326 protein-coding genes, 1 tRNA gene, 2 pseudogenes and 1 riboswitch (1 of these 330 cut by a window edge) are annotated in these 363,365 nt (G+C 61.7%); of the genes and pseudogenes, 154 read left to right on the top strand and 175 right to left on the bottom strand.

The window, feature by feature from the left end; genetic code table 11:
- Positions 1 to 2,105 (bottom strand): choice-of-anchor G family protein (locus tag ACIOTN_RS09260; RefSeq protein ID WP_402735202.1); only part of this gene is annotated, 2,105 nt, incomplete at its 3' end.
- Positions 2,106 to 2,525: 420 nt separating this feature from the next.
- Here ACIOTN_RS09260 and ACIOTN_RS09255 point away from each other — a divergent pair.
- On the top strand, positions 2,526 to 3,191 hold the full coding sequence (locus ACIOTN_RS09255) for a response regulator transcription factor (RefSeq protein ID WP_181148945.1): 666 nt from the start codon (positions 2,526 to 2,528) through the stop codon (positions 3,189 to 3,191).
- Positions 3,192 to 3,208: 17 nt separating this feature from the next.
- On the opposite strand, the gene ACIOTN_RS09250 is transcribed toward ACIOTN_RS09255, so the two are convergent.
- The 3 genes from ACIOTN_RS09250 to ACIOTN_RS09240 all read right to left on the bottom strand — a co-directional run bounded on the left by ACIOTN_RS09250 (position 3,209) and on the right by ACIOTN_RS09240 (position 7,098).
- A complete protein-coding gene (locus tag ACIOTN_RS09250; RefSeq protein WP_146112337.1) occupies positions 3,209 to 3,922 on the bottom strand; it encodes an SH3 domain-containing protein in 714 nt (237 codons plus the stop codon).
- A 100-nt stretch (positions 3,923 to 4,022) separates the two neighbouring features.
- Entirely contained in the window at positions 4,023 to 4,523 is a 501-nt protein-coding gene (locus ACIOTN_RS09245; RefSeq protein WP_105658849.1) for a ferritin, read from the bottom strand.
- Between the two features lie 145 nt (positions 4,524 to 4,668).
- Positions 4,669 to 7,098, bottom strand: a complete 2,430-nt coding sequence (locus tag ACIOTN_RS09240) for a Tex family protein (RefSeq protein WP_402735208.1) — start codon at positions 7,096 to 7,098, stop codon at positions 4,669 to 4,671.
- 129 nt (positions 7,099 to 7,227) lie between these two features.
- On the opposite strand from ACIOTN_RS09240, the gene ACIOTN_RS09235 reads away from it, so the two are divergent.
- The gene (locus ACIOTN_RS09235) at positions 7,228 to 7,524 is read left to right on the top strand and encodes a hypothetical protein (protein WP_286134381.1); all 297 of its coding nucleotides are present in this window, start codon (positions 7,228 to 7,230) and stop codon (positions 7,522 to 7,524) included.
- 43 nt (positions 7,525 to 7,567) lie between these two features.
- The gene (locus ACIOTN_RS09230) at positions 7,568 to 7,978 is read left to right on the top strand and encodes an RNA-binding S4 domain-containing protein (RefSeq protein WP_105658852.1); all 411 of its coding nucleotides are present in this window, start codon (positions 7,568 to 7,570) and stop codon (positions 7,976 to 7,978) included.
- Here ACIOTN_RS09230 and ACIOTN_RS09225 read toward each other — a convergent pair.
- A complete protein-coding gene (locus tag ACIOTN_RS09225; protein WP_105658853.1) occupies positions 7,975 to 9,924 on the bottom strand; it encodes a prolyl oligopeptidase family serine peptidase in 1,950 nt (649 codons plus the stop codon). The two genes, ACIOTN_RS09230 and ACIOTN_RS09225, sit on opposite strands and share 4 nt — an antisense overlap.
- A 75-nt stretch (positions 9,925 to 9,999) precedes the next feature.
- Between ACIOTN_RS09225 and ACIOTN_RS09220 the strand changes: the two genes are divergently transcribed.
- Positions 10,000 to 10,539: a DUF1697 domain-containing protein gene (locus ACIOTN_RS09220; protein WP_105658854.1), complete on the top strand. Its 540-nt coding sequence runs from the start codon at positions 10,000 to 10,002 to the stop codon at positions 10,537 to 10,539.
- Between the two features lie 59 nt (positions 10,540 to 10,598).
- Positions 10,599 to 11,255, top strand: coding sequence for a trimeric intracellular cation channel family protein (locus ACIOTN_RS09215; protein ID WP_105658855.1), 657 nt, complete (start codon positions 10,599 to 10,601; stop codon positions 11,253 to 11,255).
- Here ACIOTN_RS09215 and ACIOTN_RS09210 read toward each other — a convergent pair.
- Positions 11,252 to 12,508, bottom strand: a complete 1,257-nt coding sequence (locus tag ACIOTN_RS09210; RefSeq protein WP_105658856.1) for a CynX/NimT family MFS transporter — start codon at positions 12,506 to 12,508, stop codon at positions 11,252 to 11,254. The genes ACIOTN_RS09215 and ACIOTN_RS09210 overlap by 4 nt on opposite strands.
- A gap of 17 nt (positions 12,509 to 12,525) precedes the next feature.
- Complete coding sequence (locus ACIOTN_RS09205; RefSeq protein WP_105658857.1) at positions 12,526 to 13,080, bottom strand: TetR/AcrR family transcriptional regulator; 555 nt, start codon at positions 13,078 to 13,080, stop codon at positions 12,526 to 12,528.
- A 134-nt stretch (positions 13,081 to 13,214) separates the two neighbouring features.
- On the opposite strand from ACIOTN_RS09205, the gene ACIOTN_RS09200 reads away from it, so the two are divergent.
- From ACIOTN_RS09200 to ACIOTN_RS09190, 3 genes are all read left to right on the top strand, one after another.
- Positions 13,215 to 14,732 (top strand): MFS transporter, encoded by a 1,518-nt coding sequence (locus ACIOTN_RS09200; protein ID WP_105658858.1) that lies wholly within the window; start codon positions 13,215 to 13,217, stop codon positions 14,730 to 14,732.
- A 294-nt stretch (positions 14,733 to 15,026) separates the two neighbouring features.
- Complete coding sequence (locus tag ACIOTN_RS09195) at positions 15,027 to 15,230, top strand: cold-shock protein (RefSeq protein ID WP_013349999.1); 204 nt, start codon at positions 15,027 to 15,029, stop codon at positions 15,228 to 15,230.
- A gap of 126 nt (positions 15,231 to 15,356) precedes the next feature.
- Entirely contained in the window at positions 15,357 to 16,349 is a 993-nt protein-coding gene (locus ACIOTN_RS09190) for an LLM class flavin-dependent oxidoreductase (RefSeq protein WP_402735201.1), read from the top strand.
- Here ACIOTN_RS09190 and ACIOTN_RS09185 read toward each other — a convergent pair.
- Entirely contained in the window at positions 16,336 to 16,818 is a 483-nt protein-coding gene (locus tag ACIOTN_RS09185; RefSeq protein WP_105658860.1) for a hypothetical protein, read from the bottom strand. The genes ACIOTN_RS09190 and ACIOTN_RS09185 overlap by 14 nt on opposite strands.
- A gap of 21 nt (positions 16,819 to 16,839) precedes the next feature.
- Positions 16,840 to 18,084, bottom strand: coding sequence for an MFS transporter (locus tag ACIOTN_RS09180; protein ID WP_286134382.1), 1,245 nt, complete (start codon positions 18,082 to 18,084; stop codon positions 16,840 to 16,842).
- 240 nt (positions 18,085 to 18,324) lie between these two features.
- On the opposite strand from ACIOTN_RS09180, the gene ACIOTN_RS09175 reads away from it, so the two are divergent.
- The 4 genes from ACIOTN_RS09175 to ACIOTN_RS09160 all read left to right on the top strand — a co-directional run bounded on the left by ACIOTN_RS09175 (position 18,325) and on the right by ACIOTN_RS09160 (position 21,273).
- Positions 18,325 to 18,798, top strand: coding sequence for an Lrp/AsnC family transcriptional regulator (locus ACIOTN_RS09175; RefSeq protein WP_181148946.1), 474 nt, complete (start codon positions 18,325 to 18,327; stop codon positions 18,796 to 18,798).
- Between the two features lie 135 nt (positions 18,799 to 18,933).
- Complete coding sequence (locus ACIOTN_RS09170) at positions 18,934 to 19,197, top strand: hypothetical protein (protein WP_105658861.1); 264 nt, start codon at positions 18,934 to 18,936, stop codon at positions 19,195 to 19,197.
- A gap of 46 nt (positions 19,198 to 19,243) precedes the next feature.
- Positions 19,244 to 20,149, top strand: coding sequence for a LysR family transcriptional regulator (locus ACIOTN_RS09165; RefSeq protein WP_105658862.1), 906 nt, complete (start codon positions 19,244 to 19,246; stop codon positions 20,147 to 20,149).
- Between the two features lie 59 nt (positions 20,150 to 20,208).
- On the top strand, positions 20,209 to 21,273 hold the full coding sequence (locus tag ACIOTN_RS09160; protein ID WP_105658863.1) for an enoyl-CoA hydratase/isomerase family protein: 1,065 nt from the start codon (positions 20,209 to 20,211) through the stop codon (positions 21,271 to 21,273).
- On the opposite strand, the gene ACIOTN_RS09155 is transcribed toward ACIOTN_RS09160, so the two are convergent.
- From ACIOTN_RS09155 to ACIOTN_RS09145, 3 genes are read right to left on the bottom strand one after another with little or no spacing between them, the layout of a single operon-like run.
- The gene (locus tag ACIOTN_RS09155; RefSeq protein ID WP_332594918.1) at positions 21,270 to 23,036 is read right to left on the bottom strand and encodes an FMN-binding glutamate synthase family protein; all 1,767 of its coding nucleotides are present in this window, start codon (positions 23,034 to 23,036) and stop codon (positions 21,270 to 21,272) included. The genes ACIOTN_RS09160 and ACIOTN_RS09155 overlap by 4 nt on opposite strands.
- Before the next feature lie 60 nt (positions 23,037 to 23,096).
- Complete coding sequence (locus ACIOTN_RS09150; protein ID WP_402735200.1) at positions 23,097 to 24,857, bottom strand: amino acid ABC transporter ATP-binding/permease protein; 1,761 nt, start codon at positions 24,855 to 24,857, stop codon at positions 23,097 to 23,099.
- A complete protein-coding gene (locus ACIOTN_RS09145) occupies positions 24,857 to 26,596 on the bottom strand; it encodes an ABC transporter ATP-binding protein/permease (protein ID WP_402735199.1) in 1,740 nt (579 codons plus the stop codon). Before ACIOTN_RS09145 ends, ACIOTN_RS09150 begins: the two co-directional genes overlap by 1 nt.
- Before the next feature lie 118 nt (positions 26,597 to 26,714).
- On the opposite strand from ACIOTN_RS09145, the gene ACIOTN_RS09140 reads away from it, so the two are divergent.
- Both ACIOTN_RS09140 and ACIOTN_RS09135 read left to right on the top strand, forming a co-directional pair.
- Complete coding sequence (locus tag ACIOTN_RS09140; RefSeq protein ID WP_400343805.1) at positions 26,715 to 27,701, top strand: acyl-CoA thioesterase; 987 nt, start codon at positions 26,715 to 26,717, stop codon at positions 27,699 to 27,701.
- A complete protein-coding gene (locus ACIOTN_RS09135) occupies positions 27,698 to 28,324 on the top strand; it encodes a phosphoribosylanthranilate isomerase (RefSeq protein ID WP_402735198.1) in 627 nt (208 codons plus the stop codon). Before ACIOTN_RS09140 ends, ACIOTN_RS09135 begins: the two co-directional genes overlap by 4 nt.
- A 44-nt stretch (positions 28,325 to 28,368) precedes the next feature.
- Here ACIOTN_RS09135 and ACIOTN_RS09130 read toward each other — a convergent pair whose 3' ends face one another.
- Positions 28,369 to 28,920: a thioesterase family protein gene (locus tag ACIOTN_RS09130; protein ID WP_105658869.1), complete on the bottom strand. Its 552-nt coding sequence runs from the start codon at positions 28,918 to 28,920 to the stop codon at positions 28,369 to 28,371.
- A gap of 149 nt (positions 28,921 to 29,069) precedes the next feature.
- On the opposite strand from ACIOTN_RS09130, the gene ACIOTN_RS09125 reads away from it, so the two are divergent.
- The 5 genes from ACIOTN_RS09125 (at position 29,070) to ACIOTN_RS09105 (ending at position 33,891) form a co-directional block, all read left to right on the top strand.
- Positions 29,070 to 30,440, top strand: a complete 1,371-nt coding sequence (locus ACIOTN_RS09125) for a sensor histidine kinase (RefSeq protein WP_402735197.1) — start codon at positions 29,070 to 29,072, stop codon at positions 30,438 to 30,440.
- Positions 30,437 to 31,102, top strand: a complete 666-nt coding sequence (locus ACIOTN_RS09120) for a response regulator transcription factor (RefSeq protein WP_105658871.1) — start codon at positions 30,437 to 30,439, stop codon at positions 31,100 to 31,102. Before ACIOTN_RS09125 ends, ACIOTN_RS09120 begins: the two co-directional genes overlap by 4 nt.
- Positions 31,103 to 31,181: 79 nt before the next feature.
- A complete protein-coding gene (locus tag ACIOTN_RS09115; protein ID WP_402735196.1) occupies positions 31,182 to 32,063 on the top strand; it encodes an ABC transporter ATP-binding protein in 882 nt (293 codons plus the stop codon).
- The gene (locus ACIOTN_RS09110; RefSeq protein WP_332488005.1) at positions 32,060 to 33,232 is read left to right on the top strand and encodes an ABC transporter permease; all 1,173 of its coding nucleotides are present in this window, start codon (positions 32,060 to 32,062) and stop codon (positions 33,230 to 33,232) included. Before ACIOTN_RS09115 ends, ACIOTN_RS09110 begins: the two co-directional genes overlap by 4 nt.
- Before the next feature lie 59 nt (positions 33,233 to 33,291).
- On the top strand, positions 33,292 to 33,891 hold the full coding sequence (locus ACIOTN_RS09105) for a hypothetical protein (RefSeq protein WP_402735195.1): 600 nt from the start codon (positions 33,292 to 33,294) through the stop codon (positions 33,889 to 33,891).
- A gap of 73 nt (positions 33,892 to 33,964) precedes the next feature.
- Here the strand turns inward: ACIOTN_RS09105 and ACIOTN_RS09100 are convergent, their stop codons facing one another.
- Positions 33,965 to 37,483 carry a proline dehydrogenase family protein gene (locus ACIOTN_RS09100; protein WP_402735194.1) on the bottom strand — a complete coding sequence of 1,173 codons (3,519 nt, stop codon included), beginning with the start codon at positions 37,481 to 37,483 and terminating at the stop codon, positions 33,965 to 33,967.
- 233 nt (positions 37,484 to 37,716) lie between these two features.
- Here ACIOTN_RS09100 and ACIOTN_RS09095 point away from each other — a divergent pair, with 233 nt between their 5' ends.
- From ACIOTN_RS09095 to ACIOTN_RS09075, 5 genes are all read left to right on the top strand, one after another.
- Positions 37,717 to 38,679 (top strand): LysR family transcriptional regulator, encoded by a 963-nt coding sequence (locus ACIOTN_RS09095; protein ID WP_105658876.1) that lies wholly within the window; start codon positions 37,717 to 37,719, stop codon positions 38,677 to 38,679.
- Between the two features lie 136 nt (positions 38,680 to 38,815).
- Positions 38,816 to 40,321 carry a sodium/proline symporter PutP gene (gene putP, locus ACIOTN_RS09090; protein WP_402735193.1) on the top strand — a complete coding sequence of 502 codons (1,506 nt, stop codon included), beginning with the start codon at positions 38,816 to 38,818 and terminating at the stop codon, positions 40,319 to 40,321.
- A 174-nt stretch (positions 40,322 to 40,495) separates the two neighbouring features.
- Positions 40,496 to 41,899 carry an NAD-dependent epimerase/dehydratase family protein gene (locus ACIOTN_RS09085; protein ID WP_402735192.1) on the top strand — a complete coding sequence of 468 codons (1,404 nt, stop codon included), beginning with the start codon at positions 40,496 to 40,498 and terminating at the stop codon, positions 41,897 to 41,899.
- A 226-nt stretch (positions 41,900 to 42,125) separates the two neighbouring features.
- Complete coding sequence (locus ACIOTN_RS09080; protein ID WP_105658878.1) at positions 42,126 to 43,751, top strand: biotin carboxylase; 1,626 nt, start codon at positions 42,126 to 42,128, stop codon at positions 43,749 to 43,751.
- Positions 43,741 to 44,982, top strand: coding sequence for a serine hydrolase domain-containing protein (locus ACIOTN_RS09075; RefSeq protein ID WP_402735191.1), 1,242 nt, complete (start codon positions 43,741 to 43,743; stop codon positions 44,980 to 44,982). The genes ACIOTN_RS09080 and ACIOTN_RS09075 overlap by 11 nt, the downstream gene beginning before the upstream one ends.
- A gap of 172 nt (positions 44,983 to 45,154) precedes the next feature.
- Here the strand turns inward: ACIOTN_RS09075 and ACIOTN_RS09070 are convergent, their stop codons facing one another.
- Together ACIOTN_RS09070 and ACIOTN_RS09065 are read right to left on the bottom strand one after the other, a co-directional pair.
- On the bottom strand, positions 45,155 to 47,890 hold the full coding sequence (locus tag ACIOTN_RS09070; protein ID WP_402735190.1) for an aminotransferase class I/II-fold pyridoxal phosphate-dependent enzyme: 2,736 nt from the start codon (positions 47,888 to 47,890) through the stop codon (positions 45,155 to 45,157).
- A 245-nt stretch (positions 47,891 to 48,135) separates the two neighbouring features.
- Positions 48,136 to 49,089 (bottom strand): Lrp/AsnC family transcriptional regulator, encoded by a 954-nt coding sequence (locus tag ACIOTN_RS09065; protein ID WP_402735189.1) that lies wholly within the window; start codon positions 49,087 to 49,089, stop codon positions 48,136 to 48,138.
- Positions 49,090 to 49,331: 242 nt separating this feature from the next.
- Between ACIOTN_RS09065 and ACIOTN_RS09060 the strand changes: the two genes are divergently transcribed.
- From ACIOTN_RS09060 to ACIOTN_RS09050, 3 genes are read left to right on the top strand one after another with little or no spacing between them, the layout of a single operon-like run.
- Entirely contained in the window at positions 49,332 to 50,078 is a 747-nt protein-coding gene (locus ACIOTN_RS09060) for a DUF5058 family protein (RefSeq protein WP_402735188.1), read from the top strand.
- A 9-nt stretch (positions 50,079 to 50,087) separates the two neighbouring features.
- Positions 50,088 to 50,807 (top strand): hypothetical protein, encoded by a 720-nt coding sequence (locus ACIOTN_RS09055; protein ID WP_402735187.1) that lies wholly within the window; start codon positions 50,088 to 50,090, stop codon positions 50,805 to 50,807.
- Between the two features lie 11 nt (positions 50,808 to 50,818).
- Positions 50,819 to 52,027 carry an amidohydrolase gene (locus ACIOTN_RS09050; protein ID WP_402735186.1) on the top strand — a complete coding sequence of 403 codons (1,209 nt, stop codon included), beginning with the start codon at positions 50,819 to 50,821 and terminating at the stop codon, positions 52,025 to 52,027.
- 277 nt (positions 52,028 to 52,304) lie between these two features.
- Here the strand turns inward: ACIOTN_RS09050 and ACIOTN_RS09045 are convergent, their stop codons facing one another.
- The 5 genes from ACIOTN_RS09045 to mmsB all read right to left on the bottom strand — a co-directional run bounded on the left by ACIOTN_RS09045 (position 52,305) and on the right by mmsB (position 57,147).
- Positions 52,305 to 53,120 (bottom strand): Cof-type HAD-IIB family hydrolase, encoded by an 816-nt coding sequence (locus ACIOTN_RS09045; RefSeq protein ID WP_402735185.1) that lies wholly within the window; start codon positions 53,118 to 53,120, stop codon positions 52,305 to 52,307.
- 6 nt (positions 53,121 to 53,126) lie between these two features.
- Positions 53,127 to 53,936 (bottom strand): polyphosphate--glucose phosphotransferase, encoded by an 810-nt coding sequence (gene ppgK, locus ACIOTN_RS09040; protein ID WP_402735184.1) that lies wholly within the window; start codon positions 53,934 to 53,936, stop codon positions 53,127 to 53,129.
- A 70-nt stretch (positions 53,937 to 54,006) separates the two neighbouring features.
- On the bottom strand, positions 54,007 to 55,071 hold the full coding sequence (locus ACIOTN_RS09035) for an ROK family transcriptional regulator (protein ID WP_105658888.1): 1,065 nt from the start codon (positions 55,069 to 55,071) through the stop codon (positions 54,007 to 54,009).
- A gap of 31 nt (positions 55,072 to 55,102) precedes the next feature.
- Positions 55,103 to 56,200: an alcohol dehydrogenase catalytic domain-containing protein gene (locus tag ACIOTN_RS09030; protein ID WP_105662685.1), complete on the bottom strand. Its 1,098-nt coding sequence runs from the start codon at positions 56,198 to 56,200 to the stop codon at positions 55,103 to 55,105.
- A 2-nt stretch (positions 56,201 to 56,202) separates the two neighbouring features.
- A complete protein-coding gene (gene mmsB, locus ACIOTN_RS09025) occupies positions 56,203 to 57,147 on the bottom strand; it encodes a 3-hydroxyisobutyrate dehydrogenase (protein WP_332488034.1) in 945 nt (314 codons plus the stop codon).
- Positions 57,148 to 57,288: 141 nt separating this feature from the next.
- Here mmsB and ACIOTN_RS09020 point away from each other — a divergent pair, with 141 nt between their 5' ends.
- Complete coding sequence (locus ACIOTN_RS09020) at positions 57,289 to 58,218, top strand: LysR family transcriptional regulator (protein ID WP_105662687.1); 930 nt, start codon at positions 57,289 to 57,291, stop codon at positions 58,216 to 58,218.
- A gap of 7 nt (positions 58,219 to 58,225) precedes the next feature.
- Here the strand turns inward: ACIOTN_RS09020 and ACIOTN_RS09015 are convergent, their stop codons facing one another.
- Together ACIOTN_RS09015 and ACIOTN_RS09010 are read right to left on the bottom strand one after the other, a co-directional pair.
- Entirely contained in the window at positions 58,226 to 58,768 is a 543-nt protein-coding gene (locus tag ACIOTN_RS09015; RefSeq protein ID WP_402735183.1) for a hypothetical protein, read from the bottom strand.
- A 321-nt stretch (positions 58,769 to 59,089) separates the two neighbouring features.
- Entirely contained in the window at positions 59,090 to 60,469 is a 1,380-nt protein-coding gene (locus ACIOTN_RS09010) for an MFS transporter (protein ID WP_105662689.1), read from the bottom strand.
- A 171-nt stretch (positions 60,470 to 60,640) separates the two neighbouring features.
- Here ACIOTN_RS09010 and ACIOTN_RS09005 point away from each other — a divergent pair, with 171 nt between their 5' ends.
- Positions 60,641 to 60,994, top strand: coding sequence for a CHY zinc finger protein (locus tag ACIOTN_RS09005; RefSeq protein WP_402735182.1), 354 nt, complete (start codon positions 60,641 to 60,643; stop codon positions 60,992 to 60,994).
- On the opposite strand, the gene ACIOTN_RS09000 is transcribed toward ACIOTN_RS09005, so the two are convergent.
- Entirely contained in the window at positions 60,991 to 61,440 is a 450-nt protein-coding gene (locus tag ACIOTN_RS09000; RefSeq protein WP_402735181.1) for a universal stress protein, read from the bottom strand. The two genes, ACIOTN_RS09005 and ACIOTN_RS09000, sit on opposite strands and share 4 nt — an antisense overlap.
- A gap of 50 nt (positions 61,441 to 61,490) precedes the next feature.
- Positions 61,491 to 62,696, bottom strand: coding sequence for an NAD(P)/FAD-dependent oxidoreductase (locus ACIOTN_RS08995; protein WP_402735180.1), 1,206 nt, complete (start codon positions 62,694 to 62,696; stop codon positions 61,491 to 61,493).
- 186 nt (positions 62,697 to 62,882) lie between these two features.
- Between ACIOTN_RS08995 and ACIOTN_RS08990 the strand changes: the two genes are divergently transcribed.
- Together ACIOTN_RS08990 and ACIOTN_RS08985 are read left to right on the top strand one after the other, a co-directional pair.
- Complete coding sequence (locus tag ACIOTN_RS08990; RefSeq protein ID WP_402735179.1) at positions 62,883 to 64,073, top strand: S8 family serine peptidase; 1,191 nt, start codon at positions 62,883 to 62,885, stop codon at positions 64,071 to 64,073.
- Position 64,074: 1 nt separating this feature from the next.
- Positions 64,075 to 64,308 (top strand): hypothetical protein, encoded by a 234-nt coding sequence (locus ACIOTN_RS08985; protein WP_332488047.1) that lies wholly within the window; start codon positions 64,075 to 64,077, stop codon positions 64,306 to 64,308.
- Between the two features lie 16 nt (positions 64,309 to 64,324).
- On the opposite strand, the gene purU is transcribed toward ACIOTN_RS08985, so the two are convergent.
- From purU to glyA, 6 genes are all read right to left on the bottom strand, one after another.
- Positions 64,325 to 65,185 carry a formyltetrahydrofolate deformylase gene (purU, locus tag ACIOTN_RS08980; RefSeq protein ID WP_402735178.1) on the bottom strand — a complete coding sequence of 287 codons (861 nt, stop codon included), beginning with the start codon at positions 65,183 to 65,185 and terminating at the stop codon, positions 64,325 to 64,327.
- A 174-nt stretch (positions 65,186 to 65,359) separates the two neighbouring features.
- Positions 65,360 to 65,968 carry a sarcosine oxidase subunit gamma gene (locus tag ACIOTN_RS08975; protein ID WP_402735177.1) on the bottom strand — a complete coding sequence of 203 codons (609 nt, stop codon included), beginning with the start codon at positions 65,966 to 65,968 and terminating at the stop codon, positions 65,360 to 65,362.
- Positions 65,961 to 68,858 carry a sarcosine oxidase subunit alpha family protein gene (locus ACIOTN_RS08970; RefSeq protein WP_402735176.1) on the bottom strand — a complete coding sequence of 966 codons (2,898 nt, stop codon included), beginning with the start codon at positions 68,856 to 68,858 and terminating at the stop codon, positions 65,961 to 65,963. The genes ACIOTN_RS08975 and ACIOTN_RS08970 overlap by 8 nt, the downstream gene beginning before the upstream one ends.
- Complete coding sequence (locus ACIOTN_RS08965; RefSeq protein ID WP_105658900.1) at positions 68,855 to 69,154, bottom strand: sarcosine oxidase subunit delta; 300 nt, start codon at positions 69,152 to 69,154, stop codon at positions 68,855 to 68,857. The genes ACIOTN_RS08970 and ACIOTN_RS08965 overlap by 4 nt, the downstream gene beginning before the upstream one ends.
- An 11-nt stretch (positions 69,155 to 69,165) precedes the next feature.
- Positions 69,166 to 70,383: a sarcosine oxidase subunit beta family protein gene (locus tag ACIOTN_RS08960; RefSeq protein ID WP_402735175.1), complete on the bottom strand. Its 1,218-nt coding sequence runs from the start codon at positions 70,381 to 70,383 to the stop codon at positions 69,166 to 69,168.
- 2 nt (positions 70,384 to 70,385) lie between these two features.
- Positions 70,386 to 71,702 (bottom strand): serine hydroxymethyltransferase, encoded by a 1,317-nt coding sequence (gene glyA / locus ACIOTN_RS08955; RefSeq protein ID WP_402735174.1) that lies wholly within the window; start codon positions 71,700 to 71,702, stop codon positions 70,386 to 70,388.
- 150 nt (positions 71,703 to 71,852) lie between these two features.
- On the opposite strand from glyA, the gene ACIOTN_RS08950 reads away from it, so the two are divergent.
- The gene (locus ACIOTN_RS08950; protein WP_402735173.1) at positions 71,853 to 72,512 is read left to right on the top strand and encodes a GntR family transcriptional regulator; all 660 of its coding nucleotides are present in this window, start codon (positions 71,853 to 71,855) and stop codon (positions 72,510 to 72,512) included.
- A 119-nt stretch (positions 72,513 to 72,631) separates the two neighbouring features.
- Positions 72,632 to 72,820 (top strand): annotated as a pseudogene (locus ACIOTN_RS08945) (IS1380 family transposase); the annotation flags it as partial.
- Positions 72,821 to 73,036: 216 nt separating this feature from the next.
- On the opposite strand, the gene ACIOTN_RS08940 reads toward ACIOTN_RS08945, so the two are convergent.
- The gene (locus ACIOTN_RS08940; RefSeq protein WP_402735172.1) at positions 73,037 to 74,545 is read right to left on the bottom strand and encodes a PucR family transcriptional regulator; all 1,509 of its coding nucleotides are present in this window, start codon (positions 74,543 to 74,545) and stop codon (positions 73,037 to 73,039) included.
- Positions 74,546 to 74,759: 214 nt separating this feature from the next.
- Between ACIOTN_RS08940 and ACIOTN_RS08935 the strand changes: the two genes are divergently transcribed.
- From ACIOTN_RS08935 to ACIOTN_RS08895, 9 genes are all read left to right on the top strand, one after another.
- Positions 74,760 to 76,370, top strand: a complete 1,611-nt coding sequence (locus ACIOTN_RS08935) for a purine-cytosine permease family protein (RefSeq protein WP_402735171.1) — start codon at positions 74,760 to 74,762, stop codon at positions 76,368 to 76,370.
- 83 nt (positions 76,371 to 76,453) lie between these two features.
- Positions 76,454 to 76,918, top strand: coding sequence for a nucleoside deaminase (locus ACIOTN_RS08930; RefSeq protein ID WP_402735170.1), 465 nt, complete (start codon positions 76,454 to 76,456; stop codon positions 76,916 to 76,918).
- 182 nt (positions 76,919 to 77,100) lie between these two features.
- Entirely contained in the window at positions 77,101 to 77,895 is a 795-nt protein-coding gene (locus ACIOTN_RS08925) for a creatininase (protein ID WP_402735169.1), read from the top strand.
- A 1-nt stretch (position 77,896) separates the two neighbouring features.
- Positions 77,897 to 79,624, top strand: a complete 1,728-nt coding sequence (locus ACIOTN_RS08920) for a BCCT family transporter (protein ID WP_402735168.1) — start codon at positions 77,897 to 77,899, stop codon at positions 79,622 to 79,624.
- A gap of 293 nt (positions 79,625 to 79,917) precedes the next feature.
- Entirely contained in the window at positions 79,918 to 81,171 is a 1,254-nt protein-coding gene (locus ACIOTN_RS08915) for an aminopeptidase P family protein (RefSeq protein WP_402735167.1), read from the top strand.
- Between the two features lie 193 nt (positions 81,172 to 81,364).
- Positions 81,365 to 82,717: an MFS transporter gene (locus tag ACIOTN_RS08910; protein WP_402735166.1), complete on the top strand. Its 1,353-nt coding sequence runs from the start codon at positions 81,365 to 81,367 to the stop codon at positions 82,715 to 82,717.
- Between the two features lie 31 nt (positions 82,718 to 82,748).
- Positions 82,749 to 83,522 (top strand): IclR family transcriptional regulator, encoded by a 774-nt coding sequence (locus ACIOTN_RS08905; RefSeq protein WP_402735165.1) that lies wholly within the window; start codon positions 82,749 to 82,751, stop codon positions 83,520 to 83,522.
- Between the two features lie 2 nt (positions 83,523 to 83,524).
- On the top strand, positions 83,525 to 83,941 hold the full coding sequence (locus ACIOTN_RS08900; protein WP_402735164.1) for a cupin domain-containing protein: 417 nt from the start codon (positions 83,525 to 83,527) through the stop codon (positions 83,939 to 83,941).
- 57 nt (positions 83,942 to 83,998) lie between these two features.
- On the top strand, positions 83,999 to 84,586 hold the full coding sequence (locus ACIOTN_RS08895; protein ID WP_402735163.1) for an NADPH-dependent FMN reductase: 588 nt from the start codon (positions 83,999 to 84,001) through the stop codon (positions 84,584 to 84,586).
- A gap of 14 nt (positions 84,587 to 84,600) precedes the next feature.
- Here ACIOTN_RS08895 and ACIOTN_RS08890 read toward each other — a convergent pair whose 3' ends face one another.
- Positions 84,601 to 85,173 (bottom strand): dihydrofolate reductase family protein, encoded by a 573-nt coding sequence (locus ACIOTN_RS08890; RefSeq protein WP_402735162.1) that lies wholly within the window; start codon positions 85,171 to 85,173, stop codon positions 84,601 to 84,603.
- A 39-nt stretch (positions 85,174 to 85,212) separates the two neighbouring features.
- Here ACIOTN_RS08890 and ACIOTN_RS08885 point away from each other — a divergent pair, with 39 nt between their 5' ends.
- Complete coding sequence (locus ACIOTN_RS08885) at positions 85,213 to 85,755, top strand: helix-turn-helix domain-containing protein (protein WP_402735161.1); 543 nt, start codon at positions 85,213 to 85,215, stop codon at positions 85,753 to 85,755.
- A gap of 227 nt (positions 85,756 to 85,982) precedes the next feature.
- On the opposite strand, the gene ACIOTN_RS08880 is transcribed toward ACIOTN_RS08885, so the two are convergent.
- The 7 genes from ACIOTN_RS08880 to ACIOTN_RS08850 form a co-directional block, all read right to left on the bottom strand.
- Entirely contained in the window at positions 85,983 to 87,902 is a 1,920-nt protein-coding gene (locus tag ACIOTN_RS08880) for a UvrD-helicase domain-containing protein (protein WP_402735160.1), read from the bottom strand.
- Positions 87,899 to 90,004 carry an ATP-dependent nuclease gene (locus ACIOTN_RS08875; RefSeq protein ID WP_402735159.1) on the bottom strand — a complete coding sequence of 702 codons (2,106 nt, stop codon included), beginning with the start codon at positions 90,002 to 90,004 and terminating at the stop codon, positions 87,899 to 87,901. The genes ACIOTN_RS08880 and ACIOTN_RS08875 overlap by 4 nt, the downstream gene beginning before the upstream one ends.
- A gap of 96 nt (positions 90,005 to 90,100) precedes the next feature.
- The gene (locus ACIOTN_RS08870) at positions 90,101 to 93,145 is read right to left on the bottom strand and encodes a type I restriction endonuclease subunit R (RefSeq protein WP_402735158.1); all 3,045 of its coding nucleotides are present in this window, start codon (positions 93,143 to 93,145) and stop codon (positions 90,101 to 90,103) included.
- On the bottom strand, positions 93,142 to 94,218 hold the full coding sequence (locus ACIOTN_RS08865; RefSeq protein WP_402735157.1) for a hypothetical protein: 1,077 nt from the start codon (positions 94,216 to 94,218) through the stop codon (positions 93,142 to 93,144). The genes ACIOTN_RS08870 and ACIOTN_RS08865 overlap by 4 nt, the downstream gene beginning before the upstream one ends.
- A complete protein-coding gene (locus ACIOTN_RS08860) occupies positions 94,219 to 95,394 on the bottom strand; it encodes a restriction endonuclease subunit S (protein ID WP_402735156.1) in 1,176 nt (391 codons plus the stop codon).
- A complete protein-coding gene (locus ACIOTN_RS08855) occupies positions 95,391 to 96,959 on the bottom strand; it encodes a type I restriction-modification system subunit M (RefSeq protein ID WP_402735155.1) in 1,569 nt (522 codons plus the stop codon). Before ACIOTN_RS08855 ends, ACIOTN_RS08860 begins: the two co-directional genes overlap by 4 nt.
- A gap of 466 nt (positions 96,960 to 97,425) precedes the next feature.
- Positions 97,426 to 97,731 carry a site-specific integrase gene (locus ACIOTN_RS08850; RefSeq protein ID WP_402735154.1) on the bottom strand — a complete coding sequence of 102 codons (306 nt, stop codon included), beginning with the start codon at positions 97,729 to 97,731 and terminating at the stop codon, positions 97,426 to 97,428.
- A gap of 137 nt (positions 97,732 to 97,868) precedes the next feature.
- On the opposite strand from ACIOTN_RS08850, the gene ACIOTN_RS08845 reads away from it, so the two are divergent.
- The 11 genes and pseudogenes from ACIOTN_RS08845 to ACIOTN_RS08795 all read left to right on the top strand — a co-directional run.
- Positions 97,869 to 98,447 carry a hypothetical protein gene (locus ACIOTN_RS08845; RefSeq protein WP_402735153.1) on the top strand — a complete coding sequence of 193 codons (579 nt, stop codon included), beginning with the start codon at positions 97,869 to 97,871 and terminating at the stop codon, positions 98,445 to 98,447.
- A gap of 124 nt (positions 98,448 to 98,571) precedes the next feature.
- Entirely contained in the window at positions 98,572 to 99,159 is a 588-nt protein-coding gene (locus tag ACIOTN_RS08840) for a hypothetical protein (protein ID WP_402735152.1), read from the top strand.
- Positions 99,152 to 99,358 carry a hypothetical protein gene (locus tag ACIOTN_RS08835; RefSeq protein ID WP_105568979.1) on the top strand — a complete coding sequence of 69 codons (207 nt, stop codon included), beginning with the start codon at positions 99,152 to 99,154 and terminating at the stop codon, positions 99,356 to 99,358. Before ACIOTN_RS08840 ends, ACIOTN_RS08835 begins: the two co-directional genes overlap by 8 nt.
- Before the next feature lie 594 nt (positions 99,359 to 99,952).
- Positions 99,953 to 101,995, top strand: a complete 2,043-nt coding sequence (locus tag ACIOTN_RS08830) for a type IV secretory system conjugative DNA transfer family protein (protein ID WP_402735151.1) — start codon at positions 99,953 to 99,955, stop codon at positions 101,993 to 101,995.
- A gap of 233 nt (positions 101,996 to 102,228) precedes the next feature.
- Entirely contained in the window at positions 102,229 to 103,026 is a 798-nt protein-coding gene (locus ACIOTN_RS08825) for a replication-relaxation family protein (RefSeq protein ID WP_402735150.1), read from the top strand.
- A complete protein-coding gene (locus ACIOTN_RS08820) occupies positions 103,023 to 104,090 on the top strand; it encodes a DNA-methyltransferase (protein ID WP_402735149.1) in 1,068 nt (355 codons plus the stop codon). Before ACIOTN_RS08825 ends, ACIOTN_RS08820 begins: the two co-directional genes overlap by 4 nt.
- A 113-nt stretch (positions 104,091 to 104,203) precedes the next feature.
- Entirely contained in the window at positions 104,204 to 104,491 is a 288-nt protein-coding gene (locus ACIOTN_RS08815; RefSeq protein ID WP_402735148.1) for a hypothetical protein, read from the top strand.
- Between the two features lie 100 nt (positions 104,492 to 104,591).
- Positions 104,592 to 105,188, top strand: a complete 597-nt coding sequence (locus ACIOTN_RS08810) for an antirestriction protein ArdA (protein WP_402735147.1) — start codon at positions 104,592 to 104,594, stop codon at positions 105,186 to 105,188.
- A 171-nt stretch (positions 105,189 to 105,359) separates the two neighbouring features.
- A complete protein-coding gene (locus ACIOTN_RS08805; protein ID WP_402735146.1) occupies positions 105,360 to 105,743 on the top strand; it encodes a helix-turn-helix domain-containing protein in 384 nt (127 codons plus the stop codon).
- A gap of 49 nt (positions 105,744 to 105,792) precedes the next feature.
- Positions 105,793 to 106,440: an ImmA/IrrE family metallo-endopeptidase gene (locus ACIOTN_RS08800; protein ID WP_402735145.1), complete on the top strand. Its 648-nt coding sequence runs from the start codon at positions 105,793 to 105,795 to the stop codon at positions 106,438 to 106,440.
- 13 nt (positions 106,441 to 106,453) lie between these two features.
- Positions 106,454 to 107,269 (top strand): annotated as a pseudogene (locus ACIOTN_RS08795) (recombinase family protein); the annotation flags it as partial.
- An 883-nt stretch (positions 107,270 to 108,152) separates the two neighbouring features.
- Here the strand turns inward: ACIOTN_RS08795 and ACIOTN_RS08790 are convergent.
- Positions 108,153 to 108,228: transfer RNA gene (locus ACIOTN_RS08790), tRNA-Ala, on the bottom strand.
- A gap of 190 nt (positions 108,229 to 108,418) precedes the next feature.
- Here ACIOTN_RS08790 and ACIOTN_RS08785 point away from each other — a divergent pair.
- Positions 108,419 to 108,844, top strand: a complete 426-nt coding sequence (locus ACIOTN_RS08785) for a VOC family protein (protein WP_105656359.1) — start codon at positions 108,419 to 108,421, stop codon at positions 108,842 to 108,844.
- A gap of 8 nt (positions 108,845 to 108,852) precedes the next feature.
- On the opposite strand, the gene ACIOTN_RS08780 is transcribed toward ACIOTN_RS08785, so the two are convergent.
- Positions 108,853 to 110,079 (bottom strand): MFS transporter, encoded by a 1,227-nt coding sequence (locus ACIOTN_RS08780; RefSeq protein WP_105656358.1) that lies wholly within the window; start codon positions 110,077 to 110,079, stop codon positions 108,853 to 108,855.
- Positions 110,080 to 110,287: 208 nt separating this feature from the next.
- Between ACIOTN_RS08780 and ACIOTN_RS08775 the strand changes: the two genes are divergently transcribed.
- The gene (locus tag ACIOTN_RS08775; protein ID WP_402735144.1) at positions 110,288 to 111,166 is read left to right on the top strand and encodes an endonuclease/exonuclease/phosphatase family protein; all 879 of its coding nucleotides are present in this window, start codon (positions 110,288 to 110,290) and stop codon (positions 111,164 to 111,166) included.
- On the opposite strand, the gene ACIOTN_RS08770 is transcribed toward ACIOTN_RS08775, so the two are convergent.
- Positions 111,163 to 111,837 (bottom strand): alpha-ketoglutarate-dependent dioxygenase AlkB, encoded by a 675-nt coding sequence (locus ACIOTN_RS08770; RefSeq protein WP_365943713.1) that lies wholly within the window; start codon positions 111,835 to 111,837, stop codon positions 111,163 to 111,165. The two genes, ACIOTN_RS08775 and ACIOTN_RS08770, sit on opposite strands and share 4 nt — an antisense overlap.
- A gap of 290 nt (positions 111,838 to 112,127) precedes the next feature.
- Here ACIOTN_RS08770 and cobA point away from each other — a divergent pair, with 290 nt between their 5' ends.
- The 4 genes from cobA to ACIOTN_RS08750 all read left to right on the top strand — a co-directional run bounded on the left by cobA (position 112,128) and on the right by ACIOTN_RS08750 (position 116,177).
- Entirely contained in the window at positions 112,128 to 113,147 is a 1,020-nt protein-coding gene (gene cobA, locus ACIOTN_RS08765; protein WP_402735143.1) for a uroporphyrinogen-III C-methyltransferase, read from the top strand.
- On the top strand, positions 113,147 to 114,247 hold the full coding sequence (locus ACIOTN_RS08760; RefSeq protein WP_402735142.1) for a uroporphyrinogen-III synthase: 1,101 nt from the start codon (positions 113,147 to 113,149) through the stop codon (positions 114,245 to 114,247). Before cobA ends, ACIOTN_RS08760 begins: the two co-directional genes overlap by 1 nt.
- A 46-nt stretch (positions 114,248 to 114,293) precedes the next feature.
- The gene (locus tag ACIOTN_RS08755) at positions 114,294 to 115,202 is read left to right on the top strand and encodes a carbohydrate kinase (RefSeq protein WP_105656354.1); all 909 of its coding nucleotides are present in this window, start codon (positions 114,294 to 114,296) and stop codon (positions 115,200 to 115,202) included.
- A 201-nt stretch (positions 115,203 to 115,403) separates the two neighbouring features.
- A complete protein-coding gene (locus ACIOTN_RS08750; protein WP_402735141.1) occupies positions 115,404 to 116,177 on the top strand; it encodes an IclR family transcriptional regulator in 774 nt (257 codons plus the stop codon).
- 7 nt (positions 116,178 to 116,184) lie between these two features.
- On the opposite strand, the gene ACIOTN_RS08745 is transcribed toward ACIOTN_RS08750, so the two are convergent.
- The 7 genes from ACIOTN_RS08745 to ACIOTN_RS08715 all read right to left on the bottom strand — a co-directional run bounded on the left by ACIOTN_RS08745 (position 116,185) and on the right by ACIOTN_RS08715 (position 123,511).
- Positions 116,185 to 117,216, bottom strand: coding sequence for a sugar phosphate isomerase/epimerase family protein (locus tag ACIOTN_RS08745; protein WP_402735140.1), 1,032 nt, complete (start codon positions 117,214 to 117,216; stop codon positions 116,185 to 116,187).
- A complete protein-coding gene (locus ACIOTN_RS08740; RefSeq protein ID WP_402735139.1) occupies positions 117,209 to 118,315 on the bottom strand; it encodes a Gfo/Idh/MocA family protein in 1,107 nt (368 codons plus the stop codon). Before ACIOTN_RS08740 ends, ACIOTN_RS08745 begins: the two co-directional genes overlap by 8 nt.
- Positions 118,316 to 118,333: 18 nt before the next feature.
- On the bottom strand, positions 118,334 to 119,173 hold the full coding sequence (locus tag ACIOTN_RS08735; RefSeq protein WP_105656351.1) for a carbohydrate ABC transporter permease: 840 nt from the start codon (positions 119,171 to 119,173) through the stop codon (positions 118,334 to 118,336).
- Positions 119,166 to 120,158, bottom strand: coding sequence for a carbohydrate ABC transporter permease (locus tag ACIOTN_RS08730; RefSeq protein WP_402735138.1), 993 nt, complete (start codon positions 120,156 to 120,158; stop codon positions 119,166 to 119,168). Before ACIOTN_RS08730 ends, ACIOTN_RS08735 begins: the two co-directional genes overlap by 8 nt.
- A 95-nt stretch (positions 120,159 to 120,253) precedes the next feature.
- Positions 120,254 to 121,606 (bottom strand): ABC transporter substrate-binding protein, encoded by a 1,353-nt coding sequence (locus ACIOTN_RS08725; RefSeq protein WP_133833997.1) that lies wholly within the window; start codon positions 121,604 to 121,606, stop codon positions 120,254 to 120,256.
- A gap of 46 nt (positions 121,607 to 121,652) precedes the next feature.
- Entirely contained in the window at positions 121,653 to 122,765 is a 1,113-nt protein-coding gene (locus ACIOTN_RS08720; RefSeq protein ID WP_402735137.1) for a Gfo/Idh/MocA family protein, read from the bottom strand.
- 5 nt (positions 122,766 to 122,770) lie between these two features.
- Positions 122,771 to 123,511, bottom strand: a complete 741-nt coding sequence (locus tag ACIOTN_RS08715) for a sugar phosphate isomerase/epimerase (RefSeq protein WP_133833999.1) — start codon at positions 123,509 to 123,511, stop codon at positions 122,771 to 122,773.
- A 185-nt stretch (positions 123,512 to 123,696) separates the two neighbouring features.
- Between ACIOTN_RS08715 and ACIOTN_RS08710 the strand changes: the two genes are divergently transcribed.
- Positions 123,697 to 124,884, top strand: coding sequence for an ROK family protein (locus ACIOTN_RS08710; protein WP_388023041.1), 1,188 nt, complete (start codon positions 123,697 to 123,699; stop codon positions 124,882 to 124,884).
- A 130-nt stretch (positions 124,885 to 125,014) separates the two neighbouring features.
- Positions 125,015 to 126,691 carry a urocanate hydratase gene (gene hutU, locus ACIOTN_RS08705; protein ID WP_105661944.1) on the top strand — a complete coding sequence of 559 codons (1,677 nt, stop codon included), beginning with the start codon at positions 125,015 to 125,017 and terminating at the stop codon, positions 126,689 to 126,691.
- A 78-nt stretch (positions 126,692 to 126,769) separates the two neighbouring features.
- On the opposite strand, the gene ACIOTN_RS08700 is transcribed toward hutU, so the two are convergent.
- Positions 126,770 to 127,279 (bottom strand): Dps family protein, encoded by a 510-nt coding sequence (locus ACIOTN_RS08700; RefSeq protein ID WP_133834001.1) that lies wholly within the window; start codon positions 127,277 to 127,279, stop codon positions 126,770 to 126,772.
- 379 nt (positions 127,280 to 127,658) lie between these two features.
- Here ACIOTN_RS08700 and ACIOTN_RS08695 point away from each other — a divergent pair, with 379 nt between their 5' ends.
- The 4 genes from ACIOTN_RS08695 (at position 127,659) to panD (ending at position 131,167) form a co-directional block, all read left to right on the top strand.
- Complete coding sequence (locus ACIOTN_RS08695; RefSeq protein ID WP_133834002.1) at positions 127,659 to 128,072, top strand: hypothetical protein; 414 nt, start codon at positions 127,659 to 127,661, stop codon at positions 128,070 to 128,072.
- 203 nt (positions 128,073 to 128,275) lie between these two features.
- Positions 128,276 to 128,923: a hypothetical protein gene (locus ACIOTN_RS08690; RefSeq protein ID WP_402735136.1), complete on the top strand. Its 648-nt coding sequence runs from the start codon at positions 128,276 to 128,278 to the stop codon at positions 128,921 to 128,923.
- A gap of 169 nt (positions 128,924 to 129,092) precedes the next feature.
- Entirely contained in the window at positions 129,093 to 130,634 is a 1,542-nt protein-coding gene (gene hutH, locus ACIOTN_RS08685) for a histidine ammonia-lyase (protein ID WP_133834003.1), read from the top strand.
- Between the two features lie 110 nt (positions 130,635 to 130,744).
- Positions 130,745 to 131,167, top strand: a complete 423-nt coding sequence (panD, locus tag ACIOTN_RS08680) for an aspartate 1-decarboxylase (RefSeq protein WP_332487588.1) — start codon at positions 130,745 to 130,747, stop codon at positions 131,165 to 131,167.
- Between the two features lie 7 nt (positions 131,168 to 131,174).
- On the opposite strand, the gene ACIOTN_RS08675 is transcribed toward panD, so the two are convergent.
- Complete coding sequence (locus ACIOTN_RS08675; protein WP_402735135.1) at positions 131,175 to 133,631, bottom strand: ABC transporter; 2,457 nt, start codon at positions 133,629 to 133,631, stop codon at positions 131,175 to 131,177.
- A 53-nt stretch (positions 133,632 to 133,684) separates the two neighbouring features.
- Complete coding sequence (locus ACIOTN_RS08670) at positions 133,685 to 134,065, bottom strand: hypothetical protein (protein ID WP_402735134.1); 381 nt, start codon at positions 134,063 to 134,065, stop codon at positions 133,685 to 133,687.
- A gap of 152 nt (positions 134,066 to 134,217) precedes the next feature.
- On the opposite strand from ACIOTN_RS08670, the gene ACIOTN_RS08665 reads away from it, so the two are divergent.
- Positions 134,218 to 134,703, top strand: coding sequence for a DUF6328 family protein (locus ACIOTN_RS08665; RefSeq protein WP_105656337.1), 486 nt, complete (start codon positions 134,218 to 134,220; stop codon positions 134,701 to 134,703).
- A gap of 12 nt (positions 134,704 to 134,715) precedes the next feature.
- On the opposite strand, the gene ACIOTN_RS08660 is transcribed toward ACIOTN_RS08665, so the two are convergent.
- From ACIOTN_RS08660 to ACIOTN_RS08625, 8 genes are all read right to left on the bottom strand, one after another.
- Complete coding sequence (locus ACIOTN_RS08660; RefSeq protein ID WP_105661952.1) at positions 134,716 to 135,516, bottom strand: oxygenase MpaB family protein; 801 nt, start codon at positions 135,514 to 135,516, stop codon at positions 134,716 to 134,718.
- Positions 135,517 to 135,579: 63 nt separating this feature from the next.
- Positions 135,580 to 135,771, bottom strand: coding sequence for a hypothetical protein (locus ACIOTN_RS08655; RefSeq protein ID WP_105661953.1), 192 nt, complete (start codon positions 135,769 to 135,771; stop codon positions 135,580 to 135,582).
- Between the two features lie 53 nt (positions 135,772 to 135,824).
- The gene (rbsD, locus tag ACIOTN_RS08650) at positions 135,825 to 136,208 is read right to left on the bottom strand and encodes a D-ribose pyranase (protein ID WP_402735133.1); all 384 of its coding nucleotides are present in this window, start codon (positions 136,206 to 136,208) and stop codon (positions 135,825 to 135,827) included.
- 34 nt (positions 136,209 to 136,242) lie between these two features.
- Positions 136,243 to 137,166 (bottom strand): ribokinase, encoded by a 924-nt coding sequence (locus tag ACIOTN_RS08645; protein WP_402735132.1) that lies wholly within the window; start codon positions 137,164 to 137,166, stop codon positions 136,243 to 136,245.
- Positions 137,167 to 137,240: 74 nt separating this feature from the next.
- Positions 137,241 to 138,176 (bottom strand): substrate-binding domain-containing protein, encoded by a 936-nt coding sequence (locus ACIOTN_RS08640; RefSeq protein WP_105656332.1) that lies wholly within the window; start codon positions 138,174 to 138,176, stop codon positions 137,241 to 137,243.
- A gap of 49 nt (positions 138,177 to 138,225) precedes the next feature.
- Complete coding sequence (locus tag ACIOTN_RS08635; protein WP_105661957.1) at positions 138,226 to 139,194, bottom strand: ABC transporter permease; 969 nt, start codon at positions 139,192 to 139,194, stop codon at positions 138,226 to 138,228.
- A complete protein-coding gene (locus tag ACIOTN_RS08630) occupies positions 139,194 to 140,708 on the bottom strand; it encodes a sugar ABC transporter ATP-binding protein (protein ID WP_105661958.1) in 1,515 nt (504 codons plus the stop codon). Before ACIOTN_RS08630 ends, ACIOTN_RS08635 begins: the two co-directional genes overlap by 1 nt.
- Positions 140,709 to 140,729: 21 nt before the next feature.
- Positions 140,730 to 141,764 carry a LacI family DNA-binding transcriptional regulator gene (locus ACIOTN_RS08625; RefSeq protein ID WP_105656329.1) on the bottom strand — a complete coding sequence of 345 codons (1,035 nt, stop codon included), beginning with the start codon at positions 141,762 to 141,764 and terminating at the stop codon, positions 140,730 to 140,732.
- Positions 141,765 to 142,003: 239 nt separating this feature from the next.
- Here ACIOTN_RS08625 and ACIOTN_RS08620 point away from each other — a divergent pair, with 239 nt between their 5' ends.
- Positions 142,004 to 142,681 carry a metal-dependent transcriptional regulator gene (locus ACIOTN_RS08620; RefSeq protein ID WP_105662148.1) on the top strand — a complete coding sequence of 226 codons (678 nt, stop codon included), beginning with the start codon at positions 142,004 to 142,006 and terminating at the stop codon, positions 142,679 to 142,681.
- Positions 142,682 to 142,882: 201 nt separating this feature from the next.
- Positions 142,883 to 143,845, top strand: coding sequence for an HNH endonuclease family protein (locus tag ACIOTN_RS08615; RefSeq protein WP_402735131.1), 963 nt, complete (start codon positions 142,883 to 142,885; stop codon positions 143,843 to 143,845).
- 289 nt (positions 143,846 to 144,134) lie between these two features.
- Here the strand turns inward: ACIOTN_RS08615 and ACIOTN_RS08610 are convergent, their stop codons facing one another.
- The 6 genes from ACIOTN_RS08610 to ACIOTN_RS08585 form a co-directional block, all read right to left on the bottom strand.
- Positions 144,135 to 145,010, bottom strand: coding sequence for a metal ABC transporter permease (locus ACIOTN_RS08610; protein WP_105661959.1), 876 nt, complete (start codon positions 145,008 to 145,010; stop codon positions 144,135 to 144,137).
- Positions 145,007 to 145,762, bottom strand: coding sequence for a metal ABC transporter ATP-binding protein (locus ACIOTN_RS08605; RefSeq protein ID WP_105656326.1), 756 nt, complete (start codon positions 145,760 to 145,762; stop codon positions 145,007 to 145,009). Before ACIOTN_RS08605 ends, ACIOTN_RS08610 begins: the two co-directional genes overlap by 4 nt.
- Positions 145,759 to 146,715: a metal ABC transporter substrate-binding protein gene (locus ACIOTN_RS08600; RefSeq protein WP_105656325.1), complete on the bottom strand. Its 957-nt coding sequence runs from the start codon at positions 146,713 to 146,715 to the stop codon at positions 145,759 to 145,761. Before ACIOTN_RS08600 ends, ACIOTN_RS08605 begins: the two co-directional genes overlap by 4 nt.
- A gap of 113 nt (positions 146,716 to 146,828) precedes the next feature.
- A complete protein-coding gene (gene hutG / locus ACIOTN_RS08595; RefSeq protein WP_105661961.1) occupies positions 146,829 to 147,794 on the bottom strand; it encodes a formimidoylglutamase in 966 nt (321 codons plus the stop codon).
- Between the two features lie 78 nt (positions 147,795 to 147,872).
- Positions 147,873 to 149,834, bottom strand: coding sequence for an SH3 domain-containing protein (locus tag ACIOTN_RS08590; RefSeq protein WP_402735130.1), 1,962 nt, complete (start codon positions 149,832 to 149,834; stop codon positions 147,873 to 147,875).
- 145 nt (positions 149,835 to 149,979) lie between these two features.
- Positions 149,980 to 150,633: a peptidyl-tRNA hydrolase gene (locus tag ACIOTN_RS08585; RefSeq protein ID WP_105656322.1), complete on the bottom strand. Its 654-nt coding sequence runs from the start codon at positions 150,631 to 150,633 to the stop codon at positions 149,980 to 149,982.
- Between the two features lie 166 nt (positions 150,634 to 150,799).
- On the opposite strand from ACIOTN_RS08585, the gene ACIOTN_RS08580 reads away from it, so the two are divergent.
- On the top strand, positions 150,800 to 151,135 hold the full coding sequence (locus ACIOTN_RS08580) for a hypothetical protein (protein ID WP_133834016.1): 336 nt from the start codon (positions 150,800 to 150,802) through the stop codon (positions 151,133 to 151,135).
- A 72-nt stretch (positions 151,136 to 151,207) separates the two neighbouring features.
- Here ACIOTN_RS08580 and ACIOTN_RS08575 read toward each other — a convergent pair whose 3' ends face one another.
- A complete protein-coding gene (locus ACIOTN_RS08575) occupies positions 151,208 to 152,026 on the bottom strand; it encodes a hypothetical protein (RefSeq protein WP_402735129.1) in 819 nt (272 codons plus the stop codon).
- A gap of 495 nt (positions 152,027 to 152,521) precedes the next feature.
- Here ACIOTN_RS08575 and ACIOTN_RS08570 point away from each other — a divergent pair, with 495 nt between their 5' ends.
- Complete coding sequence (locus tag ACIOTN_RS08570; protein ID WP_332487558.1) at positions 152,522 to 153,313, top strand: MerR family transcriptional regulator; 792 nt, start codon at positions 152,522 to 152,524, stop codon at positions 153,311 to 153,313.
- Positions 153,314 to 153,360: 47 nt separating this feature from the next.
- Here ACIOTN_RS08570 and ACIOTN_RS08565 read toward each other — a convergent pair whose 3' ends face one another.
- Positions 153,361 to 153,567 (bottom strand): helix-turn-helix domain-containing protein, encoded by a 207-nt coding sequence (locus ACIOTN_RS08565; protein WP_105656318.1) that lies wholly within the window; start codon positions 153,565 to 153,567, stop codon positions 153,361 to 153,363.
- 227 nt (positions 153,568 to 153,794) lie between these two features.
- Between ACIOTN_RS08565 and ACIOTN_RS08560 the strand changes: the two genes are divergently transcribed.
- Positions 153,795 to 154,277 carry an Lrp/AsnC family transcriptional regulator gene (locus tag ACIOTN_RS08560; protein ID WP_105656317.1) on the top strand — a complete coding sequence of 161 codons (483 nt, stop codon included), beginning with the start codon at positions 153,795 to 153,797 and terminating at the stop codon, positions 154,275 to 154,277.
- Positions 154,278 to 154,351: 74 nt separating this feature from the next.
- Here ACIOTN_RS08560 and ACIOTN_RS08555 read toward each other — a convergent pair whose 3' ends face one another.
- Both ACIOTN_RS08555 and ACIOTN_RS08550 read right to left on the bottom strand, forming a co-directional pair.
- Positions 154,352 to 155,545 (bottom strand): MFS transporter, encoded by a 1,194-nt coding sequence (locus ACIOTN_RS08555; protein ID WP_105656316.1) that lies wholly within the window; start codon positions 155,543 to 155,545, stop codon positions 154,352 to 154,354.
- A gap of 14 nt (positions 155,546 to 155,559) precedes the next feature.
- Positions 155,560 to 155,964, bottom strand: coding sequence for a low molecular weight phosphatase family protein (locus tag ACIOTN_RS08550; protein ID WP_105656315.1), 405 nt, complete (start codon positions 155,962 to 155,964; stop codon positions 155,560 to 155,562).
- Positions 155,965 to 156,131: 167 nt separating this feature from the next.
- Between ACIOTN_RS08550 and ACIOTN_RS08545 the strand changes: the two genes are divergently transcribed.
- Positions 156,132 to 156,380 carry a hypothetical protein gene (locus ACIOTN_RS08545; RefSeq protein WP_133834019.1) on the top strand — a complete coding sequence of 83 codons (249 nt, stop codon included), beginning with the start codon at positions 156,132 to 156,134 and terminating at the stop codon, positions 156,378 to 156,380.
- Positions 156,381 to 156,470: 90 nt separating this feature from the next.
- Here the strand turns inward: ACIOTN_RS08545 and ACIOTN_RS08540 are convergent, their stop codons facing one another.
- The 3 genes from ACIOTN_RS08540 to ACIOTN_RS08530 form a co-directional block, all read right to left on the bottom strand.
- Positions 156,471 to 157,994 carry an APC family permease gene (locus tag ACIOTN_RS08540; protein ID WP_105656313.1) on the bottom strand — a complete coding sequence of 508 codons (1,524 nt, stop codon included), beginning with the start codon at positions 157,992 to 157,994 and terminating at the stop codon, positions 156,471 to 156,473.
- A 151-nt stretch (positions 157,995 to 158,145) separates the two neighbouring features.
- Complete coding sequence (locus ACIOTN_RS08535; RefSeq protein WP_105661970.1) at positions 158,146 to 159,018, bottom strand: universal stress protein; 873 nt, start codon at positions 159,016 to 159,018, stop codon at positions 158,146 to 158,148.
- Positions 159,019 to 159,021: 3 nt separating this feature from the next.
- Positions 159,022 to 160,449, bottom strand: a complete 1,428-nt coding sequence (locus ACIOTN_RS08530; protein WP_402735128.1) for a flavin monoamine oxidase family protein — start codon at positions 160,447 to 160,449, stop codon at positions 159,022 to 159,024.
- Between the two features lie 106 nt (positions 160,450 to 160,555).
- On the opposite strand from ACIOTN_RS08530, the gene ACIOTN_RS08525 reads away from it, so the two are divergent.
- Together ACIOTN_RS08525 and ACIOTN_RS08520 are read left to right on the top strand one after the other, a co-directional pair.
- On the top strand, positions 160,556 to 161,203 hold the full coding sequence (locus tag ACIOTN_RS08525; protein WP_105656310.1) for a TetR/AcrR family transcriptional regulator: 648 nt from the start codon (positions 160,556 to 160,558) through the stop codon (positions 161,201 to 161,203).
- Positions 161,204 to 161,205: 2 nt separating this feature from the next.
- Positions 161,206 to 161,427: a LapA family protein gene (locus ACIOTN_RS08520; protein WP_105656309.1), complete on the top strand. Its 222-nt coding sequence runs from the start codon at positions 161,206 to 161,208 to the stop codon at positions 161,425 to 161,427.
- Here the strand turns inward: ACIOTN_RS08520 and ACIOTN_RS08515 are convergent.
- The 10 genes from ACIOTN_RS08515 to ACIOTN_RS08470 all read right to left on the bottom strand — a co-directional run bounded on the left by ACIOTN_RS08515 (position 161,424) and on the right by ACIOTN_RS08470 (position 170,412).
- Positions 161,424 to 161,612 (bottom strand): hypothetical protein, encoded by a 189-nt coding sequence (locus tag ACIOTN_RS08515; protein ID WP_038993331.1) that lies wholly within the window; start codon positions 161,610 to 161,612, stop codon positions 161,424 to 161,426. The genes ACIOTN_RS08520 and ACIOTN_RS08515 overlap by 4 nt on opposite strands.
- A 163-nt stretch (positions 161,613 to 161,775) precedes the next feature.
- Positions 161,776 to 162,147, bottom strand: a complete 372-nt coding sequence (locus tag ACIOTN_RS08510) for a hypothetical protein (RefSeq protein WP_105656308.1) — start codon at positions 162,145 to 162,147, stop codon at positions 161,776 to 161,778.
- Between the two features lie 359 nt (positions 162,148 to 162,506).
- Positions 162,507 to 162,752 (bottom strand): hypothetical protein, encoded by a 246-nt coding sequence (locus ACIOTN_RS08505; RefSeq protein ID WP_105656307.1) that lies wholly within the window; start codon positions 162,750 to 162,752, stop codon positions 162,507 to 162,509.
- A 200-nt stretch (positions 162,753 to 162,952) separates the two neighbouring features.
- Positions 162,953 to 163,441 (bottom strand): Lrp/AsnC family transcriptional regulator, encoded by a 489-nt coding sequence (locus ACIOTN_RS08500; protein WP_105661972.1) that lies wholly within the window; start codon positions 163,439 to 163,441, stop codon positions 162,953 to 162,955.
- Between the two features lie 151 nt (positions 163,442 to 163,592).
- Positions 163,593 to 164,849, bottom strand: a complete 1,257-nt coding sequence (locus ACIOTN_RS08495) for an MFS transporter (RefSeq protein WP_105661973.1) — start codon at positions 164,847 to 164,849, stop codon at positions 163,593 to 163,595.
- A 7-nt stretch (positions 164,850 to 164,856) separates the two neighbouring features.
- Entirely contained in the window at positions 164,857 to 165,990 is a 1,134-nt protein-coding gene (locus ACIOTN_RS08490) for an NAD(P)/FAD-dependent oxidoreductase (protein ID WP_105661974.1), read from the bottom strand.
- Complete coding sequence (locus ACIOTN_RS08485) at positions 165,991 to 166,308, bottom strand: bifunctional 3-phenylpropionate/cinnamic acid dioxygenase ferredoxin subunit (protein ID WP_105656303.1); 318 nt, start codon at positions 166,306 to 166,308, stop codon at positions 165,991 to 165,993. It abuts the gene before it with no gap.
- Between the two features lie 96 nt (positions 166,309 to 166,404).
- Positions 166,405 to 167,334 (bottom strand): N-acetylglucosamine kinase, encoded by a 930-nt coding sequence (locus ACIOTN_RS08480; RefSeq protein ID WP_402735127.1) that lies wholly within the window; start codon positions 167,332 to 167,334, stop codon positions 166,405 to 166,407.
- 570 nt (positions 167,335 to 167,904) lie between these two features.
- Positions 167,905 to 169,221 (bottom strand): ABC transporter substrate-binding protein, encoded by a 1,317-nt coding sequence (locus tag ACIOTN_RS08475; RefSeq protein WP_402735126.1) that lies wholly within the window; start codon positions 169,219 to 169,221, stop codon positions 167,905 to 167,907.
- 171 nt (positions 169,222 to 169,392) lie between these two features.
- Positions 169,393 to 170,412 (bottom strand): LacI family DNA-binding transcriptional regulator, encoded by a 1,020-nt coding sequence (locus ACIOTN_RS08470; protein ID WP_105656299.1) that lies wholly within the window; start codon positions 170,410 to 170,412, stop codon positions 169,393 to 169,395.
- Positions 170,413 to 170,586: 174 nt separating this feature from the next.
- Here ACIOTN_RS08470 and ACIOTN_RS08465 point away from each other — a divergent pair, with 174 nt between their 5' ends.
- The 5 genes from ACIOTN_RS08465 to ACIOTN_RS08445 all read left to right on the top strand — a co-directional run bounded on the left by ACIOTN_RS08465 (position 170,587) and on the right by ACIOTN_RS08445 (position 177,135).
- On the top strand, positions 170,587 to 171,723 hold the full coding sequence (locus ACIOTN_RS08465) for a Gfo/Idh/MocA family protein (RefSeq protein WP_105656298.1): 1,137 nt from the start codon (positions 170,587 to 170,589) through the stop codon (positions 171,721 to 171,723).
- Positions 171,724 to 171,734: 11 nt separating this feature from the next.
- A complete protein-coding gene (locus ACIOTN_RS08460; protein ID WP_402696964.1) occupies positions 171,735 to 172,973 on the top strand; it encodes a dihydrodipicolinate synthase family protein in 1,239 nt (412 codons plus the stop codon).
- Positions 172,970 to 173,878, top strand: a complete 909-nt coding sequence (locus ACIOTN_RS08455) for a sugar phosphate isomerase/epimerase (protein ID WP_133834027.1) — start codon at positions 172,970 to 172,972, stop codon at positions 173,876 to 173,878. The genes ACIOTN_RS08460 and ACIOTN_RS08455 overlap by 4 nt, the downstream gene beginning before the upstream one ends.
- Positions 173,879 to 173,908: 30 nt before the next feature.
- A complete protein-coding gene (locus ACIOTN_RS08450) occupies positions 173,909 to 176,038 on the top strand; it encodes a DUF6807 family protein (RefSeq protein WP_402735125.1) in 2,130 nt (709 codons plus the stop codon).
- Positions 176,039 to 176,304: 266 nt separating this feature from the next.
- A complete protein-coding gene (locus ACIOTN_RS08445) occupies positions 176,305 to 177,135 on the top strand; it encodes a M24 family metallopeptidase (RefSeq protein ID WP_402696930.1) in 831 nt (276 codons plus the stop codon).
- Positions 177,136 to 177,211: 76 nt separating this feature from the next.
- Here the strand turns inward: ACIOTN_RS08445 and ACIOTN_RS08440 are convergent, their stop codons facing one another.
- The 4 genes from ACIOTN_RS08440 to ACIOTN_RS08425 form a co-directional block, all read right to left on the bottom strand.
- Entirely contained in the window at positions 177,212 to 178,120 is a 909-nt protein-coding gene (locus ACIOTN_RS08440) for an NAD(P)-dependent oxidoreductase (RefSeq protein WP_105656293.1), read from the bottom strand.
- 8 nt (positions 178,121 to 178,128) lie between these two features.
- Complete coding sequence (locus ACIOTN_RS08435; RefSeq protein ID WP_105656292.1) at positions 178,129 to 179,484, bottom strand: Gfo/Idh/MocA family protein; 1,356 nt, start codon at positions 179,482 to 179,484, stop codon at positions 178,129 to 178,131.
- 96 nt (positions 179,485 to 179,580) lie between these two features.
- Positions 179,581 to 180,561 carry a carbohydrate ABC transporter permease gene (locus ACIOTN_RS08430; protein WP_286134060.1) on the bottom strand — a complete coding sequence of 327 codons (981 nt, stop codon included), beginning with the start codon at positions 180,559 to 180,561 and terminating at the stop codon, positions 179,581 to 179,583.
- Positions 180,554 to 181,480 carry a carbohydrate ABC transporter permease gene (locus tag ACIOTN_RS08425; protein WP_105656291.1) on the bottom strand — a complete coding sequence of 309 codons (927 nt, stop codon included), beginning with the start codon at positions 181,478 to 181,480 and terminating at the stop codon, positions 180,554 to 180,556. The genes ACIOTN_RS08430 and ACIOTN_RS08425 overlap by 8 nt, the downstream gene beginning before the upstream one ends.
- Positions 181,481 to 181,760: 280 nt before the next feature.
- Here ACIOTN_RS08425 and ACIOTN_RS08420 point away from each other — a divergent pair, with 280 nt between their 5' ends.
- The 3 genes from ACIOTN_RS08420 to ACIOTN_RS08410 all read left to right on the top strand — a co-directional run bounded on the left by ACIOTN_RS08420 (position 181,761) and on the right by ACIOTN_RS08410 (position 185,158).
- Positions 181,761 to 182,984, top strand: coding sequence for a mandelate racemase/muconate lactonizing enzyme family protein (locus ACIOTN_RS08420; RefSeq protein ID WP_105656290.1), 1,224 nt, complete (start codon positions 181,761 to 181,763; stop codon positions 182,982 to 182,984).
- Between the two features lie 260 nt (positions 182,985 to 183,244).
- Entirely contained in the window at positions 183,245 to 184,378 is a 1,134-nt protein-coding gene (locus tag ACIOTN_RS08415; protein ID WP_105656289.1) for a mandelate racemase/muconate lactonizing enzyme family protein, read from the top strand.
- Positions 184,379 to 184,444: 66 nt separating this feature from the next.
- Entirely contained in the window at positions 184,445 to 185,158 is a 714-nt protein-coding gene (locus ACIOTN_RS08410) for a FadR/GntR family transcriptional regulator (protein ID WP_133834028.1), read from the top strand.
- A 94-nt stretch (positions 185,159 to 185,252) separates the two neighbouring features.
- Here the strand turns inward: ACIOTN_RS08410 and ACIOTN_RS08405 are convergent, their stop codons facing one another.
- The 5 genes from ACIOTN_RS08405 to ACIOTN_RS08385 form a co-directional block, all read right to left on the bottom strand.
- A complete protein-coding gene (locus tag ACIOTN_RS08405) occupies positions 185,253 to 186,611 on the bottom strand; it encodes a gluconate:H+ symporter (RefSeq protein WP_105661985.1) in 1,359 nt (452 codons plus the stop codon).
- A 419-nt stretch (positions 186,612 to 187,030) separates the two neighbouring features.
- On the bottom strand, positions 187,031 to 187,423 hold the full coding sequence (locus ACIOTN_RS08400) for a universal stress protein (RefSeq protein WP_105656286.1): 393 nt from the start codon (positions 187,421 to 187,423) through the stop codon (positions 187,031 to 187,033).
- Positions 187,420 to 188,949: a tripartite tricarboxylate transporter permease gene (locus tag ACIOTN_RS08395; RefSeq protein ID WP_105656285.1), complete on the bottom strand. Its 1,530-nt coding sequence runs from the start codon at positions 188,947 to 188,949 to the stop codon at positions 187,420 to 187,422. Before ACIOTN_RS08395 ends, ACIOTN_RS08400 begins: the two co-directional genes overlap by 4 nt.
- 23 nt (positions 188,950 to 188,972) lie before the next feature.
- Complete coding sequence (locus ACIOTN_RS08390) at positions 188,973 to 189,557, bottom strand: tripartite tricarboxylate transporter TctB family protein (RefSeq protein WP_105656284.1); 585 nt, start codon at positions 189,555 to 189,557, stop codon at positions 188,973 to 188,975.
- A 49-nt stretch (positions 189,558 to 189,606) separates the two neighbouring features.
- On the bottom strand, positions 189,607 to 190,656 hold the full coding sequence (locus tag ACIOTN_RS08385; protein WP_402735207.1) for a Bug family tripartite tricarboxylate transporter substrate binding protein: 1,050 nt from the start codon (positions 190,654 to 190,656) through the stop codon (positions 189,607 to 189,609).
- 93 nt (positions 190,657 to 190,749) lie between these two features.
- On the opposite strand from ACIOTN_RS08385, the gene ACIOTN_RS08380 reads away from it, so the two are divergent.
- From ACIOTN_RS08380 to ACIOTN_RS08355, 6 genes are all read left to right on the top strand, one after another.
- The gene (locus tag ACIOTN_RS08380) at positions 190,750 to 191,640 is read left to right on the top strand and encodes a LysR family transcriptional regulator (RefSeq protein WP_105656282.1); all 891 of its coding nucleotides are present in this window, start codon (positions 190,750 to 190,752) and stop codon (positions 191,638 to 191,640) included.
- A gap of 138 nt (positions 191,641 to 191,778) precedes the next feature.
- Entirely contained in the window at positions 191,779 to 192,717 is a 939-nt protein-coding gene (gene kdgD, locus ACIOTN_RS08375) for a 5-dehydro-4-deoxyglucarate dehydratase (protein ID WP_105656281.1), read from the top strand.
- A 50-nt stretch (positions 192,718 to 192,767) separates the two neighbouring features.
- Entirely contained in the window at positions 192,768 to 194,369 is a 1,602-nt protein-coding gene (locus tag ACIOTN_RS08370) for an aldehyde dehydrogenase (NADP(+)) (protein ID WP_402696927.1), read from the top strand.
- Between the two features lie 3 nt (positions 194,370 to 194,372).
- Entirely contained in the window at positions 194,373 to 195,701 is a 1,329-nt protein-coding gene (locus ACIOTN_RS08365; protein ID WP_359185440.1) for an enolase C-terminal domain-like protein, read from the top strand.
- Between the two features lie 122 nt (positions 195,702 to 195,823).
- The gene (locus tag ACIOTN_RS08360) at positions 195,824 to 196,765 is read left to right on the top strand and encodes an AEC family transporter (RefSeq protein WP_402735124.1); all 942 of its coding nucleotides are present in this window, start codon (positions 195,824 to 195,826) and stop codon (positions 196,763 to 196,765) included.
- A gap of 580 nt (positions 196,766 to 197,345) precedes the next feature.
- On the top strand, positions 197,346 to 199,307 hold the full coding sequence (locus ACIOTN_RS08355; protein ID WP_402735123.1) for a S8 family peptidase: 1,962 nt from the start codon (positions 197,346 to 197,348) through the stop codon (positions 199,305 to 199,307).
- A gap of 87 nt (positions 199,308 to 199,394) precedes the next feature.
- Here the strand turns inward: ACIOTN_RS08355 and ACIOTN_RS08350 are convergent, their stop codons facing one another.
- Complete coding sequence (locus ACIOTN_RS08350; protein WP_105656276.1) at positions 199,395 to 200,192, bottom strand: dioxygenase; 798 nt, start codon at positions 200,190 to 200,192, stop codon at positions 199,395 to 199,397.
- Between ACIOTN_RS08350 and ACIOTN_RS08345 the strand changes: the two genes are divergently transcribed.
- On the top strand, positions 200,191 to 201,048 hold the full coding sequence (locus ACIOTN_RS08345) for a MarR family winged helix-turn-helix transcriptional regulator (protein WP_388023207.1): 858 nt from the start codon (positions 200,191 to 200,193) through the stop codon (positions 201,046 to 201,048). The two genes, ACIOTN_RS08350 and ACIOTN_RS08345, sit on opposite strands and share 2 nt — an antisense overlap.
- Before the next feature lie 62 nt (positions 201,049 to 201,110).
- On the opposite strand, the gene ACIOTN_RS08340 is transcribed toward ACIOTN_RS08345, so the two are convergent.
- Entirely contained in the window at positions 201,111 to 204,326 is a 3,216-nt protein-coding gene (locus ACIOTN_RS08340) for a DEAD/DEAH box helicase (RefSeq protein WP_402735122.1), read from the bottom strand.
- A 140-nt stretch (positions 204,327 to 204,466) separates the two neighbouring features.
- Positions 204,467 to 204,588: riboswitch (SAM riboswitch) on the top strand.
- 31 nt (positions 204,589 to 204,619) lie between these two features.
- Here ACIOTN_RS08340 and ACIOTN_RS08335 point away from each other — a divergent pair.
- Complete coding sequence (locus ACIOTN_RS08335; RefSeq protein ID WP_133834033.1) at positions 204,620 to 205,171, top strand: OsmC family protein; 552 nt, start codon at positions 204,620 to 204,622, stop codon at positions 205,169 to 205,171.
- A 76-nt stretch (positions 205,172 to 205,247) separates the two neighbouring features.
- On the opposite strand, the gene ACIOTN_RS08330 is transcribed toward ACIOTN_RS08335, so the two are convergent.
- The 4 genes from ACIOTN_RS08330 to ACIOTN_RS08315 form a co-directional block, all read right to left on the bottom strand.
- Positions 205,248 to 206,303, bottom strand: a complete 1,056-nt coding sequence (locus tag ACIOTN_RS08330; protein WP_105656272.1) for an L-idonate 5-dehydrogenase — start codon at positions 206,301 to 206,303, stop codon at positions 205,248 to 205,250.
- The gene (locus tag ACIOTN_RS08325; RefSeq protein WP_105661993.1) at positions 206,293 to 207,063 is read right to left on the bottom strand and encodes an SDR family oxidoreductase; all 771 of its coding nucleotides are present in this window, start codon (positions 207,061 to 207,063) and stop codon (positions 206,293 to 206,295) included. Before ACIOTN_RS08325 ends, ACIOTN_RS08330 begins: the two co-directional genes overlap by 11 nt.
- 172 nt (positions 207,064 to 207,235) lie before the next feature.
- Entirely contained in the window at positions 207,236 to 207,943 is a 708-nt protein-coding gene (locus tag ACIOTN_RS08320; protein ID WP_332504203.1) for an FCD domain-containing protein, read from the bottom strand.
- A 24-nt stretch (positions 207,944 to 207,967) separates the two neighbouring features.
- Positions 207,968 to 209,644 carry an L-lactate permease gene (locus ACIOTN_RS08315; RefSeq protein ID WP_105656269.1) on the bottom strand — a complete coding sequence of 559 codons (1,677 nt, stop codon included), beginning with the start codon at positions 209,642 to 209,644 and terminating at the stop codon, positions 207,968 to 207,970.
- A 146-nt stretch (positions 209,645 to 209,790) separates the two neighbouring features.
- Between ACIOTN_RS08315 and ACIOTN_RS08310 the strand changes: the two genes are divergently transcribed.
- The 5 genes from ACIOTN_RS08310 (at position 209,791) to ACIOTN_RS08290 (ending at position 214,932) form a co-directional block, all read left to right on the top strand.
- Positions 209,791 to 210,555 (top strand): (Fe-S)-binding protein, encoded by a 765-nt coding sequence (locus ACIOTN_RS08310; protein ID WP_105656268.1) that lies wholly within the window; start codon positions 209,791 to 209,793, stop codon positions 210,553 to 210,555.
- 17 nt (positions 210,556 to 210,572) lie between these two features.
- Positions 210,573 to 212,024 carry a LutB/LldF family L-lactate oxidation iron-sulfur protein gene (locus ACIOTN_RS08305; protein WP_105656386.1) on the top strand — a complete coding sequence of 484 codons (1,452 nt, stop codon included), beginning with the start codon at positions 210,573 to 210,575 and terminating at the stop codon, positions 212,022 to 212,024.
- Positions 212,021 to 212,653, top strand: coding sequence for an LUD domain-containing protein (locus tag ACIOTN_RS08300; protein WP_332594596.1), 633 nt, complete (start codon positions 212,021 to 212,023; stop codon positions 212,651 to 212,653). Before ACIOTN_RS08305 ends, ACIOTN_RS08300 begins: the two co-directional genes overlap by 4 nt.
- Before the next feature lie 535 nt (positions 212,654 to 213,188).
- Entirely contained in the window at positions 213,189 to 214,361 is a 1,173-nt protein-coding gene (locus tag ACIOTN_RS08295; RefSeq protein WP_332728117.1) for an MFS transporter, read from the top strand.
- 127 nt (positions 214,362 to 214,488) lie between these two features.
- Positions 214,489 to 214,932 carry a DUF4190 domain-containing protein gene (locus tag ACIOTN_RS08290; protein ID WP_105656265.1) on the top strand — a complete coding sequence of 148 codons (444 nt, stop codon included), beginning with the start codon at positions 214,489 to 214,491 and terminating at the stop codon, positions 214,930 to 214,932.
- Between the two features lie 113 nt (positions 214,933 to 215,045).
- Here the strand turns inward: ACIOTN_RS08290 and ACIOTN_RS08285 are convergent, their stop codons facing one another.
- Positions 215,046 to 215,594: a YceI family protein gene (locus ACIOTN_RS08285; protein WP_105656264.1), complete on the bottom strand. Its 549-nt coding sequence runs from the start codon at positions 215,592 to 215,594 to the stop codon at positions 215,046 to 215,048.
- A 221-nt stretch (positions 215,595 to 215,815) separates the two neighbouring features.
- On the opposite strand from ACIOTN_RS08285, the gene ACIOTN_RS08280 reads away from it, so the two are divergent.
- The gene (locus ACIOTN_RS08280; protein ID WP_166650780.1) at positions 215,816 to 215,974 is read left to right on the top strand and encodes a hypothetical protein; all 159 of its coding nucleotides are present in this window, start codon (positions 215,816 to 215,818) and stop codon (positions 215,972 to 215,974) included.
- Between the two features lie 149 nt (positions 215,975 to 216,123).
- Here ACIOTN_RS08280 and ACIOTN_RS08275 read toward each other — a convergent pair whose 3' ends face one another.
- Genes ACIOTN_RS08275 through ACIOTN_RS08260 form a run of 4 tightly spaced genes read right to left on the bottom strand, consistent with a single transcriptional unit; the run spans position 216,124 to position 219,719 of the window.
- The gene (locus tag ACIOTN_RS08275) at positions 216,124 to 217,101 is read right to left on the bottom strand and encodes a glycine betaine ABC transporter substrate-binding protein (RefSeq protein WP_219844107.1); all 978 of its coding nucleotides are present in this window, start codon (positions 217,099 to 217,101) and stop codon (positions 216,124 to 216,126) included.
- Positions 217,098 to 217,826, bottom strand: coding sequence for an ABC transporter permease (locus tag ACIOTN_RS08270; protein ID WP_402735121.1), 729 nt, complete (start codon positions 217,824 to 217,826; stop codon positions 217,098 to 217,100). Before ACIOTN_RS08270 ends, ACIOTN_RS08275 begins: the two co-directional genes overlap by 4 nt.
- Positions 217,823 to 219,085, bottom strand: coding sequence for a betaine/proline/choline family ABC transporter ATP-binding protein (locus ACIOTN_RS08265; RefSeq protein WP_105656262.1), 1,263 nt, complete (start codon positions 219,083 to 219,085; stop codon positions 217,823 to 217,825). The genes ACIOTN_RS08270 and ACIOTN_RS08265 overlap by 4 nt, the downstream gene beginning before the upstream one ends.
- The gene (locus ACIOTN_RS08260; protein ID WP_105656261.1) at positions 219,078 to 219,719 is read right to left on the bottom strand and encodes an ABC transporter permease; all 642 of its coding nucleotides are present in this window, start codon (positions 219,717 to 219,719) and stop codon (positions 219,078 to 219,080) included. The genes ACIOTN_RS08265 and ACIOTN_RS08260 overlap by 8 nt, the downstream gene beginning before the upstream one ends.
- A 220-nt stretch (positions 219,720 to 219,939) precedes the next feature.
- On the opposite strand from ACIOTN_RS08260, the gene ACIOTN_RS08255 reads away from it, so the two are divergent.
- The 4 genes from ACIOTN_RS08255 (at position 219,940) to ACIOTN_RS08240 (ending at position 223,800) form a co-directional block, all read left to right on the top strand.
- Complete coding sequence (locus ACIOTN_RS08255; protein ID WP_332731296.1) at positions 219,940 to 220,797, top strand: fumarylacetoacetate hydrolase family protein; 858 nt, start codon at positions 219,940 to 219,942, stop codon at positions 220,795 to 220,797.
- Positions 220,798 to 220,908: 111 nt separating this feature from the next.
- Positions 220,909 to 221,970 carry a GTP-binding protein gene (locus ACIOTN_RS08250; RefSeq protein WP_402735120.1) on the top strand — a complete coding sequence of 354 codons (1,062 nt, stop codon included), beginning with the start codon at positions 220,909 to 220,911 and terminating at the stop codon, positions 221,968 to 221,970.
- Positions 221,960 to 222,082: a type B 50S ribosomal protein L36 gene (ykgO, locus tag ACIOTN_RS08245; RefSeq protein ID WP_081461171.1), complete on the top strand. Its 123-nt coding sequence runs from the start codon at positions 221,960 to 221,962 to the stop codon at positions 222,080 to 222,082. The genes ACIOTN_RS08250 and ykgO overlap by 11 nt, the downstream gene beginning before the upstream one ends.
- A 227-nt stretch (positions 222,083 to 222,309) precedes the next feature.
- Positions 222,310 to 223,800 carry a sodium:alanine symporter family protein gene (locus tag ACIOTN_RS08240; protein WP_105656258.1) on the top strand — a complete coding sequence of 497 codons (1,491 nt, stop codon included), beginning with the start codon at positions 222,310 to 222,312 and terminating at the stop codon, positions 223,798 to 223,800.
- Positions 223,801 to 223,886: 86 nt separating this feature from the next.
- On the opposite strand, the gene ACIOTN_RS08235 is transcribed toward ACIOTN_RS08240, so the two are convergent.
- Entirely contained in the window at positions 223,887 to 224,732 is an 846-nt protein-coding gene (locus ACIOTN_RS08235) for a CoA ester lyase (RefSeq protein WP_105656257.1), read from the bottom strand.
- Positions 224,733 to 225,339: 607 nt separating this feature from the next.
- Here ACIOTN_RS08235 and ACIOTN_RS08230 point away from each other — a divergent pair.
- A complete protein-coding gene (locus tag ACIOTN_RS08230; RefSeq protein WP_105662001.1) occupies positions 225,340 to 226,821 on the top strand; it encodes an amino acid permease in 1,482 nt (493 codons plus the stop codon).
- A gap of 24 nt (positions 226,822 to 226,845) precedes the next feature.
- On the opposite strand, the gene ACIOTN_RS08225 is transcribed toward ACIOTN_RS08230, so the two are convergent.
- The 3 genes from ACIOTN_RS08225 to ACIOTN_RS08215 all read right to left on the bottom strand — a co-directional run bounded on the left by ACIOTN_RS08225 (position 226,846) and on the right by ACIOTN_RS08215 (position 229,121).
- Entirely contained in the window at positions 226,846 to 227,253 is a 408-nt protein-coding gene (locus ACIOTN_RS08225; RefSeq protein ID WP_181148764.1) for a DUF4262 domain-containing protein, read from the bottom strand.
- Positions 227,254 to 227,326: 73 nt separating this feature from the next.
- Positions 227,327 to 227,770 carry a DUF4262 domain-containing protein gene (locus ACIOTN_RS08220; protein WP_332731302.1) on the bottom strand — a complete coding sequence of 148 codons (444 nt, stop codon included), beginning with the start codon at positions 227,768 to 227,770 and terminating at the stop codon, positions 227,327 to 227,329.
- Between the two features lie 175 nt (positions 227,771 to 227,945).
- A complete protein-coding gene (locus ACIOTN_RS08215) occupies positions 227,946 to 229,121 on the bottom strand; it encodes an NADP-dependent malic enzyme (protein ID WP_105662003.1) in 1,176 nt (391 codons plus the stop codon).
- A 380-nt stretch (positions 229,122 to 229,501) separates the two neighbouring features.
- Here ACIOTN_RS08215 and ACIOTN_RS08210 point away from each other — a divergent pair, with 380 nt between their 5' ends.
- Positions 229,502 to 229,891: a helix-turn-helix domain-containing protein gene (locus tag ACIOTN_RS08210; protein ID WP_105662004.1), complete on the top strand. Its 390-nt coding sequence runs from the start codon at positions 229,502 to 229,504 to the stop codon at positions 229,889 to 229,891.
- Positions 229,892 to 230,320: 429 nt separating this feature from the next.
- The gene (locus tag ACIOTN_RS08205) at positions 230,321 to 231,556 is read left to right on the top strand and encodes a PLP-dependent aminotransferase family protein (protein ID WP_105656250.1); all 1,236 of its coding nucleotides are present in this window, start codon (positions 230,321 to 230,323) and stop codon (positions 231,554 to 231,556) included.
- A gap of 127 nt (positions 231,557 to 231,683) precedes the next feature.
- Here ACIOTN_RS08205 and ACIOTN_RS08200 read toward each other — a convergent pair whose 3' ends face one another.
- On the bottom strand, positions 231,684 to 232,616 hold the full coding sequence (locus ACIOTN_RS08200) for a LysR family transcriptional regulator (RefSeq protein WP_105656249.1): 933 nt from the start codon (positions 232,614 to 232,616) through the stop codon (positions 231,684 to 231,686).
- Positions 232,617 to 232,688: 72 nt separating this feature from the next.
- On the opposite strand from ACIOTN_RS08200, the gene ACIOTN_RS08195 reads away from it, so the two are divergent.
- Entirely contained in the window at positions 232,689 to 233,747 is a 1,059-nt protein-coding gene (locus tag ACIOTN_RS08195) for a YeiH family protein (RefSeq protein ID WP_105656248.1), read from the top strand.
- Between the two features lie 28 nt (positions 233,748 to 233,775).
- Here the strand turns inward: ACIOTN_RS08195 and ACIOTN_RS08190 are convergent, their stop codons facing one another.
- Positions 233,776 to 234,546 carry a 3-hydroxybutyrate dehydrogenase gene (locus tag ACIOTN_RS08190; RefSeq protein ID WP_402735119.1) on the bottom strand — a complete coding sequence of 257 codons (771 nt, stop codon included), beginning with the start codon at positions 234,544 to 234,546 and terminating at the stop codon, positions 233,776 to 233,778.
- Between the two features lie 246 nt (positions 234,547 to 234,792).
- Between ACIOTN_RS08190 and ACIOTN_RS08185 the strand changes: the two genes are divergently transcribed.
- Positions 234,793 to 235,497 carry an NUDIX hydrolase gene (locus tag ACIOTN_RS08185; protein ID WP_402735118.1) on the top strand — a complete coding sequence of 235 codons (705 nt, stop codon included), beginning with the start codon at positions 234,793 to 234,795 and terminating at the stop codon, positions 235,495 to 235,497.
- A 10-nt stretch (positions 235,498 to 235,507) separates the two neighbouring features.
- Here ACIOTN_RS08185 and ACIOTN_RS08180 read toward each other — a convergent pair whose 3' ends face one another.
- Positions 235,508 to 236,644: an acyl-CoA dehydrogenase family protein gene (locus ACIOTN_RS08180; RefSeq protein WP_402735117.1), complete on the bottom strand. Its 1,137-nt coding sequence runs from the start codon at positions 236,642 to 236,644 to the stop codon at positions 235,508 to 235,510.
- 118 nt (positions 236,645 to 236,762) lie between these two features.
- On the opposite strand from ACIOTN_RS08180, the gene ACIOTN_RS08175 reads away from it, so the two are divergent.
- On the top strand, positions 236,763 to 237,272 hold the full coding sequence (locus ACIOTN_RS08175) for a GNAT family N-acetyltransferase (RefSeq protein ID WP_332504326.1): 510 nt from the start codon (positions 236,763 to 236,765) through the stop codon (positions 237,270 to 237,272).
- Here ACIOTN_RS08175 and ACIOTN_RS08170 read toward each other — a convergent pair.
- Entirely contained in the window at positions 237,269 to 237,637 is a 369-nt protein-coding gene (locus ACIOTN_RS08170) for a helix-turn-helix domain-containing protein (protein WP_105656244.1), read from the bottom strand. The two genes, ACIOTN_RS08175 and ACIOTN_RS08170, sit on opposite strands and share 4 nt — an antisense overlap.
- Before the next feature lie 83 nt (positions 237,638 to 237,720).
- Between ACIOTN_RS08170 and ACIOTN_RS08165 the strand changes: the two genes are divergently transcribed.
- The 5 genes from ACIOTN_RS08165 (at position 237,721) to ACIOTN_RS08145 (ending at position 243,450) form a co-directional block, all read left to right on the top strand.
- Positions 237,721 to 238,329, top strand: a complete 609-nt coding sequence (locus tag ACIOTN_RS08165; protein ID WP_133834063.1) for an NAD(P)-dependent oxidoreductase — start codon at positions 237,721 to 237,723, stop codon at positions 238,327 to 238,329.
- A 131-nt stretch (positions 238,330 to 238,460) separates the two neighbouring features.
- Positions 238,461 to 240,125: an ABC transporter substrate-binding protein gene (locus ACIOTN_RS08160; RefSeq protein ID WP_402735116.1), complete on the top strand. Its 1,665-nt coding sequence runs from the start codon at positions 238,461 to 238,463 to the stop codon at positions 240,123 to 240,125.
- A gap of 6 nt (positions 240,126 to 240,131) precedes the next feature.
- A complete protein-coding gene (locus ACIOTN_RS08155) occupies positions 240,132 to 241,064 on the top strand; it encodes an ABC transporter permease (protein WP_105656241.1) in 933 nt (310 codons plus the stop codon).
- Positions 241,061 to 241,858: an ABC transporter permease gene (locus ACIOTN_RS08150; RefSeq protein WP_332488873.1), complete on the top strand. Its 798-nt coding sequence runs from the start codon at positions 241,061 to 241,063 to the stop codon at positions 241,856 to 241,858. Before ACIOTN_RS08155 ends, ACIOTN_RS08150 begins: the two co-directional genes overlap by 4 nt.
- Entirely contained in the window at positions 241,855 to 243,450 is a 1,596-nt protein-coding gene (locus ACIOTN_RS08145) for an ABC transporter ATP-binding protein (protein ID WP_332498842.1), read from the top strand. The genes ACIOTN_RS08150 and ACIOTN_RS08145 overlap by 4 nt, the downstream gene beginning before the upstream one ends.
- On the opposite strand, the gene ACIOTN_RS08140 is transcribed toward ACIOTN_RS08145, so the two are convergent.
- A complete protein-coding gene (locus ACIOTN_RS08140) occupies positions 243,447 to 245,135 on the bottom strand; it encodes a long-chain-fatty-acid--CoA ligase (protein ID WP_402735115.1) in 1,689 nt (562 codons plus the stop codon). The genes ACIOTN_RS08145 and ACIOTN_RS08140 overlap by 4 nt on opposite strands.
- A gap of 27 nt (positions 245,136 to 245,162) precedes the next feature.
- Here ACIOTN_RS08140 and ACIOTN_RS08135 point away from each other — a divergent pair, with 27 nt between their 5' ends.
- Positions 245,163 to 246,341, top strand: a complete 1,179-nt coding sequence (locus ACIOTN_RS08135) for a DNA topoisomerase IB (protein ID WP_105656237.1) — start codon at positions 245,163 to 245,165, stop codon at positions 246,339 to 246,341.
- 9 nt (positions 246,342 to 246,350) lie between these two features.
- Here ACIOTN_RS08135 and ACIOTN_RS08130 read toward each other — a convergent pair whose 3' ends face one another.
- Together ACIOTN_RS08130 and ACIOTN_RS08125 are read right to left on the bottom strand one after the other, a co-directional pair.
- Positions 246,351 to 247,451, bottom strand: coding sequence for an alanine racemase (locus ACIOTN_RS08130; RefSeq protein ID WP_402473593.1), 1,101 nt, complete (start codon positions 247,449 to 247,451; stop codon positions 246,351 to 246,353).
- A gap of 107 nt (positions 247,452 to 247,558) precedes the next feature.
- Positions 247,559 to 248,347, bottom strand: coding sequence for an IclR family transcriptional regulator (locus tag ACIOTN_RS08125; protein WP_402735114.1), 789 nt, complete (start codon positions 248,345 to 248,347; stop codon positions 247,559 to 247,561).
- Between the two features lie 102 nt (positions 248,348 to 248,449).
- Between ACIOTN_RS08125 and ACIOTN_RS08120 the strand changes: the two genes are divergently transcribed.
- The 5 genes from ACIOTN_RS08120 (at position 248,450) to ACIOTN_RS08100 (ending at position 254,352) form a co-directional block, all read left to right on the top strand.
- The gene (locus ACIOTN_RS08120; RefSeq protein ID WP_402735113.1) at positions 248,450 to 248,905 is read left to right on the top strand and encodes a VOC family protein; all 456 of its coding nucleotides are present in this window, start codon (positions 248,450 to 248,452) and stop codon (positions 248,903 to 248,905) included.
- A gap of 162 nt (positions 248,906 to 249,067) precedes the next feature.
- A complete protein-coding gene (locus tag ACIOTN_RS08115; RefSeq protein ID WP_402735112.1) occupies positions 249,068 to 249,772 on the top strand; it encodes a CoA transferase subunit A in 705 nt (234 codons plus the stop codon).
- A gap of 2 nt (positions 249,773 to 249,774) precedes the next feature.
- Positions 249,775 to 250,425, top strand: a complete 651-nt coding sequence (locus ACIOTN_RS08110; protein WP_402735111.1) for a 3-oxoacid CoA-transferase subunit B — start codon at positions 249,775 to 249,777, stop codon at positions 250,423 to 250,425.
- Positions 250,422 to 251,591, top strand: coding sequence for an acetyl-CoA C-acyltransferase (locus ACIOTN_RS08105; protein WP_402735110.1), 1,170 nt, complete (start codon positions 250,422 to 250,424; stop codon positions 251,589 to 251,591). Before ACIOTN_RS08110 ends, ACIOTN_RS08105 begins: the two co-directional genes overlap by 4 nt.
- Positions 251,592 to 251,829: 238 nt before the next feature.
- Positions 251,830 to 254,352, top strand: a complete 2,523-nt coding sequence (locus tag ACIOTN_RS08100; RefSeq protein WP_402735109.1) for a hypothetical protein — start codon at positions 251,830 to 251,832, stop codon at positions 254,350 to 254,352.
- A 98-nt stretch (positions 254,353 to 254,450) separates the two neighbouring features.
- Here the strand turns inward: ACIOTN_RS08100 and ACIOTN_RS08095 are convergent, their stop codons facing one another.
- Both ACIOTN_RS08095 and ACIOTN_RS08090 read right to left on the bottom strand, forming a co-directional pair.
- Positions 254,451 to 255,011, bottom strand: a complete 561-nt coding sequence (locus tag ACIOTN_RS08095) for a histidine phosphatase family protein (protein ID WP_105662014.1) — start codon at positions 255,009 to 255,011, stop codon at positions 254,451 to 254,453.
- A gap of 64 nt (positions 255,012 to 255,075) precedes the next feature.
- Positions 255,076 to 255,906: a metallophosphoesterase family protein gene (locus ACIOTN_RS08090; protein ID WP_402735108.1), complete on the bottom strand. Its 831-nt coding sequence runs from the start codon at positions 255,904 to 255,906 to the stop codon at positions 255,076 to 255,078.
- 248 nt (positions 255,907 to 256,154) lie between these two features.
- On the opposite strand from ACIOTN_RS08090, the gene ACIOTN_RS08085 reads away from it, so the two are divergent.
- From ACIOTN_RS08085 to ACIOTN_RS08050, 8 genes are all read left to right on the top strand, one after another.
- The gene (locus tag ACIOTN_RS08085; protein WP_402735107.1) at positions 256,155 to 257,105 is read left to right on the top strand and encodes a beta-ketoacyl-ACP synthase III; all 951 of its coding nucleotides are present in this window, start codon (positions 256,155 to 256,157) and stop codon (positions 257,103 to 257,105) included.
- Positions 257,106 to 257,241: 136 nt separating this feature from the next.
- A complete protein-coding gene (locus ACIOTN_RS08080) occupies positions 257,242 to 257,580 on the top strand; it encodes a helix-turn-helix transcriptional regulator (RefSeq protein ID WP_105656228.1) in 339 nt (112 codons plus the stop codon).
- Entirely contained in the window at positions 257,577 to 258,557 is a 981-nt protein-coding gene (locus tag ACIOTN_RS08075; protein WP_402735106.1) for a TIGR03086 family metal-binding protein, read from the top strand. Before ACIOTN_RS08080 ends, ACIOTN_RS08075 begins: the two co-directional genes overlap by 4 nt.
- A 9-nt stretch (positions 258,558 to 258,566) precedes the next feature.
- Complete coding sequence (locus ACIOTN_RS08070; RefSeq protein WP_402696875.1) at positions 258,567 to 259,004, top strand: SRPBCC family protein; 438 nt, start codon at positions 258,567 to 258,569, stop codon at positions 259,002 to 259,004.
- 136 nt (positions 259,005 to 259,140) lie between these two features.
- Complete coding sequence (locus ACIOTN_RS08065; RefSeq protein ID WP_105656225.1) at positions 259,141 to 259,845, top strand: FadR/GntR family transcriptional regulator; 705 nt, start codon at positions 259,141 to 259,143, stop codon at positions 259,843 to 259,845.
- On the top strand, positions 259,842 to 260,837 hold the full coding sequence (locus ACIOTN_RS08060) for an asparaginase (RefSeq protein WP_286134627.1): 996 nt from the start codon (positions 259,842 to 259,844) through the stop codon (positions 260,835 to 260,837). Before ACIOTN_RS08065 ends, ACIOTN_RS08060 begins: the two co-directional genes overlap by 4 nt.
- Before the next feature lie 47 nt (positions 260,838 to 260,884).
- On the top strand, positions 260,885 to 262,300 hold the full coding sequence (locus ACIOTN_RS08055; RefSeq protein WP_402735105.1) for an aspartate ammonia-lyase: 1,416 nt from the start codon (positions 260,885 to 260,887) through the stop codon (positions 262,298 to 262,300).
- 14 nt (positions 262,301 to 262,314) lie between these two features.
- On the top strand, positions 262,315 to 263,793 hold the full coding sequence (locus tag ACIOTN_RS08050; RefSeq protein WP_105656223.1) for an amino acid permease: 1,479 nt from the start codon (positions 262,315 to 262,317) through the stop codon (positions 263,791 to 263,793).
- Positions 263,794 to 263,868: 75 nt separating this feature from the next.
- On the opposite strand, the gene ACIOTN_RS08045 is transcribed toward ACIOTN_RS08050, so the two are convergent.
- A complete protein-coding gene (locus ACIOTN_RS08045) occupies positions 263,869 to 264,645 on the bottom strand; it encodes a hypothetical protein (protein ID WP_402735104.1) in 777 nt (258 codons plus the stop codon).
- Between the two features lie 205 nt (positions 264,646 to 264,850).
- On the opposite strand from ACIOTN_RS08045, the gene ACIOTN_RS08040 reads away from it, so the two are divergent.
- Positions 264,851 to 266,908 carry a S9 family peptidase gene (locus ACIOTN_RS08040; RefSeq protein WP_402735103.1) on the top strand — a complete coding sequence of 686 codons (2,058 nt, stop codon included), beginning with the start codon at positions 264,851 to 264,853 and terminating at the stop codon, positions 266,906 to 266,908.
- A 31-nt stretch (positions 266,909 to 266,939) separates the two neighbouring features.
- On the opposite strand, the gene ACIOTN_RS08035 is transcribed toward ACIOTN_RS08040, so the two are convergent.
- From ACIOTN_RS08035 to ACIOTN_RS08000, 8 genes are all read right to left on the bottom strand, one after another.
- Positions 266,940 to 269,516 carry a hypothetical protein gene (locus ACIOTN_RS08035; RefSeq protein WP_402735102.1) on the bottom strand — a complete coding sequence of 859 codons (2,577 nt, stop codon included), beginning with the start codon at positions 269,514 to 269,516 and terminating at the stop codon, positions 266,940 to 266,942.
- On the bottom strand, positions 269,516 to 271,030 hold the full coding sequence (locus tag ACIOTN_RS08030) for a hypothetical protein (RefSeq protein ID WP_402735101.1): 1,515 nt from the start codon (positions 271,028 to 271,030) through the stop codon (positions 269,516 to 269,518). The genes ACIOTN_RS08035 and ACIOTN_RS08030 overlap by 1 nt, the downstream gene beginning before the upstream one ends.
- A 59-nt stretch (positions 271,031 to 271,089) precedes the next feature.
- Positions 271,090 to 271,986 carry a sigma-70 family RNA polymerase sigma factor gene (locus ACIOTN_RS08025; RefSeq protein ID WP_402735100.1) on the bottom strand — a complete coding sequence of 299 codons (897 nt, stop codon included), beginning with the start codon at positions 271,984 to 271,986 and terminating at the stop codon, positions 271,090 to 271,092.
- 32 nt (positions 271,987 to 272,018) lie between these two features.
- Positions 272,019 to 272,456, bottom strand: coding sequence for a carboxymuconolactone decarboxylase family protein (locus ACIOTN_RS08020; RefSeq protein WP_332489305.1), 438 nt, complete (start codon positions 272,454 to 272,456; stop codon positions 272,019 to 272,021).
- Positions 272,457 to 272,591: 135 nt separating this feature from the next.
- A complete protein-coding gene (locus ACIOTN_RS08015) occupies positions 272,592 to 274,007 on the bottom strand; it encodes a dihydrolipoamide acetyltransferase family protein (RefSeq protein WP_332731564.1) in 1,416 nt (471 codons plus the stop codon).
- Positions 274,008 to 274,027: 20 nt separating this feature from the next.
- Positions 274,028 to 275,005 carry an alpha-ketoacid dehydrogenase subunit beta gene (locus ACIOTN_RS08010; protein ID WP_133834092.1) on the bottom strand — a complete coding sequence of 326 codons (978 nt, stop codon included), beginning with the start codon at positions 275,003 to 275,005 and terminating at the stop codon, positions 274,028 to 274,030.
- Positions 275,006 to 276,148, bottom strand: coding sequence for a pyruvate dehydrogenase (acetyl-transferring) E1 component subunit alpha (gene pdhA / locus ACIOTN_RS08005; protein ID WP_105656216.1), 1,143 nt, complete (start codon positions 276,146 to 276,148; stop codon positions 275,006 to 275,008).
- Positions 276,149 to 276,275: 127 nt separating this feature from the next.
- Positions 276,276 to 277,385 carry a histidinol-phosphate transaminase gene (locus ACIOTN_RS08000; protein ID WP_332489307.1) on the bottom strand — a complete coding sequence of 370 codons (1,110 nt, stop codon included), beginning with the start codon at positions 277,383 to 277,385 and terminating at the stop codon, positions 276,276 to 276,278.
- Between the two features lie 82 nt (positions 277,386 to 277,467).
- Here ACIOTN_RS08000 and ACIOTN_RS07995 point away from each other — a divergent pair, with 82 nt between their 5' ends.
- Positions 277,468 to 277,854: a phage holin family protein gene (locus ACIOTN_RS07995; protein WP_105656214.1), complete on the top strand. Its 387-nt coding sequence runs from the start codon at positions 277,468 to 277,470 to the stop codon at positions 277,852 to 277,854.
- 182 nt (positions 277,855 to 278,036) lie between these two features.
- On the opposite strand, the gene ACIOTN_RS07990 is transcribed toward ACIOTN_RS07995, so the two are convergent.
- The gene (locus ACIOTN_RS07990; RefSeq protein WP_402735099.1) at positions 278,037 to 279,386 is read right to left on the bottom strand and encodes a hypothetical protein; all 1,350 of its coding nucleotides are present in this window, start codon (positions 279,384 to 279,386) and stop codon (positions 278,037 to 278,039) included.
- 2 nt (positions 279,387 to 279,388) lie between these two features.
- Positions 279,389 to 279,820, bottom strand: a complete 432-nt coding sequence (locus ACIOTN_RS07985) for a hypothetical protein (protein ID WP_133834095.1) — start codon at positions 279,818 to 279,820, stop codon at positions 279,389 to 279,391.
- Between ACIOTN_RS07985 and purB the strand changes: the two genes are divergently transcribed.
- Positions 279,801 to 281,210: an adenylosuccinate lyase gene (gene purB / locus ACIOTN_RS07980; protein WP_402735098.1), complete on the top strand. Its 1,410-nt coding sequence runs from the start codon at positions 279,801 to 279,803 to the stop codon at positions 281,208 to 281,210. The two genes, ACIOTN_RS07985 and purB, sit on opposite strands and share 20 nt — an antisense overlap.
- Before the next feature lie 204 nt (positions 281,211 to 281,414).
- Here the strand turns inward: purB and ACIOTN_RS07975 are convergent, their stop codons facing one another.
- Together ACIOTN_RS07975 and ACIOTN_RS07970 are read right to left on the bottom strand one after the other, a co-directional pair.
- Complete coding sequence (locus ACIOTN_RS07975; RefSeq protein ID WP_402735097.1) at positions 281,415 to 282,965, bottom strand: AbgT family transporter; 1,551 nt, start codon at positions 282,963 to 282,965, stop codon at positions 281,415 to 281,417.
- A 169-nt stretch (positions 282,966 to 283,134) separates the two neighbouring features.
- Complete coding sequence (locus ACIOTN_RS07970; RefSeq protein WP_402735096.1) at positions 283,135 to 284,223, bottom strand: DUF5937 family protein; 1,089 nt, start codon at positions 284,221 to 284,223, stop codon at positions 283,135 to 283,137.
- A 156-nt stretch (positions 284,224 to 284,379) separates the two neighbouring features.
- Between ACIOTN_RS07970 and ACIOTN_RS07965 the strand changes: the two genes are divergently transcribed.
- On the top strand, positions 284,380 to 286,239 hold the full coding sequence (locus tag ACIOTN_RS07965) for a CocE/NonD family hydrolase (RefSeq protein WP_402735095.1): 1,860 nt from the start codon (positions 284,380 to 284,382) through the stop codon (positions 286,237 to 286,239).
- Positions 286,240 to 287,046: 807 nt separating this feature from the next.
- Here ACIOTN_RS07965 and ACIOTN_RS07960 read toward each other — a convergent pair.
- The 6 genes from ACIOTN_RS07960 to ACIOTN_RS07935 form a co-directional block, all read right to left on the bottom strand.
- Complete coding sequence (locus ACIOTN_RS07960) at positions 287,047 to 287,667, bottom strand: hypothetical protein (RefSeq protein ID WP_402735094.1); 621 nt, start codon at positions 287,665 to 287,667, stop codon at positions 287,047 to 287,049.
- Positions 287,664 to 288,266 (bottom strand): hypothetical protein, encoded by a 603-nt coding sequence (locus ACIOTN_RS07955; RefSeq protein ID WP_402735093.1) that lies wholly within the window; start codon positions 288,264 to 288,266, stop codon positions 287,664 to 287,666. The genes ACIOTN_RS07960 and ACIOTN_RS07955 overlap by 4 nt, the downstream gene beginning before the upstream one ends.
- Positions 288,263 to 288,889, bottom strand: a complete 627-nt coding sequence (locus ACIOTN_RS07950; RefSeq protein WP_402735092.1) for a hypothetical protein — start codon at positions 288,887 to 288,889, stop codon at positions 288,263 to 288,265. Before ACIOTN_RS07950 ends, ACIOTN_RS07955 begins: the two co-directional genes overlap by 4 nt.
- A gap of 64 nt (positions 288,890 to 288,953) precedes the next feature.
- Positions 288,954 to 290,339, bottom strand: coding sequence for a hypothetical protein (locus ACIOTN_RS07945; protein ID WP_402735091.1), 1,386 nt, complete (start codon positions 290,337 to 290,339; stop codon positions 288,954 to 288,956).
- 18 nt (positions 290,340 to 290,357) lie between these two features.
- Positions 290,358 to 290,681: a hypothetical protein gene (locus ACIOTN_RS07940; protein WP_105656206.1), complete on the bottom strand. Its 324-nt coding sequence runs from the start codon at positions 290,679 to 290,681 to the stop codon at positions 290,358 to 290,360.
- A 133-nt stretch (positions 290,682 to 290,814) separates the two neighbouring features.
- Positions 290,815 to 291,102, bottom strand: a complete 288-nt coding sequence (locus ACIOTN_RS07935) for a WXG100 family type VII secretion target (RefSeq protein ID WP_066141890.1) — start codon at positions 291,100 to 291,102, stop codon at positions 290,815 to 290,817.
- 145 nt (positions 291,103 to 291,247) lie between these two features.
- On the opposite strand from ACIOTN_RS07935, the gene ACIOTN_RS07930 reads away from it, so the two are divergent.
- Both ACIOTN_RS07930 and ACIOTN_RS07925 read left to right on the top strand, forming a co-directional pair.
- Positions 291,248 to 292,294: an RDD family protein gene (locus ACIOTN_RS07930; RefSeq protein ID WP_402735090.1), complete on the top strand. Its 1,047-nt coding sequence runs from the start codon at positions 291,248 to 291,250 to the stop codon at positions 292,292 to 292,294.
- A complete protein-coding gene (locus ACIOTN_RS07925) occupies positions 292,291 to 296,745 on the top strand; it encodes an FtsK/SpoIIIE domain-containing protein (RefSeq protein WP_402735089.1) in 4,455 nt (1,484 codons plus the stop codon). The genes ACIOTN_RS07930 and ACIOTN_RS07925 overlap by 4 nt, the downstream gene beginning before the upstream one ends.
- Positions 296,746 to 296,767: 22 nt before the next feature.
- Here the strand turns inward: ACIOTN_RS07925 and ACIOTN_RS07920 are convergent, their stop codons facing one another.
- The gene (locus ACIOTN_RS07920) at positions 296,768 to 298,216 is read right to left on the bottom strand and encodes an amino acid permease (RefSeq protein ID WP_105656203.1); all 1,449 of its coding nucleotides are present in this window, start codon (positions 298,214 to 298,216) and stop codon (positions 296,768 to 296,770) included.
- Positions 298,217 to 298,346: 130 nt separating this feature from the next.
- On the opposite strand from ACIOTN_RS07920, the gene mmuM reads away from it, so the two are divergent.
- Positions 298,347 to 299,294, top strand: coding sequence for a homocysteine S-methyltransferase (gene mmuM / locus ACIOTN_RS07915; RefSeq protein ID WP_402735088.1), 948 nt, complete (start codon positions 298,347 to 298,349; stop codon positions 299,292 to 299,294).
- Positions 299,295 to 299,406: 112 nt separating this feature from the next.
- On the opposite strand, the gene ACIOTN_RS07910 is transcribed toward mmuM, so the two are convergent.
- The 6 genes from ACIOTN_RS07910 to ACIOTN_RS07885 all read right to left on the bottom strand — a co-directional run bounded on the left by ACIOTN_RS07910 (position 299,407) and on the right by ACIOTN_RS07885 (position 307,227).
- Complete coding sequence (locus ACIOTN_RS07910) at positions 299,407 to 300,171, bottom strand: hypothetical protein (protein ID WP_105656202.1); 765 nt, start codon at positions 300,169 to 300,171, stop codon at positions 299,407 to 299,409.
- A gap of 126 nt (positions 300,172 to 300,297) precedes the next feature.
- Positions 300,298 to 301,116, bottom strand: coding sequence for a xanthine dehydrogenase accessory protein XdhC (gene xdhC, locus ACIOTN_RS07905; RefSeq protein WP_105656201.1), 819 nt, complete (start codon positions 301,114 to 301,116; stop codon positions 300,298 to 300,300).
- 2 nt (positions 301,117 to 301,118) lie between these two features.
- Positions 301,119 to 303,452 carry a xanthine dehydrogenase molybdopterin binding subunit gene (xdhB, locus tag ACIOTN_RS07900; RefSeq protein ID WP_402735087.1) on the bottom strand — a complete coding sequence of 778 codons (2,334 nt, stop codon included), beginning with the start codon at positions 303,450 to 303,452 and terminating at the stop codon, positions 301,119 to 301,121.
- Positions 303,449 to 304,954 carry a xanthine dehydrogenase small subunit gene (locus ACIOTN_RS07895; protein WP_402735086.1) on the bottom strand — a complete coding sequence of 502 codons (1,506 nt, stop codon included), beginning with the start codon at positions 304,952 to 304,954 and terminating at the stop codon, positions 303,449 to 303,451. Before ACIOTN_RS07895 ends, xdhB begins: the two co-directional genes overlap by 4 nt.
- Before the next feature lie 272 nt (positions 304,955 to 305,226).
- A complete protein-coding gene (locus tag ACIOTN_RS07890) occupies positions 305,227 to 306,729 on the bottom strand; it encodes an NCS2 family permease (RefSeq protein WP_402735085.1) in 1,503 nt (500 codons plus the stop codon).
- Positions 306,730 to 306,741: 12 nt separating this feature from the next.
- Positions 306,742 to 307,227, bottom strand: a complete 486-nt coding sequence (locus tag ACIOTN_RS07885; protein ID WP_105656196.1) for a nucleoside deaminase — start codon at positions 307,225 to 307,227, stop codon at positions 306,742 to 306,744.
- A 436-nt stretch (positions 307,228 to 307,663) separates the two neighbouring features.
- Between ACIOTN_RS07885 and ACIOTN_RS07880 the strand changes: the two genes are divergently transcribed.
- Genes ACIOTN_RS07880 through ACIOTN_RS07870 form a run of 3 tightly spaced genes read left to right on the top strand, consistent with a single transcriptional unit; the run spans position 307,664 to position 312,700 of the window.
- The gene (locus ACIOTN_RS07880) at positions 307,664 to 309,073 is read left to right on the top strand and encodes an MFS transporter (protein WP_105656195.1); all 1,410 of its coding nucleotides are present in this window, start codon (positions 307,664 to 307,666) and stop codon (positions 309,071 to 309,073) included.
- Position 309,074: 1 nt separating this feature from the next.
- A complete protein-coding gene (locus ACIOTN_RS07875; RefSeq protein WP_402735084.1) occupies positions 309,075 to 311,210 on the top strand; it encodes a molybdopterin oxidoreductase family protein in 2,136 nt (711 codons plus the stop codon).
- Positions 311,207 to 312,700, top strand: coding sequence for an FAD-dependent oxidoreductase (locus ACIOTN_RS07870; protein ID WP_402735083.1), 1,494 nt, complete (start codon positions 311,207 to 311,209; stop codon positions 312,698 to 312,700). Before ACIOTN_RS07875 ends, ACIOTN_RS07870 begins: the two co-directional genes overlap by 4 nt.
- Before the next feature lie 260 nt (positions 312,701 to 312,960).
- Here ACIOTN_RS07870 and nirD read toward each other — a convergent pair whose 3' ends face one another.
- Positions 312,961 to 313,338 carry a nitrite reductase small subunit NirD gene (gene nirD, locus ACIOTN_RS07865; RefSeq protein ID WP_105662151.1) on the bottom strand — a complete coding sequence of 126 codons (378 nt, stop codon included), beginning with the start codon at positions 313,336 to 313,338 and terminating at the stop codon, positions 312,961 to 312,963.
- Between the two features lie 358 nt (positions 313,339 to 313,696).
- Here nirD and nirB point away from each other — a divergent pair, with 358 nt between their 5' ends.
- Positions 313,697 to 316,312 (top strand): nitrite reductase large subunit NirB, encoded by a 2,616-nt coding sequence (gene nirB, locus ACIOTN_RS07860; RefSeq protein ID WP_402735082.1) that lies wholly within the window; start codon positions 313,697 to 313,699, stop codon positions 316,310 to 316,312.
- Between the two features lie 22 nt (positions 316,313 to 316,334).
- Here nirB and ACIOTN_RS07855 read toward each other — a convergent pair whose 3' ends face one another.
- Positions 316,335 to 317,324: an aldo/keto reductase gene (locus tag ACIOTN_RS07855; RefSeq protein WP_402735081.1), complete on the bottom strand. Its 990-nt coding sequence runs from the start codon at positions 317,322 to 317,324 to the stop codon at positions 316,335 to 316,337.
- A gap of 133 nt (positions 317,325 to 317,457) precedes the next feature.
- Here ACIOTN_RS07855 and ACIOTN_RS07850 point away from each other — a divergent pair, with 133 nt between their 5' ends.
- Positions 317,458 to 318,339 (top strand): SPFH domain-containing protein, encoded by an 882-nt coding sequence (locus tag ACIOTN_RS07850; RefSeq protein WP_105662040.1) that lies wholly within the window; start codon positions 317,458 to 317,460, stop codon positions 318,337 to 318,339.
- A 726-nt stretch (positions 318,340 to 319,065) separates the two neighbouring features.
- On the opposite strand, the gene ACIOTN_RS07845 is transcribed toward ACIOTN_RS07850, so the two are convergent.
- The 6 genes from ACIOTN_RS07845 to ACIOTN_RS07820 all read right to left on the bottom strand — a co-directional run bounded on the left by ACIOTN_RS07845 (position 319,066) and on the right by ACIOTN_RS07820 (position 327,582).
- Positions 319,066 to 319,323 (bottom strand): hypothetical protein, encoded by a 258-nt coding sequence (locus tag ACIOTN_RS07845; RefSeq protein WP_402735080.1) that lies wholly within the window; start codon positions 319,321 to 319,323, stop codon positions 319,066 to 319,068.
- Positions 319,324 to 319,887: 564 nt separating this feature from the next.
- Positions 319,888 to 321,369, bottom strand: a complete 1,482-nt coding sequence (locus ACIOTN_RS07840) for a nucleobase:cation symporter-2 family protein (RefSeq protein ID WP_402735079.1) — start codon at positions 321,367 to 321,369, stop codon at positions 319,888 to 319,890.
- A gap of 158 nt (positions 321,370 to 321,527) precedes the next feature.
- Entirely contained in the window at positions 321,528 to 323,849 is a 2,322-nt protein-coding gene (locus tag ACIOTN_RS07835; RefSeq protein WP_402735078.1) for an FdhF/YdeP family oxidoreductase, read from the bottom strand.
- A 57-nt stretch (positions 323,850 to 323,906) separates the two neighbouring features.
- On the bottom strand, positions 323,907 to 324,734 hold the full coding sequence (gene fdhD, locus ACIOTN_RS07830) for a formate dehydrogenase accessory sulfurtransferase FdhD (protein WP_133834115.1): 828 nt from the start codon (positions 324,732 to 324,734) through the stop codon (positions 323,907 to 323,909).
- Positions 324,735 to 324,904: 170 nt separating this feature from the next.
- The gene (locus tag ACIOTN_RS07825; RefSeq protein WP_105656186.1) at positions 324,905 to 326,563 is read right to left on the bottom strand and encodes a BCCT family transporter; all 1,659 of its coding nucleotides are present in this window, start codon (positions 326,561 to 326,563) and stop codon (positions 324,905 to 324,907) included.
- Positions 326,564 to 326,607: 44 nt separating this feature from the next.
- Positions 326,608 to 327,582 carry a flavin reductase gene (locus tag ACIOTN_RS07820; protein WP_105656185.1) on the bottom strand — a complete coding sequence of 325 codons (975 nt, stop codon included), beginning with the start codon at positions 327,580 to 327,582 and terminating at the stop codon, positions 326,608 to 326,610.
- A 128-nt stretch (positions 327,583 to 327,710) separates the two neighbouring features.
- Here ACIOTN_RS07820 and ACIOTN_RS07815 point away from each other — a divergent pair, with 128 nt between their 5' ends.
- Genes ACIOTN_RS07815 through ACIOTN_RS07785 form a run of 7 tightly spaced genes read left to right on the top strand, consistent with a single transcriptional unit; the run spans position 327,711 to position 333,222 of the window.
- The gene (locus ACIOTN_RS07815; protein WP_105656184.1) at positions 327,711 to 328,409 is read left to right on the top strand and encodes a GntR family transcriptional regulator; all 699 of its coding nucleotides are present in this window, start codon (positions 327,711 to 327,713) and stop codon (positions 328,407 to 328,409) included.
- 30 nt (positions 328,410 to 328,439) lie between these two features.
- Positions 328,440 to 329,108, top strand: coding sequence for an amino acid synthesis family protein (locus ACIOTN_RS07810; protein WP_105656183.1), 669 nt, complete (start codon positions 328,440 to 328,442; stop codon positions 329,106 to 329,108).
- Positions 329,105 to 329,656: an amino acid synthesis family protein gene (locus ACIOTN_RS07805; protein ID WP_105656182.1), complete on the top strand. Its 552-nt coding sequence runs from the start codon at positions 329,105 to 329,107 to the stop codon at positions 329,654 to 329,656. Before ACIOTN_RS07810 ends, ACIOTN_RS07805 begins: the two co-directional genes overlap by 4 nt.
- Before the next feature lie 34 nt (positions 329,657 to 329,690).
- Positions 329,691 to 330,443: an alpha/beta fold hydrolase gene (locus ACIOTN_RS07800; RefSeq protein ID WP_402735077.1), complete on the top strand. Its 753-nt coding sequence runs from the start codon at positions 329,691 to 329,693 to the stop codon at positions 330,441 to 330,443.
- Positions 330,440 to 331,924: an aldehyde dehydrogenase gene (locus ACIOTN_RS07795; protein WP_402735076.1), complete on the top strand. Its 1,485-nt coding sequence runs from the start codon at positions 330,440 to 330,442 to the stop codon at positions 331,922 to 331,924. The genes ACIOTN_RS07800 and ACIOTN_RS07795 overlap by 4 nt, the downstream gene beginning before the upstream one ends.
- Before the next feature lie 14 nt (positions 331,925 to 331,938).
- The gene (locus tag ACIOTN_RS07790) at positions 331,939 to 332,145 is read left to right on the top strand and encodes a tautomerase family protein (RefSeq protein ID WP_286134045.1); all 207 of its coding nucleotides are present in this window, start codon (positions 331,939 to 331,941) and stop codon (positions 332,143 to 332,145) included.
- Between the two features lie 30 nt (positions 332,146 to 332,175).
- Positions 332,176 to 333,222: an LLM class flavin-dependent oxidoreductase gene (locus tag ACIOTN_RS07785; RefSeq protein WP_402735075.1), complete on the top strand. Its 1,047-nt coding sequence runs from the start codon at positions 332,176 to 332,178 to the stop codon at positions 333,220 to 333,222.
- Between the two features lie 68 nt (positions 333,223 to 333,290).
- Here the strand turns inward: ACIOTN_RS07785 and ACIOTN_RS07780 are convergent, their stop codons facing one another.
- On the bottom strand, positions 333,291 to 334,076 hold the full coding sequence (locus tag ACIOTN_RS07780; protein ID WP_402735074.1) for a VOC family protein: 786 nt from the start codon (positions 334,074 to 334,076) through the stop codon (positions 333,291 to 333,293).
- Positions 334,077 to 334,267: 191 nt separating this feature from the next.
- Here ACIOTN_RS07780 and ACIOTN_RS07775 point away from each other — a divergent pair, with 191 nt between their 5' ends.
- The gene (locus ACIOTN_RS07775) at positions 334,268 to 335,827 is read left to right on the top strand and encodes a long-chain fatty acid--CoA ligase (protein ID WP_105656176.1); all 1,560 of its coding nucleotides are present in this window, start codon (positions 334,268 to 334,270) and stop codon (positions 335,825 to 335,827) included.
- A gap of 6 nt (positions 335,828 to 335,833) precedes the next feature.
- Here the strand turns inward: ACIOTN_RS07775 and ACIOTN_RS07770 are convergent, their stop codons facing one another.
- From ACIOTN_RS07770 to ACIOTN_RS07750, 5 genes are all read right to left on the bottom strand, one after another.
- On the bottom strand, positions 335,834 to 336,628 hold the full coding sequence (locus ACIOTN_RS07770) for an enoyl-CoA hydratase/isomerase family protein (RefSeq protein WP_105656175.1): 795 nt from the start codon (positions 336,626 to 336,628) through the stop codon (positions 335,834 to 335,836).
- Between the two features lie 212 nt (positions 336,629 to 336,840).
- Positions 336,841 to 337,830: a galactofuranose ABC transporter, permease protein YjfF gene (gene yjfF, locus ACIOTN_RS07765; protein WP_105656174.1), complete on the bottom strand. Its 990-nt coding sequence runs from the start codon at positions 337,828 to 337,830 to the stop codon at positions 336,841 to 336,843.
- Positions 337,827 to 338,849, bottom strand: a complete 1,023-nt coding sequence (locus tag ACIOTN_RS07760) for an ABC transporter permease (protein ID WP_105656173.1) — start codon at positions 338,847 to 338,849, stop codon at positions 337,827 to 337,829. Before ACIOTN_RS07760 ends, yjfF begins: the two co-directional genes overlap by 4 nt.
- The gene (locus tag ACIOTN_RS07755; protein WP_105656172.1) at positions 338,846 to 340,408 is read right to left on the bottom strand and encodes a sugar ABC transporter ATP-binding protein; all 1,563 of its coding nucleotides are present in this window, start codon (positions 340,406 to 340,408) and stop codon (positions 338,846 to 338,848) included. The genes ACIOTN_RS07760 and ACIOTN_RS07755 overlap by 4 nt, the downstream gene beginning before the upstream one ends.
- A gap of 110 nt (positions 340,409 to 340,518) precedes the next feature.
- Complete coding sequence (locus ACIOTN_RS07750; RefSeq protein ID WP_105656171.1) at positions 340,519 to 341,508, bottom strand: ABC transporter substrate-binding protein; 990 nt, start codon at positions 341,506 to 341,508, stop codon at positions 340,519 to 340,521.
- Between the two features lie 317 nt (positions 341,509 to 341,825).
- Here ACIOTN_RS07750 and ACIOTN_RS07745 point away from each other — a divergent pair, with 317 nt between their 5' ends.
- Complete coding sequence (locus ACIOTN_RS07745; RefSeq protein ID WP_105656170.1) at positions 341,826 to 342,344, top strand: DUF456 domain-containing protein; 519 nt, start codon at positions 341,826 to 341,828, stop codon at positions 342,342 to 342,344.
- Here the strand turns inward: ACIOTN_RS07745 and ACIOTN_RS07740 are convergent.
- The 4 genes from ACIOTN_RS07740 to ACIOTN_RS07725 are packed head-to-tail and all read right to left on the bottom strand — an operon-like array spanning position 342,341 to position 345,763.
- Positions 342,341 to 342,946: a response regulator transcription factor gene (locus ACIOTN_RS07740; RefSeq protein ID WP_105656169.1), complete on the bottom strand. Its 606-nt coding sequence runs from the start codon at positions 342,944 to 342,946 to the stop codon at positions 342,341 to 342,343. The two genes, ACIOTN_RS07745 and ACIOTN_RS07740, sit on opposite strands and share 4 nt — an antisense overlap.
- Positions 342,943 to 344,097 carry a sensor histidine kinase gene (locus tag ACIOTN_RS07735; protein WP_181148762.1) on the bottom strand — a complete coding sequence of 385 codons (1,155 nt, stop codon included), beginning with the start codon at positions 344,095 to 344,097 and terminating at the stop codon, positions 342,943 to 342,945. The genes ACIOTN_RS07740 and ACIOTN_RS07735 overlap by 4 nt, the downstream gene beginning before the upstream one ends.
- Positions 344,094 to 344,849: an ABC transporter permease gene (locus tag ACIOTN_RS07730; protein WP_105656167.1), complete on the bottom strand. Its 756-nt coding sequence runs from the start codon at positions 344,847 to 344,849 to the stop codon at positions 344,094 to 344,096. The genes ACIOTN_RS07735 and ACIOTN_RS07730 overlap by 4 nt, the downstream gene beginning before the upstream one ends.
- Positions 344,846 to 345,763, bottom strand: a complete 918-nt coding sequence (locus tag ACIOTN_RS07725) for an ABC transporter ATP-binding protein (RefSeq protein WP_402735073.1) — start codon at positions 345,761 to 345,763, stop codon at positions 344,846 to 344,848. The genes ACIOTN_RS07730 and ACIOTN_RS07725 overlap by 4 nt, the downstream gene beginning before the upstream one ends.
- A 317-nt stretch (positions 345,764 to 346,080) precedes the next feature.
- On the opposite strand from ACIOTN_RS07725, the gene ACIOTN_RS07720 reads away from it, so the two are divergent.
- Positions 346,081 to 346,785 (top strand): DedA family protein, encoded by a 705-nt coding sequence (locus tag ACIOTN_RS07720; RefSeq protein ID WP_402735072.1) that lies wholly within the window; start codon positions 346,081 to 346,083, stop codon positions 346,783 to 346,785.
- A gap of 3 nt (positions 346,786 to 346,788) precedes the next feature.
- Here the strand turns inward: ACIOTN_RS07720 and ACIOTN_RS07715 are convergent, their stop codons facing one another.
- Together ACIOTN_RS07715 and ACIOTN_RS07710 are read right to left on the bottom strand one after the other, a co-directional pair.
- Positions 346,789 to 347,145 (bottom strand): DUF2695 domain-containing protein, encoded by a 357-nt coding sequence (locus ACIOTN_RS07715; protein ID WP_105656164.1) that lies wholly within the window; start codon positions 347,143 to 347,145, stop codon positions 346,789 to 346,791.
- Between the two features lie 104 nt (positions 347,146 to 347,249).
- On the bottom strand, positions 347,250 to 348,446 hold the full coding sequence (locus ACIOTN_RS07710) for a pyridoxal phosphate-dependent aminotransferase (protein WP_105656163.1): 1,197 nt from the start codon (positions 348,444 to 348,446) through the stop codon (positions 347,250 to 347,252).
- Positions 348,447 to 348,684: 238 nt separating this feature from the next.
- Between ACIOTN_RS07710 and ACIOTN_RS07705 the strand changes: the two genes are divergently transcribed.
- The 3 genes from ACIOTN_RS07705 (at position 348,685) to ACIOTN_RS07695 (ending at position 350,085) form a co-directional block, all read left to right on the top strand.
- Positions 348,685 to 348,813: a hypothetical protein gene (locus ACIOTN_RS07705; protein WP_286134044.1), complete on the top strand. Its 129-nt coding sequence runs from the start codon at positions 348,685 to 348,687 to the stop codon at positions 348,811 to 348,813.
- A gap of 24 nt (positions 348,814 to 348,837) precedes the next feature.
- Positions 348,838 to 349,686, top strand: coding sequence for a fibronectin type III domain-containing protein (locus tag ACIOTN_RS07700; protein ID WP_402735206.1), 849 nt, complete (start codon positions 348,838 to 348,840; stop codon positions 349,684 to 349,686).
- A gap of 153 nt (positions 349,687 to 349,839) precedes the next feature.
- A complete protein-coding gene (locus tag ACIOTN_RS07695; protein ID WP_105656161.1) occupies positions 349,840 to 350,085 on the top strand; it encodes a hypothetical protein in 246 nt (81 codons plus the stop codon).
- Between the two features lie 49 nt (positions 350,086 to 350,134).
- Here the strand turns inward: ACIOTN_RS07695 and ACIOTN_RS07690 are convergent, their stop codons facing one another.
- The 6 genes from ACIOTN_RS07690 to ACIOTN_RS07665 all read right to left on the bottom strand — a co-directional run bounded on the left by ACIOTN_RS07690 (position 350,135) and on the right by ACIOTN_RS07665 (position 355,438).
- Positions 350,135 to 350,620 (bottom strand): carboxymuconolactone decarboxylase family protein, encoded by a 486-nt coding sequence (locus ACIOTN_RS07690; RefSeq protein ID WP_402735071.1) that lies wholly within the window; start codon positions 350,618 to 350,620, stop codon positions 350,135 to 350,137.
- 94 nt (positions 350,621 to 350,714) lie between these two features.
- On the bottom strand, positions 350,715 to 351,926 hold the full coding sequence (gene rlmN, locus ACIOTN_RS07685) for a 23S rRNA (adenine(2503)-C(2))-methyltransferase RlmN (protein WP_402735205.1): 1,212 nt from the start codon (positions 351,924 to 351,926) through the stop codon (positions 350,715 to 350,717).
- Positions 351,927 to 352,124: 198 nt separating this feature from the next.
- Entirely contained in the window at positions 352,125 to 352,445 is a 321-nt protein-coding gene (locus ACIOTN_RS07680) for a hypothetical protein (protein WP_105662045.1), read from the bottom strand.
- A gap of 32 nt (positions 352,446 to 352,477) precedes the next feature.
- The gene (locus ACIOTN_RS07675) at positions 352,478 to 353,611 is read right to left on the bottom strand and encodes an FAD-dependent oxidoreductase (protein ID WP_402735070.1); all 1,134 of its coding nucleotides are present in this window, start codon (positions 353,609 to 353,611) and stop codon (positions 352,478 to 352,480) included.
- The gene (locus ACIOTN_RS07670) at positions 353,604 to 354,332 is read right to left on the bottom strand and encodes a methyltransferase domain-containing protein (protein ID WP_286134635.1); all 729 of its coding nucleotides are present in this window, start codon (positions 354,330 to 354,332) and stop codon (positions 353,604 to 353,606) included. Before ACIOTN_RS07670 ends, ACIOTN_RS07675 begins: the two co-directional genes overlap by 8 nt.
- On the bottom strand, positions 354,317 to 355,438 hold the full coding sequence (locus tag ACIOTN_RS07665) for a type III polyketide synthase (RefSeq protein ID WP_105662047.1): 1,122 nt from the start codon (positions 355,436 to 355,438) through the stop codon (positions 354,317 to 354,319). The genes ACIOTN_RS07670 and ACIOTN_RS07665 overlap by 16 nt, the downstream gene beginning before the upstream one ends.
- 167 nt (positions 355,439 to 355,605) lie before the next feature.
- Here ACIOTN_RS07665 and ACIOTN_RS07660 point away from each other — a divergent pair, with 167 nt between their 5' ends.
- Complete coding sequence (locus tag ACIOTN_RS07660; RefSeq protein ID WP_105656154.1) at positions 355,606 to 356,271, top strand: GntR family transcriptional regulator; 666 nt, start codon at positions 355,606 to 355,608, stop codon at positions 356,269 to 356,271.
- A 39-nt stretch (positions 356,272 to 356,310) separates the two neighbouring features.
- On the opposite strand, the gene ACIOTN_RS07655 is transcribed toward ACIOTN_RS07660, so the two are convergent.
- From ACIOTN_RS07655 to ACIOTN_RS07645, 3 genes are all read right to left on the bottom strand, one after another.
- A complete protein-coding gene (locus tag ACIOTN_RS07655; protein WP_105656153.1) occupies positions 356,311 to 356,973 on the bottom strand; it encodes a GPP34 family phosphoprotein in 663 nt (220 codons plus the stop codon).
- Between the two features lie 60 nt (positions 356,974 to 357,033).
- Complete coding sequence (locus tag ACIOTN_RS07650) at positions 357,034 to 358,206, bottom strand: hypothetical protein (RefSeq protein ID WP_146112210.1); 1,173 nt, start codon at positions 358,204 to 358,206, stop codon at positions 357,034 to 357,036.
- 78 nt (positions 358,207 to 358,284) lie between these two features.
- On the bottom strand, positions 358,285 to 359,022 hold the full coding sequence (locus ACIOTN_RS07645) for a sulfite exporter TauE/SafE family protein (RefSeq protein WP_146112945.1): 738 nt from the start codon (positions 359,020 to 359,022) through the stop codon (positions 358,285 to 358,287).
- A gap of 80 nt (positions 359,023 to 359,102) precedes the next feature.
- On the opposite strand from ACIOTN_RS07645, the gene ACIOTN_RS07640 reads away from it, so the two are divergent.
- Positions 359,103 to 360,299, top strand: a complete 1,197-nt coding sequence (locus ACIOTN_RS07640) for an FAD-dependent oxidoreductase (RefSeq protein ID WP_402735069.1) — start codon at positions 359,103 to 359,105, stop codon at positions 360,297 to 360,299.
- A 4-nt stretch (positions 360,300 to 360,303) separates the two neighbouring features.
- On the opposite strand, the gene ACIOTN_RS07635 is transcribed toward ACIOTN_RS07640, so the two are convergent.
- Both ACIOTN_RS07635 and ACIOTN_RS07630 read right to left on the bottom strand, forming a co-directional pair.
- Positions 360,304 to 361,335: an agmatine/peptidylarginine deiminase gene (locus ACIOTN_RS07635; protein WP_219844106.1), complete on the bottom strand. Its 1,032-nt coding sequence runs from the start codon at positions 361,333 to 361,335 to the stop codon at positions 360,304 to 360,306.
- Positions 361,328 to 362,305 carry a nitrilase-related carbon-nitrogen hydrolase gene (locus tag ACIOTN_RS07630; protein ID WP_105656149.1) on the bottom strand — a complete coding sequence of 326 codons (978 nt, stop codon included), beginning with the start codon at positions 362,303 to 362,305 and terminating at the stop codon, positions 361,328 to 361,330. Before ACIOTN_RS07630 ends, ACIOTN_RS07635 begins: the two co-directional genes overlap by 8 nt.
- A gap of 140 nt (positions 362,306 to 362,445) precedes the next feature.
- On the opposite strand from ACIOTN_RS07630, the gene ACIOTN_RS07625 reads away from it, so the two are divergent.
- Entirely contained in the window at positions 362,446 to 363,051 is a 606-nt protein-coding gene (locus ACIOTN_RS07625) for a TetR/AcrR family transcriptional regulator (RefSeq protein ID WP_105656148.1), read from the top strand.
- On the opposite strand, the gene ACIOTN_RS07620 is transcribed toward ACIOTN_RS07625, so the two are convergent.
- Positions 363,048 to 363,365, bottom strand: partial view of a signal peptidase I gene (locus ACIOTN_RS07620; protein ID WP_105656147.1) — the 3' portion only. It continues 813 nt past the right edge of the window; only the last 318 of its 1,131 coding nucleotides appear in the window; the start codon falls outside the window, past its right edge; it ends in the stop codon at positions 363,048 to 363,050. The two genes, ACIOTN_RS07625 and ACIOTN_RS07620, sit on opposite strands and share 4 nt — an antisense overlap.

The following is a 363,365-nucleotide window of genomic DNA, read 5'->3' as shown; positions in this document are numbered from 1 at the left end:
TCGGTGTTCGCATCGGTGTTCGCGTCAGTATTCGCATCCGTGTTGGCATCGGTGTTCGCATCAGCGTTATCCGCAGTGTTCACATCGGTGTTCGCATCGGTGTTCGCGTCAGTATTCGCATCCGTGTTGGCATCGGTGTTCGCATCAGCGTTATCCGCAGTGTTCACATCGGTGTTCGCGTCCGTGTTATCTGCAGTATTCTCATCACTGTTCTCAACTACCACGAAGCTCACGGAATCGGTTGATTCGTTCTCGTCCGTTGCAGTAGCTGTGTGGTCACCGGCTGGCACGTTAGGGAACGTGACAGACCAGTTTCCGTCTCCGTCAACAGTGGTCACCTGATCATCTTGGCCCGGAATCGAGACAGTTACCTCGGTGCCAGCCTCACCGGTACCCGTTACCTCAACGGGGCCAACAGGAAGTTCATCGCCGTCGGCAGGAGTCAGGATATCGACATCGGCTACTGCCGGCGCTTCAGCTGCTGCACGAACTGCTGAGGTGCCTAGGTCAACGCCAACAGCTGCTGTACCAAGGACCGGCAGAACATCGATTGCGAGAGCGGTTACGTAGTTCAGTTCACCGTCTACAGCTGGATCTACAACCTGCGCAGCAGCCGGAGCAGCAACGTTGGCAGTCGTAGCAGGAACAGTCACTTCAGTCGAAGCTACGGTGCCCTGTTCGTTGATGGTGATTTCCAGAACCTCTTCAAGAAGCGGCTCGACTGCACCATTGACTACTGGCGCGACAACTTCAGTGACAAGTGCTTGGATGCCTTCTGGGTAGCCATCAAGCAGTGCGTTTACTCCCTGGAAAGCTGGGCCGGTCACGCCAAGAACCAGTTCAAGAACGCTGTCGAGCAGCGATCCAAGGTTGATGCCACCGAGACCTGGCAGGAGGGTCAGGTCATTTGCAAGAGTGAAGGCATCAGTGTTGCCGTTGAGCAGGTCGCTCAACGAACCACCGATATCAACGCCACCTGTAACGAGATCAGCACCGAGCACCACAGCATTGACATCTGCGGTCAGGGTGAAGCTTGCTTCAGCAAGGATTTCGTTAACGGCATCAGTGAGGTTGGTGGTGACTTCGTTCAGCAATCCGGTCAGTTCAGCGGTAATGAGCGCTGCGGTTGCGTCGTCCAGCAGCGGCGTGTTTGCAGGCTGGTCGTTCAGGCCACCGGTAATGATCTTGGACAGATCAATGTTTACGGTACCTTCGCCCAAGTTCAGCGAAACCGCGCCGGTGTCAGAAACCAGCTCCTGAGCAAGTACGGTGCTAAGGGTGCCGGTTACGTCATCCAAGCCATTGACAACCAGGTTGGAGTTCGACAGGCCAATCTGTGCAAGGAGGAGATTTATATTGACAGCGTTCAGCGAGCTGCTGATCGTATCGGTCAAGCCGCCGTCTCCAACAACCCCATCCAGCGCAGTGCCGAGAGCGGTGGTAGTGGTGGTCAAGTCTGAACTCAGCTGGGAAATCAGCGGGCTACGCAGGTCTACAGTCGCGGAAGCGACCTTGTATTCGTGAGTAGGGTCAGCGCCGTCGGTGCGCTCGGTGGTGGAGCCAAGTGCGCCCAACTGGAGCTTAGCAACATCGAGGACTTCATTAGTCAAGCCGGCTACACCAACCTGGTTGAACAGCTTAGTCAGGTCGATCGAAGCTAGTTCTGCGGTATTGCCGTCAACCGCCAAGGCACCGTCGCCACCCAAGACGCCTGCAGAAGCCTTGGCGTGGGTAGCGGTGTCCGCGATTGCGTACGAGGACAACAGGCCAGCCTGTCCCAGCTGAATGAGGCCAGTTCCATCATCGCCGATGACCGGCAGGCTAAGGGAACCCAGGTCGATGCCTAGTGATTCGTTAAGCAATGCAAGGTTCAGCGGGTTCTCCTGAGCATCAGGCGAACTTGGGTTTGCCGAGTAGGAGTAACCAGCATCGGCCACGTCTAGGGTCAAGCCGTCGACGTTAATGACCTTGCCGAATGCTTCCGACAGATCGTCAGGAGCCGCAAAAGCGGCAGTTACCGTAGGAGCCACGAAAAGACTGGCAACGACTGCACCGGCAAGAACTCGGCGTGCGGCACGCGGTTTCTTGCCATTCTTAGGTGACAAATTATTTGCTTGCACCACTATCCTCCAAAAGATGGTTGTGATCAGGAAACTCGTAAAAGCCCACGTTTGACTCTACGGTTGATGAACCCTGACTCACAGGTTTCTTTCAGCCATTTCTTTGCATACTCAGGTCAAATTTCTTAGCCACGCGGCCAGAATCGATGGCCAGCAGGTAATACTGAGCGGTAATTTAACTTCTTACCATTAGAGAAAATAATGCACTTACAACAGTTGACCTGAAAATTTACCCAAACAGTGATGTAACAATATGACAACAACCTCGCAATGCTATCTGTCAAGCCAAGGGATTTGACTAGTTGGCCATAGACTGTGAATCACCTGCTAGCTTTCCCCACCGCAGAACGGGTTAGGAAGGATTGGCCAGGACAACACCAGTTCGTAGTGATGGAGGATTCTTGTATGTCGCACATCCGCATTCATCTGGCTGATAGTGACCATTTCTCACGGGCCGGGATTGCTGGAGTCTTAGCCGAGGCCAGCGACATGGTGATCGAGCATGTTTCGGATTGCATGTCCGAGGCCGTTCAAGCTGCAACCGAGTTGGAGCCGGACCTCGTCATCCTGGAATCGTCGCTGAATGGGACGGATCTGTATTGCTCGATTCGGGAAATCTCCGAGAGTGCACCGAATACCAAGATCGTGGTGTTGGCTGCCCGATACCAGCGGGACGATATCTCCAAGGCCTACGATGCTGGCAGCTCGGGACTGATCTCGAAAAGCTCCATCAGCTCGGAACTGCCCAGCGCATTGCGCATGCTCGCTGCAGGCTACCAACTTTTTGCCCAGCCGTCGGACGGCTGGGAATCGACCGCGAAAATCGTGCGCCGCTCAGGCCAGCAATCCGTCGTGCGCAAGCTCAGCGAACGCGATCGCAGTCTGGTGCGCCTCGTCGCGGCCGGGCTCACCAATTCCCAGATCGCCCGCATCGCGCACATCTCCGAGGGCTCGGTGAAGCTCCACTTGGCGCGCATCATGGAGGAACTGAGCGTCACCAATCGTGTGCAGCTGGCAGTAGTGGCGACAGAATCCGGATTGGTTTCGTCTGCGGATCTGCAGATCGCCTGAAACAGAATCGAATCTGGTCAGTACACCGTACGAAGCTGGCTGGCAGGGATCCACATTTCTTCGCCGTCACGGTCAATCTGCCGCCACGCGCCCTGGCGCGCGACGATGACCACGGCCGTGTCGGCCGGAAGAATCCGCACTAGCGAGTAATGGTCGCCAGGACCGCGTCTCGCGTTCAATCCGATGGTGGTCAGTGCCCGCTGGTTGGGGACGGCGATCAGCCCGCCCTTGGCTGGACGGGAGGGAATCTCCTGCAGGTACATGCTGGGAACCCAGCCCAGCAATTTGCCGCACTGTACCTGGGACCACAATCCCTGCTGGAGCATCGAGCGGACCTTGGACCCCTGGTCAATGACCTTGAGCACCGGATACCCAGTGCCGCTTCCCTTGCGCAGATTCAACGTTGCCGTCGTAGCATGGGTGGCTTCGATCAATGAATAGCGTGAAAGAACTGGCTCGGCCAGCTCGTCATCGTCTTCGGCGACTACCGGCTCGTCAAAGACCGCCGGGATCGCTTCAAGATAGATATTCGGCAGCCAACCGTAGATCTGGTGCACGAGAACATGCGCCCACGAGCCGTTGACCTCAATCAGGACCAGCTCTGTGCCTTGCTCCAAATGGCTCTGCACTACGTAGTGGCGGCCGGCGCCCTTGCGCAGCTTGAGCGAGGCAGTCGTCCGGTGGGTATTGGCAATGGACGACGTCCGAGCCGACTGATGTGGATAGCCCACCTGGTTCACAACCACCTCAAATGAAAAAACTTAGGGAAGCAACCACCGGTTGCTTCCCTAAGTTTATTCCATTTTTAGAAGATGCGTGCTTCGCCGCCTCTTAGGATGAGGAAGAACGCGAGCCGAGCTCTGCATCCAGTCGCAGCAGACCGCTTCCATCGTTGCCGATCATCCTGACTCGATCCAGGATTTCACCAACGGTGGCTTCCTCTTCAACCTGCTCATCGATGAACCAGTGCAGCAGCGGCAGGGAGTCGATGTCGCCCTCGGTCTGCGCCAAACGGTACAGCTCGCGAATCGCTCCGGAGACCTTCTGCTCGTGGGCCAAGGAAGCCGCGAAGGCATCTGCAACGCTGTTCACGTTCACAGTCGGGGCAGGCTGCTCGCCAATCTTCGGGTGGGCCGAGCGGTCGGTCATGTGGGTCATGAACTTTTCCGCGTGCACGATTTCCTCGCCGGCCTGGGCGCGGAACCAGCCAGCAATGCCGGGAAGGCTCAATACGTCCATTTCAACTGCCAGCTGACGGTAAACCGTTGCTGCGGTTAGTTCGAGAGTTACCTGGGTGCTGAAGGCTTCTGCCAGTTTTCCTGTAAGTTCCATGTCATCAGACTAAACCTGTTTTGCCACCTTGTCACCGAAGTTCGGACTCACTTAGTCAAACCTGAATTAGGGAATCATCCCAAGTTGGGATCGAGTTAATGTAGCCGATACTAACCTAACTTAGGCATGCCGATACGATGCTAACCTACTTGCCCAGTCCTGCTCTGCGCAGCGCCTCGGCCATCGCGGTGTTGCCCGGTGCAGCCGGTTTGCCCTGCGCGGGCTGGGCCTTGCGGTTCTGCCCAGTGCGGTTCTGGCCCGAGCGCGCCGAACGGCCAGCTCCCGGTCCCTTGCGTTCGCCTGGTCCGGAGTTCCTGGCCTCCGCGCCAGCAGCAGGCAGTTCGTCATCCAGTCGCAGAGTCAGCGAAATGCGCTTGCGCACGGTATCCACTTCCAGCACCTTGACCTTGACAATCTGGCCGGAACTGACCACTTCGCGAGGGTCCGAAATGAACTTGCTGCTCATGGCCGAGACGTGGATCAGGCCGTCCTGGTGGACGCCCAGGTCCACGAACGCACCGAAGGCGGCAACGTTGGAGACGGTGCCTTCCATGATCATCCCCGGCTTGACGTCCTTGATGGTCTCAACGCCTTCCTTGAGCGTGGCCGTCACGAATTCGCCACGGGGGTCGCGGGCAGGACGGCGCAACTCGGCAATCACGTCACGAATGGTTGGCTCGCCAAACTGGTCCGTGGCGAAGTCCTGCGGGTTCAGCTCTTCAAGCCGGCGGCCCTGCGCCTCCGCGCTGCTCTGCAGGGTCTTGGCCAGAACATAAGCTTCGGGGTGCACCGAGGAAGCATCGAGTTTCTCCTTGCCGCCGGTAATGCGCAAGAAGCCCGCGCACTGTTCAAAGGCCTTGGCTCCCAGACGCGGTACCTTCAGCAGATCCTTGCGGGTGGCGAAAGGGCCGTTGGCGTTACGGTGATCCACGATGTTGCGGCTCAACAGCGGTCCCACGCCGGCTACCCGGGCCAGCAAGGCAGGGGATGCGGTATTCACGTCGACGCCTACGGCATTCACGCAGTCCTCGACCACCGCATCCAGCGCGCGGTCCAGCTTCGAGGCAGTGACATCATGCTGGTATTGGCCCACGCCGATGGACTTCGGATCGATCTTCACCAGCTCGGCCAGCGGGTCCTGCAAGCGGCGGGCGATCGATACCGCGCCGCGCAGCGACACATCCATATCCGGCAGTTCCTGGCTGGCCAGTTCGGAGGCCGAGTAGACCGAAGCGCCGGCTTCCGAGACGATGACCTTGCTGACGCCCGCGCCGCCAAGCACCTTGATGACCTCGGCAGCCAGACGGTCTGTTTCGCGCCCCGCTGTGCCGTTGCCTACCGCAATCAGCGTGGTGCCGTGCTTCTGGGCTAGCTTGGCCAGTACCGCGATGGATTCATTCCATTTATTGGCTGGCGCATGGGGATAGATCGTTGCCGTTTCCACCGATTGGCCGGTCAGGTCCACCACTGCAACCTTCACACCGGTGCGCAGGCCCGGGTCCAAGCCCAGCACGGCCTTGTTGCCGGCCGGCGCCGCCAGCAGCACATCGCGCAAGTTCGCCGCGAAAATCTTCACCGATTCATCTTCAGCGGCTTCGAACAGGCGTGAGCGCAGGTCGGATTCAAAGCGGGTCAGCAGGCGGGCTTTCCACGCCAAACGCACGGTCTGCGCAATCCATTTGGCAGCAGGCGCACCGGTGGGAACGTTCAGCCCCAGGGAGGAGGCGATAGCGTTCTCGTAGGCACTGCGCGCTTCGTCCAAGGCCTGTTCGTCGCGTGGATCAGCTTCAGCGAGCTGCAGATTCAGCACGCCTTCGCGTTCACCGCGCAACAGTGCCAGGACCCGGTGCGATGGCAAGCGATCAAGTGGTGCCACATAGTCCAGATAATCGGAGTACTTTCCCTGGCCCTCTGCGGTGGCGCCCGAGGCGACGCTGGCACCGATCTTGCCGGTGTTCCACAGGCGTTCGCGCAGTTCACCGGCGAGAACGACATCCTGGGATACGCGCTCGGTCAGGATGGAACGCGCGCCGGAAAGCGCATCTGCGTCGGTGGCAAATCCTGCATCCGGGTTCAGGTAGTCGGCAGCCGCCTGCACCGGATCCGTCATTGGGTCCGCGAGCAGCAGATCGGCCAAGGCTTCCAGGCCAGCCTCGCGGGCAATCTGGGCCTTGGTGCGGCGCTTGGATTTGAATGGCAGGTACAGGTCTTCGAGTTCCGCCTTGGTGCTGGCGGCGCGAATCGCCTCGGCAAGCTGGTCGGTCAGCTTGCCGGCTTCGGCGATGGCTTCCAGTACAGCTGCGCGGCGGTCTTCCAATTCACGCAGGTAGCGCAACCGTTCTTCGAGCAGGCGCAGCTGGCTGTCGCTGAGCATGCCGGTAACCTCTTTGCGGTAACGGGCAATAAAGGGAACGGTGGATCCGGAGTCCAGGAGCTCGATCGCTGCCTTGACCTGCCAGGGGGCTACCGCGGATTCCTCGGAGAGTTCCCGGGCCAGTTGGGCAATGATTTGCTGCCCCGTTGCGCTGTCATTTGCGGTGTTCTTCTGCTCGCTAGTCACCGATCCATTGTGCATCATGCCATCCGATCTTCAGATGATCAACTCGGTTGGCATTCAGCAGAAACTCAATCTCCATGGCTATGATTTATTGTTATGGGGATTGAGAAAGTTCGAAAGGCAACAGCGCTCGTTGCGATTTCGTGTATGGCTCTATTGAGCTCCGGATGCGCATTTGTTGAAGACACCGCGGCCGACGCGGCTAACCAGCTGACCGATGCAGCGTCCAAGGAAATCGTGCGCCAGGCCTGCGCACCGGTACAGGACGGCACCATTGACGCTAGCGAACTTCGTGTCCTCTCGTCCATTGTGAAGTCGGTCCAGGGCGGTGGCCTGCCGCAAGACTTGGTCGATGTGCTCCAGGAGCTCGCCAATTCAGGAGACCAAGCACCCGAAGCGCTGCAGCAGCGCCTGATCGGGATTTGCGACGAGGCTACGGTTTAGCAGCTTCAGCGGCACTAGCCATCTGCTGATCTAGAATTTTCCCATGGTCGAAATTCCAAGAAGCGGCAAAGTACGTCTCGATGCGTGGCTGTGGTCAGTGCGCATCTACAAGACCCGTTCGTCCGCGACCACTGCCTGCCGTGCCGGACATGTTCGCTTGAACGGCGATCCGGTGAAGGCGTCGCAAACCGTTGTCTCCGGTGATCGCATCCGTGTGCGCAAAGACGGTTTCGACCGCGAGCTGGAAGTCAGCGGGCTGATTTCCAAGCGCGTCGGCGCGCCAGTTGCCGCAAAATGCTACATCGACCACACCCCGCCGCGCGAACGCCTGGTCATTCCCCAGGTGCCGATCCGCGAACGCGGCGCCGGCCGGCCCACCAAGAAGGACCGCCGCGAAATGGATCGCTTGCGGGATTCCTGGCAGCCCCCGGATCCAGGTCCTGATCTGTCCTAGGACAGCACGATCGCCGGAACGTCCGACTGGAATTCGAAGATCTGCGCGTAGAAGGCCAATGAGCTTTCCAACGCCTTGATGATGTTCTCCGACTTCCTGAACCCGTGCTGTTCTCCTTCGAAGAGAATGTAGGCATGGGCAATGCCGCGTTCGGCCAGCGCGTCCGCCACGATCTGGGACTGCGCCGGCGGCACCACCTTGTCTTCATCCCCCTGCAACAGCAATACGGGGCAGGAAATCTTCGCCACGTGATTGATTGGCGCGCGCTTCTCGTACAGATCGGCAGCTTCCGGGTACGGTCCGACCAACGTGAACATGTACTGCGATTCGAAGTCGTGGGTGTCCTGCACCAGGCCCACCAGATCCGAAACACCGTAGCGGCTGATGCCCGCGGTGAAGGCATTGGAGAAGGTCAGCGCGCACAGCACGGTCCACCCGCCGGCGCTGCCGCCTTCGATGCCGATGCGTGCGGGGTCGGCAATGCCCTGCGCTACCAGCGCGTTGACCACCGCGACGGTATCGGCAACATCGACTACGCCCCAGGAGCCGCGCAGGCGGTTGCGGTATTCGCGGCCATAGCCGGTGGAGCCGCCGTAGTTCACGTCGACTACCCCGATCCCGCGCGAGGTGTAATAGGCAACCGTGGCACTGAGCGTCGGGGAAGCCTGGCTGGTCGGGCCTCCGTGCACGAAGGTGACGAAGGGCGGCAGTTCGCCCTCCATCCCTGCGTAGCCTTCCTGGGAAGGCCGGTAGAGCAACGCGTGGACGGACTGGCCGGCGAGGTTCTTGCACTCGAACTCTTCAACCTCCGGAAGCACCGCTGGATCCGGCAACTGCGCAATCGCACGGGTCACCGGGTGGTGTTCCAAGGTCTCGAGGTTGATCAAGGTAATTTCTTCGCCCTGGGTCATCGAGGACGTGCCGGCGAGCAGCCACCCGTCACGCAGCGCGAACGGGCGGATGCCGGTGAATGGCAGCGCGAGGTCTTCCAATCCCCCGGTGTCCGCGTGCAAGCGTGCCAGCTTGGTGGTGCCGGTGCCGTAGGAGCACAGCAGGGTGCGGGCGCTTTCTGCCAGGTACCATCGCGTGCCCACCTGCCAGAGCGGGCCGGCGAATTCTGCGGCACGGTCAACCAGCCGGGTGGTGCGTGCCGAGCTGTCCTGGTAGAGGTAGGGGTTCCACCAGCCACTGGCATCGGAGATGAAAGCCAACTGGTCATCATCGAGCCATTCCGGCTGCATGACCGAGACTTCTGCTCCACCGGCAATGACGGTGTCCTCCAGTACGCCTTCTTCGGTGAAGTCAGCCAGGTGCAGCTCGGTGGAGTCCCACGGCATATTCGGATGTTCCCAGCTGATCCAGGACAGCCGGGTTCCCGCGGGGTTCAGCCGTGGCGCTGCAACGAATCTCGCCGGGGCGCTGAGGATGCGGATCTTGCCCGGGTCCTCGGCTGCGCTGCCGTCCAGGGGAATTTGCACGATGTGGCGTACCGGTTCTGCCCGCAGGTCTTCCATGATGGCCAGGATGCTGCCTTCTGGACCAGGGGTGAATTCGGCGAAGCGCAGCTGCGGGTCTGCGTCGACTCCGCTGGCGGGGGTCAGGGCCGCGGCATCGTGCTCCCCTACGGTTTGCCGGTAAACCCGCTGGTCAGCGAAGTCCGCAAAAACAATTGCCGAGGTGCCGCCCTCGATGAGCATCCAGCTGGAGCCACCGTATTCGTGGACCCGGGAGCGCACGTTGAATGGTGCCTGGATGAGCTCTGCACCGGCAGTGCCGTCGGTGCCGTACTCCATCAGCGTGATGCGCCCGCCTTCGGCAGGACGGCCTTCCTGGACAATGAGCTTGTCCGAGAAGAAGCAGGCTCCGCCCAGCGGCTTGGTTCCGGCAGCGACGTCATGCGCGGAAATCGATGATGGCCATGATCCAAAGGGTAAGTGCGTAGGCATATTCTTGATCCTAGCGATCTTTATGACTCATAACGACCCTCGACAAGCATCAATCCGATGCGCTTGGATTGATCCATGACTAGATACGCCGTATTCCTGCGCGGGGTGAATGTCGGTGGGGTCAAGGTCCTGATGAAGGACCTGGCCCAGCTGCTTCTCGCTGCTGGTTTCACCGACGTGAAAACCCTTTTGGCCAGCGGCAATGCGGTGCTCAGCGCATCCAGTTCTGATCCGTTGGAAGTCCAGGAGCACTGCAATGCGGTTCTGGCCGGGCACTACCAGCGGCCGATTCCCACGCTTGTCTGCACCGTCGCGGAAATCCAGCAGCTGTCCCAGCCCTTCCCGCTGCCCTTGCCTGATCCGGCCAGCGAACACCATGGCTACTTCACGCTCTGCGAATCGGCTGCGGATGCCCGAGCGGTGGGCGCCGCTATCCAGGGACTCGCTGAGCCAGGAGCCTACCTGGTCCAGGGCCGTGCCGTAGCGTGGATTGTCCGCAAGGGCGAAAGCACCGCGAATCCCATCGGGAAGCTCATGGCCGCACAGGCAAAGCAACGCATTGTGACGACCCGTAACCACAACACCCTGGTCAAGCTCGCCAAGATTCTTGGCTGAGATCGCCGGTGAGCAATAATTGAGCCTTGACCCACTGATTGACCTGCAAAAGGCCCGGAATGTACATCCTGATCGAGCTCATTGGCATTTTCTTCTTCGCCGTCGCGGGTTCATTGATGGCCGCGCGCCGTGGCTTCGATCTGCTCGGTTCGGCCTTCCTCGGCGGGGTCTGCGGTCTGGGCGGCGGAGTGGTGCGGGATTTGATTCTCAATCAGTCCCCGGCGACTTTCGCGCATCCGGTCTACTTTGTGCCTCCGGTGCTCGCGGCGCTGTGCGTCTACGCGTTTACCCCCGCGGTGCAGAAGCTGCACCGCCTGGTCCAGCTATTCGACGCGGCAGGCCTGGGCCTGTTCTGCGTCACCGGTACGCTCAAGGCCCTGGAACACGACTTCAATCCGGTCACCGCGGTCCTGCTTGGTGTCATCACCAGCGTGGGCGGCGGCTTGATGCGCGATGTCATTTCCAACGTCACCCCTGATTTGTTCAACCCGCGCGATATCTACGCGTTGGCCGCCATGGTGGGTGCCGCGCTCACCGCCGTGGCCTGGCATCTGGGGCTGATGAACGTTCCGGTGGGCGCCGGCATTGCCGCCTTGGCTTTTGCCATCCGCGTGGCTTCCATCCGCTTCGGCTGGTCGGTCCCGTTGGCCGCGGGCCATTGGCATCGCTCCCGCCCCACGCCACCGTCCAGCGAAGGTCCGCAGCGCCACTTCTAGTCGATGCGCTCGAGCTTGCCCAGGTCCTCGGTGCCTGGCGAATCATCTTCGATGGTGCGCGGCGGGTTGATGATGATCGCGCCGACCAGCATCACGATGACGCAGCCGCCGAGCATCGAGAAGGCCGCGCCCCATGAATCGGTGGCTTTCTGCACCACGCCGAAGAGCATGGGAACCACCGCGGCACCGGCATAGCCAAGGCCCTGGGCGAAGCCCGAAAGCACGCCTGAACCGTAGGTTGTGCGCGAGCGCAGGTTCATCATCAGCAGTGCAATGGCGAAGGTGCCCTGCCCGAGGCCGGCCAGGCAGATCCACAACGCAGTGTTCTGCGTTGGCGACAGGTAGATGCCAAGGTGCCCGGCAATCCAGCACGAGGTGAAGACCAGGACTGCAATGATCGGGTGCTTCAGCCGAGGCACCCAGAGCGGAACCAGCAGGCTGACCGGCAGGCCGAGGATCGCGAAGAGCGCCAGCATGTTGCCAGCTGCCATTTCGTCGAGGCCGCGGTTCTGCAGGTAGGGCGGAAGCCAGGTGAAGTAGACGTAGGTCTGCGCCGAGTTGCCGGCCAGGAAGATTGCCAGGCCCCAAGCCACTTTGGACTTCCAGGGGTTGATCTTAGCGATAGGTTGCGGATGCCCGCTGGCGTGGACGGGATTATCCGGGCGCTGTGTCCCGCGGTCGGCAAGCAGCTGCACCAGCCATGGCACCAGCACGATGCCCGACAGGGCGGCCCAGGAACCAATGGAGATCTTCCAGTCGCTGAGATTGGCCAGTGGAACAGAGAACTGAGGGGCCATCCAGGTGCCGATGGCCAGCATCGTGACATATCCGCTGGTGACCATGCCGATACGGTCAGGGAAGTACTTCTTGACCAACGGCGGCAGCACCACATTGCCCATGCCGTAGCCAGCCAAGGTGATGATGGACAGGGCGAGGAAGGAATAGACCTCGGGCATGAAGATCCGCGCTACCTGGCCGATGACAGCTAGGCCCAGCGAGATCATCAGGGTTTTTTCCAGGCCGAAAGCCTTGATCAGCCGCGGAGTGAGCAGTCCGAAGACTGCGAAAGCAATGGGCGCGAGCATTGCCAGCAGGCCGGTGGTGAACTCGGTGAACGCGATATCCGCTTCAATGCGGGAGAGCAATGGGGATACTGACACCACTGCGGCGCGCAGGGACAGTGCCAGCAGCAGGATGCCAAGCAGCGCTCCAACTCGTCCTCTGATTGGAGAAGCAACGCTCTTGTTCTTCATTGATTTCTACCTGCTCGCTATTCGTTGAGGTTTCCCAACTTTTTTATTCTCGAGACCAACTCTAGTAAGCGATTGAGCTCGCCATCAAAATTGCGCTCGTACCATGTCCCAGGCAGGGCCAGATTCGCGTAGAGCCCCTCGCCGGCGAGCATCACCAGATGCGCGATGTCCTTGCTGCCGACTTCATCCAGAATGCACCGGTACCAGCGCTCATTGGTGCTCTCGATTTTTTCCGTCGCGGCTTTGACCCCGGCCTGGGCCAGGCGTTGCAGGGCCACCAAGTGCCGATCCAATTCGGTATCGACTTCCGCGCTGGTGCGCACGTAATAAACGGACGCCCCTTCCGCTGAGGTGCGCATCCCCTCGACATCACGGGCAACATGTTCCTCCGCGGCCTCGATGACCGCGTCCGCCAGCGCATCCTTGGAGGCGAAGTGGTAGAGCAGCCCGCCCTTGGAGACCCCGGCGCGTGCGGCCGTGGCATCCAGCGTGGCTGCCCGCTCCCCCTCTTCGCACAAGAGCGCGATATAGGCGTCAAGCACTTTGCCGCGGGCAGCAGGTGGGCGAGCCATAGTTCTCCGTTCCAAGGTGTAGTTCGTGATCGATCTGACTTTACCAACAATTGTAACTATACCGTCTAGACGGTACAGTTAACAATTGCGGGCAAATCTCCGCGCATTCCACTACCTATCCAAGGGCGAACGTCATGACCTCGAATATCTCCGAACGCGTTACAGTGCTCAGCAAGCCGCGCCGTTGGGCGGCACTGGTGGTCCTGCTGTTCCCTGTCCTGCTCATTTCCGTCGACAACACCGTGCTCTCCTTCGCGGTCCCGGCAATCACCGGAGCCCTGTCTCCCTCGGGGAACCAGCTGCTGTGGATTATCGATATCTACCCGCTGATCCTGGCCGGGCTGCTGGTCCCCATGGGATCACTGGGCGACCGCGTCGGCCGGCGCAAGCTGCTGCTGATCGGCGCGACCGGCTTCGCACTGGTTTCCGCCCTCGCCGCCTTCGCCACGGATGCCACCCAGCTGGTGGCAGCCCGTGCCCTGCTTGGCGTCTTCGGCGCAATGCTCATGCCGGCCACGTTGTCCTTGATCCGCAACATCTTCCCGGATGATACCGAACGCCGAACCGCCATTGCGGTGTGGGCGGCGGCCTTCTCCGGCGGTGCTGTGCTTGGCCCCATTGTCGGCGGCGTGCTGCTCGAGCACTTCTGGTGGGGCTCGGTCTTCCTGATGGCCGTGCCAATGCTCCTGCCCCTGCTGATCGGCGGCATGATCCTTGTCCCCGAATCCAAGGACCCGAACCCGGGCCGCGTGGATCCGTTCTCGATCCTGCTGGTGGTCTTCACCCTCCTGCCTTTTGTCTACGCCATCAAGACTGCGGTAACTGCCCCGTGGTACTTCTCGGCCGCGGCCATCGTCCTGGCCATTGTCTGCGGTGCAGCTTTCGTACGCCGGCAGCTCAAGGCCGAACAGCCGATGCTCGATGTCCGCTTGTTCAGCAACGCACTGTTCTCTGGCGCGTTGATGGTCAACCTGATTGGCATCTTCTCGCTGGTGGGCTTCATCTACTTCGTCTCCCAGCATCTGCAGCTCATTGCAGGATTCTCCCCGCTGGTGGCGGGACTGTGGATGACCCCGGGCCTGGTGCTGACCATGGGCTTCGGATTGCTCTCGGTGGCGCTCTCGCGCCGTTTCGGCACGCCGAACATCATGGCCATCGGCCTGATCCTCTCCGCGGTCGCCTACCTGCTGGTGATCTTGGCCGGGGAGGGATCCAATTCCTTCCTGCTCATGACCGCGTTTGCTGTCTTGGGTACGGGAATCGGCATGACCGAGACCTTGTCCAATGACATGGTGCTCTCCGCAGTACCCGCTTCCAAGGCCGGCGCGGCATCGGCGATCTCGGAAACCGCCTACGAAGTGGGCTCGGTACTGGGCATTGCAGTGCTGGGTACCATCCTGAATACGGTCTACACCTCGCGGTTGCTCGCGCCCGGCTCGCTGACCGATGCCCAGCTGCAAACTGCCGGCGAGACTTTGGGCGGAGCGCACCAGGTCGCCGCCGATTTGAGCGCCGCCGATGCGCAAGCTCTGCTGGGCTCCGCAGCCATGGCCTTCGACCACGGAGTCCTGCTGACATCCGGCATCGCCGCGGCGTTGTCCCTGATCGCTGCCGTGGTCGTATTCCGCGTCATCAAACCGGCATTTCGGTGAACTCGGCTCACCGCTTAACCAAATTTCTGATTAATTGGTTCAAAGTTATTCATTTGTCGTCACCAAACACGTAGGCTAGGCAATGTAGTTCCAAAGTAATTCGCGAAGTACCCGTTAGAAGTTTGTGAATGTCGTACCACCTCGGTTGACGCGAGCCCCCTTCTAGACGTGAAGTGAATGACTTGGCTGCTTCGCATTATCCGTTCTCCATCCTGGAATTCGGAGGATGCGCAGATTACAACCAAGCTCGCCAACTAAACCGGCGAGAAACGTCTGAAAGGACCAAATAAGAAAATGGCAACCGGAATCGTCAAGTGGTTCAACGCTGAAAAGGGCTTCGGCTTCATCGCTCCAGACAGCGGCGATCCAGACGTCTTTGCACACTTCTCTGCAATCCAGACCCAGGGTTTCCGCACCCTGGACGAGGGCCAGAAGGTGGAGTTCGAAGTTGTTGAGGGTCCAAAGGGTCTGCAGGCTGCAGACATTCGCGCTCTCTAAAGAAGGTCTTTGGCGCTAACGCCAGACTTAGCCAAGGAACGGCTATCCGCACTGCGGATAGCCGTTCCTTGCGTTTGAGGCCGAAATTACTGGAATACTTCCCGTACGCCACCGGTTGTACCCAGTGTGAAGCTATCTATTCTGGATCTTGCTCCGGTTGAACCCGGAACAACTATTTCCGACTCTTTCAAGTCCTCCGTCCGCTTGGCGCAAACTGCAGAACGCCATGGGTATGAACGCGTCTGGTACGCGGAACACCACAATATGCCCACCATTGCTTCCAGCGCGACCTCGTTGCTGATCAGCCACATAGCCCACCACACCGAGAAGATTCGCCTCGGCTCGGGCGGCATCATGCTTCCGAACCACTCCCCTCTGGTGATCGCCGAGCAGTTCGGCACGTTGGCCGAAATCTACGGCGACCGCATCGATTTGGGCTTGGGCCGTGCACCGGGTACCGACATGACCACCCTGCGTGCCTTGCGCCGCGACCCGTCGGCCGCCGATTCCTTCCCGCACGATGTGCTGGAGCTGCAGGCCTATCTCGCCGGCGAATCCAGGGTTCATACCGTTCAGGCGACCCCGGGAGCAGGAACCAACGTTCCGCTGTACATCCTGGGCTCATCGCTCTTCGGTGCCAAGCTCGCCGCCCAGCTGGGACTGCCGTATTCCTTCGCCTCGCATTTCGCACCGGCTGCGCTGCATGAAGCGATCCGCATCTACCGCGAGGAGTTCACCCCCTCAGAGCAACTGGCTGAGCCGTATGTCATTGCCGGCGTAGGCGTGCTGGCTGCGGAAACGGCTGAACGAGCGCATGAACTGCTGGACGTTGCCAAGCGCCATCGCGTGGCAAGCTTCATCGGCCGTTCCGCGAAGAAGGAATTCACCGAAGCTGAGATCGATATGCTCATGGATACTCCGCAGGCGCAGCAGATTCTGGACATGATGCGCTACACCGCGGTGGGCACCGGAGAACAGGTTGCCGAATACCTGCGCCACTTCGCTTCGGCAGCGCAGGCAGATGAACTGATCACCATCCATTACCCCACCGAGGAGCACGCTCGACTCGAATCGGTGATGATTACCGCCGAGGCCTGCCAGCTGGCTAGCGCCCGGTAATTCTGATCCAGCGCTTGGCTGCCATCAGCAGCAGCGCAACCAGAGCGAGGGTCAAGCAGAATTCCACGCCAATATAGGCGTAATGCCATAGCGATCCGCCATCGGAGACTCCTGCAAGCACCGCATCGGTACGCGCAGAGAGGCCCGGGCGGATCGCTGCGGTTTTAATCAGCAGCAATAGGCCGACCAGCCCTACGCCCCAGCCCCAGGCCTTGCCGGCAGCGCGCTTGGCCGACCCGGCCACCAGGGCAATGAAGAAGATGATCTCGACCATGTTCATTGCGAAGAAGACGCGGCGTCCAATGCCCAGACCCAAGGGAATGGTGATTCCGGGTGCGGTGAATTTCAGTGGTGCCTCGATGAATGAAATGCCGATGATCAGGCCGAGCCACAGTGCAGGAATGTAGATGCGTGCAGCCACGGCCCACTGAGCGCCGCGGCTAGCAGGCGCTGGAAGGGGACTAGTCATGCCTCCACAGTTCGCCCGGTTCTAGCGTGCTTTGCGCAGTCCTGCCAGTGCCCAGACGGCTAGCACTGCCGCCACCACGGCGCAGCCGATGGAGAAGACCAGGATGCTCTGCTGCTGCCCGAAGACCCCGACGGCCCAGCCCAGCGCGATGACTGGAACAGCACTGCCCAGGTACGTCACCAGGTATATGGTGGACACGGTTTGGGCGTGCTGCTTGTCGTTGACCGCGTCCACCGCTTGAGCGAAGGCAGTGCGGAAGGCCATGCCCTGGCCCAGGCCCACGAATACCAATGCCGCGATGGCCCATGGCAGCTGGCGATGCTCGGCAGCTACGGCCAGCACTACGGTGGAGGCCGCCATCAATCCCAGACCGATAGGCAGCAAGGCCTTGCCGCCGCGCACGACCAGCTGCGACAGGGCGGATATGCCCAATGGCAGGCCGGCAATCAGGCCAATGACCAGCACCGAATCCAGGCCAAAGGCCTGGGCGAAGTAGCCAGGTGCCAAGGACAGCACGAAGCCGAAGATGGCGAAGCTCAAGAAGCCAACGAGGGCAGCGAGCCAGAACGGTGCCCGGGCCGAGCTGGGGACGCCCAAGCGGCGTGGGGCCAGGGCCTTGCTTCGCTGTCCGCGCTCAGCCAGCGCAATGGCCGGACGGGCCTGCAGGGTGCTCAATGGGACCAGGACCAGCAGCAGCAAGAACGCCTGCACCATGAACACGGTAGTGCGCCCGCCAGGCAGATGAGCCAGCAGCCCGCCCAAGACCGGTCCGAAGGCGACACCGCCCGATGAGGCCAAGAGGGTGAAGCGCGAAGCCCACTCAGGCCGCGCAGGAAGAAGTTCACGCAGGGCCGCGGCGCTAGCACCGGTAGCCAGCGCGACACCGGCGCCCTGCAAACCACGGCCAAGGCACAGTTCCAGAAGGTTGCCGGCCGATCCGAAGACCAGGGTTCCAGCGAAGGAAACAACGACCGCGATCACCAGCGCCGCACGGCGTCCGATATGATCCGACCAATGCCCCACGGTGGAAAGGAAGAGCATCAGCGAACAGACGTAGCTGGCAAAGGCCACGGTGGTTCCCATGGCGCCAAGGTGCAATTCGGATTGGAGTGCCGGATACAGCGGGGTGGCCAGGTTGGCTCCGACCAGCAGCAGGAAGCTGACGGACACGGTGATCACCAGTCGAGCGGTCAGCCCGGGGTTCCAGGAGAGTACGCGATGGTTCATTGGCTGCATGCGCAGCTCGCTGATAACCGACAAATTCACTCCCGGGATCAAAGTAGTCCAGACCAGCTGGGCACGAAGAATGCCCAGAAAGAGTTTTTACCGGTGGGGCCACTCGCTGCCCCACCGGTTAGTTGAGCGTTCTGCTTGCGTTTGTCTACTACAACAGAGCGTTCACTCACTAATATCCGCCTGCTGAAAGCAACGAGAGAGATTTCTTGCTAGCATTTGAGCAGATTGTTCAAAATTTTATCCCCGCAGATAACCCGGAGTGAGCATATAGTGCGATTAGACGATGTAGACCTGAAAGTGCTGCTCGCACTGATCAAGGATCCCCGCATCCAAATCTCTGAACTCGCAGATGAGGTCGGTGTTGCGCGCAACACAGCGCAGTCGCGATTGCGCCGTTTGCAGCGCGCCGAAATCCTCCGCGACGGCGGCCGCGACATCGATCTGAGCAAGCTCGGCTACGACGTCCTGGCCTTCGTGACGTTGGAAGTGAACCACCGCGATCTGGATACCGTGGTCACCGCGCTGCGCCAGATCCCCAGCGTGCTGGAAATCCACGAGACCTCCGGACGTGGAGATCTCTGGGTGCGGCTCATCGCCACCGACACCCACCAGCTGCAATCAGCACTGCGCCAGATCCTGCGCGTCAAGGGCGTCACCCGTTCGGAGACAACCTTCGCGCTCCATACGCACCTGGCCTACCGTGCCGCTCCCCTGCTGGAGCACTATGTCGAACATGACCACTGAGAAGTCATTCACTGTCAGCTGCAGAAAACAAGTCTTTCGTTTCCCGAAGCAGCGTCCTACTCTGGTGATACGAGAAGTCACGAGGTAAATCCCCGGCTTCCGGCGGATCCCTCGTATTCGACGAAGGAGTACGCAATGACGAAGGATTTCGACACCACAGAATTTGCGCCGGAGTTCGGCAACGACATCTACGAACCGGATGACGGACGCGATTCCCAGGCTTATGAGGGCTCAAGCGACATGCCGGAAACCATGCGCAACCTCGACCCGCTGGCACAGCGCAATTACCTCTACGACGATGACCTGGAAACCGAAGACCAGCTCGACAACGAATTCGCCGCAGACGATGACGACGACGAGGAAAGCACAGAGCTTGTTGACCTTGAGGACGAACTCTAGGCCGTGGGCTAAGCAAATCTTTGGCTAAAGGCCATAGACTTTAGAAGTGATTAATCCAGTTCATCTGCGCACATTGCTCGAAGTGGTGGCGCATCGTTCCTTTGCCACGGCCGCAACCCGCTTGGGCTACACGGCCAGCGCTGTCTCCCAGCAGATGACAGCGTTGGAGCGAAGCACCGGTACCACGCTGTTCCTGCGCGGCGCACGCTCCATCACCCCGACGCCAGGCGCCCTGCGCATGGTGCGCCATGCCAAACGGGTGCTCACCGACCTCGACGCCCTCATGGCAGACGTCGCCACCATCTCCACCGAAGCTACCGACCTTGAGGAAATCAAGCTTGGCATCTTCCCCTCGCTGGCGACCTACGCGCTGCCGCAAATCCTCAAGGCACCGGATTGGTCCTCCTTGGGCATCAACCTGCGCCTGTGGATCGGCGAACCCCAGCAAACTGTCGCAGGCCTTGGCACCGGCGGCGACCTCGACCTCGCACTGATCTTCCAGGTGGGACCCGGCGGACTGTCGTGGCCAGCGTCCCTGGAGCGCACCTGGTTGGGCGATGACCAGTTCCGGGTAGTGATCCCGGCGTCCTGGCCCATCGCTGAAGACGCCCAGCTGACCGTGGACCAGTTGGCCGAATGGCCATGGATCTTCCACCACCCGGGCACCTCGGATGCCACCTTGATTTCGCGCTTGTTCTCTTCCTACAACATCCACCCGCAGGTGGCTGCCTACTGCGACGACTTCAATGCGTCGCTGAGCCTGGTTTCCTCGGGACTGGGCGCCGCCCTGGTTCCCGATCTGGCCATGGCCAACGCTCCGGAAGGCATCCGCATAGTTGATGCCCCCGAGATTCGCCTGGCCCGCTCCATCTTCGCGTTGAAACCGGAGAATTCCAAGAAGCCGAAGGCCGCGCTGGTATTGGACCGGCTCGCCCAGGTGCTCTCCCGCTGATTCGTTGCGCCGCGGCGCCACTGGTGCCTGCATCCGTCCCAAGAAAGAGGAATGTCCCGGTGGAGAACCAGACCCCTGCATCTTCCAGCGATGGCGTAGTCATCTCGGCCGTGCATGGACCAATCGGCCACATCGAGCTGAACCGTGCCAGCAAGCTCAATGCGTTGACCCTGGAAATGCTCATTGAGCTGGGCCGGGTGCTGCGTGCGTGGGCCGTGGACCCGTCGATTTCGCTGGTGCTGCTCACCGGCCGCGGCGAACGCGCCTTCTGTGCCGGAGGAGATATCGCCGATTTCCACGCAGCAGTCACCACCGGACGCCATCAGGACTTCGTCGATCTGCTCGCGAGAGAATTCGAACTGGATTACCTGATCTCCACCTATCCCAAGCCCCTGATCAGCTTGGCCCATGGCATCACCATGGGTGGGGGCATCGGCCTGGCCTCGCACGCACCGGTGCGCCTGGTGACCGCGAACGCCACCATGGGAATGCCCGAAGCGAAGATCGGCTACACCCCGGATGTGGGAGGCAGCCACCTGCTGGCCAGCGCGCCGGGCCACTTCGGCGAGTTCTTTGCAATGAGTGCGCAGTCCTTCACCGGTGCCGATGCCGTACTTCTCGGTTTTGCCGATGCCGTTGTCACCGAGGACTTCGCCCAGAACATCCTCGATGAGCTCGATGAGTTCGCGGGGCTGAATGCCGGAGAGATCGCGGCTGCTATCGAGGTCATGCACGGTGCGCCCGAGTCCTTCGCCTTGGAACTGGACCGCGGCTGGATCGATCATGCTTTCAGTGCCGCCACCCCGCAGGAAGTCTTGGCACGCTTGGAGCAGATGGTCCATCCTTCGGCGCAGCGTGCCGCGCAGATGCTGGCAGCGAATTCCCCGACCAGCGTGGCCAGCGCGTTCTACAACGTGCGGGCTGCACGTGAGGAGGAGGACCTGCGTTCGGCCTTGGACCGCGAACTGCGCCTGGCTCGCTACCTGATGCACCGTGCCGATCTTGCCGAGGGCATCCGTGCCCAGGTCATCGACAAAGACCGCAACCCCACGTGGATTCCGGCTTCGCTGGAGGAAGTGGACCACGAGGCGTTGCGGTCTCTGGCTGCTGATTCGGAAGGCTAGCTGTCAGCTCCCGGCTTGCCTTCTGGCCGGGTGACATCTGCATGCACCGGGCGCACCTTGGCTGAATCCCTGGGCTCGATGCGCGGTGCGTTCACTGCATCGGCTGGTTCGCGAACCACCGATGGGGTGATATCCACGCTCTTGGGCGCGGTGTAGGCCAGCGGTGCATGCTCGCCGAAGTGGTCCGCGTCTGCTTCATCCCAGTCTTCCATCCAGGAACCTGGAATATCCTCGAGCAGTTCGCCGGGACGCAACCACTGGAACAGCGAAGCGTAGGAGCGAGTGGACTGCAGGTTCACCCGGCGGCGCAGCATCCGGGTGTTCAGCTGCTCCGGGCTGGTCAGTCCCATCGATGCCATGATCTGCGCGCATTCGGTGACGGTCAAGCGATGGTAGTTGTAGACGCGGTGGCCCTTGTCCTCCACATCCAGGGCACGCATCAGGCGCTTGTTCTGCGTGGCTACGCCTACGGGGCAGTGGTTGGTGTGGCACTGCTGGGCCTGGATGCAGCCGGTGGCCATCATCATGGAACGCGCCGAGAAGGTGAAATCCGCTCCCTGGATCAGCCGCTTGATGATGTCGGAGCCGTTGGCGACCTTGCCTGCCGCGGCGAGGCGGATTTCGTCGCGCAGTCCGGCACCCACCAAGGTGTTGTGCACCAGCATCAAGCCTTCGGTCAGCGGGGCGCCAACATGGTCCTCGTATTCCAGCGGCGCAGCTCCGGTGCCGCCTTCAGCGCCATCAATGGTGATGAAGTCCACCAGGATGCCGGTTTCCAGCATGCCCTTGCACAGGGCCATGACGTCGGTGCGGGAACCAACGCAGAACTTGATGCCCACTGGCTTGCCACCGGAGAGGTCGCGAAGCTTCGCTACGAAGTGCATCAATTCGCGCGGGGTGGAGAATTCTGCGTGACTGGCCGGTGAAATGCAGTCCACGCCCATCGGGACATCGCGGGCCTCGGAGATTTCCGCGGTGACCTTGGCAGCCGGCAGCACGCCGCCGAGCCCGGGCTTGGCGCCCTGGGAGAGCTTGATGGTGATGCCCTTGACTTTTTCATGGTTCGCCTTGGCAGCGAAGGTTTCGGGGTTGAAGCGGCCCTGCTCGGTACGGCAGCCGAAGTAGCCTGAACCGATTTCCCAGAACAAGTCGGCCCCGTATTCCAGGTGGTACTTGGTCAGCCCGCCCTCACCGGTTTCATGGACGAATTCTCCCATCGCGGCGCCCTTGTTCATCGCCAGCACGGCGTTGGCAGAAAGCGAGCCGAAGCTCATCGAGGAGATATTCATCAGCGAAATCTCATAGGGCTGCGAGCACTGGCTGGACCCCACCCGTACGCGGTGCTGCGATGCTACCGGGGCTACCGGAGCTGCCGAATGCAGCAGGTATTCGTGGCCGACTTCATTGACATTCAGCTCCGTGCCGAAAGCCTTATGGCTATCGGCGCCCTTGGCCCGCGCGTAGATCAGAGAGCGGGTGTCGCGGTTGAAAGGACGGCCATCGGTATTGCGCTCAATGAAATACTGCTGGATCTCGGGGCGGATGAATTCGAAGAGGTAGCGGGCGTGCCCGACAATCGGGAAATTGCGCAGGATCGCATGCTTCTTTTGCAGCAGGTCCCTGATGCCCAGAAGCACCAGCAAACCGGTGAGCACGACGAGGATCCACCACACCCATTCCCCGGAGGTGCCGGCAAGGATTGCGGTCACCACGAAGCCAGTGAATAGGACAGCCAGGAACAGGAGAACCACTATTCGCATCATGATGCGAGCCTAGTACCTCCCCGCTGCCTTGTCAGTTCCATCCATTGGGCGGGGCGTGGATCAGCTTGGCAAAATCCGGTCCGCTTCGCGCACGGCCATGCGGGAGAACAAGGATTGCCCATCGGCCAATAGCGCTGGCGCCGCACCGCGTTCCAGCACCACTCCTTCATGGAGCACCAGCACGTTCTGCGCCCGGGCAAGGATCGATAGCCGGTGGCTGATCATCAGCACCGCCATCCCTTCACCGCGGCGGCGTTCCACTGCTTCCAGGACCAGCTGTTCGCTGCGTGCATCCAGGGCGCTAGTGGATTCATCGAGGATCAATACCGCGGGGTTGCGCAGCAGCGCCCGGGCCAGGGCCACGCGTTGGCGCTGGCCACCGGAAAGCCGGGCAAAGCGATCCCCCAACCGGGTCTGCAATCCGGCCTTCTGCTGGCGCAGCCAGGGGCCCATGCCCAGCTCGTCGAGGACCTGCTCCATCTCGGCGTCGCTGATCCCTTCCGCACCCAGCAAGAGGTTCTCGCGCAGCGTTCCACGGATCATCACCGCCTCTTGTGAGACCAGGATGATCCGGGTGCGCAGCTGCGCCAAGCTGGCGGCCTCCAGCGGCACATCGCCGAAGCTGGCGGTGCCGGCAGCTTCCACCGAGCGCACCAGGGCTGCCGCGACCGACGATTTGCCGGAGCCGCTTTCGCCCACCAGTGCGAGCAGGGAGCCTGGTTCCAGCTCGAAATCCACGCCGCGAACTACCCGATGGCCCTCGAAGTCAACCGACAGATCCGCCACGCGCAAGGTGCCGGAAGCAGGAAGGGGAACCGGGTTGGCGGGTTCGGAAACCGGATGGCTGGTTATCGCGGTGGCGTACAGCCGGCGAGCGCTGGCCAGCGAATCCTGCAGGCCCAGGATGAACCCGTCTACCGCGCGCACCGCTTCATAGGAAGGGACCAGGGCACAGCACAGCACGATCAGCGTGCCGAACTGCCCGGCGGTTCCCAGCAGGACAAAGAGCGCGAGCAGGCTGCCCCAGACCACCAGCTGGGTCAGCGTGGCCCGTACCGCGCCCAGGGTTCCGGCCGATCGCGCCGCTTGCCGGCTTTCGTGCAGGCTTTCGCGCATCCGCGCCATGACGGGTTTGCCGGCATTGAATCCGTGAATCACGTCGATGCCGGCAAGCGTGTCGGCCAGCAGCTGGTTCTGGGTGCCGCGAGCACTGGCGGTGGCCCGCGCGGTACGGCGCAGGGCGCCGACCCCAATGGCCGGGATGGCCAGCCCGATCAGCACATAGCCGGCGAGCAGCACGAGGGCCGGTTGCATGCCGAATACCGCCCAGGTTCCCCAGGTTGCCAGGCCGCTGACTGCCACTGCCGCCACGGCCGGGGGCAGGGTGTGGGCGAAGAACACTTCGACCTTGTCGATGTCGCTGGTGGCCTTGGCGAGCATGCCGCCGGAATTCTTGCTGTCCGCGGCGAAGGGCGCTTGGCGTTCAAATGCCTGGTACATGCGGTTGCGCAGCCGCGCCAGGGACAGGAAGGCCACCCGGTGCCCTACATACTGCTCCAGGTAGCGCACCGCGCCCTTGACCAGCCCCAGCAGGATGACCACAGCGATCAGCGGTCCCCAGCCAAGGTCCATAGGCAGCTGCGCACCGCCCAGGTGCAGGGCCTTGGCCAGGCCGAACCCGGCCACGGCGTAGATCCCCAGCGAAGCCAGGCGAGTGGCGCAGGCCAGCACGCAGGCCAGCAGCAGCGGCGGGAGCAGGTCCTTGGTGCTGCCAATCAGCCAGGCGACGGTTTTGATAGTGGAGATTTTCTGCGTGCGCATTAGTTCCCCTCCCCCAGCTGGCTCCGGCCACTGGCATGCAGCGCATCAGCGCGTTGGCGGAATCCGTCCATGGCTTCCTTGAGATAGCCGTCGGCGGCCAGCAGCTCGTCACGGCGTCCGGCCTGGATGAGCTGTCCGTGGTCCATGACCAGAACATAGTCGTAGTCGGCCAGCAACCCCAGCCGGTGGGTGACGGTGATGACCGTGGTGCTGCGGTCCAAGGAGCGCAGGGTCCCCAGCACGTCCGCTTCGGTCTGGACGTCCAAGGCGCTGGTGGGCTCATCGAGCAGCAGCACGGGACGCTGTGCCAGCAGGGCGCGGGCCAGCGACAGGCGCTGGGCCTGGCCGCCAGAAAGCCGTGCCCCGCCCTCGCCCAGGCGTTGCGCCAATCCCCCGGGTTGCGCCTCGAACCACGCTCCCATGCCGACCTGGCGCAGCGCCAGGAGCAGTTCGCCGTCGGCAGCCCGGGGCGCACCGAGCAGGAGGTTTTCGCGCAGGCTCATGCCGAAGAGCGTGGCGTGCTGTTCCACTACGGCGGTATTGGCCTTCAAGGTTGCCGGGCCCATGGCTTGCCGGGCATCGCGGATGGTGCCGGAGGAAGCTTCGAGCTGGCCCTGGAGCACGCGCAGCAGCGTCGTCTTGCCGCTGCCCGAGGGGCCGATGATGGCAGTACGCGAACCGGCCGGGAAATGCCAGGAAATTTTGTCCAGCGCTTGGTGCCCACTATCGTAGCTGGCGCTGACTTCTTCCAGGATCAGATCGCGGTGGCGCAGGTCCACGTGTAGCGGATTGGCCATGGAACGGTGCATGGGGATGTCGGCGACTTCGGCCAGTTTCTTCTCGGCGGCCTTGCCGGTCATCCCGATGTAGAAGAAGCTGCCGACGTAGTTGACCGGGGCGAGCATCAGGAAGCTCAGGATCACCAGTGACAGGGCAGAACCCGGGGTGATGGCCCCGGAGCTGGCGCGCCACCAGGCCAGCAGGGCGGCACTGGCGAGCAGCAGCACGGCGAAGCTGGAATCGATGACCAGCAAGATCAATTGGTTGCGGGCCAGCAGTTTCATCACTTGCTGGCGTACGCGTTCGGTGGCCTGCTCGATGCGCGATCCCATCCACCGGCTGCCGCCGTTGAGCTTGAGCATGCCCAGCGAGCGCAGTGCGTCCAGGAAGGTCGCCGAGAGGATGCCCTGGGCTCGGCGGTACTCTCCGTTCGAGGAGCCGAAGCGCCGCTGGAAGCCCAGGACGATGACCGGGACCAGCGCGGTGGGAACCAGCAGTACCAGTGCGCTGAGCGGGTCGATGGCAAAGGCGATGAAGCACAGGATCAATACCGGGGTGGCTACCGCGGAGATTGCCGGCCCGATGAAGCTGGAACGGTATTTCACGGACCGCTCCACCGAGTCCATCGCCGCATGCAGCAGCTCCCCATCGCCGGAGGCGCGCACCGCCAGCGGGCCGATGGACAGATAGTGCTTGAGCAGCTTCATGCGGTGGTACTCGGTCAGGTCAAGGCTGTTGCGCGAGATCACGACCGGGATCAAGAAGGTGGCAACCGCCATGATCAGCAGTTCGCCGAAGGCGCTGGCATACCATTGGGTGCCCAGCGGGCGATGGGCCATGAGTTCATCCAGGCCTTGGCCCACGACGATCACCAAGCCGGCGGTTCCGGCCGCGGCACTGAGGCTCAGTGCCACCACGATGGCTGTTGCAGCCGAAAATATTCCAAAGACCCTACGCACCCTCCTATCCTAGGGCAGAGCACACCGGCAGTTCCGCGCCGTGGGGCTTGCCGGCCAGGCTGGGCCGTGAAGCGTCATACATTGCCCGTGATGCGCGTTGTGCGCGAAACTGGAGTGCATGAGCACCCCGGAGCTGAAACAACGTCCGCATTCTGTCACCTTGCGATTCCTCGCGGCACCAACCGACGTCGATGTCACCGGGATTGTTCCTGCGGGCACCGTTCTGGAGTGGGTCGACAAGGCCGCCTACGCCGCGGCGGTGGGATGGTCCTCCAGCTATTGCGTCACCGCCTATGTAGGAAATATCCACTTCGAAGACCCGATCCACTCCGGGGATCTGGTGGAAGTGACCGCTTCGGTGGTGTACACCGGAACCAGCTCCATGCACATCCATACCGAGGTGTCCTTCAGCGATCCGCGCGAGTTGCGGCCGGTGAAGTCCAGCAGCTGCCTGGTGATCTTCGTAGCCGTCGGCGAGAATGGGAAGCCAACCCCGGTTCCGGCGTTCACCCCGGGTACGGCCCGGGAAATCGCAATGCGCGAGAATGCGCTGGCGCGCATTGAGATCCGCGAGCAGATCGTCGCGTCCATGAACGATCAGGTATACACCGATGAGGGAACCGCCGAACGCGTGACGCTGCGCTTCCTGGCGGCGCCCACCGATGTGAACTGGGGCGGCAAGGTCCACGGCGGCATCGTGATGAAGTGGATTGACGATGCCGCTGAGCTGTGCGCGGCCCGCTACTGCCAGCAGGAAACCGTTGCGGTGTTCTCCGGCGGCGTGCGTTTCTACCGCCCGCTGCTGATCGGCCACCTGGTGGAGGTGGAGGCGCGCCTGGTCTACACCGGGAACAAGGGAATGCACGTTGCGGTGCATGTGCGCTCTGGCGATCCGAAGACCCGGGAAATGCAGCTGACGACCTACTGCCTGACCGTGATGGTGACCCGCGATGAAACCGGCACCGCTGTTCCGGTCAAGCCCTGGGTGCCCGTCACCGGGGAGGACAAGCGGCTGTGGAATCACGCCCGCGACTTGTTGGCCATCCGCGCCAACGCGCCTGGCGGTTACACCCCAATCCATATGGCCAAGGAGAACGCGAAGTGAGTGCAGCAAAGCCCTTCGTCAAAGTGTGCGGCTTGTCCACGGCCCAGGACGTGCAAACCGCTGCGGCCCATGGTGCTGATGCCATCGGGTTCGTGCTCACGCCCAGTGCCCGGGAAATTTCCGCGCAGCGCGCCGCCGCATTGGTGAAGGCGGTTCCCGCAGGCATTGCCACCGTGGCGGTATTCCGCGACGAAGAGATCCAGACGGTGCTTCAGCTTGCGGCGCAAGCCGGCGTGAGTTGGGTGCAGCTGCACGGGCAGCGCACGGCAAAGGATGTGAGCACCGCCCATGAGGCCGGGTTCAAGGTCATCCGCGCGGTGCGGCGCGATGACCCGGAGGAGCAGTTTGCCGATTGGGGCGAAGATCTGCTGCTCATTGACGCCTCGGTCCCCGGCAGCGGCGAAAGCTGGGATTATGCGGCAGTGAAGGATCTGGCCGCTGGTCGGCGCTGGCTGGTGGCCGGCGGACTGTCCCCGCAGAATGTCGCTGATGCCTTGGCTGCGTCCAGCGCTTTCGGCGCCGATGTCTCCTCCGGCGTCGAATCATCGCGCGGAGTCAAGGATCCCGAAATGATCGCCATGTTCATTGATGCGGCCAAGGCTTCGCCGAATCCCGCACATTGAGTCCCCCCGGCACGGTCCAGCAGGAATTGCGCGAGTGAATTGATTCAGCGGATCCAATTGTGCGGGGCCGGCTTGCGGGTGCTGGGCAGCGCTCCGTCCTGGCGCCACTGGTGCAGCCACTCGGGCAGCACCATGTCTGCTGGCAGTTCCAAGCCGACTGCTGCCAGGATTTCCTCGTTGGAAACCGCACCCTTTTTCGAGGTCATCCGGGTGGCGACATAGGCGCGAGCGTAGATTTCGCCCTTCACGACGATGCGCTGCTCGAAGAAGATGCACTTGTCGTCCATGCCGATCAGCCGGGTTTCCTGGGAGAACTTGGTTCCCAGGCGCACCGACTTGCGGAAGGTGATGGTCTCGGTCTGCACGACCGGAACCCATTTATTCCTGGACATGATGTCCCAGACACCGGAACGGAACATCAAGTCGAAGCGTCCGAGATCGAAGATCGAGAAGTACATGCCGTTGTTGATGTGGCCGGCAAAGTCGATATCGGTCAGCGTGGCACGCATGCCCACTGAGCTGGTGTCGAACATCGACAGCTTGGAAGCCTTCTTGCTGTTCAGGTAAACCATGAGGATTCGGAAAATCATGTGCATACCATCACATTACTGCCTAGTAACCTTTCTGCCTAGCACATTTCCTCCCGGGTCAACGCCAGGGGTAAGCCTCCAGGCTCATGCCCGGAAAACCGCAGACCGGTAAAGTCGTTTCCAATGCCTGGCCAACGAGATGATCAAGGAACACCATGTACCGACTCCCCGAGCTAGTACACCGGAGGCTCCCGACGCTGCCTCCGGTGGATTGGGAACGTCCGTCTCCGGATAAGAAGAGCTTGCGCCGCGACATTATCGTCGCTTCGGGCTTCCTCCTGCTGGCGCTGGCCATGCACGAACTGCTGCTCTCCCTGACCGAGCAAGAGAATGCGCCCGATCCTCTTCTCGCCTATCTCGTGCTTGTGTCCCTGATCGTGCCGCTGATGTTCCGCCGGCGCTGGCCCATCACCATGATGCTCATCGGTTCGGCTGCCTTCGTGGGCGCCGGAAGCGAAAATACCTACCAAGTCGGCATGGAGCTCTGCGCGCAGCTGGCCTATTTCATCGGCATCTACACCGCGGTCACGTGGTCGAAGAACCGCCGGGGACTGTGGATAGCGATGAGCGTGGTGCTGCTGTTCATGGCTACCTGGGTGATCGTCACCTTCTTCACCTCCGATTTGCTCACGGCCACCGGAACTTCCATGGTCGAGGATCCAGCAGGCGTGCTGCCGACGTCAACGGCCTTCATCTTCTACAACCTGCTGATGAACCTGCTGTACTTCGGCGGCGCGATCTTCCTGGGCATGGTCAGCTGGACCAATGCCTACGCCAGCCAAATAGTGGAAACCCAGGCCCAGCGCATTGCCGACCAGTCCCAGCAGCTGGCAGACCGTGCGGTCAACGAGGAACGGCTGCGCATCGCCCGCGAGCTGCACGATGTCATTGCCCACCACATTGCCTCGGTGGGAATCCAGGCTTCGGCCGCCCGCATGGTGCATGAGCGCGATCCCCAGCAGTCCATCGAACTGATGCGCGGCATCGAGTCCTCGGCACGCAGTGCAGTCAGCGAAACGCGGGCACTGCTGGGCGTATTGCGCGAACATCGCGGACCGGAGGATTCGCCGAACAGCGCTGAGGGGGCACGGAACCCCGAACCCTCCATGGCGCAGCTCGATGAGCTGATCGCAGCCAATGAACGCCAGGGACTGAGCATCCAGATCTCCCGCGATGAACACCAGCCCGGCTTCATTTCTGACCTGCCGGCAGGCCTGTCGCTCGCGCTCTACCGCATCAGCGGCGAAGCCTTGGCCAATGTCCGTGCGCATTCCACGGCCCGCACAGCTACCTTGTCGCTGCGTTCGGGAACCGATGCCGATGGCGCATGGATAGAAGTCGAGGTCACCGACAGCGGCCGTCCCCGGCCGGATTCCGCCGGTGGCGGCTACGGCCTGCGTGGCATTCGCGAACGCGCCAAGCTGCATCATGGGCTAGTGGAAATCGGCCCGCGCATTCCGCACGGCTGGCGTACCCGGGCCCGGTTGCGCGTGGTTTCCGACGCGGCAACTAGACTGGCAACATGAGCAAAATTACCGTGGTGATCTGCGATGACCAGTCGCTGATCCTCTCGTCGCTGAAACTGATCTTGCAAACCGATCCGCAGATCCAGGTCATCGGCACGGCAGGCAACGGCCAAGCGGGCCTGGAAATGGTTCGCGAGCTGAACCCCACGGTGGCGCTGATGGATATCCAAATGCCGCAGATGGACGGCATCGAAGCCACGAAGCTCATCGCCAGCACCACCCAGACCAAAGTCATTGTGCTGACCACCTTCAACCGCGACGACTACCTCTTCGAGGCCATGGATGCCGGGGCCAGCGGGTTCCTGCTGAAGAATGCAGAGCCTGAAATGCTGGTGGCCGCCGTGCACCAGGTGGCCGCCGGCCACGGGCTGCTCTCCCCCGAAGTCACGCTCAAGCTCATCCAGCGTGGCACCGGCGCGGTCCCTGCCGCGGATTCGGCAGCGGCAACTACCGAGGCCCAGCAGCTGGAAAAACTCACCGAACGCGAACGCCAGGTACTCTGCGAACTGGCCCAGGGCAAGAACAACCAGGAAATCGCCGCGGTACTCTCCCTGTCGGAAGCCACGGTGAAAACCCACCTGTCGAACCTGTTGGCGAAGCTGCACCTGCGCGACCGGGTGCAGGGCGTGCTATTCGCCCACCGCGCCGGACTCATCCAATAGTTTCATTCTCCAGACGGAGCGCAAATGCTGCTTAGTTTCCTAAGCTGATGAGTAGAAACAATACTTGGCAGAGGAAAACATGCTTGAGCTAAACCATGTGTCACGGTCATTTGCACAGAATTTGGTGCTCGATGACATCAGCTTCACCGTACCTGGCGGCGCGCTCACCGGATTCGTCGGTGCCAACGGTGCCGGCAAGACCACCACCATGCGCATCATCATGGGATTGCTCAGCGCCGATTCCGGTTCTGTTTCGCTCAACGGCCAACCGCTCAATGGAGCCACCCGCCCCAACTTCGGCTACATGCCCGAGGAACGCGGCCTGTATCCCAAGCAGCCGGTCATAGACCAGCTGGTCTACCTCGGACAGCTCCATGGCCTGTCCCGCTCCGGAGCACGCAAACGGGCTATGGAACTGCTGGCCCGTTTCGGATTGGCTGACCGCGCCAAGTCGAAACTCGAATCCCTGTCCCTGGGCAACCAGCAACGCGTTCAAGTCACCGCAGCACTGCTGCACGAACCCGACGTGCTCATCCTCGACGAACCTTTCAGCGGACTTGACCCGATCGCGGTGGACGCAATGAGCTCCATCCTGCGCGACTATGCAGCGCGTGGCGTACCGGTGCTCTTCTCTTCGCATCAGCTGGATCTGCTCGATGTGCTGGTGGACCACCTGGTGATCATCCAGGAAGGCAGGATCCTGGCCAATTCATCGGCAGCCGGGCTCCGTGCGACGCAGGCATCCCGGCACCGGTTGTCCCTGGGCTCCGACACGGGCTGGCTGCGCAATGAACCGGGGGTCACCGTTATCGATATTTCAGGCCATGACGCATTGGTGAATTTCGATTCCGAAGCCGATGCCCAACGCGTGCTCGCCACCGCCATGAGCCGCGGGCCCGTCGCAGAGTTCGCGGTCCATCGCCCTTCGCTGGCCGACATCTACCGGGAGATCATCAAGTGAACACCACCACGGCTCCATGGCTCATTGTCGCCTTGCGCGAAGTCGAAACCAAGCTGCGCGACAAAGCTTTCATCATCAGCACCATCGTGACCTTGCTGTTCATCATCGGATCGGTCGCCGTTACCGGATTCCTCGCCAATCGCACGTCGAATTTCGCCGTGGCTGCCACCGACGATGCCAGTTTCCGGGTGCTGGAGCAGGTGATCCAGGATCGCCCCGAAGACGTGGAATTGAGCATTTCCAGGCTCGCTCCTGAACAGGCGGAGCAACAGCTATCCGCTGAGCGGCTGAACGCGACCTTGTCCGGTTCGGCCGATGCGCAGGAATTCACGCTGACCGGTTTCAACGCGGTCGACCAAGAGCTCAGTTCTCTGGTCCGCGAAGCAATGAAAACCGTGAAGACCGATCAGCTGCTGGCCGAGGCCGGACTGGAATCAGCTAGCCTGCCCGATAACGAGGACCTCATTCTCGATCAGCTCCATGGCGATTCCGAACGGGCCGCGATGGCCAGTGCCATGGCGCTGGTCTTCTCATTCCTCTTCTACATGGCCGCATTCCTCTTCGGCATGCCCATCGCCAACTCGGTCATCGAGGAGAAGCAGAACCGCGTGGTCGAGATCCTGGCCAGCACCATCCGGCTGCGCCAGCTGCTGGCAGGAAAAATCATCGGGAATGTCGTTCTCGCAATGATCCAGCTCCTGGCCTTCCTCAGCATTGGCTTGCTGGCTGCCTACATTTCCCCGATCCAGATCCCGTTCCTCGGAGTTGTCACCCAGGTGGCCGGGTGGTTCGTGGTGTTCTTCTTCGGCGGTTTCCTGCTTCTGGCCGGGATCTGGGCAGCGTTGGGCTCCTTGGCTACCCGTACCGAGGATCTGCAGCAATCCAGCGGGCCCGTGGTGGGCCTCCTGATGGCGGTGCTGTTTATCGGGTTGTATGCCAAGGGCAGCTTCCTGGTGGTCGCTTCGTACATTCCTATCGTCTCCTCGGCGGCAATGCCTAGCCGCCTGCTCTCCGGCGAGGTAGCTTTCTGGGAGCCGATTCTTTCGCTGGCAATTCTCCTGGCTGCCTGCTGGCTCGTGCTGCTGTTTGCCGAGAAGATCTACGGCAGGGCAGTGATGCACACCGGTGGCGCGCTGACCTTGCGCAAGGCACTGAAACTCGAGGTCTGAGCCCGCCTGCCAAGAACAGGAAAAGGGATTGCACAGCCAGCTTCATTAGACTTGGCTAAGTGAGCGAAGAAAAACCACTGTTGCATCTGCCGGCCCGCCTGATCATTGTTTGGCTGGTGCTGATCGCCGGCATCACCGGATCCACGCTGCTGTCCACCGCCGACTATGTCACCGGCGGCAGCCTGCTCTCCCTGATCGCCTTGTGGGTGATCAGGCTCGTGGCCATCGGCAGCTTCTGGTTGCTCGAAGCGCGCAAGGACACCAAGGTCTTCGCGATGCTGCTGGTCCTGCTGTCGCTGGTCCTGGACATCTTGCTGAAGCTGCCGGTACTGGACACCGTGGAGTATGGCGATTGGTTCCTGGTCTCCGCGCTGGATCTGCAAGGAATGTACACCGGCTACTTCACCGTCTGGGGCCTGCTCCTGCCGGTGCTTTCGCTAGTTGGCTGGTTCGTCCTGCGTCCCCGCAAGCTCGCTGGCTGGATCGTCGGCCTGCTCTCGGCGGTGGGCCTGGGATTTGCGGCCCTGTCCGTGGCTGGTTCGGCCAGCGGATCCGTACTCGCCTTTACCCTGGTGACCTTGGCCCGCTACATTCTTCCGGCGCTCCTCTCCGCCACCGCGGATCTTCTGGTCGCCAAGTTCAAGGTACGCAAGAAGTAAAGAGCTTCCGGCATAAAGCAGTGGCCAGCATCCAAATAAATGGATGCTGGCCACTGCTTTAGGCGCTTGCCTGCTAGATCAGCGAATCACTGAGGTGATTCGGGGTGCCGAAGCGGTGAGCGGTGATGGATACCGCCTGCTCATGCAGGAACGGAAGCATCTCCACCCGTCCGGCAGCGGTCACCGGCGATGCGTAGATGGCCACATCCGGCTTGCCGTTGGCTGCCTCGGCGACAGCCTTCATCGAGCCGCCGATCAGGCGGATGCGGGCAGCGGACTCCGGACCGGTCTTCGCAGCCAGCTTCGCAGCACGGGCGGCGAATGCCGCAGCGTCTTCGCGCACCACGGTGACCGAGTTCTCGGCCAACAGGTTGCGCACGCCCAAGGGCAGCTGCACGTCAGCGGAGAAGATCACGCGGGAACCTGCGGTGACACCGGCGGCAATGACGCGCAGCGCCTCGGCCAGTCCGTGGCCGCTGGTGGCTTCTTCGAAGCGCACCGTCACGTCAACCGCGCGGTAGCGGAAGATGTTGCGCTCGGCGACCAGCCCTGAGCGGTCCTTGGCCTGGTTGAACTCGTTGTTCCACCACAGCTTGTCGCTGGCCAGTGCCGAGCCCAGCCACTGCGCCTGCTCCGAATCCAGTTCTGCGGTGTTCAGCAGGCGCTGGTCGAATGCCGAGAGCGCTGCGCCCTGCGTGGCGGGGGCGTCCACCCAGGAGCCCATGCCGACCAGGTAGTTCGGGCCGCCGGCCTTGGTGCCTGCGCCGATGGCCGACTTCTTCCAGCCGCCAAATGGCTGGCGCTGCACGATGGCACCGGTGATGCCGCGGTTGGCGTAGATGTTGCCCGCCTGGATGTTCTCCAGCCAGTAGCCCATCTCTGCCGAATCCAGCGAATGCAGGCCCGAGGTCAGGCCGTAGTCCACCTCGTTGACGATCTCCACCGCTTCTTCCAGGGTCTTGGCGGTCATCACGCCGAGAATCGGGCCGAAGTATTCGGTCTTGTGGTATTCGCTGCCGCGGGCCACATCGTAGCGCACGCCCGGCGAGTAGAGCTTGCCCGAGTCATCGAGCTGCTTCGGCTCAATGGCCCAACGCTCTCCGGCGCCCAGGGTGGTCAGGCCGCGCTTGAGCTTTTCGCCCGGCTCGCCGATCAATGGACCCATCTGGGATTCGGGGTTCCACGGGTAGCCGACCTTCAGCGACGTCACCGCATCGATCAGCTGGTTGTTGAAGCGGCGGGATTCAGCCACCGAGCCCACCAGCACCACCAGCGAGGCTGCCGAGCATTTCTGGCCGGCGTGGCCGAAGGCCGACTGCACGACGTCGCGCGCAGCCAGATCCAGGTCGGCGTTCGGGGTGACGATGATGGCATTCTTGCCGGAGGTCTCGGCCAGCAGCGGCAGGTCCTTGCGGAATGAGCGGAACAGTTCGGCGGTCTCGTAGCCGCCGGTGAGGATCAGGCGGTCCACGCGCTCATCGGAGACCAGCTGCTGGCCCAGGGAGCGATCGCCCACGAAGACCAGCTGCAGCACGTCCTTGGGCACGCCGGCATCCCACAGGCACTGCACCATGACAGCGCCCACGCGGGCGGCCTGGCTGGCAGGCTTGATGATCACCGAGGAACCGGCGGCCAGCGCCGAGAGGGTGGAACCGGCTGGGATCGCCATCGGGAAGTTCCATGGCGGGGTGACCACGGTCAGCTTCGACGGGACGAACTTCGCGCCATCCACGGCATCCAGTTCGCGGCCCAGTTCCGCGTAGTAGTGCGCGAAGTCGATGGCCTCGGAAATTTCCACATCGCCCTGGTCAATGGTCTTGCCGCATTCGGAGCCCAGGACTTCGAGCAAGGTGGCGCGGCGCTCCTCGAAGAGCAGGCCGGCACGGTGCAGGATCTGCGCGCGCTGGGCCGAGCCCAGCTGCTGCCAGCCGGCGGCGGCATCCACGCCCATGGCGATGGACTCGTCGAGTTCGCCGGCGCTGTTCAGGGTGTTGTTCTTGACCAGTTCCTTGCCCAGCGGCGATTCCTGCATCTTGGCCAGGATCTCGCGTCCCCAGGCACGGTTCTGGTTCAGGTCCGGGTCGGTATCCGGGGTGTTGAAGAACTCGGTGGAGCCGTCGGCGAAACCGGCCACGCGGGTGCTCAGCGACGGATCCTGGATCTGGCGGTTCTGCACGCGATGCGGGGCAGGGACCACGTTGGACATGGCTTCCAGGGATGCGAGGAAGCGGTTCTTCTCGCGTTCGAACAAGGCCTCGTTCTTGGCCAGCTCGAAGACTGCGGACATGAAGTTTTCCTGGCTGGCGCCCTCTTCGAGGCGGCGGATCAGGTAGGCGATGGCCACGTCGAATTCCTGCGGGTGCACCACCGGGGTGTAGAGCAGCAGCGAGCCGACGTCCTTGCGCACCGCTTCGGCCTGGCCGGTGGCCATGCCCAGCAGCATTTCGAATTCGATGCCGTCGGTGGCGTTGCGCGACTTGGCCAGCAGCCAAGCCAGCGCGACATCAAAGAGGTTATGCCCGGCGATGCCGATGCGGATGTTCTTCAAGTGTTCCGGACGCAGCGCGTACTCCAGCACGGACTTGTAGCTGGTGTCGGAGTCCTGCTTGGTGTGCCAGGTGGCCAGCGGCCAGCCGTGGATGTCGGCTTCCATGGTTTCCATTGGCAAGTTGGCGCCCTTGACCACGCGGACCTTGATCGGTGCGCCGCCTTCGGCCACGCGGGCCGCGGAGAATTCCTGGAGCTGGATCATCGCGCCCAGGGCATCTGGCAGGTAGGCCTGCAGCACGATGCCGGCGGGCAGGTCCTTGAATTCGGGCTTGGACAGGATCTTGGTGAAGACCGCGATGGTCAGCTCCAGGTCCTTGTACTCTTCCATGTCCAGGTTGATGAATTTCTTCTTCGGGCTGTTGGCAGCCAGCTTATACAGCGGCTGCAGCTTATCCACGATGTGCTCCACGGCTTCATCGAACGCCCAGTGGTTATGCGGGGCGACGGTGGAGGAGACCTTGATCGACACGTAGTCCACGTCATCGCGTTCCAGCAGCTTGGTGGTGCCGTCAAGACGGCGGGCCGCTTCGCCTTCGCCGAGGATGGCTTCGCCGAGCAGGTTGACGTTCAGATCCACACCCTCGCGCTTGATCTTGGAGATCGCGCCGCCCAGCTTGGCATCCGAGGCGTCAATGATCAGGTGGCCCACCATCTCGCGCAAGACCTTGCGGGCGATCGGAACTACTACCTGCGGCACGACTGGGGCCATGGCGCCGCCTACTGCGACGGCCTTGCGCATGTACCAGGGCAGGAAGCCTGGCACCATGGGAGCCAGCTGCTTGAGGTTGGCGGCTGCGACCTTCAGGTCTTCGGGGCGGATCACGCCATCGACGAAGCCTACGGTGAAGTCCAGGCCCTTGGGGTCCTTGAGCACACCGGCCAGGCGGGCAGCGGCAGCATCTACAGGGTATTCGGAAGCTTCGGTGAGCCAGCGGCGCACCAGCTTGATGACGTCGTCAGCGAGTTCGGCCGGCGAGGTGAGCGGGTTGCCGTCGGCATCTGGTGCGGCTGGCACTACGTGCTGGGTGGAGGTGAAAGACACTGGTGGTCCCTTCGATGCAATTCGTACTTGTGGTTCGGCACCGAACGCTGATGTCGTTATGGCTAATCCGGTGGTCTGCTGTTGCCAGAGAACCGCCAAGAAAAGCTGTGTGCAAGATCGAGTATGAACCTATATTGTCTTAAGCAAAAGTGAACAAAACCGAAGATGTTCGTTCGGTTTTGCCGAAGTGTCTAGACTCCGAGAGTCCCCACTAGCTGAATGGCCGGAAATCCATGCTTGAACTGAGAAGATTGCGCTTGCTTCGCGAATTGCATATCCGCGGAACCATTGCCGAGGTGGCCGATGCACTGAGCTACTCCCCCTCCTCCGTATCGCAGCAACTGAGCCAGCTGGAATCCGAAACCGGAGTGGAGCTGCTGCGGCGCACCGGGCGCACCCTCAAGCTCACCCCTCAGGCCCAGATCCTGGTGGCCCATACCGAAGAACTGCTCGATTCCATGGAACGCGCCGAAGCGGATTTGTCCGCGGCCATGTCCACGGTGTCCGGAACCGTCCGACTAGCGGTTTTCCAGACGGCCATGCTCCGCCTCATGCCACCGGTACTGCGCGAGCTGCGCACCAAGCACCCCAACCTGCGGGTGGAAATGAGCCAGCAGGAACCGGCGGACGCGTTGAATGAAACCAGCAGCCGAAGTTTCGATTTGGTGGTCGCGGAGCAGTACTCGGGGCATTCCGCGCCGCACTACGACAACCTCGATCGGCGTGTTCTGACTCACGATCCGATCCGCCTGGCCTTGCCGGCACGAGGTGCGGCCGGGAACGCCGAATTCGACCGGGTGCACACCCTGGAGCATGCCAACTCCCTGCCTTGGGTGGTGGAACCGGCGGGTGCCGCCAGCCGGCACTGGGCCTTGCAGGCTTGCCGGCTTGCGGGGTTCGAGCCGGACCTGCGCTACGAAACCGCTGACTTGCAGGCTCACGTGCAGCTAGTCGCCTCAGGCAACGCCGTGGCAATGCTCCCAGAGCTGGTCCTGCGCGACCAGCGCAGCAGCCTGCGCACGGTGGATCTTCCCGGCTCTCCGGAGCGCACCATCTTCACCGCCATGCGGCATTCTTCCACCCAGTCCCCGGCCATCCGCGCGGTGCGCAAATCGCTGCACGCGCAGCCCGGAATGAGTGATGCAAGCAACTCCGCGATTTTGGCTACCCCTGCAGACTTCGATACGGTCGACTAGATAACAGAATGATCACAGACCAGATGGCACCCGGCGACAAACCGGAGAATTAGTGCCATAGTGGTGACTCGCACCACAGAAATCCGCGCCTATGGCGGCTGAGAAAAGCCCCAGGCACAAACGGTAATGAGGAAAAATGTCCGACCAGACTTTCCAGATGATTGCGATCGCAATTTACATGGCCGCCATGCTTGGCATCGGCTATATTGCATATCGCCGCACCAACAACATTGACGACTACATGCTGGCCGACCGCGGCCTGAAGCCGTGGGTCGCAGCCCTTTCCGCAGGCGCATCCGACATGTCCGGCTGGCTGCTCATGGGCCTGCCCGGCGCCATCTACCTCGGCGGACTGCACGAAGCATGGATCGGCATCGGCCTGCTCATCGGCGCGTGGCTGAACTGGAAGTTCGTCGCCCCGCGGCTGCGTTCCTACACCGCGATCTCGCAGAACGCCATCACCATCCCGAGCTTCTTCGAAAAGCGCCTGAAGGACAACAGCCACCTGCTGCGCATCGGCGCATCGGTGATCATCCTGGTGTTCTTCACCTTCTACGTCTCCTCCGGAATGGTGGCTGCAGGCAAGTTCTTCGAGGCTTCCTTCGGCTGGCAGTACCTTGCGGGCATGTTCTTCGTGGCAGGAATCACCCTGCTCTACACCCTGTTCGGCGGCTTCCTCGGGGCGTCCCTGACCGACATGGTCCAGGGCTTGCTGATGTTCGCCGCGCTGATTGCCGTGCCGATTGTGGCAGTCATCAGCATGGGAAATATCGAGGCCCTGGGATCGCGCATCACCGCGGTGAACCCGGAAGCCTTCAACCTGTTCTCCTCCTTCAGCGACAACAGCGCGATCCTGGCCGCCGTGGCCATCTTCTCCACCGCCGCGTGGGGACTGGGCTACTTCGGCCAGCCGCACATCATCGTGCGCTTCATGGCGCTGCGCACCCCGGGCGAGGCGAAGACCGCACGCCGTATCGGCATCGGCTGGATGTTCCTGACCACCTTGGGCGCCGTCGCCACCGCTTTGATCGGCGTCGCGTACTTCGCCGATCAGCCACTGGACAAGTCCAGCAGCGAGACCGTCTTCCTGCTGCTGAGCCAGATCTTCTTCCATCCGCTGATTGCCGGCCTGGTGCTGGCCGCGGTGCTGGCGGCCATCATGTCCACCATGTCCTCGCAGCTGATTGTCTGCTCCTCCGCACTGGTGGAAGACCTGTACAACATCACCGGCCGCAAGGCTTCGCCCAAGGCCCTGGTCATGCTGGGCCGCTCGGGCGTGCTGCTGGTGGCCGTTGTCGCCGCCCTGCTGGCGCTGAACCCGAACTCCTCCATCCTTGAGCTGGTTTCCTTCGCGTGGGCGGGCTTCGGCGCCGCCTTCGGCCCGGTTGTCCTGCTGGCCCTGTACTGGCGCAAGCTGACCGCCGTGGGCGGTTTCGCCGGCATGGTCACCGGCGCCGTCGTGGTATTCATCTGGGGCAACGTCAAGCCGCTGTCCGCGGCCATGTACGAGATCGTCCCGGGCTTCATCGCCGCACTGGTTGTCGCATGGCTGGTTTCCCGGGCAACCTACCGCCCGAACCCGACCATCGATGCCGAGTTCACCGAAATGGAACAGGAAGTCGGTTCGAAGGTTACCGCCTAGCCAACGCCCCGATCCGAAGCTCCCTTGGTCCGCATGGACCAAGGGAGCTTTTCCCGTTCCAGGACCCTGGTGTAACAGTTCAGGCAGGCTTCGATGTCTATCCTGCCGAAGTGCACCGGGCACAGTAGCCTAGAGCTATGCCCGAGAAACCGAGCTGGAAGGAACTATTCCAAGATGAGCACCACGAGTAAATTCACGCACTGGCAGCGCACCGAGTCGCAGTTCCTGGCCGCTGACCCGCAGGCCGTCTATTCGATCGTGGGCAACCTGTCGCAGACCGGCCAGTGGATGAAGAGCTTCGACGGCTTCATCGTGCATGACGACCAGCGCGGCGTGGGCACCAAGGTGGATCTGTTGCCGCCGGGCAAGTTCTTCGGCCCGTTGCACCGCAGCACCGCGCCTTCGGGCTCCATCACCCGGCGCAACCAGGACACCCTCATGGTGGAGTTCACCCAGCCGCAGCCGGCCGGTGAAATGGTCTTGCGCTGGCAGGTAGAGCCCCATGAGCACGGATCCGTGCTGCACTTCACCGCTGAGCTCAACGGCCCGGGCACCACCGCTTTCAAATTCACCGTGGCCAACGCCCTGTGCAAGGACTTCGCCATCGCGGCGGCCCGCCTGTACCGGATCATCGCCCCGGGTGCGCACCGCAAGCGCGATGCCCATGTGGTGATCTCCGGCGGTCGCGGATTCCTTGGCCGCAACCTCGTCGCCGATCTGGTCTGCCGCGGCATTTCCGTATCGGTGCTGACCCGCAACCCGGAAAATGATTTCCCTGCCGAGCAGTACAGCTGGGATGGCATGCACCAGGGGCCCTGGGCCCGTGCGCTGTCCAGCAAGAACCCGGTGCACCTGGTCAATCTGGCCGGCGAGCGCGTCGATAAGCGCAACACCCCGGAGAACATCGCAGCGCTCACCGACTCGCGCGTGGCCTCCACCAAGACCCTGGCCGAAGCCGCAGCCTCGGCGCCCCAGCTGGCCACCTGGATCCAGGCCAGCACCACCGCCATCTTCGGTGACGCCGGCGAGGAAGAGCTGACCGAGTCCAGCCCCGTGCCCAGCGACCAGCGCGCCCTGCCGGAAATGACCGGGGTCGCTTCGGCATGGGAGCAGGCCTTCGCCGAGGCCGCGGTCAACGCCGAGCAGCGCTATCTCTTGCGCACCTCGCTGGTGATGCACCCCGACGCTCCCCTGCTTGGCCCGCTGAACCTGCTGGTGAATACCGGCATGGGCGGTCCGCTGGGGGACGGCAAGCAGTGGTTCAGCTGGATTGGGCTGGAAGACTGGCTGCGCTTGATCCGCTGCCTGCTCGGATTCGAAGAGCCTTCCATCCCTGCCGGCCTGGTGCATGCCGCCAGCCCGAAGCCGCTGCGCAATGCCGAGGTCATGGCCGCCTTGCGATCCATCGCGGGGTTGCCTGGCCTGCCCACCGGGTCGGTGCTGCCCAAGATCGGCGCCGCGGTCATGGGATCCAATGCCCGGGTCGCGTTGACCGGCCGCAAGGTCACCAGCGAAGTCCTGCAGCAGTCCGGATTCGAATTCCAGCAGCTGGATTTCGCTTCGACGGTCTCTGGCTAGCGGCGGCCAGTTGCCGCAATAAGGAGTAACCTTTACCTCGCTTTGAGCCCGAACCTGCCGTTGCATGCCACGTCGCAGGCCGCATCGGCGGGGGCGGGCTCAATGTTCACCACGCGTTAAGCAGAACGTGGGCCGGTGCTTACGATGAGCGCTGAGCATGAAACTGTCACGCATTGTGCCGTGCAACCGCCCTTCTTCGGACAGTTTCAAAGGACATCTCCACATCATGGCCAACATTCTTGAGGCCCACGCCCCGGCTTCTCGCCACCGCATGCCCAAACCCAGCGATCTGGACAAGCTGCGCCACAAGGCGCGCGTTGTTACCGATCAGCTCAGCGCCAACGTCGCCGTCGACGCGGCCTACAACGAGTCCGAACCCGCGAATCTCCCGGCCAAGGTCCTGCGCATGGACCGCAAGCTGAAGAACATGAGCGAAGTTCGCCATTTCTTCCGCACCAATACCACTCCGATCTTCTTCCTCGGCGCCACCCCGGTCAATCTGCTGGGCCTTGACCGATGGGTCCGCAAATTCAGCTACATCACCTACTACGACGGCTGGGACGGCCACCACCCGCGGGTCTTCACCCCCGCCGAGAAGCCCTATGTCGATTTCCAGAGCGCCGAAGAGATCAACAACTGGCTGCTGGAGAACTCCGAGGTCCGCGAATACATCGATTCCCAGTGCACCCCGGGCGGTCCCCGGCCGAAGATCGCGATGGTCTTCTTCGACGAGGAAACCGAATCAATCTGCGAGGAACTGGGCTACGACCTGATCCTGCCCTCGGCCGCCTTGCGCACCGAACTGGACTCGAAGATCGTTACCACCAAGCTGGGCAATGCCGCCGGCGCACCATCGGTGCCCAACGTGCTGGGCACCGCCGATAACTACGACGAGCTCATGGAACTGGCCGGGGAGGCCGGCTTGGGCAAGGACCTGGTGGTCCAGACCCCCTACGGGGATTCGGGCAAGACGACCTTCTTCATCGACTCGAAGGCGCAGTTCAAGGCGCATGCCAAGAACATCATCGGCGAACAGCTCAAGATCATGAAGCGCATCAACAACCAGCCGGTAGCCGTTGAGGCCGTGCTGACCGAATGCGGCACCGTGGTGGGGCCGATCCTGACCGAACTGGCTGGCTACAAGGAATTGACTCCGTACAAGGGCGGCTGGTGCGGCAATGAGATGCACCCTGATGTGGTCACCGACTCGCAGCGTTCGCGCGCCATCGATCTGGTCCGCAAGGTGGGCAACGGCCTGAAGGACACCGGCTACCGCGGCTTCTTCGAAGTGGACGTGCTGGTGGACACCGACACCGACGAGGTGTACCTGGGCGAACTGAATCCGCGCATCTCCGGGGCCAGCGCCATCACCAACGTCACCGCCGGAGCCTATGCCGACGTGCCGCTGTTCCTCTTCCACCTGCTTGAATTCCTTGATGTGGAATTCGAGCTGGACGTTGACGAGATCAATGCCCGCTGGGAAGAGATGAGCGGGGCTGATGTCTGGAGCCACATGATCATCAAGGAAACCGATGACATCCTGCAGTACATCACCCATGCCCCACGCACCGGAAACTATTACCTCGACTCGCGCGGCAAGCTGCAATTTTCCCGTTCCGCATTGGACTGGCACCAGCTGCAGACCCACAAGGAAGCATTCTTCCTGCGCATCTACGGCGTAGAGGATTACCGATGGAAGGGAGCCGATCTTGGGGTCCTGGTCACCAAGGCCAAGCTGCAGTACGAAGGCAAGAAGAAGACCAAGCTCAGCATCGATGCCAAGCACTTCATCTCCTGCATCCGATCCCAATACAAGGGAATTGACGTTCCGCCATCAGAGCATGGCAACTGAAGCGACTGATGCCGCCGGGCACATGGCGGCCAACTTGGCAGGTCCTCCCAGCAAGGCGCTGAACATCGCCACCTGGCAGTACCCGCAGAACATCAAGCGCTCATTCCAGAACATCGCCAGGATCCATCCCACCGTGAAGGTCTCGCGCGGCGATGGCCCGATCGTCAGGCTGCACCTGGCCGAGGAGAAGCTGGGCAAACTGGAAGTGGCCAAGGCGAGCATTACCGACCCGGCGCTGACCGTGCGCGGGGTAATGCACGCGACCAATACCGACGCCGTGCTGGTCATGCACAATGGACGGATCCTCTGGGAGAAGTACTACAACACCATGACGTCGCTGACCGATCATCTGCTGATGTCGGTCAGCAAGACCCTGGTGGGTTCCCTGGCCGGGGCGCTGGTGGACGCCGGAATGCTTGATGCCGAGCAGGCGGTAGCCACCTACGTGCCGGTGTTGGAACGCAGCGGCTATGCCGGCGCCCGGGTGCGCGACCTGCTGGATATGCGCTCCGGGATCAAATTCTCCGAAGAGTATCTGGATCCCAATGCCGAGGTGCGCCAGCTGGAGGAGGCCATCGGCTGGGCCCCGTCGCGTGGCGGCATCGGGCCTATCGGGATGTACGAGTTCTTGCTGACCCTGCAGGCCAAGGGACCGCACGGCGGGGTCTTCGAATACCGTTCCTGCGAGACCGACGCCCTGGGCTGGGTGCTGGAAGCCGCCGGCGGCGCCCCGCTGCAGGAACTGCTTTCGGATTATGTCTGGTCCAAGCTCGGTGCCCAGCAGGATCTGGTGATGGGCGTTGACCAATTCGGCACCGGAATGTTCGACGGCGGATTCAACGCCTGCCTGCGCGATTTGGCGCGTTTCGGCCATCTCTATGTCAATGGCGGGCGTGCGCTGACCGGCAAGCAGGTTCTCTCCGAGGCATGGATCGCCGACACCTTCGCCACCGATCCCGCACTGGTCCAGGCGTTCGCCCAGTCCCCGGGCGACAACATGATGCCCGGAGGGCACTACCGGAACCAGATCTGGTTCCCGAACCCTGCCACCGGGGCCGCGGTGGCCCTGGGCATCCATGGCCAGATGATCTACATGGATCCGGCGACCAAGCTGGTCGCGGTCAAGCTGTCCAGCTGGCCGCTGCCGCAGGATGCTTCCAAGCTGTTCCCGACCATTCGTGCGTTCGAGGCGATCTCGGCGCATCTGGCCGGACGGAAAATACAGCCTTAGGGCTGCTTACGATTCAGGCCCTGATTTGCGCATTCGGTGCGCGAATCAGGGCCTTTCGGGTCGTGACGGCAACTGTTCTTGCGTGCAGCGTTCTTCGCCGCGGAAGCCGGAACCCACCCGGGGATGCCGGGTGGGTCCGCAAGCTGCGTTCAAGGCAATCCGCTCAACCCGCTCAGGGCTGCTGCGCCGCGACCTGTTCCAGGGCTTCGCAGGTGAACACCTGGTAGCCCAGATCCTGGTGGTAGCCGTGGATCTCTCTGGTATCGAGCCGGTCCATGTAATCCAGAATGCACATGGTAATGACCTGGCCGGGGACCAGCACCGGGAATCCCGGCGGGTACGGGGTGACGAATACCGCCGACACCACGCGTTCTCCGTTCACCAGCTGGGTGCGGATCTGCGCGGAGGACAGGAAATGCGTCGCCGGGTCCTGGTAGGTCAGGTAGTAGGCCGAGCGCATGTCCCCGCTGCCGCCGCCTCCTGCGAATTCAGGAGCGAAGGCGCTGAAGTCCGGCAAGGGAATCTGTTCGGCCGCAGGCTTCTTGCCCAGTGCCAGCACTCTTCCATCCAGCCGGCGTTTGCGGTCCAGTTCCTCGGCGATCTTCACCAGCACCTCGATCAGGTGCGCCACGGCCGAACGGGTGGTGCCGATATTGGTCATCAGCAGCACCGAGGTGCGGCTGGTCTTGTTGACCTGGATCGAATGCCCATCCATCAGGTACTCGTGCTTGAACGTGTCCCCGTCCACGCCGGTGCGGCTGATGTCCAGGGTCAGGCGCGAGGGGTCGACCACGAACTCGTCTTCCGCCCAGGCTTCGTCCCAGGCTGCCAGCCCGTCGCGCACCGGGTTCTGCGTGGTGGACTGGCGGTACTTCTGCGGGATCAGGTCCGTCGAGTGCAGGATCTTGAAATACTTGCCCAGCAGCTCGTTGCGCGCCATGGCCCGCGAAATCGACTGCGCCAAATCGACCTGGCGCTGCACCAGCGCATAGCCTTCCAGCTCGGCCTGGCGCCGGCCGATATCCAGCGAGGCGAGGATCTGGTAATTCGGCGAGGTGGAGGTGTGGGTCATGTAGGCCTCGCGGAAGGCGTTGAGGTTGCGCACCGCGAAGTCCTGGTCGTAGATGTGGATCATCGAGCCCTGGCGCAACGAGGTCAGGGTCTTATGCGTGGACTGGGTGGAGTACACCCGCAAGCGGACCTGCTCCGGATCCGGAATCAACCGGGTCTCCAGCCAAGCCTGGTCATTCTCCGGGTGCTCCACGGTGCCCGGTGCTGGAAGGGCCGCACGCTGCGCGGCGTAGCGCTGGTGGTAATCCGCGGTTTCCAGCTGCTTTTCCAGCGCGGCCGCCACGGTCATGGCGGTGCGCTGGCGGTAGACCGGGTGGAATCCGGCGAAGGCGAACCAGGCCTCGTCCCAGAGGAACACCAAATCCGGCTTGATGGCCAGGCATTCTTCCATCACCCGGCGCGGGTCGTAGATGATCCCGTCGAAGGTGCAGTTGGTCAAGGTCAGCATCTTGACCTTGTGCAGCAGGCCCTCGCGGCGCAGCTGCAGCAGCCGTCCCTTGATCTCCTCCAGCGGCACCGCCCCGTACATCGAATGCTCGTTGAGCGGGTAGGCCTCCAGGTAGCTGACGTTCGCCCCGGCGAGCACCAGCGAGTAGTGGTGGGACTTGTGGCAGTTGCGGTCCACCAGCACGATGTCCCCCGGAGCGAGAATCGACTGGTGCACGATCTTGTTGGCGGTCGACGTGCCATTGGTGACGAAGTAGGTGCGGTGGCTGCCAAAAGCCCGGGCCGCCAGCTCGTGGGCCTTTTTGATGGAACTTTGCGGGTCCAGGAGGGAATCGAGCCCGCCGGAGGTGGCCGAGGTTTCGGCCAGCAGCAGGTTCTTGCCATAGAAGTCCACCAGGTCCCTGGCCCATGGGGAGTTCTGCACCGAACCTGCACGGGAAATCGGCATGGCGTGGAAAACCCCGCCAGGCCGCTTGGCGTACTTCTGCAGCGCGTTGAAGAACGGGGTCTGGTAGCGTTCGAGCACTTCCGAGACAATCGACAGGTGCAGGTCCATCCGGTCATTGCGCGAGAAGATGCGGCGGAAACGCCCGGTGATCTCGTGGGCAATCGATTCCAGGGCGACCCCGGCGATCAGGTACACCGGGACTTCGGGGCGCAGTTGATCGAGGATGTTTTCCAGGTCCAGCAGGCCCTGGATCTGCCTGGTGGATTGGAAGTAGCCTTCCATCCGCCGGGCAATGAAATTCTTGAGCGTCGAGGAAAGCCGGCGACGCGTGCGCGCATCAAAGCGGGCGGTGAGCACGACGGACTGGATGCCGGGATTGATCAGGATTGCGGCCAGGGCGTCTTCCACGCTGGGCACCACCACGAAGTTGTAGTGGAACGGATCGGTGCGCTGGCGCTGTTCGGCGATTTCTTCCTTGAAAAGCTCGATCTCCTCCGCCGGGCCATTATCCACCAGCAGGATTTCCACCATCGGGGCCTGCACCCTGGCGTTGCCAGGTGCACCGTTGCCCAGCTGCGATGGATCCTGTTCCGCCTCGTCATGGCCTTCAAGGTCGATGTACTGGGTCAGCGTCCTGAAGGTCTGGTTCGCTTGGTAGACCAGCTTCATCGCATCTTCGTACTGCCCGCCGGACATGAGCCGGGAAACCTCGTTGAAGTATTCGATGCCTGGATTCGCCCAGTACGGTTCTATGGCTGCCAGCAGCCCCAGCAACCGGCCGGCCTCCAGCTCATGCTCCGTGCGGCGGTCTTCCTCCTGGTATTCAGAAGAGATCTCGCTGAGCACATAGCCCAAGTGCTCCCACGCGTCCTTGCGTTTGCGCCACGCGCTTTCAGGCGTAGCCGTTCCCTGGTTCGTCCCGTAGGTCAACCTCTTGCTCACGGTTGCCGGTATTCCTTTCGCCCCTGCAGCGTTAACTGGTTGTTAACAGCGCGAGCGAAGCCATGCCGCCCGGTATCGTGAGACTATGCCACTTCCGAAGCGGTTCCGAACCGTTGAGACGATATTACGCATTATTATCGCCTTTCGGGGAAGTGTTCACCTTGCGTTTACCGCCGCTGGCCCCCTTCGGCTGCGGGAGCGAAAAACCGGTGAATTGTTGCTGAACACCTTATCCGCCGGCCTTTTCAGGCGCCGGCCAGCTGACCGCCGCGTTTGCGGGCACCGAGCACCATCGAGGTGCGCAGCTGGACCATTTCGCCCCATTTCGTCTTGGCAATAAATTCGTAGAGATCCCGCTGGGTTGGCACCGTGACGTCCACGAGCAATTGGGCATCGCCAGCCACCGCGGCAACATACCTCACCTGCGGCAGGCTGGTGAGCAGGGTCCCCAACGCATCCACATGAGCCGGGGAGACCTGGACCCAGAGCAGCGCTTCGACCTTGAATCCCATCAGCGCGGGATCAACCAGCGCACGAATGGAGATGTGCTCGCCGCGCAGCAGCCAATCCAGCCGGCGGGAGACCGAGGTTTCGCTCAGGCGCACTTGGCGCGAGATAGTTTCGATGCTTGCCCTGCCGTCCTTGCGCAGCACGTCGATGATGAGGTGATCGCTGTCCCCCAGCTCTCCGACGGGGTTCCACGTGGTCAGTTCCCCTCCGGCGCTGGGGGCCAAAGCCGTTTCCTGCGCATTGCTCAGTGCCCCGCCGCGCCATGCGCGAATGGTCTTGAAGTATTTCAGGATCGGGTAGATCTGGATATTGCTCAGGCCCGGGGTGGCCGGAAGCTGCAACGTCAGGATGTCCTGCAACCCGCCGTCGTAGTGCAGTTCGCTGACGACGTCGCTTTCACCGGTGACCATATAGGTGAAGCTGGTGTCGGTTCGCGCGGACAGCGCTTGGCTGGCTACCGGGATCGTTCCGGGCGCGCAGCTCACCGAGGCAATCACGGCGCCGGCGCGATGGGCAATAGCCGCGATCTTCACCTTCCCCTGCTCGAGCAGGGCTGAACCGTAGCGGGCAACGGTACGTTCCGGTTCGCCAATCACCCGGGCGATCTTGCGCCAAGTCGCGCGGCCGTCGACCTGCAAGGCGACGATGATTTGCCGTTCCAGGTCGCTGAGGATGCTTAAATCGGACATGATTCCTGCTTTCAGGCCACAACCGCCGCATGGCGCCGATACCACTGCAATTCATATGGAAAAAGTTCAGATTATTTCGTCTAAATTCCCAAGTTCCACTCTTGCAATTGGGGTGTTTTGGAGGATTTGGCCAGATTTATGGCTAATCAATTCATATCTTGCCAGAAACATTCTAATCCCGGATCGTTGGTACTCGATAGAGATCCAGCTCACATCCACTGTTTCCAACCCAAGGAGCACTCATGAATCCGCAACTCGTCATGGCAGCAGGTGATCCCGGATCAACCGACATCTGGGCTCTGGCCAACTCGCCGGTCCTCTGGTTTTGCGCGCTGGGTGTCTTCGCTGTCATCTTCGTGCAGTGCATCTTGTATTCGCGGGCGGCGAAGAAGGCAGCTCCGCATGTGGACATGCCGCTCAACGAAGTCAAGGAATCCTTCCGTGCCGGCATGGTCGCGTCCATCGGCCCGTCCCTGGCGGTGGTCCTGGTAGCTATCGCACTGCTGGCCCTGTTCGGCACACCCGCAGTCCTGGTACGCATCGGCCTGATCGGCTCCGCCGCGGCTGAAACCGGTTCTGCGAGTATCGCGGCCAGCACCATGGGTGCGTCCCTCGGTGGCGGCAGCTACACCCAGCAGGTCTTCGGAGTCGCCTTCATGGCCATGAGCCTGTCCGGCGCCATGTGGATGATCTGCACGCTGATCATGACCCCGCTGCTGAAAAAGGGCGGCGCGTCCATGTCCAAGCGCAACCCGGCAATGATGGCGCTGATCCCCACCGCGGCCCTGCTCGGCGCGTTCTCCGCACTGACCATTGCCGAACTGCCCAAATCCAGCATCCACGCAATTCTGGTGGGAATCTCCGCAGCCTGCATGGGTTTGTGCCTGTACCTGGCCAAGGTGCTGAACATCAAATGGCTCAAGGAATGGGCCTTGGGCATCTCCATCGTCGTTTCCATCGTCGCCGCCTACTTCCTGCACACCGCCTAAGGATCAATCATGACTACGACACCCCAATTGACCGGCGCCGACGCATCAATGGCGCGATTCGAGAAGCAGACCTCGCGCTACGGCTCGATCACCATGGTCATCGGACTGGTGCTCTCGCTGATCGGCCCGATCTACATCGCGTTCTTCAGCGGCCTGCAGATCACCCCGTCCATGATTTGGGTCGCTTTCCTCGCCGTGGGTGCAACCTTCGGCGTGCTGTGGATCGTCGAACCGCTGACCTACTTCCCCATCCTCGGTTCGGCAGCCATGTACCAGGCGTTCATGATCGGCAACATCTCCAATAAGCTGCTTCCGGCGGCGATCGTGGCCCAGTCCACCATTGGCGCCAAGCCCGGGTCCAAGCGCGGCGACCTGGCCGCGGTCATGGCCATCTGCGGTGCCGCCACCGTCCACCTGACCAGCTTGCTGCTGTTCGTCGGCCTGCTGGGCACCTGGCTGGTTTCCTTGATCCCCCTCGAAGTCATCGAGGTGGCCCGCCTGTACATCCTGCCTTCGCTGATGGGTGCCGTGCTGGTCCAGAGCATCGTGGCAATGAAGTCGCTGCGCCCCACCATCATCGCCCTGGCGTTGGCCCTGGCCATGAACTTCGTGGTCGTTCCGGCGGCGCCAGCGGTGGGCATGTTCGCCACCGCCATCGTGGTCATCAGCTCCATCGTCTTCTCCTGGGTCCTGCGCGACCGCAAGAAAATCTACACCGCAGAAAGCTAGAGGATCATTCCATGCTGAACACCTTCGGGCTCACCGAAACCGAAACCCAAACCCTGCACGAAGACTACCTGCACCTGCACCGCACCCCGGAGCTGTCCATGCAGGAGCACAACACCGCAGCGTTCATCGAGTCCAGGCTCGAAGACCTGGGCATCGGGCACTTCCGCTGCGGCGGCACCGGTGTGGTGGGCATCCTGCGCAACGGCGAGGGGCCAGTGGTGGCCTTCCGCGCCGACAGCGACGGATTGCCCATCGCCGAGGACACCAAGGTGGACTACGCCTCCACCGCCAGGGGCTTGCTGGCTGATGGCACCGAAGTGCCGGTGATGCACGGCTGCGGCCACGACACCCACGTGGCCAGCGCCCTGGGCGCGGCCCGCGTGCTGGCCCGCAGCACCGGCCAGTGGGCCGGCACCGTGGTGTTCATCTTCCAGCCCGGCGAGGAAACCAGCGCCGGAGCCGCCGCCATGCTCGCCGATGGCCTGTGGGAGCGGGCTCCGCGGCCATCAGCAGTCCTCGGCCAGCATGTCTTCCCCTTCCCCACCGGAATCATCCACATCACCCCGGAATCGGCGATGGCGATGGCCAACTCGCTGGAGGTTACCCTCTACGGCAAGCAGGCCCATGGTTCCCAGCCGCAGGATTCCATCGACCCGATTGTCCTGGGAGCCAATATCATCACCCGGCTGCAGACCATCACCTCGCGCGAAGTGCATCCCCTGGATTCCGCCGTGGTCACCTGCGGCTCGTTCCATGCAGGCCTGAAGGAAAACATCATCCCGGACACTGCGGTGCTCACGCTGAACATCCGCACGCTCACCGAACCGGTCCGCGAGAAGGTGCTGGATGCGGTCACCCGCATCATCAATGCCGAGGCGCAGGCCTCCGGTGCTCCGCAGCCAAAGATCGAGCAGCTCTACACCTTCCCGCGGCTGTACAACGACCCGGAGCAGACCGGCAACGTCGTGGGCGCACTGCGTGGGGAATTCGGGCAGGAGCAGGTCCGCCTGGTGCCGCCGCTCATGGGGTCCGAGGACTTCGGCGCCCTGGGCGATGCCATCGGCGTGCCGAACGTGTTCTGGATGTTCGGCGGTGCCGACCCGCAGGATCCAGCACCGGCTGGCAACCACTCCCCGTTCTTCCTGCCCGAATACCGTGGCGCATTGGATTCGGGGGTACGGGCCGCCCTGGCGGGAATCCGCCACTACCTGGGCAACTAGCCAACGCGAAAAGCCGGGGTCCAGGTGAAGGAAAAACCTCCACCCGGACCCCGGCCCGTGCAGTTCCGCCCGAACGCTAGACCTTGGGCTTGCGATCGAAAACTCCGCAACCGATCAACGCGATAAGCACCAGGACTGCGCCCATGATGGCTGTTGTCGATTCCATGGCTCATTCCCCTTTTGCCCAATAGCACCCAGCAGGTTCACTCGATGCCCCGAGCCTAGCGGGAATCGGCCGCCGCCGGCATCGGCCCCAAGAGGTATCTTGACCATGGCTTCAGAGCCGGGTACGCCCATCGAGGTAGGCGCCGAGCACCTGCAGCACACCGTGCTCGAGGTTGGAAGGCGCGGTGAAGTTCGCGGCTTCTGCCACCACCGGATGCGCATTGGCCATGGCGAAGGAGTAGGTGGCGGCCTTGATCATTTCCAGGTCATTGGGGTAGTCGCCGAAAACTGCCGTTTCATCCGCGCTGATTCCCAGCTTGTCCTGCAATGCTGCCAGCGCCAGTCCCTTGTGCACGCCGTGGTTCATGGCATCCACCCAGTGGCTGCCGGAGATCACCACCTGCAGCGGCACCTGCAGCGCTGCCGCCATTTCCTGCACGGCGCCGGTGCCGACGTTGACGGCCATCTTGATGATCTCGTCCTCGACCTGGGCCAGGTCTTCAACCACCTGCACGGCGCGGTAGTACGGGGCCACGGCGCTGGCGAACTGCTCATCGGCGCGCTCCACATAGGCGGTGCGGCGTCCGCACAGCACCAATCCGGCGTCCAGCGCGGCTTGCCCGCGCACAGCCTGGATCACGGCGGCTACCGATGGCGGATCGATGATGTTGGAGTAGATCTCATTCTCGCCGTGCATCACGACGGTCCCGTTCTCGGCAATGATCGCGATCTCCCCCAACGGGGCGAACTGCTCGCGCAGGGTCGCGAACTGGCGCCCGGAAGCTGGAACGAACTTGATGCCGCGGGCCTGGAGCTTGTCGATCACAGCCCACGATGCCTCGGGGATCTTGCCTTCGCCGTCCAGGAAAGTGCCGTCCATGTCAACGGCGACGAGCTTGATCTGGGCCTTCGGGTCAATCGTATGCATAGGTTCCTAGTTGCCGGGTTTCAGCGCGCGGTGCGCAGCGCCCAAGACCCCGGCGGCGTTGTTGAATTGGGCAGGCACGATCTTGGCTCGCAGTTCCAGCTGCGGCAGGAACTTTTCGTGGTCTTCGGAGATCGCTCCGCCGATGATGATCAAATCCGGGCTGCACAGGAATTCCACGTGGGACAGGTAGCGTTGCAGGCGGGCGATGTACTGCTCCCAGCTGAGGTTTTCCTCGTGCATGACTCGCGCGGCGGCCTTGCTCTCGGCATTGAATCCGTCGATTTCGAGGTGGCCGAATTCGACATTCGGGAAGAGCACGCCGTCGCGGAAGAAGGCCGAGCCGATGCCCGTGCCCAGGGTCAGCAGCAAGGTGCTGCCCTTGACCGGCTTGCCATGTTCGGCTCCGGCACCCGCGTAGACCTCGGCCACGCCGGCGGCATCCGCGTCGTTGAGCACAAAGACGTCGCGGCCCAGGATCGCGCTGAAGGTGGCGGTGACGTCCAAGCCGATCCAGGCCTTGTCGATATTGGCCGCCGAGTGCACGACGCCGTCGATGACGATGCCAGGCACGGTGACGCCAGCGGGGATTCCTGCCAGCTCGTCGCCGGTGAGCTCCTGCAGGTCGGCAACGATGCCCGCCATCACCTGGGCGACAGCATCCGGATGCGCGCCCTCAGGCGTAGCTGCCTTGCTGAAGGTGCTCTCAACAAGCTTGCCATCGGTTCCAGCCAATCCGTACTTGATCGACGAGCCGCCCAGATCAAGCCCGATGGCAGCGAACTGCGACGTGGATGCCGATGCGTCAGATGGTGCCATCAGTGGTCTCCCCGGTGAAGCAAATAAAATTTTAAGGACTCTTTACAATATATAGCTTGGATCACTTTGGTCAACGTACCCGGTAGTTTTCCCATAAGTTGGCCAAGGCCAGCTCCCGGGCGCCGGCCAAAGCGCCGCGTGCCGCGGCCTCGGTTCCCAAGGTGGAAAGCTGAACATGAACCGGTTTGGGCAGCAAGCTGTTCAGTTCGCTTTCCAGAGCCGCGCACAATTGAGGCGTGAGCCCCGGGCCGATGGCCACCACTCGCTGCGGATCGACGAAGCCGATCAGGTTGGCCAGGACACGGCCGAACGGGGACAGGAAGGCTGGCCAGTTCCGTTCATCGGCCAGTTTTTCCCAGAGCACGCGGGTCTGGAACATCCCGGCCTCGCCGAGCGCATCGCGCAGGTTCGCGGTGCCCACCAGCTGGGTCTCCAGCTCGCCGGCGGTGCCGTGCTTGCCGCGGTGCAGCGCACCGTCGATGACCAGGCCTGCACCCAGGCCGGAACCGATGTAGATCATCATCAACGAACCGGCCAGCTCCCCGGCTTCGGCCAGGGCCATCCAATTCACGTCGTTATCCAGCAGCACCGGAACCCCGCCGGCGAACTGGCCGGCAAGGTTGGCCCCGGAGGAAGGGAAAATCGGGGTGGCCAGGACTCGCAGCCCGCCATCGCGCTGCACCGGGGCTGACTGGCTCACGGCCCCGGCCAGCAATGGGGAGCCGAGCTCAGCGGCCACGCGGGAGATCTCGCGGGCTCCCATTTGCTCTACCTGCGCGGCGGTGGTTTGCGCCGTCAGCGGGTAGAAGCGGTCCACCAGCGTCTTTCCGGCCAGGTCGGTGGCGCGGACCTGCAGGAATTCTGCCTGCAGGCACAGTGCCAGCAGGTGGCCGAAGCCGCTGTCCAGCGCATAGTGCTCGGGAACGCGGCCGCGCTTGGGCTCGTTGTCCCGCTCGATGGCCGAGGCCAGGCCGTTCTCCTGCAGGCGCGAGATCGCCTGCGATGCGGTGGGCTTGGAGATCCCCAGATCCGCAGCGATCTGGGTACGGGTCGCCGGGGCTTGGCAAAGGTAATCGAATACCCGGATGTCAGTCAGCGTTGCCAGGGCACGGGGCCCCGCAGTGGAATCAGTCACCTACCAATCCTACTGGCCTTCTGCCCTGATTTCAGGGCAGAAGAACTTGGCGCACCGACCGTCCCTCGGCTAGTGCATCCAGGGCGTCGTTGACCTCGGCCAGCGGCCTGGTTTCCACGAGTTTCTCCACAGGGAGCTTGCCGGAGCGCCAGAGCTGCTCGTAGTAGGGAATATCCTTCTTCGGCAGGGCAGAACCCATGTAGCTGCCGATGATCGTGCGTGCTCCTGCGGTCAGGCCCAGGGGATCGATGCTGCTCATCGCGCCCGGAGCCGGAAGCCCCACGGTCACCAGGGTTCCGCCCACGCCGGTGGCCTGCAAGGCGGTTTCGAAGGCACGCGGATGCCCCGCGGCCTCGATCACGATTTCGGCGGTGCGCTGCCCCAGGGCCTGCGGCGTGCAGGCTTCATCGGCGCCCAATGCCAGCGCGGTGGCCAGCTTGTCCTCATTGGCGTCAACGGCCAGGATCCTGCCGGCGCTCCTTTGCCCCGCGGCCACCAGCAAGGCGGCCATGCCTACCCCGCCCAGGCCGACGATGGCAACATCCTGGGCGCCGGTTGCCCCGGCGGCGTTGCGCAGTGCACCGCCGCCGGTGAGCACCGCGCAGCCTAGCACCGCGGCCACTTCAGCAGGAACGTCCGCGCCCACCGGGATGAGGCTGCGCGCATCCATCACCGCATAGTCGGCAAAGGCCGAGACGCCGAGGTGGTGATGGACCGGCTGGTCATCGAGGGCCAACCGGCGAGCGCCGGTCAGCAGGGTCCCTGCTCCGTTGGACGCGGTGCCGGCGCTGCACGGCAGCTTGCCGCCCTTGGCGCACGCTTCGCATTGCTCGCAGCGGGGCAGGAAGACCGAGATCACCTGCTGGCCGATGTCCAGATCCACCCCATCACCCACCTGCTCGACGATGCCTGCTGACTCGTGGCCCAGCACCATCGGCAGCGGACGAGGCCGGTTCCCGTCGATCACCGACAAGTCCGAATGGCACAGTCCGGCCGCGGTGATGCGCACCAGCACTTCGCCGGGCCCGGGTTCTTCCAGTTGCAGCTGGCGCATCGCCAGCGGCCGGTGCTCGGCATAGGGCCGCTGGTTCTCCCGGCGCTCAAGTACCGCGGCATGGATCTGGCGCATGCTCAGCCCGCGGTTGGCTGGTTGGCTTCGGCCGACTCCGGGTTCCACCCGCGCACGCCACCTTCTGGCAGCAGGTTCTTCACGATCAGCGAGCAGTCCTTGTCACCCAGTCCCTGCTCGATCAGTTCGTCGAAGTGCTCGCGGGCCAAGCTGGCTGCCGGCAGCTGAACCCCGGTGCTTGCGCCCGCGTCCAGGGCCAACCCGATGTCCTTGCGGGCCAAGTCGGTGCGGAAGGTGGCCTCGAAGTTGTTGTTCGCCGCGGCGGTATCGATGATGCCCGGCACCGGGTACCAGGTCTGCTGCGCCCAGGAGCGTCCCGAGGAGACCGAGGCGATCTGCCAGAAGACTTCCGGGTCCAGGCCCAGGGCTTCGGCTAACTGGGAGCCTTCGGCGCTGGCCATCAGGTCGATGAACAGCATCATGTTGTTGCAGATCTTGGCGGCAATGCCCATGGAGGGGCCCCCGGCGACGATGGTCTTCCCGCTCATCGGGGCGATGAATCCGGTGGCCTGCTCCATCAGTTCTGGTGCCCCGCCGAGCATGAAGGCCAGGGTTCCGGCCGCGGCTCCGGAGATGCCGCCGGAGACTGGGGCATCGACGAAGTGCAGGCCGCGCTGCGCGGAGCCCGCGTGGATGTAGCGGGAAGTCTCGATGTCCACCGTGGAGGAATCCAGCAGCAGCATGTCCTTGCTGGCGTTGGCCCAAATGCCGGCGTCACCCTCATAGACCGCGCGCACGTGCGCTCCCTTGGGCAGCATGGTGAACACGGCGTCGGCCTGGTCCATGGCTTCGGCGATCGATCCGGCTATCTGGACTCCGCCGTCGGCCGCGGCGGCGCAGGCCTGCTCGTCCAGGTCGTAGCCGCGCACGGTGTGCCCTGCGGCCACCAGATTCGCGGTCATCGGTCCGCCCATGTTGCCCAGGCCAATCCATGCGTACGTGCTCATCTGCACACCCCTCGTCCTTGAGTATTGTCCTTGTCAGGCCAGCGTAGGGTGCGCGGCGTGCCAGACTCAATGCACTTGGGCACGCCAATTGCGCAGGCCTAGTGTGCGCTAGCGCACACGAGGCATGGCAGACTGTGGACCATGGACCGTCAGATCGATTACCGCCATCTCGAATCCCTCATTGCCCTGCTGACCGTTGCGCGCCTGGGCCGCTACACCGCCGCCGCGAATGTTCTCGGGGTGAACCACTCGACGATTTCCCGTCGCATCGACGCACTGCAAAAAGCCATGGGCGGCCACCTGCTCACGCGCTCTCCCAACGGCTGGGAACTGACGGACCTGGGGCGCCGGGCCATGTCCAGCGCGGAAGCCATCGAGCAGGCCGTGGAAGCCATCGGCTCCCAGAAGGAGACCGGTGCATTGGCCGGCCATGTGCGCGTCGCCGCTCCCGACGCCTTCAGCGCCCACCTGGCGGCTCCGGCCCTGGCAAAGCTCCAGCTAAAGCATCCGCAACTGGTCTTCGAGATCGTTTCGGAAACCACCCGTGCACGGCAGACGCGGACCGGCATGGATTTGGAGATTGTCATTGGCGAACCCAGCGTCCGCAAGGCGGCCTCCACGAAACTCCTGGATTACGAGCTGCGGCTCTACGCCACGGCCGAGTACCTGGAAGCCCACGGCACCCCGGCACAGGTTGCCGATCTGGCCGGGCATAGCCTGAACTACTACATCGACACCGCGCTGACGGTGGACAAGCTCGACGAGGCCACCGCCGCCTTGCCGCCGATGCACCGCGCGATTTCCTCCACCAGCATCGCGGTGCAATATGCGGCCACCATGAACCATGCAGGCATCGGCTTGCTCCCCACCTTCCTCTCGGAGCACTACCCGAATATGGTTCCCGTGCTCCATGACCAGTTCACCTACCAGTCCGAGTACTGGCTGGTGGGACGCGAAGAAGCCTTGCGCAGCCGCGCGGTCCAGGAGACGGTGCGCGCGCTCAACGATGCAACCACCGCCGGAGACTGGTTCATCCCGCCATTCCCGGCGTACAACTTGTCCTCCGGCTAGGCGCCCTTCACCGTGGCCCGTCCGGTTCCCAGTCCACGATGGCCTGCAGCAGCTGCGCCACTGATCGGGCGCTGTCCAGCCGGAGCACCGGACGGGCTTCGTCATCCAGCCAGGCCTCATGGCGGGCGCGGCTGCGTCCGCTGAAGTCCGGGTCATCGTAGCCAGCTGCCCACGCCATGAATTGTTCCAGGGCTCCGAGTTCCAGGGGTTGCCCGCTCAGGCGCTGCTTCTCGCGTTCTGCAAGACGGCGCAGGCGCACTTGGGGATCCAGCGCCAGGAAAACGAAGGCATCGCACTGCGACAGGACTTCTTCTCCCCATCCCTGCACTGATCCGGACAGTACCCAGGCTTTGCGCGGAACGAAGACCTGGTTCATGAGCATGGTTCGGGCAGCCGGCGCACGCTGCTCGCGGTATGGCGGATCGGTCGGAACCCAGAAGTAGTCGTCGCTATCGGCATGCGGCACGGACCAGGCATCGGCCACGGCGCGCGCGAGGGTCGTGGTGCCACTGCCGCTGGCACCGAAGATATGCAGCCTGCACCGCTTCATCCAGAGCCCCGGCGGCAACTGTGGCTACTTTTCATCATTCTTCCGGCTGCTCCGGCGCCGCCCGTATGAAGCGCAAGCGGCAATGAAGCCAACACCGAACAGGAACGCCAACAGGTACTCAATTCCCATCTGCCCGTGCACCTCGCAATCGCATCATGCTGGGGGCAGTGATGTCCACCGAAACCCCATCCTTCTTGGCTGCCAGACTCGCAGATCGGCAACGACGGCGCAAGCCGATGGCCCGCCCGCAGGTCGCTGAACACGCCCAAGACCAGCCCCTTCCGTGGAGCTGGTCTTCGGCGTCGTGCTGGATCTTGCGGCTTACTTCTGAATCTTCAGTTCGTCGCGGGCGGCCTTTTCGCCGTTCACTGCCAGCCGGTCCGCCTCGTCGATCTCACCGAGGTCCAGCCCCTTGGTTTCCTTCATGAAGAACACCGCCACCAGGGTGACCAGGGCGGCGAACACGATGTACCCGGCCACCGGAACCCAGGATCCGTAGACCTTGAGCAGGAAGGTGGCGATGATCGGGGCCATGGACCCGGCCACGATCGAGGTGACCTGGTAGCCCAGCGAGACGCCCGAGTAGCGCATGCGGGTCGGGAACATCTCGGCCATGATGGCCGGCTGCCCGGCGTACATCAGCGCGTGCACACCCAAGCCCAGCACGATGGTGGCCAGGATGACCGCATCGTTGGCGGTATTGAACAGCGGGAAGGCCGCCACGCCCCAGACGGCCATGAGCACCACGCCGGTGGCGTAGACCGGGCGGCGGCCGAGGGTGTCGGTGAAACGGCCGACGATCGGCACCAGGATCGCGTGGATCACGTGGGCAATGAGCATCAGGCCAAGGATCGTGGAGGTGTCCATGTCCAGCTGGGTGGCCATGTAGGTGATGGAGAAGGTCACCACCATGTAGTACATGATGTTCTCGCCGAAGCGCAGGCCCATGGCGGTGAACACCCCGCGCGGGTAGCGCTTGAAGACTTCGCCCACGCCGTAGCCGGCAGCCGCGTTCTGCTCCAGCTCAGCCTTGGCCTCCTTGAAGATCGGGGCATCGGAAACGCGGGTGCGGATGTAGTAGCCGACGACCACGATCACCACCGAGAGCCAGAAGCCGATGCGCCAGCCCCACGCCAGGAAGGCCGCTTCGCTCAGCGTTGCCGAGAGCACCAGCAGCACCACGGTGGCCAGCAGGTTGCCCACCGGCACTGCGGCCTGCGGCCAGGAGGACCAGAAGCCGCGTTCCTTGTTCGGCGCGTGCTCGGCCACCAGCAGCACCGCGCCTCCCCATTCCCCGCCCACGGCGAAGCCCTGGGCGAAGCGCAGCACGATCAGCAGGATCGGTGCGGCATAGCCGATGGAGTCGAAGGTGGGCAGGCAGCCCATCAGGAAGGTGGTTGCGCCGACCAGCACGATCGCCACCTGCAGCAGGTGCTTGCGTCCGTACTTGTCGCCGAAGTGGCCGAAGACGATGCCGCCGATGGGGCGGGCAATGAAACCGACCGCGTAGGTCAGGAAGGCCTTGATGATGTTATCCAGATCGTTGCCGGTATCCGGGAAGAAGATCTTGTTGAAGACCAGGGTTGCCGCGGTCGCGTAGAGGAAGAATTCATACCATTCGACGACGGTGCCAGCCATGGAGGCTGCTACGACCCGGCGCAATCCCTTGCGCTCGGCCTTCGATGACGTTTCGCTTGCCACTGTGCGTTCCTTCCGCCCACGCCAGTTCCCCCTTTGGGACCGGCCTCATCAGCGAGTATGGCCTAGATCACATCGCGAAAGATAGGCGAAACGAGGCATAGTGGGAGGCGGATTCTGCACATTCAGCGTGCATTTCTGCACACGCAGCGGCGGCTGCTTGAAAGGTCGAGGATGACGGCTTGGGAAAACCCCGCTCACCAGGTGGCGTTGCGAGGCGTGCGCATGGATGCGCAAACCCGTTGCGCCCACTACCACTCCTTGTTCGATGTGATCGCGCTGAAGCACGACTGCTGCGCCACCTTCTACCCCTGCCACCTCTGCCATGGCGAACTGGCCGATCACGAGGCAACGCCGTGGCCGGCGGACCGGTTCGATGAACCCGCCGTGCTTTGCGGGGTCTGCAGCACGCAGCTGAGCCCGGCGAAGTACCTCGATGCCAGTTCCTGCCCGAACTGCCAGGCCCTGTTCAATCCCGGCTGCAAAGTGCATCTGGACTTGTACTTCGAGATGAAGCCAGCCAGCTAGTCCCAGGGCAGTTCGTTCTCTTGTGCAGGCTGCTGCGGGATCACCAGCACCGGACGATGCTGCTTGTGGGCCAGCGCCACGGCGATCGACCCGTCCATCAGCTGGGCCATCTTGCTGCGGATCCCCGGACGGCGGGTGCCGACGACGATCATCTGCGCATCGAGCTGCTCGGCTACCGCGGCCAGCACCTTGGCAGGGTCGCCGGCCACGGTATAGCTCTCGAGCTCGACACCGGTAATTACCGAGGTGATTTCCCAGGCGAGTTCCTCGGAGACCGGGCTGGCCGAAGCCAGCAGGTCGCCCTCGGACAGCTTGTCGGTAATCAGGCGCCCGGAATCAACGTGGATGCACACCAATCGTGCATTCAGCCCGCGTGCCAGCGAACCGGCCGCTGCCAAGACCGCCGGGGACATGCCCGATTCCACGCCCATGACCATAGTGCTCATCAGCTCTACCCGCTTCCCTTATTGGCAGTTCCGGTCGAAGAAACTGCAGTTCACAAATCCTTGAGCTCCATGGCCTGGTCCGTCAGCCGATCAGCGGCAATTTCCCGACCAACCAGCCCGCGCAGGGTGTCATTGACATCCCAGATATTCACGTTGGCTGCCGCCGTGATCCTCTGGCCGTCCTGCCAGAACAGCAAGAACTCTCCACTCTCGATGCTTCCGCGGACCACCGAGGCGTCATCGGGAGAATTATGCCCGACGTATTCCATCCCCAGATCGAATTGGTCGGTGAAGAAATACGGGAGCCAGTCGTAGGATTCTTCCACGCCCATCAGCGTGGCCGCGGCGAGCTTGGCTTGGCGGATGGCATTGTCCCAGTGCTCAACGCGCAGCTGCCGCTGCAGCCTGGTATTGAAGGCCTGGGCGATATCCCCGACGGCCAGGATCTTGGAATTGCTGCTGCGCAGCGAAGCATCCACGACCACTCCCGAATCCACTTCCAGCCCGGCGGTCTGCGCCAGCTGCAAGTTGGGGCGGGCGCCAATGGCCAGCAGCACCACGTCGGCACGCGACGAGCCGGCGTCGGAGAGCACCTGCAGATGCCCGTCCACCTGCTCGATGCCCTGGGCTCGTGCGGTGCGCACATCCACGCCATGGCGTTGGTGCAGTTCCAGCAGGTAGTGCCCGAAGCGTTCGCCGAAAACCTTGGCCAACGGCATCTCGGACGGGGAATAGACGGTGACGCGCGCACCGCGTTGGCGGGCGGTGGCCGCCACTTCCATGCCAATCCAGCCCGAGCCGATGACCGCCACCTGCGCCCCCTCGGTCAGTTTTGCACGCAGCGACTTCGCATCGGCCACGGTGCGCAGCACGTGCACTCCGGGCAGGTCGTAGCCGGGCATCGGATTCTGCCCGCCCACGCTGGCCCGCGACCCGGTAGCCAGGACCAGCTGGTCGTAGTCCACCGCGCTGCCATCGGCCAGCAGCACCTGCTGGCTGGCAGTTTCGATGCTGATCGCTGCGACCCCCAGGCGCAGGGCGACATCGTGGCGTTCATACCAGGGGCCGTCGTGGACCGTGAAGGAGGCAGGATCGTCCTTGCCTTGCAAGAACCCCTTGGACAGCGGCGGACGCTCATAGGGAAGCTCGGCTTCCTCGCTGATCAGCGTCAGCGCTCCCGCATAGCCGCGCTCTCGCAATTCGCTGGCAACAGTAGCGGCGGCCAGGCCGCCACCGGCAATGACGATCGATTCCATGCTGTCTCCAACTCCTCGAGGGCGGTATACCTCGATCGTGGCACGCGAGCATCGCGCTGGCAAGAGCCGGCGGAAGAACCGGGCATTACTAGGGGGATCCTGATAATTCCGGGCCATTGGGGCGCAACTGCCGCTGGCTGCCGGTAAGGTGCCAAGTACCTCGGAAAACCAGCTTAGGAGCCAGCCATGCACACGTCCCGCCATCAAAGCACCGAAGCCGCTGAAGTCCCGGGCCGCTACGTGCTCGTCTTCGACCAGCCAGCTGCCGGCGCCCCTGGCCTGGCCCAAGTCCAACGCGACACCGAACTGCCCCAGCTGCTGGCCGAGCAGGGCTACTCCACCAGCGAATACTTCCCGATGCTGGGCATCGCGGTGGTCTCCAGCGGCACCGAGCAGCTGGAGGACTTCCGCCAGCGCTGCGCCGGGCATCGGCTGCCGGCCTCCGTGGTGCCGGAACTGGTTTACCGGATCCTGCCCGATGCCGCCAAGGTCCCGGGCCAGTCCCCGTTCGCGGACACCGTGGAATTCACCTGGGGCCTGCAGGCGGTGGGCGCATCGCTGTCCAGCTACACGGGCAAGGGAATCAACGTGGCTGTGCTGGATACCGGCTTCGACAGCGCGCACCCGGATTTCGCCGGCCGCACCGTGGATGCCAAGTCCTTTGTCGATGGCGAGGACGCCAGCGACGGCCATGGGCATGGCACCCACTGCATCGGCACGGCCTGCGGTCCGCGCGACCCGCAGCAGGGACCGGGCTACGGGGTCGCCTCCGAGGCCAATATCTTTGCCGGAAAGGTGCTGGGCAGCAACGGATCGGGTTCCGACTCCACGATCCTGGCCGGAATCAACTGGGCGCTGGAAAACAAGTGCGAGGTCATCTCGATGTCACTGGGCGCCGACGTGAAAACCGTGCACCCGCCCTATGTCACCGCGGGACGGCGCGCCCTGGAGCTGGGCTCGCTGATCGTGGCCGCCGCCGGCAACAACGCGCAGCGCTCCGCCGGGAATCCGGGATTCGTCGGCGCGCCAGCCAACAGCCCCTACATCATGGCGGTGGCTGCAGTGGATTCGGCCCTGGCCATTGCCGATTTCTCGGCGCAGGCGCTGGATGCCCAGGGCGGCGCAGTGGATATCGCCGGCCCCGGCGTGGACATCTATTCTGCCTGGCCGGGAGAAAAACGCTACAACACGATCAGCGGCACCTCCATGGCCACCCCGCATGTGGCTGGCGTGGCAGCGCTGCTGGCCGAATCCACCGGGCTGCGGGCCCAGGAGCTGTGGGACAAGCTGCTGTCCACCTCCCGCGATATCCCGTTGCCGGCCGAGGATGCCGGTGCCGGGCTGGCCCAAGCCCCCGCCAGCACGGAAGGCCAATAGGATGTGCGGCGACACAGTGCATATCTATGTGATCACCGTGGTGGCCACGGTGGCCCCCGAGTCCATCGTTGATGAGCTGCAAGCCCGCGGACTGCAGGTTAAGCAGGTGCTCGCTGCCCTGGGCCAGATTATTGGCGAGGGCAGCGAGCAGGTGGCCGCAGCGCTGCGGGAGCTCGACGCGGTCGAATCGGTGGATGCCGAGCAGCACTACCGGGCAATCGGCGAGGAGCGCTAGCTAGCTAGCTAGCTAGCTAGCGCAGGATCACCGTGCGGTTCCCGTAGAGGAAGACCCGGCCCTCGCAGTGCCAGCGCACCGCATTGGACAGCGCCTTGCACTCGGTGTCGCGGCCGGCGGCCACCAGGTCCTGCGGGCCAAAGGTATGATCCACCTCGACGACCTGCTGGGCGATGATCGGGCCCTCATCCAGCTCGGAGTTCACGTAGTGGGCGGTGGCGCCCACGGTCTTCACGCCGCGCTCCCAGGCCTGGTGGTATGGCTTGGCGCCCTTGAAAGAGGGCAGGAACGAGTGGTGGATGTTGATCGTCTTGCCGGTCAGCTCGCGCGAGAGCTCGTCGGAGAGCACCTGCATGTAGCGGGCCAGGACCACCAGCTCCGCTTCGTGCTTGGCGATCAGCGAGAGCAGCTCCGCCTCGGCCTGCGGCTTGGTCTCCTTGGAGATCGGCACATGGTAGTACGGGATGCCGTGCCACTCGACCAGCGACCGGCTGTCCGGGTGGTTGGAGACCACCGCGACGATCTCGATCGGCAATTCGCCGGTGCGGGCACGGAAGAGCAGGTCGTTGAGGCAGTGGTCGAACTTCGAGACCATGATCAGCACCTTGGTCTTCTGGCCGCGTTCGCGCAGCTGCCAGTCCATTTCGAACTGCTGGGCGACCTCGGCGAATTCTGCACGCATCTGCTCCAGCAGGTCGGCCTGCCCCTCGCCGGCGAAGTCCACGCGCAGGTAGAGCCGGCCGGCGGCCATGTCGTCGAATTGCTTGAGCTCGACGATGGTGCGTTCGTGCTTCAGCAGGAATCCGGTGACCGCGTTGACGATCCCCATTCCCTCGGGGCATTGCAGGGTCAGCACGTGGCGGATTTGCTCGCTCATGATTGCTTCAGGTCCTTTCGGCTAGCGGGTTAAACAGCACTGTGCCAGAGCCGGTGTCCGAACGCCACGAACTGGCCGGATTGTTGCTGTGCATGCTTGTGCTTGCGTGTTTGCTGATACAGGCCAGTCCGGCCCCGCCCCGGCGTCGGGACGGGGCCGGATCAGCCGGTGCGGCTAGGCCACCGGTGGTACGGCGAACTCCGCCATGGCGTCGATCAGCCAGTGCACGGTGTGCTCGGTGAAGGAGGCGCGCGGCATGATCCGCCAGCTGGTTTCGCCGGTGCGCCACAGCAGGACCGGGATGTTCGCCAGCGAGGTGGTGATCGCCTGGTTCACGCCGAAAGCGCGCGGGTGCAGGTCCGTCGGGCAGCTCTTGCGCAGCACCAGCGGCGCATCCGGGCCTTCCAGTTCCAGCACCGAGCGGTTGGCCGAGAGGTCCACCACCTGCCCGGGCTCATCGCCCAGGGCCGCGGCGAGCGCACCTGCCAGCTCGGTGTTCTCCGGGCTGGTGGCCAGGAACTCGTCCGGGCCCAGCCAGAGCACCGCGACGCCCGGTGCCTCGCCGGCCACCTCGCCCACCGCGGCGGGCAGGCCCACGCCGGTGGCCGCAGACAGCGCCGTGTGGGCTGCCCCGCCCGGTGCGCTGCGCAGCGAGATCTGGGTGGTGAAGGCGATTTCGCGCAGGGACACGCGGCCGGCGACGCTGGCCGCCTGCATCTGGGCTGCCAGGTGCTGCGCCGGCGAGCGGCGCACGTCGGTGTCAATCAGGGTGTCGTTAGCCATCACGGCGGCTTCCTTCCGGGTCGAAGAGAACGAGTTCGGAGACCTGGACGTCGACCAGCTGGCCGCCGACCGGGGTCTTGAGCACTTCGCCGATGCGGTTGCGCCCATTCTTGATCAGCGCCAGGCCGAAGGTGCGCCCCAGGGCCGGCGAGTTGTACGAGCTGGTGACCCAGCCTTCCATCGGGGTGATGCCATCGGTGGCCAGCGCGTCGGCGGCAACCAGCGCGGCGCCTTCGGGCAGGCGCAGCGAGCTGTCCACCGGCAGCACCGAAACCAGGTGCTTGCGGTCCTCGCGCACGTTGTCGGCGCGGCTGTAGGAGCGCTTGCCGACGAAGTCCTTGAGCTTGGAGACCACCCATTCCATGCCGGCATCCTGCGGGGTCACCGTGCCGTCGGTGTCCTGCCCGACGATGATGAAGCCCTTCTCGGCGCGCAGCACGTGCATGGTTTCGGTGCCGTACGGGGTGATATTGAATTCCTCGCCGGCGGCGTACACGTCTTTCCAGACGCGCAGCCCGTGCCAAGCAGGGATGGCGATCTCGAAGGCCAGTTCGCCGGAGAAGGAGATGCGGCTGATCCGCGCCTCGATCCCGGAGTCCAGCACCACGTCCTTGAAGGCCATGAACTTGAAGCCCTCGTTGGACACGTCCACCGAGCTGGCCAGCTTCGCGATGACCTCGCGGGACTTCGGCCCGACCACCGCGACGGTGGCCAGCTGCTCGGTCACCGAGGTGCAGGTGACGTCCAGTTCAGGCCATTCGGTCTGCAGCCACTCCTCCAGCCAGTCCAGCACGTCGGCGGCGCCGCCGGTGGTGGTGTGCATCAGGAAGCGGTCCTCGGCCAGGCGCAGGGTCACGCCGTCGTCGAAGACCATGCCGTCGGCCTTGCACATCACGCCGTAGCGTCCCATGCCGACCTTCAGCTTGGTGTAGCCGTTGGTGTACATGCGGTTGAGGAACTCGGCCGCGTCCTTGCCGCGGATCTCGATCTTGCCCAGCGTGGTGGCATCGAGCATGCCCACCGAAGCGCGGACCGCGGCGGATTCGCGGTAGACGGCCTCGTCCATGGTTTCGCCCGGCTGCGGGTAGTACCAGGCGCGCTTCCACTGGCCGACGTCCTCGAATTCGGCACCGTGCTCCACATGCCAGGAGTGCATCGGGGTGATGCGTGCCGGATCCAGCAGCTGCCCGCGGGTGCGTCCGGCCAGGGCGGCGAAGGCCACCGGGGTGTACGGTGCGCGGAAGGTGGTGGTGCCGATCTGTGCCGGGTTCTCGATGCCCAGCACCGCGGCGATCACGCCGATCGCCGCGACGCCCGAGGTCTTGCCCTGGTCGTTGGCGGTGGAGATCGAGGTGTACCGCTTGATGTGCTCCACGGACTGCATGCCGGCGCCGGTGGCGCGCAGCACGTCGGCCACGGACTGGTCGCGCTGCAGGTCCACGAAGTGGGTCTTGTAGTTCGCCGCGTCATCGCCGTTCAGCGAGGGCACCAGCCAGACCGGGCGGGTTTCCCCGGCCGGAACGGCTACCGCCTGCGGTACTTCTGCGATGCGCTGGAAGCCGGCTGCGCTGGCTGCCGCGGCGCCGGTGGCGGCCCCGGTGCTCAGCGCGCTGGCGGTGTCGAAGCGGCCGGTGACCGCGCCGGCCAGGTGCTGGTTGGCCACCGCGGCGGCCGGGACGAACGCATGGATTGCGGTGTCCCAGTCCAGCTTGCCCTGGCGCTGGGAGTGCAGGTGCACCACCGGGTTGAAGCCGCCGCCCACGGCCAGCACGTCGGCCTCGAAGCGCTGCGGGGCACCCAGGTTGCGCTGCTCGTCCAGCTCGGCGACGGTCACTGCCGACAGCTCGCCGGAGGCGTCGGCCTCGGTGTCCACCACGACGGAGCCGGTCAGCACGGTGACCCCGGCGGCCACTGCTTCCGCGGCGGCCGCGGAGACGGTGGTGCGTGCGTCGATGACTGCAACCACCCCGCCGGTGGCTGCCAGCTCGGAGACCAGCGGGTAGACCGAGTCGTTGGTGGTCGCCACCACGATCTGCTGCCCGGCGCGCACGCCGTAGCGGTTCAGGTAGCTGCGCACCGCGCCGGCAAGCATGATGCCCGGGCGGTCGTTGTTCTCGAAGACGATCGGGCGCTCGTGGGCGCCGGTGGCTAGCACGACCTGCTGGGCGCGGATGTGCCAGATGCGTTCGCGGGAAACGCCCGGCCCGGCCGGTCCGTCCAGGTGCACGGTGCGGCGCTGCGCGGCGATCAGGTAGTTCGCGTCGTAGGACCCGAAGACGGTGGTGCGCTGCAGGTGGGTGGTTTCCTCGGCCGCGGCCAGTTCGCCGGTGACCTGCTCGATCCACTGGCTGCTGTCCAGGCCGTCGATCTGCTCCCCGGCGGTGTCCAGCAAGGTGCCCCCGGCCTCGGCGCGCTCGTCGAGCAGCATCACCCGGGCCCCGGAGCGCGAGGCTTCGCGGGCCGCGGCCAGGCCGGCCGGACCGGCGCCGACCACCAGCACGTCGGTGTGCACGTGGACGTGGTCGTAGTAGGCGGGGTCCTCGTTCGGATCCAGCACGCCCAGGCCCGAAAGCAAGGTGGCGTCCAGCCCGTCGGTGACCGGGACGGTGGTGGCAGGCAGCATCGATTCGGTGATGTCCTGGCTGTGCCGGGCGCCGACGGTCACCAGCGCGTTGGGCTCTTCGACCCCGGCGGCGAAGATGCCGCGCGGGCGGGCCAGGTACAGCGAGTTGCCGCATGAACGCAGCCCGTCGGCCAGCATTGCGCTGGCCACGGTGTCGCCGCGGTAGGCGGAAAGCTGCTGCCCGTTCACTCTCAGGGCCAGTGCTTCCTCGCGGTTAATGCGGGCGCCGGCGCTCTGCGCGGCGGAAAGGCGCTGGGACTGGCTCATCGGGTGCCTCCTTCGGTGGCCTGGATTTCTGGACGTGCTTCGCCGGCACGGTAGACGGCTTTGAATTCATAGGTGACGGTGTCGCGCAGGGCGTTGAACCACTTGCGGCAGCCGCCGGAGTGGACCCAGCGTTCGGCGAAGATGCCCTTCTTGTTCTGCCGGTAGAACAGGTAGCGCGACCATTCCTTGTCGCTCAGGGCGCTCGGGTCCGCCGGGTAGGCCACGTGGGCTTCTCCCCCGTACTTGAATTCGTTCTCGTTGCGTGGCCCGCAGTTCGGGCAATCAATCAGCATCATGGCGGTTGCTCCTAGTGTGCGACGGCTGCGGCGCCGTGCTCGTCGATCAGGTGGCCGGTTTCGAAGCGATCCAGGCTGAACGGCTTGTTCAGCTCGTGCGGCTCGTCATTGGCGATGGTGTGCGCCAGGGTGAATCCGGCACCCGGGGTGCCCTTGAATCCGCCGGTGCCCCAGCCGCAGTTCACGTACAGGTTCTGGATCGGAGTCTTGGAGACGATCGGCGAGGCGTCCATGGTGGTGTCCACGATGCCGCCCCAGGTGCGCAGCACGTGCGCCCGGGCGAAGATCGGGAACAGCTCCACCGCCGCGGCCATCTGCTCCTCGATCACGTGGAACGCGCCGCGCTGGCCGTAGCCGTTGTAGCTGTCGATGCCCGCGCCCATGACCAGTTCGCCCTTGTGCGCCTGGGAGACGTAGACGTGGATGTGGTTGGACATGACCACGGTCGGGTGCACCGGCTCGAACAGCTCGGAGACCAGGGCCTGCAGCGGGTGGGACTGGATGGGCAGTTCGAAGCCGGCCATTTCGGCGAGCACCGAGGAGTGCCCGGCACCGGCCAGGGCCACCTTGCCGGCGTTGATGGTGCCGCGCGTGGTCTTCACGCCGGTGACTTTCTCGCCATCCTTGATGAAGCCGGTGACTTCGCAGTTCTGGATGATGTCGACGCCCATTTCGTTGGCCTTGCGGGCGAAGGCCCAGGCCACATGGTCGTGCTTGGCGATGCCGGCGCGCGGCTGCCAGGTGGCTCCCATGACCGGGTAGCGGATGTTGTCGCTCACGTTGATGATCGGGCAGGCTTCCTTGACCTGCGATGGGTCCAGCCATTCGGCGTCCACGCCGTTGAGCTTGTTGGCTTCCACGCGGCGCACCGATTCGCGCACATCCCCGAGGGTGTGGGCCAGGTTCATCACGCCGCGCTGGGAGAACAGGAAGTCGTATCCCAGGTCCTCGGGCAGCTGTTCCCACAGCTTCAGCGACTTCTCGTAGATGCCTGCCGACTCGTCCCAGAGGTAGTTGGAACGGATGATGGTGGTGTTGCGGGCCATGTTCCCGCCGGCCAGCCAGCCCTTTTCCAGCACGGCCACATTGGTGATGCCGTGGTTCTTGGCCAGGAAGTAGGCGGTGGCCAGGCCGTGCCCGCCGCCGCCGACGATGACTACGTCGTAGGACTTCTTCGGTTCCGGGTTGGCCCAGAGGAATTCCGGGTGTTCTGGGAGCAAATCAGCCATGATTATTCCGCTACTTTCTTGAGATTTGGGTAGAGTGGGTGGGCTTCAGCCAACGCCAGCACACGATCCTTCAAGCCAGGCAACGCCGAAACATCGCCAGAGGCTCCGGCAATCAACGCCTGAGCAATAATCTCCGCAACCTCGGCGAATGCCTCTTCAGAGAAGCCGCGGGTCGCCAGTGCCGGGGTGCCGATGCGCAGGCCGGAGGTGACCATCGGCGGACGCGGATCAAACGGAACCGCATTGCGGTTCACCGTGATCTCAACCTGAGCCAGCAAATCCTCCGCTTGCTGGCCGTCGAGCTGCGAGTTGCGCAGATCCACCAGCACCAGGTGCACATCCGTGCCACCGGTCAGAACACTGATGCCCTGCGCCGCCACATCCGCCTGCCCCAAACGCTCAGCCAAAATACGCGCACCAGCCAAGGTCCGCTCCTGGCGCTCCTTGAACTCCGGCGACGCAGCAATCTTGAAAGCCACCGCCTTGCCAGCAATCACGTGCTCCAACGGACCACCCTGCTGACCAGGGAACACCGCCGAATTCAACTTCTTCGCAATCTCCGCATCATTCGAAAGAATAATGCCGCCACGAGGACCAGCAAGCGTCTTATGCGTCGTGGAAGTCACCACGTGAGCGTGCGGAACCGGCGAAGGATGCAACCCGGTTGCCACCAAGCCAGCAAAGTGCGCCATATCCACGAACAAGTACGCGCCAACCTTGTCAGCAATCTCGCGGAAACGCTGGAAATCCAGCTGGCGCGGATACGCCGACCAGCCAGCAACAATCATCTTCGGCTGATGCTCAACCGCAAGGCGCTCCACCTCGTCCATGTCCACCTCATAGGTTTCCTCGTCCACACCGTAAGGAACGATGTTGAACAAGCGGCCCGAGAAGTTCAGCTTCATCCCGTGGGTCAGGTGGCCACCGTGGTTCAGGTTCAGCCCCAGCACGGTATCGCCCGGACGCACCAGCGCGTGGTACACCGACGCGTTAGCCTGCGCACCGGAATGCGGCTGCACATTAGCGAACTTCGCCCCGAACAAGTCCTTGAGCCGCTCGATCGCCAGCGTCTCGATGACATCAACTTCCTCGCAACCGCCATAGTAGCGGCGGCCCGGGTAGCCCTCGGCATACTTGTTGGTCAGTACCGAACCCTGCGCCTGCATGATTGCCTGCGCAGTGTGGTTCTCCGACGCGATCATTTCCAGGCCGCGCTGCTGGCGAGCCAGCTCAGCGTCAATACGCTGCGCCACCTCCGGGTCGAGATGCGCGAGGTCTGCGGTTAGGGAATCTGCCGCGAGTGTTGAAGCTTGTGCCATTGCCCATTCCTAAATGTATGAATTGCCGACAACTGATATATCAATCTGCGATTCACTGTATGATGGAACTCACACCCCGGTCAATGGGTAACCGAAAATATTTCAGCACGCAGCAATCATGCGGAACAGAGCAGAGAAATCGGAGTCAGGATGACAATCACCACGCAGCTCCCCCTGGGCGCCGAATCCATGGCTGAACGCGCCTACCAGGTCTTGCGCGACCGGCTCATCATGATGGACATCGCCCCCGGCGACCCGATCAACGAAGCCCATCTGGTCAACGAACTTGGGGTCGGCCGCACGCCGTTGCGCGAGGCGCTCAAGCGCCTGGAGGTCGACCACCTGGTGCAGTCCTATCCGCGACGCGGCACCTTTGCCACCCGCGTGGACATCACGGAGCTGGCCGATATCACCGAAGTCCGCGAAGCCCTGGAGCCCCTCGCCGCGGCCAAGGCAGCAGCCCTGCATGGCGGCAGTGCACGCAGTCGCATCGAGGCAACGCTCCAAGCCGTCAGCCAGCTGTCGGGCGCGAATCTCCGGCGCACGCTGATGGAGAACGACCTGGAAGTGCACCGGCTGATCTACCAGGCAGCCGGCAACCATCATCTGGAGCAGACGCTGATCCGCCTGGATAATCTGGCCACCCGCATCTGGTGCATGGCCCTGGATCGCCTGCCCAGCATCGATGAGCACATCGGCGAGCACGTGGCATTACTCCAGGCGATTCTCGATGGCCAAGCGCAGCGCGCGCAGGAGCTGGCCCTGGAGCATATCGTCCATTTCGAGAAGTCGGTTCGGTCCGTTCTCTAGCCCGGGTTTTTCATGACGAAGCCGGCCATCAACTGACTCAAAGGAAGAAGAGGTGTCCTGAACTGGAAAACAGGAGTTATTGAAGCTCAAAATCACCAGATCGAAGGATCACCTCTTCCGTGAACCCTCCTACCCAACTTTTCCCTGCCTTTCCGACCCAGCTCACCGGCCAAGACCTGGTCTCCCACGCAGGACTGACAGTGCTGACCAGTTTCCTAAACGCCTTGAATTTCCGCAGGCTCTGCAAGGACCGGTTCAGCCAGTTCGAGCAAGCCACCGCAACCCACCGGCCAGGAAAAATCCTTGGCGTATGGCGGCATGGTGAGCTGGCCGCTTGAATGGGTGGATCCTGTTCTCTTACTTCTCAGGTTTTGAAAGGACTCTGTTTGGTCCGGGTGCGTGGAGCCTGGCAATCCGCGCAGGTGGCTTCGTCGCTCTTCGGCGTGGACAGAGTCAGGAACGGCCACCGGGAATCCATGGTAGAGGACTTCGGTGGCCGTTGGATGGCTGATGAAAAATTTGGGCTAGGTCGCCACCCGCGGGGCACGCCCGTGCTGCGGCCGCCCCATGGCCAGCCGGCAGGCCAAATGCACCTGCAGCAGCCGGCCGCCTTCACGCGGGTCGCCGTCGAGGAGCGCAAAGATCCTTGACAGGCGCTTATGCAGCGTCTGGCGCTCCAGATAAAGCTGATGGGCGGCATGCGTCGTGTTGCATCCGGCGTCCAGCCACGCCAGCAGGGTGGCCAGCAGCACGCTGCCGCGCTGGTCCTCGTGCTGCAGCAGGTTCCCCAGCTGCTCCGCAATGAAATGCTCCAGATCCTCCTGGTGCCCGAACTTCGCAGCCAGCCGCTCCAGCGCATAGTCCGACGCATCGCGCACCCTACCCTGGTCCGGGATGAATTCGGGAAATGATTCCAAGACCAGCGCCTCGGCCAGGGACCACTGCGCGCGCCAGATTCCTTCGGCCACCGGGCCGGCGCAGCATTCAACCGACAGTCCCGCCAGGCAACGGCGCAGGCTGGCGATCGCTTCCCGCCGGGCCCCGCGCGGATCGCCTGGGGCAAGCACCAGCAGCGCATAGAGCCGCCCGCTTTCCAGGTAGGTGCGGATCGAGGGCAGCGCCTGGTGCAGCTGGCGTTCGATGCTGCCGCGGATCCTGGCCATGTCATAGCTCTGGAACACCAGCAGCATCACCGGCTCGTCGCTGCCAATCTGCGCCTGCCGCGCCAAGTCGGACACGAAGTGCCCGCCGGCGCCGTTGACGATGGCCTGCAGCAGCGACGTGTTGGCCACCTGCACCGCGCTCGGCCGGTAGTGCTGGGCATAGGCCAGGCCGACGATGCTGCCCAGCCGTTCGGCCACCAGCTCCAGCCGCTCGGCGGACACCGACTCGGAGCCGGCGAGGACCAGCCGGGCGGCGGTATCGCTGCCGACGAACAGGTCCGTGGCCACCTCCATTGCTTCGGCCTGCTCCACACCAGGCTCGTCCGCCGGACTGGATTCGGCGATCATCCGCCCGCCCAGATCTTCCAGCACCGCGCGCGATCCCAGCGCCTGCTCGATCATTTCCAGCAGCTGCCGCAAGTTAGGTCCGGCCGAGGCCATGTGCTTGGCCAGCAGCTGGGAGATCTCGTCGGCCTGCTGCAGCGCCGAGGCCTGCTCGGAGACGATGCGGCGGTTGATCTTCTCGGCCAGCTCCACGAAGGGCACGGTGGCCTCCAGCCGGTAGAGCGGCAGCCCGAGCTGCTGGGCATGCTCGATGAACCGCTCCGGGATCCTGGTTTCCGGAACCAGCGGCTCGAGCACCAGCGCCGCCACGCCGCGCTCGGACAGCGAATCCAGATAGGCCAGCTGCGCCTCGGGCTTCAGGTGGAAAACGGCTTCCCCGGTCGTGAGCAGCAGCTCGTTGCCGTGCAGCAGGCCGGCAATCTGCACCACCTCGCTGGGATGCACCCACCGCACCTGGGCGGACTGGACGGACTGTGCACCGGCCAGCAGCTTCGGCTTGGCGCTGCGAAACAAATTGTCATCCACGACAGCGGACAGCGGGACCAGCATGGGAGCTCCTTTGGCGATGGGCGGGTTGACCTAAAGGAATTCACTAAGGTGACAGTTCGTCGCCCTGAGTCGATAAAAGCACGACAGATTGAATGTATCGCTAATCACACTCGATCTCTAGGCTTTGAATGACCCCACTTCGAACCACCTAGAACTGCCGCACGCTCGCAGCAGCCTGAAAAGAGGCGACATGGACTCGCAACATCCGCAAGGTTCCGAACAAGCCACCCACGAGGTCGAGGATTCGCTCCAGCCGATCCCCGAGTCGGTGCGCACCACCAAGCTCTCGGGCCAATTCTGGATCTGGGCCGGCGCCAACGTGGCACCGATCAACTGGATCCTCGGAGCTCTGGGCATCCAGCTCGGGCTGGGCTTCGCCGATACCGTCACCGTGCTGGTTGTCGGCAACGTCATCGGCATGCTGGGCTTCGGCTGCTTCGTGCTGCTCGGCCAGAAGACCGGCGCGACCGGCATGCTGCTGGCCCGAGGCGCCTTCGGCCGGCGCGGCGCCTACCTGCCGGCGGCCATCCAAGCGGTCATCGCCATCGGCTGGTCCGCCATCAACACCTGGGTCATCCTCGACCTGGTGCTGGCGCTGTTCGGCAAGATCGGCTGGGTCGATCCGGCGCAGGAAAACATGCTCATCCGCATCGCCGTCGCTGCGGTGATCATGACCCTGCAGGTCATCATCTGCTACCGCGGCTACCGCGCCATCTCGCGCTTCGAACGCCTGACCATGCCGCCGACCGTGATCGTGCTGATTGCCATGTCGATCATCGCCTGGACCCAGCTGGACATCGACTGGGGCTACGCCGGCCCGGAAGGCGCCGTGCTGACCGGGATGCCGCGCATTGCCGCAATGAGCTCGATCATGACCGCCATCGGCATCGGCTGGGGCATCGGCTGGTTCACCTACGCTCCGGACTACTCGCGCTTCGTCTCCAAGAGCATCAAGCCGCACAAGCTGTACATCGTCTCGGTGCTCGGCCAGTTCCTGCCGGTGGTCTGGCTCGGCGTGCTCGGCGCCTCGCTGGCAACCAAGCACGGCACCGCTGATCCGGGCGAACTGGTGGTCGAGAGCTTCGGCGCACTGTCCATCCCGGTGATCCTGCTGGTCATCCACGGGCCGATCGCAACGAACATCATTAATATGTACACCTTCGGCGTCGCCGTGCAGGCACTGGACATCCAGGTCTCGCGCAAGAAGATCTCCATCCTGGTCGGCGTGCTGGCCATGGGCGCCGTCATCGGCTTCCTCTACGCGCATGATTTCGCCGAACTGCTGCACAACTTCATCGCCTCCATCGCGGCCTGGGTCGCCACCTGGGGCGGCATCATGGCGGTGCACTACTTCATCTTCGAACGTAAGCACAAGGACTTCTCCTACCTGTTCCTCGATCCGAAGTCCTCGCGCCTGAAGTCGGTCAACTGGTCGGCGTTCAACGCCTTCGCCGCTGGCATAGTGATGACCTGGATGTGCATGTACGGCTCGGTTCCCGCCCTGCAGGGCCCGATCGCCAGCGCCGTGGGAGGCATCGACTTCTCCTGGCTGGGCGGCACGCTCACCAGCGCCGCGGTCTACTTCGCCCTGGGCTACCCGCGCTTCCGCGCCCGCATCAACGCCGGGGTCCCGCTGGGCCTGAAGATGGACTTGTCCGAGAAGGAATTCATCCAGGAGTTCGGCAGCGCAGAGCAGCTGCGCGAGGAGCAGCGCGTCGCTGGCGAACAGCGCCTGGCGAGCGAACCGGCTGCCCGCCCCGAACCTGATGCGACAACAGAGAAAACGCCGGTAGGCAGCTGACCTGCCGGAATAAATGAATAGGCTGGCGCCGCTTCCGGAATTCCGGAAGCGGCGCCAGTCACGCAGGAAGAAAGGATGACCTGATGAACCAGGAAATGATTGACGAGGCAGGCTACGAGGCGGCGCTGCAGGCTGCGCGCACCGGCGCTGCCGAAGGCGGAGTGCCGATTGGCTCCAGCCTGGCCGGAGCTGAAGGAGTCATTGCCGCCGGGCACAATCGGCGGGTGCAGCAGTCTGATCCGACCGCTCATGCCGAAATCGACGCCCTGCGCGCGGCCGGACGGCGCACCAGCTACCGCGACCTCACCCTGTACACCACGCTGGCTCCCTGCGCCCTGTGCTCCGGAGCCATAGTCCTGTTCAAGATCCCGCGGGTAGTGGTTGGCGAGGACCACACCTTCGGCGGGGAGATCGCCTGGCTGCGCGAGCGCGGCGTGCAGGTCGAGGTCCTGCAGGACGAGCGCGCCCTGATGCTGATGGAGCGCTTCATCTCCGAGCACCCCGAGATCTGGAACGAGGACATTGCCGAGGAGCCGGCTGGCAGCTGAGCGCTTGCCGCGGCCCGCGAAAGGAATTCAGCAGTTATTGGCAATTAACACTCTTGACTGTGACATGTACCACTGGAATGATTCAGTGCAACAGTGTTGCATTTGTCGCAACTAAATGATCCAGAATCTCGCATGGCGATAATTCTTTCGCCCCAACTGCTGTCACTGCCTAGGAGACAACGATGACCTCTGTATTCATCGAAGAACTTGACGCGGAATCCTACGCCGCCATGGTGGCCCAAGAAGGCTCGACCATCATCATCCCGACCGGTGCCACCGAGCAGCACGGCCCGCACATGCCACTGGGCGTGGATGCCATGCTGTCCCGGGCCATCGCTGGCATTGTGGCCGAGAAGATCGGCGCCCTGGTTGCTCCGGTCTTCTCCTACGGATACAAGTCCCAGCCGCGTTCCGGCGGCGGCAACCACCGGGTCGGCACCACGAGCCTGGGCGCCGCGGCGCTGACCGGCATGGTCGATGATGTCGCTTCGTCATTCATCGCCCAGGGCTTCACGAATGTGGTCGTGCTCAACGGGCATTTCGAGAACTACCAGTTCATCTACGAGGGCTTGGACAACGCTGTCGCCCGCGCCCGAGCGACTGGATCCGGATCCCGTGCCGTGCTGCTGTCCTATTGGGACTTCGTCGACGAGGCAACACTGGAAAAGGTGTTCCCCGACGGCTTCCTCGGTTGGGATATCGAGCACGGCGGGGTGCTGGAGACCTCGCTGATGCTGCTGCTGCACCCGCAGAAGGTGGACATGTCCCGCGTGGTGGACCACCCGCCGGCCAAGCTGACGCCGTACGACATCTTCCCCGAGGATCCTGCGCGCACCCCTGCCACCGGCTGCCTCTCCAGCGCCGCCGGCGCCAGCGCCGAGAGCGGCCAGCTGCTGCTGGACGCGGTCACCAAGGCGATGGCCAACTCGCTCCAGGGCGAACTGCTCCTGGGATCCATCAAGGTGGAGGTCGAGTAGCGTGTCCATCAACGAAGCCGCCCGGAAGAACACACGCAAGGGCAAGGACACGAGACAAGCGCCGGTCGAGGTGCCGCGCTTCATGGGGCGCCTGATCCCGCCCCTGGACCGCCTGCTCATCCGGGTCATCCCGCCGACACTGATCGTCGCGGTGCTCATCTGGGTGCTGCTATCCCCCGAGCAGGCTTCGGCAGTCATCTCCGAGATGCGCACCTTCGTCACCGGGAAATTCACCTGGCTGTTCATCCTGTATTCGGTGTTCACCGTGGTGGTGTGCATCTGGCTGTCGATGAGCAAGGTCGGCCGAATCCGCCTGGGCGGCCCCAAGGCCACGCCCGAGCACAGCAAGTTCGCCTGGTACTCCATGCTCTTCGCCTGCGGCCAGGGCATCGGCCTGATCTTCTGGTCCGTCGCCGAGCCGATCATGCTGCGCGACGGGAACCCTGTCATCCCGGCCGCCACACCGGCCGGCTCGGCCGAAGGCGGGATCGTGTGGACCTACTTCCACTGGGGCCTGACCGCCTGGGCCATGTACTGCGTGGTGGCGGTCTGCCTGGCCTACTCGCACCACAACCTGGGCAAGACACTGACCTTCCGCGAGGCCACCGTGGACATCCTGCCCCGCTGGTCCCGGCGCGGCGCGGGCGTCATCATCGAGCTACTGGCCATCATCGCCACCGTGCTGGGCCTGGCCACCTCCTTCGGGTTCGCAGCCCTGCAGTTCACTTCCGGGCTCACCTCATTCACCGGCTTGAGCTCCAGCCCCACCCTGTGGCTGGTGGTCATCGCGATCTTCGCTGGCGTCACCTGCATCTCGGCCATCGTAGGCATCAGCAAGGGCATGGCGCGCATTTCCAGCTTGAACTCCATCCTGAGCATCGTGCTGGTCGGCGCGGTGCTGGTCTTCGGCCCGACGCTGTACATCATCTCGATGATCTCACAGACCTTCGGCAGCTTCATGGCCAACTTCGTGAATATGAGCCTTTGGACCGATGCCGGCACCACTGCCAGCCCTTTGGCCACCTGGCAGGATAGCTGGAATGGCTGGTGGACCGTGTTCATCTGGTGCTGGGTCATCGCCTTCTCGCCGTTCGTGGCAGGGTTCATCGCGCGGATTTCGCGCGGCCGCACCATCCGCGAATTCGTCATCGGCGTGACCATCATCCCCACGCTCATCGTGATGATCTGGGTCGGAGTCATCGGGGCGAGCGCGATCTACTATGACGATGCGAGCAACCGGAGCATCAGCGATGCCGTGTCCGCAGACACCTCGGCCGGCCTGTTCGCGATGCTGGAGCACCTTCCGCTGGTCGGCACGATCCTGCTGGTGGTCTCCACCATCCTGGTCGCGACCTACTATGTCACCTCTCTGGATTCGGGAATCTATGCGCTCAGCGAGTTCGTCTCGGCGCCAAACAAGTCCGGACCGGTCTTCCGTGTGGTGCTGGTGCTGAGCATCGCCACCGTCGCCACGGTGCTGCTCACCCTGGGCGGCACGGCGGTGGTCGATACGGTCCAGACGGGCACCATCATCGGAGCCTTCCCGTTCTCCTTCGTGATCATCCTGATGATCATCAACCTGATCCGCAGGCTGCTCAAGCGCGACAAGGCGATCAAGCAGCTGGAGAAGGACATCAACAATCCCGACCCGGGCCTCGTGTTCGTCGCCGACCCAGATGGCGACGGAGCGATTCTCAAGGAAGATCCAGGACCGGAACAGCAAAACTAGGCAGCACAAGCCGCCCGGTCGCAGGCCGCGAAGTTCGTCATATTGAGCTCCGCGGCCTTCGCATTTTCCGGTCACTTCCGGGATTCATGCAGATCATTCCCGATTTACCGCTCTGCAGAAAAAGTTTTCACAATCGCCCTTGACAGTGACGCAGGGCACACATAATCTAAATGCAACGGCGTTGCAGTGAGCGCAACACGTACTTCTTCTCCGGCGATTCCCATGAATCCTCGCAATCCATCTGATTGGGCCGGCCTCCCTTGACAGTTGATTTCCCACAAGGAGCCAAAACCATGACTACCGCCAATATCGCCACCAATGTTTCCGAACTGGCCCGACTGAAGACCCTGCACAACGGCGCCAAGGAGCAGCTGACCTTCTCGGATGCCGAGTTCGAGCGCCGCCTGGCCGGCCTTCGCCAGATCATGGCCACGAAGTCGCTGGACGCAGTCATCCTGACCAGCTACCACGGCATCAAGTACTACTCGGACTTCCTGTACACCACCTTCGGCCGCAACTACGCGCTGGTGGTCACCGCCAGCAACTCCACCACCGTCACCGCGAACATCGATGCCGGCATGCCATGGCGCACCAGCTACGGCGACAACATCGTGTACACCGACTGGAAGCGCGACAACTTCTTCTACGGCCTGCAGGAAGCACTTAAGCGCGACGGCGTGAAGGCAACCCGGATCGGCGTGGAAGACGACTTCCTGCCGGGCCGCACCCGCCAGCAGATCGCCGACACCTTCGACGGCGCAACCCTGGTGGATGTCTCGCAGGACGCCATGCGCCAGCGCATGATCAAGTCCGCCGAGGAAATCGAGGTCATCAAGCACGGTGCACGCATCGGCGACCTGGGCGGCGAAGCCATCAAGGCAGCGATCCGCGAAGGCATCAGCGAATACGAGGTCGCACTGATCGGCACCGAGACGATGGTGCACGAGATTGCCAAGACTTTCCCGCACCGCGAAGTGCGCGATACGTGGGTCTGGTTCCAATCGGGCATCAACACCGATGGCGCCCACAACTGGGCCACCACCCGCAAGCTGGAGCGCGGGGACATCCTCTCGCTGAACTGTTTCCCGATGACCTCCGGCTACTACACCGCTCTGGAGCGCACCTTGTTCCTCGGCGAGCCGGATGCCCGCAGCCTGGAACTGTGGAACGTCAACGTCGAGGTCCACAAGCGTGGCCTGGAGCTCATCAAGCCCGGAGCGGTCTGCAAGGACATCGCAGCGGAGCTGAACGAAATCTACATCTCCCACGGACTGCTCCCGAACCGCACCTTCGGCTATGGCCACTCCTTCGGCGTGCTCTCGCACTACTATGGCCGCGAAGCTGGCCTGGAACTGCGCGAGGACATCGAGACTGTTCTGGAGCCGGGCATGGTCGTTTCGATGGAGCCAATGATCACCGTCGCTGATGGCGAGCCAGGTGCCGGGGGCTACCGCGAGCATGACATCCTGGTCATCGGCGAGGACGGTGGCGTCGAGAACATCACCAAGTTCGGTTTCGGCCCGCAGAACAACATCATCGATGCCTAAGGGCAAGCGATAACCGTGGGGCGGGGCCCGAACCCCGCCCCACAGCTGCTTTAACCATCTGATGCGCAGCAAGCACGGGGGCTGCGCCTAGAACCGACGACCACCCACCGGTCTGCCGGAAAACTTCATCATTCCAGCGGCAAAGAAGCCAGCACTGGCCAAAGCCGTTGCCCTCCAGAGGCGGTTTCACCCCATGAACCATTCCAGCAACTCCCCATCGCAAGCCCCCACCGGAACCACGGCTGCACCGGCCACCGGCGTGGCCCCGTCCCGCACCATTGACGCGAAGACCCGCCGCAAGGTGATCGCTGCCAGCTTTATCGGCAACTTCGTGGAATGGTTCGACTACGCGGCCTACGGCTACCTGGCCGCCACCATCGCCGCAGTGTTCTTCCCCAGCGATGATCCGCAGGCTGGTTTGCTGATGACCTTCGGCGTATTTGCCATCTCCTTCCTGGTCCGTCCTGTCGGAGGGTTCATTTGGGGGCATTTGGGCGACAAGATCGGGCGGCGCGAAGCCCTGTCCTGGTCGATTCTGCTGATGACTGGTGCCACCTTCTGCATCGCGCTGCTCCCCGGCTACGCGTCCATCGGTTTTGGCGCACCCCTGCTGCTCCTGGCCCTGCGCCTGGTCCAGGGCTTCTCTGCCGCCGGCGAGTATGCTGGGGCTTCCGCCTTCCTGGTCGAGTACGCGCCGGCCAACCGGCGCGGCCTGTACGCGGCAGTGGTTCCGGCCAGCACCGCCACCGGCCTGCTCTTCGGCTCGCTGATGGCCGCGGGGCTGACCGGGTTGATGTCATCCGGGGATTTGGAGTCCTGGGGATGGCGCATACCGTTCTTGCTGGCCGCGCCCATGGGGCTGATCGGCCGCTATATCCGTACCAAGCTGGAGGACTCGCCTGCTTTCCTTGAAGCGTCCGAGTCTTCCGCACCCGAGGGATCCCCAGTCGGGTCGTTGCTGAAGAACCACTGGCGCCAGCTGGTTCAGGCTGCGGGCGCAGTGCTGCTGAACGCCGTCGGGTTCTACGTCATCCTTTCCTACATGCCGACCTATCTCTCCGAAGAGCTCGGACTGGACGCCACCCGTTCCTATCTGGCAACGACCGTTGCGCTGCTGACCTACGTTGGATTCATCTTTGTCACCGGCATGCTTTCGGATCGCTTCGGCCGCAAGCGTGTCTTGATCAGCGCATCGATTCTGTTCATCCTGTTCACCGTTCCTGCCTTCATGGCTTTGGAATCGGGAAACTTCTTGGTTATCGTCCTGGTCCAGATCCTGCTCGGCGCGATGCTCACGCTCAACGACGGCACCCTTCCGAGCTACCTCGCGGAAATGTTCCCCACCAAGGTCCGCTATTCCGGCTTCGCAGTGTCGTTCAACCTCTCAAATGCATTGTTTGGCGGAACGGCGCCATTCGTGGCCACATTGCTCATTGCCACCAGCGGCAAAGTCCTTGCCCCCGGCTGGTACTTGATGGGCGCAGCGGTGATTTCGCTGGTGGCGGTGGCCTGCTCGGTCGAAACCAGCCGCAAACCACTGGTTTGAGCCGTAGGATAGTAGCAACTCAGGAGGGGAAATGACTGAAATTCGCAGTGAAACCCGAGGCACCTCGGTGATCGTCAACGTGCTCGATGTGCTCCGTTGCTTCACCGTTGAGCGCCCGGTAGTGGGCGTCACCGAAATCGCGGAGCAGGTCGGCCTCCACAAATCGAGCGTCTCGCGCATTCTGGCCACCCTTGAGCAGGAACGCGTTGTGGATCGCGACGCGGAAACCCGCAAGTACCGCTTGGGTGTCGGCCTGATTGCCATTGCCGGACCATTGCTTGCCAACCTGGACGTGCGGCAGGTGGCTTACCCCATTCTGGAAGATCTGCGTGAAGCTACCGGCGAGACCGCTGTACTGAACATCTGGGACGGCAGCGAGTCGATTTCGGTAGAACAGCTGCCTTCAACCCATCTGGTCAAGCACACCTCGGTCATGGGGTCGCGGTACCGTTCGGGGCTGAGCGCTACCGTCCAGGTATTCCTCGCCAATGAGGATCCAGCACGCCGCGCGGAGCTGATCTCCAACGGAGAGATCGATCTTGCCGGCACGGCCCCCGCCGAATACCAGGCACGCCTGGATCTTGTACGCGAGCGGGGCTACGCGGTCAACTACGGCGAGACCTCCGCCGAGGAGGTCGGAGTGGCCGCAGGAATTCTCGATCACCGCGGTGAACTCGTCGCCTGCGCCATGACCGCCGCTCCGTTCTACCGCATCGGCGCCGATGAGCTGGAGCAGCTTTGCTCCAGCACCCGTGCCGCAGCAAGGCGAATCAGCACCAGGCTGGGATACCAGGCGGAGGGATAGCCATGGATCCGTTCGAGGCACGCGATGCCCATGCCTTCGACTACCGGATGCACGAAGGCTCAGCCATGAAGGTCAGCCACCACTTCGCCGGGCACACCGGGATGCCGGTAGCCATCCAGACCTGGGTGATAGAACCAGGCGGCTTCGAGGGCTTCCATCGCCACGAGGGCCAGGGAGCTTTGCAGGAGTTCTACCAGGTGGTCGAGGGCCGGGCGCGGATGCGGGTCGGCGAGCGCGTATACGAGCTCGGTCCCGGTGACAGCGTATTGGCCGATGCCGGAGTGGACCACGACCTGTGCAATCCCGGCGGCACGGACCTGCGCGTGCTCACTGTTTGGGGCCCGCCGGGCACCGCCGACTTCTCGGACTTCGGTTCGCACCAGATTGCGCAGCGCGGTCATCCAGGCGGCCTGGCTTAGCTGGGAGTTTGCCCGAGGGCCTTTTGCCACCCCTCACCCCGGTGCTGAAGTGGTTCCATGGATTACAACATCGGCTATTTCGTCGGTTCGCTCGCCACGAACTCCATCAACCGCGTCCTGTCCAAGGCCCTGATAGCCCTGGCACCTGAAAACCTCAGTTTCACGGAAATCCCGATCAGCGATCTGCCCTTGTATAGCGCTGACTACGATGATAATTATCCCGAAGCCGGGACCGCGCTAAAGACCGCCATCGAGGCCTCGGACGGCCTGCTATTCATCAGCCCGGAGTACAACCGTTCAATTCCCGGTGCGCTGAAAAATGCCATCGACTGGGGTTCGCGGCCCTGGGGCACCAACTCCTTCGCCCGCAAGCCCACCGGCCTGCTCGGCGCTTCGGTCGGAGCCATCGGTACCGCGGTCATGCAGTCCAGCATGCGCAGCGTCCTCAGCTTCCTGGATGCCCCGCAGCTGAACTCCCCCGAGGTCTACCTGCAGTACCGTCCCGAAGACTTCGGCGAGGACGGAAGCATCAGCAACCCGGACACCGAGAAGTTCTTGGCCCACTACATGGGCGAGTACGCTGCGTTCGTTGAGCGCGTGCTCGATTCGACGGCCGCCGGCCACATCGGAGATGAAGGGATGTAGCCGCAAACCGGGTGCTAGCCGCGCGAGTATTCGGCAAGGCAGACTCCGGAGGCAAAAGACTGCATGTTCTCCAGCTTCCAGCGATTCGGGGCATACCCGGTGTCCCCGAATAGCCTGATACCCGACCCGAACATCACCGGCTGGATCTTCAAGGCCAACTTGTCGATGTCCGGCCGGAGCCTGGCGGCCAATTGCCCTCCGCCGCATAGCCAGATGCCGTCACCCGGTTGGGATTTGAGTTCCCCGATGACCTCTCGCGGATCCGCGCTGGTGAACTGCACCTCTTGGCTTCCCGGAGGTGAAGAGTGCTCGCGCGTGAAAACAATCTGCCTTAGATGCGAGTAAGGGCTGGGCAGTGCCGGCAAGCCGACCGCGTAGGTATTCCATCCCATCAGGACCGTATCGAAAGGGCACCCCTCGATAGGCAGTCCAGCCGACTCTGCCAACTGGGTCGGCGCGGTGCCGCGGTAGCGGTCCCAGATGGGCGCCGCATGGTCACCAGCCACCGCGAAGGCATCGAATTCTCCGTTCGGACCTGCAATGTACCCGTCCAAGCTCACTGCAACGAAGTAGGTTAGTTCTCTCATTGATTCTCCCTTGGCTCGAAGACGGAATCGTCTGGGAAATTGAGCCAACCCTACAGCATGGCCTGTTGGGAACTTGGGAGAATGCGAAAAAACCGGGAAACATCATTTCTGATGTTTCCCGGTTTTTTCCATTTGGTGGAGGTTGCCATCGATCTGTCCAACAGAGGTCGCCACTACGAAAATAGACTGCATCGCTTAGTGGAGGCCATGCAAACGTATCTTCGCCAGGAAGAACGCAGCCACGCGACTAGAACTCGCAAAGTCACAGTTTCAACGTCGCGAAGGCTTTCAAAGCGCATTACTGACGATCAGCTCAGTTCGATCGTCAGTAAATATCGGGAAGGTGCAAGTTCTGCTGATCTGGCGGCATACTACGGAGCCTCGAAGACGAGCATCGTTGAACTCCTTCGGCGAAGCAATATCGATATTCGTGACCGCAGGATCACTCCAGAAAATCAAGAGCTGGCAATCAACTTGTACGCAGAGGGGAAATCACTGGCTGCTGTCGGTAAGCGGATCAAAGTTTCACCAAGCTCCGTGCGGAATCTACTAGTCAGAAAAGGCATCCCTCGTCGAAGCTAACAGTAACCTCCAGTAGTCATGACAAAGAAGTGTAATCAATACTTGACCACTGAAAATTCAGCCAACGAAAATAATGGCGATCATCCCCGGTACCAGGCGAAAGGACGTGACAATACTCCGTACGGATTTTTCAGTTTATCTTTTAGGGTTGAAAGTTCAGATTGCCCAGCCCAGTTCCGTTATCGACCACCAACGGCACCGTTGATTTCAATTCAAGGTAACCTAGTTTAGACGCCGATGTCTTCGACGATCTCAAATCCAAGTTGCCGGAGTTTCTCGGCCGTAGCTTGCCTGTCGCTCACTTCTTTCATCGGGATCACAACTTCGAGTTCTGTTCTCGCCCGCGAACAGCCAACATAGAAGAGCCGGTAGGCAGCGAGAAGGCCTTCGATCGCCGAGAGGCTAAAGAGCTTTTTCGCATTTGTCACACCAGGTTTCTTGAGATATGCACTGTATGTCGCGCCGTAAAGTTCATTGAACAATTCAGACTCACTCAATGCATCCGCGATGATCCGAACCTCGGCCGTGATTGAATCTTCAGCGGCTGGAAAAGTATTCCTGTTCAGCTTGGTAACATCAACGCCAATCTTCTCCTTTGCAGTGCGGAACACGCCAGTCAACCTCCCAAACAGTGTCTCCAGGACATCGAGGTTCAAATCGAACTTCGGCCAGACGTCAAATAGGTTCTTCATTCGTACCGCTGGCGATGTACTCGTCTCTGCGACGAACACAACCTTCTCGTGACTCTCACCTTTGACTCCATGTTGAGTCGAGTGAGAGGGCGACAGCCGAAAGTCGAAGACTTTACGTACCTGCTGGAATGGAACGAGTACAAGCAAGCTGTATTCTTCGCTCTCTAAGTAGCCACTGACATCGGCCGGCCTGGCAAAGGAAAGACAAGAAAGCTTTACGAGCACATCCTTGATACTCGAATTCTCATCTTGCATTGCGCTGAATAATTCGTCGAGTTGAGTCGCAAGGATCGCTTTGTCCTCATGTCCATGGAACCTGAACTCACCAAAATCTCTTGAGTGAGCACGTAGCGTAGAAATCACAGCCCCGACGTGCCCACTCGCGTACGCAGCCTCTGTGCTAAGGAGACCATATAGAAGCCGAATTAGTGCGTTCGGAACCTTCTCCCATTCAGGCTCAGTGAGTACTGTAGCTGCTGAGTAGCGGGAGTTGTAACCGTGATCAGGCATGGCTTTTAGTGCGTTGAAGAGCTCTAGTCCGCCGATAGTGCCGAAGATCGAAGAGTTGTGGACGCTCAGAATCAAAGTGTCTGCATCAGCAATCTCATCCACGGTGTTGTCAGGCGTCGCACTAAAGTGTACTTTCGGCACAGCGCCGTAAACTTTGGAATCGGCGACCTGTCGCAGAGTCTGATCGTTGTAGATAGTATTCAGCACTGAGACAATTGCTACCGTTGAGCGGTAGTTGATAACCTCACGCTGCGGCACGTGGAAGGAACGAATCAGGGCCTGAAAACGTTCGGGGTCTGTTTTATAGATTTGTTGCATTCGATCCCCATATAGATGAAGATCGGCGTCTGAGTCTCGCAGCGCTTCGATGAAGAACTCAAGAACATTGACGTCTGTATCTTGGTACTCGTCAATAATCACCCGACGATATTTGCCACTCACTCGGCGATAGATACTAGGAAACCGTTTTGCGCATAAAGCAACAAAGGAAAGTAAATCATCGTGCGAGAGACGGCCCCGATATAGGGTGTTGAATGGCCGCTCGTTATAATCAAGTGCTTTCACCGATCCTCTCACCAATTCAAAGGTTAGAGGATCACCAATCGACTCACGATATCTAGCATTACTTGCTTCGGTTGTACTACTTTCATCTGCATTCTTGATGCGAGCATTGATAGCGTCGCCGTAGATCTCAAAATAGTACGCAACGATCTCGGGTGCGGAGAATAAGGACTGGGCTAAGCCATTAAAGAACGAATGAATCGTGGACACCGCTATGAAGGGTGACGAGATTTCTGCCTTTAGCTCTTCAGCTGCTCGGTTTGTGTACGTCACGCACAGAAGCCTATCGAGAGGACGTTCGACCGACCATTCTCGGACTAAACGCTTTATCTCCGTACTCTTGCCGCTACCCGCAGGTGCATTGATGAGTCGCAAGTTACTCATGAGTCCAGCCACCGCAGTGCAGAAATAATATATGCTGGTACCGTGTCCATCAGTTTCGGATTTAGTAGTAGCGAGTACATAAAGTCCGTCTTTTGATTCGACGTCGACGAAACGATTTGTCTAATCGTTGGAGACTCTGGTTCTTGTGGAATAGCGAATTTCAGCCCAGAATCAGCACGGTACTTTTTCCACTCTTCCCTTGTCCGTGGCGACCAGACTTCAGTGCTCAATTGCGTCGCAAGGATTGCTTCCTCGAAAGTACGCGCAAAACCTTCCCTTCCGGATTGGAATGCAACAGCGGCTGAGTGGGCGCCAGGCACGGGTGCTACTCCGGTTTCCGCAGAGATCACTTCCAGCAGCCCTTCAATGGTTAGTTTCTCCACCTTGTCGTTGTTAGCGTCTTCGCTATCCTTGGTGAAGAACGCATTCAATGTTGAATTGGTCGAGAAGCGCGGATTTAGCTCATCAACGCTTGAAGTTTCACTTTCCTTGTCGTAGTCAAGGTCGGTAATGATCGCTGTTTTGATGCGAAGTGCGTCTACTACAAGCGATTTATACACATGTGCGTAAGCTCCTCCGACCTGAACGTATGAGATGTATTGCGTACGGAGACCAGCCAAATCATCGCGCTCTCTGATGATGGCCTGAATATACATCCGTTCGGTGTCGCCTTCATACATGATGACTTTGTCAGCGAAGAGTAAATCGGAAAAGTTGATTGAATACAGGAAGCTAAATAGCCTCTGTGTTTCAGTAGATTTTTTTGCGACCTCCGAAGTATGAAACTCCCGCAAATCTACAATCCGGCAGCCATCGTCTTCGGATTTGAGAACGCGAAGCTGCTCGATCATGTTTGATCGCACGATCTCGCTTGAATGCGTCGTGATAACTGCTTGGAATGCTCCGCTTTCATTGACTCTGGACAGCAGGTGTTTAATGAATGCGCCTTGCATCTGCGGATGCATATGAGACTCTGGCTCTTCCAGAACCAGCATGTTTACGAGAAAGCCATTTTCTTCGCGGGAGGCCGATCGAATAAACGACTCGGCTTCAAGGTGTAAGTAGATAAGGTTGCTGTAGCCCAAGCCTTGAGAGGCCTCACCTAAAGGTACACCGGCTCCAAGATAGCGTGTCTGCATTGCCCGCGCAATCATCTGGACAGCGTGATCCTCGGTCACGTGGAAGTCAAGAAAGAGGTCATTTTGTCTTGTTCCGTTCGTGTTTGAGATTGACTCAATGACCGTATTGAGACTCTTGAGGGCTTCGTCGGCAGTTACTTCACGGATTCCAAGTTCGTGTATGGCGGAAACCACCTGATCAGGTAACTTTGACAAGATCCCCAACCAGTTTTCGTCTTCCTTCGCAACCTCGATCAGGCGTTGATTCAAGCCACCCGATTTATCTTCATTGGTGTCGTCGAGGGCTCGTGAAGCCTTTACTGCCCGGAAGTTGAAGAGCCGTTTAAGATCTTTATGGCCGCTCATCAAGAGACGATTTGTATAGTTCTCGTCTGCGAAGAAGACTTCTGGTTTCGAATGCGCCACAAGCACAGCATCAACCTTCGCTTGCAAGACGAGGAAATCTGAAGATCCTGGAATCGCATCCATCGGAGAAGTCCATCCACGCCTATCTACAACCTTCTTGATGTCCGTAAAGAGGTCATGACAGTCTGCAACCAGGCCATCTCGTTTAGCGGAGAAGCGATACTGGAAATAGAAAGAACTTTTCTCTGAGTCCAGGTCCATCAGGTAATCGGCAAACTGTCGAATGTCGTCAGTGTTGGGATCATAGGTCACCTCGATGCGAACATCTACTGATGGAGCCTTCGAAGAAAAGTCGTCGTGGTCCACAAAACCCCGATACTTCTGCTCGCCATCAATCGCTGCGCCGACAAGACCGATGAACCAATCGAATCTGGCCTGCGCACTGAAATCTTCAGCGCGCAGGCTTCCTTCGCCTCCTAGAACGACACGCAATAGATCAATGAGTGATGTCTTCCCAGAGTTATTGGCGCCAGCGAGGATGGTTGTTCCGTCTTCAAACTTGATATTCTGAGCTCTAAAGCGGCGATATCCATCGATATAGATCGAATCAATTCTCATTGCACTCTCCTGCTAAGCGTATTTTCGCAACGGGAACATTCCAAGCTTCTGAACAGTGCAAGATCGCACATTGGCTTGATCGAAATACATGTCGGGTCATCGGTTACCTCCCTGTGAAATTAGCCCAAAGAACCGCTCGAAAAATACCGCCAGCTTCTCAATCACACGACGCTTCTTTTCGCCGTGATTCTTCTCCTTAGAGAACCGAGACACTGGCGGCAAAATCTTAGTTACTTCAGTACCTGTCGTACGCAGCAATCCATCGGTAAACGCCAGGTCAACAAAACCTAGTGTCTGCTCACGCTTGAGATTCTCCGATGCGATGATCTCCTCAAGCTCGCTCTCGCGCTGTTTCTGCACGTATGCCTGCCATTCGTCCTGAACTGAGCCGTCCACAGACACAGAGTCCACGAAGTTCTCGATCAGATCCTTCTTGTTGCGAAGGGAAGGGCTGGAGTCGATTGCGCGAGAAATACCTGCACGAAGTTCCTTGTCATCGCCGTCACCGCGTTCTTCTCGGTACTTCTGTACGAGCAGAAGGATATAGTCAACATTGATTTCAACCTGCTTGATCAGTTCAATCTCGAACACCAGGTCACTGGTGATCTGTTCCTTCTCACCGGTGTCGCGTTTCTTCCGATCATTCCAAAGATCCAGATACACCGACTGGTAATCCTGGGCCTGACGTTCCGTAAGGACTTCGTTTCCGGCGAACTCGTCAAATGAGGTCAAAATATTCTTCAAACGAAGAATCTCACCATAGAGCTTGATGAACTCGTTCTGCGCAGCTTCACTGTCGATGTGATGGCCAGGAACGAATTTCTCCAGCAAGGCTGAGGCTTTCTCGGCATACTCATCGTAGTACTCACCGTAAGGGCGCAACAGAACGATACCGGCAGCGTCCTTATTACCGAAGAGAGCAATCGCATCATTCGTCGCTTCTTCCAAATCACGGAAGTTCACGATATTCCCGTAGGTCTTCACCGAGTTCAGGATACGGTTCGTTCGCGAATACGCTTGAATCAGCCCGTGGGAGCGCAAGTTCTTATCCACCCACAACGTGTTCATCGTGGTCGCGTCGAAGCCAGTGAGGAACATGTTCACCACAATGGCCATATCCAGATCACGGTTCTTCAGCCGGAGCGACAAGTCCTTGTAGTAGTTCTGGAAGCTGTCCGAACTGGTGTCGTAACTCGTGCCAAACATCTGGTTATAGTCGGCAATCGCCGTTTCCAGGAACGAACGGGCATCCCCCGAAAGGTTCTCTGTTTCAAACCCTTCCTCTTCCAGTAAGCCGTCCTCGGAGTCTGGATTTGGGGCGTAGGAGAAGATCGTGGCGATCTTCAGCCTGCGGTCGGGTGTTAGCTCGGCTTGTTGGCGTTCGAACTCGTTGTAGTACGTCCTGGCAGCCGTAATCGATGCCGTGGCAAACAGGGAATTGAATCCACGTACACGCTTCTCCCCCAGCGCATACCCAACGGATCGCTTCGTCTTCTGATCAAAGTGCTCCAAGATATACGAAGTCACTTGAGAGACACGCACAGGTGACAACAAGGCGTTCTCCGTGTCGATGGACGACACCTGCTTGTCGATGACCGATCCGACCTTCATCGTATTCACGTAATCGATACGAAATGGAAGAACGTTCTGATCTGTGATCGCGTCCTTGATCGTATAGGTATGAAGCTTCTCCCCGAATGCCTGCGCGGTGGTCTTCAGCTGCGGATTGCCACCACTGCCAGAGTTCTCAGCAAAAATCGGAGTACCGGTAAACCCGAACAAGTTGTACCTCTTGAACGCCTTCGTAATGGCCGTGTGCATGTCGCCAAACTGGGAGCGGTGACACTCGTCGAAGATCAGCACGATATGGCCTGTGTAGATCTCATGACCCTTATTCTTTGAGATAAAGGTAGAGAGCTTCTGGATCGTCGTAATGATGATCCTCTTCGAGGGATCCTCTAACTGCCGCTTCAACACCGCCGTCGAATTATTCGAGTTCGCCGAGCCCTTTTCGAACCGGTCATACTCCTTCATCGTCTGGTAGTCCAGATCCTTACGGTCAACGACGAACAGTACCTTGTCCACACTTTCCATGCGTGAAGCGAGCTGAGCAGCCTTGAAACTGGTCAGCGTCTTGCCAGACCCGGTCGTGTGCCAGACGTAGCCACCAGCTTCCTGAGAGCCAAGCGTCTTGTAGTTCATGGAGATATCGATCTTCTGCAAGATCTTTTCGGTCGCCACAATCTGGTACGGACGCATCACCAACAGCAGCCGGTCACTGGTCAGTACACAGTAACGGGTGAGGATATTCAATAGGGAGTGCTTGGCAAAGAACGTCTTGCCGAACGCCGTCAGATCAAGAATCGGCTTGTTCTGCGCATCAGCCCACCACGAGGTGAATTCGAAACTATTGGACGTCTTCGTTTTCTTCTTCATACCTGTCGCATCGGCAACGTGCTGGCGGCGAGTGGTGTTCGAATAATACTTCGTCTGCGTCCCATTGCTGATCACGAACAGCTGCACATACTCGAACAGACCAGAGCCCGCCCAGAAGCTATCTCGCTGATACCTGTCAATCTGGTTGAAGGCTTCACGAATTGGCACGCCGCGTCGTTTCAATTCGATATGTACCATCGGCAAACCATTGACCAGAACCGTCACATCGTACCGGTTCGAAAAGCTTGCGCCACCCTCGCCACGATCAACCGCATACTGGTTGATCACCTGCAAACGGTTGTTGTGAATGTTCTGCTTATCCAGCAGGGTGATGTTCTTTGTCGTGCCATCATCACGGGTCAACAGCTGGACATGGTCTTCTTGAATCCGCACCGTCTTTTCGACGATCCCGTCACCGGTGCTGGCGATCCGTTCTTTGAAGAAGCGTTGCCATTCTTCATCCGAGAAGGTGAAGCGATTCAGGGCTTCGAGCTGAGTACGAAGATTCGTGACGAGGTGCTCTTCATTCGTCAGCTCCACATACTCGTAAGCTTGACCTTCGAGTAGGCGAATAAATTCACGCTCCAGCTGCGCTTCAGACTGATACGACGACTCCCTCGCAGGATCAGCTTCATAGACCGAAACTACGGTACTTTCGTTGCTGACCGCAATCGGCTCGTATTTACGGGCAGAAGATTCCATCATGACTTAAATCCCCACCTAAATTCATTGAGAAACGTATGAAATTCGGTCGTCAGGGCTTTTTTATATTCATCAGACACTTCTGATGAATCAATATCTGAAAATCGATCATGACTATAGAGATTGAGAATTCTCATTAAGACTTTCGCATCAGGACCGGCCAGCAACACACCCCACCCTTGTTCATACCCAAGGAAGTTTGCTGTTTTCTCAAGAAGTGTACGGAATTGATTGAAATGAATTCGCTGAATGGAATTCTGACTAATTGCGTTCTCAATATTCCTGATAATTCCGAGATGGTAACTAAAGGGAGAATCGTGACCCTGCCTCTCCAACCGCCACCCCAATTCCAAATTACGTTCTAGAATGAACGCTTTGTTATTCATTCCTTTCGCTCTATGAATTGAGTTAAAAAGCACGTTGAAGAAAAGGGCATGATGCGTAGTGACGATGAATTTAATATCTAAGTCAGCTGAACGTTTTATAAGATCGGCCAATGCCATAGCAACCGATACAATCCGTACATCATCCATAGAAGAAACCGGGTCATCAATTACGGCAAGCTTCAAGAAATCATAATCAGTCGTGGTCCGCAATTCCGGGCTATCACTTAAAGTACTAATCGCTTCACTTAGGACGGAGTAATAGACGCACCAAATGAATATACTTTCCTCCGCTCGGGATATCTTCACGCTATCGGCAGAAGCGTCATCTCCTTTATGGATACCGAACCTGACCTCACCATTCTCAAAGTCCAGCAATGGTTCGATTTTATCGTGGGTGAATGCCTTGAAGTTCTCGACAATCTCACCATCAAGCCCTTGTGTCTCGATGGTATTCAATAGTTCTGAATCAAGATTCATTTTTAGAACAATTTGTTCGTTATCCCATGTGAAAACGTCTTCAACAAATGCGTTATAGAGTACAACGCCTCGAGGATCGCGCTCTTTAAGATGTTGTGCTAGCCGTGTTTTGCCAGTTGTGTTTGAAGCGAATACCAAAGCACAACGTGATTTTGGGGTCATGCTCCCTAACAGGGCGTCCGCCAAGTCTTCTATCGATTCATGATGGGCCATTTATTCAGCCTCCTTGAAAGTGAGAAGCTGATCTCTGTAGTACTCGTACTGCTGACGACGTGCAGCCAACTCCGCAGGCAGTCCAAGGCTGAGGTCATTCACGAGCACATCAAACTTATCAAGGAGATCGACGATCCTTTGCTGCTCCTCTATATCCGGCATCGGAACTTTAACTTTTCCAAGATCCGATTTGTTGACGGCGGGGATACTCCCCACTTTCCGCAGCCCAACCAGTTCTTCTTGAATATTCCGAAGATAGTAGTAAAGGAACTTGTTGATAAAAGCAGACGATTTGGTCTCCACTCGATAGCAAAGTGGACCACACCAAAAGTCTTCTTTTTGGAAACCAACGTGTCCGGCTCCGCCTTGGCCTCGCGACGGAATAGTTACAGCCCCACCAGGCGCATTTGAATTATTTGTGAATCCCGAAGGTTCATTTCCTGCGTTAATGTATGGGAAATTTCCTGAGTCCGAAATAATCATAGGTTTGCTGCCAGTTCGTATCGAGGCTGCTACTGCAAGTTCGGTCCATTCACCCGAAACAAAATTACGCCGCCCAACAAGTCGATCACGATAGTACTCATACTGCTGCTTCCGAGCTTCCAGCTCCGCTTCCAGCTCCGCTTCCAGCTCCGCTTCCATTTTACTAAAAGTATCAAGAATACCAACGATTTCACGCTGAATTTCAAGGGGTGGAACTGGCACTTTGAACTCGCGAACGCGACTATCAGGAATAGACGGATAGTTCCCCTCGATCTGGTTGGCTTCAACATAACGACTAAAAGTGCCGGTGCCAAGAATATGAGCCAGAAAATTAGTGAGGATAACATCATTGTCCGGGCGCAGTACACAATATCCAGTACTCGCAATCTGCCCATCGTATTCCTCAGGAATGACAGCCCATCGCATCTGAGTAGGACGAGTCGTAGCAAAGATAACATCACCTGTGCGTACGATCTGACGAGCCCTGCTTGGCGCATCGGCCGCCGTTACAGAAACTGTATCCCCAATTTGTCGGGTTATCCTGTCCACGGATGACAGATCAATGTATTTGAATGAAGCATCAGCGGCGGATACCCACTTGATACTCGCACTCTTACTCGCAATCTCGGCAAGAGGCCTAAACTCAACACCCTCAGGGCAGTGCTTTGCAAGCAGTTTATCAATCTGGCTCACTTCACGCCCTCCAAGTCGGCAACGATCGCATCAATTGAAGTGCGCAGCTCAGCCTGACGAGCAACGATCTGCTCAATCTTGGCGTTCAGCTCGGTAATGTCGATGACTTCACGAGTGTCCTCAGCTTCCACGTAGGACGATACTGCGATGTTGTAGTCATTCGCTGCGATAGCGCTGTTCTCAATTAGCGTTGCAAAGTGTTCTGACGATTCACGATCGGTAAACGCATCTAGCAAGGTCTGCTGGTTGGCTTCGCTCAACTTGTTCTTGTTGCCACCGCGTACGAACTCAGCAGAACCATCAATGAAGAGCACATCGTTTGTCTTCTTCGACTTCTTCAGCACGATAATACAGGTCGCGATAGTGGTCCCGAAGAACAAGTCGGCAGGAAGCTGAATCACCGTATCAACATAGTTATTGTCGATCAGGTACTTACGAATCTTTTGCTCAGCGCCGCCTCGGTAAAGCACGCCAGGGAACTCAACAATCGCTGCCGTACCGTTGGTCGCCAACCAATGCAGCATATGCATCGTGAATGCGAGGTCTGCCTTTGACTTAGGCGCCAGCACACCAGCCGGCGCATAGCGTGGATCGTTGATCAGGATTGGGTTGGCATCGCCCTCCCACTTGATCGAATAGGGCGGGTTAGAGACGATCGCTTCAAACGGCTCATCGTTCCAATGGTGTGGTTCCAGCAGAGTGTCACCCAATGCCAGGTCAAAGTTCTCGTAGTTCACATCGTGCAGGAACATGTTGATACGAGCCAGGTTGTAGGTAGTGAGGTTGATTTCTTGCCCATAGAACCCGCCCACGTTCTCTTTGCCGAGCACCTTGGCAAACTTGAGTAGGAGTGAGCCCGAACCAGCGGCGGGGTCATACACCTTGTTCACTCGCGTTTTACCGACCGTGGTGATCTTTGCGAGCAGCTCAGAGACTTCCTGCGGGGTGTAGTACTCGCCGCCGGATTTACCGGCACTAGATGCGTACATCTGCATCAGGTACTCGTAGGCGTCACCAAATAGGTCAATGGAGTTGTCTGAGAACTTGCCGCCCAATGGGAGGTCACCGATCGCGTCGAGCAGCTTGACCATCTTGGCATTACGCTTCGACACAGTATTGCCGAGCTTGGAGCTGTTTGCATTCAGGTCGTCAAAGAGGCCTTTGAGGTCGTCTTCGCTATCGGTGCCAGTTGCTGAGCCTTCAATATCGCGGAAGATGCTCTCGAGTGTTTCGTTGAGGTTTTCATCCTGCGGTGCTCGCTTGCGCACGTTTTCAAACAGTTCCGAAGGTCGGATGAAGAAGCCTTTTTCGTTGACAATTTCCTCACGGGCAAATTCAGCTTCATCATCAGAAAGCTGCGTGAAATCAAATTCAGCGTTGCCTGCCTCGTGTTCACCGGTATTGATGTAGCTGGTGAGGTTCTCGGATATGAAGCGGTAGAAAAGTATGCCCAGGACGTACGACTTGAAGTCCCAGCCGTCCACCGAACCGCGAAGATCATTGGCTACTTGCCAGATTGTTTTGTGCAGTTCTGCTCGCTGCTGTTCCTTCACGCTGTTAGCCATCAACTTTCTCCCGTGCCCCTAGGGCACAATTAGCATTTGTTTACTTGCAACGTTACCCCAGTGGTACCCCGAAATATGGGTTGTAACCGCCTGGCAGCTCGTAGCGATGCGTAACTATGCGGACGATGGCAAATATGATTTATTTGAATGTCACATAATTATGCTTATTATGACATGACTAGGGTTTTTATAGAAGAGCACAGATCTACCGAATTTGTTTGTGGCATTACTTGGAATTGGCATCCACTTGGACACTGCTGACATGCGAGCAGAAATATGGCTCCACAAACAGGACGTAATTGATGACATTTTTACGTGGCTTTCGACTAGTAATGGTCACATCAGGGTCGAGACTATTCGTGCCGGGGATCGATGCGGCAGGGATCGAGACTGACGTGAGGCTGTTGTCGTCGCGATGCGTTTCCGGATCGTTGGTTGGTGTGCAGATATGAACTATCGACGTCCGTCATTTCTTCGTCTGTTCAAGCAGGCGCATGACGACCAAGCGCCGTCGAATCGTGCTCTCGCTGTATTTCCTCCTGCGGTGGAGGGCAACGTATTCCTTCTTATCTTGTTCAGTTAGCGCCAGAACATTCTTCCCCCGGCGGTACGCCCATTCGGCCCAATCTTGGAGATCAGCCCAGTAAGCACGTGCCGTGTTGTATCCATAGTTCAGCAGAAGGGCCTCGCGCCGATTCGCAAACTCTTCCCAATCATCCGGCGTTTCAGGCGCAAACTCCATATGGTTTTCTGGATACCGCGCATCACTCATGGGATGACATTAGCAGAGTTATCATGCTTATGCTTTTATTGAGGTCAGAGCCTATTTTAGAGTTATTCCATCGCCACATAGGCGTGATCGAAAGGTTCCATACCTTTCAGTCATACGTGCAAAGGAGTGCTCTACTAATGAGCAATATCATTCCCCGATCAGGTGCCAACGCTGAGCCTCCAGCCACTGGTATTCTCAGTCGGTTCACCAAGCCAGAGATGCGATCCATGACCAGAGCACAGAATGCCGAGATCGCACGCGGCTCAGTGGTCGCGTCCCGTGTCCATTCCGCTGGCATGGTGACCGCAGCAGCAATGCAGATGACCGGCATGATCAGTAGGGAAGCTCAATTCCTTGCAGATGGTGACCCGGGCGCGGCCGCCAGGCTGAACCACCTAGCGGACTGCTACGCAGAATATGCCGCCTGGGAGATCAGGCAGTACCGCAAGAGATCAGGCAGTACCGCAATGGGTGACTCGGCTGCCTCTCCCGCCCGGTGTGTTCCGCCGCCGCCCGAGGCAAGCGCAGCGATCAACCTGGTTGCCGAGCGTTTCCAAGGGGTCGTGGAAGAGCTTCGGCGTGAGGCCTGGCGAATCGAGTCGTATGATCCGGTCACCGCGCTCCGACTCGACGATGCGGCCACAGCCTTCTGCGAGGCAGGCACCTCGATCTTGCAGGACTGGCTGATCGAAACGGGCACCATCCCGTCGAACTAACACCCGAGTGGTTGCGTCCCACCGGGCTCCCCTCTGAGTGCCAGCACGCCTTCTCCTACGTTCCGCTGCGTCGCTGGCACTCAGCCACCCAAGCAAAAGTTACCCTCGAAAGGGGTTATTTGTCATGCCGAAAAACACCCAAAACTCCGCCCAATCACGCGCAGCCACCCCACACAGCGGGCAGCTGCTCACCGCTGGACACCCGGCGATCCGGGCAGCACAAGCAGACCTACGCGGCTTCGTGTTCGACCTTGCCAATGACCTGGCGACCCGCCACGGCTTCGACTGGAAAGCCGTTCCCGACGCACCCAGCACGTACTCGGATCTGAAACGGTGCTTCGCCGCGTCAAAGACTACCGGCCAATCGCTGCCGGTATCGGATGACAATTCATCGGCCACCGTCTTTGGCACCCCAGAGGCTAACCATGCGCTCCGCTTCGCTCACGATGTCCTCCACGTCACCAACGGGCTAAGTTTCAATACCCGCGATGAATACGTGCTTGCCTGCGAGTTCATGGACAGGGCGGAGAACTGGGGCATCCGCCGTGGTTCCATCGCCTGGCATCTGCTCCTGTCTGACGCAGTCGGCCAAGCATTGTTCTATGCCGTCGCCAAGCGGTACGTCAAAGACCAGCTGCACTTCGGACTGGACTTCGTCAACATTGGACTGCACCGCGCACTCCTGGCCGAAGTGGAGCGCCACAATGACTAGCAACGGCAATGATCCTCGCTCCTGGTTCGATGGCATGCTGAGCGCCTGCTTCTCAATCATCTTGGCGCTTGTCGGCCTCGCATGGGCGGCATCCTTGATCGAATCCGTCTGGCCAACGCTCGTCGTGATCCTCAGTGTCCTTGGCCTGGTGGCTGGGCTCGTCGTCGCGGTGCGTTGGTGGCGTAACTCGCGTTTCTAGCTAAACGCTACCGTGCGGGATTGGCGCACCTTCGAACCACAATTCTAGGTGCGCCAATCCGTCTCCCCTCTACTGTTTTCATCAACTTCCAGTCGGTGTTGTAGTTTCTGCCAAAGCCGCATTTTCCCGTTGCATCCACGCAACGTTTGGCTCATAGTACTGCGCAGCAAGGACGTTGCATCCACGCAATGACCAGGCACAATACCCATCACCGAAATACCTACTGGAAAGGAGGTTCATCTTCGTCATGCCCAAAAACAATTCCACTCACGGCTCCCGTAAGAACCGGCGCATCGTCGCCCGTGGAGTCCTCCGCGAAACACCCGACATTCGCACGCTCGCTCGTGCCGCAATCCGCCTGGCATTGGCTGATGCGCAGCGAGAGGCCGAAGCTCAGCAGCTCGCCGAGCGGCACGCGGACACGTCTCGCCGCATCCGTCCAGACCGTAATCAAAAGCGAAGCAGGGAAGGAGACCAATCATGAGCCGCTCCCCTAAGTACCGCCAGCGCACCGAACTTGTGTGGTTCACGATCTTCTGGGCACGCCCACTGCCATATGAGCAGGCCATCGGGGCACTCCAACACCTCGCATCCTTGACCCACGCGCCGCAGATTATTCTCGAAACCCGCGCCACCTCGCAGGGAATCGAATACCTAGCGGCTACCAATCGCCAGTTCGAACCAGCGCTTCGCCGCACCATCGAACAACTCGTTCCAGGCACCGTCATCACCGCCACCGAAGACGACCGCCGGAAGTCCGTGTCCACCGCGCGCAAAGTCATCTACTCAACACCGCAGCAGTCACTGGATATTTCTGGCAATGAAGCATCCGTCCGCGGTGTTCTCGCCAGCCTAACCGGACTTCGTGGAAAGGAAACCGCCGTGATCCAGATCGTGCTCGGGCACCGCTACGTGCCGAAAGCAGCAATTCAGCAACTGGCCAAGCGAACCGCACCACAAACCGCTCTAAAGCATGTTCAGGTCAAGGCCGAAGCGTTCGGATTCGGTGCCATTATTCGCATCGGTGTCACCGCTTCGACACCCGACCGGCGCAAGCGGATGACCACCAGCATTCTGAGCGCGCTACGTGCCGCACTCAGCCCCGGTCTGGAACTGCGCCTTGCACCAGAACGCAGCGGCGTCATCAATAACCCCGCGAGCACGTGGCCGCTCTTTCCCGGATCGACCAAGCTCAGCATCAATGAAGTCACCCTCATGACCGCTTGGCCACTTGGTGATCCGAACCAACCGTACCCGGGACTGCCCGCACTGCATCCGGCCCTGATCCGCCCCTCGTTCGTCGCTAAAACCGGCGACCGCATTCTGGCTACATCAACAGCACCAGGATGCGAAGCGCAGCGGCTCGGTATCTCTGAGATGGATTCACGGCGACACACCTGGGTCATGGGTCCCACTGGCACAGGCAAGAGCTCATTGCTACTGAACCTTATTCGGCAGGATATGGAAGCCGGCCGGTCAGTCATCGTGATCGAACCCAAAGATCTCGTGGCCGACGTGCTGACACAGGTTCCATATCATCGCAAAGACGACGTGGTACTCCTCGATCCGCTCGATGACGCACCCACCGGGTTCAACCCCCTGGATCTTGCCGGACGTTCACCCGCACTAGTGGCAGATCAGCTCTTCAGCTTCTTCGCCGCTGTTTACGGAAAGGACGTGCTCGGACCCCGCTCGGCTGACATCCTCCGGCTTGCGTTGGACGCGGTTGCTCACGCCGAGAACCCCACGCTCGCCATGCTGCCGCTCCTGCTGACCAATCCAGGATTCCGGCACAAACTCACGGCACCCCGGATCGCCGCCGACCCGCTGCACGCCGCACCATTCTGGCAATGGTACGAAAGCCTGTCACCGGATGCCCGTGCCCAGGCGATCGCACCGCTCCAGAATAAGCTCCGACTCTTTCTGCACGAACCGCTGCGCAGCATCCTGGCGCAACCCTCACCACGGTTTAACCTGCGCGACGCCGTCAACGGAAACAAGATCCTGCTCGTACCCCTGCATTCTGGCACGCTTGGCAGCGAAGCCGCGTCACTGCTCGGATCATTGGTGATCAGTGAACTCTGGGAAGCACTCAAGGAGCGCGTCCGTGTCCCGGAACGACTGCGCCGCACCGTGGTGATCTACCTGGACGAAGCGCAGATGTTCCTCGAACGCTTCCCGGTAGATATCGCCGACGCGCTGGCCATGAGCCGATCACTCGCCGCAGCATTTCACCTGAGCCACCAATACACCGATCAGCTCTCGTCGAAACTACTGCGCGGATTCGAAGCGAACTGCCGCAACAAAATCTTCTTCCAACTCGCCGGCCACGATGCCACCTACGCGTCGCGACTCTCGCCCGGGTTGGCACCAGAAGATTTCACCGCACTTCCCAGTAGGCATATCTACGCCCAGCTTGTCCGCGATGGCGCGGTCACCGACTGGTCATCTGGTCGCACCGTGGACACCCCGCAGCGCACCAGCGACCCGGCGAAGATCATCGCCGCATCGAGGAAAGCATACGGGCAATCTCGCGCCGCCGTTGAAGCACAGCTGCGCAGCCTCGTCACCCCCATCACACCACCACAGGCCGAATCACCGGAACATGCCGGAAAACGACAAAGGAGAACGCCATGACCACCCACGACACCAGCCACACGGCTCACCAGAACCAGGAATCAGGTCTACCAGTCGATCTACCGACCGGCTCACCTGCGACCCCGGTAACCCCACAGGCCACAGCACAAACAGGTGAGGTAGTGGCGGGTAAAGAACCTACTGGTATCGGTTCCTTCTCCACGCCACGAAGAGGCGAACAGGTAAAAGGGGTTCACAGCTCCCCACGGATCTCTGCCAGACACTTGGAGAAGATGGCCTCGTCACTCTCAGTACGAGACTGGAGCATCCTCGGTGCCGCTGGGGTCTACCGGTTCGTGACCGCTCGGCAGCTGACCCTGATGTTCTTCCATGACCACGCCAGCGACGCATCCGCAGCTCGAACTGCCCGGCGAGTCCTATCCAGACTGAGGTTACTACGCATCCTCGGGGTCGTGGAGCGGCGCATCGGAGGCATCCGCGCAGGCTCCGAAGGGATGGTCTATTACCTGGATACCGCCGGGGAACGACTGTACCGAACCGCCACCGGATCAGCCACCCGGAAGCGCTTCGAAGAACCCTCAGCCCGGTTCATGGATCACACCCTGGCGATCACCAACCTCGCCGCCGAACTGCACCACCACGGCAGAGTCAGCGGTGCGGAGATTGTCAGTCTCACCCCAGAGCCGCGCCGCAGCTACACCGCACCTCACGGCGGTACCGGACGACTCGCACCAGATCTTGCCGCTGAACTTGCCGCACAGCACGGAGCGGAAACCATCAGCGCGTTCTTCATCGAGATTGACCTCGGCCACGAATCACTGCCAACCCTGATCAATAAGGCGATGGCCTACGAGCAGTACCGCGCCAGCGGCGAGGAGCAACGCCAATACGGAGGCTTTCCGCGCATCGTCTGGGTTATGGACTCCCCCAAGTCCGCCACCACGCAGCGACGCATCGAAGCGCTCTCCCGGGCGCTCGAAGAACACCCGCAGATCCCGCACCATCTGCACACGATCATCACCACTAAAGACGCAGCCGCGTATCTCGTAAAGGAGGCAAGCAACGAATGACCATAACAACTCACCCCTCACCGCGCCCTGGGTCATCGCCTGACTCCAGTCAGCCGACCGTGTATCTCACGGAGCACGGCAAGCTGCACGTCGGCGACGCCCTGGCCACCCTCAAAACCCTTGAAGCCGGATCGGTCGATTCGTGCGTTACCAGCCCGCCATATTTCTCCCTGAGGAACTACGGCCACAAGCATCAAATCGGATTGGAGTCTCATATCCAGGACTGGGTAGAAGGCATTCTGGCTGTCGCTGACGAGCTGCACCGCGTCCTGGTGCCCACCGGCACCTTGTGGCTGAACCTCGGCGACACCTACAGCGCGCACCAGAATCAGGGCGCACCGTACAAGTCGCTCATGCTCGCCCCGGAACGGATCGCTAGCGCCATGCTCAAGCGCGGCTGGGTGCTGCGTAATAAGATTGCGTGGGTCAAGACCAACCCCATGCCGTCGAGTGCCTCTGATCGGCTGACGGCATCACACGAAGTCATTTACGTCTTCGCGAAACAGTCACGTGGCTACTACTTCGATCTGGACAGCATCCGCATTCCACCCAAGATCCTGGCGGCAAAGCCCAGAGCCTCGCCTCCGAAGTCTGTAAAGGGTAGGGAATCATGGCGAGGCCCCAACGCCGACACCACCACTGGACTCGCAGCCATGAAACAACGCGGCATCACGGCGCATCCGCTAGGCAAGAACCCAACAGACGCCTGGCTCATGGCCTCCAGCACGTCGCAGGGAACGCACCACGCGACCTTCCCGAAAGATCTGGCCACCCGCTGCATTACCGCGTCCACCCCAGCACAGCGTTGCCGCGAATGCCGCGCACCATATATCCGCCAGCTAATCCGTCACAATGACGGAACCGCCACCAGGGAACCCGCCGCACCAACCTGCGCACACATAGGCGTAGACGCAGAGCCCGGAGTCGTCCTCGATCCATTCATGGGATCAGGGACTACCGCTGTCGTCGCCGAGGGCATCGGCCGTAGATGGGAAGGCATCGAGCTGAACGCACAATTTGCGCTCGAAGCCTTGGCACGAATCGCGAAAGAACGGAAAACCTAACCGCACAGAAAGCGGCCACCAAGGCTCATTACCGGTGGGCTGCGAGAACGAGCATCAGTATCTGCAATCCCGCCGATACCTCGTCCGCAGCCGAACCGATAAGGAGCCAGATCATGGCCGCCGAAAACACCGGCAGCGTCAAGACGCTTGCCATACGCCTAGAGAACGACGTCCACATGCAGCTCACGCTGATCGCACAGCTGAAGGGCAGCACCATCACCGAAGAAATCCGCCAAGCCATCGCCGCTCACGTGGTGCAGGCTAAGGCCAGCAGCGACTTGGTCTCCCAGGCCGAATCGGCCATGGCGGAAATCGAACGTGAAGCAGCCGCGCGCCGCGACGTGCTCGCGCAGCTCTTCGGTGCCAGCGACAAGCCACGCCCACAGGGCAGAGCACGCTAACCGCACCATTCTCTAGGTCCCTGTGGCGGCAACCGAAGCATCTCGCTTCCCGTTGCCGCCACAGGATCACTACCACCAAACCGAAAGGAGGAACCACCTCATGAATCCAGAACAAACACCAAATACGTGGAACAGCCCCGAAGACCACGAACGAAGCATCGAGCAGACACCGCCATCGATCTATGTCGCATCGCTCGCTGACTACGTCAACGGCTATCTCACCGGGGAATGGATCGATGCCACTCAGGACATCGACACCATTCGCGAAGAAATCCAAGCCATGCTCGCCACGTCCAAAAGTGCAGCGCCGGAAGAATACGCCATTCATGATTACGAAGGATTCGGCACCCTACGGCTCGGAGAATACGAAGACATCGAACGAATCGCAGCCATTGCCGAAGGTATCAGAGAGCACGGCGAAGCCTTCGCTTGCTGGATCGACCACACCGGACTCGACCCCGAAGACTGGCACAAGTTCGAAGATGCCTATCTTGGCACCTATGACAGCATCGAGGCCTACGCCGACCAAATGATTGATGACCTCGATCTTGAGGCGACACTCGATCAGTTCGTGCCTGAATCGTTCCGCTCATACGTGAAAATCGACCGCGACGCTCTGGTACGCGACTTGGAATACGGCGACATCTGGTACATGGATTTCGACGGGCAAGTACTCGTCTTCAACTCCCATATCTGAGCCACCCGGCAAAAGACCTTAGAGGACCGTATTCGAACCATATGAACACTCGTTTCGCCTTGTCAGGCAGGACTTCCTGCCTTGCCAAATATTCTGTTGTGGTTTTGTCTTAACCCATTGCACGGTCGCAACGAACCGTTCATAATACGGCACAGAAAAGGACGAAACACCATGTCAGATATCAATCCCACAAAACTCGGAAAAGCCGTCACCAAGTACCGTCAGCGCCTTGGCATCTCCGCCAGCGAACTTGCCCGGCGCACTGGACTAAATACCGCCACAATTACGCGCACCGAGCTAGGTGAGATTACTCAAGCGAAGATCGAAACCGTCCACGTCCTGGCTCAAGCACTAGGTATCCCTCTGACCGAGCTACTGACTGAATCCAAGATCATTGACGGTCAAGACTTCCCAGCCATGACACCGTACCTGCGCACGAAGTACAAGGATCTTCCGGCTGACGCTATCCGGGAAATCGAAGCACACTTTGAAACCATCGCCGCCAAACACGGCATCACCGGTTTCGACGGCCCCGCACCTGGCGACGACGAGTAACCGTTCACCCATCACTTTTTATCACTACCCACAAAGGAGGGCATCCAGCATGTTCAATACTTCACACACCCCAAACACCAACCGCAGCGTGCTGGCCACCCTGCGCACGCTTATCCCAGATCGGGACATCGAGAACTTCGATGAAGCCAAACGAATCACCGAGCACCAAGCTGCGAAGCTTCTAGCACTGCACGGCATCACGGCATGGCCAGTGCCAATTGAGCTCATAATCGATCAGTTGCCAAAGATCCGTATCGAATACTGCGAGCAGCCGGTTTCCGGAGCAACGTTTTGGAACGGCACCGAGTGGGTCATCCAGCTTAACCGCTACGAGAACAAGGCGCGCCAGCGCTTCAGTCTCGCTCACGAATACAAGCACATCATCGACCACGGCCGCGCCCAGCAGCTCTACGGGTCCAAGTCAGCACCGCAGTCAAGCAAGCATGCTGAATCCGTTGCCGACTACTTCGCCGCGTGCCTGCTTATGCCGAAAGTGCTGCTCAAGCGAGCGTTCTTCAGCGGCATCCAAAAACCAAGCGAACTCGCGCAGCTCTTCGGTGTTTCACCAACCGCCATGGCTATCCGTCTTGAGCAGACCGGGATCACCGAACGCGCCCCGCGTTGCCGTACATCAGGCTCGCGCTGGATGCCGCGAGCAGCAGCCCAAGCATTCTCAGCTCAGCCAATCCACGCCTAAAGGAGTCAATGTCATGACACGAAAATCCCAAACCTCAGATACTGCCGCCCCAAAGAAAGCCGTCCTGTATCTGCGCGTCTCCTCAGCCGCGCAGACGAAGACCGCCACGGATATCGACAGGGACGGAAACTCCATTGCCACCCAGCGCGAGTACGGCCTGCAAAAGGCTTCCGACCTCAACGCAGAAATTGTCGAAGAGTTCGTCGAGCCGGGTGTCAGCGCCCAGACGATAACCAAACGCAAAGCCTTCCGCAGTATGCTCACGTACCTCAAAGAGAACCCCGGCATTGACTACGTCATTATCTATGCCCGTTCCCGTGCCTTCCGTAACTTCACCGATGCGGCCATTACCCGCCGATCACTCGAAGATATGGGAATAAAGCTCATCTCTGTTCGCGAAGACTTCGGCGAAGGCGTCTACGCCGATGCGATGGAAGCCTTTACGGACATTATGAACCAAGTCCAGAACCAGCTCTCCGGTGAAGACATCAAGCTCAAGATGCGTAACAAGGCCAAGAACGGCGGCACGATCGGCAAGGCCAAGCTTGGCTACCTCAATGTCCGTAAGGACGTGGACGGTTACCTGGTCAACTCCATTGCGTTGGATTCTGAGCGGGCTCCGCTCGTCAGAAAGGCTTTTGAGCTTTACGCGACGGGGCAATACTCAGTCACGGCATTGCTCGATGAAATGACCATGCTCGGACTCACAACCCGCCGTACCGCCAAGTTCCCATCCACGCCGCTCAAGATCTCAACCCTGCACAAGATGCTCCGTGAGCAGTACTACGCGGGCTTCGTGCTCTACGAAGGTCAACATATTCCAGGACGGCACGAACCGATCGTCAGCATCGAGTTGTTCGATCGTGTGCAAGAGGTTATGAACAATCGCAGCGGAAGTACTCAGAAGGACAGAGTGCATTCCCATTACCTCCGCGGCATGCTGTACTGCGCTCGATGCCATGCACAAGGACGCGAGTCTGTCCTGACCTACACTCTGGCCAAAGGCCGGGGAGATCGTTACGCCTATTACTTCTGTAACGAGCGGAAACGCGGCAACTGCGATCTATCCTACCTACCGGTCTACAGAGTAGAGGACTCAATCCAGGCTGCCTTCACGCGCCTTGACCTACCAGAAGGCTATATCGAAGAAGTGAAGCAACAGCTGGAAGCAGCTGTAGCAGACGAGCAATCGTCCGTTCGCGAAACCAAGAAAGACCTTCAGGCGAAAATCCAGGAAGAAAATGACAAGGAAGAGCGTCTTCTCGACCTGGCAACCGAAGGACTGTTGTCGAAGGATAAGATCCGTGAGCGTATGCTCGCGATCTCAATTCATCGTGGAGCGCTACAGGAAAAGCTTGCCAATATGGATACAACGTTGGATCTTGGCTTCCGCACCATGCATCACGTCTTTGCTCTCCTGCAAAGCGTGTCACGGTACTATGACCTCGCGACAGACGAGATGCGTCGAACCGTCAACAAGACATTCGTCGAAAAGTTCTTCGTCAACGAAGACGATGATGCGTCGATCCTGGTTGCCGAACCATTCAGGCAATTTTACGCCGCCCAAACGACACAGAACGCCCTGAGACAAGGGAAAAGCGCCGAAACCACTAATCTGCCCGGACTCGGTGAAAAAGGGTCTGAAAACCAAAATTGCCGAGTGCTTTCGTCTTTCGACGTGCACTCGGCAATTCGTTGGAATGATACTTCTTTGGTGGAGGTAAGGGGATTCGAACCCCTGACCTTCTGCATGCCATGCAGACGCGCTACCAACTGCGCCATACCCCCAAACGAGGTGATTCCAGTGGCTTGTACAACCCCTGAACCGAGATAAAACTTTACCGGAGCACTGCCGAAAACTCCAAATCGGCTGTTCGAGACGCTGGTCACAATCCTCTATTCACACGGTGCTCCCCAAGTGGAAGAATATGGGTCGGGACCTGCCGGCCCCACCCATTCCTTCGAAAGGCGCAATCCCATGACCATCGGACTGACCCCATACCTGCGTTTCGCCGGAGATGCCAAAGAAGCTATGGAGTTCTACCACCAGGTACTCGGTGGCGAGCTTTCCATGATGACCTTCCAAGAAGGCATGAATGACAATAATCCGGCCGTTGCCGACCAGATTATGCACTCCTCGCTATTCGTTGAACGCGGCCTGCACTTCATGGCCTCGGACACCCCGCCCGAAATGGACGTCCGGGGCAATGGCGTGATCGCGCTAAGCAGCGACGGGACGGCCGGAGCCGACGCGGAGACCCTGACCCGGTGGTGGGAAGGATTGGGCGAAGGCGGCCAGATCAACATGCCATTGGAGCGGGCCCCGTGGGGCGACTCCTTCGGCGAGCTGCGCGACAAGTTCGGCGTGGTCTGGATGTTCAACATCACCGCGTTGGCCAGCTAGCCGAAGCGCTAGTGGGTGCGCGCCTGCTCGCGGGCTTCCAAAGCTTCGCGGCCTACGAGCAGGCCCACCTTCTTCGCGCGGATCTGGGTTATCCACGCGATCAGCAGGCCCAAGGCGGCCAGCCCAGCGCCAACCACAGATGGGGCGCGGAAGCCGTAACCGGCGGCAATCACCGCGGCACCCAGGGCGGCGCCCAGCGCGTTGGCAACATTCAGCGCCGAGTGGTTCAGCGAAGCAGCCAGCGACTGCGCATGCGGGGCCGAATCCATCAGCAGCGTCTGCAACGCAGGGATCAGCAGGGAACCCACTGCGCCCATCACGAAGACCATGATCATCGTCGGAACCACCCAGCTGGTCACGGCAGCGAAAATCAGCATGGTGGCGATCATGAAAACGGAAGAAAGCTTGATCGCGCCGAAGATCGACCAGTCGGCAAGCCTGCCACCGGCCAGCGAACCAACGACCATGCCTACGCCATAGAGCGCCAAAGCCAACGGCACCAGCTCAATTGGCAGTCCTGCTTCTTCGGTCAGCGTGGGCGAAATGTAGGAGTACACCGCGAAGAATCCGCCGAAGCCGACAATGCCGGTGAGCATCGCCAGCCACACCTGGGCACTCTTCAAGGCGGTCAGCTCGCGGCGGATGCTCGCCCCGGCATCGGTCTTGCGCCATGGGACGAACAAGCTAATCAGCACAGCGGTCAACACGCCGATCGCAGTGACGACCAGGAACATCGAACGCCAGCCGTATTCCTGGCCGAGCCGGGTCACCAACGGGACACCGGCAACGTTGGCCACCGAGAGCCCGAGCATCACCCAGGCAATGGCGCGTCCGCGCATCGTGGCCGGAACCAGGCTGCCGGCAAGCACACCGGCCAGTCCGAAGTAGGCCCCATGCGGCAGGCCTGCAAGGAAGCGGGTCACCAGCATGGTGTTGTAGTCCGGAGCGAAGAATGAGGAGAGGTTGGCGAGCGTGAAGAAGAGAATCAGCAGCTGCACCGCACGCTTGCGCGGGATCTTGGCAGCCAGCGCAGTGAGCACCGGGGCGCCCACCACCACGCCAATCGCGTAGGCGCTGATCATCAGGCCCATCTGCGCATAGCCCACTTCCAGATCAGCGGCACCTTCCTGGAGCAAGCCCATCATGGCAAACTCAGTGACACCGATGCCGACGCCGCCCATGGCCAAGGCAACAATTGCCAGCAGTAGTTTTCCGCCAGATACATAGGCAGTCATTCAATTTCTCAATTCATGGCAGGGTCTTGGGAAGCGGCTCCCTCGGCGCTCTTATCCATCGTAGTGACTGCATCGGGCGACAGTGGCAATCCCCGAGCGGAAAATTACGAATCCCACAGTATTTTGTGCCACTGTATTAAGTCATATGCCTCATTCATCGCACCATCGCCTGTCGGCCTCGCGAATAATCGCGAGGTTCTTCTTTGTCATGCTCTGTCTCGCGCTGGCCGGGCTAATGGTGTTCCACCAGCAGATCCCCGATGTCCTGGGTCTCGGATTGATCGTCGATAATCTGGCCCCGTGGATGGGCCTCGGAATTCCAGTGCTCTTGCTGATGGCCTTGGTGGTGCGCGGACGCATCAGCTTCATCGGCCTGCTCGTACCGGTCGTTGTTTGGGCTGTGCTCTTCGGGCCGGCGTTCCTGCCTTCGGACCGGCGCGCACCAGAAGCTTCCTTGCTGGTTGCCACGCAAAACGTCCACGAGTCTGCGGGCGTGCAAGCCGCCCGCGAATTGGCAGCCAACGGCGCGCAGGTCATCACCCTGCAGGAAATCGGTGAAGGCCAAGAGCCGGAAATCACCGCCGAGCTCGCCCAATCCCATCCTTACAGCTACATGGTCAGCACCGTAGGCGTGTGGAGCGCCTATCCGCTGAAGAATCCAGAGCCCCTGGATCTGGGGCTGGGTTGGGACCGCGCGTTGCGGGTGGACGTGGCCAGCGAAAAAGGGGATGTCCGCCTGTACGCTGTGCATGCGGCGTCGGCCAGGCCTACCGGCCATCACGAGCGGGACATGATGCTTGCTTCCTTGGCCGGCTACCTCGCCGATGACGAATCTCCGAAGATCGTTGCCGCCGGAGACTTCAACGCCACCAGCTCCGACCGCCACTTCGCGCCGGTCGCTAACCAGCTGGAGGAAGCCCACTACAGCGACTGGGGCTTGGCCCTGACCTGGCCGCGGTCCCTGTTCCCGATGCTCGGCATCGATCATGTGATGCTGCGCGGCGTCGAATCAGCAGGCCTGGAGCGGCTGGACATCGCCGATTCCGATCATTACGCGCTCTCTGCCACGATCGACCTGGGGAACTAGTTCGCTTCCAGCCCGGTCTGGCGCAGCGTGATGTTAATGCGTCCGCCGCCAAGGCCCAAGCCTGCAGGTGCGGTCCCGGCATGGATCTTGCTCACCCCGTGATAGGCGAAGCGTGAGGGGCCGTCGAAGACGAACAGGTCCCCCGAGGCCAGCCGGATCTCTTGCCATGGCCGGTTGCGGTTCTCGGTATTGCCCAGGCGGAATGTTGCCGAATCGCCGATGGACAGCGAAACCACTGGGGCGTTGATGCGTTCTTGCGCATCCTGGTGCATGCCCATGGCGGCCTGCACGTCGTAGTAGTTCACGATAGCCGCATCGGGCTGGTAGTCCTGCGCGCGCTGCAGGTCACCCGTAGCTTCTGCGACCGCCTGCTTGCCCAAGCGGACCAGCCAATCTTCCATGGGCGCCACTGATTGCCCGTCCAGGTCGTCAGCGGTCTTGGAGTAGCGGTTCGGGCTCCAATGCCACCCCAGGCACAAGCTCTGCACGCTCATCGGATGGCCGTTGACGGCTGTGCGGTGCGGCGGAACAGGCCCGCTGCCCCATTCGAAGAAGCGCCGGACGATCCACTGCTGCGCGGGCGCGTCCAGCCACCCCGGCAAGTGCCAGGCTCCTGGGCGCAAGGCTCCCCCGGTACGGGGCAGTGCACTGTCGTCGAACAGGGATTCCATGTTCCCAGCGTGCCCGTTGCAGGCAGAACTCGGCAAGTCTCCCGCGTATTCGCTCACTGAACTTTGCAGGATCAGCCAGGCCGGTGCCTCGCAACAATATTTACATTAGAGACTTTGTGTTTCGTCTTACCCTCGCGAACATTTCGAAAAGGTTAACCTTTACTCGAATTATTGCGCTTGAAACATTTGCGATACCTCCGGGAAAACCTGGGCGCCTAAGCTGGGTGCATCCACTAGTTCAAGGAGAATCCCATGTCACCCCTAGAAACTCGAGCAGAATCAAGGAAACCATGATTGGCATCGACCTCGAACTGCGCGGATGCACTGTGCTGATCGCTGGAAGTAAATCCGGGAGCAAAAATACTGCGCTGCGCTTCCGGGCGGAGGGCGCCACGGTGCTCACCGCCGACGGGCCCTTCCAGGCAATACATTTGCTGGAACAAGCCGGCCTGCTGGTGATCTGCGATGCCGAACCGCTGCGCTTCGCCTCGGTGGTGCAGGCCGCGCGCATTCCCGTCATGCACCTTGGACCAGCGACCCGGGCCGGATCCATCACCCTGCTCGGTGGCGGCCCCGGCGCATTGGACCTGCTGACCCTGCGCGGCGTGCGGGCCCTGGCCGAAGCAGAAGTCGTCTTCGCCGACAGGCTCGGTCCCGCAGCGCACCTGCCCGCTCTCGCACCGCAAGCTCAAATCGTGGACGTCGGCAAGCTTCCTGGACACCACAAGCTCACCCAACGGGATATCGAAGCCCTGATGATCGAAGCGGCCCGCGGTGGCGCTGCCGTAGTCCGGCTCAAGGGCGGAGATCCCTTCGTCTTCGGCCGCGGCTTCGAAGAAATCGCGGCCGCTACCGCTGCGGGCATCCCGATCAGCGTCATCCCGGGACTGAGCTCGTGCATCACCGTGCCGGCAGCAGCCGGCATCCCGGTCACCGCCCGCGGGGTGAACACCATGTTCACCGTGGTCTCGGCCCACGATCCACTCAGCGATGCGCAGCTTGACCATCTGGCCAAGCTGGGCGGAAGCATCGTGATCCTGATGGGCATGGGCACCATCGAGCAGACCGTCGCCGGGTTGCACCGGGTCGGCATGGACCCGCAAATGCCATGCGCCATCGTCGAATCCGGCACCACCGACATCCAGCGCACCAGCTGCACCCGGCTAGCCCATCTCGCCGAAACAGCCCGCGGCCATTCCAACCCTGCAGTCATTGTCATCGGTGAAGTCGCTGGACTGCCGGCCACCCTGGTGAACGCGGCAGCGCAAGAAGAGCCAGCCACGCTGGCAGCGCAATTGGAAGTGGCCTGATGAGCAGCCCCAAACCCTTGGCCGGCTTCCGGCTGGCCGTCACCAGCGACCGCCGTTCCGCAGAACTCATCGAAGCCTTCGAACGCCGCGGCGCCGAGGTGACCCATACTCCGCTGCTCCAGCTCGCCCCGCTGGACGATGAGCAGCAACTGATCGCGCAAACGCAAAAGCTGTTTGAGGTCCGTCCGCAGGTAGCCGTCATTACGACCGCCTACGGACTGCGCCGCTGGGTTGATACCTCCGAGGCTGCCGGCATTGGCGACGAGCTGCTGGCAGCGCTCGGGCAGGCACAGCTCTACGTCCGCGGGGCCAAAGCCCATGGCGCCGTCAAGGCACTGGGCCTGGAGCCGGCCGCCGTGGCCAAGGACGGGCGCAGCGCCTCCATGCTGGAACTGCTGGAGGGCAAGCTCCAGGGCGCCACCGTCGCCTTGCAGCTTCATGCCGATTCCGACCATGGAATGCCCCAGAGCCTGCGCGAGCTGGGCGCTCGCCGGGTGCTGAAGGTGGAGCCCTACCGCTGGCAGGACACCAGCAGCGATAGCGGGATTTCTGCTTTGGTGGAGGGCCTGTGCGCCGCCCACTTCGACGCGGTGACCTTCACCAGCGCGCCGAGCGTGCACGCGCTGTTCGCCGCTGCCAAGGCGCGCAATCGCTTGCCCGCTCTGCTGCGCTCCCTGGCCGAGCGCGTCGCAGTGGCCACCGTTGGACCGGTGACTGCTGCCCCGCTGATCGAGGCGGGCATCTGCCCGCTGGTTCCCGAGCGCCATCGCATGGGTGCCATGATCGGCCAGCTCGTGGAGCATCTGGCCTCGCTGGGCACGTTGCAGGCCCAAACGGTCCACGGCCAGGTGCAGCTGCGCGGTCGTACCCTCTCGGTCCAGGACGAAAACTGCGAGTTGACGCCCGGGCAGGCCGAATTGGTGCGGGCGCTGATCGAGGCCGGCGGCAGCGTCCTCTCCCGCGACGAGCTGGGGGCCGCACTTCCGGAAGCCAGTTCCAAGCATGCCTTGGATATGACATTGAGCCGGCTGCGCAAGGCGTTGCCGCAACCAGAAATCATCGCCACGGTCATCAAACGTGGGTACAGGCTGAACGTATGATCACCCCGATGGGCTTTTTCCCTCCGGGTTACGTAGGATCGATGTCATGGTTAATATTCAGGTTGCCGGTGAAGCCCTAGTCGATATCGTCGATGGTGTGGCGCATCCCGGCGGTTCCCCGATGAATGTTGCTGTTGGACTGGGCCGATTGGGCCACGAAGTCCTGCTCCAGACGGACATCGGCGATGACGAGCATGGCCGGCTGATCGCCGAACATGTGGCGGCCTCAGGCGTTCAGCTCGCAGCCGGATCACACACCGATGCGCAGACTTCCAGCGCCACCGTCGTGCTGGACGAGTCCGGAGATGCCAACTACGAGTTCCAGCTGAACTGCAAATTGCAGAGCATGGCTTCGACCCAAGCCACCTTGTTCCATTCAGGATCCGTTGCAGCGTTCCAGGGTCCGAGTGCCGCTCGAATCCATGAGGCTTTCGAGGCTTCCCCACCGGGCCAGATCCTGAGCTTCGATCCGAACCTGCGTCCGGAGCTGGTCGAGGACCGGGCAGAATCGGTCAAGCAGATCGAGAAGCTGGCCGGGCTGGCGGATATCGTCAAGCTTAGTGACGAAGACGCCCTGTGGCTCTATCCGGGATGGGACACCAATCGCATCCTGGAGCACTTCTTGGAGCGCGGGGCATCGCTAGCGATCATCACCTTCGGCGCACGCGGAGCCGAGGCCCGGACCAGGCAAAGCGAGGTCATGGTTCCCTCGATTTCGGTGCGTACCGTAGATACGGTCGGCGCCGGTGATGCGTTCATGGCCGGGCTGCTCCACGCCATCTTGGACAGCTCGCTGGCCAAGTCCCTTCGCGATGGCACGCAGCTGGACAGCGTCGAGCTGGAGAAGGTCATGCAGATCGCTTCGGTGTGCGCGGGAATCACCGTGTCGCGCGCCGGGGCGAATCCTCCAACCCTTGACGAGCTGAATCATTTCCTCAGTTCCACGACGCGCTAGACCTTTCATTTCTGGCCGATAGTCGCTGGGATCTCCGCCTGGAATGGCGCTGATCCCAGCGACTATTTATTTCATTCGTTGTGGGTGACTAGCATTATCCGCCGGCAGCCAGCCCAGCAGCCTGGACTATCGAAGGAAACCGCTGACCAGGTTGCTAGAGTTCCTTGCAGAGCACTATGCACGATTCATTGAGGAGGCCCCATGGGCAGCAAGGTTCCAGCGGCCGATAACACCTTGCGGATCCTCAGGTTGCTGGCCAGCAGGAAGACCCCGACTCCGGCGGCAATGATAGCCACGTTGCTGGAGCTTCCTCGATCCAGTGTCTACCAGCTGCTGAACGTGATGCTGGAGCACGGATTCATCACCCACTATCCAGAGGACAAATCCTATGGTCTGGGTGTCTCCGCTTTTGAGCTTTCCAGCGCCTATACCCGCCAGGAACCGCTGGCACGGCTGGGTGCCCCGCTGATTGCCCAGCTGGTCGACAAGGTCGGGGAAAGCGCCCACCTGGCCGTGCTGCATGGTTCCGATGTTCTCTACATTGTCGAAGAACGCGCCAAGGGCCGGCCATCCTTGGTCACCGACGTGGGTGTTCGCCTGCCTTCGCACCTGACCGCATCCGGCAGGGCAATTCTCGCCGCGCTGCCCAAATCCCAGGTGCGTGCGCTCTACCCCGGTGCTGCCAGCTTCACGGAGCGAGTGGCCGAGTCATCGATCTCCAGCTACTCGCAGTTGCGCCGCGAGCTGGACCAGAGCACGCAGCGCGGCTATGCCGTAGAGCGCGGGGATGTCACCCCGGATTTCCACTCGCTCGCGGTAGAAATCCGGGATTCCAGCGATTGGCCGGTGGCCGCCGTTGCTGTCACCTTCCTGGCCGATCGTGTCCCCGAAGAGCAGTGGGAGACTCTCCTGCTGCAGATCCGCGCCACCGCTTCGGTGATTACCTCGCGGGTGCAGGGCAAGCGTCAGTCCTAGCCAGGGGCTACTGGTTCGAGAATGCCGCGTCGAAGGACGCTTCGGGGCGCTTGAACAGGAGGCTGCGGATGTAGCCCACAGCTTCCTTCGCACCGTGCAAGCGGTCCATTCCCGCGTCTTCCCATTCAATGGAGATGGGGCCCTTGTACCCGTGGAAGTCCAGTGCGCGGAAGGCATCTTCCCAGTTGATGTCTCCGTGGCCGGTGGAGACGAAGTCCCAGCGCCGGCGGGGATCGCCCCACGGGAGATGGGAACCCAGGATGCCATTGCGCCCGTTGGGATGATGCATCCGGGTGTCCTTGCAATCCACGTGGTAGATGCGGTCGGCGAAGTCGGTGATGAATGCGACCGGGTCGATGCCCTGCCAGAACATATGGCTTGGATCCCAGTTCAGCCCGAACGCTTCGCGGTGGCCGATTGCTTCCATGGTGCGCACGGTGGTCCAGTGATCGTAGGCGATCTCGGATGGGTGCACCTCCAGCGCGAACTTCACCCCCTGCTCATCGAATTCGTCCATGATCGGATTCCAGCGATCCGCGAAGTCCTCGTAGCCTGCATCGATGACCTCGCCCGGAACCGGCGGGAACATCGCGACGTACTGCCAAATCCTCGAGCCGGTAAAGCCAACCACTACATCGGCACCGAGCTTGCGGGCGACGCGGGCCGAGCGCTTCATGTCCTCGGCGGCCCGCCGGCGGACGCCTTCCCCATCCCCATCGCCCCAGACATAGTCGCGCAGGATGGCCTGGTGGCGGAAGTCGATGGGATCATCGCAGACAGCCTGGCCGCCCAGGTGGTTGGAGATCGCCCAGGCTTTCAGCCCGTATTTGTCCAGGATTTCCAGCCGCGACTGGAGGTAGGCCGGATCCTCGTCGGCACGCTTGAGGTCCAGGTGGTCACCGCTGGCTGCGATTTCCAATCCGTCATAACCCCATTCTGAAGCCAGCCGGGCGACTTCTTCGAAGGGCATATCAGCCCACTGGCCGCTGAATAGCGTCACTGGATGCGTCGCGTTCATGGTGGTTTCTCCTCTAGTCATCGGTGTCGATCCAGTCCCCGGAATCAGCCGATTCCAGAACGGCATCGGTCAAACGGCAGGCGCGGGCGCCATCGGCAAAAGTTGGAAGCCCTTCGGGTGCTTCGCGACGGATCGCCGCGTAGGTGTCGGCCACGAAAGCGGCGAAAGCATCAAGGTAGCCCATCGGGTGTCCTGCAGGTACCACCGACAAGCGTGCGGCATCGGGACTGAGATCAGCGGCCTGGCGGGACAGGATCGAGGACATGTCGGGTTTGCCGATCCACAGTTCTTCCGGCTTTTCCTGCTTGAATTCCAGCGCCGACCGGTCTCCGGACAACTCGATGGTCAAGGCGTTTTTCCGGCCGGCGTTGACCTGTGACACCATCAGCGTGCCGATGGCTCCCGAAGCCATCTGCACAATCAAGGCGGCAGCATCCTCGGTATCGACGTCCACGGCGCCCCGCTGCTTATGGGCAATGGAGGTGGCCGCGTTCAGCCGAACGATCCGCTCCCCCGCAATGAATTCCAGCAGATCCACCAGATGCGAACCGATGTCCGCGAAGGCCCGCGAAGGTCCGCCTTTGGCCGGTTCTACCCGCCAGTTGCTGTCGCTGACCGTATGCATCCAGTCTTGCAGGTACTGGCCACGCACGGTCAGCAGCCGGCCAAGTTTCCCTTCCTGCACGTGGGCCCGGGCCTGCCGCACCATGGGGTGGTAGCGGTAGACGAACGGCACCGAAGCCACGGCTCGGGAACGCGATGCCAGCAAGGCCAGCTCGCCGGCTTCCCGGGCGCTGGTCGCCAGCGGCTTCTCGCAAACAACGGACAAGCCAGCTGCCAGTGCGGAGGCTGCCTGCTCGGCATGCAACGCATTGGGCGAGGTGACATGCACGGCGTCGCATTGGGCGAGCAGCGCTTCGACGCTGCCGAAACCGGGCACGCCCAGGGCGGCTGACGCTTGGCGGGTGGATTGCTCGCCGTTGGACCGCACCCCGATGAGCTGGGCGCCTGCCCGGCGGATCGCATCGGCGTGGGTCCGGGCCATGAAGCCGCCGCCGATGACGCCGACCTTCAGTTCCTGCATGGCCGGTGCAGCCTGCTGGCTGTTCAACTGGGACATGTAATTCCTTGTCTTTTCTTACTTGACCGCGCCGGAGGACAAGCCTGCGACCAGGTGCCGTTGCGCGAAGAGGAAACCGACCAGCACCGGAATCGATACCACCACCGAGGCGGCCATCATCTGGTTCCAGTACACATCGGTCTGCGAAGCGTAGGCCTGCAAGCCGATGGACAGCGTCCTGGTGTCCGAATTGGTGAGCACACTGGCGAAGAGCACTTCGCTCCAGGAAGTGATGAAACAGTAGACCGACACCGCGATGATCCCCGGGCGTGCTACCGGCAAGACCACCTTGAGCAGTGCGCCGAGCCGGCCAAGTCCATCGACCATGGCCGCCTCTTCCAGTTCCTTGGGCATGGCGGCAAAGAAGCCGGTGAGCATCCAGATGGAGAATGGCAGGGAGAACGTCATGTAGGTGACGATCAGCCCCAGGTAGGTTCCGTTCAGCTGCAGTCCCACGGCACGCTCCAGCTGGGTGAAGATCAAGAAGAGCGGCAGCAGGAACAGGATGCCGGGGAACATCTGGGTGGAGAGCACGATCAGCCGGAAGGACCGAGCCCCGCGGAAGTCGAAGCGCGAGAGCGCATAGGCGGCCAGGATCGCGATGGAAACCGAGAGGATGGTGGCGCTGATGGTCACGATCAACGAGTTGGCGAAGTACTTGCCCAGCGGCACCGTGGTCCAGATATCCAGGTACGGGGCCAGCGTGATTTCCGAGGGAATCCACTCGAAGGCGCCGCGCACATCCTTGAGGGGCTTGATGGAGGTCGTGAGCACCACGTAGAGCGGCAGCACGATGATCAGGGTGATGAAGGCCAGTCCGAAAACTCGCAGGATGCGGAAGCCGCGGGTCTCAATCATCGATGCTCTTTCCCTTCGGCATGACAAGTCGGATGTAGAACGCTGAGACGATCAGCAGGGCAATCAGCAGGACGACGCTCAAGGCGCCACCCACGCCGAAGTTCCAGTTGTTGAAGGACTGCTGGTAGATCAACGGGGAAATCAGGGTTGCTTCTTCCGGGGACACCGGGCCGAAGAGCAGGTAGGGGGTGTCGAACTGGTTGAACACCCACAGTCCCAGCATCAAAAGCAGCACCACGTTGGCGTGCTTGATCATTGGCAGGGTGATCCTGGTGAACTGCTTCCACAGGCTGGCTCCGTCCAGGGAAGCGGCTTCATAGACTTCGTTCGGGATGGATTGCAGGGCGGCCAGCAGCATCAGGAAAGCGAAAGGCCAGAATTGCCAGACGGCGACAACCACCATGACAAAGAAGGAATTCCCGCCCAATAGCCAGAACGGCCCTTCCTCCAGGATCCCGAGGTCTTCGACCAGGAAGCGGTTGACCATGCCATCGCGCTGGTTGAACATGAACGCCCAGGCGATGGTGGTGACGTAGCTTGGCAGTGCGTAGGGCACCAGGAACAGGGTGCGGAAGAATCCGTTGCTGCGGAATTTGGATGCCAGCAAGACCGCGGCGAAGATGCCAAGGCTCCAGGCGATTGCCACTACCAGGAAGGTGAACAGGAAGGTGCGCCCGAGGGCGTCGAAGAATTGGGAACCGATCGGACCGTTGGGGTCCAGCGCGGTGGTGAAGTTCTGCAGTCCCACGAACGGGGCCTTGACCCAGTTGGCAATGGAGAACTGGGTCAGCGAGAGGAAGGCGATCCATACGCCGAGCAGCATCGGGATGATGTGGATCAGCAGTTCCAGGAATGCTGCGGGAGCTGAGAGCGCATAGGGGAAGAACCGGTCGCGCTTGATTGAACTGCGCTTGATCGCCCTTGAAGCGTCGCGGGGCTTGAGCGGTTCGCTGATTCGAGGCGGTGTCTGGGCTGGCGCCGACATTCGGTCTCCTTTCATGAAAACGAATTTGGGTGCTGCTACTGGCCGCGGGGGCGCAAGGAGGTCCGCTCCCACGGCCAGTGCAACGTGTCGGGCCGCTAGCTAGCCGGCATCTGCTTCTGCGCGTCTTCCAATGCCTTGCGGACATCGGCCTCGGTGATTTTTTCGCCCTGGGCAATCCTGGCGAATTGCTTGGCGATGGCCTCGCCTACGAGGGATTCCATCTGCCCTTCGGTGGGGAACAGCGGCATCGGGGCAGCGTTATTGGCCAGGATCTCCTTCTTGGCCTGCTGCTCGGGGGTGTCGAAGGCCGGGTCGTCGAAAGCTTCGGTGACCGATGGCAGCGAGGTGTACTTGGCGTTCAGCTTCTTCTGCTCATCGACGCTGAGCAGGTGGTTCACGAATTCAAGGGCGGCATCCTTGTTATCCGAGTTCTCGAAGACGCTCACGTTGATGCCGGCAACCAGCGACTGGGTGGCTTCCAGCCCGGTGGCATCGGCGTTCTTCAGCGGGATGGGCGCCATGGCGTAGTCCTCGAAGTCAGCGGCATTGAAGGACTTGCCCGGGGCCTGGTCGAAGAACATGGCGGCGTTGCCGTCCATGATTTCCCCTGGCAGCACCGAACCGTCATTGATCTCGGCGTTGGACTTGGAGACAACGCCGTCCTCGCCCATCAGCTGGATCCAGTCGTTGACGCCGCTGACGACGCCATCATTGGTGAAGTCCGGCTTGCCGTCCGTGGTGTACAGCTCGCCGCCGTTCTGCATGCCCAGGATGAATGCGGAGTGGGCATTATTGGCGGTACGCTGTCCGGCCAAGGTGAAGCCGTACTGGTCGACCTTGCCGTCGTCGTCGGTATCCTTGGTCAGCTTCTTGGCGGTGGCCAAGAATTCATCCCAGGTCTTCGGAGCCTGCTTGATGCCGGCTTCCTCGAACATCTTGGTGTTGTAGTACAGGCCGTAGGCCATGGAATACAACGGCAGCGAGGTTGGGGCCTGGCCCTCGGCGCCGCCGGTGGCCAGGGCTGCCGGCACGAACTTCTCGGCTCCGCCTATGGCCTCCAGCGCCTCGCCTTCAAAGGGGACGAAGGCGCCGCTGGCCTGCAAGGTGGTGGCCCAGGTGTTGCCGATGTTCAGCACGTCCGGCCCTTCGCCGCTGGAGACGGCGGTGAGGATGCGGTTGTACAGGTCGGCCCAGGGGACGACTTCCAGCTCGACCTCGATGCCGGTTTCCTCGGTGAACCGCTTGATGGATTCGCCCAGGATCTCCTCGTCCTGGGTGACCGAGCTGCCCTGGTTCGAAGCCCAGTAGGTGATGGTCCCCCCGGCTTCTTCCGAGCCGGAGCCGGAAGCCGAGCCGGAACAGGCGGCCAGGCCGCTGAGCGACAACGCTGCGATGGAGGTGATCGCGGTGAAGCGCCCCAGCTTGCTCTTGAAATGTGGTGCAGACATGTTTATTCCTTTTCAGGTGCGGGTGATGTTGTCAAGGGGTGGTGCTTCAGGCAAGGATGCCGGGAGCCGAAGGATCCCAGGCCGGGTCCAGCAGCGCGATGGGCTCGACCGTCGAGGCCACGTCGATGAATGCTCCCGATTCCATTGCTTCCGCGGCGCAAACCATGATGTCCAGGACGTGGAACGCCAGTTCGCCGGGCACGCGTTCCTTGCGTCCCTCGCGGATGGCTTGGGCCAGTTCGGCAACGCCGGTGCCGCGCCCGTAGGTGGATCCTTGGGCGGTGACAACGCTCGGCTCCTGGTCCCCGAAGTGCAGGATGGTGTCTCCGGTGAATTCGTTCGGATCCGGCAGCTGCGCGGTGCCTTCCGTTCCGGAGATCTCCACGAACCCTGCACGCTTGAGCTTGGAGTCGAAGCTGAAGATGCACTGCGCACTGGCCCCGGATTCGAAGGAGAGCAGCGCTCCGACGTGGGTTGGGACCTCGACCGGGAAGCTGGTTCCGGCCTTGGGGCCTGCACCGATGACCCGCTGCGCGCGGGCCTGCGAACCCAGGGCGGCAACCTTGGCTACCGGGCCGAAGACCCGCACCAGGGTGGTCAGGTAGTAGGGCCCGAGGTCGAAGAGCGGTCCTGCGCCGTGGGCGAAGAGGAATTCCGGGCTGTGGTGCCAGGATTCCGGGCCGGGGCCCTGGAAGATGGCCAGGCCCGAAAGCGGGGTGCCGATGGCGCCTGCTTCAATCTGCCGCAGGCCGGTCTGCAGGCCCGCACCCAGGATGGTATCCGGGGCCACGGCGACGCGGACTCCTGCTGCCTTGGCGGCTTCGACCAGCTGCCGTCCGGATTCGCGGTCCAGCGCGTAGGGCTTCTCGCCCCAGACGTGCTTGCCGGCGGCCACCGCCTGCAGGGCTACCTCGACATGAACTGCCGGGATCGTCAGGTTCACGACGATCTGGATGTCTTCGCGGGCCAGCAATTCAGCATAGGTTCCCGAGGCTTCCACGGACCATTTGCGCGCTTGGCTTGCTGCGCGCTCGGTATCCAGGTCGGCGATGAACCGCACGGCGAGGTCCGGGAATGCGGTGAGGTTCTCCAGGTACTGGTCGCTGATGGTGCCGGCTCCGACAATGCCCACGCCCATGGGCTGATTCTGGAATTCCATAGTCCCTAGTTCTTTTCTGCTACGAGGTAGGCGCGGCTTTCGGACACGGCCTGGAAGATGTCGCCTGCGAAGTCATCGAGTTCCACTACATGCAGCATGCCGCTGGTGGCGTCGATGATCTGGTCGATCGGCATGGATCCGCTGCCCACCGGCACCTGTTCCTTGTGGTTCTTGGACTTCGGTCCGTCCTTGATGTGCAGGGCCACGACGCGGGGAGCCAGCGCTTCAAGCAGCTGGAGCACATCGGCGCCGCCCACGGCAACCCAGTAGGTGTCCACTTCCAGGACGACTTCCGGGTCCAGCAGGCTAGCCAGGTATTCCAGGGCCGTCTTGGAATTGATCTTGCTGGAGATCTCCCAGTCGTGGTTGTGGTAACCGACCCTGATGCCGTATTCGGCCCCGCGCCGGGAGGCGGCGTTGAGCTTCTGCGCGATGGCACCGATGGACTCGGCATCCTGCCACTGCTCCGCCGGGATGAACGGATCGATGACGGTGCTGATGCCGAGTTTGCCGGCCGCGGCGAAGACCTCGTCGTAGTCCGAGGAGAGCAGCGGTGCGTGCGCCGTTGGCGCGCTGAGTTCGTTCTCGGCCAGCGCCTGTGCATACTCGTCAGCGCGGGCCACGAAGTTGTACGGCTCGACTTGCGTGTAGCCGATGCCAGCTACGCGTTCGAGCGTCGCGGCCAGGTTCTCTGCGATGTGCTCGCGCAGCGTGTACAGCTGGATTGATAGGTCGTGGGCAGGCAAAGGCGTCTCCTGAAAGAAGTGGTGGGTGCGATCCAGATGCTCATGACTTGCATCACACCTTGAGACTAGTTTTACTTTTGTCGATAGTCAATAGAAGTATGTCGACATTCTCATAAAGTGTTTCGGCTTCGCGTCCATTGCTGTGTTTTACTGGGTTCATGGCCAATCCTTCGAGCCCCCAAAGCATGCAATTCGCCCGCGGCGCCAGTGGGGCAGGCGACGTCTTGCAACTGTTCATGGACGGTGCCGCGCACAGCCGCACGGACCTTGCCGCCCTGACCGGCATGGCTCGCTCCACCCTGCAAGAGCGCCTCGACGTGCTCATCCAGCTGGGCCTGGTTGGCACCATCGCGGATGGCGCGTCCACCGGAGGCCGCCCTCCCCAGCGGCTTGCCCTGCTCCCCGATGCCCGCCTGGTGCTGGCCGTCGATCTGGGAGCCAGCCACCTGCGCGTTGCGCTGACCGATCTGGCCCCCACTCCCCTAGTGCAATCCCAGGCTCCCATTTCGTTCGCCGACGGCCCGGTGGCGATCTTGCAGACCGCGATGGATCTGGCCGATGGCTTGCTCGATTCGCTGGGCCGCACCCGTGACGATGTCATTGCCATAGGCATGGGAGTGCCAGGGCCGGTGAATTTCGAGACCGGCCGTCCCGCCAATCCGCCCATCATGCCCGGATGGGACGACTTCGACATCCCCGCTTGGTTCCAGCAGCAGCTGGACGCCTTGGTAGTCGTGGACAATGACGTCAACCTCATGGCCATTGGCGAGAAGGACCAGCTGGAGACCGGCAGCGAGGACTTCATTTTCGTCAAGCTGGCCACCGGCATCGGCTCGGGCATCATTTCCGGAGGACTGCTGCAACGCGGAGCGCAGGGCACAGCCGGCGATATCGGGCACGTGCGCATCCGCCGCGGCGATGGCATCTACTGCCATTGCGGCAATGAAGGCTGCCTGGAAGCCGTAGCCGCCGGACCCAAAATTGCCACCGCGTTGCGGGCGCAGGGCATCGAAGCGCACAGCAACACCGATGTGGTCGCCCTGGTGAACTCGGGGAACATCCAAGCGATCCATGCAGTGCGCCAAGCCGGCCGCGACTTGGGCGAGGTATTGGCTGCCAGCGTGAGCTTGCTGAACCCGTCGCTGATCGTGGTCGGAGGTCGGATCTCCGCCGCCGGAGAGCACCTGCTGGCAGGCATCCGCGAGGTGGTCTACCAGCGCGGAGCGCCGCTGTCCACCCAGCACCTGCAGATCCGCACCTCGCGCAGCTGGGAAGTTGGAGCCCTGCGCGGAGCCAGCATGATCGCCATCAGCCAAGCCCTGAGCCCGGAGGCCATCGAACGCAGCGCGCTGGCGCTGATCCCCGCCACCTAGGAGCTGGAGGCAACCGGAAATTCCTCCGATTCTGAAATACCGGACAGCTCTGCCCATTCTCCGGTACCCAAGCCATGGCCGATAGCCAATGATGGAATCAGTTAGCTACGTTACATCGTAAGGAATTGCCATGAGCCACGAACCACGTGTTGTCCGCGCCCCGCGCGGTACCGAACTGACCGCCAAGTCCTGGGCCACCGAAGCCCCATTGCGCATGCTGATGAACAACTTGGATCCGGAAGTTGCCGAACGCCCCGAGGATCTCGTGGTCTACGGCGGCACCGGCAAGGCAGCCCGCTCATGGGAGGCATTCGACGCGATCGTCCAGACGCTCAAGGACCTGGAAGAGAACGAGACGCTGCTGGTGCAGTCCGGCAAGCCGGTCGGCGTCTTCAAGACCAACAAGTGGGCACCACGGGTGCTGATTGCCAACTCCAACCTCGTTGGCGACTGGGCCAATTGGGAGCACTTCCGCAAGCTCGAAGCCGAAGGCCTGATGATGTACGGCCAGATGACCGCCGGTTCGTGGATCTACATCGGCACCCAGGGCATCTTGCAGGGCACCTACGAAACCTTCGCCGCGATCGCCGAGAAGCGCTTCAAGGGCTCGCTGGCCGGAACCCTGACCTTGACCGGTGGCTGCGGCGGCATGGGCGGCGCCCAGCCGCTGGCCGTGACCCTCAACGGCGGTGCCGTGCTGATCGTTGACGTGGATGAAACCCGACTGCGCCGCCGTGCCTCCAAGCGCTACCTCGATGAGGTCGAGCTGGATCTGGACAAGGCGCTGGGCAAAGTCCTGGCAGCCAAGTCCGAAGGCCGCCCGCTGTCGGTGGGCTACGTCGGCAACGCCGCCGAGGTCTTCCCGGCGCTGCTCAAGCGCCACGAAGCTGGAGAATTCTCCTTCGACATCGTCACCGACCAGACCAGTGCCCACGATCCGCTCAGCTACCTGCCGGTGGAATACACCATGGACCAATGGCACGCCGAAGCCGAAGCCGATCCGGCCGGCTTCACCAAGAAAGCCCAGGCCGCCATGGCCGCGCAGGTCGAGGCGATGGTGGGATTCCAGGACGCCGGCGCGGAGGTCTTCGACTACGGCAACTCGATCCGCGACGAGGCACGCAAGGGCGGTTTCACCCGCGCCTTCGAATTCCCGGGCTTCGTCCCGGCCTACATCCGTCCGCTGTTCTGCGAAGGCCTGGGCCCGTTCCGCTGGGTAGCGCTGTCCGGGGATCCCGAGGACATCAAGGTCACCGACCAGGCGCTGAAGGACCTGTTCCCGGAAAACCAGCACCTGCATCGCTGGCTGGATGCCGCACAGAAGCACGTGGAGTTCGAGGGCCTGCCGGCGCGCATCTGCTGGCTGGGCTACGGCGAGCGCCACAAGGCCGGCTTGCTGTTCAACCAGCTGGTCGCCGAAGGCAAGGTCTCTGCACCTATCGTGATCGGCCGCGACCATCTGGATTCGGGTTCGGTAGCTTCGCCGTACCGCGAGACCGAGGCCATGAAGGATGGCACCGATGCCGTGGCCGACTGGCCGCTGCTGAACGCCTTGACCGCAACCAGTTCGGGTGCCACCTGGGTTTCGATCCACCATGGCGGTGGCGTGGGCATGGGCCGTTCCATCCACGCCGGCCAGGTCTCCTTGGCTGACGGCAGCGAAATGGCCGCCGCGAAGCTGGAGGCACTGCTGACCAATGACCCGGGCATGGGCGTCATCCGCCACGTCGATGCCGGATACGAACGCGCCGCCGAAGTTGCCGCTGAGCGCGGCGTGCGCATCCCGATGGCCGCACAGGAGAAGTAGGACGCGCACATAGCCTGAGGCACCACTGTTTGTGGTGCCTCAGGCTATTTATTCAATTCCAGGACCGCGCGGCCCGGTTTACGGCTTGCGGGTTTCCGCGCTGATAAACCAGGCTTGCTGCTCCAGATCCGCAATGTACTGGTGCAGGATATCGGCGGTGGTCGGATCCGCTTCATCCACCGGGTCATGGACCTCTCGCATGACTCCCACAGTGGTCTGCAGTGCCTTGACTACCATGTCCACTGCATTGGTGGTCAGGATTTCGGTATTCACGGGTTGTTCCAGCTTCGTGTACTTCGTGACCGTTGCTGCCAGCCCGTCCGGAGTGGCATGCAAAGCTCGCATCCGCTCGGCGATTTCATCCGAGCCGCGGCGCGCGATATCAACGATTTCGTCGAGGTTCTGGTGCAGGTCGCGGAAGTTGGGACCAACGACGTTCCAGTGGATTTGCTTGCCCACCAATTGCAGGTCCAGCAGCTGGATCAGCACGGTCTGCAAGGACTCGCGCAGCACTTCCGGAGCCACGAACCCGTTTTCTGCGTTTTCGCGATCAGTTTTCTTTGCTGGAGTCTTCTTCGAATTAGCCAATGCTTCTCCTTACGTTGTCATGGACGCTTGGGGCAAGACCTTTCTCGGTGTCCCAGTCTGGACACTATCGATTTACCGGGCAGATTCCGACCGGATGGACAATTCTTTCGGAGAACGTTCAGCTTTCTCTTCGCGCCTGTTGAGCAATTCCAGAAGCCGCCATGGCAGCTGCGGAAAATCCTCCTTGTCCCTCGGGTTCCCGGGAATGGCGATTCCTTTAGCACGCAGTAGTGAATATTGGCCGAAGTCTCTGAACACCATGGGTATTGGCTTAACTGCGGGTTTCCAGCGGCTCTGAGCTTCCCCGAAATCCTTGAACCGGGCTTTTTCTACGCATAGCGTAGGGCAAGTCAGGAACCACCGACCCACGGAGGACAGCATGTCTGAGCAGGATGCAAACGAGCAGTTCGGGAACTTCGACAACAACGAATCTGAAGGCTTCGAAAGCCAGTCCAATTCAGATTTCGGATCAAATGACAATGGCGGATTCGAAAGCCAGCAGTCAGAACAGCAGTCCTATGGCGGTGGCGAAAGCCAGCAGTCCTACGGCAATGACAGCCAGTCGGAACAGCAGTCCTACGGTGGCGGCGAAAGCCAGCAGTCAGAACAGCAGTCCTACGGCAGCGACAGCCAGTCCGGACAGCAGTCGGAGCAGCAGTCCTACGGCGATAGCAACGAATCCGGTGAGGAATCGTTTGGCGGCGAAAGCCAGTCCGGACAGCAGTCCGATGGCCAATCGTATGGAAACGATGAAAGCCAGTTTGGTTCCGAAGAGCGGAATGAAGGATTCTAGGTACCAAATAGCCCGGTAGGTTCGCCTGCCGGCTCAAATCGTGCCCCTTCTCCCCCTGGGCACTAGTAATCGCTTCACTGCTTGCACTGGGCAAGCGGTGAAGCGATTACTTTTGCCCCGCACGGAATCGTCAGCAAATTGCATGGTTGCGTGCTCCCGGGGCACGAGAACTCATTCGTTCCTGAGCCGTTCGCGTTGGTCATTTGTCGTCATTCAACGCAGAATGTATCTATACCGCGTGTCCAAATGCGCTGGCCGGTTCGATTGACAGGATGGTTATGTTCTCGAAAATTACCAAACGCCTCGCTGGGCCGCTGGCGGTTGGAATCCTTGCAGTCGCACTGGCAGGTTGCGTGAGCATCCAACCCTCCAGCGAAGAGACAAGCGCACCAGCAGAAGAAAGCATGGCACCGGAGAACGCCGGGCCTATCGAAGGCAGCGTCACCCCAAGCTCCAAAGCCCCAGAAGGCGCTTCTACTGGTACTCCCAATGTTCCGAAGGCACCTGCGGACAGCACCTTCCAGTCCGTCTATGATTTCCTCGATGCGCAAGCGACCGAAATCAGGTGCACGGGCGGCATGGATATCTCTGAAATGGGTCAAATGCTGAAGCTCATCGGCGATTGCCAGAACGTCACCGTCTCTGGTTCCGGAAACATGATCGTCGCTCCGCACATCAAGAATCTTGAGCTGGACGGCAGCGGTAATATCGCAGCGGTCAAGAACATCAAGCACGTAACCTTTAGCGGCATCGGCAATTCTGCCGCATCCCTTAACGAGAACGCCAAGGTCACGGACAACGGCTCGTCCAACAAATTTGGCGAGGAAGCCTTCGAAGGCATCACCTTCTGAAACCGGAACCCCTGAACGGGCCTCCAATTGGAGGTCCGTTCTTTTCTCCCTCCAGGGCACTGTCTGGCATTTCGGACAGATGACCCGAATATCAGTGCCGTGCAAACTCGTTCTGCCGAACAATGGAGATTAGAGACCTCATTGCAGCGTAGAGAACGGATTGAAAATCATGGCTACTTCCCCGCACGTAACCCTGGACCTAGCTGGCGCCACCGCCGATGACGTGATTGCGGTAGCCCGGCACAACGCGCAGATTAGCCTCGCGCCTCAGGTTCTTGAAGAACTGGCAGCAGTCCGCGCACACATTGATGCCCTGGCTTCAGCCGACACCCCGGTCTATGGCATTTCCACCGGGTTCGGCGCCCTGGCAACGCGCCACATCGCTCCCGAGGACCGCGCTAAACTGCAGCGTTCGCTGATCCGCTCGCATGCAGCCGGCATGGGCGACCCAGTTGAGCGCGAAGTGGTGCGCGCGCTGATGTTCCTGCGCGCCAAGACCCTGGCCTCGGGCCGCACCGGCGTGCGCCCGGTAGTGCTGGAAACCATGGTTGGACTGCTTAATGCCGGCATCACCCCGGTGGTGCGTGAGTACGGTTCGCTGGGTTGCTCAGGAGACCTTGCTCCGCTCTCCCACTGCGCACTGGTCTTGATGGGCGAAGGCGAGGCCACTGACCGCGAAGGCGTGAAGCGCCCAGTGCCGGAGCTCTTTGCTGAAGCAGGACTGGAACCTGTCGAACTGGCGGAGAAGGAAGGCCTGGCGCTGGTCAACGGCACCGACGGCATGCTCGGCCAGCTGCTGATGGCACTGGCAGACCTGGAAGAGCTCGCAGACATTGCCGATGCCACCGCGGCCATGAGCGTCGAAGCCCAGCTGGGCACCGACCAGGTCTTCCGTGCTGAACTGCACGAACCGCTGCGCCCGCATCCGGGCCAGGGCCGCAGTGCTGCGAACATGTTCAGCTTCCTTTCGGGCTCCCCCATTGTCGCTTCGCACCGCGAAGGCGACGGCCGGGTGCAGGATGCCTACTCGCTGCGCTGCTCCCCGCAGGTTACCGGCGCAGTGCGCGACACCATCGCCCATGCCCGCCTGGTCGCCACCCGCGAATTGGCGGCAGCCATCGATAACCCTGTCGTGCTGCCATCGGGTGAAGTCACCTCCAACGGCAACTTCCACGGTGCTCCCGTGGCGTACGTCTTGGACTTCTTGGCCATTGCCGTAGCTGACCTGGGATCCATTGCAGAGCGCCGAACCGATCGCATGCTCGACCCGGCTCGTTCCCGCGATCTGCCAGCTTTCCTTGCCGATGACCCGGGCGTGGATTCGGGCATGATGATCGCCCAGTACACGCAGGCCGGACTGGTCGCGGAGAACAAGCGTTTGGCCGTACCGGCCAGCGTGGATTCCATCCCGTCATCAGCGATGCAGGAAGACCACGTTTCCTTGGGTTGGCACGCGGCGCGCAAATTGCGCACCTCGGTCGCCAACCTGCGCCGCATCCTGGCAATTGAAATGCTGATTGCCGGCCGAGCCCTGGATCTGCGCCAGCCATTGCAGCCTGGCCCGGCTACCGGCGCCGTATTGGAGCTGCTGCGCACCAAGGTCGCAGGTCCGGGCGAGGACCGTTTCCTCTCTGCGGAGCTGGAAGCTGCTTGCCAGTTGCTGGCCTCCGGGGAAGTGCACCGCGTGCTGGAAACCCATCTGCCAAAGTAGCCGTTCGCGGCCAACTGTGTGGGGTGCCGGACAATGCCCGGGCACCTGCGCGCAAGAGGCGTAAGCTTGGATACCGGGAAACCACTTACCTCGCGTGAAAGAATCGTCTAATGCAACGCACCATGTTCAAGTCCAAGATCCACCGGGCAACTGTCACCCAGGCAGACCTGCACTACGTAGGCTCGGTCACCGTTGACTCCGAGCTGCTCGAAGCCTCGGATATCCTGCCCGGCGAACTGGTCAGCATCGTAGACATCACCAACGGCGCCCGCCTGGAAACCTACACCATCGCCGGCGAGCCGGGCAGCGGGGTCATCGGCATCAATGGTGCGGCAGCGCATCTGGTGCACCCCGGCGACCTGGTCATCCTGATCAGCTATGCGCAGATGGAAGACGCCGAGGCTCGTGGCTATGTGCCGAGCGTGGTGCATGTGGATGCCGATAACAAGATCATCCACCTCGGCGATGATCCTGCCGAAGCGGTGGCCGACGGGGTGCAGACCCCGCCGCACGCACTGCTGAACAGCAACTAGTCCAGCTTCACAAGGCCAGCCGGCGCGCAAGGTATTGCGCGGTTCTGCTGGCCTTGTCTTGCGCCACCGCCGTTGGGGTCCCCTCGGCAACGATGCGCCCGCCGCCATCCCCGCCGGCCGGCCCCAAATCGATCACCCAGTCGCTTGCGGCAACCACATCCATCTGGTGTTCCACCACGATGACGGTGTTGTCCTGGTCGACCAGCTGCTGCAGCTGCGATACCAGCAGCTGCACGTCGGCAGGGTGCAGTCCGGTGGTGGGCTCATCGAGAAGATAGAGCGTGTGCCCGCGGCGCTGGCGCTGGAGTTCGGTGGCCAGCTTGATGCGCTGGGCTTCGCCGCCGGACATTTCGGTAGCTGGCTGGCCCAGCTGCAGATACCCCAGTCCGACTTCGCGCAGGGTCGCCAGGGCCCGTGCCGCGGAAGGGATTCCGGAGAGGAATTCTTCGGCTTGGCTGACGTCCAGTTCCAGGATCTGGGCAATGTTCTTGCCCTGGTATTCGACGTCCAGGGTCTGCTGGTTGTACCGGGTTCCGCGGCATTCGGGACATGGCCCGTAGGTCCCTGGCAAGAAGAGCAGCTCGATTTCCAGGTAGCCTTCGCCCTGGCAGTTCTCGCACCGCCCGCCGGCAACGTTGAAGGAGAAGCGTCCGGCACTGTAGCCGCGTTGCCTGGACAGCGGCAGCTCGGAGAAAGCCTTGCGGACCGCATCGAACAGGCCCGTGTAGGTTGCGACATTGGATCTGGGCGTGCGCCCGATGGGCTTCTGGTCCATCAGCACTACGCGGCTTAGCTGATCTGCGCCGGTGACCTCGGCGATCACCGCGCGATCCGCCGCCGCCTCCGGATCCTCCGGCCCGGCAAGCACCGGGCCGCCCGCAGCCTGGGCCAGGGCACCGCAGACCAGGCTGGACTTGCCCGATCCCGACACGCCGGTGACCGAACAGAAGACCCCCAGCGGGAACGCGGCGTCCACGTCGTCCAGGTTGTGCAGGTCCACCCCGCGCAGCTGCACCCATCCTTGGGCTTCGCGCGGCTCGCGGCGCGGCGCAGGCCCGGGATCGAGGAAGCGCCGGGTCACGGATTCCTCAATTCCGGACAGCCCGGAAACTTCTCCGCTGTAGAGCACCTGCCCGCCGTTGCTGCCCGCGCCCGGGCCGACATCGACAATCCATTGCGCACGGCTGACCACATCCATGTTGTGCTCCACCACGAACACCGAATTGCCTTCGGCCTTGAGTGCATCGAGCACCTCGATCAGCGGCTGCACATCGGCCGGGTGCAGCCCGGCAGATGGCTCATCGAGCACGTAGATGACGCCGAACAGTCCCGCGCGCAGCTGGGTGGCGATGCGCAGGCGCTGCATTTCCCCCGGCGACAGCGTCGGGGTGGCACGGTCCAGGCTCAGGTATCCCAGCCCGAGCTCGACCAGCACCTGGATTCGGCCCAGCAGGTCGGCGCTGATGATGCTCGCGACTTCGGCCTGCGCCTCTGCCTGGGCATCAGCCGCGAAGGGGCGCAAGAGCTCGGCCAGGGAGCTGAGCGGCTTGCCGTTGAATTCCGCGATATCCAGGCCGTCGAAGGTGACCTGTAGCGCATCGGGGCGCAATCCCGTCCCCGAGCACGCCGGGCAATCCTGCGAATGCATGAAAGCCAGCGCCTTGGACCGCAGGTTCTCGCTCTTCGAGGTCGCAACCGTGTGCCGGACGTAGCGTTCGGCACTCCAGAACCGGCCCTTGTACGGTTTGGCCACGCGATCCCGTTCCGGGGTGACTTCCACGACTGGCTGGTCTTCGGTGAACAGCAGCCACTTCCGTGTTTCCGCGGGCAGCTGCTGGAACGGAACGTCGATGTCGTAGCCCAGGTGCGTGGTGATGTCCCGCAGGTTCTTGCCCTGCCAGGCGCCGGGCCAAGCCGCAATCGCGCCGTCCCTGATGCTCAGGGAGGAATCCGGGACCAGCGATTCCTCGCTGACCGAATGCACCGTTCCCGCACCGTGGCATTGCGCGCAGGCGCCGGCCGCGGTGTTGGTGGAAAAGGCATCCGAATCCAGCCTCGCCGCACCCTGGGGGTAGGTTCCTGCGCGGGAGAACAGCATGCGCACGGAGTTGGACAGCGTAGTCAGGGTCCCGACGGTGGAACGGGAACTGGCAGCACCACGCCGTTGCTGCAGGGCCACGGCCGGTGGCAGCCCGGAGATGAATTCCACCTTGGGCGTGTGCCCCTGGGCAATCAGCCGCCGCGCGTAGGGAGCCACCGATTCCAGGAATCGGCGCTGGGATTCAGCGAAGATGGTTCCGAAGGCCAGGGAAGATTTCCCGGAACCGGAGACCCCGGTGAAGGCGACAATGGCATCGCGCGGAATGCGCACTTCGACATTGTCCAGGTTGTTCTCGTTGGCACCCCGCACATGGATGAATCCGTCATGGTCGGCAGGTGCCCGGAAGGATGCAAAGCTCTTCATCTTTCCCACACTATGCGCCTGCACGGGGCGAACTCAATTCGCACCTCGCGCGCTCACCCTTCGGATTGGCAGGCCGCGTCGGGGCATCCTTGCCAGGTCTTCGAGAAGTATCCAACGATATCGGTACCGTGTTCCCACGGGTAGATTTCATCGACCTTCCCGCGGATACGCATCGCCGCCTGCTCCACGGCCAGGTGGAAGAACCGGCAGACCTGTGAGTAGTGCCAGAGATCCGCAATCAGCTCGGCCAGCTGTCCATGGGCCAGCGGCCGGCCGGGTCCAAATCCTGCTGCCGCCATAGCCTGGAGCACGATCTCCTCCGTGAGTTCATGGCCTTTGCCGCAATCGCACCAGGCCAGGCCCTGGCTGGGCATCGACCACACATCAATGCTGCTCCCGGCGGCGCCATCAGGTTCCATCTGCTCCTCCATCATCGAATTCTGCTTGGCTCCCGAATGTACCGGCCGCGACCTACAGTTTGGCCCGGCGGGCCAGCAAGCTCTTGCCTGCACCGGCATTGCTTGGCATAGTCGTTTGAGCCGGCGGGGTTCAACCAGCTGGCGGATTGAGGCCGAGGAGAACAGTGATGATCAAGCGTTCCCACCCCGATACCAGCGATGGCGCACCACACCGGCAGTGGAACGAGCTGCTGCAGGAAATGCGGGTGATGCAAACTGGTGTGCAGATCCTGGCTGCTTTCCTGGTGGTCCTGCCCTTCCAGGCGAGGTTCGAGATGCTCAGCCGAACCGACGAGGTGGTCTACATCATCTTGCTGGTGGCGGCCACTGTGCTGATTCTGCTGCTGATCACCCCCGTGGCCGTGCACCGGTATCTCTTCGGACAGCGGCTCAAAGAGCAGACGGTCAGCTTGGGCCACGCCATCGTGAAGATCGTGGGCATCGGCGTGGGGCTGCTGGTCTCGGGTTGCGTCTGGTTTGTGCTGCAGGTGCTCTTCGGCTGGCAAATCGGGGCCTGGATCGGAGGGCCGCTGATCCTGGTGGCCTTGTTCCTGCTGGTGGCGCTGCCACGGATCCTGATCCGGGTTGGACCAGAGAACGGCTCGGGGCACTAGGCTTCGGGCCGGCTAGGCCATCTTGTCGACGCGGCGCAATATCAGCCGCATCGGGGCATGCCTGAGGACTCGCGGCAGCAGCCGCGTGGCGGCCCTGGCGACGGCGATGACGCGGGCGTTGCGCCTCGCGGCTTTCCCGGTGAGGCGATAGCCGAAGCCCTCGCGCACCGGGGCCGGCAGCTGGGCGATGGTCACGTCGCGCATCAGCGGCATGCCGATCCGGACCCACCATGGGGCATTGCGTGCTTCGAAAAGTTCGCGGGCCAGCGCCCTGGTCCGGTCGGTGACTTCCAGCTCCGCTTGATTCTGCGCAAAGTACTGCTCAAAGCCGCCGAGGTCCTGCGGCCAGTAGTCGACCGGCATCTGCAAGGCCTCACCGAGCCGTGCGTACTGCAGGTAGAGCTCTTCCTGGTCTGCCTCGTTTTCATCCAGGATCTGGCCGGCAATCACGCGGGCCGAATCATAGAGCGTGGCCGCCACCCACAACTGCAGCCTGGGATCCAGCGCAGAATACGCGGGCCTGCCCTCGTCACGCGTTGCGCGAATGGGCCGGTGCGCCGCGTCCACATGGGCGATGATCTTGCGCTGCTGTTCTGCTGTGCCATTGCTCAATGCATAGATATAGCCGAGGGTATGAATCAGCCGGCTGAGCGGGTTGGCGGCGAAATCAGAGTGCTCGGCAATGGCCCGGCCAATCTGCGGGTGGGCCAGCTGAAGCAAGATGGCTCGGCCCGCTCCGAGCAACAGCCCGGCTTCCGGCGCGATGCGGGAGAAGGGCTCGCCGTTCTCTGCGGCCAGGTTCCTTTGCGTCATGACCCCCATTCTAGGCAGTCGGCTAGCCCAAGGTCATTGGCGCCGATGGCTGCAGGAAGTCGCTCAGGATTCTTGCGTCGCACCCTTCTTCAGCAGGACAACGACGGAAGCTGCGGCCATGAACACGGTTCCCGCGATCACCGCAATGCTCTGGGGCGTCTGGCCCGGGTCGCTGGACAACGCCGGCACGGTGAGAATCAGGACGGCCGCCCCCAGCACCATGAGGGCAAAAGCTGCATAGAACATCTTCTTCACTGCGTCTCTCCTCGGGTAGCGCGCTGCCGCGAAACAGCTGCGGCATCCGGTGCCTAGAATGCTACCCCACAGTGCAGGATCGCGTTGGCGTAGGGGGTAGCTTCCCCCGTGCGCACAATGACCTTGGCCTGGGGCAGTTGGGCTTTCAGCTCTTCGTGGGAGAGGAAGTCCGGGTCCAGGCCCCTGGCCAGGCACAGTTCCTGGACCGGGCCGTTCTCGGCTTCGGCCGCCAGGGTGCTGTTCTCGATCACCATGTTCCGGGCCAGGACCTCGAGCACCTGATCGAAGCTGGGCAGCCCCTGCACCAAGGCCAGATCGATGACCAGTGGGCCTTCGGGCAGCGGCAGGCCGCAGTCCGCTATCACCACGGTGTCGGTATGCCCGCACTTGGCCAGGGCGGCCAGCAGCGGGGCATTGAGAATTTCGGATTTCAGCACAGCGGCTTCCTTAGGTCTTGCTCGAAAAGGGGTCTCAGAGGTTCTGCAGGGAACGCGGGTAGGAAGCTTGGGCTCCGTGCGCCTGCACCGTCAGCGCGGCGAACTTGCCGGCGAATTCTGCGGCCTGCGCCAGGTCATCGCCCTTGGCCAGGCGGGCAGCCACCGCACCGGTGAATGCGTCGCCGGCACCGGTGGTGTCCACGGCCTTGACCTTCACGGCGGGCAGCGCGCGAACCTGGACCCCGCCGTTCTCCCCTGGGAAACGGTCGGCAACCAGGCAGCCATTAGCGCCGAGGGTGATGACCACGCTGGCGATGCCCTCGTCGACCAGCATCCCGGCCAGGCGCTCGTACTTGCCGTCGAACTGGCGAGCCGGGTGCGGGTTCAGCTGCTGGAGCACGGCTTCGGCCTCATGCTCGTTGACCACCAGCGGGTTGGCTTTGAGCAGGTACTCGCGGTCCAGTTCGATCACCGGCGCCAGGTTGAGCACGATGCGCTGTGTGGCAGCATCCATGGCGGCCTTGATGCCCGAGGCAGGAATCTCGCCCTGCAGCACCAGGATGCCCTCGATGCCCCCGGCGGCCTGCACAGCCGCGCCGGAGACGGTCGAGTTGGCCCCGGAGACCACGGCAATGGAGTTCTCCGCGCCACGGTCCACCTGGATGATGGCTACGCCGGTCGGCTCGCTGGCGCGGGCCACGCGATCGAGTTTCACGCCGGCTTCCCCGAGCTGGCCCAGCGCGATTTCGGCGTGCGAGTCGCTGCCGACGGCGCCGATGAATTCCGTGGCGGCACCGGCCAGCGCGGCGGCCAGCGCCTGGTTGGCGCCCTTGCCGCCGGGCGAGAGCTGGTAGGAATCTGCCAGCACGGTTTCACCCGGGCCGGGAAGGCGGGCCATCAGCGCGGTGATGTCCACGTTGCTAGAGCCCACAATGGTGACCTGGATGTCCTGCTGCATGCTATGTCCTCTGGTTCTCTCCACCCGGCGGCCGATGGGCGCCGGTGCACTGCTTGATTGCCGCTAAGGGCAGATTACTCGCCTGCGTAGTCGGCGACGTTCTTCTCGTCCACCGTGTCAACGGCGACCTGCACGTTGGCTTCGACTTCCTCGCCCTTGATGGCCTTGGCCAGGATCTGCACCGACTGCTTGCCCAGCTCGGCCGGGTTCTGGGCGATGGTGGCAACCAGGGTGCCATCCTGGACTGCCTTGAAGCCGTCGTCGGTGCCGTCGAAGCCGACTACCAACACGTCCTTGCCGGCCTTGTCGCCCAGCGCCTGGATGGCGCCCAGGGCCATTTCGTCGTTCATCGCCAGCACGCCAGCGGCATCCGGGTTGGCCTGCATCAGGTTGGTGACCACGTCCAGTGCTTCGGCTCGGTCGAAGTTGGCGGTCTGCGAGGAGACGACCTCGATGTCCTTGAACTCGGCCAGGCCCTTGTCGAAGCCTTCGCCGCGCTCGTTGGTTGCCGAGGCGCCTGGAACACCTTCCAGCACGATGATCTTGCCCTTGCCGCCCAGCGCCTCGCCCAGCGCCTTGGCAGCCTGCTCGCCGCCGGCAACGTTATCCGAAGCCACGAAGGAAGCGATCTTGGTCTCGCCCACCGCGCGGTCAACCGCAACGATCGGCAGGCCGGCCTCGGCCACCGGGTTCAGGCCGGCTTCAGCGGTTTCGGTATCCACGGCGTTGATGATCAGGCCGGCCGAGCCGTTGGTTGCCGCGGTTGCCAGCTGGTTGGCCTGGGTTGCGGAGTCGTTCTGCGCGTCGACGACGGACAGGTCGATGCCCTGCGCTTCGGCCTCGGCCTGGGCGCCGTCACGCAGGTCGACGAAGAACGGGTTGTTCAGGGTGGACACTGCCAAGGTGGCCGAGCCGGCCTCTGCTTCGGTGCCGCGGTTGCAGGCGGCCAGGCCGGCCACCAGGGCCAGTCCGACGCTGACGGCTGCGGTCTTGCGGATGATGTTCTTCATGGGGTTCTCCTTTGAACTTTTCTTGAATTGCTGGGTACGGACGGAAAATCTAGTGCTTGACGTTCTTGCGGCGCAGCACGTCGAAGCCCACGGCGATCGCAATCACGGCGCCGATGACTACCTGCTGCCAGAAGGCGGAAACCGAAAGCAGGTTCAGCCCGTTGCGGATCACGGCCAGCACCAGGGCGCCGATCAGGGTGCCGGAGATGCGTCCCACGCCGCCGGAGAGCGATGCGCCGCCGATGACCACGGCCGCGATGGCATCCAGCTCGTAGCCCGAAGCCAGGGTCGGCTGGGCAGAATCCAGGCGCCCGGCAAGGATCATGCCGGACAAGGCCGCGAAGACGCCGGAGATGACGAAGACGGTGACCAGCACGCGCTTGACCGGGATGCCCGACAGGCGCGCGGCTTCGGTGTTGCCGCCCACGGCGAAGGCGTTCTTGCCGATGACGGTGCGGTTGAGCACGAAGGCGGCAAGCAGGCCGGAGACGACCAGGATCAGGATCGGCACCGGGATCGGGCCCAGGTCATCGCCCAGCCAGGACACCGAGGAGCTGGTGGAGATCGGCCGGCCATCGGAGATCACCAGGGTCAGCCCGCGCACCACGGTGAGCATCGCCAGCGAGGCGATGAAGGTGGGCAGCTTGCCGTAGGCGCTCATCGCACCGGTGACCCAGCCGCACAGTGCACCGACGGCCAGGCCGATCGGGATGGACAGGCCATCGGGCAGGCCGGCGGTGGTGATGGCGTAGGAGGAGCCCATGGCCGAGAGCGCCGCGACCGAGCCGACCGAGAGGTCGATGCCGGCGGCGACGATCACGAAGGTCATGCCGAAGGCCATCACCGCGATGGTGGAGACCTGGATGCCGATGTTCATCAGGTTCGGTCCGGTCAGGAAGCGCGGGGTGGCGATGAACAGGGCCAGGCAAAGAATGACCAGGCCAACTAGGGCTCCGTTGTTGGCAAGGAATGCCTTGAAATCAAAGCCCTTCTTCGGGGCAGTAGCTACGCTGCTCATTACTTGGTTCCCATTTCTTCTTCGCGGTGCACATTGCTGACGGCCAGGGACATGATGGCGTCCTGGGTGGCTTCTTCGGTGGCCAGTTCCCCGGCGATGCGTCCCTGGCTCATGACCAGGACGCGGTCGGACATGCCCAGCACTTCGGGCAGTTCGCTGGAGGCCATCAACACGCAGCCTCCGGAGGCGGTGATCTCATTGATCAGTTCGTAGATTTCGACCTTCGCTCCCACGTCCACGCCGCGGGTCGGCTCGTCGAGCAGCAGCACCTTGGCTCCGGCGGTGAACCAGCGGCCGAACACGGCTTTCTGCTGGTTTCCGCCCGAGAGCGAGCGGATGGGCGCATCGATGCTGCCCATGCGGATGCGCAGGCGTTCGGCGACCTGCTGCGCGCGGGCCTTCTGGCCCTTGCGGTCCACCAGGCCGTTCTTGGCGGTGGCGGCCATGGTGGCGTAGCCGATGTTCTCGGCCACCGAGGCATCCAGCACCAGGCCCTGGGTCTTGCGGTCCTCGGGAACGTGCCCGATCCCGGCACGGGTGGCTGCCGCGACGTCGAAGCTGGCCAGCTTCTTGCCGTTGACCGCCACGACGCCGCTGGCGTACTTGTCGGCTCCGGCGATGGCGCGGATCAGCTCGGTGCGCCCGGCACCCATCAGGCCGGCCAGGGCAACCACTTCGCCGGGCCGCACTTCCAGCGAGATGTCCTTGAGCATGCCCTCGCACAGGTTCTGCACGCTCAGCAGCGGCTTCTGGCCTGGCTCGGTGGCTACACGCGGGAACTGGGCGTCGATGTCGCGGCCGACCATGAGCCGGACCAGCTCGTTCTCCTCGGTGTCCGCCGGCACGGTGGCAATGAATTTGCCATCGCGCAGCACGTTCACGAAGTCGCCGATTTCGGCAATCTCATCGAGGTGGTGGCTGATGAACACCATGCCTACGCCTTGTTGCTTCAAGGTGGCGACCACCGAGAACAGGTGCGCGATTTCGGCCTTGGTCAATGCCGCCGTGGGCTCATCGAGGATCAGCACGCGGGCGTCCAGGCTCAGCGCCTTGGCGATCTCCACCAATTGCTGCTGGGCCAGGCCCAGCTGGCCCACCGGCGTATCGACATCCAGCGCCAGTCCGAGCTTGTCCATCGCTTCGCGGGCGATCTGGCGCATGGCGCGGCGGTTGATGATGCCGAATTTGCGCGGCACGCGGCCCAGGGTGATGTTCTCGGCGATGGTCATCGACGGGACCAGGTTCAGTTCCTGGTGGATAGTGGCGATGCCCAATGCCTCGGAGGCCTTGGTGTTGGGAATCTTCACGGCCTTGCCGTCCACCAGGATCCGGCCGGCGTCCGGCTCGTGCACGCCGGCGATCATCTTGATCAGCGTCGACTTGCCTGCGCCGTTCTCGCCGAGCAGCACCGAGACCTTGCCGGCATGCACCTCGACGGTGACCTCGTCGATCACCTGTACCGGGCCGAAGGACTTGCAGACCTTGTCCAGGACCAGCAGAGCGTCATTACTCATTCTCGTTCCTTCCATCCTCGCCTATGCGCCGGTGGCGGGTTGCGTTGGGGCCAGCGACTCACGCGCGGTGAATCGGCTGATGAATTCTTGGGGCTCGGGGCTCTTGCCCGCCATGACGTCCTGGAGCGCGGTGACCGCGGCGCGGCCCATGCTGGTCAGGTCGTGGCTGATCGTGGCGATCGGCGGATCGTGCATGAGCATTGCATCCACCTCGTCGAAGGTGATCACCGAGAGCTGCTTCCCGATCCGGATGCCGGCTTCGCGCCACACGGTCAGTGCGCCGATGGCCATCGGCGCATCGGCGATGACCACCGCGGTCGGCTGCAGTTCATGGCCCAGCAGCCAGCGGGCGCCTTCGGCACCCGAGGCGGCGCGGAAGTCGCCGGCAAAGTGCAGGGCAGGATCGGTATCCAGGCCGTTGGCGGCCATCGCCGAGTCGAAGGCGCTGTGGCGTTCGCGGGCGGTGGATGCGTGGTCCGGGCCGCCCAAGAAAGCGATTTTGGCGTGGCCCAGGGCCTTCAGCCGCGCGATGGCTTCTTCCAGGGCGCCGGTGCTGGAGGCGGTGATGGATGGGATGCGAAGCTCGGGCAGGGTGCGGTCGACGAAAACCAGCGGAGTGCCCGAGGCAATGATGCGCTGCATCATCTGGCTTGGCCGGTCGGCGTCTTCATCAAGGCCCTGGGGAACGAGAATCAATCCGTCAACGCGGCGCGAAAGCATCGCGGCGAGGAACTGGTCCTGCTGTTCGGTGTCCTCGTTGGCATTGCCGATGAAGGTCATCATTCCCGCGGCGTGGGCCTGCTGCTCGACGGCATGCGCGAGATCGGAGAAGTAGGGGTTGCGCACATCGGATATCAGCAGCGCGATGGTGTCGGTTTTGGTGGAGCGCAGGGAGCGGGCCTGGGCATTGGGCACGAAACCCAAATCCTTGGCGACAGCTTCCACTTTTTCGCGGGAAGCGGCCGAAGTGGCGGGGTGGCCGGATAGAACGCGCGAGGCAGTCGCGGAAGATACTCCGGCTGCAAGTGCCACATCCTTGATGGTGACAGCGTTCATGTCGATAAGCCCCTTTGCTTACGTGTAATCGATTCCATGGAATCGATTACACAGTTTTCCTCACAAAGAAATTTAAGTCAATACGCTGCCCCTGGGCCTCGGATAATCCTTATCCATGGAGCAGAATTTTTAGGCTCGTGACTAGCCGCTTTCAGTTGTCAGCGGTCTCCAGCCCGAATTGCCCAATAATCAAAGTCACCTCGCGACCAGCTGGCCCGATGGTCGCTAAGATGGTGCTTGTGTCGGTCAACCAGCTTTCAGATAGCGCCCAGAACTATCTCAAGATCATCTTCGGTCTCAACGAGTGGTCGAGCGATCCGGTAACCGCCAGCATCATCGCCAGCAAATCAGGCATGAAGCTCTCCACGGTTTCCGGCGCCCTGGGCAAATTGCGCCAGCAGGGCCTGCTCGACCATGCGCCCTATGGCGCCGTAACGCTGACCGAACTGGGACGCGAGTATGCGGTGACCATGGTGCGCCGCCATCGCCTGATCGAAACTTTCCTGGTGCAGATGCTGGGCTACCGCTGGGACCAGGTGCATGACGAGGCCGAGAGCCTGGAGCATGCGGTATCCGATTTCATGATCGAGCGCATCGACAGCTTGCTGGAGCACCCCACCCGCGACCCGCATGGCGACCCCATCCCGACGGCCGAAGGCCGCATTTCCATCCCGCAAGCGTTCAACCTGAGCGAAGCCAGCGATGACGCCCAGGTGGTTGTCGAACGCATCGCCGATGACGATTCGCAGCTGCTGCAGTATTTCTCCGATCATCGGATCGTTGTCGGCGCGCAACTGCGCATTACCGCTGGCGAGCAATTCTCCGAGACAGTGAATGTCCAGGTCTGCTCAACTGGCGAAACCCTGCGCTTGGGTTCGCGTGCAGCCGCGGCCGCATGGGTCTCCCTTCTCCCCTGAATAGCCTTTCCAGGTCCTGGTCAACGGCAAGCGGAGGGCCCGTGGCATCGACGCGTCCCTGCACCCAGGGTGCTGATTGTCCGGCCAATAGTCTAAAGTGATGATCAACCAGGGATACTGCAATGTACAAGTTTTACATGGGGGTACATTGCAGCATTCTTGGCGAACTCCTGCGCTCACACTCTCTTGAAAGACATCACCTTGCCAAGAAAACTCATTGCTGCGCTCTGCGCTGCAGTTTTGGTGCTCGCTGGATGCAGCGCACCGGCAGAACCTTCGGCACTTACCGGGATTGATCCCGCACCGGTTGAAGACCTGCTGGCAACAGATCGGCCATTGCTGGTTGAACGGGCTGCCACCAGCAGCAAGAAGGTCCTTCCCGGGGCGAAGCTCAAGGGCCCCAAGGCCACCGCAATGCTCAAGACCCTGCCGGTAAAGGGCAAGGCGGCCGCCACTGGGTACAACCGGAACAAGAAGTTCGGCAATGGGTGGAAGGACTTCGACAAGGACAAATGCGATGAACGCCAGAACACCTTGTCCCGGGACATGTCCAAGGTGAAGTTCAAGGACCGCAAGAAGTGCACCCTAGCTTCGGGCACGTTGCATGACAGCTACACCGGCAAGAGGATCAACTGGAAGGTCAAGTCAGGCAGCGTCGACATTGACCACGTGGTTTCCCTGAAGAACGCGTGGATCTCCGGCGGCCAGAAGCTTTCCCAGGCCCAGCGCCAGGCTCTGGCTAATGACCCGCTGAATTTGATGGCCGCTGATGCCTCTGCCAATCGCCAAAAGGGCGATAAGAACACAGCTGAATGGCTCCCCAAGAACAAGTCCTTCCGATGCCAGTACGTAGCCACCCAGATCAGCGTCAAGAAGAAGTACGTGCTGTCGGTCACCAAAGCCGAAAAGCAGGCCATGGCCAAAGTGCTCAAGAGCTGCCGCAACCAGAAGGCCGCGAAAGTCACCACGATCAAGCCTGCCGGTTCCAAGCCCAAGGCATCACCGAAGAAGGACGTGCACAAGGCTCCTTCCGTGGTCAAGGGCACCGTGCATCCGGGCGCTTACTGCAAGCAGGCAGACAAGGGAAAGCGCGGCAAGTCCAAGGCCGGCAAGCTCTACACCTGCAAGACCGACGCCAAGGGCAAACTGCGCTGGCGCGCCTAATGCCGCTTGCAGGTCCCGATCGAGCCAACTGATTCAGCTGCCCATCCGGGCGCAGCGCAGGGCAGCGCCCTTCCAGTTAGCAGGGTGGTCGGGTGGAGGTTCAAGCCATGCGCCGGATCGCCCGGATCCGGATCCAGCCATGAATCGAGAGGACCTGCCGCAGCGTTGCCGGCCATGGGAAGTACGCTGATTCGCTGATGCGTGCATCCATTGCCCATCAGCTGTCGCCGGCGAGCGCACGTCTCACACGCCATTTTCCTTTCAGCTGCGGGAAACTTGCCACCGCCTTCTACGTGTTCGCCGCAAGCGCCTTGCGCCGCCCCTTGCTGGCCAGCCGGGTGGCAATGAGTCCTTGCTTCGGACTGAACAGATAGGCAATTCCAAAAATCGCCGCCTGGGCCAGAACCACCATTCCGCCGGTTGATGCATCGAGGTAATAGCTCATGTAGACACCCAGGATTCCTGCACAGGCTGCGAGGATCGGTGCGATCAGGAGCATCTTCCCGAATCGATCGGTCAACAGGTAGGCCGTGGCGCCGGGGATGATCAGCATGGCAACTACCAGGATGACGCCCACCGCCTGCAAAGCCACAACAGAGGTCATGGCCAATAGCCCCAGGAGCACCGCGCCGATGATCCGCGGGCTCATCCCCAAGGCATGTGCGTGCGTTTGGTCAAAGGCATAGAGGGTGAAGTCCTTGCGCTTGAGAATCAGGATGGCGAAGGTGATCGCGCCAAGCACCAGGACCTGCCACAGGTCATTGGCCGAGACGCCCAGCAAATTGCCGAAGATGATGTGGTTTAGATCCACATGGCTCGGCGTGACCGAGACCAGCACCAGCCCGATGGAGAAGAGCGTGGTGAAGACGATGCCAATGGCAGCATCTTCCTTGAGCTTGGTGGTGTCGCGGACTCCCCCGATCAGGGCCACCGCGAGGAATCCGAAGACCAGGGCACCCAGGGCAAAGGGAGCACCCACGATGTAGGCCAGCACGACTCCGGGCAAGACCGCATGCGAGACTGCATCGCCCATCAGCGACCAGCCAATGAGGACCAGCCAGCAGGACAGGACCGCGCACAGTACGGCGGCGATGATCGTAACCAGCAGGGCGCGCACCATGAAGGTGTAGCCCAGCGGCTCAGCTAGCAATTCAATGAGGTTCATTCCCCGCCTCGCTTCATGGGATCCAGCCCGAAGGCCAGGGCCAGGTTTTCCGCCTGCAGCACGAGATCCGGATGGCCATGCATCAGCACCTTGCGCATCAGGAGCACCGCTTCATCGGCAAGTTCCGGAAGCGCGTGCAGGTCGTGGGTGGAAATCAGCACGCTGCCGCCTTCATCAGCAACTTCGCGCAACAGCTTGGTGATCGTTGCTTCGCTGCGTTTATCCACGCCTGCGAAAGGCTCATCGAGCAGCATGATATTGGCGCCCTGGGCAATGCATCGGGCGACGAAGGCACGCTTTTTCTGGCCTCCGGAGAGCTGGCCGATTTGCCGGTTGGCAAAACTGGCCAGCTCCACCCGTTCGAGGGCTTCATCCACGGCGGCGTGGTCCCTCTTCCTGGCTCTCCTGGTCCATCCCATTTGCCCGTAGCGCCCGGTCATCACCACTTCACGCACCGAGATCGGGAAGTTCCAATCCACGGCTTCGCTTTGCGGCACGTAGGCAAGCTGCCCGCTTTTCCGAGCTTGCAGCGGGTCGGTGCCGTTGATGCGCACGCTGCCGGTGTCGGGCTTGATCTGCCCCATGATGGTTTTGAACAGCGTGGATTTGCCCGAGCCGTTCATCCCGACCAGGCCGCAGACCCGACCGCGGCCCAACTGCAAGGAGGCATGGTCCAGGGCCAGCACGGGGCCGTAGTGGACGGTCGCGGCCGACACATCAATTGCGAGGGCATCGCTGGGCTTCGCGTTCATGGTGTTCCGCCTTTCAAGGCACGGGCGATGGTTCTGGTGTCATGCGAGATCAGGTCCAGGTAGCTGGGTACTGGACCACCAGGCTCGGATAGCGAGTCCACATAGAGCGTTCCGCCATAGGAGGCATCGGTGGATTCGACGACTCGTTGCATGGCCGCATCGGAGACCGTGGATTCGCAGAAGACCGCAGGAACATCGTTTTCCCTGACAAAGTCAATCGCCGCGGCGACCTTGCGCGGCGTAGCCTGCGATTCCGCGTTGACGGCCCAGAGATACTTTTCGGCCATGGCGGTATCCCGGGCCAGATAGCTGAAGGCCCCTTCGCAGGTCACCAGTACCCGCTGGCGTTCGGGGATTTCTGCCAGTGCCGCTTCGAGCTCGTCGTGGACCTTTTGCAGTTCGGCTTGGTAGGCCTTGGCGTTGTCCCGGTAGTCGCGCGCATTGGCCGGGTCCAGTTCGGTAAATGCATCTGCCATGCGGTCCACGTAGATTTTCACGTTCAATGGGCTCATCCACGCATGCGGATTGGGCTTTCCCGCACCTTCTTCCTGGACGATATCGATGGCCTTGATCCCTTGGCTGACGGTGGCATGCGGAGCGTCATTGCCTTCGACGAATTGCTGGAACCAGGCTTCGAGGTTCAGCCCGTTATCGAGAATCAGGTCCGCATGCGATGCCCGGCGCAGATCATCAGGGGTAGGTTCGTAACCGTGGATCTCCGCACCAAGACGGGTAATTGATTCAACGCGCAGGTGATCGCCTGCGACATTCTGGGCGATGTCCTGCAGGACCGTGAAGGTTGTCAGCACCACCGGCCGGTGGTCTTGGCTGTCGGCGGGCACGGCACTTTGGCTACCGCCGCATCCAGCGAGCGCGAACAGGCATGCCAAGCCAGCAGCCAGCCAGCCTGCGCGTTGCCCCGCACGTGATCGGGGCTTGAGGGTTCGCACCATTGCACACCATTCCAAATCTCGCCATGACGATTAGTTCGTCCCCCTCAATCATAATGTTTGAGGGGTCGAACATTGCAAGTTCGCGTCGGCAGATTTCGGTGCGCCCTACTGCATCAGACCCCCAGCAGGGTATTAACCAGCCTGGCTGCGGTGCGGGCCGTTCTTCCGTCAATATCCAATGATGGATTCAATTCGACAACATCGACCAGCGCCAGCTTGTCACTGCGCGCCAGCATCGCGCAGACCCCGTGGATTACTTCCAGCGGCACCCCGAATCCGGCAGGGGCGCTGACCCCGGGGGCGACCGAGGCAGGAAGCACATCCAGGTCAATGGTCAGGTACAGCTTGTCTACGCTCTCCATGAAGTCGGCAACGAAGGCCAGGACGGAAGGCAGCTGCCCGGCAGTGCACTGCTCGTCAAGCAGGTAGCGCACTTCCAGGGCGCGGGCCTGCTCGAAGAGGACCCGGGTATTGTTCGGTTTGCTGATGCCCACCACGGCATAGTTGAAATCTTGTCCCGCCGCCTGCAGGTCCTTGGCAATATCCAGGAAAGGAGTGCCGCTGCTCCGCCGCGGAGCACTGCGCAGATCGAAATGCGCATCCAGATTCAAGATGCCCAGCCGAGTTCCAGGCTCTTGGCTGCAATGCCGGAAAAGGCCGTTGAACGAACCGTAAGCCGTTTCATGGCCGCCGCCGAGCACGACTGGAAGCATCCCTCCTCCGAGCAAAGCGCTCACCGACTGCGCCAGCCGCTCCTGCCCTGATTCAAGCTCATCGCCAGATACTGCGACATCACCAGCATCAATCAGGAGCCGTGGCTCGTGGATAGCAAGGGAACCCAAGGCGGCACGCAGCGCCTGTGGTCCTTGCGCCGCCCCGGCCCGGCCCTCGTTGCGCAGCACGCCGGCATCCGAAGCGAAACCGAGCAGCGCTGCCGGTCCCCGCCCGCTGGACTGGTCGTCAGCCTTGCGGTTGATTTGCTGATGCCATCTCAGGTGCTGCTCGCCGGCACCGTCATTGCGCCCGCTCCACGTAGCCGCTGCCCGGTCAACAGCCAATTCCGGCTTAAAATTCTCCATGGTTCCAGCTGACCAGAGACACCGCGAGTACGCTATGCCCCCTGCGCATCTTCGTCTGAAACACCAGACAGCAGCAGATTAGCGGGTTCGCAGCGCCCCGTAGTCCAGCGGACCTCCCGTGGCCGAGTTGCCGTAGACCTCCACATGGATGTGATCCATATGCATCGTGGTGTCATTCCAATTGCCGGTGAACTGGTTTCCGTACTTTCCTGATCCGGAATACGGCGTCCAGCCTGTCGTGGGAAGCCAAATCCGGTCTTGCCAGATCAGGTAATAGATACCCAGCTGACTGCGGTTATCCAGCAGGAACTGGGCCAGCTTCTTGCCCTGGGCAACCCGCTGCCTGTTCTTGTAGTCGCGAATCATCAGGTCCACGGCCTTCCCGGAGCTGTGCCCGGCAGAGCCGCTTCGAATGGTATGAATGGCGCTGATAGTATCGCCGGTCTTCCCCTGCAACGCAGCGATGACGCGCTGCGCATCGGGTTGCAACGTTCCCGGCTCATTTTTGGAAAGGTAGTTTTCCTTGACCCAGCCGGTGGCCTGGGGAGCGGCGACTTGCGCCCATCCGGAATCGCTGCGCAGGTAGGCGACTTTCTGCCCCGCTGGCAGCACGGCTTTGCTCTGGTGGCTGATTCCCGCGCCGGCGCGGAGGTTCACGTTGGTTGTGGTCCAGCGGTATTCGGCTTTCGGTGCCGGTGCCGGTCGCGGCGCCTGCGGTTTGCTAGTAGCAAGATAGCCATTGCTGATCCATCCGGTGCCCTGCGTTGAGGCAACTCGCGTCCAGCCATTGGCCGTTCCCAGGACGCTGACCTGCTGGCCCTTGGAGATGACCGCCAGTGATTCATGGCCGGTGGAGTACCCGGAGCGCAGGTGCACATTAGCCGTCGTCCAGCGCTTGGCCTGCTTCAGCGGCGTGTAGGCCTTGGCCACCAGTACGCTTGATGGAACCCATCCCATCGTCTTGGAAGTCTTCACTCGCGCCCAGCCATTCGACGTGCCGTGCAGGGTGAGCTTGGACCCCGCTGGCACGGTCCCCAGGGACTTGGCAGAGCCCGAAGCGCCGACGCGCAGGGCGGTATTAGCCAGGATCCAGCGAGCCGATGGGTTGGCGGGCTTGTAGGCGGTGCTGGACAGGCTAGCGCTAGGCACCCAGCCGGTGCCGCGCTGGGACTTGATCTGGGACCAGGAACCTCGGGTTGCGTACAAGCCGACTTTTTCACCCGGCGCAAGGCTTCCAAGGGATGGAGATGAGCTGCGATTGGACTGGCGCAGGACGCTGCTGCTGATCAGCCAACGGTTCCCGATCGTTTTCCGGGTTGCTGCCGGTTGCGACGACAGCTGCTTGGCCGGCAGCCAGCCGCGTTTTCCGGCAGAAATGGCATAGGTCCACGAGCCTGACGTGCGCAGCCACTCGACTTTGGCTCCAGCTGGAACACCCGCAACGCGTGCCGCTTTGGCAGAGGCGGACTTGCGCAGCACTTGCGCGGTTTTCGCATACCGGTACACCGGCGCGGGCATTGCGGTAGACAGCTGGCTGGTGGGCACGAAACCGGTGATCTTGCCGATTCTGATCCGGCTCCAGGAACCGGTTGAGCCCAGACGCCGGACCTCGGCTTTGCGCATGGCCCCGGTCAAGGCCGCGGATGCCGCCGATGCCTTCTTGCGCACCGGCTGGAAGGAAATCAGATAGCGCACGGCTGAAGTCTTGGGCTTTGCCGGCGCCGGCGCTTTCGGCGTTGCCAGGTACTTGGCCGAGACCCAGCCGGTCTTCTTCATGTAGCTCACTTGCACCCAGCCCGATGAACCCTTGGACGCGAGGAGCTTGGCACCTTTGGGAATGACTAGCAGCGACGCGGATCGGACCGATGGCGACTTGCGCAAATTCAGGTTGGTGGTGGTCTGCTTGGCAATTGCCGGAGGAGCGGCAGCGAGTTGCGCCAGGCCGGCTGGAGCCTGCGTTGAGGCGCTGGCGCCAGCTGCGGTCCCGAAGGACAGCATCAGGACCAGCAGCAGGCCCAGTACACGTTTAGAGAATTTCAATGTCAGTGCTTTCGAGCAAGGGCATATTGCCGTTTCCTGCGGCCCACGGAAGTGCACAGCGATCCGCTGTGGTGACAATTGCTGTTACCGCCAAGGAAATCATGACACAGGTATGGCGGTTTCACCGCGCTTGGATTCTAAGGTTCTAGCGTGCCTCGGAAATGACGAAAGCGGTGACGGATCCGGGTTCGATTTCAGTTCGCCCGGCATCCTGGATGACAGGTCCAGCGGCCTGCCGCGACAAGCGGTCGAATTCCCTGCGCGGCAGGTGCTTGATGCCCACCGGAGCATGGGCGTGGAGCCACGCTTCGACCTCTTCCGCTGGGGATTCTGTCAGCCAGGCGAACAGCGCGTGTGCTGCCTGCGCCGCGGCCTTGCCTGTGGACATGTCCAAGGATTTGTTCAGCACGATGCTGATCTGCGCATCCAGGACTTCCTCCGCTTTTGGAAGCTGCGTGCCGGAGACCTGCAACTTGGCAATCAGCTTCGGCAGGTCAGCGGCCGGCAATGGAGGCAAGCCAACGGCTCGGGCCTTGCCCACTTCGCTGACCATTTGCTCAGGGAACATCTCCAGCACCTTGGCGAACATCTTGGGATTAGCCCGGCGTACCGATTTGGCGTAGGCCTGTGAAGCCCACTGCTGCCAATCCGGGTTCTGCGGATCTTGCAGATAGGCAATCACGGCTGCTCGTGCCACCGCTGACAGGCCCTCGTCCTCGCTCGACGGATCCTCCTTGTCGATTCGCAGGATGATGGGCTGGACCAGTTCTCCGGGGTCGCGATCGCGCAGTTCAGTCATGGTCCTATTCTATGGCGAGTGGCGGCCCTGAAATACTCGGAGCGGACTAGCAGTGCCCTGACTGCCGAAGCCGATTGCTCCCCGGCTTCCACCGCGTGCACAGCGCGGCATTGCGCGGCATTGCGCGGCATTGCGCCATGTCCCAATGCTTGGCTTATGTTGGCCGATGGGCCCGAGCACTGGTGCTTCGGGGAACGGCAACGGCAAGCTGACCAGCAAGCTGATTCCAATCACCTCCGCGAACACCACCGTTTTGCCAGTGGGCGTGCAGTTCATCGAGCCCACGATACGTACCGGAGGGCTGGGCACCGTGCTGCTCGATGAGGCTGTCGGCGAATCGTGGTGGACCCTGCACCCTGCTGTTCCGGGCAACGATCCAGCGGAGATCCTGCCGGCGCGCACTCTTGCCAACTACGAGGAGCTGGGCGCGCCTGGTCGCCGTTGTTCCAGAAATCCATTACGGATGGCCCGCAAGCCTTTGATGCTGTCTTGGCAGCAATGAACTTCCAGGGTGCAGTTCGCGTCGTTGCGGATATTTGGCCAGCACCGGCTAACTAGCGGCTTGGACTCTTGCCTAGCGCCGCCGCACCTTGCGAACAATCAGCAAGATGACACTGGTAAGCATAGCCGTCGCCAAGCTGACCAGCAGCGGAGCCTGCCACGGAATTTCCAGGACACTTCCGGTGAATTGTTCCCAGAAGGAGCCGACGGTCTTCCAGCCAGTGGTCTTCGATCCAATAACTCTGGCCGCGCTTTCCACGACTGCCGGCATCATCCATTGGATAGCCAATGCGAAAACCCACATCAGCAAGTTCATGATCCTCGAGAACCCGACGAATCCCAAAATGAGGCCGAGGATCAGCGGCCCGGAATACCAAAGGTAAACGTAGTACGACTGGGCGCCCGCAACGAGCGATGCGATGATCTGCAGCCAATAGCTCACGCCCACAGTGAGCGTTGCATAGAAGAGCACCGCTATGGGCAGCCGCAATTTAGTGGCCAGGAAATACCAGGCTTGGCTGACCAGCAGCAGGCCACCGAAAACCCAAAGATGGCGAATCGAAGCTGGGGAGAGTTCCCCGTCCAAGAGCCCCGATTCGAATGCGTGGAGTCCTTGGAACCCCAGGCCCAAGAGTCCCAGGACCATGCCCACGGCAGTCACGATGGCAAAGCCGGTGCGGCTATATCCAATGCGTCGGGCAAACCAGCTGCCCCAGAGGGTGATCACGGAGAAAACCACCAGTAGCCCTTGGGCGTCGTCGCTGGCATGCGGGAGAATTGAGCGGTCTTCCTGACCGATCCATAACCACGGCAACACCGCGATCGCAGTGATCAGCAATCCGGCGACCAATTGCATCCACCAGTTTTGCCAGACGCGCCTCATTGAACCCACTCTTACTCCTCGGTGTCCCTACGCGCTCATTGTTCCAGAGCCAGAGCGAAGCATCGCGAATGCCGGCAGGCGTTTCTTCCAACTCGCTCGGAGCTTGTGATTCGAATGTGAGTGATTTTGGCAGAAATGCCAGATGGCCCGTGGGCATTCCACCCAACTGGAATGCCCGCGAGCCATCTGGACTATGTCTTCTACCTTGCCTTGGCGTGGGTGGCCAGGGCTCCTTGATCCCGTAAATGCAGATGGTTTACGTCATCAGGCGGTCCTCGTTGATTTCGGCGGTAACCTGTTCAACTTCATCTACCAACAGTGAACTACACATAGATCACACTGTGCAACAGGCGTGCTAACAACTAGTCAATATGATCAATTGGACAAGGAATATCTCGTTATTATTCGCCATTTTGCCGTGAGATCTGAATCACAAATTTTTGATCAGGAAATGCGGCTGGGACTATTGACCTTGACGTTGCGTCAACCATTAGCGTGGTAGCCATGAAGGATTCAACTAGCCACGAGCCGGCAGTTCACCACTCGATTGCGCATGTCTCAAAATCCGCTGGCATCAGCAGCCGTACCTTGCGGCACTACGACCAGATCGGCTTGCTGAAACCTGACTACCTGTCCGCCAACGGCTACCGGTTCTACACCGACGGGCAGCTGGTCCGGCTCCAGCAGATTCTCCTGCTCAAGCAGCTGGGCATCAAGCTGGAGACCATCGCTGAAATCCTGGACGAGCAACGCGATGAACTGGTCGCGCTGAGCACCCACAAGGAACAGCTCCATAGGCAGCGTGCGGCGCTGGACCGGCAGATCGCTGCCTTGGAGCACAGCATTTCAACACTAACGACAGGAGGAAACATGGAACCGGAAAAGAGCTTTGACGGCTTCAACGAGCAGTACAAGCAAGAGGTTGCCGAACGCTGGGGCGCCGACGCGTATGAAGCATCGAATCGCTGGTGGCGTTCCAAAACCGGGGACCAGCAAAACGCATTCATGGAAGAGGTGAAGATGCTCAATCAGGATTGGATCGTGGCGGGGAAGAATTCCGTCCCAGCGGACAGCTTCGAAGCCCAGGAATTAGCGGCTCGACATGTGCGCTGGCTCCAGAGCGCCAAGGGCACCCCGCTGGATTCCGGCGATCCGGCACAGCACAAGGCATATATCTGCAATCTCGGCGAGATGTATGTCGCTGATCCGCGGTTTGCAAAGAACTACGGCGGATACGCGGAGCTGGTTCGCGACGCATTGCGGATCTTTGCAGAACGGGCTATCGAGCTGGACTAGGCTGTGGCTGTTCCCGATGGACTCGGGAACAGCCAAGGGCACCGCATTCAGCTCTGGGATTCGTTCGCGATATCGTCGCGGGCCTGCGCATAGCGTTCTTGGATATAGTTCTCCAGTGCAACGCGTTCCACGCGCCACATGCCCCGCCCGCCAATTTGGATGGCCGGCAGCTCGCCGCTTTTCACCAAAGCGCGGACCTGGGGCAGCTTCACATTCAGTTCCTCTGCCACGTCTTCCAACCGCAAAAACCTCATATCAACAGGTTACTGTGATTAGCGCCCATTTGATCTCAGCCTGGTTATTTTGTGGATAAAAGATGGCTTTTCGCCCGAGCATTCGCCCTGTTGACCCCAGTAGCCGACTTGCACGCAATAATATCGGCCAATCCGCGCAACACATTTGGGATTCACTGGTCATATTGACTAAAATCTAGGTTGGTACTTATGCACGCGCAACACAACCTGTCTCAGGAGACCACCACATGAATTCGGATACGTATCAGCTCGATGAAACCGACCGGCGTATCCTTCTGGCACTCGATGCGGATCCGCGTGTGCCGATCATGATGCTGGCGCAGCAGCTGGGCCTGGCCCGCGGCACCGTGCAGACTCGTTTGGAACGCTTGGCCCATTCAGGTGCGTTGCGCCCGAACACCGCGCGAATCCTCCCTGCGTCCATGGGCCGTGGCGTCAGCGCTTTCGTTAGCGCTGAATTGAACCAGGCCAGCTTGAATGAGGCCATCGCCGCACTGCGCCAGATTCCCGAGGTTCTGGAATGCGTCGCGCCGGCGGGAGACACGGACCTGTTGATTCGTGTGGCCGCGACTGACCCGGATGACCTGTACCGGGTCAGTGAAGAGATCCGCCTCTGCCCGGGCATAACCCGCACTTCCACCTCGATGATCCTGCGCGATGTCATCCCATTCCGCACTACCGAGCTGCTCAAGAAGCTGAGCCAGGACTAGCTCCCAGTATGTTGGAGTCCAATGCATAAACGCCGTTGCCGGCACCGCAAGGTGGCCGGCAGCGGCGTTTGGCATTATGGCCTGTTTGGAACTTCTTCGAGAATGGCAGCGGGCAGATACTTGGCCGAGCGGTACACCTGCATCATGGATAGCAGGCAGAGCACGGCAAGCAGGCCAATGAATAGAGCAGGATGAGCGACCGTGCGCCACAGTGCAAAGAATGTCGGGAAGCTGAACCCGATGAAACAGCACATGTAGAACCGGCCGGTCAATTTGCCGACGTCGGCGCCGCCGGCAAGATCCAATACCTGGCTTAGCCCGGCAACCAGCAAAATGCCATTGGCCGAACCGGCTATGGCGAATGCGATAATTCCCAAGAATTCTGAGCCGCTCAGCGACACTGCGATCATCATGAGCAGTGCAGCCAGCGAGGTAGCCAGTCCAGCCATGAGCAGCTTGATCTTGCCCAAGTCATTGAATCTCTTGACGAATGGCTGGATCAAGGTACCCATGCCCATGGTGACCGCGACTGCCAAGGTGGTGTAGAACAGGCTGGATTCACCGGCGCCGTTGCTCAGCGCCGGAACCACGGCAAACCCTGTTGCCGCCATGCCAAAGACCCATGGGGCTGCGGGCAAGACGATGCGGTAGAACCGCTGGAGGTTTGCCGGAGTCGTCACGTCGGCCTCCAGATGATGCCCTGCCCGGTCAGTGACTCGGTCTTCTCGGGTGAAGAACATCAACAGCAACCAGGAAAGCGCCGCGGCGGCATGGACGATGTATGCCAGTTCCGGGCTGCCGCTGGTCCCGACAATTGCCCCTGAAATGACCGGTCCCAGCGCGAAACCCAAGGACGTGCACAGCGCGGCACGAGTCGCGCCGGCAGCTCCCGGGCTAAGCAGCTTCACCCAGCTGGTGATGGCAACCATGGCCAGGCCCATGCCCAAGCCGGTCAGGATGCGTCCCGCATAGAGACCGGACTCGTGAACCGATCCGAAGATGAGCCCGAGGGATCCCAGAATGGAGCAGGCAAGGGCAAGCAGCGAAAATGGCTTGCGCCCGAACTTGTCCGCCAGCGGTCCGCCGAAAGCCAACGCCGGGATCATGCCCGCCAGGTAGCTGCCCATGACCAGCATGGCCTCGAACTCACTGAGCTCGCGGAATTGCTGGTACCAATTGATCAGCGATACGTATTGGTTGGCACACCAACCAGTGAGCACAAGGCATACGCCCGGAAGCCACCACGGAGTTGCCTTTCGGGTGGTCATGCGAACAGTGATTTCTACCGCTCCAGCTCGTGGAACAGTTCACGGACGCGATCAGCAATTTCATCGCGGATCATGTTCATTCGTTCGGCACCGGTGATGCCGTCTTCGCTGGGTTCGTAGGTGACCCAGCGTTCGGTCTTGATGGACGGATCGAATTGCGGATTCGCATCGGAGCCAAGGATTACCACGCGGTCAACTTGCTCGACGACGCGAGGGTCGATGGCCTTGGGCGTGCCCTGCGACATGTCCGCGCCGGCCTGCGAGAGCGATTCAACCGCTTCGTGGTTGATGCCTGAACCTGGGTTGGTTCCAGCCGAGTAGCTGGTAACTTTCCCTTCAGAAATGTAGTCCATCAATGCGGCCGCCATTTGCGATTTGCCTGCATTGCGGGAGCAGATGAAAAGTACCGAGTTAGCCATGAACCTATTGAACCATTTGCGCGCCGGTTAGGGGCCTTTGGACGAGAAGGTTGCGAAGCAGGCAAAGACCTGCCTTTGGCGAAAGCAAACAGCACTCCCACTGTAGCTAAAAGTGGCGGAATTGGCTACGGTTGGAAATACTCAGCCCAAGGCAATAGGAGAAAACGTTGCTTGCTCTACATAAGAAGATGATTGTATCCGGCGTCGCCATCGTGTTGGCAGGCGTTCTCATCAGCAGCATCTTGCCAGTCCTGGCGATGTGGAGCTTCGAATCCGGTTTTGGAAGCAGCCCTTTGGGCAGCGCGCCGCTGGCTTTCCTTAATTCGTTGATCCAGAGCGCGCTCATCCCCTTCGGCGCCGTGCTGGCCGCCATCGGCGTGGCCAAGCACATGATCCGGGCCGATGCCGCCGACTAGCGGCAAGATAGCTCCTGCGGCGCGGCACCGAACACGAAGGACCACCCGCGATTCGTTCGCGAGTGGTCCTTCTGGTTCGTTGCGCCGGTCCTACTTCAGCAGCTTGTAGGTCTTGATGGTTTCTCCCTTGAAGAACGCCGGGTGGCGCACCCGCATCCACAGCATGATGCCAACGCCCAGCAGCAGCACGCCGACCCCGAGGATGAACACCATGCCCACTCCCCCGATATTGGAGCCCGAACCGTAGTCCGGATTCATGGATTCGATGGCGGTGGCAAAGAACATCACCAGCAAGACGACGCCACCTGCCAACGGCGCCAAGAACTTGCAGAAGAAGTTCCTGGCATTGGCGAACAGTTCCCCGCGGAAGTACCAGACGCAGGCCAAGGCGGTCAGCCCGTAGTAGAAGCAGATCATCAGGCCCAGCGCCGTGATCGTGTCCCACAATGCGTTCTCCGAGAGCAGCCTGGTGACCACGTAGAACACGGCAGCGGCAGCAGCGGAGGCGAAAGTCGCCACCGACGGGGACATGAAGCGCGCGGAGATCTTCGCGAAGCTGGAGGGCAGCGCCTTGTAGTAGCCCATGGCCAGCAAGGTGCGTGCCGGCGAAACCATGGTGGATTGCAGCGAGGCCGCGGAGGAGGACAAGATGGCCAAGGACATCAGCATCGCCAGCGGGCCCATGACCGGACCGGAAAGCACCGCGAAAATTGATTCCTGGTTCTCCGGGTTGCCTGCGCCCAGGCCCGTGGTGCCCACCCCGGCCCAGTAGATCACCCCGAGGGATACGGCCAGGTACAACGCGATGATCACCAGCACCGTCCAGGTGGCACCGCGTCCGGGGACCTTCTTCGGATCGGTGGTTTCCTCGTTCATGGTCAGGGTGACATCCCAGCCCCAGAAAACGAAGATGGACAGCGAGATGCCCGCGGCGAAGGCCGAGAAGGTATCGATGCCGGCCGGATTGAACATCTGCCAGGTGATGGGTGTCGGATCATTGGGCTGGCTGGAGGTCAGGGCCATGACCGCGAAGAGCAGCAGCACCGCCACCTGGAACCCGACCAGCACGTACTGGAAGACCTTCGTGGCGTTCATGCCCCGGTAGGAGATCCAGGCGGCCACCGCAATGAACACCAGCGTGGTGGGGATGTTGACCCACAGGTTGCCGGTCAGCTCCGCAATCCACGGCTGGCCGGTGAGCTGGGCAATCAGGATATAGAAGAAGTCCACGGCCACTGCCGCCAGGTTGGAGAGCACAATCACCGTCGCAGCGATCAGGCCCCAGCCTCCCATCCAGCCGATCATCGGGCCGAAGGCACGCGTCGCCCAGGTGAAGGAGGTGCCCGAATCGGGCATGGCGCTGTTCAGCTCGCGGTAGCCCAAGGCCACCAGCAGCATCGGCAGGAATCCGGCCAGCAGGATCGCAGGCAGGCTGGTGCCGACTTCGGCCACCGTGGCGCCGAGGCCTGCGGTGAGGGTGTAGGCCGGGGCGATGCAGGAGATGCCGATAACGACAAGCCCCAGAACGCCAACGGTGCCCTTGGACAGTCCTTTTTCGTGCAGTCCGCTCTCGGAGCGTGCAGGCGGCGATGCCTGCCTCAAGTCGTGCGACATGGTGGTTACCTTAAACAATTAGCGAGGTGTGAGTGCGTCGGCCAGAAGTACCGAGCCACCTTCCGTCAGGGGTCAGATGGGCACCGTCCGCGTGCTTCGCGACGGCAAGTGCCCGGGGAACAAGGATCGTGCAGGAATGATGCGCTGCCTTCTAGCTGGCAGCCTCGAGGGTCGGGACGACGCCCATCGGGACGTTGAGCTGGCCCAGGATCCGCTGGGCCTTGGGGCCGATGAACAATCGGCGCGGGGCGGCCAGCCGGGCCGATCCCAGCAGTGCCAGGTCCCCGTCCTGCCAGGACAGCTGGGCGGCCGCTTCGTCCAGGCCGCGCCCGGAGACCACCTCGACTACCGCCTCCAGGCCCAGGGAACCGGTCAGTTCCTGCAGGTAGCTGCGGGTTTGGGCCAGATGGTCATCCAGCTCCAGCCGGGGGTCAGCCAGATCCATATGGGAGACCAGCGTGGCCACGCGCAGCGGCAGTCCGCAGGCGGCGGCGATCCGCGCCGAGAGGCCGATGACTTCCCGTGCCCCCGGGCGGTCCCCCACGAATGCGGTCAGCCTGGTGATCTTCCCGCCGGCTGCGCGCAACGTGGCCAGGGAGGCCGGCGAGGACATGAACACGGCCATCGGCGAGGAATGCAGCAGCGCATTGGCGATCGCCCCGGGGCTGAAGAATCCGGCGCGGTGGCGCTTGCGGCCGCCCAGCACGATCCCGTGGGCCCCGAATTCCTCGCCCAGGCCAATGAGCCCCTCGGCCACCGAGGGCACGGAACGGGCTACCACCGAGGTGGCGATTCCTTCCGGCACCAGGGCCAGGGCCTGCGCCGCCCAGCGGTCCACCTGGTCGGAAAGGATGGAGGAGAACCCATGGTCCCCGCCGGGGTAGACCGCGTTGAACGGGGTGGCGGCAGGCAGCACGATGGCGATCCGCAAGGACGCGTCGCGGGTACCGGCCACCAGGGCGCTGGCCAGTTCGATAGCTTCGGCACCGCGCTGGTCCGCGGTGTAACCTACGAGCAATTTCATGGCCTAGGCACTGGCCTTTTCCTTGGACGGGGTCAGCGTGGCAACGCCATCGTAGCTCTGGTCGTAGGCGGTGCCATCCAGTGCGGCGATGATGCGCGCGGCCGAGCGGCGGCCCATGCGCACCGCGCCGTCCACGTGCTGGAAGCCTTCGCCGGCCAGATCCGAGGAGGAGAAGTAGATCGGTCCGACATTCTCGTTCTGCGCCGGGCCGAAGCGGTGCAGCCCGCCCAGGTCGTAGCTGGTGGCGTAGGCGCCGCGGGTCCATTCCTCGGCGGCGAAGTCCGAGAGGTAGAAGACCTTGGGATCCAGTGCCTTCTCGCCCAGGTAGCCGGCCATGGCCTTGAGGATCACCGCGCGGCGCTGTTCCTCGTCCAGTTCCCACATGGCGTCGGCCTTCAGATCCGAGATGAAGCCGACCAGTGTGCCGGTTTCCTCCCCGGCATAGGTGTTGTCGTAGAGCTCCTGGACCAGGCTGCTCGGGCCGAAGCAGGTGCCCGACAGGCCCTCTTCGCGCCAGAACGGGGTGTCGTAGACGGCGTGGACCTTGATGACCAGGCCCATGGACTGGTGCTGGTGGGTGATCTGCTGCTTGCGCGGCAGCGCCGGGACGTAGGAAATGCGCGAGTACAGGTTCGGCGGTACCGCCAGCACGGCCTTCTTCGCCGAGACGGTCACGGTGCTCCCGTGGGCCACCACCCCGCCATCGAACCATTCGAGCTTGAGCACGGGGTTGTCCAGGAAGACGGTCTGCTGGCCCAGCTTCTCGGCCAGCGTCTTGGATACGCCCTGCATGGTGCCCACGATGCGCCGGTCCAGGATGAAGTCCTCGTCCACCAGGTTGTCGAAGGAGCCGGCCGAGGACGCCATGAGCACCGCCTGCAGCGCGGAGAAGGTGTGCGCCGGCTTGGTCAGCATGCCCCCTGCAATGAACAGGCCCACGTTGTTGCAGGCCAGCTCGTCGGCACAGTGCTGGCGCAGGAAGTGGTGGAAGGAGATCTGGTCCAGCTCCTGGGCCTGAGGGTGCTCCCACGGCTTGTCCGGGTCCATTTCGGCGGCCAGCTGGTTCATGAGTTCTACCAGCTTGTCCATTTCGGCCACGGTGCTGGCGGCCACCGGGAAGTCCTCGCCCTCATAGGCGATCCGCTCGCCTTCCCCGGTGAGGTAGACGCTCTTGCCCGCCTTGTAGCGTTCGAAGGTCTCGATGCCAAGTTCATTGATCAGCGAGTAGAGGCCGGTCTGGTCGGGGCTGATCCACTGGCCGCCGATCTCGATGGTCGCACCGTCCATGATGTCGGTCCAGGTGCGCCCGCCGACGCGGTCGCGGGCTTCGAGCACCGCGACGGACTTGCCGGCCTTGCTCAGCTCATAGGCTGATGTCAGTCCCGATGGCCCTGCACCGATGACGACGACGTCGCGTTCCAGATGTTGCATGATCGACTCCCTTGCACATTTAAATGAATAAGGTTCATTTACCTGTCATATAGCATAGGGTACGAAGATCCAGTTGTGAAGCACCCCACGTCAGGAAGAGGTCCGCATGAGTGAAACGGAAGCCAGGCGAGCCGGGCGCCCGCGCAAGGCGGTGCTGAATCGGGAGCGCATTACCGAGCACGCGCTGGAACTTGTTTCCGGGGACGGCTACGAGTCCCTGACCATGCAGCGGCTGGCAAAATCCCTGGGCGTCTCTCCATCGGCCCTCTACAACCACGTCGATTCCAAGCACGACCTCCTGCAGTGGATCCAGGAACTGGTCATGGCCGACATAGACACCTCGGTATTCGACCAAGCCGATACCAAGCAGGCTTTGCTTCAATGGGCTACGAGCTACCGGAACGTCTTCGCGCGGCACATTCCCCTGATTCCGGTCATCGCGGTACTGCCCGTCTCCGATTCGCCGCGCACCTTGGGAATGTACGAGCGCGTTGCCGAAGCGCTGGCAGACTTCGGCATGGCAGAGAACGAGATTGTTCCGACGATTGTCGCACTGGAATCATTCATCTTCGGCTCGGCCATGGATACGGCCGCTCCGCATGACATTTTCGACACCAGCAATCACCAGGATCTCACTCCGCATTTCACCCAGGCTGTGGCCGCGCAACGCCGATCAGAGCTTGATACCAGCGACGATTCGTTCCAGCGCGGGTTGTCGGCTCTCGTTGCCGGCTTGCTGGCGAACGGAAGCTGAGCATGGGCTATCCGGAGCAGCGGCCGCCGAAGAAGGGGCTTAGCGCCAAGCAATGGGCAGCTATTGCACTGGTGATCCTCGCGGTGGTCTTCATGCTGCAGAACCTGGCCTTCGTCCGCGTTGAATTCTTCTTGATCCATTCCACGGCCCCGCTGTGGCTTGTCCTGCTCATTACCCTGGCCGCGGGGTATGCCATCGGGTGGTTCTCCAGACGGCGAGGCTAGTCGTCGAGGATTGCCCACTCCCCTACCTGCTCGTTATCCGAGTCGTAGACATCTTCCTGGGCGCCGGCAACGATCGGATACATCGTGATGTTCGTCGACCAGTCGCGCAGAATCTTCTGCAGCTCCTCCAATGGCTTGAGCTGCATGTTCTCGGTATCGAAGTTAACTTCCAAAACAAAACGCATGGCCTGCTCCCGTCCTTCCCGTTGCCGCCATCCTATGCCTGCCGGGCAAGAAATACGAGACTTGCCGCAAGCCCGGCCTCGGAGTAAGCACCTGGTCCGGAAACAGGAAAACGGGATCCCGAGTTGCCTCGGAATCCCGTTTTCCTGGAAATGCTTGCGAGAGCTACTGGCTTGCGCCCATGTAGCTCAGCGACTGGAGAGCTTCATTGCCGCCGACCTTGTACAAAGCCAAGACCAGGCCGCCGAAGACGATGCCCATGATGGCAGAAAAGCCGAGCGAGATCTTGACCAGCGAACGAACTTCGCCGCGGCTAACCTCGGCTTCATCGTTGAGGTAGCGAGCCGCGCCCTGAGTGAAGCTGGCTGCCGGGGTCAATGCGGGAACTGGTGCGGTGAGCAGGTTCGAGGCCGTATCGGTGGCTCCACCGCGCAGATGGGCAACAGTGGTGCGGTTCTTCCGATCCTGGCGGAGCTTGACGATGTTGGCGCCGTGGCGTGCCAAGAGGATGTCTTCACCGAGTGGGATCGAGGCCATTGTTGTTGCTCCTAAAGAATTAACGCTGCTGCATTTCCAGTCATATCCATCATTTCCGACCATTTATCTATTGAGAAGTGGTTTGTTCAGAACCCCACATGCCCCTGTGATGCAATCCGCATGATTCAGGGGTTAAATCGGCTTTTCCGGTGACCGGGGACATAGTTTCCCGGAATTGCGCGAGGTTAATTACCTGCCTGCATTCCGCTGGCACCTGCCGTTTATTCCCGACGCCATTTCCCGGTTCATCAGCTTTGGATAAAGACGGGGCCAGCGGCCGCCCAAGGGCCCTTGACGCGGCTGAGCCCCAGTCCGGAAATGGACTGGGGCTCAGCATCGTCAGCGCATGGGTGCAAACCCTATGCGGTCTTCAGGTCCTGCCCATCCTGCTTTCGCTGGCGCTTTGCCGCGCGGATCTGCAGTACCAGATCGTGGTTCGACAGGTCTTCCGGCGAGGCAACGCCGCGCTTCCGGGCCTTGGCAACCAGGGCCTGGCGGATTTCTGCCTGGTGGGTGCGCTTGTACCGGATCACCAGCACAACGGTTGCGATGGCCAGAACAATCAAGGTCACCAGTGCGGTGACAACAGTTGCGTCAAAATGCATTATCTTCTCGACCTCCCCATTCTTTCAGTCGCAGCTGCGGTGGGGTCCGTTGCTTGTCTGGAGAACCGATCCCCAGCTGCCAACGGGCCGCAGCCATGCTAAGAGAAGAACATCAAGTTTAGCATGTTTCTTCGACCAACGCAGGGCTGTGGGTTGTTCCTGCGAACATCGGCGAGATGGAAATCGGTCAAGAATGGGGCCTAGTACTCTCCGCTGCCGTGGCCGTGTTCGAATACCAGGGAGGTTTGGGTGGTGGCCACGGCCGGATTGGCCGAGAGGTTATCGAGCACGAACTGGCGCACATCCGAAGAATTGCGCACCGCTACGTGCAGGACGAAGTCGTCAGCGCCGCCCAGGAAGAACAGCTGTCGCACCCCCGGTTTGCTGCGCATGTCAGTAGCGAAGTTCGACATCAGGTGACGGGCTCCGGGACGGATTTTCACGAAGATCAGCGCTTCGAGCTCCCGGCCCAGAACCTGCGGATCCACTTCGATGGTGAAGCGCGAAATCACTCCCGAATCGCGCAAGGCATTCAACCGCGCCAGGCAGGTGGACGGTGCTATGCCCAGCTCCTCGGCCAGGGAGTTGTTGGTCCGCCGGGAGTTCTTCGTCAGCAACGCCAGCAGTTTGCGGTCTATGCCATCAAGCTGCGTCGCACGGCTCTCCCGTCCTGATTCGTTCATCGACATTCAGCCGCACCTGCTCCTCATTATTGCGGTTCGCTGGATTCATCATACGGCCCGATTGGCGTCGCCTTGGCGTTTTCTCGCCACCAGTTCCTGGCGCCGCGCCGTTTCGGTTTCAGTCGTTGCGCGATGCTGGAGAATCTTCGTCCAGGATCTACGGAACGCTCTTGATCTGGCGTACCAGCACGGCGCCGAAGAGGCTGATCACCACCGAGCACAGGAACAGGGTCGGGTAGCCGCCGAACCAGCTCACCGCCAGCCAGGCGATCAGCGGGGCGACCACCTGCGGCAGCGAGTTGGCAATGTTGATCATGCCCAGGTCCTTGCCGCGCGAATCGGCGTTCGGCAATACCTGGGTCAGCAGCGCAAAGTCCACCGCCAGGTAGGCGCCGAAGCCGATGCCCAGGAGCACTGCGGCGACAATGGCGGTGGCGAAGGAGGTTGCCGTCGCCAGCACGCCGGCCGCGGCGGCCACGATGACCGAAGAGATGATGACGTACTTCTTGCGCTTGCCGTCCTTGTCCGAGAGCTTGCCGGAGATCACCGAAGAGAAGATCACGCAGAAGGCGTAGATCGCGGTCAGCACCAGCACGCCCTGGGCCGGTTCTGGATGCTTGATGGCATCCTGCAGGAAGAACAGCAGGTAGACCAGGCACAGCTGGCAGCCGAGATACAGCAAGAACCGGGTCAGCCACGCCCATCCGAAGTCGGCATGCTTGACCGGGTTGATCCAGAAGCTGCGCACGAATTCCAGCGGCTTGACAGGCTCCAGTGCTCCCTTGGGCAGCGGAACATCCTGGCGCATCAGCACGAACGGAATGGAGCAAATGGCCACGGCGGTAGCGACGATGGCGTAGCCGAAGACCAGGTTGCTCGCAGCGACCATGCCGATCACGGCACCGATCAGCGAACCGCAGGTTTGGCCCAAGGCCACCAGCCCGCCAACCATGCCGCGCTGCTCTACCGGCACCTTGTCCGGGATGGCCGCGAAGATCGCAGCCAGCGCGGCGTTGCCGGCAGCTTGCATCAGCGCCCAGCCGATGACCAGCGTGCTCACGGTTTGCGAGGTCGACATCAGCAGCAGGGCCAGCGCAGCGCAGATAGTTCCAAAGAACACCCACGGGATGCGGCGCCCGAATTTCGATGTGCTGCGATCGCTGAGCGCGCCGAACAGCGGGTTGGCCACCAGCGAGACTGCCGCGCCGACGCCGGTGACCAGCGAGAGAATCGCGTTCTTCTGGCTGGCATCCAGCTGTTCGGCGTGCAATCCGAGCAGTACCTGGATCGGTGCGAAGAAGCCGACATTGATACCGATATGGACAATGACAACCGCAGCGATCCAGCCAGGGCCGACCCGTTTGGTGGGCGTCTGCAGGGCCGCGGGAACCTTCAGTGGTTCGGCTGCATTCATAAGTTTCTTACCGGCCTAACTCGCGCGGACCCGTCAGGGGGTCCTTCAATTGTTCAATGCTTGGGGTGGCTGATTTCGCAATGAGCCGTTTCGCGGCCTTGGCCATCAGGCCGCCATCGATCATCGAGGCGGACACCAATGCGCCCTTGGCGTCGAGCCCGAAGACCGTCTGGATCTTGCCTCGCCGGTTCAGGCGCGTCACGGTGCTGGCGGCCTGGCTGAAGTCGCCCACCGTTTCCACGTGCATTTCGTGGCGGTCGCTCCAGAACCATGGCACCGAACGCTTCGGTGCGGCTGTGCCCATGATGGTTGCCGCCGCTTGGGCGGCATCTTCCATGGCAGCTTCCCAGTGCACCGCACGGGGCTGGTTTTCCTCCCGGGCGACGTCGCCGATAGCCAGCACCTGGGGGCAGCTGGCAGAACGCTGCTGCGCGTCGACCACGATCCCGTCGTCGACTTCCAGGCCCAGCTGCTCGGCGAGCGCAGTTTCGGGTTCGACGCCGATGGCTGCCACGATCAGCTCCGCATCATGGCGCTGGCCATTGGCCATTGCATAGTTGGGGCCGAGCTCGGTCACCGCACCGGTCAAGGTGGCAATGCCGTGGTTGGCATGATCCGCGTGCAGCTGTTCGGCAAGTTCGTGGCCCAGCACGTGGGCAAGAGGTGCGTCGGAGCTGGAAATCAAGGTGACTTGTGCCCCGGACATCTTAGCGGTGGACGCGAACTCGGCCCCTACCAGCCCCGCTCCGATGACAAGCACCCGCTGGCCGAACATCCCCGATTCCAGGACGTCTGATATGCGGGCGGCGTCAGCTGCGCTGTGCAGGCTGAGCGCATGGTGCCCGCCGGGAACATCCAATGCCTTGGGCGTGGTGCCGGTAGCCAGCACAACCCAGTCGTCAGCGGATTGCGGCAGTTGCAGGCTTTGGACATCTTCCTGGATCAGGCCGACGCCATGGTGCTGGTACCAGGACACCGGTGCGAACGGTTCAACCTGCAGGGACTTGCTCAGCGGCGGACGATCATAGGGCAGGCCCTGGGCATCGCTGATCTTGATGGATCCGGCGTATTGCTGCTGCACCAGGTGCCGGGCCAGTGCGTACCCCGCGACCCCGCCTCCGATGATGTGCACGGAAGGCATTTAGATTTCAAGCTCCAAGAAGCCGTCCACGACGTCCACCTTGTAGGTCCGGGCGTCCACGGTGGCGGGCATGCACTGCACCTTGCCGGTTTTCAGGTCGAAGGTCGAGGAGTGGATGGGGCATTCGATGCTGCAGTCTTCGAGCCAGCCGTCGGAAAGCGAAGCGACCTCGTGGGTGCATTCATCCTGCAGCGCATAGAAGTTGCCGTCTTCGGCGTGGAAGATCGCGATGTCTTCGCTTGCGCCGCTGTCTTTGGCTTCAACCAGCAGCGATTCGCCTTCGGGGACAAGATCTACCGGACCGACTCGGAAACTCACGATGACTCCTTAATAATCACGACGTTCTCCACTAATCTTGTCACCTATTGATTGCCTGCGCCTATTTGATGGCCAGTTATCACCGCTGCCCACGTCTTATGGCTGGGCGCGAAAGCGCGATACGAGGCCTTGCAAGGCGCGGTCCGCTGGCAGGAGGGCCAATCCACGGGCTCCGTCCAGCCCATTTCCCGGCGAATCCTGGACTTGCCCGGCAGGGACCAGCAGGTGCAGCTCCCGCACGAAGCTGCTTCTGGCGAATTCGCCGGCGAGCACTCCCCCGATGGCTGCGACCGGAATCGCTCCGGCCTGTTGTTCCAGCCCCGCGCGGCGCAATGCCGTTGCTGCGGAGCTGGCCAGTTCTGCACCGGCGAGCGCGCAGATCCGGGCGGCCATTTCATCGGTCGCTGCCAATTGGGCAACCCTCTGCGCAAAAGAGGCGACGATGGCCACCCTGTCCGGCATCGCTTGCAGGTCAATATACGCTTCGGAGAGATCAGGCCAGCGCTTCGCGAGTTCCCCGGTCAGCGCGGTAGCTGGCCCGCGGCCGTCAAAGCCGCGCATGGCCGCATTCATTGCCTGCTGGCCAATCCAATAGCCGCTGCCGGCATCACCCATGATGTGGCCCCATCCATCAACTCGGGCCACAGAGCGGGGGCCTACCGCCAAGGTGACGACACCGGTACCGGCTGCAACGACAGCGCCGTGGCGTTCTCCCAGCGCTCCGAGATAGCTGGTCACCGAGTCGTGGGCCAGCGCAATATGGGAAATAGCGCTGGATCCGATGAGGTCGTAGAGCTGCCGTGCATCATGTTCGGCTTTGACCAGGCCTGTGGTGCCTACGCTCACGGTGCCGCACTCCCATCCGGCGGCAGCGGCAGCTTGGTTAATGGCGCGTGCCAGTTGGGGCAGGACTGGTTCATGGGTTTGCACACCGGGAAGCGCTAATTCTGCAGTTTTGCCATCCTGCTCGAATCTCAGCTTGATTCCGGTCTGCCCGCCGTCTACTGCCAAAAGTCCAGATGCCATTTTTCCATTCCTCTTGCACTTTGTTTTCAGGATACTTTGCGCTCCGCTCATTGGCCGCAGAGCTGGCGGGGTTCGCCCTGCAATCCGCAGGTGCCGCGAACTGATCACCGGCACGGTCGAGTCAGCAGCTTCGCGGCCCAGAACTGCGGGCACCGCGGTGTGGTTGCCTCTGGCAATGAATGGAAGAACGCAGGAACCCAATGGCAATCCACCTCTGCGGGAGTCCAGCTGATCGGCAGTACCCTTCCGACAGGCCATGCTCTGGAAAGTTCAACGGCCGTTGGAGACTCGCATCCCGGTTGCTGGTGCACTCGCGACTCGTCGCACGCAATTGGCTGGAGAGGCTTGCTTGGGCGCAGATCACGACCGAACAGGGTTTTGAGTCATCTGGAAGCCTTGGCCTAAACCGCATGCCCTGTACGGCATGCGCCGTGGCGAATTCAAGGATTGCACCACGCAGAGAGTTAAAGAAAGCAAGAGGAACTTTCCTTCGAACGCGGAAAGGCCGTTGCAATCCCCGGGATCCAGGGATTGCAACGACCGTAAGAACGATGGTTGATTTTCGTTCAGCTATTGGGCTACCGCAGCTTCGATTTCCTTGAACGCATTCTGCGCCGCATCGCTTACGCTCTGGCGCTCGAAGAACACTTCCATTTCATAACGGTAGAGGACATCCTGAACCGCACTGAATCCCATTGGCGGGATTGGTTCCGTGCTCTGAAGTTCGGGTTTCAAGCTCGTCACGAATTCTGCAGAAGAAGCTTCAATTGAATCCAATTTGGAGACGACTTGCTCCCGCACTTCGGTGTTCGAGGGTAGCCCGCGGTCCATCTGATTCAGTGCGCCAGCTTCTTGCGAATTCACCATGAAGTCAACAAATCTCTTGACCTCTTCCGGGTGTTCGGTGCGAGCATACCCCGACATCATCATTGATGACTTGTGCCAAAGACCGTTGTCCTCAGCCTTGCCGGTGTGGCTTGGCAGTCGGAGCGGAACCAAGTCCGAACCAACCGCTGTGGAAAGGCCTCCCAGCTGGTTGCTCCACCACATGCCGAAGGCTGCCACTCCCGTGCCTGTCATAGAGCGGTCTGGGCCTGCATTCTGGTTTTCCGCCAGGACCGAGGCCTTTGGATACGAACCGTTATCCATCAAGTCCTTGTGGTGCTGGAAGTACTTGGCCAGATCGTCAGGCGAGAATCCGAGTGATCCATCCGAGCTCGTCAGATTCTTCTTGTCTTGACGCAACCAGGTCTGCAACCCGGCCGGTTCGTTCGGGGCTTCGGCTCCATATTTGCCGTCGAGCTTCTGGCTCACCGTCTCGGTGATCGTCCGGTAATCATCCCACGTCCAGGTCTTGTCATCTGGAACTTCCAGACCAGCTTCGGCTAAGACTTTTGGATTGGCGGTCAATGTGAAGGAATTGATTCCGGTAGTAATGCCGACAAGGCCGGCATCGGTCGTACCGTTCTGAACGGCAACGTCTTCGAACTTGGAAACATCTACGCCTTCGAGATCCAGCAATGCGCCTCGGTCCGCGTATTCGCGAAGGTACTTGTCGTCCATCTGGATAATGTCCGGAGCATCGTTGGAGGCAACCTGTGTTGCGAGCTTGTCCCAGTAGCCGCTCCAGTCGGAGTACTCGCCTTGGACATCGATGTCCGGGTTGGCCGCTTCGAAAGCCTCAATAATTTCATTGGTTGCCTGGGCTCGCGAATCCGAGCCCCACCATGAGAAACGAAGCTGGGTTTTCCCGTCTTCACCGTCGGCAGCGCTGCTACCGCCACAGCCAGTGAGGGCCAGGGCGGCTACCGCCACAACTGCAACTGATTTGCTTAGCCGCAGACCGAATTTCCGTCCAGTTTTTCTCGTGCATACCTGCTGAGTCATGAAAATCTTCCTTGGGTGGGGTGGTGATGCGAGGCCATCCTGCAAGCAACACCTGTTTTCGTTGTGGAAAGCGCTTGCCAAACAATCTAGATGTGATTGCGGTCACTGGTCAAGGGGTTTCAGGAATCAAGTCAGTTAGTTTTCGCATGGCACGATTCCCAATGAACATCGCTACTGGCCGTCAGCCAACTGCGTGGACTCGCGCAGGACCGGCACACCGGAAACCACAATCTTCCGCAGTTCGCCGTGGTTCAGCGCCATCTCACCAGCCCATTTTCCGATTTCTTCCAGAGGAAGTCGAGCAGTGCTGACCGTGGGCGTAATGTCGATAAGGGTCGGGATGTCGTCGAATCCCACCACAGCGATATCTTCGGGAATACGCAAGCGGTTCTCGCGAATCGCCCGAATGGCACCCAGGGCCATGACATCCGAAACGCAGAACACGCACACCCGATGGACACCGCCTGCCGACTTCTGCCGCTTGAGGTAATCGCTCATTGCAACATAGGCCCCCTCGCGCGAGAAGGGGCCGCTGATAACTTCCTCTGCATCCAGGCCACTGCGCTTCAGCTTCTCCAGGAACCCGTTGGAACGGTCCCTTGATGTCAGCAGATTCGCTTCCCCGGCCAATACGACAAACCTGCGGTGGCCGGCACTGATCAACTCGGCCGCCAGGTGCTCGGCAGTTGCCTCGTTGTCGATTTGTATGCCGCCCATATCGGTCATGGGCTGGCCGATAATCATGACTTGGCCACCATTTTCCTGATAATTCTCGATCAGTTTCAGCAACTGCCCATTCTCGCCCAAACTGCGCGATCCCGACAGGATGATAGCGTCCGTCCGTTGCGACATGAATGCCTGAACGGCTTCGATTTCCCGCTCGGGATCGTACTCCGTGCTGGCCAAAAGCAGCTGGACACCGCTATCACCAAGAGAGCGCTGCACTCCCCGGGCGATGGTAGAGAAGTAGGGGTCGGCTATGTCCCTGACCACCAAGCCGATCAGCTTCGTGGTGGATCTGGCAAGCGCTTGCGCTTGGGCATTGGGGAAGTAACCGAGCTTTTCAGCCGCAGCACGCACTTTATCCGAGATTTCCACAGCCGGCTTGCGTGCTGACCCATTGAGCACTCGCGAAGCGGTCGCCAGGGAAACCCCGGCTTCATTAGCCACATCAGTTAGTCGAACAGCCATCTGAAATCCTTATCATTCTCTGCAACCTGGCACAAGCTTATCTTTCACGAACGTGATGGTTGACACTCCAATTACACCTCACTATCGTGGAAAGCGCATTCCCATTCTATTCCCTTACGCATTCCCCGTTTCGAGGAGACCCCAGTGACAGAAACAAAAGTTCTACGCATCGCCATGAACGGCATCACCGGCCGCATGGGATACCGCCAGCACTTGCTGCGTTCAATCCTTCCTATCCGAGACCAGGGAGGAATCACTCTCGGGGACGGTTCGAAGCTGACCGTTGAACCGATCCTCGTTGGACGTAACGAAGCGAAGCTGCGCGAACTTGCGCAGAAGCACCAGGTTGAGCACTACAGCACCGATCTTGACTCCCTGATTGATGACCCGAGTGTCGACATCATTTTCGACGCGTCCATGACTTCCTTGCGTTACGAAACGCTGTCGAAAGCCATCGGGGCAGGCAAGCATATCTTCACCGAGAAACCGACCGCTGAAACTCTCGAAGAGGCCGTGGATCTCGCCCGCCAGGCACAGGCCAAGGGAATTACCGCCGGCGTCGTGCACGACAAGCTCTACTTGCCAGGCTTGGTGAAGTTACGCCGTTTGGTCGACGAAGGCTTCTTCGGACGCATTCTCTCAATGCGCGGTGAGTTCGGCTACTGGGTATTCGAGGGAGATATCCAGGAAGCGCAGCGGCCTTCCTGGAACTACCGTCTTGCGGATGGCGGATCGATGACCACCGACATGTACTGCCACTGGAACTACGTCCTTGAAGGAATCATCGGCAAGGTCAAGTCCGTCACCTCGACCACGGCAACCCACATCCCTACCCGCTGGGACGAACGAGGCGAAGCCTACGAAGCCACCGCAGATGATGCGGCCTACGGCATCTTCGAACTCGAAACTCCTTCCGGCGATGCAGTAATTGCGCAGATCAACTCCTCGTGGGCAGTGCGCGTCTACCGCGATGAACTGGTGGAATTCCAGATCGACGGCACCCACGGTTCCGCCGTCGCGGGATTGAACAAGTGCGTTGCCCAGCAACGCGCCCACACTCCGAAGCCTGTTTGGAACCCCGATTTGCCAGTCACTGAGTCGTTCCGCGACCAGTGGATGGAAGTTCCCGCCAATGCCGACCTGGATAACGGCTTCAAGCTGCAGTGGGAAGATTTCTTGGCCGACGTCGCAGTGGGACGCGAACACCAGTATGGCCTGCTTTCGGCCGCTCGCGGTGTCCAGCTGGCGGCTTTGGGATTGCAGTCAGCCGCCGAACGACGCACCCTCGATATCCCGGAGATCACGCTATGAGTTACGCATCCTTGCCCGAATTGACACTCATTGACGAAAACGGGCAGAACTTTTCCTATCGGTTGAAAGGCCCCGGCGAATTCCAGCGGCCGTCTGCCCCGCTTTCCTCGCGCAAGGCCTATGCCGCAGCCCATGTCATCCCCCTCATGGGAGCAGACAATACGCCTGGCGCACCGGCAAGCATCGATTGGGATGCGACGCTGGCCTACCGGCACGAGCTATGGTCCTACGGGCTGGGTGTCGCCGATGCGATGGATACGGCGCAGCGAGGCATGGGGCTGGACTACGCGGCTACCTGCGAGTTGATCAGGCGATCGGCGATCGAAGCGGCCGTGGTTCTCCAGAAGAACAGCTACCCGGCCTTGGCCGGGCTCACCGTCAGGGATATCCTCGCCTGCGGTGTCGGCACGGACCAGCTGTCGGCAGACACTGTCCAGCCGGGCCAGCTGGCTGAAGTCACCAACGCTTATTTGGAGATGCTGCGCCTTGTTGAAGATTCAGGTTCGAAGGCGATCTTGATGTGCTCCCGGGCCCTGGTCAAGGCAGCGCGCACCTCGCAGGATTATCTGGACGTGTATGCGACTTTGCTCGACGCTGCCAAGCAGCCAGTGATCCTGCATTGGCTTGGAGACATGTTCGATCCACAGTTGAGCGGCTACTGGGGAACACAGGATTTGGCAGAAGCCACCGGGGTTTTCCAGTCCATTCTGGAGCAGCACGCGTCGAAAATCGACGGCGTCAAAGTCTCTTTGCTCAATGCCGAGCATGAGAAGCAGCTTCGTGCCGCATTGCCAGCTGGAGTGCGCCTCTACACTGGAGACGATTTCAACTATCCCGAGCTGATTCACGGTGACGGGCAACTGCATTCCGATGCGTTGCTGGGAATTTTCGCCGCCATCTATCCCGCTGCGTCAACGGCCCTGCAGGCTTTCGATGCAGGCGACGCAGAACGCGGCCGGAAGATCCTGGACTCCACCAGAGAGCTGGGATTGCATATTTTCAGCGCCCCAACTTTCTACTACAAGACCGGGATTGCCTTTCTTTCGTGGCTCAATGGGCACCAAAGCGGTTTCCAGATGATCGGCGGGCTGCACGCCGGACGTTCACTGCCGCACTTGGTGCGCACATTCGTTCTCGCTGATGGCGCTGGCCTGTTGCAAAACCCTGATCTGGCTGCTGGGCGAATGGAACAGCTCCTGGCAATTTCTGGAATCAAAACTACAACTTCGTCCCTGACAGGTGTGTCATGACATTCGAACTATCGCTTAATACCGGCACTACCCCGAATCTCAGCCTCCACGAAGCCGCTGAAGCTGCAGCGCAGGCGGGCCTGAGCCATATTGGTCCGTGGCGGCATTTGCTTGCCGAGGCCGGTGGCGCTGGGCCAGCAGCCCAGATCATCGCTGGGGCAGGGCTCAAAGCCAGCACCTTGTGCCGTGGCGGCTTTCTCACTGCACCTTCTGCCGAAGCCCAAGCTGCCGCGCTGGCATCGAACCGGCAGGCCATCGAGGAAGCTGCCGTCATCGGCGCCAATGAATTGATCATGGTCGTGGGCGGCTTGCCGTCGGCCGCGCATATTCTGGGCGGCACCGGGGATCCAGCAGACAAGAACATTGTCGCGGCGCGTGATCGCGTCGCGCGCGGCTTGGAAGAGCTGGTTCCCATCGCCCTGGAACACGGCGTTCGGCTGGTGCTAGAACCGTTGCATCCAATGTATGCCGCCGACCGAGCGGTGCTTTCCACACTCGGACAGGCCCTGGACTTGGCCAGTCCTTATCCAACCAAGGCCGTGGGCGTTGTTGTTGACACCTTCCATGTGTTCTGGGATCCGCAGTTGCAGCAGCAGATCCAGCGGGCAGGCCTTGAGCATCGCCTGGCCAGCTACCAGATCTGTGATTTCAATCTGCCGATTGCCAGCAATGCACTGCAATCCAGAGGCATGATGGGCGACGGCCATATCGATTTCTCGGCGATTTCCCGATGGGTGTCACAGGCCGGATACCGAGGTCCAGTTGAAGTCGAGATCTTCAATGAGGAGATCAACCAGCAGGATTCCGCGCTGACCTTGGCAACCATGTCCCAGCGCTACGAAACTCTAGTACTGCCCCACCTTGAGCAAGCTGCGGGCGTTCAGCCGGCCAGCGCATTAAACTGATCTGAATTCGAATATCTCTGAAGGAACACGATGAATCAGCAAGCCACCGCAGCGGGATCTGCAACGACTAGTGCCCTGGCAGCGCCAACTGCTCCTGCGGTGGTGCTGATTGGTCTGAACGGATTCGGACGCCAGCATTTGGCAAATATCCATCGACTCGCAGCCGAGGAGAAAATCACGTTCCTTGCCGGCATCGATCCGGTCGATCCCGGGAAAGAGATTCGCGGCAAGGACACGCACGTGTTCGCCGACTTTGATGCTTTCCTCAGCTCCGGATTAACCCCGGACATCATCATTATTTCAACGCCGATCAGTACGCATGCCGACCTGGCGATGAGGGCCTTGCGTACAGGTGCAGATCTCTACCTCGAAAAACCGCCGACAGCGACCCTGGATCAGTATTCACGCCTGCTGCAAGCCGCGGCCGATGCTGGCGCCCACGTGCAGGTAGGGTTCCAGGCCCTTGGCTCGACAGCCTTGAAAACCATAGATGGGTTCTTCGCCGATAACGCGAAGAACTCTCCCATCGGGGCCCTTCGTGCGGTGGGTGCCAGTGGAAATTGGCTCCGCACCACGGGCTACTATGAACGTTCGCCTTGGGCAGGACATCGGAAACTCGACGGCGTCGAGATTGCCGACGGTGTAGTGACCAATCCCCTGGCCCACGCGGTCGCCAGCGCCTTGCACATCGCCGGAGCGCGCAAAGCCCAGGATGTCGCCCATCTGGCCACCGAGCTGTATCACGCCCACAGCATCGAAGCAGACGATACCTCCGTGGTGCGCGTGCAAACGAGCACCGGAATCCCCGTCATTGCCGCGCTGACCGTTTGCGCCAGTGAACAGCAGGATCCATGGATCACCATCTATGGCACCGAAGGCACCGCAACCTTATACTACACCCGTGATGAGCTGCTGGTTCGACCCAACCCGGACTTGGGGCTTCCAGAATCTTCTGAAGTTTTCGGACGAGTCAACCTTCTCGCGAACCTCGTCGAGGTGCGCAACGGCAGCGAAACCGAACTCTTGAGCTCTTTGGCGTCGGCCGGTGCTTTCATGCGCGTTCTCGAGCAGATACGGACCTCGGATACTCCAACTCAGATCGCAGAAGTGCAGGTTATCCCTGCCGGGGATGGAGCAGATTTCCACCCAGTGATACCGAACATCGAACGATTCATCGACCGAGCGGTGGCGGCGCAGTCCAGTTTCTCTTCACTCGGAGCGCCTTGGGCCTTGCCAGCGAAAACCAGTGGCTCGTTGTCGCTGATCCATCCCGCAACGGGGAAGCAGCGCACCCTTGCGGAGTTGCGGACGGGAGAAGATATTTCCCGCACCAATTCACCGCGTCCCTTCTTGGATAACCTGAAGACCTTCAACGGAGTTGTGGTCAGTGAGCAGCAACCGCTTGACCACACCTGGCATCTAGGTGTCGGGGTTGCATTGCAAGATGTGAACGGGACCAATTTCTGGGGAGGGCGCACCTACACCCGCGACGCCTCACGCTACATATGGCGTGCGGACCATGGACATATCCGCACAGCGTCCAATGCGTTCGCCCGCAATGGCAGCGCTTTGGATTCGCAGCTTGAATGGGTCAGCCACGAACAGGAAATCCTGCTGGATGAGCACCGTTCGATTGAGCTCAATGCATTTGAGGACCACGAAAGCGCCATCACCGGCTGGAGCCTGGATTTCAGTTTCAGGCTCTCGGCGCGCGAACGCCAGGTGTCGCTTGGCTCTCCGGGTACCAACGGCCGTCACAACGGCGGCTACGGAGGTTTCTTCTGGCGTCTGCCTCCAATCGCTGATCCACAGATTTTTACCCCATCGGCTTCCGGGGAATCGCAAGTCCACGGTGTGCACAGTCCATGGCTCGCCTTCAGTGCTACATTCTCTTCGGACTCGGTGGGTTTGGCTGATCTTGCTGAAGGCCACGGGGATGCCACCATTATTTTCTGCAGTGAGCAAGATGACCCATGGTTTGTTCGCAGTTCTGGATATCCGGGTGTCGGCAGTTCGCTGGCCTGGTCTACACCGGTTGTGCTGGACCCTCAGGAAGCGATAACCCGCCAAGTTCGAGTACTCGTGGTTGATGGGAGGGTCCCGGTGCAGACCGTGGCCCTGCTAGCCCGAAAATACGGTTCAGGTTCCAAGGAAGGCTGATTGTGCCCACCACCGCCACTCATGAATACGCAAAGAAGCATGCCCAACTGGTCGAGCTCATCAGAAGCCGCGATGGGCAGTATCTGCTTCTCTCAACCCCCGCTTCGCTTGCCTGGCTCTTGGGCGGTGCCCGCACGCACGTATCTCTTGCGGCACCACCCATTGCCAGGGTTCTGGTTCATGCCCAGGGGTGCGAGCTTGCCACGTCCGTGAGCGAAGCTGCACGGATCCAGCGAGAAGAGCTCGGCAACGTGGAACAAGTTTCGGTGCATGTCACCGCCTGGTACCAGGATCTCGACAATGTCCGAGAATGGTTTCCAGCGGCGAGCGGACAAAAGATCCTCAGCGAGCGGGAAATCGAGTCCGATTTGCGAGCCCTTCGCTCAGCACTCAATGAAACTGAGATTAATAGGTATCGCGCTCTTTGCCGCGACACGGCTGCGCTCATGACCCAAGTGCTGTCGGCCGCCCGTAGCGATGATTCCGAGTTCGACGTGGCAGCCAAGCTGACAGCTGGAGCCGTCGTCCAAGGAGGCGAAGTGCTCGTTGCCTTGGTCAGCGGCGATTCACGTGCCGCAGCCCGGCACCCCCTGCCCACCGCGGCCCCGCTCGGAGGCAAAGCCATGGCAGTGCTGTGCGTAAGACGTCATGGGCTCATTGCCAACATCACCAGGTGGGTGCGATTCGGTGCGCCGACGCCTCAGGAACTCTCTGGAGAAGACGACATCCTGGCTGTCGAGGCAGATATCCTTGCGGCAATTCGCCCTGGCGGCGTTCTCGGTGAATTATTGCCCGTCATCCAGGAATCCTACCCGGAGCATGGTTTCGATGCCGGGGAATGGTCGTTGCATCATCAAGGCGGCATTGCCGGCTACAACGGACGAGATCCCCGGCTCACCCCAGGAGCAACTGATCTCTTCCAGTTGAACCAGGCTTTTGCGTTCAATCCCAGTGCAGCACGCGATGGTCTGGCGTTCAAAGTTGAGGACACCATGCTGCTGACCGAGTCCGGGGATTTTGAGGTTCTCACCTTCGATCCGCTCTGGCCCTCAAACCTGGTTAACGGTTTGCCACGGCCGGCAGTACTTCAACGCTAAGCGCACCCCTAAACAATTATTGGCTGGGAAATCCTTTTGAGGTTTCCCAGCCAATAATTTTGTGTACCGATGTCTTTTATACGGTGGCCTTCAATTCCGAGCGCCAGCTGCGTTTCGGTTCCCAGCCAAGGACATCTCGCGCTTTCTGGATACTGAAGGCAGGGCTATCCGTGGTGAGTCCCGCTGCGACGTCCTCGAGCTCCGGATAAATCTCTGGGATCAGCTCTGCGAGCGGACGCGTTGCCATGGCATCCTTTGCACCAACGAAGAACACCGAGCCATTCTCTACGCGGTCAAACCGTTCAAGCAGTACCAGCAGGAAATCTGCCACGTCCCGCGCATCAACGTAATTGAATAGCGCAGGCGCTGACAAGCGAGGATCTTGTAGGCGCTCAGCAACAGTGTGTCCCTGCTGCGTTGGAGCGCCGGCCCACTCTTCCTCTGCGATCACATAGCAGGGCCTGAAGGAAGCGAACTTCACCGAACTTGCCGGTCCCATTTTCGCTGCGAACATGGCGGCAATCTGCTCGGCTACGAATTTGGAAAGCCCATAAGCATGCCATGGCTTGGGAACTTCGTTTTCATCAAGAGGCAGCTTCTCCGGCACCCATCCGCCCGGAGAACCATAGCCCATTATTGATGGGCTGGAGGCCAGCACGACCCTGGTAGCACCGGCCTCCACTGCCGCCGAGGTGACGTTATGGGCAATGGTCGCGTTCGTGTGCAGAAGCACCTCTTCCGGGGCCATGAAAGGAACAGCCATTGCCGCGAGGGACACCACCGCTTGCGGAGCAAGCTGCTCGAATAGCGCATGCGTAGCCTTCGCATCCATCAGATCGATGCAGTGATATTCCACGCCATCGAGAGGTTCTTCCGGAATCTGCCTGTCAAGAGAGATCACTTCATGCCCTGCGTGAGAAAACCCCGCGAGCACGGCACGGCCTAAACGCCCTGCTCCCCCGGTGATGACGACTTTTTCACCCATGGCTCCGTTTACACCTTGACCTTCGGTTGAAACGAAATGTCCACGCCCAGGCCAGCACTCCCGACGTCCACGAGCTGCCTGGTTTCCAGCGATTGATTTCCGCAAATCCCGACAGCAATGGCGCGCACACCGTCGATGAATCCGGCTTGCCGCGCATATCCATCCTCGTTGGCTCCGCGGAAGAGCTCTTCGAGCAGGAGCTTGTCGCCGCCACCATGCGATCCATTCGAGTTTTCGATCTGAATCTCCACTGCTTCTTCCCAATGCCGCTGCAAAAGCAATCTCTCGCCTTTCGACCTGGCATTGCCGCTCTGGCCATCATTGCTATATGAAGGATCCACCGGATGCCCGCCGGCCGCGGGCAGTACTGCTGCCCGTTCGACAACGTCCAGTTCCAGGCGTCCTTCCGTCCCGTTCACCGCAACCCGGTATCCTTCCCATGGGCTGTGCGCGTTCAGGGAATATGAAAGCACCGGTCCGTTTTGATACTCAGCAGTCAGGCTCAAATTGTCTTCGATGGTGATCTCGCCATTGAAGACTCCCTGGTCTCGGCGGTACCCATCAAAGTGTTCGTTCTCTAGATAGAGCTTTTCCAACCGCTCATCGCTGCGAAGATCCAAATCAAACGGATCCTTATCGCTTAGCCCGTGGGTACCGCGTTCGTTGGCTTGGCGGCCCCTGAACTCTGCGTTGTCGGGCCCGTAGAACTTCAGCCCTCCTGTTGCAAAGACCTTCTGCGGTGAATCGTCGAGCCACCAATTGACCAGATCGAAATGATGGCTGGACTTATGGATTAGCAAGCCGCCAGAGTTTTCCTTGAGTCGATGCCATCGGCGAAAGTAGTCTGCTCCGTGAACGGTATCCAGCATCCAGTTGAAGTCCACGGATGTGACTTGGCCGATTTTCCCATCGTCGATGGCCTTCTTCAGGGCTGTATTCCGAGGAGAATAACGGTAGTTAAACGTGACCACGATTTCATGGCCGCTTTCTTCCACCGCCCGAGCTATACGAGCGGTGCTCGGCGCATCAATTGTTAGTGGTTTCTCAACTATCACATCGGCGCCGGCATACAGAGCGGTGCAGATCAGCTCAGCATGCGTGTAGTCCGGGCTCGTGATGATTACCCGGTCAATGTGGCGTTCTCGAATGACTTTGGCCAAGTCTTGCGGGTCAAAGGACCCAACCTTCTCGCCGAAGGTCTGTTCAACTACGTCTTGGTAGTACTCGATTCGCCCCTGGTTGGTATCTGCCAATGCGACAAGTTCAGCGACGTCGCTATGTTCACCGAAGATAGCAGTCAGGTACATTTCGCATCGGTTCCCTGTGCCGATCAGTACGTAGCTGGTGCGTGATGAGCTTCCCATGCGGTTTCTCCTACGATAAGTTTCTGGCGCTTGTGTCTGGTATCGGTCGAGGCCACTGGCCTAGCGCTGTTGTCCTAGGCCAGTGGCATATTCCTGCTATTTGATACCAGTAGTTGCGATGCCCTTGACCAGGTATTTCTGCCCGAAGAGGAAGGCAAGGAATACAGGGACCAACGTGACGATCGACATTGCGAACAGTGCGCCCCAGTTGGATTCTCCGGTGGAGTCTATGAATGCGTTGAGCGCAACTTGCACGGTGTAATTACTCGGGTTGGTGAGGTAGATCAGTGAGGTAAAGAAGTCGCTCCAGGTCCAGATGAACGTGAAGATTGCCGTAGTTGCCAAGGCTGGAACCATAAGCGGCAGGATGATCTGCAGGAAGATCCGTGGATGGCCGGCGCCATCGATTCGGGCTGCTTCATCCATATCCTTAGGGATTCCTCGGATGAATTGGATCATCAGGAAGATGAAGAACCCGTCCGTGGCAAGCAGTTTCGGAACGATGATTGGCCAGAAGGTATTGACCCAGCCGATCTGAGAAAACATGATGTACTGCGGAACGATAATCACGTGGATCGGCAGCATGATGGTCATCAGCATCAGCGCGAACATAATCTTCTTGAACTTGAAGTCAAGCCTGGCAAATGCGTATGCCGCCATGGAGCAGGACACCAAGTTGCCAAGGATGCATCCCAAAACCAAAATCGCAGAGTTCATCAAGTACTTGCTGAAAGGTTCAGACAGCGCGTTCCAACCGCTGGGGTAGTTATTCCAGTCCACCTGGGAAATAACCAAACCGGCCTCGCGGAAGATCAGGTCGTTCGGGCGGAAGGAGCTAGCTACCATCCACAGCAATGGATAGATCATGACTCCGGCACCCAGGATCAGCAGCGCATGCTTTAGCAATGAGCGCATTGAAACCTTGAACTTCGGGCTCTTACCCTTTACGGTCTTGCCTCGTTCATCAGTACCGCCAACCGGCGGCTTTTTTCCGAGAAGTTCTTCCTCATCAAGCACGAGTTCTTGCGGTGACCCACCGCGTACTTGCGAATCTGGAAGTGAAGTTTGATTAGTCATCGTAAAACACCCAATACTTAGAAACGAAGAAGTTCACAGCGGTAAATGCACCAACTATGAGCACCAGGAGCCATGCCATGGCTGAGGCATAACCCATATCGAACTGTTTGAATCCTTGCTGGTACAGGTAGAGCGTGAAGAACATGGTGGAATCGGCAGGACCGCCCGATCCATTGGACACGATGAAAGCTTGAGTGAAGTTCTGGAAGGCCCCAATGATCTGCAGGACCAGGTTGAAGAAAATAATGGGGCTAATCATCGGCAACGTGATACTCAGGAACTGCCGCCATTTGCTCGCCCCATCAATGGAGGCTGCTTCGTAATACATCATGGGAACTTGACGCAGACCTGCAAGGAAGATCACCATCGGTGAGCCGAAGGTCCACACGTTGAGCAAGATCAGGCTTCCAAGTGACGTGTTTGGATCGGAGATCCATCCAATGCCTTGGATACCGACCAATTCCAAGAGCTGATTCACCAGGCCGGTGGTACCGAAAATCTGCTTCCACAGCACTGCGATTGCAACTGAGGAACCCAGCATGGAAGGCAGGTAGAAAATTGAGCGGTAAAAAGAGAGCCCGCGCATTCCCCGGTCAAGCAAGATTGCTACGGCGAGGGCCACTGCCAGCTGCAACGGAACACCGATCAAAACGTAGGTGAACGTGACCCGCAATGAATTATGCAGCCGCTGGTCGTCGAGCATCCGTTCAATGTTCTCAAACCCTGAAAAGGACGGAGCCTGCAAAAGGTTGTAGTCCGTAAACGCAAGATACAGCGACATGGCCATGGGCCCCAGGGTGATAAGGAATAACCCGATCGTCCACGGAATGAGGAAGATATGCGCTGCCTTGTTGTCCTTGGGAGGGACTTTGCGGCCATTGTTCTTGCTGAGGTTCTGCAGTTCGGCAATGGCGCTCATTGACCACTACCTCCTTTCGACGAAACGCGAAGGCAGCCCTTACGAATCGGGACCGACATGAGTGACTCCTTGCTAGAAGCGCTTGGTGAAGATGATTCGAAATCGACTTCAGGAATGCGCTTTCCAATCTCTGTTCCTCAACGCTAAACTAAACACCAACGTGAGGTCAACCACACTGGCGAGATAGGTTTGAGGAATCGCCTCGGAGCCACCGCTGGACGCCATCACACGGTGCGAACAGTCGCTGGATGCGTCCATATGAAAATAGGAGATCAGTAAAATGTCGCAGGCCAAAGACGGTTTAAGTGACACTATCGTGTCAATAGAGCTCTATTGGATATCACTGCCTTTTGATGCCGCGCGGCGAAGCCAGGAAGATTCCAATGCGGAATCAATCGATGCTTTCAATGCATCATCACGCACGTTGACCCAGATGGAATCATTAATGGTGAAGGTGCAAACCGCGGATGGGTTCACCGGCTGGGGCGAAGCCTTCGGCCACAAATCCAATCCCGCGACATGGGCTGCCCTTGAACAGATCGTGGCCCCCTTTTTCTTGGGGCGTTCATCGGCCCTCGACGGGAGCATTGCCTCGGCCGAATATGCATTCCACGCCTTCGGGCGCACCGGACCCATTCACTTCGCACTATCCGCAGTGGACATCGCTCTTTGGGATATAGCGGCACGTCGTGCAGGACAGACGCTGCGGGAATTCATCAATATCGATGCCCGCCATGAAATCAATGCCTACGCGTCTTTGGTCCACTATGCCGAGGATCCGCAGGAGGTTGCTTTTCATCTTTCCAGGGCTTTGGAACACGGATTCAAGGCGTTCAAAATCCATGAGTCCTCGATTCCAGCCATCAAGGCCGCACGGCAGGCCGTGGGCTCCCACCCGCTGATGGTCGATGTCAATTGCAAGTGGCATCATCCAGCCGAAGCCGGGTCGTCGATTGCTGCCATGGCGGACCTGGAGCTGCTGTGGATCGAAGAACCGATCTTCCCGCCAGATGATTCGCAATCACTAGCCGCCCTCAATGCTCGTTTCGGCAACGTCTCCGGTGGAGAAAACCATTCAGGGGTCCAGGGGCTGACCTCGGATATGGAACTCGGCGCCCTGCAGTTTGCCCAGCCTAGCGTCGGAAAGATTGGCGGACTCAGCGCCATGCTCAAAATTCGCGAGGCGGGTCAACGGCTTAATGTCCATGTGGTGCCACACTGCTTCTACTACGGTCCGGCCCTCCTGGCCACCGCGCAGCTGATCGCCGCAGACCAGGAAGTCCAGCTTGCCAACGGGTCACTCCGTCCGGAATTGGAAATCCCCTTCCTCGGTTGGGAAACCCAGCTCCACCCTTGGCATGCGCCGCATCAGGGGAAGCTCACTAACGAGGGTACGATCCGTCTGCCAACGGAAGCCGGGCTCGGTTTCACTCCGGATCCAGTCGTTCTTGAAAACCATGCCCTCAAGCATCTGGTCTTGACCACTGCGCCTTGCGAAGGGTAAATGATCCGGCAAGGCAATAGCCGCTTCAAGCATTGCGGACAGCCCGCGATTGCCTGGAGCCCCGCCGTCCAGACGGGAACCTGCCGTGGTTTCAAGCACCCGAGCGGCAGCTCCGGGCGCATTCGACCACAGAGAAGAAAGGGGCAGCAGGCCACCGAAGAAAACACTCGAAAAATCACTTGTGTAATAAGTTTCTTACTTATAGGATAAGTAATTAAATGAGCTTACCCCCACAGTGATCCCAACAGGAGATTCCCGCCATGACCTATACCCCCGACGCCATCCGCCACGTCAAGCTTTCAACGGCCCGGTTGCCGCTGGCCACACCGATCTCCGATGCGAAAGTTTTCACCGGTCGTCAGAAGCCAATGACCGAGGTGGTCTTCCTCTTCGCGGAGATCACCACGGAACAGGGCCATGAGGGTTTCGGGTTCTCCTACTCCAAGCGGGCTGGCGGTCCTGCACAGTACGCCCATGCCAAGGAAGTCGCACAAGCGATGATTGGCGAAGATCCAAGTGACATCGCCAAGTTGTACACCAAGCTCCTCTGGGCCGGCGCTTCGGTGGGCCGCTCTGGTGTGGCGACCCAGGCGTTGGCCGCACTTGATATCGCGCTCTACGACATGAAAGCCAAGCGCGCGGGGCTTCCGCTAGCCAAGTTCCTCGGCTCCCACCGCGATTCGGTGCGCACCTACAATACTTCCGGCGGCTTCTTGAACGCCAGCATCGAGGAGGTCAAGGATCGGGCTACCCAGTCCATCGAGGAAGGGATCGGCGGCATCAAGATCAAGGTCGGCCTGCCGGACAGCGCCGAAGACCTGCGCCGCGTTGCCGCAGTGCGCGAGCATATTGGCCCGGATTTCCCGCTCATGGTCGACGCCAACCAGCAATGGGACCGCGCTACCGCATTGCGCATGGGGCGCAGGCTCGAGGAGTTCAACCTCGTCTGGATCGAAGAACCGCTGGATGCCTACGATGCTGAAGGCCATGCGGCCCTGACCGCTGCCCTGGATACGCCAATAGCCACAGGAGAGATGCTTGCTTCGGTATCCGAGCACGAACGCCTGATTGCCGCACGCGCCTGCGACATCATCCAGCCTGACGCTCCCCGGGTCGGTGGCATCACCCAGTTCCAGAGACTGGCAACTTTCGCTGACCAGGCTGGGCTGGATCTGGCACCGCACTTCGCAATGGAAATCCACTTGCATCTGGCAGCAGCGTACCCACGCGAGCCTTGGGTGGAGCACTTCGACTGGCTCGACCCGCTGTTCAATGAGCACTTGGAAACCAAGGACGGCCGGATGATCGTTCCGAACAGGCCAGGGCTCGGCTTCACCCTGAGCGACCAGGCCCGCGCGTGGACCACCGAAACCGCGCAATTCGGCACCGCCTGAGTCCCCATGACTGGACCTTCGCGCCGGAACCGCCTGCCAGGCGGTTCCGGCGCTTATCCTTTAAGCATGCACAACGCCAAACCCAATCTGGCATCGGCCTTGGTCGGGCACCTGCGCGCGCAGATCAGCGGCGGGGCCATTCCTCCGGGACAGAAGCTGCCCAGCGAGAACGAGCTGATCGCCGAGCACGGGGTATCGCGCACCGTGGTCCGCGAGGCCATCACCCGGCTGCAGGCCGAAGGGCTGGTCTACACGCGGCGCGGCGCGGGCAGCTTCGCTTTGACTCCTCCACCGCCCGCCGAGCCTGCCGCTCAAGCACTGGTTCCGCGGACCGTCGAGGAACGCCGCCAGTTGATCGAGTACCGGGTGGGTTTCGAGACCGAGGCCGCCGCCGTCGCGGCCCGCTCCCGCACCGCGCAGGATTTGTCCGCAATGGACCAGGCCCTGCGGGGCTTCGAGGCCGCAGCGGGCAATGCGGCGGTGAGCATGAGCTGCGATTTCGAGTTCCACCTGGCCGTGGCCAGGGCTACCGGCAATCCCTACTTCGGCCAGGCTGTGGAGAATTTCGGTCCCTCCATGATCGCGATGCCGCGCGGCCGGCTGGATTCGGCCGACACGATCACCGCCGACCGGCTGGGTTCGGTGGCCGCAGAGCACCGCACCGTGCGTGATGCCATTGCCTCCGGCGACCCGCACATGGCGGCCGCGGCCATGCGCATGCATCTGGGCAACTCCATGCTGCGGCTGCAATCCGAAGCGGGGCTCGGCCCCGCGCTTTAGGGCCGGGACGCGGAAAAGACCTCCGGCTGGCCGTGGCAGCTGCCATCAGCTCCATGTCGCCGAGAGGTCTTTCCTTCAAAGTTCCGTACCGGGCCTAGGCGATCACCAGGTCCAGTGCGAAGACCCCGAGCAACCCGAGTACCGCCAACGTCGTGGTGTAGGTGGTGCGCACCGCGAGCGCCTGCCCGACATTGAGGTTGAAATACTCCTTGAACATCCAGAAGCCCGGGTCGTTCACGTGGCTGAAGGCGATCGAGCCGCAGGCGGTGGCCAGCACCATCAGCTCAGGCGACGCTCCGGTGGCCGCAACCAGCGGTGCGGCGATGCCGGCGGCGGTCGATACCGCCACCGTAGCTGATCCCAGCGCGATGCGCAGGATCACCGCAATGATCCAGGCCAGGAACAGCGGGCTGAGATTCCACCCCGCAGTGGTGTCCGCAATGTAGTCGGCAATGCCGGCGGAAACCAGCACCTGCTTGAAGGCGCCGCCGGCGCCGATGACCAGCAGGATCATGGCCATGGCCCGTGCGGCCTCGCTCATCGACTTGGCGACCTGCGCCATGGAACGGTTGTTCAGCGGGCCGAAGGCGGCAATCGCCACCAGCAGGGCGATCAGCAACGCAATTTCCGCAGAGCCCAGCAGCGCGAGCACATCGTCGGCCTCCTCGCTCAGCGTCACGGTCATGCGCAGGATTTCCGAACCGGCAATCAGCACGATGGGCAGCAGCGCCACCAGGAAGGACAAGGCGCCCGAGGGCAGCTCGTCGTCGGCGAAGTCCTTTTCCGCGAGCAGCCCCGAGGGCATCTGCGGGTTCATCTGCCGCACGAAGGACAGCCGCGGCCAGGCCATCGCAATGGCCACACCGGCCGGAATGGCGATGAGCAGGCCGTAGGCCAGCGTCAATCCGACCGATGCGTTGTACAGCCCGGCCACTGCGGTCGGACCCGGGTGCGGGGGCAGGAAGGAATGCATGGTGGACAGCGAGATGGACATGGGCAGGCCCACCCACAGCAGGTTGACCTTGGTGGCGCGCACCAGGGTGAAGGCGACCGGCACCAGGATCACGAACGCGACCTCGTAGAACATGGTCACGCCGATCAGCATCGCGGAAATGATCATGGCCCACTGCACGCCACGCTCGCCGAAGACCGAGAGGATCTTGCGGGCAATGCGCTGCGCCGCCCCGGCGTCGCCCATGACGCGGCCAATCATGGCACCCAGGCCGATGACGACGGCGGTGCTTCCCAGCTGCCCGCCCAGGCCCTCGGTGATGATCTCCGGAATGTCAGCGACGCCCGCGGGCTCGCCGTCCACGCTCAGCGATCCGGTGGCGACGGCCCAGAAGGCCACGAGGGTGGCGACGAGGATCAGGGCGATGAATCCGTTGAGCTTGAACCTCATCATGAGGATCAGCAGCACGACTACCGCCAGGGCTACGACAAGCAGGGGCATAAAGGGGCTCCGATCTGGGGAATACTTTGGAAAGGGTGGAATCTCGGCATCGCGGGTGGCGGCGGGGGCTTGGGTTTACGTGAGCTGCCGCATATCGCCATGTGCCTGTAGTCACGTTAGTAAGCCGGGATCGCTCCCGTCCAAGACTCGATCCGCATGTTTTGATACCCAGCCGGCATCGCGTTGCGTGCCCGGGTGGCGGCCATCCCCGCGATCCCGCGACATTCCGGCACTCCGCGCCCGGTAGCGCATTCGGCTCGGCGTTTCGGCACTCCCCGGGAACCGTGCATTGAGTGACGAGCCTCACAGTAGTTGACGCGCTGCAACCATTGAGGAGCCACCGGACCGTGGACGCGCAAAGGCCGCGGAAGGCTTCCGTTGAAGCCTTCCGCGGCCCTTGGCAGCGGTGCGGTAGCGGGTCAGCCGGCCTTGACGGCCAGCACCGGATGCTGCGCCTGCAGCAGGATTCGCTGGGCGTGCGAGCCCATGATGAACTTGCCCACCTGGCTGCGCTGGCGCAGCCCGATGACGATCAAGGACACCTCGTGCTTCTCGGCCAGCCCGAGGAACTCCTCGGTCAGGTCATCACGGTAGCTGGACTCCACGATGCGAGCCTCGACTCCCGCCGCGGCGGCAGCTAGCAGTACGCGTTCCAGGTCCTCGGGCGAAGCGGTGTGCTTGTCCACCAGCGACCCCTCGCGCGAGGAGTTCACGATCAGCAACGGTTCGGCGCGCAGCTTCGCCTCGATGATGGCCGCGTCGACGGCGGCCTGCCCTACTGGGGTGGGGACGTATCCCACGATGATGCTCATGCGTTTTCCTTTTCCTTTACGGCCTGCACGGCCACCAAGCGGTTCTTGCGCTGATCGATGGCGGACTTGATCATCGGCCACACGGCCACGAACACGAACACCACCAGCAGCGTTGCGGAGATGGGTCGGGACAGGAAGCCCGAGGGGTCGCCTTCCAGCACCAGCAGGGATCGGCGCAGGTTGGATTCCAGCAGGCTGCCCAGCACGAACGCCAGCACCAGCGGGCCGGGCTCGAAACCGAATTTCTTCATCAGGTAGCCCACGGCGCCGAACATGACCACCAGCATCACGTCGAACATGGAGTTGCGGATGGTGTACGCGCCCAGCAGGGTAATCAACGCGGTGATCGGCGCCAGGATCGCGGCGCGGATGCGCAGGATCCGCACGAATACCCCGATCAGCGGGATCGACATGATCAGCAGCAGGATGTTGCCGATATACATCGAGTTCACCACGCCCCAGAACAATTCCGGGTCATTGGAGATCAGCTGCGGGCCGGGGGTGACCCCCTGGATCAGCAACGCCCCGAAGATGATCGCCATCGTCGCATTCGCAGGAATGCCCAGAGTCAGCAATGGGATGAACGAGCTGGTCGCCGCCGCATTGTTCGCGGTTTCCGGTCCGGCGACACCCTCGATCGCCCCCTTGCCGAAGCGCGTAGGGTCCTTGGCGGTCTTCTTCTCCAGCGCGTAGGAGGCCAGCGAGGAGATCGTCGCGCCGCCGCCGGGCAAGATGCCCAGGAAGAAGCCGAGCACCGACCCGCGGCCGATCGCCCCGGAGGCCTGCTTCAGGTCCTGGCGCCGCGGCCACACGTTGGCCACCTTCAGCGGGGCGGACACGGCCCGGTGCCGCTCCTCCAGGTTGTAGAGGATCTCGCCCACGCCGAACAGGCCCATGGCGATCGGCACGAAGTCGATCCCGTCGGCCAGCGACAGGTTGCCGAAGGTGAAGCGCTCGGCCCCGGTGAAGCCATCGCGACCCACCGTGGCCAGGAACAGGCCCAACGCCGCGGCGATGATCGCCTTGATCTTGGAGCCTCCGGAGATGGTGGCCACCAGCAAGATGCCCAGCAGCGCCAGCGCCGTGTACTCCGGCGGGCCGAAGTCCAGCGCGAAACTGGCCACCAGCGGAGCCAGGAAGGTCAGACCCACAATGGCGATCGTGCCGCCAATAAACGAGCCGATGGCGGCAATGCCCAGTGCGGTGCCGGCCCGGCCCTGCTTGGCCATGACATAGCCGTCGAAGACCGTCACCACCGAGCTGGCCTCGCCGGGAAGGCGCAGCAGCACCGAGGTGATCGTGCCGCCGTACTGGGCACCGTAGAAGATGCCGGCCAGCATGATGATGGCGGTCACCGGCTCGACACCGTAGGTCAACGGCAGCAGGATCGCGATCGTGGCCGCCGGGCCCAGGCCCGGCAGCACGCCGATCAGCATGCCAATGACAACGCCGAGCAGGCAATACAAGAGGTTTGTGGGGTCCAGGACGGTGCCGAAGCCGTCCAGGACTGGTCCGAAGAAGTCCATGGGAGTCAACCTTTAATTGCGACTTAGAACAGTCGGGGAATCGTGGTGCCGAGCGCGGCAATGAAGATGGCGTAGAAGGCCACGACCACCAGCACCGAATACAAGGCGGCAGAGCGCCAGCGCTCACCGCCCAGCCAGCGCATCCACACGAAGCACAGCAGCAGCGCGGGAATCTCGAAGCCGATCAGCGGCATGAGCACCACCATCAGGATCAGGGTGGCGAAACCAATGACGGTGTACCAGCTCATGGCACTGAACTTCTCCCCGTCCTGCCCGCCGCGCCTGCCCACGATGAGCTGCACCACGGCCATGACGGCGGCAATCAGCGTGACGATGAAGGGCCACATCCCGGCGCTGGGCGCCGCGGGGGTGCCCAGCCCCAGGCCAACGGACAGCGCCATGCCGGCGCAGCCCAGCGCGAGCACCACCAGGCTGGAGGCAAGGTTCGCCACCGGTCCGGCCGGTTCCGGGGCCTCGGCTTCCCACTGGGCGGCGAGTTCCTCCGGGGTCAGCGCCTCGGGCGACGAATCGTCCTCGGGCTGCACCGGGCCGGATTCCGCGCGGGGCGCGGCGGGCACCGGCGGGCGTTCAACGTGTTTGGCTTGCATGATGTCCTCCTGTGCTTGAAGTGTTCCGGATCAGCTGGCTGCCGGGAGGCTACTTGCCGGCCAGCGAGATGTCGTACTCATCGGTCAGTTCCTTGTACTTCGCGGCCAGCTCATTCCATTCGGCGGTGACTTCCTCGCCGGAAATCTCGTTCGGAGTCAGCATGTTCTTCTCGTTGAACGAGGTGTAGGTGTCCGTGGCTACCGCGTCCTTGATGGAGGCCACCAGCTTCTGCTTGGCGTCATCGCTCAGGCCCTTCGGGGCTGCGATGGCGCGGTACTGGGAGACCGGGACTTCATAGCCTGCCTCGATGGCGGTGGGCACATCGGGAAGGAACTCATTGCGCTCGGAGGAGAAGACCACGATCGGGGTGACGGTGCCGGCGTCGATCTGCGGCTTGGCTTCGCCCAGCTGCACTGTGGAGACCTGTACCTGGTCGCCCATGACGGCGGTCAGTGCCGGGGAACCCGAGTCGAATGGTACTGTGGTGCCTTCGATGCCCGCCTGGGCCAGGATCAGTTCCTGGGCCAGCTGCGAGCCGGTGCCCACGCCGGTAGTGCCGAAGGACAGCTTCTTGCCGCTGTTCTTGATGTCATCGAAGTTCTCCATCCCCGACTTGGTGCTGGCTACCATGACGTAGTCATCCTGACTCAGTCCCATGAGGACATCGAGGTCATCGAGCGAAACCGCCTCGTCCGCGGATACCGCCAGCGGGGTAATGGTGATCAACGAGGCGTTGAGCAGCACGAGGTTCTGCCCGTCCGGGGCCATGGCCGCCACTTCTTCGGTGGCCAGCGCGCCATTGGCGCCCGGCTTGTTCACCACGGGCAGGGCCACGCCCAGGGAATCCGCCATGCCGTCCGCCGCGGCGCGCGCGATCAGGTCGGTGGAGCCGCCAGGCGCCTGGCCGACGGTCAGGGTGATGGGGCCGCTGGGGAATTCGGCGGAGGCCGAGCCCCCGCCGACGTTGCCGCCGCAGGCGGAAAGCGCTAGTACCGCGCCAGTGGCCGAGAGGGCGAGCGGCGAGTCAAGCGATTTTTCATGGGAAGTTCTCCTGTGGTGTCGAGTGTGGGACCCCGGCCGAGGCCTCGAGTGAGACAGCTCACCTTGCTGGTCTTGGAGTCAAGCGTAGAAACTTGAAGTGATGCATGTCCAAGGTTGAATGTGCATAGAATGATTCCAGAAAGGTATCAAATGTTTACTCTGGACCAAGCACGCAGTTTCGTTGCCGTTGCCGAGGAATTGCACTTCGGCCGTGCCGCCGAGCGGCTGAACATGACTCAGCCGCCGCTGAGCCGGCAGATCCAGAAACTCGAGCGCACGGTCGGCGTGGAACTGCTCGAGCGCGACAACCGCCGCGTGGCCCTCACCGCGGCGGGCCATGCTTTCCTCCAGGATGCCCGCCGGCTGGTCGTGGCCGCCGAGCGTGCCCCGGACAATGCCCGCCGCATCGCCGCCGGCCAGCTGGGCGAGCTGCGCATCGGCTTCACCGCGGCCTCGGGCTTCAGCCTGCTCGGCCCGCTGCTGGGAGAAATCTCCGCGCAGATGCCGCAGGTGCACCTGGAGCTGTCGGAAATGGTGACCGGCGAGCAGGTCGACGCCCTGCTGGACGGCGACATCGATCTGGGCTTAGCCCGCCCGCCCTTCGACGAGAAGCTCTTCGAATCCGCACTGCTATTAACCGAGGGTCTCTACGTGGCAGTGCCCTCCGGCCACCGGCTGGCCCGGCTGCAGCGGGAGGTATTGTTCGATGACCTGCGCAACGAACCGCTGATCATGCACTCCCCCACCAAGGCCCGCTACTTCTACGACCTGGTGGTGCGCCGCGTCGACATCGAGCACAAGAACGTGCGCCATACCGTCAGCCAGGTGCTGACCATGCTCGCGCTGGTCTCCGCCGGGCGCGGTATTGCTTTCGTCCCGGAGAGTGCCAAGCTGCTGGGCGTGGGCGGGGTCAGCTACCTGCGGCTTGGCGAGGTTACCGACGATCCGGTGCAGCTGCACGCCATCTGGAGCAAGTCCTCGCGCAATCCGGCGCTGGAACGGGTGGTCTCGATCGTGCGCCACGCGCTGCACGCTGAATGATGCACAGTAGGTATCAAACAATACAAATATGGGCTTGGACAGGCATCATAGAGGGTTCCTAGGCTGAGGGTAATACCAATGCACCGCCCCCAGCTTTCCCGCCTCGCCTGAGGTGGGAACCAGTCAAAGGAACAAACCATGGCCCAGTACACCCCCGCCGAACTTGCCTCCAAGCTCAAGGACGGGTTGCTCTCCTTCCCGGTCACCGCATTCGACGCGAACCTGGAAATCGACGAGGCCGCGTACCGCAACCACCTGGCCTGGCAGTCCAGCTTCGATGTCGCGGGACTGTTCGCCGCCGGAGGCACGGGCGAAGGCTTCACGCTGACCCCGGCAGAGGCCTCGCGTGTGGTCCGCATGGCAGTGGAAGAAGCCGGCTCCAAGGTTCCGGTGCTGGCCTCGGCCGGCGGTTCGACCAAGCAGGCCATCCAGAATGCGCAAGACGCCGAGGCCGCAGGGGCCGAGGGCCTGCTGCTGCTGCCACCGTACCTGACCGAATGCGACCAGGAAGGGCTCTACCAGCACGCGTCGGCCATCTGCGCATCGACGACGACCGGCGTAATCGTCTACAACCGCGCCAACGCGATCTATTCGGCGGACACCGTGGCCCGGCTGGCCGATAACCACGAGAACTTCATCGGCTTCAAGGACGCGCTGGGCGACATCGAGCACCTGACCAAGGTGTACGCCAAGAACGGCGACCGCCTGTTCTACCTGGGCGGGCTGCCTACCGCGGAGACCTTCGCGCTGCCGCTGCTGCAGCTGGGCATGAGCACCTACTCCTCGGCCATGTACAACTTCGTTCCGGAATTCGCGCTGGACTTCTACAAGGATGTGCGCGCCCAGGACCTGAAGGCGGTCAACGAGAAGCTGAACCGCTTCGTGCTGCCGTACCTGGAAATCCGCGACCGCGTCAAGGGTTACGGCGTATCCATCGTCAAGGGCGGGCTGAAGGCCATCGGCCGCGACTCCGGCTCGGTGCGCCCGCCGCTGCAGGATCTGACCGAGCAGGACCTGGCGGACCTGTCCGCGCTGATCCAGCAGGCAGGCATCGTTCCCGCCGGCGCGAGCCTCTGACCAGCACTGGCACTTTACGACACACCAATCAGTCGACTCAGGAGCAATTCATGAGCACAACCACGCAGAACCTCACCGGCCAGTCCATCCTCGCCGGCGCCAGCACCGAAGGCAACGGGCGCAAGGTCAACGGCTATAACCCGGCGACCAACGAGCGCCTGGAACCTGCCTACAGCCTCATCGATGAGCAGCAGCTGAAGCTGGCCACCGCTGCGGCGGCCGAGGCCTTCGAGTCCTTCCGGTCCTTGGAACCGTCGAAGCACGCAGAGTTCCTGGAAGCCATCGCGGAGAACATCGAGGCAGTGGGCGCCGAACTGGTCGCTCGCGCCATGGCCGAAACCGGCTTGCCCGAGGCGCGCCTGACCGGCGAGCGCGGGCGCACCACCGGACAGCTGCGGCTGTTCGCGCAGGTGGTGCGCCAAGGTGACCAGCACGGCGTGCGCGTGGACCCGGCCCTGCCAGAGCGCACCCCGGCCCCGCGCGTGGACATCCGGCAGCGCAAGATCCCGGTGGGCCCGGTCGCGGTGTTCGGCGCGTCGAACTTCCCGCTGGCGTTCTCCACCGCCGGCGGCGACACCGCCAGCGCGCTGGCTGCCGGCTGCCCGGTGGTCTTCAAGGCCCACAATGCGCACCCCGGAACCAGCGAGATTGTTGGCCATGCCATCAGCAAGGCCGTCGCCGACTTCGGGCTGCACCCGGGAGTCTTCTCCCTGGTTTATGGCCCCGGCGCGTCGATCGGCCAGGCGCTGGTGAAGGATCCGGCCATCAAGGCCGTGGGCTTCACCGGTTCGCGGGCCGGCGGCACCGCCCTGATGGCCGCCGCGGCCGCGCGACCGGAACCTGTCCCGGTGTATGCCGAGATGAGCTCCATCAACCCGGTGATCTTCTTCGAGGGAGCATTGGCGCAGGATCCCGTTGCGCAGGCCAAGGCCTACTTGGCTTCTGTTGTCGGTTCTTCCGGGCAGCTGTGCACCGCACCGGGTCTCGTCTTTGTTCCCACTGGAGCTGCCGGCGACGCATTCGCCCGCGCCGTCAGCGGCCAGGCACCGGAAACTTCCGGGCAGACGATGCTCACCGAGGGAATCTACAATTCCTGGACCGCTGGTGTCCAAGCGCTCGGCAGCCAGGACGGTGTCGAACTGCTGGGCCGTGGCACCGAAGGGGCAACCGAGAACGCTCCGGCACCAGCCATCTACACCGCTGGAGTGGAGCAGCTGCTGGCCAACCCGGTGCTGCAAGACGAAATCTTCGGAGCCGCCTCGCTGGTGATTCGCTACGCCGATGCCGCACAGCTGCAAACGGCGCTGGGCCGGCTGGAAGGCCAGCTCACCGCCACCTTGCAGCTGGACGATTCGGATCACGAAGCCGCAGGGCAGATCATCGGGACGCTGGAAACCAAGGTCGGGCGCATCCTGGTCAACGGATGGCCAACCGGTGTGGAAGTGGGCCACGCGATGGTGCACGGAGGTCCGTTCCCGGCAACGTCCGACCCGCGGACCACCTCGGTGGGCACCCTGGCCATCGAGCGCTTCCTGCGCCCGGTCGCCTACCAGAACTTCCCGGACGCGCTTTTGCCCAAGCCCATCGCGGAAGACAATCCGTGGAAGTTGACCCGCCGGATTGACGGCGTCCTGCAGGCGAAAGGCGAATAATCCATGACTTCCCAGCCCACCATTGCCTCGGTGAAGGTCATCCCGGTCGCCGGGCATGACTCCATGCTGCTGAACCTCTCCGGGGCGCACGGGCCGTTCTTCACGCGCAATATCGCCATCATCACTGACTCCGAAGGCCGCACTGGCCTCGGCGAGGTACCTGGCGGCGAAGCGATCCGTTCGACCATAGAGGAGGCCGGCACACTGATTACCGGCGCCCCTGTGGCGACTTACCGTTCGCTGCTGCGCCAGGTGGCAGCCCGCTTCGCAGACCTCGATTCCGGCGGACGCGGTGCACAGACCTTCGATTTGCGCACCACCGTGCACGCAGTCACCGCACTTGAATCTGCACTGCTGGATTTGCACGGCCAGTTCCTCGGAGTGCCGGCGGCCGAACTGCTCGGCGACGGGCAGCAACGCGACGCGGTTCCGATGCTCGGCTACCTGTTCTACGTGGGCAACCCGGACACGACGGATCTGCCGTATCTGCGCGAACCGCAGGGCAACGACGATTGGGAGCGCTTGCGCCGCGAGGAAGCCATGACGCCAGAAGCCGTGGTGCGCCTGGCCGAGGCGGCGCAGGCCCGTTACGGGTTCAAGGATTTCAAGCTGAAGGGCGGCGTCCAGGACGGGGACTCCGAGGTCGATGCTGTCATCGCTTTGAAGGAACGCTTCCCCGAAGCCCGGATCACGCTTGACCCCAATGGCGGCTGGCTGCTCGAAGATGCTATCCGGCTTGGCAAGCGCATGCGTGGAGTGGTGGCCTATGCCGAGGATCCGTGCGGCCCTGAGGGCCGCTTCTCGGGCCGCGAGGTCATGAGCGAATTCCGCAGGGCGACCGGTCTGCAGACCGCCACGAACATGATTGCGACTGACTGGCGAGAAATGGCGCACGCGGTGCGCACCAATGCGGTAGACATCCCCCTGGCAGATCCGCATTTCTGGACCATGTCCGGTTCAGTGCGCGTTGCCCAGCTGTGCAACGAGTTCGGACTGACTTGGGGGTCGCACTCGAACAACCACTTCGACATTTCGCTGGCGATGTTCACCCAGGTCGGCGCCGCTGCTCCGGGCGAGATCACGGCACTCGATACCCACTGGATCTGGCAGGATGGACAGGGCCTGACCGAGGAACCATTGGTGATTCGGGACGGAGAGATCAAGGTTCCGCAGCGGTCCGGCTTGGGTGTCAGCCTGGACATGGATCGGGTCGCCCAAGCCCACGAACTGTACCTGGAACATGGGTTGGGCTCGCGTGACGACTCGGTGTCCATGCAATACCTGATTCCCGGCTGGACCTTCGATTCGAAGAGTCCCGCGCTGGTTCGCTGATGGGCTGCCAGGGAATCTGAATAATGCACCGTGGACGGTAGAGGGAGCTTTCGCACCCTCGCCGTCCACGGCTTCGAGAAGCCCCGGAGCTGGGAACACCAGTACCGGGCGGGAAAGGCAATATGCAAGGAGTTCTACAGGGATTCTCCGTTGTCTTGATCCTCATCGGCATCGGCCTGCTGACGTCGGTCGCGCTGCCGCGACAACGCGCGGCCATTGCCCAGGGGCTGACCCCGCTCATCTTCTACATCACCAACCCCGCCCTGATGTTCACTCTGCTTGCCAGCACCGATCTGCATGCGGTGGTTGGTGTATTCACCCCGATAGCCTTGATGGTTGCCGTGCTGACCGGCTCCGCTTATGCATTGGTCGCGCGGCTGGCCTTCAAGACTCCAGCTCATCGGCTGCCCGTTGCGGCCATGTCCACGAGTTATGTGAATGCTGGAAATATCGGTGTGCCGCTGGCCCTTTATGCGGTGGGCAGCACCAGTCCCGTAGTGTCGGTGCTCATCGCGCAGTTGCTGATCATCGCTCCCGTCTACCTGTGCATGTTCGCGGTGCTCTCCCGCGCCAAGTCCGGTGGCGCGGATAGCCTGCCCGGTGCGAAAATGATCCTCAAGCCCATCGCCAACCCTGTCACTATTGCGACCTTCCTCGGTGCGGTGTTCTCCTTCTTTGGCCTGGCACTGCCCGAAGTCATTCATGCGCCAGTGCAAATGATTGGCGACGCATCCATCCCCCTGTTGCTGATGTCCTTTGGAATGGCGCTATACGGCCAGCGTCCATTGTCAGATAAGAACCTGCGCGGCGAAATCTATCTGGCGACCGCGTTCAAGGTGTTCTTCATGCCTTTGCTCGCCTGGCTCGTTGCCCGCTTCGTTTTCGGCCTATCCGGAATCGAACTTCTCGGAGTAGTGATCATGGCGGCGCTTCCAACCGCGCAAAACGTCTTGCTGTTTGCCCAGCAATTCAAGTTGCCCGTCGCCGTGCCGCGCGAAGTGGTGCTGGCAAGCACCCTGCTGACCTTTCCCAGTGTGCTGGTCATTGCCTTCTTGCTGGGCTAGATACGTGCAGCACCGGTATTCACGCCGGTGGGCATCTTGGGCCTGCCGAAGCAATCCGTTGCCAGCTGTCTCCCGAACGGTAACTCGGCGGAACTGATGGGCTGGCCAAGCGTCCAGCCGATGAGCTGGCAACCAAGGCGCTATCAGCCATCGCACGGTGCCGAATCCGGAGGGACACCATTTATTCAATGAATTAGCCAAGATACCTAGCACGCTTGGACCAAGGCTTCGACGCCAGGATAGCTGGATCCCGGAATGTACTTCTAGCGTGAAACAACTTAGAAAAGATAGCGTTCGCTATGCAAATAATTATGTGTTTTCCATGGTCAGTGCGGATCTGAAAATTTCGAACTCCCCAAACATGCAGATAACCATCATTCATTTTTCGAATCTGCGAGTCCGCCGGGATAGTTCCACAGAAATATGTGAAACACCTTTTTAGTACATGAGCGAATATAAAAGATTTATTTGAGAAGTACTTCCTTTAGGAGTTGCCGAGCAGTTACGCTCCTACCGGCACACACCACATCGATTGATCACCGACCTTTGTGCGCCCAAAAACCCTACAAGGAGAACATCAATGGCACGTTTTTCTACCCCTCTTCGGAGAACCCTGGCCGTCTCCGCGGCCGTAGTGATCGGCATGAGCGGCTTCGGCGCTGGCGCCTTGCCAGCTACCGCCTCCCCCGTATCAGCTCCCGCTGAAAAGTCCCTCCCCAAGGCAAATGGCGAAGACAAGGTCAAGATCGGTTCGGTTCAATCAGGCGAGGCCTACGACCAGTTCATCGTCACCTACAAGGCTTCAGCCACGCAGACAGGCAAGTCCTCCCGCGCCAAGGCCTGGGGCCAAGCAGCCAAGGCAGCAGGCGTTACCGTCAAGGAAATGCGAGCCATGGCCACCGGCAGCTTCGTGGTGAAGGCCGACAAGAAACTCAAGGGCAACGGCGCCAAGGAGTTCATGGCCGATATTGCGCAGTCTGGTCTCGTGGAATCGGTGGAACCCGATGCCATCATGAAGATTTCCATGACGCCTAACGACACCCGGTACGGCGAGCAGTGGCACTACAGCGGCACCAACGGGATGCGCTTGCCTTCGGCCTGGGACATCGCCACCGGCGAGGGCAGCATCGTCGCAGTCCTGGATACCGGCATCACCTCGCACTCGGATCTGAACGCCAACATCGTTTCCGGCTACGACTTCGTCTCCAGCCCTGCTTCGGCCCGCGACGGCAACGGCCGCGACGCGAACCCCCAGGATGAGGGCGACTGGTACGCCGCCGGTGAATGCGGCGGCAGCTACTCGGGCAATTCCTCCTGGCACGGCACCCACGTGGCCGGCACCGTAGCCGCAGTCACCAACAACTCCAGCGGCGTGGCCGGAGTTGCCCCGGATGCCAAGATCCAGCCAGTCCGCGTCCTGGCCAAGTGCGGCGGCAGCCTGTCCGACATCGCCGATGCCATCATTTGGGCTTCGGGCGGTGCGGTCCCGGGAATTGCCAATAACCCAACCCCGGCAGACACCATCAACATGTCCCTGGGCGGTGGCGGCGCTTGCGGAACTACCTACCAGGCGGCCATCAACGCCGCGGTTTCGCGCGGCACCTCGGTGGTAGTTGCCGCCGGCAACGAAAGCCAGAACGCTTCGAATTCCCGCCCGGCCAACTGCGAAAACGTCATTACCGTAGCGGCAAGCAACCCTTCGGGCGCTCCGTCGTACTACACGAACTACGGCTCGGCCGTTGACGTCACCGCACCTGGTGGCGACACCCGCTACGCCGGCCAAGGCGTGCTGTCCACCATCAATACCGGCACCACTACTCCATCCAGCCAGGGCTATGCCTTCTACCAGGGCACTTCCATGGCCACCCCGCACGTAGCGGGCATGGTCGCACTGATGAAGTCGGCAGACCCTGGGATGTCCCCCGCCTCCGTGGAAACTGCGTTGAAGCAGGGCACCCGCGCGATGCCAGGCGGTTGCAGCATCGGTTGCGGCGCCGGACTGGTGGATGCCGCCAAGATCATGAATGCCCTGGACGGCAGCAACCCAACACCAACCCCGGAGCCAACTCCGGATCCGGAGCCAAGCGGCAACCTGCTGAAGAATGCTGGCTTCGAGAACGGGGCGGATTACTGGACCGCCAACCGCGCCGACACCTTCGAGTCCGGCTCGGCAGCCCGCTCCGGCAGCGGATTAGCTGGGCTCAATGGTTGGGGCAATTCCAACACCTACACCCTGGACCAGAAGGTCGCCATCCCGGCAGATGCCACCAATGCGCAGCTGGAGTTCTACCTGCATGTGCTGACCAATGAAACTACTGCCTATAGCCAGTACGACAAGCTGACCGTACAGGTTCTGGACGGCTACGGAACCTACAACATGGGCACCTGGTCGAACTTGGATGCCGGCTCATCCTACGAACTGCAGGCTGTTGACCTGAACAACTTCCGCGGTAAGACCGTTACTTTGCGTTTCAAGGGCGTGGAAGACAGCTCGCAGGCTACCTTGTTCCGCATTGATGATGCATCGGTAGCCGCCAGCTAGAGGATCGACCAGAAAAGTCCACTATTACCTGCGCAAGCGCGGCACCAATCGGTGCCGCGCTTGCTGCGGGAAAGATAGGGATATCGCCTAGCTCAAGGTCCAGGAGCGCTTGGACAGGCCGTACCAGAAACCGTCAATTGCCGTCTTGGCATCAATTCCACCCGAGGCGTATGCCGCACCCAGCGCAACGTACAGCGGAGCCCAATGCTCCGAGCGCGGGTGCGCTTCGCGGGCCGCCGGGGCCTTGTGCAGGAAGTCGAGGATGGAGTCCACATCCCCGCGGGCCATTGCCTCCTCGGCCCAATGGTCGAACTCGCTGGAGGCCGATGGCGGCGCCGAATCCGGCCCGCCGGCTGGGTTGAACCAGCGCAAGTTGTGGGTGGTGAATCCGGAGCCAACGATCAAGGTTCCCCGCTCGCGCAAGGGCGCCAAGCTCTTGCCCAGATCAAAGAGTCCTGCAGGATCCAGTGTTGGCATGGACATCTGCACCACCGGTACATCCGCATCCGGGAACATTTCCTTCAGCGGCACGTAGGCGCCATGGTCCAGTCCACGCGTCTCGTCGCGCTCCACGTGATGGCCATAGGCCGAGGTCAGCCGTTCGACTTCATTGGCCAGCTCGGGCGCCATTGGCGCGTCGTAGCGAACGTCGTAGTACTTCTGGTCGAAGCCCCAGAAGTCGTAGACCAATTCGTTCTTCTGCTGGGTAGCACTCAGCGTCACCGGCGCATTTTCCCAGTGCGCGGAGATCATCAGAATATCTTTCGGCTTCTCGAAAGTGCCGGACCAGCTAGCCAGCTCCTGGGTCCAGCGCTGGTCGTCGGCCAGTGGCGGTGCGCCATGGCTAAGGAACAAGACGGGAGGGGTATCGGATAGCTGATTCATGATTAAAACCTACCAAGCATTAGTTGAAGCGTCAAGTTTTATTTTCATGAATCCCGATATCCAACTCCAAATGCTCTCCAAGAGGCCCGTGGACAGTGCGGACAGCTTCGCCGCACCACGTTGGGTCCAACGCCAGAGGCAACGGAGGCCATGGCTTTCTTGCTCTGCTTCTGAGCGGCGGCGGAAATCTATTGCTTCTCTAATCACGAATGCAATCGGCAAGTCGTTCCTAAGCTGCGCCGGAGAAGTGGAACTGTACGGCTTTGCAGGCATCAGGCGTTGCCTGGCCAGTCTTTTCCAAGCCATTAATTACGCTCAGCTGGGGATTCGCAGTACGTTCAACACTTCGGCTTCGAACGGCTGCGGTCTCCAATATCAGACTTATCGACCATTAATCTTTAGAATGGTTTGTATGCAAGAAGAAGAACTGATGCAGACGGTCGAAGAAGAATTCACCGCCATCTTATTGCGCGCCCGCCAGATGCTGATCCGTCGCGCCAAGATCATCCACCCGGACCTGCAGGATCCGGGGTACCGCTTGCTTGCAGTGGTCATCCGCGATGAAGCCCAGCAACAGGGAGCACTCGCAGAAAAACTGCGTCTGGACAAGGCGACTATTTCCCGCCTCGTGCAGCACCTCGAGTCTCTGGAACTTGTCACCCGCACCCAGGATCCTTCCGATGGCCGGGCCCAGCTGGTCTCGGCAACAGAAAACGCCAAGGAAAAATGGCGCTCCAGCGGTAACACGCTGCGTGAGGAACTGCGCCGCCAGCTCAAGGAATGGGAAGCCTCCGAACTGAAGAATTTTGGAGATCTCCTGCACCGCCTCAACGACAGTTTTGAACAGATTCTCTAGTCCCCGATCATCAGCTGAAGCCTTGGAGACCTTCTGGTTTCCAAGGCTTCAGCTTTTTAGGCTCACTCCATCAGCGCCAGGAAATCATCGGCGCTTAACGCAGCACTCTGCGCGGCTTGGGCAGTCTCTCCCAGGACATCATTGAACAGCTGCGTCTTCTTGGCCTGCAGCGCGAGCACCTTGGATTCGATGGTGTCCTTTGCCACCAAGCGATACACATAGACCGGACGAGTTTGCCCAATGCGGTGGGCCCGGTCAATAGCCTGGGCTTCGGCCTGCGGGTTCCACCATGGGTCCAGCAAGATGCAGTAGTCGGCGGAAGTGAGATTAATGCCGAAGCCGCCGGACTTCAGCGAGATGAAGAAGACCGGGAAATCTCCCTCGCTGAAACCGTCAATCAGTTCCTTGCGCTTTGGGCCAGTGGTGGACCCATCAAGGTATCCGTACTCAATGCCCAGCTCTTCAGCGACGTCGCGTGCCTTGGCCAAGAAACTGGTGAATTGGCTGAAGACCAGAATCTTATGCCCTTCAGAAACCGCGTCCCCCATGAGTTCGCGCAGCATTTCCAGCTTCGCGCTCGGAGCATCGCCCTCGCCTACCAAGGACGGATCCAAGGCCAGCTGGCGCAGCAAGGTCAGCGATTGGAGAATCTGGAAGCGATTCGAATCAACGTCGTCAACCAGCCCCAGAACTTCTTGCCGCACACGCTGGAAGCGGCGGTCATAAGCTTTGCGGTGCCCCGGCTCCAGTTCGACTTCCAGCACCTGCTCGGTCTTCGCCGGCAACTCTGGAACGACCTGTTCCTTGGTACGGCGCAGCACGAACGGACGCAGTCGGCTCTTCAGGCGCTCCAGGCGCTCCTGGTCTCCGTCGGCAATGGGCTTCTGGTAGTTGTCCTTAAAGGACTTCGCACCGCCCAGCAGGCCTGGTGCAGCCAGTGAGACCAACGCCCACAGTTCCAGCAGGTTGTTTTCCATGGGAGTGCCAGTGACCACGAATTTGCACGGCACTGGCAGCTGCCGGGCCTGCTTGTAGCCTTTGGAGGCATGGTTCTTCAGTTGCTGGGCCTCGTCCATGATCATGACGTTGAATCCGGCGGCTTCAAAATCCTCATAGGCCAGGCGGAAGATCGTGTAGCTGGTAACTACCAATTGGGCGTCACCGATCTGCGACGCCATGCTTTGGCCGCTCTTTCTAGCTGTTGAAGTGATGCCGGTGACTCTCATCTGCGGCGCAAATCGCTGCGCCTCATTGATCCAGTTGCCCACCACCGAGGTAGGAGCCAGCACCAGGAATTTCTGGGCAGGATCCTCGACGCGCGCTTGTTCAAGGCAAGCCAGCAACTGGACGGTCTTGCCCAGACCCATATCGTCGGCAAGGACGCCACCGAGATCATGGGTACGCAAGAAGTTGAGCCAGGATAGGCCGTGGCCCTGATACGGGCGCAGTTCAGCGTTGAACGTTTCCGCTAGCTGGACCGGCTGCATTTCTTCACCGCTTTGCAGCGCCTTCATGGTCTGCAGCCACTGGTTGTGCTGGGCTTCGATAATGCCCAGATCCACCAGTTCTTGCCACCAGTCGATGCTCAACTTATGGATGCGGATCGTATCGCCCTGCACCGTGCCCAGCTCCCCGGCCTCTGATATCAGCTGGCGCAGCTGCGTGAAATCTGCACCATCAATCGGGATCACCGTAAGGTCATCGAGGACGAGATACTCATCTTGCTTGGTCAAGGCCTCCAGCAGCAGTGGGAACGGGACCTTGGTCTCGTCCAGGAGCACTTCCACAGACAAGTCGAACCAGTCCCCCGTGCTTTCGCCGGCTTCGACACTGACAGCGGCCGGGGCGTGGCTGATCCGGTACTTCGGCAGCCTGTTCTGCTCTTCAACGACCACATCGGGATGCTCTGCCAATAGCGGCAATGCGTAGACCAAGAAATCGATGGATTCGGAGGTGCTGAATTCCTTCGGCGGGAAGATTCCTGAAGAGGTCAGTTGCCCCAAGGAAGCCTGCGCGCCGAGCTTGTCCTGCACCGAAGCAGCAATTTCCTTTTCCACGGCATACTGGCGGGGGCCCGCGGAGGCGTACTCCCAGGAATAGCTCACGGTCAGCGGAGTTCGGATGCTCTCCAGGGACAGCTTGAGGCTGGGGCGTGCTGGAACAGGGATGCTGTAGCTGTCATCCTCGCTCTTCAACGGTGCCATCAGGCGCAATCGGTCCAGGTGCTGGCGCTCGAAAAGCTCAACGCCTTCCTGCGGGATGGATTGCGCACCGGATTCAATAAATGTGGCCAGTTCCTTCGTGACCGGTTCAGCGAACCGGGCCAAACCGATTTCCCTGGCCTTCGGCAAGGGGCTGGACGCGTAAGCCAACAAGGTCGGCGGCGTGCCTATGGGCAAGAGGTAGACGTGCTCTTCGCTCGGCCCGCGCAGCTTCCCTTCCATGCTCAGGCCATGTTCACCGCGACGCACATCCACGTGTGCCATGGCTGGTTGCTCGCTGAACTCCACCGGGGCCTTGGCCGTAGAACCGCCGTTGACGATCTGCACTCCAGCTTCACGCAGGGCTTCGAACGCATCCAGCAGGTCCTGGCCTGGAAGATCCATCAAGGAGATCCACTCCTTGGGATCCCACGAATGGCGATAAGTATCTTGTTCAACGTGTTCACGCAACCGGTCCAGTTCAACGACCGCACGACGCTGCTTCTTGGAGAACCGCGTATCAAAAGCAACATTGCGCCAGCTGATCCCGGTTTGGATCCAGGGGCTCTTGGTGCCCTGGCGGGCCGGGCGTGCCTGCAAGGTCAGCGCGTCCTCGCCGCCATAACGCGGTTCGCTTACCACTTTCAGGATCAATCCCAGCGGTTCTTCGGCAACCAGCGGCTCATCGGAAATGACTGGAAGCAGACGGTCAAGGGTACGTTCCCACTGCGGCTTGCTATTGCGTTTCCAAGCGTGGGGATCCACCCCGGAGTCGGAGACGAAAAAGCCCTGGTCTTCTTCGGTGGTGACCTCAATGAGCAAGGCGGCGACATCTTCACAGGACTGAACCCCCGGATGCTTGCCGCAGAAGCTGGTGAAGCTGATATTGCCCTCAGTGATTTCCAATTGGGCCATCACCGATTCACGCAGCACCACACCGGAGATGCGGGTAGATCCCGGTTGCATTACCCGGTTGGCGATCTGCACTTTTCCGGAATCACACAGGAATTGGCCCAGGTTGTATTCGGATTCGGTCACCAAGGTCTGGGCCGCAGAAAGTGTCAGCTGGAATTCCATACTCGCCGTTCATTGTTCGTGCAGTGGGCGCCCGAGAGCTAGATTCCATCTTAGCGAGCCGGAAAGCAAGATGCCCGGTGACGAAAAGTTACTTCTGCCCTTTACCCGCGGGCCCTGCAACCGATAGAAATTAATCACTGAATCACGAGTTCCACTCTTTGAGCCCTGGCTGAGTGGACGGCAACCCTCCTGCGTCATTGTGCGGGGTGCCCCAGGTGAAGATTCGACGCATCTTGAACGCCAAGATGCGTAAGCGATGGCGCCCCTTGCGCCAGAAAGGGGATCAATTCCCCATGACTAATGCAGCATCTGCCCCAACCGTATCCGAAGACCGCGCACAGCGCCTGCAGGAAGCAGGCAAGGGCTGGGGCGAACGAATTTCGGCTGCCCCGCAAAGTGCCCAATTGACTTTCACCGTCGAGGGCGAAGGCTTCGATTCGGTAGCCAGCAACATTGTCTCCGGCAAGCACACCTTCCAGGTCGACGAGCCAGCTGCCCTGGGCGGCAGCGACCTGGCCGCAAGCCCCGTGGAATACGCGCTCGGAGCGCTCATCTCCTGCCAGGTTGTGGTCTACCGCTTGTACGCGCAGAACCTCGGCATCCAGGTGGACGACGTGAAGATCCAGGCCAATGGCCACCTCGATGTCCGCGGACTCTTCGGCATCGACCAGACCATCCGCCCCGGCTTCTCGTCGGTGGATCTGGACATCCGGATTGCCGGACCGGAATCAGCTGAACGCTATGAAGAACTGCGCCGCGCAGTGGATGCACACTGCCCGGTGCTGGACCTCTTCGCCAATCCGGTGCCCGTGACAACCGCGGTAAGCATCGCAGAGACCAACTAGAGTTCGCTGAACTAAAAAGCACCGCGGCGGCCCCCGACTTCAGGGGCCGCCGCGGTGCACTTCTAGCTGAAGCCAACTATTGCCCCAGGAAGTTCAGCAGGACTTTGCCGGAGCGAGCCGAATCCTTGGCCGTTTCGAAGGCTTCAAGCGCATCGGCGACCGGGAACTCGTGGGTTACCGCCTCGGAAACCTGCAGTGAACCGTCGGCCAGGGCAGCAAGCACATGGTCGATTTCGTCGTTGAAGCGGAAGGAACCAACCAGTTCCAGCTCGCGGGTAATAGCCAGCGAAATGAGTGCGGGTTGTTCTCCTGAGGGCAGCAACCCGACCATGACCACTCGACCGCCGCGCACGGCACCGCGCACGGCGGAGGCCAACCCGCGGAAGTTGCCGCTGGCCTCGATCACCACGTCCGCGCCCACCTGGGCAAGAGCTTCCTGGTCATCGGCGCGCAAAGTTGAAGTGGCACCGAGTTTCCCGGCGATTTCCAACGGCTTCTCGTGCATGTCCACTGCGATGATTTCTTTGGCTCCGGCACGCTTGAGCACTGCTACAGCGAGAGCTCCGATCGGCCCAGCACCAATAACCAGCGCCTTCTTGCCGGCGACTTCACCGGCGCGCGACACCGCATGCCAAGCAACCGCAGCCGGTTCTGCCAGTGCCGCATCACGCAGTGCTAAGCCAGCAGGCAGCTCACGCAGCATGCGTGATGGCAGGTTCACTTCGCGGGCGAATGCGCCCTCGGTGTGCGGGTAGCGGGCGGCCGAGCCCAGATAGGTGCACCCCGGGGAAAGATTCGGGCGGTCGGCCGGGTAGGGTTCCCCGGTCTCGCCTGGTGTTGCCGGGTGCACGGCGACTTTGGTTCCGGCTGCCGGCCCGCTGCCGTCAGCGGCGGCCTGCATGACGGTCCCGACGATTTCATGCCCGAGAACCATTGGAGCCTTGAGGATCGATTCCCCGGCGGCGCCGTGGCTCCAGTAATGCAAGTCTGATCCGCAAATACCGCCGTAAGCGATGGCAACGCGTGCTTCATCTGCTCGCGGCGCTGCCAGCTCGATTTGTTCAATACGCAAATCATCGGCTGCATGGGCCACGACGGCCAACGTGCTGGTGGCGAGGGAATTAGACGACAACGCTCATGCCTCCGTCGATGAAAATGGTCTGTCCGTTCACGTAATTTGATCCGTCCGAGGCCAACCAGACTGCTGGTCCGGCCAGATCCTCGACGGCGCCCCAACGCGCTGCGGGGGTGCGGCCCAGAATCCAGGAGTTGAATTTTTCGTCGTCCACCAGATTCTGTGTCATTTCGGTGTGGATGTAGCCCGGTGCGATGCCGTTGATTTGCAGTCCCGAACCAGCCCATTCGGCGGTCATGGCGCGGGTGAGATTGCGCAGACCTCCCTTGGCCGCGGTGTAGGCGGAGATGGTGGGGCGGGCCAGGTCGGTTTGCACCGAGCAGATGTTGATGATCTTGCCTTCGCCACGCTGCACCATGGAGCGTGCGACCTCTCGGCCTACCAGGAATGCGCTGGTGAGGTTCGTGTCGATCACGCGCTGCCAGTCAGCCACCTCCAGATCCAGCATGGGCACGCGGTGCTGGATACCCGCGTTGTTCACCAAAATGCGGATGGGGCCGATGTTCTTTTCAATGGCTGCGATGTTCTCGCGCACGGCGGCATCATCGGTGACATCGAAGCAGGCGCTATGGATTTTTTCAGCTCCATAGCGTCTGCTGAATTCGGCAACGGTTTCGGCCAGGCGTTGCTCGTCGCGGCCATGCAGGATGATGGTGGCACCGGCATCCGCCAAGGCACTGGCAAGTTCGCGGCCAATGCCGCGGGAGGATCCGGTGACCAAGGCCAGGCGTCCGGACAGGTCAAAAAGTTGGCTCATGAATTCCCTCGCATGAAGTGTCGATGGTACATCGACGGGAACTCATCAGCGGTATGAACCAGCTGTTAAATCCGAAAAATCAGCCCCGTCGCTTCCCCAAAACATATCAGATATAAGAGGTGCGAGGTGCCTTAAAGTCCGACTTATTTACCTGAAAACTATCCTGCCGGATCTAGCGGGTCTGCGAGTAGAACCAGTTGATGTGCTCTTCGAGCAGCTGGGCCGCCCGTTCGCGCTGGTTCGTCGCGAACGCGTGGTGGATGGCCTTGTGCTGGCGGCGCAGGATGCGCACCACCGGCTGCCAGGCCTCATCGCTGGGCACCGATTCGGAAACATAGTCGCTGATCGAGTTGCGCAGCGATTCCATCATCGATTCCACTACCGCGTTGCCGGCCATGGAGGCCAGGAGCACATGGAACTCGGCATCAATACGGTGGAAGGCCTCGCGCGAGAGCTGCGCGTCGTCCATGCGCATGATCAGCACCGCGGTGCGGTCAATGACCTGCTGGGCATGGATTGGATCGCGCGGCGTCATTTGCGCTGCCCAGGTTTCCAGCAGGATGCGAGATTCGACGATCTCGCGGACGTTGATCCCCTTGGCCGCCAGATGCAGGCGCAATGCCTGCGAAATGCCAGCCGAGGGGTTGGAGATGATCACCGCTCCGGAGTTGGGCCCGGAGCCGGTGGAAGTCTTGATAATGCCCATCACATCAAGGATGCGGATGGCATCGCGGACCGAGGCCCGCGAGATCCCATGCTGCTCCGCGAGCGCACGCTCGCCGGGAAGCTGGTCTCCAACGGAGAGCTTCTCCTTGCGCAGATCCTGTTCAATTGCTTGGAGAACAATCTGGTACGCACGCGGAGCTGGGTTTACTGGCATCGGATCTATTTTAGCCGTTTGAAGCTAAGGCAGCATCCAGGACAGAACCGGGGTGGACTGCAGGTAAACCAAGCAGCACAGCACCAGCAGCATGCCTACGGACCAACCGGCAACCTTCTTGAGGATCACCGACTCCTGGCCTTCCATCTTCACCGAGGTAGCGGCGATGGCCAGGTTCTGCGGGGAGATCAGCTTGCCGACCACGCCGCCGGAGGTGTTGGCGGCAACCAGCAGGTTCGGATCGATGCCGGCATTGATGCCAGCGGTCTGCTGCAGCTTGGCGAACAGCGCGTTGGCCGAGGTGTCCGAGCCGGTCACCGCGGTGCCGATCCAGCCCAGGATTGGCGACAGGAAGGCGAAGAATGCGCCGGTGCCTGCCAGCCAGGTGCCAATGGTGATGGTCTGGCCCGAAAGGTTCATCACGTAAGCCAGGCCGAGGACCGACAGGATGGTCAGCGCGGCGTAGCGCATGTTGTAGACGGTCTTGCCGATTTCGGCAGCACCCTCGGCGAAGGTCATCTTGTACTTGCCGTTGCCGTCGTTCTTCGCGTAGACCAGGGCCACGATCAGGCCGGTGATCAGCAGCAAGGTGCCTGGGGAGGATAGCCACTGGAAGTTGTAGATGGTCGAAGATACCGCTTCGCCATCAGCATTCAGGATCTTGCCGTCCAGTCCTGGCCAGCCGAACTTGATGTCCGTGGTTGCCAGCCATGCAGGAATGTCCACGCCCAGCTTCCACAGCTTGGCCACGCCGAAGATGACGATAACCAGCAGGTACGGGAACAAAGCCATCCAGGTGTTGACCGGGTGCAGCTTGGCATTGGCCTCGTATGGAATTGCGGCGGCTTCAGCAGTCAGCACGCGCTGGCGTGCCTCGTCGGCACCCTTTGGAGTCCAGAAGCGCAGCAGGATCACTGCGGCGGCCAGGCCAACCAGCGCAGCAACGATATCGGTCAGCTCATAGGAGAAGTAGGTCGAGCACAGCCACTGGGCGACACCGAAGGAAATGCCGATGGTCAGCGTTGCCGGCAGGGTCTGGCGCATGCCGCGCCAGCCGTCGAGGATCAGCACCAGGATCGATGGGACGAACAGCGCCAGCAGCGGGGACTGGTGGCCAACGATGGCGCCGATGTCGGCAGCCGGGATGCCGGTCAGGGCACCGGCGGTGGTGATCGGGATCGCCACGGCGCCGAAGGCCACCGGGGCGGTGTTGGCGATCAGCACGGCGCAGGCTGCGCGCAGCGGCGACAGGCCCAATGCCAGCAGCATGGTGGCGGTAATCGCCACCGGTGCGCCGAAGCCGGCCAGTGCTTCAAGCAGGCCGCCGAAGCAGAAAGCAATCAGCACGGCCTGGATGCGCACGTCGCCGCCGCCGATGACGTCGAAGACGCGGCGCAGGTCTTCGAAGCGGCCCGACTTGACGGTGACCTGGTAGAGGAAGATCGCCATGACAACGATCCAGACAATAGGGAAGGCACCGAAGACCATGCCCATTAGTCCGGAGTTCAATGCCAATCCAACCGGCATGTTCCAGCCGAAGATCGCCACGAGGATGGCAACAGCGAGCGAGCCGAGGCCGGCCCAGTGGGCCTTGACCTTGACTACCGCCAGAAGTACGAAGAAGGCTACAAGCGGGATCAGTGCGATGAGCGCTGAAACAGCTATGCTCCCCGCGATCGGATCCGTGGAGGGTGTAAACACGGTGTGGGCGTCCTTACTCGAGATGGTCTGACCATATGTGGTCCGACCACCTAGAGTACAAGGTGAGAGCTATCACAACAAGTCTTGACTATTACGAAGTGCGTGGCATAGTATGGTCTGACCACACCCTGAAAGAGTCATTTATTATGCGAATTGCTCTCTTTGCCACGTGCATTGTGGATGCTATGTATCCGGAAACCGCCAAGTCGACAGTGAAAATCCTGGAACGCTTGGGCCATGAAGTCATTTTCCCCAAGGCGCAAGCCTGCTGTGGGCAAATGCACATGAATTCCGGCTATATGCCTGAAGCCCTGCCCGTGGTTGAAAACCACATCAATGCCTTCGACACGGAAGACTACGACGTCGCAGTTGCCCCCTCGGGCTCCTGCGTTGCTTCGGTCAAGCACCAGCACCCTTTCCTGGCAGAGCGCCTGGGCAAGCCGGAGCTCAAGGAACGCGCAGTTGCCGTGGGCAAGCGCACCTATGAACTGAGCCAACTGCTGGTGGATGTCCTGGGGATCACCAACGCCGCCGAGCAGCTGGGCAGCTACTTCCCGCAGACCATCACCTACCACCCTTCCTGCCACGGCATGCGTTCGCTGAAACTCGGCGATCGGCAACTTGATCTGCTCAAGACCGTCGGCGGCATCACCGTCAACGAGCTTCCGGAAGCTGACCAGTGCTGCGGCTTCGGCGGTACCTTCTCGATCAAGAACTCCGATGTCTCCACGGCAATGCTCGAAGACAAGATGAAGAACATCTGCTCCACCGGCGCCTCGGCCTGCGCGGGCGGCGACGCCTCCTGCCTGATGCACATCGGCGGCGGACTTTCGCGCACCGGAGCCAAGCCAAAGACCCTGCACCTGGCAGATATCCTGGCCAGCACCATGGAAGAGACGGTGTCACTGTGACTCAGGTATTCCTCGGCATGCCTGCCGGCGGGCAGGGCAACCTGTTCGAGACCGAGCCATTCCCCAAGGCCGCGCACCGCGAACTGGGCAACACCCAGATGCGCAAGAACCTGCGCCACGCCACCCACACCATTCGCGACAAGCGGCTGAACGTCGTCGGCGAGCTTCCGGACTGGGAAGAGCTGCGCGACGCCGGCAGCGCCATCAAGAACCTGACGATGGCCAACCTCGAAGAGCGTTTGGAAGAGTTCGAGAAGAACTTCACCGCCCGGGGCGGCATTGTCCACTGGGCCCGTGACGCGGACGAAGCCAACAAGATCGTTACCGAGCTGGTCAAGGCGACCGGCTCGAAAGAGGTCGTCAAGGTCAAGTCCATGGCCACCCAGGAAATCGGCCTGAACGAGCACCTGGAGACCGAGGGCATCGAAGCCTTCGAAACCGACCTTGCCGAGCTGATCGTCCAGCTGGGCAACGACAAGCCAAGCCACATCCTGGTTCCGGCGATCCACAAGAACCGCACCGAGGTGCGCGACATCTTCCTCAAGGAAATGCCGGTAGTGGATCCGAACCTGACCGATGAGCCAGCCAAGCTGGCCGAAGCTGCCCGCAAGCACCTGCGCAAGAAGTTCCTTTCCGCCAAGGTCGCCATCTCCGGCGCGAACTTCGCGCTGGCTGATACCGGCACCCTGGGCGTAGTGGAATCCGAGGGCAACGGCCGCATGTGCCTGACCCTGCCCGAAACCCTGATCACGGTCATGGGCATCGAGAAGGTTCTCCCCCACTGGGAGGACATCGAGGTCTTCATGCAGCTGCTGCCGCGGTCTTCCACCGGCGAGCGCATGAATCCCTACACCTCGCTGTGGACCGGCGTGAGCGAAGACGATGGCCCGCAGAACGTGCACATCGTGCTGCTGGATAACGGCCGCACCCGCGCCCTGGCCGACCGCTTCGGCCGCACCGCGCTGAACTGCATCCGCTGCTCGGCGTGCATGAACGTGTGCCCAGTGTACGAGCGCACCGGCGGCCACGCCTACGGTTCGACCTACCCGGGCCCGATCGGCGCAATCCTCTCCCCGCTGCTGACCGGCATCCAGGTCGAGGAAAACGGCTCCTTGCCATATGCTTCCTCGCTGTGCGGCGCCTGCTACGACGCTTGCCCGGTGAAGATCAACATCCCGGAAATCCTCGTGCACCTGCGCGGCGAGGATGTGGATGCCAACCGCGACAAGCACAAGCTCCCGACCCAGATGGATCTGCTGATGAAGGGCGGCTCCTGGGCGTTGGGCAAGGGCAAGAACCTCGGCCTGCTCGAAAAGGCCTTGCCGCTGGGCCGGCTGATGTCCGGCAAGGAAAAGAAGATCAAGAAGCTTCCGGGCATCGCCGCAGGGTGGACCGCCAGCCGTGACATTCCCGCCCCGCCAAACAAGTCCTTCCGCGACTGGTGGAGCGACGAGAAGGAGTCCAAGTGAGCGCAAAAGACGAAATCCTGGGACGGATCCGCTCGGCACTAGCCGATGCTCCCGTCGCCCAAGAGGTACCCCGCGAATACCGCAAGACCTCGGATATGGGTGAAGCTGAGCTCATCGACCTGCTGGTGGACCGCTTGGTGGATTACAAGGCCGGGGTGGACGTCATTGACGCCGCGCAGATCCCGGAATACGTAGCGGCCAAGCTGGCGGGAGCCTCCAGCGTTGTCTACCCGCATGGCTTGGACACCGACTGGCTCTCAGGGCTGGGCGAGAAGGTCGAGCAGCGCATCGATGCCCCGGGCGCACGGCTGAGCATCGCCGAACTGGATGAAACCAGCGCCGTGGTCACCTCGTCGGCCGTTTCGGTCGCCGAGTCCGGCACCATCATCCTCGATGGCGAGCCAAACCAGGGCCGCCGCGCGATTTCGCTGGTACCCGACCACCATGTGTGCATCGTGCCGATCTCGTCGATCGTGCGCCTGCTGCCAGAAGCCATGCCGCGACTGGCCATCACCCGTCCGCAGACCTGGATCTCCGGCCCGTCGGCCACCAGTGATATCGAGCTGGAGCGCGTTGAAGGCGTGCACGGCCCGCGTACCTTGGACGTCCTGATGGTTCGCGGCCTGTAAGGCTGGCGCAATAAGCTTTCGCGGCCGGTTCCCCCCTCCTAAACCTCCAGGGGAACCGGCCGCGAGTGCATTTAAGTGTGCTGTCGGCTTCTTGCCCTAGCCGCCGGCAATAAAACCCTTCAGGTCCGCCTCTATTCGATCGCGCGCGGCAAAAAAGCGAAGCCGGCAGTCCAGCTTCGAACATTTCGCGGAAGCGCACCGGTGGCATGGAAACGCTCAAGCCCGCGATGACTTCCCTGGCTCCATCGTGACGGCAATCCGTTATGCTTCCCTTGCCTCGGATTTTCATCACCGGAGATATCTGGCGCACCCAGCCCGCCAATCCTGTCCAGGCTTGGACGTGTCTATGGCGCTGCCGCTGGACGCGACCGGTGAGTTGGGCGAATTCTTCGCTCAATTCATGACTGAATCACCAGTAACTGCCTAGCTGCCGATGCGTCATCTGCCCGTGGCAGCTGTCATCCAAAACAGCATCAGCGGGCAGATTCTGATTACATGGATAGGCAGGCGGAAGATTCTCACTTGAAGGGCCGGGATGGAGAAACAACAGGACCTTCGGATTTCGGTACGCACCATTCCCGATTCGGCTTTGCGCTTCGTCGGCTTCCTTTCCTTCTTCGACCGCTATGGCACCCCTCCCATGCTGGTCGCACTTTCGCTGGGTACCTCGCTCAGTTTCGCCCAAGCTGTCCAACTGGTAGCTTCCTATGCCTTGTTCTATGCCATTGGCCAGCCGATCTGGGGCGTGCTTAGCGATCGTTTCGGGCGTCTGGCGGTTTTGCGCGCGGCGCTCATCGGCGCTGGCCTCGGCGCGGTCGCCAGCATCATGTTCACCGACTATTTGCCGCTACTCATTGCCCGCTCCCTCACCGGGTTTATGTTCGGCGCGCTGTATCCAACGCTGATGACGCTCCTGGGCGATACGCGTACCGGGGTAGAACGCGCGCGGGGCTTATCTGATTTGCAGATCTATTCCTCGCTGGGCACCACCCTGGCGACATTAGCTTCAGGAGCATTGGCAACATACGCGAACTGGCGGCTGGTGTTCCTGTTGCCTGCACTGGGTTGCGTAGCGGCCCTGTATAGCTTGCGGAAGGCGGCAGAGCCCGAACATTCGCGTTCCGGATTCCAATTCCGTGCAGCTTTGCGTCCCATGAATTTGGCCCTTTATGCCATCGTCTTCCTCGAAGGCGGGCTGCTCATGGGATTGCTGACCTATATCGTTCCCGCCTTGCAAGAATCCGGTGTCGCTATTGGCTTGGCGGGAGCGCTAGGTTGCGCTTTTGCCCTGGGAGTCATTCTGGGTGCACGCTTGATGCGCCGATTGGTGGCACGCATTGGCCGAACGTGGCTTATTGGGGGTGGCGGCCTGGTGCTTTGCGCAGCTTTCCTCCCCTCGGCGTTCGCTCCCTCCCCTGCCTCCTACACCTTCACCGCGTTCTTCCTGGGTGCCACGAACGCGATCATGCACTCATCAATGCAGGGGTGGGCGACCGATATCTCGCCTGACGCGCGGGCCACCACCGTTTCACTGTTCGTTTTTGCCCTGTTCGCGGGGGCATCTGCGGCGACCTACCTAACTGCAGATCTAGCGCAGAATGGCCACTACGGCCAGATCTTCGGAATCGGCTTGGCACTGAGCCTATTACTTGTGGCGGTGGCGACTGGCACTCATGCGCTGTGGCGCAGAATGCATCCAGCCAGCTGACTTCACTGGCAGGTAGGGGGCATTCTGGCATTGCAGAGAGTTCTTCTAGAGATTAGATGTTATTGCCGGTTGCATGTGAGAATCTTGAATTAAGCGAACGAGCCTCACAAGCGGAAAGCAGGTTGCCATGACCAGTCCAGGCGAAGAACCACGAAACCCCTATTCTTCAGGGCACCAGGGTCAGAACCGGCAGTACCAGCAGCCTGGTTCCTACGATCTCAACGGCGTCCCGCAACAGCCTTACTACAATCAACAGGCACATGGCCAACCGGGCCAGTACCCCCAGGGCAACTTCGGCTATCCGACAGCATCCCAATTTCAAGGCACCCAGCTGGCACAGACCTCGATGATTCTTGGCATTGTGTCCATCTTCGTTGCAGGCGTGATCCTTGGCCCGATTGCTATTTTCAAGGCCAATAAAGCCGAAAGGGAATTCAATACGGTATCCACGGTCGGCAAAGTGACCGGTTGGATCGGCACCATTTTGGGCGTGCTCTGGATCGTGTATGTCGCATTCCTTGTCATCGGTGCTATCGCATTTTCCGTGGACCCGTCATTCAGCGGGTCCTAGGCACTTCTTCCCTCCACTTTAACGACAAAGCCTCCGGCTCACTTTCGTGAGCCGGAGGCTTTGCCGGTATCGGCCCTTGTCCCGTCATCCCCATGACGGCCTTCGGGAAACTTTTACTCTGCGGTTGGCAGTACGAACGAAGCGTCGATTTCGATCTTGACCTTGTCGCTGACCAGAACGCCACCGGCTTCCAGTGCTGCGTTCCAGGTGATGCCGAATTCCTTGCGGGAGATGGTCGTGGATGCGAAGAAGCCAACGCGGGTTGCACCGAAAGCGTCTACAGCTTCGCCGCCGAGCTCTGCTTCGAATTCAACTTCCTTGCTCACGCCGCGGATGGTCAGATCGCCAACGAGAATGAACTCGCCAGCCTCGCCCTTGACCGCAGTGGACTTGAAGGTCATGGTTGGGAACTGCTCGGCGTTGAAGAAGTCCTCGCCCTTCAGGTGGCCGTCGCGGTTAGCGTCCTTGGTGTTGACCGATGCGATCTGGACGGTTGCCTCGACCGAGGAGTCCGCCAAGGTTGCGCCGGTGGTCAGGGTTGCGTCGAATTCAGTGAAGCTGCCGCGAACCTTGGAGATGCCTGCGTGGCGAACCGAGAAGCCGATCTCGGAGTGCGATGCGTCGAGGTTCCAGGTTCCGGTGGTCAGTGCAGATGCAGTCATGTCTAAGTCCTTTCGTCGGGCCATCAAGTAGTTGACGCCTCAATTTGTTTTGCTGATACCAGTATGACACTAATGAAGTTGAAGCGTCAACCACTTTCCCTAAAAAAGTTTCATCTGGCTATTCAAGAGATCCGTATTTTGATACTGACTAGGAAAGTTTCTACTGAAGTCATTTTTCATGCACCCCTTTACTCAGACGCGTACATGGCTAGACTGAGGCCATGAACGCAAATGACCCAGTTCCCGATCATGCCCAAGAAGAAGCCGAGTTATCCGCAGAGCTAGAGGAAATTTGGCAGGAAGAATCCATCACTACCGCTGCCACGACCGAAATCGCCGATGAAGTCGACGGCGAGCTAGGCACCCGGAACCAGCAATAGGTAGATGGCCTCCACCTATTTCTATCCTGCAAGCAAATCCATCCGAGAGAAACCAATCCCCAGTGAATCCTCGGCGACATTGAAATGGATCCCCGGCATCGCGATGCCGGGGATCCATTGCTTAATCCATGCAGTTTTCGTTGCCTCGGTTAGGGATTGGAGACCAAGCCTTGGCCAACCATCCATTCGAAGGCAACATCCGCCGGTTCACGGCCAACCACGTCCACCTGGTAATTCAGGTCCATCAAGACCTGATCAGTCAGCAACGGAGCGATCTTGTCCATGATCTGCTGGATTTCCGGGTGCTTTTCAAGGAATTCTCCGTTGAAAGCCGGGGCGGCGTTGTAGCTTGGGAAATACTTCCGGTCATCTTCCAGCACGGTCAAGTTAAGCGCCTTGATGCGCCCGTCAGTGGTGAAGACTTCACCGAAGTTGCACGCGCCATTAGCGGTTGCCTGGTAAATGGCACCCACGTCGTACAGACCGATATTGTCCTCAGCCACTTCTGAACCACGGTCGATATCGTAGTGTTCCAGCATTGGAGTCAGACCGTCTCGACGGGAATTGAATTCCGGGTCGACGCAGAACGTCAGATCTTCGGGGTCCAGCGTCTGCAGTTCGGAAAGCTTGGTGATACCCAGCCGCTTGGTCGTTTCTTCGTTCATCGCCAATGCGTAGGTGTTGTTCAACGGTGCCGGATTTCCCCAGATAATTCCATTGGCAACATCCTCATCGTGCACCGACTGCCACTGCTCTTCTTCACCCACAACAGGTGATTCGTGGCCCAAGTAGGTCAGCCACGCGGTACCGGTGTACTCCCAGAGCACGCTCGCGTCGCCGGAAAGCAGCAACTGACGTGCCGGCTGGGAGCCAGGAACATTGGTCAGGTCGGTGACGTCATAGCCGGCAGCCTTGAGCGCGATCACGGTGATCTTCCCCAGCAGCAGCTGCTCGGTAAAGGACTTGGACGTGACGGTCACGGTGGTGTCTTCAGCGTTTTCGACCAGCGGCTTGATCTCGGCGGGGCCGGCGTTGGGCACCGTCCCGGTCGATGGGCTAAGTCCGCACCCAGTCATTCCGATCAGCGCGGCCATGGACAGGACAGCTAAATTCAGTTTGCGGTTCACGAAAGTCCTCTCGGTCGTGCCACCTGTTCGACGACGCGGCCAAGCCAGTCAATCGTCAAAGCCAGCAAGGCCACTAGCAACGAGCCGGCAATCAGCACCACATTCAGGTTCAGGTTCACACCCGTAGTGATCAAGATGCCCAGCCCGCCGCCGTTGATAAAGGTTGCCAACGTCGCGGTGCCTACCAGCAGCACCAGGGCTGTGCGGATGCCCGATAGCATCACCGGGACGGCCAACGGCAGCTCGACCTTCAACAGCACGGACATCTGGCTCATGCCGATTCCCCGCCCGGCCTCCACCAGGCGTTCATCAACCTGCTGCAGGCCAACAATGGTGTTGGAGAGCACCGGAAGAATCGCATAGATCACCAGTGAGACAATGGCAGTTGTCGGGCCGAACCCCAACCAGAAGGCCAAGAGCACGATGACGCCAATGGCGGGTGCGGCTTGGCCGAAGTTGGCAATGGCGCGCACCGCCGGGGCTGCCTTGCGCAGTCCGGGGCGAGTGAGCAGCACGCCGAGCGGAATCGCGATCAGCAGCACGATGAGCGCCGAGATGACCGTGATCTTCAGGTGGTCGAGGGTGTAGCCCCAAATCGTTGCCGGATCCAGCGTTTGCTGTTCGGTCTCGGTCAGGTCGGCTGTTACCAGCCAACCCACCAAGATGGCGAAAGCAGCTGCGATTCCGGCGATCTGCCAAATCAAGCTGCGGGTTTCGGATCTCATGCCGATTCACCATCCTGCCCGGTGGCCGCACTATCGATATTCACGACGTTGATGGCACCCGAGTTCAGGCCAACCGGCGCCTCGTGATTAGCATCCGTGGTGTTGTTCGCGGCCGCGATCGCCTCCATGACGGTCTGCACCGTGATGACACCCGTGAGCACATCACGGCGTCCCGTTACCAGGGCCGACTCGGAACTGGCCACCAGCATGGTGTCCAATGCGTCGTTCAAGGTGGCCTGCTCACCGACGACCGGCATGGATTCATCGTAGGTACCCTCGATGATCTGGGCACGCGACAGTTGCCGGCGGTCCATGCGGCGCAGCGGACGTCCCCGCGAATCAAGCACTACCGCGTATTTGCGTCCGGCGCCCTGCAGCTGCGAGAGCACCTCCGAAGCATTCTTGCCCGGTGTGGTGGTGATGGCTTCTCCCAGTTCCACTTCGTTCACCCGCGTCAAGGTCAGCTGCTTCAAGCCGGCACCCGAACCGATGAAGTTCTCCACGAACTCGCTGGCCGGATTGGCCAGGATCCTTTCTGGGGAGTCGTACTGCTCCAACTGCGCACCTTCGTTGAAGATCGCAATCCAGTCGCCGAGCTTCACCGCTTCGTCGAAGTCGTGGGTCACGCACACGATCGTCTTCTGGACTTCAGACTGGATGTTCAGCAGCTCATCCTGCAGACGCTGGCGGGTAATTGGGTCAACTGCACCGAATGGCTCATCCATCAGCAAGACCGGTGGATCCGCTGCCAATGCACGGGCGACGCCCACACGCTGCTGCTGGCCGCCGGAGAGCTCCTTGGGGAAACGGTCCCGGTAAAGTTCCGGATCCAGCGAGACGAGTTCCAGCAGCTCGTCGACGCGGGCAGCGATCTTCTCCTTGGGCCAACCCAGCATCTTTGGAACCATGGCGATATTGGTCGCCACGGTCATATGCGGGAACAGGCCGCCAGCCTGGATCACATAGCCAATGCGGCGGCGCAGTTCATCACCGTTCATGCCGGTGACATCTTCGCCGTCAATGACGATCTTGCCGCTGGTCGGCTCGATCAGGCGATTAATCATCTTCAGGGTGGTCGTCTTGCCGCAGCCCGATGGCCCCACGAACATCACGATGGACCCGGCAGGGATCTCCAGGGTCAGGCCGCCTACGGCCGATTTCTTTTGTCCCGGGTAGGTCTTGGTTACTTCTTCAAGCATGATCGAAGCGCCAGTGACATTCTGGGCCACGGCATTTTCAGGGATCTTATGTTCAGACACGGATACCTCGCGGGGTAGTCAGTCGGCCAATGCCGAGCAAAATCAAATCAAGAATGAGCGCCAGGATCACGACGCCAACTACGCCGGTGATCACGGATTCCAGGGAGTTCGCGCCGCCCAGACGCGAGAGTCCTTGGAAGATGAACCCGCCGAGGCCAGGACCCAGGGCGTAGGAGACCACTGCGGCGACGCCCATCACCATCTGGGCTGAAATTCGTACGCCAGTCAGGATCACCGGCCAAGCTATGGGAATTTCTACTGATATCAGAGTCTTCAGCCGGCTCATGCCGATGCCGCGCGCTGACTCGATAATGGTTGGTTCGATGTTGTTCAGCCCAACGATCGCGTTGCGCAGAATTGGCAGGGCGGCGAAGAACGTCACCACGATGACTGCCGGAGTAACCCCGAAGCCCACGGGGACAATAAGCAAACCGATCAGGGCAAAGGACGGAATAGTCAGGCCGATGGCGCTAATGCCGTTAGCCAAGCCTGATAGGGGCTTGTTGCGGTATACCAATACGGCAATCAGCACAGCAATAATTGTCGCCAGGATCAAGCACTGCGCGACTAGCGAGAAGTGCTGCCACGAGGCGAAGAGGATATGGCGAGATCGCTCGCCAAAAAAGTCACCCACATTAAAACCTGCTTCACTTTAGTTTCGTATCTAGATCGTTATTTCAAGACTGGTCTCTGGGACCGTAGCTTGCCATGAGTTTAGCCGGGTCAGCGGCGCATGGCCAAGCCACGTTTTCCAGATCAAAACTCTGGCTCGGCCGTATTTAAGGCCAATTGATATCAATTGCCGATCACGAAATATGGTGCACTTTCAGCGAGAAGTGTAGTGAGATAGATTCATGAAACTTGCAACGCTCCGCCTCGCCAGCGAACCAGGCCATACCACCGCTGCTGTCATTGAAGATGGCCGCGCCTACTACTTGGACAATCTCGATTCAGTGCAGCGTTTCCTGCGTCTTGATGACGCAACTCAGCAAGAAGTAGTTGCTCGCGCTTTAGTGGGTGATTCCATCGCCGAGGGCGAAGCCGACTACGCTCCGCTGATCCCCAAGCCGGAGAAAATCTACTGCATCGGGTTGAACTACAAGACGCATGCGGCCGAGGTCGGCGAAGAGCTGCCGAAGTATCCGACGGTGTTCGCGAAGTTCGCTTCCACCCTATGCGGCGCCAAGGACACCATCGAAATTCCAGTGGAAGACCATCGGGTGGACTACGAAGCAGAGCTGGCCATCATTATCGGCAAGCCGGGTCGCCGCATCAGCCAGGAGGATGCAGCCGCGCATATTGCCGGCTACGCCGTGGCCAGCGACGTGTCGATGCGCGGTTACCAGGGCCGCACCCAAGAGTGGCTGCAGGGCAAGATCTGGGATCGCTCCACTCCCCTGGGCCCGTGGCTCGTGACCCCGGATGAGCTGGACCCCGCCGCCCGCATTACCAGCACGGTCAATGGCACCGTGGTGCAGGACGAACAGATCGATGATCTGATTTTCTCTGCTGACGCCTTGGTTTCCTACCTCTCGACATTCAATGAATTGCAGCCAGGCGACGTCATCCTGACGGGTACGCCATCTGGTGTTGCGTTGGGCCGCCGCGACGAGAATGGGCGTCACCCGTGGCTCAAGCACGGCGATTCACTTGAAACTTCGATCGAAGGCCTGGGTACCTCTGCGGTAGTTTTCAACGCGCCGCAGAACTGATATTCCTTGTCGCTTCCGGGGGCCTGTCCGCATTGGCGGGCGGGCCCCCGAGGCGTTAAGCCCCGTTCCCAATTTTGCTATTGAGACTCATTCTCATATAAGCTTGAACGCGTGAATCTCATCGTTCTCTCCGCACTTGATACTTCCAGCCGCGACTCCGGCCTCAGCCACCTGGGACACCACCATCCTGACGCCGTCACCTTGCGCTATGACTTCGTCGACGGCAATCGGCTGGTGCGCCACGTCTCCGGATCTGCAGCCGCAGAACATGCCGAAACCGTTCTTGGGCACCCCTGCATCGGCTGTGCCACGAAGTTCGAGATCCTGCCGACGATCCAACGCCTGGCCCCCGAAGATTCCGAGGCCACAATGATCCTGGCGTTGCCCGCCACATGGCATAGCGGAACAGTGCTGGACATGCTCGAGACAAAGCTCGAACCACTGGAAATCCGGATCAGCAGCATCGTCTTGTCCCTGGATCCCGCCGAATTGGAAAACCAGATGTGGGACCGGCACACCCTCTGGGAATCGGGATTCAACGCCATGGAACGCGATGCGAGGACGTCGGGAGAGTTCTTCTTCACCGAATTGATGCAGGCAGATACCCTCATTCCGGTCGAAGGCCTGGAAACCCAGCTGCTCGAAAGCGCCACCGGTCCACGACGCGCTGGCGGCGCCGACTATGAAGCCGGCCTAGAATTAGCTCGGCAGATGGCACCGCATGCGCATATCTGCGTGCACGAAGAAGGACTCGGCTCCTTCCACCCCGGAGCAGCGCGCCAACGCACCAGCGCCGGGCACCTGCCGCGAACAGCAACCAATGCCCGCACTGCGCCGATCCACCTGCATGCCGAACGTCCGCTTCATCCCGAGCGCTTCCGCAAAGCCCTGCCGTCCCTGGCTGAATCCTGCACCTGCATCCGCGGAATCCTCTGGGTGGCTAGTGCCCTCAGCGAGCGCGTCGCCATCGGCGGAGCCGGTCCGCGCATCTGGATGGAAAACACCGGAGCGTGGAATTCGAATATCGCCGTCTCGGAATTGCTGCTCTACGGATCCGAACACGAAGCTTCGCAGATCGAGACGGTCTTCGAGCAATGCCAGGTCACCGAAGAAGAACTCAAGGACCTGTTCAGCTCCGCACATCATGAAGGAGGTGAATGGCATGAAAGTTAGGAATTCCATCCGCGCATTGAAGAAGGCGCCCGGCTCCCAGGTGGTCAGACGACGAGGTCGCGTCTTCGTGATCAACAAGCAAAATCCGCGCATGAAAGCGCGGCAAGGCTGAAGCCCGGAAATTGCCGGCGTCCACTTCGGTGGATGCCGGCAATGCGGCAGCCAGCCCGAGCCCCGGGCCTGATCGTGAAATAAAGTTAACAAACCGGACATGGCATCCGCCAGCGCGCTTTGTGACACAGTTCTCCCCTTGCCATATGATGGCACTCACATAAGGGGATCGGCTTCTCGCCTGAAACTCTTCATCATCAGTCACTCGCACATAAGGATATTGAGTCCATGGACGCTTTGGGCGATCTCTTCGGGGACATCTCCTCCGTCATTTGGGGACCGTTTGTCCTCATCCCGCTACTTTTGGGTACTGGCCTGTACCTGACCATCCGCTTGGGTGGCCTGCAATTCTTCAAGCTCGCTGCCGCATTGCGCCTGGGCCTGCTCAAGCGCAAGGATGCCGAGGCAGAAGGCGACATCTCGCAATTCCAGGCACTGACCACAGCGCTGGCGGCCACTGTCGGAACCGGTAACATCGTCGGTGTCGCAACCGCCATCGGCATCGGCGGCCCAGGTGCCCTGTTCTGGATGTGGGTCACCGGCCTGCTGGGCATGGCATCGAAGTACACCGAGGCCTATCTCGGCGTGCGTTACCGCGGCACCGACGCCGCAGGCGAAAAGTCCGGCGGTCCGCAGTACTACCTGGAACGCGGCATTAAGGGTCCGCTGGGCAAGTTCCTGGCCCTGTTCTTCGCCATCGCCGCCACCCTGGCCTGCTTCGGCATCGGCAACATGACCCAGGGCAACTCCATCGCCCTGAACTTGGAGAATTCGTTCCACGTCACCCCATGGGTTACCGGTGTCGTGCTGACCGTGCTGTCGATCGCTGTCCTGGTCGGCGGCATCAAGTCCATCGGCCGTGTCACCGCTGGATTCGTTCCGGTCATGATCGTCTTCTACGTGGCCGCATCGATCTACATCCTGATCGCTAACGTCGGCGGCATTCCTGCAGCTTTCGGCGAGATCTTCACCGACGCCTTCACCGGCACTTCCGCTGTTGGCGGCTTCGTCGGCTCGGCCATCATCATCGCTGTCCAGTACGGTGTTGCCCGCGGCATCTTTTCCAACGAATCCGGCATGGGTTCGGCTGCTATCGCTGCCGCGTCGGCACAGACCACCCACCCGGTTCGCCAGGGCCTGGTCTCCATGACCCAGACCTTCATCGACACCATCATCGTTGTTACCTGCACCGGCCTGGTCATCATCACCACCGGCACCTGGAAGGTGATCGATGAATCCACCGGCGAGCAGATCTCCGCTGCGTTGATGACCGGCCAGGCATTCACCCACGGCCTGCCTGGTGAATGGGGCCACTGGATCGTGACCATCGGACTGGTCATGTTCGCCTTCTCCACTATCTTGGGCTGGAGCTACTACGGCGAGCGCAACATCGAGCGCCTCTTCGGCCGCAAGCTCGTGATGCCATTCCGCATCGTCTTCTCGCTGGTCGTCTACGTAGGCTGCACCACCGAGCTGACCGCCGTTTGGAACTTCTCGGACATGATGAACGGCCTGATGGCGCTGCCGAACCTGATCGGCCTACTGATCCTCTCGGGCATGGTGGCTCGCGAAACCCACTGGTACCTCAAGCATGACCCGAAGCTGGAAGCCAACAAGGCGCAGATCGAGGACTTCATGAATGATCGTCCGGGTTGGGCTGAATGGAAGGCTGGCGACGTCGTCGGTTCCTCTCGCAACCGCGGTGCCCACGAGGCATAGGCTCCGCAAGCTAAAAGAACCCGTTCAGCATCTGATTGATTCCAGATGCTGAACGGGTTCTTTGCTGTTGGAAGACAGCTAAAGACTTAGGCGTTCCACAGGCCGTAGGAGTCGGCCAGGTCGGCGATCTTCTGGGCACGGGCCAGACGCGGCAGGTATGAGCCATCGCCCACCGAAGCGCCGGCGGCGTGCGCTTCGAGCAGTTCCATGGCCCAAGACAGCTCGTCTTCGCTGGGTGCCAACGCGGCGTTAATGCCATCTACGTGATCGGTGGACAACGACAGCTTGCCGGTCATGCCCATGGAGGCGGTGATGCGGGTTTCTTCGGTCACCTTGGCGGCATCGGCACCTGCCGGTGGAGGTCCGTCGATAGCGCCAGGCAGCTTGCCTACACGCGAAGCGATCACGAGCCGGCCGCGTGCGTAGGCCAGTGCCATCGGGTCGTCGGAGACGCCCGTGTCCTTGCGGAAGTCGTTGATGCCGAACGCCAGGCGGAAGGTACCCGGGGCCGAAGCGATCTGCGTGGCGTTCTCGATACCCAAAGCGGTTTCGATCAAGGCCAGGACCGGAGTGCCCGCGCGCAGCCTCATCGCGCTGTAGGTAACCTGTTCAGGCTGCTCGGTCATGGCCAGCATGATTCCACGCAGGCCGGGAGTTCCCGACAGCGCGGCAAGGTCATCGGCCCAGAAATCAGTGTCAATGCCATTGACGCGCACCCACGCAGTCATGCCATTGGACAGTGCGCGCACTACGTTATCGCGAGCCTGGATCTTCTGGTCGTCAGGAACGGCAGCTTCCATATCAAAAATCACCGAGTCCGCTTCACAAGCCAGTGAAGGAGCGAAAGTTTCCTCCTTGGCCGCATTGACCAAGAGCCAGGAACGGGACAATTTTGCAGGAAGAGCCGCAGCTCGACGATTTCGGAATGCCATACGTCCTACACTACTCACTTGGCCCTCCAAGCTTCCACTGGCCATGTACAGTATTTGCTTCAAGTGAACCAAAAGGCGCGGAATGCAGCGCTGGAGCAATCCTGTTACGCATTGCCAAGATGGGCCGGGTCATCTTCTGCGCGGTAGAGCTGAACATGGATGCAGTGTTGCCCGTGGTGCTTCCCGGCTCCCGCGTTCCGCCATTTCCGAAGTCCGATTGCAGGTGGGACATACGGGTATTGATCTTCGGTGGTACTGATTCTCCAGATCAACCGCCTCCCGCTAATTCCATTTGCCGGAACCGGAGGATTTCCTTCGCACAATTTCCCGCGGCTTTATTTTCGGGTAGATGCCGCCACCCTGCGGTCCAGCAGCATCCAAATGCCCCATTCAAGTGCAGGTTCTGCCCATCTGGCTACTGCGCGAAGCAGCGGGCTGCCTGCCCGAATCGAGTGGCGTATAACCAATTTCACAACTGTTAAGCTTGCTCGCAGTCCACGGTGACGGCCAAATATAGCTGGTCAATATATCTGCGATAACCTCTTCCAGCGGTCTAGTTCTTCTTCCGAGCAGGCCGTCTCCTTCGAAAAACTGAAGGGATCTGCTCATGAAAGGTGCAGCCGTGGCGAACGATTCCACGCAAGTGAAAACCGTTTCCGACGGAACGAAACTTGAGCGCGGCCTGTCCAGCAGGCACATCCAACTCATGGCGATCTCCGGAGCAGTCGGCACCGGCTTGTTCATGGGCTCCGGCAAGACCATTTCCGCTGCTGGACCGTCCGTCATCTTCGTATACATGATCATCGGTTTCATGCTCTTTTTCGTCATGCGTGCCATGGGCGAGATCCTGCTCAGCAACTTGAACTACAAGACCTTCGCAGATTTTGCCGGCGATCTCTTGGGACCTTGGGCTGCCTTCTTCACCGGCTGGACCTATTGGTTCTGCTGGGTTGTCACCGGCATTGCGGACGTAGTCGCGATTGCCCAGTATGTCGCCTACTGGTGGTCCGAGATCCCGTTGTGGCTCCCCGCGCTTTGCTGCATCCTGCTATTGGTCGGGCTGAACCTGCCCACGGTCAAGGCTTTTGGCGAAACCGAGTTCTGGTTCTCCTTGGTGAAAATCGTTGCAATCCTGGCGTTGATCGTTTGCGGCCTGGCAATGATTGCCACCGGGTTCAGTTCTTCCGAGGGAGACACCGCTTCCTTCGTCCACCTGTGGGCGCACGGCGGCATGTTCCCCACTGGTTTCATGGGCTTCGTCGCAGGCTTCCAGATCGCCGTTTTCGCCTTCGTCGGCATTGAATTGGTAGGTACGGCTGCGGCTGAAACCAAGGATCCTGAAAAGAATCTCCCGAAGGCCATCAATTCCATTCCGCTGCGCGTGATCCTGTTCTACGTCGGTGCCTTGACCGTCCTGATGGCCGTCACCCCCTGGTACAAGTTCTCCGCTGATGCATCGCCATTCGTTGGCATGTTCTCGATGGCTGGCTTGGCCGCAGCTGCAGGTCTGGTCAACTTCGTCGTGCTGACGGCCGCCGCTTCAAGTGCAAATTCCGGAATCTATTCGACATCGCGCATGCTGTACGCCCTGTCGCAGGATGGAGATGCTCCGCAGAAGTTCAGCAAGCTTTCTGCCACGCAGGTGCCACGCAATGCGTTGCTATTCTCCTGCATCTTCCTTCTTGCTGCCGTCGTGCTGTTGTACGCGGGTGACTCCGTAGCCCAGGCCTTCACGTTGGTGACCACGGTGTCTGCCCTGTGCTTCATGTTCGTCTGGTCAATGATCCTTATCAGCTATTTGGCCTTCCGCAAGCGCCGCCCGCAGCTGCATGATGCCTCCAAGTTCAAGGTCCCCGGCGGCATGGGAGCCCCCTACATGGTCCTAGCTTTCTTCGTATTCGTCCTGTGGGCATTGACCACGCAGGCCGATACGCGTGCTGCGTTGCTGGCTACGCCCCTGTGGTTCCTTGTAGTTGGAATGTTCTACCTGAAGGTGCGCAAATCCGACGGCCACCAGGCCCTGCGCGCAGCACATCGGGCAAAAGTCCGCGCGGAGAACGAGGCCGCTGCAATCCATCGGCGAAGCTAGGCGCTTGGCAAAGGATGCCAAGGCCTAATTGTGCCGGGCAACTACATATTCGTAAGGGATATCCCTGCCGACGAGTAGGACTTCTAGCAACCCCAGGCTTTCTCCGTACCTCTGATAAGCCAATGGCACCTGCTTGCGGATCCCGGTACTGATCTTGGAGAAGTACAACAGTGTTCCGTCCTTCCAGCGGCCGGTGTGCCCGTGGGCGAAAACCTCATTCCATTCCAGCACGGACGCAGAAAATCCGTTGAGCATCTGAATGCTGTCATCCATGTCCAGCCCTCGAACAAGGAATTCTGGGTGCCCGATGCGACTCAGGCCAACGGTGTAGGCAAGCGATGGGCTGATCCGGTCCGACTCAACAAAAATCACTTCATGTCCGTAGTCGCGGATCCGCTGGTCGATCAGGGCTTCCAGTTGCTTGCGTGTCATGCCATTGCACATATCGCACATGGTCCAGTTCCTTTCCTCTGCCTGCTCATCTTTTGACGATGCGGCGCAGTTCCTAGTGAGCAGACTGTTGCTGGATCACGGCGAAGTCCCTGGGTTGCATGCAATGCAGGGTTCTTATCGGGATGTCGCCAAGGATCAGACTGGTGAGGGGAAGAGTGTTCAGTTCCGCCTCTGGCTCCGAGAAAATGAGCTCGCTAAATAGCGATGTGTTGTGGGTACCTTCGGAAAAGACTTGTCCATGCTCGACGACTTGTGATGCCAGATGCGTGAGAAGCCCAAAAACATCATCTTCGCCTCCACCGATACTGACGATTTCAGGATGCCCTCGTTTCGCCAATCCCAGCGTGTACCCCAGGACCTGTTGCTGCCTTGCCATAGTGCTGAGCACTACGGCATACCCCTTCTCTGATATTTCGCGCAGTGCAACAACGCCAAGTAGCTGCATTTCGGGCAACGAGCTGCGGACACTGAGATGGACGCCTTCAGGATTACGCATCGCATTCCTCCTTGGTTGATCTGATGCCAGCAAGTGTGGCGCGAATTCATCGCCCCGGCAGGAACTTTCTACGATTGTGGATATCCCAAGACAACGGCCTCAGAACAGCCCGGCGCATGAAAAAAGCACTGCCCGCAACGAGTCGTTGCAGGCAGTGCTTTTTCGCCAGCTTTTTCTACCTGGCCTTTTCTGCTTCCGCAGCCACAGCCGCGGCTACAGCAGGCATCACGCGGTCATCGGTTGCCGAAGGAATGATGTAATCCGCTGCCAGATCATCACCAACCAGGTTGGCAATGGCATGGGCCGCGGCGACTTTCATGCCCTCGGTGATCTTCTTGGCACCGGAGTCCAGGGCGCCGCGGAAGATGCCCGGGAAGGCCAGCACGTTATTGATCTGGTTCGGGAAGTCGCTGCGGCCAGTGGCCACCACGGCTGCATACTTCGCGGCAGCATCCGGCATGATTTCCGGGGTCGGGTTGGACAGCGCGAAGATGATGGCGTCCTTGTTCATCTTCGCCACGGCAGCTTCTTCGAAGGTCGATGAGGAAAGTCCCACTACGACATCCGCGCCGTCCAGTGCCTCAGCCAGGCCACCCATGACATCTTCACGGTTGGTGCGACTGGCCAGGTCGGCCTTGACCGGATTAAGGTCGTCTCGTTCGCGGTGGATGGTGCCACGCGAGTCGAGCACGATGACGTCATCCACGCCGGCCGAAAGCAGCAGGTTGGTGACGGCGACGCCAGCCGAACCGGCACCGGAGATGACGACCTTCAACGAGCTGATGTCGCGCTTGGTCTGGCGGGCCGCGCCGATCAGAGCTGCCAGCACCACCACCGCGGTGCCGTGCTGGTCATCGTGCATAACAGGGATATCCAGCGCCTCGATCAGGCGCTTTTCGATTTCGAAGCAGCGCGGGGCGGAGATGTCTTCCAGGTTCACGGCGCCGAAGCTCGGGCGCAGGCGAATGACGGTTTCGACGATTTCATCGACGTCGGTGGTGTCCAATACCAGCGGGATCGAATCCAGGCCGCCGAATTCCTTGAACAGGGCGCTTTTGCCTTCCATGACCGGAAGCGAGGCAGCGGCGCCGATGTTGCCCAGGCCCAGCACAGCGGTGCCGTCCGAAACCACAGCAACCAGGCGGGAGGCCCAAGTGTGGGTTGCGTGCTTGGCTGGATCATCTGCGATGGCCTGGGATACCTTGGCTACACCCGGAGTGTAGGCGATGGACAGGTCGCGCTTGGTGTTCAGCGGCATTTGCGATGAGACGGAAAGCTTGCCGCCAAGATGGGCGTCGAAAATCTCTTCGTCGGTGATGGTGGACAGGTCTTTAGTGGATTCAACAGACATTGAATAGCTCTTCTTTCAAGAAAGTTCTGATTGACGAAAACGCAGTACCCACGAAATTGGTGGCAGAGCGTAGGAACGCGCATGACCATTCATCCGACCGCAATGGAGCGTGACCCACAGGCAATTAAGGAGGGCGTCAGGCTTCCATGTACACAATTCCCAGAGGGGCTCCGCCGGGTGAGGCTGAAGGATCCGTCATGGTGTGCCGGAAGATGGCTGGTCAGTACTTTCTTTAGACCTACGTTTTCCACCATACGGGAACCGCTTGGCGCTGTACAACCCCCATTCGTCGCATCTGTGTCATAAAGGAGTTGCGACAGGCAGTCCATTTGCAGCGTCATGAGGTGCGTCCGAAGGACATCTCAGGCAAAATAAGGGCCATGGCATCACCGACTTCAGCACTGGGCAGGGTCCGCACCTTCGAGGCGTTAGATGAGAAGACCACCGCGCGGCTACGCCGCGCGCTGGACGAGTCGGATGACACGACCGTGTTCGTCAACGGCACCGCGTTGAAGTTGCCCAAAGAAGCGCACCAGGCGCTGATCGAGGTGCTTTCACGGTTTGCAGATGGCGAGTCCGTCAGCATCGGCACACCCGAGCTGCTCCTTAATACTTCCCAAGCAGCCCAAATGGCCGGGATTTCCAACAGCTACCTGCGCAAGCTGGCCGATGCGGGGATTATTCCGGTGGAATACCGTGGAACGCATCGCCGCATTCGCCCAAGCGCCATCCAGTCTTGGCTGGATTCCCGCACCGAAACCGAGAAGTGAGCCAACCAGCCGGCGAATACGCCAGCGGCCCGCAGGAAGTCGGATGATGGGATCGCCTGCTGATCAGGGTCCCGGGTTATTCCCTGTTCGCATGGATGGGCGCCTCCCGGTCTTGGGTATTTCCGGGCTTCGGCGGACGGCGTCGAATTACTGGTCCTCTTGGTCCGGCAGTGCTGGCTGGCCGGGAGCTAGCCGCGAAACCTTTCCGAGAAACTTCACGGCCGCGTCAATTCGGCGTTGGGCCAGCTGAAGATCGAGGAACGCAACGCCTCGCCTGGAGCAAAGAATCACGTGGTTGAAAACTCAGCTCTTGCCAAGCCTTGAATTTCCTGCTGGAATACCAAAGTATTCTATTTGAAAACAATTCTTGTGCCGCACCCAGCGCAGGAACCCCGCTCCCCCGCCCCGGGAGCCTTGCCGAGGAGAACCATGACCACCGCATCAGAACCGCTGACCACTTCGCACGAATCCTTGCTATCCGAGCGCGCGGCCGGAATCAAGCAGTCCGCGGTGCGCGACGTATTCGAGCTCTCCTTGGACCCTTCCCTGGTCTCCCTGGCAGGAGGCAACCCCTACCTGCAGCTGCTCCCGCTGGAAAAGGTCGGTGAAATGGCCCGGCGCATCATCGTCGAGCAGGGCCCCGAAGCATTGCAATATGGCTCCGGACTTGGCACTCCTGAACTGCGTGCACAAATTATCGATGTCATGGCAGCTGAAGGCATCACGAACGTGGGGGTCGAAGATGTCGTGGTCACCAACGGCTCCCAGTCAGCACAGGACATGGCCTGCAAGGTTTTCTGCAATCCCGGAGACACTGTGCTCTGCGAAGATCCGACCTATGTCGGGGCCCTGAATACCTTCGAGGCCTACCAGGTGTCCGCCCGCCCCGTGGGCACCGATGCAAATGGCTTGATTCCTGATGCCCTGCGTGCGCGCATCGCCGAATTGCGCGCCGCCGGCGAGCGCATCAAATTCCTCTACACCATCCCGAACTTCAACAACCCATCAGGGATCACTCTGGCGGCCGAACGCCGCCAGGAAATCGTGGACATCTGCCGCGAAGCCGGCATCCTGATCCTGGAAGACAACCCGTACGGAATGCTGCGCTACGAGGGAACCCCTGCGCCTACCCTGCGGAGCCTGGACCCGGAAAACGTCATCTACATGGGTTCCTTCTCCAAGATCTTCGCGCCCGGCCTGCGCATCGGCTGGGCAGCGGTCCCGACCCACCTTTTCCGCCGCTTCTACCTGGCCGGCGAGGCGGTAGCCCTGTGCCCACCGACCTTGAACCAGATGATCATCAGCGCCTACCTCAACGAGCATGATTGGAAGGGGCAGATCACCAAGTACAACGACCTGTACCGTTCCCGCCGCGACGCGATGCTCGAAGCATTGGCTAAGTACCTGCCGGCAGGCGTCACCCATACTCGTCCCGAAGGCGGCTTCTTCGTTTGGTTGACCTTGCCTGAAGGCATTGACACCTACGCGTTGCTGCAGCAGGGCGTGAAGGCCGGGGTCATCTTCATCCCAGGCGCGGCATTCAGCCCGAGCGGCCAAGCCGACAACAAGCTGCGATTGGCTTTCTGCTCCGTTGACGAGAAGACCATCGACGAAGGCGTCCAGCGACTGTCGGGCCTGCTCAAGAACGAGATCTCCAAACTCTAAGGCCGGAGGCTTGTACCGGGAGCTCACGGCCCGGTACAAATGGCCGCCCTTGCATCCTTGATGGGAAGCTTGCTGTCCGCCTCGTGGCCAAGTCCGCACAGTTCCAAGCCGGGGCCTGGATCTCCGGCTAGCCCTGCGCAATCCGTGATTCCACGGAAATCTCAAGCAGCTTCTGCTCGGTCGCTTTCAAGACACGGTGCGCAGGCCATATCGCCCGCAGCTCGCGCAACAGCGCCGGCCCATCAAACGGGATCTCGACGAGCAGCCCCTGCTCCAACTGGCTCTCTACCGCCAAATGGCTGAGCACAGCGGGCCCCATTCCGCGCGCCACGCACTGGCAAATCGTTGCGTTCGAGTTGAAGACAGCGACCGGATTCGGGCGTTCGGCATGGGCAATGTAATCCAAGAATGCCCGGGTGCCGGAGCCTTCCTCGCGTTCTATCAGCGCCGTGCTTTGCAATTCGTGCAGGCTCAGCGGTTCCTGCCGTTGTGCCCAAGCATGTGAAGGCGACGTGACCACGAGCATTTCATCGTGAAGTACCTGCCGGCTTTTCAGGCCCAGAGGAATGTGCGGGGTTTCCACGAATCCTAGTCCCAATTCCTCCTGCTGCACTGCACGAATAACATCTTGGGAATTCATGATCTTCATTCGAGGGATGACTCGTGGCAGGGCACGATGCAGTAGTCCGATCCAATTTGGCGCCAAGAATTCAGCCACCGTCATGCTGGCTCCGAATTCCAGCTCTCCCTCTCCGGTTTCAGCCAGCGAGCGCGCGCCAGCGGCGAAGGTTTCCAGGCTGTCCAGGACTTCACGAGCCCATTGGACGGTCAGCACTCCCTCTGCGGTCAAGCGCGATCCGGTGGTCTTGCGTGCCACAAGCTGGTATCCCAGCCGGCGCTCCAACGTTTTCAATGCGCGGGTGGCATTTGGCTGCGCCATCCCGGCCGCACGGGCACCGGCGCTCAGGCTCCCGTGATCGGCGATGCCGACCAGCAACTCCAATGAGGAGGGTTGAATCCAGCGGGCAATGTCTTCGAGAGATGACGAGCTGCTTTCCATATCATGATCATATGTCCGCGATAGCAAGAAGTGATATACCGCAATTCGCCATGCCGGAGAAGAATTATTTCCATGCACGACTCCACAAGTTCCATCGAAGAATCCGCCACCTCCAAACGTGACCAGTCCGCACATCGAAAACCTGCTTCGCGTTTCGCTCCTGCTCTTCCGGGACTTCTCCTCTGCCTTCTCGCCGGCATCTTGTGCATGTTTGCCAGCCACTACGTCAATGGCCTGAGCGCCCTGCTGCTGGCTATCCTGCTCGGTGCGCTGTGGCGCAATCTTGCCCCGGTCCCGCAGGCTTTTGCCCCCGGCACGGCAATTGCCGGCAAGAAGCTGCTGCGCCTGGGCATTGTGCTGCTGGGCTTGCAGCTCTCGCTGGGCACCATCCTCGGCCTGGGCCCCGGGGTACTGCTGGTGGTGGTCCTCTCGGTTGGCATCACGTTCTTGGCCACCTTGTGGATCGGCAAGAAGCTCGGCATGGATCTGCCGCAGCGCCTGCTCATCGCCACCGGCTTCTCCATCTGCGGTGCCGCCGCGGTCGCAGGTGCCGAGAATGTCGTCAAGGCCAAGCAGGATCAGGTCGCCACCGCGATCGGGCTGGTAGTGCTCTTCGGGACATTGATGATTCCGCTCATGCCCGCGGTGGGCTTGCTGCTCGGGCTGGATGAACGCAGCATCGGCATGCTTATCGGTGCGTCCACCCATGAGGTCGCACAAGTCGTCGCCGCCGGCGGTTCGGTAGGTGCCGGCGCCTTGGCCGTGGCGGTGACCGTCAAGCTGGCCCGGGTGGTCCTGCTGGCTCCAATCATTGCCGGCGTCGGCGTCTTCATGCGGCGGCGCCAATCGGTGCAAGGCGGCAAGAACCCGCCACTGGTGCCGCTGTTCGTGCTCGGGTTCCTGGCGGCAATGCTGCTGCGCACCACCGGGCTGGTGCCCGAGGCGTGGCTTTCAGTTGCGGCCAGCGTGCAGACGCTCCTGCTTGCCGCGGCCATGTTCGCCTTGGGGCTCGGGGTCCACCTGCGCAGCATCGTAAAAACCGGCGGACGTTCATTGCTGCTGGGGCTGCTGTCCACCTTGGTGATCATCGCCGTGTCGATCGGCGGAACCCTGCTGTTCCCGCCGGCTTAGGCATGGCAGCCATGTGTGCCCGCCGCACCTATTTCGCGCTCCAGCCGCCATCCATGGTGTAGGACGCTCCGGTCACCATGCCCGCGGTATCCGCACTGAGCCAGGCCGCCAGCGAAGCGACTTCCTCTGGTTCAACCAGGCGCTTGATGGCCGATTCGGCAAGCAAGATCTTCTGGATGACATCCGACTCGTCAATGCCATGCGAATTCGCTTGATCGGCAATCTGCCGCTCCACCAATGGGGTACGCACATACCCCGGGTTGATGCAGTTGCTGGTGATCCCGTAGTCGGCACCTTCCAATGCAGTGACCTTCGACAGTCCCTCCAACCCGTGCTTGGCCGCAACGTAGGCGCTCTTGAATGCGCTGGCCCGGAGCCCGTGGATCGAAGAAATATTGATGATGCGGCCGAAGCCGCGCTCGCGCATGCCGGGCAGTGCTGCCCTGATCAGCAGGAAAGGCGACTCCAGCATGAGCCGATGGATCAGCCGCCAGGCTTCGGGGTCGTACTCGTGGATTGGAGCCACTCTTTGCACGCCGGCGTTGTTAATCAGGATGTCGGTATCCAAGCTGAGATCTTCCAGTGACGCGGTATCCGAAAGATCCACAGCCCATGCTTTTCCGCCAAGCTCGCTGGCCGCTTCTTCAGCGGCCTGTTCATTGAGGTCGGCAATCGTCACGGCGGCACCGGCGCGGGCAAATGCCCGGGCAGTGGCCAGGCCTATGCCGGAGGCGCCTCCGGTAACCAAAGCGCGGCGCCCCTTTAACCCCTGGGGCCATGGGCCAATCTGTTCCGCCATTGCGCTCATCCTCTGCTCGGCTCCCCTGCGGCTTCCAGTTGCGATGCCCGCAGCTCGCGCAGGTCTCTCTGATTCAAACTAGGCTCCGCCAGGAATCCGGTCAACGGCATTTGCTGTGCAGATTCCGCAGGTCAATGTGCAAGCATGCACAGCGGCTACTGCCGGTTGCGAATTTGCTGTGCGCTGGAAGCTAAGCTGGCTCTCGAAGGCTATTTTCACTCCCAAGAGCCAAGGACATGGTAGGCAATGACGACTTCCCCGATACCTGCGACTCCCGCCGAGGTCCCGATCCGCAAAGCGGCCAGTGTTTTGCTGCTGCGCGAGGCAGCTGGCGGGTTTGAGGTTTTCGTCCAGCATCGCGTGAACACCATGGACTTCGCAGCCGGCATGGTGGTTTATCCCGGCGGCCGAGTTGATGCCCAAGACGGCCAAGCGGTGGCGGCAGGAGAGCTGGATCCCGCCTTGCTCAGCGAGCACGCCCGGCAATGGGCGCGCACCTCGATCCTTGGGGAAGGACCAGATCGCGCGGAGCATCTGGCCGGGGAGATCCTGGCCGCAGCACGTCGTGAAGTCTTCGAGGAGACAGGGCTGCTGCTGGATCCTGGCCAACTGCGCCCCTGGGCCAATTGGGTCACCCCAGCCGGTTTCCCGCGGCGGTTCGATACGTACTTCTTTGTCGCGGCCTTGCGCCCCGGCCAGGAACCAGTCCACCAGACCACCGAAGCGGTGATCTCCACATGGATCAGCCCCCAGGAGCTCTTCGCTTCCCTGGAACGCGGCGAGATTAAAATGATGCGCCCCACCCAGCGCACCTTGCGGGATGCGATGGAGCAGGGCAGCATCGAGCAGATCATTGCCAGCGAGCCGGTCATCTCATCGGTTCATCCGGATCCCCGCGATTCCCTCTCGGGAAACGCTGTGCGGAATTCGGAAAAGCAGTTCAACGCCTGATTGCCACCGATCAGGATTCCAGCAGTGTGCGTCCGACGATGAGCGACATGATCTCGTTGGTGCCTTCCAGGATCTGGTGCACGCGCAGATCCCGGGTGATCTTTTCCATCCCGTAGTCCGCGAGGTAGCCGTAGCCGCCGTGCAGCTGGATAGCGCTGTTGGCGGCGTTGAACCCGGCGTCCGTGGCCATCTTCTTGGCCATCGCGCAGAGGCGGACGCGGTCCGGGCTCTTCGTGTCCAGTGCGGCGGCGGCACGGCGCAGCAAGGAGCGGGCGGCTTCCAGCTCCATGTCCATTTCGGCCAGCTTGAAGACCAGCGCTTCCTGTCTGGTCAGCGGTCCGCCGAAGGCCTGGCGCTCCTTCAAATACAGCGCCGACTTCTCCAGCGCGCTCTGCCCGCCACCCAGCGAGCAGGCCCCGATGTTCAGGCGGCCGCCATTGAGTGCCTGCATGGCCATGGAGAATCCCTGGCCTTCCTCGCCCAGCAGGTTGGCGGCGGGAATGCGCACGCCTTCCATGATCACCTGGCGAGTGGGCTGCGCCTTCCAGCCCATCTTCTTTTCGTTCGGCCCGAAGCTCAGGCCCTCGGCATCCCCGGGAACAAGGAAGGCGCTGATGCCGCGCGAACCGGTATCAGCGGTACGGGCCATGACGATGTAGAGCGCCGAGCTTCCAGCTCCCGAGATGAATTGCTTGACGCCGCTGAGCACATACTCGTCACCGTCCTTGCGGGCACGGGTTGACAGGGCCGCCGCATCGGAGCCGACTCCGGGCTCGGTCAGGCAGTAGGAGCCCAGGTCGTCCATGGCGGTCATCGATGGCAGCCATTTGGCGCGCTGCGCGTCGTTGCCGAAGGTGTCGACCATCCACACGACCATGTTGTGGATGGAAATGTAGGCGGCCAAGGTCGGGTCGGCCTTGGCGAGTTCCTCGAAGACCAGCACCGCATCGCTGCGGCTCAGACCGGATCCGCCATGATCTTCAGAAACATAGATTCCGCCCATGCCCAGCTGTCCGGCTTCGGCCAGCACATCCACCGGGAAGTGCTGTTCCTGGTCCCACTTCAGGGCATTGGGAGCAATCCTGGTCTCGGCGAAATCATGGACCATCTCGATCAACGACTTCTGGTCTTCGCTTACTTCAAACAACACCGGCTCCTTTGCCTGCACCTTGCGTCTTTGACCTCAGTCTATGTGACGCAAGATACAATGAGGGCCAATAGGATGAGTTCCGAAGCATTCATTTCGAAAGAGTTGGGCTAACCGCATGCAAATCCGGACAAGCACCGCCGGGGATTGGCCTGGGATCTTCGGCTTCTACCGCAAAATCATGGATGAGGGACAGACCTACGCCTTCCCCCAAGGCCAAACCCTTGAAGAAGCCCGCCCCTGGTGGATGGAGACGCTACCAGGGCAAACGGTCGTTGCCGTGGCAGATGGCAGGATCATCGGCTCGGCCAAGATGGGGCCAAACAAGCCCGGACGGGGAGCCCACATCGCCACCGCGTCCTTCCTGGTCGATCCGGAATGCCGCAATCGCGGCGTGGGACGAGCACTGGGCGAATACGTGATCGACTGGGCCCGGCAGGAAAATTATCACGGCATCCAGTTCAATGCGGTCGTCGAGACCAATGAGGCTGCAGTGCGTCTATGGCAATCGCTGGGCTTCAAGATCCTGGGCACCATTCCGGGCGCCTTCAACCATCCGACCAAGGGGCTGGTGGGCCAGCACTTCATGTTCCTGCCGCTGCGTCCTGCTGCTCCACCTGGCCATTAGCCGCGCGCGTCGAACCGCTCACGGGCAGCGAGCACTTTGGGCACATGCTCCTCGGACCACAGGCGCAGGATTTCCATGGGTTCCAGGATCCCGCGTCCCAAATCAGTCAGCTCGTAGTCGACCCGCACCGGCACCTGGGCATATACGGTGCGCTGCACCAACCCGTCACGCTCCAGGTTGCGCAGGGTATTGGTGAGCACCTTCGGGGTGACCGCGCCGATGCGCTGGCGTAATGCAGAGAAACGTTGCGGGCCGCCAGCCAGGGACAGGAGGACCAGCGGAGTCCATTTATCGCCTAGGCGCTGCATGATTTCACGTGAAGGGCATTGCTGCACGAACACGTCAAAAGAGCCATGGCTATCCATGAGGAAACCTAGTTTCGTTGTAGTGGGCGGTATCTAAAAGATACCATTGTGCCGGACCCAATTTCCCAAGGAAAGAGAACACCATGAAGATTGCAGTTTACGGAGCTACCGGCATGGTCGGCTCGGAAGTCGTTGCCGAAGCCATTTCACGCGGCCATGAGGTCACCTCGGTCTCCCGTTCGGGCAAGGGAATCGACGGAACCACCACCGTGGCCGCCGAGCTGGGCGACGGGGCAACCTACCGCGACCTGGGAAAGAACAACGACGTGCTCGTCATTGCCGTACCGCCATCGCGCACCGGTGGCGACCACCAGGAATACCTGGATGCCTTCGAGCAGATCACCGAAACCCTGGTCCCAGCCCGCCTGCTGGTTGTCGGCGGCGCCGGCGCTACCGAGGTAGACGGCGTCCGCCTGGTCGACACCCCGGGCTTCCCGGAGGAATACAAGGCCGAAGCCACCACCTGCGCCGAGGTCTACGACATGTTCACCTCGGTTTCCGGCATCACCTGGACCGTCGCGGCTCCAGCCCCGGTGATCATGCCTGCACGCCGCACCGGCAGCTACATCCTGGGCACCGATTCGCCAGCAGGCGACTTCGTTTCCTCCCAGGACTTCGCCGTGGCGATCCTCGATGAAATCGAAAGCCCGGTCCACCAGAACCGCCGCATGACCGTGGCCAGCGAAAAGTAGATCCCCTCGAGGATCTCCGCTAGCCAGGTTTCGTCGGATCGGAGCGATTCGCTCCGATCTGACGAATGCGTTCCAGATGGCTAGAGTTGGTTTGGTCATCACCACTAGTTCATCGAGGTAAGCCCTTCCCCATGCAACGAAACTCGCGCGCGTCCAGGATCCTTGGCTGCGCTATCGCGCTCCCGCTCCTTGGATCCCTTCTAGCCAGCTGCTCGGCAGGGGCAGGACCCGATGCCCCCGCAGAGGAGGCGAAGCCGGTTGCCGGCGGCACCCTGGTCTATGCTTCGGGCGACGCCGAGCCGGCCTGCCTGGATCCGCATGTGGGCGGCAACTACCCGCAAGCCCTGGTAGCAAGCCAGTACCTCGAATCCCTGTTCACCAAGGATGCGGACGGGAAGATCATCCCGTGGCTGGCCGAAAGCACCGAGGTCTCCGAGGACGGCCTGACTCGCACCATCACCCTGCGCGATGGGATTTCCTTCACCGACGGCACGAAGCTCACCGCCAAAGCCATCGAAGCCAACATCGAGCACCTGAAGGATCCGAATACCGCGTCCTCCACCGGCTATCTGGCCGTGGGCAAGGTCGTGGATATCGAGATCGCCGATGAGCTCACCGCCAAGCTGACGCTCTCCGCCCCGGATAACGCGCTGCTGGAATCGCTGTCCATGCCATGGACCGCAATCGAATCCCCCAAGGCGCTGGAACGCGACCAGGCTACCAACTGCGCCTCACCGGTAGGCACCGGCCCGTTCAAGGTCGAATCCTGGGAGCACCAGAAGGCCGTGAACCTGGTCCGCAACGAAGACTACGTGCCGCCGGTCAAGAACGCGGAGCGCTCCGATTCCAAGGCCTATCTGGAGGCCATCACCTGGCGCTTCATCCCTGAGGCCGCCACCCGCTACGCAGCCCTGGTCTCGGGCGAAGTCGATGTCATTGACAACGCGCAGCCGGACACCATCGCCACGGCAAAGCAGGACGGCTCGCTGGGCCATCTGGACGCCCCGCGCCCGGGTGCTTCCAACCGCCTGGAGCTGAACAGCTCCAAGGCGCCATTCGATGACCAGCGCGTGCGCGAGGCCTTCATCCGTTCCGTGGATGCCAGCGCCGGCGTCAAGGCCCTCTATTTCGGCACCACCGAGCGCAGCTACTCGCTGCTGTCGTCAGCCGAGCCGCTGGGCTACTCCGATGAATCGCTGTTCGGCACCGATGCGGCCAAGGCCAACGCGCTGCTCGATGAAGCAGGCTGGAGCGAACGCGACGCCGAGGGCTACCGCGTGAAGGACGGCAAGCGCCTGTCGCTGGACTTCCCGGTCTCCACCAACCAGTCGGTTCCTGCCGAGCAGTCCCTGTTCGAGCAGTTCCAGGCCCAGGCCAAGGCCGTGGGCTTCGAGGTGAAGATCCAGCTGCTGGACCTGTCCAGCTGGTACGGCGCCCTGGCCAAGCACGATTACAATCTGGTCTCGGCTCCCTACACCAAGGTCGGCCCGTCGGTGCTGCGCATCCTTTACCACTCCGACTCGACCGTCCCGGCGCCATCGGGCTACTTCGCCAACAATGCGCAGGTGAAGAACGAGAAGCTCGATGGGATCCTGGCCCAGGCCGAAGAGGCCAATGATGAAGCCCAGCGCGCTGCGCTGTACGAGCAGGCCCAGAAGCTGGTCCTGGAGGGCTACTACGTGCTGCCGCTCTACGACCAGCAGAACCACTTCCTCTACGGCAAGAACGTGCACGGCATCGGCGCCACCACCGCGGTGTCTTCGCCGGTCTACTACGACACCTTCATCACCAAGTAGCACCCCTTGGGCACGATTGCTTGGGCCGGGCGCAAGATCGGCGGCGCGCTGGTGGTGCTGTGGCTGGTGGCCACCGCCATCTTCATCGCCATCCGGCTGATCCCCGGCGACCCGGCCGAAGCAATCATGGGCGGCCCCGGTTCCCAGGCCTCGGCCGAAGCGCTGGCCGCGGCCCGCGCCGAGTACGGACTGGACCTGCCGCTCATCTCCCAGTACCTGATGTACCTGGGCAAGCTGGCCACCTTGGACTTCGGCACCTCCTATTCGCTCAAGCAGCCGGTCGCCGGCATCATGGGCGATCTCCTGCCCAATACCCTCTGGCTTGCGCTGCTGGCCCTGGCGGCCGCCTGGGTGCTGGCCCTGGGCTTCGCGGCATCGGCCATGCGGGCCAACCGCTTTGGCGCATGGCTGGGAAATATCGTGGAGATCATTGCCGCCGCCGTGCCGCACTTCTGGCTCGGCGCGGTGCTGATCATGCTCTTCTCCTCGATGCTCGGCTGGCTGCCGGCCGTGGATAACGGCACCGCCCAGGGCCTGGTACTTCCCGTGCTGACCTTGGCATTGCCGCTGGCCGGGTTCCTCACCCAGCTGATGCGCGATTCGCTGAGCGCAGCCCTGGGCAGCCAGTTCGCGCTGGCCGCGCGTGCCCGTGGCGAAAGCCGGCTGGCGGTCTTCTGGCGCCATGGCTTGCGCCATGCCGCCTTGCCTGCCCTGGGCCTGACCGGCTGGGCTTTCTCCTCTCTGCTTTCCGGCGCGGTGGTGGTCGAGGCGATCTTCGCCCGACCGGGCCTGGGGCGCTCGCTGCTTTCTGCGGTGCTGGCCCGCGACATCCCGATGGTCACCGGCATCGCACTCTTCTCCGCACTGGTCTACATCGTGGTCATGGCGATCACCGAAGGCATCGAACGAGCCATCAATCCGGCAGGGGCGAGCTCATGAGCCGCACCGCAAAAATCTTCGCCGCCGCATTCATCGCCCTGTGGGTGCTCATCGCACTGGTTCCCTCGGTGCTGGCCCCGGGCGACCCATTGGCCATCAACCCGGCCGAGGCATTCAGCAAACCCGGCGCCGCGCATTTCTTCGGCACCGACGAATCGGGCCGCGACATCTATACCCGTGTCGTCCATGGTGCCCGCGACTCGTTGGCTATCGGCCTGGCGGCCACAGGATTGGGCATGGGATTGGCCATCGTCCTGGGCACAGTTGCGGCATTGTCCCCGCGCTGGCTCGACGAGATCATCCTGCGCGTGCTCGAAGCGCTCTACGCGATTCCATCCTTGCTGATGGCACTGCTGATCATTGCCTTCACCGGCCCCGGTGTCGGGCCGGCCATCGTCGCGGTGGGCCTGTCCACCGCACCGGGATATGCCCGGCTGGTGCGCAGCCAAATCCGCACGCTGAAGAGCTCGGAAATGCTGGAGGCAGCCACCGTGCTGGGCCGCGGCACGTGGCTGTTGGTCCGCAACCACTTGGTTCCCAACGCCCTCAAGCCACTGCTGGCACTGGTGACCCTGGGGATCGGCCAAGCCGTGATCTGGGCTGCTGCCCTGTCCTTCCTGGGCTTGGGCACTCCCCCGCCAGCTCCCGAATGGGGTGCCATGCTTTCGGCCGGGCGCACCTACCTGCACTTCGCGTGGTGGATGAGCTTGTTCCCCGGCTTGGCGATAGTTGTCGTGGCCGCAGGCGCCACGCTGATTGGCCGCGCGCTGGGCGGAAGGGCAAGGACTGCATGAACGAGCCAGCACTGATTACGGTCAAGGACCTTTCGGTCCGTTTCGGTTCCGCCGTGGCGGTGAAGAACATTTCCTTCACCGTCCAGGCCGGACGTTGCCTCGCATTGGTCGGCGAATCCGGGTCGGGCAAATCCGTCACCGCCCGCAGCCTGCTGGGACTGTCCGGAGGCATCGCGAAAGCCGACGAGCTGACTGTCTGCGGGCAGGACGCCTTGGAGCTCGCCGACCGCGGCTGGCAGCAGATCCGCGGGAATTCGGTGTCCATGATCTTGCAGGATGCGCTGATGGCGCTCGATCCGCTGCGCCCGGTGGGCCGGGAAATCGGTGATGCGCTCAAGGCGCACGGCAAGATGTCCAAATCCGAGCGCCAGCAGCGAGTGCTCCAGGTGCTGGAATCCGTGCGCATGCCCGAGCCCGGGCGCCGTGCCAAGCAGCGTTCCACCGAGCTCTCTGGCGGCATGCGCCAGCGTGCCCTGATTGCCCAGGCCCTGGCCGGCAACCCGCAGGTGGTCATCGCCGATGAGGCAACCACCGCCTTGGACTCTGCGCTGACAGCACTGGTCCTTTCGCAGCTGCGCGAGCTCAAGGAGCAGGGCCGCGGCGTGCTGATGATCAGCCACGATCTGGCCCAGGTAGCGCATTTGGCCGACGACATCGCGGTGATGCGCAACGGTGCAATCGTTGAGGCCGGCAGCACCGGGCAGATCCTGGGCGACCCGCAGCACGAGTACACCCGCCAATTGCTGCGGGCCGTGCCTTCGGGGATACCGCGCTTCGCCCCACTGTCGGCAGCCAGCAAGCAGTTAACGGCACCACCGCCAGAAGCACCCGCCACTACTGTCCCCGCGTTATCAGTCACGCAGCTGTCCAAAACGTTCGGCAAGCACCAGGCCGTGGATGCGATCAGTTTCGAACTGCCCCGGGGCAAGACCCTGGGCGTTGTCGGCGAATCCGGGTCCGGGAAGACCACCACCGCGCGCATGGTGCTGGGCTTGCAGAAGCCTGATGCAGGCAACGTCCAGCTGCTCGGCGAGCACTTTGCCCCGGCCCTCGAATCCCAGCGCCGAAAGCTGCGCGAACAAATGGGCGCGATCTACCAGAACCCGTTGGGGTCTTTCGATCCGCGCTATTCGGTGGGGCAGCTGCTGGCCGATGCGCTGAGCCGCGGCAAGTCCAAGCGCGCAGCCGAGTACCGCAAGCCGGTGGCTGAACTGCTCGAACAAGTGGAGCTGTCCACCGAATTGCTGGGCCGCAACCCGCGCGAGCTTTCCGGCGGGCAGCGCCAGCGCTTGGCGATTGCCCGTGCGCTAGCGCCCAAGCCGCAGGTGCTGGTCCTTGACGAGCCGGTCTCGGCCTTGGATGTATCAATCCAAGCCACGGTGCTGGACCTGCTGGATCGGATCCAGCTGGACACCGGAACCAGCTACCTGTTCATCAGCCATGACCTGTCGGTGATCGAGCACATGAGCGACTTGGTTGCGGTGATGCATGAAGGCAAGATCATCGAGCAGGGCTCTACTGACCAGGTCTTCGGCGCCCCGCAGCACGACTACACGAAACTGCTGCTTTCGGCGATGCCGCGGTTGCGCTAGACCAGATCCACCATCTGGTCCTTGACCTGCTTGCGCAGGATCTTGCCCAGCAGCGAGCGCGGCATCTCATCGATCTGCACGATGCGCTTAGGCACCTTGTAGGCGGCCAGCAGCTCGCGGCAGTGGGCGCGCAGCGCGTCCTCGTTCAGCCCGCAGCCCTCTTCGAGCTGCACTGCGGCAACCACCATTTCGCCGCCGCGGGCCAGCGGCTTTCCGAAGACCGCGGCATCGGCCACGTCAGCGTGCTGGCGCAGGGCGATCTCGACCTCGGTCGGTGAAACGTTGAAGCCGCCGGTGATGATCAGCTCCTTGGCGCGGTCCACCACCTGGGCGAAGCCGTCCTCGTCCACGGTGACCACATCGCCCGAACGCAGCCAGCCGTCCCCGGTCTTGGCCTTGGCCGTTTCCTCCGGGTTGTTCCAGTAGCCCTGGAACACCTGCGGGCCCTTGATCAGCAATTCGCCCGGTTCTCCCTGGGCCACTTCCCGGCTCGGGTCCTCCACGTCCACGACCTTCATCAGTGTCGAGGGGAAGGGCACGCCGATGGTGCCGGTGCGGCGGCTGGGGTGGAACGGGTTGCCCAAGGCCACCGGCGAGGACTCGGTCATGCCGTAGCCTTCCACCAGCAGGCCGCCGGACATCGATTCCCACAGCTCCACCACATGGTCGGGCAGGTTCATCGCCCCGGAGATGCAGTACTTGGCGCTCTTCAGCGAGACGCCGCGCTCCTTGGCCGCCAGGGCGGTGCGCTCGTAGATCGGCGGCACCGCGCAGTACACGGTGGCCGGGGACTTCTTCCAGGCATCCAGGATCATCTGCGGATCGAACTTCGGGAAGAGCACCAGCAGGCCCTGCTTCTTCACGCCGAAGGTCAGGTACAGGGTCATGCCGAAGGCATGGAACATCGGCAGGATCGCGTAGAGGATTTCCTCGCGCTCCTGCGCCCCGAGCATCCAGGCCTCGCCCTGCAAGGCGTTGGAATAGAGGTTGAAGTGGGTGAGCATGGCGCCCTTGGGGTGGCCGGTGGTCCCCGAGGTGTACTGGATGACCGCCAGGTCATCGACATCCGGATGCGGGTGGTTGGCATCCAATTGCGCACCGGAGAGCAGGTCCTTCCATGCCACGGTGCCCGAGGTGCGGGCCGTGAGCGACGCCTTGGTCTCGCGCAGCTTCTTGACCGGCAGGTTCAGCGCCAGGCGCTTGACCGCGGGGAAGGCTTCGAGCAGGTTGACCGAGACGATCGAGTCCAGCTGCACGTCCTTGGGGAATTCCTGGACGTTGGCCACGACCTTGTCCCAGGCAATCGCGATGCGCGCCTGGTGGTCCTCGAACTGGTGGCGCAGTTCGCGCGAGGTGTACAGCGGGTTGTGCTCCACCACGACGGCGCCAAGGCGCAGGATCGCGTAGAAGGCGATCACGTGCTGCGGGCAGTTGGGCAGGATCAGCGCAACGCGGTCGCCGGCGCGCACGCCGAGCTTGCGCAGGCCCTCGGCGGCCTTGGCTACCTGCGCGCCCAGATCGGCGTAGCTGGTGCGGCGGCCGAAGAATTCGGTCGCCGGGCTCTCGCCGGCTTCACGCACGGAGCGCTCGAACATGCGGCTGAGCGGTTCGGTGGGCAGCTCGATTTCGGCCGGGACTCCCGGCTGGTAATTTGCCACCCATGCGGGCGCAGCACTATTTTCCATACCTCCAATCATGCCCTGTTACGGGACATGGCGCGATTCCAGGTCTTCCCGGGTGCAAACGACGCGCTGCAGGTGGCGGATCCGCCCGCTGGCGTCAATGCCCCGGCACCGCACAGCTGGGATTTTCCTGCGAACACCCGGAGCAGGGCAGCGATCGGCGATAGCGTGTGCGTGATTGCACGGCTACGCAACTACCGGGAGGCATCCATGCCAGCACGCCGAAGCAAACGGCTTCCCATCACGCGCCGGCGCGCGGGAACTGGCTTCTTCTACCTGGAAGGGGCACGCACGGTGAAGGACCAGCACCTGCTGGATCGGATCAGGCAATTGTCGATCCCGCCGGCATGGAAACAGGTCCAGATCGCGGCCAGTGCGCGGGCCAAGGTCCAAGCTCGCGGAATCGATGCGGCAGGACGCACCCAGATGATCTACCACCCCGATTTCCGCGAGCGGCAGGATGCCGCCAAATTCGACCGGTTGCCGGCGTTCGGCCGCGCACTGCCCAATCTCCGCCGCCAGCTGCTGCGGGATCTGCGCCGGGGAAGAAACGACAAGGACAGGGTCACTGCGGCCGTGGTCCTGCTGCTGGATCTGCATCTGCTGCGCATCGGCACGCACGCCTACTCGCGTTCCAACCAATCGTTCGGGGCCGCTTCGCTGCGAGCCAAGCATCTGGAGGTCCAAGGGCATTGCGCCACCCTCGAGTTTCCCGGCAAGAGCGGCCAGCAGCAGCATGTGAAAATCAGGAGCCGGCGACTGGCGCGAGTACTGGTCCAATTGCGCGATCAGCCGGGCTACGAGCTTTTCCGCTACCTGGATGACGATGGGCACTCGCACCTGCTCCAGCCTGCGCAAATCAACCGGTACCTCGAGGAGCATCTGGGTAGCGGATTCACCGCCAAGGACTTCAGGACCTGGGGCGGCAGCTTAGCGGCTTTCAGGGCACTGATCGAGGCTCCCGCCTCGGCTATGGCTGCCGATGATGCCAGGAATCTGCGCAAGCTGGCCATCGAGCAGGCCGCCGGAAAACTGGGCAATACTCCCGAAATCGCGGCCGGCTCCTATATCGATCCCCGTGTGCTGGAGCTGGCGGACGATCCGGAAAAATTGGCGGCGCTGCGCCGTTCCAAACGGCAGCTGGGGACCAAGAACCATTTGGATCCGGCTTCGCGCTGCCTGCTGCGGTTCCTTGAAAGGGCCAGCTAGGTTCAGAATCTAGAAGTTCAGTCCGCGGGCCGCTACATCCCATACCTCGCTGGTGCCGTCCTCATGCACTGCCAGCACGTTGTCGACCAGGTTCACCGCGACGCAGACATGGTTCGGGATGACGTGGAGCTGCTCGCCGTGGGCCGGCAGGTCCAAGTGCTCGGGCCACAGCACGGTGGCGTGATGCTCCGATAGTGCACTGATGCGGGCTTCAGGGCACTGGGCAATGCGCCCGTATCCGGTGGCCCAGGCCGGGCGGTCGCCTCCGAGCACCTTGCTGCCGGCGTCCAGCACGATGCGCCGGGGAATCTGCCCATCGCCTTCATGGCGGCTGATCACGGTGGACGCGACGGTCAGGGAAATATCCTCCCAGCGCACGCGCCCCAGCTCGAACTGCTGCGCATCGCCGAAGACGTACACCCCTGGACGCACCTCGGTCAGCACCGAGTTGTCGCTCAGTTCGGCGGTCGGGGTGGAGCCCCCGCTGATGCGCTTGATGGCATGCCCGGCCTCGCGCAGCAGGCACGCTGCCTCGGCCAGGGCCTTGTGCTCATCGTTGAGTGCCGCGTCGATGCCGTCCGGCGAGTAGCTGTGGCCGGGGAAAGTGAAGATCCCATGCACGCGCATGCCTGCCGCACGGGCGGCATCGGCTATTTCCACCGCGCCTTGCGGGCTGGTGCCGCTTCGGTGATGGCCGCTGTCGATCTCGATGACGAGCTTGATCTTGGAGGCCTTCTCCCCCAGCATCCTGGCCATCTGCTGCACGGCCTGGACAGAGTCCGTGCCGATGCTCAGCTTGGCACGGCGCATCAGCTCCAGGATGCGTGCCGCCTGGGATTCATTGACCCACAGAGGGTAGGCGATGAAGATCTTCGCGACCCCGTGCAGCGCAAGCGCGAGGGCTTCGCCGACAGTTGCCACGGTGAGTCCGGCGGCACCGGCGTCCATCTGGCGTTCGGCGATTTCATGCATCTTGTGCGTCTTGGCATGCGGGCGCAGTTTCAGGCCCTGGCTCGCCACCCGGTGGGCCACCCGGTCAATGTTCTGCTGGAGCTTCGCTACGTCAACGATGACCTGCGGGGTGTTGATTCCGGCCGGGATAGTGCCCAAATTTTCCGTCCTTCTGCACTTGGCTGCGTCACGGGGAATCCTGGAAATAGGCATTCCCGCCGATCTGAAAGATTACCGCAGGAAGCTTTGTACAGGGGAAGGAAAAACTAGCGTGGCAGCATGCTTGACCGGGCCGACAGCTTGGTGGACAACTCATGCGCGTGGTGCAGCAGCAGGTTGCCCAGCTCTTCGCGGCGGTCCGCTTCAAAGCGCGTGTGGATCCCGGTCAGGCTCAGTGCCCAGGCAGGCTGTCCCGAGTTGTCGAAAACCGCAGCACCCATGCCCCAGCTGCCCTCGACGATCAAGCCGGGGTTGACCGAATAGCCCAGCTGGCGGGTTTCGGCGACCTTTTTGCGCAGCTCTTCGCGCGAATGCGCCGGCCCATATCCTGGCTCTAGATCGGCATCGCGCAGGTAGCGCTCAATGCCCTGTTCAGGCAGGAAAGCAAGGATCGCGATTCCGGCCGAAGCGACTCCCAGCGGGAAGCGCCGTCCTTCATACAGCACGAACGAGCGGATGGGAAAGGCTCCATCCTGGCGCAGCAAGCACACGGTTTCCTCCCCTCGCCGCGCCGAGAGGAACGCACTTTCCCCGGTCGCCTCGGCCAGCGCGGCAACATGCTCGCGGGCCAGTTCGCTGATGTCGTAGCGCTCGGCTGCCACCGCTCCCATGAGGTAGAGCTCGGGGCCAAGCAGCCAGCGGCCGGTGCGATGATCGTGGTCGCAGAATCCTTCGGTGGCCAACGCGCTGAGCAGGCGATGCACGGTGGGCCGGGCCAAACCGGTGCTCCGGGCAGTTTGCGTCGTGGTGATGCCCTCGGGCATTGCGGTGCTCACGGTGCGAAGCACGGCGGCCAGCCGCCCTACGACTTGGGTTCCAGCCGGGGAATTGCTCATGACCACATTATGGACGATCGGTTCCGGGCCGGATAATTCCCGCTTCATACTTTGTCGCCGTACCCCTGTTGCTATCGAGCTGGTCGGCGGATAATTCAGCACATGGAAAATACATGGCAAATCGTCGTCGACTGCGCCCGCCCGCAAGCAATGGTCCGGTTCTGGGCCGAAGCCTTGCGCTACGTTCCCGAGCCCGCCCCGGAGGGGCATCCCACGTGGCGCGCCTACTGGCAGTCCATGGGCGTGCCGGATGATGAATTGCCGCCCGGAACCGGTGATGAACCGGAGTCGCTGGTCGATCCGCAAGGTGGTGGGCCGAGGATTTGGTTCCAGCAGGTACCGGAGGCCAAGAGCATCAAGAATCGCCTGCATCTGGACTTGCTGGTCAGCGGCGGCCGCGGCGTTCGCTTCGAGGAACGCAGGCAAATCATCACCGACGAGGCGGAGCGCCTGGTGGCTCTGGGGGCCAAAGTCCGCACCGTTCACGACATGCCGGAGATGGGCCATTTCGCTATCTGCATGTTCGATATCGAAGGCAATGAGTTCGACATCGTCTAGCCCTTTCAGATGCGTCCATAATATGGACCGCTTGGCCATTCCTCCTCACCATCCGACCAGTTACCCGGCAATGCACCGGGTCTATTGCATGCTCACCTGCGACTACGTACGTTAGAGGATAAGCAGATCCGCGCTCCACATAGTGGACACATGGAGGAATCGATGACATCGAAGTTTCGGGATGACGCAGCCGCCGCCTTGGCTGCCGTCGTCAAGGATGGCATGACCATCGCAGTAGGCGGTTTCGGCCTCTCCGGCATCCCCAACCGCCTGATCACCGCACTGCGGGATTCGAAGGCAACCAACCTGACCATCGTGTCAAACAACATGGGCGTAGACGGCAAGGGGCTGGGCATCCTGCTGGAAAATAAGCAGGTCTCCAAGGTCCTGGCCTCCTACGTCGGGGAGAACAAGCTGTTCGCACAGCAGTTCCTCGATGGGGACCTGGAAGTTGAATTCTGCCCGCAGGGCACCTTGGCCGAGCGCTTGCGCGCTGGCGGGGTGGGCATTCCCGCCTTCTTCACCCCCACCGGCGTGGGAACTCCGATCGCCGAAGGCAAGGAAGTCATGGAATTCAACGGCAAGCCAGCGATCCTCGAGCGTGGCATCTTTGCCGATATCGCACTGGTCAAGGCGCACCAGGCCGACGCCGAAGGCAACCTGCGCTACCGGATGACCTCGAAGAACTTCAACCCGCTGGCCGCCATGTCCGGCCGCCATACCTTCGCCGAAGCCGAGGAAATTGTCGAGGGCTACCTGGATCCGTCGCTGGTGGAGACCCCCGGCATCTTCGTGCAGACCCTGGTGCAGGCCGATGCGGTCAAGGACATTGAACAGCGCACCGTGCGCAGCCGAAAGGAGGCCTGAGCATGTGGACACGCGATGAAATGGCGGCCATTGCCGCTAGCGAATTAACCGACGGCCAGTATGTGAATCTCGGTATTGGAATCCCCACGATGGTGGCCAATAACCTGCCGGAAGGCGTTTCGGTCAAGCTGCAAAGCGAAAACGGCCTGCTGGGCATGGGTCCCTTCCCCTATGAAGGTGAAGAAGATGCGGATCTGATCAATGCAGGCAAGCAGACCGTGACCATCCTGCCCGGCGGCAGCTTCTTCGATTCGGCGACCTCCTTCGGCATGATCCGCGGCGGCCACGTCCAGACCGCGATCCTCGGCGCCCTGCAAGTGGCCGCCAACGGTGATCTGGCCAATTGGACCATCCCGGGCAAGCTGGTCAAGGGCATGGGCGGCGCCATGGACCTGGTCGCCTGCACCCCGCGCGTGATCGTTCTGACCGATCACGTGGCCAAGGACGGGACATCCAAGATTGTGGAGAAATGCGACCTGCCGCTCACCGGAGTCGGCGTGGTCAACCGCATCATCACCGACCGAGCAGTGTTTGATATAGAAAACTCGACCTTGACCCTGCGTGCAGTAGCCCCGGGTGAAAGCGTGGAAACCATCAAGGACATCACGGCAGCAGAATTTGCCGTGGATATTGTGGAGGATCTGAAAGCATGACCGCAAAGATTGTGGGCTACGCCCGTACCCCATTCGTGAAATTCAACGGCGCCTTCGCCTCCGTCCCGGCCACCGAGCTCGGCGCCCATGCCGGCAAGGCCGCGCTGGAACGTGCCGGAGTTGATCCCAGCGAAGTCCAGCAAGTCATCGCCGGCCAGGTGCTGCAAGGTGGCGCCGGCCAGAACCCGGCCCGCCAATCCGCTGTGGGTGCCGGTATTGCGCTGGACGTTCCGGCCATCGCCGTGAATGCCGTATGCCTCTCAGGTGCCGAGGCCGTTGTGGCAGGGGCCCGCCTGATCGATAGCGGCGAGGCAGACGTTGTCCTGGCTATCGGCCAGGAATCCATGTCGCTGGCTCCGCACGTGCAGCGCGCCCGTGCCGGAACCAAATACGGTGCCATTGAACTGATTGACACCCTGGAATACGACGGCCTGACCGATGCTGCCGAGAAGCGTTCGATGGGCGCTTCCACCGAGGAGCACAATGCCAAGTTGTCGATGACCCGCGAGGCCCAGGATACGGTCTCGGCCGCATCCCACCAGCGCGCTGCCGCGGCCCGAGATTTCGCAGCCGGCGAGATTGCGCCATTTACCATTTCCAGCCGTCGCGGCGACACCACGATCAGCGAAGATGATGGCATCCGCGAAGCAACCACCGTGGAATCCTTGGGCAAGCTGCGTCCGGCCTTTGCCAAGGAAGGCACCATTACCGCGGGCAACTCCTCGCAGATCACCGACGGCGCAGCAGCCGTGGTGCTGGCCAGCGATGCGGCCATTGAGCGCCTGGGCCTGGAGCCGCTGGCTGAAATCCTCTCGCACGCTTTCGTTGCCGGCCCGGACCGCACCCTGCACGAGCAGCCATCCAATGCCATCAGCGCAGCCCTGGAGAAGGCCGGCGCCAAAGCCCAGGATCTGAAGGCCGTCGAAATCAATGAGGCGTTCGCCGCTGTTTCGGTGCAGTCCACCAAGGCACTGGGTCTCGATGCCTCCATCGTGAATCCGCATGGTGGCGCGATTGCCCTGGGCCACCCGATCGGCGCTTCCGGTGCACGCATCATTGGCACGTTGGCCCGCCAGCTCCACGAGATGCCGGCCGGCTCGCTGGGCGCCATCGGCATCTGCGGTGGCGGCGGCCAGGGCACCGCAATGGTGCTGCGTTCGCTGTAGCCGCTGTCCGATTAGCCGGTGCGGTTGGGTCTGTCGGGATCCAACCGCACCGGCTTTTCCTTTTACCGGTGAAGTGAAAGGCGGAACTCGCTCCTTAACCCGCCGCATGTTTCTTAACTGGACTTTGTTCTTCCACTTACTTGTTATGTAATTGGAAGGTCATATTCCAATTGTTCGACTTTAAGTTTCCAAGAACGCCCGGATGTGATGCCATCATCGCACCATGTGAGGACTCACCTTGGAAAATACGCAATTGCCTGATGATCCGAAGGTGCCACCGGCACCTTCGGATCCATTGCCAGCGCCGGCGGCACCGGCGAATCCGTTCCAGAATGCCGGGCAGAACCGGCAGGTCAGGAAATTCACCAACGCGGTCCTGGAACTGAAGTCCCGTGCCAGCCTGCAGCTTCTTGGATTCCAAGCCGGCGCCATTGCGGCCATTGGCATCGTCCTGGCTCTTTGCTACCTGATCCCCCTGGCCTCGATGGCCAAGGAGATCGGTGGCGGCAGCTCCGCTGAATTCAACGTGGCGTCCCAGCTCAATTCCTTCAAGGCCTTCATCATGGTCTTCGGTGCCGTCCTGGGCGGCGGGCTGAAGATCACCGGATCCGGAGGCGGATTCGGCATGTTCGGCGAGCTCAGCCTCGCATTCGCCCTCGTTTCGGTCACCTCCATCGTGGCAATCTGCGCCGCGAACTACCTGATCGTGCGCAAGCTGCGTCGTGGCGCACGCAACGGCGGATGGAAGAGCGCTGCATTGGCCTCCGGACTGCACGCGCTGGTCCTGTCATTGGTCTTCCTGGTCATTGCGCTCTTCGGGAAGCTCAGCATCCAGGGTGGCGAATTCTTCTCCGCCGCGGTGTCCCCGCGATATGCAGGTGTCTTCTTCACGATTGCCTTGGCCGTTTTCTTCTCGCAGTTCCTTGCCACCGCGCCCCAGCGCGCCAACGCCGGATCCCCATTGCTTACTGGGGTCCGCGAGGCCGTGGCCCTGGCTGTTTCGACCTTGGCCGCTTTCGCCTTGGTCGGCATCATTGCCGCATTCACCCAGCGTCCGGATGACATGCCCTGGAGCTTGGGCCTGATCCTGCTCCCGCTGCTGGGAACCATCGGTTCATATGTGGCAGCGCTGGGCTTCCTCGGGGCGCTGGCTCCGAATGTCTCCGGCATGGCCAGCTTCCTGGGCGAATACACCGCCGACGCCATGCCCGAATCCGTCCTGCGCATCTGGGATATCGCCGACGGCAAGGGTGCTTGGCTCCTGGTCCTGAGCGTCATCCTGGTACTCCTGGCGGCTATCCGTATTGGCGTGCACCGTGGTCGACTGGCCGCTGGCTTCAACCTGCAGCGCGCTTGGCAGCTGCCGGTAGCGGCTTTGGTCCTGTGGATGATTCTTGCCGGGCTGACCAACATCTCCCTGGGTGGCGCTATCACCGCCAACGAGATGGGCAACATGAGCGGCAGCATGTCCTACGGCATCACCTGGTACTCGGTGATCTTCTTGGCACTCGGGGCCGCAGCTGTCTCGCTGCTGGCAGAAATCCTGCCCTTGCAGGTCTACCGCTTCGCCCCATCCCTGCTGGCAGTGATTGCCGGCAAGGACGCCGCAGCGCGATGGATTTCCGGCCAGGCACCCGCCGTTGTTCCGGCTTCGCCGGTTGCAGCCGCACCCAGCCAGGCTGCTCCAGTTGCCGCCGCAGCCCAATCCACCCCTGCCGTGTCCGCCAACGGCCAGCCGATGGCTGGTGAACCGGCTCCGGCGCTGGCCCCGGCCTCGGAAGAATCCAAGAAGAAGGCCAAGGCCGTTGGCTTCTCGATTCTCGCGCTGGCAGTCATTGCCGGTCTGGGCTTCGGTGCCATCGCCTACCTGAACGGGCAGCGCAAGCCCGAAGCTGAAGTTGAGAAATACCTCGCGCTGCTTGCCGAGGGCCAGGCCGGCAAGGCGACCGAGATGGTCGACCCGGGGATCGACAACGCCTCGCGCGTCCTGCTCAGCGACGATGTCCTGGGCAACGCCAAGCAGCGCTTGGAACTCGTTGATGTCATCGAGGAATCCAAGGGCAAGGACTCGGCCCGTGTGCGAGCGATCTACTCCATCAACGGCGAGCGCCACGAACGCTCCTTCAATGTCGACGCGGGCGACAAGGACTTCGGCCTGCTCGATACCTGGGTGCTCAATGAAGCATTGATTGTTCCGGTGGAGATCACCTCCGATAAGAGCTCGGAAGTCACTGTCGGCAAGGCCAAGGTCAAGCTGCTTGAAAGCGAGGACTACTACGGCGAGGGACGTTCCTTCACCGGCAGCTTCTATGCCTACCCGGGCATCTATGATGTCTCAGCGCCTGGCAATGAATACCTGACGAGCGAAGCGCAGGAATTGCGCGTCAACCATCCTGATTCGCAGCCGGCACAGGCGGCGCTGGTTACGACCACCACCGAGAAGCTCGACGAGCTGGTTCTGGATGAGGTCAAGAAGTTCGCTACTGCCTGCGTGACCGTTCCAACCAACCTCGATGACGGTTGCCCGAGCACCTTGCAGTCCAAGGACATCGCATCGTTCTCTGTGAAGTCGCATGCTGAAAGCGTGGCCATCGAGGAATCGGGCAGTTTCTCAAGCTCCGAGATCGTCTTCAAGTACAAGCTCAATGACACGGAGTTCATTGATTACGACGAAGAAGAGCTCACCCGCAGCTTCACGGGCAGCGTGGATTGGTACGGCGAGAAGCCCCAGGTCACCGTCGAAGGCGCATCCTGGTGGTAAGCCGCTGCTTCAGCTGCTGCTAGCCCGCCGCTGACTAGAACGCAAAGCCGCGTGCCGGCCATGATCCATGGCCGGCACGCGGCTTTGCCCTTTGCTTCCTAATGCCACAGCGGTTCGCGCGAGACGTGGTTGACCAGTAGCTGCGCATCCAGCTCGACATAGGTTCCATTGGCCATGCGCGGATTGCTTTCGCCGGTGAGCGCGGCGATTACCGAGCAGATCAAGGCGCTATGGCTCACGACCATCACGTTCTGCCCGGGATGCTGATGGCAGATCTTGAACAATGCGTTCACTGCACGCCCCACCAGATGCTCTTCGGTTTCTCCGGTGCCAACCAGCAGCTGGCGCTGTTCGTCGGCGCCATCGGCCACCAGGGTGCCTTCGAGATCGCCGAAGTCCTGCTCCATCAGTTCCTGGTTTTCGTGCAGGGCACGGATGCCCAGGCTATTGGCGAGGATCTGCGCTGTTTGGCGGGCACGGAACAACGGGGAGGAATACACCGCGTCCCAAGTACCTTCGGGTGCCAGCTCGGTGGCCAGCTGCTGGGCTTGGCGGATGCCGGTATCGTTCAGTGGCAGGTCGCTGCGTCCATGCAGGCGTCCTGCCTTGTTCCATTCGGTCTGTCCGTGGCGGATCAGGATCAGGTTCTTTGCGCTCATCGTCTTCTTCTTTCTGGCATGCACCGAAGCAACAGGTGCCCGGTGCGAAGTAGTGTTCTTGAAGTCAGTTGCCGGTCTGCGAACTCTTGACCGGCGCTGGCAGCGGGGTGCTCGCGTGCAGCGCGGCGTACTGGCCGCTGGTTGCAGCGAACGCGTCGACCGATTTCGCCCCGACCTTGATGACATTGAATCCCGCTGCGGGCTCGTCAACGATCTGCGTCGGGGCAAATGGATTCATGTTGTAGGACACTGCAGGAGCCATGAACACCGGGGTGCTCAACAGCTGGCTGGTGGACGCCTGATGGTAGTGGCCGCAAAGGATTGCACGGATATCGCTTCCGGCGGCGATGGCCGCCAGCTCCATCGGGTTCTCCAGCCCGCGGCCGGCGCGGGCTTCATTGGCGGCTTCCACCGGAGGATGGTGCAGCAGAAGCAGGGATCCGCGCGGCGCCGGAACCGCCAGCAGCGAGGCAAGCCAATCGAGCTGCCGCTGTTCCAAGCGTCCCCGGGCCAACTGGAATCCCCCGCTGTCCAAGCCGATAATCCGAAGCCCCAGGACCTCGTGCACCGTGTCGGCTGGATGCGGACCGGTGGACAGACGCCTGGTGTTGAAGGATTCTCCAATCGCGCCCAACGGATCATGGTTGCCCGGAATGGTGATGACCGGGCAATCCAGTTCGCGCTGGGCCTGGTTGAAGATCCCTGCGGCCCGCTCATGGATGTCCGAACCGCGGTCTGCGATATCGCCGGTCACCACAATGGCATCCGGATCCAGGCACGCGGCTGCTTCCAGCGCCTGTTCTGTTCGTTGCCACGAATCAATGGATCCGTGAAGCAGCTGCCCTTCGGGACGCAGGTGGGTGTCGCTCAATTGGATTATCGTCAGAGGTTCCATTTTTTCCTCCTTCACGGCTGCTGCATATCATCCCATTGAACGCCGGGGTTCTGGCCAGCAGGTGAACAGGGCGTCGACGCCATATGAAGTCCTGAAGAATCGGGGTTTTGCCGATAATCGGACAAATCGGCCATGGAAGGCAGGTAAAACTGGCTGACACATGCTTTCTGGCGCATATGAACGGCGAGTAGCATCCAAAACGACTAATCTTAGAAGAGAAGATTTGAATCCACCGAGGAGCTATATCCATGACCGGCAGCAAAGTCGTCGCCTTTGGCCACTTCCAGCCAGAGCGCATCGTCCCTAACACCGAGCTGGAAAAGTTGGTGGAAACCAGCGATGAATGGATCACCCGACGTGTCGGCATCGAAGAACGCCGCTGGGGAACCGGTGTTGAAACCGTAGACTCCATGGCCATCAAGGCCGCAGAGATGGCGCTGGGCAACGCAGCTGGCATCAAGGCAGCCGATATCGACATGATCATCGTCGCCACCTGCACCGCTACGGACCGTTCGCCGAACATGGCCGCACGCGTAGCTAACGCCCTGGGCATGGACCAAGGGCCGGCAGCGGTGGACGTGAACGTGGCTTGCGCAGGCTTTGCCCACGCCGTTGGCCTGGCCCAGGGCGCCATTGCCGCTGGCTCGGCGACGAATGCCCTGGTTATCGGCTCGGAGATGCTCACCGACTACACCGACTTCACCGATCGCACCACCTGCGTGCTGACCGCGGACGGCGCTGGCGCTTTCGTGATCACCGCATCGGAAGACAACGGCATCTCGCCGGTGGTCTGGGGTTCGGTTCCATCCCTGTCCGATGCAGTGCGCATCGAAGAAGAAAACAACATGAAGTTCGCGCAGAACGGCCAGAGCGTTTACCGCTGGACCGTCACGCAGCTGCCGAAGATCGCTTCGAAAATCATCGACCGTGCCGGCATGAAGCCTGAGGAGCTGGATGCCGTTGTCCTGCACCAGGCCAACCTGCGCATCATCGAGCCATTGGCAGAGAAGATCGGCGCACCGAACGCGCGCGTGGCCACCGATGTGGTGTACTCGGGCAACACTTCGGCCGCTTCGGTTCCGCTGGCTCTTTCCAAGTTGATGGCTTCGGATGAGCCATTGCCTTCGGGTTCCAAGGCGTTGCTCTTCGCTTTCGGTGGCGGCCTGGCTTACGCCGGCCAGATCATCACGATCCCTTAAGTATTTCGCCATGAGTGGGCGCTACGGCATTTTGCCGTGGCGCCCACTAGTGCTTTAACGGTGCCTTCCGCATCAGCCTAAAAAGCTGCTCCGAACCCCTTGCAACAACGCGTTAGTGACTGCTAACGTATTTTTCATGCTTGATCTACTGGAAGTCGCTTCCGAGCCAACGCGCAGGCGCTTGATTCAGTTGCTGGGTTCCGGGGAACGCACGGTGACGGAACTGGCCGCGAACTTCGCCGTCAGCCGCTCCGCCATCTCGCAACACCTGCTGCTGTTGATTGACGTAGGACTGCTGCAAGCCCGCAAGGATGGCCGCAGCCGCTACTACTCGCTGGACCCTGCAGGCATCACGAAGCTCAAGGCCCTCCTTGACTCGTTCTGGAATACCGAACTCGACCTGCTCGTTGCCGAGGCCGCCGAATTGGCGTCGTTCAATGGGCCACCGCACCAGCCACCAGGGGAAAAGCCATGAGCTTTGAACGAACAGTCATCCTCCCCGTTGACGCCGACACCGCCTTTGCACTGGTCACCAACCGGGAACGCCTTCGCCGCTGGCAAACCGTTGCCAACCGCGTTGACCTGCAGACCGGCGGCAGCTACCGCTTCACCATGGGTCCGGGCCACCAGGCCTCGGGCACTTTCACCGAAATCGAGCCCGGCAAGCGCCTGGTCTTCACCATGGGATGGGAAGGTTCGGATGCCGTTCCGCCCGGCGATTCGACGGTTTTCATCAACCTGGAACCGCTGGATCAGGGCACGGCCCTGACCTTGCGCCATGAGGGGCTGGACGCCGAGCAGTCCTCGGGCCACGCCGAGGGATGGAACCACTTCCTGGATCGGCTGAAGGAGTTTGCCGAAACCGGCGAAGCAGCCATCGACGAGTGGAACGCCGTGCCCGAGCCGCAGAATCCGATCGTTTCCGCCGAGGGCTCCGTGGCAGCCCTGCAGTTCATCCTGAACAACATCTGCGCAGCGGACCTGGCCAAAGCCACTCCCTGCTCCGAGTTCTCCGTGAGCGAGCTGCTGGATCACCTTGCGGGTTCGGTCTCGATGATCGGCGGTGCCCTGGGCGCTGCGGTATCCGATGACCCGGCCCTGGCGCCGGAAGCACGCATCGCCAACCTGGTGCAGCCGACCCTGGAGGCTTTTGCCGCTCGCGGCGTTGCCGGCGAGATTGATCTCGGATTCGCTGTCATGCCGGCTTCAGTGGTTGCCGGGATCCTGAATCTGGAACTGATGGTTCACGGGTGGGACTTCGCCCAGGCGACCGGCCAGGAGTTCGCGATCCATCCTGGCCACGCGGAATACGTACTGGGCTTGGCACGTAAGACTGTGGGACCGGCTCAGCGCACCTCCGGTTCCTTCGCGGAAGAAACCATGGTCGCCGAATCCGCCAGCAGCCTGGATCGCCTGATTGCGTTCACCGGCCGCGTTCCCGCAGGAGCCTGAGGACCTCCCATGGTTGATGCCTCCACGAGCATCGCTATCGACCGGCCACGTTCGGTGGTGGCCGGCTACGCGATGAACCCGCTGAACGCTCCGGCGTGGTACCGGAATATCCACTCGGTGCGCCGGCTGGATCCCCATGGCTTCGGCCTCGGATCACGCACCGCCTTCGAAGCCAGGTTCCTTGGACGGAAGCTTTCCTACACCTACGAAGTCACCAGGTTCGCGCAGAACGAGGAACTGGTCATGGCCACCGCGCAGGGCCCGTTTCCCATGCGCACCACCTATCGCTTCGAAGCGATAGGGCCAACGGCGACCCGGGTCCAGCTGCGCAATGACGGCGAGCCAACTGGCTTCGGCAAACTGGCCGGCCCGCTGATGGAAATGATGATGCGGCGAGCCAATATGGCTGATCTCCGGGCGCTGAAAAGCATCCTGGAGAAAGACTGAGGACCAGCGGCGAACACCGCGGATACCTTGCCTGTGGCATCGTGTCCGCGGTGTTCGCGCGTCACTGACCTGAGCATTCCCGATTGCTCCAGTTCTCGACTTGACGTTAAGTGGATCACACCCCAGACTGGTACACGTGAACCTGTCTGACAGCTGGACACCCGGACAGCAACCGATCGAACGACGATCCGCTGCCGAAGGCGTCTTCCATGCACTCCGCCTAGCCATTGAAGCCCAGGAAATCGCCATCGGTGCGAAACTGGGATCCGAAGCTGCCCTCGCGGCCGACTACGGCGTGAGCCGCTCGGTCATCCGCGAAGCGCTGCGCTCCTGCGCGGCCCTGGGCCTGACCCGCACCGAAACCGGGCGCGGCACCTTCGTGGTCTCCCACCGGCCCACCCGCGAGCTGAAACTGGGCACGTTCTCCTCCGACGACCTGCACGAAGCCCGTCCGCATATCGAGATCCCGGCTGCCACCCTCGCCGCCACCCGGCGCACCGCCGAGGACCTGGAGCGGATCAGCGGGCTGATCGAGGCGATGGAGCAGGAAGACGACCCGGCAGCCTGGGTCGAGCTGGACGCCGCCTTCCATGCCGCGATCGCCCAGGCCAGCGGCAACTCGGTGTTCTCCAAGGTCGTCGCGGACATCCGCGAGGCCATGGCCCGCCAGTCCGAAACCGTGAACCTGGTTGCCGGCCGCCGGTCGCCGTCGAACTCGGAGCACCAGGAAATCTACCAGGCCATCGCCGCCCAAGACCCGCAAGCGGCCAACAATGCGATGGCCAAGCACCTCAATGCGGTGCAGCAAGCAGTATCCACCATAGTCAGGAGCAAGAAGTGACCCCCGCCGATCCCCAGACCCTGCGCGCTTCGCTGGTCGTTGAGGCACTGCCGCAGCACGAACCGCTGGTCATCGCCACCCGCGGCGAGGCCGTGGAGTCCATCCACTACGGCTCGGCCGTGCTGCTGGATCCCGCCGGCTCCATCGCCGCCAGCCGCGGCGATGCCCAGGCCGCGTTCTACCCGCGCTCGGCGCTCAAGCCGCTGTTCGCCGTGGGCATGCTGCGCGCCGGACTGCAGCTCGACGACCAGCAGCTGGCCTTGGCCTCGGCCAGCCACTCCGGGAGCCCGCGCCACCTGCAGGTCGCCGAATCCACGCTGGCCGCCGCCGGCCTGGACCACACAGCGCTGCGCAATTCCACCGACCTGCCCTACGGCGTTGCCGAGCGCCAGGACTACCTGGCCGCTGGCGGCAAGGCCACCGCGCTCGCGCAGAACTGCTCGGGCAAGCACGCCGCACTGGCGGCCCTGTGCGAGCTCAAGGGCTGGGACACCGCCAACTACCTGCACGACGAGCGCCTCCTGCAGCTGCTGCAGGACACCGTGGAGGATCTTTCGGGCGAACAGATCTCCGGGGTGAGCACCGACGGCTGCGGCACCCCGGTCTACCGGATGACCCTGGCCGGATTGGCCCGCGCCTTCGGCAAGCTGGCCAGCGCCGCGCAAGGCACCGCCGAGGCACGCGTGGCCGCGGCAATGGCCGGCTACCCGGAACTGGTAGCCGGCGTTGGCCGCGATGTCACCGCCCTGATGCGCGCGGTGCCCGGCTCCGTGGCCAAGGACGGTTTCGAGGGCATCCAGGCCGTGGGCCTGCCCGATGGCAGCGCGCTGGCCGTGAAGATCGCCGACGGCTCGGACCGCGCCCGGATGCCGATCACCGCCAAGCTGCTCGCCGAGCACCTCGGCTCCGAGGCCGCGATCGCCCTTGAACCGCTGGCTACCAGCCCGGCCTTCGGCGGCGGTGCGCCCGTGGGCCTGCTGGCCGCACTGTAGTTTTTTCCGTTCCAACCATTTCAACGAATCCTGGAGAAGAATCCACCATGCCTGAAACCTTGCTCAGCGGCCAGACCCGCAGCGAGCATGACCTGATCGGCGACCGCGATATCCCGGCGGATGCCTACTGGGGCGTGCACACGCTGCGCGCCAAGGAGAACTTCGACATCACCGGCACCGAGCTGTCCGGCAACCCGCACCTGATCCGCGCATTGGCGCGCGTGAAGCAGGCCGCGGCGCGTGCCAACCACGAGCTGGGGCTGCTGGACGCCCAGCGCGCGAACGCCATCGACCAGGCCTGCGAGGCCATCGCCGGCGGGGCGCTGCATGAGCAGTTCATCATCGACCCGATCCAGGGCGGGGCCGGCACCAGCACGAACATGAACGCCAACGAGGTCATCGCCAACCTGGCGCTGGAAATCCTGGGCCATGCCAAGGGCGAGTACTCCTTCTTGCACCCCAACGACCATGTGAACCTCTCGCAGTCCACCAACGACGCCTACCCGACCGCGGTGAACATCGCCACGCACTTCGCCACCCAGCCGCTGCTGGCAGCCATCGAGGTGCTGCAGGATTCGTGCATCGCCAAGGCCGCCGAGTTCCGCACCGTGGTGAAGATGGGCCGCACCCAGCTGCAGGACGCCGTGCCGATGACCGTGGGCCAGGAGTTCCGCGGCTGGGCCGTGACCCTGGGCGAGGACCGGGCGCGGCTGGAGGAATCGCTGTGCCTGGTCACCGAGATCAACCTCGGCGCCACCGCCATCGGCACCGGGCTGAACGCCCCGGCCGGCTATGCCGAGGCCGCCTGCCGCCACCTGCGCGAGCTGACCGGCCTGCCGCTGACCACCAGCCCGGACCTGATCGAAGCCACTTCGGATGTGGGCGCGTTCGTGCACCTCTCGGGCGTGCTCAAGCGCGTGGCGCTGAAGATCTCCAAGATCTGCAACGACCTGCGCCTGCTCTCCTCCGGTCCGCGCGCGGGCCTGAACGACCTGCAGCTGCCGGCCGTGCAGTCCGGCTCCTCGATCATGCCCGGCAAGGTCAACCCGGTGATCCCGGAAGTGGTCAGCCAGATCGCCTACCAGGTGGTGGGCCACGACTTGACCGTGACCATGGCCGCCGAGGGCGGGCAGCTGCAGCTGAACGCCTTCGAGCCGGTGATTGTGCACTCGATCGGGCTCTCCCTGAAGCACCTGGCCAACGGCTGCCTGACCCTGGCGCACAAGTGCATCGACGGGATCACCGTGGACGAGCAGGCGCTGCGCCGCGAGGTGGAGAACTCCATCGGCCTGGTCACCGCGCTGAACCCGCGGCTGGGCTACGCGGCATCCACCTCGGTGGCCCTCGAAGCGCTGCACACCGGGCGCGGCGTGGCCGAGCTGGTGCTCGAACGCGGCCTGCTCTCGGCCGAAGACCTCAATGAGTTGCTCTCCCCCGAGCGCCTCGCCAACCTCACCGACTAGATCCGAGGAATCATATGGATAATTCCACTCCGCACGCCACCGCGGCGCACGTCCCCGATGCCGCGCTGACGGCCGGCGACAACGATTACCACAAGGGCCTGTCCTCCCGGCAGATGCAGATGATCGCCATTGGCGGCGCCATCGGCACCGGGCTGTTCATGGGTGCCGGCGGCCGGTTGGCCGAAGCCGGACCGGGCATTGTCATCAGCTACGCAGTCTGCGGCTTCTTCGCCTTCCTGATCCTGCGGGCGCTGGGCGAACTGGTCATGCACCGCCCGTCCACCGGTTCCTTCGTGTCCTACGCCCGCGAGTTCTACGGCGAGAAGGCGGCCTTCGCCACCGGCTGGCTGTACTGGCTGAACTGGGTAATGACCGCCATTGTCGATATCACCGCGGTGGCCCTGTACATGGGCTTCTTCGGCAAGTACGTGGGGTGGATCAGCTCGGTGCCCCAGTGGCTCTGGGCGCTGCTGGCGCTGGCCGTGGTGCTGGCCATGAACCTGATCTCGGTCAAGGCCTTCGGCGAGATGGAATTCTGGTTCGCACTGGTCAAGGTCGTGGCCCTGGTGGCCTTCCTGATCATTGGCTGCTACTTCGTCATCTTCGGCACGCCGCTGGCAGGACATGAGGTCGGCTTCTCGCTGCTCAGCTCCAATGGCGGGCTGCTGCCCAATGGCCTGCTGCCGGTGCTGGTGCTGATGCAGGGCGTGGTCTTCTCCTATGCTTCCATCGAGCTGATCGGCACCGCCGCGGGCGAAACGGAGAATCCGGAAAAGGTCATGCCCAAGGCGATCAACACCGTGATCATCCGCATCGCCGTATTCTACGTCGGCTCGCTGGTGCTGCTCTCGCTGCTGCTGCCCTACACCGCGTACAGCGCCGGGGAATCGCCGTTCGTGACCTTCTTCGGATCCATCGGCGTGCAGGGCATGGACGTGGTGATGAACCTGGTGGTGCTCACCGCGGCGCTGTCCTCGCTGAACGCCGGGCTCTACTCCACCGGGCGCATCATGCGCTCCATGTCATTGAACGGCTCGGCGCCGAAATTCGCCGGGCGGATGAACAAGGCCGGGGTTCCCTACGGCGGCATCGTGATCACCGCTGTGGTGGCCGTGTTCGGCGTGGTGCTCAACGCCGTGGTCCCGGCCAAGGCCTTCGAGATCGTGCTGAACTTCGCGGCCATCGGCATCATTGCCTCCTGGGGGATGATCGTGCTGTGCCAGATGGCGCTGGTGAAGTCCGCCAAGCGCGGCGAGCAGCAGCGCCCCGGCTTCCGGATGCCGCTGGCTCCGGTCTCCGGCTGGGTCACCCTGGGCTTCCTGGCCCTGGTGCTGGTGATGATGGCCTTCGATAATCCCATCGGCACCTGGACCATTGCCTCGCTGGTGGTCATCATCCCGTTGATCATCGGCGGCTGGTACTTGTGCCGCGGACGGATCAACGAGATCGCCAAGGCGCGGCTGCACAACGAGCAGCCGGCCAACCAGCGGTAGCAGGATCCCGGGACCGGCCCGGAAGCAGCCTAGAGCTGCTTCCGGGCCGGTCTTTTCTTGCGTTCCGGGCTTGGCCTAGCCCTTGACCGGCTGCACGCTGAGCAGGATTTCGCGCACCAACGCGTATTCCTGGGTATCCAGGAACTGCTGTGCCTGCTGCTTCACCGGGTCATCCGGGACGCCGTGGTCTTCCAGATAGTCCTCTTCGACCCACATCATCGGCGACTGCTCGCCGACCTTGAAGAAGTTCAGATCCGGGTTCTCATTGCGCTGGGCGAGCACTTGGTCATCGACCAGGGCAATATCGAACCCGGAATCCTTCTCGCCATCTTCCTGGCTGGTCGATTCCCAGAACTCGGCAATGAGGCTGGCGGGATGGAAGCCGGTGCCAGCTCCGGGGTCCGGCAGCTCTTCGCGGTCCAGTAGCTCCCGCTCGTACAGCGACATGTCCCCATCCGGCGAGGTTGCCGTGGTGGGGATCAGCGTGAGCACATGCTTGCCCTGCGCGTCCTTGATCTCCCATTCATCCCATTCGGTGCATTCACCCTCGCAGTCATCCCCGGTGGCGGTCCACTGCTCCGGGGTCATGAACTGGATGCTATGCACTTCATGCTCTTGGCTCAGCTCGGGCGCCGCCGTGCTTGGCGCATCCGGGCTTTCGGCGCTTGACGATGGGCTGGATTCGGGGCTCGAAGCCTCCGGCGAGCTGGCACTTGCCGATGGCGATGTGCCGCTTGGCGCAGGTTCCTGACTGGGTGTCGAGTCCGGCTGGGCTCCCTGGCAGGCAGCCAGCATCAGGGCTGCTGCGCACATCATCGGGAGCGCGCCGAGACGGGTTCTGGCACGGTTCATCTTTTCCAACTCCTTGATCCATGATCCGGTCATGCAGCTGACATCGCGAGCTCCCCCATTGAATTCATCCTCCACTCAATTGCAGGTTTTTCCAATAGCGGCGGCATCACGCCTTGGTTGCAAGTTGTCCCGGTCTTGTTGCCGATGCCAGGTAATTTTCGATTTCCGGTAGTGCCCAGCCGCGAACAGTGGCAAGATATGTGAAGTGGAACACTCTAAGCATTCATTTCATAATTTAGATTCATTTATTGGCCTGGGCCGCCTCGGCGACCTGGCGCTCTCCCCCGACGGCACCAAGCTCGTCACCACCCTCAGCGAGCTTTCCGAGGACGGGACGAAATACGAAAGCGCCCTTTGGTCGCTGGATCCCAAAGGCGAAGCACCAGCACGCAGGCTGACATTCGGCGAGCACGGCGAATCGCAACCGCAGTTCACCGCCAACGGCGACCTGCTCTTCGTGGCCAAGCGCTCGTCGAAGGAAGACGCCAAGGCCGAAGGCTGGATCCTGCCGGTAGCAGGAGGCGAAGCCCGCTCGGTGATTTCCCACCCTGCCGGGGTGCAGTCCTTGCGGATCTGCCAGCAGTCCCCGCAGACCATCGTGCTGCGCGCCTCGGCCTTCTCCCGCGCCAAGGACCTGGACGCCGAAGCGGCACTGCGCACCGGCCGCAAGGACAAGAAGGTCTCGGCGATCCTGCACACCGGCTACCCGGTCCGCTACTGGGACGAAGATCTGGGCCCGTCCACCCCGCACTACTACACCGGGTCCCTGCCGGGCCTGCAGGACGCCACCAGTACCCAGCTCACCGACCTCACCCCGGGCATCGGCGCGAATCTGGAGGATACCTCCTACGACGTTGCTTCCAATGGCAGTTTCCTGGTCACCGAATGGCAGGTTCCCGAAGGCCGGGCTTCCTCAGCCCCGGGAGTGATGCGCATCGACCTGCACACCGGCGCCCACGAGATGCTGCTGGCCCCCGATGCCCAGTACGAATATACGCTGGGCAAGATCAGCCCGGATTCAACCCAGCTGGCCTACGCCCGCTGGGAGCGTTCCACCGCCGATACCGCCCCGGTCTTCGAGTTGTGGCTGATGGATCTGGCCGACGGCGCCACCCACCGGATCGCCGCCGGCTGGGACCGCTGGGTCAATGACCTGCAGTGGGTTCCCAACGGGCGCTCGCTGCTGCTGACCGCCGATGACAACGGCCACGCACCGGTCTTCCATCTGAGCCTGTACAACGACAAGATCACCCGGCTCACCGATGACGGCGCGTACACCGATCTGGCCATCAGCAGCGACTCGCGTACCGCCTACGCGCTTCGTTCCAGCTACCTGTACCCGGCCGAACCGGTGGCCATCGACCTGGCGCACACCGGGGACCTGGAGCCGGGCGAATTCGCGGCCTTGACCGAGCTGCGTTCCCCGGTCTCCCGCCCGGCCCTGCCCGGAACGCTCACCGAGGTGTCAGCCACCGCCGATGACGGGTCGAGCATCCGCGCCTGGCTGGCCCTGCCCGCCACCGCTTCTGCCGCCGACAAGGCGCCGCTGCTGCTGTGGATCCATGGCGGGCCGCTGGGCTCGTGGAATGCCTGGAGCTGGCGCTGGAGCCCATGGCTGCTGGTGGCCCAGGGGTATGCCGTGCTGCTGCCGGATCCGGCCCTGTCCACCGGCTACGGCCAGGAGTTCATCCAGCGCGGCTGGGGCCGCTGGGGCCAGGAACCGTACACGGACCTGCTGGCCATCACCGATGCCGCCGAGGCGCGGCCGGACATCGATGAAACCCGCACCGCCGCCATGGGCGGCTCCTTCGGCGGCTACATGGCCAACTGGGTGGCTGGGCACACCGACCGCTTCAAGGCCATCGTCACCCATGCCAGCCTGTGGGCGCTGGAAGGCTTCGGCAAGACCACCGACGCCGCGTTCTACTGGACCCGCGAGATGAGCCCCGAAATGCGCGAGCAGAACTCGCCGCATCATTCGGTGGGCAGCATCGTCACCCCGATGCTGGTCATCCATGGCGACAAGGACTACCGGGTGCCCATCGGCGAGGGCCTGCGCCTGTGGTACGAGCTGCTGGCCGATTCGGGGCTGCCCCAGAAGGAAGACGGCAGCACCGAGCACCAGTTCCTGTACTTCCCGGATGAGAACCACTGGGTGCTGTCCCCGCAGCACGCCAAGATCTGGTACCAGGTAGTCACCGAGTTCCTCTCCCAGAAGGTGCTGGGCAACGCGCCGCAGGAACTGCCCGAGCTGCTGGGCTAGAACCGCGCAGTGCCGGACTGCCGGGGCGGAGTCATTTCTGCCCCGGCAGTTCCACTGGCGCTGGAGCATCTCCCCCGGCACCGCGGCTGGCCAGCACCAGGGCTTTGGCCCGTCGCGCCACGTCGGCATCGCGTTCGCCCAGCAGCGCTACCAGCCGGGCCAGATGCGCAGCGCGCTGGGCATAGCCGGCGGCAAGCCGCTGGCCCAGGGTCATCGAGGACAATTCCTGGGCCTCGCGCCACGCCATCATCAGGGCACGCTCGAACAATCGCTGCCCGGCCTCGTCGGCGGTCCCGTCCGCGGTCGCGCCGAGCACGGCCACCGCATTGATCTGCGAATCCTCCAAGCCCATGGCCAGCTCCTCCAGCTGCCGGCGCGATTGCTGGACCGATCGCGAGCCGCGGGAGAACCTGGTCAGCTGCGTGCTCGCCCCGAGCAGGTACTGGATCACCTGGACCACATTGATCACCGTGAAGAACAGCATGAACACGAGCATCCAGTACAGCAACGTGGTGTTGTAGTCCGGCTGCTCATAGCCGGCCCGCTTGAGCACCACGGCGAAGTCCTCGGCCGTGCCGGCAACTTCCATGGCAGGATAGCTCGACTCGTAGATGCTTCCATGATCCCACCCGCCGGTCGTTCCCCAGGAGGCGGTTCCGCTGATGACCGCTCCGGAAATCAACCCGGGCATGATGCCCTTGCCGGCATCCGTGATCAGCAGCGGGATGATCGTCAGGTCCTCGGCCAGCTCGCCGTTGGAAGGATCCGCGCGATCAGAGTATTCGTCCTTGATCCGCAAGATCGCCGAGCGCACGCTCTCAGGTGTCGACTCGCGGAAGTCATAGCCTTCGACCTCCTTGATGTCCAAGTAGGCCTCCGCATCGCGCACCGCGACCAGGATCTGCTGCGGGGTGTCGAAGTCCTCTTCCATGTACCGGCGGATCTCTGCCTCATCTACCAGCTGCCCCTGGTCATCGATTTCAAGTTCCATCCCCCGGCCGGACCCCTCATAGGTGCGTTCGGGCTCGTTGGATATCGAGGAGACGATGAGCCCCGAGGCGATCAGGCTGGCCACCAGCAGGGCCGCGAGCAGTCCGGCGGTCCAGACCCGGCGCCGCTTGGACGGTTCATCGCCAGCTGCCTTGCGGGTGCCGGCGAAGCGGGCCAGCATGCGCTGCCAGGCTGCTCGTTTGCCCAGCGTCCCTCCGGCGACCTGGTCGGTCTGCATCGTGTCACCGAGCACCCCGCGGGCCAGCGCATTCGCCATGGCGATCTGCTGCAGCGCACCCTGCTTGGTTGCCGGCGGGAGCCCCAGGCTGGCGCGCAGCTCATTGTGCTGGCTGCCGATCTGTGGCACGTCCTGCTTCAGGCCCCGCGGATAGCGGCGCAGCCGGGTGGCGATTTTCCCGGCAAGCTTGGCCAGCCGCTTTTCGGCCTCGGACCAGCGCTCGATGGCCGTGCGCTGGCCGGTGTCGCCATGGGCGGTGTTGAGCAGTTCGCCCAGAGCGCTGCGGAAGTTCTCCAGATCCCCGCCGGCCACCATGGTGCCGGGAGCCGTTTCCAGCCGGATCAGCAGCGCCGTGGCAGCATCGTTGATCGGAGAGCTGAGCTTGTCGAAGGTGGACCCGGTGCCGGCCAGGCGCGCATGCACCGAGCCGGCACCCATCAGCGAGTCGGCCAGTTCCGTCAGCTTGCGCGCGTCGGCCTCGAAAGCGGCCAGTTGCTGCCCGGTGCTCTTTTCCAGGCACTCTGCGCGCGTGAACAGCGAGTGCACCAAGGGCTCTTCGCGGCGGGCGGCCTCCAGGGACAGGGATTCGAGCTGCCGCCACGCCTTGGTGAATCCGGCTGGGCGGCGCGATGGGTCGGTGGCTTGGTAGGTGGCTTCCAGCGCTTCGAGATCCAGGACCACGCGGGCCAGCTTGCGCTGCGCCGCGGCCAGCCGCCGGTGCCGGGATGCCCACCGGGAGCGGAAGCGAAGGGCGCTGGCCAGGAACGCGGCGGTGAGCATGGCGCTGGCGCCGACCACGGCAAACCAGAAGATCGCCGAGTTGCTGGGCGAATCATCCAGCAGCACGGCGGCGGTATGCGCGGCGGCCACCACCGCCTTGGGTCCGTGGCCTACCGACACGTTCTTGACGAAGGCATCCTCGATATCGAAGCGCAGGTCGGTGTGCGCGTCATCGGACGCGGCCAGATTCCGGTCCAGACCCACCCCGGAGAAGCGCTGCTCGGCATCGCTTTGCCCGGAATCCCGGTTGTCCATCTTGGTCGAGACGATGATCTGGTTTTCGGGCACTTCTCCGCGCAGCAGTTCATCACCCGTTAGCCAGCGTTCGGCGACGACCAGTTCCAGCGGGGCCGTGGCCCGCACTGGGTGCCGGGCCAGCTCGGCGTCCACCGTCTGCTGGGTGATATTGAAAGGGTTCTCGCCCTGGACAACCACTTTGACCTCATAGGGTGCCGGGACGTTGGCTGCCTGCACTGCCAGCACGGCGCGCACGCCCAGGGCCGTGGTCACCAAAGCCATGGCAATGGCGGCGATGGCAGTCCAATGGAAGGGGCGGCGCAGGCGCCGCCCGGTCGAATCATGCATCAAGCGGGCAGGCATCAGCAGGCCTCGCTTCCCGGCAAGAAATTTCTGAGCACCGCCATGGGATCATGCTCCAGCGCATCGGCGGCCGGTTGCTTGCCTGCCATCCGCTCACCCAGCCCTTGCGGGACCTTGAGCCGTGCCTGCCCGGCTTGCTCCAGCGCATCGCGCAGCACGCTATCGAGCTCGTCGCGCAGCTCCCATAGCCGCTCAAGGATTCCAGGAGCATCCTCCGCCCCGGTGCCCCGCCGGCCCACCCGGGTTCGCAGCAGCTGCAGCTCATCGGCATGGGTGATGATCACGGTGCGCGCGGCCTGGGCGCAAGCCAGTTGCCCGGCACCGGGAAGATCGAGGAACAGCGCCAGGTCCTCCAGCCGTGCACGGTGGTATTCGAAAATCCGGTTCCAGGACTCGCGCGAATCCCGTGGCCGTGCCGTGAAGGCATGGGCCAGCTGCACCGCGCCGCGCAGCAGCGAGAGCTCGTGCTCGCGGTCGCGCAGCTGGGCCAGCTGCGCTTCGGAGACCTGCTGTGGCTGCGGGGAATCCGGGTCCGTGTCCAGTGCGCGCAAGGCGCCTGGCTGGGAGCCGGCCCGTTGCCTTTCAAGTTCTGCCATCACCTGCGCCAAGCGGCTCTCCTGCGGCAGGCCGGGATTGGGCACCGGATGGCGGCCCAGGTAAATGCTTGCTCGCTGGATCCGTGATTCGAGCAGCTCGGCCTCCTTGTTGCGATCGGCGGCGGCTGCCTGCCGGGCCTTTCGGCGCTTGGCACGCCAGGCCCATGCGAGCAGGAATGCAATGGCCGCGGCGAGCGCGCCCACGGCGATCACCTTGGCCAGTGTCCGGTCAGGCGGTGCCTGCAGCTGCTGCGTGGTGGCCAGCGCGACGGCGGTGATCCCCGCGGTGTAATCCCCGGCGGCGAACTCTCCCTGCCCTGCCTCCAGGATCCGCTGCTGGCTTCCCGGTGCGGTTTCGCGCACGTCGCGCCCGGAATCCACGGCGATTTCCACCGGATCCCCGGCTTCCTGGGGAAGCATCACGCCGATGGCGATCCAGCCTTCCCCGACATAGCCCAGCGTCTTTCCGTTCTCCAGCCAGTCATCGCTCAGCGCGTCGCTGTCGCCGAACATCAGCATCCCGCGCACCAGCTGGCCGGCGCCCTTGAGATTGTTGGGTTCCTGGTCCACCCCGAGCAGGATTTTCGCATCTTGGCCATCGACAGCCGCCCGGACCTGATCCATGATTCTTTCTGAATCCACATCATCGAGCGCCGCGTCGGTGACCGCCAGATAGAAGTTCCCCTCTTGGGAGCTCACCGAAGGAATGCGGACGGTGCCTTCGTCTTCGGAATCCCCGCCGGGTGTCGCCGAGGGGTAGACCGGTGCCGGCGATGGCGCCTCTAATTGGGCGGCTTGCGCGCTTGTCAAGGACGGGATGCTGCCCGCGCCGAGGCCAAGTCCGAGGCAGACCGCGAGCATGCTTGCCAGCAGGGCCCTGCGTGGTACCGGCGGTCCGAGGCGGCGGGGACGAGTCATGGAAACTACTGTATCAACAGGGGTTCGACTAATCTGGCTTCACGTGGAACAGCACGCATCTACCCGGTCAGCGGATCCCACCTGCTCCCCACCTGCCAGAGCTTGTCCGGATTCGAAACCTGCAAGATCGTTCGGATGGATCCCTCGGCCACTTCGATCGCGACCACGTCCTGCCGGTCCGCCAGCCTGAAGAGCAACGCAGGCTCCCCATTGACTCGGCCCATGAAGACGGTTCGCCCGGGATTCTTCCGCTCCACGCCCATCAGGAAGCGGGCGATGCGATGCGCTCCGATCACCGGGTTCAACGCGGCCCTGACCTTGCCGCTGCCATCGGAGTAGAGCACCGCGTCCTCGGCCAGCAAGCTGACCAGTTCCCCGGCATCAGCCGCGCGGATGGCCTCAACGATCTTCGAGAGCAGGGCTGACAATTGACCCGATTCCCTGCTTGGCGCCCGGGCCTGCCCGAGTTTCCGGCTGGCCCGGCTCAGCAGCTGCCGTGCCGCCGCAGGCGAGATCTCCAGAACCTCGGCAATGCGCACCGAGGTATACCCCAGCGCATGGTGCAGTACGTAGGCTGCTCGGGATGGGGCCGAGAGTTCTTCGAGCAGGAAGAGCACGCCCAGGCGCAGCATCGACGCGGTGACGGCTGCATCCTCGGGAAGCTCCTGCTGGTCCACCGGCTCGGGTAGCCATGAACCGGCATACTCTGTCCGCTGGTGCTGCGCCGAGCGCAGGACGTCAATGGCCCGGCGCGTGGTCAGCGTGGTGAGGTACGCCGGCCAATTGCGCACCTGCTGCGCGGCCGCTGGATCGAGCTTGAGCAGATTCTCGCCCACTTCGCTGACGACGTCTTCGGCCTGTGCCCAGGCTCCGAGCATGTTGTAGGCCAGGACCGTCAGCCGGCGCCGCTGCGAGTTCCACTGCCCGAGTGCGGCAGATTCCCTTGGTTCTTCCACGCGCCTGATTCTACCTGCGGGTCCTGGCACTATCAGCGCACCGGGGGTTCGAGCTGGGTGGTGATAGCGATGCGGTTCCAGACATTGATCGTGGCGATGGCCAGGATCAGGTTGCCCACCTCTTCTTCGCTGAATTCTTCAGCGGCGCTGTTCCACACCTCGTCACTCACCCCGTGCTGCGGGTCCAGCCGGGTGACCGCGTCGGTCAACCGCAGTGCGGCACGTTCGGCATCGCTGAATAATGGCGAATCGTTGTAGGCGGCCACGGCAAAGAGCTTCGCGGCGGAAATCCCCATCTCCAGTGCGTCATGGGAGTGCATGTCGGTGCAGAAGGAGCAGCCGTTGATGATCGAGGCGCGCAGCTTAACCAGTTCGTATAGTTCCTTGGGCAGCGATTGGCCGGCATAGGCTTCCAGTCCCAGTACCGCGGCGTAGCCCTTCTTGTGGGTCTTGCCCAAATTCATGCGCATGCTTTGCTCCAGTTTCTTCGTCGTTTCCCGGGCAGTGTGCTGCCCTTCAAAAGTACGTCGGATCCGGAGCTTAAACTGTGACACCCCAAGGAAAACTTTTTCAGGAGTTTTCCTTGGGGTGTCCGCCTCAGTCGCCTAGTCCAGCAGCATCGCCGGTTCCTGCAGGATCGACGCCACGTCGGCCATGAAGCGCGCCGAGAGGTCGCCATCCACCACGCGGTGGTCGAAGGAGCCGCCCAGGGTGGTGATCCAGCGCGGGACCACTTCGCCGTCGATGACCCATGGCTTCTGGCGGATCGTGCCGAATGCAACGATGGCTACTTCGCCCGGGTTGATGATCGGGGTGCCGGTGTCGATGCCCAGCGCGCCGATGTTGGTGATGCTCAGCGAGCCATCGCGCATGTCCTCGGGACGGGTCTTGCCGGCACGCGCGGTGGTGGCCAGATCGTTCAGGGCGATGGCCAGTTCCTTCATGTTCAGGTTCTGGGCGTCCTTGATATTCGGCACCAGCAGGCCGCGCGGGGTGGCTGCGGCGATGCCCAGGTTCATGAAGCGCTTCTGGTGGATCTCGGCGCCGTTTGCGGTTTCCACCCAGCTGGCGTTCACCGAAGGGTTGCGGGCCGCCGCCCAGATCACGGCACGGGCCAGCACCAGCAGCGGCGAGACCTTGATGCCCTCGAAGTCGCGGGACTTCTTCAGGCGCTGCACGTATTCCATGGTTCGGCTGGCATCCACATCCACGAAGATCGAGACATGCGGTGCGGTGAAGGCCGAGTCGACCATGGCCTTGGCGGTGGCTTTGCGCACGCCGCGCACCGGGGTGCGTTCCACGCGGGCATCGGCCAGCTGGCCGTGGGCCCAATAGGTTGGCGCCGCTGCATGCTCGGCTTCGCGCTGGGCCTGGTAGCTATTGACGTCTTCGCGGGTGATCTCGCCCTGGTTGCCGGTGCCCACCACGTCGTTGATGTCGATGCCCAGCTCCTTGGCCAGCCGGCGTACCGGCGGCTTGGCCAGCACGCGGTCCACGAAGCTCGCCACCGCAGGCTTGCGGCGATCCACTTCGCGGGTCACCGCGGTGCCCAGGGACTGCGCGCGGCGCGAGATGGTCTCGGCCAAGGCGGAGCCGGAGGCGCGCACCGCTGCGGTTCGCGCACCGGCCGTCGAAGGAGCGGGGCGGGTGGTGCGTGCCCGGCGCACCGAGGCATCAGCGGTGGGGCCCGATCCGACCAGCGGGCCGGGTTCCTCCGAGGCCTGCGGTGCGGCGGTGCTCAGGGCTTCGGCTGCTTCGGGCACGCCGGTTGGAGGTGCCGCGTTGCCTTCTTCATCGATGGTGATCAGCGGGTTGTCCACGAGTACGGTATCGCCCTCGGCCGCGTGCAATGCGGTGACCACCCCGGCGAAGGGGCAGGGCAGCTCGACCAGCGACTTCGCGGTTTCGATTTCCACGAAAATCTGGTTGACCTCAACGGTGTCGCCCACCTTGACCTTCCAGGAGGCGATATCCGCTTCGGTCAGGCCTTCGCCCACATCGGGGAGATTAAAGACTGTCATTACTACTCCTTGGATTCCGCTTAGTAAGCGAAAGACCGGTCGAGGGCTTCAAGCAACTTGTCGATGTCCGGCAGGTACTGGGACTCCACCTTGGAAATCGGGTAAGGCATGTGGAATCCGCCCACGCGCAGCACTGGGGCTTCCAGCGAGAGGAAGGCGCGCTCGGTGATGCGGGCCGCGATTTCGCCGCCCAGGCCGCCGAAGGTCGGCGCTTCGTGGGTGACAATCAGCCGGCCGGTCTTCTGCACCGATTCGGTAATGGTGTCGAAATCGATCGGCGACAGCGAGCGCAGGTCGATGACCTCGATGGACCGGCCATCTTCCAGCGCGGCATCAGCGGCAGCCAGGGCGATCGGCACCAGCGGGCCGTAGGCGACGATGGTCGCGTCGGTGCCCGGGCGGACCACCTGCGCCTTGAAGGCATCCAGCGCCGGGGTTTCGGTATCGACCTCGCCCTTGAGCCAGTAGCGGCGCTTGGGCTCGAAGAAGATCACCGGGTCCTGGCAGCTGGCTGCCTGCTGGATCATCCAGTAGGCGTCATGCGCGTTGGACGGGGTGATGATGCGCAGGCCCGCGGTGTGGGCGAACAGCGCCTCCGGGGATTCGGAGTGGTGCTCGATGGAGCCGATGCCGCCGCCGTAAGGGATGCGGATGACTACAGGCGTGGTCAGACGCCCCTCGGAGCGGGCGTGCATCTTGGCCAGCTGGGTGGTGATCTGGCTGAAAGCCGGGAAGACGAAGCCGTCGAACTGGATTTCCACCAGCGGGCTGAAGCCGCGCAGGGCCATGCCCACGGCGGTGCCGACGATGCCGGCCTCGCCCAGCGGCGAGTCGATGACGCGGTGCTCGCCATACTTGTCGATCAGCCCGTCGGTGATGCGGTAGACGCCACCGAGGCGCCCGATGTCCTCGCCCATCAGCAGGGACTTGCCATTGGACTCCAGCACCTTGTCCAGGCCGCTGGTAATGGCCTTGGCCAGGGTCATTGTGGTGGTCATTTAGTGCTCTCCCTCAGCCGCATCGGCGAATCCTGCTTCGTATTCCAGATGCCAGGCCAGTTCTTCCTGGATCAGTGGATGCGCTTCGGCGTAGACCTGCTCGAAGGACTTGGCCAGCGGCGGGACAGGGAAGGCCATGGCGTCTTCGCGGACCTTGGCAGCCATCGCATCAGCGTCGGCGGCCAGCTGCTCGAAGTAGGCGTCGTCAACCAGGTTGTTCTCGCGCAGGTAGGTTTCCAGGCGGATCAGCGGGTCCTTCGGGGCCCACTGGGCCTCTTCTTCGCTCATGCGGTATTTGGTTGGATCATCGGCGGTGGTATGCGCGCCGAGGCGGTAGGTGACGGCCTCGATGAGGACTGGGCCCTTGCCGCTGCGTGCGTGTTCCAGGGCCCAGCGGGTGACCGCCAGAACGGCCAGCACGTCGTTGCCATCCACGCGCACTCCCGGCATGCCGTAACCTGCGGCGCGGTTGACCAGCGGCACCTTGGACTGGACCTCGAAAGGAACGGAGATCGCCCACTGGTTGTTCTGGCAGAAGTAGACCACCGGTGCGTTGAAGGAGCTGGCGAAGACCATGGACTCATGGGTTTCGCCCTCGGTGGAGGAGCCATCGCCGAAGTAGGCGACTACGGCGTTGCCCTCCTTGGCGCGACGGGCTTCATCCCAGCCGCGCTGTTCCATGTTCAAAGCCATTGCATAACCGGCGGCATGCGGCATCTGCGCGGCAAGCACCATGGTGTACATGTGGAAGTTGTTTTCCCGGGGATCCCAGCCGCCTCCGGAGATGCCGCGGAACAGGCGCAGCATTTCGGAGAAGGAGACATCGCGGGTCAGTGCCACACCGTGCTCGCGGTAGGTGGGGAAGATGTAGTCGCTTCGGCGGGTGGCACGGCCGGAACCGATCTGCGCCGCTTCCTGCCCGCGCAGCGGAACCCAGAGGCACAACTGGCCCTGGCGCTGCAATGCTGTGGCCTCTTGGTCGAATCGACGGGTCAATGCCATGTCGCGGTAGAAGCCGCGAAGCATGTCATCATCAACGTCACCCAGATACGCATCGTACGTTCCATGGGACTGACGCTGGCCGTCCGGAGTCAGGATCTGAATCAGATCCGGCTCCGTCGCCTCGGTCGCAGCACGCGTCATTTATCATCCTTCGGTCATAAATATGCCCCACACGGAATACATTCCGCATGGGACATATACGGCTTGTCTAATTTCTAAGCCTATAGGCACTGACCGCTAAAACGCGAGAAATCAGCACCAGTTGCCCCTATGCCAGGTCTAGTGATTCCTTGCACAGTTCAATAAAACGATCGTTTGCTTCAACTTCGCCGATGGAGACGCGCACTCCTTCGTTCGAGAAGCCGCGCACCGACAGCGCCACGGCGTTTGCCCGCTCGACGAACTCATCGGTATTTTCGCCCAGCGGAAGCCAGACGAAGTTCGCCTGGGTGGAAGGAATCTTCCAGCCCTGCCCGGACAGGGCCGAGGCAACTCGTTCGCGTTCCATGACCAAGCCCTCAACGCGCTCAAGCACCTGGTCGATGTGGGCCAGCGAAGCGACCGCGGCATCCTCGGCCACGCTGGAGACGGCAAACGGGGTGGCCACTACGCGGATGTTATCGGTGATCTCCGGGTGAGCCACCGAGTAGCCCACCCTGAGATTCGCCAGGCCGTGAGCCTTCGAGAAAGTGCGCAGGAGAACCACATTTTCGTTCTCGTTGTAGGTATGGATGCCATCCACCGATTTCTCGTCGCGGACGAACTCGGTGTAGGCCTCATCCAGGACAACCAGCACGTTCTTCGGAACCCGTGCCAGGAAGTCATCGACTTCGGCCTGGCTGAGTACCGGACCGGTGGGGTTATTCGGTGTGCACAGCAAGATGACTGAAGTATTCTCGTTCACCGCTGCGATCATGGATTCCAGATCGTGGCGCCCGTCTTCCAGCAACGGGATTTCAACGGGCAGCGCACCGGCAGTCTGCACGAGGATTGGGTAGGCCTCGAAGGAACGCCACGCATAGATGACTTCATCCTGGATGCCGTCTTCGTTCTGGCCCGCGAAAGCGTTCAGGATCTGCACCAACGCGCCAAGGGAACCGGCCCCGGTCACGATGTCTTCCGCAGGAACGTCCAAGTACTCGGAAAGTGCTTCGCGCAGCTTGGTCGATAGCGGATCAGGGTAGCGATTCAGGCTGGACTGCTCCACGACCGCCCGATGCACAGCGTCCAAGGGACCGAAGGGAATTTCATTCGATGACAGCTTGTAAGCTCTCGCGCCTTCAATAGGGGCAGGCGGCTTGCCCGCAGCGTATTTGGGCAAACGTGCAACTACAGAGCGTGGCTGCACCTGATCTTGGGTCACCGGGTTCTCAGTCATACCTCAAAGCCTAGCCCTCACTAAGGGTTTAGCGATATCTCCGGTTCATCCTAATCCCAGATTTCTATGCCAAAGTTAAGGCATGAGCTTTCTGATTCGAGTCATCGTCAATGCGCTTGCCCTCGCCGCCGCCGTCTGGATTGTGCCCGGCCTCAAGATCGTCGCGGCCGGCGAAGGTGCAGTAAGCACGGTCATCGCCTATTTGGCGGTTGGCGCAATCTTCGGATTGGTCAACGCCTTGGTCCGTCCGATCGTCAAGCTGTTCTCCTTGCCAATCACCTGCCTCACCTTGGGCTTGTTCACTATCGTGATTAACGCCCTGATGCTCCTGCTGACTTCATGGCTGACGACCTTCACCCCGATTGAACTGGTCATCGAGCAGTTCTGGTGGGATGCCATCGCCGGCACGATTATCATCTCCATCGTCTCTGCGGTCCTCGGATTGTTCGTCAAGAGCGAGAACGAGTAAGCGGTATTCGACGCAGTACAAGAAGAGGACGGCATCCGACAGGTGCCGTCCTCTTTCGTTAATATCCGATTCGCCGCCCCCGATCAGCGTCCCATCTTCTGCCCTGATCCACAGCACCATTCATCAGCACGGTGATACCCGGTGATGCTGATCCGGCCGGCTGGTTGCAGTTCTTGAGCGCTTTAGTGGCGTGGTGCCATGTGCTTGAGCCGCTCCTTGTCTTCTTCCTTCAAGGGCGGACGTTCTTTTTGCTTGCGCTCCAGCTTGAACATGCGGATTTTCAGCGGGGATTGGGGAAGATAGAACTGCTTCAGATGCTCTCTGATTTCCAGTTTCGGGTCCTCATCGAGTTCCAGGAGGTGGTCACCGTAATTCTTGAGATGATGCGACGGGCCAAAGAGCCCGTCTTCGGGCAAGATGTCCTGCATGTGCTCGCGCGGACCTGGGAAAGTGGTGGTGTAATGCTCGCCCTTGCGGGGATTGGGTCCGCCATCGGTGCCGGGCACCATATCTTTTCGGTCTTCTACGGATAGGCAGCGGATATCCTCTGGCAGATCAATAGTGCCGATGGGAGAACCAAGGGTCAGCACCTTGTTCAGCTTGTACTTGCGCTTCAAGAACTTGTTCTTCGTCAGCTGGGCTACGTGAATGCCTCCTTGCGAGTAGCCGGAGAGGATTACTTCATCGCCCTCTTTCGCTCCGCTGAGCCTTAATGCTTCATCGAGCGGTTCCACAAAATTCTCGGATTCCACCCCGAAGCCGTCAGCGATGCCTTCCGGGCCAAAAGGCGAAGGAACTTCGGCGTCATCCTGCGTCCCCGGAAAGAGCGCGATATAAGTATCATCGTCAGCTTCGACGATCATGATCTTTCCGTTGTTCTCCGTGCCTTCGCCCTCCAGCTTTTCGTGCAGCTGGAAATAGCTTCTCATCTTGCCATCCAGTTCAACCGTCTGAGCTGGATCTTGCCCTGCGAGCTCTATTTCGGTATTCCGGTTTGACCCCAGCAGCCGCATAATCCGCGACAGCGACTTGGCGGTACCTTCGATTTGCTCGGTCAAGGTCATATTCGGCGCCAAGGGCCAGTGCGGGATGTAGGACATCAGCAAGCGCAAAAAGGTCTCCATGCTTTCCCTCGGCGGACGCCAGCCGTTATCGCGGGTCTTGGATATGAAGTCCCCGACCAGTACTGCGCTGGTGCTTACGAGCATCATCCGTTCAACTGCGGCTTCGGCAACCTCATAATTCCGCATGGCCGCAGAGACCTTTCCGGTAAGTTCGAACGCTGTGATTTCGCCTTCCCTGGCCTGCTGATAGCTGTCTCTGATCAAATCGCCTAGATGCCCGATGCCATAGCCCCTGGCTTCAATGCCTGCCGCCATGCACTGCAGATTCAGGTCCCCCTGGCAACTGTCCGCAGCCTGCGCGGCCCTGAGTAAAGCGTCGGATATGCCATTGATGTCGCGAGCAACCCGCTGGCAGATTTCCCCTGCCTGGGCGTAATCCGGCTCGTTGTAATTGACTTCATATCCCATGGCTACGAGGCCATTCTCTGGTTCATGATTTGCGCTTCGAGGTTTTGGATCTCACGCATGGCAACCCCCAAGTACTCTTCAGCGTTGTTCAGCTCGCCATTGAGCATTTCCAGTCGCTGGCTCAGCTCCTCAACATTGTCTAGAAACGCCTTGCCAGCCTTTGAATTCCAAGTCAATGCCCGGATTGAACCCAACTGTGCGATGGCAAACTTAGTGGTTTTCTGGGCGTCATCGAGCTGACTTGCCACCGTCAGCAGCGTCGCTTGAAACATCATTTCCTTGCTCCGCATCCTTGAGAATTTGTCCACCATCATGGACAGCAACAATGGGGCACCAGCACGTTTGGCGACCGGTTGTGGAAACAGCAGTGAAGTAAAAGATGTGATGTAGCGCCGAGGATGGAAGAATATGAGTATGGCTGAGATTGCGCGCACTTCCCTTGCTAATGAACCACTGGCTTTGACTGCCCTCGACGGACGCTACCGCAGCGCCGTGGCACCGCTGGTCGACTACCTTTCCGAAGCGGCTTTGAACCGCGATCGCGTTCACGTTGAAATTGAATGGCTGATCCACTTGACCGATAACTCCGTTCTTCCAGGCACCTCCCCGCTTTCTGCGGAACAGAAGGCAGCACTGCGCAAGATCGTCACCGATTTCAACGCTGATTCCGTGAAGGAACTGGCAGAGATCGAAGCTGTCACCGTTCACGATGTGAAGGCTGTCGAGTACTACATCGCTAACCGCCTGGAAGCGATCGGCATTGGCAACCTCAAGCCGCTGGTGCATTTCGGTTGCACCTCTGAAGACATCAACAATCTGTCCTACGCTCTGGGCGTCCAGGGTGGCGTGCAGCAGGTATGGCTGCCGGCAGCCCGCGACCTGGTGGCACAGCTGGCCAAGATGGCCGAGGACTCCCGCGACGTGCCGATGCTCTCGCGCACCCACGGCCAGCCAGCCACCCCAACCACCCTGGGCAAGGAACTGGCAGTTCTGGCGTGGCGCCTGACCCGCCAGCTGGACCGCGTAGAGAAGACCGAGTACCTGGGCAAGATCAACGGCGCTACCGGCACCTATGCTGCCCACTACGCTTCGGTCCCTACCGCTGACTGGCAGCAGATCTCCAAGGGTTTCGTTGAGCACCTGGGCCTGACCTGGAACCCGCTGACCACCCAGATCGAATCCCACGACTGGCAGGCAGAGGTCTACGCAGACATTGCACGCTTCAACAGCATTCTGCACAACCTGTGCACCGATGTCTGGAGCTACATCTCCATCGGCTACTTCGCGCAGATCCCAGTGGCCGGCGCCACCGGATCCTCGACCATGCCGCACAAGGTCAACCCGATCCGCTTCGAGAACGCAGAAGCCAACCTGGAGATCTCCAACGGCCTGCTGAACACCCTGGGTTCCACCCTGGTCACCAGCCGCTGGCAGCGCGACCTGACCGACTCCTCCTCGCAGCGCAACATCGGTACCGCCATCGGCCACTCGGTGCTGGCAATCTCCAACGTTGCCAAGGGCTTGGATCGACTGTCTGTCGCCGAAGCCGTGCTGGCTGACGACTTGGACCACAACTGGGAGGTCCTTGCAGAGGCCATCCAGATGGTCATGCGCGCCGAGGCTATCGCCGGTGTCGAAGGCATGGACAACCCCTACGAGCGCCTGAAGGACCTGACCCGCGGCCACCGCGTGGATGCGGCCCGCCTGAAGGAATTCGTTGGCGAACTGAGCCTGTCGGCTGAAGCCGAAACCCGCCTGCAGTCGCTGACCCCGGGCAGCTACAACGGCATCGCTTCGCAGCTGGTTGACCACCTGAAGAAGTAATCCGGAGGCGCAAGTTTCCCGAACGGCAGATTAAATGAGTTCCGCCCCGGAGCAATGGACTGCTCCCCAGAAGTTGGACTGAGAAATCAGAACAATCTTCTGGGGAGCAGTCCACAATTCCGGGGCGGAACTTTTTAATACAGGGCACCCGTGGCTGCTTCGATTGGAGTTTACTTCCCAGCGCTGCAACTCCAGGCCCATTGGTTAGCGGACAGGGGCGCCCGGGCCCAACGGGATGCCCAGCGCCCACCATACAAGGAAAAGCGCCAGCCAAACCACGAACATGATCACGGCGCAAGGCAGCGTGAAGGAGATCAACGTTCCTATGCCAGCCTTCTTGTTCAAGGTCTGCAGATACCCTACGCAGAGCACGAAACTGGTACTCATCGGTGTAATGGAATTGGTGCAGGAATCTGCGATCCGATAAAGCGCCATGGTCGTCGCCGGATTGGTGCCTAATAGCATCATCATTGGGACAATTACCGGTGCCACCAGTGCCCACAACGCCTGCCCTGAGGTAATCAGCAGGTTCAAGGTCGCAACGCCCAACACGACGATCAGGAACAACCCGACCGTGTTGATTCCCAGGCCCTTGATCGTATCGGAGCCCATCACTGCGACTACGGTGCTGATTTTCGTGTACTTGAACAGAGCCAGGAATTGCGACACCGCGAAGAACAGGACAATCAATGGTGCGATGGCACGAACTCCGTCGGCCATGAACTGGGGAATGTCTGCGTTGGACTCCAGTTGACCAGAACTCTTGGCGAAAGCTGTCCCGATGGCCAGGAAGAACAAGGAAAGGAAGAATGCTATTCCGTTCAAGAATGGCGACTCAAGGAACTCGCCGTTCTCGCCTCGCAGCGGTGACGCAGGAATCGCTACTGCCACAGCCATCACGGCAACGAAAACCAATGCCACCACACCAGTGGTGCGAAGGCCACGACGCTCGGCCACATCGGTCAGGCGCAGTCCCGCTGCCCGGCTGTCGCCTGGCGGCACCTCGGTAGCTTCGACGACAAGCGTTCCTTCCCGCCGTTTCAGAATCAGCTCCGTAACCAGGGTGACCGTGACCGCCAGGACCAACGCCGAAACCGTCGTGAAGTACATATTATCCGTCGCACGAACCGTGGTTGCCGGGTCGATGATTTGTGCGGCTTCCGTCGCCACTTTGGCGAATACGACGTCGCCGGGAGCAATCAACGGATTGGCGTCGCCGGCTGCGTTAATCGATACGAATGCGACGATCATGCCAAGCATCGGCGAGCGGCCCACCGCTTTGAAGGCCACCGCACCCAAGGGAATCAGTACAACGTAAGCGGAGTCCGAGAGGAACTTGGATAGGGCGCCGCCTAAAGCCACGGCGAAGACGACGTACCGCGGCGACACGTTGCTCAATGCACGTCGTGCCATCACTTCGAAGAGCCCGGATCTGTCGGCGACAGCAACACCCAGCATCACGATCAGCACTGTGCCCAGCGGACCGAAGGTGACGAACGATTCCTCAGCGCCAGTTAGCAGATCCCTTATGGCACCAACCGACAACGCACTGTTGACCCCTACCGTGTCGCCTGTTGCTGGGTCAACAACTTCGACCCCTGTACGAGAAAGAATCCAGCTGGCTACCGCCAGAACCGCGAACAAGATCCAAAACAGCCAAAACGGATGCGGCAAGGCGTTGCCCGCGCGTTCGAGTCGCGCCAGGAATCTGATTCCCAGCGGCTCTTTTCGGGTTATGGACTCAGTGATAGTCATGGTTCCTCCAGTAGCGGGTCCGTGCCAAGCTCCCATTGCGCTCGGTAACGATGGGGCGGATCGCCCACTAGTGATTTCTATTACAGATGTTGAGCTATGTGAGGATGATTAACCAATTTCAGACAATCGTTAGCCGCCCTTTAGCCATGGCAATCCGCCCGGCCACCGGTCACCGGGTCAGTGTGGACAAGAGATCCGGCCCAAGGCTGAGGACCGTCTTGGTATCTATCCGGTGATACACAAGCTTCCCTTTGCGCTCCGAAACGACCAGGTCAGCCTCGCGCAGAACTCGCAAGGACCGGGAGATCTGCGCCGCGGGTTGTCCCATGCGCGAGGCAAGTTCCGACGTCGTCATTGGTTCGGCCGAAATATGGCGGAACAATTCCATCCGGGAATCGGCGCTCAACGCTCGGAGCCGCTCGCGGACCTGCGTGATCTTGAGAATAGGATCCCGGTCCTGTTGCATCGGGAAGTGGACAATTACCGGGTAGCCGGGGTGATCCTTGACCGTAAGATGATTCCCAATCCATTTCGACGGGATCATCAGAAGTTCCCTGTGCGCCAAGGGCACGCTGCGTTGCTGGAGTTTATCGAAACGCACCTCAGCAACGCCAGGGAAAGCTTTCGCTGTGGCGCCTACTTCTGCAATCACAGAGGTCGGCTCAGAGCGCTTAAACTTCATTGTCAGTTGAGCGGCGGAACCACTTGCCTCCTGGTATAAGTTCTCCCACTCCGCCGCGAAGAAAGAGTTCCAGCATTCGATGCAGAACCGAATAATCCGGCTCCTGAATTTTTGCGGATCATTAACCAATTGTTCCGCCAGTTCAAAGCGGCTCGCAGAGCGTGACCGACAGGAATCCAGAAATTCCTGCTGTGCCTGGCTATCACTGAGCACATCGATGGCTATAGTTTGCACTTGGCTGAACCCCCTCAGCGCCTCAGCTGCCATTCCAGCGAAGGCACTCACCGGCATTGCTGCCAAAGCGGCTAGCTCGCGATCGAACAGGGAACCGGGCTGCAAACTCAGCGGGAAAAAGAATCGAGCCCTGAATCGTGCCCACAACGGTGAAAGCGCTTGGAATTCGCTGATCAGGGGTTCATCCGCGCCGCTGGCGAGGGCCTGGACAGCATCGGAGAATTCAAGGTGGTGATCGGGCTCGGCCCATACATGCAGCAGGGCCATCAACTCAGCCAGCGGTGAACTCGCCACTTTGAGGTCACTGGGGTTGAAGCCCGAAAACTGCAAGGCAATAGCCATTTTTCCCTCCCCAGACCCTGTACACAACAAACATTTGGCTAACTTGCGCCAATTGTCTCATGGACTACCTCGACGACGGATATCTTCGATTGTAGATAATTAGCCGCCGGTCAAGCCCGCAATTTTGATCGGCATTGAACGCGAAAAGAGTGAGCCTTGTCGATCCGAACTGGTGATATGACACCAATTCCAGAAGTTGCCGTGGAAATCCAGGAGTACATGGTGACTCTAAGCGATGGCGTCCAGCTGGCCACGGATGTTTACCGGAACAGCCAACATGAAGGGCCGCTCCCCGTGATTCTGGAACGCACCCCCTATGGCAAGCGAGCCATAAGGGATTCCGACCAGTCTGTTCGCCATAGCGCCGTTCCCATGCCGGAGGAGATTGCCGAATTTTTCATTAGCCGGGGCTACGTTGTAGTTCGACAGGATTGCCGCGGCAGAGGTCGTTCAGGCGGCGAATTCGTAAAGTACTTCAATGAGGGACGCGATGGTTTCGAGACCATTGCATGGATACGCGACCAGCCATGGTGCGATGGGCGTGTGCTCATGAATGGCGTTTCCTATTCTGCCCACGCGCAGACGGCAGTAGCGGCATTGTCTCCCGAATCGCTTGCAGGCATGTTCATGGACTCTGGCGGGTTCTCTTCAGCCTACGAAGTGGGCATGAGGATGGGCGGGGCCTTCGAACTGAAACAGGCCACTTGGGCGTTCCGCCACGCGGCCAGAAGTCCAGAGGCTGCCAGCAGCCCCGAGATCGCCGCGGGCCTGGCCAAGGTGGATCTAGCTGAATGGTTTGAACGGACCCCTTGGACCCCTGGCAAGTCCCCCCTGAGCCTGGCTCCCAGTTACGAAAGCTATCTGCTTGACCAGTGGTCCCGCGAGTCATTTGGGGAGTACTGGAGTCACCCGGCAATCTATGCTCGCGGGTATTATGATCGCTTTCCCGACGTGCCGTCTTTCCATATCTCCAGCTGGTACGATCCATATATTTCCTCAGCCATTGAGAACTTTCAGAAGTTATCTTCCATGAAAAGCAGTCCAGCGTATTTGCTCCTGGGCCCTTGGACCCATGGCAAGCGGTGCCAGAATTATGCCGGAGACGTGGATTTCGGAACCGGGGGCTACTTCGACGGTAACCTCGCACCCTCTTACCTGCACTTCCGGGCCGACTGGATGGATGAAGTGCTCGGCCGGGCTAGGAATGCAACTCCGCGCCACAAGGTCACGTACTTCATGATGGGAGGTGGTCCTGGGACGGCAACTGACGAAGGCCGCCTGTTGCACGGAGGACAGTGGAAGCACGCAACTACCTGGCCGCCAGAGACTTCGGCGAAGACAACCATGTACTTGCACCCGGACGGTGGCATGCGAGCGGACCCGTTCTCGGGCCAGGCCCATTCAACGCTGATTTTCGATCCTCATGATCCTGCACCGACCGTGGGCGGCCAAGTAACCAGCGGTGAGCCGCTCATGCGAGGCGGAGCATACGACCAAGTGGCACCGTCAGGAGCGCTCGACTCTGTCCCCGTCAGCCTGGCCGATCGTGCCGATGTCTTAGTATTCCGGTCGGCAGTGCTCGACACTGCCGTGAGTATCGCGGGCGACGTCACTGCCGAAATATACCTTTCGTCATCTGCACCTGATACCGACTTGACCATCAAGCTGATCGATGAGTACCCACCTAGCGCAGACTATCCGAACGGATTCGCGATGAATCTTACCGAGGGAATCATGCGGGTGCGTTACCGGGATTCGTACAAAGATCCGGAGTTGATGCAGCAAGGACAGGTCTACCGGGTAACGGTCGCTGCGCCGTCGACAGCAAACCTGTTCGCCGCTGGCCACCGTATTCGGTTGGACGTCTCGTCAAGCAATTTCCCCCGGTTCGACATCAATCCGAATACTGGAGGTTCCGCAGCCCGCGATAATCAAAAGCTCATCGCTGAAAATACTGTTCATTTCTCGACTGAGCACCCGACTTCGCTGTCGCTTCATATCCTGCCAAACGCCTGAAAACATACAACTCAGCTGTGTCGCAAGTGGGGTCTGGATCGTGCTGGCGGGTGAAGTTCAATGCATCGCGCCCAGATGCACCAGGAAAGTTCCATGGCCTGCCACATCCTGTGCACGTTGTCCGTGCCTGCGCTTGGAGAGCAATGGGCCGCAAGCCGTCGAGCGGGCGGGGTACCTGGCCCCGCCTCTCGCACCACCGGGCATGCGGGCCAGCATCCGGCGCTTCGCCACGTCACTGAATACGATCCCGAGCACGACTAAAGAACACCATGCCCAAAGCCTCCCAATACCCAGTTGGCAATTCACGAGGAACAACGGAAAATCGAATTACGCCAGTACTCGAGCGAACGTTTCCGACTGTTTATTTTCGTCCTTCGCAACACCAAACGGCGAAGGTCCGCCATCTGGGTCCGGGGACGCTTTCACACCATCCAAGGAATCTGACGCGACTGTCGCCTCACCCAGTCCTCAAGACCAGGGAACTTCCGGCTAATGCACATCCCCGCCGGTTGATAATGGAACAAATCTGGAGGAACTGGCTCCACAACCGCTTGCTGGCTTACCCCCGGTACGCATGCCGCTCATGAGATTCATATTCCTCAGCGCACAGTTCTGCCTCTGGCTTCCTCCCCACCCCCTAGCTGAGACGCAGTTGCCTTCATGCAGGAGTTGAACGCCCTCTTCCCTTGGGCATTTTCCCTGTAGCAAATGCCCACACTGGGCGTACACGAATAGAGGCGCCGCCACCCCGGACGAATTCCTGGGGAGGCGGCGCCTCTTGCACGTCATTTGGCGTAGCCGCTTGAATCAGAACTGAGTAGGTTTAGCCTCGAATGCGAGAGGGATGCCACGATTCTCGAATTGGTCTATTATCTTTTCGTAAAGGGCGCGGTACTCTACGGCAGGATAATGGCGGAGGGACACCTGAATATAGGGCTTTCCTTCCCTGAATTTTCCTGGTTGACCCTCCACGGGTTCGTGCAAATAAATCTCTAATGTCCGGTTCAGGTCCGCTCGATCCCATAGGACTTGGACCTTCGCATTGTTGACGTGCTCGACGCCCATGACCGAAGCAATCGAAGCCCAAGCGATCTTGTGCCCACCGCGAACTGTTAGGCCACTGGCCTTGACCTTCAGATCGATGGCATCGGCCGCTTTTCTACCGGCACCCTTCACTGCGCTGGCAAGTGCGACGGCGCCGAAGATCAGCAGTATGGAGCCCACTACGGTGGGGATACCCTGAAGGACAATTTGAGCAAGATAGCTTGAGGTTTCCGGCAAGTCGTTGGCAATCAGGTAGATGCCCATCAATAAGAGGATCATTCCAATAGCCAACAGGCTGAAGCCCTTGTCAATCCGCGGATAGAAATACAGCGAGGACGCCACGAATTCATTGTGCTCGGGCAATCTGGATCTAGAGGTCTTCATATGCTGCCTAATTCGCTTTCATGGTCAACGTTGTCGAAGATCACCGCATCGAAAAGATCGATCATCGGGTCCATCATGAAATTCAAAGTCGAGAGGTCGGAGTCGAACGCCTCGAGCAGGAAGAGCAGTCCATGTCCCCGCGCTACGGTTCTGACATGCCCGATGGCCGGCAGCACTGCTGATCCGTTTCCTTCCTGCTGCCCATCCAGCGCGATGACGGACGCCAATTGGATGATCTGTCCAAGTGACTCCGAGTGGTATTCGCTCATCTGGACCGGTGCCGCCGATTCGTAGTCCGGCTGGGCCAGTTCCTCCAAACTCAAGGCAGGGTCGTCATCCAGAACTATCAAATGGGCAGTGCCCAGTGCGTGTCCATCTTCAGGCGAATACCAGAGCGTATGCTCGGCTTCGGCTATTTGGTTGTTCGCCACGTCCAAAGCAAGCTGCTCATAGACCTTCCGCAGCTCAAGATCTTCCGGGATGGCCAATTCCGCAAGGTCCTGTGCCCATTGCTCTGCCGTATCCCAACTATCTTCAGGAAATGAGCGAGGTACCGGAATCCAAATTTCCAGATCCGGTTCAATCTCGTATGTTGTCACTGAATTGGCACCCACTTGAAAGTTCCCAGTATCGACAAGCCCAACGACTTTAATCCTTCGGAGAATGCCTCACCATTCTCCGACTCAACGTGCGCGTAGGAATAAAGCAGCCACAATCCGGCTTTTGGATCCGGATCGATGGTTCCATCTGGCAACGGACGAGGAACAACCATGTTCAGGCCATTGTTCTTGAGCTCTGGGGATTCGGCGGCTTGCTCTACGGAAGACCAGAGGTACCAGTCTGCTCCGTCGGCGTCTTCGATTTCGATCTGGTTGCCGCCTGCGGCCTTTCGCGCAGCTTCCAGCAGAGTGCCGGAGGATCCCACCTTGAGTGGGGTCATGATCACGGAAACCGGCATTCCCCCCTCGGCAAGTTTCTCTACCGGCATTGCGAAGCCAAGTGATCCACGGCGCCTCAAGTACTCGAATGTCTGGTGCATTTGCCGTCGAAGCATCAATACCAGGTCTGCGCGCCCAAGTGCCTTGGGCTCAGCAGTCACCAGCTTCGTCAAAGCCTGCTCGTGCTCCACACTGCTGTTGAATTCGCGCCAACCTGCCGGATAAAGCAAGCTATATCCGATGCCTCGGGGACGCGCCATCGACGCTGGTGGTGTTGCGCTCATCGTTTCTCCCGCCAATTCAATGTGTAGCTCGGATGTTCACTTTACGGATTGCTCCGCGCCGAAGCTACTTCTCGCGAGTCAGGTCCCAGAGGCTAGGAGGCGCGGTTACTATGACGTTGCCCCGGTCTTCCCAGTTCCCGTGCTTCGCAATCTTTTCCGCCCAGGCTCTGGCCTGAGGACCCATGTCATCAGGGTTCTTCAGTATGTAGGCAGCCATTTCGCGATGCTTTGTTGCGCTTCCCTCCGAGATGTACTTAACGTATGTCTTCCAGTCGCCTTTGAATTCCTTGTTGAAGCCATCCAAATACTTGTTGGTCTTGCCGGAAACGGTCTGCTGGTACTTTTGCTCGATCTTGCGGTTATTTCGCCGGATCTTGGCTTTGGTCGGACGGTTTCCACGGATCGTAGTTTTCGGTGGGCGCTTAGTGCCCGACTTGATGGAAGACCTGACAATGCCGCGCCCCGTGCTGGAACGCGTTTTGCTAAAGGCCTTGATGATGTTCCGAGGTCCCGCTTTGGATCCTGCCTTGATCCCCGAGGGAAATGCCTTGCTTAAGCCGGAGAAGGCTTTTCCAGCAAAACGGCCGAAGGGGATAATTCCGACTACCGCTATCAGCAAACTGGTCCAGTCGCCATCGCCTTGGACCAACTTGATGACCTCGATTGCCACCACGGCAACGGCAGCGATCACCGCAATTGCTGATGCGATCGGTCCCCACACCGGCGAAGTGATGAACAAGGCCGCAATACCCACGCCCAAGGCAATCCAGCCTAGAACCGAACCCAGGGTGGAGAGGAACTTGTCATCGTTGTCCGCGGCTTTGAAGGCATCCTCGATTTCGCCGACTGCCTCATCGTAGGCATCTTCCCAATAGGAAACGCGACCGTCGAATTTGCCCCACAGCTCACGCAGTTCTTCTTCGGCTTCTTCGCGCGCAGCGGTTGCTTCTGTCAGGTCGCTTTTGGCTTCCGCTTTTTCCTCGTCGGTCCCTTCGCTGAAGCCGAGGAATCCGTCGGCATCATCTACCGCGCCTTCGGCGGTGTCTTCTTGGCTTCTCTTGGTTTGCACGCTCTGGTGCACATCCTCGATGTCCGTGATCAGCGCGTTCAAGGTCGTGTACGAATCCACTCCGCCCTCAGCGGTGCACATTTGGAGCGCGCCTTGGACCCGGTCCAAAGCATAGGAATATTTCTTCAGGGCCTGGCCTGTGCCGTCGTATCGGATGGCCGCCTTGCGCAACTCGGGAAATACGTCTCCAGCGTTCTCACGCAGCTTGGCGATAGCTTCAGACTTCAGATCCGACGTCCCGTTACTGATGTCTTCCAGCCTGGCCGCAGAGCGTTCCATCTCCTCGCCCGAGGTGATCAAGTCCTTGGCGCTCCGGAGCAGGTCATCAGGATTTCCGTCGATGAGCTGCAGGGTTGTACCCTTTGGCGATTCCAAGGTCATGTCGTCAACTCTCTCAGTTTACTTAGCTTCTTTGGGGGCATCGGAAGCACGTGAATTCAAGAAGGCCTTCTTCGTTTCCAGATCCCACTCTTCGAATCCATCCTTGATGTCCTTCAAGCCGGTATGCACTCCTTCAAGATTCTTGAGGAGGTCATCTCGGGTATCGTTCCAGTTGTCTTCGAAGTCCTTGACTCGGTCTTTCAGATCGCCTTTGCCCATCGGGTCTCCCACTGAGCCGGCCATGCCCTTGGCAAAGTCAGACGCATTCTCGAAATCCTTAATACTATTGCCTAGCTCCGTGACAATTTCTTCCAGGCGCGCCAAATAGATTTCATCGGCCATAGTGCAAACGACTCCTCAGGTATCCAGCGACGACGCTGCAGGACAATTCGGTATTCAAGGATCAGGCGGTGCAAGAAAAATGTGGCCGCCCGTAATTTCCCAAGGCGGCCACATTACCCCGTAAAAAATGGTCCTACTTGCCAGCCATGGAACGGTCGGTGTCCTGGATCTGCTCCATCATGTCGCGCAGGGCGATGGCCATGTCATTAATGCCGTCGAAAGCCTTCTTCAAGCCATCGTTCAGGTCCTTGTAGCCTTCGCCGAACTGGCCCGAAGCGTGCTCGGTGGTGAAGTCTTCGCCCAGCAGCTTGTCCACGCCGGACTGCAGCTGCTCAAGAACGCCATCCAGGTCTTCGCGCCCGGTATCAAGCTTCGATGCCATGGCTTCCATTTCGCCGTAATTGGCCTTGAAATCAGTCACAACAATGCTCCTCAACTCGTCGACTGGCCCGCTTGCCGGGCCACTCTAGTTCGTTCACAGTCTAGAATAATGTGGCAGATGGCCTCCGTTCAATGGGGAGAACTCCCCGTGGCAGGCCGGCATTGAACTGAAGTAGAAAGGTCCCATGGACGTCGTTTCAGCAGCAGCCCTCGCCAAATCCTCCACCCTCGGAATGCGGCCGGCCGAAGCACGCCTGCGCATTTGGTCCTACCTTATCGACTACGCTATTTCGCTGGCTGCATTGCTGCCCGCCGGCATCGGCTACGTGATTTTCCGGGTGACTGGACAGTACTCCACCGTTCCGCTGGTCCTGTCCGCGGTCAGTGCCCTGCTATTGCTGGTCTACCTGATTGTCTTGCTCACGATGAACAGCCGCAAGGGCTCTTCGCCCGGCAAGTCCGCGATGCGACTGCGCGCCACCGGACTGGGCCGCTTCGCCGCACCGGGTTTCCCCCGCGTTATGGCCGCGTCTTTCGCCTTCCTGCTCAGCCATCTCATCCCGCTCATCGGCCCCGTCCTGCTACTGGTCTCCTGCCTGTTCGACAAGGAGCACGGCCGCGGCTGGCTGGACAAGATTGCCCAGACCTATGTGGTCGATATCCGCAATGGACTGGACCCCACCAACCCGCGGGCGCTGGCCCGTGCCGAATACCTGCTCTCGCGCCCGGACCGGGACATTTCCGAGCATCTGCCGCCGCTGGGCACGATCGAAGATGACGCCGAGCGCGAAGAGGCCGCCGTGCCTTCGCGTGCCCGGTCCACCGCGGGCATTGTCGGGGCGCAAAACAGCGACTGGCATTCGCCTTCGGAGCAAGGTCTGGGAATCGTCCGCCGCGCGGCCTTCGCCTTCGACGACGGGTCCTACATCCCGGTTCCCGAATCCGGGCTGATCGGGCGTGCGCCCCAGGCCACCGCGGGCACCGGCAATGAACTGCTGGTCGCGCTGAAGGACCCGGAACGTCTGATGTCCAAAACGCACCTGGCCTTCGGCTGCGACGGGGCGAATGCCTGGATCATGGACCTGGGATCCAGCAATGGCACCCAGGTCATCGTCGCCTCCCGCGCCCCGCACAATGCACCGCCCCATGTCCGCCTGCATCTGAATGACGGTGACGTCGTCCAAGTCGGCAGCCGCACCTTCCGCATTACCTTCCAGGAGACCGCCAAGTGAAAATCAAGGCCACGCTCAGGCGACCGGACACCAGCACCGTGGACGTCATCCTGACCTGCGATGCGACCGCCACCGTGGGAGATGCCGCCCGCGCCCTGGCCGGGGAGCAGGTTCCCGAGCACCCCACGCTGCTGGCCACGGCCACCGGCACCGCCCCGGTGCAGCTCGATCCGCACACCCCGCTGGCCGAAGCGGAACTGGGTTCGGGCTTCACCATCGAAGTCGTGCCGACTACCGACGCCTTCGTCTCAGGCGGCTCGGCGGCCGCGGTGCTGCGCGTGGCCAACGGCCCGGATGCCGGCATGGCCTTCGCGCTGCCCGCCGGCACCTCCTATGTGGGGCGCTCGGAGAAGGCCACCGTGGTGCTCAACGACCGCATGGTCTCCACCCGGCATGCGCGCATCGAGGTGGGCAGCAAGATCGAGCTGGTGGACCTGAACTCCGCCAACGGCATCCTGGTGGATGGCGGCTTGGCCCAGCGCGTCTCGGTGATCCCCGGCCAGCTGATCACCCTGGGCGCCACGGATGTCTACTTCGAGCTGCTGCACGGGACCGCCACGGGGCAGTCCCCGGTCTACGAGATGGGCGGCTCGATCCTCTTCAACCGCTCCCCGCGGGTGGAGATCCGCTACCCCGGCGAGGAACTGCCTCGCCCGGCGATCCCGCAGGAAGCCAGCCCCAAGCTCTTCCCCTGGCCGATGATCTTCGCACCGCTGATCATGGGCTTGACCATTTTCTCGCTGACCCAGCGCGCGCTGTCGCTAATCGTGGTGCTGGTCTCGCCGCTGATGATGCTGGGCAACCTGATCGGCCAGCGCACCCAGAACAACAACAAGCTGCGCCTGGAAATCGAGACCTTCGAACGGCAATTCGAGGCATTGGAAGATGGCCTGCTGGCCGGGGAGGAAGCCGAACGCGCCCACCGGCGCAGCGAAGCCCCAGCCACCGCAACGGTCTTCGAGCAGGCCGAGTCCCTGGGCCAGCTGCTCTGGACCCGACGCCCGGAGCACTGGAACTTCCTCTCCCTGCGGCTGGGCTCGGGAACCGCCCGCAGCCGCACCACCGTGGCCCCGTTGGCGGACCGGGCAGGACTGCAGGATTACGTGGAACGGGTCGAAGAGCTCACCGAGCAATACCGGATGATCGACGATGTGCCGATCATCGAGCTGCTGCCCTCTGCCGGCGCCATCGGCATTGCCGGGCCCCGGCTGCAGTCCGCCGATGTCCTGCGCTCGCTGGCCGTGCAGCTTTTCGGCCTGCACGCCCCCAACGACCTGTGCACCGCCGCGATCATCGACCCGGCCTGGACCGGGGACCTGGAATGGTTCAAGTGGCTGCCGCACACCACCGGGCCGCGCTCCCCGCTGGCCCAGCTGGCGCTGGCCGATACGCAGACCTCGGGCACCGTGCTGCTCAACGCCCTGGAAGAGCTCATCGCCCGGCGCAACGACCCGGCCTCCTACCGGCTGGGCCCGCTGTCCACCCGCAATTCCTCCATGGAGCTGGGCAAGGAAGCCGGCGAGCAGAACACCAGCGTGCCGTTAGCCAAGGACCTCTCGCTGGTGCTGTTCGTCAGCAATGACGCCCCGGTGGACCGCGCTCGGCTCTCGCAGATCATCGAGCGGGGACCGGCCGTGGGCATCTACACGATTTTCGTGGCCCCCACCGTCCAGTCCCTGCCGGCGGCCTGCCGCACCTTCGTGGATGTCACCCGGGGCCTGGAGGATGCCCGCGTGGGCTGGGTGCGCGCCGGCGAAGAAGCCCGCAAGGTGACCGTGGAAGGGGTCTCGCGCGAGCATGCAGAGCACTTCGCCCGTCGGCTGGCTCCGATCGTTGACTCCAGCTCGCTGGTCCCGGACTCTTCGGATATCCCGGACTCGGTGTCGCTGCTGCGCATCCTGGGCAACGATCTGGCCGAAGCACCGGACGCGGTGCTCGAGCGCTGGAAGCAGAACAACTCGGTGATCGACCGCGCCGCCACCGGGCCCCGGCCGCGGCTCAAACGCGCCGGAACCCTGCGCGCCTACGTCGGCCAGAGCACCCCGGATGCGATGAGCCTGGATCTGCGCACCCAGGGCCCGCACGCCCTGGTAGGCGGCACCACCGGCTCGGGCAAGTCCGAATTCCTGCAGGCCTGGGTGCTGGCGATGGCCGCCGAGTACAGCCCCGACCGGGTCACCTTCCTCTTCGTGGACTACAAGGGCGGCTCGGCCTTCGCCGACTGCGTGGAGCTGCCGCACTGCGTCGGGCTGGTCACCGACCTCTCCCCGCACCTGGTCCGCCGCGCGCTGACCAGCCTGCGTGCCGAGCTGCACCACCGCGAGAAGCTCTTCCACCGCAAGAAGGCCAAGGACCTGCTGGAGCTGGAAAAGCGCCAGGACCCGGAGACCCCTCCGGCCCTGGTCCTGGTGGTCGACGAGTTCGCCGCCCTGGCCGGGGAGGTCCCGGAATTCGTGGACGGCGTAGTGGACATCGCCCAGCGCGGCCGTTCATTGGGAATCCACCTGATCCTGGCCACCCAGCGCCCGGCCGGGGTGATCAAGGACAACCTGCGCGCCAATACCAACCTGCGCGTGGCCCTGCGCATGGCCGACGCCGCCGACTCCAATGACGTGGTGGAGGACCCCATCGCCGCCGGCTTCGATCCGTCGCTGCCCGGCCGCGGCATCGCCAAGACCGGCCCGGGCCGGCTGGTGCCCTTCCAGTCCGGCTACGCCGGAGGCTGGACCACCGACGAGCCCGAAACGGCCGAAGTGCGGGTGGAGGACCTGCGCTTCGGCGGCGCGCGCGTCTGGGAGCAGCCCGAATCGGGGACACCGGACATCGAGGAGAACAGCGGCCCGAACGACCAGAAGCGCCTGGTCTCCAGCTTCATCGCGGCATCCAACGGGGCCGGGATCCCGGCACCGCGCCGGCCATGGCTCGATGATCTCTCGGCCACTGTGGACTTGCGCGAGCTCGCCCCGGATTCGGACAGCCGGATCCCGCTGGCCCTGGCCGACATCCCCGAGCACCAGGCCCAGGAAACCGCCTGGTTCGAACCCGATACCGACGGCCACCTGCTGGTCTACGGCACCTCCGGCGCGGGCAAGTCGGCGGCCCTGCGCAGCATCGCGATCGCCGCGGGAGCCAACCCTCCGGCCGGCACCGCAGCGGTGTACGCGCTGGAATTCGGCACCAGCTCGCTGCGGTCGCTCGATCCGCTGCCGCATGTCGGCGCGGTGATCGGCGGCGATGACGTGGAGCGCATCCAGCGCGTCTTCCGCATCCTGGCCGAGCACCTCGATGAGCGCTCGGCCCGGTACGCGGCCGCGAACGCCGCCTCCTTGAGCGAATACCGCCAGGTCACCGGCGACTTGTCCGAACCGCGCATCTTCTTGCTGATCGACGGCTTCGGCCAGTTCCGCAGCGACTGGGAGCTGGGCCACGGCCGAGGCGAGTACTACCAGGTGTTCATGCGCATCGTGGGCGAAGGCCGCCCGCTGGGCGTGCACGTGGTCACCACCGCCGACCGCTTCGGCGCGGTGCCCACCGCGATCAGCGCGAACATCACCCAGCGCGTGGTGCTGCGCATGGCCGACGAGCAGGCCTACAACGTGCTGGGCGTGGCCAAGGATGTGCTGGGCGAACGCAGTGCCCCGGGTCGCGCCATCATCAAGGGCCACGAGGCGCAGATCGCCGTGCTGGGCGGCACCGCGAACGTGGCCGAGCAGACCGCGCTGACTACCAGCTGGGCCCAAGAGCTGGCAGCTTCCGGTGCCCCGCAGGCGGCCGGAGTCGAGTCGCTGCCGCAGGAATTCTCCGCGGCGGCGCTGCCCGACACGGTCAACGGGCAGCCGGCCATCGGCCTGTCGGATGCCACCCTCGCGCCCTGCGGCTTCGAGCCCATCGGCACCTTCGTCATCGCCGGGCCGCCGCAAAGCGGGAAGACCAACACCATGCGCGCCATGGTCACCGCGCTGGAACGCGCCAACCCGGCCACCCAGTTCTTCCACATTGGCGGCCGGCGCGCCGAGCTGCGCGGCTGGCGGACTTGGAACGGCGCGGCCTCGGGCCCGGCTCAGACCCGGCAGTTCGCCAAGGACATGCTGGATCTGGTCGCCGACGATTCCATGCCGGGCAAGATCGTGTTCGTTGTGGAGAACTTCACCGAGTTCGCCGATTCGGATGCCGAGCGCCCGCTCAAGGAACTGCTCAAGGCCATCAACCGCTCCGACCACTTCCTGATCGCCGACGGAGACATCAACGCGTTCTCCTCCAGCTTCGGACTGCTCGGCGAACTGAAGTCCAACCGCCACGGCATCGCGCTCAAGCCCGACGCCTACGACGGGGACTCGCTGTTCAAGGTGCCCTTCCCGCGCGTCAAGCGCCACGAATTCCCGCCGGGCCGCGGATTCATGGTGCAAAACGGGCAACGCACCCTGGTCCACCTTCCACTCGTGGAACAGTAGGGCCGCAGGACTCTGCGCCGGTTCAGTTTCCCGCGAACGATCCCGCACTTTCGGCTTCACGCTGCGGGCTGAACACCCCAGCGCCATGGCGCCAGCGGTAATAGGCCAAGCAGGCAAGGGTGAACGGGACACCGAAGTACAGTGCTGGACGCTGCACTGGATCAAAAGCCACGCCCACCAGCGAAGCGCCAAGCAGCACCAAGGCGATGATCGGCAGAATCGGGAACAATGGTGCCCGATAGGGCAGGGAATCGGTGGATCCATGCAGGGCTACGTAGTGCCGGCGGAACGACAGATGCGATGCACAGATCACGATCCACACCGCTACTACCGCAAACCCGGCAATGGATACCAAAGCCATGAAGAGCGACTGCGCCGCGATGAAGCTGGAGAACAGCGATACCAGTCCGCCGAGGATCGACAGGCTCAGGGCCAGCATCGGAATGCCCCTGCTGTTGGTCTTGGACAGGGCTTTGGGCGCCTGGCCTGCGGCTCCCATGGAATGCAGCATGCGAGCGCATGAGTACAGTCCGGAGTTGCCTGCCGAGAGCAGGGCGGTGATGATCACGAAGTTCATGATGTCCGCACCGGCTGGCAGGCCGGCGACATCCAGGACCGTGACGAACGGACTCTCATTCGCGCCCGCCTCGGCAAACGGGATAATTGCGGCTACGACCACGATGGCACCGATGAAGAACACCGCCAAGCGAACCACGGCGGTGCGGATGGCCCGCGGAATGCTCAGCTGCGGGTTCTTCGCCTCGCCGGCCGCTACGCCGATCAGCTCGGTACCGCTGAATGCGTAGAACACCGAGAGGACGGTGACCAGTACTCCGGTAATCCCCGCAGGGAACAGTCCCCCTTCGGTGCTGAAGTTGGACAGGCCAATCACGCCGGCGTCACTGGCCGGGTTGATGCCGATGATCGTGGCGGCGCCAACGACAATCACCAGCAGCACCGCCGCCACCTTGATCAGCGCAAACCAGAATTCGGTTTCGCCGAAGACCCGCGATGAAGTCGCATTCAGCGCAAACAGCAAAGCAGCGAAAACCAGTGAGAAGACCCAGACGGAAATCGAGGGGAACCAACGTTGCATCAGCAGCCCGGCTGCGGTGAATTCGCTGGCCAGGGCTACCGCCCAGCACAGCCAGTAGAGCCACGCCGTAGCAAAACCCCACGCTGGTCCAAGATCACGGGTGGCGTGTGCATGGAATCCTCCTGCCACCGGATGCCGCGCCGATAGCTCTCCCAGCCCGCTCATCACCATGTAGGCCACCAAGGCTCCGACTGCATAGGCCAGCACCGCGCCCAGCGGCCCGGCTTGGGCAATGGTGTATCCGGAGGAAACGAACAGGCCCGAGCCGATCACCCCGCCCAAAGCGATCATCACCAGATGACGCGAGGTCATGGTTCTTAGCAGTCCGGAATCGGCTGGTGCAGTCTCGTTGGTGCTGACGATGCTCTCGGTCATGGGGCTCCTTGTGGAATGAATGCGCTTGCAGGATATCGAGCTTGGACGGCAGTCCCGGACGGGCATGTCATCTGTGGTCACACGGCGTCAAGGTCGGTCATCCAAGCACTCGCCGTGTACCCTCGATGACGTGCATATCCCAAACCACCCCAGCAATTTCCGTGACGCATTGCGCGCCGAAGGCAGCCCGCCAATCATCCTCGACGGCGGTCTCGGCACCCATCTGGCCGATCGCGGCAATGACGTGAGCGGGCACCTGTGGTCAGCGCAGATCCTCATGGACCGCCCCGAAGAGGTCCGCGCGGCACACCAGGACTTTTTCGCTGCCGGCGCCCAAGTTGCCACGACCTGCTCCTACCAGGTCAGCTATGACGGCCTGGCTCAGGTGGGCTCCGAGCAGAAGATGGAACAAATGCTGCGCACCAGCGTGCGCCTGGCGCGAGAAGCCTCCAGCGCTGGGCGCACGGACACAGCACGCTGGGTGGCCGCCTCGGTGGGGCCCTACGGTGCCGGGCCGGGCGCCGGGACCGAATACGACGGCGCCTATCGCAAGACGGCCTCCGAGCTGGCTAACTGGCACCGCAAGCGCTTGGAAATCCTGGCTGATGCCGGTGCCGATCTGGTCATCTTTGAAACCGTGCCCAGCCTGGCAGAAGCAGAAGCATTGACCGTATTGGCTCGGGAGCTGCAACTGCCGGCGTTGCTCAGCCTTGCGGTGCGCGCCGATGACCAAGGCCGAGTGGTTCTGGGTGATGGCACCGATCTGCGAGTCGTGGCCGGAATCGTTCAGGAATCCGGCGTGTGGGACGCAGTCGGCGTGAACTGCTGTCCGGTACCCCAAGCGGTGGCCGCGTTGCAGATCCTGGGAGAAGAAACCGGCTTGCCGCTGTTGGCCTACCCGAATAGCGGTGAAATTTGGGACCACGAAGCTCGTGTGTGGGTCCCAGGAACTGACGGCAATGATTTGCCCGGAGCGGTTCCTGAACTCGTGGCCGCGGGTGCTCGCCTGATTGGCGGTTGCTGCCAGGTCACCCCGGGACAGATCACCCGGGTCCGCGAAGCCATCCAGCTCGGCTGAGGCCCGTCCCGGCACTTCGGGTTCCGCTGAGCCAGCGGCTTGTCCGCAGGCCTGGACAGTGCGCGAAAAAGCCGGCAGCAACACGCAGTTGCTGCCGGCTTGAGACCAGTTACTAGAACTCGAAGTCGCCGAAGTCCCCACCGGCACCGCCGAGGAAGTCCCCGAACATGCCTTCGGCCTGGCCGCCCAGGCCTTCACCGGCCGCGGAGAGCTGTTCCCCGGCACCGGATACGGTATCACCCAGGCCCTCGGCCATGGAACCGAACTCTTCGCCGATACCGGCGAAACCATCAAGCAGCGGTCCGGCAATGGCGGTGCCGATGAACGCACCTGCCACGCCGCCGAGCAGGCCGACACCCAAGCCGCCGGCCGCGCCGGCAGCCATGCCCATGCCCCGTCCCTTGCCGCCGGAACCCAAGATCTTGTCCATGAACCCGGGACGCGACATCTCCGCGCGGGTTGCCGAACGGGCCAGGTCCCTTGGGTCCTGGCTCATCGGGCGTTCTGCCGGCGGCAACTGCTCGGAGAGTTCATGATGCAGCAGTTCGCGTTGCTGCGGGGTCAGCCGGGCGAAAGCCTCGGCGTGGGCGCGTTCCATATCCTGCGGCGGAGCGGTACGGAGCATGTAGCGGTACTTCTCGATCGCGGCCTGATCCTCGCGCGACGGTGCCGAGGCCGGCTGGTTGCCGTAGCCGCGCTCGCCGTAGTTCTGGTGCTGCGGCTGCTGCTGGTAGCCGCCGGGATTCTGCTGGTAGCCGCGTTGCTGGTTATTGGAGCCGCGCTGATTGCTATTGGAGCCGCGCTGGTTGAGCTGTTCCCGGACGTACTCGCCGGCCATTTGCTTGCCCTTGCGCAGCAGCTTGTCGAACATGGACATGGAATTGGCCTCCTAGACGTTGCGGGCGCGGTGCACGAAGCACCGCTCTCCCCTGTTTAAACTCCCCGGCATTGCTCCTTGTTCCCCACGTTAGACAATTCTCATAATCGCCCGTCGGCCCCGCATCTAGGCGCTGCGCACCGGCTGCTTTGCCCCGGACGTGATCCTCGCCAGCAAGTCGGCAGCCACGGACACCGCAATCACCGCCGGCTGCTTGCCCCGCACCTGCTCGATCCCAATGGGGCACTGGATCGCCGCGATCTGTTCGTCGCTGAAGCCGCTGGCACGCAGATTCTTCTGGAAGCGGGCCCACTTGGCACTCGACCCGATCAATCCAATCGATCCCAAGCCCGGGTGGCGCAACGCGGCATCGCACAGGTGGAAATCCTCGGCATGATCGTGCGTCATGATCAGCACGTGCGTTCCCCCAGGCAGGCAGCTGAGCACCTGCTCCCCGAGCACCGCCACCGCCGAATGGATCCGCGCCACGCTGGGTTCAAGGGCCGGCAGGTCCTCCAGGAATTCCGGGCGCGAATCAACCAGATGCAGCTCCAGGTCATGGCGGGCGAGAATGCGGGCCAATTCCATTCCCACATTTCCCACCCCGAAGATCGCCACCGTGGCAGGAACCGGCAAGGGCTCTAGCAGCACCGTGATCTCGCCGCCGCAGCATTGCCTGCCGTACTTGGCCGGGGCCTTGTCGCTGAGCTTCATGGTGATGCTCTGCGGCTGGTTCCCGCCCGCGCTGATCATCTGCCGGGCCCGTTCCATGGCCGCCATTTCCAGGTTGCCCCCGCCGATGGTTCCGAAGATCTCCTGGCTGGCAATCACCATTTTCGCGCCGGCCTCGCGTGGGGCATGCCCGCGCACCGCGGTGATGGTGGCCAGCACCGCGGGACGCCGTTCATTGCGCAGCGCGGTGACAGCTTCAATCCACGACAGCATGGCTACCGCTCCTCCCGCGCCGCTTCGATCGCCCAGAACACCGCTTCCGGAGTCGCCGGGGACGCCAGCGGCACCGGACGCCCGGAGCGGCCGAAGGAGGCAATGGCCTGCCGCAGTGCCTCGCGCACCGAGAAGGCGAGCATCAGCGGCGGTTCTCCCACGGCCTTGGAACCGTAGACCGCGCCTTCCTCATGCGCCTTGTCCAGCAAGCTGACGTTGAAGACGTCAGGCATCTCGGAGAAGCTCGGGATCTTGTAGGTGCTCGCGGCTTGGGTGGCCACCCGTCCTCGGCCCGGGCCATCGGAGGTGTCCCAGCGCAAATCCTCCAGGGTCAGCCAGCCAGCCCCCTGCACGAACCCTCCCTCGATCTGCCCCAGATCCACCAGCGGCGAGAGGGAATCGCCCACGTCATGGACGACATCCACGCGGCGCAGCACATAGGAGCCGTCAAAGCCGCTGACTTCCACCTCGCTGGCCGCCACCCCGTAGGAGAAGTACTTGAACGGGCTGCCCGTCATCTGCGAGAGGTCCCAATGCAGCCCTTCGGTCCGGTAGAAGCCGGCGGCCGAAAGCTGGACCCGCTGGAAGTACGCGGCGTTGACCACTTCTTCCCACCCCAGCGATTCGCTCTTGCCCAGCGCGGTGACCCTGCCGCCGCTGAAGCGCAGGTCTTGCGCCGGAACCCCCAATTTTCCGGCGGCCACCTGCGCGAGCCGGCCGCGGATCTGCTCGCACGCATCCTTGACCGCGCCGCCATTCAGGTCGCTGCCCGAACTGGCTGCGGTGGCCGAGGTATTGGGCACTTTGTCGGTGCGCGTAGGGGCAATGCGCACCTTGGATAGCGGCACGCCCAATGCGGTGGCGGCCACCTGCAGCATCTTGGTATGCAGGCCCTGTCCCATTTCGGTGCCGCCGTGGTTGACCAGCACCGAACCGTCCTTGTAGACCAGCACCAACGCGCCGCCCTGGTTGAAGGCGGTGAGGTTGAAGGAGATGCCGAATTTCACCGGCGTCATCGCCAGCGCCCTTTTGGCGTGCTCGTGCCCGGCATTGAATTCTGCGATCTGCTCCTCGCGCGCGGCGATATCTGCCGAGCCGAGCAGCTGGATCCAAGCAGTCTCCAAGCGCTCGGGATGCCGGACCGGCTGGTAGTACGGGGTGTCCTGTCCCTGGGTGTAGAAATTGCGGCGGCGCAGTTCCCGGGCGTCCAATCCCAGCTGCGGGGCCACCCGGCCCAGGATGTCTTCCATGACCAGCATGCCCTGCGGACCGCCGAAGCCGCGGAACGCGGTCTGCGAGGTCTTATGGCATTTGGCGATGCGCCCGTTGACCCTGATATTCGGGATCCAATAGGAATTGTCGATATGGCACATCGCGCGGGTCAGCACCGGTTCGGACAGATCCAGGCTCCACCCGCCGTCAGCGGTCAGCTGGGCCTGCAGGGCCAGGATCTTGCCCTGCCCGTCGAAGCCGATTTTCCAGGTTGCATGGAATCCGTGGCGCTTGCCGGTCATGGTCATGTCCAGGGTGCGGTCCAGCCGCACCCGCACCGGCCGTCCGGTGAGCACCGCACCGAGGGCCGCCACCGCGGCATAGCCATGGGGCTGCATTTCCTTGCCGCCGAAGCCGCCTCCCATGCGCAATACCTGCACGGTGACCTCGTGGGCGCCGATGCCCAGCACATGCGAGACGATGTCCTGGGTTTCGGTGGGATGCTGGGTGGAGCAGTGGATCATGATCTGCCCGCTCTCATCCACCATGGCCAGCGAGTTCTGCGTTTCCAGATAAAAGTGCTCCTGGCCGGCGAACTCGAAATCGCCCTCGAAAACATGGGCCGCCTGCGCGAAGGCTGCCTCCGGATCTCCCTTGGAGATCTCGGGCTGGATGCCGTGGAAGCTGTTGGCCCCGATCGCGTCCTTGATGGTGATCAGCGAATCCAGTGGTTCGTACTCCACGCGCACCGCCTTGGCCCCGGCCTTGGCAGCTTCCAGGTCTTCGCCCAGGACCCACGCCACCGGCTGGCCGAAGAACATGACTTCTTCCACCGGGAGCAGCGGTTCGTCGTGCTTGGCGCCCTGGTCATTGACCCCGGGGATGTCTTTCGCGGTGATGACCCGGACCACCCCGGGTACCTGCTGCGCCGCACTGGCATCCAGGCCCAGGATTTTTCCATGGGCGCAGGTGGACTGCACCGGGTAGGCATGCAGGACCCCGGCCAGACGCGCGGCCAGGTCGTCGGTATACAACGCGGTGCCGGTAACGTGCGCGGCCGCCGATTCGTGGCGGTGGCGCTGGCCGACTACCGGAGCGTCGGGGCGTTGGGATAGCTGGCTCATGAGTTCTGCTCCTGTCCTGCTTCCAAGCTGCGTTCAAGCTGCTGGGCATAGAACCGTTCAAGCGAGGAGGCCAGCATGGCCTTGCGGTAGTTGGCGCTGGCCCGGTGGTCATCCATCGGGGTTCCTTCGGTGCCCATGGTGCGTGCCGCGGCCCGGATGGTTTCCAGGTTCCACGGCTGGCCTTCCAACAGTGCTTCGGTGGCCACGGCGCGCAGCGGGGTTGCGGCCACGCCGCCCAGCCCGATCCGCGCCGTGGTGATCATGCCGTCCGACACCGTGAGCGCATAGCCGATGGCTACCGAGGAGATGTCATCGAAGCGCCGCTTGGAAATCTTCTGGAAGCTGGTCAGCGGCGCCAGCGGCAACGGGATGCGGATCGCGGTGATCATCTCTCTCGGCTCGCGCACGGTCTGCCGGTAGCCGGTGAAGTAGTCCGAAAGCGCCACCATCCGGTTGCCGCGGATGCTGGAAAGGACCAGCTCGGCCTCCAGCGCCAGCAGCGCCGGCGGGGTGTCGCCAATGGGCGAGCCGGTCCCCAGATTGCCGCCGATGGTCGCGCTATTGCGGATCAGCCTAGACGCGAACTGCCCGAAGAGCTGGGAGAGCAGCGGAACCTGCCCGGCGAGCTTGCGTTCCAGTTCGCTCAAGGTGCAGCCTGCACCCAATTCAAGGTACTGCTCGTTCCAGTGGATCTGGCGCAGCTCGGGCAGCCGGTCGATGGCCAGCACCGAGCGGGCGCGGGCGCCCTTGATGTTGACCTCCACGCCCCAGTCGGTGGCACCGGACACCAGTACGGTCTGCGGTTCGGTTGACAGGATCTGCAGTGCCTGGTCCAGGTCCGCCGGCCGGCGGAAGCGGCCCAGGTCCCCGGTAGGGGTATCGGCGCGCTGGATGTCGGTGGCCACCGGTGCCGGGGCCCGGTGCTGGGTCCGGGCAGTCAGCGGGTCATCCGGCTCGGGCTCGCCCAGCGCGTAGGCGGCGTCGCGGATCGGGCGGTATCCGGTGCAGCGGCAGAGATTGCCCGACAGCGCGTGCAGGTCGAATCCATTCGGTCCGCACTCGTGCTCCCCGCCATCACCCGCGCTGACTGCGGGATTGGCGGTCCGCTCGGGGCGGTAGTATTCGGCGGCCATGGAGCAGACGAATCCGGGGGTGCAATAACCGCACTGGGATCCGCCGCGGTTGGCCATCTCTTCCTGCACCGGATGCAGCGCCGCGACGCTGCCCAGCCCTTCGGAGGTGATGATTTCCTGGCCGTCGAGCGCCGCGGCCGGCAGCAGGCAGGCGTTGGCCGCCGTCCACCTGCTGCCTTCCCCATCGCTGCGGGCCACCAGGATCGAGCAGGCGCCGCACTCGCCCTCGGCACAGCCTTCCTTGCATCCGATCAATTGCTGCCCGCGCAGGAAATCCAGCGCGTTGGTATGCGGCGGCCCGTCGAATTCCCGGACCTTTCCGTTGACCGTAACCTGGCATTTTGTCTCTTGCGTTGCCTCGGCGCTCATGCCGTTGACACCTCCTGCGCCCGGGTATCGCCCGGCGCACCATGAATGAATTGGATGATGGGTGGGATCTGGCGCCCTGCCGGAGGTTCCAGGCTCGTCCAGGGCGCCGTCGCGTGCTGCGGCGGGATCAGTTTCCGTGCGCGATCTGGCCCTTGGACCAGGCGAGGCATCCGCCCATGATTACCCTCCAGAATTCGGATCATTCACATCCACGCAAACCATCAAGGTGAGCCACCTCACCTCAGTGGATCCTTACTATAGCCCGTATCAGCTCAGGCCAGTAGGGCCGTGATCGGGCCCCGTGCGAAGTACACCAGGAAGCCCAGCGCCACCACCCACAGCAGCGGGTGGATCTTGGCGTACCGCCCGGCCGCGGCGTTCACCACCACCCAGGCGATGAACCCTGCGCCAATGCCATTGGCAATGGAGTAGGTCAGCGGCATGGTGATCAGGGTGAGGAACGCCGGCATGGCGCTGGAGAACCGCTTGAAGTTGATCTCGCGGATCTGCGCGCACATCAAGGTGCCCACCAGAACCAGTGCCGCGGCAGCCACCTCGATGGGAACCACCGAGGTCAGCGGAGTGAAGAACATCGAACCCAGGAACAGCACCCCGGTGATGACCGAAGCCAGCCCGGTGCGCGCCCCTTCCCCGATGCCGGCCGCCGAATCCACGTAGACGGTATTCGAGGAGGACGAGCCCATGCCTCCAGCCACCGCGCCCAGGCCCTCGACCACGAATGCGGCCTTCAGCCGCGGGAAGGTGCCGTCCTTGCGCGCCAGACCGGCATTCTTGGCCAGTCCGGTCATGGTGCCCATGGCGTCGAAGAAGTTCGTGAACACCAAGGTGAACACCAGCATCGTCGCCGCCAGCGCGCCGATCCGCCCGAAGGATCCGAACAGGTCGAACTCCCCGGCCAGCGACAAATCCGGCAACGAGACGATATTTCCCTGCAGCACCGGCATGTTCAGGTGCCAGCCATGCGGGTTATCCGCGCCGGCTGGCCCGATCCTGAACACCAGCTCGGCGATCATCGCCAGCACCGTGGAGATCACGATGCCGATCAGGATCGCGCCCTGCACCCCGCGGGCCACCAGCGCACCCATGATCAGCAACCCCACCACGAAGACCATGGTCGGGATCGAGACGATCGACCCGCCATCGCCCAGCTGCACCGGAGGCCCGGCGGCGGTACGGGTAACGAAGCCGGAGTCCACGAACCCGATGAAGGTGATGAACAGCCCGATGCCCACCGTAATGGCGGCCTTCAGGTCCTTGGGGATGGCCCGGAAGATCGCGGTGCGCACCCCGGTCATCCCGAACAGGACGATCAGCACGCCGTTGACCACCACCAGTCCCATGGCCTCGGGCCAGGTGACGTCCTGGATCACCGAGACGGCCAGGAAGGAGTTGATGCCCAGCCCGGCGGCCAGGCCGAAGGGCAGGTTGGCGATCAGCCCGAACAGGATGGTCATGGCCCCGGCAGTCAGCGAGGTCATGGCCCCGACCTGCGCGGCCGGAAGCCAGTTGCCGGCCACATCCACGGGTGCGGCCTCGGCGCTGAATCCGCCGAGGATCAGCGGGTTGAGGATCACGATGTAGGCCATCGTGAAGAAGGTGACGATCCCGCCGCGCAATTCCCGCGCCAGCGTGGACCCGCGTTCGGTGATGCTGAAGAACGCATCCAGGATGCCGCCCGGCCCACCCGGCCGGCGCGGCTTGCTGCCGCGCTGCGCGCCCTGGGGGCCAGCTGGCAAGCGACTTGTCGTGGTCATGGTCCTGGACCTTTAGTAGTCGGTCCGGGATTCTTGCGAATCCCATGCCTTGAACGGCAACAGGTGCTCGCCGCCTTCGGACTGGAAGCAGTTCACCGGCATCAGCGAGCGGTTGGATTTTGCTTCGAAGTAGTCGTAGAACACCGCGTCGTCGAATCCGGCGGCAGCCGCATCATGCCTGTTGGCCGCGAAGAAGACCTTGCCGATGCGGGCCCACAGCGAGGTGGCCAGGCACATTGGGCAGGGTTCGCAGCTGCTGTAGAGCACGCAGCCGCTCAAGTCGAAGGTCCCCAAGGCGGCGGCCGCGGTGCGGATGGCCACCACTTCGGCGTGCGCCGATGGATCATTGTTGGCCGTGACGCGGTTGACCCCTTCGAAGACCTGGCCGTCGGGGGCGACCACGACGGCGCCGAAAGGCCCGCCGGCGTTGTGGACATTTGTGGTGGCAATATCGATGGCCATCGAAAGATAGTCTTGGCCAGTGGTAGTAACGCTCATCGAGTGGCTCCTCATGCTTTGGACAAGAGAACCGCAGCGCGCTGCTTGGCGCTAGCTACCGGTTGCGCTTGTCACCTGAAATCGATCAGTTGCATGCCCGGTAGATAGCGACCCATCAGGTGGGTGCCCGCCATAGACAGCTACGAGATTATCAGCGGATTGTGACGCACGCAACAATTCTTTTGAAATCTCTTTTTCGCATCATGAACAAAAACTTGCCGTCTTGCCGCTCATCCCCTCTCCCACTAGCAGCGATCCGACGGGACTGGCCCCTCCCTCCAGCGCCGCGACTCCCGAAGCTGGATCCTTGCCCCGGCGCTCGGGTTTCCAACACATTACAGCCGCCTATCGGCGCACCGATCCGGCGGGTGAATTTAAGTTCCCTTCGGCGCAACAACCTGAGCACCTAGGCGAAATACCTCTTTGAGAAGCTCAGATGCATCAAGTGCTAGAGAAGGGATCGGATAACGTGAGCGCACAGCTAGAAGCATCTGACACATCGCAGGCACTGCAGGTGCAACCGGGACGCTGGGTCAGCAACTGGACCCCGGAGGATCCAGAATTCTGGAAGCGCACCGGATCTGCGGTAGCCAGCCAAAACCTCAAGTGGTCCATCTTCGCCGAGTTCCTCGGATTCAGCGTTTGGCAGCTTTTCGCCATTGTCGTGGTCTATCTTCCAGTAGCGGGATTCAGCTACAGCACCACGCAGCTGTTCTGGCTGATCTCCATCCCGAGCCTCGTCGGCGCCACCCTGCGCATCCCCTACACGTTCATGGTGGCCCGTTTCGGCGGGCGCAACTGGACGGTCATTTCCGCGCTGCTCCTGCTGATTCCGGCCGGCGGCATTTCCCTGGCCCTGGCTGATCCGTCCACGCCATTCTGGGTCATGCTCAGCCTTGCGGCGCTGACCGGCTTCGGCGGCGGAAACTTCGCTTCCTCGATGGCTAATATCACCTACTTCTACCCCGCTTCCCGCAAGGGATGGGCATTGGGCCTCAACGCCGCCGGCGGCAACCTCGGCGCGGCGGTCGCCCAGCTGCTTGTACCGGTCATTGTCACGGTCTTCGCCGCCGGGGCGTTGCAGCTTCCGCTGGCAGGCATGCTCTGGATCCCGTTGATTCTGCTCTCCGCATGGGGTGCCTGGAAATACATGCACAATCTGTCGTCGGCCCGCTCAGATATCCGCGGCGCCATTGCCTGCCTGAAGGTAAAGCACCTGTGGATCATCTCCGCCCTGTATGTGGGAACCTTCGGCTCCTTCATTGGATTCTCGGCAGTATTCCCCAAGCTGATCGTTGACACTTTCCCCGAATACGCGGCCTTGCCGTTGGGCACCGCAACCATCACCTTGGCTTTCCTTGGTCCGCTGGTCGCGTCCCTGGCCCGTCCATACGGAGGCAAGATCGCTGACAAGCTCGGCGGCGCACGCATCACCGTGGCGACTTTCGGAGCCATGGCCTTGATTACCGCTGCGCTAGTGCTCAGCCTGCCACGGGCCAACTTCTGGATGTTCCTCTTCCTGTTCTTGCTGCTCTTCACGGCAAGCGGCATCGGCAATGGCTCGACCTACCGCATGATCCCGGCAGTCTTTGCCCTGAGCGACGAGGGAAAACAGGCAAGCCAGGTGGATTCTTCGCGCAAGGCGGCCGCCGCTCTCGGTTTGATCTCGGCCATTGGCGCCTACGGCGGCTTCCTGATTCCCCAGGCCTTGGGACTGTCCTTATCCAGCACCGGCGCCTACACCACGGCGTTCATCATCTTCATCGCGGTCTACCTGCTGCTCATGGCCACCGCATGGTTCGCCTATGCACGCTCAGGCACCCGTTTCGCCCAGCACGGAGTCTAGGATGACCGACACTCATTGCCCCTATTGCGCCCTGCAGTGCGGCATCACCTTGGAACCCAACCAGCAGGATCACGGCACCGAACCGGTGAGCCTGAGGGGACGGGACTTCGAGACCAATGGCGGGGCGCTGTGCCGCAAAGGCTATAGCGCCGCCACGCTGCTCGATCACCCAGAACGCCTGCAATCACCCCTGCTCCGCCAGCCCGATGGAAGCTTTGCCCCGGTTAGCTGGGAGCATGCGCTGGATCTGGTTGCCGAAAAGGCGCTGGGCATCCGGGCCGAATCCGGAGCCGACGCACTCGCGGTCTTCGGTTCCGGTTCGCTGACCAATGAAAAGGCCTACCAGCTGGGCAAGTTCGCACGGCTGGCCCTAGGTACCTCGCGGATCGACTACAACGGACGGTTCTGCATGTCCTCGGCAGCCGCCGGCACCAACCGCGCCTTCGGCTTGGACCGGGGATTGCCTTTCCCGCTGGCTGATCTGGATTCGGCCGGGATGATCCTGATGCTCGGTTCCAATGTCGCCGATACGATGCCGCCCTTTGTCCGGCATCTGGCCGGAGCCCGTGAGAACGGCGGGCTGATCGTGGTTGATCCTCGCCGTTCAGCTACAGCCAAGCTCTGCGCCGATAATGCTGGCTGGCACCTGCAGCCGACCCCGGCCACCGACCTACCGCTGCTGCTGGGCTTGGCCCACGTGCTGGTGGCCGAGTCCCTGGCCGACACCAGCTACTTGGCCGCCCGCACTAACGGTTTCGATGCAGTGAAAGCCTCCTTGGCCAGCTGGTGGCCAGAACGCACCGCCCAGGTCACCGGCGTTCCTGCCGAGCAGATCCGGCACACCGCCCGGGCCTTGGCGCAGGCGGCCAGCGAAGCGAAGGCCGGCGGCAAGCCCGTCTACATCCTCACCGGCCGCGGCATCGAGCAGCATTCCAACGGCACCGATACTGTCACCGCCGCGATCAACCTCGCGCTGCTGCTCGGCTTGCCCGGAAACTTGGCCGGCGGCTACGGCACCATCACCGGCCAGGGCAACGGGCAGGGCGGTCGGGAACACGGGCAAAAGTGCGACCAGCTTCCCGGCTACCGCAAGATCACCGACCCGGAACACCGTGCGCAGGTAGCCCGCGTCTGGGGTGTTGACCCCGAAACCATTCCCGGTCCCGGGCTTCCCGCCGTTGAACTCCTCGACGCGCTAGGTACCCCCACCGGTCCGCGCATGCTGATGGTCCACGGGGCCAACCCGGTGATCTCCGCACCCGATGCGTCGCGCGTGATCCACGCACTGTCCAGGCTGGATTTCCTGGTGGTCTGCGACTTTTTCCTCTCGGAGACCGCAGCCCAAGCGGACCTGGTCTTGCCGGTGCTGCAATGGGCTGAAGAAGAAGGCAGCATGACCAACTTGGAGGGGCGGATCCTGCGCCGCCGCGCTGCCTTGGCGGCACCGGAACATGCGCGCGGCGAACTGTGGATCCTCGCCCAGCTCGCCCAGCGGCTGGATGCTCCCGGCCACTTCTCCCCCGATCCGCGGGAAGTTTTCGAAGAACTCAAATTGGCTTCGGCCGGTGGCCTGGCGGACTACTCGGGGGTGCGTTGGGATGACCTCGATGCCGGGGCGGCCATCTACTGGCCGTGCCCTGCAGGCACCGAAGTGAAGGCCGGGCGCGGCATCCGCAATGGAACCCCTCGGCTATTCCTTGACGGTTTTGCGCATGCGGATCGGCGTGCAGTGCTGGTGCCAGTTGCTTTCCAACCGGAACCCCGGAAGAACAACGCGGCCGTGTCCCTGGTGACCGGCCGGCTGCTGGAGCACTACCAGTCTGGCGCCCAGACGCGCCGGGTCCCCGAGCTGGCCCAGGCCGCTCCGGAACCGCTGCTGGAAATCCATCCGGCAACCGCCCTGGCCCACCAGATTGCCCAGGGGCAGAAGGTCGTGATCAGCAATGAACGCGGTGAAGTCACCGCCCGCGCGCTGCTGACCGCCGATGCCCGGCTGGACACGGTCTTCCTGCCCTTCCACTACCCGGATTCCGGTACCGCAAACCTGCTGACCGAGGCGAAGGTCGACCCGCACAGCAGGATGCCGGAATTCAAGCACGCCCATGTTTCGCTGAGCGCTGTGAAAGAGGAACAATGAACGAGCAACGCCCGCAACGCATTATCATCATTGGCTTCGGCCCCGTCGCCGCGTCCCTTGTCGAAGGGCTGCTCCCGGCAGCGGCGGCCGGCCACTGCGCCATCACCATCATCAGCGCCGAAGACCACCTGGCCTACAACCGTGTGCTGCTCGCTGAACTGGCAGCCGGAGCCGCCGAGTTCGGGCATTTGGGCATGGTGGATCCGCAACGCCTGGCCGATGCCGGAGTCGACGTGCGCTTGGGCGTGCAGGCTACCGGCATCGATCGCTCACGGCGCCGGATCCATCTGGGCGGCAACGACTATGTGTCCTACGACCGGCTTGTTTTCGCCACTGGCGCCCGAGCGGTGATCCCCACGCTCAACGGCCTGAATTTCGATCCGCACGCTGATGCTTCACTGCCAGTCGGAGTTTTCGCCCTGCGCACGGTGGATGACGCCCACCAGCTGCGCAAATCTATCGATCTTGGCCAGCGCATTTTGATTCTCGGCGGCGGTGTTCTGGGTATCGAGGCGGCCTTGGCCATTGCGCGCACCGGGGCGCAGGCGGTGCTGGTGCATCATGGTCCGGCGCCCTTGGGACGCGTCGTGGATGCGGATGGAGGGGCGCTGCTGACACGTAATCTGCGTGAAGCAGGTGTCGAGGTGATCCCCGGTGCGAAGGCCAGTGGCATTCAGAAGGATGCACAGGGTTTCACCGGCCTGATGACTTCCACCCACGGACTGATCCAGGCTGATGCCCTGCTCATTTCCACGGGTGTGAGAGCCAGAACAGAGCTGGCCTCGGGCTGCGGATTACCGGTGGGCCGCGGTATTAAGACTGATGAATTCCTTTGCGCCGATACCGAGCAGCGAATTTTCGCCCTCGGTGACTGTGCCGAAGTTGCAGGACAGCCACCGGTCGGATTGCTGGCCCCGGGCTGGGCCCAAGCCGCATGGTTGTCCCAGCAATTGTTGCGGCTGGCTGGTTCCTCTGGCTCCGAGCCGCTTGCTGCCCCGGACTTCTCTGCTTCTGATGTATTGATGCTCAAGGGACAAGGCATCGAGCTGACCGCCGCCGGCGATATCAGCGCCGGTTATTGGGACGATACCGATCTGCAGGCAACAATCTATGCGGACCCTGCGCGCGGACGCTATCTGAAGATCGTCACCCGGCAGGATACGGTCACCGGATTCCTGGCCATGGGATTGCCGCAAACCAGTGCCGAACTCGTGCTGGCCTATGAACGGGCCACCGCCTTGCCTGAAGACCGCTCCAACCTGTTGCGGCTGGATGATCCGGCAACGGATCAAATCGCTGCTATCCCCAGCGATGATGATCAGCTGTGCCGCTGTTCGGGCGCTACCTACGGCCAGGTAGCCCATGCTGTAGGCGCTGGTTGCACCACCGTCGCCGAGGTCGGCGAGAACTGCCGTGCGGGCACCGGATGCGGCGGGTGCAAAGCGAAGATCGAAGAGTTGCTGGCCAAGGCGCCTGCCCTGGCGCAATGACTCCAATGGGCGGTCGGCTCCCAGCGAGCTGGCCGCCCTTGCCTATGCCCGGCCGGAACGCCAAGACGCAGGGACGAAAGCCATGAGCTTTCGTCCCTGCGTTTGGATGATGATGCGAGTTGCCTTATTCTTGCACGCCACCGCTGGAAAATGCGATAGCCGGAGCTAATTGGTTGCAAGCGAATCCGTCTCGTCGTTCAGTTCGTACCAGCCTTGCCAGGCCGAATGCTCGACGTTCAGGCTGCGATCTGATTTGATACTCATTTGCTCTGCTCCATCCATAGCTGTCCCTCGATTTCCATGAGCCGCTGCACTGGCAGCGGCAGCGAATCGGCGTTCAGGCATTCGCCGGTATCCAGTCGGTACACTTCCTTGTGCAGCGGGCAGGCAACGGTGGCCACGCTGGTTCCTTCGACCATGGTGTCGCCCAGAATGCCGCGGGCCATGACCTTCGCGCCGCTGTTCGGGCAGTGATGCGAGGTTGCGTAGAAGGCATCTTCTTCGGTACGGAACAGGGCTAGCTGTGTGGCCTCAAGCCACAGCGCTTCTCCCCATCCACGCTCCAGCTCTGCACTGCGGCAAAGCGGAGCCAAGCTCAAAGTAGCTTCACGGGTGTCTTCTGCAATTTGCGTGCTCATGAACGTAAGCCCTTCGTGGTTGGCATCTGCTGACATACCGAGCTTAGAAGCCGCATGTTTCGCCCGATGCTTCCAGTCGTTGCCAGTCCGTAAAGCATGCCTAACAGCAAAAATGGGCACCGTGAATCCTGGATTCTCCCGTAAATCCGCTGGTTTATCCTGTCCAATTGCCTTTGCGCAACGATTGCCCATTGCGAATGATTCGAATATGTTTCAGCCGCTTCACCTGGTTTTCGTCTGATGGTGGAGAGAATTGCTCCGGCCGAAACACAAGGGTAATTGCGGCGCAAAGCATGCTTTCTACAGTGGACTCATCAGCCTGAAACTCACCGTTTCCCAGCGAAAGTCGAAATTGATCATGGGTACTCCACACAATGCACGCAACATCCTGGTTATCGGCGGCGGTCCCGCAGCCCACCGCTTCACCGAAGCCCTGGCCAGCCGCGCACCGCAGGATCTGAGCATCACGGTATTGACCGAAGAAACCCACCTTCCCTATGATCGCGTGGCGCTCTCCCAGGCGTTGACCAACCCCGGAGTCGATCTCACCCTCGGCGATCCGAAGCTCTGGGAAACCGAGCATGTCACCTTGGAAACCAACGCCAAGGCCATCGCTATCGACAGCACCAAGCGCACGGTCACCACGGAAGACGGACGCATTTTCAGCTACGACGAATTGGTGCTGGCCACCGGTTCCAACGCGGCCACGTTGCCAATCGCCGGCAACGAGCACACCTTTGTGTACCGCACGCTGGAAGATGTCTGGTCCATCGCGCAGAAGGTCAAGGAACTTTCAGCTTCCCTGGGCCGCACCCCGGTGGTAGCTACCATCGGTGGCGGGCTGCTCGGTTTGGAAGCTGCCGCGGGTGCCCAAGCGCTGGGTGCGGAGGCAGTGGTCATTGATGGCGGCAAATGGCTGATGGGCACCCAGCTGGATGAAGGCGCTGGCCAAGCCATGGGCCGGCTCATCGAGCAAACCGGATTCACCGTCCACAACGGCGTTTTCCCGCAGGAAATCCTGACCAGCCAGGAGTCCGGCAGCACGGCTGTCACCGGCGTGCTGATGGCTGATGAACGCACCATCGATGCGGATATGGTGGTCGTTTCGATCGGTGTTCGTCCCCGCGATGAACTGATCCGCAATTACAACGCGGCCCTTGACGAAGCAGGAAGCCCGGCACCCCGTTTCGGCATGGGCCCACGCGGCGGCGTGGTCATCGACGCGCATTGCGCCACCGATATCGAGCACATCTGGGCTATCGGCGAGGTCGCGAACTACGAGGGTTTCTGCATTGGCCTGGTCGCTCCGGCCAACGCCATGGCGGAAATCGTGGCCGAACAGCTGGCCGGGGGCGAAGCCGAATTCGCCGGCTTCGACACCGCCACCAAGCTCAAGCTCTCCGGTGTGGATGTGGCCAGCTTTGGCGATGGCTTCGCCCGCGCCGAGGGGGCGCTGGAAGTGGTCTATGCCGATGCCCCGCGCGGCCTGTACCAGAAGCTAGTGGTGTCCTCCGATGCCAAGACCCTGCTCGGCGGCATTTTCGTTGGAGATGCCACCCCGTACCAGTCGCTGCGTCCTTTACTCGGACGGGAGCTGCCCGGCGAACCAGGCGCGTACCTCAGCGCCTTGGGCGGCGAAGCGCCGGAGGGCGAACTGCCCGATGATGCGGTGCTGTGCTCCTGCAATTCGGTCACCGCCGGCACCATCCGCGATGCAGTCTCCGGTTGCGGCTGCTTCGAGGGCGAAGCGCCGGTGACCACCGTTTCCGGGCTGAAGGGGTGCACCCGTGCCGGCACCCAGTGCGGGTCATGCGTGCCGATGCTCAAGAAGCTCATGGAAGCGCAGATGCTCAAGGACGGCGCGGAAGTTTCCACCGCCCTGTGCGAGCATATTTCCTTCTCCCGTCCGGAGCTCTACGAAGCCATCCGCGTGGCCGGGTTGCAGGCCTTCGGCGAGGTGATGGAACGCTTCGGCACCGGCCAGGGCTGCGATATCTGCAAGCCGGTGATCGCCAATATCCTCTCCTCGCAGACCAGCGCCCACCCGATGGATGCAGGTCTTGCCGGCGCCCAGGACACCAACGACCGCGTGCTGGCCAATATGCAGAAGGACGGCACCTACTCGGTGGTGCCGCGCATCCCGGGCGGGGAGATCACCCCCGAGAAGCTCGGCGTGATTTCCGCGGTGGCGCAGAAATACGGCCTGTACACCAAGCTCACCGGCGGCCTGCGCATCGACATGTTCGGCGCCCGCTTGGAGCAGCTGCCCGAGATCTGGCGCGAGCTGGTGGACGCCGGCTTCGAATCGGGCCAGGCCTACGGCAAGTCGCTGCGCAATGTGAAGACCTGCGTCGGTTCATCCTGGTGCCGATACGGCATGCTCGATTCCACCGCGCTGGGCATCGAAATGGAGCTGCGCTACCGGGGCCTGCGGGCACCGCACAAGCTGAAGATGGGCGTTTCGGGCTGTGCCCGCGAGTGCGCCGAAGCCCGGGCCAAGGACATCGGCGTGATCGCCACCACCGATGGCTGGAACCTGTATGTGGGCGGCAACGGCGGCGCCAACCCGGCCCATGCCCAACTGCTGGCCGGCGGGCTGGATGATCAAACGCTGTTCAAGTACATCGACCGCTACCTGATGTACTACATCCGCACCGCTGACAAGCTGCAGCGCACCGCGCATTGGCTGCAGGACCTGGATGGCGGATTGGAACGGGCCAAGCAGGTGGTGATCGAGGATTCGCTGGGCCTGGCCGACGAGTTGGAAGCGGCCATGGAAACCCACGTGGCCAACTACGAGGACGAGTGGGCCGCCACCTTGGCCGACCCGGTGAAGCTCAAGCGCTTCCGTTCCTTCGTGAACACCGCCGCACCGGATACCGAGCTGGAATATGTTTCCGAGCGCGGACAGCAGCGCCCCGCCGAGCCGGTGGCACTAGGTGCCAGCATCCCGGTCGGGGCGCCGCAAGGCTAGGAACGGCATCCCACCCGTGCTGCTACCAGCGCGGGTGGATCTGTTCGCGCAGCTTGGCGTCGTAGAGGTCGCGGACCGAGGTGTTGAAGCCCTCGGAGATCTGCAGCGAGCCGGCAGCCGCGTTGGCGCGGGCCTGCTGCGCATTGCGGGCTCCGGGGATGATGGTGCTCACCCCGTCCTGGGCGGCCAGCCAAGCCAAAGCCACCTGGGCACTGGTGGCTTCGGGCGCCTCGGCGGCAGCTAGCTTGGCGAACTCGCCAGCGGCTTGAAGACCGGTGGCGTAGTCCACGCCGGAGAAGGTCTCCCCGACGTCGAAGGAGGAGCCATCGCGGTTGAAGTTGCGGTGGTCGTCCTTGGCGAACTCGGTCTGCAGGGTGTAGCGGTTGGTCAGCAATCCGCTGGCCAGCGGCACCCGGGCGATGATCCCCACCCCTGCCTCGCGGGCTGCCGGAAGCACGGTTTCCAGCGGCTTGTGGCGGAAGGCGTTGATGATGATCTGCACGGTGGCGATGTTCGGGCGGGCAATAGCCGCCAGCGCCTCGTCCACGGTTTCCACCGAAACGCCGTAGTTGGCCATCCGGCCTTCATCCACCATGGTGTCCAGCGCATCATAGATCGCATCGGTGGAGTACACAGGGGTTGGCGGGCAGTGCAGTTGGACCAGGTCCAGGGTGTCCACGCCCAGGTTCTTGCGGGAGCGGTCATTCCACGCGCGGAAGGCATCCAGGTTGTAGTTCTCCGGCAGCTGCTCGACACGGCGGCCCATTTTGGTGGCCACGGTGACCCCGGCGTCCGGGTTGGCCTTCAGCCAAGTGCCGATCAGCTGCTCGCTGCGGCCATCGCCGTAGACATCGGCGGTGTCGAAGAAGCTCACGCCGGCTTCATAGGCGGCATCGAGTACGGCTAGCGCGTCGGTCTCGTCTACCGAGCCCCAGTCAGCGCCTAGCTGCCAGGTGCCCAGGCCAATGGCCGACACGTTGCGGTGGGTACGTCCAAGTTCTCGTTTTTGCATGCCTCCGAGTCTAGTGCCCGAAGTGCCTATTTCCGGTCGATAGCAGATCATATTTCTGTGTTGCGGTGTCTGAATTTGTTCTCAATTATCTAAACGATAGAATATAAATTACCGTCACACCATCGAGGAGATCATGTTCCCCACTATTCTTGCGGTCATTTGCGCCGTCGTAGGATTGCTCGTCATGCTTGCCAGCAAATCCATGAAGCCAGAAAACAAGAACCGCTCTTCCACGCGCTTCACCGGAATCAGCATCTTCATCGTCTCGCTGATTGTGCTGGCCATCATGTCCACCACCATCGTTCAGCCACGCACTGTAGGCGTGAAGGTCGCGCTGGGCAAGCCGACCTCCGTGGTGAGCAACGGCTTCCACCTGAAGTGGCCATGGGAAAAGGTCGAGAAGCTGGATGGCTCGGTGCAGAACGACGTCTACTCCGCCAGCAGCGCCATCCCGGTTCGCCTGGGCAACAACGGCCGAGCCGACGTTGACGCCTCGATCCAGTGGCAGCTGAAGACCGACGATGCGATGGACGTGTTCCTGGATTACCGCACCTTCGAGGGCATCCAGTCCAACCTCGTCGACCGCAACTTCCGCGCCGCTTTGAACGAGGTCATGGCCACCTATGATCCGCTGGAATACGGCGAACCGGCCAGCGGCGGCCAGGACCTGGAAGGCCTGGCGAAGTCCGTCCAGGAAAAGATGCAGGCCAAGGTCAAGACCCAGATCGAGATCCGCTCGGTTACCTTGCCGATCATCAACTTCGACGAGCCGACGCAGAACCGCATCAACGAGCTGCAGGCGGAAACCGCCAAGACCCGCGTGGCCCAGCAGCGCAAGCAGACCAGCCAGGCTGAAGCCGAAGCCAATAAGATCCTGGAACGCTCGCTGACTCCGGAAACCTTGACGTCCAAGTGCCTGGATATCGTCGCCGAATCCGGCCAGAGCCCTATCGGCTGCTTCCCGAATTCAGGGGTCCAGCCCATTACGATGACTGGCGACAAAGACAGCAAATAGCCCCCTTTGATCATCGCCCCCGTCCACAGGACAGGGGCGATGATTAGCTTAATTTTGGACCTGCACCAATGAACTACGTTGCGCTGGTGTTTAGGGGGTGACTCGTGGGGAAAAGTTTTATGGATCGCTACTTGCTAATGAGATGAGCGGGTCAAGTTTCTGAAACAGAGTCGTTGATGATCCCTCAATACTTTCAAGCCGCGAACCTGTCGGCGATGTCTGAGGCGTTTTCCACTGGCTGTTCAGCCGAGTCGTCTTAGAAGGTCTTGTCGTGTTTTTCCGAGTCTCTTTCTATCAATTGGTTGGAAGTCCTACACAGTTCATCTGGCTGGCTTCGCGCGAGTGCAGGCATGGTTCAGATCCATCTCGCGTGAAAGTGCTGAAAGGGATCATCGAGACTGCTCTCTACAAGAACTCAGTATTTGATCTGGAGGAAGACCTGCTCTCCGCAAGCCGGAGCAGGTGGCAGCCGATGAGGTCAATGAATTTGAGCACGCCCCAGTGCCAAGTTTCTACGACACCGAAAATCGGCGTGACTCCTATGTGTTCGCGTCTGAAACTGAACGGTCAATAACCGTGCGGGCGCGCTTCGAATTTGACTACACAAATTCTGCACTGATCTAGTCGGGTTCCATTAGGAGCAACAGAACCCCTAACCGTATTGGCCAGGGGGATTCTGTTGTTCTCAACCACGTGATAGCTCAAGAAACTTTGGTCACACAGCGGTCACTCGCAGCTTTGAGCTCGCCACTCGTAGCGGATATTTCCGACAACAGAAAAGCTTTTCGATGATTTCAAATCTGTCTTATAAATAACCCGAAGCTGTGAAACTTCAGCGTTTTCCACACCATTCTTCACGGCACCTTCGAGACCTACCTGCACATTTTCCCCGGCAGGGACTTCGATGGGACTATCTAAAGGTGCTAATCTCTTAGCGATTTCTTTGAATTCTGCCTCTTTGAGGCTCTCATTAGTCCACGCCATCTAGCTAGTCTCACCTTCGGGTAGCAGTGCTGCCACGGATCGCTTTGACTCCCAGCCCGTAGCCTCTAGAGCTTGCACGTCAGTGATCCATAGCGGATCCTCTGAAGTGCTGGATGCTACATCGCCGACAAAGTTCTGCTCGTGAAATACTCCGCACAAAGTGTTTTCGACGTCGCCTTCAGGAGCGCCTAGGGCCAATGCCCCAGTCTGCGTGGCTTGAACCCCGCCGCAAGCGGAAAGGGCACAAATAGTTGCTAAAGCAAGACAACCTGAATAGATCTTACGTATCATCATTTGAGCTAATGCTACCGGGATTCTGCCCCGGCCAATCGCGATGACCGCACGCGATTTACCTTTGATTAAAGTCATGTTCTTGTCGAATTTTAAACGTGGCTAAAATGTCCCACATTCTAGGCGAGCGCCAACGCGTCTGAATCCTCAGAATCTACCAGAATCCGACCGATGGATGGCTTGGAAACTGTTCATATTCAAGGTCAGGATGAACGGCTATGCGCCCAATCCTCGATTCAGATTTGGGCTCGGTAGACGAATGCTTTCGCGGGGCTAGCCCTGCGGCATCGGACGGTCACCGGCGTGGCCTGGCTGCTCCGAGATGACCTGGATTTCCAGGCCCTTCGAGTCGTACAGCTTGCCATCGATCAGGCGGTCGCCGTCTTCAAGGCCGGCCAGCTGGTACTTGTAGACGGTGCGCAGCGACGTTTCCTTCTTGCCGCAGTTCAGCTCGTTGAAGATGATGTTCAGCAGCACCGCCATGATGGTGGCCGAGGAGATGCTGGACTGGAAGATGGTGCCAACCCAGGCAGGGAATTCGGCGTAGAAGTCGGGCTTGACCATGGGAATGCAGCCGAAGGCCAGCGAGGTCGCGATGATCAGCATGTTCATGTTGTCATCCTTGGCCTTGGCCAAGGTGCGGATGCCTGCGGCCGCTACCGAGCCGAACAGCACCACGCCGGCGCCTCCCAGCACCGGGGAGGGGATGGAGGCGACCACGCGGCCAAGCACTGGCAGCAGGCCGAGGACCACCAGGATGCCGCCACCGGCGGCCACCACGAAGCGGCTCTTCACACCGGTAATGGCCACCAGCCCGACGTTCTGCGCGAAGGCCGACTGGGTGAAGGTGTTGAAGATCGGGGCGACGGTGGAGGAGAGCATGTCGGCGCGAAGGCCGTTGGCGATGCGCCGCGAATCCACCTTGGATCCGGTCACCTCGGCCACGGCGAGCATGTCTGCGGTGGTTTCGGTATAGGTCACCAGGATGACGATCATCATCGAGATGATGGCTCCGATCTCGAAGACCGGGGCGCCGAAGGCGAACGGAGTGGGAACCGCGAAAATGTCGCCGGTGAGCACCTGCGAGAAATCGGCCATGCCCATGAACACTGCCACCAGGGTGCCCAGCGCAATGGACAGCAGGATGGACAGCCGCGAGAGCGCAGGGATGCCGGACTTGGACAGCGCCAGCAGGATCAGCAGGGTAATGGCGGCCAGGGCGATGTTCTTGATCGAGCCATAGGAATCCCCTGCGCCCGCCCCGCCCATGGCCCAGTCGGCGGTGACCGGGAAGAGCGAGACGCCGATAATCGTGATCACCACGCCGGTGACCACCGGCGGGAAGAAGCGCAGCAGCTTGGCGAAGAACGGGGCAATGACGATGCCTATGGCGCCCGAGGCGAGCACCGCGCCGAAGACTGCCGGCATGCCTCCCCCGCCGTTGAGGATGGCGATCATGGTGGCCACACCGGAGAAGGACGTGCCCTGGACCAGCGGCAGCTGGGCGCCGAAGAATGGCACGCCCAGGGTTTGCAGGATGGTGGCCAGGCCGCCGATGAACAGGCAGCTGGCGACGAGCACGCCCATTTCGGCCGTGTCCATTCCCGCAGCCCCGCCCATCACCAGCGGCGGAGCGATGATGCCGCCGTACATGGTCAGCACATGCTGGAAACCGTAGGCCACGGTTTTCGGCGCAGGCAGGCGTTCGTCTTCGGGTCTGATGCTCTCAGCGGATTGGCTGCGGGCAGCACTCATGGGGAATTTCCTCTTCGGTGGACTGCGGATTGGCGCACCCCATGCGTTCGGGATGCGCCCCGCCGTCAATTCTCCCGCACAAGCCCGCCAGGTTGACAGCTGGTGAAGCGCAAATGGCTGCGAGGTGCATTACGTCAAGCGCTTAGCACTGCTCCACGTCAGCTATCCAGCGTGCGTCCAGGCTGCTGGGTGTGCTCGACGAAACGCACCATCATCGCCTTGAAACCCGGGGTGTTGGACTCGCGGGCCACCAGATCGCGGTGCACCAGCGCGTTGGCCTCCGGGTAGTAGGCCGCCACGCAGCCCTTGGCCGTCGGATAGGACACCAGGCGGAAGCGGTTCGCGCGGCGCTCGGAGCCGGCGAAGGTGGAAATCACGTCCACCAGGTCCCGGTCGCTGTACCCGGTCTCGGCCAGGTCCTCCGGGTTGATCAGGATGACGCGGCGGCCGTCCTTGATCCCGCGGTAGCGGTCATCCAGCCCGTAGAAGGTGGTGTTGTACTGGTCGTGGCTGCGCATGGTCTGCAGGATCAGGTGGCCCTCGGGAGCCTCCAGCGCTTCGAAGTCCGAGACGGTGAAGCGGCCCTTGCCGATGTCCGTGGCAAAGGAGCGGGTATCGCGCGGCGGGTTGGGCAGCACGAAGCCGTTCTTCTCCCGCACCCGGGTGTTGAAGTCCTCGAAGCCGGGCAGCACCTTCTCGATGTGGTCGCGGATCACGTCGTAGTCCTCGGCCATGGCACGCCAGTTGACCGGGTGCCCATCGCCCAGGATGGCCTGGGCCATGCGGGCAACGATGACCGGCTCGGCCAGCAGGTGCTCGGAGACCGGGGTGAGCCGGCCGCGGGTGGACTTGATCACCGACATGGAGTCCTCCACCGAAAGGAACTGCGCACCGGTGGGGTGCTTGTCGTCCTTGTCGGTGCGGCCCAGGGTCGGCAGGATCAGCGAGGTCTTGCCGTGCACCACATGCGAGCGGTTGGGCTTGGTGGAGATGTGCACGGTCAGCTTGGCACGCTGCATGCCCGCCTCCAGCGCTTCGGTGTCCGAGTTGGCCAGGGCGAAGTTGCCGCCCATGGAGACGAACACGTCCACTTCGTCCTTCTCGAAGGCATGCAGGGCCTCGGTGGAATCGTAGCCGTGGGCGCGCGGGGATTCGATGCCGAATTCGGCGTCCAGCGCTTCGAGCAGCTGCTCGCCGGGCTTCTCCCAGATGCCCATGGTGCGATCGCCCTGCACATTGGAGTGCCCGCGCACCGGGCAGGCGCCAGCACCTGGCTTGCCGAAGTTGCCCTGCAAAAGCAGCAGGTTGATGATTTCCTTCAGCGTCGGCACCGAGTGCGGCTGCTGGGTCAGGCCCAGCGCCCAGCAGATGATGGTGGCCGTGGACTTGGCCAGCAGCATCGCGATCTCGGTGATCTGGGTGCGGGTCAGTCCGGTGGCCTCCTCGGTAGCTTCCCAGTCCAAGGTGGCGCGCGCGGCCTGGTAGGCCTCGAACCCGTCGGTGACCGCGGCGATGAACTCGTGGTCCACCACGGTGCCCGGATGCTTCTTCTCTTCTTCGAGCAGCAGGTGGCCGAAGGCCTGGAACAGGGCCAGGTCGCCGCCGACCTTGATCTGCAGGAAGTCGCTGGAAATCGGGTCGGCCTTGCCCAGCATGCCGCCCACGGTCTGCGGGTCCTTGAACCCGAAGAAGCCTGCCTCCGGCAGCGGGTTCACGGCAACGATGCGGGCGCCACGCTTGCGCGCATCGGCCAGCGCGGAGAGCATGCGTGGATGGTTGGTGCCGGGGTTCTGGCCCACCACGAAGATCAGGTCCGCATGATCGAAGTCTTCCAATGACACGGTGCCCTTGCCGATGCCGATGGTCGGGTTCAGTGCGCTGCCCGAGGATTCGTGGCACATGTTCGAGCAGTCGGGCAGGTTGTTGGTGCCCAGCGAGCGGGCGAGCAGCTGGTACATGAACGCGGTCTCGTTCGCGGTGCGCCCGGAGGTGTAGAACACGCACTTGTCCGGGGTGGTCGCGTTCACGTGCTCGGCGATGGTCGAGAAGGCCTGCGCCCAACTGATCGGGGAGTAGTGGGTCTCCCCCTCGCGAATGATCATCGGAGCGGTGATCCGGCCCTGCGAGCCCAGCCAGTATTCGGTCTTGTCGCGCAGGTCCTCGATGGAGTGCTGCGCAAACCACTCCGGGGTGACGGTGCGGGCGCTGGCTTCCTCGGCGATGGCCTTGGCGCCGTTCTCGCAGAACTCGGCGGGCTTGCGCTTGCCGGTGATGGATTCAGGCCACGCGCAGCCCGGGCAGTCGAAGCCGTCGTGCTGGTTGACGCGCAGCATCGAACGCAGGGTACGCGACGGGCCGGCTTCGGCGAAGCCGCGCTCCATGGATACCATCACGGCCTTCAAGCCGGCGGCGGCGTGCTTGGGTTCGCTGACCTTCAGTTCATCTTCGTTGATGTCCTTTTTGGGTGCCGAACGATGCATGAGACCCTCCTATTGGTAGCGCGGCCGGTACTGATATCCAGCTCACATATTACAAGGCTACGCCCTGATCACCCGATCCGCATGTGTATAAATGTTCACGCTGTGCCTGCGGGAAAAAGCGGCCAGCGTCAGACCCGATTCCTCGGCCAGGTCAGCGGCCAGCGACGAGGGCGCACTGACCGCTGCGAGCACCGGAATTCCAGCCATCGCGGCCTTCTGCACCAGCTCGAAGGAGGCGCGTCCGGAGACCTGCAGGACGGTGTCGCCCAGCGGCAGCAACCCGTCGCGCAGGGCCGCTCCGATGACCTTGTCCACCGCATTATGACGCCCGACGTCTTCGCGCAGGATCAGCAATTCCCCGGCGGTGGAGAACAATCCGGCCGCGTGCACTCCCCCGGTAGCGGAGAACAGCTGCTGCGATTCGCGCAAGGTGTCAGGCAGGCCCAGCAGCGTTTCCAGCCCAACCCGCCCCGACTCAGGGGAGGGTGCGAAGGCGGCTTTCTTGCGCACTTCGTCAATGGAGTTGGTGCCGCAGATCCCGCAGGCTGAACTGGTGACCACATTGCGGGCAGCCAGGAGATCAGGATGCTTCGCCCCCGCGCCCAGCTGCACCTCGATGACGTTATAGGTCTGGTTGCCTGCTTCATCGGTGCCGGCGCAGTAGCGCAGGGAGGCCAGATGCTCGGGCGCGGAAATGATTCCCTCGCCCACCAGGAATCCGGTGACCATGTCGAAGTCGTCGCCTGGGGTGCGCATGGAGGTGGTGTAGGAGGTATGGCCGAAGCGGATCTCCAGCGGCTCCTCGCCAGCCAGCTTCTCCTCGCGGATGCGGGAGCCCTCCAGCGTTGCCCTGACCACGCGGCGGCGCACGATCTTGCGACCCATTTAAACGCTCCTTGTGCTACATCTTGCGGCTTCCGCCGCTTGCCGCATACTGCTAGAGGACACTCTACGTTTACAGACCCCGGCTCGGCCAACCCCCATGCTGGATTGAGGCAAATCCAAGGCTCCACCGGGGCCGCAATTCGCTGGGCCCAACTATTTCGCGGTGCTGCCTAGCCTGCTTCGTTGCCGTCTCCACTCGGCGCTGCAGCTTCCAGCAAAGGTGCCTGCAGGCGCGTGTCGCAGCGCAGCTCCCTCATAAGCGACATCCCCAGCAGCGTCACAATCACCGTGAACGGCACCGCCGAGAGGATGGCTGCCTGTTGCAGGGCCTCGAGCCCGCCCACCAGCAGCAACACGATCGCGCAGACGCCGGTGAGAAGTCCCCAGACCACTAGGACCGGCCTCTTGGGGTACATATTTCCGCCGGAGGTCAGCGTGCCCAGAACATAGGTATTGGAATCCGCGCCGGTAATGAAGAACAGCACCACGAGAATTACTGTGAATGCCGAGGTCACTTCCGGTATCGGCAGTTCGGCCAGCATCGCGAAGAAGGTGCTGTTGGTGTCTTCCAACGTTGCCTGGCCGATCCCAGAGCTGCCGGTCATCTCCTGGTGGATCGAGGTGCCACCGAAAATGCTGAACCAGATGCTGAAGACCAGAGACGGGACACCCATCACCGCAATAACGAATTCGCGAATGGTCCGGCCCTTGGAAATCCGCGCCAGGAAGATGCCGACGAAGGCGCCCCAGCTCAACCACCAGGCCATCATGAAGTACGTCCACCATTGCATCCACTGCAAGTCTTCGGCTCCAGAGGGAGTCAGCAGCGCCACGGCCGGGAACTCGCCCAGGAACTGCCCCATGGAACGGAAATAGATGTTGGAAATAAATCCGGTGGGACCGGAAACCAGGACGAAAACCCCGATGGCGGCGGCACCGATCATGGTGCCCTGGCTGAGCCATTTGATGCCCTTGCCAACGCCGGAAAGCGCCGAGAGAGTGAATACGATGGTAACGCCTGCAATGATCACGATCTTGACGAACAGATCCGTGGGAATCCCGAACAGGCTGTTCAGCCCCTCGGCGATTTGCGAAGCGCCCAAGCCCAGGGAAGTGGTCGTGCCGAAGAGGGTGGCCAGCACGGTGAACACGTCAATGGTCTTCCCGAGCCATCCGTCCATGGATTTTCCAAGAACTGGCCTGAGCATCACCGAGACGAGTCCCGAGTTGCCCCGGCGGTGCGTCGAGTAGGCAATGGCCAGGCCGAACACGCCGAACAAGGCCCAGGCGTTCGGACCCCAGTCGAAGTACGAGAACTGCAAGGCCAGCACTGCCGCATCCATGCTTTCCGGCTCCGCCCGTCCGTGCGGAGGGACCATGAAGTGGCTCATGGGTTCGGCCGCGCCATAGCTGATCAACCCGATGCCCATCACGGCACCGAGAATCATCGCGATCCAGGCCCATGTGGAGAACTCGGGCCGGTCCGCGTCCTTGCCCAGCCTGATGCCTCCGTAGCGCGAAAAGGCCAGGAACAGCATCAGCACGATGCAGCCGAGAGTCACCAACAGGTAGCTCCAGCCAATGTACTGCGCTGACCAGGTGGATGCCCCGGACATCAGTTCATTGAGCCGGCCCGGTGCAATAGCCGCCCAGAGCACGAACACCACGACCAGCGCCAGCGAAACGAAAAGGACACTGCCCGGACGCTGGAGTTGCTTGTAGACCTGTTTCGATTCGTTCTTGTCCGCGGCCCGGCGCAATTTGCCGCCGGTGAGCGTGGGCCCTCCGCGTGGCCCCTTGCCCTGCTTTTCGTTGGTTTCGGTTTTCATGGCTCTCACACTTCGTTGTATTGGAGGAATCTGCCGACGCCGGGCTATAGCGCGGTCAGTTCGGCGCCGTCGTAGAACCGGCCGGCCTTGTAGACCATCGGCTCAAGCTGGGCGACTTCGGAATGCTTTACCTTGGCGATGAACACGGTATGGGTCTTGGCTTGGAAGCGCTCCTTGATTTCTGCTTCGATGGAAGCGGCCGAGCCATCGATCAGCGGGCTGCCGTTCGGCCCCTGATGCCATTCGAGCTCGGCGAACTTGTCATCACCCTTGGAAGCGAAGGTGCCCACGGTGTCGCGCTGCCCGTTGCTCATGATGTTGATGCCCAGATGGGTGGACTTGAACAGCGATGCATAGGTGCTGGTGGTCTTCTGCACGCACACCAGCACCAGAGGCGGCTCGAGCGAAACTGACACATATGAATTTGCGGCTAGCCCGCGAGGCTTGCCATGTTCATCCATGGTGGTCACGACAGTCACGCCGGTAATGAATTGGCGGTTGAACCCCTTGAGCGCATCGAGATTCGGCACGCCGCTCAAATCGTCCACTACCACGCCATCATCCGTGGACTCGAAGGCGGACTTGAGCGATGGGACCCCCACGTCTTCGAGCAGCTCGCTCTGGTCCCAAGTCACCTGCTCCGAGATGATTTTCCCGTCCTGGACTTCCATCAGGTTGGAACCGCGGGTTTCCACGGTGTTGCCCGTGGCCGGCACACCCTGCAGATCGTTGGTGAACGTTCCGGTGGTGTGCCAGAAAATCGCGATGGACTGCTCCTGCTCATCCACGAGCAGATGGTCGATTTTTGTCACCAGATCAGGGAAGGCCTCCCGCACGGACAAAATCTCTTGCTTCAGCTCTCGGATGGTGGTGACGTTTTTGGATTTCTTGCTGATTCGCCGGAAGTCCGCGTGGAAGATCTCGTCCAGTGCATCGACTTGGCCCCGATCCCATGCCGCTTCCCAGGCGTTGACGAGTGATTCTTTGACAGGCTGGAGTGAATTTACAATTTGTTGCATGCAAGAAATGCTAGCAAAGGTTGTGACGGAGTCAACATGTTTCAGGAAATTCTCTTAAATTTAGCGGATTCAAGGCGATTCCTTGAATTTCTGTTGCATACAAGAGAATCTATGGATAGAGTTCTTGTATGCAAGAGAGTTCAAGCGTGGAATCAAAAACCAGGAGCACCCCGGAGACGCCGTTGCTGGGCCGGCTCCGTCAAATGATCGTCACTGGAGTTGTTCAACCCGGAGACCTATTGGCAGAGACAGCCCTGGCGCAAGACTTCGAGGTCAGCCGTACTCCAATTCGAGAAGCATTGAAGCAGCTGGAGCGCGAGGGCCTAGTTGAGGTGCGTTCGCGGGTTGGAACATTCGTCAGGAAGCCCACCCAGCGCGAAATTCACGAGATGTTTTCCCTGAAGGAGGCCTTCGAGGGACTAGCCGCTGGCCTGCTGGCCAGACGTGGAGCCGTACCTGAATTGGAGCAGCTCAAGGAAAACGTTGCACGCAGCCAACGGGCCGTCGAGCGCGGCGACGCGGAACTCTATTCGCAACTGGTCCATGAATTCCACAGCACGTTGGTTGCCGGGGCTGACAACAGGAAGCTAACCGAGCACTATGACCTGTTGATGAACCAGCTGGCCTACCATCGCATCGTTTCGCAGACCCTGAGCTTGCCCGGGCGCTTGCAGAATTCGAAGGACGAGCACCAGGCAATCATCGACGCCATCAGCTCCAAAGATCCGTTGGCCGCAGAACTTGTGATGCGCAGGCATGTTGCCGCATCAAGCCAGTCGGCGGCCCTGGCCGCAATGAAAGAAGAAGACGAAGAACAACCGGGTTAGCCCCAAAATAGCCATGCAAAGGAATACCAGATGAATTCTCCACTGGCCCAGCCGCCTCAGCTCATTGATTTGAGCACCCGATCAACGCTCGAAGACTACCAGGATTTGGCCCAGGCCATTGGTTTGCGCAAAATCTCGTGCACGGTGGAAGAAGTTCCCCACCACGAATTAGGCAGCATCACCCGCGCGACCGCCACCGCAGTCATCCCCAATCCTTGGCTCGGCACCGGAACGTCGCAAGATTTATCCGAGCGGACCGAGGCCATCGCCCCATTGCTGGCCAAGCTGCTGTCGGATCGCCTGCTCAATGCCCTGGGCGGAGCCGAACAAGTTGAAGCTTTCGGCAAGGCCGCATTGGTTGGCAGCGATGGGGAATTGGAGCATGCCGGAGCGCTGATCCACACCCCGTTCTTCGGCAACCTGCTGCGCGAAGCCCTCGGCGGCACCTCGATCATCTGCTTTGTCGACGGCCGCGGCGTTCCTGGTGAATCCCTGCGAGTACCGATGTGGCATAAGACCGCAGCTGCCACCCGAACCCACTACCAGACCCTGGAGCTGTCCTTGCCCGATGCCCCGCATGCTGGCGAGATCGCGGTCATTGCCGCGGCATCAAGCGGCCCCCGGCCACATGCACGCATCGGCGATCGAACCACCGACCGAACGGTCACTTCCGAAATACTGAAGGGAATACAACTATGAACTACCGCAAACTGGTAACCATCGTCGAGGAAATTGCCACAGAGGGCGGACGCCCGGTGGATCCGGTAGCCCGCGTGGTCATTGTCGCCGCCGTATTCGACAACCCGTGGGCAGGGCAAGGATTCGTCGAGGACTTGAACCCGGGAATCGACTCGGCCGCCTCGGACCTCGGAGCGCTGCTGGCACCGCGGGTCATCGAAGCGCTGGGCGCCCCGCTCCAGGCCTATGGCAAGGCTGCAATCGTCGGCCTTGACGGTGAAGTCGAGCACGGCTCGGCCCTGATCCACACCCTGAAATTCGGCAACCACTTCCGCGACGCAGCCAAGGCCACCACCTTGCTGCCGGCCGTGGAAAAGCGCGGACAGGCCGGAGTGCAGTTCGACATCCCGCTCAAGCATTTCACCGATGCCACGATCCGCTCGCACCACCAGAGCGTCGAGGCCAGGATCGCCGATGCTCCGCATCCTGGCGAAATCCTGATCGCCCTGGCCGGCGCAACCCGTGGCCGGCCGCAGGAACGCCTGGCCCCGCTGTCCACCGAACAGTAGCAGAGCGCATCAGCCGGAACGGAGCGAAGCACGCATGACAAGCACGAAGCAGCCATTGGTTGTCCTCCTGCATGGAGTCGGATTGGACCGGACCATGTGGAAGCCGCTGCGCGAGCAGCTGGCGCACGAATCAGTGGCCCTGGACCTGCCTGGGCACGGGTTGCGCCCGCCCCTGCGCAGCGAGCAGAATCTGGCGAGCTTGGCCGCCGATGTGCTCGAACGCCTTGAAACTCGCGAGCCTGTGCATCTTGTGGGATTCTCGCTCGGTGCCTTGGTTGCCCAGTACCTTGCGCGCTTCGCTCCCGGGCGCGTGCTGACCTTGTCTGCGGTGAACTCCGTATGCCGGCGCACCGCCGAAGAGTCGGCCGCGGTGGAAGAGCGCCTGGCTACCGCCGGCACGAACTTCTCCCAGGGAGTGGACCGCGCCATCGAACGCTGGTTCCCGGCCGCGGCCACCACGGTGGACGCGCAGCTCATCGAGGCTACGCGCCAAACTATGGCGGGCAACGATCTCGAATCCTATCTGCACGCCTACGCGGTTTTCGCCCGCGGTGACCAGGAGATTGCCGGCGAACTCGATGCGATCAAGCAGCCGACACTGGCCATCACCGGCGAGCTGGATCCCGGATCGACCCCGGAAATGTCCCGCCGGCTGGTTGCCGCTGTGCCGCAGGGGCGGCTGCGCATCATCCCCGGAGCACGGCATATGCTTCCGGTCGAGAATCCGCTGGCCTTGGCCGCGGAATTGAACAGTTTTTTCAGCGATAACGAAGGGAAACAGGCATGAGCGAGCGTTACATGCATTTCATCAACGGAGAGCACATCGCTCCCAGCGAAGACCGTTTCTTCACCAGCTCCAACCCGGCAACCCTCGAAGATCTTTACGAGGCCGCGCGCGGCAATGCTGAAGACGTGGATCGCGCAGTCAAGGCCGCCCACAAGGCATTCTCCGCACCCTCGTGGAGCACCCTGAGCGCTACCGCCCGCGGGCATCTGCTGCGCCGCCTGGGCGATCTGATCGGCGAGAACGCCGAGAAGCTGGCCCGCTACGAATCCCTGGACAATGGCAAGCTGCTGCGCGAAATGCGCGGCCAGCTGGCCACCCTGCCCGAGTACCTCTACTACTATGCGGGACTGGCTGACAAGGTGCAGGGCGCCCAGATCCCGAGCATGAACCCGGCGATCTTGAACTACACCCAGCGCGAAGCATTGGGCGTGGTCGGAGCCATTACCCCCTGGAACTCGCCGCTAACGCTGACCACCTCGAAAATCGCCCCGGCGCTGGCTGCTGGCAATACCGTGGTAATCAAGCCGAGCGAGTACACCTCGCGGACCGTGCTGCTGCTGGCAGAGCTGGCAGACCAGGCTGGATTCCCTCCGGGCGTCATCAACGTGGTCACCGGCTTTGGAGCCGAGGCCGGCGCCGCGCTGGTCAGCCACCCGCTGCTGGCCAAGATCTCCTTCACCGGTTCCACTGCCACCGGCTCCTCAATCGCCGCGCAGGCCGCCAGCCGCTTCATCGGCTGCACCCTGGAGCTGGGCGGCAAGAGCCCGAACATCGTCTTCGATGACGCCAACGTCGCCAATGCGGCCATGGGCGTGGTGGCCGGAATCTATGCCGCGGCCGGCCAGACCTGCATCGCCGGCTCCCGCGTCTTCGCCCACAAGTCGGTCTACGACGAGCTGCTGGAACGGGTTACCGAACGTGCCAAGTCCATTGTCATCGGAGACCCGCTCTCCGATGCCACCGAGCTGGGCCCGCTGGCGTTCGCCGACCAATTGGAAAAGGTCGCTTCCTATGTGAAGATCGGCGCAGACGAGGGCGCCAAAGTACTGGCCGGCGGCACCCGTCCCGAAGGCCTGGACCTGCCGGGCTACTATTTCTCCCCCACTGTGCTCACCGACGTCAATAACGACATGCGCGTGGTCCGCGAGGAGATCTTCGGCCCGGTGGCTGCGATCATGCCCTTCGAGCACGAAGACGAGCTGCTGTCCATGGCCAATGACACCGAGTATGGGCTGGCCGCCGGCGTGTGGACGCAGAACCTTGCCCGCGCCCATCGCATGGCCCGGAGGCTGGAGGCCGGCACGATCTGGGTGAACACCTACCGCGCGATGTCCCCGATGTCCCCTCGCCAAGGCTTCAAGAACTCGGGCGTTGGCATCGAGCACGGCCTGGAATCCATGAACGAATACACCCGCCTCAAGAGCGTATGGATCAACACCGACGAGTCCCCCGTCGCAGATCCGTTTGTGATGCGCGGCTAAGGAAAGGGAACCCCATGCCACTGATCGATGTATCCATTGCCAAGGGCCGCAGCCCCCGGCAGCTGCGCGCCCTGATCGACGCCTTGCACCGGGCCGCCGAAGAAACCGTTGATGCGGCCCCCGAGAACATCACAGTCATCGTGCGCGAAGTCGACCATGAACATTGGTCCCGGACCAACCAAACCATCGCCGAACGCAACCGCACCCAGGCAACTGCCTAAGGGCAGCAGAGCAACGAAAGAAGGACAGATATGCGCTTTTCACTGTTCATCCACATGGAACGCTATGACGACTCGATCAGCCACGCACAGCATTTCGAGAACCTCGTCGAACTGACTCAAATGGCCGAAGCCGGTGGCTTCTCCACAGTCTGGATCGGCGAACACCACTCGATGGAATACACCGTCTCCCCGAACCCGATCCCGCAGCTTGCTTACCTCGCGGCTCGGACCTCCACGATCCGGCTCGGAGCCGGCACCATCATCGCACCATTCTGGAACCCGATCCGAGCAGCCGGCGAACTCGCGCTGCTCGATGTCATCAGCAATGGCCGTGCCGAATTAGGCGTGGCACGCGGTGCCTACCAATTCGAATTCGATCGCATGACCGATGGCATGAAGGCCACCGACGGCGGAGCCTCCATGCAGGAGCTCATCCCGGCAGTCAAGAAGCTTTGGGAGGGCGATTACGCCCACGACGGAGAAGTCTGGCAGTTCCCGACGTCCACTTCGGTGCCCAAGCCCGCGCAAAAGCAGATCCCTGTCTGGGTTGCCGCCCGCAGCCCCGAGTCACACGAGTACGCTGTGGCCAACGGGTGCCACGTCATGGTGACCCCGCTGATGAAGGGCGACGAAGAAGTCGAATCATTGGTCCAGAAGTACGAAGCCGCCATTGCCGCCCACCCGGAGGTGCAACAGCGCCCCGACATCATGGTGCTTCGCCACACCTATCTGCACTCCGCCAACGAGCCAGAGGCCTGGCGCCCGGCCGCCGAAGGCATCAACAAGTTCTACCGCACCTTCGATGCGGTCTTCGGCAACAAGGCGGAGCCGGTCAAGGGCTTCATCGATCCCAGCCCGGAGGAGAAGTTCTCCGAACGCGAGGAATTCACCCCTGAGTCCCTGCACCGCACCGCAATGATCGGCACACCGGACGTGGTTGTTGAGCGCCTGCGCCACTACGAAGATCTGGGCGTCAGCGAATACAGCTTCTGGAGCGACAACGCCCTGAGCCACGAGGAAAAGAAACGCTCGCTGAAGTTGTTCATTGACGAAGTTGTGCCGAATTTCGTGAAGTAGGCTGCGAAGAACCAGCCCGAACCGAGGCCGCCGTGCATCCGATTTTTCGGTGCCGGCGGCCTTTGCCATCAGGCTTCAGATTCCTGTTTGCGCGACGGGGCGATGATCGCGAACTCTGCGCCGGTGACGTCGCTGAGCACGGCCATGCGGCCAAAGTAGGAATCATGGGGCTCATGGATGATCGTGCCGCCGAGCTTCTCGGCGAGCGCCACGGTCTGTTCGGCATCCGCCACCGCGAAGTAGGCGCGCCAACCGGCCTTGGAATCCGGATAGCTGGAGATGTCGAAGATTCCGGCCACCGCCTCGGAACCTTGGCCGTAGGTGTGGTAGCGGAATTCGTCCGTGTCCGAGACCGGGGACAGGCACCAGCCCAGTGCTACACGGTAGAAGCGGGCCACCGCCTCGAAGTGCCTGGTGTGCAGCTCGTTCCAGATGCGGGTGCCCGGTGCGCGGCTGGCGGTTGTGTCTGCTGATTGGAATGCCTGGAAGAGTCCAACGCCGGTTCCCGCTGGGTCCCCGATGATGGCCATGGTTCCCTGGCCGGGAATGTCGATGGGCTTGAGGTAGACCTTGCCGCCGTGCATCTTGGTGGCATAGGCGGCGGCGTGCACATCGGTCACATTCAGGTAGGTGGTCCAGGCATCTTGCACCTCGGAATCCGGGTCATTGGCAATGAAGCCGGTGACCATTTCCCCGTTGAGGTAGACCTCGGCATATCCCTCGTCGCGGGTTTCCTCGTCATGGCGGACTTCCCAACCGAAAAGCTGCCCGTAGAACTGCGTGGAGCCTTCCATGTCGCTGGTGAGCAAATCGACCCAGCACGGCTCGGCTCGAGGATCCCTTGGTGCCGGCATCGCTTCCCCATTCCACAATTCATCCAGCTCGTTTGGGCTGAGTCTATGTCCTTTTTATCCAGATCAGCAATGGAAATTTTCCATCGGTCAGGATATTGCGAAACTCAATACCTCGCACTGAACCGCAGTTCCAATATGGTTTAATGTGACACGGCACACAATGCACTGCTGGGCAACCCGAGGAGTTCACCATGAGCGTTTCCACATCCAATCTCACTGTTTCAGTGGCGGCCATCCTCGCAGAAGGGGCTGCCCGCTACGGCGAGCTGAACGCCATCACCGTCGATGGCCGCAGCACCACCTATGAGCAGCTGTGGGAGCAGGCCCGGCAATACGCCGGAGCTCTGCAAGCCCAAGGCATCGAGGCGGGCGACCGGGTGGCCTTGCTCATTCCCAACGTCACGGACTTCGCCCGCGCCTACTACGCGGTTCTGGCCCTGGGCGCCGTAGCGGTACCGGTCCACGCGCTGCTCAAGGCGCGCGAGATCTCCTACATCCTGGAGGATTCCGAAGCCAAGCTGATGATCTGCGCCGCACCCCTGCTCGCAGAAGGAGCAGCGGGGGCCGCCGCTTCCGGGGTGCCGGTGCTCAGCGTGCTGGCTCCGGAGGAATCGGGCGCCATCCGGTTAGAAGACCTGGCCCGGCACGCCGCGCCGATTGGCACCTACCTGCCGCGCCGCCCCGAAGACCTGGCCACGATCCTGTACACCTCGGGCACCACCGGCAAGCCCAAGGGTGCGCTGGGCACGCATCTGGCGTTAATCGAGCAGACCCACACCACATTGCTGAACACCATGGAATTGCGCCGCGGCGACAAGCTCTTCGGCGGGTTGCCGCTGTTCCACACCTTCGGCCAGACCTGCGTGCTCAATACCGGGCTGCGGGTGGGGGCCGAGGTCATGCTGTTACCCAAATTCACCGCCGAAGGGGCCCTGGAACTGTTGTTGGAGGCTGGCATCGACGTCTTCTTCGGGGTGCCCACGATGTATGTGGCCCTGCTCGAAGCGGGCAAGCAGCGCGAAGGGATGCCGGAAAAACTGCGCTACGCCATTTCCGGAGGGGCCTCGCTTCCGGTTTCCATCCTCACCGCCTTCGAGCAGCGCTTCGGCGCGCGGATCCACGAGGGCTACGGGCTGACCGAGACCTCGCCGGTGGCTTGCTTCAACCATGTGGGCGTCGACCCGCGGCCCGGGACCGTGGGCACCCCGGTTTGGGGCGTGGACGTGGAAATCGCCGATCCTGCCTGCCCCGATGAAATCCGGCTGCTGCCGCGCGGGGAGCTGGGCGAGCTGGTGGTGCGCGGGCACAACTTGTTCTCCGGCTACCTGAACCGGCCCGAGGCCACGGCCGAAGCGGTGGTTGATGGCTGGTTCCGCACCGGGGATCTGGGGACCAAGGACGAGGATGGCTACCTGCGCATCCTGGACCGGACCAAGGACATGATCCTGCGCAACGGCTACAACGTGTACCCGCGCGAAATCGAAGAGGTACTGGTTTCCCATCCGGAGATTTCCAATGCCGCCGTGTACGGGGTGCCGCACGAAACCCACGGACAGGAGATTGCCGCATCGGTGACCTTGGAGGCCGGCTCCACGCTGGGCGCGCAGGAGCTGGTGGCGTGGGCCAGCAAGCAGATGGCCGCGTACAAGTATCCGCGGCTGATCGAGATCGTCCAGGAATTCCCGCTGGGTCCCAGCGGGAAGATCCTCAAGCGCGAACTGGTTGCGCAGTTCACTGCCGAGCAGGACTAGCGAACACTACTGGGGCCGTCCACCGTAATCCGGTGTGCGGCGCGAGCAGAACGCGGATCTGCCTTCGGCCAGGTCCGCGTTCGCCCCGTTCTCTTCCCACATCGCTTCCCACCAGCCCTCGGTGGCTTCTCCCTGGCGCACCAAGTTGATGGCCTCATTGGTGCGCGCAATGGAATATGGCGAGTTCGCGGACAGCTTGCCCAGCAGTGCGGCCAGCTCTTCTTCGAGCTGCCCATGGGCAATCACGCGGGTGAACATGCCCCAGCGTTCCGCCTCGGCAATGGAAATCTCCGCGCCGGAAAACAGCAGGTACTTGGCCCGGTGCTCCCCCACGGTACGCACCAGCCGTTCGATGCCCGGCCGCGGGAAAACCAGCCCGATTCTTGCTGGGGTGATCGCGAGTCGCACGTTATCCGAGGCCAACTGGATATCGCAGGCCGAGGCCAGCTGCCAGGCCCCGCCAAAGCAATGGCCTTCCACCACCGCGATGGTGGTTTTCGGGCAGCCCACGATGATCTTGTCGAGCAGGTCGAAATGGTTGATCAGCTCCCCGTCGGCGTCCCGGTCGAAGAGCACCTGGTCCATCTCGTCGATGGCAATTCCAGCGCAGAAGTTCCCTTCCGCGCCGCGAACCACAATGGAACTGACCTCGTCGTCGGTCGAAAGGCCGGCAAAGGCGCCCACCAGCTGCAGGCACATGTCCTTGGTGAGCGCGTTGAGTTGGCCCGGGTTATCCAGCAGCACCACGGCAGTGGACCCGGCTATTTCTACGCTGACCCGTGCTTCATTGTCCTTGCCCATCAGGTTCCTCCCAGTCGCGTGCAAGCCGCAGAAGTTTTAGAGGCAATAGCAATGCCCCCACTTCGCAATCTATCGCGAAATGGGGGCAAGCTGTTGTCCAGGCTGGAAATTATTACTTCCCGGTTCGTTGTACGCGAATTGGAGCTAGGTGGCTGGATACGACCCAGGGCCCGGTACGCTAATACCGGGCCCTGGGCCCTTCCCTTCCGGGCTTAATTTCGCCGCAAGGTAAGAATTCGTTGCAAGACCACGAAGATCAGCAGCAATCCGCCGATCACGATCTTGGTCCACCAGGAACTCAAGGTTCCCTCGAAGGTGATGATGGTTTGGATCAGTCCGAGCACCATCACGCCAACCACCGAGCCGAGAATGAAGCCCATGCCGCCGACAAGCAGGGTTCCACCGATAACCACTGCGGCGATCGCGTCGAGCTCCATGCCCACACCGGTCAGCGCATAGCCCGAGCGCGAGAACATGGCGAAGAGGATTCCGCCCAGCGCCGCACAGGTGCCGGAGATGACGTAGACAACCACCTTGGTGCGTGCCACACGCAATCCCATCAGGGTGGCTGATTGCTCGCCGCCGCCCACCGCGTAAACGGTGCGGCCGAAACGGGTGCGGTGCAGCACCCACCAGGACCCGGCAATCACCAGCACGGCGATGACCACGGCCGCGGTCAACCGCCAGCGCCCCGCAGAAACACCCCAGCTCGACAGGGCGACAAAACCCTCATCGCGGATCGGCACGGATTCCGGGGCGAAGATGAAGCACAGGCCGCGGGCCAAGAACATGCCGGCCAAGGTAGCCACGAAGGGCTGCACCTCGAAGTACTGGATCATCACTCCCATGCCCAGGCCGATGATCGACCCGCTGAGAATCGCGATAGGCAGCACCAGGGACAACGGGATCCCGGCATTGAGCATGGTTGCGGTGATGACCGAGGACAGGGCCAGCACCGCACCGACCGACAGGTCGATGCCGCCGGTGAGAATCACGAACGTCATTCCTGCTGCCAGCACGATCAAGTGGGCATTGTTGATGAACAGGTTGGATAGTACAGCGGGCGAAAGGAAATTCTCGTAGCGCACTCCGCCGATGACGAGCATCAGCCCGAAGACGACCACAGTGCCCAGAACCGGCAGGTAGCGCCGGTCCACATTCAATTTGGATACGGACTTGCGCGGAACACTGAGGATGCTCATGCTCCCACCTCCTGGTAGCGGCGGCGTTCGCGCAAGGAACCGAGCATGGCGCGCAGCCGGGTTGACATCATCAAGGTCACGGCAATGACCACGATGGCTTTGAATAGCGAAGTGACCAGCGGTGAAACGCCCAGAACGGTCACAGCCAGGCTCAGGGTGGTAATGATCAGCACGCCAATCATGGTGCCCGCGAGGTTGAACTTGCCGCCGGCCAGGGACGTGCCGCCGATAACCACGGCGAGAATGGCATCCAGCTCTATGAACAGTCCCGCATTGTTGGCATCAGCGGCCATGGTATTGCCGGCGAAGATCAGTCCGGCCAGGCCCGATAGCAGGCCGCACAACACATAGACGGTGAATACCAGAGTTCTTGATTTCACCCCTGAAAGCCGGCTGGCTTCCGGGTTGATGCCTACCGCTTCGAGCAGCATGCCCAGCGCAGTACGCCGTACCACGAGGGCCACCACCGCAAACACGCCGTAAGCGATGATCGCGGCCACCGGCAGGCCCAGCACATAGCCCGAGGCCAGTTTGCTGAAAGGTGCGCTATTGACCGTGGTGATCTGGCCGTTGGTAATCAGCATGGCCACACCGCGGCCGGCAGTCATCAGGATCAGCGTGGCGACGATCGGCTGGATGCCGAAGTTCGCCACCAGCACGCCGTTGAATGCGCCGAGGATCAGGCACAGCCCCAAGGCCACGATGACGGCGCCGACGGCTGTACCTGCGGATCCCGGATTGGCCGAGCTGGCGATGAATGTCAGCGCCACGGCTCCGGAGATCGCGACGGTGGCACCCACCGACAGGTCGATGCCGCGGGTGGCGATCACCAGAGTCATGCCCACGGCAACCAGCAGCAGCGGCGAGCTATTGCGCAGGATGTCTATGGGGGCACCGAACAGGTGCCCGTCCAGCACGCTGATGCCCAGGATGTCCGGGCGCTTGATGGTGCAGGCTAGCAGCAGCGCGAGCAGCGCAATCGCTGGCCAAAACAGGCGATGCTTGTAAATACGGGTCATTTGTTTTCTTCCCCGGTGGCGATGATTTCGATCAGGCGTGGCACATCCACATCTGGAGTGCTTGGAATTTCGGCAACCTTGGCGTGATCGCGCATCACAACGATGCGATCCGAGAGGCGCAGGACTTCTTCTAGCTCAGCGGAGATGAAGACCACCGACATGCCCTGTTCAGCTAGTTCGGAGACCAGGTTCATGATTTCGGTCTTCGCGCCGATGTCGATTCCGCGGGTGGGCTCATCGAGGAGCAACAGCTTCGGAGCGGTGGCGAGCCAGCGGGCCAGCAGAACTTTCTGCTGATTCCCGCCCGAGAGGTTCTTGAGCAGGGCGTTCGGATTGGCCGGACGGACGCCCAGTGCCTTGATATAGGCGTCCACGATTTGGGTGGCTTTGGTCTTGGGCAGCGGGCGGATCCATCCGCGCGCTGCCTGCAGGCCGAGGATGATGTTCTCGGCCACGGTCAGCTCCCCCACAACCCCTTCACCCTTGCGGTCTTCGGATGTGTAGGCGATTTTGCGGCCCAGGGCCTGCCGGGGAGTTCGCAGCTTCACCGGTTTCCCGCCCAGCTTGATCACCCCGTCATCTGCCTTGTCCGCTCCGTAAAACAGGCGCGCGAGTTCGGTACGGCCTGAGCCCAGCAGGCCGGCCAAGCCGATGACTTCCCCGGGATAGAGGTCCAGATCGAAAGGCTGCACCGCTCCCTTGCGCCCGAGTCCCACTGCCTGCAGCAACGGTTCGGCGTCGGCCGCGCGTTCGGTTGCGGCGGTGCGTTCATTGGCGCCGCCCACTTGGGCATCGGAGGTGCCAGCGATCATCAGCGAGACCAGTTCACGTTGCGGCAGCTGGTCCTTCTCTCGTTCTTCCACCAATTGCCCGTTGCGCAGCACGGTAATGCGGTCGGCAATGGCGTAGATCTGGTCCAGGAAGTGCGACACGAAGAGGATCGCCACACCATCATCACGCAACTTCCGCATGACCTCGAAGAGCTGGGCCACCTCGTCGGTATCCAGGCTCGAGGTCGGTTCATCGAGAATCAGCACCTTGGCGTCGACCACCATGGCGCGGCTGATGGCCACCAGCTGCTGGACGGCCAATGAATGGGACCCCAGCGAGCTGGCCGGGTCTATCTTCAGCCCCATCCGCTCCAGATAGGTTTGGGCCTGGCGCCGCATGGTTCGCCAGTCAAGACCACCGAAACGGCGAGGCTCGCTGCCGAGCATGATGTTTTCGGCCACGGTGAGATTGGTGCAGAGATTCACCTCTTGGTACACCGTAGAGATGCCGCGTTCGCGGGCATCGGCGGGGCCTGTGAAGCGGGTGTCGTTGCCGTTAACCGTGATGGTTCCGGAAGCGATCGGATTCACTCCAGTCAGAGCCTTGATCAGGGTAGACTTTCCAGCGCCGTTCTCCCCCATCAGGGCGTGGACTTCACCGGGAAAAAGCCGGAAGCCAACGTTGTCCAATGCTTTGACCCCGGGGAACTCCACGGAAATTCCAGCCATTTGAACGATGGGCTTCGTTGTAGGGGAATGCTGCACGGTGATTTCCTCAGTCCGTGACATGGGTGTTGAATCAATCATTAACTTGCCTCTGCGAGTTGCTTGTCCTGCCACCTGGTGGTGAACCGGCGGGCCAGCTTGTGGCCCGCCGGTTCGTGCTCTTGCCTGCGTTTCTAGTAGGTGCGATCGGCCAGGACCTCGGCCGCTTCATCCTGGGTGAAGGCGGCGTCTTCAACGACGATGCGCTTCTCCACAGATTCGCCGGCTACAACCTTCTTGGCGATTTCTGCCAAATCCTCGCCCAGCAGCGGGTTGCATTCGACGATGTAGTTGATCTTGCCGTCAACCAATGCCTGCATGCCGTCCTTGACCGCGTCAATGGTGACAATCTTGATGTCCTCGCCTGGCTTCTTGCCTGCTGCCTCGATGGCTTCAATGGCGCCCAAGCCCATGTCATCGTTATGGGCGAAGACCAGATCGATATCGTCATGGGAGTTCAAGAAACCTTCCATGACCTGCTTGCCGCCTGCACGGGTGAAGTCACCGGTCTGCGAGTCGATAATCTCGATGTCCGTGCCCTCAATGGCCTTTCCGAAGCCTTCCTTGCGGTCGATGGCCGGTGCTGAGCCGGTAGTTCCCTGCAGTTCGACAACCTTCAGGTCCTTGTCCAGATTCTCTACAACCCAATCCCCGGCCCGCTGTCCTTCTTCAATGAAGTCGGAGCCGATGAACGAGGCAAAGAGCGTGTCATCGGTGGTGTCAACGGCGCGGTCCGTGAGGATCACCGGGATATTGGCGCTCTTGGCTTCTTGCAGCACAGCATCCCAGCCCGTTTCTACCACTGGGGAAAACGCCAGGACGTCAACGCCCTGCGCGATGTACGAACGCAGAGCCTGGATCTGGTTCTCCTGCTTCTGCTGGGCATCAGAGAAGCTGAGCTTGAAGCCGTTTTCTTCGGTCAGGGTGTCTTGGATGTCCTTGGTATTCGCCGCGCGCCACCCGGACTCGGCGCCAACCTGCGAGAAACCGATGGTAATGGTCTCAGAACCGGATCCTCCGCCTTCGCTGCCACTGGAATCCGAGCCGGCGCATGCGCTCATGGCTGCCATAGCTGCGATGCTGAGCGTTGCCAAGCCAGTGCGCAAAAAGGTCTGTCGTTTCATCGTGAGTTCCTCCTCGTAGGTCCCCGCCGGATAATGGTGGAGTGAATGGTCTCCGGCACCAGAACAATGTGTCGATGGTCACAATGTTAGCGCTAACAATTTAGGGTGTGAAGAGCCTTCCGGCTTTTGATTTCTTTTTCCATTGCCAACGGGCGACGCTTTTCAATCTAAATCGATATCCGACTAGGTAAAAAGGAATCAATGAGAGAAGGGAAATTATCCGGATTTAATCAATTGTTTGTTCGTCAGCTCGGCATTCGGAACAAATATCCCTGAATTCTTGTCCTGCTTGACGGTGCGCCTCATGCAAGGATGCAGTGTGCGAAACTGGGCATGTGGATGCACAAATTATTTACACGATTATCGCCGGGCTGCTGCTAGTTGTATCGGCATTGGGCACCATCTTCCCGGTGCTGCCCGGCTCGTTGCTGACGATCGGCACGCTCTTGGGCTGGGGCTGGCTGCTGGGTTCCGGCGCTTCCTGGTGGGCGGCCGGCCTGGGCATGGCGATCGCCCTGCTGGGCTGGTCCGCCTCTGCGATCCTGACCGGCAAGAAACTCAAGGAACATCAAATCCCCAAGGGTTCCATTCTCTTTGCGGTCGTGGGTGCCATCGCCGGTGCTTTCCTCATTCCCGTGATCGGCATGTTCGTCGGTTTCGCAGTGGGCCTATTCGCCGGTGAAAGCGTGCGCCGGCGCGAAGTCTCCGGCGCGCTCGGCTCATCCTGGGCCGCGTTGAAGGCCATGGGCCTGGGCATCGTCGTGGAATTCGGCTGCGTGCTGCTGGCCTCCTCAATTTGGGTCATAGGCCTGATTACCCACTTCGTAACGCGCTAGATCCAGCCCATCTCGCGGGCGTAGCGCGCGGCCTCAATGCGGTTGGCAGTGCTGGTTTTGCCGATCGCATTGGACAGGTGGTTGCGCACAGTTCCCACCGACAGGTGCACCGCCGAGGCAATCTGCGATACCGGCGAGCCTGAGGCGGCCAGTGAAAGGATCTCGCGCTCACGCCCGGTTAGCGGGTTGCTGCGGCTCTCCACGCTGAGCATGGCACGCTGCGGATCCACTACCTTGTCCCCGCAATAGACCCTGCGGATGGCGGCAATCAGCTCGGCCGGCGGAGAATCCTTGACCAGGAAGCCGTGCGCTCCGGCTTCGAAGGCCTGGCGGAAATATCCGGGACGGTCAAAGGTGGTCAGGATCAGCACCTTCACCTCGGCGTGGCTGGCCTTGAGTTCTGCTGCGGTGCGCAGCCCGTCGTGCCGCGGCATCTGCACATCCAGCAACGCGATGTCGGCGGGGTGCGCATCCAGTGCGGCGGCGACCTCGTCACCGTCGGCGCATTGCGCAACGACGTGGATGTCTTCTTCGAGGTTCAGCAAGGCTGCCAGCGCGCCCCGGACCAGGTGCTGGTCATCGGCGATGAGAATCCGGATCACGCTGCACTCCCCTCTGCCTCGAAGGCCACTTGCACGCTGGTTCCGCCCAGCCGCGATGCCCCTACTGTACAACTGGCACCGAATTGCTTGGCGCGTTCCTGCATTCCCCGGATGCCGTGGCCTGGCGTGCTGGCTTGCAGGCCATCCCCGTCGTCATCGACGCTGACTTTTCCGGGTTCCAGATGCAGCACGATGGTGCTGGCGTGCGCGTGGCGCAGCACATTGGTGACCGCTTCGCGCAGGATCCATGCCACATGCGAACGCAGCTGCATCGGGACTTGCTCGGCGGTTCCTGCCACCGTGAATTCGAGGTTGTTGTCGTCGCACGCCTGCTGCAGCTCGGCCAGTTCCCCGGCCAGGTCCTGGCGGCTGAGCCCCTGCACCGTCGTGCGCACGGAGTCCAGCGCGTCCACGGCCAGGGCGCTGAGTTGTTCCAGTTCCCCGCGGGCCTGGGCGTACTGTTCCTGGTCCATCAGGCGCAGGGCCAGCTGCGCCTTCAAATTCAATGCGGTCAGCGAATGCCCGATGCCATCATGCACGTCCCTGGCCACGCGTTCCTGCTCGGCGACCAGCAGGTAGTCGCTGCGGATCTTTTCTGCTGCGGCCGAGCGCCGAATGGCGGCCACGGTAATCGCGTACACCACCATCAGCACGAGGTTCAGGCCGATCAGGAAGATCGCGTCCATGAACTGCCCGTAGACGATCGGCAGCGCGAAACTGAGCACCAGCACCGCGGCGTAGGCCGCGATGGCCCACTTCCTGCTGAGCAAGAAGATCGCGAAGGAGGTGATGAAGGGGAAGAGCCCCATGGTGGTCAGCCCGATGACCGGGATGCCCAGGGCGATAATCGCGCAGAGGACCAGGAAGTTCGCATGCGCCCTGCGAGCGCTGGTTCCGCCTTGCCCGATGTTCTGGGAGAATTTGGCGTACGACTGCAGGTAGACGGCGGCGAAGAGGGCGATCAGCGCCAGGCCGATGATCCGGGTGGGCAGCGTGTAGTCTTCCACGAGAAGGTCCAGCACCGGGAAGACCAGGAAGATCACCCAGACGCCGGCGATCAGCCAGCCTCGGCGATCCCAGAATTTCTGGTCCTCGTCGATCTCGCAGAGCGGATCGTCCGCTGGCGCGGCGCCGGGCAGGTTGCGGCTCACTGGCGTGCCTTGGCCTTCCTGGTGGCGAGTACCGCGAAGAGAACGAAGATGAGTGCCCATGCCACTAGGTTAGCGGTTGGGATCCACAATGCGTCCGGGGCCATTTCGACTCCGGCGGGCATGTCCTTGAGCAATGGGTAGCGGGCCAGTGCTACGTAGCCGTACATCGGGGTGAAGCGGGCCGCGTCGAGCATGCCTCCTTCCAGGGGCATGAAGACATTGCCGAAGAAGGCGAAGAACACCATCAAGCCTGAGGCCAGGCCCAGGGCCGATTCGGATTTGAACACCATGCCCACCCCGATGCCGTAGCAGGCGAAGACCATGGCGCCGAGCAGGATGATCAGGTAGCTCGCTCCCCAGATCCAGCCTTCTTGCACTTCGGCTCCAGTCGCGGCGCCCAGGGCGAAGACTACTGCTGCCGAGGCACCGGCTACGGTGGCCGCGACGATCATCTTGCTGCTGACGAACATGGCCGGCGGCATTTTGGTCAAGGCTATTTGCCTGCCCCATCCCTGCATGGTTTCGGTGGCCACGGTCCCGGCGATTGCCACAGTGCTGACCGCCGCCCCGTAGGCTGCCATGGAAATCATCAGATAGAACTTCACGTTGCCTGCGCCCAGCTCGAACTCGGTGTAGCTGGGGATGTTGCCGAACAGGATGTACATGGCGGCGGGCAGCAGCAGGGCGAAGATCAGGTTGTACCCATCGCGGAAGTGCCGTGCGAATTCCACGCGGATGTAGGTGCTCATCATGATGCGTCCTTGGTCAGCTGGATGAAGGCCTCTTCCAGGCTCGGCGAGGAAATTTCCAGGTCGTAGCCCTGGTAGTCGGCGAGCAGGGCGGCCGCGAAGCGGTCCGAATCGACGCTGTGGAAAGCGAAGCGCAATCCGTTGCGTTCGGCTACCTGCACCGAATTATCAAAAGCTCCGGCTCGTTCGGCATGCTCCTCCGAGGGGAAGGAAGCGCTGACGGTGCGTCCGGAGATGAGCTTGCGCAGCTCTTCGGTGGCGCCGTCGGCGACAATGCGGCCTTGGCTCATCAGCACGGTGCGTTCTGCGAAGTTCTGGGCTTCTTCCAGATAGTGCGTGGCGAAAATGACGGTGCGCCCTTCGGTAGCTTCTTCTCGCATCGTGGCCCAGAAATCCCGGCGGGCCATCACGTCCATTCCGGCAGTTGGCTCATCGAGGATCAGTACATCCGGGTCGGGCAGCAGAGCCAAAGCGAACTTGATGCGCTGCTGCTCGCCGCCAGAGCATTTGCCCACGCGCCGCTTGGCGATTTTATCCAGCCCCGTGCGTTCCATGACCGGCCCAATGCGATCTGCTTGCTCATGCATGTGGGCGATGACTGACACTGTCTCCTTGACGGTCATATCGCGCAGCAACCCACCGGTTTGCAAGACGGCAGAGACCCTTCCAGCGGAGATGGCTTGGCGCGGATCCAAGCCGAGGATTTCCACCGACCCTCCTGTGGGTTGGGTCAGGCCCAGGATCATGTCCACGGTTGTCGTCTTGCCAGCTCCGTTGGGTCCTAGGAAGGCCACGATCTGTCCGGTCTGGATCTGCAGGTCAATGCCCTTGACTGCTTCAACTTTGCTGCGCGGCGTTGAGAAGGTCTTCTTCAAGCCGCTGAGCGAAACTGCATTCGTTCTAATCAGCGTTTCCATGCTTCTTAGTCTTCCCCCTTTGCCGGGTGTGCAGAAGAGCAGAAAGTCATGCGTTGCCCATGACCGTTGTCATGGACCGAATCCAGGTGGCTCGATGCAACCTCGCCGACTTTTACGTCGAATCCCGCTGTGAGCTTGGCAACTTGCCGCTTCCCAATGCTCCCTCGGCTCTCGTTGCTGGCCCCGTGAAAAGCCATGATCACTACGGGTCAACGAACAACTTGGAGATTTTCGCCCTTGTGGCCGGGTTGTCCCCCATCAGAGATTACGGATGGCACTCTGGGAAACTCACAGCGTACTCACGTAGGATTTTTGCTGTGCTAGATCATTCTTCGTTTCTTTCCCTTGTGACCGATTATGCGGCTCCAACCATGGGCGCGGCTTTCCTGCCCGACTGGTTGAACCCAGTCGTCTTCCTGAACAACCCCGCGCTTGGCCCATGGGTCTTGCTGCTGGTTTGCGCCATTGTCTTCGCCGAGACCGGCTTGCTGGTGGGCTTCTTCCTGCCAGGCGACTCGATGCTCTTCACCGTTGGCATGCTCATTGCCACCGGCACCATCCAAATTCCGTTGTGGCTCTTCGCCGCCGCGATCTTTGTCTGCGCCTTCGCAGGTGACCAGACCGGCTACATCATTGGCAAGAAATCCGGACCTGCCATCTTCAAGAAACCGGATTCCCGCTTCTTCTCGCAGAAGAACGTTGAGCGGGCCCACGAGTTCTTCGAGAAGTTCGGCGGCCGCGCGGTGATCCTGGCACGCTTCGTTCCAGTGGTCCGCACCTTCGTCCCGGTAATCGCTGGCGTAGCGAGGATGAACCACAAGACCTTCATCCTCTACAACCTGATCGGTGCCGCCCTGTGGGGTATCGGCGTCACATTGCTGGGTTATTGGCTGGGCCAATTCACCTGGATCGAAGAGAACATCGACCTGATCTTCATCCTGATCGTCCTCATCTCGGTGATCCCTATTGGTGTTGAACTGCTCAAGGCCCGCAAGCCGAAGAGCAAGACCCCCGAAAACTGATCTTCAAGCACTTCGGCGGCGGAACTGACCGCCGCCCCACTGTACGCCGCGGCGCATCAACCAATGTTCACATGGTTGGATTGTGCCGCGGCGTACTCCTTTGCAGACAAGATTTTCGTCATTGTCCACGGCTTGAATCGCTTCACGCGTGATCGGGCGGATGGCATTGGCCAGCACTTCGCAGTCGCAGAATCCGCCCAGCAGCTGCATTTTCCGGTCAATCGCGGTAGCTCGCGGAGCGCTCGCATCGCGATAAGACAAGAGGAAGAGATGGGTCCCGTCGCATCCTTGCGCGCAGACCGCACGATACAAATAGCACGCAAGGCATTCATGTTCGACAGGTTCGAGTACTGCAGGCATTGGTGGCTCCTTGAAACAGTGGATGGCAGTAACGAAGCGTTACTGCCATCCACTGTCCATTTTGAAGCGCCGCGCGCAGCGCATTGCTCACCTAATGTGGAAAACTAGCTTCCTGCCAAGCTCTGCCGTAGGAAAGCCGCAACGCGTTCCAGGGCTTCTGCCACACGCTCATATCCGGCCGCGAAGGACAAGCGGATAAACAGGTGGCCTTCGAACGGATCAAAGTCGCCGCCAGGGGTCAGCGCAACATGCGCATGCTCCAAAACCGCTTGGCAGTACTTGCCCGCAGAACCGAAATGCTCCAAGACTTCGGGGGCCAACCGGCCGTAGAGGTAGAAAGCCCCATCGGCGGGAGCTGCCTCGCTGATGCCCAAGCTGCTGAAGTGCTCCAACACGTGGGCTCGGGTGCGGGCGAACTCGTCCACGCGCTCATTGGCTTCATCGAGGCTCCGCTGTTCAAAGGCAGCTACCACCGCGCGCTGTGCTGGCGCTGGAGCGCACAAGGCGAGGTTCGAAGCCAGTGCGTCCACCGTTGGCACTAGCTCATCGGGCACGATCATCCAGCCCAGGCGCCAGCCGGTCATCCCCCAGTATTTAGAGAAGGAGGAGACAACGATGGACGAGCGGGAGAACTCCCACGAGGTATGTGCCTTGCGGTCTGGGACGAATTCAATGCCGTGATAGATTTCATCGCTAATCAGCCGCACATCATTTGCTTCGCACCAGGTGGCCAAGTCCGAGAGCTCGCCTGCGCTGAACATGGTTCCGGTGGGATTATTCGGCGACGCAACAACCAGCCCATCGAGGCGTCCATGCTCCTTCTTGGCCGCCTCAAGCAGCTGCACGGTGGGCTGGTAACGCTGCGCTGCACCGGTGGGCAGGTCGACAACTTCCAGCCCCAGGGCACCCAGAATATTGGCGTAGGCCGGGTAGCCGGGACGGGCCAGCGCCACCACGTCTCCAGCATCGAAGGCTGCCAAGAACGAAAGCTGGAATGCACCGGAGGAACCTGTGGTCATCACGAAGTTCTTTGCGGGGATCTGTAAGCCATAGGTATCGAGGTAGTGCTTCGATAAGGCCTGTCGGGTTTCGAGCAGTCCCGCAGTTGAGGTGTACCCGAAGTCGGCATGCTCGGCATGCAGCTTCGCGGCCAGGTCATTCACGGCCGCTGGAGCACCGCCGCCAGGTTCTCCCACGCACAACGAGATCACGTCGTGGCCGGAGGTCCGCATCGTGGCGACCTGATCAACAATTTGCATCACTTCAAAGGGAGCTACCTTGGAACGCTGGGAGGCTTGCACTGTTTGTCCTTCTTTTCGCAGGCGTGGAAAACCGAAGCGCCCTCGCTTTGGTCTTCTCAGCTATCTGCTTCAAGGCTATCGGCTCCAGCTTGGTATTAGTGCGCGAGACAGCCGGTGAGCAGGCTCACCGACCCAGTTCACCCTTCGTTTGCCTCATATCCACCCTTGGGGCACGCGCCCCGGGCATCCTCAAGGTACCCGCCTTTTGCAGGCGACACCTCGCACAGGAGAACGCACTATGAACAACAAGCCCCTCTCGGCCGCACTTGCCGCCGCTGTATTGATCCCGTTGGTCTTGGCGCCGGCAGCCAGCGCCGCTGCTCTGCCAGGAACCGCTGCTTCCGCGCTTCCAGCGGTAACGGCCTAGTCCCCAGAACCGGGTTTCCGCGTACTGCCCTACCTCCAAGCTCCTGCTGCCACGTCGATGAGCATCAACTGGATCAGCGAAACCGATGAGCCGGGCACGATAAGCCTCTCGGGACCGGGACTGGGAAAGTCCGGGAAGCAGAGCAGCGCACCACAGTACCTGGATCTCATGGAATACACCCGGGCCGAACTTGATCAGCAGATCGAGGGCTTGGAACAGGGCTCGTGGTTGAAGTCGAATTCGAACTACAAGCACTCGGTGACCTTCCAGGGCCTGCTGCCCGGAAAGTCCTACAACTACACCGTGACCCAATCAGGAGAAACCCACAGCGCGGCTTTCAAAACAGCTCCCAAGGGCGGGGCGTGGAAAAACGTGCGCATCATTGCGTTCTCAGATTCTGAAACCGAACCACGCGGACGCACCGAACACCGCGAGTGGGAGCTCTCCCCGGTCAACGGCTACACCGCAGATTCCATCCAGCGTCCGGGCGCGGGGTCCAAATGGGACCAGCAGTTCGGCATGACCACCCGCAACGGCGAACCGACCCTGCGCTACCCGCTGGACCAGTCCACCGCATTCAACGAGAACCTCAAGCACATCGAAGCTGCCGATCCGGACCTGGTCATGATGGCAGGCGATCTCACCCAGGGTTCGGGATACCAGCCGGCGTGGGATGAGCTCTTCGGCCATGTGGCCGGCGAGCATTCGGACTTGGCCTCCAGCGTTCCGCTGCTTCCAGCTTTGGGCAATTGGGAAACCTATGCGGCGCTGAACGGCGGCTACGGCACGGAAACCGACCTTGACCCCGGTTCACATTTTCCCCCAGCAGGATTCGGAATACCAGTTGGAAAAGACCGAGCGACGCGCCTATGACGACGTCGTGAGCTTCGCGGTAGGCAAGGATGGCGTGCCGCTGGCGAAGTAGTGCCCACGGCAGCGACGACTTGTCGCCACGGCTGCACGTAGTGGAGTATTGAAGCAGACGGCAAGACGCTGGTCAGAGCATCGTAGAGAGTAAGGCAGCAGATGAGTGAGCAACGCGTTTTCAAGGCAGTAGTCGGCAAGGAAGGCGGCTGGTGGAACATCTGGGTTCCGGAATTGGACCATGTGACGTCCACCCGGAAATCACGCAAGATCGCCCTTTACACCCGCTCACTGATCGCTGCGGTTCTGGGGATTGACGAGTCTTCCTTCCGCGTGGAACGAGAAGTGGTCAGCGCCGAAGAATTCGAACGCCGCTACACCGAAGCCGTGCGCAAAGCCAACGCCTGAGTTGGTATTGGTCGCCGTTTCCCCTACCCGGGCAAACGGCGGCCTTTTGCTATTTGCCCGTCTTTTCCAGTTCGCGTTCCTTGACCGGGTGACGGGAAAGGATCGAAATCCGGTTGAAGGCGTTCATGGCGGCGGCAATCCATTGGATGGCTGCCACTTGCTCCACGCTGAGCACCAGACGGGCCGATGCCACCGCGGCGATACGCTCTTCTGGCTTGGGCAGGTCGGTAGCGGCTTCAGCGATGGCTAGTGCTGCGCATTCTTCTTCGCTAAACAGGCCGCCGCATTCATCCCATGTGCTCAGCAGGTTGATGCGTTGCAGGCTCTCCCCTGCGTCCAGTGCCTTGCGGGCATGCAGGTCCAGGCAGTAGGCACATCCATTGATCTGCGAGACGCGCAGGTTCACCAGCTCGGCGGTGCGGTCGCTGATTCCGGCTGCGCGGTAGGACTGGGCGACATCTTTGGAAAATCTGCCAATCGAGTTCCATAGCTCTGGATTGGTCTTATCAAGGAAAAGCGGGTCTGAAACGGCCATATCAGAACCATACATGCAGTCGTAGACCTCCTGCACGAAGAGGGGTCGTTAACGCACCGTGGAGACCAGCGAAAGCTGGTCTCCACGGTAAATGCTACTTGTCGCCGTCGGCTGCGAGCTGGCCGCAGGCGCCGTCGATTTCCTTGCCTCGGGTATCGCGCAGCGTGGTTGGCACGCCGAGCTCATCGAGGCGGCGAACGAACTTGGATGTGATATCCGGTTCGCTGCGGGTCCAAATGGAGCCCGGCACCGGGTTCAGCGGAATCGGGTTCACGTGCACCCAGCCGCGGCCGCGCGCGTTCAGCTTCTTGGCCAGCATTTCTGCACGCCATTCGTGGTCGTTCATGTCCTTGATCAGCGCGTACTCGATGGAGACACGGCGACCGGTCTTCACGTAGTAGTCGTACGCGGCATCCAGTGCCTCGTCGACCTTCCAGCGCGAGTTGACCGGGATCAGCTCGTCGCGCAGCTCGTCATCCGGCGCATGCAGCGACAGCGCGAAGGTGACCTGGACATTCTCCTCGGTCAGCTTGCGGATCGCCGGAACCAGGCCAACGGTGGAGACGGTGATGCCGCGGGCGGCCATGCCCAAGCCCTCAGGGGCATCGGCGACCATGCGGTGCACGGCGTTCATCACGCGCTTGTAGTTGGCCAGCGGCTCGCCCATGCCCATGAACACGATGTTGCCCACGCGCTCCTCGGGGTGCTGGCGTCCGCCCAGTCCGCCTTCGGCGATCACGCGGTTGGCCTGGACGATCTGGTCCAGGATTTCAGCGGTGGACATGTTGCGGGTCAAGCCCGCCTGGCCGGTGGCGCAGAACGGGCAGTTCATGCCACAGCCGCACTGCGAGGAAATGCACAGGGTGATGCGGCCCGGATAGCGCATCAGCACGGACTCGACCAGCGAGCCGTCGAACAGGCGCCAGAGGAACTTGATGGTCTTGCCATCATCGGTTTCCAGGCGCTTGACCTCGGTGAGCAGCTTCGGGAACATGGCCTCGGCCAGTTCCGCACGGCGCTCCTGGGGAAGATCGCTCATCTTCTCCGGGTCGGTGGTGTAGTGCTGGAAGTAGTGCACGGAAAGCTGCTTGGCGCGGAAGGCCGGCAGTCCCAGCTCCTTCAGCTTGGCCTGGCGCTCGGCCAGGGACAGGTCAGCCAGGTGCGTTGGCGGCTGGGAGACACGGCGCTTGGTGGCGAACTGCAGCTCTGGACGACCATCGGCACCCATCTCCTGCTTCCAGCCTTCGGCGGTTGGAACGACCTGGGCGCGGCCTTCGGCTTCGGCTCGGGACTTGGAGATGCGCATCTGCTGGGCGCGCTGGGCCGCGGCCTGCTCATTGCGCAGTGCCTTGCGTTCTTCGGCGGAAAGTGGGGTGGAATCGATGGAAGTCATTGCTACCTATTGTTTCATGTATCCGCGAGTATTTGGCGGTGAGTTTGGGCACGCAAAAACAGTGCCGCACCGCCAATCTACCGGCGGCGCGGCACTGCTGCATTCGGGTGTTCAGTACTTGACGGATTCCTTCAGGTGGCCGAGGTTGCCCACGGCACCGGCAAGGTCCATGTCTCCCAGATGCCCGCTGGTGGCAGAGGCCGGTCGGTCTTTGCTCCAGTGCCGGAATCCATCCTGATGCTCGTAGGTGACCACCGCATCACCGGTGCCGGCCATGACCGCCTCCAGCTGGAAGGTCTCGCCCCAGATGGACTCGCCGTGGTCGGTTTCACCCAGGTAAGCCCTGACTTCTCCGCTGACCGAGCCGTTGGCGAGCTGCTTGTCGATGTGCACTTCCTGCGCCGTTGGGCGCCATCCGGATAGATGCTCCATTCGCAATCAGTCTTCGAAACGTTGCCATTTCGTCATGCGACGGGAACCGAACGCTGTCCGGGACCGGTCATCGTGAAGTCGCGCGCCACCTTCTCATGCAGCCAGGCACTGGAGGCCAGCCGGGAAAACGCCGAATCCCGCAAAGGGACGGCCCAGCGCGGCAGTGCACGGCCCAGCAGCATGTTCGCCTGCGCATGCCGGGCCGCACTGCGGGCGGCCCCGAGCCGCAGGTCGTCCAAGGCTTCAAGGGGTGCCCTGGCGGCAATGAGCTGCACCACCGCCTGCGCATCAGCCAGCCCCAAGCTCAGCCCCTGCCCACCGATCGGGCTGATCTGGTGGGCCGCATCGCCCAGCAGCACCACGCGCCCATGGACCATCGAGGGCACCATCCGGGTGGCAGTGCCGAAATTGCTGGTCATCGTGCAGGCCTCGGCGTCAAGAAGGTATCCGGTGCGGTCCAAGATGGTCTCGGCCAGCATGCCCGGCGAATCATCGACCTGCGTTTGCTCGATGCGCACCACCCAGCGCCGCCGCGCAGCGGGCAGCGGGAAGGATTCGACAATCCCCTGCTGATGCAGGAAAAGCGCGGCAGTGTGCGCCAGCCCAGTGGTCTCCGGGAAGTCCCCCATCAGGTAGCGGTCCCGATGGTCCCTTCCGGCAAAGCCCACGCCGAGATCCCTGCGGACCGCGGAACGGACCCCGTCGGCTCCGGCCAGCCACAGGGCCCGGTGAACCACGCCGCCAGCGGCAAATTCCACGGCTTGCTCCGATTGCCCAAGTACCTGCTCGAAAGCGCACTCCATCATCAATGACCCCGGTGCCAGCTGCTCCAAGCGCTCGCGCAGCAATTGCTCGGTGTCCTGCTGCGGCAAGGACAGCACATAGGGATACTGGCCGCCAATAGTGGAGAAATCCATCGAAGCGATACTCCGCCCGCGCGAGATCCCCAGTCCGCCGCGGATCTGCACGCCGCCGCGCTGCACCGCCGGTCCCACGCCGAGCCGCGCCAGGACTTCTTGCGCTGGAGGATGCAGGCCGATGGCGCGCGAGTGGGCTACCGGTGCGCCGCGCTGCTCGAAAACCCGAACGGCATGCCCGCTTTGGGCGAGCTCTATGGCCAGCGCCAGGCCCACCGGCCCGGCGCCGATGATCGCGGCGTCATCCATGGCCGCCAGCTTCCCAGAGCAGCAGGTTGCGGTAGGGCCGCTGCGTGCGCACCTCCCAACCAGGGCGGAGCAATGGCCCCAGTTCCCCCGGCACGAAGCTGCGCCGAATGGAGGTCAGGCCATCGCGCCGGATCAGCGAACTGCCTGCCAGCGGCAGGGTCGCCAGCCCGAACAGGCCCAGCGCCACCGGGGAACGCCGGATATCGCTGTGCAACCCGATCCCGGTGCACAATTGCTCGGTCTCGTCCTGCAACTGGCGCAGCTGGTCCGTACCCAGATGGTGCAGCAGGTGGTTGGAGAGCACCAGGTCGAACTGCTCGCCGTCGGCCGCTAGCCGGGTGCTGGTCGTTTCCCGGAATTCCAGCACCCCGCGCGGCAGCTTGCAGCGTTGCAGCGCTTGCCGGGCGTAGGAGATGGCCCGGGGATCCGGGTCGATACCGCACACTGCCACCTCGAACCCGTCGGCGAGCGCCCAGCGCGCCAGATTCGCCGCAATGTCTCCTCCCCCGCAGCCCACGTCCAGTATCCTGGCCCGGACCCGGCGCGCCAGCAACGGGCGGATGCACTGCACGTAATTGCCCCGCCAGCCGGCTACTATCCGGTTCACCAGAGGGAACTGGGCGTAGGTGCGGCGCAGCAGCACCGGGTCGCAATCCGGGCGGTCCATTTCCTCGATGGCTTCCGCTGCCCGCGCCAGCCGGAGCATTATCCTTGCCGGCATATGGTGAACAGCCCGGATTCCACGGTCAGCCCCGGACCGAATGCCATGGAGCAGACCCTTTCGCCCTGGTCCGCAGCGGCCGCTTCCAGGATTTCCTTGAGCACGAATAGCACCGTGGCGCTGGACATGTTCCCGTAGCGATCCAGGATCGCGCGGGCTGGCACCAGCTGCTGGTCATCCAGGCCCAGCCGGTTTTGCACCCGGTCCAGGATGGCCCGGCCCCCGGGGTGCAGACCCCAATGCTGGATCCGGTCCACAGAGAGTTCCGGGTCGGCGTCCTTGGCCAAGAGCGGCTGCAGCGCCCCGGTGATGTGCTCGTCGATGATGTGCGGAACGTAGGTGCCCAGCACCATCTCGAATCCATGGTCGCCGATATTCCAGGCCATGGCCTCCTCGCCCACCGGGGTGAGCACGGTTTCGAAGCCGTCCATTTGCAGCAGCCCGCTGCCCTGCGCCGAGACGATCACCGCCGCGGCCCCGTCGGCGAAGATGGCCGAACCCATGATGGTGTCCGGGTCATTGGAGCTGTGCACATGCAACGTGCACAGCTCGGCGCAGACCACCAGCACGGTGGCTTGAGGATCGGCCAGGCAGAAGTCGCGGGCCGCGCGCAGGGCGGGGAACGCCGCGTAGCATCCCATGAAACCAAGGTGGTGGCGCACGGTGCTCGGTGCCAGCCCCAGCGCCCGCACGATCTGGTAGTCCGGGCCCGGGTTGTAGAACCCGGTGCAGGAGACGGTTATGACGTGGGTGATATCTTCCGGGGCAAGGTCCGGGCAGGCGTCGAGGGCCTTTTTCGCGGCGTTCGTGAACAGCGCGCTGGCCTGCTTCGCATAGATGCCGTTGCGTTCGGCGGTGCTCGGGGAGAGCAACCGGCCTTCAACCCGGTCGTAGAACAGCGGAGTTTCGGGTTCGGGCAGGGAGAGGTCGAATTCATCGACGCAGCTGTACCTGGTGCTGATCGCGGCGGAGTTGAACGAGGTGGCGATGAGCCGTTCACCCAGCCGGCTCAGGTTCGGCTGGCTGGCGAAGACATCGCGGATCTCTTCCTGGGCCAGGGTCGTCGCGGGAACTGCGGTTTGAATCGTGCGGATCTTCACTGACATGACCCGAGCCTAGGACCGACGCGGCGGAAGGTAAACAGTTTTGGCGAATTACCAGCAATAGCCCGGGTATTCTGTTCCGCCGTGCGCGTGGATTATCTATCCCCTGCGAAGAATATGATTATTGTTATTAACATCAGATTCAATCGATCACGCATGAAGAGGTCAGCTTGGCAAAGGCATCAGTTCATTCCCTGGAGGGTATCCGCCGAACCATCCTTGATGGCTTCTGGTCCCCCGGCGACCGCCTTCAGCCGACCACTTTGGCAGAACAGTTCGAGACCAGCACCACCGTGATCCGCGAATCGCTGACACGGCTAGCGGGGGAAAACCTGGTGGTCATCCGCCCAAACCGCGGCTTCTTCGTGCCGGATCTGAACCTGCGCGAACTGGCGGATATCACCGAACTGCGGTGTTCCACCGAGGCACTGGCCGCCCGCTTGGCGGTGGAGCGCGGAGATGTCGCGTGGGAATCGAACTTGATCGCAGCCCACCACAAGCTTTCGCGCACCCCGCGGCGTTTGCCGGAGGAACCTGGCACCGTCAACCCCGCATGGTCCGAGGCGCACCGCGAATTCCACCATGCATTGCTGGTACCGTGCGATTGCCAGCCGATGCTCAAGCTCTCTGCCGACCTTTCGAACTTCACCGAGCTGTACCGCCGCTGGGCTGCCCCGTCGAAGGCCGCAGGCAAGCGCAACGTTGAGAAGGAGCACCAGGAAATCCTGGATGCCGCCTTGGATCGTAATGCAGCCCTGCTCGGCGAGCTGCTCAATAGCCATTACCGCTCCACTATCCAGGTGGTCATGGATGCGGGATTGAGCACCCTGCGCTGAATCATCGCGCAGTAGTCTTTCCTTGCGGGCGCCGTCCAGCTATTTCTTTCCGGGCGCGGGCGGAATGACGCGCTGGGTAACGATGGCGGCGTTCATCGCTGCCACTGCCCGTTGCGCTGAATCGGCTGCCGGTGAATCCTGTGCGAGTTCCGCAATCCGGGACTGCGCTTGGCTTCCCGACATGGGTGCCAGCTCGTCTTCCAGCACATGGTTCACCAGGCCTATCGCCTGCAAGATCGCGAGCACGGTGGTATCGCTGGTTCCCGGGATCTTCTGTCCGTGCAGGGCGCCTTGTAAATCGGTCCGGATCTGGCGCTGGATCTGCTGGTTGATGAGGCGGACCCGTTGCTTGCCCAAGCCCAGCAGTGTGCGTTCGCCGTATTCGATAATCCCGGCCTTGGCCAAGGAATCGGTCAGCGAGCGGGCATCGCACAAGGAATTGATCTTCACCGCTTCGTCGAGGCTCAGATTGCCTCTCTTTTCCAGCTTTTCCAAAGGCGCGGCGAGAACTGGATCCGGGCAGGGGCCGGCACCGATGAGGTGGATCTGCCGATGCTGATCCTCGCTCAACGCCACACGCCCAGCGATCATCAAGTCGGTGATGATGGCAGCATTCATGCCGTATCCCGTAGCTGATACAACTGTCTCCGGCTTTTCGGAGTCATCGGCCATTAGCAAGTAGAGCTTTTCCGCAATCAACATATTTTCAGGCTACCGGCCCGCAGAGGCGAAATGCTTCAGCCTTCCGACGGATATTCAAGTTCAGCCGCCCTTGGCCGCGGACTTCTTCGCCTTGGCTACTTCGGAAGGCGAGTGGGTGGTTCGGGGTTCTGAACGGTCCTGGGTCATCGCCGAAGTCGTGCGGATGAACACCGAGATCCAGCTGAACATGATGGCCACGACCGAGAGCTCGAAACCGGTCAGGTTGTAGTAGGACCATTCGCTCCACAGCTGGAAGGCCGCCCAGATCGCGCCAATGGCCGCGTAGGACAGCATATGGAACACCGCAGGGTAGCCAGGCAGCAGCACGACGGTGCCCAGCAGCAAGAAGATCATGGCTGCCGAGACCATCTGCACGAAGGCCGAATGCACTTCCATGGCCACGTCGAAGGGAACCAAGCCAATGCCGATAATGCCGACCGAGACAATCAGCAGGCACCAGCGCACGAGCCACGGCCGCGGACGCACCATTCGTGCAATCCTGTATCTTTCCAGCGCCGGGCGGCAACGGTAGGACTGCGCCAGGCGGACCAGGTCGCGGGTCAGGAACTCGGTGAAGGCCGCCAGCACCAAACCGGAAATCACCAGGGTGAGGTTGAAGGTCCAGAAGGAGCCCATGCCGGCCTGCGTTGTTCCCAGCGAAGAGAACATGCTCTGCCACCAGCCTTGGTCTTCAGCCAGCAGCATGCTGATCAGCACGCCAGCGCCCATGAAGATGCCCAGCACCACGGAAAGTGATTCCGCGTTGATCCGCGCGGTTGCTTCCAAGGACAGGTAGGCGGAGATGCCCGTGGCGACGCTGACCGCCAACGCGCCTGCCAGCACATCCAGATGCAGCCCGTAGAAGGCCTGTTGGAACAAATGGAACACAACCAGCAGGATCATGACAGAACTGGCTACGTGCACCAATACGAGGCCCAGGGCCGTGATGATCTGGCGCCATTTGGGGATCTTCTTCAGCCACGGTTCACGTGCCCGCAGCATCGAACGGAAAGCATAGGCGCTGCTGGTTCCGGCCGAGACAGCACCGCAAGCGGCGGAGACGATGCCCACGGACAGATCGCCAAAGAGCGGCGGACGCTCGCCGGCAAAGACAATGAGCCCCACAACCAACCCGAATAGGGAACAGAACAGGCCAGCCCACAGGGCACGGCGCTCAATGTCTAGTTCGCTGACTCGTTTGCTGAGAGTTACATCGGGATATTGGGAATGCACGGAGTACATTCTCTCATTTTCATTGAAGAACGTGTACCGCTCGCGGCGCCGCCGCACACCGCGCAGCAGCGCACTGCGCTAGTGGGAGGCCAAGTCGACCAAGCCGCTTGCCATGAGGCTCAAGGCACCGCCGAAGGCAATCAGTATCACGAATGCGCGACTGAATTTTTGCGGGATCCTCGGAGCCAGGTAATTGCCCAGCAAGATGCCCAGCACCATCGCACCAAGACAGGCACCCCACTGCTGCCAATCCAGTTGAGGCATGCCGCCCTTGGCGGCCAGGGACGTCAGCGACAGCACCAGGAAGTAGAGCTGCACGGAGATGGCGAATTGCGCCTGCGGCCAGCGGCTGGCCACAGCGTATCCCGCGATGGCCGGGCCGGAGACACCGGCCGTCACCGACATGAAACCGGAAACTGCCCCGGCACCGACGGCCAATCCCTTGCTTTGGGCCAGCGCTAGATTTCGAATCATGAAACTCGAAACCAGTGCCAGGATCACCATGAACGAAATGCCGATGGAAAGCCATGGACCCTCCAGCGAGTTCGCCAGCCAAGCCCCCGGAACGGTCATGAGCATGGCCGGTATGAGCATGAAGGCGACCTTCCGGTACTCGACCTGACGGAAGACCTGCGCAAAGATCAGCAAACTGCTGCAGGCGCCGAGCAGGTTGACCAGCATGACCCCCTCATGGGGTCCCAAGACCATGACCAGGAAGGGCGAGGAGACCAGCGCGAACCCCATTCCAGAGATCCGTTGCGTGGAGGCGCCCACGAAAACCGCAGCTGCCAAGCCGATTACCGCCACTAGTTGCACGCTGCCTCCGCTTTCCCGATTCCCATCCTCTATTACGTTAGTCCACGGCCAATGAGTCAATTGAATGGAGCCCGCTTCAGTTGGAGTTTTACGCTGTAGAGGTGAGCAATGACGTAGATTTCCTGATTATCGGCGGCGGCGCGATGGGCTCGGCGGCCGCGTGGTCCCTGGCCTCTGCCGGGCACGAGGTCCTGCTGCTGGAACGCTTTGCCCCGGGGCATATGGAGGGCGCCTCGCACGGAGCAACCCGCAACTTCAATCCTGCTTACACCGAACTGGAGTATCTTCGCCTGCTGCAGCGTTCCGACGCTTTGTGGGATTCGCTTTCCGAGCAAGCCGGCACTCTGCTGCTGGAACGCACCGGATTGGTCAATCACGGAATCGTTGCCGAACAACGGGCAATGCAGCAGAGCCTCGCCCACGCAGGATTCGGCAGCGAGCTGCTGAGCATCGCTGCGGCAGAAGAGCGTTTCGCGGGAATGAAGTTCGAGACCGAAGTCCTGCATATCCCCGCCGGCGGCCAGATCAATGCCGATCTTGCGGTAGCTTCGCTGCAGAAGCTGGCCGTAGCGCACGGAGCTGCCGTGGAATACGGGCACCGGGTGACCGCTCTGCAGGTGCTTGCCGATGACCGTGTCGAGGTGCAAGTCCAGCACCAGGGCACCGTTTCGGCTATCCGGGCCCGCCATGCCATCGTCACCGCGGGGGCTTGGACCGCGCTGCTGCTGGGCGATGCGCTCAAGCTTCCTGCCATCCACGTCACCGAAGAGCACCCGGTGCATTTCGCGCAGAAGGACCTGCCGGCGCACTGGCCGGGGTTCAACCACACCCTGGATCCGGCACGGGATATCGGATCACGCGTCTTCGGGCCCATCTACGGCATGCGCACCCCGGGGGAAGGCATCAAGGTGGGCTGGCATGGTTCCGGACGGATCATCGATCCGGAGCACCGGCCGCACCAGGCCAGCGACGAGCAGCTGCGCGGACTGCAGGACTACGCGGCACGCTGGCTTCCGGGAGCGGATCCTTCGCGCTACGAAACGGTGTCCTGCACCTACGCCAACACCGCCGACGAGCACTTCATCCTCGATTCGCTGGGGCCGGTCACCGTCGGCGCGGGATTCAGCGGCCACGGCTTCAAATTCGTGCCCGCCATCGGCGAATACCTGGCCGACCTGGCCCTGGGCCGGCGTGCGGCCGACCCCCTGTTTTCCGCGACTCGCACGGCGGCGAAACCGGTCTTCCTGGAACGCCGCCGCGCGGTCGGCCTGGGCTAGGGGCCTATTCCCGTTCGGTGGCGGGCAGCTGCTGGGTGATGCAGTGGATGCCGCCGCCGCGGGCGAACAGCTCGCGCGCATCCACGCTGGCCACTTCCCGTCCGGGATAGGCCGCCTCCAGGATGCTCGCGGCCTGGTGGTCGTTGGGATCATCGAAGCTGCAGGCGATGACCCCGCCGTTGGTCACCAGGTGGTTGATATAGGAATAGTCCACCCAGTCCTCGGCATCGCGCAGCACCGTCGGCGCCGGAACGGCAATGAGCTCCAGCGCCCGTCCCTGCGCGTCGGTTGATTGCTCCAGCCGTTCGCGCACCGCCTGCGAAATCGCGTAGTCCGGGTGCCGCGGATCCTGCTGGTCGTGGTAGAGCACCACGCCGGGCCGGGCGAAGCAGGCGACGATGTCCACGTGGCCGCGCGTGCCGAATTCCTCGTTGTCGCGGCTCAGCCCGCGATCGAGCCAAATGGTCTTCCGGGTTCCGAGCAGCCGGGCGAACTCGTCCTCTATGTCCTTCTCGGTCTTGCCCGGGTTGCGGCCCGGATCCAGCTGGACGCTGCGCGTGGCCAGTACCGTGCCCTCGCCGTCCACGTGGATCCCGCCGCCCTCGTTGGTGATCGACGCCCGAATCTCCTCTGCGCCAGCAAGGCGCGCGACATGGCCCGCCACCAGTCGGTCCTTGTCCCAGGACGCCCAGCTCTGCGCGCCCCAGCCGTTGAAATTCCAGTTCACCGCCTTGAGCTGGCCCTGTGCGGTGCGCACGAAGCTCGGGCCGGAATCACGCATCCAGGCATCGTCCAGCGGGTGCAGGCAGTAGCTGACCGCATCACCCAGATGGCGCCGGGCTGCGGCTTCGCTGGCCGGGTCCACCACCATCGTGACCGGGGTGAAAGCGCTGACCGCCCGGGCCACGGCGCTCCAGGCGGCGCGGGCCGCTTCGGCCTGCGCTTCGGTTTCTCCCAGCGTGTAGCCGCCGGAGGGAAATGCCATGAAGATGCGCTCATGGGCTTCGGTTTCTGCCGGCATGCGCAACTCAGGCATGGGTCTGCGTCCGTTCTCCCAGCTGGGCGTCTTCGCGCGGCGCCGCCAGCGCCGCGTAGGTATCGGGACGGCGGGTGCGCAGGAAGGGGAAGAGCTCCAGCCAGTCACGCCGGGCGTCCAGGTCCAAGGTGGCCACGAGCACCGCTGAGGCATCGCGCGGGGCGCGGGCCAGGATGCGGCCGTAGGGGTCCGAGATGAATGACGAACCGTAGAAGTCCAGTGCTCCCTCGTCGCCCCACCGGTTGGGGACAACCATGAACAGCCCGTTGGCAATGCCGTTGCCGATGATGGTCTGGCGCCACAGCGGCTCGGTGTCGAAGTCCGGGTGGTCCGGCTCGGAACCGATTGCGGTGGGATAGGCCAGCAGGTCCGCTCCGGCCAGCGAATAGATGCGCGGCGGCTCGCTGAACCATTCATCCCAGCAGGTGGGCAGGCCCATGGCCAGGTCCCCGAGCGCCGCGATGCGGTGCACCGGATAGGGCTCGTCATTGGGCCCTTCGCGGAAGTATTTGTCCTCGTAGTAGCCTGCGGTCCGCGGAATATGCAGCTTGTTGGTCAGCGCGACGATCCGGCCCTGCGGGGAAAGAACCACTGCGGTGTTCAGTCCCAACCCGTCGGCGGCCGGAGCCTTGCGGAACAGCGAGATGTGCACGTGCAGGTTGTACTTCGCGGCCATCTCGCGGGCGAAGGCCACGGTCGGCCCGTTCTCCAGATCCTCGGCGGTCTCGTCCGCGGCGTCGGCGTCCGGGATCTCGAAGGCCGGATATTTGCCCAGGGTCAATTCCGGGAGGAAGACGATGCGCGCGCTATGCTTGGCCGCGCGGGCAATGCCGTCCTCCAGTTCCCCGCGCAGTTCCCGCGGGTCTTCACGCCAGCGGTGCTGCACCAGCGCAATGGTGATCTCGCCGCGCGACTTGGCTTCGGCACGCGCTGGGGAAACGGGTGGTTCAAGGGCCAGGATCTCTTGCATTGGGCTCCCCTTCAGATATTAAACGAATGGTATTCGTTTACAGATTAGGTCCAGCGACGGCCTCGGCGCAAGAGATTTAACGAATGACTTTCGTTTATTTGTGTAAGCTCTACCCAGAACCTTCAACAACGGGAGAATTCATGGCCAGGCCTTCCAAGCCGAAGCTCAGCACCGCCGCGATCGCCGATGCCGCACTCAAGCTCGTCGACGCCCATGGCGAGTTCACGCTTCCGCAATTGGCCAAGGCCCTCTCGGTCTCCGCTTCGTCCCTGTACAACCACGTGTCCGGCAAGGATGAGATCATCGAGCTAATGAGAGGCCGGGCCATGTCGGCGATCAGCCTGCCAGATAGCGTTTCCAGCGACTGGCAGGAGATCGTACAGCAAATTGCCACGTCCTACTGGGAGTCGTATTCAAGGCACCCACGGCTGATCCCGCTGCTCACCAGCCACACAGTCCGCGACAGCACCACGCTGCGCGTCTACGATGCACTGGCCGAGGCCTTCGCTATGGCCGGGTTCGAACCGAAGCGGCGGCTGCAGGCCATCACGATCGTCGACTCCTTTGTGCTCGGATCCGCCTTGGATGCGGCGGCACCTGAGAATGTATGGGAAATCGACGGAGAGTCGACACGCGCTTTCAGCGAGACACTGGCCACTGCCCTGGGCGACGAGGACCGGGCGTCAAAGACCTTTGCGGTGGGCCTTGATCTGATTATCAATGGTCTATATTCGCTGCCAGGCTAGTGCGGTTGGCAGGTTAAACGCTTGTTGCTGCCCAGAAGTCCAGCGCTGCCATGAATTTGAGTAAAGCTCACCGGGGCTGAACTCCATGATCCGTAATTCGCCCTGATCGCCACCGTGAATTTTCTGTCGAAGCCTACGAGCAAATCCAGCAGGGCACCCAGTAGACCCTGGCTCGAAGACAGGGATGTCGTGTAGCTTCGCGTGTTGCCAGCAAGCGACTCTGTCTTTACCGTCGAGCTGCCATTGAGTTGTCCGGTGATGGTATAGGACGTTGGTTCTGGTCCGGAAACTGACCAATCGAATCGGATGGTTTG

The organism is Glutamicibacter sp. NPDC087661, from assembly GCF_044743275.1.
Lineage (GTDB): Bacteria > Actinomycetota > Actinomycetes > Actinomycetales > Micrococcaceae > Glutamicibacter.
This window is presented reverse-complemented; position numbering and strand designations above follow the sequence as displayed.

What these genes read in the sequence shown, in the direction of transcription:
- ACIOTN_RS09255 (WP_181148945.1), top strand. Translation starts at nt 2,526, where the DNA reads ATGTCGCACATCCGCATTCATCTGGCTGATAGTGACCATTTCTCACGG.
- ACIOTN_RS09245 (WP_105658849.1), bottom strand. Translation starts at nt 4,523, where the DNA reads ATGGAACTTACAGGAAAACTGGCAGAAGCCTTCAGCACCCAGGTAACT.
- ACIOTN_RS09240 (WP_402735208.1), bottom strand. Translation starts at nt 7,098, where the DNA reads ATGCACAATGGATCGGTGACTAGCGAGCAGAAGAACACCGCAAATGAC.
- ACIOTN_RS09235 (WP_286134381.1), top strand. Translation starts at nt 7,228, where the DNA reads ATGGCTCTATTGAGCTCCGGATGCGCATTTGTTGAAGACACCGCGGCC.
- ACIOTN_RS09230 (WP_105658852.1), top strand. Translation starts at nt 7,568, where the DNA reads ATGGTCGAAATTCCAAGAAGCGGCAAAGTACGTCTCGATGCGTGGCTG.
- ACIOTN_RS09225 (WP_105658853.1), bottom strand. Translation starts at nt 9,924, where the DNA reads ATGCCTACGCACTTACCCTTTGGATCATGGCCATCATCGATTTCCGCG.
- ACIOTN_RS09220 (WP_105658854.1), top strand. Translation starts at nt 10,000, where the DNA reads ATGACTAGATACGCCGTATTCCTGCGCGGGGTGAATGTCGGTGGGGTC.
- ACIOTN_RS09215 (WP_105658855.1), top strand. Translation starts at nt 10,599, where the DNA reads ATGTACATCCTGATCGAGCTCATTGGCATTTTCTTCTTCGCCGTCGCG.
- ACIOTN_RS09210 (WP_105658856.1), bottom strand. Translation starts at nt 12,508, where the DNA reads ATGAAGAACAAGAGCGTTGCTTCTCCAATCAGAGGACGAGTTGGAGCG.
- ACIOTN_RS09205 (WP_105658857.1), bottom strand. Translation starts at nt 13,080, where the DNA reads ATGGCTCGCCCACCTGCTGCCCGCGGCAAAGTGCTTGACGCCTATATC.
- ACIOTN_RS09200 (WP_105658858.1), top strand. Translation starts at nt 13,215, where the DNA reads ATGACCTCGAATATCTCCGAACGCGTTACAGTGCTCAGCAAGCCGCGC.
- ACIOTN_RS09195 (WP_013349999.1), top strand. Translation starts at nt 15,027, where the DNA reads ATGGCAACCGGAATCGTCAAGTGGTTCAACGCTGAAAAGGGCTTCGGC.
- ACIOTN_RS09185 (WP_105658860.1), bottom strand. Translation starts at nt 16,818, where the DNA reads ATGACTAGTCCCCTTCCAGCGCCTGCTAGCCGCGGCGCTCAGTGGGCC.
- ACIOTN_RS09170 (WP_105658861.1), top strand. Translation starts at nt 18,934, where the DNA reads ATGACGAAGGATTTCGACACCACAGAATTTGCGCCGGAGTTCGGCAAC.
- ACIOTN_RS09155 (WP_332594918.1), bottom strand. Translation starts at nt 23,036, where the DNA reads ATGATGCGAATAGTGGTTCTCCTGTTCCTGGCTGTCCTATTCACTGGC.
- ACIOTN_RS09150 (WP_402735200.1), bottom strand. Translation starts at nt 24,857, where the DNA reads ATGCGCACGCAGAAAATCTCCACTATCAAAACCGTCGCCTGGCTGATT.
- ACIOTN_RS09140 (WP_400343805.1), top strand. Translation starts at nt 26,715, where the DNA reads ATGAGCACCCCGGAGCTGAAACAACGTCCGCATTCTGTCACCTTGCGA.
- ACIOTN_RS09130 (WP_105658869.1), bottom strand. Translation starts at nt 28,920, where the DNA reads ATGCACATGATTTTCCGAATCCTCATGGTTTACCTGAACAGCAAGAAG.
- ACIOTN_RS09125 (WP_402735197.1), top strand. Translation starts at nt 29,070, where the DNA reads ATGTACCGACTCCCCGAGCTAGTACACCGGAGGCTCCCGACGCTGCCT.
- ACIOTN_RS09120 (WP_105658871.1), top strand. Translation starts at nt 30,437, where the DNA reads ATGAGCAAAATTACCGTGGTGATCTGCGATGACCAGTCGCTGATCCTC.
- ACIOTN_RS09115 (WP_402735196.1), top strand. Translation starts at nt 31,182, where the DNA reads ATGCTTGAGCTAAACCATGTGTCACGGTCATTTGCACAGAATTTGGTG.
- ACIOTN_RS09095 (WP_105658876.1), top strand. Translation starts at nt 37,717, where the DNA reads ATGCTTGAACTGAGAAGATTGCGCTTGCTTCGCGAATTGCATATCCGC.
- putP (WP_402735193.1), top strand. Translation starts at nt 38,816, where the DNA reads ATGTCCGACCAGACTTTCCAGATGATTGCGATCGCAATTTACATGGCC.
- ACIOTN_RS09085 (WP_402735192.1), top strand. Translation starts at nt 40,496, where the DNA reads ATGAGCACCACGAGTAAATTCACGCACTGGCAGCGCACCGAGTCGCAG.
- ACIOTN_RS09080 (WP_105658878.1), top strand. Translation starts at nt 42,126, where the DNA reads ATGGCCAACATTCTTGAGGCCCACGCCCCGGCTTCTCGCCACCGCATG.
- ACIOTN_RS09075 (WP_402735191.1), top strand. Translation starts at nt 43,741, where the DNA reads ATGGCAACTGAAGCGACTGATGCCGCCGGGCACATGGCGGCCAACTTG.
- ACIOTN_RS09065 (WP_402735189.1), bottom strand. Translation starts at nt 49,089, where the DNA reads ATGTCCGATTTAAGCATCCTCAGCGACCTGGAACGGCAAATCATCGTC.
- ACIOTN_RS09060 (WP_402735188.1), top strand. Translation starts at nt 49,332, where the DNA reads ATGAATCCGCAACTCGTCATGGCAGCAGGTGATCCCGGATCAACCGAC.
- ACIOTN_RS09055 (WP_402735187.1), top strand. Translation starts at nt 50,088, where the DNA reads ATGACTACGACACCCCAATTGACCGGCGCCGACGCATCAATGGCGCGA.
- ACIOTN_RS09050 (WP_402735186.1), top strand. Translation starts at nt 50,819, where the DNA reads ATGCTGAACACCTTCGGGCTCACCGAAACCGAAACCCAAACCCTGCAC.
- ACIOTN_RS09045 (WP_402735185.1), bottom strand. Translation starts at nt 53,120, where the DNA reads ATGCATACGATTGACCCGAAGGCCCAGATCAAGCTCGTCGCCGTTGAC.
- ppgK (WP_402735184.1), bottom strand. Translation starts at nt 53,936, where the DNA reads ATGGCACCATCTGACGCATCGGCATCCACGTCGCAGTTCGCTGCCATC.
- ACIOTN_RS09030 (WP_105662685.1), bottom strand. Translation starts at nt 56,200, where the DNA reads ATGCGCCAGATCCATGCCGCGGTACTTGAGCGCCGGGAGAACCAGCGG.
- mmsB (WP_332488034.1), bottom strand. Translation starts at nt 57,147, where the DNA reads ATGAGCACGTACGCATGGATTGGCCTGGGCAACATGGGCGGACCGATG.
- ACIOTN_RS09020 (WP_105662687.1), top strand. Translation starts at nt 57,289, where the DNA reads ATGGACCGTCAGATCGATTACCGCCATCTCGAATCCCTCATTGCCCTG.
- ACIOTN_RS09015 (WP_402735183.1), bottom strand. Translation starts at nt 58,768, where the DNA reads ATGAAGCGGTGCAGGCTGCATATCTTCGGTGCCAGCGGCAGTGGCACC.
- ACIOTN_RS09005 (WP_402735182.1), top strand. Translation starts at nt 60,641, where the DNA reads ATGACGGCTTGGGAAAACCCCGCTCACCAGGTGGCGTTGCGAGGCGTG.
- ACIOTN_RS09000 (WP_402735181.1), bottom strand. Translation starts at nt 61,440, where the DNA reads ATGAGCACTATGGTCATGGGCGTGGAATCGGGCATGTCCCCGGCGGTC.
- ACIOTN_RS08995 (WP_402735180.1), bottom strand. Translation starts at nt 62,696, where the DNA reads ATGGAATCGATCGTCATTGCCGGTGGCGGCCTGGCCGCCGCTACTGTT.
- ACIOTN_RS08990 (WP_402735179.1), top strand. Translation starts at nt 62,883, where the DNA reads ATGCACACGTCCCGCCATCAAAGCACCGAAGCCGCTGAAGTCCCGGGC.
- ACIOTN_RS08985 (WP_332488047.1), top strand. Translation starts at nt 64,075, where the DNA reads ATGTGCGGCGACACAGTGCATATCTATGTGATCACCGTGGTGGCCACG.
- purU (WP_402735178.1), bottom strand. Translation starts at nt 65,185, where the DNA reads ATGAGCGAGCAAATCCGCCACGTGCTGACCCTGCAATGCCCCGAGGGA.
- ACIOTN_RS08975 (WP_402735177.1), bottom strand. Translation starts at nt 65,968, where the DNA reads ATGGCTAACGACACCCTGATTGACACCGACGTGCGCCGCTCGCCGGCG.
- ACIOTN_RS08970 (WP_402735176.1), bottom strand. Translation starts at nt 68,858, where the DNA reads ATGAGCCAGTCCCAGCGCCTTTCCGCCGCGCAGAGCGCCGGCGCCCGC.
- ACIOTN_RS08965 (WP_105658900.1), bottom strand. Translation starts at nt 69,154, where the DNA reads ATGATGCTGATTGATTGCCCGAACTGCGGGCCACGCAACGAGAACGAA.
- ACIOTN_RS08960 (WP_402735175.1), bottom strand. Translation starts at nt 70,383, where the DNA reads ATGGCTGATTTGCTCCCAGAACACCCGGAATTCCTCTGGGCCAACCCG.
- glyA (WP_402735174.1), bottom strand. Translation starts at nt 71,702, where the DNA reads ATGGCACAAGCTTCAACACTCGCGGCAGATTCCCTAACCGCAGACCTC.
- ACIOTN_RS08950 (WP_402735173.1), top strand. Translation starts at nt 71,853, where the DNA reads ATGACAATCACCACGCAGCTCCCCCTGGGCGCCGAATCCATGGCTGAA.
- ACIOTN_RS08935 (WP_402735171.1), top strand. Translation starts at nt 74,760, where the DNA reads ATGGACTCGCAACATCCGCAAGGTTCCGAACAAGCCACCCACGAGGTC.
- ACIOTN_RS08930 (WP_402735170.1), top strand. Translation starts at nt 76,454, where the DNA reads ATGAACCAGGAAATGATTGACGAGGCAGGCTACGAGGCGGCGCTGCAG.
- ACIOTN_RS08925 (WP_402735169.1), top strand. Translation starts at nt 77,101, where the DNA reads ATGACCTCTGTATTCATCGAAGAACTTGACGCGGAATCCTACGCCGCC.
- ACIOTN_RS08915 (WP_402735167.1), top strand. Translation starts at nt 79,918, where the DNA reads ATGACTACCGCCAATATCGCCACCAATGTTTCCGAACTGGCCCGACTG.
- ACIOTN_RS08910 (WP_402735166.1), top strand. Translation starts at nt 81,365, where the DNA reads ATGAACCATTCCAGCAACTCCCCATCGCAAGCCCCCACCGGAACCACG.
- ACIOTN_RS08905 (WP_402735165.1), top strand. Translation starts at nt 82,749, where the DNA reads ATGACTGAAATTCGCAGTGAAACCCGAGGCACCTCGGTGATCGTCAAC.
- ACIOTN_RS08900 (WP_402735164.1), top strand. Translation starts at nt 83,525, where the DNA reads ATGGATCCGTTCGAGGCACGCGATGCCCATGCCTTCGACTACCGGATG.
- ACIOTN_RS08895 (WP_402735163.1), top strand. Translation starts at nt 83,999, where the DNA reads ATGGATTACAACATCGGCTATTTCGTCGGTTCGCTCGCCACGAACTCC.
- ACIOTN_RS08890 (WP_402735162.1), bottom strand. Translation starts at nt 85,173, where the DNA reads ATGAGAGAACTAACCTACTTCGTTGCAGTGAGCTTGGACGGGTACATT.
- ACIOTN_RS08880 (WP_402735160.1), bottom strand. Translation starts at nt 87,902, where the DNA reads ATGAGTAACTTGCGACTCATCAATGCACCTGCGGGTAGCGGCAAGAGT.
- ACIOTN_RS08875 (WP_402735159.1), bottom strand. Translation starts at nt 90,004, where the DNA reads ATGAGAATTGATTCGATCTATATCGATGGATATCGCCGCTTTAGAGCT.
- ACIOTN_RS08870 (WP_402735158.1), bottom strand. Translation starts at nt 93,145, where the DNA reads ATGATGGAATCTTCTGCCCGTAAATACGAGCCGATTGCGGTCAGCAAC.
- ACIOTN_RS08865 (WP_402735157.1), bottom strand. Translation starts at nt 94,218, where the DNA reads ATGGCCCATCATGAATCGATAGAAGACTTGGCGGACGCCCTGTTAGGG.
- ACIOTN_RS08855 (WP_402735155.1), bottom strand. Translation starts at nt 96,959, where the DNA reads ATGGCTAACAGCGTGAAGGAACAGCAGCGAGCAGAACTGCACAAAACA.
- ACIOTN_RS08850 (WP_402735154.1), bottom strand. Translation starts at nt 97,731, where the DNA reads ATGAGTGATGCGCGGTATCCAGAAAACCATATGGAGTTTGCGCCTGAA.
- ACIOTN_RS08845 (WP_402735153.1), top strand. Translation starts at nt 97,869, where the DNA reads ATGAGCAATATCATTCCCCGATCAGGTGCCAACGCTGAGCCTCCAGCC.
- ACIOTN_RS08840 (WP_402735152.1), top strand. Translation starts at nt 98,572, where the DNA reads ATGCCGAAAAACACCCAAAACTCCGCCCAATCACGCGCAGCCACCCCA.
- ACIOTN_RS08835 (WP_105568979.1), top strand. Translation starts at nt 99,152, where the DNA reads ATGACTAGCAACGGCAATGATCCTCGCTCCTGGTTCGATGGCATGCTG.
- ACIOTN_RS08825 (WP_402735150.1), top strand. Translation starts at nt 102,229, where the DNA reads ATGGCCTCGTCACTCTCAGTACGAGACTGGAGCATCCTCGGTGCCGCT.
- ACIOTN_RS08820 (WP_402735149.1), top strand. Translation starts at nt 103,023, where the DNA reads ATGACCATAACAACTCACCCCTCACCGCGCCCTGGGTCATCGCCTGAC.
- ACIOTN_RS08815 (WP_402735148.1), top strand. Translation starts at nt 104,204, where the DNA reads ATGGCCGCCGAAAACACCGGCAGCGTCAAGACGCTTGCCATACGCCTA.
- ACIOTN_RS08810 (WP_402735147.1), top strand. Translation starts at nt 104,592, where the DNA reads ATGAATCCAGAACAAACACCAAATACGTGGAACAGCCCCGAAGACCAC.
- ACIOTN_RS08805 (WP_402735146.1), top strand. Translation starts at nt 105,360, where the DNA reads ATGTCAGATATCAATCCCACAAAACTCGGAAAAGCCGTCACCAAGTAC.
- ACIOTN_RS08800 (WP_402735145.1), top strand. Translation starts at nt 105,793, where the DNA reads ATGTTCAATACTTCACACACCCCAAACACCAACCGCAGCGTGCTGGCC.
- ACIOTN_RS08785 (WP_105656359.1), top strand. Translation starts at nt 108,419, where the DNA reads ATGACCATCGGACTGACCCCATACCTGCGTTTCGCCGGAGATGCCAAA.
- ACIOTN_RS08780 (WP_105656358.1), bottom strand. Translation starts at nt 110,079, where the DNA reads ATGACTGCCTATGTATCTGGCGGAAAACTACTGCTGGCAATTGTTGCC.
- ACIOTN_RS08775 (WP_402735144.1), top strand. Translation starts at nt 110,288, where the DNA reads ATGCTCTGTCTCGCGCTGGCCGGGCTAATGGTGTTCCACCAGCAGATC.
- ACIOTN_RS08770 (WP_365943713.1), bottom strand. Translation starts at nt 111,837, where the DNA reads ATGGAATCCCTGTTCGACGACAGTGCACTGCCCCGTACCGGGGGAGCC.
- cobA (WP_402735143.1), top strand. Translation starts at nt 112,128, where the DNA reads ATGATTGGCATCGACCTCGAACTGCGCGGATGCACTGTGCTGATCGCT.
- ACIOTN_RS08760 (WP_402735142.1), top strand. Translation starts at nt 113,147, where the DNA reads ATGAGCAGCCCCAAACCCTTGGCCGGCTTCCGGCTGGCCGTCACCAGC.
- ACIOTN_RS08755 (WP_105656354.1), top strand. Translation starts at nt 114,294, where the DNA reads ATGGTTAATATTCAGGTTGCCGGTGAAGCCCTAGTCGATATCGTCGAT.
- ACIOTN_RS08750 (WP_402735141.1), top strand. Translation starts at nt 115,404, where the DNA reads ATGGGCAGCAAGGTTCCAGCGGCCGATAACACCTTGCGGATCCTCAGG.
- ACIOTN_RS08745 (WP_402735140.1), bottom strand. Translation starts at nt 117,216, where the DNA reads ATGACTAGAGGAGAAACCACCATGAACGCGACGCATCCAGTGACGCTA.
- ACIOTN_RS08740 (WP_402735139.1), bottom strand. Translation starts at nt 118,315, where the DNA reads ATGTCCCAGTTGAACAGCCAGCAGGCTGCACCGGCCATGCAGGAACTG.
- ACIOTN_RS08735 (WP_105656351.1), bottom strand. Translation starts at nt 119,173, where the DNA reads ATGATTGAGACCCGCGGCTTCCGCATCCTGCGAGTTTTCGGACTGGCC.
- ACIOTN_RS08730 (WP_402735138.1), bottom strand. Translation starts at nt 120,158, where the DNA reads ATGTCGGCGCCAGCCCAGACACCGCCTCGAATCAGCGAACCGCTCAAG.
- ACIOTN_RS08725 (WP_133833997.1), bottom strand. Translation starts at nt 121,606, where the DNA reads ATGTCTGCACCACATTTCAAGAGCAAGCTGGGGCGCTTCACCGCGATC.
- ACIOTN_RS08720 (WP_402735137.1), bottom strand. Translation starts at nt 122,765, where the DNA reads ATGGAATTCCAGAATCAGCCCATGGGCGTGGGCATTGTCGGAGCCGGC.
- ACIOTN_RS08710 (WP_388023041.1), top strand. Translation starts at nt 123,697, where the DNA reads ATGCAATTCGCCCGCGGCGCCAGTGGGGCAGGCGACGTCTTGCAACTG.
- hutU (WP_105661944.1), top strand. Translation starts at nt 125,015, where the DNA reads ATGAGCCACGAACCACGTGTTGTCCGCGCCCCGCGCGGTACCGAACTG.
- ACIOTN_RS08695 (WP_133834002.1), top strand. Translation starts at nt 127,659, where the DNA reads ATGTCTGAGCAGGATGCAAACGAGCAGTTCGGGAACTTCGACAACAAC.
- hutH (WP_133834003.1), top strand. Translation starts at nt 129,093, where the DNA reads ATGGCTACTTCCCCGCACGTAACCCTGGACCTAGCTGGCGCCACCGCC.
- panD (WP_332487588.1), top strand. Translation starts at nt 130,745, where the DNA reads ATGCAACGCACCATGTTCAAGTCCAAGATCCACCGGGCAACTGTCACC.
- ACIOTN_RS08675 (WP_402735135.1), bottom strand. Translation starts at nt 133,631, where the DNA reads ATGAAGAGCTTTGCATCCTTCCGGGCACCTGCCGACCATGACGGATTC.
- ACIOTN_RS08670 (WP_402735134.1), bottom strand. Translation starts at nt 134,065, where the DNA reads ATGATGGAGGAGCAGATGGAACCTGATGGCGCCGCCGGGAGCAGCATT.
- ACIOTN_RS08665 (WP_105656337.1), top strand. Translation starts at nt 134,218, where the DNA reads ATGATCAAGCGTTCCCACCCCGATACCAGCGATGGCGCACCACACCGG.
- ACIOTN_RS08660 (WP_105661952.1), bottom strand. Translation starts at nt 135,516, where the DNA reads ATGACGCAAAGGAACCTGGCCGCAGAGAACGGCGAGCCCTTCTCCCGC.
- ACIOTN_RS08645 (WP_402735132.1), bottom strand. Translation starts at nt 137,166, where the DNA reads ATGCAGCAGGACATCCAGGTCACCATTGTGGGCTCTAGCAACGTGGAC.
- ACIOTN_RS08640 (WP_105656332.1), bottom strand. Translation starts at nt 138,176, where the DNA reads ATGAAGAACATCATCCGCAAGACCGCAGCCGTCAGCGTCGGACTGGCC.
- ACIOTN_RS08635 (WP_105661957.1), bottom strand. Translation starts at nt 139,194, where the DNA reads ATGAGCAGCGTAGCTACTGCCCCGAAGAAGGGCTTTGATTTCAAGGCA.
- ACIOTN_RS08630 (WP_105661958.1), bottom strand. Translation starts at nt 140,708, where the DNA reads ATGAGTAATGACGCTCTGCTGGTCCTGGACAAGGTCTGCAAGTCCTTC.
- ACIOTN_RS08625 (WP_105656329.1), bottom strand. Translation starts at nt 141,764, where the DNA reads ATGAACGCTGTCACCATCAAGGATGTGGCACTTGCAGCCGGAGTATCT.
- ACIOTN_RS08610 (WP_105661959.1), bottom strand. Translation starts at nt 145,010, where the DNA reads ATGAACCTCATTGAATTGCTAGCTGAGCCGCTGGGCTACACCTTCATG.
- ACIOTN_RS08605 (WP_105656326.1), bottom strand. Translation starts at nt 145,762, where the DNA reads ATGAACGCGAAGCCCAGCGATGCCCTCGCAATTGATGTGTCGGCCGCG.
- ACIOTN_RS08600 (WP_105656325.1), bottom strand. Translation starts at nt 146,715, where the DNA reads ATGGTGCGAACCCTCAAGCCCCGATCACGTGCGGGGCAACGCGCAGGC.
- hutG (WP_105661961.1), bottom strand. Translation starts at nt 147,794, where the DNA reads ATGGAGAATTTTAAGCCGGAATTGGCTGTTGACCGGGCAGCGGCTACG.
- ACIOTN_RS08585 (WP_105656322.1), bottom strand. Translation starts at nt 150,633, where the DNA reads ATGACTGAACTGCGCGATCGCGACCCCGGAGAACTGGTCCAGCCCATC.
- ACIOTN_RS08580 (WP_133834016.1), top strand. Translation starts at nt 150,800, where the DNA reads ATGGGCCCGAGCACTGGTGCTTCGGGGAACGGCAACGGCAAGCTGACC.
- ACIOTN_RS08570 (WP_332487558.1), top strand. Translation starts at nt 152,522, where the DNA reads ATGAAGGATTCAACTAGCCACGAGCCGGCAGTTCACCACTCGATTGCG.
- ACIOTN_RS08565 (WP_105656318.1), bottom strand. Translation starts at nt 153,567, where the DNA reads ATGAGGTTTTTGCGGTTGGAAGACGTGGCAGAGGAACTGAATGTGAAG.
- ACIOTN_RS08560 (WP_105656317.1), top strand. Translation starts at nt 153,795, where the DNA reads ATGAATTCGGATACGTATCAGCTCGATGAAACCGACCGGCGTATCCTT.
- ACIOTN_RS08555 (WP_105656316.1), bottom strand. Translation starts at nt 155,545, where the DNA reads ATGACCACCCGAAAGGCAACTCCGTGGTGGCTTCCGGGCGTATGCCTT.
- ACIOTN_RS08550 (WP_105656315.1), bottom strand. Translation starts at nt 155,964, where the DNA reads ATGGCTAACTCGGTACTTTTCATCTGCTCCCGCAATGCAGGCAAATCG.
- ACIOTN_RS08540 (WP_105656313.1), bottom strand. Translation starts at nt 157,994, where the DNA reads ATGTCGCACGACTTGAGGCAGGCATCGCCGCCTGCACGCTCCGAGAGC.
- ACIOTN_RS08535 (WP_105661970.1), bottom strand. Translation starts at nt 159,018, where the DNA reads ATGAAATTGCTCGTAGGTTACACCGCGGACCAGCGCGGTGCCGAAGCT.
- ACIOTN_RS08530 (WP_402735128.1), bottom strand. Translation starts at nt 160,449, where the DNA reads ATGCAACATCTGGAACGCGACGTCGTCGTCATCGGTGCAGGGCCATCG.
- ACIOTN_RS08525 (WP_105656310.1), top strand. Translation starts at nt 160,556, where the DNA reads ATGAGTGAAACGGAAGCCAGGCGAGCCGGGCGCCCGCGCAAGGCGGTG.
- ACIOTN_RS08520 (WP_105656309.1), top strand. Translation starts at nt 161,206, where the DNA reads ATGGGCTATCCGGAGCAGCGGCCGCCGAAGAAGGGGCTTAGCGCCAAG.
- ACIOTN_RS08515 (WP_038993331.1), bottom strand. Translation starts at nt 161,612, where the DNA reads ATGCGTTTTGTTTTGGAAGTTAACTTCGATACCGAGAACATGCAGCTC.
- ACIOTN_RS08510 (WP_105656308.1), bottom strand. Translation starts at nt 162,147, where the DNA reads ATGGCCTCGATCCCACTCGGTGAAGACATCCTCTTGGCACGCCACGGC.
- ACIOTN_RS08505 (WP_105656307.1), bottom strand. Translation starts at nt 162,752, where the DNA reads ATGCATTTTGACGCAACTGTTGTCACCGCACTGGTGACCTTGATTGTT.
- ACIOTN_RS08500 (WP_105661972.1), bottom strand. Translation starts at nt 163,441, where the DNA reads ATGTCGATGAACGAATCAGGACGGGAGAGCCGTGCGACGCAGCTTGAT.
- ACIOTN_RS08495 (WP_105661973.1), bottom strand. Translation starts at nt 164,849, where the DNA reads ATGAATGCAGCCGAACCACTGAAGGTTCCCGCGGCCCTGCAGACGCCC.
- ACIOTN_RS08490 (WP_105661974.1), bottom strand. Translation starts at nt 165,990, where the DNA reads ATGCCTTCCGTGCACATCATCGGAGGCGGGGTCGCGGGGTACGCACTG.
- ACIOTN_RS08480 (WP_402735127.1), bottom strand. Translation starts at nt 167,334, where the DNA reads ATGGCATCTGGACTTTTGGCAGTAGACGGCGGGCAGACCGGAATCAAG.
- ACIOTN_RS08475 (WP_402735126.1), bottom strand. Translation starts at nt 169,221, where the DNA reads ATGACTCAGCAGGTATGCACGAGAAAAACTGGACGGAAATTCGGTCTG.
- ACIOTN_RS08470 (WP_105656299.1), bottom strand. Translation starts at nt 170,412, where the DNA reads ATGGCTGTTCGACTAACTGATGTGGCTAATGAAGCCGGGGTTTCCCTG.
- ACIOTN_RS08465 (WP_105656298.1), top strand. Translation starts at nt 170,587, where the DNA reads ATGAACGGCATCACCGGCCGCATGGGATACCGCCAGCACTTGCTGCGT.
- ACIOTN_RS08455 (WP_133834027.1), top strand. Translation starts at nt 172,970, where the DNA reads ATGACATTCGAACTATCGCTTAATACCGGCACTACCCCGAATCTCAGC.
- ACIOTN_RS08450 (WP_402735125.1), top strand. Translation starts at nt 173,909, where the DNA reads ATGAATCAGCAAGCCACCGCAGCGGGATCTGCAACGACTAGTGCCCTG.
- ACIOTN_RS08440 (WP_105656293.1), bottom strand. Translation starts at nt 178,120, where the DNA reads ATGGGTGAAAAAGTCGTCATCACCGGGGGAGCAGGGCGTTTAGGCCGT.
- ACIOTN_RS08435 (WP_105656292.1), bottom strand. Translation starts at nt 179,484, where the DNA reads ATGGGAAGCTCATCACGCACCAGCTACGTACTGATCGGCACAGGGAAC.
- ACIOTN_RS08430 (WP_286134060.1), bottom strand. Translation starts at nt 180,561, where the DNA reads ATGACTAATCAAACTTCACTTCCAGATTCGCAAGTACGCGGTGGGTCA.
- ACIOTN_RS08425 (WP_105656291.1), bottom strand. Translation starts at nt 181,480, where the DNA reads ATGAGCGCCATTGCCGAACTGCAGAACCTCAGCAAGAACAATGGCCGC.
- ACIOTN_RS08420 (WP_105656290.1), top strand. Translation starts at nt 181,761, where the DNA reads ATGTCGCAGGCCAAAGACGGTTTAAGTGACACTATCGTGTCAATAGAG.
- ACIOTN_RS08415 (WP_105656289.1), top strand. Translation starts at nt 183,245, where the DNA reads ATGACCTATACCCCCGACGCCATCCGCCACGTCAAGCTTTCAACGGCC.
- ACIOTN_RS08410 (WP_133834028.1), top strand. Translation starts at nt 184,445, where the DNA reads ATGCACAACGCCAAACCCAATCTGGCATCGGCCTTGGTCGGGCACCTG.
- ACIOTN_RS08405 (WP_105661985.1), bottom strand. Translation starts at nt 186,611, where the DNA reads ATGCCCCTGCTTGTCGTAGCCCTGGCGGTAGTCGTGCTGCTGATCCTC.
- ACIOTN_RS08400 (WP_105656286.1), bottom strand. Translation starts at nt 187,423, where the DNA reads ATGAGCATCATCGTGGGATACGTCCCCACCCCAGTAGGGCAGGCCGCC.
- ACIOTN_RS08395 (WP_105656285.1), bottom strand. Translation starts at nt 188,949, where the DNA reads ATGGACTTCTTCGGACCAGTCCTGGACGGCTTCGGCACCGTCCTGGAC.
- ACIOTN_RS08390 (WP_105656284.1), bottom strand. Translation starts at nt 189,557, where the DNA reads ATGCAAGCCAAACACGTTGAACGCCCGCCGGTGCCCGCCGCGCCCCGC.
- ACIOTN_RS08380 (WP_105656282.1), top strand. Translation starts at nt 190,750, where the DNA reads ATGTTTACTCTGGACCAAGCACGCAGTTTCGTTGCCGTTGCCGAGGAA.
- kdgD (WP_105656281.1), top strand. Translation starts at nt 191,779, where the DNA reads ATGGCCCAGTACACCCCCGCCGAACTTGCCTCCAAGCTCAAGGACGGG.
- ACIOTN_RS08370 (WP_402696927.1), top strand. Translation starts at nt 192,768, where the DNA reads ATGAGCACAACCACGCAGAACCTCACCGGCCAGTCCATCCTCGCCGGC.
- ACIOTN_RS08365 (WP_359185440.1), top strand. Translation starts at nt 194,373, where the DNA reads ATGACTTCCCAGCCCACCATTGCCTCGGTGAAGGTCATCCCGGTCGCC.
- ACIOTN_RS08360 (WP_402735124.1), top strand. Translation starts at nt 195,824, where the DNA reads ATGCAAGGAGTTCTACAGGGATTCTCCGTTGTCTTGATCCTCATCGGC.
- ACIOTN_RS08355 (WP_402735123.1), top strand. Translation starts at nt 197,346, where the DNA reads ATGGCACGTTTTTCTACCCCTCTTCGGAGAACCCTGGCCGTCTCCGCG.
- ACIOTN_RS08345 (WP_388023207.1), top strand. Translation starts at nt 200,191, where the DNA reads ATGATTAAAACCTACCAAGCATTAGTTGAAGCGTCAAGTTTTATTTTC.
- ACIOTN_RS08350 (WP_105656276.1), bottom strand. Translation starts at nt 200,192, where the DNA reads ATGAATCAGCTATCCGATACCCCTCCCGTCTTGTTCCTTAGCCATGGC.
- ACIOTN_RS08340 (WP_402735122.1), bottom strand. Translation starts at nt 204,326, where the DNA reads ATGGAATTCCAGCTGACACTTTCTGCGGCCCAGACCTTGGTGACCGAA.
- ACIOTN_RS08335 (WP_133834033.1), top strand. Translation starts at nt 204,620, where the DNA reads ATGACTAATGCAGCATCTGCCCCAACCGTATCCGAAGACCGCGCACAG.
- ACIOTN_RS08325 (WP_105661993.1), bottom strand. Translation starts at nt 207,063, where the DNA reads ATGAGCCAACTTTTTGACCTGTCCGGACGCCTGGCCTTGGTCACCGGA.
- ACIOTN_RS08320 (WP_332504203.1), bottom strand. Translation starts at nt 207,943, where the DNA reads ATGCCAGTAAACCCAGCTCCGCGTGCGTACCAGATTGTTCTCCAAGCA.
- ACIOTN_RS08310 (WP_105656268.1), top strand. Translation starts at nt 209,791, where the DNA reads ATGCGAATTGCTCTCTTTGCCACGTGCATTGTGGATGCTATGTATCCG.
- ACIOTN_RS08305 (WP_105656386.1), top strand. Translation starts at nt 210,573, where the DNA reads ATGCCTGCCGGCGGGCAGGGCAACCTGTTCGAGACCGAGCCATTCCCC.
- ACIOTN_RS08295 (WP_332728117.1), top strand. Translation starts at nt 213,189, where the DNA reads ATGGAGAAACAACAGGACCTTCGGATTTCGGTACGCACCATTCCCGAT.
- ACIOTN_RS08290 (WP_105656265.1), top strand. Translation starts at nt 214,489, where the DNA reads ATGACCAGTCCAGGCGAAGAACCACGAAACCCCTATTCTTCAGGGCAC.
- ACIOTN_RS08285 (WP_105656264.1), bottom strand. Translation starts at nt 215,594, where the DNA reads ATGACTGCATCTGCACTGACCACCGGAACCTGGAACCTCGACGCATCG.
- ACIOTN_RS08280 (WP_166650780.1), top strand. Translation starts at nt 215,816, where the DNA reads ATGAACGCAAATGACCCAGTTCCCGATCATGCCCAAGAAGAAGCCGAG.
- ACIOTN_RS08270 (WP_402735121.1), bottom strand. Translation starts at nt 217,826, where the DNA reads ATGAGATCCGAAACCCGCAGCTTGATTTGGCAGATCGCCGGAATCGCA.
- ACIOTN_RS08255 (WP_332731296.1), top strand. Translation starts at nt 219,940, where the DNA reads ATGAAACTTGCAACGCTCCGCCTCGCCAGCGAACCAGGCCATACCACC.
- ykgO (WP_081461171.1), top strand. Translation starts at nt 221,960, where the DNA reads ATGAAAGTTAGGAATTCCATCCGCGCATTGAAGAAGGCGCCCGGCTCC.
- ACIOTN_RS08240 (WP_105656258.1), top strand. Translation starts at nt 222,310, where the DNA reads ATGGACGCTTTGGGCGATCTCTTCGGGGACATCTCCTCCGTCATTTGG.
- ACIOTN_RS08235 (WP_105656257.1), bottom strand. Translation starts at nt 224,732, where the DNA reads ATGGCATTCCGAAATCGTCGAGCTGCGGCTCTTCCTGCAAAATTGTCC.
- ACIOTN_RS08230 (WP_105662001.1), top strand. Translation starts at nt 225,340, where the DNA reads ATGAAAGGTGCAGCCGTGGCGAACGATTCCACGCAAGTGAAAACCGTT.
- ACIOTN_RS08225 (WP_181148764.1), bottom strand. Translation starts at nt 227,253, where the DNA reads ATGACACGCAAGCAACTGGAAGCCCTGATCGACCAGCGGATCCGCGAC.
- ACIOTN_RS08220 (WP_332731302.1), bottom strand. Translation starts at nt 227,770, where the DNA reads ATGCGTAATCCTGAAGGCGTCCATCTCAGTGTCCGCAGCTCGTTGCCC.
- ACIOTN_RS08215 (WP_105662003.1), bottom strand. Translation starts at nt 229,121, where the DNA reads ATGTCTGTTGAATCCACTAAAGACCTGTCCACCATCACCGACGAAGAG.
- ACIOTN_RS08210 (WP_105662004.1), top strand. Translation starts at nt 229,502, where the DNA reads ATGGCATCACCGACTTCAGCACTGGGCAGGGTCCGCACCTTCGAGGCG.
- ACIOTN_RS08205 (WP_105656250.1), top strand. Translation starts at nt 230,321, where the DNA reads ATGACCACCGCATCAGAACCGCTGACCACTTCGCACGAATCCTTGCTA.
- ACIOTN_RS08200 (WP_105656249.1), bottom strand. Translation starts at nt 232,616, where the DNA reads ATGGAAAGCAGCTCGTCATCTCTCGAAGACATTGCCCGCTGGATTCAA.
- ACIOTN_RS08195 (WP_105656248.1), top strand. Translation starts at nt 232,689, where the DNA reads ATGCACGACTCCACAAGTTCCATCGAAGAATCCGCCACCTCCAAACGT.
- ACIOTN_RS08190 (WP_402735119.1), bottom strand. Translation starts at nt 234,546, where the DNA reads ATGGCGGAACAGATTGGCCCATGGCCCCAGGGGTTAAAGGGGCGCCGC.
- ACIOTN_RS08185 (WP_402735118.1), top strand. Translation starts at nt 234,793, where the DNA reads ATGACGACTTCCCCGATACCTGCGACTCCCGCCGAGGTCCCGATCCGC.
- ACIOTN_RS08175 (WP_332504326.1), top strand. Translation starts at nt 236,763, where the DNA reads ATGCAAATCCGGACAAGCACCGCCGGGGATTGGCCTGGGATCTTCGGC.
- ACIOTN_RS08170 (WP_105656244.1), bottom strand. Translation starts at nt 237,637, where the DNA reads ATGGATAGCCATGGCTCTTTTGACGTGTTCGTGCAGCAATGCCCTTCA.
- ACIOTN_RS08165 (WP_133834063.1), top strand. Translation starts at nt 237,721, where the DNA reads ATGAAGATTGCAGTTTACGGAGCTACCGGCATGGTCGGCTCGGAAGTC.
- ACIOTN_RS08160 (WP_402735116.1), top strand. Translation starts at nt 238,461, where the DNA reads ATGCAACGAAACTCGCGCGCGTCCAGGATCCTTGGCTGCGCTATCGCG.
- ACIOTN_RS08150 (WP_332488873.1), top strand. Translation starts at nt 241,061, where the DNA reads ATGAGCCGCACCGCAAAAATCTTCGCCGCCGCATTCATCGCCCTGTGG.
- ACIOTN_RS08145 (WP_332498842.1), top strand. Translation starts at nt 241,855, where the DNA reads ATGAACGAGCCAGCACTGATTACGGTCAAGGACCTTTCGGTCCGTTTC.
- ACIOTN_RS08140 (WP_402735115.1), bottom strand. Translation starts at nt 245,135, where the DNA reads ATGGAAAATAGTGCTGCGCCCGCATGGGTGGCAAATTACCAGCCGGGA.
- ACIOTN_RS08135 (WP_105656237.1), top strand. Translation starts at nt 245,163, where the DNA reads ATGGCGCGATTCCAGGTCTTCCCGGGTGCAAACGACGCGCTGCAGGTG.
- ACIOTN_RS08125 (WP_402735114.1), bottom strand. Translation starts at nt 248,347, where the DNA reads ATGAGCAATTCCCCGGCTGGAACCCAAGTCGTAGGGCGGCTGGCCGCC.
- ACIOTN_RS08120 (WP_402735113.1), top strand. Translation starts at nt 248,450, where the DNA reads ATGGAAAATACATGGCAAATCGTCGTCGACTGCGCCCGCCCGCAAGCA.
- ACIOTN_RS08115 (WP_402735112.1), top strand. Translation starts at nt 249,068, where the DNA reads ATGACATCGAAGTTTCGGGATGACGCAGCCGCCGCCTTGGCTGCCGTC.
- ACIOTN_RS08110 (WP_402735111.1), top strand. Translation starts at nt 249,775, where the DNA reads ATGTGGACACGCGATGAAATGGCGGCCATTGCCGCTAGCGAATTAACC.
- ACIOTN_RS08105 (WP_402735110.1), top strand. Translation starts at nt 250,422, where the DNA reads ATGACCGCAAAGATTGTGGGCTACGCCCGTACCCCATTCGTGAAATTC.
- ACIOTN_RS08095 (WP_105662014.1), bottom strand. Translation starts at nt 255,011, where the DNA reads ATGAGCGCAAAGAACCTGATCCTGATCCGCCACGGACAGACCGAATGG.
- ACIOTN_RS08090 (WP_402735108.1), bottom strand. Translation starts at nt 255,906, where the DNA reads ATGGAACCTCTGACGATAATCCAATTGAGCGACACCCACCTGCGTCCC.
- ACIOTN_RS08085 (WP_402735107.1), top strand. Translation starts at nt 256,155, where the DNA reads ATGACCGGCAGCAAAGTCGTCGCCTTTGGCCACTTCCAGCCAGAGCGC.
- ACIOTN_RS08080 (WP_105656228.1), top strand. Translation starts at nt 257,242, where the DNA reads ATGCTTGATCTACTGGAAGTCGCTTCCGAGCCAACGCGCAGGCGCTTG.
- ACIOTN_RS08075 (WP_402735106.1), top strand. Translation starts at nt 257,577, where the DNA reads ATGAGCTTTGAACGAACAGTCATCCTCCCCGTTGACGCCGACACCGCC.
- ACIOTN_RS08070 (WP_402696875.1), top strand. Translation starts at nt 258,567, where the DNA reads ATGGTTGATGCCTCCACGAGCATCGCTATCGACCGGCCACGTTCGGTG.
- ACIOTN_RS08055 (WP_402735105.1), top strand. Translation starts at nt 260,885, where the DNA reads ATGCCTGAAACCTTGCTCAGCGGCCAGACCCGCAGCGAGCATGACCTG.
- ACIOTN_RS08050 (WP_105656223.1), top strand. Translation starts at nt 262,315, where the DNA reads ATGGATAATTCCACTCCGCACGCCACCGCGGCGCACGTCCCCGATGCC.
- ACIOTN_RS08045 (WP_402735104.1), bottom strand. Translation starts at nt 264,645, where the DNA reads ATGAACCGTGCCAGAACCCGTCTCGGCGCGCTCCCGATGATGTGCGCA.
- ACIOTN_RS08035 (WP_402735102.1), bottom strand. Translation starts at nt 269,516, where the DNA reads ATGCCTGCCCGCTTGATGCATGATTCGACCGGGCGGCGCCTGCGCCGC.
- ACIOTN_RS08030 (WP_402735101.1), bottom strand. Translation starts at nt 271,030, where the DNA reads ATGACTCGTCCCCGCCGCCTCGGACCGCCGGTACCACGCAGGGCCCTG.
- ACIOTN_RS08020 (WP_332489305.1), bottom strand. Translation starts at nt 272,456, where the DNA reads ATGCGCATGAATTTGGGCAAGACCCACAAGAAGGGCTACGCCGCGGTA.
- ACIOTN_RS08015 (WP_332731564.1), bottom strand. Translation starts at nt 274,007, where the DNA reads ATGACAGTCTTTAATCTCCCCGATGTGGGCGAAGGCCTGACCGAAGCG.
- ACIOTN_RS08010 (WP_133834092.1), bottom strand. Translation starts at nt 275,005, where the DNA reads ATGACCACCACAATGACCCTGGCCAAGGCCATTACCAGCGGCCTGGAC.
- pdhA (WP_105656216.1), bottom strand. Translation starts at nt 276,148, where the DNA reads ATGACGCGTGCTGCGACCGAGGCGACGGAGCCGGATCTGATTCAGATC.
- ACIOTN_RS08000 (WP_332489307.1), bottom strand. Translation starts at nt 277,385, where the DNA reads ATGACTGAGAACCCGGTGACCCAAGATCAGGTGCAGCCACGCTCTGTA.
- ACIOTN_RS07995 (WP_105656214.1), top strand. Translation starts at nt 277,468, where the DNA reads ATGAGCTTTCTGATTCGAGTCATCGTCAATGCGCTTGCCCTCGCCGCC.
- ACIOTN_RS07990 (WP_402735099.1), bottom strand. Translation starts at nt 279,386, where the DNA reads ATGGGATATGAAGTCAATTACAACGAGCCGGATTACGCCCAGGCAGGG.
- purB (WP_402735098.1), top strand. Translation starts at nt 279,801, where the DNA reads ATGGCTGAGATTGCGCGCACTTCCCTTGCTAATGAACCACTGGCTTTG.
- ACIOTN_RS07975 (WP_402735097.1), bottom strand. Translation starts at nt 282,965, where the DNA reads ATGACTATCACTGAGTCCATAACCCGAAAAGAGCCGCTGGGAATCAGA.
- ACIOTN_RS07970 (WP_402735096.1), bottom strand. Translation starts at nt 284,223, where the DNA reads ATGGCTATTGCCTTGCAGTTTTCGGGCTTCAACCCCAGTGACCTCAAA.
- ACIOTN_RS07960 (WP_402735094.1), bottom strand. Translation starts at nt 287,667, where the DNA reads ATGAAGACCTCTAGATCCAGATTGCCCGAGCACAATGAATTCGTGGCG.
- ACIOTN_RS07950 (WP_402735092.1), bottom strand. Translation starts at nt 288,889, where the DNA reads ATGAGCGCAACACCACCAGCGTCGATGGCGCGTCCCCGAGGCATCGGA.
- ACIOTN_RS07945 (WP_402735091.1), bottom strand. Translation starts at nt 290,339, where the DNA reads ATGACCTTGGAATCGCCAAAGGGTACAACCCTGCAGCTCATCGACGGA.
- ACIOTN_RS07940 (WP_105656206.1), bottom strand. Translation starts at nt 290,681, where the DNA reads ATGGCCGATGAAATCTATTTGGCGCGCCTGGAAGAAATTGTCACGGAG.
- ACIOTN_RS07930 (WP_402735090.1), top strand. Translation starts at nt 291,248, where the DNA reads ATGGACGTCGTTTCAGCAGCAGCCCTCGCCAAATCCTCCACCCTCGGA.
- ACIOTN_RS07920 (WP_105656203.1), bottom strand. Translation starts at nt 298,216, where the DNA reads ATGACCGAGAGCATCGTCAGCACCAACGAGACTGCACCAGCCGATTCC.
- ACIOTN_RS07910 (WP_105656202.1), bottom strand. Translation starts at nt 300,171, where the DNA reads ATGTCCATGTTCGACAAGCTGCTGCGCAAGGGCAAGCAAATGGCCGGC.
- xdhC (WP_105656201.1), bottom strand. Translation starts at nt 301,116, where the DNA reads ATGCTGTCGTGGATTGAAGCTGTCACCGCGCTGCGCAATGAACGGCGT.
- xdhB (WP_402735087.1), bottom strand. Translation starts at nt 303,452, where the DNA reads ATGAGCCAGCTATCCCAACGCCCCGACGCTCCGGTAGTCGGCCAGCGC.
- ACIOTN_RS07895 (WP_402735086.1), bottom strand. Translation starts at nt 304,954, where the DNA reads ATGAGCGCCGAGGCAACGCAAGAGACAAAATGCCAGGTTACGGTCAAC.
- ACIOTN_RS07890 (WP_402735085.1), bottom strand. Translation starts at nt 306,729, where the DNA reads ATGACCACGACAAGTCGCTTGCCAGCTGGCCCCCAGGGCGCGCAGCGC.
- ACIOTN_RS07885 (WP_105656196.1), bottom strand. Translation starts at nt 307,227, where the DNA reads ATGAGCGTTACTACCACTGGCCAAGACTATCTTTCGATGGCCATCGAT.
- ACIOTN_RS07880 (WP_105656195.1), top strand. Translation starts at nt 307,664, where the DNA reads ATGCATCAAGTGCTAGAGAAGGGATCGGATAACGTGAGCGCACAGCTA.
- ACIOTN_RS07875 (WP_402735084.1), top strand. Translation starts at nt 309,075, where the DNA reads ATGACCGACACTCATTGCCCCTATTGCGCCCTGCAGTGCGGCATCACC.
- ACIOTN_RS07870 (WP_402735083.1), top strand. Translation starts at nt 311,207, where the DNA reads ATGAACGAGCAACGCCCGCAACGCATTATCATCATTGGCTTCGGCCCC.
- nirD (WP_105662151.1), bottom strand. Translation starts at nt 313,338, where the DNA reads ATGAGCACGCAAATTGCAGAAGACACCCGTGAAGCTACTTTGAGCTTG.
- nirB (WP_402735082.1), top strand. Translation starts at nt 313,697, where the DNA reads ATGGGTACTCCACACAATGCACGCAACATCCTGGTTATCGGCGGCGGT.
- ACIOTN_RS07855 (WP_402735081.1), bottom strand. Translation starts at nt 317,324, where the DNA reads ATGCAAAAACGAGAACTTGGACGTACCCACCGCAACGTGTCGGCCATT.
- ACIOTN_RS07850 (WP_105662040.1), top strand. Translation starts at nt 317,458, where the DNA reads ATGTTCCCCACTATTCTTGCGGTCATTTGCGCCGTCGTAGGATTGCTC.
- ACIOTN_RS07845 (WP_402735080.1), bottom strand. Translation starts at nt 319,323, where the DNA reads ATGGCGTGGACTAATGAGAGCCTCAAAGAGGCAGAATTCAAAGAAATC.
- ACIOTN_RS07840 (WP_402735079.1), bottom strand. Translation starts at nt 321,369, where the DNA reads ATGAGTGCTGCCCGCAGCCAATCCGCTGAGAGCATCAGACCCGAAGAC.
- ACIOTN_RS07835 (WP_402735078.1), bottom strand. Translation starts at nt 323,849, where the DNA reads ATGCATCGTTCGGCACCCAAAAAGGACATCAACGAAGATGAACTGAAG.
- fdhD (WP_133834115.1), bottom strand. Translation starts at nt 324,734, where the DNA reads ATGGGTCGCAAGATCGTGCGCCGCCGCGTGGTCAGGGCAACGCTGGAG.
- ACIOTN_RS07825 (WP_105656186.1), bottom strand. Translation starts at nt 326,563, where the DNA reads ATGAAAACCGAAACCAACGAAAAGCAGGGCAAGGGGCCACGCGGAGGG.
- ACIOTN_RS07820 (WP_105656185.1), bottom strand. Translation starts at nt 327,582, where the DNA reads ATGCAACAAATTGTAAATTCACTCCAGCCTGTCAAAGAATCACTCGTC.
- ACIOTN_RS07815 (WP_105656184.1), top strand. Translation starts at nt 327,711, where the DNA reads ATGCAAGAGAGTTCAAGCGTGGAATCAAAAACCAGGAGCACCCCGGAG.
- ACIOTN_RS07810 (WP_105656183.1), top strand. Translation starts at nt 328,440, where the DNA reads ATGAATTCTCCACTGGCCCAGCCGCCTCAGCTCATTGATTTGAGCACC.
- ACIOTN_RS07805 (WP_105656182.1), top strand. Translation starts at nt 329,105, where the DNA reads ATGAACTACCGCAAACTGGTAACCATCGTCGAGGAAATTGCCACAGAG.
- ACIOTN_RS07800 (WP_402735077.1), top strand. Translation starts at nt 329,691, where the DNA reads ATGACAAGCACGAAGCAGCCATTGGTTGTCCTCCTGCATGGAGTCGGA.
- ACIOTN_RS07795 (WP_402735076.1), top strand. Translation starts at nt 330,440, where the DNA reads ATGAGCGAGCGTTACATGCATTTCATCAACGGAGAGCACATCGCTCCC.
- ACIOTN_RS07790 (WP_286134045.1), top strand. Translation starts at nt 331,939, where the DNA reads ATGCCACTGATCGATGTATCCATTGCCAAGGGCCGCAGCCCCCGGCAG.
- ACIOTN_RS07785 (WP_402735075.1), top strand. Translation starts at nt 332,176, where the DNA reads ATGCGCTTTTCACTGTTCATCCACATGGAACGCTATGACGACTCGATC.
- ACIOTN_RS07780 (WP_402735074.1), bottom strand. Translation starts at nt 334,076, where the DNA reads ATGCCGGCACCAAGGGATCCTCGAGCCGAGCCGTGCTGGGTCGATTTG.
- ACIOTN_RS07775 (WP_105656176.1), top strand. Translation starts at nt 334,268, where the DNA reads ATGAGCGTTTCCACATCCAATCTCACTGTTTCAGTGGCGGCCATCCTC.
- ACIOTN_RS07770 (WP_105656175.1), bottom strand. Translation starts at nt 336,628, where the DNA reads ATGGGCAAGGACAATGAAGCACGGGTCAGCGTAGAAATAGCCGGGTCC.
- yjfF (WP_105656174.1), bottom strand. Translation starts at nt 337,830, where the DNA reads ATGAGCATCCTCAGTGTTCCGCGCAAGTCCGTATCCAAATTGAATGTG.
- ACIOTN_RS07760 (WP_105656173.1), bottom strand. Translation starts at nt 338,849, where the DNA reads ATGACCCGTATTTACAAGCATCGCCTGTTTTGGCCAGCGATTGCGCTG.
- ACIOTN_RS07755 (WP_105656172.1), bottom strand. Translation starts at nt 340,408, where the DNA reads ATGTCACGGACTGAGGAAATCACCGTGCAGCATTCCCCTACAACGAAG.
- ACIOTN_RS07750 (WP_105656171.1), bottom strand. Translation starts at nt 341,508, where the DNA reads ATGAAACGACAGACCTTTTTGCGCACTGGCTTGGCAACGCTCAGCATC.
- ACIOTN_RS07730 (WP_105656167.1), bottom strand. Translation starts at nt 344,849, where the DNA reads ATGATGAGCACCTACATCCGCGTGGAATTCGCACGGCACTTCCGCGAT.
- ACIOTN_RS07725 (WP_402735073.1), bottom strand. Translation starts at nt 345,763, where the DNA reads ATGGAAACGCTGATTAGAACGAATGCAGTTTCGCTCAGCGGCTTGAAG.
- ACIOTN_RS07715 (WP_105656164.1), bottom strand. Translation starts at nt 347,145, where the DNA reads ATGCCTGCAGTACTCGAACCTGTCGAACATGAATGCCTTGCGTGCTAT.
- ACIOTN_RS07705 (WP_286134044.1), top strand. Translation starts at nt 348,685, where the DNA reads ATGAACAACAAGCCCCTCTCGGCCGCACTTGCCGCCGCTGTATTGATC.
- ACIOTN_RS07695 (WP_105656161.1), top strand. Translation starts at nt 349,840, where the DNA reads ATGAGTGAGCAACGCGTTTTCAAGGCAGTAGTCGGCAAGGAAGGCGGC.
- ACIOTN_RS07690 (WP_402735071.1), bottom strand. Translation starts at nt 350,620, where the DNA reads ATGGCCGTTTCAGACCCGCTTTTCCTTGATAAGACCAATCCAGAGCTA.
- rlmN (WP_402735205.1), bottom strand. Translation starts at nt 351,926, where the DNA reads ATGCGCATCTCCAAGTCCCGAGCCGAAGCCGAAGGCCGCGCCCAGGTC.
- ACIOTN_RS07680 (WP_105662045.1), bottom strand. Translation starts at nt 352,445, where the DNA reads ATGGAGCATCTATCCGGATGGCGCCCAACGGCGCAGGAAGTGCACATC.
- ACIOTN_RS07675 (WP_402735070.1), bottom strand. Translation starts at nt 353,611, where the DNA reads ATGGATGACGCCGCGATCATCGGCGCCGGGCCGGTGGGCCTGGCGCTG.
- ACIOTN_RS07670 (WP_286134635.1), bottom strand. Translation starts at nt 354,332, where the DNA reads ATGCCGGCAAGGATAATGCTCCGGCTGGCGCGGGCAGCGGAAGCCATC.
- ACIOTN_RS07665 (WP_105662047.1), bottom strand. Translation starts at nt 355,438, where the DNA reads ATGTCAGTGAAGATCCGCACGATTCAAACCGCAGTTCCCGCGACGACC.
- ACIOTN_RS07655 (WP_105656153.1), bottom strand. Translation starts at nt 356,973, where the DNA reads ATGTTGATTGCGGAAAAGCTCTACTTGCTAATGGCCGATGACTCCGAA.
- ACIOTN_RS07635 (WP_219844106.1), bottom strand. Translation starts at nt 361,335, where the DNA reads ATGCCTGAGTTGCGCATGCCGGCAGAAACCGAAGCCCATGAGCGCATC.
- ACIOTN_RS07630 (WP_105656149.1), bottom strand. Translation starts at nt 362,305, where the DNA reads ATGCAAGAGATCCTGGCCCTTGAACCACCCGTTTCCCCAGCGCGTGCC.
- ACIOTN_RS07625 (WP_105656148.1), top strand. Translation starts at nt 362,446, where the DNA reads ATGGCCAGGCCTTCCAAGCCGAAGCTCAGCACCGCCGCGATCGCCGAT.